General features: G+C 63.3%; 403 protein-coding genes, 3 tRNA genes and 3 pseudogenes (2 of these 409 only partly in view). 233 read left to right on the forward strand and 176 right to left on the reverse strand.

The annotated features are described in order from the left end of the window. The 11 genes from PE058_RS05905 to secA form a co-directional block, all read right to left on the reverse strand. On the reverse strand, positions 1 to 786 hold the 5' portion of the coding sequence (locus tag PE058_RS05905; protein ID WP_020084446.1) for a type II secretion system F family protein. 192 nt of this gene lie to the left of the window's left edge; the window shows 786 of its 978 coding nt (coding positions 1-786); the start codon lies at positions 784 to 786; its stop codon lies beyond the left edge, outside the window. An 18-nt stretch (positions 787 to 804) separates the two neighbouring features. Then, on the reverse strand, positions 805 to 1,815 hold the full coding sequence (locus PE058_RS05910; RefSeq protein WP_020084447.1) for a type II secretion system F family protein: 1,011 nt from the start codon (positions 1,813 to 1,815) through the stop codon (positions 805 to 807). After that, on the reverse strand, positions 1,808 to 3,277 hold the full coding sequence (locus tag PE058_RS05915) for a CpaF family protein (protein WP_020084448.1): 1,470 nt from the start codon (positions 3,275 to 3,277) through the stop codon (positions 1,808 to 1,810). The genes PE058_RS05910 and PE058_RS05915 overlap by 8 nt, the downstream gene beginning before the upstream one ends. 10 nt (positions 3,278 to 3,287) lie before the next feature. Further along, a complete protein-coding gene (locus PE058_RS05920; protein WP_020084449.1) occupies positions 3,288 to 4,595 on the reverse strand; it encodes an AAA family ATPase in 1,308 nt (435 codons plus the stop codon). 14 nt (positions 4,596 to 4,609) lie between these two features. Continuing rightward, the gene (locus PE058_RS05925; RefSeq protein ID WP_271030115.1) at positions 4,610 to 5,353 is read right to left on the reverse strand and encodes a CpaD family pilus assembly protein; all 744 of its coding nucleotides are present in this window, start codon (positions 5,351 to 5,353) and stop codon (positions 4,610 to 4,612) included. Positions 5,354 to 5,376: 23 nt separating this feature from the next. Next, positions 5,377 to 6,963, reverse strand: a complete 1,587-nt coding sequence (locus tag PE058_RS05930) for a type II and III secretion system protein family protein (protein ID WP_020084451.1) — start codon at positions 6,961 to 6,963, stop codon at positions 5,377 to 5,379. A 37-nt stretch (positions 6,964 to 7,000) separates the two neighbouring features. Next, positions 7,001 to 7,804, reverse strand: a complete 804-nt coding sequence (cpaB, locus tag PE058_RS05935) for a Flp pilus assembly protein CpaB (RefSeq protein ID WP_020084452.1) — start codon at positions 7,802 to 7,804, stop codon at positions 7,001 to 7,003. A gap of 109 nt (positions 7,805 to 7,913) precedes the next feature. Further along, a complete protein-coding gene (locus PE058_RS05940; RefSeq protein WP_271030116.1) occupies positions 7,914 to 8,414 on the reverse strand; it encodes an A24 family peptidase in 501 nt (166 codons plus the stop codon). 33 nt (positions 8,415 to 8,447) lie between these two features. After that, the gene (locus PE058_RS05945; protein ID WP_271030117.1) at positions 8,448 to 8,657 is read right to left on the reverse strand and encodes a Flp family type IVb pilin; all 210 of its coding nucleotides are present in this window, start codon (positions 8,655 to 8,657) and stop codon (positions 8,448 to 8,450) included. Positions 8,658 to 8,816: 159 nt separating this feature from the next. Then, positions 8,817 to 8,987 (reverse strand): Flp family type IVb pilin, encoded by a 171-nt coding sequence (locus PE058_RS05950; RefSeq protein ID WP_020084455.1) that lies wholly within the window; start codon positions 8,985 to 8,987, stop codon positions 8,817 to 8,819. A gap of 525 nt (positions 8,988 to 9,512) precedes the next feature. Continuing rightward, on the reverse strand, positions 9,513 to 12,467 hold the full coding sequence (secA, locus tag PE058_RS05955) for a preprotein translocase subunit SecA (protein WP_020084456.1): 2,955 nt from the start codon (positions 12,465 to 12,467) through the stop codon (positions 9,513 to 9,515). 407 nt (positions 12,468 to 12,874) lie between these two features. On the opposite strand from secA, the gene PE058_RS05960 reads away from it, so the two are divergent. The 4 genes from PE058_RS05960 to PE058_RS05975 all read left to right on the forward strand — a co-directional run bounded on the left by PE058_RS05960 (position 12,875) and on the right by PE058_RS05975 (position 16,368). Continuing rightward, positions 12,875 to 13,846, forward strand: coding sequence for a peptidylprolyl isomerase (locus PE058_RS05960; protein ID WP_271030118.1), 972 nt, complete (start codon positions 12,875 to 12,877; stop codon positions 13,844 to 13,846). A 75-nt stretch (positions 13,847 to 13,921) separates the two neighbouring features. Further along, a complete protein-coding gene (locus PE058_RS05965) occupies positions 13,922 to 14,254 on the forward strand; it encodes a DMT family transporter (RefSeq protein ID WP_020084458.1) in 333 nt (110 codons plus the stop codon). A 149-nt stretch (positions 14,255 to 14,403) separates the two neighbouring features. Then, a complete protein-coding gene (gene argJ / locus PE058_RS05970) occupies positions 14,404 to 15,651 on the forward strand; it encodes a bifunctional glutamate N-acetyltransferase/amino-acid acetyltransferase ArgJ (RefSeq protein ID WP_020084459.1) in 1,248 nt (415 codons plus the stop codon). A 51-nt stretch (positions 15,652 to 15,702) separates the two neighbouring features. Continuing rightward, entirely contained in the window at positions 15,703 to 16,368 is a 666-nt protein-coding gene (locus PE058_RS05975; RefSeq protein WP_020084460.1) for a thiopurine S-methyltransferase, read from the forward strand. A 9-nt stretch (positions 16,369 to 16,377) separates the two neighbouring features. Here the strand turns inward: PE058_RS05975 and PE058_RS05980 are convergent, their stop codons facing one another. The 4 genes from PE058_RS05980 to bioB all read right to left on the reverse strand — a co-directional run bounded on the left by PE058_RS05980 (position 16,378) and on the right by bioB (position 20,714). Next, positions 16,378 to 17,646, reverse strand: a complete 1,269-nt coding sequence (locus PE058_RS05980; protein WP_271030119.1) for an adenosylmethionine--8-amino-7-oxononanoate transaminase — start codon at positions 17,644 to 17,646, stop codon at positions 16,378 to 16,380. After that, complete coding sequence (gene bioD / locus PE058_RS05985) at positions 17,646 to 18,272, reverse strand: dethiobiotin synthase (RefSeq protein ID WP_271030120.1); 627 nt, start codon at positions 18,270 to 18,272, stop codon at positions 17,646 to 17,648. Before bioD ends, PE058_RS05980 begins: the two co-directional genes overlap by 1 nt. 238 nt (positions 18,273 to 18,510) lie before the next feature. Beyond that, on the reverse strand, positions 18,511 to 19,644 hold the full coding sequence (locus PE058_RS05990; RefSeq protein ID WP_271030121.1) for an 8-amino-7-oxononanoate synthase: 1,134 nt from the start codon (positions 19,642 to 19,644) through the stop codon (positions 18,511 to 18,513). Then, positions 19,617 to 20,714 carry a biotin synthase BioB gene (gene bioB / locus PE058_RS05995; RefSeq protein ID WP_271030122.1) on the reverse strand — a complete coding sequence of 366 codons (1,098 nt, stop codon included), beginning with the start codon at positions 20,712 to 20,714 and terminating at the stop codon, positions 19,617 to 19,619. The genes PE058_RS05990 and bioB overlap by 28 nt, the downstream gene beginning before the upstream one ends. A gap of 469 nt (positions 20,715 to 21,183) precedes the next feature. On the opposite strand from bioB, the gene PE058_RS06000 reads away from it, so the two are divergent. Then, positions 21,184 to 21,474 carry a hypothetical protein gene (locus PE058_RS06000; protein ID WP_020084465.1) on the forward strand — a complete coding sequence of 97 codons (291 nt, stop codon included), beginning with the start codon at positions 21,184 to 21,186 and terminating at the stop codon, positions 21,472 to 21,474. Positions 21,475 to 21,580: 106 nt separating this feature from the next. Here the strand turns inward: PE058_RS06000 and PE058_RS06005 are convergent, their stop codons facing one another. Continuing rightward, positions 21,581 to 23,581 (reverse strand): PhoX family protein, encoded by a 2,001-nt coding sequence (locus PE058_RS06005; RefSeq protein WP_271030123.1) that lies wholly within the window; start codon positions 23,579 to 23,581, stop codon positions 21,581 to 21,583. Between the two features lie 280 nt (positions 23,582 to 23,861). Here PE058_RS06005 and PE058_RS06010 point away from each other — a divergent pair, with 280 nt between their 5' ends. Beyond that, a complete protein-coding gene (locus PE058_RS06010) occupies positions 23,862 to 24,368 on the forward strand; it encodes a phasin family protein (RefSeq protein WP_271030124.1) in 507 nt (168 codons plus the stop codon). A 97-nt stretch (positions 24,369 to 24,465) separates the two neighbouring features. Here PE058_RS06010 and PE058_RS06015 read toward each other — a convergent pair whose 3' ends face one another. After that, complete coding sequence (locus tag PE058_RS06015) at positions 24,466 to 25,089, reverse strand: invasion associated locus B family protein (protein WP_271030125.1); 624 nt, start codon at positions 25,087 to 25,089, stop codon at positions 24,466 to 24,468. A 474-nt stretch (positions 25,090 to 25,563) separates the two neighbouring features. On the opposite strand from PE058_RS06015, the gene coxB reads away from it, so the two are divergent. From coxB to PE058_RS06075, 12 genes are all read left to right on the forward strand, one after another. After that, positions 25,564 to 26,478: a cytochrome c oxidase subunit II gene (gene coxB, locus PE058_RS06020; protein WP_020084469.1), complete on the forward strand. Its 915-nt coding sequence runs from the start codon at positions 25,564 to 25,566 to the stop codon at positions 26,476 to 26,478. A gap of 85 nt (positions 26,479 to 26,563) precedes the next feature. Beyond that, entirely contained in the window at positions 26,564 to 28,183 is a 1,620-nt protein-coding gene (gene ctaD, locus PE058_RS06025) for a cytochrome c oxidase subunit I (protein WP_020084470.1), read from the forward strand. A gap of 156 nt (positions 28,184 to 28,339) precedes the next feature. Continuing rightward, positions 28,340 to 29,272, forward strand: coding sequence for a heme o synthase (gene cyoE / locus PE058_RS06030; protein WP_020084471.1), 933 nt, complete (start codon positions 28,340 to 28,342; stop codon positions 29,270 to 29,272). Positions 29,273 to 29,277: 5 nt separating this feature from the next. Further along, positions 29,278 to 29,445 carry a hypothetical protein gene (locus tag PE058_RS06035; RefSeq protein ID WP_020084472.1) on the forward strand — a complete coding sequence of 56 codons (168 nt, stop codon included), beginning with the start codon at positions 29,278 to 29,280 and terminating at the stop codon, positions 29,443 to 29,445. A 36-nt stretch (positions 29,446 to 29,481) separates the two neighbouring features. Further along, entirely contained in the window at positions 29,482 to 30,120 is a 639-nt protein-coding gene (locus PE058_RS06040; RefSeq protein WP_020084473.1) for a cytochrome c oxidase assembly protein, read from the forward strand. 258 nt (positions 30,121 to 30,378) lie between these two features. Continuing rightward, positions 30,379 to 31,338, forward strand: a complete 960-nt coding sequence (locus tag PE058_RS06045) for a cytochrome c oxidase subunit 3 (RefSeq protein WP_020084474.1) — start codon at positions 30,379 to 30,381, stop codon at positions 31,336 to 31,338. Positions 31,339 to 31,500: 162 nt separating this feature from the next. Continuing rightward, positions 31,501 to 31,893: a DUF983 domain-containing protein gene (locus tag PE058_RS06050; RefSeq protein WP_020084475.1), complete on the forward strand. Its 393-nt coding sequence runs from the start codon at positions 31,501 to 31,503 to the stop codon at positions 31,891 to 31,893. A 1-nt stretch (position 31,894) separates the two neighbouring features. Continuing rightward, a complete protein-coding gene (locus PE058_RS06055; protein WP_271030126.1) occupies positions 31,895 to 32,650 on the forward strand; it encodes an SURF1 family protein in 756 nt (251 codons plus the stop codon). A gap of 164 nt (positions 32,651 to 32,814) precedes the next feature. Continuing rightward, a complete protein-coding gene (thrC, locus tag PE058_RS06060) occupies positions 32,815 to 34,224 on the forward strand; it encodes a threonine synthase (RefSeq protein WP_040497885.1) in 1,410 nt (469 codons plus the stop codon). After that, complete coding sequence (locus PE058_RS06065) at positions 34,221 to 35,516, forward strand: M16 family metallopeptidase (protein ID WP_271030127.1); 1,296 nt, start codon at positions 34,221 to 34,223, stop codon at positions 35,514 to 35,516. The genes thrC and PE058_RS06065 overlap by 4 nt, the downstream gene beginning before the upstream one ends. Beyond that, on the forward strand, positions 35,516 to 36,115 hold the full coding sequence (locus tag PE058_RS06070; RefSeq protein ID WP_020084479.1) for a GNAT family N-acetyltransferase: 600 nt from the start codon (positions 35,516 to 35,518) through the stop codon (positions 36,113 to 36,115). The genes PE058_RS06065 and PE058_RS06070 overlap by 1 nt, the downstream gene beginning before the upstream one ends. After that, on the forward strand, positions 36,112 to 39,984 hold the full coding sequence (locus PE058_RS06075; protein ID WP_271030128.1) for an EAL domain-containing protein: 3,873 nt from the start codon (positions 36,112 to 36,114) through the stop codon (positions 39,982 to 39,984). Before PE058_RS06070 ends, PE058_RS06075 begins: the two co-directional genes overlap by 4 nt. 82 nt (positions 39,985 to 40,066) lie before the next feature. Here the strand turns inward: PE058_RS06075 and PE058_RS06080 are convergent, their stop codons facing one another. Continuing rightward, positions 40,067 to 40,681, reverse strand: coding sequence for a YqgE/AlgH family protein (locus tag PE058_RS06080; protein ID WP_020084481.1), 615 nt, complete (start codon positions 40,679 to 40,681; stop codon positions 40,067 to 40,069). A gap of 303 nt (positions 40,682 to 40,984) precedes the next feature. Between PE058_RS06080 and PE058_RS06085 the strand changes: the two genes are divergently transcribed. The 3 genes from PE058_RS06085 to PE058_RS06095 all read left to right on the forward strand — a co-directional run bounded on the left by PE058_RS06085 (position 40,985) and on the right by PE058_RS06095 (position 42,960). After that, positions 40,985 to 41,713 carry a protein-disulfide reductase DsbD domain-containing protein gene (locus PE058_RS06085; protein WP_020084482.1) on the forward strand — a complete coding sequence of 243 codons (729 nt, stop codon included), beginning with the start codon at positions 40,985 to 40,987 and terminating at the stop codon, positions 41,711 to 41,713. A 67-nt stretch (positions 41,714 to 41,780) separates the two neighbouring features. Next, positions 41,781 to 42,269, forward strand: a complete 489-nt coding sequence (locus tag PE058_RS06090; RefSeq protein WP_020084483.1) for a peroxiredoxin — start codon at positions 41,781 to 41,783, stop codon at positions 42,267 to 42,269. A 163-nt stretch (positions 42,270 to 42,432) separates the two neighbouring features. Beyond that, positions 42,433 to 42,960 carry a hypothetical protein gene (locus PE058_RS06095; protein ID WP_245257612.1) on the forward strand — a complete coding sequence of 176 codons (528 nt, stop codon included), beginning with the start codon at positions 42,433 to 42,435 and terminating at the stop codon, positions 42,958 to 42,960. A gap of 102 nt (positions 42,961 to 43,062) precedes the next feature. On the opposite strand, the gene PE058_RS06100 is transcribed toward PE058_RS06095, so the two are convergent. The 4 genes from PE058_RS06100 to ispH all read right to left on the reverse strand — a co-directional run bounded on the left by PE058_RS06100 (position 43,063) and on the right by ispH (position 47,955). Continuing rightward, on the reverse strand, positions 43,063 to 45,207 hold the full coding sequence (locus tag PE058_RS06100; protein ID WP_271030129.1) for a methyl-accepting chemotaxis protein: 2,145 nt from the start codon (positions 45,205 to 45,207) through the stop codon (positions 43,063 to 43,065). A gap of 278 nt (positions 45,208 to 45,485) precedes the next feature. Beyond that, positions 45,486 to 45,938, reverse strand: coding sequence for a ribonuclease HI (gene rnhA / locus PE058_RS06105; protein ID WP_020084486.1), 453 nt, complete (start codon positions 45,936 to 45,938; stop codon positions 45,486 to 45,488). After that, positions 45,935 to 46,906 (reverse strand): homoserine kinase, encoded by a 972-nt coding sequence (locus PE058_RS06110; RefSeq protein ID WP_271030130.1) that lies wholly within the window; start codon positions 46,904 to 46,906, stop codon positions 45,935 to 45,937. Before PE058_RS06110 ends, rnhA begins: the two co-directional genes overlap by 4 nt. A 59-nt stretch (positions 46,907 to 46,965) precedes the next feature. Next, the gene (ispH, locus tag PE058_RS06115; RefSeq protein WP_271030131.1) at positions 46,966 to 47,955 is read right to left on the reverse strand and encodes a 4-hydroxy-3-methylbut-2-enyl diphosphate reductase; all 990 of its coding nucleotides are present in this window, start codon (positions 47,953 to 47,955) and stop codon (positions 46,966 to 46,968) included. 185 nt (positions 47,956 to 48,140) lie between these two features. Here ispH and PE058_RS06120 point away from each other — a divergent pair, with 185 nt between their 5' ends. Next, positions 48,141 to 48,782 (forward strand): hypothetical protein, encoded by a 642-nt coding sequence (locus PE058_RS06120; RefSeq protein WP_271030132.1) that lies wholly within the window; start codon positions 48,141 to 48,143, stop codon positions 48,780 to 48,782. A gap of 25 nt (positions 48,783 to 48,807) precedes the next feature. On the opposite strand, the gene PE058_RS06125 is transcribed toward PE058_RS06120, so the two are convergent. Next, positions 48,808 to 49,935 carry a type I restriction endonuclease gene (locus PE058_RS06125; RefSeq protein ID WP_271030133.1) on the reverse strand — a complete coding sequence of 376 codons (1,128 nt, stop codon included), beginning with the start codon at positions 49,933 to 49,935 and terminating at the stop codon, positions 48,808 to 48,810. Between the two features lie 138 nt (positions 49,936 to 50,073). Continuing rightward, positions 50,074 to 50,466: a hypothetical protein gene (locus PE058_RS06130; RefSeq protein WP_271030134.1), complete on the reverse strand. Its 393-nt coding sequence runs from the start codon at positions 50,464 to 50,466 to the stop codon at positions 50,074 to 50,076. A 34-nt stretch (positions 50,467 to 50,500) separates the two neighbouring features. Here PE058_RS06130 and PE058_RS06135 point away from each other — a divergent pair, with 34 nt between their 5' ends. Continuing rightward, complete coding sequence (locus tag PE058_RS06135) at positions 50,501 to 51,073, forward strand: LysE family translocator (protein ID WP_271030135.1); 573 nt, start codon at positions 50,501 to 50,503, stop codon at positions 51,071 to 51,073. An 81-nt stretch (positions 51,074 to 51,154) separates the two neighbouring features. Continuing rightward, complete coding sequence (locus tag PE058_RS06140) at positions 51,155 to 51,400, forward strand: hypothetical protein (RefSeq protein ID WP_271030136.1); 246 nt, start codon at positions 51,155 to 51,157, stop codon at positions 51,398 to 51,400. A gap of 107 nt (positions 51,401 to 51,507) precedes the next feature. Here the strand turns inward: PE058_RS06140 and atpF are convergent, their stop codons facing one another. From atpF to PE058_RS06185, 9 genes are all read right to left on the reverse strand, one after another. Then, entirely contained in the window at positions 51,508 to 51,999 is a 492-nt protein-coding gene (gene atpF, locus PE058_RS06145; protein ID WP_020084493.1) for a F0F1 ATP synthase subunit B, read from the reverse strand. Positions 52,000 to 52,006: 7 nt separating this feature from the next. Then, positions 52,007 to 52,579, reverse strand: a complete 573-nt coding sequence (locus tag PE058_RS06150; RefSeq protein ID WP_271030137.1) for a F0F1 ATP synthase subunit B family protein — start codon at positions 52,577 to 52,579, stop codon at positions 52,007 to 52,009. Positions 52,580 to 52,663: 84 nt separating this feature from the next. Continuing rightward, entirely contained in the window at positions 52,664 to 52,888 is a 225-nt protein-coding gene (locus tag PE058_RS06155) for a F0F1 ATP synthase subunit C (protein WP_026867805.1), read from the reverse strand. A 98-nt stretch (positions 52,889 to 52,986) separates the two neighbouring features. After that, a complete protein-coding gene (locus tag PE058_RS06160) occupies positions 52,987 to 53,703 on the reverse strand; it encodes a F0F1 ATP synthase subunit A (RefSeq protein ID WP_020084496.1) in 717 nt (238 codons plus the stop codon). Positions 53,704 to 53,765: 62 nt separating this feature from the next. Continuing rightward, positions 53,766 to 54,185 (reverse strand): AtpZ/AtpI family protein, encoded by a 420-nt coding sequence (locus tag PE058_RS06165; protein WP_020084497.1) that lies wholly within the window; start codon positions 54,183 to 54,185, stop codon positions 53,766 to 53,768. A 229-nt stretch (positions 54,186 to 54,414) separates the two neighbouring features. After that, positions 54,415 to 57,873, reverse strand: a complete 3,459-nt coding sequence (gene smc / locus PE058_RS06170) for a chromosome segregation protein SMC (protein ID WP_271030138.1) — start codon at positions 57,871 to 57,873, stop codon at positions 54,415 to 54,417. 73 nt (positions 57,874 to 57,946) lie between these two features. After that, positions 57,947 to 58,801: a DsbA family protein gene (locus PE058_RS06175; protein ID WP_271030139.1), complete on the reverse strand. Its 855-nt coding sequence runs from the start codon at positions 58,799 to 58,801 to the stop codon at positions 57,947 to 57,949. Between the two features lie 56 nt (positions 58,802 to 58,857). After that, complete coding sequence (locus PE058_RS06180) at positions 58,858 to 59,535, reverse strand: DsbA family protein (RefSeq protein WP_020084500.1); 678 nt, start codon at positions 59,533 to 59,535, stop codon at positions 58,858 to 58,860. Between the two features lie 178 nt (positions 59,536 to 59,713). After that, on the reverse strand, positions 59,714 to 60,211 hold the full coding sequence (locus tag PE058_RS06185; protein ID WP_271030140.1) for a DUF721 domain-containing protein: 498 nt from the start codon (positions 60,209 to 60,211) through the stop codon (positions 59,714 to 59,716). Between the two features lie 218 nt (positions 60,212 to 60,429). On the opposite strand from PE058_RS06185, the gene mutY reads away from it, so the two are divergent. Beyond that, positions 60,430 to 61,536 (forward strand): A/G-specific adenine glycosylase, encoded by a 1,107-nt coding sequence (gene mutY / locus PE058_RS06190; RefSeq protein WP_245257613.1) that lies wholly within the window; start codon positions 60,430 to 60,432, stop codon positions 61,534 to 61,536. A gap of 214 nt (positions 61,537 to 61,750) precedes the next feature. Here the strand turns inward: mutY and PE058_RS06195 are convergent, their stop codons facing one another. The 5 genes from PE058_RS06195 to PE058_RS06215 all read right to left on the reverse strand — a co-directional run bounded on the left by PE058_RS06195 (position 61,751) and on the right by PE058_RS06215 (position 69,075). Next, positions 61,751 to 62,965, reverse strand: coding sequence for a site-specific DNA-methyltransferase (locus PE058_RS06195; RefSeq protein WP_420537092.1), 1,215 nt, complete (start codon positions 62,963 to 62,965; stop codon positions 61,751 to 61,753). Positions 62,966 to 63,212: 247 nt separating this feature from the next. After that, positions 63,213 to 64,895 (reverse strand): methyl-accepting chemotaxis protein, encoded by a 1,683-nt coding sequence (locus PE058_RS06200; RefSeq protein ID WP_271030142.1) that lies wholly within the window; start codon positions 64,893 to 64,895, stop codon positions 63,213 to 63,215. A 227-nt stretch (positions 64,896 to 65,122) separates the two neighbouring features. Next, positions 65,123 to 66,865, reverse strand: coding sequence for a YbaL family putative K(+) efflux transporter (gene ybaL / locus PE058_RS06205; protein ID WP_020084506.1), 1,743 nt, complete (start codon positions 66,863 to 66,865; stop codon positions 65,123 to 65,125). A 321-nt stretch (positions 66,866 to 67,186) separates the two neighbouring features. Next, on the reverse strand, positions 67,187 to 67,855 hold the full coding sequence (locus tag PE058_RS06210; RefSeq protein ID WP_271030143.1) for a ribonuclease HII: 669 nt from the start codon (positions 67,853 to 67,855) through the stop codon (positions 67,187 to 67,189). A 110-nt stretch (positions 67,856 to 67,965) separates the two neighbouring features. Continuing rightward, complete coding sequence (locus PE058_RS06215) at positions 67,966 to 69,075, reverse strand: PA0069 family radical SAM protein (RefSeq protein ID WP_271030144.1); 1,110 nt, start codon at positions 69,073 to 69,075, stop codon at positions 67,966 to 67,968. Between the two features lie 183 nt (positions 69,076 to 69,258). Between PE058_RS06215 and PE058_RS06220 the strand changes: the two genes are divergently transcribed. Continuing rightward, entirely contained in the window at positions 69,259 to 69,990 is a 732-nt protein-coding gene (locus PE058_RS06220) for a TIGR04283 family arsenosugar biosynthesis glycosyltransferase (RefSeq protein WP_020084509.1), read from the forward strand. A 13-nt stretch (positions 69,991 to 70,003) separates the two neighbouring features. Here PE058_RS06220 and moaB read toward each other — a convergent pair whose 3' ends face one another. Beyond that, positions 70,004 to 70,549 (reverse strand): molybdenum cofactor biosynthesis protein B, encoded by a 546-nt coding sequence (gene moaB / locus PE058_RS06225; protein WP_420537090.1) that lies wholly within the window; start codon positions 70,547 to 70,549, stop codon positions 70,004 to 70,006. 10 nt (positions 70,550 to 70,559) lie between these two features. Continuing rightward, a complete protein-coding gene (locus tag PE058_RS06230) occupies positions 70,560 to 71,519 on the reverse strand; it encodes a uracil-DNA glycosylase (protein ID WP_271030146.1) in 960 nt (319 codons plus the stop codon). Between the two features lie 134 nt (positions 71,520 to 71,653). On the opposite strand from PE058_RS06230, the gene PE058_RS06235 reads away from it, so the two are divergent. From PE058_RS06235 to PE058_RS06245, 3 genes are all read left to right on the forward strand, one after another. Further along, positions 71,654 to 73,333 carry an electron transfer flavoprotein-ubiquinone oxidoreductase gene (locus PE058_RS06235; RefSeq protein WP_271030147.1) on the forward strand — a complete coding sequence of 560 codons (1,680 nt, stop codon included), beginning with the start codon at positions 71,654 to 71,656 and terminating at the stop codon, positions 73,331 to 73,333. Positions 73,334 to 73,469: 136 nt separating this feature from the next. Beyond that, positions 73,470 to 75,605 (forward strand): tetratricopeptide repeat protein, encoded by a 2,136-nt coding sequence (locus tag PE058_RS06240; RefSeq protein WP_271030148.1) that lies wholly within the window; start codon positions 73,470 to 73,472, stop codon positions 75,603 to 75,605. Between the two features lie 63 nt (positions 75,606 to 75,668). After that, entirely contained in the window at positions 75,669 to 76,541 is an 873-nt protein-coding gene (locus tag PE058_RS06245; protein ID WP_271030149.1) for a 4-(cytidine 5'-diphospho)-2-C-methyl-D-erythritol kinase, read from the forward strand. A gap of 12 nt (positions 76,542 to 76,553) precedes the next feature. On the opposite strand, the gene PE058_RS06250 is transcribed toward PE058_RS06245, so the two are convergent. Beyond that, positions 76,554 to 77,570 (reverse strand): polyprenyl synthetase family protein, encoded by a 1,017-nt coding sequence (locus tag PE058_RS06250; protein ID WP_420537091.1) that lies wholly within the window; start codon positions 77,568 to 77,570, stop codon positions 76,554 to 76,556. A gap of 195 nt (positions 77,571 to 77,765) precedes the next feature. Between PE058_RS06250 and PE058_RS06255 the strand changes: the two genes are divergently transcribed. From PE058_RS06255 to PE058_RS06285, 7 genes are all read left to right on the forward strand, one after another. Continuing rightward, a complete protein-coding gene (locus PE058_RS06255; RefSeq protein ID WP_020084516.1) occupies positions 77,766 to 78,560 on the forward strand; it encodes a tRNA1(Val) (adenine(37)-N6)-methyltransferase in 795 nt (264 codons plus the stop codon). Between the two features lie 48 nt (positions 78,561 to 78,608). Then, complete coding sequence (locus tag PE058_RS06260) at positions 78,609 to 79,451, forward strand: S49 family peptidase (protein ID WP_020084517.1); 843 nt, start codon at positions 78,609 to 78,611, stop codon at positions 79,449 to 79,451. 49 nt (positions 79,452 to 79,500) lie between these two features. Further along, on the forward strand, positions 79,501 to 79,722 hold the full coding sequence (locus tag PE058_RS06265; protein WP_020084518.1) for a hypothetical protein: 222 nt from the start codon (positions 79,501 to 79,503) through the stop codon (positions 79,720 to 79,722). 214 nt (positions 79,723 to 79,936) lie between these two features. Then, positions 79,937 to 80,890: a glycine--tRNA ligase subunit alpha gene (locus PE058_RS06270; RefSeq protein ID WP_271030150.1), complete on the forward strand. Its 954-nt coding sequence runs from the start codon at positions 79,937 to 79,939 to the stop codon at positions 80,888 to 80,890. After that, positions 80,887 to 81,354: a hypothetical protein gene (locus PE058_RS06275; RefSeq protein WP_271030151.1), complete on the forward strand. Its 468-nt coding sequence runs from the start codon at positions 80,887 to 80,889 to the stop codon at positions 81,352 to 81,354. The genes PE058_RS06270 and PE058_RS06275 overlap by 4 nt, the downstream gene beginning before the upstream one ends. A gap of 185 nt (positions 81,355 to 81,539) precedes the next feature. Continuing rightward, positions 81,540 to 83,648: a glycine--tRNA ligase subunit beta gene (gene glyS / locus PE058_RS06280; RefSeq protein WP_271030152.1), complete on the forward strand. Its 2,109-nt coding sequence runs from the start codon at positions 81,540 to 81,542 to the stop codon at positions 83,646 to 83,648. Between the two features lie 113 nt (positions 83,649 to 83,761). Beyond that, on the forward strand, positions 83,762 to 83,959 hold the full coding sequence (locus tag PE058_RS06285) for a hypothetical protein (protein ID WP_026867811.1): 198 nt from the start codon (positions 83,762 to 83,764) through the stop codon (positions 83,957 to 83,959). Between the two features lie 113 nt (positions 83,960 to 84,072). Here the strand turns inward: PE058_RS06285 and PE058_RS06290 are convergent, their stop codons facing one another. The 4 genes from PE058_RS06290 to PE058_RS06305 all read right to left on the reverse strand — a co-directional run bounded on the left by PE058_RS06290 (position 84,073) and on the right by PE058_RS06305 (position 88,451). Then, a complete protein-coding gene (locus PE058_RS06290) occupies positions 84,073 to 84,459 on the reverse strand; it encodes a DUF7282 domain-containing protein (RefSeq protein WP_271030153.1) in 387 nt (128 codons plus the stop codon). Positions 84,460 to 84,578: 119 nt separating this feature from the next. After that, on the reverse strand, positions 84,579 to 86,483 hold the full coding sequence (locus PE058_RS06295; RefSeq protein ID WP_020084523.1) for an ABC-F family ATP-binding cassette domain-containing protein: 1,905 nt from the start codon (positions 86,481 to 86,483) through the stop codon (positions 84,579 to 84,581). A 98-nt stretch (positions 86,484 to 86,581) separates the two neighbouring features. Next, positions 86,582 to 86,932 (reverse strand): DUF3147 family protein, encoded by a 351-nt coding sequence (locus PE058_RS06300; RefSeq protein WP_020084524.1) that lies wholly within the window; start codon positions 86,930 to 86,932, stop codon positions 86,582 to 86,584. A 10-nt stretch (positions 86,933 to 86,942) separates the two neighbouring features. Then, complete coding sequence (locus PE058_RS06305; protein ID WP_271030154.1) at positions 86,943 to 88,451, reverse strand: DUF4339 domain-containing protein; 1,509 nt, start codon at positions 88,449 to 88,451, stop codon at positions 86,943 to 86,945. 384 nt (positions 88,452 to 88,835) lie between these two features. Here PE058_RS06305 and ndk point away from each other — a divergent pair, with 384 nt between their 5' ends. Then, entirely contained in the window at positions 88,836 to 89,258 is a 423-nt protein-coding gene (gene ndk, locus PE058_RS06310; RefSeq protein WP_020084526.1) for a nucleoside-diphosphate kinase, read from the forward strand. A gap of 207 nt (positions 89,259 to 89,465) precedes the next feature. Here ndk and PE058_RS06315 read toward each other — a convergent pair whose 3' ends face one another. From PE058_RS06315 to purM, 3 genes are all read right to left on the reverse strand, one after another. Further along, positions 89,466 to 90,830, reverse strand: a complete 1,365-nt coding sequence (locus tag PE058_RS06315) for a cytochrome P450 (protein ID WP_020084527.1) — start codon at positions 90,828 to 90,830, stop codon at positions 89,466 to 89,468. A gap of 358 nt (positions 90,831 to 91,188) precedes the next feature. After that, the gene (gene purN, locus PE058_RS06320; protein ID WP_020084528.1) at positions 91,189 to 91,854 is read right to left on the reverse strand and encodes a phosphoribosylglycinamide formyltransferase; all 666 of its coding nucleotides are present in this window, start codon (positions 91,852 to 91,854) and stop codon (positions 91,189 to 91,191) included. Positions 91,855 to 91,858: 4 nt separating this feature from the next. After that, positions 91,859 to 92,989 (reverse strand): phosphoribosylformylglycinamidine cyclo-ligase, encoded by a 1,131-nt coding sequence (gene purM / locus PE058_RS06325; RefSeq protein WP_271030155.1) that lies wholly within the window; start codon positions 92,987 to 92,989, stop codon positions 91,859 to 91,861. A 342-nt stretch (positions 92,990 to 93,331) separates the two neighbouring features. Here purM and PE058_RS06330 point away from each other — a divergent pair, with 342 nt between their 5' ends. The 7 genes from PE058_RS06330 to PE058_RS06360 all read left to right on the forward strand — a co-directional run bounded on the left by PE058_RS06330 (position 93,332) and on the right by PE058_RS06360 (position 102,284). Further along, entirely contained in the window at positions 93,332 to 94,447 is a 1,116-nt protein-coding gene (locus tag PE058_RS06330; RefSeq protein ID WP_156827196.1) for a DUF2066 domain-containing protein, read from the forward strand. Between the two features lie 290 nt (positions 94,448 to 94,737). After that, positions 94,738 to 95,268 (forward strand): CDP-alcohol phosphatidyltransferase family protein, encoded by a 531-nt coding sequence (locus PE058_RS06335; RefSeq protein WP_020084531.1) that lies wholly within the window; start codon positions 94,738 to 94,740, stop codon positions 95,266 to 95,268. 53 nt (positions 95,269 to 95,321) lie between these two features. Continuing rightward, positions 95,322 to 96,407: an AI-2E family transporter gene (locus tag PE058_RS06340; RefSeq protein WP_020084532.1), complete on the forward strand. Its 1,086-nt coding sequence runs from the start codon at positions 95,322 to 95,324 to the stop codon at positions 96,405 to 96,407. Next, complete coding sequence (locus PE058_RS06345) at positions 96,404 to 97,126, forward strand: DnaA ATPase domain-containing protein (protein ID WP_020084533.1); 723 nt, start codon at positions 96,404 to 96,406, stop codon at positions 97,124 to 97,126. Before PE058_RS06340 ends, PE058_RS06345 begins: the two co-directional genes overlap by 4 nt. Positions 97,127 to 97,331: 205 nt before the next feature. After that, on the forward strand, positions 97,332 to 99,521 hold the full coding sequence (locus PE058_RS06350) for an RNA degradosome polyphosphate kinase (RefSeq protein WP_020084534.1): 2,190 nt from the start codon (positions 97,332 to 97,334) through the stop codon (positions 99,519 to 99,521). 124 nt (positions 99,522 to 99,645) lie between these two features. Next, positions 99,646 to 101,181, forward strand: coding sequence for a Ppx/GppA phosphatase family protein (locus PE058_RS06355; RefSeq protein ID WP_245257614.1), 1,536 nt, complete (start codon positions 99,646 to 99,648; stop codon positions 101,179 to 101,181). Between the two features lie 212 nt (positions 101,182 to 101,393). After that, positions 101,394 to 102,284, forward strand: coding sequence for a DnaJ C-terminal domain-containing protein (locus tag PE058_RS06360; RefSeq protein ID WP_020084536.1), 891 nt, complete (start codon positions 101,394 to 101,396; stop codon positions 102,282 to 102,284). Positions 102,285 to 102,317: 33 nt separating this feature from the next. On the opposite strand, the gene rnd is transcribed toward PE058_RS06360, so the two are convergent. Continuing rightward, positions 102,318 to 103,478 carry a ribonuclease D gene (gene rnd, locus PE058_RS06365; RefSeq protein WP_020084537.1) on the reverse strand — a complete coding sequence of 387 codons (1,161 nt, stop codon included), beginning with the start codon at positions 103,476 to 103,478 and terminating at the stop codon, positions 102,318 to 102,320. Positions 103,479 to 103,966: 488 nt separating this feature from the next. Here rnd and PE058_RS06370 point away from each other — a divergent pair, with 488 nt between their 5' ends. Both PE058_RS06370 and aspS read left to right on the forward strand, forming a co-directional pair. After that, complete coding sequence (locus PE058_RS06370; RefSeq protein WP_271030156.1) at positions 103,967 to 104,500, forward strand: hypothetical protein; 534 nt, start codon at positions 103,967 to 103,969, stop codon at positions 104,498 to 104,500. A gap of 378 nt (positions 104,501 to 104,878) precedes the next feature. Further along, positions 104,879 to 106,675 carry an aspartate--tRNA ligase gene (aspS, locus tag PE058_RS06375; RefSeq protein WP_026867812.1) on the forward strand — a complete coding sequence of 599 codons (1,797 nt, stop codon included), beginning with the start codon at positions 104,879 to 104,881 and terminating at the stop codon, positions 106,673 to 106,675. A gap of 236 nt (positions 106,676 to 106,911) precedes the next feature. Here the strand turns inward: aspS and PE058_RS06380 are convergent, their stop codons facing one another. Beyond that, positions 106,912 to 107,553: a TetR/AcrR family transcriptional regulator gene (locus tag PE058_RS06380; RefSeq protein ID WP_020084540.1), complete on the reverse strand. Its 642-nt coding sequence runs from the start codon at positions 107,551 to 107,553 to the stop codon at positions 106,912 to 106,914. 126 nt (positions 107,554 to 107,679) lie between these two features. Between PE058_RS06380 and PE058_RS06385 the strand changes: the two genes are divergently transcribed. After that, positions 107,680 to 108,132, forward strand: coding sequence for a YaiI/YqxD family protein (locus tag PE058_RS06385; RefSeq protein WP_271030157.1), 453 nt, complete (start codon positions 107,680 to 107,682; stop codon positions 108,130 to 108,132). Positions 108,133 to 108,230: 98 nt separating this feature from the next. Here the strand turns inward: PE058_RS06385 and PE058_RS06390 are convergent, their stop codons facing one another. Continuing rightward, positions 108,231 to 110,015: a hypothetical protein gene (locus PE058_RS06390; protein ID WP_271030158.1), complete on the reverse strand. Its 1,785-nt coding sequence runs from the start codon at positions 110,013 to 110,015 to the stop codon at positions 108,231 to 108,233. A gap of 294 nt (positions 110,016 to 110,309) precedes the next feature. Here PE058_RS06390 and PE058_RS06395 point away from each other — a divergent pair, with 294 nt between their 5' ends. Then, a complete protein-coding gene (locus PE058_RS06395) occupies positions 110,310 to 110,738 on the forward strand; it encodes a TIGR02301 family protein (protein ID WP_245257615.1) in 429 nt (142 codons plus the stop codon). 205 nt (positions 110,739 to 110,943) lie between these two features. Beyond that, a complete protein-coding gene (locus PE058_RS06400; RefSeq protein WP_020084544.1) occupies positions 110,944 to 111,192 on the forward strand; it encodes a hypothetical protein in 249 nt (82 codons plus the stop codon). Between the two features lie 82 nt (positions 111,193 to 111,274). Here the strand turns inward: PE058_RS06400 and PE058_RS06405 are convergent, their stop codons facing one another. After that, positions 111,275 to 111,934 (reverse strand): LysE family translocator, encoded by a 660-nt coding sequence (locus tag PE058_RS06405; protein WP_020084545.1) that lies wholly within the window; start codon positions 111,932 to 111,934, stop codon positions 111,275 to 111,277. Positions 111,935 to 112,031: 97 nt separating this feature from the next. Here PE058_RS06405 and PE058_RS06410 point away from each other — a divergent pair, with 97 nt between their 5' ends. The 11 genes from PE058_RS06410 (at position 112,032) to PE058_RS06460 (ending at position 123,403) form a co-directional block, all read left to right on the forward strand. After that, positions 112,032 to 112,754 (forward strand): hypothetical protein, encoded by a 723-nt coding sequence (locus PE058_RS06410; protein WP_271030159.1) that lies wholly within the window; start codon positions 112,032 to 112,034, stop codon positions 112,752 to 112,754. Positions 112,755 to 112,970: 216 nt separating this feature from the next. Further along, the gene (locus PE058_RS06415) at positions 112,971 to 113,798 is read left to right on the forward strand and encodes a L,D-transpeptidase (RefSeq protein ID WP_020084547.1); all 828 of its coding nucleotides are present in this window, start codon (positions 112,971 to 112,973) and stop codon (positions 113,796 to 113,798) included. Positions 113,799 to 114,061: 263 nt separating this feature from the next. Next, positions 114,062 to 115,603, forward strand: a complete 1,542-nt coding sequence (locus PE058_RS06420; RefSeq protein ID WP_271030160.1) for an amidohydrolase family protein — start codon at positions 114,062 to 114,064, stop codon at positions 115,601 to 115,603. A gap of 33 nt (positions 115,604 to 115,636) precedes the next feature. Further along, on the forward strand, positions 115,637 to 116,536 hold the full coding sequence (gene ygfZ, locus PE058_RS06425) for a CAF17-like 4Fe-4S cluster assembly/insertion protein YgfZ (protein ID WP_271030161.1): 900 nt from the start codon (positions 115,637 to 115,639) through the stop codon (positions 116,534 to 116,536). Beyond that, on the forward strand, positions 116,523 to 117,140 hold the full coding sequence (locus tag PE058_RS06430) for a DNA-3-methyladenine glycosylase I (protein ID WP_271030162.1): 618 nt from the start codon (positions 116,523 to 116,525) through the stop codon (positions 117,138 to 117,140). Before ygfZ ends, PE058_RS06430 begins: the two co-directional genes overlap by 14 nt. 6 nt (positions 117,141 to 117,146) lie before the next feature. Then, complete coding sequence (locus PE058_RS06435) at positions 117,147 to 117,776, forward strand: HD domain-containing protein (RefSeq protein WP_020084551.1); 630 nt, start codon at positions 117,147 to 117,149, stop codon at positions 117,774 to 117,776. A gap of 124 nt (positions 117,777 to 117,900) precedes the next feature. Continuing rightward, on the forward strand, positions 117,901 to 118,962 hold the full coding sequence (locus PE058_RS06440; RefSeq protein ID WP_020084552.1) for an NUDIX hydrolase: 1,062 nt from the start codon (positions 117,901 to 117,903) through the stop codon (positions 118,960 to 118,962). A gap of 267 nt (positions 118,963 to 119,229) precedes the next feature. Then, positions 119,230 to 120,321: a quinolinate synthase NadA gene (nadA, locus tag PE058_RS06445; RefSeq protein WP_020084553.1), complete on the forward strand. Its 1,092-nt coding sequence runs from the start codon at positions 119,230 to 119,232 to the stop codon at positions 120,319 to 120,321. 149 nt (positions 120,322 to 120,470) lie between these two features. Beyond that, entirely contained in the window at positions 120,471 to 122,144 is a 1,674-nt protein-coding gene (locus PE058_RS06450; protein ID WP_271030163.1) for an L-aspartate oxidase, read from the forward strand. Then, positions 122,141 to 123,010: a carboxylating nicotinate-nucleotide diphosphorylase gene (nadC, locus tag PE058_RS06455; protein ID WP_245257616.1), complete on the forward strand. Its 870-nt coding sequence runs from the start codon at positions 122,141 to 122,143 to the stop codon at positions 123,008 to 123,010. Before PE058_RS06450 ends, nadC begins: the two co-directional genes overlap by 4 nt. Before the next feature lie 162 nt (positions 123,011 to 123,172). Beyond that, positions 123,173 to 123,403: a hypothetical protein gene (locus tag PE058_RS06460; RefSeq protein ID WP_020084556.1), complete on the forward strand. Its 231-nt coding sequence runs from the start codon at positions 123,173 to 123,175 to the stop codon at positions 123,401 to 123,403. 39 nt (positions 123,404 to 123,442) lie between these two features. Here PE058_RS06460 and PE058_RS06465 read toward each other — a convergent pair whose 3' ends face one another. Both PE058_RS06465 and ppdK read right to left on the reverse strand, forming a co-directional pair. After that, the gene (locus PE058_RS06465) at positions 123,443 to 123,841 is read right to left on the reverse strand and encodes a VOC family protein (protein ID WP_020084557.1); all 399 of its coding nucleotides are present in this window, start codon (positions 123,839 to 123,841) and stop codon (positions 123,443 to 123,445) included. Positions 123,842 to 123,906: 65 nt separating this feature from the next. Then, positions 123,907 to 126,564, reverse strand: a complete 2,658-nt coding sequence (gene ppdK, locus PE058_RS06470) for a pyruvate, phosphate dikinase (protein WP_271030598.1) — start codon at positions 126,562 to 126,564, stop codon at positions 123,907 to 123,909. A 376-nt stretch (positions 126,565 to 126,940) separates the two neighbouring features. Between ppdK and PE058_RS06475 the strand changes: the two genes are divergently transcribed. The 5 genes from PE058_RS06475 (at position 126,941) to PE058_RS06495 (ending at position 131,316) form a co-directional block, all read left to right on the forward strand. Then, positions 126,941 to 128,344: a dipeptidase gene (locus tag PE058_RS06475; RefSeq protein WP_271030164.1), complete on the forward strand. Its 1,404-nt coding sequence runs from the start codon at positions 126,941 to 126,943 to the stop codon at positions 128,342 to 128,344. A gap of 54 nt (positions 128,345 to 128,398) precedes the next feature. Next, positions 128,399 to 129,163, forward strand: a complete 765-nt coding sequence (locus tag PE058_RS06480; protein WP_271030165.1) for a ribonuclease T2 family protein — start codon at positions 128,399 to 128,401, stop codon at positions 129,161 to 129,163. Between the two features lie 279 nt (positions 129,164 to 129,442). Then, positions 129,443 to 129,991 (forward strand): hypothetical protein, encoded by a 549-nt coding sequence (locus PE058_RS06485; RefSeq protein ID WP_271030166.1) that lies wholly within the window; start codon positions 129,443 to 129,445, stop codon positions 129,989 to 129,991. Positions 129,992 to 130,270: 279 nt separating this feature from the next. Then, positions 130,271 to 130,657, forward strand: coding sequence for a hypothetical protein (locus PE058_RS06490; RefSeq protein WP_020084562.1), 387 nt, complete (start codon positions 130,271 to 130,273; stop codon positions 130,655 to 130,657). 164 nt (positions 130,658 to 130,821) lie between these two features. After that, positions 130,822 to 131,316 (forward strand): hypothetical protein, encoded by a 495-nt coding sequence (locus PE058_RS06495; protein WP_271030167.1) that lies wholly within the window; start codon positions 130,822 to 130,824, stop codon positions 131,314 to 131,316. Positions 131,317 to 131,343: 27 nt separating this feature from the next. Here the strand turns inward: PE058_RS06495 and PE058_RS06500 are convergent, their stop codons facing one another. From PE058_RS06500 to PE058_RS06515, 4 genes are all read right to left on the reverse strand, one after another. After that, positions 131,344 to 132,102 (reverse strand): hypothetical protein, encoded by a 759-nt coding sequence (locus PE058_RS06500; RefSeq protein WP_020084564.1) that lies wholly within the window; start codon positions 132,100 to 132,102, stop codon positions 131,344 to 131,346. Between the two features lie 547 nt (positions 132,103 to 132,649). Beyond that, positions 132,650 to 133,471, reverse strand: coding sequence for a TorF family putative porin (locus PE058_RS06505; protein WP_271030168.1), 822 nt, complete (start codon positions 133,469 to 133,471; stop codon positions 132,650 to 132,652). 240 nt (positions 133,472 to 133,711) lie between these two features. After that, positions 133,712 to 134,509: a TorF family putative porin gene (locus tag PE058_RS06510; protein ID WP_271030169.1), complete on the reverse strand. Its 798-nt coding sequence runs from the start codon at positions 134,507 to 134,509 to the stop codon at positions 133,712 to 133,714. Between the two features lie 487 nt (positions 134,510 to 134,996). Continuing rightward, positions 134,997 to 135,755, reverse strand: coding sequence for a TorF family putative porin (locus PE058_RS06515; RefSeq protein WP_271030170.1), 759 nt, complete (start codon positions 135,753 to 135,755; stop codon positions 134,997 to 134,999). 415 nt (positions 135,756 to 136,170) lie between these two features. Here PE058_RS06515 and PE058_RS06520 point away from each other — a divergent pair, with 415 nt between their 5' ends. The 3 genes from PE058_RS06520 (at position 136,171) to PE058_RS06530 (ending at position 140,227) form a co-directional block, all read left to right on the forward strand. Next, positions 136,171 to 136,926 carry an SDR family oxidoreductase gene (locus tag PE058_RS06520; protein WP_026867817.1) on the forward strand — a complete coding sequence of 252 codons (756 nt, stop codon included), beginning with the start codon at positions 136,171 to 136,173 and terminating at the stop codon, positions 136,924 to 136,926. Between the two features lie 218 nt (positions 136,927 to 137,144). Continuing rightward, positions 137,145 to 138,509: a glucosaminidase domain-containing protein gene (locus PE058_RS06525; RefSeq protein WP_026867818.1), complete on the forward strand. Its 1,365-nt coding sequence runs from the start codon at positions 137,145 to 137,147 to the stop codon at positions 138,507 to 138,509. 77 nt (positions 138,510 to 138,586) lie between these two features. Further along, entirely contained in the window at positions 138,587 to 140,227 is a 1,641-nt protein-coding gene (locus tag PE058_RS06530) for a glucosaminidase domain-containing protein (RefSeq protein WP_271030171.1), read from the forward strand. Positions 140,228 to 140,269: 42 nt separating this feature from the next. Here PE058_RS06530 and PE058_RS06535 read toward each other — a convergent pair whose 3' ends face one another. Further along, positions 140,270 to 141,232 carry a hypothetical protein gene (locus tag PE058_RS06535; protein ID WP_020084571.1) on the reverse strand — a complete coding sequence of 321 codons (963 nt, stop codon included), beginning with the start codon at positions 141,230 to 141,232 and terminating at the stop codon, positions 140,270 to 140,272. A 183-nt stretch (positions 141,233 to 141,415) separates the two neighbouring features. Here PE058_RS06535 and uvrC point away from each other — a divergent pair, with 183 nt between their 5' ends. From uvrC to PE058_RS06565, 6 genes are all read left to right on the forward strand, one after another. After that, a complete protein-coding gene (uvrC, locus tag PE058_RS06540) occupies positions 141,416 to 143,437 on the forward strand; it encodes an excinuclease ABC subunit UvrC (protein ID WP_020084572.1) in 2,022 nt (673 codons plus the stop codon). A 343-nt stretch (positions 143,438 to 143,780) separates the two neighbouring features. After that, positions 143,781 to 144,779 carry an NAD(P)-dependent methylenetetrahydromethanopterin dehydrogenase gene (locus tag PE058_RS06545; RefSeq protein ID WP_271030599.1) on the forward strand — a complete coding sequence of 333 codons (999 nt, stop codon included), beginning with the start codon at positions 143,781 to 143,783 and terminating at the stop codon, positions 144,777 to 144,779. 327 nt (positions 144,780 to 145,106) lie between these two features. Continuing rightward, complete coding sequence (gene pgsA, locus PE058_RS06550; protein WP_020084574.1) at positions 145,107 to 145,697, forward strand: CDP-diacylglycerol--glycerol-3-phosphate 3-phosphatidyltransferase; 591 nt, start codon at positions 145,107 to 145,109, stop codon at positions 145,695 to 145,697. A gap of 4 nt (positions 145,698 to 145,701) precedes the next feature. Next, the gene (gene moaD, locus PE058_RS06555) at positions 145,702 to 146,007 is read left to right on the forward strand and encodes a molybdopterin converting factor subunit 1 (protein ID WP_020084575.1); all 306 of its coding nucleotides are present in this window, start codon (positions 145,702 to 145,704) and stop codon (positions 146,005 to 146,007) included. Between the two features lie 12 nt (positions 146,008 to 146,019). Continuing rightward, on the forward strand, positions 146,020 to 146,493 hold the full coding sequence (locus PE058_RS06560; RefSeq protein WP_020084576.1) for a molybdenum cofactor biosynthesis protein MoaE: 474 nt from the start codon (positions 146,020 to 146,022) through the stop codon (positions 146,491 to 146,493). Between the two features lie 214 nt (positions 146,494 to 146,707). After that, the gene (locus PE058_RS06565) at positions 146,708 to 148,081 is read left to right on the forward strand and encodes an N-acetylmuramoyl-L-alanine amidase (protein ID WP_020084577.1); all 1,374 of its coding nucleotides are present in this window, start codon (positions 146,708 to 146,710) and stop codon (positions 148,079 to 148,081) included. A gap of 694 nt (positions 148,082 to 148,775) precedes the next feature. On the opposite strand, the gene PE058_RS06570 is transcribed toward PE058_RS06565, so the two are convergent. Further along, positions 148,776 to 149,423, reverse strand: a complete 648-nt coding sequence (locus tag PE058_RS06570; protein ID WP_026867820.1) for a hypothetical protein — start codon at positions 149,421 to 149,423, stop codon at positions 148,776 to 148,778. A gap of 194 nt (positions 149,424 to 149,617) precedes the next feature. Between PE058_RS06570 and PE058_RS06575 the strand changes: the two genes are divergently transcribed. Beyond that, positions 149,618 to 149,710: transfer RNA gene (locus tag PE058_RS06575), tRNA-Ser, on the forward strand. A gap of 1,083 nt (positions 149,711 to 150,793) precedes the next feature. Here the strand turns inward: PE058_RS06575 and PE058_RS06580 are convergent. Then, on the reverse strand, positions 150,794 to 151,393 hold the full coding sequence (locus PE058_RS06580; RefSeq protein WP_271030172.1) for a HupE/UreJ family protein: 600 nt from the start codon (positions 151,391 to 151,393) through the stop codon (positions 150,794 to 150,796). An 8-nt stretch (positions 151,394 to 151,401) separates the two neighbouring features. Beyond that, entirely contained in the window at positions 151,402 to 152,529 is a 1,128-nt protein-coding gene (locus PE058_RS06585; RefSeq protein ID WP_020087588.1) for an agmatinase family protein, read from the reverse strand. 301 nt (positions 152,530 to 152,830) lie between these two features. Between PE058_RS06585 and PE058_RS06590 the strand changes: the two genes are divergently transcribed. From PE058_RS06590 to PE058_RS22070, 5 genes and pseudogenes are all read left to right on the forward strand, one after another. Next, positions 152,831 to 153,946: a LysR family transcriptional regulator gene (locus PE058_RS06590; RefSeq protein WP_271030173.1), complete on the forward strand. Its 1,116-nt coding sequence runs from the start codon at positions 152,831 to 152,833 to the stop codon at positions 153,944 to 153,946. Positions 153,947 to 154,067: 121 nt separating this feature from the next. Next, positions 154,068 to 155,690 (forward strand): APC family permease, encoded by a 1,623-nt coding sequence (locus PE058_RS06595; RefSeq protein ID WP_020087590.1) that lies wholly within the window; start codon positions 154,068 to 154,070, stop codon positions 155,688 to 155,690. Between the two features lie 157 nt (positions 155,691 to 155,847). Then, positions 155,848 to 155,988, forward strand: coding sequence for a hypothetical protein (locus PE058_RS06600; RefSeq protein ID WP_271030174.1), 141 nt, complete (start codon positions 155,848 to 155,850; stop codon positions 155,986 to 155,988). Positions 155,989 to 156,409: 421 nt separating this feature from the next. Continuing rightward, positions 156,410 to 157,471: pseudogene (locus PE058_RS22065) on the forward strand (hypothetical protein); the annotation flags it as partial. 288 nt (positions 157,472 to 157,759) lie between these two features. Then, positions 157,760 to 159,304, forward strand: a pseudogene (locus PE058_RS22070) (autotransporter family protein); the annotation flags it as partial. Between the two features lie 81 nt (positions 159,305 to 159,385). Here PE058_RS22070 and PE058_RS06610 read toward each other — a convergent pair. Next, a complete protein-coding gene (locus PE058_RS06610) occupies positions 159,386 to 160,075 on the reverse strand; it encodes a response regulator transcription factor (RefSeq protein ID WP_271030176.1) in 690 nt (229 codons plus the stop codon). Further along, on the reverse strand, positions 160,065 to 161,378 hold the full coding sequence (locus tag PE058_RS06615; protein ID WP_020087594.1) for a sensor histidine kinase: 1,314 nt from the start codon (positions 161,376 to 161,378) through the stop codon (positions 160,065 to 160,067). The genes PE058_RS06610 and PE058_RS06615 overlap by 11 nt, the downstream gene beginning before the upstream one ends. Positions 161,379 to 161,575: 197 nt before the next feature. Between PE058_RS06615 and PE058_RS06620 the strand changes: the two genes are divergently transcribed. Then, a complete protein-coding gene (locus tag PE058_RS06620; RefSeq protein ID WP_020087595.1) occupies positions 161,576 to 162,688 on the forward strand; it encodes a GGDEF domain-containing protein in 1,113 nt (370 codons plus the stop codon). Between the two features lie 35 nt (positions 162,689 to 162,723). Here the strand turns inward: PE058_RS06620 and PE058_RS06625 are convergent, their stop codons facing one another. Further along, the gene (locus PE058_RS06625; RefSeq protein ID WP_156827551.1) at positions 162,724 to 163,755 is read right to left on the reverse strand and encodes a flagellar motor switch protein FliG; all 1,032 of its coding nucleotides are present in this window, start codon (positions 163,753 to 163,755) and stop codon (positions 162,724 to 162,726) included. 354 nt (positions 163,756 to 164,109) lie between these two features. Here PE058_RS06625 and PE058_RS06630 point away from each other — a divergent pair, with 354 nt between their 5' ends. Next, positions 164,110 to 164,451, forward strand: a complete 342-nt coding sequence (locus tag PE058_RS06630; protein ID WP_020087597.1) for a carboxymuconolactone decarboxylase family protein — start codon at positions 164,110 to 164,112, stop codon at positions 164,449 to 164,451. Between the two features lie 318 nt (positions 164,452 to 164,769). Further along, entirely contained in the window at positions 164,770 to 165,225 is a 456-nt protein-coding gene (locus PE058_RS06635) for an SRPBCC family protein (protein WP_271030177.1), read from the forward strand. 61 nt (positions 165,226 to 165,286) lie between these two features. Here the strand turns inward: PE058_RS06635 and PE058_RS06640 are convergent, their stop codons facing one another. Both PE058_RS06640 and PE058_RS06645 read right to left on the reverse strand, forming a co-directional pair. Beyond that, positions 165,287 to 166,207, reverse strand: a complete 921-nt coding sequence (locus PE058_RS06640; RefSeq protein ID WP_271030178.1) for a ketopantoate reductase family protein — start codon at positions 166,205 to 166,207, stop codon at positions 165,287 to 165,289. Between the two features lie 70 nt (positions 166,208 to 166,277). Then, positions 166,278 to 166,733 carry a MarR family winged helix-turn-helix transcriptional regulator gene (locus tag PE058_RS06645; protein WP_020087600.1) on the reverse strand — a complete coding sequence of 152 codons (456 nt, stop codon included), beginning with the start codon at positions 166,731 to 166,733 and terminating at the stop codon, positions 166,278 to 166,280. A gap of 114 nt (positions 166,734 to 166,847) precedes the next feature. Here PE058_RS06645 and metB point away from each other — a divergent pair, with 114 nt between their 5' ends. The 6 genes from metB to PE058_RS06675 all read left to right on the forward strand — a co-directional run bounded on the left by metB (position 166,848) and on the right by PE058_RS06675 (position 172,833). Next, positions 166,848 to 168,035 (forward strand): cystathionine gamma-synthase, encoded by a 1,188-nt coding sequence (gene metB, locus PE058_RS06650; RefSeq protein ID WP_271030179.1) that lies wholly within the window; start codon positions 166,848 to 166,850, stop codon positions 168,033 to 168,035. Between the two features lie 48 nt (positions 168,036 to 168,083). Next, on the forward strand, positions 168,084 to 168,212 hold the full coding sequence (locus PE058_RS06655; RefSeq protein WP_020087602.1) for a hypothetical protein: 129 nt from the start codon (positions 168,084 to 168,086) through the stop codon (positions 168,210 to 168,212). Positions 168,213 to 168,708: 496 nt separating this feature from the next. Continuing rightward, positions 168,709 to 169,128, forward strand: coding sequence for a nucleoside diphosphate kinase regulator (gene rnk / locus PE058_RS06660; RefSeq protein ID WP_020087603.1), 420 nt, complete (start codon positions 168,709 to 168,711; stop codon positions 169,126 to 169,128). A 25-nt stretch (positions 169,129 to 169,153) separates the two neighbouring features. Further along, positions 169,154 to 170,110: a glutaminase gene (locus tag PE058_RS06665; protein ID WP_020087604.1), complete on the forward strand. Its 957-nt coding sequence runs from the start codon at positions 169,154 to 169,156 to the stop codon at positions 170,108 to 170,110. Between the two features lie 219 nt (positions 170,111 to 170,329). Continuing rightward, the gene (locus PE058_RS06670; RefSeq protein ID WP_245257714.1) at positions 170,330 to 171,454 is read left to right on the forward strand and encodes an FIST N-terminal domain-containing protein; all 1,125 of its coding nucleotides are present in this window, start codon (positions 170,330 to 170,332) and stop codon (positions 171,452 to 171,454) included. Continuing rightward, positions 171,451 to 172,833 (forward strand): ATP-binding protein, encoded by a 1,383-nt coding sequence (locus PE058_RS06675; RefSeq protein WP_020087606.1) that lies wholly within the window; start codon positions 171,451 to 171,453, stop codon positions 172,831 to 172,833. Before PE058_RS06670 ends, PE058_RS06675 begins: the two co-directional genes overlap by 4 nt. Positions 172,834 to 172,869: 36 nt before the next feature. Here PE058_RS06675 and PE058_RS06680 read toward each other — a convergent pair whose 3' ends face one another. After that, on the reverse strand, positions 172,870 to 173,565 hold the full coding sequence (locus PE058_RS06680) for a response regulator (RefSeq protein ID WP_271030180.1): 696 nt from the start codon (positions 173,563 to 173,565) through the stop codon (positions 172,870 to 172,872). Between the two features lie 406 nt (positions 173,566 to 173,971). On the opposite strand from PE058_RS06680, the gene PE058_RS06685 reads away from it, so the two are divergent. The 3 genes from PE058_RS06685 to PE058_RS06695 all read left to right on the forward strand — a co-directional run bounded on the left by PE058_RS06685 (position 173,972) and on the right by PE058_RS06695 (position 177,272). Further along, positions 173,972 to 175,435, forward strand: coding sequence for an OmpA family protein (locus PE058_RS06685; RefSeq protein WP_271030181.1), 1,464 nt, complete (start codon positions 173,972 to 173,974; stop codon positions 175,433 to 175,435). Between the two features lie 4 nt (positions 175,436 to 175,439). Continuing rightward, positions 175,440 to 175,565 (forward strand): hypothetical protein, encoded by a 126-nt coding sequence (locus PE058_RS06690; RefSeq protein ID WP_271030182.1) that lies wholly within the window; start codon positions 175,440 to 175,442, stop codon positions 175,563 to 175,565. 84 nt (positions 175,566 to 175,649) lie between these two features. After that, entirely contained in the window at positions 175,650 to 177,272 is a 1,623-nt protein-coding gene (locus PE058_RS06695; protein ID WP_271030183.1) for a hypothetical protein, read from the forward strand. 85 nt (positions 177,273 to 177,357) lie between these two features. Here the strand turns inward: PE058_RS06695 and ubiE are convergent, their stop codons facing one another. From ubiE to ggt, 3 genes are all read right to left on the reverse strand, one after another. Beyond that, complete coding sequence (ubiE, locus tag PE058_RS06700) at positions 177,358 to 178,140, reverse strand: bifunctional demethylmenaquinone methyltransferase/2-methoxy-6-polyprenyl-1,4-benzoquinol methylase UbiE (protein WP_020087611.1); 783 nt, start codon at positions 178,138 to 178,140, stop codon at positions 177,358 to 177,360. A 79-nt stretch (positions 178,141 to 178,219) separates the two neighbouring features. Next, positions 178,220 to 179,242 (reverse strand): FAD-dependent oxidoreductase, encoded by a 1,023-nt coding sequence (locus PE058_RS06705; RefSeq protein ID WP_333780415.1) that lies wholly within the window; start codon positions 179,240 to 179,242, stop codon positions 178,220 to 178,222. After that, a complete protein-coding gene (gene ggt, locus PE058_RS06710) occupies positions 179,232 to 181,106 on the reverse strand; it encodes a gamma-glutamyltransferase (RefSeq protein ID WP_271030185.1) in 1,875 nt (624 codons plus the stop codon). The genes PE058_RS06705 and ggt overlap by 11 nt, the downstream gene beginning before the upstream one ends. A gap of 104 nt (positions 181,107 to 181,210) precedes the next feature. On the opposite strand from ggt, the gene PE058_RS06715 reads away from it, so the two are divergent. Together PE058_RS06715 and PE058_RS06720 are read left to right on the forward strand one after the other, a co-directional pair. Further along, entirely contained in the window at positions 181,211 to 181,663 is a 453-nt protein-coding gene (locus PE058_RS06715; RefSeq protein WP_271030186.1) for a cupin domain-containing protein, read from the forward strand. Between the two features lie 659 nt (positions 181,664 to 182,322). Beyond that, entirely contained in the window at positions 182,323 to 183,129 is an 807-nt protein-coding gene (locus PE058_RS06720) for a L,D-transpeptidase (RefSeq protein WP_020087615.1), read from the forward strand. Positions 183,130 to 183,251: 122 nt separating this feature from the next. On the opposite strand, the gene znuA is transcribed toward PE058_RS06720, so the two are convergent. Continuing rightward, the gene (gene znuA / locus PE058_RS06725; protein WP_271030187.1) at positions 183,252 to 184,304 is read right to left on the reverse strand and encodes a zinc ABC transporter substrate-binding protein ZnuA; all 1,053 of its coding nucleotides are present in this window, start codon (positions 184,302 to 184,304) and stop codon (positions 183,252 to 183,254) included. 268 nt (positions 184,305 to 184,572) lie between these two features. Here znuA and PE058_RS06730 point away from each other — a divergent pair, with 268 nt between their 5' ends. From PE058_RS06730 to PE058_RS06865, 28 genes are all read left to right on the forward strand, one after another. Continuing rightward, on the forward strand, positions 184,573 to 185,235 hold the full coding sequence (locus tag PE058_RS06730; RefSeq protein WP_051113882.1) for a DUF1007 family protein: 663 nt from the start codon (positions 184,573 to 184,575) through the stop codon (positions 185,233 to 185,235). Then, complete coding sequence (locus tag PE058_RS06735) at positions 185,232 to 186,410, forward strand: nickel/cobalt transporter (RefSeq protein WP_271030188.1); 1,179 nt, start codon at positions 185,232 to 185,234, stop codon at positions 186,408 to 186,410. The genes PE058_RS06730 and PE058_RS06735 overlap by 4 nt, the downstream gene beginning before the upstream one ends. Positions 186,411 to 186,567: 157 nt before the next feature. Then, positions 186,568 to 188,145, forward strand: a complete 1,578-nt coding sequence (murJ, locus tag PE058_RS06740; protein WP_271030189.1) for a murein biosynthesis integral membrane protein MurJ — start codon at positions 186,568 to 186,570, stop codon at positions 188,143 to 188,145. 92 nt (positions 188,146 to 188,237) lie between these two features. Then, the gene (gene trpS, locus PE058_RS06745) at positions 188,238 to 189,296 is read left to right on the forward strand and encodes a tryptophan--tRNA ligase (protein WP_020087620.1); all 1,059 of its coding nucleotides are present in this window, start codon (positions 188,238 to 188,240) and stop codon (positions 189,294 to 189,296) included. 230 nt (positions 189,297 to 189,526) lie between these two features. Then, entirely contained in the window at positions 189,527 to 190,039 is a 513-nt protein-coding gene (locus PE058_RS06750; RefSeq protein ID WP_020087621.1) for a universal stress protein, read from the forward strand. A 176-nt stretch (positions 190,040 to 190,215) separates the two neighbouring features. Continuing rightward, positions 190,216 to 190,770 (forward strand): NifU family protein, encoded by a 555-nt coding sequence (locus PE058_RS06755; protein ID WP_020087622.1) that lies wholly within the window; start codon positions 190,216 to 190,218, stop codon positions 190,768 to 190,770. Between the two features lie 99 nt (positions 190,771 to 190,869). After that, positions 190,870 to 191,460, forward strand: a complete 591-nt coding sequence (locus tag PE058_RS06760) for a malonic semialdehyde reductase (protein ID WP_020087623.1) — start codon at positions 190,870 to 190,872, stop codon at positions 191,458 to 191,460. A 103-nt stretch (positions 191,461 to 191,563) separates the two neighbouring features. Continuing rightward, positions 191,564 to 192,286 (forward strand): tRNA (adenosine(37)-N6)-threonylcarbamoyltransferase complex dimerization subunit type 1 TsaB, encoded by a 723-nt coding sequence (gene tsaB / locus PE058_RS06765; protein WP_271030190.1) that lies wholly within the window; start codon positions 191,564 to 191,566, stop codon positions 192,284 to 192,286. After that, positions 192,283 to 192,768: a ribosomal protein S18-alanine N-acetyltransferase gene (gene rimI, locus PE058_RS06770; RefSeq protein WP_020087625.1), complete on the forward strand. Its 486-nt coding sequence runs from the start codon at positions 192,283 to 192,285 to the stop codon at positions 192,766 to 192,768. Before tsaB ends, rimI begins: the two co-directional genes overlap by 4 nt. 118 nt (positions 192,769 to 192,886) lie before the next feature. After that, positions 192,887 to 193,339: a Fur family transcriptional regulator gene (locus PE058_RS06775; protein WP_271030191.1), complete on the forward strand. Its 453-nt coding sequence runs from the start codon at positions 192,887 to 192,889 to the stop codon at positions 193,337 to 193,339. Positions 193,340 to 193,388: 49 nt separating this feature from the next. After that, positions 193,389 to 194,276 carry a lysophospholipid acyltransferase family protein gene (locus tag PE058_RS06780; RefSeq protein WP_020087627.1) on the forward strand — a complete coding sequence of 296 codons (888 nt, stop codon included), beginning with the start codon at positions 193,389 to 193,391 and terminating at the stop codon, positions 194,274 to 194,276. A gap of 250 nt (positions 194,277 to 194,526) precedes the next feature. Beyond that, positions 194,527 to 195,942: a tRNA (N6-isopentenyl adenosine(37)-C2)-methylthiotransferase MiaB gene (gene miaB / locus PE058_RS06785; protein ID WP_442908677.1), complete on the forward strand. Its 1,416-nt coding sequence runs from the start codon at positions 194,527 to 194,529 to the stop codon at positions 195,940 to 195,942. A gap of 344 nt (positions 195,943 to 196,286) precedes the next feature. Then, positions 196,287 to 197,261 carry a PhoH family protein gene (locus PE058_RS06790; protein ID WP_245257717.1) on the forward strand — a complete coding sequence of 325 codons (975 nt, stop codon included), beginning with the start codon at positions 196,287 to 196,289 and terminating at the stop codon, positions 197,259 to 197,261. Between the two features lie 2 nt (positions 197,262 to 197,263). Further along, on the forward strand, positions 197,264 to 197,821 hold the full coding sequence (ybeY, locus tag PE058_RS06795; protein WP_271030192.1) for an rRNA maturation RNase YbeY: 558 nt from the start codon (positions 197,264 to 197,266) through the stop codon (positions 197,819 to 197,821). After that, positions 197,811 to 198,860: a CBS domain-containing protein gene (locus PE058_RS06800; RefSeq protein WP_156827555.1), complete on the forward strand. Its 1,050-nt coding sequence runs from the start codon at positions 197,811 to 197,813 to the stop codon at positions 198,858 to 198,860. Before ybeY ends, PE058_RS06800 begins: the two co-directional genes overlap by 11 nt. A gap of 5 nt (positions 198,861 to 198,865) precedes the next feature. After that, positions 198,866 to 200,521 (forward strand): apolipoprotein N-acyltransferase, encoded by a 1,656-nt coding sequence (gene lnt / locus PE058_RS06805; protein WP_271030193.1) that lies wholly within the window; start codon positions 198,866 to 198,868, stop codon positions 200,519 to 200,521. A 202-nt stretch (positions 200,522 to 200,723) separates the two neighbouring features. Continuing rightward, a complete protein-coding gene (locus tag PE058_RS06810; protein WP_020087633.1) occupies positions 200,724 to 201,185 on the forward strand; it encodes a helix-turn-helix domain-containing protein in 462 nt (153 codons plus the stop codon). 266 nt (positions 201,186 to 201,451) lie between these two features. Further along, complete coding sequence (metK, locus tag PE058_RS06815; RefSeq protein WP_020087634.1) at positions 201,452 to 202,654, forward strand: methionine adenosyltransferase; 1,203 nt, start codon at positions 201,452 to 201,454, stop codon at positions 202,652 to 202,654. A gap of 66 nt (positions 202,655 to 202,720) precedes the next feature. Next, positions 202,721 to 203,434, forward strand: a complete 714-nt coding sequence (trmB, locus tag PE058_RS06820; protein WP_271030194.1) for a tRNA (guanine(46)-N(7))-methyltransferase TrmB — start codon at positions 202,721 to 202,723, stop codon at positions 203,432 to 203,434. 198 nt (positions 203,435 to 203,632) lie between these two features. Further along, positions 203,633 to 204,259 carry a ribosome maturation factor RimP gene (gene rimP, locus PE058_RS06825; RefSeq protein ID WP_020087636.1) on the forward strand — a complete coding sequence of 209 codons (627 nt, stop codon included), beginning with the start codon at positions 203,633 to 203,635 and terminating at the stop codon, positions 204,257 to 204,259. Between the two features lie 2 nt (positions 204,260 to 204,261). Further along, on the forward strand, positions 204,262 to 205,893 hold the full coding sequence (gene nusA / locus PE058_RS06830; protein ID WP_020087637.1) for a transcription termination factor NusA: 1,632 nt from the start codon (positions 204,262 to 204,264) through the stop codon (positions 205,891 to 205,893). Between the two features lie 42 nt (positions 205,894 to 205,935). Continuing rightward, entirely contained in the window at positions 205,936 to 206,619 is a 684-nt protein-coding gene (locus PE058_RS06835) for an RNA-binding protein (RefSeq protein WP_271030195.1), read from the forward strand. Positions 206,620 to 206,630: 11 nt separating this feature from the next. Next, positions 206,631 to 209,408, forward strand: a complete 2,778-nt coding sequence (gene infB, locus PE058_RS06840; protein ID WP_271030196.1) for a translation initiation factor IF-2 — start codon at positions 206,631 to 206,633, stop codon at positions 209,406 to 209,408. Positions 209,409 to 209,578: 170 nt separating this feature from the next. Then, positions 209,579 to 209,977 (forward strand): 30S ribosome-binding factor RbfA, encoded by a 399-nt coding sequence (rbfA, locus tag PE058_RS06845; protein ID WP_020087640.1) that lies wholly within the window; start codon positions 209,579 to 209,581, stop codon positions 209,975 to 209,977. Positions 209,978 to 210,098: 121 nt separating this feature from the next. Beyond that, positions 210,099 to 211,016, forward strand: coding sequence for a tRNA pseudouridine(55) synthase TruB (gene truB, locus PE058_RS06850; protein ID WP_271030197.1), 918 nt, complete (start codon positions 210,099 to 210,101; stop codon positions 211,014 to 211,016). Between the two features lie 286 nt (positions 211,017 to 211,302). Then, positions 211,303 to 211,572 (forward strand): 30S ribosomal protein S15, encoded by a 270-nt coding sequence (rpsO, locus tag PE058_RS06855; protein WP_020087642.1) that lies wholly within the window; start codon positions 211,303 to 211,305, stop codon positions 211,570 to 211,572. Between the two features lie 227 nt (positions 211,573 to 211,799). Beyond that, complete coding sequence (gene pnp / locus PE058_RS06860) at positions 211,800 to 213,995, forward strand: polyribonucleotide nucleotidyltransferase (RefSeq protein ID WP_020087644.1); 2,196 nt, start codon at positions 211,800 to 211,802, stop codon at positions 213,993 to 213,995. 107 nt (positions 213,996 to 214,102) lie between these two features. Then, positions 214,103 to 214,660, forward strand: a complete 558-nt coding sequence (locus PE058_RS06865; protein ID WP_271030198.1) for a hypothetical protein — start codon at positions 214,103 to 214,105, stop codon at positions 214,658 to 214,660. On the opposite strand, the gene PE058_RS06870 is transcribed toward PE058_RS06865, so the two are convergent. The 3 genes from PE058_RS06870 to PE058_RS06880 are packed head-to-tail and all read right to left on the reverse strand — an operon-like array spanning position 214,657 to position 216,355. Beyond that, positions 214,657 to 215,394 (reverse strand): sirohydrochlorin chelatase, encoded by a 738-nt coding sequence (locus tag PE058_RS06870; protein WP_020087646.1) that lies wholly within the window; start codon positions 215,392 to 215,394, stop codon positions 214,657 to 214,659. The genes PE058_RS06865 and PE058_RS06870 overlap by 4 nt on opposite strands. Beyond that, positions 215,391 to 215,984, reverse strand: a complete 594-nt coding sequence (locus PE058_RS06875) for a DUF4202 domain-containing protein (protein WP_020087647.1) — start codon at positions 215,982 to 215,984, stop codon at positions 215,391 to 215,393. Before PE058_RS06875 ends, PE058_RS06870 begins: the two co-directional genes overlap by 4 nt. Before the next feature lie 11 nt (positions 215,985 to 215,995). Further along, positions 215,996 to 216,355, reverse strand: a complete 360-nt coding sequence (locus PE058_RS06880) for a DMT family protein (protein WP_020087648.1) — start codon at positions 216,353 to 216,355, stop codon at positions 215,996 to 215,998. A 168-nt stretch (positions 216,356 to 216,523) separates the two neighbouring features. On the opposite strand from PE058_RS06880, the gene PE058_RS06885 reads away from it, so the two are divergent. The 6 genes from PE058_RS06885 to PE058_RS06910 all read left to right on the forward strand — a co-directional run bounded on the left by PE058_RS06885 (position 216,524) and on the right by PE058_RS06910 (position 220,467). Then, on the forward strand, positions 216,524 to 217,072 hold the full coding sequence (locus PE058_RS06885) for a sigma-70 family RNA polymerase sigma factor (RefSeq protein WP_271030199.1): 549 nt from the start codon (positions 216,524 to 216,526) through the stop codon (positions 217,070 to 217,072). Then, positions 217,069 to 217,785: an anti-sigma factor gene (locus PE058_RS06890; RefSeq protein ID WP_020087650.1), complete on the forward strand. Its 717-nt coding sequence runs from the start codon at positions 217,069 to 217,071 to the stop codon at positions 217,783 to 217,785. The genes PE058_RS06885 and PE058_RS06890 overlap by 4 nt, the downstream gene beginning before the upstream one ends. Before the next feature lie 207 nt (positions 217,786 to 217,992). Next, positions 217,993 to 218,259 carry a BufA2 family periplasmic bufferin-type metallophore gene (gene bufA2, locus PE058_RS06895; RefSeq protein WP_026868281.1) on the forward strand — a complete coding sequence of 89 codons (267 nt, stop codon included), beginning with the start codon at positions 217,993 to 217,995 and terminating at the stop codon, positions 218,257 to 218,259. A gap of 82 nt (positions 218,260 to 218,341) precedes the next feature. Beyond that, complete coding sequence (bufB, locus tag PE058_RS06900) at positions 218,342 to 219,226, forward strand: MNIO family bufferin maturase (RefSeq protein ID WP_271030200.1); 885 nt, start codon at positions 218,342 to 218,344, stop codon at positions 219,224 to 219,226. Positions 219,227 to 219,236: 10 nt separating this feature from the next. Beyond that, positions 219,237 to 220,022: an HvfC/BufC N-terminal domain-containing protein gene (locus tag PE058_RS06905; protein ID WP_271030201.1), complete on the forward strand. Its 786-nt coding sequence runs from the start codon at positions 219,237 to 219,239 to the stop codon at positions 220,020 to 220,022. A gap of 61 nt (positions 220,023 to 220,083) precedes the next feature. Next, positions 220,084 to 220,467, forward strand: a complete 384-nt coding sequence (locus tag PE058_RS06910) for a DoxX family protein (RefSeq protein ID WP_020087654.1) — start codon at positions 220,084 to 220,086, stop codon at positions 220,465 to 220,467. Positions 220,468 to 220,521: 54 nt separating this feature from the next. Here PE058_RS06910 and PE058_RS06915 read toward each other — a convergent pair whose 3' ends face one another. Continuing rightward, positions 220,522 to 221,259, reverse strand: coding sequence for a superoxide dismutase (locus tag PE058_RS06915; RefSeq protein WP_020087655.1), 738 nt, complete (start codon positions 221,257 to 221,259; stop codon positions 220,522 to 220,524). A gap of 117 nt (positions 221,260 to 221,376) precedes the next feature. On the opposite strand from PE058_RS06915, the gene PE058_RS06920 reads away from it, so the two are divergent. Both PE058_RS06920 and PE058_RS06925 read left to right on the forward strand, forming a co-directional pair. After that, complete coding sequence (locus tag PE058_RS06920) at positions 221,377 to 222,111, forward strand: TlyA family RNA methyltransferase (RefSeq protein WP_020087656.1); 735 nt, start codon at positions 221,377 to 221,379, stop codon at positions 222,109 to 222,111. Next, complete coding sequence (locus PE058_RS06925; RefSeq protein ID WP_271030202.1) at positions 222,104 to 223,342, forward strand: class I SAM-dependent RNA methyltransferase; 1,239 nt, start codon at positions 222,104 to 222,106, stop codon at positions 223,340 to 223,342. Before PE058_RS06920 ends, PE058_RS06925 begins: the two co-directional genes overlap by 8 nt. A 71-nt stretch (positions 223,343 to 223,413) precedes the next feature. Here the strand turns inward: PE058_RS06925 and PE058_RS06930 are convergent, their stop codons facing one another. Further along, on the reverse strand, positions 223,414 to 223,581 hold the full coding sequence (locus PE058_RS06930; protein WP_020087658.1) for a hypothetical protein: 168 nt from the start codon (positions 223,579 to 223,581) through the stop codon (positions 223,414 to 223,416). A 223-nt stretch (positions 223,582 to 223,804) separates the two neighbouring features. On the opposite strand from PE058_RS06930, the gene PE058_RS06935 reads away from it, so the two are divergent. After that, positions 223,805 to 225,070: a DUF3419 family protein gene (locus PE058_RS06935; protein WP_051113883.1), complete on the forward strand. Its 1,266-nt coding sequence runs from the start codon at positions 223,805 to 223,807 to the stop codon at positions 225,068 to 225,070. Between the two features lie 3 nt (positions 225,071 to 225,073). After that, entirely contained in the window at positions 225,074 to 225,724 is a 651-nt protein-coding gene (locus PE058_RS06940) for a class I SAM-dependent methyltransferase (protein ID WP_271030203.1), read from the forward strand. 8 nt (positions 225,725 to 225,732) lie between these two features. On the opposite strand, the gene PE058_RS06945 is transcribed toward PE058_RS06940, so the two are convergent. Both PE058_RS06945 and PE058_RS06950 read right to left on the reverse strand, forming a co-directional pair. Beyond that, positions 225,733 to 226,758, reverse strand: a complete 1,026-nt coding sequence (locus PE058_RS06945; RefSeq protein WP_020087661.1) for a DedA family protein — start codon at positions 226,756 to 226,758, stop codon at positions 225,733 to 225,735. Positions 226,759 to 226,859: 101 nt separating this feature from the next. Next, positions 226,860 to 227,312 carry a hypothetical protein gene (locus PE058_RS06950; protein WP_156827556.1) on the reverse strand — a complete coding sequence of 151 codons (453 nt, stop codon included), beginning with the start codon at positions 227,310 to 227,312 and terminating at the stop codon, positions 226,860 to 226,862. Positions 227,313 to 227,457: 145 nt separating this feature from the next. Between PE058_RS06950 and PE058_RS06955 the strand changes: the two genes are divergently transcribed. The 3 genes from PE058_RS06955 (at position 227,458) to PE058_RS06965 (ending at position 229,617) form a co-directional block, all read left to right on the forward strand. Further along, positions 227,458 to 228,426 carry a quinone oxidoreductase family protein gene (locus PE058_RS06955; protein WP_271030204.1) on the forward strand — a complete coding sequence of 323 codons (969 nt, stop codon included), beginning with the start codon at positions 227,458 to 227,460 and terminating at the stop codon, positions 228,424 to 228,426. Positions 228,427 to 228,452: 26 nt separating this feature from the next. Beyond that, positions 228,453 to 229,085 carry a glutathione S-transferase N-terminal domain-containing protein gene (locus PE058_RS06960; RefSeq protein WP_271030205.1) on the forward strand — a complete coding sequence of 211 codons (633 nt, stop codon included), beginning with the start codon at positions 228,453 to 228,455 and terminating at the stop codon, positions 229,083 to 229,085. Positions 229,086 to 229,347: 262 nt separating this feature from the next. After that, a complete protein-coding gene (locus PE058_RS06965; RefSeq protein ID WP_020087665.1) occupies positions 229,348 to 229,617 on the forward strand; it encodes an SEL1-like repeat protein in 270 nt (89 codons plus the stop codon). 60 nt (positions 229,618 to 229,677) lie between these two features. Here the strand turns inward: PE058_RS06965 and rpoH are convergent, their stop codons facing one another. Together rpoH and PE058_RS06975 are read right to left on the reverse strand one after the other, a co-directional pair. Further along, positions 229,678 to 230,565, reverse strand: coding sequence for an RNA polymerase sigma factor RpoH (gene rpoH / locus PE058_RS06970; RefSeq protein WP_020087666.1), 888 nt, complete (start codon positions 230,563 to 230,565; stop codon positions 229,678 to 229,680). A gap of 248 nt (positions 230,566 to 230,813) precedes the next feature. Further along, positions 230,814 to 231,938, reverse strand: coding sequence for an RluA family pseudouridine synthase (locus PE058_RS06975; protein ID WP_271030206.1), 1,125 nt, complete (start codon positions 231,936 to 231,938; stop codon positions 230,814 to 230,816). A gap of 138 nt (positions 231,939 to 232,076) precedes the next feature. Here PE058_RS06975 and PE058_RS06980 point away from each other — a divergent pair, with 138 nt between their 5' ends. The 5 genes from PE058_RS06980 to PE058_RS07000 all read left to right on the forward strand — a co-directional run bounded on the left by PE058_RS06980 (position 232,077) and on the right by PE058_RS07000 (position 237,259). Continuing rightward, positions 232,077 to 232,478 carry a DUF6476 family protein gene (locus tag PE058_RS06980; protein ID WP_271030207.1) on the forward strand — a complete coding sequence of 134 codons (402 nt, stop codon included), beginning with the start codon at positions 232,077 to 232,079 and terminating at the stop codon, positions 232,476 to 232,478. Between the two features lie 114 nt (positions 232,479 to 232,592). Continuing rightward, a tRNA-Glu gene (locus tag PE058_RS06985) sits at positions 232,593 to 232,668 on the forward strand. A gap of 142 nt (positions 232,669 to 232,810) precedes the next feature. After that, positions 232,811 to 233,059, forward strand: coding sequence for a hypothetical protein (locus tag PE058_RS06990; protein ID WP_271030208.1), 249 nt, complete (start codon positions 232,811 to 232,813; stop codon positions 233,057 to 233,059). Between the two features lie 153 nt (positions 233,060 to 233,212). Further along, the gene (locus PE058_RS06995) at positions 233,213 to 234,115 is read left to right on the forward strand and encodes a hypothetical protein (RefSeq protein ID WP_271030209.1); all 903 of its coding nucleotides are present in this window, start codon (positions 233,213 to 233,215) and stop codon (positions 234,113 to 234,115) included. A gap of 9 nt (positions 234,116 to 234,124) precedes the next feature. Then, the gene (locus PE058_RS07000) at positions 234,125 to 237,259 is read left to right on the forward strand and encodes an efflux RND transporter permease subunit (RefSeq protein ID WP_271030210.1); all 3,135 of its coding nucleotides are present in this window, start codon (positions 234,125 to 234,127) and stop codon (positions 237,257 to 237,259) included. 78 nt (positions 237,260 to 237,337) lie between these two features. On the opposite strand, the gene PE058_RS07005 is transcribed toward PE058_RS07000, so the two are convergent. Together PE058_RS07005 and PE058_RS07010 are read right to left on the reverse strand one after the other, a co-directional pair. Beyond that, positions 237,338 to 237,682, reverse strand: a complete 345-nt coding sequence (locus tag PE058_RS07005; protein ID WP_271030211.1) for a hypothetical protein — start codon at positions 237,680 to 237,682, stop codon at positions 237,338 to 237,340. A 558-nt stretch (positions 237,683 to 238,240) separates the two neighbouring features. After that, a complete protein-coding gene (locus PE058_RS07010) occupies positions 238,241 to 238,900 on the reverse strand; it encodes a TetR/AcrR family transcriptional regulator (RefSeq protein ID WP_083929329.1) in 660 nt (219 codons plus the stop codon). Between the two features lie 195 nt (positions 238,901 to 239,095). Between PE058_RS07010 and PE058_RS07015 the strand changes: the two genes are divergently transcribed. Next, positions 239,096 to 240,220, forward strand: a complete 1,125-nt coding sequence (locus PE058_RS07015; protein WP_271030212.1) for an efflux RND transporter periplasmic adaptor subunit — start codon at positions 239,096 to 239,098, stop codon at positions 240,218 to 240,220. Beyond that, positions 240,217 to 243,378, forward strand: a complete 3,162-nt coding sequence (locus PE058_RS07020) for an efflux RND transporter permease subunit (RefSeq protein WP_271030213.1) — start codon at positions 240,217 to 240,219, stop codon at positions 243,376 to 243,378. The genes PE058_RS07015 and PE058_RS07020 overlap by 4 nt, the downstream gene beginning before the upstream one ends. A gap of 221 nt (positions 243,379 to 243,599) precedes the next feature. Here the strand turns inward: PE058_RS07020 and PE058_RS07025 are convergent, their stop codons facing one another. Beyond that, entirely contained in the window at positions 243,600 to 245,432 is a 1,833-nt protein-coding gene (locus tag PE058_RS07025) for a tetratricopeptide repeat protein (protein ID WP_271030214.1), read from the reverse strand. Positions 245,433 to 245,598: 166 nt separating this feature from the next. Here PE058_RS07025 and PE058_RS07030 point away from each other — a divergent pair, with 166 nt between their 5' ends. Then, on the forward strand, positions 245,599 to 246,078 hold the full coding sequence (locus tag PE058_RS07030; RefSeq protein ID WP_271030215.1) for a hypothetical protein: 480 nt from the start codon (positions 245,599 to 245,601) through the stop codon (positions 246,076 to 246,078). 536 nt (positions 246,079 to 246,614) lie between these two features. Here PE058_RS07030 and PE058_RS07035 read toward each other — a convergent pair. Beyond that, entirely contained in the window at positions 246,615 to 247,484 is an 870-nt protein-coding gene (locus PE058_RS07035; protein ID WP_271030216.1) for a hypothetical protein, read from the reverse strand. A gap of 289 nt (positions 247,485 to 247,773) precedes the next feature. Here PE058_RS07035 and PE058_RS07040 point away from each other — a divergent pair, with 289 nt between their 5' ends. Then, positions 247,774 to 249,993: a heavy metal translocating P-type ATPase gene (locus PE058_RS07040; protein ID WP_271030217.1), complete on the forward strand. Its 2,220-nt coding sequence runs from the start codon at positions 247,774 to 247,776 to the stop codon at positions 249,991 to 249,993. Positions 249,994 to 251,058: 1,065 nt separating this feature from the next. On the opposite strand, the gene PE058_RS07045 is transcribed toward PE058_RS07040, so the two are convergent. The 7 genes from PE058_RS07045 to PE058_RS07075 all read right to left on the reverse strand — a co-directional run bounded on the left by PE058_RS07045 (position 251,059) and on the right by PE058_RS07075 (position 260,417). Beyond that, positions 251,059 to 251,682: a cation transporter gene (locus tag PE058_RS07045; RefSeq protein WP_198011258.1), complete on the reverse strand. Its 624-nt coding sequence runs from the start codon at positions 251,680 to 251,682 to the stop codon at positions 251,059 to 251,061. 444 nt (positions 251,683 to 252,126) lie between these two features. Continuing rightward, the gene (locus PE058_RS07050) at positions 252,127 to 253,251 is read right to left on the reverse strand and encodes a tetratricopeptide repeat protein (protein ID WP_271030218.1); all 1,125 of its coding nucleotides are present in this window, start codon (positions 253,249 to 253,251) and stop codon (positions 252,127 to 252,129) included. Positions 253,252 to 253,312: 61 nt separating this feature from the next. Then, positions 253,313 to 253,852, reverse strand: coding sequence for a hypothetical protein (locus PE058_RS07055; protein ID WP_020088084.1), 540 nt, complete (start codon positions 253,850 to 253,852; stop codon positions 253,313 to 253,315). Next, on the reverse strand, positions 253,852 to 257,100 hold the full coding sequence (locus tag PE058_RS07060) for an efflux RND transporter permease subunit (protein ID WP_271030219.1): 3,249 nt from the start codon (positions 257,098 to 257,100) through the stop codon (positions 253,852 to 253,854). The genes PE058_RS07055 and PE058_RS07060 overlap by 1 nt, the downstream gene beginning before the upstream one ends. Before the next feature lie 10 nt (positions 257,101 to 257,110). Further along, a complete protein-coding gene (locus tag PE058_RS07065) occupies positions 257,111 to 258,511 on the reverse strand; it encodes an efflux RND transporter periplasmic adaptor subunit (RefSeq protein WP_156827605.1) in 1,401 nt (466 codons plus the stop codon). A 14-nt stretch (positions 258,512 to 258,525) separates the two neighbouring features. Beyond that, on the reverse strand, positions 258,526 to 259,908 hold the full coding sequence (locus tag PE058_RS07070; RefSeq protein WP_271030220.1) for a TolC family protein: 1,383 nt from the start codon (positions 259,906 to 259,908) through the stop codon (positions 258,526 to 258,528). A 77-nt stretch (positions 259,909 to 259,985) separates the two neighbouring features. Next, on the reverse strand, positions 259,986 to 260,417 hold the full coding sequence (locus PE058_RS07075) for a hypothetical protein (RefSeq protein ID WP_271030221.1): 432 nt from the start codon (positions 260,415 to 260,417) through the stop codon (positions 259,986 to 259,988). A gap of 137 nt (positions 260,418 to 260,554) precedes the next feature. Between PE058_RS07075 and PE058_RS07080 the strand changes: the two genes are divergently transcribed. The 4 genes from PE058_RS07080 to PE058_RS07095 all read left to right on the forward strand — a co-directional run bounded on the left by PE058_RS07080 (position 260,555) and on the right by PE058_RS07095 (position 263,167). Continuing rightward, a complete protein-coding gene (locus PE058_RS07080) occupies positions 260,555 to 260,821 on the forward strand; it encodes a metal-sensing transcriptional repressor (protein ID WP_271030222.1) in 267 nt (88 codons plus the stop codon). A gap of 9 nt (positions 260,822 to 260,830) precedes the next feature. Continuing rightward, entirely contained in the window at positions 260,831 to 261,730 is a 900-nt protein-coding gene (locus PE058_RS07085; protein ID WP_020088077.1) for a cation diffusion facilitator family transporter, read from the forward strand. A 68-nt stretch (positions 261,731 to 261,798) separates the two neighbouring features. Continuing rightward, on the forward strand, positions 261,799 to 262,437 hold the full coding sequence (locus PE058_RS07090) for a methyltransferase family protein (protein ID WP_020088076.1): 639 nt from the start codon (positions 261,799 to 261,801) through the stop codon (positions 262,435 to 262,437). 490 nt (positions 262,438 to 262,927) lie between these two features. Next, positions 262,928 to 263,167, forward strand: a complete 240-nt coding sequence (locus tag PE058_RS07095; RefSeq protein ID WP_271030223.1) for a hypothetical protein — start codon at positions 262,928 to 262,930, stop codon at positions 263,165 to 263,167. 86 nt (positions 263,168 to 263,253) lie between these two features. Here PE058_RS07095 and PE058_RS07100 read toward each other — a convergent pair whose 3' ends face one another. The 5 genes from PE058_RS07100 to egtB all read right to left on the reverse strand — a co-directional run bounded on the left by PE058_RS07100 (position 263,254) and on the right by egtB (position 273,435). Then, a complete protein-coding gene (locus PE058_RS07100) occupies positions 263,254 to 263,514 on the reverse strand; it encodes a hypothetical protein (protein ID WP_156827603.1) in 261 nt (86 codons plus the stop codon). Between the two features lie 554 nt (positions 263,515 to 264,068). Beyond that, positions 264,069 to 264,515: a hypothetical protein gene (locus PE058_RS07105; RefSeq protein ID WP_156827602.1), complete on the reverse strand. Its 447-nt coding sequence runs from the start codon at positions 264,513 to 264,515 to the stop codon at positions 264,069 to 264,071. Between the two features lie 744 nt (positions 264,516 to 265,259). Beyond that, positions 265,260 to 270,449 (reverse strand): DUF4011 domain-containing protein, encoded by a 5,190-nt coding sequence (locus PE058_RS07110; RefSeq protein WP_271030224.1) that lies wholly within the window; start codon positions 270,447 to 270,449, stop codon positions 265,260 to 265,262. Between the two features lie 710 nt (positions 270,450 to 271,159). Next, a complete protein-coding gene (gene egtD / locus PE058_RS07115) occupies positions 271,160 to 272,131 on the reverse strand; it encodes an L-histidine N(alpha)-methyltransferase (RefSeq protein ID WP_271030225.1) in 972 nt (323 codons plus the stop codon). Then, the gene (egtB, locus tag PE058_RS07120) at positions 272,131 to 273,435 is read right to left on the reverse strand and encodes an ergothioneine biosynthesis protein EgtB (RefSeq protein ID WP_271030226.1); all 1,305 of its coding nucleotides are present in this window, start codon (positions 273,433 to 273,435) and stop codon (positions 272,131 to 272,133) included. Before egtB ends, egtD begins: the two co-directional genes overlap by 1 nt. 928 nt (positions 273,436 to 274,363) lie before the next feature. Between egtB and PE058_RS07125 the strand changes: the two genes are divergently transcribed. The 3 genes from PE058_RS07125 to PE058_RS07135 all read left to right on the forward strand — a co-directional run bounded on the left by PE058_RS07125 (position 274,364) and on the right by PE058_RS07135 (position 278,385). Continuing rightward, positions 274,364 to 274,816, forward strand: coding sequence for a hypothetical protein (locus tag PE058_RS07125; RefSeq protein WP_156827601.1), 453 nt, complete (start codon positions 274,364 to 274,366; stop codon positions 274,814 to 274,816). Between the two features lie 292 nt (positions 274,817 to 275,108). Further along, a complete protein-coding gene (gene fdhF / locus PE058_RS07130; protein WP_271030227.1) occupies positions 275,109 to 278,006 on the forward strand; it encodes a formate dehydrogenase subunit alpha in 2,898 nt (965 codons plus the stop codon). A gap of 73 nt (positions 278,007 to 278,079) precedes the next feature. Next, complete coding sequence (locus tag PE058_RS07135) at positions 278,080 to 278,385, forward strand: formate dehydrogenase subunit delta (protein WP_040499011.1); 306 nt, start codon at positions 278,080 to 278,082, stop codon at positions 278,383 to 278,385. A 182-nt stretch (positions 278,386 to 278,567) separates the two neighbouring features. Here PE058_RS07135 and PE058_RS07140 read toward each other — a convergent pair whose 3' ends face one another. Next, the gene (locus tag PE058_RS07140) at positions 278,568 to 279,329 is read right to left on the reverse strand and encodes a Crp/Fnr family transcriptional regulator (RefSeq protein WP_020088061.1); all 762 of its coding nucleotides are present in this window, start codon (positions 279,327 to 279,329) and stop codon (positions 278,568 to 278,570) included. Positions 279,330 to 279,963: 634 nt separating this feature from the next. Next, on the reverse strand, positions 279,964 to 280,506 hold the full coding sequence (locus PE058_RS07145) for a GNAT family N-acetyltransferase (RefSeq protein ID WP_271030228.1): 543 nt from the start codon (positions 280,504 to 280,506) through the stop codon (positions 279,964 to 279,966). Between the two features lie 378 nt (positions 280,507 to 280,884). Between PE058_RS07145 and ppk2 the strand changes: the two genes are divergently transcribed. Then, positions 280,885 to 281,718 (forward strand): polyphosphate kinase 2, encoded by an 834-nt coding sequence (gene ppk2, locus PE058_RS07150; RefSeq protein WP_271030229.1) that lies wholly within the window; start codon positions 280,885 to 280,887, stop codon positions 281,716 to 281,718. Positions 281,719 to 281,769: 51 nt separating this feature from the next. Here ppk2 and fabI read toward each other — a convergent pair whose 3' ends face one another. From fabI to PE058_RS07180, 6 genes are all read right to left on the reverse strand, one after another. After that, entirely contained in the window at positions 281,770 to 282,552 is a 783-nt protein-coding gene (gene fabI, locus PE058_RS07155; protein WP_271030230.1) for an enoyl-ACP reductase FabI, read from the reverse strand. Then, the gene (locus PE058_RS07160) at positions 282,549 to 283,766 is read right to left on the reverse strand and encodes an acetate/propionate family kinase (RefSeq protein WP_271030231.1); all 1,218 of its coding nucleotides are present in this window, start codon (positions 283,764 to 283,766) and stop codon (positions 282,549 to 282,551) included. Before PE058_RS07160 ends, fabI begins: the two co-directional genes overlap by 4 nt. Positions 283,767 to 283,769: 3 nt before the next feature. Then, positions 283,770 to 284,732 (reverse strand): phosphate acetyltransferase, encoded by a 963-nt coding sequence (locus PE058_RS07165; RefSeq protein ID WP_271030232.1) that lies wholly within the window; start codon positions 284,730 to 284,732, stop codon positions 283,770 to 283,772. Between the two features lie 45 nt (positions 284,733 to 284,777). Beyond that, entirely contained in the window at positions 284,778 to 285,206 is a 429-nt protein-coding gene (locus tag PE058_RS07170; RefSeq protein ID WP_020088054.1) for a hypothetical protein, read from the reverse strand. A gap of 24 nt (positions 285,207 to 285,230) precedes the next feature. Then, a complete protein-coding gene (locus PE058_RS07175) occupies positions 285,231 to 287,447 on the reverse strand; it encodes a DUF3141 domain-containing protein (protein ID WP_271030601.1) in 2,217 nt (738 codons plus the stop codon). A gap of 516 nt (positions 287,448 to 287,963) precedes the next feature. Beyond that, positions 287,964 to 288,692, reverse strand: coding sequence for a DUF2092 domain-containing protein (locus tag PE058_RS07180; protein ID WP_271030233.1), 729 nt, complete (start codon positions 288,690 to 288,692; stop codon positions 287,964 to 287,966). Positions 288,693 to 288,939: 247 nt separating this feature from the next. Here PE058_RS07180 and PE058_RS07185 point away from each other — a divergent pair, with 247 nt between their 5' ends. The 3 genes from PE058_RS07185 to PE058_RS07195 all read left to right on the forward strand — a co-directional run bounded on the left by PE058_RS07185 (position 288,940) and on the right by PE058_RS07195 (position 292,430). Further along, on the forward strand, positions 288,940 to 289,461 hold the full coding sequence (locus PE058_RS07185; protein ID WP_333780416.1) for a hypothetical protein: 522 nt from the start codon (positions 288,940 to 288,942) through the stop codon (positions 289,459 to 289,461). 15 nt (positions 289,462 to 289,476) lie between these two features. Next, positions 289,477 to 290,709 (forward strand): HlyD family secretion protein, encoded by a 1,233-nt coding sequence (locus tag PE058_RS07190; RefSeq protein WP_020088050.1) that lies wholly within the window; start codon positions 289,477 to 289,479, stop codon positions 290,707 to 290,709. Between the two features lie 98 nt (positions 290,710 to 290,807). After that, on the forward strand, positions 290,808 to 292,430 hold the full coding sequence (locus PE058_RS07195; protein WP_271030602.1) for a SulP family inorganic anion transporter: 1,623 nt from the start codon (positions 290,808 to 290,810) through the stop codon (positions 292,428 to 292,430). A gap of 47 nt (positions 292,431 to 292,477) precedes the next feature. Here PE058_RS07195 and PE058_RS07200 read toward each other — a convergent pair whose 3' ends face one another. Then, a complete protein-coding gene (locus tag PE058_RS07200) occupies positions 292,478 to 293,269 on the reverse strand; it encodes a hypothetical protein (protein ID WP_020088048.1) in 792 nt (263 codons plus the stop codon). 312 nt (positions 293,270 to 293,581) lie between these two features. On the opposite strand from PE058_RS07200, the gene PE058_RS07205 reads away from it, so the two are divergent. From PE058_RS07205 to PE058_RS07220, 4 genes are all read left to right on the forward strand, one after another. Next, positions 293,582 to 295,207 carry a L,D-transpeptidase family protein gene (locus PE058_RS07205; protein WP_271030234.1) on the forward strand — a complete coding sequence of 542 codons (1,626 nt, stop codon included), beginning with the start codon at positions 293,582 to 293,584 and terminating at the stop codon, positions 295,205 to 295,207. A gap of 21 nt (positions 295,208 to 295,228) precedes the next feature. Next, positions 295,229 to 296,257, forward strand: coding sequence for a L,D-transpeptidase family protein (locus PE058_RS07210; RefSeq protein ID WP_271030235.1), 1,029 nt, complete (start codon positions 295,229 to 295,231; stop codon positions 296,255 to 296,257). Positions 296,258 to 296,639: 382 nt separating this feature from the next. Further along, entirely contained in the window at positions 296,640 to 298,640 is a 2,001-nt protein-coding gene (locus PE058_RS07215; RefSeq protein ID WP_271030236.1) for a methyl-accepting chemotaxis protein, read from the forward strand. Between the two features lie 120 nt (positions 298,641 to 298,760). Further along, positions 298,761 to 299,837 carry an AraC family transcriptional regulator gene (locus PE058_RS07220; protein WP_271030237.1) on the forward strand — a complete coding sequence of 359 codons (1,077 nt, stop codon included), beginning with the start codon at positions 298,761 to 298,763 and terminating at the stop codon, positions 299,835 to 299,837. A gap of 48 nt (positions 299,838 to 299,885) precedes the next feature. Here PE058_RS07220 and PE058_RS07225 read toward each other — a convergent pair whose 3' ends face one another. From PE058_RS07225 to PE058_RS07255, 7 genes are read right to left on the reverse strand one after another with little or no spacing between them, the layout of a single operon-like run. After that, a complete protein-coding gene (locus tag PE058_RS07225; protein ID WP_271030238.1) occupies positions 299,886 to 300,179 on the reverse strand; it encodes a hypothetical protein in 294 nt (97 codons plus the stop codon). A 9-nt stretch (positions 300,180 to 300,188) separates the two neighbouring features. Next, a complete protein-coding gene (locus PE058_RS07230) occupies positions 300,189 to 301,022 on the reverse strand; it encodes a peptidylprolyl isomerase (protein WP_020088041.1) in 834 nt (277 codons plus the stop codon). A gap of 4 nt (positions 301,023 to 301,026) precedes the next feature. Further along, positions 301,027 to 301,767 (reverse strand): respiratory nitrate reductase subunit gamma, encoded by a 741-nt coding sequence (gene narI, locus PE058_RS07235; RefSeq protein WP_020088040.1) that lies wholly within the window; start codon positions 301,765 to 301,767, stop codon positions 301,027 to 301,029. A gap of 10 nt (positions 301,768 to 301,777) precedes the next feature. Next, positions 301,778 to 302,524 carry a nitrate reductase molybdenum cofactor assembly chaperone gene (narJ, locus tag PE058_RS07240; RefSeq protein ID WP_271030239.1) on the reverse strand — a complete coding sequence of 249 codons (747 nt, stop codon included), beginning with the start codon at positions 302,522 to 302,524 and terminating at the stop codon, positions 301,778 to 301,780. After that, complete coding sequence (gene narH / locus PE058_RS07245) at positions 302,524 to 304,044, reverse strand: nitrate reductase subunit beta (RefSeq protein WP_271030240.1); 1,521 nt, start codon at positions 304,042 to 304,044, stop codon at positions 302,524 to 302,526. The genes narJ and narH overlap by 1 nt, the downstream gene beginning before the upstream one ends. Further along, complete coding sequence (locus tag PE058_RS07250) at positions 304,041 to 307,808, reverse strand: nitrate reductase subunit alpha (protein WP_020088037.1); 3,768 nt, start codon at positions 307,806 to 307,808, stop codon at positions 304,041 to 304,043. The genes narH and PE058_RS07250 overlap by 4 nt, the downstream gene beginning before the upstream one ends. Positions 307,809 to 307,825: 17 nt before the next feature. Next, positions 307,826 to 310,564, reverse strand: coding sequence for a nitrate/nitrite transporter (locus PE058_RS07255; protein WP_271030241.1), 2,739 nt, complete (start codon positions 310,562 to 310,564; stop codon positions 307,826 to 307,828). A 602-nt stretch (positions 310,565 to 311,166) separates the two neighbouring features. Here PE058_RS07255 and PE058_RS07260 point away from each other — a divergent pair. The 3 genes from PE058_RS07260 to PE058_RS07270 all read left to right on the forward strand — a co-directional run bounded on the left by PE058_RS07260 (position 311,167) and on the right by PE058_RS07270 (position 313,619). Beyond that, on the forward strand, positions 311,167 to 311,688 hold the full coding sequence (locus PE058_RS07260) for a PAS domain-containing protein (protein ID WP_020088035.1): 522 nt from the start codon (positions 311,167 to 311,169) through the stop codon (positions 311,686 to 311,688). Next, positions 311,663 to 313,045 carry a methyl-accepting chemotaxis protein gene (locus PE058_RS07265; protein ID WP_271030242.1) on the forward strand — a complete coding sequence of 461 codons (1,383 nt, stop codon included), beginning with the start codon at positions 311,663 to 311,665 and terminating at the stop codon, positions 313,043 to 313,045. The genes PE058_RS07260 and PE058_RS07265 overlap by 26 nt, the downstream gene beginning before the upstream one ends. Before the next feature lie 73 nt (positions 313,046 to 313,118). Next, positions 313,119 to 313,619: a cupin domain-containing protein gene (locus PE058_RS07270; protein ID WP_020088033.1), complete on the forward strand. Its 501-nt coding sequence runs from the start codon at positions 313,119 to 313,121 to the stop codon at positions 313,617 to 313,619. Positions 313,620 to 313,682: 63 nt separating this feature from the next. Here PE058_RS07270 and PE058_RS07275 read toward each other — a convergent pair whose 3' ends face one another. Next, positions 313,683 to 314,771, reverse strand: a complete 1,089-nt coding sequence (locus tag PE058_RS07275; protein WP_271030243.1) for a GGDEF domain-containing protein — start codon at positions 314,769 to 314,771, stop codon at positions 313,683 to 313,685. A 518-nt stretch (positions 314,772 to 315,289) separates the two neighbouring features. Between PE058_RS07275 and PE058_RS07280 the strand changes: the two genes are divergently transcribed. From PE058_RS07280 to PE058_RS07290, 3 genes are all read left to right on the forward strand, one after another. Then, positions 315,290 to 315,835 carry an iron transporter gene (locus tag PE058_RS07280; RefSeq protein WP_020087096.1) on the forward strand — a complete coding sequence of 182 codons (546 nt, stop codon included), beginning with the start codon at positions 315,290 to 315,292 and terminating at the stop codon, positions 315,833 to 315,835. 10 nt (positions 315,836 to 315,845) lie between these two features. Next, positions 315,846 to 317,264 carry a 4Fe-4S binding protein gene (locus PE058_RS07285; protein WP_020087095.1) on the forward strand — a complete coding sequence of 473 codons (1,419 nt, stop codon included), beginning with the start codon at positions 315,846 to 315,848 and terminating at the stop codon, positions 317,262 to 317,264. A 76-nt stretch (positions 317,265 to 317,340) separates the two neighbouring features. Then, positions 317,341 to 317,871 carry an HD domain-containing protein gene (locus tag PE058_RS07290; RefSeq protein ID WP_020087094.1) on the forward strand — a complete coding sequence of 177 codons (531 nt, stop codon included), beginning with the start codon at positions 317,341 to 317,343 and terminating at the stop codon, positions 317,869 to 317,871. A gap of 6 nt (positions 317,872 to 317,877) precedes the next feature. Here PE058_RS07290 and PE058_RS07295 read toward each other — a convergent pair whose 3' ends face one another. From PE058_RS07295 to PE058_RS07315, 5 genes are all read right to left on the reverse strand, one after another. Continuing rightward, positions 317,878 to 319,500 carry an ABC-F family ATP-binding cassette domain-containing protein gene (locus PE058_RS07295; RefSeq protein WP_020087093.1) on the reverse strand — a complete coding sequence of 541 codons (1,623 nt, stop codon included), beginning with the start codon at positions 319,498 to 319,500 and terminating at the stop codon, positions 317,878 to 317,880. Positions 319,501 to 319,623: 123 nt separating this feature from the next. Continuing rightward, positions 319,624 to 320,343: a L,D-transpeptidase gene (locus PE058_RS07300; protein ID WP_040498537.1), complete on the reverse strand. Its 720-nt coding sequence runs from the start codon at positions 320,341 to 320,343 to the stop codon at positions 319,624 to 319,626. A 187-nt stretch (positions 320,344 to 320,530) separates the two neighbouring features. Next, positions 320,531 to 321,643 carry an ABC transporter permease gene (locus PE058_RS07305; protein ID WP_271030244.1) on the reverse strand — a complete coding sequence of 371 codons (1,113 nt, stop codon included), beginning with the start codon at positions 321,641 to 321,643 and terminating at the stop codon, positions 320,531 to 320,533. Positions 321,644 to 321,645: 2 nt separating this feature from the next. Then, a complete protein-coding gene (gene rbbA / locus PE058_RS07310) occupies positions 321,646 to 324,435 on the reverse strand; it encodes a ribosome-associated ATPase/putative transporter RbbA (protein WP_020087090.1) in 2,790 nt (929 codons plus the stop codon). Then, positions 324,432 to 325,592, reverse strand: a complete 1,161-nt coding sequence (locus PE058_RS07315; protein ID WP_083929221.1) for an HlyD family secretion protein — start codon at positions 325,590 to 325,592, stop codon at positions 324,432 to 324,434. The genes rbbA and PE058_RS07315 overlap by 4 nt, the downstream gene beginning before the upstream one ends. Positions 325,593 to 325,810: 218 nt before the next feature. Between PE058_RS07315 and PE058_RS07320 the strand changes: the two genes are divergently transcribed. From PE058_RS07320 to PE058_RS07330, 3 genes and pseudogenes are all read left to right on the forward strand, one after another. Next, positions 325,811 to 326,398, forward strand: coding sequence for a TetR/AcrR family transcriptional regulator (locus PE058_RS07320; RefSeq protein WP_271030245.1), 588 nt, complete (start codon positions 325,811 to 325,813; stop codon positions 326,396 to 326,398). Between the two features lie 24 nt (positions 326,399 to 326,422). Beyond that, a pseudogene (locus PE058_RS07325) lies at positions 326,423 to 327,427 on the forward strand (bifunctional enoyl-CoA hydratase/phosphate acetyltransferase); the annotation flags it as partial. Next, the gene (locus PE058_RS07330; RefSeq protein WP_271030246.1) at positions 327,424 to 328,608 is read left to right on the forward strand and encodes an acetate/propionate family kinase; all 1,185 of its coding nucleotides are present in this window, start codon (positions 327,424 to 327,426) and stop codon (positions 328,606 to 328,608) included. The pseudogene PE058_RS07325 and the gene PE058_RS07330, both read left to right, overlap by 4 nt. Before the next feature lie 12 nt (positions 328,609 to 328,620). On the opposite strand, the gene PE058_RS07335 is transcribed toward PE058_RS07330, so the two are convergent. After that, entirely contained in the window at positions 328,621 to 329,763 is a 1,143-nt protein-coding gene (locus tag PE058_RS07335) for an alpha/beta fold hydrolase (protein ID WP_271030247.1), read from the reverse strand. A gap of 277 nt (positions 329,764 to 330,040) precedes the next feature. Between PE058_RS07335 and PE058_RS07340 the strand changes: the two genes are divergently transcribed. Both PE058_RS07340 and zigA read left to right on the forward strand, forming a co-directional pair. Beyond that, entirely contained in the window at positions 330,041 to 332,302 is a 2,262-nt protein-coding gene (locus tag PE058_RS07340) for a TonB-dependent receptor (protein WP_020087084.1), read from the forward strand. Positions 332,303 to 332,403: 101 nt separating this feature from the next. After that, positions 332,404 to 333,666 (forward strand): zinc metallochaperone GTPase ZigA, encoded by a 1,263-nt coding sequence (gene zigA, locus PE058_RS07345; protein WP_271030248.1) that lies wholly within the window; start codon positions 332,404 to 332,406, stop codon positions 333,664 to 333,666. 18 nt (positions 333,667 to 333,684) lie between these two features. Here the strand turns inward: zigA and PE058_RS07350 are convergent, their stop codons facing one another. From PE058_RS07350 to PE058_RS07360, 3 genes are all read right to left on the reverse strand, one after another. After that, positions 333,685 to 334,818 carry a glycosyltransferase gene (locus tag PE058_RS07350; RefSeq protein ID WP_271030249.1) on the reverse strand — a complete coding sequence of 378 codons (1,134 nt, stop codon included), beginning with the start codon at positions 334,816 to 334,818 and terminating at the stop codon, positions 333,685 to 333,687. Beyond that, a complete protein-coding gene (locus tag PE058_RS07355) occupies positions 334,808 to 336,457 on the reverse strand; it encodes a hypothetical protein (protein ID WP_271030250.1) in 1,650 nt (549 codons plus the stop codon). The genes PE058_RS07350 and PE058_RS07355 overlap by 11 nt, the downstream gene beginning before the upstream one ends. 347 nt (positions 336,458 to 336,804) lie before the next feature. Then, positions 336,805 to 337,083: a hypothetical protein gene (locus PE058_RS07360; RefSeq protein ID WP_020087081.1), complete on the reverse strand. Its 279-nt coding sequence runs from the start codon at positions 337,081 to 337,083 to the stop codon at positions 336,805 to 336,807. Between the two features lie 330 nt (positions 337,084 to 337,413). On the opposite strand from PE058_RS07360, the gene PE058_RS07365 reads away from it, so the two are divergent. After that, positions 337,414 to 338,754, forward strand: coding sequence for an amino acid ABC transporter substrate-binding protein (locus PE058_RS07365; RefSeq protein ID WP_271030251.1), 1,341 nt, complete (start codon positions 337,414 to 337,416; stop codon positions 338,752 to 338,754). After that, positions 338,754 to 340,046: a L,D-transpeptidase family protein gene (locus tag PE058_RS07370; RefSeq protein ID WP_271030252.1), complete on the forward strand. Its 1,293-nt coding sequence runs from the start codon at positions 338,754 to 338,756 to the stop codon at positions 340,044 to 340,046. The genes PE058_RS07365 and PE058_RS07370 overlap by 1 nt, the downstream gene beginning before the upstream one ends. Before the next feature lie 12 nt (positions 340,047 to 340,058). Here PE058_RS07370 and PE058_RS07375 read toward each other — a convergent pair whose 3' ends face one another. After that, on the reverse strand, positions 340,059 to 341,324 hold the full coding sequence (locus PE058_RS07375; RefSeq protein WP_271030253.1) for an NnrS family protein: 1,266 nt from the start codon (positions 341,322 to 341,324) through the stop codon (positions 340,059 to 340,061). 128 nt (positions 341,325 to 341,452) lie between these two features. Next, on the reverse strand, positions 341,453 to 342,151 hold the full coding sequence (locus PE058_RS07380) for a Crp/Fnr family transcriptional regulator (RefSeq protein ID WP_020087077.1): 699 nt from the start codon (positions 342,149 to 342,151) through the stop codon (positions 341,453 to 341,455). A 244-nt stretch (positions 342,152 to 342,395) separates the two neighbouring features. Here PE058_RS07380 and PE058_RS07385 point away from each other — a divergent pair, with 244 nt between their 5' ends. Genes PE058_RS07385 through PE058_RS07415 form a run of 7 tightly spaced genes read left to right on the forward strand, consistent with a single transcriptional unit; the run spans position 342,396 to position 351,204 of the window. After that, complete coding sequence (locus tag PE058_RS07385) at positions 342,396 to 344,672, forward strand: NosR/NirI family protein (protein WP_271030254.1); 2,277 nt, start codon at positions 342,396 to 342,398, stop codon at positions 344,670 to 344,672. Beyond that, the gene (gene nosZ / locus PE058_RS07390; protein WP_020087075.1) at positions 344,665 to 346,602 is read left to right on the forward strand and encodes a TAT-dependent nitrous-oxide reductase; all 1,938 of its coding nucleotides are present in this window, start codon (positions 344,665 to 344,667) and stop codon (positions 346,600 to 346,602) included. The genes PE058_RS07385 and nosZ overlap by 8 nt, the downstream gene beginning before the upstream one ends. Before the next feature lie 5 nt (positions 346,603 to 346,607). Beyond that, a complete protein-coding gene (locus PE058_RS07395) occupies positions 346,608 to 347,942 on the forward strand; it encodes a nitrous oxide reductase family maturation protein NosD (RefSeq protein ID WP_156827466.1) in 1,335 nt (444 codons plus the stop codon). A 7-nt stretch (positions 347,943 to 347,949) separates the two neighbouring features. Then, positions 347,950 to 348,876, forward strand: a complete 927-nt coding sequence (locus PE058_RS07400) for an ABC transporter ATP-binding protein (protein ID WP_020087073.1) — start codon at positions 347,950 to 347,952, stop codon at positions 348,874 to 348,876. Continuing rightward, a complete protein-coding gene (locus PE058_RS07405; protein ID WP_271030255.1) occupies positions 348,873 to 349,697 on the forward strand; it encodes an ABC transporter permease in 825 nt (274 codons plus the stop codon). Before PE058_RS07400 ends, PE058_RS07405 begins: the two co-directional genes overlap by 4 nt. Further along, complete coding sequence (locus PE058_RS07410; RefSeq protein ID WP_020087071.1) at positions 349,694 to 350,209, forward strand: nitrous oxide reductase accessory protein NosL; 516 nt, start codon at positions 349,694 to 349,696, stop codon at positions 350,207 to 350,209. Before PE058_RS07405 ends, PE058_RS07410 begins: the two co-directional genes overlap by 4 nt. After that, positions 350,209 to 351,204 carry an FAD:protein FMN transferase gene (locus PE058_RS07415; protein WP_271030256.1) on the forward strand — a complete coding sequence of 332 codons (996 nt, stop codon included), beginning with the start codon at positions 350,209 to 350,211 and terminating at the stop codon, positions 351,202 to 351,204. Before PE058_RS07410 ends, PE058_RS07415 begins: the two co-directional genes overlap by 1 nt. Positions 351,205 to 351,306: 102 nt before the next feature. Here the strand turns inward: PE058_RS07415 and PE058_RS07420 are convergent, their stop codons facing one another. From PE058_RS07420 to PE058_RS07455, 8 genes are all read right to left on the reverse strand, one after another. Beyond that, positions 351,307 to 352,596 (reverse strand): porin, encoded by a 1,290-nt coding sequence (locus PE058_RS07420; protein ID WP_271030257.1) that lies wholly within the window; start codon positions 352,594 to 352,596, stop codon positions 351,307 to 351,309. Between the two features lie 187 nt (positions 352,597 to 352,783). Then, entirely contained in the window at positions 352,784 to 354,058 is a 1,275-nt protein-coding gene (locus PE058_RS07425) for a beta-ketoacyl-ACP synthase (protein WP_271030258.1), read from the reverse strand. Between the two features lie 7 nt (positions 354,059 to 354,065). Then, positions 354,066 to 355,286, reverse strand: a complete 1,221-nt coding sequence (locus tag PE058_RS07430) for a beta-ketoacyl-ACP synthase (protein ID WP_333780417.1) — start codon at positions 355,284 to 355,286, stop codon at positions 354,066 to 354,068. Positions 355,287 to 355,301: 15 nt separating this feature from the next. Then, positions 355,302 to 356,327, reverse strand: a complete 1,026-nt coding sequence (locus tag PE058_RS07435; protein ID WP_026868201.1) for a zinc-binding dehydrogenase — start codon at positions 356,325 to 356,327, stop codon at positions 355,302 to 355,304. Positions 356,328 to 356,415: 88 nt separating this feature from the next. After that, the gene (locus PE058_RS07440; protein ID WP_271030260.1) at positions 356,416 to 357,696 is read right to left on the reverse strand and encodes a beta-ketoacyl-ACP synthase; all 1,281 of its coding nucleotides are present in this window, start codon (positions 357,694 to 357,696) and stop codon (positions 356,416 to 356,418) included. A gap of 27 nt (positions 357,697 to 357,723) precedes the next feature. Beyond that, on the reverse strand, positions 357,724 to 358,938 hold the full coding sequence (locus tag PE058_RS07445; RefSeq protein ID WP_271030261.1) for a beta-ketoacyl-ACP synthase: 1,215 nt from the start codon (positions 358,936 to 358,938) through the stop codon (positions 357,724 to 357,726). Further along, positions 358,938 to 359,408 carry a 3-hydroxyacyl-ACP dehydratase FabZ family protein gene (locus PE058_RS07450; RefSeq protein ID WP_026868200.1) on the reverse strand — a complete coding sequence of 157 codons (471 nt, stop codon included), beginning with the start codon at positions 359,406 to 359,408 and terminating at the stop codon, positions 358,938 to 358,940. Before PE058_RS07450 ends, PE058_RS07445 begins: the two co-directional genes overlap by 1 nt. A 12-nt stretch (positions 359,409 to 359,420) precedes the next feature. Beyond that, on the reverse strand, positions 359,421 to 359,702 hold the full coding sequence (locus tag PE058_RS07455) for an acyl carrier protein (RefSeq protein WP_020087061.1): 282 nt from the start codon (positions 359,700 to 359,702) through the stop codon (positions 359,421 to 359,423). A gap of 203 nt (positions 359,703 to 359,905) precedes the next feature. Between PE058_RS07455 and PE058_RS07460 the strand changes: the two genes are divergently transcribed. The 10 genes from PE058_RS07460 to PE058_RS07505 all read left to right on the forward strand — a co-directional run bounded on the left by PE058_RS07460 (position 359,906) and on the right by PE058_RS07505 (position 368,686). After that, a complete protein-coding gene (locus PE058_RS07460; protein ID WP_020087060.1) occupies positions 359,906 to 361,120 on the forward strand; it encodes an SDR family oxidoreductase in 1,215 nt (404 codons plus the stop codon). A gap of 12 nt (positions 361,121 to 361,132) precedes the next feature. Then, positions 361,133 to 363,373, forward strand: coding sequence for an HAD-IIIC family phosphatase (locus tag PE058_RS07465; protein WP_271030262.1), 2,241 nt, complete (start codon positions 361,133 to 361,135; stop codon positions 363,371 to 363,373). Continuing rightward, on the forward strand, positions 363,374 to 363,628 hold the full coding sequence (locus PE058_RS07470; RefSeq protein ID WP_020087058.1) for an acyl carrier protein: 255 nt from the start codon (positions 363,374 to 363,376) through the stop codon (positions 363,626 to 363,628). Positions 363,629 to 363,826: 198 nt separating this feature from the next. Further along, a complete protein-coding gene (locus tag PE058_RS07475) occupies positions 363,827 to 364,519 on the forward strand; it encodes a Crp/Fnr family transcriptional regulator (protein WP_020087057.1) in 693 nt (230 codons plus the stop codon). A gap of 174 nt (positions 364,520 to 364,693) precedes the next feature. Next, the gene (gene pqqA, locus PE058_RS07480) at positions 364,694 to 364,810 is read left to right on the forward strand and encodes a pyrroloquinoline quinone precursor peptide PqqA (protein WP_020087056.1); all 117 of its coding nucleotides are present in this window, start codon (positions 364,694 to 364,696) and stop codon (positions 364,808 to 364,810) included. Between the two features lie 47 nt (positions 364,811 to 364,857). Further along, on the forward strand, positions 364,858 to 365,145 hold the full coding sequence (pqqD, locus tag PE058_RS07485) for a pyrroloquinoline quinone biosynthesis peptide chaperone PqqD (protein WP_020087055.1): 288 nt from the start codon (positions 364,858 to 364,860) through the stop codon (positions 365,143 to 365,145). Beyond that, complete coding sequence (pqqE, locus tag PE058_RS07490) at positions 365,114 to 366,262, forward strand: pyrroloquinoline quinone biosynthesis protein PqqE (RefSeq protein ID WP_026868197.1); 1,149 nt, start codon at positions 365,114 to 365,116, stop codon at positions 366,260 to 366,262. The genes pqqD and pqqE overlap by 32 nt, the downstream gene beginning before the upstream one ends. A gap of 46 nt (positions 366,263 to 366,308) precedes the next feature. Beyond that, the gene (locus PE058_RS07495; RefSeq protein ID WP_271030263.1) at positions 366,309 to 366,815 is read left to right on the forward strand and encodes a hypothetical protein; all 507 of its coding nucleotides are present in this window, start codon (positions 366,309 to 366,311) and stop codon (positions 366,813 to 366,815) included. 12 nt (positions 366,816 to 366,827) lie between these two features. Continuing rightward, positions 366,828 to 367,895, forward strand: a complete 1,068-nt coding sequence (gene serC, locus PE058_RS07500; RefSeq protein ID WP_271030264.1) for a 3-phosphoserine/phosphohydroxythreonine transaminase — start codon at positions 366,828 to 366,830, stop codon at positions 367,893 to 367,895. After that, on the forward strand, positions 367,895 to 368,686 hold the full coding sequence (locus PE058_RS07505) for a hypothetical protein (protein WP_020087051.1): 792 nt from the start codon (positions 367,895 to 367,897) through the stop codon (positions 368,684 to 368,686). Before serC ends, PE058_RS07505 begins: the two co-directional genes overlap by 1 nt. Before the next feature lie 29 nt (positions 368,687 to 368,715). Here the strand turns inward: PE058_RS07505 and PE058_RS07510 are convergent, their stop codons facing one another. The 4 genes from PE058_RS07510 to ubiT are packed head-to-tail and all read right to left on the reverse strand — an operon-like array spanning position 368,716 to position 372,202. Next, a complete protein-coding gene (locus PE058_RS07510) occupies positions 368,716 to 369,708 on the reverse strand; it encodes an FAD-dependent oxidoreductase (protein WP_020087050.1) in 993 nt (330 codons plus the stop codon). A gap of 14 nt (positions 369,709 to 369,722) precedes the next feature. Continuing rightward, positions 369,723 to 370,622, reverse strand: coding sequence for a ubiquinone anaerobic biosynthesis protein UbiV (gene ubiV / locus PE058_RS07515; protein ID WP_020087049.1), 900 nt, complete (start codon positions 370,620 to 370,622; stop codon positions 369,723 to 369,725). 21 nt (positions 370,623 to 370,643) lie between these two features. After that, the gene (gene ubiU / locus PE058_RS07520; RefSeq protein WP_271030603.1) at positions 370,644 to 371,621 is read right to left on the reverse strand and encodes a ubiquinone anaerobic biosynthesis protein UbiU; all 978 of its coding nucleotides are present in this window, start codon (positions 371,619 to 371,621) and stop codon (positions 370,644 to 370,646) included. A gap of 20 nt (positions 371,622 to 371,641) precedes the next feature. Further along, entirely contained in the window at positions 371,642 to 372,202 is a 561-nt protein-coding gene (gene ubiT / locus PE058_RS07525) for a ubiquinone anaerobic biosynthesis accessory factor UbiT (protein ID WP_026868195.1), read from the reverse strand. A 116-nt stretch (positions 372,203 to 372,318) separates the two neighbouring features. Here ubiT and PE058_RS07530 point away from each other — a divergent pair, with 116 nt between their 5' ends. Both PE058_RS07530 and PE058_RS07535 read left to right on the forward strand, forming a co-directional pair. Beyond that, positions 372,319 to 373,854 carry a UbiD family decarboxylase gene (locus PE058_RS07530; protein WP_271030604.1) on the forward strand — a complete coding sequence of 512 codons (1,536 nt, stop codon included), beginning with the start codon at positions 372,319 to 372,321 and terminating at the stop codon, positions 373,852 to 373,854. Further along, entirely contained in the window at positions 373,851 to 374,447 is a 597-nt protein-coding gene (locus PE058_RS07535; protein WP_271030265.1) for a UbiX family flavin prenyltransferase, read from the forward strand. Before PE058_RS07530 ends, PE058_RS07535 begins: the two co-directional genes overlap by 4 nt. Before the next feature lie 11 nt (positions 374,448 to 374,458). Here PE058_RS07535 and mog read toward each other — a convergent pair whose 3' ends face one another. Continuing rightward, positions 374,459 to 374,986, reverse strand: a complete 528-nt coding sequence (mog, locus tag PE058_RS07540) for a molybdopterin adenylyltransferase (protein ID WP_020087044.1) — start codon at positions 374,984 to 374,986, stop codon at positions 374,459 to 374,461. A gap of 378 nt (positions 374,987 to 375,364) precedes the next feature. On the opposite strand from mog, the gene PE058_RS07545 reads away from it, so the two are divergent. After that, complete coding sequence (locus PE058_RS07545) at positions 375,365 to 376,528, forward strand: SH3 domain-containing protein (RefSeq protein WP_271030266.1); 1,164 nt, start codon at positions 375,365 to 375,367, stop codon at positions 376,526 to 376,528. A gap of 15 nt (positions 376,529 to 376,543) precedes the next feature. Here PE058_RS07545 and PE058_RS07550 read toward each other — a convergent pair whose 3' ends face one another. Beyond that, positions 376,544 to 378,067 (reverse strand): hypothetical protein, encoded by a 1,524-nt coding sequence (locus PE058_RS07550; RefSeq protein WP_271030267.1) that lies wholly within the window; start codon positions 378,065 to 378,067, stop codon positions 376,544 to 376,546. A 114-nt stretch (positions 378,068 to 378,181) separates the two neighbouring features. Here PE058_RS07550 and PE058_RS07555 point away from each other — a divergent pair, with 114 nt between their 5' ends. Together PE058_RS07555 and PE058_RS07560 are read left to right on the forward strand one after the other, a co-directional pair. Continuing rightward, positions 378,182 to 378,388 carry a hypothetical protein gene (locus tag PE058_RS07555; protein ID WP_271030268.1) on the forward strand — a complete coding sequence of 69 codons (207 nt, stop codon included), beginning with the start codon at positions 378,182 to 378,184 and terminating at the stop codon, positions 378,386 to 378,388. 128 nt (positions 378,389 to 378,516) lie between these two features. Beyond that, positions 378,517 to 378,906 carry a DUF930 domain-containing protein gene (locus PE058_RS07560; protein ID WP_271030269.1) on the forward strand — a complete coding sequence of 130 codons (390 nt, stop codon included), beginning with the start codon at positions 378,517 to 378,519 and terminating at the stop codon, positions 378,904 to 378,906. Positions 378,907 to 378,924: 18 nt separating this feature from the next. Here the strand turns inward: PE058_RS07560 and PE058_RS07565 are convergent, their stop codons facing one another. After that, positions 378,925 to 379,470 (reverse strand): TetR/AcrR family transcriptional regulator, encoded by a 546-nt coding sequence (locus PE058_RS07565; RefSeq protein ID WP_020087039.1) that lies wholly within the window; start codon positions 379,468 to 379,470, stop codon positions 378,925 to 378,927. 293 nt (positions 379,471 to 379,763) lie between these two features. Here PE058_RS07565 and PE058_RS07570 point away from each other — a divergent pair, with 293 nt between their 5' ends. The 4 genes from PE058_RS07570 to PE058_RS07585 all read left to right on the forward strand — a co-directional run bounded on the left by PE058_RS07570 (position 379,764) and on the right by PE058_RS07585 (position 387,531). Then, positions 379,764 to 380,957, forward strand: a complete 1,194-nt coding sequence (locus PE058_RS07570; protein WP_020087038.1) for an efflux RND transporter periplasmic adaptor subunit — start codon at positions 379,764 to 379,766, stop codon at positions 380,955 to 380,957. Between the two features lie 120 nt (positions 380,958 to 381,077). Further along, a complete protein-coding gene (locus PE058_RS07575; RefSeq protein WP_271030270.1) occupies positions 381,078 to 384,254 on the forward strand; it encodes an efflux RND transporter permease subunit in 3,177 nt (1,058 codons plus the stop codon). A 118-nt stretch (positions 384,255 to 384,372) separates the two neighbouring features. Next, positions 384,373 to 385,716: an oxygen-independent coproporphyrinogen III oxidase gene (gene hemN / locus PE058_RS07580; RefSeq protein WP_020087036.1), complete on the forward strand. Its 1,344-nt coding sequence runs from the start codon at positions 384,373 to 384,375 to the stop codon at positions 385,714 to 385,716. Between the two features lie 459 nt (positions 385,717 to 386,175). Continuing rightward, the gene (locus tag PE058_RS07585) at positions 386,176 to 387,531 is read left to right on the forward strand and encodes a globin-coupled sensor protein (RefSeq protein WP_020087035.1); all 1,356 of its coding nucleotides are present in this window, start codon (positions 386,176 to 386,178) and stop codon (positions 387,529 to 387,531) included. 91 nt (positions 387,532 to 387,622) lie between these two features. Here PE058_RS07585 and PE058_RS07590 read toward each other — a convergent pair whose 3' ends face one another. Continuing rightward, positions 387,623 to 387,886, reverse strand: a complete 264-nt coding sequence (locus tag PE058_RS07590; protein WP_020087034.1) for a hypothetical protein — start codon at positions 387,884 to 387,886, stop codon at positions 387,623 to 387,625. A 71-nt stretch (positions 387,887 to 387,957) separates the two neighbouring features. After that, positions 387,958 to 389,538: a bifunctional aminoglycoside phosphotransferase/ATP-binding protein gene (locus PE058_RS07595; protein WP_271030271.1), complete on the reverse strand. Its 1,581-nt coding sequence runs from the start codon at positions 389,536 to 389,538 to the stop codon at positions 387,958 to 387,960. Positions 389,539 to 389,662: 124 nt separating this feature from the next. Here PE058_RS07595 and PE058_RS07600 point away from each other — a divergent pair, with 124 nt between their 5' ends. Further along, positions 389,663 to 390,235 carry an NAD(P)H-dependent oxidoreductase gene (locus PE058_RS07600; protein WP_271030272.1) on the forward strand — a complete coding sequence of 191 codons (573 nt, stop codon included), beginning with the start codon at positions 389,663 to 389,665 and terminating at the stop codon, positions 390,233 to 390,235. Positions 390,236 to 390,244: 9 nt separating this feature from the next. Here the strand turns inward: PE058_RS07600 and PE058_RS07605 are convergent, their stop codons facing one another. The 4 genes from PE058_RS07605 to PE058_RS07620 are packed head-to-tail and all read right to left on the reverse strand — an operon-like array spanning position 390,245 to position 392,277. After that, positions 390,245 to 390,583 carry a c-type cytochrome gene (locus PE058_RS07605; protein WP_020087031.1) on the reverse strand — a complete coding sequence of 113 codons (339 nt, stop codon included), beginning with the start codon at positions 390,581 to 390,583 and terminating at the stop codon, positions 390,245 to 390,247. 54 nt (positions 390,584 to 390,637) lie between these two features. Beyond that, positions 390,638 to 390,970 (reverse strand): cytochrome c, encoded by a 333-nt coding sequence (locus tag PE058_RS07610; RefSeq protein ID WP_245257693.1) that lies wholly within the window; start codon positions 390,968 to 390,970, stop codon positions 390,638 to 390,640. A 30-nt stretch (positions 390,971 to 391,000) separates the two neighbouring features. Continuing rightward, a complete protein-coding gene (locus PE058_RS07615) occupies positions 391,001 to 391,738 on the reverse strand; it encodes a sulfite exporter TauE/SafE family protein (protein WP_020087029.1) in 738 nt (245 codons plus the stop codon). A 44-nt stretch (positions 391,739 to 391,782) separates the two neighbouring features. Then, a complete protein-coding gene (locus tag PE058_RS07620; protein ID WP_020087028.1) occupies positions 391,783 to 392,277 on the reverse strand; it encodes a DUF805 domain-containing protein in 495 nt (164 codons plus the stop codon). A gap of 174 nt (positions 392,278 to 392,451) precedes the next feature. On the opposite strand from PE058_RS07620, the gene PE058_RS07625 reads away from it, so the two are divergent. Next, on the forward strand, positions 392,452 to 392,766 hold the full coding sequence (locus tag PE058_RS07625; RefSeq protein ID WP_020087027.1) for a hypothetical protein: 315 nt from the start codon (positions 392,452 to 392,454) through the stop codon (positions 392,764 to 392,766). 21 nt (positions 392,767 to 392,787) lie between these two features. Then, positions 392,788 to 393,606 (forward strand): universal stress protein, encoded by an 819-nt coding sequence (locus PE058_RS07630; protein ID WP_271030273.1) that lies wholly within the window; start codon positions 392,788 to 392,790, stop codon positions 393,604 to 393,606. A gap of 36 nt (positions 393,607 to 393,642) precedes the next feature. Here the strand turns inward: PE058_RS07630 and PE058_RS07635 are convergent, their stop codons facing one another. Further along, the gene (locus PE058_RS07635) at positions 393,643 to 394,236 is read right to left on the reverse strand and encodes a hypothetical protein (protein WP_020087025.1); all 594 of its coding nucleotides are present in this window, start codon (positions 394,234 to 394,236) and stop codon (positions 393,643 to 393,645) included. Between the two features lie 220 nt (positions 394,237 to 394,456). Between PE058_RS07635 and PE058_RS07640 the strand changes: the two genes are divergently transcribed. The 9 genes from PE058_RS07640 (at position 394,457) to ccoS (ending at position 403,324) form a co-directional block, all read left to right on the forward strand. After that, positions 394,457 to 395,155, forward strand: a complete 699-nt coding sequence (locus tag PE058_RS07640; RefSeq protein ID WP_020087024.1) for a Crp/Fnr family transcriptional regulator — start codon at positions 394,457 to 394,459, stop codon at positions 395,153 to 395,155. Between the two features lie 337 nt (positions 395,156 to 395,492). After that, positions 395,493 to 397,106: a cytochrome-c oxidase, cbb3-type subunit I gene (ccoN, locus tag PE058_RS07645; protein WP_020087022.1), complete on the forward strand. Its 1,614-nt coding sequence runs from the start codon at positions 395,493 to 395,495 to the stop codon at positions 397,104 to 397,106. A gap of 15 nt (positions 397,107 to 397,121) precedes the next feature. Continuing rightward, positions 397,122 to 397,850 (forward strand): cytochrome-c oxidase, cbb3-type subunit II, encoded by a 729-nt coding sequence (gene ccoO / locus PE058_RS07650; RefSeq protein WP_020087021.1) that lies wholly within the window; start codon positions 397,122 to 397,124, stop codon positions 397,848 to 397,850. Between the two features lie 10 nt (positions 397,851 to 397,860). Beyond that, on the forward strand, positions 397,861 to 398,043 hold the full coding sequence (locus tag PE058_RS07655; RefSeq protein ID WP_020087020.1) for a cbb3-type cytochrome c oxidase subunit 3: 183 nt from the start codon (positions 397,861 to 397,863) through the stop codon (positions 398,041 to 398,043). Continuing rightward, positions 398,030 to 398,902 (forward strand): cytochrome-c oxidase, cbb3-type subunit III, encoded by an 873-nt coding sequence (gene ccoP / locus PE058_RS07660; protein WP_020087019.1) that lies wholly within the window; start codon positions 398,030 to 398,032, stop codon positions 398,900 to 398,902. Before PE058_RS07655 ends, ccoP begins: the two co-directional genes overlap by 14 nt. 27 nt (positions 398,903 to 398,929) lie before the next feature. Then, positions 398,930 to 400,429 (forward strand): cytochrome c oxidase accessory protein CcoG, encoded by a 1,500-nt coding sequence (ccoG, locus tag PE058_RS07665; RefSeq protein WP_020087018.1) that lies wholly within the window; start codon positions 398,930 to 398,932, stop codon positions 400,427 to 400,429. Continuing rightward, positions 400,426 to 400,938: a FixH family protein gene (locus PE058_RS07670; protein WP_026868192.1), complete on the forward strand. Its 513-nt coding sequence runs from the start codon at positions 400,426 to 400,428 to the stop codon at positions 400,936 to 400,938. The genes ccoG and PE058_RS07670 overlap by 4 nt, the downstream gene beginning before the upstream one ends. Then, on the forward strand, positions 400,923 to 403,148 hold the full coding sequence (locus PE058_RS07675; RefSeq protein ID WP_271030274.1) for a heavy metal translocating P-type ATPase: 2,226 nt from the start codon (positions 400,923 to 400,925) through the stop codon (positions 403,146 to 403,148). Before PE058_RS07670 ends, PE058_RS07675 begins: the two co-directional genes overlap by 16 nt. Continuing rightward, a complete protein-coding gene (ccoS, locus tag PE058_RS07680) occupies positions 403,145 to 403,324 on the forward strand; it encodes a cbb3-type cytochrome oxidase assembly protein CcoS (RefSeq protein WP_020087015.1) in 180 nt (59 codons plus the stop codon). Before PE058_RS07675 ends, ccoS begins: the two co-directional genes overlap by 4 nt. Before the next feature lie 18 nt (positions 403,325 to 403,342). Here ccoS and PE058_RS07685 read toward each other — a convergent pair whose 3' ends face one another. From PE058_RS07685 to PE058_RS07695, 3 genes are all read right to left on the reverse strand, one after another. Further along, positions 403,343 to 406,054, reverse strand: a complete 2,712-nt coding sequence (locus PE058_RS07685) for a bifunctional acetate--CoA ligase family protein/GNAT family N-acetyltransferase (protein ID WP_020087014.1) — start codon at positions 406,052 to 406,054, stop codon at positions 403,343 to 403,345. A gap of 211 nt (positions 406,055 to 406,265) precedes the next feature. Next, complete coding sequence (locus PE058_RS07690; protein WP_020665385.1) at positions 406,266 to 406,568, reverse strand: hypothetical protein; 303 nt, start codon at positions 406,566 to 406,568, stop codon at positions 406,266 to 406,268. Positions 406,569 to 406,614: 46 nt separating this feature from the next. Next, positions 406,615 to 407,154 carry a hypothetical protein gene (locus PE058_RS07695; RefSeq protein ID WP_156827461.1) on the reverse strand — a complete coding sequence of 180 codons (540 nt, stop codon included), beginning with the start codon at positions 407,152 to 407,154 and terminating at the stop codon, positions 406,615 to 406,617. Positions 407,155 to 407,377: 223 nt separating this feature from the next. Between PE058_RS07695 and PE058_RS07700 the strand changes: the two genes are divergently transcribed. After that, a complete protein-coding gene (locus tag PE058_RS07700) occupies positions 407,378 to 408,115 on the forward strand; it encodes a response regulator (protein ID WP_020087011.1) in 738 nt (245 codons plus the stop codon). Positions 408,116 to 408,143: 28 nt separating this feature from the next. Here PE058_RS07700 and PE058_RS07705 read toward each other — a convergent pair whose 3' ends face one another. Continuing rightward, on the reverse strand, positions 408,144 to 409,814 hold the full coding sequence (locus tag PE058_RS07705; protein ID WP_020087010.1) for a hybrid sensor histidine kinase/response regulator: 1,671 nt from the start codon (positions 409,812 to 409,814) through the stop codon (positions 408,144 to 408,146). 289 nt (positions 409,815 to 410,103) lie between these two features. Between PE058_RS07705 and PE058_RS07710 the strand changes: the two genes are divergently transcribed. Next, entirely contained in the window at positions 410,104 to 410,475 is a 372-nt protein-coding gene (locus PE058_RS07710; RefSeq protein ID WP_020087009.1) for a hypothetical protein, read from the forward strand. Positions 410,476 to 410,487: 12 nt separating this feature from the next. On the opposite strand, the gene PE058_RS07715 is transcribed toward PE058_RS07710, so the two are convergent. Next, positions 410,488 to 411,960: an aldehyde dehydrogenase family protein gene (locus PE058_RS07715; RefSeq protein ID WP_271030275.1), complete on the reverse strand. Its 1,473-nt coding sequence runs from the start codon at positions 411,958 to 411,960 to the stop codon at positions 410,488 to 410,490. Positions 411,961 to 411,991: 31 nt separating this feature from the next. Further along, entirely contained in the window at positions 411,992 to 412,987 is a 996-nt protein-coding gene (locus PE058_RS07720) for a phosphotransferase enzyme family protein (protein ID WP_271030276.1), read from the reverse strand. Positions 412,988 to 413,210: 223 nt separating this feature from the next. Here PE058_RS07720 and PE058_RS07725 point away from each other — a divergent pair, with 223 nt between their 5' ends. Beyond that, the gene (locus PE058_RS07725) at positions 413,211 to 413,621 is read left to right on the forward strand and encodes a winged helix-turn-helix domain-containing protein (RefSeq protein ID WP_020087006.1); all 411 of its coding nucleotides are present in this window, start codon (positions 413,211 to 413,213) and stop codon (positions 413,619 to 413,621) included. Between the two features lie 54 nt (positions 413,622 to 413,675). Here the strand turns inward: PE058_RS07725 and modA are convergent, their stop codons facing one another. From modA to PE058_RS07740, 3 genes are all read right to left on the reverse strand, one after another. Then, positions 413,676 to 414,476 (reverse strand): molybdate ABC transporter substrate-binding protein, encoded by an 801-nt coding sequence (modA, locus tag PE058_RS07730; protein ID WP_271030277.1) that lies wholly within the window; start codon positions 414,474 to 414,476, stop codon positions 413,676 to 413,678. A gap of 253 nt (positions 414,477 to 414,729) precedes the next feature. Next, positions 414,730 to 416,223 carry an ethanolamine permease gene (gene eat, locus PE058_RS07735; protein ID WP_020087004.1) on the reverse strand — a complete coding sequence of 498 codons (1,494 nt, stop codon included), beginning with the start codon at positions 416,221 to 416,223 and terminating at the stop codon, positions 414,730 to 414,732. Positions 416,224 to 416,354: 131 nt separating this feature from the next. Next, on the reverse strand, positions 416,355 to 417,248 hold the full coding sequence (locus tag PE058_RS07740; RefSeq protein ID WP_020087003.1) for a GGDEF domain-containing response regulator: 894 nt from the start codon (positions 417,246 to 417,248) through the stop codon (positions 416,355 to 416,357). Between the two features lie 692 nt (positions 417,249 to 417,940). Here PE058_RS07740 and PE058_RS07745 point away from each other — a divergent pair. The 5 genes from PE058_RS07745 (at position 417,941) to PE058_RS07765 (ending at position 421,590) form a co-directional block, all read left to right on the forward strand. Continuing rightward, positions 417,941 to 418,159, forward strand: a complete 219-nt coding sequence (locus PE058_RS07745) for a NepR family anti-sigma factor (RefSeq protein ID WP_020087002.1) — start codon at positions 417,941 to 417,943, stop codon at positions 418,157 to 418,159. Between the two features lie 8 nt (positions 418,160 to 418,167). After that, on the forward strand, positions 418,168 to 418,725 hold the full coding sequence (locus PE058_RS07750; RefSeq protein WP_020087001.1) for a sigma-70 family RNA polymerase sigma factor: 558 nt from the start codon (positions 418,168 to 418,170) through the stop codon (positions 418,723 to 418,725). A 134-nt stretch (positions 418,726 to 418,859) separates the two neighbouring features. Then, entirely contained in the window at positions 418,860 to 419,723 is an 864-nt protein-coding gene (locus PE058_RS07755; protein WP_020087000.1) for a response regulator, read from the forward strand. A 303-nt stretch (positions 419,724 to 420,026) separates the two neighbouring features. Next, complete coding sequence (locus PE058_RS07760; protein WP_020086999.1) at positions 420,027 to 420,386, forward strand: response regulator; 360 nt, start codon at positions 420,027 to 420,029, stop codon at positions 420,384 to 420,386. Between the two features lie 130 nt (positions 420,387 to 420,516). Next, positions 420,517 to 421,590, forward strand: coding sequence for a sensor histidine kinase (locus tag PE058_RS07765; RefSeq protein ID WP_271030278.1), 1,074 nt, complete (start codon positions 420,517 to 420,519; stop codon positions 421,588 to 421,590). A 9-nt stretch (positions 421,591 to 421,599) separates the two neighbouring features. On the opposite strand, the gene PE058_RS07770 is transcribed toward PE058_RS07765, so the two are convergent. The 6 genes from PE058_RS07770 to PE058_RS07795 form a co-directional block, all read right to left on the reverse strand. Next, positions 421,600 to 422,121, reverse strand: a complete 522-nt coding sequence (locus PE058_RS07770; protein ID WP_271030279.1) for a SixA phosphatase family protein — start codon at positions 422,119 to 422,121, stop codon at positions 421,600 to 421,602. A gap of 261 nt (positions 422,122 to 422,382) precedes the next feature. Beyond that, positions 422,383 to 423,507, reverse strand: coding sequence for an aminomethyltransferase family protein (locus PE058_RS07775; RefSeq protein WP_271030280.1), 1,125 nt, complete (start codon positions 423,505 to 423,507; stop codon positions 422,383 to 422,385). Positions 423,508 to 423,718: 211 nt separating this feature from the next. Further along, a complete protein-coding gene (locus PE058_RS07780) occupies positions 423,719 to 424,759 on the reverse strand; it encodes a heme-dependent oxidative N-demethylase family protein (protein WP_020086995.1) in 1,041 nt (346 codons plus the stop codon). 36 nt (positions 424,760 to 424,795) lie between these two features. Then, on the reverse strand, positions 424,796 to 425,755 hold the full coding sequence (locus PE058_RS07785) for a PDR/VanB family oxidoreductase (RefSeq protein ID WP_020086994.1): 960 nt from the start codon (positions 425,753 to 425,755) through the stop codon (positions 424,796 to 424,798). Then, positions 425,752 to 426,357 carry a dimethylamine monooxygenase subunit DmmA family protein gene (locus PE058_RS07790; protein ID WP_020086993.1) on the reverse strand — a complete coding sequence of 202 codons (606 nt, stop codon included), beginning with the start codon at positions 426,355 to 426,357 and terminating at the stop codon, positions 425,752 to 425,754. The genes PE058_RS07785 and PE058_RS07790 overlap by 4 nt, the downstream gene beginning before the upstream one ends. A gap of 174 nt (positions 426,358 to 426,531) precedes the next feature. Continuing rightward, positions 426,532 to 428,307, reverse strand: coding sequence for an APC family permease (locus PE058_RS07795; protein WP_026868190.1), 1,776 nt, complete (start codon positions 428,305 to 428,307; stop codon positions 426,532 to 426,534). Between the two features lie 370 nt (positions 428,308 to 428,677). Between PE058_RS07795 and PE058_RS07800 the strand changes: the two genes are divergently transcribed. The 6 genes from PE058_RS07800 (at position 428,678) to PE058_RS07825 (ending at position 434,562) form a co-directional block, all read left to right on the forward strand. Then, on the forward strand, positions 428,678 to 429,343 hold the full coding sequence (locus PE058_RS07800; RefSeq protein ID WP_020086991.1) for a helix-turn-helix domain-containing protein: 666 nt from the start codon (positions 428,678 to 428,680) through the stop codon (positions 429,341 to 429,343). 289 nt (positions 429,344 to 429,632) lie between these two features. Further along, positions 429,633 to 430,529: a class II glutamine amidotransferase gene (locus PE058_RS07805; RefSeq protein ID WP_271030281.1), complete on the forward strand. Its 897-nt coding sequence runs from the start codon at positions 429,633 to 429,635 to the stop codon at positions 430,527 to 430,529. A gap of 24 nt (positions 430,530 to 430,553) precedes the next feature. Beyond that, a complete protein-coding gene (locus PE058_RS07810) occupies positions 430,554 to 431,240 on the forward strand; it encodes a GXGXG domain-containing protein (RefSeq protein WP_026868188.1) in 687 nt (228 codons plus the stop codon). Then, the gene (locus PE058_RS07815) at positions 431,240 to 432,574 is read left to right on the forward strand and encodes an FMN-binding glutamate synthase family protein (protein ID WP_020086988.1); all 1,335 of its coding nucleotides are present in this window, start codon (positions 431,240 to 431,242) and stop codon (positions 432,572 to 432,574) included. Before PE058_RS07810 ends, PE058_RS07815 begins: the two co-directional genes overlap by 1 nt. A 55-nt stretch (positions 432,575 to 432,629) precedes the next feature. Beyond that, positions 432,630 to 433,937, forward strand: a complete 1,308-nt coding sequence (gene glnT, locus PE058_RS07820; RefSeq protein WP_020086987.1) for a type III glutamate--ammonia ligase — start codon at positions 432,630 to 432,632, stop codon at positions 433,935 to 433,937. A 139-nt stretch (positions 433,938 to 434,076) separates the two neighbouring features. After that, the gene (locus PE058_RS07825) at positions 434,077 to 434,562 is read left to right on the forward strand and encodes a group II truncated hemoglobin (protein ID WP_020086986.1); all 486 of its coding nucleotides are present in this window, start codon (positions 434,077 to 434,079) and stop codon (positions 434,560 to 434,562) included. A 124-nt stretch (positions 434,563 to 434,686) separates the two neighbouring features. Here PE058_RS07825 and fae read toward each other — a convergent pair whose 3' ends face one another. The 5 genes from fae to PE058_RS07850 all read right to left on the reverse strand — a co-directional run bounded on the left by fae (position 434,687) and on the right by PE058_RS07850 (position 440,476). Beyond that, positions 434,687 to 435,235, reverse strand: coding sequence for a formaldehyde-activating enzyme (gene fae, locus PE058_RS07830; protein ID WP_020086985.1), 549 nt, complete (start codon positions 435,233 to 435,235; stop codon positions 434,687 to 434,689). A gap of 68 nt (positions 435,236 to 435,303) precedes the next feature. Further along, positions 435,304 to 435,891, reverse strand: a complete 588-nt coding sequence (locus tag PE058_RS07835) for a sarcosine oxidase subunit gamma (RefSeq protein ID WP_020086984.1) — start codon at positions 435,889 to 435,891, stop codon at positions 435,304 to 435,306. Further along, the gene (locus tag PE058_RS07840; protein WP_271030282.1) at positions 435,884 to 438,892 is read right to left on the reverse strand and encodes a sarcosine oxidase subunit alpha family protein; all 3,009 of its coding nucleotides are present in this window, start codon (positions 438,890 to 438,892) and stop codon (positions 435,884 to 435,886) included. Before PE058_RS07840 ends, PE058_RS07835 begins: the two co-directional genes overlap by 8 nt. Continuing rightward, positions 438,892 to 439,188, reverse strand: coding sequence for a sarcosine oxidase subunit delta (locus tag PE058_RS07845; RefSeq protein WP_020086982.1), 297 nt, complete (start codon positions 439,186 to 439,188; stop codon positions 438,892 to 438,894). The genes PE058_RS07840 and PE058_RS07845 overlap by 1 nt, the downstream gene beginning before the upstream one ends. A 28-nt stretch (positions 439,189 to 439,216) precedes the next feature. Then, positions 439,217 to 440,476: a sarcosine oxidase subunit beta family protein gene (locus PE058_RS07850; protein ID WP_020086981.1), complete on the reverse strand. Its 1,260-nt coding sequence runs from the start codon at positions 440,474 to 440,476 to the stop codon at positions 439,217 to 439,219. Between the two features lie 86 nt (positions 440,477 to 440,562). Between PE058_RS07850 and PE058_RS07855 the strand changes: the two genes are divergently transcribed. Both PE058_RS07855 and PE058_RS07860 read left to right on the forward strand, forming a co-directional pair. Beyond that, complete coding sequence (locus tag PE058_RS07855; protein ID WP_040498533.1) at positions 440,563 to 441,489, forward strand: LysR family transcriptional regulator; 927 nt, start codon at positions 440,563 to 440,565, stop codon at positions 441,487 to 441,489. A 110-nt stretch (positions 441,490 to 441,599) separates the two neighbouring features. After that, positions 441,600 to 441,675: transfer RNA gene (locus PE058_RS07860), tRNA-Arg, on the forward strand. Between the two features lie 100 nt (positions 441,676 to 441,775). Here PE058_RS07860 and PE058_RS07865 read toward each other — a convergent pair. Then, the gene (locus PE058_RS07865; protein ID WP_020086979.1) at positions 441,776 to 442,594 is read right to left on the reverse strand and encodes an LssY C-terminal domain-containing protein; all 819 of its coding nucleotides are present in this window, start codon (positions 442,592 to 442,594) and stop codon (positions 441,776 to 441,778) included. Between the two features lie 262 nt (positions 442,595 to 442,856). Between PE058_RS07865 and PE058_RS07870 the strand changes: the two genes are divergently transcribed. Then, positions 442,857 to 443,825 (forward strand): LysR family transcriptional regulator, encoded by a 969-nt coding sequence (locus tag PE058_RS07870; protein ID WP_020086978.1) that lies wholly within the window; start codon positions 442,857 to 442,859, stop codon positions 443,823 to 443,825. A gap of 82 nt (positions 443,826 to 443,907) precedes the next feature. Here PE058_RS07870 and PE058_RS07875 read toward each other — a convergent pair whose 3' ends face one another. The 7 genes from PE058_RS07875 to PE058_RS07905 all read right to left on the reverse strand — a co-directional run bounded on the left by PE058_RS07875 (position 443,908) and on the right by PE058_RS07905 (position 451,262). Then, complete coding sequence (locus tag PE058_RS07875; protein ID WP_020086977.1) at positions 443,908 to 444,864, reverse strand: LysR family transcriptional regulator; 957 nt, start codon at positions 444,862 to 444,864, stop codon at positions 443,908 to 443,910. Between the two features lie 443 nt (positions 444,865 to 445,307). After that, complete coding sequence (locus PE058_RS07880; RefSeq protein ID WP_020086976.1) at positions 445,308 to 445,931, reverse strand: response regulator transcription factor; 624 nt, start codon at positions 445,929 to 445,931, stop codon at positions 445,308 to 445,310. A gap of 1 nt (position 445,932) precedes the next feature. Beyond that, positions 445,933 to 448,395: a PAS domain S-box protein gene (locus PE058_RS07885; protein ID WP_020086975.1), complete on the reverse strand. Its 2,463-nt coding sequence runs from the start codon at positions 448,393 to 448,395 to the stop codon at positions 445,933 to 445,935. 81 nt (positions 448,396 to 448,476) lie between these two features. After that, positions 448,477 to 449,643, reverse strand: coding sequence for an acyl-CoA dehydrogenase family protein (locus PE058_RS07890; protein ID WP_020086974.1), 1,167 nt, complete (start codon positions 449,641 to 449,643; stop codon positions 448,477 to 448,479). 80 nt (positions 449,644 to 449,723) lie between these two features. After that, positions 449,724 to 450,026, reverse strand: a complete 303-nt coding sequence (locus PE058_RS07895; RefSeq protein ID WP_020086973.1) for a hypothetical protein — start codon at positions 450,024 to 450,026, stop codon at positions 449,724 to 449,726. A gap of 30 nt (positions 450,027 to 450,056) precedes the next feature. Continuing rightward, entirely contained in the window at positions 450,057 to 450,335 is a 279-nt protein-coding gene (locus tag PE058_RS07900) for a Nif11-like leader peptide family natural product precursor (protein ID WP_271030283.1), read from the reverse strand. A gap of 306 nt (positions 450,336 to 450,641) precedes the next feature. Beyond that, on the reverse strand, positions 450,642 to 451,262 hold the full coding sequence (locus PE058_RS07905) for an FMN-dependent NADH-azoreductase (protein ID WP_026868187.1): 621 nt from the start codon (positions 451,260 to 451,262) through the stop codon (positions 450,642 to 450,644). 302 nt (positions 451,263 to 451,564) lie between these two features. On the opposite strand from PE058_RS07905, the gene PE058_RS07910 reads away from it, so the two are divergent. The 5 genes from PE058_RS07910 (at position 451,565) to irrA (ending at position 455,929) form a co-directional block, all read left to right on the forward strand. Beyond that, entirely contained in the window at positions 451,565 to 452,194 is a 630-nt protein-coding gene (locus PE058_RS07910; protein WP_020086970.1) for a peroxiredoxin, read from the forward strand. A 300-nt stretch (positions 452,195 to 452,494) separates the two neighbouring features. Beyond that, positions 452,495 to 453,772 (forward strand): fatty acid desaturase, encoded by a 1,278-nt coding sequence (locus PE058_RS07915; RefSeq protein ID WP_198011213.1) that lies wholly within the window; start codon positions 452,495 to 452,497, stop codon positions 453,770 to 453,772. Between the two features lie 76 nt (positions 453,773 to 453,848). Further along, a complete protein-coding gene (locus tag PE058_RS07920; protein ID WP_271030284.1) occupies positions 453,849 to 454,256 on the forward strand; it encodes a group I truncated hemoglobin in 408 nt (135 codons plus the stop codon). A 48-nt stretch (positions 454,257 to 454,304) separates the two neighbouring features. Further along, positions 454,305 to 455,381 carry an NADH:ubiquinone reductase (Na(+)-transporting) subunit F gene (locus PE058_RS07925; RefSeq protein ID WP_020086966.1) on the forward strand — a complete coding sequence of 359 codons (1,077 nt, stop codon included), beginning with the start codon at positions 454,305 to 454,307 and terminating at the stop codon, positions 455,379 to 455,381. A gap of 44 nt (positions 455,382 to 455,425) precedes the next feature. Further along, entirely contained in the window at positions 455,426 to 455,929 is a 504-nt protein-coding gene (irrA, locus tag PE058_RS07930) for an iron response transcriptional regulator IrrA (RefSeq protein ID WP_020086965.1), read from the forward strand. 181 nt (positions 455,930 to 456,110) lie between these two features. Here the strand turns inward: irrA and PE058_RS07935 are convergent, their stop codons facing one another. Then, the gene (locus PE058_RS07935; RefSeq protein ID WP_271030285.1) at positions 456,111 to 456,374 is read right to left on the reverse strand and encodes a DUF1488 family protein; all 264 of its coding nucleotides are present in this window, start codon (positions 456,372 to 456,374) and stop codon (positions 456,111 to 456,113) included. Between the two features lie 336 nt (positions 456,375 to 456,710). On the opposite strand from PE058_RS07935, the gene PE058_RS07940 reads away from it, so the two are divergent. Then, positions 456,711 to 456,863, forward strand: the 5' end (the start) of a protein-coding gene (locus PE058_RS07940; RefSeq protein ID WP_020086963.1) for a cupin domain-containing protein. Its footprint extends 366 nt past the window's final position; 153 of the gene's 519 nt are visible here — the first part of the coding sequence; the start codon lies at positions 456,711 to 456,713; its stop codon lies off the right edge, out of view.

Below are 456,863 nucleotides of genomic sequence, written 5' to 3' on the forward strand. Positions count from 1 at the left end.
GCGCTCTGCCTGCACGAGCGCGGTGGTGACCGCCTTGACGCTCGGAAGGTTCGTTCGCTTGGCGAGGTTCTCGAAGGCCTGACGCCGATCCGGCAGATAGGAGAGCTCGGCTGTCGTCAGAGACAGCTCCTCGCCCAGCTCGACGCATTGGTTCGAGATTTCCTTTGCCACCTTCCCGAAAGACGCTTCCACCGACATGCCGGACTGGACGCAGATCAGCAGCATGTCGAGGGCTTCAGGGAACGCTATTTTGATGGCTTGCTGGCGCTTCTGCGTGAGGTTTTCGATGAACACGTTGGGCAGGTAATAGCCGGCGCCGGCGGCAAGGACTGAATAGAGCAGCTTCATATTCGACGACGCCTCGATTTCGGCGACGAAGAACAGGTAGAGCAGCGTGACGATGAAGGCCAGCGGCGGGGCTGCCACGCGGAAGAACATGTAGGCCACGAGCGGCGCCTGGCCTCTGAGACCTGCCATCTTGAGTTTGTTGCGCAGCTCCTCGCTGTCGAACTGGGCTCGCAGATTGAGCTTGTCGACGATCTGCTGCATGAAGCCTTTCGGCGCCTGCCGCAGCCTGCCTTGGCCCGCACGCTCCTTGTTCAGCTCTGCCAGACGCTTGGACCTCAACGCGTCGCGCTCGAGCGCCATGACGCGCATGCGCTGGTTCATCTGGTCGCGCGCAAGGATCGGCATCACGACCGCCAGTATGGTGGCGAAGACCGAAACCGCAGCCAGCATCGTCGCAAGAAACTGCGGAGATATAAGTGTATCTATGAGGTCTTGCATGGCAGCGCTCTTTCGAGACTAGAACTTGAAGTTGATCATCTTGCGCATGAGCAGCACGCCGATCAGCATCCAGGTTAGGCCGACGAGGATGAAAAGGTTTCCCGTTCGCGTCGTGAACAGCGGGCTGATGTAATCTGGCGACGACGAGTACACCATGAACATGACGCCCGGTGGCAGGGCGGCGAGGATCATGGCGGACGCCTTCGCTTCGGCCGAAAGAGCCTTGACCTTCATGGCCATCTTGAAGCGATCGCGCAGAACGCCGGAAAGGTTGGCGAGCGCTTCGGCAAGGTTGCCGCCGGATTGCTGCTGGATCGCGATCACGATGGCGAGGAACTTGACCTCTGGAAGGGGCATACGCAGCGTGAGACGATCGAGAGCTTCCGAGAGCGACACGCCGATGCGCTGCTGCTCGATCGTCTCGCGGAACTCGCTGGCGACAGGCTCGGGGGCCTCGCGGGCGATCACGCCGAAGCATTCGTTCAACGGCAGGCCGGATTTGATGCCGCGCACGATGACGTCGATCGAGTTCGCAAGCTCCGCCAAAAACTTTTTCTGACGGCGCGCGATCATCTTGGAGAGGACGAAGCGGGGAATGCCGAGGCCGCCGACGATCAGGGTGGCGATCATGATCATCGGCCGGAACGACGATGTGGAGGCCGGCAGGAAGCTCACGACAAGGATGGTGACGAGGACGGCCGAGACAGCGCTCGCGATCCAGAACATCTTCGGCTCGACGTCGAGGCCCGCGCGTTCGAGGCGCAGGCGCAAGGAAACCTTCTCGCGCGCCTTCTGCCTGTTCTCGATATCCTTGAGGCTTTCGGCAACCTGCTTCTTGCGGTTTGCCGCCACTTCGGCGGCCGAGCGCGTCGACATCTTCTTGGCGCGCGATTCCGTCACGTTCGCGACGCGCTTGTCCTTTGCGCGATCGCTCGAAATATAGGGATACATGACGGCATAGGCCGTCGCCGCGATGGCGACCGCCGCGACAAGAGCCGTCAGCAGTGGCATCGCGCCGGCATCAATCACGGCCTTCTCCCATGGGATTGCCGTTGGTATCCAGCACCTCGGCCGCAGCCAAGGCCGCGGCCAGCCGGTTTTCTTCCTTGTAGTACTGAGCGCGGTCCCAGAATGCCGGCCGTGCGATGCCCGTCGACCGGTGGCGTCCGGTCAGCTTGCCGTTGGCATCCTCTCCTGTGATCTCGTAGACGATGAGGTTCTGGAGGGTGATGATGTCCTCTTCCATGCCGGTGACCTCAGTGATGTGGGTCACCTTGCGCGAGCCGTCGCGCAGACGCGCGGCCTGGATGATGACGTCGATGGAGCCGACGATCATCTCGCGGATGGTTTTGATGGGGAGTGTGAAGCCGCCCATCATGATCATGGATTCCAGACGGCTCAGTGCTTCGCGCGGGCTGTTCGAGTGAAGCGTGCCCATGGAGCCGTCATGGCCGGTGTTCATGGCCTGCAGAAGGTCGAAAGCTTCGGGGCCGCGGACCTCGCCGACGATGATCCGCTCCGGGCGCATACGCAGGCAGTTCTTGACGAGATCGCGCATGGTGATCTCGCCTTCACCTTCGAGGTTCGGCGGGCGCGTTTCGAGGCGCACGACGTGGGGTTGCTGGAGCTGAAGCTCGGCCGAGTCCTCACAGGTGATGATGCGCTCGTCGTGGTCGATGGTGCCGGTGAGGCAGTTCAGAAGCGTGGTCTTGCCTGAACCCGTGCCGCCTGAGATCAGAACGTTGCAGCGAACACGTCCGATGATCTCGAGAATGGTCTTTGCCTGTGGCGTGATAGCGCCGAACTTCTGGAGCTGCTCGAGCGTCAGGCGATCCTTCTTGAACTTGCGGATCGTGAGCGCAGGGCCGTCGATGGCGAGCGGGGGCGCAATGACGTTGACGCGCGAGCCGTCCGGAAGACGCGCGTCGCATATGGGGCTGCTTTCGTCAACGCGGCGGCCGACCTGGCTCACTATGCGCTGGCAGATGTTCATGAGCTGCTGGTTGTCGGCAAAGCGCACGCCGGTCTTCTGCGTTTTGCCGTTGACCTCGATGAAGGTGGTCGTGGCGCCGTTGACCATAATGTCGGCGATGTCGTCGCGTGCGAGCAGGGGCTCGAGGGGGCCATAGCCCAGCACGTCGTTGCAGATGTCCTCGAGCAGCTCTTCCTGCTCCGCGATCGACATCACGACGTTCTTGACCTGGATGATCTCGCTTACGATGTCGCGGATCTCCTCGCGCGCGGCCGCGGAGTCGAGCTTCGCGAGCTGCGTGAGGTCGATGGTGTCGATGAGTGCGTTAAAGACGGTCGTCTTTACGTCGTAGTATTCTTCCGAATGGTGGCGCTGCTGCTCAACGGGCTCCGCGCGCGAGGGCACGGCCGCGGACGGAGGCGGGGGCGCGGACGCGGGCGCAGGCCCAGGGGCCGGCGCCGCGGAGGGTGCGGGCAGCTTACGTTGGGCGCCGGGTTCATTCGTGCGTCTGCCGAACATGAGGTCTCCGTCAACGCATGAGTTTGAGCTTTTCAAGGAGTGGGGCGAGCGGCGACTTCTTCTCGACCTTCACTTCCTTGCGGTGCGCAAGCGCCATGGCGATGTCGCGGAAGGCCTGGGGTGCCTTCGCCTTGCTGTTGTATTCCTCGACCATCTGACCGTTGTTGGCGGCCTGGCCGAAGTTCTCGCAGTCGAAATCGATCACGGCGAGGGTTTTGAGATCGAGCGCGTTCTCGAACTCCTTCGGCGTGATCTCGGGGCGCTTCTGCATGTTGGCCATGTTGAGCACCAGGTGGGGCGCGGCGTCGTTCTTGCGCGCGGTCTTCACGAGATCGATGATGTTCTTCGCGTTGCGAAGGTTGGCGAGATCGGGGATGGCCGTGATGACGATCTCGTCAGCCTGGAGCAGGAGGCGCTTGGTCCACGGCGCCCAGGTGTGCGGCAGGTCGACGGCGACGAACGGCACGTTCTGGCGCACGACGTCGATCACCGTCTCGCATCCTTCGGGCGACATTTCGTAGTCGCGATCAAGCACGACAGGCGCGGCGAAGATCGAGAGATGCTTCGAGCAGGTGGTCAGCAAACGGTCGAGCAGAACCTCGTCGAGACGGTCGGGGTTCTGGAGCGCATCGGCGATGCCCTGGACGGGATCCTGGTTGAAGTCGAGCCCAGTCGTGCCGAATGCGAGATCCATATCGGCGATGACGATGTTGGTCGCGAGGGCTTCGGAGAGTGTCCACGCCACGTTGTGGCAGATGGTGGACGAACCTACGCCACCCTTGGCTCCGATGAAGGCGAAGACTTGGCCGACCGGATCGGAATCCGGGTTGTTATAGAGCCCTGACAAGCACTCCATCAGCTCGAACGACGAAATGGGCGCCACGAGGTATTCGGAGATGCCGCGCTTCATGAGATCGCGGTAGAGGACCACGTCGTTGGTGGAGCCGATGATCACGACCTTCGTGCCCGGATCGCAGCTCTGAGCCAGCTCTTCGAGCGTGGCCACGAGCTCGCCGTGGGGAAGGTGCGATTCCAGAATGATGAGGTTCGGCGTGGGGCTTTCCTGATAGTGGGCGACAGCGGCGGGAGCGCCGCCCATCTGGATGGTGACGTGGGCTTTGCTCAGGCGCCGATCCTCGGAGGCGGCCTGCAGTGCCTCCGCCGTTTGGGGCGTCTCGCAGAAGGCCTGGATCGAAATGCGGGGCAGGGGGCGTGCACGATCGCTCAGCGCCGGCGTCTCCGCGCCTTCTGCCTCAAGGGCAAAGGGCGAGAGCGCGTCGTACGCTTCCGTTGCCGAACCTTTCAAAGACTTGGACATGGCTGCGCCTACCGTCACTTTGCAATCTTTACTTTCTCGTCGTCGGTCTTCTTCGAAGCGGTCGATTCACCCCTCACGTACTTGTCCCACGCTGTGTCCCTGCGCTCGCCTGGGCGATCGCTTTCGGTGCGCGGGCCGAGGAGATCGCCCGGGTTCGCGACCATGACGGCGAGGTTGTGCTGATTGGCGCAGCCGAAATTCGGATAGTTTCCGTTGTTGGGCTCGCGCGCCAGATTGGTCGGCCAATAACCACACGTCGGCGCTTCGGCGACATAGCGCAGATACGAGATGCGCACCGGAGCGTCGGCGGTTTCTGCGGCATGGTAGGCCTCGATGGCGATCGAGGATTCCGCAAATCCGTTGTCGCTCAGGATCTGGCGGATCTCGCCGACCGCGTGCATGGCGGCGATCTCGTTGGAGCCGCCGCCGGGAGCCTGGATGATCACGCGGCTGTTGCCGGCGTCGCTTGCGCGGGCGCGGTCGGCGAACTCCAGCACCTCGGCGCGCTGGCGGGGCGCCAGTCCACGGGACGAGGCTCCGACGCGGAGCTGCATCGTCTGGGGCTGTTGGGAGACGATGATCGGGTGACGCTGGGTCGCGTCCACCATCGACCAGCCCGCGACCTGGGGCGCGCCAATGTCGTAGTCGTGGCGACATCCTGCGAGAGCGGTCGCCAGGAAGGCGATCAGCGCGTAAGAGACCGGGCGAAAGCGCGCGGGGGCGCGTTTCTCTAGCGGCGAAGCAAGTGCGTAATCCATGATTGCGTCTCCAGGCTCGCCCACTATTCCACGATAAATCCGTAGTCGCCCTTGAGGTCGCCCGCGGGGGCCACACTCTCGGTGCCGTAGATGCGATTCAAGTGACCCATGAAGTTGGCCCGCAGATCGCTGGACTCGGCGAGACCGTCCAGCGGCTTCGCAAGATCCTTGGGGGCAACGGGCTTGACCAGGTACGGCGTAACGATGACCACGAGCTCCGTCTCGCGCTTGATGAAGTCGCGGCTGCGGAACAGCGTGCCGAGCACGGGTACGTCCTTGAGGCCCGGGAAGCCGTCGATGTTCTGGCGCACGTCGTCGGAGATGAGGCCCGCGAGCGCGATGGAGCCGCCCGAGGGAAGCTCGACGGTGGAGTTCGCCTGGCGCTTCTTCAGGGCCGGGATCGAGGTGGAATCGAGCACGATCGCGCCTGCGTTCGAAAGCTCGCTCACCTCGCTTTCGATCTTGAGGCTGATGCGGCCCTCGGAGAGGACCGTCGGCGTGAAGGCGACGCCAACACCGAACTCCTTGAAAGTGACAGTGGTCTGGCCGTTCGAGTCCTTCACCGGGATCGGATACTCGCCACCTGCGAGGAACTTGGCGGGCTCGCCGGAAATCGCGGTCAGATTGGGTTCGGCCAGCGTGCGAACGAGGCCATCGCGCTCAAGTGCGCGCATGGCCTTGCCGAGCTTGACGTCGCTCGAACTCCAGTTCGAGACCGTTCCCGAGTTTCCGAAACTGTTTGCGGCAGGTCCCTGATTATAGACGCAGCCTTGTCCCGCGCCGCAGGCTACAGCGGGGTCGTTCGGATCGCCGGCAGTCGAGACGCCGAATATGGGGAGGGCGCCGAGACCGGCTGCGGTCGTCAGCGGGAGCGCGTTGGCCGTCAACAGGCTCCAGGTGAAGTTGCCGGCGTTGATGTCAGCTGCGAGGTTGATGCCGAACTGCTTCAGCAGCTCGCGCTGAACCTCGGCGACGACGACCTTGAGCATGACCTGCTCCTCGCCTTCGACGCCGAGCAGGTTCACAACCTTGTTCTTGTCGCGCTTGTCGGATTCGGGCGTCGCCACGATGAAGCGGGAGGCGATGTCGCTCGCGCGGTTCGAGTCGACCGGCGTGCGGACGGTGCCGGTGAGGATGACCGTATCGTTCAGGATCTCAGATTTGATGTTGGCACCGGGCAGCAGCCGCTGAAGCAGCGCGTCGAGCACGGCCGTGTCCTGCTCCACGCTGATTTCAAGCGTGAGCACTTGCTCGCCGTTGGCATCGAAGAAGAACGCGTTGGATTGTCCGATTTTCTTGGCGATCAGATGTACGCGGCTCGACGACTGGACCACGGCGTCGACGATGTCGGGCGAGGACACCATCACGTCGCGGAGATCGACGGGCAATTCCACCAAAAGCGATTTGTTGCGGCCGATGCGCACGGCGCGCGATTGGGGCAAGGCCTCTCCACCGCTGATGCGCAGGACTGAGCTTTGAGAGCCCGGCGGAGGCACGAAATCGCCCCCAGCCTGCGCGCGCGGGCTGTGGAATGCGAGGACCAGACCTAAGACGAGCGCGGCAGACCATGCCAAGGCATAGCGAGCCGACGGTTCGACGTGAATGCGCATGTTATCGCCTTTTGACGGACTAAAACTCGAGAAGTGCTCAGTTTACGCCGTACGAACGCGATGCAGTTCCATAACGCAGGACGCGAATTGCAGTGCTCTCTTTGACCGATGGGTCGATGCCCGCAGTCGGGCCTTGGTTGACATCGAGATCGGCAATCGAACGCAGCGAGAGACTGATGTCGCCCATGGAGTTTCCGAGGGCGAGAAGCTCGGCCTGGCGGGCCGTCAGCTCGAGAGTTGCCGTCGTGGCAGCTCCGTCGGCTGTCTTCTTGCCTTCCTTGGTCTCGATCTGCTGGCCGATGGCGAGTACGCGGACGTTGCCGAACAGGAGGTCGCTCACATACTCCTCTTGGCCAGATCTGCCCCTCAAGCGGCGAATCAGGATGACGTCCACGCGATCATTGGGGAGGATGAGATTGCCGACGGCCGTCTCCTCCTTGATGCGCGTCGAGATCGCGCGCATGCCCGCGGGCAGGATGGCGGCGAGAACGCCGCCCTGGCCGGCCTTGACGAGCTTCTGCTGCGTGATGGGCTCGCCGGCCATGATGGGCGCGCGGGCAATCGAGCCTGCAAGCTGCGTCATGGCATCCGGCTGCGCGGTGCGGGTGATGAAGCCCGCCGTTACGGTCTCCTCGGGCCAGGATTGCCAGCGGAACAGGCTGTCGTTGGTGATCTGGCCGAGACCGATGTCGGTGCGCGCGACGAGGACGTCGCTCGACTTCACCTTGACCTCAACGGTCTTCTGGACGGGCGGCTTGCTCACGAGGCCGCGCACCATCATGAATGCCATGAGGCCAGCAGTCGCCGCGATGGCAAGTCCAATGAGCTGGGGCCGTTTCATTGCGCGCGTTGTCCCATACGGCCTTATGGCCGAACCTTGTGCCTAGAAGCCAAAGTTTGAAGGACAAACGTCAACGCGGCGTTAATGTCTGTTCCGTTTTGGACGATGATCAGACGGCTGATGCTATAAAAAGGGCCGTCTTCGGGCAGACCAGAAGTGCCGAGCTGGCAATGGCAATTCCGTAAGGGATGCCGCCGCCTTGCTTGTGGAGCTTGATGGCCCATTCCGGCGCATAGACCCCGAGGAGCGGGAGACGCCGATAGAACAGGATGGCGAAGGCGAGAAGGCCACCGAAGAAGGTGACGTAGACCAAGAACGGCAGGAGCTGCTCGAAGCCGATCCACAGTGCCGCCGCGGCCAGGAGCTTGGCGTCGCCGCCGCCGAAGCCGCCGATGGCGAACAGGGCGATACCGGCTGCGAGAACGAGCAGACCGGCCGCGAAGTGAGAGAGAATCTGCTCGATAGAGAGACCCGCGATCATCGCTACAACCAGGAACAAGCCGACGAGCGCCATCGAGACGCGATTGGGGATCGTCATCGTCAAAAGATCGTAGGCGCCGCCGAACGCGAGAAGCGCCGGAAATACCATGAGCAACGCGTACTCGAACACGGGCGTTTCCTCTATCCGAAAAGCGATTTGACGCTATTGGCCCTGATCGAATGCGTCGCTAATATTCTCGTACTGGGCATTTATCAAGGGAGCCATCTCGTGGAGGCTGGCGACGATGCCGACCGACACTACACCTGCAATCAGCGCGTACTCGATCGCGGTAGCGCCCCGGTCGTCCGTCCAGAATTTCTTGAGAAGAATTTTCATGCCTGCTTCCGACACAACGAGTGCCTCTCGGCTCACTCTTCAATCCTATCTCACGAAGATTAATGGCGTGTGCAGGCGACGCATTTCTCGGGCCTCACGGAGATGCAAAGCTGCGGAAAAGCGAAGGACCATCCGAGGGTTTCCTCAGATGGTCCTTGTGGGATTGAGTGTCTTGAAGCCAATCCCGTTCGCGGCTTAGTTGGAGGGGAGGTCATCCGTGATCTTGCCGAACACGCCGTTGAGTGCGTCGGCAAGCGGGCCAAGGGTCGAGATAATGCCGACGCTGATGATGCCAGCGATCAGGCCGTACTCGATCGCGGTGGCGCCAGACTCATCCTTCAGGAAACGCGAGAAAATGTTGGTCATGACTCAAAACTCCCAATGTCGACTTCAATTCTTATAGTTCGTTGCGCGGTGCTGCCCGGCGCGTCTGAACTAGGGACAAGGTACGCTTGGGTCGTTAAAGCGATGTAAAAGCGATAGATGTCTAGATAAACAAATCCTACTAACTTGCTAATCTAAAGACTAAAACTTGCAATTTTCCAAGTTATGTGAAGTATATCCCTATGTAATTCCTGGTTTACTATTTGTTACCTCGTGATAATTCGCCGAAAACCATGCTTCGATTATAATTAATAATTCGTTTTTCCGCATTTTTGCTTGCGCGACATACCGGGAGTATCCGCCGGTAGCGAACGGATTGTTTTTCGGACCGTCTCCGCTCGAAAATTGGAGCAGGCGCAGTCTTCGGGACGGGCAAGTAAAGCCGAGGCGGCCGCCTTCGCCGCTCGGGGCGCGAAGGGTTTTACGCATCCCCAAAGGACGAGGCCCGCCCTGACGCGTGTCAGGACGGGCCTCGTGTCTTCCCGGAAAGCTCGTGTGGGCCGGCGGCTATTCGTATTTGCCGTGGCAGTGCTTGTACTTCTTGCCGGAGCCGCACGGGCAGGGCGCATTGCGCGAGATCTTGCCCCAGGTTGCGGGCTCGGAGGGATCCACGGCGCCTGCGGCCTTGCGGGTTTGCAGGGGGGCCCGCTTCTCGGGCGTGCGGCTGCCCCGTCCCCGCGCTGCGATGGCTGCGTCGACCATCGCCAACTCTTCGGACATCTCGTCGACGCCAGTGGTGGGGTCGAGGTGGTGTGCGTGCATCTCGGGAAGCTCACGCTCCTCGAGCTCGGGGTTGGCTTCGCCCGGAGGGGCGAGCTCCACGTGCATCAACTGGCCGGTCGTTGCTTCGCGCAGGCGTGCCAGCATGCTCTCGAACAGCACGAAGGCCTCGCTCTTGTACTCGTTCAGCGGATCGCGCTGGCCGTAGGCGCGGAAGCCGATGACCTGACGCAGGTGCTCGAGCGTCACGAGATGCTCGCGCCAGAGGTGATCGAGGGTCTGCAGGAGAACCATCTTCTCGATCTGCCGGTAAGTGGGCGGGCCAATGTCGGCGGCCTTCTTCGCGGCCTTCTCGTCCACGGCCGCGATCAGACGCTCCAGGATCTCCTGGTCGGCGATGCCTTCCTCCGCGCCCCACTCCTGGAGCGGCAGATCGAGACCGAAGATGGCCAGCATGGCCTCCTTCAGCTCCGTCATGTTCCACTGCTCGGCGTAGGCGCGCTCGGGGATGAAGCGGCTGACGAGATCGTTCACCACCTGATGGCGCAGATCCTTCACCGTCTCGGACACGTCGTCCTCGGCCATGATGTCCTTGCGCTGGTCGAAAATGACCTTGCGCTGGTCGTTCATCACGTCGTCGTACTTCAGGATCTGCTTGCGGATGTCGAAGTTGCGGGCCTCGACCTTCTTCTGCGCCATCTCGAGGCTCTTGTTCATCCACGGATGGGTGATCGCCTCACCCTCCTGGAGACCGAGCGTCTTCAGCACGCTGTCCATGCGGTCGGAGCCGAAGATGCGCATCAGGTCGTCGTCGAGCGCGAGATAGAATTTCGAGCGGCCCGGGTCGCCCTGACGGCCAGAGCGGCCGCGAAGCTGGTTGTCGATGCGGCGGCTTTCGTGGCGCTCGGTGCCGATCACGTAGAGGCCGCCGGCTTCGAGGGCCGTCTTCTTGCGCCCCTCGATTGCGGCCAAGATCTCGGCCCGCTTCTTCGCGATCTCGTCCTCGGAGGGCGTGCGTCCCGCAGCCGTTTCCTCGGCGACCCAGTCGCGTACCTGATACTCCGCATTGCCGCCGAGCTGGATGTCCGTGCCGCGGCCGGCCATGTTGGTTGCGATCGTCACGGCGCCCGGGACGCCCGCCTGGGCGATGATGCCGGCTTCCTGCTCGTGGTAGCGAGCGTTCAGAACCTGATGCGCGATGGCGTCGCCCTTGGTCTTCGCCGAGCCAATCTCGATCAGATAGGCGCCGATGTCGTTGAAATACGCCTTGAGATCCGATTCCGCGCTCGATTTGCCGTCCTTCGCCTCCTTGAGCTTCTCGGCCTGCGAGAGCAGCGAGCGGCCCAGGTTCATGATGTAGGTCTTGTCCTTGAGCAGCTCGGACAACTGCTCCGACTTCTCGATCGAGGTGGTGCCGACGAGGATCGGCTGGCCGCGGCGCGCGCAGTCCGCGATGGTCGTGACGATGGCGGCGAGCTTTTCCTTCTGCGTGCGGTAGATCTCGTCGTCCTCGTCGATACGCGAGATCTTGAGGTTGGTCGGAATCTCGACAACCTCCAGCCCGTAGATGTCCATGAACTCGGACGCTTCCGTCAGCGCGGTGCCGGTCATGCCGGCGAGCTTCTTGTAGAGGCGGAAGTAGTTCTGGAAGGTGATCGAGGCCAGCGTCTGGTTCTCGGGCTGGATCTCGACGTTCTCCTTGGCTTCGAGCGCCTGGTGGAGGCCTTCCGAATAGCGGCGGCCGGGCATCATGCGGCCCGTGAACTCGTCGATGATGACCACTTCGCCCGCCTTGACGATGTAGTCCTTGTCGCGCTGGAACAGCTTGTGCGCCTTGAGCGCCTGGTTGACGTGATGGACGAGCGAGACGTTCTCGATGTCGTAGAGCGAGCCCTTGAGCATACCGGCCTCGGCGAGGAATTGCTCCATACGCTCGTTGCCGAGCTCGTTGAGCGAAACCTGGCGCTGCTTCTCGTCGAGCTCGTAGTCCTCGGCGGTGAGCTTGGGGATGAGCTTATCGACGGCCACGTAAAGGTCGGCGCGGTCCTCCAGGGGACCCGAAATGATGAGCGGCGTCCGCGCCTCGTCGATGAGAATGCTGTCCACCTCGTCGACGATGGCGAAGGCATGGCCGCGCTGGGCCATGTCGTCCTTGCGCAACTTCATGTTGTCGCGGAGGTAGTCGAAGCCCAGCTCGTTGTTGGTCGCGTAGGTGACGTCGGCGGCGTAGGCGGCCTTGCGCTGCTCGTCGTCGAGGCCGTGGACGATGGTGTCCACGGTGAGGCCGAGGAAGCGGTAGACTTGGCCCATCCACTCGGCGTCGCGCTTGGCGAGGTAGTCGTTGACGGTGACGACGTGGACGCCTTCGCCGGCAAGTGCGTTGAGATACACAGCGAGGGTGGCGACGAGCGTCTTACCTTCGCCCGTCTTCATCTCGGCGATATTGCCTTCGTGGAGCACCATGCCGCCGATGAGCTGAACGTCGAAGTGGCGCTGGCCGAGGGTGCGCTTCGCTGCCTCGCGCACGGTGGCGAACGCCGGGACCAGAAGATCGTCCAGGGAGGTGCCGCTGCGGTACTGCTCACGGAAAGTTTCGGTGCGGGCGCGCAGCTCGCTGTCCGTCAGTTTGGACACTTCGGGCTCGAGGGCGTTGATGGCCTCCACCCGCGAGCGGAAGGTCTTGATTCTCCGCTCGTTGGATGAGCCGAAGATCTTCGAGGCGATCGTGCCGAGAGAGAGCATCAAGATAATTCCTCAAAATCATGGACTTGGCGGGAACGCACGGCGCGTCCGGATGGTCGAGCGTCACGCTCGCCCGGGTACGTCAGGCGGTCCATAACCAAGAACTGGAGAACCGCGGGAGCGCCAGTCCGGCCAATCGGCCACACGGGGGCAGACATAAGGATTGCCGACCGGAAATGTCAACGCGTGGCAGGTTATTCTCTTAGAAGCGTCGTTCGGGTGTCCCTAAGCCGGATTCTGGGAAAAATGCGGGCAAATATCTGCAATTGTTAACTTGGCATCTCGCCGAGCCCTGGTCTATGGATGCGCCCAATTTGCGATCTCGCATCCCTCCGCCTCGGCTGGAGCGCCGCGCCCATTGTCCCGGCGCGCTTCCCGAGGCCATGAACCTGGCAGGAGCCATTCCCGTGAAACAGCCCCGCGTTGTCCGTCTTGCCGCGCTTGCACTCGCCGGCGCGGCGTTGTTGTCCGGACCGGCTCTTCTGGCGCCGACGGCGGCTCTGGCCGATGACGCCGTCGTCGCGAAGCTCAATGGCAAGGAGATCCGTGAATCGGATCTCGCGCTGGCGGAAGCCGAGGTGGGCCCGGAGGTTGCCAATCTTCCGGCTGCAAACCGCCGCCGCCTGCTGCTCGAATTCCTGATTGAGATGCAACTTTTCGCCGACGCGGCCGAGGGCGAGAAGTTGACGAGCGGGGCGGACTACGAGAAGCGCCTTGCCTATTGGAATACGCGTGCGAAGCGCGACGCCTTCTACGAGAAGTCCATCAAGGGCGCGATCAGCGACGGTCTGGTCAAGGGCATCTACGACGACAAGGTCAAGATGATCCCCGCGGAAGACGAGGTGGAAGCCCGCCACATCCTGGTCGATAGCGAGGACAAGGCCAAGGAAGTGCTCGAGAAGATCGGCAAGGGCGAGGATTTCGCCAAGCTGGCTGAAGAATACTCGAACGATCCCGGCTCCAAGGCCGACGGCGGAAAGCTCGGCTACTTCTCGAAGGGGCAGATGGTGAAGGAGTTCGAGGATGCCGCGTTCGCGCTCCGCAAGGGTGAGGTGTCGAAGCCGGTGCAGACCAAGTTCGGCTGGCACATCATCAAGATCGAGGACCGCCGCACGAAGCCCCTTCCCACGTTCGAGGAAGTGAAGGGCCAGATCGTCAACAGCATGGTGCAGCAGAAGGGCCAGCAGGTGGCCCAGGATCTGCGCGGCAAGGCGAGCATCGAGTACGTGGACAGCGAGATCAAGCTGCAGGTCGAGCAGGAGGCCGCGCTGGCCGCCGCCAAGAAGAAGATGTTCGAGCAGCAGATGGATCAGCAGATCCAGAAGATGGAAGACCAGAAGAAGCCGGACGAAAACAAGACCGAAGACAAGAAGAACTAAGCTGGCTCAGGCCGGGGCCTCAGGGCGCCCCGGCCATCGCCTTTTCGGGGTCTTGCTCGCGCTTGGAAGGCTAGAATGTCGAGCCACGTCGCCTTGGCCCTTGCCATCGTCCTGGAGGTGATCGCGACCTCCGCGCTCAAGGCTTCCGAGGGGTTCAGCAAACCTCTTCCCACACTCGTCGTGGCCATCGGCTATGGGGCGGCGTTCTATTTCCTCTCGCTCGCGCTCCGGACGATCCCTGTGGGAGTTGCCTACGCGGTCTGGTCCGGAATCGGCATCGTGCTGATCTCCGCCATCGGATGGGTCGCGTTCGGACAGAAGCTGGACCTCGCCGCCCTGATCGGCCTTTCCCTCATCATCGCCGGGGTTATCGTCGTTAACGTCTTCTCGGCTTCGAGCGGACACTGATACCTGTCATCTCAAGCGAAAAATTCCGCTTTAGGGTCCTCAGTCTCTATTTTGGACTGCGGATATCCGGCGCGCGTTGATCTATAAGAGCGGCGAACAGGGGGCGGCGCTCCCGCTCCTGCCGCAGATTTCGTTTGGGGTTTCCTTCCATGGCCAAGACTATGCCTCCCTCGCCCTTCGCGCCTGCCACACTGCCCCGGCTCGATCCGATCGCCGGCGTGCACTTCTCCACGGCGGAAGCTGGCATCCGCTATCAGGGCCGCACCGATCTCATGGTCGCCGTCCTGGCGGAGGACACGGCCGTCGCGGGCGTTTTCACCCAATCCAAGACGGCCTCGGCGCCTGTCCTCACCTGCCGCAAGCATCTCAAGAAGGGTGAGGCGCGCGTGCTGGTGGTCAACTCCGGCAACGCGAACGCTTTCACCGGCAAGAAGGGCAAGGAAGCGGTCGAGATCACGGTGGACGCGGCTGCGAAGGCGGGCGACTGCGCGCGCCACGAGGTGTTCGTGGCATCGACAGGCGTGATCGGCGAGCCGCTCGAGGCGGAGAAGTTCGCGCATCTGCTCGAGGGGCTCGTCAAGGACGCGGCTCCCGATGCCTTCGAGGCGGCCGCGCGCGCGATCATGACGACGGACACCTATCCGAAAATGGCGACGCGCAAGGCGTTGATCGGGGATGTCGAGGTGACCCTCAACGGCTTCTGCAAGGGTGCCGGAATGATCGCACCCGACATGGCGACGATGCTGTGCTTCATCTTCACGGACGCCCATATCGCCGCAAAGCCGCTGCAGGCGCTGCTCTCGGAGCATGTCGAGACGACCTTCAACGCGATGACGGTGGACGGCGACACCTCCACCAGCGACACGTGCCTGATCTTCGCAACGGGAGACGCGAGTGCGCGCGGGCAGGAGCCGATCACGAAGGCGGGCTCGAAGAAGCTCAAGGAATTTTCGGCCGCGCTCCACGATCTGATGCAGGATCTCGCGATCCAGGTGGCGAAGGACGGCGAGGGGCTCTCCAAGTTCGTCACCTTCATCGTGGAGGGGGCGGAGAGCGAGAAGGCCGCGCGGAAAATCGCGCTGTCGTGTGCCAACTCCCCGATCCTCAAGACGGCGATCGCGGGCGAAGATCCGAACTGGGGCCGGGTGGTGATGGCGGTCGGCAAGTCCGGTGAGGCGGCCGACCGCGACAAGCTTTCCATCTGGTTCGGCGACCACTGCGTGGCGCGCGACGGGGAGCGGTCGGCGGAGTATGACGAAGCGACTGCGGCGTCCTATATGAAGGGGCGCGAGATCGTCATTCGCATCGATGTGGGCGTGGGCAAGGCTACGTCTCACGTGTGGACGTGCGATCTCACGCACGACTACGTATCGATCAATGCAGATTATCGCAGCTGATCCCCGGTACGAGTTTCCTCGAAGGTGACACTGACAAAAGGAGGAGGGACGGTGCCTCTGACACCCGACTTCTGGCTCGAACGTTGGCAAAAAGGCGATATCGGCTTCCATCAGGCCGAGGGCAACGATCTGTTGCCGCGGAACTGGCCGTCGCTCAACCTCGCACCTGGATCGGCCGTTTTCGTGCCGTTGTGCGGGAAGAGCCAAGACATGGTTTGGCTTGCGGGCAACGGTCACCGCGTGATCGGCGCGGAGCTTTCGCCGCTGGCGGTGGATGACTTCTTCCGCGAGCAGGGGCTCGAAGCGGATACGCGTTCGACGGGGCCGTTCGTTGTGCGCACGGCGGGTCCGTTCACGATCTGGTGCGGGGACGTGTTCGAGATGCCGGCCGATGCGCTCTCCGACGTGGCGGCGGTCTATGACCGTGCCGCGCTGGTGGCCCTGCCGCCGAGCTTGCAGCAGCGCTACGCCAAGAAACTTGCGGAGGCGGTGCCCGCTTCGGCGTCCATTCTTCTCGTGTCGCTCGCCTATCCGGACGGCCAGATCTCGGGCCCGCCGTTCTCGACGCCGTCTGAGCAGGTCTCGGCGCTGTTCGGCGCGACGCACGAGATCCGCGTCACGGACAGCCGGGATCGCCTCGAGCAGAGCCAGAACCTCAAGGACCGCGGCGTGACCTCCCTTGAGGAGACCGCCTACGTGCTGAAGCGGAAGGCTTGATTAGCGGGGTTAAGGTCCTCGGGACAGCGCCTTAGGGGCGTCGCGGATCGCGTCGTAGGTGAGGGCGAGGTCGGCTTCGGTCGTGCAGTACGGCGGCATCACGTAGATGGTGTTGCCGAGCGGGCGGAGCAGGATGCCACGCGCGAGGAAATGCGCGCGGAGCGCTGGGCCGACCGACGCCAGATAGCCGCTGTCATCGACCTCCAGGTCTACCGCCGTGATGGTGCCGAGGCGGCGCGGGTTCTTGAAGCCCGCGCTCTTGGCCTTGAGCGCGCCGAGCGCGCGCTCCTGCAACGCACCGAGTGCTGCGACGCGTTCGAGGACGGGCTCGGTTTCCCAAATGCGTAGATTTGCGAGCGCTGCCGCGCAGCAGACCGGATTGGCGGTGAAGCTCGACGAGTGGAACAGCGTGCGCGAGCGGTCCTCGGAATAGTGGGCATCGAAAATGCGGGCCGAGGCGAGGGTGGCGGCGAGCGGCAAGCTGCCGCCGGTGAGACCTTTGGCGACGCACATGATGTCCGGTGCGATCGCGGCCTGATCGCAGGCGAACAGCGTGCCGGTGCGGCCCCATCCGGTCATCACCTCGTCGGCGATGAAGAGCGCGTCGTGGCGCTCGCAGATGCGCTTCATCTCGTGGAGAGTCGTCGCGCCGTACATCATCATGCCGCCTGCGCCCAGGATCAGGGGCTCGACGATGAGGGCTGCGAGCGGGGCTTCGCGGCAGGCGGCGTCGAGAGCGTCCAGCGTCTCCTGCTCGCGTCCCGGATAGGGAAAAGGAATACGCACGACATCGAACAACAGCGGCTCGTAGGCGGCATTGAAGACGCCGCGCGCGCCGGCCGACATGGTGCCGATGGTGTCGCCGTGGTAGCCGTGCTCCAGGGCCGCGATGCGCGTGCGCGTCTGTCCGATGTTGCGCCAGTAGCCGAGCGCCATCTTGAGCGCGACTTCGATGGAAGTTGAACCGCTGTCGGAGAAGAAGACGTGGTCGAGACCAGCGGGGGCCAGTCCCACCACCTTTTTTGCAAGCTCCTCGGCAGGGGCGTGGGTGAAGCCCGCGAAGATCACCTGATCGAGCTTGTCGATCTGCTCGTGGATGGCGGCGACGATGGCCGGGTGGCGATGGCCGTGGGTGACGACCCACCACGACGAGATGCCATCGAGGATGCGCCGGCCATCCTCTGTTTCGAGCCAGGCGCCCTCTCCGCGCGCGATCATCGTCGCGTTGGGCTCGGCGCCATGCTGCGTGAACGGATGCCAGACGGTGGAGCGCGCCATCAGCGGAAATCCTCGACGCGGAAGTGGCTCGCGAATGCGTCGCTCAAAGTCGCACGGGTCAGGGTATCGAGGTGAGGCAGGCGCCCGAGGCGGCGCACGTTGCCCATCTCGGCGATCGTCTGCTCGGTGTCGGGCATCTCGTCGCCGACGAAGGCTACGCCCAGGATCGGGATGTTGCGGCCGTTCAACGCCTCGATCGAGAGGAGCGTGTGATTGATGGTGCCGAGGGCGGTGCGCGCCACGAGCACCACGGGCAGGCGCCAGGACGCGAAGACGTCGATCAGCAGCGTCTGGCGGTTGACGGGCACCATGAGGCCGCCCGCGCCTTCGACGACGAGGGGGCCGGGAGCCTCGGGGAGCTTCAGCTTCGCGATACTGATCTCCAGGCCTTCCGCCTCGGCCGCGCGATGGGGGGAGGCGGCCATTTCCAGGCGGTAGATCTCGGGCAGCACGTGATCAGGCGCGAGGCCGGAGAGCGCGCGGATGCGGCTGGTGTCTCCGCCTTCCGCGAGGCCGCACTGAATGGGCTTCCAATAGTATGCGCCGAGCGCGCCCGAGAGGGCGGCTGCGAACACAGTCTTGCCGACGTCGGTGTCGGTTCCGGTGACGATGAGGCCTTGTGTCATGTCAAAGCGCTTTCCGCGCTGCATCTGAGCGACCGTACGCGACGCTTCGAAACGTGCCTGGACCCCGACCTCCGTCGGGGTGACGTTCCGGGGAGGCACTCGGCACGATCACCTTCTTCCGTCATCCCGGCGAAGGCCGGGATCCAGATGCGTGTGTCGGAAGTATCGAACCTTCGAGCTGTTTCGCGCTCTACGGAGACGGAGCGCGAAAGCATCGGCTTCCTAATCTGAGGGTTGGTCATGCGGGCACCCGCTGAAGGATGGCGGCGAGCGTATCGATGAGGCGCGTGGTGGCGTCCTCGCCGGCGTTGAGGGTGAGGGAGACGCGAAGGCGCGCGGTGCCTTCGGGAACGGTCGGCGGGCGGACGGCGCGGACGTCGAAGCCTTCCGCGACGAGCGCGCGGGCAATCGAGACGGCCCGCTCGTCGGCGCCGAGGATAACGGGCTGGATGTGCGATCCGGAGGGCGCGATGCCACAGCGCTCGTTCAATGCCCGGCCTGCGAAATCGACGAGCTTGGCGAGGCGTTCCCGCCGCTCCGGCGCATCGCGAACCAGGCGAAGAGAGGCGCGCACGGCGGCCGCCATCAGCGGAGAGGGAGCGGTCGCATAGATGAAGGGGCGGGCGCGGTTGACGAGAAAATCACGCAGGCCGCGCGAGGTGAGCAGCAATGCGCCGCTGACGCCGAGAGCCTTTCCGCAGGTATGCAGAGAGACGACATCGGGTGCGCCTTCGAGCGCGTGGGCAAGGCCGCGTCCATCGGGGCCGAGCACGCCCGTGGCGTGGGCCTCGTCGACGACGAGCATGCCGTCGTGACGGCGTGCGACCTCTATGAGCGCGCCGAGGGGAGCGCGGTCGCCGTCCATCGAGTAGAGGCTTTCGACCGCGAGCCAGGGCTGGCCGGTGCCGCCCGCTGCGCGCCAGGCCGCGATGGCGTCCTCGAAACTCTGCGCATCGTTGTGGCGCGCCGAGGCAATCGCCGCTTTGCTCGCGCGCATCCCGTCGATGACGCTGGCATGGATGAGCTCGTCGTGGACAACGAGATCGCCGCGCTGGGGAAGCGTCGAGAAGAGCGCGTAGTTGGCGACGAAGCCGCCGCCGAAGTAGAGGCAGCTTTCCGCGCCGAAGAAATCCTGCGCGTCGGCCTCCAGCTCCTCATGCTCGGGATCGTTGCCGCGCAGGAGGCGCGAGCCGCCCGCACCGATGGCAACACCGCGCGCGAGCGCGTGCGCGACGGCCTCGGTCAGCTCCGGCGACGTGGCAAGGCCGAGATAATCGTTGGACGAGAAGTCGATGCCGCTGCGGGGGCTGAGCTCGCGCAGGCGGCCGCGACGTTCCAGCGCCTTTAGCGCGCGCTCGTGGCTGTCTGACATGAGGAGGTTCCAGAGCAGCCGCAGCCGGCGTGCTCCGAGGGCGCCGTCTCGATGCTCGCATCGGCGGCCGCGTCGGTGTCGAGCGCCATCGGCTCGATGCCGAGCTTGTTGAACAGCGCCTGATCCTTGTCCTCGCCGGGGTTGTCGGCGGTGAGCAGCGTCTCGCCGCAGAAGATCGAGTTGGCGCCAGCAAAGAAGCAAAGCGCCTGCGTCTCCTCGCTCATCTCGGTGCGGCCGGCGGAAAGGCGCACGAATGAGGTCGGCATCATGATGCGGGCGAGCGCGATGATGCGCACGAAAGCAATGGGGTCGACCTTCTTGCGGTTCTCGAGCGGCGTGCCCGGAATGGGGATCAGCATGTTGATCGGCACGCTCTCGGGGTGCTGCTCGAGGTTGGCGAGCGTCACCAGCATGTCGATGCGATCCTCAATGGTCTCGCCGAGGCCGACGATGCCGCCGGAGCAGACCTTGATACCCGCTTCGCGTACGCGCGACAGCGTGTCGAGGCGGTCTGCGAAAGTGCGCGTCTTGATGATCTCGGAATAGTAGCGCTCGGACGTATCGATGTTGTGATTGTAGTAGTCGAGGCCGGCGTCCTTGAGTTTCACGACGTCGTCGTCGGAGAGCATGCCGAGCGTCATGCAGGTTTCCATGCCGAGCGCCTTGACGCCTTCCACCATGGCGACGACCGAGTCCATGTCGCGGCTCTTCGGCGAGCGCCAGGCTGCGCCCATGCAGTAGCGCGTGGCGCCCTGGGCCTTGGCCTTCCTCGCCTCATTGAGGACGCGCTCGACCTCCATCAGCTTCGAAGCCTTCAGGCCGGTGCCGGAGGCGTGATGGGCGGACTGGCTGCAATAGCCGCAGTCCTCGGCGCAGCCGCCGGTCTTGATGGAGAGCAGGCGGGCGAGCTGGACCTTGTTGGGATTGAAGTGAAGGCGCTGGACGGTGGCGGCGCGGAACAGGAGGTCGTTGAACGGGAGGTCGTGGATGGTCTGCGCCTCGGCTCTCGTCCAGTCGTGGCGAACGGCGTCGATCGGCGCTGCGGTCATCGGAAGGACGTGCACGTTCATCGAGGGGACTCTCCTCATTCCGGTTCGGCGGGCACCCGGGCGTCCGATGCGATCGATCGGAGCCGAAAGGTCCTTTGGTGTCGCATTTTCTACGACGGGCAGGAGCCCATGAGATCGGAAAATGCTTTGGAGGATGTTTGCACCGCGAAGGGACGGGACTGCAAGGCTCAATTTGCTCCCCGGCTGCTGCTTCGCCGATGACGGCGCGGGGGTGATGCTCATCGCCCGTCCATCGCTGTCCAGGCTATTGATCAGTCAAAGGTATTGCGCCTGCTTCGCGTCTGCGAGATGCGATCCTGGTCTCGCGCCAGTAACGATAGAGCCGGATGCCGCCAATAGGGGCTGGATTGTCAACCATATCAGATCAAAGGCGGCTTGCGTTTGAATGAAACATAGTGAAGGCTGACAATTGCTGTGTCGATCTAGGTTTCAAACAAGTGCCAGATCGATTTTTATTGGGGAGATTTCGATGGATCTTACATCATTACTCATCCAAGCCGTCAGTGGCGCAATCGGCGGCAACGCCGCGGCCGCTGCAACCAAGAACGACGCCCTTGGCACACTCGGCAACACGATCGCCGGCGCCCTGGGCGGAGGACTTGGCGGGCAGTTGCTCGGTCCGCTTCTCGGTCTCGGCGGGGCGGCCGCAGCCTCGGGCCTCGACATCAATGCGATCGTGACCGGATTTGCCACCGGCGGCGTGAGCGGAGCGCTGACCGCGCTCGTGCTCGGTTTCATCAAGGCGAAGCTGGCAGGCTAATTTAGTTCATTGTGTCCGGCGGGCCGGTATTGGGGCGGCCTGCTGTCAAAATTTTTCAGGAGGCGCCCGGTCTTTCACGACCGGGTGCCTTTTTTCATGCGTCCGTTCATCCCGCGATTTTCCCGCCGCCCTTGCGGGTGATGGCGACGACGGAGGGGCGCGGCGGGATGCCGTCCTTGAAGTCGGGCCAGCGCGTTGAAGGCGTGTCGAAGGTCGAGGGCGGCGCGTCGTCCTCGGTCTCGCCGGGATGCTGAACGGCGACGAAGAACGTCTCGAGGTCCGGGGTGAAGCACGGGCCGCACATCTCCGCGCCCGTCGGTACCTGGAAGAAGCAGCGGGAGGTGGCGCGACGCTCGCCGTCGGTCTCGATCGCCCAAATGCCGTCGGCGCGGCCGGTGCGCTTGGTGCTGTTGCCGTCGGTGGCGACCCAGAGACGCCCTTCCGAATCGATCGCGCAGTTGTCCGGCATGCCAAACCAGCCGTTCTCCGTGGTGGCGGGATTGAAGGTGGCGCCGACCTCAGCGACGGCCGGCGAGCCGCACTTGAGCAGGATCTCCCACGTGAAAGCCGGGGCCGCATGGTCGCCGTTCGCGGGCGTGATCTCGATGATATGGCCGAACAAGTTCTCCGCACGCGGGTTGGCTGCGTCCGTCTGGTCCGCCTTCCGCTTCGCGTTGTTGGTCAGCATCAGGTAGATCTTGCCGGTCTTGGGATCGACCTCGATGTCCTCGGGGCGATCCATGCGGGTGGCGCCCAGCATGTCGGCTGCGAGGCGGGTGTGGATCAGAACGTCGCCCTGATCCTCGAAGCCGTTTTGCGCGCTTAGCCAGACTTGACCGTCCTTGTTGGGTGCGCCGTGGATCAAGGGAAGCCATTCGCCGGTGCCGTCTGCCTTGAAGCGGGCGACCGAGAGCACGCCCTTGTCGAGCAGATCCTTGTTGGCCGCGCGGTTTGCGAGGTCCACCTTGCCGTCCGTCACGAAGCGATAGACGTAGTCGAAGCGCTCGTCGTCGCCCTGATAGACGACGAAGCGGCCGTCGCCGTTGACGATGTTGCCCGCGCCCTCGTGTTTGAAGCGGCCGAGCGCCGTGCGCTTCACCGGCACAGACGTGGGATCGAGCGGATCGATCTCGACCACCCATCCGAAGCGGTTCGCCTCGTTGGGCTCTTTCAGCGTGTCGAAGCGGTCGTGATAGCGGCCCCAGGGGTACCACTCGCCGGGTGCGCCGTAGCGGCGGAGAGCACGGGCCTCCTTCGTCACGGGCTCGGCGGCGGCTTTGCCCCAGAAGTAGCCGTTGAAGTTCTCCTCGCAGGTGAGCCACGTGCCCCAGGGCGTCACGCCGCCGGCACAGTTGTTCAACATGCCCTTGATGCGGGTGCCGGTGGGATCTGCCGTTGTTTTCATGCGCGCGTGCCCCGCCGCGGGGCCGGAGACCGCCATCTCGGTTTCGGCGGTGATGCGGCGGGCATAACGGGAGCCGGGCACGACCGACCACTTGCCGCCTTCGCGGCGGATCTCGATCACCGAGCCGCCGTGCGCCATCATCTCGGTATCCACGATCTCGCGCGTGACGCCGCTGAACTGCGAGTCCTTGTCGCTGCGGGGGGCGAGGCCGGGCACCATCAGCTCGCCGTTCGTGTACTCGTGATTGACGACGAGCAGCCCGTGGTCCGAGCGGCCCTCCAGCGGAATGAAGCCCAGGAAGTCGTTGTTGTAGCCGAACTGCTTCTCCTGGGCGGCTGCGTCGGGCTTGCCGGGTGCGAACTCCGGGGCGTCCGGGAGAACGGCGTCACCCCAGCGGATCAGGATGTCGGCGTCGTAGCCCTCGGCGACGTGATGGGTCTTGGAACCGGGGGCGATGGGCAGCTCGACGAAATCGAAACGGGAGGCTGTGCCTTTTTCCTCACCGGAGGCGGGGGCCGCGGCAAGAGCTTTCGGCCAGAGAGCTTCGGCGGCGACGGAAACCGCAGCCAGTCCCTTTACGAGATCACGGCGAGAGAGGCGTGTTGCGATGAGGTCGCCGATGGTCGGGCCGTGGCTGGGGTTCGACCCCTCGTTCTCGGCTGCTTCGAAGGCGACAGACGGCGGGAGCGCGGTGCGCGTCATCAATGGAACCCCCTTGTTCGTGACCGGGTGTCCCATAGCGGGCCGAGGTCACGGACTCATGACGGCTCGTTCGGTAGCAAAACGGAAAATAACATCGGGATCAATGCTGTCGGATCGCGAGTTGAAACGATGCGAATCTTATCAACATTTCGTTATTGTCTTGTCCATGCCCATTTGATCTTGATCATTTGCATTCGAGAACAGTCCTGCCTAGTTTTAAAAACGTGTGATCAAGAGGTTTCGGCCATGTAGCCGGACCCATGTTTAGGGAGTTGAGGCGATGGGTACGCAAGCGGGCTTTGATCCGAACGCCTTCGGTCCGTTCGGTGCAATTTTTCAATCCTATTTTTCCGCAATCGATAGCTTCAGCCCGCGCGCACCGTCGACGGATGGCGTCGCCTCGGGCTTCGATGCTCAGGCGCTGACGGCGCAAGCCACGGCACCGCTCAAGGCTGCCGCGTGCTGCCAGCTCGAGGTGATGGGACTGCTCAATCGGCGGACCCAGGCCTACATGCAAGTTCCAACGCGTTTGGCCCACTGCCGCACGCCGCAGGACGTTATCAACGAGCAACTGGCCTTCTGGCGCACGGCTGCCGAGCAGTATACCGAGAGCTCAAGGAAGATCGGCGAAACGTGGTCGCACGCCTTCCCCTGGGCGAAGGCCTATGCCGTTCGCCCGGCCGTGCGCGCCGAGCGCGATTACATCAGCTTCAACGGCACGGGCAAGGACAACAGCATCACCGTTTCCAAGCCGGATTCGGCGGGCAAGCAGCGCCGCGTGGCTTAGGGCCGGAACCGGGTTTCCCGAGCGGTTTCACAGAACAAAGGCCCCTGCATCACCGCCCTGAACGGGCGAGAGATGCGGGGGCCTTTTCGTTGCGCGTTCAGTTCAGCGCCGAGAGGCCATCTGCGAATCCCGCAAGCGAGATCGGGATGCCGATGCCCGCCTCTTCCGTCTGGAAGATGATAAAAATTGCGGTTTTGCCCGTAGAGAGCTGCTGGATGAGCTTGTCCTCGACGGTGACCTGCGCGTAGCAGGCGAAGGTGTGACAGCGCAGGAAGGGGGCGTGGCCGATGTCCACGCCGTCCACCTTCAACCCCACGCCGGGCGGAAGAAGGATGCCGACAGGCGCGAACACGCGCAGCACCTTCGTGCCGTTCGAGAACTTCTGGAAGTAGATGGTGAGGCCGACATTCTTGCGGTCCTCGGCGGTGACGCTCTGAACCAGTGCGCACACCTCGTTCTTGGCGCCGGGTGGCGGCGGCTTGCAGACGTACTGCCAATCGCCGTACTGGCCCTTCACCGTTCCATCGGCGAACTGCGGGGAGAGTGCCGCCGCCTTAGGTTGCTCACCCGCGCTACCTCCGGCAAGTGCCGGACGGACGAGGTTAAATCCCGTGTCCGCCAGTCCCGTTAAGAGTGCGAATAGCGCAGCGCACAACACCATGTTTCTGTGCGCGTGAGAGGGGGGTGCGAGGCTGTTCGACCGGCTGGTGCAGGTTGCCATAGAAACGGATATCCCTCGATGAGCCTACGGATCAACGGCGCCCTAGTGCCCGTAAATGGCGCTTGTGCGCCTCTACCGTACTCCGCTCGTCTCGGCGAGGAAAAAGGCCAAAGTGGGACCCGCCTGCGCACGGCCGTCGTCATGGTGCGGTCGCAAAGCGGCACGCTTTCGCTGCGGCGGCCGCATGTCATGCTGCGACGCAATATGACCCAGATCAGCTTCGCCATTTTTTCAACGCGTAGTTATGACGCAGAAAACTTGACTTGAGCCGAGTTTGACGTTTGTGCTGTGTGTGGTCGGGGGACTCTGCCACAGCCGCGTGCACTACTGGCGGTGCAGCATACAAGGTCGGACAGGGCGCACCCCCCAGGGCGCGGCGAGCGACGCCGGGCAGGAACGATCGGAAAGATCGAAACGGCCGACATCAGGGAGATTCCGGCACAGGTGCCGGAGCACGAACCGGGGAGCGGATTAATGCTGAAATGGATTCTCAAGTGTGTGCCTCAGGTGGCACTGGCTGGGCTCATCGCCCTGCTCGTGACGCCAGGCGCTGCGTTGGCCAACAATGGCCTTGGTCAGCCTTATCCCAAACAGATGGGGCTCCAGGAGGCCGCGACGCCGATCGCACGCGAGCTGCACAGCTTCTACGACCTCACGAACACGATCATCATCGCGATCGCGATTTTCGTTCTCATCCTGCTGATCTACGTGATGTTCCGCTTTAGCGAGCGGCGCAACCCGACGCCCAGCCAGACCACGCACCACACGCTGCTCGAAGTGGCCTGGACTGTGATCCCCATCCTCATCCTGGTGGTGATCGCCATTCCTTCGTTCAAGCTGCTGATGAACCAGTACAGCTATCCGAAGCCCGATCTCACGATCAAGGCGGTGGGCAACTCCTGGTTCTGGGAGCATGAGTACCCGGATCACGGCAACTTCACGATTACGTCTAACATGCTGACGGACGACGAGGTCGCGGCTCGCGAGCAGAAGGGCATCCCGACGCCGCGCCTGCTTTCGGTCGACAACGAGATCGTGGTGCCGGTCAACAAGGTCGTCCACGTCCTCGTGACCAGCAACGACGTGATCCACAACTGGACCGTGCAGTCGTTCGGCTCGAAGATCGACGCGGTTCCGGGCCGCCTCACCTCCACCTGGTTCCAGGCTGAGAAGGAAGGCATGTTCTACGGGCAGTGCTCGGAGCTCTGCGGTCTGAACCATGCGTTCATGCCGATCGCTGTGCGCGTCGTGTCCGAAGGTGTTTTCACCGAGTGGGCTGCCGCAATGCAGGCCAAGGACAAGAAGAAGGCACGCGAGATCCTCGATAAGGTCGCTCTCGAGCAGGCCGGCATCAAGGCCGTTGCCGAGAACACCGCCTCGCAGCGCTAAGCGAACAAGGCAACGGCTTTTTGGACAGCCGTTTCCTCTTGCCTGCACAGGATTGGAAACACCCAGGTTAACAAGGGCTTGAACAATGGGTAGCACCACCGCACACGCCGGCCACGATCACGACCACACCCCTACCGGGTGGCGTCGCTGGCTGTTCTCGACGAACCATAAAGACATCGGCACGATGTACCTGATCTTCGGCATGATCTCCGGTATCATCGGTGGCGCGCTGTCGATCGCCATGCGTCTCGAGCTCGCCGAGCCGGGCATGCAGTACTTCTCCAACCCGCACATGTTCAACGTGTTCGTGACCGGCCATGGTCTCATCATGGTGTTCTTCATGGTCATGCCGTCCACCATGGGCGGGTTCGGCAACTGGTTCGTTCCGCTGCAGATCGGCGCGCCGGACATGGCGTTCCCGCGCATGAACAACATCTCGTTCTGGCTTCTGCCGGTGGCGCTCACGCTGCTCCTGATCTCGATGTTCGTCGAAGGTCCGTCGGGCATGCACGGCGTCGGCAGCGGCTGGACGCTCTATGCGCCGCTGTCGGTTTCCGGCCATCCGGGTCCGGCCGTCGACTTCGCGATCCTCGCGCTTCACGTCGCGGGTGCTTCGTCGATCCTCGGCGCCATCAACTTCATCACCACCATCTTCAACATGCGCGCTCCTGGCATGACCATGCACAAGATGCCGCTGTTCGTCTGGTCGGTGCTGATCACGGCGTTCCTGCTGCTCCTCTCGCTCCCGGTTCTCGCCGGCGCGATCACGATGCTGCTCACCGACCGCAACTTCGGCACCACCTTCTTCGCTCCGGCGGGCGGCGGTGACCCGATCCTCTATCAGCATCTGTTCTGGTTCTTCGGTCACCCCGAAGTGTACATTCTGATCCTGCCCGGCTTCGGCATGATCAGCCACATCGTGGCAACCTTCTCGCGCAAGCCGGTGTTCGGCTACCTCGGCATGGCGTACGCCATGCTCGCCATCGGCCTCGTCGGCTTCATCGTGTGGGCGCACCACATGTATGCCGCCGGCATCACGGTCAACACGCAGGCCTACTTCGTGTTCGCAACGATGGTGATCGCGGTTCCCACGGGCGTGAAGATCTTCTCCTGGATTGCAACCATGTGGGGCGGCTCCATCCAGTTCCGCCTGCCGATGATCTGGGCGCTGGGCTTCATCTTCCTGTTCACCGTGGGCGGCGTCACGGGCGTCATGCTGGCGAACGCCGGCGTCGACCGCGCGCTGCACGACACCTATTACGTCGTCGCGCACTTCCACTACGTGCTGTCGCTCGGCGCCGTGTTCTCGATCTTCGCGGGCTGGTACTACTGGTTCCCGAAGATGAGCGGCTACATGTACTCCGAGTTCTGGGGCAAGATGCACTTCTGGATCACCTTCGTCGGTGCCAACGTGCTGTTCTTCCCGCAGCACTTCCTCGGCCTCGCCGGCATGCCCCGCCGCTATGTCGACTATCCGGATGCCTACGCCTTCTGGAACCACGTGTCCTCGATCGGCTCGTACATGACGGCCGTCGGTACGCTGTGCTTCTTCATCGGCGTGTTCGTTGCCCTGGCCCGTAAGGTTCCTGCCGGCAACAATCCGTGGGGCGTCGGTGCGACCACGCTGGAATGGACGCTGTCTTCGCCGCCTCCGTTCCACTGCTTCGAGACGCTGCCGCGTATCTCGGGCAGCTCGCATCACTAAGCGCTCTTCGGGAAAGGTGAGGTCGGGAGCCTTCCCTTTCCCAGCGTTCCGAACGTGCGGTGGGCGTCAGTACGCCCACCGTATCACCTCGAAGCCGCAACAGAGAATTGCGAGCGTTATCGGCGGGGGCAACCCGCGGCGGGAGGATGCAAGACGATGTCAGGATTGACTGCCGAGGGCACGCTCAACGTCTCGGCCACAAGCTCGGAACCCTCAGTCGGGGATTTCCTCGAGCTCATGAAGCCGCGGGTGATGTCGCTCGTGGTGTTCACCTCTCTCGCAGGCCTGGTCGCTGCGCCGGGTAACCTGCACCCTGTTCTGGCGATCATCGCCATTATCTGCATCGCTGTCGGCGCAGGCGCGTCGGGCGCGCTCAACATGTGGTACGACGCCGACATCGACGCGCACATGGCGCGCACGGCTGCGCGCCCCATTCCGCGCGGGCGCGTGACGGCCGACGAGGCGCTCGCGTTCGGCTCCGTGCTCTCCGTCATGTCGGTGGTGACGCTCGGCGTGCTCGTGAACTGGGTGGCGGGCGCGCTGCTGGCGCTCACGATCGCCTACTATGTCTTCTTCTACACGATGTGGCTCAAGCGCCGGACGCCGCAGAACATCGTCATCGGCGGTGCCGCCGGCTCGTTCCCGCCGATGATCGGCTGGGCTGCCGTCACCGGCACGGTGACCATCGAGAGCGTGCTGCTGTTCCTCATCATCTTCATGTGGACGCCTCCGCACTTCTGGGCGCTCGCGCTTTACCGCTGCCGCGACTACGAGCGCGTCGGCGTGCCGATGCTGCCGGTGGTGGCCGGTGCGGACGAGACGCGCCGCCAGATCCTGCTCTACTCGCTCGTGCTCACCCCGCTTGCCGTGATGCCCTATGTGATCGGACTCGGCGGTATCGTCTATGCGGTGGTTTCGGTGGTGCTGGGCCTCATCTTCCTGCACCTGGCGTTCAAGGTCTGGCAGATCCGTGAGGGACGCGAGGCGGATCACGCCGCCAAGCGGCTGTTCACGTTCTCGATCTTTTATCTCTTCATTCTGTTCGCGGTCATCCTCGGCGAGAATCTCGCCCTCAAGCTTTGGGTATAGGATAGATGGGACAGATCGAACTCAACGCGCGCGAGGCCATGGTGAGCGACGGAGCAGACGAAGAGCAGAAGCGCTTGAAGCGCCAGCGCCTGCGTTCCGTGGCGATTGCCTTGGGGCTCGGATTTCTGGTGCTGTTGTTCTATGCCGCCACCATCGTGAGGATGGGAAACTAAGCGCTTAAGCGAAGCGGTCGTTGATCTGGAGCTGATGTGACGACAAACGACGAGAACAGTGCCCCCGCTGCCGGTGCAGCGGAGCCGAAACGGGATCCGGTCCGCCGCGGAAGCAACCGCGGCGTGGTGGTGACGTGCCTCGGCGCGCTCCTGTTCATGGGCGCGGCCACGTATGCCGCCGTCCCGCTCTATCGCATGTTCTGCCAGGTGACCGGTTTCGGCGGCACGCCGATGCGCGCGGAAAAGGCGCCCGAAACCGTTCTCGAGCGCACCATCACTGTGCGGTTCGATGCGAACGTGACGCCGGGCATGCACTGGGAGTTCCAGCCGGCGCAGCGGACGATCACGGTCAAGCTCGGCGAGAATGCGCTTGCCTTCTACAAGGCGCACAATTCCTCCAGCGGCACCGTGAAGGGCACGGCGAGCTTCAACGTCTCGCCCGACATCGCGGGCGCCTACTTCAGCAAGATCGAGTGCTTCTGCTTCACGGAGCAGACGCTGGCGGCCGGCGAGAGCGTCGACATGCCGGTGTCGTTTTTCGTCGATCCTTCGATCCTCGCGGACCGGGACGCGGCGAACATCAAGGAGATCACGCTTTCCTATACGTTCTATCCGGTGGACGGCAGCGGCCCCAAGGCCGAGGTCAAATCCGGGGAGGCACGGCAGGGAGGCTGAGGCATTTTCGGACGGATTGGACACCGGGTCTCGTAGCGATCATCCGGTCCGTCGCGGAAAATGCCGCAAAGGAAGACCTGGGCGTCCGGTTCGCGAAGCGAAGCGTGCCCTGGATCGAGTAAGGAAGACCCCGGAGCCGAAGTTGCTGCGGGTAAATCGATGGGCCGAGACGAGAGATTGGCCGACAACCTCGATGGTGTCGGGCGAGCTTTCGGCAAGGCCGGGGGATACAAACGAACGGGGACTGTGGAGACGAATATGGCCCAAGCGCACGGCAAGCAACACGACTACCACCTGCTCGATCCGAGCCCATGGCCGCTGACGGCATCCCTGTCGGCGTTCGTGACGGCCGTCGGCGCCATCATCTGGATGCGCTCGACGGGTGAAGGCGCAACGGGCCTGTTCGGCATGCACGGTCCCTGGGTGTTCGCGGCTGGTTTCGCGGGCCTCGCCGCCACCGCCTACATGTGGTGGCGTGACGTGATCATCGAAGCGCACCGCGGCGATCACACGCCGGTCGTGCAGCTTCACCTCCGCTACGGCATCATTCTCTTCATCGCTTCGGAAGTGATGTTCTTCGTCGCCTGGTTCTGGGCCTATTTCGATTTCGCCCTGTTCCCGGCTGACATCTACAAGCCGGAGAACGTCTCCGAAGCGCTCGGCATGGTGCAGCGGAACGCGCTGTTCGGCGGGCAGTGGCCGCCGGTGCCTGTCGAGTCGACGGATGCCGTGGTCCCCACGACGGGTGCGCCGGTCAACGGCTACTTCAAGGGCACCTTCGATCCGTGGGGCCTCCCGCTCGTCAACACGCTGATCCTGCTGTCGTCGGGCTGCACGGTCACGTGGGCACACCACGCGTTGCTCAAGAACGACCGCCGCGGTCTGGTTCTCGGCCTGCTCGCCACCGTCGTGCTCGGCGTGCTCTTCACCATCACGCAGGCTTACGAGTACATGCACGCCGCCTTCACCTTCGGCGGCCACGCTTACGGCTCGGCCTTCTTCATGGCCACGGGCTTCCACGGCGCGCACGTGATCATCGGCACCATCTTCCTGCTGGTGTGCCTGCTTCGCGCGATCAAGGGCCATTTCACGCCTCAGCAGCACTTCGGCTTCGAGGCCGCTGCCTGGTACTGGCACTTCGTCGACGTGGTTTGGCTGTTCCTGTTCGCCGCAATCTATGTGTGGGGCGCGGGCGCTCATCCGGGCGCCGGTCACTGACACTCGTCAGGGACAACGCGACGCAAATGGGGAAGGGGTCGGGTTTTTTGCCCGGCCCCTTGCCCTTTCCGGGGTAGGCACGGGACAGACGAGCCCTCGGACCTTCGCGATCCGGAGCGCACACCGGGGCCACCTAGAGTTACGCAAGCGAGGAGACGGTCGATGAGCGGAAGCGAGAATGCGCACGAGCGGGGCCAGAGCGTGTCGCCAATCGTGGCGGGTCTGCTCGCGCGTTGCCCCCGGTGCGGCCAGGGCTCCCTGTTTCACAACGGCCTGATGCTGAAGCCTGCCTGCAGCAAGTGCGGTCTCGACTACAAGTTCATCGACACCGGAGACGGCCCCGCCGTTTTCGCCATCCTGATCCTCGGCTTCGTGGTGCTGGGGCTCGCGCTCATCGTCGAATTCCGCTTCGGGCCGCCGCTTTGGGTCCATGTGGCACTGTGGGGCGTTGTCACGCCGCTCTTGGCGTTCATTCTGCTGCGGTTCCTCAAGGCGATCCTGATCGCGCTGCAGTGGGTCAACAAAGCGGAAGAGGGCCGGTTGGCCAAGGACTGACATGACATCCGGCGATCTCAATGGCGGCGCGCCGCGCGGCCGTAGCCTCATGGTGCCGGCGCTGATGACGCTCGTGGCGCTGCCAATTCTGCTCGCACTCGGCTTTTGGCAGCTCGAGCGGCTGGCCTGGAAAGAGACGCTGATCGCCTCGATCAACGAGAGCCTCGGCAAGGAGCCCGTGCCGCTGGAGCAGCCGGCGGAGGCTTGGAAGCAGCTCGGCCACGAGGAGTACCGGCCGGTTTCTGTGAGCGGGCATTTCCGCCATGGGGACGAGCGACGCCTGTTCGCCGTCGACGCGGAGGGGCCGGGCTGGCACATCTACACGCCGTTCGAGACGGACGGCGGCAAGATCCTGTTCGTCAATCGCGGCTTCGTGCCGGAGGAGTTCAAGGAGCCCGCGGCGCGGGCCGCCGGGCAGATCGAGGGCCGCGTGACCGTCCGCGGGCTCGTGCGCAAGGCCGGCGTCAAAGGGTGGTTCGAGCCGGATGCCGACCGGACGCGAAACGTCTGGTATTGGCGGGATCTCGACGGCATGGCGGCCTCGCTGGGCTCGGACGAGGACCGGGCGCGGGTGCTGCCGTTCTTCGTCGACGCGACAGCTGAGCCTGCCAATCCGGGCGGCTGGCCCAAGGGGGGCGTGACCCGGCTCGACATTCCGAACCGCCATCTCGAATATGCGCTGACCTGGTTCGGTCTCGCTGCCACCTTGCTCGCAGTGTTCGCGGCGTTTGCCTGGACGCGGCGACGGAACGCATAGGGGCGGGAGCCCGCCGTCCGGCCTTGGCTTGATCGCAGGCGGGCCGCCCGGTACAGCGTTAGAGACAAGATCGGATCCCGGCTCGGAAGCCGGTTTCCGCGCGTTTCCGGCCAACACTCGATCGCTTGCGGCCGGCAGCCCGTACAACCCAGGATGCCAAGCTCGTGACCTATATTTCCACCCGGGGCGAAGTGCTTTCCCTCACCTTCGAGGATGTGCTGCTGCAGGGGCTCGCCCGCGACGGAGGGCTCTATGTGCCCGAGACGTGGCCTGCGCTCTCGCGCGAGACCATCGCCTCGTTTGCCGGCCGGCCGTTCGCGGAGGTGGCCGTCGAGGTGATGGCGCCCTTCGTCGGCGGGTCGATCGACAAGTCGACGCTGCTCGGCATGGCGCGTGATGCCTACGGCCAGTTCGGCCATCCGGCGGTGACGCCGCTCGTGCAGATCGACCGCAACCGGTGGGTGCTGGAGCTGTTCCACGGGCCGACGCTCGCGTTCAAGGACGTGGCGATGCAGCTTCTCGCGCGGCTCATGGATCATGCGCTCGCGAAGCGCGGCCAACGCGCGACCATCGTGGGCGCGACGTCCGGCGATACGGGGGGGGCCGCAATCGAGGCGTTCCGCTCTTCGAAGCGCGTCGATGTCGTGATCCTCTTTCCAGATGGGCGCGTTTCGGATGTCCAGCGGCGGATGATGACCACGCCGAAGGAAGCGAACGTACATGCGGTTGCGATCAAGGGCACGTTCGACGACTGCCAGGCGCTGGTCAAAGCGATGTTCAACGACCATGCGTTCCGCGACCGGCTCTCGCTCTCGGGCGTGAACTCCATCAACTGGGCGCGCATCGTGGCGCAGGTCACGTACTATTTCGTCGCTGGCGCGGCGCTCGGCGCGCCGCATCGGCCGATCACCGTCTCCGTGCCGACCGGCAATTTCGGCGATATTCTCGCGGGGTGGGTGGCCAAGCGCATGGGCTTGCCGATCGAGCGGCTCGTCATCGCCTCCAACGAGAACGACATCCTTCCGCGCGCCCACGCGACCGGCGTCTACGAGATGCGGGGCGTGGTGGAGACGACGTCGCCTTCGATGGACATCCAGATCTCCTCGAATTTCGAGCGCTACCTGTTCGAGGCATCTGGGCGCGACGCCGGGTTCATCCGCGGCGCGATGGGCTCGCTCTCGCAGGGCGGGCGTTTCGATCTCGCGGGAACGGCCGCGCAGTTCAAGAGCGATTTCGCGGCTTCGTCGGCCTCTGAAGCAGAGGTGGCGGATGCCATCCGGCGCACGCGCGTGGCGAGCGGCTATCTTCTGGATCCGCATACGGCCTGCGGTCTCGTTGCGCTCGAAAAGACGGTTCCGCAGTCGGCGGTGCCCGGCATCGTGCTCTCGACCGCGCATCCCGCGAAGTTTCCCGACGCGATGGAGCGGATCACGGGCGAGCGGCCCGGCCTGCCGCCGCGTCTCTCGAACCTGCTCACGGACGCCGAGCGCTATCCTGTTCTCGAAAACGACGTCGAGGCCGTCAAACGCTTTGTCGAGGGGACGGTGCAGCCGGCTTCCGCGGGGGCGTCATGACGGAAGAGATCTCGCGGCTCTCCAACGGTCTCACGGTCATCACCCACACGATGCCGCATCTCGAGACCACGTCGCTCGGGATCTGGGTCGGGGTGGGGTCCCGCAGCGAGACGCTGGCCGAGAACGGCATCTCGCATTTTCTCGAACATATGTCGTTCAAGGGAACGGCGAGCCGCTCGGCGCAGGCTATCGCCGAGGAGATCGAAGCGGTTGGGGGAGAGCTGAACGCTGCGACGGGGCTCGAGACCACCGCCTATTTCGCCCGGGTTCTTAAGGGCGACGAAGGGGTTGCGCTGGAGATCCTGGCCGACATTCTGCTCAACTCGAGGTTTTCATCCGACGAACTCGAACGCGAGCGCGAGGTGATCCTGCAGGAGATCGCGGCCACGCGAGACGTGCCTGACGACATCGCCTTCGAGCTGATGAACGAGGCGGCCTACCCCGGCCAGGCGCTCGGGCGAACCATCCTGGGGCCGGCCGCCAACGTGAAGCGATTTTCGCCGGCTGATCTGCAGCAATTCCTGAAAACCCACTACCGGCCCGGCAGCATGGTGCTCGCGGCGGCCGGCGCCGTCCACCACGAGCCTCTGGTCCGCCACGCTGAGGCCCTATTCGGGGGGCTCACTTCCCATGGAATCGAGGGTGAGGAGCAGGCGCGCTACCACGGTGGCATCCGTTGGGATCACAAACGTTTCGAGCAGAGCCATCTCGTGCTTGCGTTCGAAGGTCCTTCCTATCGCGCTCAGGAGTATTTCACGGCCCAGGTTTTCTCGGGTCTCTTTGGCGGAGGGATGTCGTCCCGCCTGTTCCAGGAGGCTCGTGAGAAGCGGGGGCTTTGCTATTCGATCTATTCGTCCGCGTGGGGTCTCTCCGATACGGGGCTTCTCGCGGTGCACGCGGCGACGGGAACGGAAACGATGGCGAGCCTCATCGACGTGACGGGCACCGAGCTCGAGGATGTGGCGCGGCGCGGACCCTCCGAAGCGGAACTGAACCGGGCGAAAGCTCAGCTCAAGGCCGGGCTGCTAATGAGCTTGGAATCATCGTCTGCCCGTGCCGAGCAGATGGCACGGCAAATGTTGGCTCACGGACGGATTGTTGGCAGCGACGAGCTGATCCGAAACGTGGACGCGGTCAGCGTCGAGGATATCGGACGCTTCGCGCAGCAACTCATCGCGCGGAGCCCATCGGTCGCCGTGGTGGGAGCCGGAAAGGTTTCCGAACGGCTCGCGTCGGAAGCCGCGCAACGCATTGGGCGCGGGGCGGCAAGCTCGGAGGCAAGGACAGCCTGATGGCGTTCCTGAGGGCCGGAAACTCGTCGGAGTGGGCGGTCATCCAAGGCCGCGGGGTGTGGCTGCGTCCGCCGCTGATGAGCGACTACGCTCCTTGGGCGGAGCTCAGGACTTTAAGCCGCGCGCATCTCACGCCGTGGGAGCCGGCCTGGCCGCGGGACGACCTCACCAAGAGCGCTTACCGGCGCCGCGTGAAGCACTATCAGCGCGAGGCGCGCGACGACCTCGGCTATGCGTTTCTCATCTTCGAAGCAGAGACAGACCGCCTGATGGGCGGCGTCACGCTGTCCAACGTCCGGCGCGGCGTTACGCAGTCGGCCATGCTCGGCTACTGGCTGGGGCTTCCCTTCGTAGGGCGCGGGCACATGACGGCGGCAGTGAAAGCCGTGCTGCCGCACGCCTTCGAGCAGCTTCGCCTGCATCGCATCGAGGCCGCAGTTCAGCCGACCAACGGGCGCTCCATCGAGGTGCTGACGCGCACGGGCTTTCTCAAGGAAGGGCTCGCCCGGCGCTATCTCAAGATCAACGGCGCCTGGCAGGATCATGTCGTGTTCGCGATCCTCGCCGAGGACTGGATGGCCGGGGAGGTGCAACCGTGAGGGGCTTCGCGCGGCCGATCCTCCGTTGCGTCGCGCCTGGGGGTGTCGCGGGGCGGCTTGCCGCGCTGCTGCTCGCTGTCCTTTGCGGTGTCGTGCTCGCGGCTCGTCCCGCGCTCGCCCTCAAGGCGATCGAGATCAGCCCCGACCAGGGCCGGATCGAGATCACGACGCTCGGCGATCTCTACGAAGCGCGCGGCGACAGCCTTCAGGTGGAAACAGCGGCCGGCGCGGATGGTCTTGCGAGCCGCATGTCGGTTTCCGCAACCACGTCGGGCACGAACCCCAACTGGATCGTGTTCGCGCTCACCAATCCCACGGACCGGCCGGTGGAGCGCTGGCTGTCGGCGGATCGTTACAGCGTGATCGGCTCCGGCGTTGTGTGGCCGGATCTCGACGCGCGCCGCATCGAGGCGGTGACACCGTCGATCGGTTTCGTTCCCGAGCGCATCAAGAGCGACCGGGCGGATCTCTTCCGCATCACGCTCGAGCCCGGGCAGACCATTACCTACGTCGCCGAGATGAGCTCAGAGCGTTTCGTGCGCCTCTATCTCTGGAAGCCGCTCGACTACGAAATCAAGATCTCGGACCGCCAGCTCTTCAATGGCGTGTTGCTCGGCCTCACGGGTCTGATGGCGATCTTCCTGACCGCCATCTTCGCCGCCAACCACAAGCTGATCTTCCCGGCATCGGCGCTCGTCGCTTGGTGCACGCTCGCCTATCTCTGCGTCGACTTCGGCTTCTTTCATAAGCTGTTCCAGATGAAGCCCGAAGCCAACGCGGTCTACCGTGCGGCGGCGGAATCGGCGCTGGCGGCGAGCCTCGTTCTCTTCCTCCACGTGTTCCTGCGGCTTGCCTTGTGGCACGGCCTCATCCGGATGCTGATCAGCGTGTGGCTGCTGGCGCAGTTCTCGCTCATTGCCGTGGCGATCATAGACCCGAGGCTTGCGGCGACATTCGCGCGGCTCTCGTTCGTATTCATCGGGTTCACGGGGACGGGGCTCATTCTGTTCCTCGCGCTGCGCGGCCAGGATCGCGCGCTCTCGCTCATTCCCACTTGGATCCTGTTCCTGGTGTGGATCTTCGGCGCGGGCGTGGCTCTCACGGGCCAGCTCTCCGGCGAGGTTGTCGTGTTCGGGCTCGTGTCCGGCCTCGTGCTCATCCTGCTGTCGATCGGTTTCACCGTGACGCAGTACGCGTTCCGCTCAGGGGAGCCCGTCTATGGCGCCGCGCCTTCCGAGCTCCAGGCCCGCTCCATTGCGGTGGACGCATCGGGCGCGGCCGTGTGGGAGTGGAATGCACGGCGTGACGAGGTGAAAGTCAGCCCCAGCGTCGATGCGCTGCTCGGGCTTTCTCCGGGCGACCTTTCCTCGCGCACCGACGAGTTCATGCGCCATCTGCATCCCTCCGACCGCGAGCGGTTCAGGCTTGCGCTGTTCACGGTCCAGGAGCGGCGCGACGGCAAGATCTGTTGCGATTTCCGTCTCCGCCAAGCGGACAACAACTATCGCTGGTTCGAGATCGAGGCGGCGGGCGTGCCGGGCACGGATCCGCGCTCGTTCAAATGCGTCGGCCTCATTCGCGACGTGACGGATGCCAAGCGCGCGCACGAGCGGCTTCTGCACGATGCCGTTCACGACAGCCTGACCGGACTTCCGAACCGCGAGCTTCTGCTCGACCGGCTTCAGGTCGCCATGCGGCGTGCGACGGCGGAGCCGCAGGTGCGGCCCACCATGCTCATCATCGACATCGACAAGTTCACGAGCGTCAACTCGTCTCTCGGCCTCGTGCTGGGCGATAGTTTGCTTCTCACGATCGCCCGGCGTCTGCAGCGTCACCTCGGCCCTAACGACACGCTCGCGCGCGTCAGCGGCGATCGGTTTGCGCTGCTGGTGCTTGCCGACCAGTCCGTGGGCGAGCTCGCCCAGCACGCGGAGCGCATTCGCCGCTCGCTCCGGTCGCCGATCAAGATCGCAGGGCAGGAGATCGTGCTCACCGGCTCGATCGGTATCGCGATGTTCGAGAACGAGGAGAAGAGCCACGATCTTCTCAAGAAGGCCGAGATTGCCATGTTCCGCGCCAAGCGCGCGGGCGCGGACCGCATCGAGGTCTTCACGCCCGAGATGCGCGGCGAGCAGGACGACCGCGCCGCGCTCGAAGCCGAGCTGCGCCGGGCGATGGAGAAGAACCAGGTTCGCATCGCCTACCTGCCCATCATCTATCTTCCGACCGAGGAGCTGGCGGGCTTCGAGGCCGTTGCGCGGTGGGATCATCCGCAGCTCGGCACCATAGATCCGTCGGTGTTCGTTCCGTTTGCCGATGAGACGGATCTCGTGGCCAAGCTCGGAGCCTATCTCCTGCAGCGGGCCTCGCGCGATGTCATCGCGTGGCAAAAGGAATTTCCGCGCAGCGAGGCGCCGCTGTTCGTCAGCGTCAATATCTCGTGCCGGCATCTCTTCCGGCAGGACGTCATTCAGGAGATCCGCCACATTCTCGGGCGCACCGTGGTGCCGAAAGGCTCGCTGCGCCTTGAGGTGACGGAGCAGATCGCGCTCGAAAATCCGGAGCAGTCGACGGAAGTGCTCGAGTGGCTGCGCGGGGCGGGCGCGGAGATCGTGCTCGACGAGTTCGGTACCGGCTATTCGTCGCTCGCCTATCTCGACCGTTTGCCGTTCGACACGGTGAAGATCGATCAGTCCCTCATGCAGGGTGGAAACGCGAAGAGCGGCAACGAAGGCCAGCTCGTCCGCTCGATGGTGGCGCTTGCCCACGAGCTCAGCAAGAAGGTCGTGGCCAAGGGCGTCGAGACCGAGAGCGAGGTCGGGTTCCTGCGTTCGATCGGGTGCGAGTATGCGCAGGGCGCTTACTGCGGCGATGCCATCGCCGAGGCCGAGGTGCTGCAGGTGCTCGCGACGGTGCGGACCACCGAGAACAAGCACAAGCCGGTCGGCGTGTTCCGTCCGAAAACGAAGAAGCGGCGTGGCGGCAAACCGCAGGGCGCTCCCTCGCATAAGCCGGATGAGGCCGTGGTGGCTGCCGCCGGTGCCGCCCAGGCCGCCAATGCGCCGCCGCCGATGGGCGCGAATGGCGCCGCGCGGCCGCCTTCTGCTCCGCCGCCGCGAGCATCGCACGCTCCGCAGGCCGAGCAGCGTCCGCGTGAGGACAGCGCGCAACTGGCCGCACGGCGCGGGCGTCTGCGTCCGGAGCGTGTAAACGGTACATCGCCGGAGCCTCATGCGAACGGCAAGCCCGCCGCCATGCCGCCGCCGGGCGTTCCACCCCAACCGACGGTGCCGCTTGGGGCCGCGCCTCCGGCAGCAGCGTTTGCTCCGCCACCGCCTGCCGCGGGACCAGTGCCGTCTGCCCCACAGCTCATGACGCGCCTTGCCGATGTGTTGCCGGATGTGGTGCCGATGGCTTCGGCTCCGCCTGCCGGGATCGCAAAGCCGCGTGCGCCCGCACCCGGGCCGGATATGCCGCCGCCGCTTCGTGGCGCCGATCTGCCACCTCCGCCGATGCCGCCGCCCTCACCGCCGCCGCTGCCGGGACCAGCTCTCTCAGCGCTCACGCCGCCTGCGCCGCCGCCACACGTCGTGCCCGAGGCCCCGCGGCCTATCCTGGTGCAGCCTGCTCCTCCGCCTGTTCCTGGCGCGGGTCTGCCTGCCGGTCTGCCGCCGAACATCGGGGTTCAGCCGTCACCGTCCGGCCCGCCACAGGTTCAGCCGAGGGTTCAGGCCGCAAAGCCCGCACCAGCCGCCGCCAGCCGCCCTGCTCCCGGGCCCGCGCGGCCCGATCCGGATTTCTCGAACCTGCCGCCCGCGATCGCCGAGAGCCTCGCACGCCTGGCCGGTGTTGCGCGTAAACAGAATTGAGGATGGCAGCGGGCAGCAGGCAACACGTAGCCGAGGGATACATCCGGCTGCGAACTCGCTCGCTGGTTGGATTTAGCCGAGCCTAAGCGTGGCCAGCGTCGCTCACGAGATGGGACGGGTCGACGCCGATCTTGGCGAGGGCGCGTGCATACTTGTCCTCGATGTCGGGATCGAACAGCAGGTCGAGATCCGGCGGGCAGTGCAGCCAGCCGTTGGCCTGGATCTCGCTTTCCAATTGTCCCGCTGACCATCCGGCATAGCCGAGCGCCAGCATGGCGTGCAGCGGGCCTTCTCCGCAGGCGATCGCTTTCAGAATCTCGATCGAAGCCGTGAGACTGACCTCGTGGTCGATTGGCAGCGTGGATTCCGTCGAATAGTAGTCGGACGAGTGAAGCACGAAGCCGCGGCCCGTCTCGACAGGACCGCCGACGTGAACCTGCCGTTCGAGGATGTCGTTCGAAATTCCTTCGTCGGAGCCGCTCGGAATGATGCCGAGGCGCTCAAGCAGATCCGGAAAGCTGATGTGATCGGCGCGGTGATTGATGATGAGACCCATTGCACCATCATCGGAATGGGCACACATGTAGATGACCGAGCGGGCAAATCGCCGGTCCGTCATCAATGGCATAGCGACGAGAAGCTGTCCCTTGAGGAAGGTGTCGCTCCGTCTCTTGCGCTTCGATCTCGGCGTGGTCATGGATCGAGACTAGCCCCCACTGAGGCCGCATGTGAAGCCGTGTTTTGTGCCGCGCAAAATCGCTTTACGCCGTATAGATACGGTCGCGAGGCTGTGCGGAGGAGCCCCGCCGCTGTGCCAAATCCTTGGGCTTTTGTCTGTGCGAAAGAGAGCCGAAACTTCATGCTGCGCCCGAATTCACCTGCTTACGGCTGTATCATCAAAGTAATATTTGCTCTTGTTGTGGCGTCTTCAAGCGGCACCGCGCCTGCTTTCGCGGCGGAGTCGCCCTGGGTTTCGGGACACAAAACGAAGGCGCGGCTGGTGTCCGGAAAGGCGTCTCAAGAGGGCGAAAAGCACCTCGCCTTCGTCGAGATCGTGCTCGAGCCGGGATGGAAAACATACTGGCGCGCGCCTGGAGACGCGGGTGGCTTGCCGCCGTCTTTCGATTGGTCGAAATCCACCAACCTCGCGAGCGCGGATGTGATGTTTCCGGCGCCGCAGCGCTTCATCGACAAGTCGGGCAACACGATCGGCTATCACGACGGACTGATCCTGCCCGTGGCGATCGCGCCCACGAACGACGGTGAGCCGGTCGCGCTCGCGGTCGATCTTCAGTACGGCATCTGCAAGGACGTGTGTGTGCCGATCGACGTGTCGTTGTCGCTCACGATTGCGCCGGATGAAGCCGATCCGCTGACGCCTGAAGCGGCGCAGGCGCTCGACAGCGTTCCCCGCGCGCAGGACAAGCTCCGCGACGGCGATCCAGCTCTGATCAAGGCCGAGGCCGACCTCGGCGGCGCCCAGCCGAAGATCTCCATCGCGGCGCGTTTCCCCCAGGGTGTCACAGGGGCGGAAGCCTTCCTAGAGGCTCCAAATGGCCTATTTCTGCCGATTCCCGAGCTTGTGGGCCGGCCGTCAGCCGATGGAGTCCTGACGTTCGAAGCCGCACTCGGCAGCGACGTGGACCTCTCGGCGCTCAAGGGAAAGCCGGTGACGGTCACGCTCGTCGGTGAAGCGGGATCCTCGTTTGCGACGTTTGTCGCCAAGTGACGGTCCGCGTCCCAATCGACTACGTAGTTTTACTAAGCCTCAACCCTAAGACTGCAGGAGACCCGAGATGAGCATCAAGGTTGGCGACACACTCCCCGAGGCGAAGTTCACGATCATGGGCGAGGGCGGTCCGAAGCCGGTGTCGTCGAGCGAGGTGTTCAAGGGCAAGACGGTGGTGCTGTTCGCCGTGCCGGGTGCCTTCACGCCGACCTGCAGCGAGCAGCACCTGCCGGGCTTCGTCGGGCGAGCGGACGATCTCAAGGCGAAAGGTGTGGATACAGTTGCGTGTACGGCCGTGAATGATGTGTTCGTACTCACTGCATGGGCCAAGGCGCGGGATGCACAGGACGATGTGGAGATGCTCGCCGACGGGAACGCAGATTTCGCGAAGGCGATCGGTCTCGATATCGATCTTTCGGGCTTTGGATTGGGGACTCGCTCGAAGCGCTACGCGATGATCGTCGAGGACGGCGTTGTAAAATATCTCGGCATCGAAGACAGTCCTCCCGAGCATAACAAGGCGACTGCCGAAAAAGTTCTGGCGGCTCTCAAGTAAAACAACAGAAATAAATACTTCGTTTTACTTAGCACATGTCAAGCCAGTCTGGGGTTTCTCAGGGTGGACATATTGACGCGCTTGCGTTCCGTTTCCTTGTTTCTGCCCGGTGCTCGTGCGACTGGCGCCTTGTTCAGTACGCAATAGTATGGGGACCTTTGAGATGAGAAAGAACGTCTTCGCCGTCGCGGCGACTCTGTTGGTACTCGCTGGCGCGACGTCTGCGGACGCGCGTCCGTCTCGCGAAACCGCCCGCGATAGCTGGAATCCTTTCGTCCAGCATTCTGCTTCCGTCGCCGATCAGCGGGTGAGCACGCCGCGCGCCAAGCGTCAGCGCGTCGCCTCGCGCGGCCGCGCCCAGCGGGTGCGCTACGCAACTCAGAGCTACGAGTCACGCTCGTCCTACAGCAGCGGCAGCCATTCCGCCGGTCCGCGTCCGCGCGCCTGGTGCGGCTGGTGGATGCGCACGCAGCGCGGCGGTGGCGCGCATCTCAACGTCGCCTGGAACTGGAGCAAGTGGGGCAGCCCGAGCGGCCCGCAGGTCGGCGCCGTTGTCGTTTGGCGTCACCACGTCGGCGAGATCGTCGGCCGCGCGCCCAATGGGCAGTGGCTGGTTCGCTCCGGCAACGACGGGGGCGCCGTTCGCACGCGCGCCCGCTCCGTGGCCGGTGCCGTCTTCCGCGTGGGCTGATGCAACCTTGGGCTCGCCTGGCGTTGTCCGGCGAGCCGGTCCACGCATTCCGCGTGACGCTGGCCTGCGCCCCTCGTGCGCTGGCCAGCCGTCAGGCGGGGCTTATGCCGCGAGCAGCCGCTCGATGAACTGACGCAGGCTGTGGTCGAGGTCCGATGCCTCCTTGCCGAGGCTACGGGCCCGCTCGACGACGTCATTTGCCGCCCGGTCGGTGGTGGTGATCGCCTGCGAGACCTCTTCGATGTTCGTCGAGACGGAGGCCGTTTCGCCGGCGGCGCTCTGCGCGGACTTGGCGATCTCGCCTGTGGCCGCAGTCTGCTCCTCGATGGCCGAGGAGATGGCGACGACGGCGTGGCTGATGTCGGTCACCACGGTGCGGATGCTCGATACCGCGTCGACGGCGTTCTTGACCTCGCTGCCGACCGCGTCGATCTGGGCTGCGATCTCTCCGGTGGCTTTGGTGGTCTGGCTGGCCAAGGCCTTCACCTCGCTCGCCACGACCGAGAAGCCCTTTCCGGCTTCGCCCGCCCGCGCGGCTTCGATGGTGGCGTTGAGAGCCAGCAGGTTGGTCTGTTCGGCGATCGCCTTGATCATGTCGATGACGTTCTGAATGGTCGCCGCTTTCGACGAGAGCGACGCGACGATCTCGTGTGTCTGCTGGGCATGCCTGTCCGCTTCGGAGGCGATGGAGCCCGAGCGTGAGGTCAGCGATGCGACCTCGCGAATGGAAGCCGAAAGCTGCTCGGAGGCGGCGGCGACGGACTGAACCTCGTGGTTGGCGGAGTCGGTCGCGGTTGCGACCCTGACGGAGCTGGCCTTGGTCTGGTCGGCGATGGCGGCCATCTCGAGCGCCGATTTCTCCAAGTCGCCAGCCGCATGGGCGACCGATCTCACGACCGTGCCGACGCGCTCCTCGAAATCGCGGGCCAGGCTTTCGGTGAGCTGGCGGCGCTGGGCTTCGCGCTCGCGGCGCTCCTCCTCGGCGGCCGCCGCACGGCGCTCGGTCTCGGCAGCGGTGAAGGTACGGATGTCTTCGACGGCGCGGGCGATCTCGCCGATTTCGTCTCGGCGCTCCCTGCCCGCGATCTGGGAGGTGAGCTTGCCGCCGGCAAGGGCCTTGAGGGCTGCCGTCAGTGCGCCGATGGGGCGCACGATGCCGCGAGCGACCAGCCAGCCAACGAGAATCTGGGCACCGACGATCAGAAGTGCTGCCAATCCCATGGTGCGCGAAATGCCGGCTGCGGCGGCGAGGGCCTCGTCGTCCGCCTGCTCGGCGTAAACGTTCCACGCCGCGCCGAGGAACTCGACCTTGTTTCCAGCGGTGAGATAGGCGTTGCCGTTGCGATGGAAGCGGGAAAGCTCGCTCGAAGACTTGCCATCGAAGCCCATCATCGTGGCGGGTTTGCCAGCGGTCGGGGTTGTGGCGAGGGGTGCGTTGGTGCGGATCAGTCCGTCGGTGCCGACGGCGTAGGTCTCGCCGGTTTTGCCGAGGCCGTGGCGATCGCTCAAGACCTGGTCGAGAAGGGCGGGTGCCACGCGGATGACGGCATAGCCGACGCGAATATCCTGCTGGGCACTGTCCATGGCGACGTTCGACTTCTTGAGGATCGGCGTGCCGATGAATGCGAGGGGGCCCGAGGCGGACAGTGTGGACTCGCGGAAATCCTGGAAGGTCACGTCCTTGTCGCCAGCCTTCTGCATCGCATCGAGCAGGGTCTCGAGGCCGGAGCCTTCCGTCGCGGGCGTGCCGATCTTCTGGCCGAACTCCGCGCCTTTTTTTGCCGTGTAAACGATGGTGCCGGTCTCATCGAGCAGCAGGATGTCGTCGTACTTCGCCTGCGTGAGCGCCGTCATCGCGATCGGATGCACCTTGGAATGGCGCAGGCCGTACATGGTGCCCGACATGCTGCCGTCATTCTCGGCGCGCTGCTCGGGCGGGAGGCCAGCGAAGAATTCCAGCGCCTGCGTGCGGGCCTCGGGGGACTTGCTCAGCGTCTCGGTCAGGTCGCCGATGTTGTCGAGCACCAGCTTGTGGCCGGCGATGTTCCTGGTGTCGACGCGCAGGCGGTCTGCGACGAGCTCGAGGCTGGTGCGGCGGGATTCGGCTGCGAGGTTAAGCCGGTCGAAGGCGGATGCCTCCAAGGCGCTTCTTGCGCCGGACCATCCGATCCAGCCCATGATCGTTGAGCTCACCAATCCGAGACCGACGATGGCGATCGGAAGACGAAGACGCAGCGTAGACAACATCTATTTATTTCCGCCAGTTAACTTATTTCCTTCACCTATATTCCTAGCAATGGATGTGTAAAATCTTACGAAATCCGGGAATGAATCCCTAAGATTGGTGCGCTTTGACGCACGTCACGCGCAGGCGCGGGGCCGATTGCCTCTTGATTGTGCACCAATGGTTTTAGGGGGAGGCGGCGTCGGCGGGCGGATCGCCGGTTCGCCGGATACGGATTACGCACCATGCCGCTCGGAAAGAACTTCCGTCGCGGTGGGGCCGGCTGGATTGGAAACAATAGCTACCGGCGTTTGAACTCGGCCATGCCTTCGCGCGCAAGCTCGTCTGCGCGCTCATTCTCGGGATGTCCGGCGTGGCCCTTCACCCAGTGCCAGGTCACCTTGTGGCGGGAGAGCGCCTGCTCGAGGCGCTGCCACAGCTCCACGTTCTTGACCGGCTTCTTGTCGGCGGTGCGCCAGCCGTTGCGCTTCCAGCCGTGGATCCAGCTCGAGATGCCGTTCCGCACGTAGGCGCTGTCCGTGTAGAGATCCGCCTCGACGCCTGTCTTCAGCGCTTCGAGTGCGGAGATCGCCGCCATCAGCTCCATGCGGTTGTTCGTGGTCTCGGCCTCGCCGCCTTTGATCTCCTTGCGGTGATCGCCCCAGATGAGGATCGCGCCCCAGCCGCCCGGGCCCGGATTTCCGGAGCAGGCGCCGTCGGTGTAGATCTCGATCGATTTCTTCGTCCCGCTCATCGCACCCTCTCCAATCCGTATTCGCCCGGCGAGTTCACCTCCTGATGGAACCTCAGGCGGCGAACGTAAGCGTTCGGATCGTGGGGCTTCACGAGGGCGTTAGGGTCCGTGTGCAGCCAATCGTGGGAGCGGGTGAGCAGGAAGCGAAGCGCCGCGCCACGTGCGAGCGTAGGAAACGCCTCGTACTCGGCCTCGGTGAGGGGGCGCGCGCTCTGATAGGCGGAGAGGAGCGCGCGGGCCTTGGTGGCGTTGAAGGCGAAATCAGCTTCGAAGCACCATGCGTTGAGGCAGATTGCGAGATCGTAGGCCCAGGCGTCGTTGCAGGCGAAGTAGAAGTCGATGAGGCCGGACAGCTTGTCGCCGATGAAGAACACGTTGTCCGGAAAAAGGTCGGCGTGAATGACGCCGGAGGGAAGGTCTTTTGGCCAGGCGCGATCCAGATAGGCCAGCTCGTAGGCGATGAGATTGCCGAGGCCGCGCGCGACCTCGTCGGCGCGGGGGGCGAAGCGGTCGAACAGCGCGTGCCAGCCTTCGAGGCCCAACGCGTTGCGGCGCGTCAGAGCGAAATCCTTGCCCGCGAGGTGAAGGCCCGCGAGTGCGCGTCCAACTTCCGCGCAGTGCTCGACGCGCGGGCGGCGTGGCCAGACCCCTTCGAGAAAGGTGACGATGGCGGCGGTGCGGCCCGAGATTTCCGTCAGCACCTCGCCGTTACGGTTGCGGACCGGCAACGGGCACGAGATGCCTCTCCGGTTCAGATGCTCCAGGAGGCCGAGGAAGAACGGTAGGTCCGCGGTGTCGACGCGGCGCTCGTAGAGCGTGAGGATGAAGGTGCCTTCGCTCGTATGCACCATATAGTTGGTGTTCTCGACGCCTTCGGCGATGCCCTTGTAGGAGAGCAGCGCGCCGAGATCGTAGCCCGCGATCAGCCGCGCGAGCTCGTCGTCCGTCACTTCCGTATAAACGGCCATAGGTTTTGCTTTTTCGGTGACTGGATGAGGGGCCGAGGTGCGAAGGGTTTCCCCGTGTATCAGGCGTCGGCAGGCTCGCGCAACTCGCGGGGGACGTTGAAGGCGATGCGCTCGTTAGCCGTTCTCACCTGCTCGACGGAGATGGCGAAGCGGGCGTTCAGCGCGTCCAGCACCTCGTCGACAAGGGTCTCCGGGGCGGAGGCGCCGGCCGTAATGCCGACGGTCTCGACGCCGTCGAACAGAGGCCAGGGTATATCGGAAGCGCGCTGGATGAGAATGGCTTTCGGGCAGCCCGACCGTTCGGCGACCTCGACGAGACGCAGCGAGTTCGACGAGTTCGGCGCGCCGACGACGATGGTGAGGCCGACCTTGCCGGCAATGGCCTTCACGGCTGCCTGGCGGTTGGTCGTGGCGTAGCAGATGTCCTCCTTGTGGGGGCCGACGATGGCCGGGAAGCGGCGCTTCAGGATCGCCACGATGTCTGCTGTGTCGTCCACGGAGAGGGTCGTCTGCGTCACGTAGGCGAGGCGGGAGGCGTCCTCAGGCTCGAAGGTCTCTGCGTCGGCGGCCGTCTCGATCAAGGTTACCGAGCCCGGCGGGAGCTGGCCTGTGGTGCCCTCCACCTCCGGGTGGCCCGCATGGCCGATCAGAACGATCTTGCGGCCTTCCGCGTGATGGCGGCTCGCCTCGGTATGCACTTTGAAAACCAGCGGGCAGGTGGCGTCGATCGAGAAAAGATTGCGGGATTTTGCGGCCAGGGGCACGGACTTGGGCACCCCGTGTGCCGAAAAGATCACAGGCTGGTCGGTGTCGGGGATCTCGTCCAGTTCCTCCACAAAAACGGCACCTTTAGCCTTCAGGGATTCCACGACATATCGGTTATGGACAATCTCGTGGCGTACGTAGACCGGCGCGCCGAACTTGGCCAATGCCAGCTCGACGATCTGGATCGCACGGTCGACGCCCGCACAGAAGCCGCGGGGGGCGGCCAGGAGAACGTTCAGGGCCGGACGCTTTGCTTGGTCGTGCTCGGCGCTGGAAGAGGCCATTTGGACTTGTCCTCGGGTCGTGTGGGCCAAAAAGGGAGCGGCCGCTTTATGGTTCAAGATAGGGATGATAGAGCTTGAGTCGTTCGTCCTGGACTAGAAACGATGCGACGAGCTTGGGTCGTTCTCGCGACGCGCGGACGGTTCTGGGGGATTATGCGGATCGGAGCGGGATGGCGCAATCCGTCATGACAAAGGTCAAAGGCGCGGTTTCGACCGCGGCCGCCCTTGCTGCCGCGCTCGCGCTCGGGGGATGCGGCATGTCGTCCGTCACCTCCGGCCTCGGAACCAGCATTTTCGGCGGCGGATCCTCCGGGGCCGAGCCCACGGGCGTCAGCGAGCAGGATCTGATCGCGGCCGCGAAGGCGGGCGGCGACAGTGCGCCTCAGTTCTCGGGCGGCGACGCGCAACCGGGCTGCCCGCGCTTCCTGACCTGGCCGCGTGACAGCCACCTCACGATCTACGAGACGGGCCGGGTGGGCGACGGTCTTGCCATCATGCATCGCGGCGAGATCACCAAGACCGCGCGCGAATGCTCGATAAACGGCACGCAGGTGACGGTGAAGTACGGCTTCTCGGGCCGCATCCTGCTGGGGCCTCGCGGTCAGTCGGGGCCGATCTCCATGCCGATCAATGTGTTCGTCACCGACGCGAAGCGCGAGCGGCTCACGACGGACAAGCTGCGCGTGGATGCGACGGTCGCGGTCGAGAATCCGATCGGCTATTTCTCGGCCGTTCGCACGGTGACCTTCGATGTGCCCGAAGGCGCGCGCCCCGGCGAGTTCGAAGTCTACGTCGGCTTCGACCGCAACACGCCAAACGCGGGATAGCCGCAGGCAGCCGCGTTCTGTTGCGTTATGCGGTTTGTAGCTGTTTAGCTTCAGACGCCTTTGCGGATGCCAGCTCGCGAATGCGTTGCGTGAAGGTGGTCTTTAGCGCTTGGTCGATGTCGCTCATCGAGTTTGTAATGATTTCGCCGAATGGTTCGGGGAAGATAAATTTGTCATACCCGTTGCTGCCTTCGATGAAGTCGAACAAGCGACCTTTGCGCTCCCTTTCATAGTAGACGACAAATTTTCCGACATAGTCTTTGTGCTGCACTCGTTCCACGGCGGCGAATTGATATTCGTCCGCTGCTAGATATGCGAGGCGGCGGCAAACGTAACGGTACACAGCAAGTTCGCGATCTGTGGTGACTATCCGCTGGGCCGTTTCAACTTCTTGTGCGATTTCAGGTGTTTTGCGCGCCTGCAAGCTACGGAGCTTGTCGAGAACGGGCAAAACAAGAGCATCTTCGAATGCGGATCGTATCAGGCTGCTATATCGCGTCTGAATCGAGGTGCGACGCACGTTCCTCATGCCGACACGCTGGAGAACAAGACGGCACAGCTCATCGGATGGCTCGCGAACCTCTTGCATCAAGACAGCGCGAAGACGTTTGGCGACCAGTCGCTCCTCGGCGGCTTCTGCGATTACATCGGGATGAAAATTGGATCGCGATATGAGTGAGAGAGCCTCGATCACATCGGCTGGTATCGGCGATCGAGTGGCCGCTTCCATGTCAAGTGTAAGAAACGGTTCCTGATCCATTACGTTGGGGTTTTCGCAGTCAACGAAGAATTCGAAACGAATGCCGTCTGTCATAATCCCTAGATGGACGGTCTGTAGGGCAGAAAAATAGGTTCGAAGTTGTCCGCGGTTGGCTGAAAGGTCAGTGCCGACCTTCTTGCACTCAATTGCTATTACAGGATTGCCGTCAGCCATCACTACATAGTCAACCCGCTCAGGCATCTCATTGCGGAAATCTGCCGCGTATTCAGGTTGAACCACGAAGGGGTCCGTATAGTCGTATCCGAGAGCGCCGATGACCGGGAGCACAAGATAGAGCTTTGTGCTTTCCTCGTTGGAGCATGCCGATTTTATTGCTGCCGAGCGTTGAGCGATAGCAGTCAAATTCTCTTGGAACCCGCTGAGCGTTTCCATTTCTGTCCTCGATGGCGAACGCAGTGCACGACTCACCTGTGATTGCATCACTCGCGTTGCCTCTTCGGCAAGGATCAGATTGACAGGCCGCAGATCTGTGTACGCAATCCACAGCTTTAGGAACGGATTGGATGGTGTTCACCGCAAACGAGACAGTTCCGCGTGCAGGGGGCGCATGCGGGCGCGGGCCCAGCCTTGCAGCGAGTCGAAGATGGCGGTCGCTGGCCAGCGCGGGTCCGGCTCGGCGCTCTGGCGCCACGTCATATGCACCTCGGCTACGCGTCCGCCTGTGAGGGCGAAGAGGGCGTCATCCGTATCTTCGCGGCGGGCCAGGAGGCGAACGCTCTCGCCTGCCAGCACGTGCCTCTCCGACATCTCGACGCGAAGCTGCCGCTCGAGCCCGGCGTGGACGCCGGGATCCTCGATTGCGTACCACGGCGCCAGCCATTCGATCTCGTGCGGCATCGGATTTTCGTCCAGAAGATAGGTGTGACCTGGCGAGTGCACGCTGTGCGGTCTGATCCAGATCAAGACTCGGCTCGGATGCTGCCATCAGGGTGGCAACATGCATGATCCTATCGCCTTTTCTCTCGCCGTTCTCGCGATCCTCGGCACGCCAGGACCGACGAATACGCTCCTGGCGGCCTCCGGCGCGCTCGTGGGCTGGCGCCGGTCGCTTCCGCTGATCGGCGCCGAGGTGGCGGGGTATCTGATCGCGATCGGATGCCTGCACGCCCTGCTGGGACCGGTGCTCGCGGCTTCTCCGGCGATCACCACGCTGCTGCGCGTTGCGATCGGTGCCTATCTGCTCTATGCGGCGTTCGAGCTGTGGACCCGGCGCGAGGGGCTCCGGGGAGCGCCGGCGGGTGTGCCAGCCGGACGGGTTTTCATCACCACGCTGCTCAATCCGAAAGCCATTGTTTTTGCGTTCGGCGTCATTCCGTTCTCGTCCGCGAATGTGGTGCCTTACCTCCTCGCCTTTGCGGCGTTCGTCGCGGTGGCGGGGTTATCCTGGATCGCGGTTGGCCGCGTGGCCGCGCGGGCGATGGCTTCCGGACAGGCCTCCCGCGCCATCCCGCGTGTGTCGGCGCTGGTGCTGACCTGCTTCGCGGGGCTGATCGTGGCGAGCGGGGGATAGATCGAATCTAGCGGCAGATCTGGATCAGACGTTCGGAACGACCCTCATCTTCAAGCGTTCGAATGGCAAAGGAGATTTGTCATGAGAACGCGTACCGCTATCGCAGCGCTTGTGTTCCTGCCCGTCAACGCGGTCCTGTTCGGTGTGGGCGCGGTGGCTGTGCTCTCGATCCCGGCTCTCCAGGTGAACGCCGCCGTCTTGCTGCCCGCCGTGATCGTCGCGAGCTTCGTGATCTCGCCGTTTGTGAGCTGGTACATTGCACCGCGCTTGCGTTCGCGCTGGCAGCGGGAGCATGCTTCCGCGGAGGGGCACAGTCTCGGCACTTAGTGCGACCCTCATTGCGCTGCTCTGAGGCCAAACAAAAAAGCCGGGCGATGAAGCCCGGCTTTCATGTGTCTTAGAGCGACATATTTCTTAGAGCGACACAGCGGAACTCAGTTCAGCTTGCCCTTGAGGTCGCGGATTGCGGCGTCGGTCAGCGAGTTCGAGGTGTCTCCGGCGATCTTGGTCTTCAAGATGCTTTCCGACGCCTTGACCGCGAGATCGACGGCAGCGGCGCGCACGTCGCTGACGGCCTGAGCTTCGGCGCGGGCGATCTTCTCCTCGGCAGCCTTGGTGCGGCGCTCGACCTGCTCGGCGAGAGCTTTGCGGGTCTCGGCTGCAAGACGCTCTGCCTCACGCTTGGCGGTCTCGACGATCGACTTGGCCTCGTCCTCGGCCTCGCGGCTCTTGCGCTGATAGTCAGCCAGGAGCTGCTGAGCCTCCTCACGCAGGCGGCGTGCCTCATCCAGCTCGGTGCGGATGGCGACCGCACGCTGATCGAGAGCCTTTCCGATCAGGCCGGGCACGCCCTTCCAGACGAGAACGGCGACGAACAGCGTGAACGAGATCAGGACCCAGAATTCGGGATAAGCGGGATTGAACATGGCGTCCTCACTTCTCCGATGCGGCCAGGGCGCTGTTCACCTCATCCTTGGAAACGGAGAGGTTGGTCAGCGCGCCCACGATCGACACAACCGTGTCGCCCGCGATGTCCTTGACGCTCGCCAGCGCCTTGTCCTTGGTGGCGGTGATGCTCGCCTCCGCGTCGCTCAGCTTCTTGGCGAGCTGATCCTCGATCGCCTTACGCTCCTTGTCGACTTCGGCGTTCAGCGAGTCACGCGTCTGCCGGGCGATGGAGGTTGCGTTCGAACGAGCGTCAGCCAGGGCCTTCTCGTAAGCCTGAAGCGCCTTCTCGGTTTCACCCTTGAGACGCTCGGCTGCCGCGAGATCGCGCTGGATACGATCCTTCCGCTCCTCGATCACTTCGCCGATGCGCGGGAGCGCAACGCGCTTCATGATCACGTACAGAAGCACGAAGGTGAGGGCGAGCCAGAAGAGCTGCGGCGCGAAATCCGGCTGATTGAGCTGCGGCAGGCCGCCGGACTTGTGCTCGTCGAGTGCCTCGGCCACGTCAGTGGCAATTCCGGGCAACTCCGCGGCGAGCACGGTCATCGCTGCGATCATTGGTCTTCTCCAGGTGGAGTAGTCGACAGCGGGCCTCAGATCACAGGTCTACCCCGGATCTCAGGCCTGCCGCCGAAGATAGGATCAACCGAAGAGGATGATCAGAGCGATCAGAAGGCCGAAGAGGCCCGTCGCTTCAGCAAGAGCGAAGCCGATCAGCAGGTTCGTGAACTGGCCCGGAGCAGCCGACGGATTGCGGAGCGCGCCCGACAGGTAGTTGCCGAAGATGTTGCCGATGCCGATGCCAGCGCCGATGAGGGCGAAGCAGGCGAGGCCGGCGCCGATGAACTTTGCTGCCTGGGGATCCATGGTCGTCTCCATTTAGAGTTTTGAGTGGGTTTCGAACTGTGAACGGCACGCTTTGCTCCAGGCCCGGCAGAAGTGCCAAACCCGGCCTACGGCGCTAATCAGTGGTGCATGTTGACCGCATCGTTGAGGTAGATGCAGGTCAGCACGGTGAAGATGAAGGCTTGAAGGAAGGCCACGAGGAACTCGAGGCCGGTGAATGCCGCGGTGAACAGAACCGGAAACGCCTTGGCGACGAACGGCAGGCTCACGGCGAAGCTCGCGAACACCTTCAGCATGGTGTGGCCGGCCATCATGTTCGCGAACAGACGGACGGACAAGCTGATGGGACGGATCAGGTAGGACACGATCTCGATCGGCACGATCAGCGGCATCAGCCAGATCGGAACGCCGTGCGGGACGAACAGCTTGAGATAGCCGAGGCCGTGGCGAGCGAAGCCGATGCCCGTCGCCACGATCCAGACCATGGCGGCGAGCGCGAAGGTCACGATGATGTGGCTCGTCACGGTGAAGGAGCCCGGGATCATGCCGAGCATGTTCAGCGTGAGAATGAAGATGAAGATCGAGAACACCCAGGGGAAGTAGCGCATGCCTTCCTCGCCCAGGTTCTCGCGGACGATGCCTGCGACGAACTCATAGACGCTTTCGGCGATGGACTGGATGCGGCTCGGGACCAGCGAACGGCCGGTCATCGCGAAGATGAGGAAGCCGGAAATCAGAACGAGCGCCAGCACCATGAACAGCGAGGCGTTCGTAAACGAGATGTCGTAGCCAAAAAGCTCAAGCGGCACGAGGCGCTTGATTTCGAACTGCGCCATGGGCCCATGGTGCTCGGCCGCATGACCCGCCACTTCTGCCGCTTCAGCCAATGTTCCGTCCCCTACTTCCGGTCGTCTTCTTCGTCGTCATCGGGAACCGCCTTCGCGTTGCGCTGAAGCGGTTCTGCCTCGGCCTGCAGGCGCCGGGCGGTACGCACAATGTTCAAGAGGCCGGCAGCAAAACCGAGCATCAGGAACAAAATCAATAACCAAGGTGCCGAGCCGAACTGGTCGTCCAGCACCTTGCCGATGAACCCGCCGACTGCGATGCCGACAACGAGCTCGATGGCGATTTTCATCGCCTGGCCCATGGCCGCGCCTCGCGCCCGGTCACCAGGCTCAGGACCGCGCTTTGCACGGGCCTCCGCCTTGACCTGCTCAAGTCGAGCACCAAGATCGGAAGCGCGCTTCTTGAACGCCTCCCGCTCTTCGGGGGAGATCTCGCCGCGAGCCGGTTTTTCGTCATCACTCGGCGTCGACATAGCTTCCCCTGTCCGTGCCAGACTGTGGGCTGAAACGGCCGGATTACCAACGGCGCGCACCATAGCCGGAGCTTAAGCGGTGTCAAGCAAAGGCCACATTTTTGCAGAGCTAGGCGGGGTATGGCTAAACGGCGCAGGCTGGGACGCTGCTACTTAGGGGGCATGGTCGTGGTCCTCACGAGGCCGGCTTTTGGCCAAACCGCGCAAAAGACCAGAGAAACTCAGGGAATCAGCCCGCCTCGCGGAAGGATTTGGCAGTCTCGAGGTCTACCGAGACGAGCTGGGACACGCCCTTTTCAGCCATGGTCACCCCGAACAGGCGGTTCATGCGCATCATGGTCATGGGATGGTGGGTGATGACGAGGAAGCGGGTGGCCGTTTCCTCCGACATTTTCTCCATCAGCGTGCAGAAGCGGTCCACGTTCGCGTCATCGAGAGGCGCGTCCACCTCGTCCAGCACGCAGATAGGCGAGGGGTTGGTGAGGAACACCGCGAAAATAAGCGAGAGGGCGGTGAGGGTCTGCTCGCCGCCGGAGAGTAGAGACAACGTTGCGGGCTTCTTGCCCGGCGGCTTGGCGATGATTTCGAGGCCGCTCTCCAGCGGGTCCTCGCCCTCGATCATCTCGAGCCGGGCCTCGCCGCCGCCGAAGAGGGTGGTGAACAGGCGCTGGAAGTGGCCGTTGACGGTCTCGAAGGCCTCGTCGAGGCGCTTCTTGCCTTCGCGGTTCAATTGGCCAATGGCTCCGCGGAGCTTGGCAATGGCCTGCTCCACGTCGTTGCGCTCGGTCTCCATCGTGCTCATCTGCTCGAGGAACGCGTTGAGTTCGTCGTCCGCCTGCAGATTGACGCCGCCCAGGCGCTCGCGATCGGCCTTGAGGCGCTGAAGGCTGCGGTCGGCCTCGGCGAGGGCCGGGAGCGCGGTATCGGGGGCGAGCCCGGCAAGGCCGAGGCATTCGTCCGGATTGACGTTCAGAGCCTCGCGGATGCGGCGGGCTTCCTCCTGGCGGCGCGTGCGGGCGCCTTCGAGACGAGTCTCGATACGGGCACGTCCTTCGCGCGCGGAGGCGACGGCGGCCTGCAGCTCGCGCAGGTTCTGGCTTGCGGCGCGCAGCGCGTTGTCGGCGCGGGCGAGGTCGTCGGCCGCGGCGTTGCGGGCTTCTTCCGCATCAGCGAGTGCGCCGAGCAGGCTCTGGCGGCGATCGTCGAGCGCGGGAATCACTTCCTCCAGCGCAGCGATGTCGCCCTTCGTCTTGGCGAGCCGCTCCTCGAGCGCTGCGATGTGCTCCATGGCGCTCTGGCTGCGGGTGGCCCAGCGGGTCCGCTCGGCGACGATGGTTTCAGCGCGGCGCTTGCGCGTCTCCCGCTCGCGCGCATGAGTGGCGACGCGCGACTGCGCGACGGAGAGGGCCGTGCGGCGATCCTGAGTGGCCTTCTGGACTTCCGGGAGGCGCGCGGCCGGATCGTCCTCGGCGTCGAGCCTTGCGAATTCGTCCTCGATATGATCGAGCGCGGCCTGGGCTTCCCTGCGGTCCGCTTCCGCGCGCTCGCGCGCTTCGGCAACTGCGTGCAGCTTGGCTTCCGTTTCGCGCGCCTGGCGCTCGATGGCGCTCAGGGCCTCGCGCGTGGTGACGAGATTGGTCTGGGTTTCGCGCCAGAGCGCGCGGAGCCGCTTCTCCTCGTTGGCCGCTGCCGCGCGAGCGGCGGCCGCCTCCTGGTCGAGGGCGGTGAGGCGCTGGACGTCGGCGCGGGCGACCTTCTCGCGCTCGAACATCTCGGCGAGGCGGTTGCGCTCGGCGAGACGCTGAGCGGCCGGCGTCATGCCGCCAGCTACTGCGATGAACCCGTCCCACCGCCAGAGATCGCCTTCGCGGCTGACAAGGCGCTGGCCTTGTTTCAGGTGCGGCTGAAGACGCGCGCCGAGCTCGCGGGAGACGACGCCGATCTGGCGGAGGCGGCGTGTCAGCTCGGGCGGCGCGCCGACGTGAAGGCTCAGCGGTTCCGCATCGGCGGGCAGCGCCTCGTCGTCGGGTTTCACCTCGATCAGGCGCCAGCGCACGGGCGCGTCCTCATGCACGGGAGCGTCCAGGTCGTCACCCAAGGCGGCAACGAGAGCGGCCTCGTATCCCGGCGCGACCGTGAGGTGCTCGACCACGGGCGGCATGCCTTCCTCGTAGGCCGGCATCACGAGCTTGTGGAGCGTCTCGCGCTCGGTGACGAGGGTCGACAGCGCCATGCGGGCGTGCTGCAGCTCATTGCTGCGCACGCGCGCGGTTTCGGCAAGATCTCCGAGCTTCTCCTCGGCTTCGAGGGTGGTTGTTTCGATGACCGCGATCTCGCGGGCGAGGCGCTGGCCCTGCTCGGTGATCGCGGCGAGTTTCAGGGAATCGGGTGCTCCCGCCGCGGCGGCTTCCGTATCGCGCTGAAGCGCGGTGAGCTTCGCGTCGAGCTTGGCGATGGTGGCGCGGCGCTCGGCCTCCTGGCCTTCGAGCGACTTGCGGCGCGCCCGGCTTTCGGCCGCGCGCTCGGTGACGACGGCCAGCTCCTTTTCGGCGGCGGCGAGGGCGGCGGCCGCCTCTTCCTCGGCGGCCAGGATGTGATCCTCCGCGGCCTCGGCCTCGATGTCGGCCGCTTCGAGGGCGGAGGTTTCCACGTCGAAGCCAGCAAGGATCTCCTTCGCTTCAGAGATCAGAACGGCCTCGCGTGCGAGATCCTTCTCCAGCTCGCCCGCGAGCTTGCTCAGCTCCTGGCGCCGCTCGTTGCAGCGCTGGGCCTCCTTCGCGAGGCCCTCGGTCTCGATCTTGATGCGGCTCAGGGCGGCGCCGCGCTCGGCTTCCTTGTCGCGCAGGGGCGGGATGGATTCGGCGAGCTCGGCTTCGAGGCGCAGGGCCTTAGCCTCATCCTCGGTGACGCGGCCGAGCAAGGCCAGTCCTTCCGCGAAGTTGTGCTCCTCGGTTTGGACGAGCGTCTGGGCCTCGATCCACGACAGGTGGGCGAGGAGGGCCTCCGCGCGGCGGATCTCCTCGGAAAGGTCCTTGTAGCGGCGCGCCTGGCGCGCCTGGCGTTTCAGGCTTTCGATCTGCGAGCCGAGCTGGCCCATGATGTCGGCGAGGCGGGCGAGGTTGCTTTCGGCGCCCTTGAGGCGCAGCTCCGCCTCGTGGCGGCGGCTGTGGAGACCCGCGATGCCGGCGGCATCCTCCAGCACGCGGCGGCGCTGCTCGGGCTTGGCGTTGACGATCTCGGAGATCTGCCCCTGGCGGACGAGGGCGGGCGACCGCGCGCCGGTAGCGGCGTCCTCGAACAGGATCTTGACGTCGCGGGCGCGTGCTTCCCGCCCGTTGATGCGGTAGGCGGAGCCGGCCTCGCGCTCGATGCGGCGCGTGATCTCGATGAGGTCGCTGTCGTTGAACTCGGCGGGCGCCTTGCGCTCATGGTTGTCGAGGAAGAGCGTCACCTCGGCCACGTTGCGCGCGGGCCGCGATGTGGTGCCGGAGAAGATCACGTCGTCCATCGCGGCGGCGCGCATGGACTTGTGCGAGGTCTCGCCCATGACCCAGCGAAGCGCTTCGAGCAGATTGGATTTGCCGCAGCCGTTCGGCCCCACGACGCCGGTGAGGCCGGACTCGATGATAAGCTCCGTCGGCTCGACGAAGGACTTGAACCCGAGAAGCCTGAGGCGGCTGATCTTCATATCGTGCGTCTAATCCCACTCATCCCGTGCACACCTCCCGTATGTGGCGGGCCGTATGCGGCGGGTGGAACGATCAGGGCGTGCGCACCGCGCCCGCGGCGGACGCCTGCGGCGCGGCCAGCAGCGGCTCGACCAGCTCGCGGATCTCGCTCATGGTGAGCGTCTTCTTCACGAGCTTGCCTTGCACGAAGAACATCGGCGTTCCGATGATGCCGAGTGTCCGCCCGCGCTCCTTGACCCACTTCAATCCATCGATCATGGCCTGATTCTTCAGGCACGCATCGAACTGGCTTTGCGTCATCCCCACCTGCTTGGCGACGGCGAAGATGGGTTCCAGGCGAACTTCCTGGGACACCCAGGCGTTCTGCTGGTCCATGAATTTCCCGTAGAGCTCGAAGTACTTATCGGGCGGGGCGCAGCGCAACGCGATGGTGGCGTTGCCGGACTGCTTGCCGATGGGAAACTCGCGCAGGATGAAGCGCACCTTGCCGGTCTTGATATAGGTGCGTTGCAGCTCCGGGAATGTGGTCTGATGGAAGCTGCGGCAATGTGGACAGGTCAGCGACGCGTACTGGACGATGGTGACCGGCGCGTCCTGCCGGCCGATGGCCATTTCCGGCAAGGGACCGGTGGCCATGATCTCCGCGATGGTCGGGTTCTGAATGACCTGGCGGCCGCCCTGGGATGGATCGGGGATATGCCCGAACGGACTGATGGGCGCGTCCCCGACCGGCTTGGCGCCAGCGGCCGCATCGGGGTATGGGCTCCCCGACGCGGATGTTTCGGCGGATGTGGACGAGGCCCCGTCCGTTGCCGAAAGGCCGGGAAAGCCAGGGCCGTTTCCGGAGCAGGCCGCCAGGATCAGGCTCGCCGCAAGGGCGAGAGCAACTGTTTTCGCTCTCGCCATCTTTGCCGGGGCCTGACCCATCGCGTGTGCGCTCCCGTTTCCCTTCGACCGGCCCCATCAACCGGCCTGCCGCGTCATCAGCCCGCGAGCAGCGGCTCGAGCACCTTGTCGAACTCCTCGATCGACGGCGCAGCCTGGAGGCGCTTGCCGTTGATAAAGAACGAAGGCGTCGCGTTCACGCCGAACACGGTGTTGGCGCGCGTGTGGATGGCGGTGAGCTGATCCAAGAGCTTCTGGTCGGTCAGGCACTTGTCGAAGCTTTCCTGTGTGAAGCCCGCCTGCTTGGCGATCTCGAACAGCTTCGGCGTGGGGTTCTCCTTCACGAAGGCCCAGGTCTCCTGCGTTTCGAACAGCGCGCTGACGAGAGCCAGCGACTTCTCGGTGGAGCCGGCGCAGCGGGCGAGCATGGAGGCTGCGAATGCGCGCGCATCGAGCGGGAACTCGCGGAAAATGAAGCGGATCTTGCCGGTGTCGATGTACTTCTTCTTCAGCTCCGGAAAGACCTTGGTGTGGAAGTGCATGCAGTGGCCGCAGGTCATCGAGGCGTATTCGACGATGGTGACCTTGGCATCCTCGGGTCCGATGGCGAGATCCGGCAGATCACCGGCTTTCATCAGCTCGGCAACGGGCACCTCGGCGGGGCCCTGCGCGCGCTGGGCAAGGGCCGGAAACGCGGTGGTCAAAAAGGCCAGCCCGGCTATGGCGGTTCCGGCTTTCAGGGCCTGGCGGCGATCGAGCCGGCTCATCACGTCCATCGTTCACTCCTCATGGCGTTCGCGTCTGACCAGGCTCGCCTTTGCTGTCGCGGCCGGTCCGGGCGCCTCTTGTTCAGGGTCTGGCTGATAACATGGGCCCGGCCCCCGATTAAGGCAAAACCAGGCTGAATGCTATTTGAATGCGCAGGGATGCCGCGCCTAAACGGGGTGTGCGCCCTTACTTGCGCCGGGTGGCCTGGTCTCTCAGGACGCCCTTTTCCAGCCGTGCCAGGGCAGCGCTCAGCGGGTCGCCGGAAACCTCTGTCACCGACGCGGACCGGGGCTGCGCTTTCGCGGACGGCGGGGCCGCCTTGCGCACGCTGGTCTCGACGGGGGCCTGGATCAGGCGGATCGTCTCCACGGCGCGATAGCCGAAATAGGCGTTGATGCGATCCATGATCTGGCGTGCGCGGTATTCCACGTCGAGTGCGCGGGCCGGATCGACGCGCAGGATCAGGGTCGCGGCGCGGCGCTCGCCTTGGTCGTCGTCAAGACCGTTCTCGGCGCCCGCCACGCCTCGCGGCCACTTCAGCCGGTCGGGCACCGTGTATTCGGCAAGCTCGGCGCCGGCGATGCGGGGCCAGTCCGTGATCAGGGTGGCTGTCGAAAAGCCAAATTTCTCAAACGCTTTGCGGGTCAGTGACGGCACGAAGCTGCCCACCGCCTTGGCCGGCACGAAGCGGGCTGCCTGCGGAACGGCGAAGCGCGTGTCCGACGGGGCAAGGGAAAGAGACCGGCGCGCAGGATGCGGGAGCGATCTCTTTCGTGGCTTTTCTGTGAGCTTTGCGTTCACGCGACGTCGCCATCATATGCAGAGCTGTTGCAGATCCCTAGCATCATAGAGATCGATTCGCGGCGTCTTCAGCCGGAGACGCGCTCTCAAGGGGGCACTGGGTGAAAGCTGTTGCGCGCAGGCAACTGCCACTTCGACCGGCCGGACCGGATACGGTTGCGGCGTTGCTCGACTGGTATGACCGCGAGCGGCGCGATCTTCCTTGGCGTAGCAAGCGGGGAAAGCGGTCCGATCCCTACCGCGTCTGGCTCAGCGAGATCATGCTGCAGCAAACTACTGTCAAGGCGGTTATCCCCTATTACGAGCGCTTCCTTTCGCGCTGGCCTTCGGTGGATAAACTCGCCGCCGCCGATCTCGACGACGTTCTCGCCGCATGGGCGGGCCTCGGCTACTACTCGCGGGCGCGCAATCTCTACAAGTGCGCGCAGGCCGTCGTCGCGGAGCACGGCGGGCAGTTTCCGCGCACGGAAGAGACGCTGCGTGAGTTGCCCGGGATCGGGCCTTACACGGCAGCCGCAATCGCTGCGATCGCGTTCGGCGAGGCGGCGACTCCGGTGGACGGCAACATCGAGCGCGTCGTCTCGCGTCTGTTCGCCTTCAAGCGTCCGCTGCCTTCCGCCAAGCGTGAGTTGAAACGGCTCGCGGAAAGCCTCACGCCACAGCGGCGCGCCGGCGATTTCGCGCAGGCGATGATGGATCTCGGCGCGACGGTCTGCTCGCCGAAGCGGCCCTCGTGCCTCATGTGCCCGCTGCAGCAGGATTGCCACGCGCACGCGCTCGGTATCGAGCAGCAGCTTCCCGTCAAGCTCGTGAAGCCGGATCGTCCGGTGCGCTATGGCATCGCATTTCTGGCGCTTCGTGAGGATGGGCATGTGCTGCTGCGCAAGAGGCCCGAGGCGGGTCTGCTCGGCGGCATGCTCGAAGTCCCCTCCACCGATTGGGGGGACGACTGGCTGCCGGTCGATCTCGCGCTCGCGGCTCAGCCGATGAAGGCGGACTGGTGGGAGGTGCCGGGCGTCGTCAGCCACACCTTCACGCACTTCAGGCTGGAGCTGATGATCCTGCGCGCCATCGTGCCCGCGGAATCCAGCCTGACGTTCTGGGCCGACCCCGAGCGTTGCCGGTGGGTTGCGCGCCGCGATCTCGGAAGTGCCGCTTTGCCCTCGGTGATGCGCAAAGTGATTGCGCACGCGCTCAAGGAGCATTGAGGGAGAGGCAGCCGGCGACAGGCAGCCTTTGGGGGTAATTAGGCCGGGACCCGAAGCAAAAACCCGACCGCTGCAGATTTTGCTCCGGGTCCCGTTTGCCGCGCCAAGTGCGCTTGACCATCGCCGCTTTGGATCCCATCGAAGGGCGTGGTCTTTTCGAGATGCGACGTGCGATCAAATTCTATGGCGAACGATCGCACGCTCTCGTTGCGTTCTACTCGGCAGCGATGATGTGAGGCACCTCCGGTTTCGCCTCGGAGAGTCCAAGCTCCACCTTGGCGCGCTCGCGCAGGGTGTCGATGGGGTGCAGAACGCCTTCGCGCTCGTAGTGCCAGAACGTCCAGCCGTTGCACGCGGTCTTGCCCTGCACGACGGCACCGAGACGATGGATCGAGCCGCGGCTGCCGGGCACGGCGAGCGTGCCGTCCGCCTTCACCTCGGCGCGCACGCTGCGGCGCTCGTCGTAGAGCTTCGAGCCCGCGCGCAGAATGCCGAGCTCGACGATGGTGCCGAAGGGCACGCGCGGCTCGCTGCGTTTCGAGGGCTGCGTTTCAAGCGCCGAGGGTGACAGCGGCACGACCTTCGCGATGCGCTCCTCGGCGGCCTTGGCATAGTCCGGATCGCGTTCGATGCCGACCCAGTTGCGGCCGAGGCGCTGGGCCACCGCGCCAGTGGTCCCTGTGCCGAAAAACGGATCGAGCACGGTGTCGCCGGGATTGGTGGTCGCGAGAAGCACGCGATGGAGGAGGGCTTCCGGCTTCTGCGTCGGATGAGCCTTGCGGCCGCCTTCGTCCTTCAGCCGCTCAGGGCCCGAGCAGATCGGGAACAGCCAGTCGGAGCGCATCTGAAGATCGTCGTTCGACGTCTTCAGGCTCTCGTAGTTGAAGGTGTAGCGCGACTTCTGATCGCGAGCCGCCCAGATCAGCGTCTCATGCGCGTTGGTGAATCTCCGGCCGCGGAAGTTCGGCATCGGGTTCACTTTGCGCCAGACGACGTCGTTCAGGATCCAGAAGCCCATGTCCTGGAGCGCGGCGCCCAAACGGAAGACGTTGTGATAGGAGCCGATGACCCAGAGTGCGCCATCGGGCTTCAGCACGCGGCGGCATTGCGAGAGCCACGCGCGGGTGAAGATGTCGTACTCCTCGAACGAGCCGAACTTGTCCCAGGCATCGTCGACGCCGTCGACGCGCGTGTTGTTCGGGCGAAGAAGCTCGGTCGAGAGCTGGAGATTGTAAGGGGGGTCGGCGAAGACGAGATCTACGCTTCCATCCGGTAGTCTACGAAGCTGGTCGAGGCAATCTCCCACCAGGATTCGATTTCGGGCCAAAGACCGATCTCTGGCCATGCCGCCGCGACCCGCTGCAGCCGCACTTGAACGACGACGCACACCCATTCGACGCAACTCACTAAGAAGAACCACAAATGCCAGGGATCCATGAAGCGAACCCAACGCGACCAGAAAGCAGTCCCACGGTTAATGGAATGTAAATGGCGGGAGTTAATTTTCGGTTAATGCGTAAGGATGTTTTCACGTTTCGGCAGGGCCAGGACTCGCATCGGTTTGCGGCGAACGGAAGGCGAACAAAGCAATCGCGCCGGTCGTGGGACCGGCGCGATTGGGATCTGGATCCAAGATCAGCGGCTTAGGGCGCGCGCGTTATTTTTTTGTCCGGGGCTCACGCCGCGCGGACGGTCGAGAGGAAGCGCTCCACCTCGACTTTCAGTGTACGGCTATCGCCCGACAGAGACTTGGCGGAGGCGAGAACCTGGCTCGACGCCGAGCCCGTCTCGGATGCGCCCTGGCTCACGGCCGTGATGTTGGATGCGACCTCGCTGGTGCCCTTGGCGGCTTCCATCACGTTGCGGCTGATCTCCTGCGTGGTGGCGCCCTGCTGCTCGACGGCGGCTGCGATGTTGCTGCTGACGGCCGAGATGCGGTTGATGGTGGAGGCGATCTCATTGATCGCGTCGACCGCCTCACGCGTGGACGCCTGCATGCTCTGGATCTGGCTTCCGATCTCGCTGGTGGCCTTTGCGGTCTGCGCGGCGAGTGCCTTCACTTCCTGCGCCACGACCGCGAAGCCCTTTCCGGCATCGCCGGCGCGTGCGGCCTCGATGGTGGCGTTCAAGGCCAGAAGGTTGGTCTGTCCCGCGATCTGATTGATCAGCTCGACAACAGCGCCGATGCGCTCGGCCGACTGCGAAAGCTCGATCACGTTCTCATTGGTCTTGGCGGCCTGGCGCACGGCGTCGTTGGCGATCGACGAGCTTTCGTGCACCTGGCGGCTGATTTCCTGGACCGTGGAAGAGAGTTGCTCCGATGCGGCGGCGACGCCCTGCACGTTGACCGACGTCTGCTCGGAGGCGCTGGCTACCGTGCCGGAAAGCTCCTGGGTGGAAGCGGCGTTCATGGTGAGCTGACCCGCTGCCGCTTCAAGCTGGGACGAGGCGGCAGAGACCGTATCGACCACGCGTCCGACGCTCTCCTGGAACCGATTGGCGAGGTCCATCATGTCGGCGCGACGCTGGGCTGCGATGCGCTTCTCGCTCTCGGCCTGCTCGGCGCGAAGGCGCTCCGCCTCGATGATGTTCTGCTTGAAGATGAGCACGGCGCCCGCGATCTCGCCGATCTCGTCCTTGCGATCGGTGCCGTAGATCTCGCGATCGGTATGGCCCGCGGCGAGGTCGAGGATCGAGAGCTTCATGCCTTCGATCGGGCGCGTGAGGTGCTGGATCACGAGCCAGATGCCCGCGAGCAGGGTGAGAATGGAGATGGCGCTGGTCCATGCCAGTGTGCGCAACGTGGCCTGGCGTGCGGCGTCGGAGGCGACGCTCGTCGTCTCGACGTAGGTCTCGTAGTGCGCGGAGAGGCCGCGCAGCTTGTCGTTCAGGGATTTGCGATTTGCGCGGTTGGCGTCGTTGTCGCCGAATGCCCGCGCTGCGGAAAGCGTCTCCTCGCGGGCGAGGCGAACGAGCTCAGTGCGGAATTTGATGAACTCGGCGATGGTGGCTTTCGTATCGGCGAGGCCTTCGCGGTTTTCGCCCACGACCGTCTCATCCCACAACTGAGTCGTCTTCTCCAGCTCTGCGGTGCCTTTGAGCAGGCCGTTGCCGTAGCTCTCGGCCGAGGCCCAGTCGCTCGACATATAGATACCGCGCGAGTCCATGACGATCGCGTAGACGAGACCGTTGATCCGTTCGAGGTACATCTGTCCGGTCTTGGCGCGCATGGCGAGATCCTGCGCCTCGCTCTGGGCGGAGAGGCTGCGATAGGAGAGCGCGGCACCGGCGACGGGCAGAAGGGCAAGGAAGGCGATAAGCGCGACGACCTTGTGTTTCAGTTTCAAGTTGCGAAGCATTGCTTATCCAAATGAACAGGGGAACCCACGCGGGAAATCATCTGATTGTTCCTGCGAAATTACGTAAAACTTTATCCGTCCACTGTTACTAATTGAATAACAACAATAAATATTCGTCGTTTATTGGGATGCCGCAGCGCTGCGGGGCAAGCCATCGCGCGGCGCGCGCCAACGCTCTTGCCCGGCGCTGCAGCCGGAACGATGCGGCGAGAGGACCGTTCGTCCGCTCAGGTTTTTGGTTCGGGGGGCGGCTCAGGGCTTGCGGGTGGCGGTGGCTGCTCGCTCGCGGTCGCGCGGTATGTCGCGAGGAGCGCATCGGCCAGCGTGTCGGCGCCGATGATGACGTGGGTCGCACCGTAGCTGCGCAGATAATCCGCCTCCGCTTCGGTCTGCGCGCGGCCGATGATCGGCATCGCGGCATTGGCGGCGCGGCCCTGCTCGATGGCCTGTCCCGCTTCGAAGTTGCTCGGGATGGCGACGATCATGGCCGATGCCTTCGCGGGGTTGGCTGCGTGCAGCAACGTCGTCGCGCTGCCGGCGATGCCTTCGATGCTGCGGGCGTGGAGGCGTTTGATCTCCTCCTCGTTCTCGTCGATCACGTAGAGGGGCTTCGCGCTGGGCGCGAGATTATCGATGATCCGCTTGCCGATGCGGCCGATGCCCACAACGATCACGTGGCCTTCGAGATCGGTAACGGAAACCGGCTCTTCCTCTTCCTCGGGCTCGGCATTGTTCGCGGGATGCGTCTCGTCCTTCTTCTCGAGCCAGGGCTTCAGGTGATCGAGGCCGACGAAGAAGAGAGGGTTCAGGACGATCGAGAGCAGTGCGCCTGCGAGGATGAGGTCGCGTCCGGCGGCGGGCAGCAGATCGAGGCTCATGCCGAGGGCTGCGAGGATGAAGGAGAACTCGCCGATCTGCGCGAGGCTTGCCGAAATGGTGAAGGCGGTGCCGAGCGGATGGCCGAAGGCGCGGACGATGGCGAGCGCCGCCAGAGATTTGCCGATGACGATGATCAGAAGCGTCGCGGCGACGGCAAGCGGCTGCTCGATGACGATCTTCGGATCGAACAGCATGCCGACCGAGACGAAGAAGAGAACGGCGAACGCGTCACGCAACGGAAGGCTTTCGTTGGCCGCCTGCTGGGAAAGCTGGGACTCGCTCAGGATGAGACCTGCGAAGAAGGCGCCGAGTGCGAAAGAGACGCCGAACAGGTTGGCGGCGATGAAGGCGACGCCGAGGGCGATCGAAAGCACGGCGAGGCGGAACAGCTCGCGCGAGCCGGTGTGGGCCGTGTAGTGGAGGATCCACGGAATGACGCGCCTGCCGACCAGCATCATGATGGCGACGAAAGCGGAGACCTTTCCAATGGTCAGCGCCACCGTTTTCATGAGCTGGCTCACGTCGACGGAGGATGACCCGGCCGATTGTCCGTCCGGATGACCGCCGAGAAGGGGTGCTATGGCGGGCAGGAGAACGAGGGTGAGGACCATCACGAGATCCTCGACGATCAGCCAGCCGACCGCGATCTGGCCGCGCTCGGTCGTGATCAGGCGGCGCTCCTGAAGCGCGCGCAGGAGGACGACGGTGCTGGCGCACGAGAGTGCCAATCCGAAGACGAGGCCCGCGCCCGGCGACCATCCGATGGTGTGCGCGAGGGCCGCGCCGAGGAGTGTCGCAACCGCGATCTGCACCACGGCGCCCGGTACGGCGATGTTCCGTACCGCCCATAATTCCTTCATGGAGAAATGGAGGCCGACGCCGAACATCAGGAGGATCACGCCGATTTCGGCAAGCTCGTTCGCGAGGCCCTGATCCGCAATGAAGCCAGGTGTGTAGGGGCCGATCGCGATGCCGGCAACCAGATATCCGACGAGGGGCGAGATGCGCAGGCGATGGGCCAATGCGCCGAAGACAAAGGCAAGAGCCAGACCGGTGACAATCGTCGCTATGAGCGGCGTGTGATGCGGCATCGGGCGGGTCGTTTCCCCATTTGCTGGAGGTTGAACAAGAGCGTGACCGAACGATCTCAGGCGAGGCGCAAAAACGCAAGGTATGATGCGCGCCGTGTTGTTGCCTTTTGAGGCACAACTGCCTGTAGGTTCGCTGCATGTGCACGTTTGTTTCCGTGCAAACGCTGCGTGTCAGGCACTTATGTTTCCAATCGGGAAACGATTTGGTTCCGCCGCGCCGGAGGGCGTGGCCCGACCGGATGCGTCGCCGGGGTGTTTGGCGTCACTCAACCGGGAAAGATGCTCAGGGAGCGGAGCTGTTCGCCGTGCCAGCTCGATGGCTCAGACGACTTCCTCCGCCTCGCCCTCCTCCGCTCCGACAAGTCCGAGGGCGAGTTGAACGGGTCTGAACGAGCGGCGGTGATGGGGCGTGATGCCGAGGCGGACCAGGGCGGCGCGATGCTCGGGGGTTCCGTAGCCCTTGTGGCGCTCGAAGCCGTACCCTGGGATCTCCCGGGCGAGTGCTATCATCATCCGGTCGCGCGTCACCTTGGCGACGATGGAGGCCGCGGCAATCGAGAGGCACTTGGCGTCGCCCTTGACGATGGTGCGGGTCTGACAGGAGAGGCGCGGCGCGCGATTGCCGTCGATGATGGCGAGGCGCGGGCGGCAGGAGAGCCGTTTCACCGCGTCCGTCATCGCCCACATGGTGGCGGCCAGGATGTTGTCGCGATCAATGCGCTCCACGTCGCCAATACCGACGCCGATGGCGAGGGCGGTTGCGCTGATGCGCTCGAACAGACGCTCGCGGTCCTCCGCCTCCAGAGCCTTGGAGTCGTCGATACCTTGGGGAATGCGATCGGGGTCGAGAACGACGGCGGCGGCCACGACCGGGCCGGCCCAGGGGCCCCTGCCCGCTTCATCGATGCCCACGATCGGACCGCCGGCCAAGGACAGCTCGGCCGCTTCCAGCTCGAAGGTCGGTACAATTCTCGAATCATCCACCCGCATGCCCTTAGGGTTGCGGGGAATTAATGGCGTGTCAAAGGCGGGTGTGGATAGAGGTGGGCAGTGGGTGGAAGTTCCCCGACTGCCTTACTGCCTGCTCCCCGCTGCCTGATTTATAACAGCCGCATCTGCTGGCCTTTTGGTACGGGCGGCTGAAAGAGGTCGAGACGCAGGGCGTGGTGGCGCTGATTGAGCCCCATCCGCTTCAGCGCCAACCTGAAGCGCAGCGCGATCTGGTCGGCATAAGGGCCGCGGCCTTTCTGGCGGACCTTGAACTCCGCCACATAGTCCTCTCCGCCGTGCATGGAGCGCAGAAGGTTGATCACCCGGTCTGCGCGATCCGGGAACTCGCTCGCCAGCCATTCGCGGAACACGTCCTTGAGTTCCAGCGGCAGGCGCAGGAGCACGTAGCCCGCCTCTCGAGCGCCTGCGTCGCGGGCGGCTTCGAGAATGCGCTCGATCTCGCTGTCGGTCAGGCCTGGGATGATCGGGGCCACCATGACGGACACCGGGACGCCCGCTTCGGAGAGGCCCCGGACCGCCTCCAAGCGCTTCGCAGGGGTGACCGCGCGAGGCTCCATGGCGCGTGCGATGGTTCTGTCCAGCGTGGTGACGGAGAGCGCGACCTTGGCGAGGCCGCGCGCCGCCATCCGCGAAAGGATATCGACATCGCGGAGCACGAGCGCGGACTTGGTGACGATGCCAACGGGATGGCCGGTGCGCTCCAGCACCTCGAGGATCCGCCGCGTGATGCGCTGCTCGCGCTCGATGGGCTGATAGGGATCGGTATTGGTGCCGAGCGCGATGACCTTCGGCTTGTAGGCCTTGCTCGCCAGCTCCTTCTCCAGAAGCTCGGCGGCGTTGGTCTTCGCATAAAGCTTGGTCTCGAAATCGAGCCCCGCGGAGTGGCCGAGATAGCAATGCGTCGGGCGGGCGTAGCAGTAAATGCAGCCGTGCTCACAACCGCGATAGGGATTGATCGACTGGTCGAAGGAGATGTCAGGGCTCTGGTTGCGGGTGATGATGGAGCGAGCAGGTTCCTGGTAGACTTCCGTGCGGAGCGCTTCCAGCTCCCCCATGCTTTCCCAGCCGTCGTCGAAGACGGTACGCCGCTCGCTCTCGAAGCGGCCGGAATGGTTGGAGCGTGCACCACGCCCGCGCCTGCGCTCTGCCTCCACGAGGCTTTCCGGCGCTGTCTCGGAGCGGGGGATGGGTTTGCTCATAGGGTGGCGCGGCCGGATTTCATGATCGAAGACAGTATCCGCAGATCAGGAACAAATAAAGAACAAAATTTCCAGACTGCCCGTAACGCCCATTAATTTGAACGTGGGCGGATGGTCCCGCACCCCGGGCTGTGGCGCCGCTGGCGCTTGTTGAGCTGCAAGACTTGGTGCAAGACAGGGCCCATGATTTCGGTCGTCATCCCTACCCTCAACGATCAGGCTCATTTGGCCGAGACGATGTCCTCGCTCGTGCCGGCGGCGGTCGACGGGCTGGTGCGCGAGGTGATCGTGGCCGATGGCGGCTCGACGGACCGTACCCTCGAAATTGCCGACAGCGCGGGAGCCGAGATCCTCAAGGCGCCGTCCGGACGCGGCGCGCAGCTCAAGGCAGGTGCCGAGCGGGCGCGGTTTCCGTGGCTTCTGTTTCTCAACCCGGACTCGTTTCTCGATCCAGGGTGGGAGCGCGAGGCAGGGCTTCACATCGAGCGTGTCGAAAAAGGGCGCCGGCGGCCATCGGCGGCTGCGTTTCGTTTCGCGCTCGACGACGAAGGGATGATGCCGCGCCTGTTCGAGCAGTTGTCGTCTTGGCGCGGCAGCCTGCTCAAGCTTCCTTACGGCGATCAGGGACTGCTGGTTTCTCGCGCGCTCTACGAGGAGGCGGGCGGGTTTGCGACCTTGCCGCTGATGGAGGACGTCGATCTCGTGCGGCGCATCGGCCGCGGACGGGTCACGCTGCTCAACGCGCGGATCGTCACGAGCGCGGCGCGCTATCGCCGGGACGGGTATGGTTCGAGGCTCGTGCGCAGCCAGGCCCGGCTCGGGCTCTACCTGCTCGGTATGCCGGTCAGCAGGATCGCCAATCTGTTCGGGCCGGACGCCGGGCCCGTGGGCGAGCCGCTCGCAGAACGCAGATAAGGCGGCTCCGCGCTCACGCCTTGGGGCGATGCTCCTCGAAGCGCGGCATGATCTCTACGAAATTGCAGGGACGATGGCGGTTGTCGAGCTGGAGCTTGAGGATGCCGTTCCAGGCGTCCTTGCAGGCTCCCGTCGATCCCGGCAGGCAGAAGATCAGCGTTCCATGCGCGATGCCGCCGCAGGCGCGCGACTGGATGGTCGAGGTGCCGACGGACTGAAAAGATAGCTGATGGAAGAGGATCGCGAAGCCTTCGATCTCCTTCTCGAACAGCGGCTTCACGGCTTCGGGCGTCACATCGCGGCCGGTGAAGCCGGTGCCGCCCGTGGTGAGGATCACGTCGATCCCGGGGGCCGCGATCCAGGCCGAGACCTGCGCGCGAATGGCTTCCGCGTCGTCCCGCACGAGCGCGCGGGCGACCACCGTATGACCTGATGCGGTGGCCAGCTCGGCGAGCGTGTTGCCGGACCTGTCCTCGGCGGCGGAGCGCGTGTCGGACATGGTGAGGATGGCGATGCGCACAGGAATGAATGGGCGCGTTTCGTCGATGCGGCTCGTCAAGGGACTGTCCTCAGGCGTTGGATTGGGGGCGTCTCGCCGTGCCCGTCTCTCCATCGAGAGCGGCTCTCACCGCGAGCAGATCGCGCCAGGCGTGGCGCTTGGCTGCTGGCGTGCGCAGGAGGTAGGCGGGGTGCAGCGTCGCCATGGTCTTGATGGCGCGCGGGCCGCTTTGGATCTCACGCCATTTGCCGCGAATGCGCATGATGCCTTCTGCCACGTCGAGCACCTGTTTGGCCGCGGCACCGCCGAGCAGCAGCACGATGTCCGGTTCCACCAGCTCCATCTGCCTTTCGAGGAACGGACGGCACACCTGGCTCTCCTGCGGTGTCGGCGTGCGGTTGCCGGGCGGGCGCCAGTAGACGACGTTGGTGATGTGGACGTCCTCCTCCCTGAGGGATATGGCCGCCAGCATCTTGTCGAGGAGCTGACCGGCGCGTCCTACGAAGGGCTTTCCTTCCAGATCCTCCTCGCGGCCGGGCGCCTCGCCCACGATCATGAGGCGCGCGCGGGGCGCGCCCCTGTAGAAACACAGGTTCTTGGCGGTGGCCTTGAGGCCGCAGCCGTCGAAGGCGCGCAGCGCGCTTTCCAGCTCATCGAGCGTTGCCGCCTTGCGCGCGGCCGCGCGGGCGGCGGTCTCGGCGGCGTCGGGCGGGGTTGCGGAGAAGCCGGGTCTCGGCTCGAAGCCCGGCGCGGGAGCCCGCGAGGCCGGTGGCGGGGTTTGCGGAGCCGGACGTAGCTGCGGACGCGCCATGCCGTCTTCGCGGGCGCGGGGGGGCGCATTGGCGGCCGGGGGTGCAGCCCTGCCGGTTTCTCCCCGTGTGATTTCCGGCCACTGGAAGGTGTGGCCTGGTGCCGCGTCTCCACGCGACAGCCAGTCGACGGGTTCGTCCGCCACGGAGGCGTCCGCTCCCATCTCCCGGTACCAATCGAGAAGCGCCACGAGCGCGCGGGTGTCGGTTTCGGTTTGCATTGAAGCGCACTTTACCGGCGCGGCGATCCAAATGCACGCTCCGGGCGTTGTGTCGGGACTGTTTACAATGCTTGACGCATTCTTCAATTGGGACCAAATCGACACGACAGCAGCGGTGATGGGATAAGAAAACGATGGCGCGCGATGGTGCTGACCTCCCTGAGCGGGAGGCCATGGAGTTCGATGTTGTGATTGTCGGAGCGGGGCCGTCCGGTCTTGCAGCCGCGATCCGCATCAAGCAACTCGCGAGCGAGCGGGGAGAGGATATCTCCGTCGTCGTCATCGAGAAGGGCAGCGAGGTCGGCGCGCACATCCTGTCGGGCGCGGTGATCGATCCCATCGGCCTCAACCGTCTGATCCCGGATTGGCGCGAGCGTGGCGCGCCGCTTTCCACGCAAGTGGAGGAGGATCATTTTCTGGTGCTCGGACCGGCGGGTGATATCCGTCTGCCGAACATCCTGATGCCGCCGCTCATGAGCAACCATGGCAACTACATCGGCAGCCTCGGCCTGCTGGTGCGGTGGCTTGGCGAGCAGGCTGCGGAGCTGGGTGTCGAAATCTATCCGGGCTTCGCTGCGGCCGAGGTGCTCTACGACGAGAACGGTGTGGTGCAGGGTGTGGCGACAGGCGACATGGGCGTCGGCCGCGATGGGGAGCCCAAGGACAGCTTCACGCGCGGCATGGAGCTTCGCGGCAAGTATACGCTCTTCGCCGAGGGTGCACGCGGGTCGCTCACCAAGACGCTGATCAAGAAGTTCGATCTCGCGCGCGACAGCCAGCCGCAAAAGTACGGTATCGGACTCAAGGAGCTGTGGGAGGTCGCGCCGGAGAAGCATCGCCCCGGTCTCGTTCAGCACAGCTTCGGCTGGCCGCTCGACCGCAAGACGGGCGGCGGATCGTTCCTCTATCACTACGGCAAGAACCTCGTGTCCGTGGGCTTCGTCGTCCACCTCAACTACGAGAACCCCTATCTTTCGCCCTACGACGAGTTCCAGCGCTTCAAGACGCACCCCAAGATCCGCTCGGTGTTCGAGGGCGGGCGGCGCATCGCCTACGGGGCGCGCGCGTTGACCGAGGGCGGCTGGCAATCGATCCCGAAGCTCGTGTTCCCGGGTGGCATGCTGATCGGTTGCGCGGCCGGTTTCATGAACGTGCCGCGCATAAAGGGCAGCCACAACGCGATCCTCTCCGGCATCCACGCGGCGGAAGCCACGGTGGCGGCGCTCGCTGAGGGCCGCACGCACGATACGATCGTGGGTTACGAGGAAGCGGTGCGCAGCGGCGACATCGCGCGCGATCTCAAGCGCGTGCGCAACGTCAAGCCGTTCTGGTCTCGGCTGGGCTTCGCCGGCATCGCGTTCGGCGGGCTCGACATGTGGCTCAGGACGCTGCTCGGCGGCTGGTCGCCCTTCGGCACGCTGAGGCACGGGAAGGCCGATTATGCGACACTCGTTCGTGCCAAGAGGGCCGAGCCGATCGTCTATCCGAAGCCGGATGGCGTGCTGACCTTCGACAAGCTGACCAACGTGTCCTTCTCGGCCACGAATCACGAGGAGGATCAGCCGGTCCACCTCAAGCTCACCGACCCCTCCATTCCGATCGAGGTCAACCTTCCGGACTACGCGGAGCCCGCCCAGCGGTATTGCCCGGCGGGGGTCTACGAGGTGGTGCGGAGCGACGTGGGCGAGCCGATCTTCCAGATCAACGCACAAAACTGCGTTCACTGCAAAACGTGCGACATCAAGGATCCCAGCCAAAATATTACCTGGGTTTGCCCCGAAGGTGGCGGCGGACCGAATTACGCCGAGATGTAGGGCTCTTCTCGGTCCCGCACGGGTGGATTCCGGTTAATTACCGTTTGGATCACCGTTTAAGCAGAGTCGCCAACCGCCCGTAAGGTTTGCTACTCTCTTCCGAAATCGTGCTGGGTTTCCCAGAGAGGATCACAGAATGAGCGCTCGCCGTGGCCGGTTAACCGTCCTCGTTCCTCTTTTGGCCTTGGGTCTCGCCGGAGCTCCCGGGCTCTCGCGAGGCGAGACGGTCGAGGCGACCGAGACGTTCGAGGGCACGCACTCGCTGGTGGGCAGCTATCTGGCCGGGCGCATCGCCAAGTCGCAGAACGACGCGGCGGAAGCGGCGGAGTTCTACCGGAACGCTCTCATCCACGACCCCGAGAACGAGCTTCTGCTTGAGCAGGCGTTCCAGATCGAAGCTACCCGTGGAGACTGGCCGCGCGCCTTCAAGCTGGCCGAGGATCTGGTCGGCGTGCAGAAGCAGCATCGCATGGCGCAACTCGCGCTCGCGCTGCGGGACTTCAAGGCGGGCGCCTGGCGGAAGTCGGAAGAGCATTTCAAGTCCGCTGGCTCGGGCCCCATCGGCGAGCTGACGAGCGCGATGGCCGTCGCCTGGGTCGAGCTTGCACAGAACGACATATCGGGCGCGCTGGCGCGTCTCGACCTGCCCAAGCAGGCGGAGTGGGCGCAGTTCTTCCTTCGCTATCATCGTGCGCTGATCGCGGACATTGCGGGGCGGCGCGCCGAGGCGCGGGCTTCTTACGAGAAGGTCTACGGGCAGGATGCGCGCACGCTGCGCATAGCGCTGGCCTTTGCACGCCATGAGGCCTACACGGGCGATCGCAAGCGTGCGCTCTCCATCATCAACGAACACATCGAGAAGTCTCAGGGTGACGGCCATCCGTTGCTGCGGAGTCTGCGCGCCGCCGTGCAGTCGGGCAAGAAGATCGATCCCATCGTCACGACGCCGTCGGACGGCATGGCGGAGGTGTTCTACGGTCTCGGCGAAGCCTTGATCGGTGAGGGCGCCGTGGGTGTCGGCGTGCTCTACATGCAGATGGCTCTGTTCGTGGAGCCCGACCATCAGTTCGCGCTGGCCGCGCTCGCGAGTGCCTATGAAGGCAACAAGCAATACGCGGACGCCATCAACACCTACAACCGCATTCCGAAGACCAGCCCGCTGGCGACGGCGGTTGAGATCCGCAAGGCGTTCAACCTCAACTCGCTCGACCGGGTGGACGAGGCGCGTGCCACGCTTTCGGCGCTGCTCGACGAGACGTCGAAGACGCAGGCGACTGAGACCAAGACCGAAGCTGCTGCGCCGGCCGAGCCTGCGAAGCCGGAGCTTGCCTCTCTTGCCGACGACGAAGTGCTCCGCCGTGGCGAGCGCGGAGACAGCGTGCAGAAGCTTCAAGAGGCGCTGCAGGCACTCGGCTACGACATCGGCACGGCGGACGGCAAGTTCGGCGACGGGACGCGCCGGGCCGTGATGGCCTTCCAGAAGAAGAACGATCTCAAGGCGGACGGCGTGGTGGGACCCGAGACGTTCCGCGCGATCCTCAGCGGTGGCGCGGCTGCCTCCGGTACCAAGACGGCGAAGGCTGATCCCGCGCTGGACGAGCCGCTGCCGCTCACCGTCTCTGACAGGCTCGAGATCCTGGATGCGCTCGGCAACATCCTGCGTGCGCGCAAGATGTATGCGGAGGCCATTCCCTACTACGATCAGGCGCTGGCGCTGGTGCCGAAGCCAGAGCGGCGCCATTGGGTCTATTTCTATGCGCGCGGCACGAGCTACGAGCGCCTCAAGAACTGGTCTGCTGCCGAAGCAGATCTCGAGAAGGCGCTGTCGCTCTATCCGGACCAGCCGCTGATCCTCAACTATCTCGGCTATTCGTGGATCGACCAGGGGCGTAAGCTCAAGGAAGGCATGGCGCACATCGAGAAGGCCGTCGCACTGAAGCCGGATGACGGCTACATCGTCGACAGCCTCGGCTGGGCGCACTACATGCAGGGCAATTTCGCCGATGCCGTGCGTTACCTAGAGCGGGCTGTGGAGCTGAAGCCGGACGATCCGGTGCTCAACGACCATCTCGGCGATGCGCTGTGGCGCGTGGGCCGCGAGCGCGAGGCGCGCTACCAGTGGGATCAGGCGCTTTCGCTCAAGCCCGAGCCCGAGGACGAGGCGAAGATCAAGAAGAAGCTGGAAAGCGGGCTGACGGGTGTCGATGCGCCCGCAGCGATCAGCGCCTCCGGCAAGCAGGCTGCGAAATCGGGTGAGAACGAGCAGAAGTAACGCTCGTTACTCTGCCGGTCTTTCCTCCTGCTCTCATGCCGGCGCGGCGCGGATGCTTGCTCGATGACGTCTTTCCGCGAATTCGCGCCGGCAAAAATCAATCTGACGCTCGAAGTGGCGGGCCGTCGCGATGACGGCTTCCACGAGATCCGGAGCCTGGTCGCGTTCGCGCGCGCGGGCGACGTGGTTACGCTCGAACCGGGCGCGGCGCGAGCGCTCACGGTGAGCGGTCCTTTCGCGGACAAGCTTTCAGGTCCGAACATACTTTCGCGTGCGCTGGAGTTGCTCGCCTCGACGGAGGCCGGACTCCCGACCGGCTCTGTCCATCTCGAGAAAAATCTGCCGGTGGCGGCGGGCATCGGCGGCGGTTCGGCCGATGCGGGAGCGCTGCTGAGGGTGCTACGGCGCGCGAGCGGTGAGGCCGGGAATGCTGTCGACTGGCATCGTTTCGCGCTCACACTCGGAGCCGACGTTCCGGTATGCCTCGAAAGCCGGGCGCTGTGGATGACGGGCGTCGGCGAGCACCTGGCGGACATTCCGGACGGTCTTCCGGTTCTTCACGCCGTGCTGGTCAATCCGCTGGCCGATGTGCCGGCTGACAAGACGGCGCGTGTGTTTCGCGCTCTCGCCGCTCCGCGTCTCGCGGCTCACTATGGCGCGCCGCCTGCGCCGCGTTTTGCGGATCGCGACGGGTTGCTCGCGTTCATGCGGGTGTGCGGAAACGATCTCGCGCCAGCCGCGGAAGCCGTGGTGCCGGAGATCGGAGCCGTGCTCGCCGCACTCACGTCGTTGCCGCAGATCGAGTATGCGGCCCTCTCGGGGGCTGGCCCGACTTGCTTCGGCGTGTTTCCGAGCGCCGAAGCCGCGGCCGCCGCAGAAGCCGCGCTCGCAGCGGCTTGGCCCACGTGGTGGGTTGCGGCCTCGGACATCGGCTGAAGCTTTTTCCGGTCAGTGCGCGCGGGCGATGCAGAAGTCGATGACGTCCTGCATGGCGCTCTTCTCGGTGCTGTCCGGGAAGATGGCGAGCGCGTCGCGGGCGATGCTACCGTAGGAACGCGCGCGATCCAGCGTGGCGTCGATGGCGTTGTGCTTTTTCATGAGCTGGATGGCGTGCTCGAGATCGCCGTTCTGAATGTCACCCGAGACGATGGTGCGATTCCAGAACTCGCGATCCTTGTCGTTACCGCGCCGGAAGGAGAGGATCACAGGCAGCGTGATCTTGCCTTCGCGGAAATCGTCGCCCACGGATTTGCCGAGGCGCGCGCTGTCGCCCGAGTAGTCGAGTGCGTCGTCCACGAGCTGGAACGCGAGGCCCAGGTTGCGGCCGTAGGAGCGGAGCGCGGCCTGCTCGTCCGCCGGGCGGTTGGTGATGGCGCCGCCGACCTCGGCAGCCGCAGCAAAGAGGGCCGCAGTCTTGGCGTCGATAATCGAGAGGTAGGCGTCCTCGGTGGTCGCGGTGTTCTTGGCGGCGGCGAGCTGCATCACCTCGCCTTCCGCGATGGTGGCGGCAGCGTTGGAGAGAATGCGCAGGACCGGCAGCGAGCCTACGTCCACGAGCATGCGGAACGCCTGTCCGAGCAGGAAGTCGCCGACGAGCACGGTGGCCTGGTTGCCCCAGATGAGGCGGGCCGTCTTGCGGCCGCGGCGGGTGTCGCTCTCGTCCACCACGTCGTCGTGCAGAAGCGTCGCGGTGTGCATGAACTCGATGGCGGCTGCGGTGCGCACATGCCCGTCTCCGCGATAGGCGCAGAGCTTGGAGGCGGCGATGGCGAGCATCGGGCGGAGGCGCTTGCCGCCGGAATTCACCAGATGGTGTGTCAGCTTCGGAATGAGCTCGACGTGGGAGACGGCTTTGTCGAGGATGATCCGATTGATCGCGTTCATGTCCTCGTTGACGAGCTCGAGCAACGGCGCGAGGCTTTGCGACGGTTCACGGGCTTCATTGAGGGGGACGACAACTCCCACGGGCGAATTCCTTAGTTTGTTGCGAACGTTTCTTGCAGTCTGGATCAGAAGCTCAGGTCGAACGGCTGAACAAGGCGCGCGGCAGACCGGTGGAATCTCCCCGCGCCGGCCCTTATACCCCACACATCGTCCGGGCACCTTAGCCAGAGTCAGGCGGGGACGCACCGGAAAAACGAGGTGCAGCGAGGCTCGTGCATGTCCGTCAGCGATGACGCATTCCTGGGGGGACGGCTCAATATTCTCCAGCCGTTGAAAGGCTATAGGGCCGGTCTCGATGCGGTGATGCTGGCCGCTGCCGTGCGGGGGCGGGGCGGGGCGCCGTTCCGGGTTCTCGACGTGGGGGCCGGGGTCGGAACCGCCGGACTTTCGGTCGCATGGCGGTGTCCGGAGGCGACCGTCGTTCTGCTCGAGCGGGAGCCCGATCTGGTGGCGCTCGCCCGGGAGAATATCGCGAGGAACGGCCTCGGAGAGCGGGTCTCCGTGGTAGAAGCGGACATTCGGCGCGTGGCGAGTGCAGATCTCGCGGCACTCGGGGCTGACGAAGGTCAGTTTGATCAGGTCATCGCCAATCCGCCCTACCACACCGAAGGAGCGGGCACCTCTGCGCGCAACGCGCTCAAGGCGGCGGCGCACGCCATGCCGGAAGCTGGTCTCGAGGACTGGTGCCGGTTTCTCGCCCGCATGGCGCGTCCGGGGGGAGATGCTCTCATCGTCCACAAGACGGAGGCGCTGCCGGATCTGCTAGAGGCACTGAAGGGGCGGTTCGGGGCGCTTTCGGCGCTGCCGCTCCATTCCCACGAGGGGGAGGCGGCCAGCCGCATCCTGCTCAGGGGATGCAAGGGATCGAAGGCGCCGTTCCGGCTCGAGCCGGGGCTTGTGCTCCACGAGGCCAACGAGCGTTTCACCCGGGGCGCGGAAGGCGTGCTCCGGCTTGGCCAGGCGCTTTCGGTAGCCTATGGGAAAGACTGGGAGGCGGCGGAGAACCGGTGATGGCCGCCGCTTCATCAACAACGAAGCTCAGCGAAAGGACGTGATCGAATGGGGCTGTTCAACCGCGGCGTCGTGGTTCCTGTCCTGAGGTTTTCCGGGGCTATCGGCATGGCCGCGCCGCTACGGCCGGGGCTCAGCCTCGCCGCGCTCGCCGGGCCGATCGAGAAGGCGTTCTCGATGTCGCGTGCCAAATCGGTGGCGGTGATCATCAACTCGCCCGGCGGCAGCCCGGTGCAGTCGAGCCTGTTGTTCCGGCGCCTGCGTCAGCTCGCGGACGAGAAAGGCAAGAAGATCTATGTCTTCTGTGAGGATGTGGCGGCGTCGGGCGGCTACTATCTGGCGGTGGCGGGCGATGAGATCTATGCGGACGCCTCGTCGATCGTCGGTTCCATCGGCGTGATCTCGGCGAGCTTCGGCCTCGACCGCGCGATCGAGAAGCTCGGCATCTCGCGGCGAGTCTACACCGCGGGCACGAGCAAGGGCGCGCTCGATCCGTTCCAGCCCGAGAAGGAGGACGACATCGAGCGGCTCAAGGCCATCCAGCGCACCGTGCACGACGTGTTCATCGGCGTCGTCAAGGACCGGCGCGTGGGGCGGCTCAAGGGTCCGGATTCGGAGCTGTTCTCGGGTGCGTTCTGGTCGGCGCCGGAAGCGCTGGAGCTGGGTCTCATCGACGGCATCTCGGACGTGCGCACGAAGATGCGTGAGGTGCACGGCGAGAACGTGCGGCTGCGCGTGGTGCCCGTGGAGCGGGGATGGCTGTCGTCGCGCCTGCGTAAACTGCCGTCGGTGCTGGGAGGCGGGTCGGATCTTCCTCAAGGTCTTGCTTTCGCTGACGATCTGGTGTCCGCTGTGGAACTGAGAGCCCTGTGGTCGCGCTTCGGTCTTTGAGCCGCGCGGAGGGCCTTTTACGAACCTCCCGCGTGGAGAAGGTGGTGTCATGCCCCAAGTGTTCGCTCTGATGCTCGCCGGAGCTGGCCTCTATGCCGGCTACAAATGGGTGTCGCGCCTGCTGGCGGAGGCCGAGGAGGGTGCGCGCAAGCGAGAGGCCGATCTGCGGGAGGCCGTTGCCCGGCGCGGCCGCGACGCTCCGAAGGATCTCGGCACGCTGGAGCGTGATCCGCAGACGGGCGTTTACCGGCCGCGCACCAAATCGTCCTGAACTTCCACCGTCACCCGAAGCGCGCCAGCTCCTCGGCAAGGTTCTCGAACAGCTCCCGGGTGCCGCCTCGCGCTATGGCAGGTTGTCAGCGCCGTCCGGCGGAACGGTTGTCCGCTCCGGGGGACTTATCCGCGCGGCGTGACATGGGGGCGCGAATGCGTATAGTGCGCCCCTCGCATCCCCCCCTTCAGAACCACTCGGGCGAACGCGCGTCATGTCGAAATCGTCAACACGGGCCGCCGAAGCCAAGAGCGCCGCTGCGCCGGCTCTCCGGCCCAAGGAAAGCTTCCAGGATCTGATCCTCACGCTCCAGCAGTTCTGGGGCGCCCAGGGTTGCGTGGTGCTTCAGCCCTACGACATGGAGGTGGGCGCGGGCACGTTCCACCCGGCCACCACGCTGCGCTCGCTCGGCCCGCGTCCGTGGAGCGCCTGCTACGTGCAGCCCTCGCGCCGCCCGAAGGATGGGCGCTACGGCGAGAACCCGAACCGGCTGCAGCACTACTATCAGTTCCAGGTGATCATGAAGCCGTCGCCTGAGAACATACTCGACCTCTACCTTGCCAGCCTCGATGCCATCGGCATCGATACGCGCGTCAACGACATCCGCTTCGTCGAGGACGACTGGGAGAGCCCGACGCTGGGCGCCTGGGGGCTCGGCTGGGAGGTGTGGTGCAACGGCATGGAGGTGACGCAGTTCACCTACTTCCAGCAGGTGGGCGGCTTCGACTGCAATCCCGTCGCGGGCGAGATTACCTACGGTCTCGAACGTCTGGCGATGTACGTCCAGGGTGTGGACCGGGTGTTCGATCTCAATTTCAACGGGCGCACCGACGAGCGGAAGCTCACCTACGGCGACGTTTTTCTGCAGGCGGAGCAAGAGTATTCGCGCTTCAACTTCGAGCACGCGGATACGGCGCTGCTGCTCCAGCATTTCCGCGATGCCGAAAAGGAATGCAAGGCGCTGCTCGATAAGGGCGCAAACGAGGAAAAGCACCTGATGGCCTTGCCGGCCTATGACCAGTGCATAAAAGCCTCACACGTCTTCAATCTTCTCGATGCACGGGGCGTCATATCGGTTACGGAGCGCCAGGGGTATATCCTGCGCGTCCGCGAGCTCGCCAAGGCGTGCTGCGCTGCGTGGCTCGAGACTGAAGGAGGCCGTTCGTGACCGAGACTCATATTGGTTTGCTTGTTATCGCCATCCCCGCGCTTCTGATCGGCGGCATCCTGCTCGGCCGGTATCGCCCGGTGCTCTGGATGTACATCGCGGCGCTGATCGTCGGGCTCGGCTATCTCACCACGACCGGCACGGTGGAAGACGTCGGCAAGCAGGCGATCCAGTACATTCCGCGCTCGCAGCCGACACCGGCAGCGACGCCGACGCCTGCGGCTGCTCCTGAGCCTGCTGCGGCACCCGCCGCCGCGCCGGAGCCTGCTCCTGCACCGGCTCCCGAGCCTGCGCCGGCGCCGGCCCCCGAGGCGGCTCCTGCTCCGGAAGCAGCTCCTGCGGCACCGGAGGCTCAACCTTCGGCCGCTCCCGAGGCTCAGCCCGAGGCTGCACCGGAAGCAACGCCTGAAGCCGCTCCCGCGCCTGAGGCTGCTCCGGCTCCCGAGTCCGCTCCGGCGCCGTAAGGCCGCCCGGATCGACCGACTGTCGCGATTTCTGACCGAGGGCATGCCTGCCGCGTGCCCTCGGTTCTCTCTGTTTGGCGGGTGGCTTTTCCTTTCGAGTTGCCCGCTCCCGAGCGTCCCCGTATGTCTGTGACGACGACGCGCGGGCGTCCCGCATTCGAATATCTTCCACGAGGCACTTGCCGATGGCCGAACTGTTGCTCGAGCTTTTTTCCGAGGAGATCCCTTCGCGCATGCAGGCGCGGGCGGCGGACGATCTCAAGCGGCTGGTGACGGACGGCTTGCGCGCGGCGGGCCTTGCGGTCGGTGACGCGCACAGCTTCGCGACGCCGCGCCGTCTCGCGCTCGCCATCGAGGACGTGCCCGCGCATTCGCCTGCCATCTCGGAGGAGAAGAAGGGGCCGCGCGTGGGCGCGCCGGAGCAGGCGGTGCAGGGCTTCCTGAAGTCGGCGGGGCTCGCCTCGCTGGGCGATGCGGAGATCGTGAAGGACGAGAAGAAGGGCGACTACTACGTCGCGCGGATCGAGAAGCCGGGCCGTCCGGCGGCGGCGATCACGGCGGAGGTCGTGTCGTCGGTGCTCGCGAAGTTTCCGTGGCCGAAGTCCATGCGCTGGGGCTCCGGCACGTTCCAGTGGATCCGGCCGCTCAAGTCGATCATCTGCATGATCGACGGAACCATCGTGCCGCTCGAGATCGCGGGGCTCACGGCGTCGAATGCGACGCGCGGCCATCGCTTCCACGGCAACGAGCTGTTCGAGGTTACGGGCTTCGAGGACTATGCGGAGAAGCTCGCGGGCCATGCGGTGATGCTGAACGCTGCCGAGCGCGGGGAGGAGATCCGCGAGCAGGCGGAAGGGCTCGCGGCGAAAGCGAAGCTCGAGCTGATCGCGGACGAGGCGCTGCTGGCCGAGAACGCGGGTCTCACCGAATGGCCCGTCGTGCTGATGGGCGAGTTCGAGAAGAGCTTTCTCGAGGTGCCGGCCGAGTGTCTGATAACCTCAATGAAGACGCATCAGAAGTGTTTCTCGGTGCGCGATCCCAAGACGGGCAAGCTCGCGAACCGGTTCATTCTCGTCTCGAACCTCACCGCAACGGATGGCGGCACGCAGATCGTCTCGGGCAACGAGAAGGTGATCCGCGCGCGCCTTTCGGACGCGAAGTTCTTCTGGGAGCAGGATCTCAAGCGTCCGCTCGACGAGATGGCGATCTCGCTCGAAGGCATCACGTTCCATGAGAAGCTCGGCACGCAGAAGGAGCGCGTGGAGCGCATCAAGGAGCTGGCGTTCCAGATCGCGGGCGCGGTGGATGCCGATCCGCAGGATGCGCGGCGGGCAGCCGAGCTGTGCAAGGCGGATCTTGTCTCCGGCATGGTGGGCGAGTTCCCGGAGCTGCAGGGCCTGATGGGGCGCTACTATGCGGAGCACGCGGGCGCGAAACCTGAGATCGCGCGCGCCATCGAGCTGCACTACAAGCCCAAGGGTCCGACGGATGTCGTGCCGAAGGAGGAGGAGGGCGACGCGGTTGCGATCGCCGTCGCGCTCGCCGACAAGCTCGACACGCTGGTCGGCTTCTGGGCCATCGACGAGAAGCCGACGGGTTCGGGTGATCCCTATCAGCTTCGCCGCGCGGCGCTCGGCGTGATCCGCATCGTGATCGAGAACGATCTACGGGTGCCGCTGATCCACGCTTTCGAGCAGGCCATTGGCCACTACAAGCTCGGGGCAGCCGGCAACGTTACGTGGGCGGGGCAGTCCGTTCGCTCGACCTCTGTCGATCTCCTGTCCTTCTTTGCCGACCGGCTCAAGGTCTATCTCAAGGACAAGGGTGCGCGGCACGATCTCATCGACGCGGTGTTCTCGCTCGGAGGGCAGGATGATCTCGCGCTGATCGTGCGCCGCGTGGAAGCGCTCGGCGAGTTCCTGAAGACCGATGACGGCGCGAACCTGCTGGCGGGCGTGAAGCGTGCGTCCAACATCCTCTCCATCGAGGAGAAGAAGGACAAGGCGAGCTATACGGGCGGCTACGATCTCAAGCTGCTCAAGGAGAAGGAAGAACTCGCTCTGGCCGCGGCGATCGAGAGCGTGAAGCAGGATACGGTGGCGGCGATCAACGTCGAGAACTTCAAGGGCGCGATGAATGCGCTCGCGGAGTTGCGCGCGCCCGTGGACCACTTCTTCGACAAGGTTACGGTTAACGACGCCGACCCCACGCTGCGCGCCAACCGCCTCAAGCTGCTCTCCGAGATCCGCGCTGCAACTCTGACGGTTGCGGACTTCTCGAAGATCGCGGGTTAACTGCGCGAGCCAGTGCGGCGAGGCATCTAGGTAATCGCACGTACGTGCCAAATGGCCGATTCACGGTATCTTTCCGCGCATCGTCGAAGGTGCTTTTGCAGGAGGGGCCGAAGATGGAGACGAGCTATCCGCCCACTGCGTTCAGTATCGCGAAGGACGGAAAACATCACGATGCGACCTTCGTCGTGGAAGACGACGTGGTGACTGTTTTCTATTGGGCGACCGAGGGCGTTACGCGGCGCACCGCGCGCGCCGAAAGCTCGGCGGAGCCCGAGGCGATTGCGCGCATGCTGCTCGATCAGATGATCTGACCGGCGCGGTCTTTTTTCTAAGCTTCCATACGACAAGTTGCCGGCGGCCTTGAGGGGACCGCCGGCTGCTCATGATCCGTGTCGGGTCTCGAGCCGCCTTGGGGTTGGCCCGCTTACTCCACGGTCACGATCTGCTGAACCGGCCCGCGGCCACTTGTGGCGGGCTTGTCGGCCGAATCGAAGGTTGTGTCGTTGTTGCCTTCCTCGTGCAGCATCACGATGAGCTTGCTGCCGGCCTTCGCCTTGCGTTCGAGCGTGATCGCAACGCCAGTGTTCTCACCCGCCTTCACGGGAGCGTGGCCGATGACTGTGCCGGGGATCGTGCCCGTGAAGTCCGTGGCGTGCACGACGAGGTAGCCATCCTTTTCCGCCGTGACCGCGCCAACCGTCACAGCGCTTTCCGATGCCTTGAGGCCGTCGGGTGAAATCATGCTCGCAGCGTGCGCGGTGAGTGCGCCAAGCGTCAGCGCCGCCGCAAGTGCCGCTCCATGCCTGATCATGATTGTCTCCTCCATGTTTGTTGCGGAGACGGCGCCACGCGCTCGCGGCGCCTCGATGTGCGCCGCACGCCTCCTGTGCTGGAAAAACGCGGAGGATGGAAATGGGTTCCCTGCGGGCCTCAGGCGCTCGCAGACTGTTCAGCGTCCTCATAGGCGCTGGTTGCCATCAGCCAGGCTTCCTCTGCCTCCGCGAGACGCTTCGCCGTCTGGCCACGCTCGAGCGAGATGCGGCTCGCCTTGGCGGCATCGGCGTAAAGATCGGGAGAGGCGAGCGCCTCGTCGAGCTTCGCCAGCTCCGCCGTCAAACGCTCGACGGATTTCTCCGCGGCCTGCATGGCTTTCTTGAGCGGCGCCAGCTCGGCCCGCCGGTCGGCAGCAGCTTTGCGTTGATCGGCGCGGCTGGCGCGGGTGTCGAGCGAGGCCGTATCGGCCGCTCCCTTCCGGTCGCCACGGGGCGCGCGGGCTTGCAGCAACTCGGCACGGTACGAGTCCATGTCGCCGTCGTAGGATTTCACCGTGCCGTTCGCGACCAGCCAGAGGCGATCGGCGGTGGCTTCCACCAGATGGCGATCGTGGCTGATGAGGATGACGGCGCCTTCGAACTCGGAGATGGCGTGGATCAGCGCCTCGCGGCTGTCGACGTCGAGGTGGTTGGTCGGCTCGTCCAGGATGAGCAGGTGCGGAGCGTGAAAAGCGGTGAGCGCGAGCAGCAGGCGCGCCTTCTCGCCGCCCGAGAGGTTGCCGCATTTCGTATCGGCCTTGTCGGCGCCGAAGCCCCAGGTGCCGAGGCGCGTTCGCCGCTGGGCCTCCGTCGCCTCCGGCATCAGCTTCACGACGTAGTCGAAGGGCGTCGAGAGCGGGTTCAATTCGTCGAGCTGGTGCTGGGCGAAGTAGCCGACCGAAACGCGGTTCGTGCCGAACACGTTGCCCGAGAGTGGGGCCAGCTTGCCCGCCACGAGCTTGGCGAAGGTGGATTTGCCGTTGCCGTTGGCACCGAGCAACGCGATGCGATCGTCCTGGTCGATGCGCAGGTCGAGCCCGGCCAGAATGGGATGAGCCGGATCATAGCCGGCGGTCGCCTTCTCGATGCGAATGAGCGGGCTCGCGAGCGGCTTCTCGGGGCTCGGCAGCGCGAACGGCGCCACGCGGTCCTCCACCTGTGATGCGATGGGCTGCATCTTGGCGAGGGCCTTCACGCGGCTCTGGGCCTGCTTGGCCTTGGTGGCCTTGGCCTTGAAGCGGTCGATGAACGCCTGGATGCGGCGGCGCTCGTCGTCCTGCTTCTTCTTGAGCTTCAGCACGAGGCTCTGCTTGGCGCGGCGCGTCTCCTCGAAATCATCGTAGCCGCCGGTGTAGAGCGTAAGCTTGCCGCGATCGAGATGAAGGATGGCGCCTGCCGCGCGATTGAGAAGATCGCGGTCGTGGCTCACGATCAGAACGGTGTGCGGATAGCTCTTGAGATAGCTTTCGAGCCAGAGCGTGCCTTCGAGATCGAGGTAGTTGGTCGGCTCGTCGAGCAGCAGGATGTCGGGCTCGAGGAACAGCACGGAGCCGAGCGCGACGCGCATGCGCCATCCGCCCGAGAAGGCGCGGCAGGGGCGCCGCTGGGCTTCCTCGTCGAAGCCGAGGCCCGCGAGGATGCTCGCGGCGCGGGCCGGGGCGGCATGGGCGCGCATGTCGGCGAGGCGGATCTGGATCTCGGCGATGCGGTGCGGGTCGGTCGCCGTTTCGGCTTCGGCAAGCAGGCTCGCGCGCTCGATGTCGGTCGAGAGCACCCAATCGACGAGGCTTTCATCACCGCCGGGCGCCTCCTGCGCGATGCGGCCGATGCGGGCGCCGCGCGGAATGGTGACGGTGCCCTGATCGGCGTGGAGATCGCCTGCGATCAGCTTCAGAAGCGTGGATTTGCCCGCGCCGTTGCGTCCGACGAGGCCGACCTTGTGGCCCTCGGGAATGGCGGCGGTCGCCTCCTCCAGGATCGGCTTGCCTTCGATGCGATAGGTGAGATCGTTGATGTGCAGCATGGTGTGCGAGCGAATAGCCGCTCGCGGCGGAATTGTCACGGGTTGCTGCGGACGTGGTGTCGCGAGTGGCGCGCTCCCCGTGTGTCACCCTGGCTGGCTCATATCGCGATGCCGAACCATTTCAGGAGCCGGAGCATGACCAGATAGCTGGCCGTGGTCGCCGCCACCGAGACGGCAAGGCTCGGCGCGAACGCGAAGCCTTTGCGCAGCAGCAGGGGGAGGACGATGAGCATGACGAGGGACGGTAAGACGAGCCAGAAGATGCCGGTCGCAAAGGCCGCCAGCCGTTGCGGGTCGCGAGTGTCGGCATAGAGCCAGATCATCGCCAGGATCGACGTCAGGGGCAGCGAGGCGATCAGCGCCCCAAGCACGACACTGCGCTTGGCGGCTTCCGAAGCCGTGACCACCAGCACGCTCGTCAGCAGAACCTTGATGAGTTGGTCGAGCATCGGGAGTGCCTTAGCCCGAGACCACCGGTTTCAGCGTCTCGAAAAGCAGGCGCTCCTGGGTGCTGGGGTCCTGGATGGAGAGATGCGCGGTGAACCAGTCCTTCAGCATGTTGCAGACGCGCTCGCGGGGCGCTTTCGCAAGCTCGCGCGGGTTGGCGAAGAGCTGCATGTCGGCCTGGGTCCAGCCGAGGCGGCCGAGCTCTCCGGCGAGCACGTCATAATCAGTCTTCACAGGCGCAGCGTGGTCGCTCGGCTGCTTACGGCCCTCGGCGATGGCGGCGACGACCGCAACCATCTGCGCCTCGATCTCGGAGTTCTTGGCCGGGTCGTCGATGCGCTCGACGATTGCCGTGCTCGTTTCGCCCTTCGAGATGAAGTCGTAGCAGCCGTCTCCGCTCTCGGCCGAAAGCTGCTTCAGGTTGGCGAGAAACGCGGACGCCACCTCCTTGTGGCGCGTGGTACTGGCGGCGAGCGCGAATTTCGCGTTCTCACGCCGGAGCTGGACGAACTCCGTGACCAGATAGCGCGTGATCTCGGCCTGGTCCTTGTGCTCGGAGGAGAGGCGCGCGACCTCGGCGACGCGGGTCTGATACCAGTCCGGGAACTCCTGCTTGATGGAGACCCACGTGGTGCGGCCCTGCAGCTTACGGTCCACGTCGTCGGGCGAGAGCATCGCAGGTGTTACGGGGGCCGCCTCGGCAGCGCCCGACGCGGTTGGGGCCGCCGCGGGCTCAGCCACAGCGGTTGGCGGCGGCGAGGGCGGAATGGCGTTCGCGGTCTTCACCTCGCCGGTGGCGCTGCCGCCGCTCTGGCTTTGGATGAAGGCGAGGATCTGGTCCTTGTACTGGCTGCTGAGCCAAGCCCCGGCTCCGGTCATGGCAAGCAGGCCGGTTGCCACCAGAGCGAGCCTGCGCCCGCGTCCGCGAGCCGGCTGCTTGGGCATCTCGGACGGCTTGCGGCTGTCGGTGGTGGTGCGTGGCATAACCGCGGGCGACGGGTACGCGCCATCGGGGCGCGGGCCGGTGCCGGCGGCGGGGCGGCCGGTGACGGGGTTGCCGACTGTCGCTCCCGGAGCAGCGCCTGTCGTCAGGGGGTTGGCGCGCGCGGGCTCGCCGGGGGTTCGCCAGCTCTCTGCCCCTGCGGCGGGCTGCGAGGAGGACGGTGTCGTTGCAGAGAGGGGCGCGCGCTGCTGAGCGGTGCCGGCGGCTTGCGGCGTGGATGCGGCCTGCGGCTGAGACGGGGCCGTAGAAGCGCTGGCAGCGGGTGCAGCGGACGGCGAAACGGCGGCCGGGGCGGCGGGTGACGCGGGGGCTGCCTGGGTTGCGGGAGCCGGATCTGCAATGGACGGGAACACGGAGACGGCAGTTCGCCAGTCGGTGAAACCCTGGCGCCAGACGAGGTCGTTCGCCTTCAAATGAGCGAGCTCGACGAGCTTCTTAAGCTCGACGTCCGATACCGGCCCGTGCTGCTTGCCGTCCCGGGCAATAAACCACTGAATGTCCGTCTCTGATCCGCTCATGCCTGCTCATACCATGAAGAGGGAAAACTGGTCCAAGCCCCCCGTCCCTCACTTTAGAACCGCCTGACGCCGGCAAGCTCCGCCCCGAAAGTCACCCCGCCCGTGAGCATCCGTTGGTGTCCGCTACACTCCACAAGATGCCGCTGCATCTCATGTTGTTTCAAACGTTCGTCATGGACACCAGGGATAGTCTATGCAATCTCCGCACATCAACGTCTGATCAGACATTGAATCCGGGCTTTTACAGGGCACTTTTGCCCGGCTGGCACCCGAGACTTGCTGCCTGCGTTAAGGCGCCGCCTTTCTTGGGGGAAGACGCCGGTCCTATAAGCCGCCCCAATGTCATAAAATTCAAGATGCAACACAGAACTCGAGAGATTTACGATGGCCATTGAGCGCACCTTCTCCATCATCAAGCCCGACGCGACGAAGCGTAATCTGACCGGCGCCGTGAACGCCGTGATCGAAAAGTCGGGGCTGCGCATCGTCGCTCAGAAGCGCGTGAAGCTCAGCACTGCCCAGGCGCAGGAATTCTATGCCGAGCACAAGGAGCGTCCCTTCTTCGGCGAGCTCGTCACGTTCATGACCTCGGAGCCGATCGTGCTTCAGGTGCTCGAAGGCGAGAACGCCATCGCCAAGTATCGCGAAGTTATGGGCGCGACCGATCCGGCGCAGGCTGCAGAGGGCACCATCCGCAAGCTGTTCGCGCTCTCGAAGGGCGAGAACTCGGTGCATGGCTCGGACAGCGCGGCATCGGCTCAGCGCGAGATCGGCCTCTTCTTCAAGGCTGACGAGATCGTCGGCTAAAACGGCCGGACCGATCTGAAACGAAAACGGGCCTCGTTCGAGGCCCGTTTTTTATTGCGTGGTCCAAACAGCGGCCGTGTTTTTCGGAGACGTGTCTGGATCCCGGCTTGTGGCCGCGGTTGTGGGACGCGTCGCCTTACGTTCCGTCACCCCGACGAAGGCGGGGAGATACGCCTGCAAGAGATGAGCTGGCTGTTATTCGCTTTCTCAGCTCAGCTCGCGAACGCGGAACAGCAATCCGCCGCGCGGCGTGAGCGTCACCGTCGCGTTGATGCCCGGCGGCTCGAGGCCGACATACTCGGGACGGAAGCGGCGCAGCAGGATCGAAAGCGCCAGCGTGTTCTCGACCTGGCTCATGGCGCCGCCGATGCACGAGCGCTTGCCCGCGCCGAACGGAATGTAGCTGTACTTCACCTGCTTCTGGGTCTTGTCCATCCAGCGCTCGGGGATGAACGCCTCGGGGTCCTTCCAGAACTTCGGATTGTGGTGCGCGCCGTAGCCGAACAGCACGATGCGGTCGCCGGGCTTGATCTCCTTGCCTGCGATCACGTCCGGCTGGGTGGCGACGCGGATGAGGCTCCAAACCGGCGGATAGATGCGCATGGTCTCCTGGATGACCGAGCGCGTGTACTGGAGCGCGGAGTAGTCGGCGGCCGTGGGCTCGCGATCGCCGCAGACGGCCTCGCCCTCGCGGCGGATGCGCTCGGCGGCCTCGGGATGCTTCGAGGTGAGGTACATCGCCCAGGCGAGCGTCAGCGCGGTCGTCTCCGTGCCGGCCCACAGATACTGCTTGATCTCGTCGATAGCCTGCTGCCTGTCGAACTCGGGAATGCTCGGGTCGGCAACGGCCGCCTCGATCATCTTGAGCAGGGTCTTCTCGCGCTCCTCGCGCGGGTCGGCCGCGAAGACGGCAGGCGGAACGCTCCACCACGCCTCGACGGCCTTCGCCGTATCCTCCTCGCCGACCTCGAACAGGGCGTCGGACTGACGCTTCAGGCGGATGTCCTTGTGGTTGGACACGTCGGTGTAGGTCTTCACGCACTTGAAGACGAAGTGCGGATTGAAGGGCATGTCGCGGTCGAACAGCGCCTTGCAGATCATGTCGGCGGCCAGCGTCCACGTCTGCTCGACCATCTCGAAGGTCTCGCCGGTCTTGGCGAGGCGGCCCCACTGGGCCATCTTCGATTTGATGGCATCGATGAAGTAGGGGATGTAGTCGGCGAACGCGTCGGGGTGGAATGCGGGCTGCTGGGGCATACGGATCTTCTGCCAGAGCGCGCCGTCGTGGGTGATCATCGACTTGCCGAAGATCGGCTTCAGACCGTCGAAATACTTGATGTAGTTGTCGACCTTGGTCACCAGCACGTGCTTGAAGTACTCGGGCTCGGTGACGAGCACGACGCGCTGGTTGGCCATGTTCACGGGAATGACGGGACCATAGCGCTCAGCCATCTGCATCAGGAGGCGCATCGGATTCTCCGGGTCCTTGAGGAGCGGAGAAAGATTGAACCAGATGCTGCTCTCGTCGCCGAGGCCGAAGCCCGACTGCTGCTCAGTGCTTTGTGCGGTCATGCGAAGTTGTCTCCGGGTGATCCGGTGGGGCCTTGCCGGTCCCGATCAGTTACATGTGCTTTTCACGCGAATGCACCGACGGACCATATCATCCGGTTCGAGGTTGCCTTCGCTCGTCTTCGGGTCTTCTTAACGCCTAACCCATTGATCGATGTGCCGGTCTGGGAATGCGGACCCTTGCTTTCCCAATTACTCTAGCACACGAAACCCAACTGCTTGGTGTTCCGGGGGTTACTGTTGAAGAGGTTCGAGTTTGGGAGTCTAGTGCCCCGGATTTCGACCTGTCCATGCGGCAGCGTTGCTCGGCGACGATTGTGGCGAAACGATTGACGCAGGGCAGGGTTTCAGTATCTGCCGTTCAGAGAGATGGCGAGCCCAGGACCAGCTCTTGGTTAATCCCAGTGTTAACAACATCTTGCCAGTATACCCGCTCATCTTTGAGTTGGGTTTGACCGCGCGCAACAAGCTCAAGGGCGCGGGGGTAGAGCCGGTGCTCCGCCGCGAGAACGCGGGCCGCCAGCGAATCGGGCGTATCCGAGGAAAGAACCGGAACGGCGGCCTGGCCGATGATGGGACCGTCGTCCATCTCCGCGCGTACAAAATGCACGGTGCAACCGGATATCTTGACGCCGGCTGCCAGTGCCTGCTCGTGCGTTTGCAGCCCCTTGAAGGACGGCAACAGCGAGGGATGGATGTTGATCATGCGGTCGCGCCAGCGCTCGACGAACGGCGCTGTCATGAGGCGCATGAAGCCCGCGAGCGCGACGATCTCGATGTGCGACATCTCGAGGACGCTCTGGAGCTGCCCTTCGAAATGCTCTCGGCTTTCGTAGCGCTTGTGGTCGAGGCCGAGTGTGGGGATGCCTTGCGCCTTTGCCCAGGCGAGACCCGCGGCGTCGGGGCGGTTCGAGATGACGAGCGAGATCTCGGCCGGATAGTCGGCGGCACGCGCGGCTTCGACCAGCGCCTGCATGTTGGAGCCCCGGCCGGAAATCAGCACTGCAACGCGCTTTTTGGCTGTCATGCGATCATCCGAACTTGAGCGTGCCTTCATAGGTGACGGCCCAGGCGTCGCCCTTGCCCTTGGCCGAGCTCTTCTCGCCGCGGGGCGGCGTGATCTCGCCGATCACGACCGGGCGCTCGCCGGCCGCCGCGAGGCTTGCCAGCACGGCGTCCGCTCCGCTCTTGGCGACCACGGCGATCATGCCGATGCCGCAGTTGAAGGTGCGCAGCATCTCGTCGTCGGGAAGGCGGCCGGCGCGGGCGAGCCACTGGAAGACGGCAGGCGTCTGCCAGCTCGTGAGGTCCACGGTCGCGGCCACTGTCGGCGGCAGCACGCGCGGCAGGTTTTCGGACAAGCCGCCGCCGGTGATGTGAGCGAGCGCCTTGATGGGGCCGTCGAGCGCGCCGCCGCTCGCCTCGATCGCGGCGAGCACGGGCTTGACGTAAATGCGCGTGGGCTCAAGCAGGGCATCGGCGAGCGATTTCTCGCGCGCGAAGGGGGCCGGATCGTCCCAGCCGAGCTTCTCCTCGGCGGCAAGGCGGCGGACGAGTGAATAGCCGTTGGAGTGGACGCCGGACGAGGGCAGGCCGATGACGATGTCGCCCACGGCCACGTCGGGACGCGGCAGGATCTCGCCGCGCTCCACGGCTCCAACGGCAAAGCCTGCGAGATCGTAGTCGGCGCCCTTGTAGTGGCCCGGCATTTCCGCGGTCTCGCCGCCGATCAGGGCGCATCCCGCCTGGCGGCAGCCCTCTCCGATGCCGGACACCACGGCGGTGGCGGTCGCCACATCAAGTTTTCCGACGGCGAAATAATCCAAGAAGAACAGGGGCTCGGCACCTTGCACGACGAGGTCGTTCACGCACATGGCGACGAGGTCGATGCCGATGGTTGCGTGACGGCCGGTGTCGATGGCGATGCGCAGCTTGGTGCCGACGCCATCGTTCGCGGCGACGAGCACGGGATCGCGGAAGCCCGCGCCCTTGAGGTCGAACAGGCCGCCGAAACCGCCGAGATCCGCATCCGCCCCGGTGCGGCGGGTCGATTTCGCAATGCCTTTGATCGCCTCGACGAGCGCGTTTCCGGCGTCTATGTCTACCCCGGACTCACGGTAGGTGATGCTCTTGCCTGGCGAACCGTCCGCTGGTTGGCTCATGAGTCCTCGGAGCTCGCTCGGGTCGGGGTCGGTGTTGCCGAAAAGCCGGTTTCCGTTTCGGATCAAGCCCGGGACCGGTTATCCGCCAGCACTCTAAACCCTACTTTCGCCCGAATGTGAAAGGGAGATGGGGCCTCCTACCAGCTCAGGGGCATAACGGCAACGGACAACGGGCGCGCCATGTCCTAAGAGTCGTTCGGATTTCGTGCTTCCTGTTCGGAAATCCGGCTCCAGCCTTCGGGAAGCACTCTATGCCGCAGGCTGGCCACGGTTCGCGGCAGTCTTAAGATCCATGGAAGCCCGCCCGGGACAAGACCGGTTTGACTACGCTGGAGGGATGATTTGACGACTCGACCCAAGACTTCCCGGCTCATGCTCGGCTTTGGGCTCGCGATGGTCGTGGGGGCGCTGCCCGCCTGGGCGGCACCGGCGGACAAGGTTTTTACGATCGCAAACTATCCGGTGGATGCGACGGCCAAGGACGCGGTTGCGGCCAAGGAGAAGGCGCACGCCGAGGGCCAGCAGGCTGCGCTGGGCGCGCTGCTGAAGCGGCTCGTTCCCGTCACTGCCTACAACCGCATAGACCGGCTTAAGGGCGTGCGGGCAGCGAACTATATCGACGGCGTTGCCGTGCGCTCGGAAAGCAATTCGAATACGCGCTACATCGCGAGCCTCGACTTCTCGTTCCAGGCCGACAGCGTGCGCGAGCTCCTGCGGCGCGAGGGCGTGCCGTTCGTGGAGGAGCAGGCTCCGCGCATGGTGCTCGTGCCGGTGACGGCAGAGCCCGGCGAGAAAGGGGCCATGCGCTATCGTCCGGCGGGCGGAACGTGGAGCCAGGTGTGGAAGGGGCTCGATCTCGACAACACGCTGACGCCGCTCAAGATCGAAACGCTTCTGCCGGTGGTTCATGACGACACGATCGCGGCAGCCATCAACGGCGACGACAGCGTCGAGCGCATCCTGACGAACGAGTACAAAGCGGATTACGTGCTGTTCGCGGTTGCCGAGGTGGACACCGCCGGCAAGCAGCTCAACGTGACGCTGGCCGGCATCGATCCGGCCGGACTGCTCTCCTGGCGGCGGAGCTATCGGCTCACGGACGGTGATGTCGCCTACGCCATGGAGTTCGCGTCCGTGGTGACGCAAGGCGTGCTCGAAGGGCGCTGGAAAGTCGCCAAGACCGAGGAGGGCGGCCAGGGCGGCGGTTTCTCCGGTGGCGGTGGCGAGGTTCACATGGCGGTCGAGTTCACGAGCCTCGGGGAGTGGAACGATCTCAGGGGGCGTCTTCTGGATCTCCCGGGCGTGGACGACGTGCGCATCGGGGCTGTCTCGGCGCGCAGCGCGGAAGTTTCTCTCCGCTATCCTGGGGGAGGCGCGGGCCTCGCACCCGTATTGGCCCGACAGGGCCTGACATTGACCGCCGGCGGAGGATTGTGGACGCTCCGGTCCGGCTATTAGGCAAAATTACGGATTTTGCTCGCGATCAACATCTCTTATCGTGCTCGAATTCAAATTCTTAAGTGACCGGTTGCGCGCCAGATTGACGAGATCGGGTGCAAAATTTGGCCGGTTGGCGTAAGACGCCCGAAAGGTGCGTCTTGCGCCTTTTTGGGATCGACTGGTTTTCAGGTCTTGTGCATCGCTCGGGCCATCGAGCCGGTCGGATCCAGCCGTACAGAGGGGCCGGTTGGATTTGATGTCGGATAACGTGACGTATGGTCGTATTTCGAGAGACAGGTACCAGCCAGTTGAACATTCCGAACCTGATCACGTTAGGGCGTGTGATCCTGGTGCCCGTGGTGTTCTGGCTTCTGGTGTCGGGACAGACGCAGCTCGCGTTCTTCGCGTTCGTGCTCGCGGGTGTCTCTGACGCGGTCGACGGTTTCATCGCCAAGCGCTTCGGCCTTTCGACAGAGCTCGGCGCCTATCTCGATCCGTTGGCCGACAAGCTGCTGATCGTTTCCATCTTCGTAGCCCTCGGCGTGCGCGGCGCGTTGCCGTCGTGGCTCGTGATCGCGGTGGTCTCGCGCGATATTCTCATCGTCGTCGGCGTCATGCTCTCCTGGCTGCTCGATCATCCGGTGCGCATAAGCCCCCTCATCGTCAGCAAGGCCAATACCGCGGCGCAGATCGTGCTGGCGGCCACCGTGCTCGCCGACGACGGCTTCGGCCTCGGGCTCGAAACATTGCGGGTCGGGCTGGTGTGGATTGCGGGGGCGCTTACGATCGCGTCGCTCTGGGCGTATCTGCGGGCTTGGCTTCGACACATGTCTGGGTAAAAGTCCCCGCAGTGGAGCGGCGCGCGGCGTGCGCGCCCGGCACGGGGGAAGGCATGCGCGCGGAGCGGCAGGTTCTGTTTTGGGTCACGGCGGCGGGATTGCTCATCCTCACGATCGCGGTCCTGAAGGACATCCTGCTGCCGTTCATCGCCGGTATCGCGATCGCCTATTTCCTGAGCCCGCTCGCGGATCGTCTGGTTTCGCTCGGATTGAACAGGGTCGTCGCCTCTCTCCTGATCGTCGCGACGCTCGCCGTCGTGATGATCGCGGCGCTGGTGCTGATCGTGCCCATCATCCTCACGCAGGCGCAGGAGCTGGCGGCGGCGCTTCCGGGTGAGATCACGCGGCTGAGGGGCGCGTTGGAAACATGGGCCCGGGAGCGGCTCGGCCCTGGTTTCGCCGGTTTGGATGCGCAGATCGGACGCGCGTCGGACCAGTTGGCGGAGAACTGGGCGAGCCTCGCGGGCTGGGCGGCGACTTCGATCTGGAGCGGCAGCTTAACGATCGTGAACTTCCTGGCCTTGATGCTCGTGACGCCGCTCGTCGTTTTCTATCTGCTCGTGGACTGGCACCCGATGCTCGAAAAGATCGATGGCTGGCTGCCGCGAAATCACGCGGCCTCGCTCAGGGGCCTCGCCTCCGACATGAACGACGCGGTGGCGGCGTTCGTGCGCGGGCAGGGAACGGTGTGCATCATTCTCGGCATCATCTACGCGGTCGCTCTCTCGGCGATCGGGCTCAACTACGGACTTCTGATCGGTCTCATGACAGGGTTGCTTGCTTTCATTCCGTTCGTCGGCTGGGCTTTGGGCTTCATGACGGCGACGACCGTCGCCATCGTTCAGTTCTGGCCGGAGATGCTGCCGATCCTGGTCGTGGTGGGGGTGTTCCTGGCCGCGCAGGGGCTCGACGCAGGCTTCCTGAGCCCCACCATCGTCGGTTCCAAGATCGGTCTGCATCCGGTGTGGCTGATCTTCGCGCTGTTCGTGTTCAGCTATCTGTTCGGCATCGTCGGCACGCTGGTCGCGGTTCCGCTGGCTGCGGCGCTGGGCGTGCTGATCCGCTTTGCGCTCGATGTCTATCTGAAGAGCCCCGTCTACCGGGGCACGGCTCCCGCTACGATCGAGACGCTGCCATGACCGCACGCGCCACCAAAGCAGCGGAGCCCCAGCAGCTCGTGCTCGCGCTTCCTCATCGCCAAGCGCAGGAGGCCGAGGATTTTCTCGTCAGCCGGTCGAATACGACGGCTGTCGATCTCGTGGATAGCTGGCCGGGCTGGCCGCTTCATGCGGCGACTGTCGTCGGACCGGCAGGCGCCGGCAAAAGCCACCTCGCCAACGTGTGGCGCGCGCGCTCGCATGCCTCGGTGGTGGCAGCGCGTACGCTCGACGAGACGGCCGTTGCCGCTTTCGAGCAGCAGCGCACGCTCGTGGTGGAGGACATCGATCGCGGTATCGGGAGCGAGCAGGTTCTCTTCCATCTGCTCAATCTCGCGCGCGAGAAGTCCGGCTCGCTGCTGATGACCTCCCGCATCGCGCCGGGAGAGATGACGATCGCTCTGCCGGATCTCAGGTCGCGGCTGCGGGCCATCCCGCCGGTGCTGATCGAGCCGCCTGACGAAGCGCTTATCCGCTCCGTTCTGGTGAAGCTCTTTTCCGACCGGCAACTCGCCGTCGAGCCGCATGTCGTGAGCTATCTTGCGCTGCACATGGATCGCTCGATGGATGCGGCCACGCGGGTGGTCGCGGTGTGCGACAGGCTTTCGCTCGCCATGCAACGGAAGGTGACGCGAGCCGTTGCCGCGGCTGCCCTTGCGGCGGAGCGCGAAGATGCGGAAGATGGCGGCGGCGAAGGCTAGGATCTTTTCGTCACGATGGCGTTGCGCCTCATCGGGTGCGAAAGTGATTCGATCTCCCGTTCTGGCGCGCCATTTCCACCAGGGGGCCAGCCACCGCGGCTTTTTTGCGTGATGAAACAGGCGCTAAGGCCGTCATCATACTGTTGCACGTTGTACGCCTCATTCGGGCCTACCGATTGGCCGGAATGATTGCAGGAAAGACGACATGGCTTCAGCAAAAGGTAAGCAGAAAGTGGAAGCACGCGCGCCGGTTCCCGCAACTCCCGTGCCCGAAGGTCCTGCCCGGTTCTACAATCGCGAGCTTTCGTGGCTGCAGTTCAACAGGCGCGTGCTCGAAGAGGCCCAGAACAAGCAGCATCCGGTGCTGGAGCGGCTGCGCTTCCTATCGATCTCCGCCTCCAACCTCGACGAATTCTACATGGTGCGCGCGGCGGGCATCTACGGCCAGATCGCGGCCGGGGTCGCGACGCTGACCCAGGACGGCCTGACGCCGAAGCAGCAGCTCATGGAGATCAATCGCTTCGCCGCTAAGCTCGTCGCGGACAAACAGGCGTGCTGGAACGAGATCAAGAAGGACATGGCCACGGCGGGTATCGAGATCGTCGAGCCCGCCGGTCTCTCGCCTGCCGAGAAGACGTGGCTGCAGCGCCTGTTCCTCTCGCACATCTTTCCGATCCTCACGCCGATCGCCGTCGATCCCGCCCATCCGTTCCCGTTCATTCCGAACCTCGGGCTCACGATGGTCGTCTGGATGCAGCGCAAAAGCGATGCGAAGGCCATGAGCGGGCTCATCCCGATCCCGAGCCAGCTCGAGCGCTTCATCCGGCTGCGCGTGGAGGAGACGGCGAAGTCGACGCAGCTTCGCTTCATTCAGCTCGAGGAGCTGATCGGCATGTTCATCTCGGAGCTGTTCCCCGGCTTCGACGTGAAGAGCCAGGGCGCGTTTCGCGTGCTGCGCGACAGCGACGTGGAGCTGCAGGAGGAAGCGGAAGACCTGGTGCGCTCGTTCGAGACGCTCCTGAAGCGGCGGCGCCGTGGCCATGTGATCCGGCTGGAGCTCGATGCGCGCATGCCGGACAGGCTCAAGAAGTTCGTGATCGACGAGCTGGAGGTGGGGGAGGAATCCGTGTTCCTCAAGGAAGGGCTGCTCGGGCTTTCCGATACGTCGCAGCTCATCGTGCCGGACCGGCCCGACCTCGTGTTCAGCGTGTTCAATCCGCGCTTCCCCGAGCGCATTCGCGAGTTCAACGGCGATTGCTTTGCTGCCATCAGCAAGAAGGATCTCGTCGTCCACCATCCTTACGAGAGTTTCGATGTGGTGGTGCAGTTCCTGCGGCAAGCGGTGGCCGATCCCAACGTCATGGCGATCAAGTGGACGCTCTACCGGACGTCGCGCGACAGTCCGATCGTGCAGGCGCTGAAAGAGGCCGTCGAGGCGGGCAAGTCCGTCACGGCGGTGGTGGAGCTCAAGGCGCGCTTCGACGAGGCCGCCAATATCCGCTGGGCACGCGATCTCGAAAAGGCGGGCGTGCACGTGGTGTACGGCTTCATCGAGCTCAAGACGCACGCCAAGCTCGGACAGATCGTGCGCCGGGAAAACTCGGAGCTGGTCACCTACTGCCACATCGGCACCGGCAACTATCATGTGCAGACGGCCCGTATTTATACGGATCTTTCGCTCTTCACGACGGACGCGGGTATCGCGCGCGACGTCACCCGCATCTTGAACTTCGTCACCGGTTACGGTGAGCCTGCGGAGCTCGAGTACGTGGCAGCGAGCCCGCGCGGCATCCGCAACCGCATTCTCGATCACATCGAGCGCGAGATCGCGCATGTGAAGGCGGGGCGTCCCGGCGCGATCTGGATGAAGATGAACTCGCTCGTCGATGCGCAGATCATCGATGCGCTCTACGAGGCGAGCCAGGCGGGCGTCGAAATCGATCTCGTGGTGCGCGGCGTGTGCTGCCTGAGGCCGGGCATTCCGGGGCTCTCGGAGAACATTCGCGTCAAGAGCATTATCGGGCGTTTCCTCGAGCACGCGCGCATCTACTGCTTCGGAGAGGGCGAAGGGCTGCCGTCGCCTGCCGCTGCGGTCTACATCAGCTCGGCGGACATGATGCCGCGGAACCTCGACCGGCGCGTCGAGGCCATGGTGCCGATCAAGAACGCCACCGTGCACGAGCAGATTCTCGACCAGATCATGGTTGCCAATCTCAAGGACAACCAGCAGAGCTGGGAAATCAAGGCAGACGGGTCGTCCTCCCGCATCGAGCCTGCCCCGGGCGAAATGCCCTTCAACGCGCACAAGTACTTCATGACAAATCCTTCGCTCTCGGGGCGCGGACAGGCGCTCAAGAAGCATTTTCCCCCGCGCTTCGATTTGCAAAAAGACTAGACCGGCGCCGCTTGAGCCCCTATCAAGCAGACGCGTATTTCACGGCCTAAACTCATGATGTAGAGCGGGTTTCGCGTTTTTGGCGTGGTTTGGCAAAAACAGTCGCTCCGGGCAGGACTCATCGGTGAGCTTGACGCAGGTGTTCGGCGGGCGCGGAAAAGCAACGGAGCTCGAGCCTCTCGGCGTGATCGACATCGGGTCGAACTCGGTGCGTCTCGTGGTGTACGAGGGCGCCGTGCGGGCGGCCATGCCGATCTTCAACGAGAAGGTCCTGTGCGGGCTCGGCAAGTCGATCGCCTCCACCGGGCATCTCGGCGCTGAGAGCGTGGAGCGGGCGCTCGAGGCGCTGCGGCGGTTCCGCGCAATCGCGCATATCCTCAAGGTAAAGAACCTCCGTGTGCTGGCCACCGCGGCAGTGCGCGAAGCCGAGGACGGGCACGACTTCATCGTGCGCGCGGAGAAGGCGGCCGGCACGCGTATCGAAGTTCTTTCCGGCGAGATGGAAGCGCAATTCGCCGCCTACGGTATCCGCATGGGCTTCATGAATGCGGACGGACTCGCGGCCGACCTCGGTGGCGGCAGCCTCGAAGTGATCGACATCTACAAGGACCGCCTCAACGACGCGGCGACCCTGCCGCTCGGCGGCCTGCGTCTCATCGACCAGACGGCGAACCGCATCGAGCGCGCGCTGCCGGTGGTGGATGAATCGGTTGCGCGCATCAACTGGCTGGTCAACGGGCGAGGGCGTCCGTTCTACGCGGTCGGCGGCACGTGGCGCGCGCTTGCCAAGCTGCACATGGAGCACACGAACTACCCCCTGCGCGTGATGCACGGCTATTCCATTCCGACGCGCGAGGCGATCGAGTTCTGCCAGTTTGTGCGCCGGACGAAGAAGGTTTCGACTCTCAGGGGTATGGAAGAGGTGGCGCGCGCGCGGCGCGACGTGGTGCCCTACGGCGCGCTGGTGCTCGAACGTCTGCTCGAGGCGCTGGCGCCCTCGGAGGTGATCTTCTCCGTCTTCGGCATCCGCGAAGGGCTGCTGTTCAGCCTCATGACGCCGCACGAGCAGGCCAAGGATCCGTTGCTCTGCTTCTGCGAGGACTATGCGCGCCTCAGGTCCCGTTCGGTCGCACATGCGCACGAGCTCTGCTCATGGACAGACGCGCTGTTCGAGGGGGATGGCCTCAAGGAAACGGAGGAGGACCGGCGGCTGAGACATGCCGCGTGCCTTCTCTCCGACATCGGCTGGCGGGCGCATCCCGACTACCGGGGTGAGCAAAGCCTCAACGTGGTGGCTCACTCGGGGATGTCGGGTATCGATCATCCCGGCCGCATCTTCCTCGCGCTCGCCGTCTACTACCGGCACGTGGGATCGGACGAGGCGAAGGGGGACGATCTTTCGGCCCGGCTCCGGCTCGCGGTCAGCAAGCGGGCGCAGAAACGCGCTCGCATCATCGGCGCGGCCATTCGCGCGGCCCATATGCTCTCGATCGGCATGCCGGGCGTCATCGACGAGACCAAGCTCTCCTACGAGGGACCGAAGCTCGTTCTCACCATTCCCAGGACTTACGAGGCGCTCGACGGCGAACGGCTGAGGCGGCGCTTCGGAATGCTCGCAGAGCTTGTGCAACGGGAGCCGGAGATCCGCATTCTGGGCTGAGCACAGACGCAAATTTGCGCTGGTCTCGGGCGCTTCTGATCCCGTATCTATCGTAGCCAGTGGCCGACCGGCCTTCATATCCTCGCGCTGAGTGTTTTCTTTGCACTTGACCCGCCCCTGTCCAGGATCTTGCTTCTTGCCGGAAAGCCGGATCGCGCGGTGGGGCTCGAAGCGATTGTGGGATGAAAGCACACTAAGGATGCACGCCGCTCATGGCCGATGATCCCTACGAAATTCTGGGCGTGCCCCGTGGCGCGACCGACGATCAGATTCGGCGCGCCTACCTCAAGCTCGTCAAAGAGCTGCATCCCGACGTCAATCCATCGAAGACGGCCGAGGAGCGTTTCAAGAAGGTGACGGCGGCGCATGACATCGTCGGCGACCCCGATCGGCGCCGGCAGTTCGATGCTGGCGAGATCGATGCCTCGGGCGAGCCGCGCAGGCCTGCCTATCGGCCGCAGGGCGCGGGGGCGCGGTCGCGTGGGGGCGGGCCGATCTTCGAGGATTTCGGCGACGTCTTCTCCGACCTGTTCTCCGGCATGGGACGCGGCGGTGGAGGCCGCGCCGGGTTCTCCACGAAGGGGCGGGATGTCCGCTACACGCTGGACGTGGATTTTCTGGAGGCCGTGCAGGGCGCGAAGAAGCGGGTGACGCTGCCGGACAACGGTGTGCTCGATCTCGCCGTGCCGGAAGGTGTGTCGGACGGGCAGATCCTCCGTCTTCGCGGGCGCGGAGAGCCTGGCGTGGCGGGCGGTGAATCCGGGGACGCGCTGGTCGAGATCCGGGTGCGTCCGCATCGCGATTTCCGGCGCGAGGGCGACGACATCCTGATCGAAGTGCCGATCACCATCGACGAGGCGGTTCTTGGCGGCAAGGTGGAGGTTCCGACCGCGTCGGGCCGGGTGCAGCTCACCATCCCCAAGGGCACCAGCTCCGGGCAGGTGCTGCGGCTCAAGGGCAAGGGCATCCGCAATGCGGCGACGGGAGCGACCGGCGATGAGCTGGTCACGGTGCGCATCGTGCTACCGGATACCATCGACGACAGCCTCTCGTACTTCCTGACGGAATGGCGCCAGAAGCATAAGTACGATCCGAGGAAGTAGGGCAACAGGCAGCGGAGTGTCGTGCCGCCGCGCTCAGCTCTCCTCGGGAAGGCCGATGGCGAGCACCTCGCCTTTGGCGAGCGTCAGAGCCAACTCGCCACGCTTCAGCTTGAGCGCATCCTCGCCGAAGAGCTGCCGGCGCCAGCCCTTGAGGGCGGGGACATCGGGATCCTTTTCGCTCGCGATGCGCTCCAGATCGTCGGCGTCTGCGATGAGGCGTGGGGCCACGCGGTGACGTGCGGCGGAGGCCTTGAGCAGCACCTTCAGCAACTCGATGGTGGCGGTGGCTTCCGCGGACATGGGCTGGCTGTGCGGAAGCGCTGGCACAGTCTTCGGATCGCGCTCGAGGCCGCGCTTCACCGCGTCCACGATCTCCTTGGCGCGCTGTGAGCGCGAGAAGCCGTCGCTCAGCGTGCGAAGCTCGGAGAGTTTCTCCGGGCTCGTGGGCTGCTGGTTGGCGATGTCGTAGAGAGCTTCGTCGCGCAGGATGCGTCCGCGCGGCACGTCCTGCGCCTGCGCAAGGCGCTCGCGCCAGGCCGCCAGCTCGATCAGAACGGCGAGGGCTTTGCGGTTCTTGACGCGCATCTTGAGGCGCTGCCAAGCGTTCTCCGGGTGGCTCTCGTAGGTCGAGGGCGCGGTCAGTTCCGCCATCTCCTCGTCCAGCCACGATTCCCGGTTGGTCACCTCGAGCTCGGTCTTGAGGTGGGTATAGATGTCCCGCAGGTGAGTGACGTCGCCAATGGCGTAGACGAGCTGTTTTTCCGTCAACGGACGACGGCTCCAGTCGGTAAAGCGCGAGCTTTTGTCGAGGTCGCGGCCGGTGATCTTCTTCACCAGATTGACGTAGCTCACGCTTTCGCCGAAGCCGCAAACCATGGCGGCGATCTGCGTGTCGAAGACCGGCGCCGGGATGAGGCCTGCCTCGGAGAAGACGATCTCGATGTCCTGGCGCGCGGCGTGGAAGACCTTCACGACCTTCTCGTCCGCCATGAGGTCGTAGAAGGGCTTTAGATCGAGGCCCTCCGCCAGCGGGTCCACGATCACCTCGTCGCCGGGGCCGGCGAGCTGGATCAGGCAGAGGTCAGGCCAGAACGTCTGCTCACGCATGAACTCGGTGTCGACGGCGACGAAGTCGCCGGCGGCGAGCCTGGAGCAGGTTTCGGAAAGGGCAGAAGTCGAGGTAATGACGCGCATTGCGCGACGGTTATAGACACGGGAAGCGCGGATGTCGCTAGTTCCGTGCGCGCCGGGCGCATTTTCTCCCCGATGAGCGTCGGGGAGACACGACGCTGCGGCGCGGCCGTCCGGGTCCATTCGGCCGGTCCGGCGTGCTCGCTTGCGGTTCTCGCCGCTTGAAGGCGTGCCCTTTCGCGCGCGCCAAGTCCGGCCAAAATAAAATCCGGCGGAAAAGTAAAATGGCAGGGTGCGACATCTAGTCAAGTAAACGCCTGTGATGTATAAAATTCCGCAGGCGCGGGTCACGAGCAGTCACGGATTTCTAGAGGGCGAAGGTTTCGGATTAGGCCAATCTATTGTTGGCCGGTTTCCGATTTTTCTCGCCTTGTTCAAATCCTGAAAACGAAACTCCAAAATATTGATTTGCGCTGCCATTCCGCGTGCGGTTGCCCCGCATGACGTGTCGCGGGCGTTGCGGCCGCTAAGGTGTCGCGTAGGAGTGTGGCGTGCAAGAGCTTGGCAGGAAGAGCCCGATCGGTGTCCGAAGCTCCGCGCTTCAGCCTTATATGATCGCAGAAAATCCATTCAAGCGTGTGGCGACCGGACCCGCAGTGCAGCTTATCGCGCGGGATGCGTTCGTCTCCGATACGGCCATCAAGCTCGATCAGGTTATTCTGGAGATCCGCTCGCTCGGCCGGGAAATCCAGATTTTGAAAGGCGACATTGCAGAGGTGCGCGAGGACGCATCGCGGAGCTACCGGTTTTCCGAATTTCAGGAACGGGAGTATAAGGCTCGCGCTGCAAAGATCGACGATCTCTCGCGCCGATTTGATTTCTTGAAAACGCGGCTCGATGCGGTCGATGGAAATTCGAAAGGGGATTATCAAGCTTTTCGGACTTTCGAGGCCGTTAGCCGCCGTTTGACGGAATTGGGGACGCTTGAGCGTGAATTCCGGGAGGTTTCCGGAAAGTTGAAGCTCAGCGCGGGGCTGTTTTCGGCGTCTGTGGCGATGTGGCTGGTGGTGCTGGTCCTGGTCTGAACCCGCCGATCGACCGAAGCCAGACAACTTGGACAAGGCGGCTTTGGGCAGCTTCCCCAGGCTCGTCCTGACTGCCTCGCTGCGGGGGGTGATGCCGACGGGCTCTTTTCACCTAAGAGACTGATTCAAAATCGGCTTTCTCGAACTTGCAAGCGCGGCTCCCGGGTTGCCCGCTCCGGTCTGCCGGAACGGTCCCCAAAGCCTTGACTTTGCGGGGGCATCATGCGCTTTTCCGCCAACTTCAATCAGGGGTATAGCCACGGGCACGCCGGATCTGTTCGATCCGGCGTTTGGATCGGGGCCTCAAGGTATTGGCAGATGGCAGACGGGAAGAAGGCGGAAGCGGGCGTGGGCAAGGCAGGGGCGGCTCAGGGGACGCTGCATCGATACCGGTCTCATACGTGCGGGGCGCTGAGGTCTGGCGACATCGGGACCACGGCGCGTCTTTCCGGCTGGGTCCATCGCGTGCGCGACCATGGCGGCGTTCTGTTCATCGATCTGCGCGACCACTATGGCGTGACGCAGGTGGTTGCCGACCCGGACAGCCCGGCCTTCAAGATGGCCGAGACCGTGCGTTCGGAGTGGGTGATCCGCGTTGATGGCAGCGTGCGCAAGCGCCCCGACGGCACGACGAATGCGGAATTGCCCACTGGCGAGATCGAGGTTTACGCGACCGAGATCGAGGTGCTGTCCGAAGCCAAGGAATTGCCGGTCCCCGTGTTCGGAGAGCCGGACTATCCGGAAGACCTGCGCCTCACCTACCGCTTCCTCGATCTGCGCCGCGAGACGCTGCACGGCATCATCATGAAGCGGCTTCAGATCACGAAGTCGCTGCGCGCGCGGATGCATGACGCTGGCTTCAACGAATTTCCGACGCCGATCCTGACTGCGTCCTCGCCCGAGGGCGCGCGCGACTTCCTCGTGCCGTCGCGCATTCACGCGGGCAAGTTCTACGCGCTGCCGCAGGCTCCGCAGCAGTACAAGCAGCTGCTCATGGTCTCGGGCTTCGACCGCTACTTCCAGATCGCGCCGTGCTTCCGCGACGAGGACCCGCGCGCCGATCGTCTGCCGGGCGAATTCTATCAGCTCGACCTCGAGATGAGCTTCGTCGAGCAGGAGGACATTTTCCAGACGATGGAGCCGATCCTGACCTCCGTGTTCGAGGAGTTCGCGGACGGCAAGCGCGTGGATCGCGGCTGGCAGCGCATTCCCTATGACACGGCCATCGCAAAGTATGGCTCCGACAAGCCGGACCTGCGCAACCCGATCGAGATGCAGGATGTGACCGAGCATTTCCGCGGCTCGGGCTTCAAGGTGTTCGCGCAGATGATTGAGCGCGATCCCAAGGTGCGCGTGTGGGCTATCCCGGCTCCGGGCGGCGGTTCGCGCGCGTTCTGCGATCGCATGAACGCGTGGGCACAGAAGGAAGGCCAGCCGGGTCTCGGCTACATCTTCTGGCGCGAGGAGGAAGGCGCTGCCGGTGCCGGCCCGATCGCGAAGAACGTGGGCGCAGAGCGGGCTTCCGCCATTCAGGCGCAGATGGGCCTCAAGACGGGCGATGCCTGCTTCTTCACGGCTGGCGATCCAGCCAAGTTCTACAAGTTCGCGGGGCTGGCGCGTGATGAGGTGGGCCGCGAGCTCAAGCTCGTCGACGAAGGGCGCTTCGCGTTCGCGTGGATCGTCGACTTCCCGTTCTACGAGTGGAACGAGGACGAGAAGAAGATCGACTTCTCGCACAACCCGTTCTCGATGCCCCAGGGCGGTCTCGAAACGCTCCAGGCGGCGACGAGCCCGGAGGACTATCTTAAGATTAAGGCCTACCAGTACGACATCGTCTGCAACGGCTATGAGATCGCATCGGGCGGCGTGCGCAACCATCGCCCCGATGCGATGATCGCCGCGTTCGGCGTCGCAGGGCTCGGGCCTGAGGTCGTCGAGGAGCGCTTCGGCGGCATGCTGCGCGCGTTCCAGTACGGCGCACCTCCGCACGGCGGCATGGCAGCCGGCATCGAGCGCATGGTGATGCTGCTCACGGGCACCAAGACGGTGCGCGACGTGGCGCTGTTCCCGATGAACCAGCAGGCTAACGATCTCTTGATGGGTGCGCCGAGTGAGGTCTCGCCGAAGCAGCTTCGCGAGCTTTCGATCCGCGTGGTGACACCCGAGAAGAAGTAGGCCTTCGTTTCAGCGTGTCTGGACCCCGACCTACGTCGGGGTGACGCCATTTGCGCGGGTAGCGGCTCTCCTCCCAGGGCCGTCATCCCGGCGCCATGCTTGGCACGAGCGGCCGGGATCAAGGCTCTGTGAGCAAGAACGCGGATGCGCGCCGATCATCGATATGCATCGCAATTGCGCTCATGCCCGGCAAGTGCTGGGCGAGGAGCGGGTGTTGTCGTTCGTGCGGTCTGGTTTCAGCGCCCGCCGATGCCGAGGCCGTCGAGGTAGATCAGCACGGCGGCTTCGAGCAGCTCCTCGGGGCGCATGGGGATCGGGCGGCGGGCCTGATCACCGCGAGCGAACAGCGCGGCGATGCCGTGCGACAGCGACCAGATGTGAAGTGCCATCATCAATGGCGGCGGGCGGCGCTCCTTCGGCAGCGTGGCAATCAGCGCCTCGCAGGCTTCGCGCAGCACGGCGAAGGCGCGGTCTCCCTCCGCGCGGACTTCCGGATATTCCGAAAGCGAAAGGCCGGATTCGAACATGGCCGAGAAGTAGGCGGGCTCGCTGCTGGCGAAGGCCAGATAGGCCGCGCCGAGGCGGTTGAAAGCGTCCCGTGCGTTGGGGCGCCCTTCGTTCCAGGCGACGGTCAGCGCGCGGGTGAAGGCCTCGAAGCCGCGCTTGGCTATGTCAGCGATGAGGGCGTCCCGGTCGCGGAAATGGCGATAAGGTGCGGCGGGAGAGACGCCGGCCGCCCGCGCGGCTTCGGCAAAGGTGAAGCCTGCCGGACCCTTCTCGCGGATCAGGTTCAGCGCGGCCTCGATCAGTGCCTCGCGCAAGTTTCCATGGTGATAGCCGCGGCGCTCGCCGGGCCCGCGGTCTTTGTGCCAGCTCATGAAAATGAGTGTAGCTTATTTGGCGGCAGCGGGCAGCAGGTAACGGGCAGTAGGCAGTAGGCAGTAGGCAGTAGGCAGTAGGCAGTAGGCAGTGGGGCGACGGCGAGTGAGGGTTGGGGAAGACGGGTGACAATCATTTACGTTGATGCGGATGCCTGCCCGGTGAAAGAGGAGGCCCTGCGGGTTGCGGACCGGCACGATCTTGCGATCGTCTATGTGTCCAACACCTGGATGCGGCTGCCGGAAGGCAGCAGAGTCGAGCGTGTGGTGGTGCAGGAGGGGCCGGATGCGGCCGACGACTGGATCGCGAGCCGTATCGTGGCAGGCGATATCGCGGTGACGGCCGATATTCCTCTGGCCTCGCGTTGCCTCAAGACTGGCGCTCAGGCCCTCGGCCCCACGGGTAAGCCGTTCACCGACGCGAGTATCGGCATGGCGCTCGCGATGCGCGATCTCTCGCGGCATCTGCGTGAGACCGGTGAAGGCGGCAGCTTCAATGCGTCGTTCACGCGGCAGGACAGATCGCGCTTCCTCGAAGCGCTCGAGCTCGCCGTGCAGCGGGCGAAGCGGGGCAAATGAAGTCGGGGCAGCAGGCAGCGGGCAACAGGTAGCCCGTGGGTAGTAGGCAGTAGAGTTCCACGGCGGGTGAGAACGAGGGAGAATCTCGTCTCCTCGCGCTAGTTCTTGATCGAGCGCAGCTCCTCGGCGATGCGCGCGGACTGGGACGGCCAGCTCGCGGCAAGCCAATCGTCGGTGCCGAACAGCCAGTACCAGAAGCGGTTCCGGCGGAAGTACCGCTCGACCGTGACCTTGTGCATCTTCTCGACGGTGGTGGAGAGGGAGTGCAGCATTTCCACAGGCTTCGCCGCGGCCTGCTCCAGGCTTTGGATGCGGGCGACGAGGGTGGCGACGGCGACCGCCGCGTCCTGCCCCTGGCTGTCGAGCGTGGTCGCCAGCGTGTGCTGGTTGGTGTTGATCTTGGCCAGGCTGTCGTGCAGCTCGGAGAGATCCTGCGTGAAGCCTTCGGAGAGACGCGTGAAGGCCGCGTGTCCGTTCGTCACTTCCTGGGCGATGGTCTCGCTCAGGCGGGCGAGCGCGTCGCGCAGGCTGGCGCGATCCTGCGCGGCGAGGCTTTCGGCGTTCTCGGCCCGCGCGGCGTGCGCGTTGAGCGCCTCCTCCAAGAGGCCGAGACGGCGATGGGCTTCCGCCAGGCTGTCGGTTGCGGCCGTGTGCTGGGCGTCGCGCGCCGCGGCGGCGGCGTTCAATTGCTCGACGATGGGGGGCGAGACGAGGTTTGCGATCTCTCCCGGCTGACGCTCGAGCCCGGCGGTGAGGGCCTGGATGCTGGCGTTCAAGGCCTGCTCGTTCGTGCGCGCGTGCTCGCGTTCCTCAAGGGCGGCTTCCTCGATGGCTTCGAGGCGATCGAGAAGCGGTGCCAGATCCACGGTCTGCTTCGCGGCGAGGGATTCGACCGCGGCGCGTGTCACCGAGATCTCGGCCTGCAGTGCGCGCTCCAGCAACCCCAGGCGGTCCTGAAGCGGTCCGAAGTCCGCCGACACCGGGTTGCGTGCCGATAGAAATGCCTGCTCGAGGCTCTGCAAGCGGTCTCCGAAGACGGTCTGGATCTTCTCGTGCGTGAGGCCGCCGAGGCGGGTCGCTTCTTCGCGTTGAGCCATGAGTTCCCGCTGCAGATCTTGCAGCACTCCCGATAAGATTTTTCTCTCGTTTGCCAAGTCGCTGGTGAGGGCACGCACCGATTGCTCGAGGGTGTCGATGCGCGATTGCTGGGTCTGCGCCTGAGCGGCCGCGAGGCTCGCCAAGTCAGAGGAAATGGTGCGAGAGGGCTGAGGCGGCACGGCGGCGGCGCTGCGAACGCGCTCGCGCACGGCTTCGACGTCGAGCGTAGCCTCCGGCATGGGGGCGGCCAGAGTGCGCGGGAAGACGCCAGGCAAGAGCCGCCCCAGGCTCGCGAACTCGACGCCGCTGTCGAACAGCGCGTAGACAACGTCGGCGACGCTGACGGGGGATTGCTTGCGGTAGGCGTGAGCGGCGGCGAGCCTCAGCACCTCCTCGAGCGCTTCGGCGCGCCTCGGCACGGTCTTGCCGTTGCCGGGTGCGGCCGGGATCTCGGTTGCGATGACGGTCGCGGCCTCGCGGCGCAAGGCAGCGACGCGCACGCCGCGGATTTCGAACGGCTCGGCGGCGTCCTCGGTGCGGGTGAGGGCGTAGATGAGATGCTCGATGCGCACCTCGTTGGCGCGGTGGGCGGCCGCCACGTCGAAGGCGTGGTTGCAGCAGTCGAGTACGGTTTCGTCGACCCAGATCGGGGCGCCGCGCGGTGCGCCGGCGGAGGGACGCGTTCTTTGGCTTACGAAAAACGGGTCGGCCTGTTGCGGCTGGGCATGGTCTCCTGGCGCGGCCTGGGGCGTCCTCAGATCCAGATCTTCGCCTCGGTAACCCATACTCTACTCCCGTCACGCAACGCGAAACGCGGAGTACACAATCTCCGGATTTCGCCCCCACACAAATGCGCGCGATCCGATCGAACGTTCTGTCGTTCGACCCCACCCGTGCGGTTCGCCGCAATCGCGCGCCGGCAGACAATATCCTCTAATTCCGCACGGGGCGAGAGGTGTGGCGGACATGGTAAATCGCGCCAGCACAAGGGTTAGTGCCGCCCGCGCTTTCCCAGATTCCCGCCATGCTGGGGTCAGAATCGGTGATAAACTCCCTTGCACAACCGAGAGAGCCGATACGTGACTGGGTTCGAACCGCAATTTCCGCGCCTGAGGCGGCCCTCCATCAAAGGGATGCTGCTGGCGCTCGGCGCTGCTCTCTCGCTCGTGGGCGGCGGAGCGAGCGGCGCAGTCGCGGCGCCGGGGGATACCAAGCCCTACGACGACAAGCTGATGCGGCTCGCCGAAATTCTGGGTGCTGTCCATTACTTGCGCGAACTTTGCAGTGCGAACGATGGGCAGGTATGGCGTGACCGGATGAAAGAGCTGCTCGACACGGAAGGGGGCACTGCGTTGCGGCGGGCGCGCCTCACACGCAGCTTCAATCAAGGCTATCGCAGCTATCGGCGCACCTATGTGACGTGCACGCCGACGGCGCAGTCGTCCATCGAGCGTTTCCTCGCCGAGGGCATTCAAATTGGCGACGGACTGGTGAAGAATACGCCTTAACTTCAGTGCACTCGGTAGGACGAGCGCCATGCGGCGGCGGCGTTCTCACGAAACAGAGGGTAGCGGGTAGTTTACTGTGAATTACCGCGGGGTCTGGTCGCCAAGGTTCACCGTGTTAGGTGTACGAATTGCAAGGGTCGAGAGTCGTGAGGCGAGGGGTGGCTTGGCTTGGCTCTCGAATTAGCTTCCTGGGGGAAGGACTGTGATGGCTACTCATATCGAACTCAATTCGTCCGAAGACCTGAGCTTCCGCGCGCTTAGCCTTATTCTCGCGGCTTGGGACGAAGGGACGGAAAGTGGGGTCGCACCGGAGCAGATGGCCTATGCCGCTCTGTTCACGGCGCTGACCGATCTTGTCTCTCTCTATGGAGAGGATGCCGTCAAGAAGCTCGCAGTCGGGCTCGAGCGGCGGATCGAAATGGGCGAATTCACGCTCGATCGCAACGTGCAGTAAGCTCGTTTTCTTTGCTTTCCGTCGTCTAGGATCTTGAAACTCGGCCGCCATGCGGCCGGGTTTTTCCGTTTGTGACCCTGTCTCAGGTCAACATCTTCAGCACCATCTCGCCTATCAGCAGGGCGCCGAAGCCGATCAGCAGCACGCCCGAAATGCGGTTCGTGTAAGCCAAATGCGCCGGGCTGAAGCGGTGGCGCAGGCGGCCGATCAGGCGCGAGAGGCCGAGCCACCACATGAAACTTCCGCCCATGATGGACGCGACCATGGTCAGGGCGTCCACGTAGCTGTGGACCTCCACGAAGGTGCTGATGCCGCCGAAGATGGCGAACAAGCCGAGCACGGCGCCGGGATTGGTGATGGTGAGGAAGAACGTTTTCGGGATGTCCCAGGCATAGTCGCGCAGGGACGCTGCTCCTTCGCCCTCGGCCTGAACGCTCATCAAGCGCGGCGGCGCGACGTAGAGCTTGAGGCCGAACAGGATCAGCGCGAGGCCGCCTACGATCTGGATTGTCTGGCGGTGATATTCGATGGCGCCCGAGATGGCGCCGACGCCGAGGCTGGCGAAGAGAGCGATGAGGCCGTCGCCCAGCATGGCGCCGATGCCGGCGGCGAGGCCGCCCCAAAAGCCGCGTTCGATGGCGCGCTGTATGCAGAGTACGTTGACGGGACCGACTGGAGCCGCGACAAGCACACCGATCACTATTCCAACGGGGATGATCAGCAGGTTGGGGACTAGCTGCATGCGCGCCACCTTGGCGACAGCGCTATATCGACTTCCGGCATTGCACCTCGAATGGGACCTGGCTGACCCAGGTCGATGGAAGGGAAATCAGAGCCTCATGGGTTACGAACCGAAGGTGCTCGCATTCGCTGTGGATGGGATCGCACGCGCTCCCGACGCGCAAAGGGCGGTCTCGAAGCAAAACACCACGATGCACACCCAGCGGCGAGCCGCAAACGGCAGTCTTGGCGCGCTTTCATTGGTAGCGGCGGCGCTGTGCCTTGTCCATGCCAATACCTCAAGTTTTCAGGCGCTTGCGGGGGAAAAAGCGGCGGTCGCGGAAAAAAGCGGCGCTGCCGAAAAGGTGGTGCCCGAGGAGCGGGCGTTCCATGGCGCGCTGCCTCCGAACGTGGCGGATATGCGCGAGCAGATCCTTGCAGCCGTGCACGCCGGAGATGTGGCGGAGCTGAAGGGCGCCATCGAGTGGAACGAGATCAAGCCGGATTTCGGCGAGGACGCGAACAAGGATCCGATCGCGTATTGGAAGAAGATCTCGGCCGACGGAGAGGGGCGGGAGGTGCTCGCGGCCATCGCGAACCTGCTGGCGCTGCCTCCAGCGCGTCTCGCCATCGGGAAAGACCCCGAAAACACGATGGTCTACGTTTGGCCGTACCTGGCCGAGCTTCCGCTCGACAGCCTGAAGCCTCAGGAGGAGGTGGATCTCTATCGCCTCGTGCCCCCCGCGGCTGCCAAGTCCATGCGGGATGCGAAAAAATGGGCGTGGTGGCGTATTGCTATCGGAGCGGATGGAACCTGGCACACGTTCCGGAAGTACCAGTAGAGGTATTTCGCGGCACACGGGGCAAGGGGCGGACATTCTTCCCGTGAGGCGAGCTGCGGCATGACGCGCCTTGCGTTGCAGTCCTCTATTCTTAAACGGTATCAACCAATTCCGCTGTGGGGATGCAGGTATCTGGAAGGTTCGATATAGTGCCCCCATGTAAGTGACCGTGCCCTTATTGGTCGGTGCGGTCGGGTCAGCGTACTTCGAGGTTGAATGATGTTTGGGTTCAGGATTTCCGCGCTCGTTCTCGGCGCCGGGCTTGTTGCTTTCGGAGCCGCTGCTCCGGCAGCCGCGCAGGGCCTCAGCCAGTATGGAATGTGGGGTGGCCCGCCCGCCAGCTCCAAGCCGTCCTATCTCGGTGCGGGGCCGGCTATGATGAAGCCGGTCGATCTGATGCAGGGCGGCGGGCGGCCGTCCATCTCGGCGAAGGCACCTCAAACGGCGAGCTTCTCGAACGGGTTCGCACCGGGCTCCATCGTCATCGATACCGCAGGACGCAAGCTCTACTACACGCTCTCGCAGAGCGCGGCCTATGTGTATCCCATCGCCGTCGGCAAGCAGGGCTTCGCCTGGACCGGCGTCGAGCGGGTGTCGCGCATCGAGGACTGGCCGGATTGGATCCCGCCCGCGGAGATGCGCCAACGCAAGCCCGGCCTGCCGGTCCGCATGACGGGCGGCCTCAACAACCCGCTGGGCGCCAAGGCGATCTATCTCGGCAATACGCTCTACCGCATTCACGGTACCAACGATTCCAAGTCGATCGGGTCGGCTTCCTCGTCGGGCTGCTTCCGGATGCACAACGAGCACGTCGTGCATCTCGCGCAGCACGTCAACGCCTCGACGGTCGTATACGTGATGAAGCGCCTGCCGAAGTCGGGTACCGTGATGCCGCCGGGCTATACGCCTGCCGCAAAGGCTCAGCCGCAGCAGGCTAGCGAGCCTGCGCCGGAGGCGCCGCCTGCCGCCGCTCAGCCGGATGCGGCTGCTCCGCCGGCCAACGGAGCCGCGCCCGAGGCGAAGCCTGCCGATCAAGGCATCTGAATTCCAGCGTTCCGTGGGGGTGCGACGACTTAAACCTCCGCGGACGTTGTAGGCCCGCGCCGCTTCGCGTACAGGACGCGGGCGGATGTCCGATGGCGACGTCGGCGAGCTTCTGTCTGCCGGGCGACCGTGGATGGCCCACGCAATCCGGTGGTGCTGGCGCGGCAACTACAATAAGGTGCGATTCTGACCACCACGCGGCGACGTTCCGCGGGGTTAAGACGCGCGAGCCAGCGCTTATCGCAACAAACGAGGTCAGGAAAATGAGCAACGCAATCTCACTCGAGCTTCTGGCCTTCAACCTGAAGCTCCTCGGACGCCAGCGCCGCAAAAGCCTTCTGATCAGCGCCGGACGCCCCGAGGACAAGAAGCGCATGCTTCCCGCCATCCGGCGCATTCTCACACTCGATGTCGAGCTTTACGCGACCCCCGGCACGCACCGCTTCTTCGTTGCCAACGGCATCAAGAGCACCGAGATCCACAAGATCACCGACGGGCGCTCGCCGAACATTCTCTCGTTCCTCAAGGCCAACCGGTTCGATCTCGTCATCAACGTGCTCACGGGCGACGAGGACTACGACGAGAGCTCGGATGCGAAGCTCATCCGCAAGCTCTCCATCGAGAACGGAATTCCGCTCATCACGGATGCCGACGTGGGCATCGCGACGCTCGAGCAGATCATCATCGATGCCGAGCGCGGCACCTATCGCTACCGCCTCGCCGACGACAGCGAACCCTGGAACCTTAGGCTCCGGTTCCTTCAGGCGGCAGAGCGTCTCGGCGGTCTCGCCAATCATCACGCGCATTTCGACAAGGCGTATCTGATCACGCACGAGAACCTGCGGCTCAGCCAGGTCGACATGCAGAAGAAGTGGGAGCTCTACCGCTACCTCAAGGAGAACTACACGCACGACGATCTCGTGGAGCGCATCAGCCGCGGCGTCGAGACCATGATCCATCAGGGCGCAACCTACTGCCGAACGATGGTGGACGCGGACAGCACCGTCGGCCTTCTTCCGATCAAGGCGGCGCTCGAGGTCAAGCAGCGGTATGCGGGGCGCATCCAGTTCGAGGTGGGCGTGCAGCCGCTGCAGGGCGTGCTCGATCCGGCCTCGTTCGAGCAGTATGCGGAAGCCTGCGAGCTCGCGGATTATTGCGGCGGCTTGCCCTCGCGTGACCGGCCCAAGCCCGAGAAGCATCTCGACGTGGTGCTGTCGCTCGCCAAAAAGCTCGGCAAGCCGGTGGACGTGCACATCGACCAGGAGAACAATCCGCTCGAGAACGAGACCGAGCTTCTCGCGGAGAAGACCATTGAGCACGGCATGCAGGGCCGCGTGTTCGGCGTGCACGCGATCTCGCTCTCGGCCAAGGAAGATCGCGAGCAGGACCGCATCATCGAGAAGGTGAAGGAAGCGGATATGGGCATCATCATCTGCCCGTCTGCGGCCCTCAGCATGAAGCAGCTGCCGATGACGGCGCCGCTGCACAACTCGATCGCGCCGTTCGTGAAGCTCAGGGAAGCGGGTGTGCGCTGCTATCTCGGCGTGGACAATGTCCACGATCTCTTCATGCCGATGGTGGACGGCGACATGTGGACGGAAGCCCGCATGCTGATGGAAGCCTGCCGCTTCTACGACATCGACGAAGTGGCGGCGTGGGCCTGCCAGAAGCCGATCACGGCGAAGGCCCAGGGTGGCGCTTCGGCTGCGAAGCCCGTTGCCAAACCGGCGCCGGTGTCGCAGGAGGCTGGGGCCGAGAAGGAGCTTCTCAAGAAGCGCGTGGCCAGCGGCCGCCGCGACCGCTGAGCCGAGCTATCGTCGCGTATTCGAGAGACGCCCATGACGACCGCAACAACGAGGTCCCATGTGACGGTGTTGGCGGATCGCGGTGTCGTTTCCGTCACGGGAGCCGATGCGGAAAAGCTGCTCGGCGGACTGATCACAAACGACATCGCGCTGATCGCTGAAGCGCACGCGCTTTATGCGGCGCTGCTCGCACCGCAAGGCAAGATGCTGTTCGACTTCCTGGTGGTGAAGAGAGGGGACGGCTTTCTCCTCGATACGCTGCGGGAGAAGACGGGAGATCTCGTCAAGCGGCTCTCGATGTACAAGCTCAGGGCGCAGGCAGAGATCCGCGACGTGTCGGCTGACTTCGCCGTCGGCGCTGCTTGGGGCGGGGAGACCGTGCCGTCCGACGTTCCGGCTGGTGCGCTGGTCTATGCGGATCCGCGTCTTCCGGCGCTCGGGAGCCGTTTCATCGCGGATGTGACCGCGGTGCGTGATGCCGGGGATGCAGTGAACGCGTCACCGGAGGCTTATGACGCTTATCGCATCGCGCTCGGCGTTCCCGAAGGCGGGCGGGATTTCGTGTTCGGCGATACGTTTCCGCACGAGGCGCTGCTGGACCAGTTGAACGGCGTGTCGTTCGACAAGGGCTGTTACGTGGGCCAGGAGGTGGTGTCGCGCATGCAGCATCGCACCACGGTTCGCAAGCGGGTGGTGCCTGTGGAGGCCGACCAGGAGCTGCCACAGGGGCCGCTCCCTGTTCTGGTTGGGGAGGCTGAAATCGGCCGTCTCGGATCTGTTGCGGGCCAGCGCGGGCTTGCTCTCCTGAGGCTCGACCGCGTGGCAGAAGCGCAGCGCGGCGGCACGCTGGTGACCGTGAACGGTCTTCCGCTTCGCGTCGTGCTTCCGTCGTTCGCCACCTTTCAGCTCGGGGCTCCGCATGAAATCGCCTGACGCCGACGTGCTGGCGCGTTGCCCCTGGGCCGGCATCGACGATCCGCTCTACGCGCGTTATCACGATGAGGAATGGGGCGTGCCCCATGCGGACGATCAGCGCCTGTTCGAAAAGCTGCTGCTCGAAGGTTTTCAGGCTGGGCTCTCGTGGATCACGATCCTGCGAAAGCGCGAGTCATTCCGGCGCGCGTTTCATGATTTCGATCCGGCTCGCATCGCGCGCTACACCGAGAGGGACATCGCGCGGTTGATGGCGGACGAGGGAATCGTGCGCAACCGCCTCAAGGTGCTGGCTGCGATCGACAACGCGAAAGCCTATCTCGTGCTCAGAAAGCGGCAGTCGCTCGCGTCGTTCCTGTGGCATCACGCGGGCGGGAAGCCCGCCATCAACGCCTATGCCAAGGTGGGCGAGGTTCCGGCTTCGACGGATGTGTCCGTGCGGCTTTCCAAGGCGCTCAAGAAGGAGGGGTTCCGGTTCGTAGGTCCCACCACGCTCTACGCATTCATGCAGTCGACGGGCATGGTGAACGATCATCTAACCGGATGCCCGCGCCACAAAGCGTGCGCCAAGCTGCAGCGCGCTTTCGTTCCACCAACGGCTTGAATTGCGATGAGCGAGCCTGGATCCGAGCCCGAGACCCGCGTTCCGCGCGCCTGGCAGAGAATGCTCTCCGGGCGGCGGCTGGACCTGCTTAATCCCTCGCCCGCCGATATCGAGATCGAGGATATCGCGCATGGCCTCGCGCGCGTTGCCCGGTGGAACGGGCAGACGCAGGGGGCGCATGCGTTCTCAGTCGCGCAGCATGTGCTGCTGGTGGAGGAGATCGCGGAGGATCTCAATCCGGATTGGCCGCAGGCGTGGCGGCTCGCGGCTCTGCTTCACGATTCCGCGGAGTACGTGATCGGTGATTTGATTAGCCCGTTCAAAACGGCAATCGGTCTCGACTACAAATCGTTCGAATTGAAGCTGCTCGAGGCCATTCACCGGCGTTTTTCACTGCCGCCGCGGCTTCCGGAGGCCATCACGGCGAAGATCAAGCGTGCCGACAGCATCGCCGCATTTTACGAAGCGACAGGGCTCGCCGGTTTCGCACGCGATGAAGCGCTGCTCTACTTTGGTGAGCCTACCAGGTTGGGAGAGTCGATTCAGCGGAAGCTGATCGCTCTCGAACCGCTGCCTGCGGCAGATGCGCAGCATCTTTTTCTTCGGAGATTTTCCGACCTCAGCCAAGCGCAATAACGCGTGTTTTGGGGCTTTGCGGAAGCTTTCGATTTTATTCCCTGTTTCGCAAAGAAAATCCCGCTTCCGTTGGTTCCGAAAATCGCCACGATCGGCGTTTAGCGGGCAATCAGGAGCGGATGCCATGGTCACAGATGCAAACATCAAGCGGCGGTTTCACGATGGAGAAACCGGCGCAGAAAAAGCACTCCACGCCGCGGTGCGCCCTGAGGCCGCGAACGTGGAAATCGGGCTCAATGCCGCGATCGTTGCTGTGATCGACGACGAGCCCGTCGTGCTCGTGATCCGCAACGAGACGGATAGCGCGAGCGCGACGGACGGGCTTCCGTTCGGTCCCTTCTCGCCCGTGGCACATCGCACGCTGGAAAGCGGCTTGCGTGCCTGGGTGGAGGAGCAGACGGGCCTCGGTCTCGGCTATGTCGAACAGCTCTACACGTTCGGCGATCGCGGGCGGCACGCAGAGCCCGCCGATCATTCTCCGCACGTGGTTTCCATCGGCTATCTCGCGCTGACCGAAACGGGACATGCGCGCGATCTGCAGCATGGCTCCTGGCGCAGCTGGTATCAGTTCTTCCCGTGGGAAGACTGGCGCAAAGGCAAACCCGAAATTCTCTCCGCCGAGATCGAGCCCAGGCTCAAGGAGTGGGCGCAGCGGCCTGTTCTGCGCTCGGCACCTGCGCGGCCCGTGCAGCGCGAGGATCGCGTGCGGATCTGCTTCGGCCTCGATGGCGGAGCGTGGGACGAGGAGAAGGTGCTCGATCGTTTCGAGCTGCTTTACGAAGCGGGGCTCGTCGAGGAGGCCCGGCGCGATGGGCGCGAATCTGCGTCCTCCTGGGGCGTCACCGCGCCCCGGCTTGGCGCTGCCATGCGCTTCGATCATCGGCGCATCCTCGCGACGGCGATCGGCCGCGTGCGCGCGAAAATCAAATACCGCCCCGTCATCTTCGAGCTGATGCCGGACGATTTCACCCTGTTCGAGCTGCAGAAGACGGTGGAGGCCATCCTCGGCCCGCATCTGCACAAACAGAACTTCCGCCGGCTCGTCGAGAGCGCCGGTCTCGTGGAGCCGACGGGCGAGGTCAAGACGCAAACCGGCGGGCGTCCGGCCAAGCTGTTCCGCTTCCGGCGCGAGGTGCTGCTGGAGCGGCCTGCTCCGGGCGTGCGTGTGAAACCCGTGCGTAGCTAGACTCGCCGCGCTGCGCATTGCTGCGGCGGGTCTGCAAATATTTTCAGCAACGGCCTGGAAAATCGCCGGCGTCTCAACTAGATTCTTTTTGTACGCTCAATGCTCTGATCGAGCATAACCGATGGAACCTTTCGACGGGGCGGGCGTAGGTTACACATGGCGCGTTGATCGACGTGACGTGGTGTGGAGGTGGCTGGCCTGAGATGGCCGGTGTTTTTCAGGTCCTTCATATACTCAAGTAGAGTATATGATAGAACGGAGGTCAAAATGGCGCTTGGCTCGGCCCATTCGGCTTTGGAGCTTCCCCGGACGGAGGACGCAGCGAGCTGCGCACCGCGCTCGCGGGCAAAGGAGACGGTCGTTCCGCCGTTTGCGTTCACGCCGGCTCTCAAGCGTGAGCTCGAGCCTCTCTACGAGCGGGTGAAGCACGTCGTCACGCCGATGGAGTGGGTGCACTACGCGCCGATCGTGAAGGCGATCAACGAGCTCAAGGCGAAGCGCAATGCCGTTATCCTGGCGCACAACTACATGACGCCGGAGATCTTCCACTGCGTAGGCGATTTCCGTGGGGACAGCTTGCAGCTCGCGAAGGAAGCCGCGCGCGCGGAAGCAGACGTGATCGTGCAGGCCGGCGTGCACTTCATGGCCGAGACGTCTAAGCTGCTCAGCCCGGACAAGACTGTGCTTATTCCCGATCCGCTGGCGGGCTGCTCGCTCGCGGCTTCGATCACGCCTGAGGACGTCCGTGCGTTGCGGGCAGCCTATCCCGGCGTGCCGATCGTCACCTACGTCAACACGAGCGCCGCCGTTAAGGCCGAGTGCGATATCACCTGCACGTCGTCGAATGCGGTCAAGATCGTCGAGAGCCTTGGCGCGCCGCGCGTGCTGCTGATCCCCGACGAGTATCTCGCGAAGTACGTGCAGACCAAGACCAAGGTCGAGATCATCGCCTGGAAGGGCCACTGCGAGGTGCACGAGCGCTTCACCGGCGAAGAGATGAACGCCATGCGCGAAGCGGAGCCGGGCCTGCGCATCATCGCGCATCCCGAGTGCCCGCCGGACGTCATCAACGCGGCGGACTTCACGGGCTCGACGGCGGCCATGATCGACTGGGTGAAGACCAAGCGCCCGGCGAAGGTGGTGCTCGTCACCGAGTGCTCGATGGCGTCCAACGTGGCGGCGGAAGCTCCGGATGTCGAGTTCGTGCGTCCGTGCAACCTGTGCCCGCACATGAAGCGCATCAGCCTCGAGAACATCTACGAGGCGCTGCTCTACAACCGTTACGAAGTGACGGTCGATCCCGCTGTCGCCGAGAAGGCGCGCCGCGCGGTCGAGCGCATGGTGGAGGCTTCGGCCTAAGCTTTTCCGGCGCGGGCCCTCGTGGCCCGCGTCCTCTCCCTGCGGCGTGTGCTTGCTGCGGGCCTACTCCAGCAGTCCGCGATTGATCGTGCTTCTTGCCGGGAAATCGGGTTCCGCTTTCGTCCGGACGCACTTCAGGAGGTCCGCCCATGGACTCCGATCGCAGCCTTCCTCCAAGCCATGGCTTCGCCGATCCTTCCGGCGCGCTTGGGGCGGGCGATATCGTCATCATCGGTGCTGGATTGGCGGGGCTCTTCACGGCGCTTCGCCTCGCGCCTCTGCCGGTTACCGTCGTCGCGGCTGCCCCACTCGGCCAGGGCGCGTCGAGCGTGTGGGCGCAGGGCGGGATCGCGGCGGCTGTGGGTGAGGGCGATACGCCGGCCCAGCATGCGGCCGATACGATCGCGGCAGGTGGCGGTATCGTCGATACGCATGTGGCGGACGTGATCGCCGCGGAGGCGCCAGCCCGCATCGCCGATCTGCTGCGCTATGGCGTTCCCTTCGATCGCGATCTCGCGGGGCACTACGTGCTCTCGCGGGAGGCTGCGCACTCGCAGAAGCGCGTGGTGCGCGTCTCGGGTGATCGGGCAGGCGCGGCCATCATGCAGGCGTTGATCGCGGCGGTGCAAGCCACGCCTTCGATCCGCGTTCTCGAAAACTACGAGGCGCAGGATCTCATCCTCGAAGGCGGCTCGGGAAGCGCTGGGCGCGTGGCCGGTGTGCGGCTCGTGCGGACGGAGGCGAAAGGCACGGGCACTTTCGATTTCATGCCGGCGAGTGCCGTCGTGCTCGCAACGGGCGGGGCGGGTGCGCTCTATTCCGTTACTACCAATCCGATCTATGCGCGCGGCGAGGCCGTGGCCTTTGCGGCGCGGGCGGGCGCGGTGATCGCGGATGCGGAGTTCGTGCAATTCCATCCGACCGCCATCGACGCGCACATGGATCCAGCGCCGCTTGCGTCCGAAGCGTTGCGGGGCGAAGGCGCGACGCTCATCAACGGCAAGGGCGAGCGGTTCATGCTCAGCCTCAATCCGGCAGGCGAGCTTGCGCCGCGCGATATCGTGGCACGCGGCGTATTTTCGGAGATCGTGGCGGCTCGTGGCGCGTTCCTCGATTGCCGCGAGGCGATCGGAGCTGCATTTCCAACAGCGTTTCCGACCGTTTACAGCCATTGCATCGCGGCGGGCATCGATCCCGTCACGCAGCCCATTCCGGTGGCGCCGGCAGCGCACTATCACATGGGCGGCGTCGCGACGGACCTGTCGGGCCGCACGTCGCTCGAAGGTCTCTGGGCTGTCGGCGAAGTGGCATCCACGGGGCTGCACGGCGCCAACCGGCTCGCGTCGAACTCGCTCCTCGAAGCGGTGGTGCTGGGCGCGCGCGTGGCCGACGATATCGGAAGCCTCGTCACGCCGTCCATGGCCTATCCGATCGCGCGGACCTACCGCACCTCGGCGGAGCGTCCGTTCGACGCGGCGCACCGGGCTCACCTCGTCGCTCTTCTGCGCCGGACCATGAGCGAGCAAGTGGGTGTCGTTCGCACCGGGCGCGGTCTCGAGCAGGCGCTCGCGATTCTGCGCGGGATCGGGGAAGAAGCGGGAGAGGACGGTCTCGTCGCCAACATGGCGCTCGCAGCGGAGATCATCGCTGCTTCCGCGCTGTTGCGCACGGAGAGCCGCGGGGCGCATTTCCGTTCGGACTTTCCGGAGCCTTCGGCGGAGTTTCAGCATCGCAGCGCCGTTACGCTTTCCCAGATCAGAGCGATCGGCGCGCGTCCGCGCCGCGCGGCGAGCTTGCAGCTCGCGGAGGAGATGCCGCTGTGAGCCTACGCCCTGTGGATGGCACCCTGTCGCGCCTCATCATCGAGCGCGCCGTCGAGCAGGCCTTGCTCGAGGATCTCGGCACGCGCGGCGACCTGACGACGGATTCCACCGTCTCCGCGACGACGCAGGCGCGGGCGACTTTCGGCGCGCGCCGTCAGGGCGTGATCTCCGGGCTCGATGTCGCGAAGGCGGCCTTTCATGCGCTCGATTTGCAGGTGGTGTTTGAGCCACTCGCGGCGGACGGTGATCGCGTTGCAGACGGCGCGGTGGTGGCGCGCGTTTCGGGCTCGGCGCGTTCGCTGCTCACGGCGGAGCGCGTGGCGCTGAACTTCCTCTGTCACATGAGCGGCATCGCCACGCTCACGCGCCGGTTTGCGGACGCGGTGTCGGGCACGCATGCGCGCATCGTGGACACGCGCAAGACCACGCCTGGGCTGCGGGCCTTCGAGAAATACGCGGTGCGCTGCGGCGGCGGGCACAATCACCGCTCCGGCCTCTACGACGCGATCCTCATCAAGGATAATCACATCGTTGCGGCGGGCAGCGTGGAGCGTGCGATCATCTCCGCGCGGATGCATGCCGGGCACATGGTCAAGATCGAGGTGGAGGTCGGGACGCTCGACGAGCTCGCTGCGGCGTTGAAACATCCGATCGACGCGGTGCTGCTCGACAACATGAGCACGGAGACGTTGCGCGCCGCCGTCGAGATGGTGGATGGGCGCGTTCTGACGGAAGCGTCGGGCGGCGTCACGCTCGATACGGTGCGGGCCATCGCGGAGACAGGCGTGGATTTGATTTCCGTAGGCGGGCTCACGCATTCGGCGCCGATTCTCGACCTCGGGCTCGACTTCGCGCCTGCCGCGTGAAGCGTGGAACGCATTCGGCTGCATTGGCTTTTCGGCGATTAACCTCAATCGCGAGAGGCGGCGGGTGAAGCTGCGCCTCCAGCACTGGGAGCTTGATTTCGCCTCAGTTCTTTCTCATGTGTCTCCTGGCTCTCACGCACGCACTATGAAGGGAACGCCGCCATGATGGCTGGTATCGTAATCTGGGGCTTGTCGGCGATCACGGCCGCCGCGCTGGCCGGATTCATCGCCGGCTGGAAGAACCGGGACTACTCGTTCTGGATGGCGTGGTGCTTCATCGTTCCGCCGCTGGTGCTGTGGCTCCTGCTCATGCCGCGCCGGCAGGGCCCGCGACCGCGCCGCCCGAGCCTCGACGAGATCGATCGCATCGAGAACCGCGATCTGCTCCATTAGCGTGAACGTCGGGAGGCTCGCTGCTTCCGGCGCGCGTCGTCATCGCTCACCATTGAAAACCGCTTCGAGTTTGTGTCCGTCGGGGTCCACGACGAACGCCGCGAAATAGCGGGGGCCGTAGTGCGCACGGAGACCGGGGGCGCCGTTGTCCTTCGCTCCATGCCGGAGGGCTGCACGATAGAACTCCTCGACAGCGTGCGGATCGGGAGCGGCAAACGCGAGGTGGAAGCCAGGGCCTGGCGGCTGATGTCGTTCGGGACGATGCTTGAGAGCCAGCGTGTCGCCACCGCCAGGAACGCCGTATCCGGCTGCCTGATTGGGCTCTCCAGGGCGAAGGTCCGACCACACGCGGACATATCCCAGCGGCGCAAGGGCCGCATCGTAGAATGCGGCTGCGCGTTCGATGTCGGTCACTCCGAGAGACAGGTGATGGATCATGCGTAATCTGCTCTCATGGGTGTGACGACCTGCTGGCCGGTAGCCTTCGAGGCTCAGAACGCGTCTCAGAACGCCGGGCGGGTCTCGGATTTTTCCGGGGTCTCGAGCTTGGCGCGGATGGCTGCTTGGGCGGCGGCGAGGCGGGCGATGGGCACGCGGAACGGGGAGCACGAGACGTAGTCGAACCCGAGCTTATGGAAGAACGCCACGGAGTCCGGGTCTCCGCCGTGCTCGCCGCAGATGCCCATCTTGAGGCCCGGCTTTTCCGCCCGCCCGCGTTCGACGCCAATCTTCACCAGCTCGCCGACGCCCTGCTGGTCGATTGAGACGAAGGGATCGGTCTCGTAAACACCCTGCGTCGCGTAGGTCGATAGAATGGGGGAGGCGTCGTCGCGGCTCAGGCCAAGGATGGTCTGCGTGAGGTCGTTGGTGCCGAACGAGAAGAACTCGGCGCCGTCCTCTCCCTCGGCCAGCTTGTCTGCTTTGATACAGGCGCGCGGCAGCTCGATCATGGTGCCGAGCTTGTAGTCGAGACGCGCGCCCGCTTCCTTCTCCACGGTTTCGGCTGTGGCACGGATGACGCCCGCCAGGATGTCGAACTCGCGCCGGTAGGCGACGAGCGGGATCATGATCTCCGGAACGATGGCGGCGCCGAGACGCTTCTCCGCTTCGATGGCGGCCTCGAAGATGGCGCGCGCCTGCATCTCGGTGATTTCGGGATAGCGGATGGCAAGGCGTGAGCCGCGCAGGCCTAGCATGGGATTAAATTCGGAGAGCTCCGCCACGCGGGCCTTGAGTTTCTCCACCGGCATCTTGAGCTCAGCCGCGACGGCTTCGAGCTCGCGCTCGTGGCGCGGCAGAAACTCGTGCAGAGGCGGGTCGAGCAGGCGGATGGTGACCGGAAGCTCGCCCATGATCTCGAACAGCTCGATGAAATCGCTTCGCTGGAAGGGCAGGATCTTCGCCAGCGCGGCGCGGCGCCCGGCCTCGTTCGTGGCGCAGATCATCTCGCGCATGGCCAGAATACGGGCTGCATCGAAGAACATGTGCTCCGTGCGGCAGAGGCCGATGCCCTGCGCGCCGAAGGACCGGGCCTGGCGGGCATCCTTCGGCGTATCGGCGTTGGCGCGCACGGCGAGGCCGCGTGCGTCGTCGGCCCATCCGATGAGGCGGGCGAAGTCGCCGGAGAGCTGCGGCTGGCGCATGGGGACGGAACCCGCGTAGACGCGCCCCGTCGCGCCGTCGATGGTGATGACGTCTCCGGCCTTCAACGCGCGCGGGCCGATGCTCAGCGTTTCCGCCTTCTCGTTAATGCGAAGCGCGCCGGCGCCGGAGACGCAGGGCACGCCCATGCCGCGGGCTACCACGGCGGCGTGGCTCGTCATTCCGCCGCGCGCGGTGAGGATGCCGGCCGAGGCGTGCATGCCGTGGATGTCCTCCGGGCTCGTCTCCGTGCGCACCAGGATCACGTCGCGGCCTTGCTGCTTCTGGCGTTCGGCCTCGTCGGAGTTGAAGACGATGGCGCCCGCCGCGGCGCCGGGTGAGGCGGGAAGCCCCGTCGTCAGCAGCTCCTTCTCACCGGCGGGATCGATGGTCGGGTGAAGAAGCTGGGTGAAGCCCGAAGGGTCCACGCGCAGAACGGCTTCCGCACGCGTAATGATGCCCTCGTCCGCCATGTCGACGGCGATCTTCACAGCGGCTTCCGCCGTGCGCTTGCCGGAGCGTGTCTGCAGCATCCAGACTTTGCCGTTCTGGATGGTGAACTCGATGTCCTGCATGTCGCGGTAGCGGCTTTCGAGGGCCGAGAAGATGAGCTTCAGCTCGCTGAAGGCCTGAGGCATCTCCTCCTCGAGCGAGAGGTTTGGGTCCTCCGCCTCGAGGCGGGCCTTGAGGGTGAGCGGCTGCGGGGTGCGTATGCCCGCCACGACGTCCTCGCCCTGGGCGTTGACCAGGTATTCGCCGTAGATCTCGTTGGCGCCGGTGGAGGGATTGCGGGTGAAGGCGACGCCGGTTGCCGATGTGTCGCCCATGTTGCCGAACACCATGGCCTGTACGTTGACGGCCGTGCCCCATTCGTCCGGGATCGCGTGGAGGCGGCGATAGGTGACGGCGCGGGCGTTGAGCCAGGAGCCGAATACGGCGCCGATGGCACCCCAGAGCTGCTCGTTCGTATCCTGTGGGAAGGGTGCGCCGAGTGCGTCCTCGATGGCAGTCTTGTAGAGCGCGATGACGGCGCGCCATTCGTCGGCGCCGAGCTCGGTGTCGAAGGAGTAGCCGTTGAGGTTCTTGAAGTTGTCGAGAATGTCCTCGAACACCCCGTGATCGACGCCGAGAACCACGTCGCCGTACATCTGGATGAAGCGGCGATAACTGTCGTAGGCGAAGCGCTCATCGCCCGAGCGGCGTGCGAGGCCCAGAACGGTGCGATCGTTGAGGCCGAGGTTCAGAATGGTGTCCATCATGCCCGGCATGGAGGCACGCGAGCCGGATCTCACCGCGACGAGCAGCGGGTTCTCCTCGTCGCCGAAGCGCGCGCCGGTTTCCTGGCCGACCTTGACGAGGGCGCGCTCGACCTGCGGGGCAAGTCCTTCCGGCAGGGCGCGGCCGTTCCTGTAGTAAAGGCCGCAGACTTCGGTGGTGATGGTGAAGCCGGGCGGGACGGGCAGGCCGAGGCTCGCCATCTCGGCCAGGTTCGCGCCCTTGCCGCCGAGCAGGTTCTTCATCGCGGCGCCGCCTTCCGCTTCTCCGGCGGCGAAGTAGTAGACCCATTTCGGAGCCGCGTCGGAAGATGGCCGGGCAACTGACACGTGTGCCTCTCTTTGAAACGATCGCCTGTTCTAGGCTGCGTTTGGTTTCTATCCCGCTTCCTCAGCGTACGAAGATCTTGAGGTGGGAAGGTGCTCCAATATTTTGATTAAGAGACTGTTTCACAACCTCGCCACCCATTGGGGCCACACTCGGCGGACCGGGCCTCCAGAGTGCCGGATTGATGCCCGGTGCGGGACTGTGGCATAGCCGCCGGGATGCGCCAACACTCCCTTTGACTGCACCGGACCGATCGCGCACTCTCGCGAACGTCTTGCTCAAGATAGGACTCCCATGACGGATCACGTTGCCAAGGTTCTCGAGCGGCTCGACCGCAATTTCGACGCCGGCCTCGAGCGGCTGTTCGAGCTGCTCCGGATAGAGAGCATCTCGGCGGACCCGGCCTACAAGGACTCCTGCCGCAAGGCAGCCGATTGGTGCGCGGCGCAATTGACGGAGGCCGGCATCCCGGCCAGCGTGCGCCAGACGACGGGGCATCCGATCGTGGTGGGGCACGATCGCGCAAAGGTCGCGAAGGGCACGCCGCACGTTCTCTTCTACGGCCACTATGACGTGCAGCCGCCGGACCCGCTCGAGCTGTGGACCAAGCCGCCATTCGAGCCGCGCATCGCGAGCGACAAGGCCAACGGCAAGGTCATCGTTGCGCGCGGCGCCGAGGACAACAAGGGCCAGCTCATGACCTTCCTGGAGGCGGCGCGCGCCTGGAAAGAGGTCGTGGGCGAGCTGCCGCTCGCCGTTTCGGCGATGATCGAAGGCGAGGAAGAGTGCGGGTCCCCGTCGCTTCCCGGCTTTCTCAAGAAAAGCGGCAAGGAGATCAAGGCGGATCTCGTGCTGGTGTGCGACACGGGGCAGTGGGACAAGGACACGCCCGCCATCACCACCATGCTGCGCGGGCTCGCGGGTATCGAGGTGATCGTCAAGGGACCGTCGCGCGATCTGCATTCGGGCATGTACGGCGGGCCGGCGATGAACCCGATCCGCGCGCTCGTCGGCCTGCTCGGCAAGATCCACGACGACAAGGGCCGCATCAAGATTCCGGGCTTCTATGACGGGATCGTCGCGCCCACCAAGGCGCAGCTCAAGCAATGGCAGGCGCTCGGTCTCGACGCGAAGCAATTGCTGGGGCCGATCGGGCTGTCGACGCCCGCCGGCGAGAGGTCCGCTTCGCTCATCGAGCAGCTCTGGTCGCGCCCGACGCTCGAGTTCAACGGCATCACGGGCGGTTATCAGGGAGTAGGCTCGAAGACAGTCATTCCGGCGCAGGCCTCGGTCAAGATCACGTGCCGCCTGGTGCCGGGGCAAGATCCCGAGCACGTGCTGGCCGCCGTGCGCAAGTTCGTGACCGACAATCTGCCAGACGACTGCGAGGCCGAGTTCCTCGGCGGGCATGGCAGCGCGGCGATCGGGTTCGACACGTCCGCGCCCGCGATGCAGGCCGCTGCCGCTGCGCTCGAGGAGGAGTGGGGCACCAAGACCGTGCTGATGGGGTGCGGCGCCTCGATCCCGATCGTGACCTCGTTCAAGGCCGCGCTCGGGATGGATAGCCTGCTCGTCGGCTTCGGCGTGGAGGACGACCGTATCCACTCGCCCAATGAGAAATACAACTTGAAGAGCTTCAAGAAGGGCGCGCGGAGCTGGGTCAGAATACTCGATGCGCTTTCGCGCCGCGTGGCGTGATACAGGGCATCTCTCCTTCCCTCTCCGCAGCAGAACCGGACCCGATCGATCTTCATGGCCTCCCGTCCTCAGCTCACTCTCCCTGGCCTTCTGGCGCTGATCGCAATTGCCCTGGTGCTCGCCTATTTCGAGCGCAAGGGCGACGAGGGCGGAAACCGGTCCGGGGAGGCACCGCCCGCGACGGCGGCTCGCAACACCAGTGGCGGCGCCCGGAATGAGGCGAATGCGGCGGGCGCGTTCGACTATTACTCGCTGGTGCTCTCCTGGAGCCCGACGCACTGCGACAGCCCCGAGGGGCAGGATGACGATACGCAATGCGCGCGCCGGGACGGGCGGCGCTATGCGTTCATCCTGCATGGGCTCTGGCCGCAGTACGAGCGCGGGTATCCCGAGGACTGCCCCACACGGGTGAAGCCTTACGTGCCGCAATCCATCATCGACGACATGATGGACATCATGCCGAGCAAGCGGCTGATCATTCATGAGTACCGCAAGCACGGGACCTGCTCGGGCCTCACGCCAGAGGGGTACTTCCAAACCGCGCGGCGGCTGTTCGCGAGCCTCAAGGTGCCGGAGCGTTTCCGCAAACCCACGCAAGCGCAGTTTCTCGATCCGCGCGACGTCATTCGGGAGTTCGCGGCGGTGAACCCGCAGCTCAAGCCCGACATGATGGCGGTGGCCTGCCGCGGCCCGGGAAGCCGTTTCCGCGAGATCCGCATCTGCTTCTCGAAGACCGGCGAGCCGCGTTCCTGCGGCGACAACGAGGATCAGGGCGCGCTTTGCCGGAGCTCCCGGATGCACGTGCCGCCGGTTCGCTGAGCGGCGCGGCTTTCAGCGCGCGTGCTCAGGCAGCTCGACGCTTCTTCGCTTGTGGATAAGTCTGCGGCTGCTGTGCAGTCTCCGCTAGTCTCCTGTCTTCATGGGATGCGGGAAAGCCGCGTTGGATCATGCGCTTGATTGGTCATGTCTCTGTGAGACTCATGCGGGCCTGTGGGATCGCGGTCTTTTGATTGCCGCATTTCGGCTTGCCGCCACCGCCGCCTCGTCTCAAGCTTCGAGTCGTTCTGCGTTTGGTTTTCGCTATTGCAGGCTCGAGGCATGCAGGGAATTGCGAACGAACGCAGTCTGGCTTCCGCGTTGGGCGGAGAGTTCCGCGCGGAGGGGCATGATGGCGCTGCGGCCATTGAGGCCGGTGCTCCGCCGGTTGTCACGGCTCGCGAGCGGCTCGATGCCGCCAAGCGGCTGCTCGATGGTTTGAGCGGTCTCGGCTGGAGCATCATCGGATTTCTGGGAGGCGCGGTGTTCTGGCACTTCGTCGGGTTCTGGAGCTTCGTTTCCAACGTGGTGCTGGCAGGCGGCCCCGCGGTCGAGGCTGTGCCGAGCGCGTCACGTCACGCGCTCAGGGCGGAGCAGCCCTCCGGCTGGATCCGAATGGCGGAAGCGTCTGTGGCGCCCGCGTCGTGCACGTCGCTTTTTCTGGACCGGCGCACGGGGGTGACCTCTGCGCGCGCCTGCGAGGCGGATCACGCGCCGCTGCCGGCGGATACCTTCCAGGGGCGGGAAGATCGCATTATCGCATCGGACGCAGTTGACGACGGCGCGGCTGGGCAGGGCGCTGCGGGCGGCCTCGGCGCCCGGGATCCGTAGCGGCGTGCCCGGCGAGATCGGCTCGCCTAGAGCCGGCCGGTAGTCTAAGCTCCGGGCACGAGCCCGGCCGTTTCGCCATATTTTGCGAGACTGCAAATTTTTGAGCCGGGTGTGGCAAGGCCTTCAACGCCGTTTGTTTACAAGGTCATCCGGCGGGTGGCGCATAGTTCCTTTTAAGTTTCGGCGGGGTGGCGCCTGAAAGCTGCCCCGATGCACGGCTACCAGCCCTGTTGTTGCTCAAAGCGTTGAGCCGTCAGTAGTTTTTGTGGAGTCGTAGATATGGATCTCGCCGCCGGACAAAGCTGGACCTATCGAGCGCCCGCCGGGTTCGAAACGTCCCGGCTGCTGATCGGCGCGATTGCATCTTTCGACGGTCAGAGGACTATCGTGCTGGCGGCAGCCGTGCATGCTCCCCGCCGCCATGCCGACGGCCACTTGGACATGGTGACCATTCCTTTTCTGCCGATGACCGAAGCGGCGTTCCGGGCAAGCGTCGTGGATCTCGACGAGACGGCGGCGGAATTGCCGGAGCAGTTCGCAGAAAAGCTTCAGGAATGGAGCAACGACCCAAGGGGGCTCTCCACGTTCACCGTGCGCTTCGAGGGATTCCTGGATCAGATGATTGCCCATCAGATGGCGGAGATCGCCGGGCTATCCGCAGCTTAGGTCCGTGGGCGCGCAGGACGGGCGGAATCTTCATTGCTGTCATTTTGTGTAAGCATTTTTCTCCAACATATTATTTTGGAACGATAAATTATATTTGCTTTAACCAAACGATGTAATCTTCCTCTTTAGAACAAGTCCGTCCGCGGACTTCTGGGAGGTGGGTTATGCCGGCCGCGGCTGCAGGAAACGGGATTGTCGGAAGGTTTTTCGGCTGGATTCTCCGGGCGCTCGCCGGGTCCAAGGCGGGGCGTGGTGCCGCTCCCGATTTTTCGCATTTCCTGCCTGCCCTGTTCCTGGTGCGCCAGGCTCCCAAGGTGGAGCGGGTTTTCGGCTTCTTCGCTTCCGATTTCTCCATTTCGAGCGCGCGGCGCTGGGCGCTTGCCGCGCGTCTGAGGTCCATCGCCCGCCTGAATGTCCCCAAGGGGCTCAAGGGCGCTCGGCGGCGGACGACGCCGCCCGCGGGGAAACCCATTCCGAAAAAGGCGCCGCGCCTGCTCAAGCGTTACAAGCAGACGACAGGCACTCTCGTGCTCGGGCGCCAAAAGAGCATCGTTGCCGAGAGCCCGGTGCGCCGGTCCGCGACGATCTTCACGCTCCCGGACATGCCGCAGCGTGCCCTGCGTTCGGCCGTCATGTCCGAGAAGCGCCAAGCTGCTTGAACGGGCTTTGAGGCCCTGAGCTTTGGGTTAGCCTGCCTTGCGCAGACGCTCGGGGCGCCAGGAGGCGGGGGCGAGCGCGATGTAGCCGAGGCCGGGCGTGGGCGTGTCCATATTGTCCAGCTCGGTCGGGTCGATGCTCCAACGCTGGGCGAGCCGCAGCACGTGCTCTTCGGTGGGATAGAGAATGATCTCTCCGCCGGCATCCCCCTTACGGCCGCGCACGCCGCGGAAATCGAACAGCTTGAGGCCGAGCGCGCGCTCCTCCTTGGTGGCGCGACCCCGGTTCCAGACGACGCCGGAATCCGTGATGGCGAAGGCACGGATGATGCGGCCTTCCAGGAGGCGTGCCCAGGCGAAGCAATCGATGGCCGGGTAGGCGAAGAAGAACTGCACCTCGACGAAGCGCCGGCCGAGCTGCTCGAGAAGCGGGGAGCATTTGTTGGTGAAGTTGCGGCCGACGGGATGGGGTAGAGCCAGGCCGACGACGAACGTCCAGCCGTTCACCGGCGGGGATACGAAGACGTGGTCGTTGCCGAGGTGGTCGTCGTAGACGGTGCCGATCCCGGATTTCCAGTTGCAAGGCTCGGCCGCGAGCAAGCCCAGCTCCTCCACTACGGCGCGGGTATCGCGGCTTCGCACGGCGAGCCAGGCCATCCTGTAACCGAAGCCAGCCGGCCGGTCCGGGCTTTGCTCGAAGATCACGCGTCCGTCGGCCATGCGCGGCGCAAGCGTGTGCGCCGCGACCGCGATCGTGAGAGCGACCATGATGGCAATCGTCAGAATCACGGCATCTGCTCAATTTTCCGCCTCTCAATCTCATAGATTGCGCGCAGCCGGATGATCAAGCTCCAGGCGGCGAGAGCTGGGGAAAATCGGGGATTGCGGGTCCGCTCAAGCAAACGAGGCCAGCCTGCTTTCCTTCGCCGGCCGCGGGGACGCCGGGGAGTTCTGCCAGGCTGGCCTCTTTCTCCGCCGCGTACCCGCAGGCGGGGCGTGGCGGTCGTAGACGGACGCGCGATGACGAGGGCGATGCGCGCGTCCCCCTCCTGTTCCTCTCAAGCGAACGCCGAGGCCGGCGGCTCGCGCCCCACTGCGGAATTCGGGGCGAGAGGATCAGTCTCAAGAGGCGACTTGCGGCAGACGCTAGCGGGAGCGGGTGACAGCACGATGAAGGGCTTGCAACGGCCGTATGGCAGCATGTCAGTGGTCTGGGCATATCTCCGCGCCGGGCGCGCAGACAGGCGAGCGCGCAAAGAAAAACCGAGGCCGGTAGGCCTCGGTTTTCAGCATCGCCCATGCAGGAGGTCGGGCTTCAAAGAAAGAGTTCAGGACATCAAGGCAACGTGACCTTGGCGGTGAACACGAAACGCTCGTCGCAGAGGCCTTCGCTGACGCAAACGGCCGGACCGACGACATTGCCAATGTCCGTATCCCAATAGCGGAAGTCGAACGTGAACTTCTCGACCGCGAGGGCGAGGCCGACGTTCCAGTAGGTGTATTCGTCCTCTCGCGTGCCATCCACGCTGAAGCCTTCCTTCCAGTCGCCGTAGACGGTGCCATAGGCGCCAGTGATGGAGGGGCTGAAGATGCCGAACTGCGGCAGCTCATAGGCGGCTGCGCTTTCCAGCGTGAAGACCTCGCCGACGTCGCCGCCGTATTCAGAGGACCAGTAGAGCGTGGTGCCGCTGGTGAGGCCCTTGATCCACGGCGAGGCCATGCTGTAGCCGGCCTTCAGTTCCACATAATCGAGCTCTGCGGCGGAATCCTTCGCGCTGGGGTAGGCGTAGTAGAGCACGCCGAGGTCGAAGGTGACCGGACCCCAGGTGGGCTTGAGGCCCGCGTACAGGTCGATTTCCGCGTTGGCCTTCGGATTGTCGTCGAAGTCGACGTTGGAGGCCCAGATACCGGCATAGAAGATGCCGTAGGTGAGGTCGACGGATCCTTGGGCGGCCGGGTTCTCGAAGGTCTGCGAGATGCCGCGGAAGACGTAGTCGCTGGTGCCGCCAAGCGTGACCGAGAGATCGAGCTTGCGACCCTCGGCGATGGGGGCGTCCTTGACGCTACCGCCGTAGCCGTCTGCCAGGGCAGCGCCCGACAGGCTCACGAGCGAAACGCCCGCGAGAAGTGTCAGCGCCGAATTTCTGAAACCCCACATGAATACCGTCCCTCAACGCAGAATCGTTGTCTCGCGCTTTGTGCCACGCGCGATACGCGTACCCCTTGTGCCGGACAGGAAAGCGCAGAGGTCGTTAGCAAACAAGAACAAAGGGCGAGACGACGATTCGTCTCCCCAGGTTTGTGTCTTGCGCGCAACGCTTTAGCCACTGGGCCCTTCCACAAACGAAAACGGGACCCGCGAGGGTCCCGTTCCGTTGTGAATTCTGGCGCGTGCCGACTAGGGCAGCGTGACCTTTGCCGAGAACACGAAGCGGTCGTCGGAGAGGCCGTAGGTGCCGGGAAGAGCGTCAGCCTTGCTGATGTCCGTATCCCAGTAGCGGAAGTCGAAGGTGAACTTCTCGACGGCGAGCGCAAGACCAACGTTCCAGTAGGTGTAGTCGTCGCCATTGACGAGAACACCAACTTCCTCGGTGCCTTGCCAGCCATACGTGCCGCCAATCGTCGGCGTGAAGATGCCGACTGCAGGAAGCGCGTAAGCTGCGGTGCCTTCGACCGCGTAGGTCTCGCCCCAGCCCTGCTGCTCCGGCGAGTAGAAGCCCATTACGCCGATGGTCAGGTTCTTGGCGATCTCGCCGCTGGCACCAGCCTTGAGCTCGACATAGTCAAGCTCGTGGTTGGCGCGCGGACCCGAGATGTCGTCGCCGCTCGGATAGGTGTAGTAGAGAACGCCTAAGTCGAACGTGACCGGGCCGAGAACCGGCTTGATGCCGGCGTACCAGTCGATTTCAGCAGGCGCTCCGAGGCCGCCAACGTTGGACGCCCATGCGCCAGCGTACAGAATTCCGTACGAGAAATCGATCGAGCCCTGAGCTGCCGGATCTTCGTTGCGCAGCGAGAGGCCACGGAAGATATAGTCGGACGTGCCGCCGAGAGTGACCGACCAGCTGAACTCGCGACCAGCCGGAGCCGGCGCGTCCTTCACGCTTTCACCGTAGCCGTCTGCAAGAGCGGCGCCCGAAAGGGTCAAAAGCGCGATGCTCGCGGCTCCGACCGACTTGGCGAATGATGCTTTCATAGTACCTGTAACCCCCAAAGTCCCACACCTGAGTTCGTGTGCCCCCTACCGAACAGGTCTCCTGATCATGCGTCAGAAACAGAATGATCGGGCGACCCGCTTCCACTCGGCGAGTGCGTCTTGCCCATCAGAAGACCGAAACTCCCCACCAAGCACAAGCTTTAAGACACACGGGTCCACCGCTGCCGTTACAGGTGTCTCATCAATGCCACTCTGGCCGGAAACTGGCCACTTCTTGCCTTCAAAAAGCGCAAACTGGAGGCATCTGTTGACGGATTGTGAACGGGATTTGGGAGGCTGCTGCCTATTTTTTAGGCATGTCGCAATGCGCAATGGGGAAAAGAAAGTAATCTCACGTCGGATGTTCAGGTGAATCAGAATCAAAAACGGTGCTGTCGAAAGCCGGAACAGTGTTTTGATTCCCCGTTTGGCAAAAAAAACGGGGCCAGAAACGGCCCCGTTCAGGTGCAGATGGGAAAGGAGAGACCTACGGGAAGGCAACCTTCGCGGTGAAGACGAAGCGCTCGTCCGAGAGGTTGGTCAGGCTGACGGCGTTGAAGGTGTCGAAGTCGCTGTCCCAGTAGCGGAAATCGAAGGAGAACTTGTCGTAGCCAAGCGTCAGGCCGACGTTCCACCACGCGGTTTCCACGTCCGTGTCCACGTTCTCGGAGTAGCCGTAGGTGCCGCTGATGGTGGGATCGAAGACGAAGACCTTCGGAAGGGCGTAGGCAAGGCTGGTTTCCGAGACCCAATATTCGCCATTGTCACCCGCGGCTTCCGGGCTCCAGTAAAAGTAGGTCGATCCGGTCAGCTTGGGGAGAATTTCGCCGCTCACGCCGATCTTGAGCTCGACCACCTCCGCGTCGCCCTTGGCGGGCTCGGTGACACCGGGATAGGTGTAGTAGATGATCCCGAGGTCGAAGGTCGCGGGGCCGAGCACCGGCTTGATGCCCGCGTAGTAATCGATCTCTAGGTTGCCGCCGAGGAAGGTCTCGTCGATGGAGGAGCCCCAGGCGCCCGCGTAGAGAATGCCGTATGCGAAGTCGATGCCGGCCTGCAGGGCCGGGTCGTTGTCGGACTGAGACACGCCGCGGAAGACGTAGTCGCTCGTGATCGCCGCGTTGACGGACCAGGAGAACTCGCGTCCGGCCGGGGGCGGGGTCATGTCGCTGGCGAGAGCCGGTGCCGCGCACGTAAGAAGCGCGATGCCGGCCGCGCCAACCGATTTCGTGAATGACATTGTCATCGTACCTAAACCCCCAAAAGATAGTTCCCACACTCGATGCGCCCTACGCCGGATGCGTGCTCCCCGGTCCTCTCGGCGTGCCGCAAGACTAGGAGAGAGCGCCGCTTTATTGGCGTAACGTGGGTGTCATAAAGGGCGGAAACCTCTGATGGAGCCAAGCCTTAAACGCGGCGGGTGAGGGGCTCGCTCAAACGGTGTCGCGCAGCAGCAACTCGGGCTCGAAATTGGCTGCTCATTGCGCAACTGGCGCTCGCTAAAGAGGCACAAAACCAAGGAATTTCGGACGATTTGACGCGCTTGTGCACCACGCGCGAGCAATGCCCAAGTGATGCGCACGTTGGCGTGATGCGATTGGACGGCTATCTCTCGTCGGTCAGCGCGCCGAAGTGCAGTCGTCAGCAGGACCCTTACGAAGATGTCTCATCCAAACGAGCTTGCGCCTACTGTGCTCATCACCGGGAGCGCCCGGCGTATCGGACGCGCGATCGCGCTCGATCTGGCGCGCAATGGCTGGCAGGTGTGCGTGCATTATCGCCGCTCGTCGCGGGAGGCGGAGGCCTTGGTCACCGAGATCCGCAATGCGGGGGGAACCGGGGCCGCGATCGCGGGGGATCTCGCGTCAGAAGCCGACATCGAAGGGCTCATTCCGAAGTGCCGGGAGCTGTTCGGCCCGCCGGTCTGCCTGATCAACAATGCGTCGGAATTCCTCGTCGACACGGTTGCGACGGTGACGCCCGGCACCTGGGACACGCACCTCGACATCAACCTCAAGGCACCTGTGTTCCTCGCCAAGGCGCTGTTCCTCAATCTGCCGGAGGGTGTGGCGGGCAACGTGATCAACATCATCGACCAGCGGGTGTGGAAGCTCACGCCCGACTTCTTCTCCTACACCATCTCCAAGGCGGGGCTGTGGACGGCGACGCGGACGCTGGCGCAGGCGCTCGCGCCCAGGGTCCGCGTCAACGCGATCGGGCCGGGGCCGGTGCTCAAGAGCGTCCATCAGACGGATGCCGATTTCGCGCGGGAGGCCCAGTCGACCCTGCTCAAGCGTGGGCCGACCCCGGAAGAGATCGCGGCCGCCGTCCGCTTCATCCTGGCCTCCCCGTCATTGACCGGGCAGATGATTGCGCTCGACGGCGGGCAGCATCTGACCTGGGCGGAGGGGCAGTAGGCAGTTGGGTTAAGCGCGGGTGGCTGCGCGCTTGTGCCCGTCCACGCCACAATTCCTCCCTCTCATCCCCCCACTCGCGCCCCAAACATGGGTCACGGGTAAGCCTCATCTGTCGTCCGTCGATTCGCGCGTAAACCGGCTCTTAAGCTTAAGGGCTTACGAACCATTGTTCGGATTGTTGGGCGCGCTCTGCGCCGCGTAGAAAATTGGGGTGTCCCATGACCTGCCGATCTAGGTCTTCACGTTCCGGCGTGGCGCTGCTTCTGGCGTCCGTAACAGCTCTTCCCGCCGCTGCCAGCGCGGCCGATCTGCCCCCGATTAAAGTCAGCGAAACCAATCAAGTCGCCGAATGCGCGACGCCGGGCCGCTTGATGAGCTACGTCAGGCAGCGCAACCCCAAGCTCGAACCCAAATTCGACGTGGTCGCCAGCGAATACATGCGCCACGGCGAGGCGCTGCACGTGCGCTGGGACTATGCGTTTTTCCAGATGCTGCTCGAGACGGGCTATCTCGCTTATGGCGGCGACGTGAAGCCGGACCAGAATAATTTTGCGGGCCTGGGCGCGACCGGAAAGGGCGCGCGGGGCGAGCGCTTCAAGGACGTTTCGACCGGCGCACGGGCGCACATCGAGCATCTTCTGATGTACTCGGGTGAGCACGTGGAAAACCCGGTCGCCGAGCGCACGCGCAATATTCAGGAGTGGAACGTTCTCACGTCCTGGCAAAAGAGCATCGACGGGCCGATCACGTTCACCCAGCTCGCCAAGAAGTGGGCCCCGACCAGCCGTCGGTATGCCGTCGACATCGAGACCATCGCCACGCGCTTTTTCGACGGCGTCTGCAAGGAGGCCGATCCGCAGCCGGAGCTGGTCGCGGAGATCCGCGGAACGCCCGTGAAAACGGCGTCGGCAGAGGCCCCGGCGAAGACGCGTGGCCTCGACGCGCAGAAGCGCGCCATTGAGGCGGCCAAGGCCGAGGGCACGACGGGCCGCTCGTCACTCGGCGCTCCGCCTGCCGCAGAGGATCAGGGTGCCGCGAAGCTTCCGGTGAAGGCCGCTTCCGCGGAGGCGGCCGCCGTCGCACCGGATGCGAAGGCGAAGACGCAGACCGCGTCGATGAGCCCGCCGCTCACGCTTCTCAACGCCGAACCCACGCCTCCTGCCGAGACGCAGGTTTCCATGGAGGCCGAGCAGGCCGCCGTGGCGGCTCCGGCAGCCGGCAAATCCAAGGGTGCAAAGGCCATCGAGGTGGCCGCGCTGCCCGGTGCGATCAAGGATGCCGGCAAGGTGGAGAAAAAGACCGAGAAAGCCGACAAGCCGGACAAGAAGGCGGCTCCGAGCGCGGCAGCCTCCGGCAAGTGCCGTGTGTGGACCGCGAGCTACGGCGGATCCAAGGCCATCATCATCAAGGCCACGCAGGACAAGACGACCAACTACACGGTGCTCGACGTCAACGACGGGTCCGAAAAGCGCGAGGCCGACGCCTACATCAACGCCTATGCGAAGGGCGGGCAGTCGGTCGGCGAGTTCCAGAGTCAGTCTCAGGCCCTGGAAAAAGCCTTCGAGCTCTGCCCCGAGGGCTGAGGGAAGCTCGGATCGTTGCGTTCGTTGGTGTTGTCCGTGAGCGTTTCATGACCGCAAGTTTTTCGAGTCTTTCCTTTGTGAGCCGATCGGCGTGCGTGGTGCTGGCCGCGGGGCTCGCAGCGCTTGCTGCCCCGCTCGCGGCCGTGGCCGCCCCCAAGCTGCCCGAGATCCGCACCTCGCGGCAGAACATGGTTCCGGCCTGCGTGACGCCCGAGCGGCTGATGGCGTTTCTCACGCGGCGCAACGGCAATCTCTCGCCGCGCTTTCGCGACATCGCCTCTTTCTATCGCCACCACGGCGAGACCTGGCACGTGCGCTGGGACTACGCGTTCTTCCAGATGGCGATCGAGACCAACTTTCTCACCTATCGCGCGCCGAACGGGCGCATGGGGGACGTCGATCCCAAGCAGAACAATTTTGCAGGCATCGGTACGACCGGCGGCGGCGTTCCCGGTGACAGCTTTCCGGATGTGAACACGGGCGTGCTGGCGCAGATCCAGCACCTCGTCGTGTACTCCGGTGAAATGATCAACAATCCCGTCGCGCCGCGCACGCAGCTCAAGCAGGAGCACATTCTCGCCAAGTCGCGGGAGCTGAACCGTCCGGTGCGCTTCTCGGATCTCGCACGGCGCTGGGCGGCCGATCCCAAGTATGCCGGCTCCATCGAGTGGGTGGCGGGGCAGTTCCGCTCCGAATACTGCGCGGGCGGACAGCGCGCCGCGCCTCAGGACATCGAAGTGCTGCCCTGGCAGCAAGCTCCGGCTCAGCCGCGGGCTACCGGCGGAGGACGTGCGGCGGCGCCCCCTTCCCAGCCGCCGGAGCGTCGTGGAGGAATGACAACGGGGGCGACGTCGTCGGCTTCGTCCGCGGTTCGCACGGTCTGGTCGCGCGGGGACGCGACAGCGCCCGCCGCGGCTCCGATGCGTGAACGCGCGCCTGCCTCTTCGACGGCCTCGGCGGCAACGGCGCCCTCGGCGAAGGCGGCTGTGAAGGCTGCGGCTTCGCCTTCCAAAGCTCCGGCTGCGCGCACTGCCGCCGACGCGGTCGCGGAATTGCTTGCCGAGCCCGATGGGTTCACCACGCCGGCTGCACCTGCTTCTCCGGCATCACCGGCCGATACCGCCGAGAGCGGCGAGCCCGTGCCTGGATTCGCGCTGTTCACACCGCCGTCCGCGCTTGCAGACGTGAAAGTACCAGCCCTAAAGCCTGCATCTCATGTGGCTCAAGCTGGCAATGGGGCTCCTGCATCTGATGTGAAACAGGCCGCTGCACCTGCGGACGCTCTCGCGGGACCGCCGCCTCCACCACCTGCGACCGCTGTCGTTCCGCCGATCGCGGAGAGCGTTCCGCCGCCGCCGAGCACGCCTTACGTCGCCGCAGCCGGACCCGAAGCGGGTGGGCTGGCTGCGCTCGTGACGGGTCTTGGAGGCGGAGGAGATGCGACTGCCAAGCCCCAATTCGATCCTCCTTCAGGCCTCGGCGTAAAGCCGGGGCGTTGTCTTGTCGAAACCGCGCGGTATGGCGGCGAGACGACTGTGCTGGTGAAATCTCCGGTGGGCGCGGATGTGCACTACATTGCGCTTTCGGTGATCGACGGCTTCGAGGACAGCATGACGAAGAGCTTTCTCTCGTCGCGTCCGGCGGGCGGTGAAGCGATCGGCACGTTCCCGTCGCGAAACGAGGCGCTCGCCAAAGCTCATTCGCTCTGCGCGAGCTGAGCCCGGCCGCGTTTCTATCTCAGATCTCCGTCTTTCTTGCTGCTATTGCGCGGGCGCGAAGTATTTGAGCGCGGCCGTGGAGACGGCCCCGCCAACCACGCACGGAATGCCGAGCGCGACCTGGCCCATCGCGCCGGCGGCCACGCAGCCGAGGGCGAGCGCCGTTTGACCCGCCTGTCCCCACCAGGCGAAGTCACGCGCCTTCTGTGGGCCTTTGAGCTTCAACTCGTCGATGGCGGCGAGGGCGTCCTTCCGGATCTTGCCGATCTCGAAGGTCTCGGCGGCCTCGATCACCTCGCGGAGCGGCTTTCTCACCTCGGGCGGCTGACGGTTCATCTCCTCGGCGAGGATGTCGAGAAGATCGCGCTCGCGCGAGGCGTTGCTGGCGAGCGTCCATTTTGCCATGGAGCCGATGGTCAGCTTTTCCAGGTCGTCCTTGTTGGTGGAGAGTTTGAGCGCGCTCACGATGCGCTCGATAGGTTCGCGATAGCCGGTTGCGAAGTAATAGCCCCAGAGCGCGTCGAGAACGTAAGAGCCTTCGTCGATGGGCAGCTCCTGGAGCGTCTTGCCGTCGCCGTAGAGATATTTGCGGATGAGCACCATGCGGGCGGGCATGCGCTCGATGAACTTCTGCAGCAGCTGCTTCCAGTCCGGAAGGCCCGAGTAGGCGATGGCTCGGATCAGCACCACCTGATCCTCGGGCGGCATCGGGAACATGCGGGAGACCAGCCGTTCCGCGCCTTCCGGATTGGCGCCGATGACGCCGCCGATGAAGCCGACATAGACGCCGGCCGAATCCAGATCGCGGAACAGGCCGAGGTCGCCCATCGCGTGCACGACTTCCGGCAGGCGGTCCGGCTCCGGCGCCCGGCGATAGTCGTTGATCCATTTCAGGACCTGCTCCGACTTCTTGAACTCGAGCGGCGGCGGCTTCGGCTTGTCCTTCGCCAGCGCGGGGGACAAGGCCACCACGAGCGCGACAGCAAGGGTTGTGAAAACTCGCATGGGCCGTCACCTCCGGACGCGCCGGGCTCAGCGGGATCAATTGCGCGTAGATTGCCTTTCGGTCCGCCCAAGGACTGCGACCTCCGAGGCGAATTTGTGGCATTTCGGCCCGGTGCGGCGGTGTTGCCGCCGATTTCATGCTGCCTGCTTGACGGGCGGGGCCATCCCGCCAATGTTCCGGACATGCCCAACACCGAAGACAAGACCGGCGCGCCCCCCGCCAATATCGGGCCGGAAGAACGCCGCGAGAGCGCGGGCGCGCCGGTGCCCACGGGGGCGGACGTGATCGCGTCCTATCTCAAGACCCTGACCACGGGGCCTGGCGTCTACCGCATGCTCGATGCGGGCGGCGAGGTGGTCTACGTGGGCAAGGCGCGCAATCTCAAAGCGCGCGTTCAGAATTATACGCGGCTCGCCGGGCTCCCGAACCGCACGCTGCGGATGATCCAGGCTACGGCCTCCATGGAGTTCGTGACGGTCAGGACCGAGGCCGAGGCGCTGCTGCTCGAGGCGAACCTGATCAAGCGGTTTCGTCCGCGCTTCAACGTCACGCTGCGGGACGACAAGTCGTTTCCGTACATTCTGATCCGCCGCGATCAAGGCGCGCCCCAGATCCTGAAACATCGCGGCGCGCGCACCATCAAGGGCGAATACTTCGGGCCGTTCGCGTCGGCGGGGGCGGTGAACCGCACCATCAACATGCTGGAGCGCGCGTTCCTTCTGCGCTCCTGCTCCGACAGCGTCTACGAGAGCCGCACGCGGCCATGCCTGCTCTATCAGATCAAGCGTTGCTCGGCGCCGTGCACGGGCGAGATCAGCCTTGAAGACTATGGGGCGCTTGTGGACGAGGCGCTGCGGTTTCTCAAGGGCGAGAGCCAGTCGGTGCGCGAAATGTACCAGCGGCTGATGGAGGAGGCGGCGGAGAAGCTCGAGTTCGAGCGGGCGGCGAAGCTGCGCAACCGCCTTTGGGCGCTGGCGCACGTGACGGCCGAGCAGGCGATCAACCCCGACGGCGTCGAGGAAGCGGACGTGTTCGCGGCGTTCCAGGAGGGCGGGCAGACCTGCATCCAGGTGTTCTTCTTCCGCGTCGGCCAGAACTGGGGCAACCGCGCCTACTATCCGAAGGCCGATCGGTCTCTTCCGGTGGAAGAGGTGCTCGATAGCTTCGTTGCGCAGTTCTATGACGACAAGCCCGTGCCGCGGCTGATCCTTCTCTCGCACGAGATCGCCAACCATGCGCTTCTCGCGGAAGCGCTCTCGATAAAGGCCGACCGGCGTGTGGAGATCCGCGTTCCGCAGCGGGGCGTGAAGTCGGGGCTGGTCGAGCACGCACTCTCCAATGCCCGCGAAGCGCTCGGCCGCAAGCTCGCCGAGGGCTCGTCGCAGCGTACGCTGCTCGCGGCGCTGGGCGAGCGGTTCGGGCTTCCGCGGCCGCCGCGCCGCGTGGAGGTGTTCGACAACAGCCACATCATGGGCACCAATGCCGTGGGCGGCATGATCGTTGCCGGGCCGGAGGGGTTCGCGAAGGGGGCCTATCGCAAGTTCAACATCCGATCGGATGCGCTCGTGCCGGGTGACGACTACGGCATGATGCGGGAGGTGCTGGAGCGCCGTTTCCGCCGGCTTGCCGAGAACGAGGCCGAAGCTCCGGCCGAGACGCCCGCGGAAGCGCTGTGGGAGCATGTGCCGGGGCAGGGCGAGGCGGCCGAGGAGGAAGCGGAAGCCGCTTCTTTTCCGGATACGCTGCCGGACCGGCCGGACCTGGTTCTGGTGGATGGCGGCCTGGGGCAGCTCACGGTCGCGCTTGAGGTGCTGGCGGAGCTCGGGATCAGCGACATCAAGGTGGTCGGTGTCGCCAAGGGGCCGGACCGGGATGCGGGTCGCGAACATTTTCATATGCCGGGCCGGGCGCCCTTCATGCTGGAGCCGCGCGATCCCGTGCTCTACTTCGTGCAGCGGCTGCGCGATGAGGCTCATCGCTTCGCCATCGGCACGCACCGGGCCAAACGGGCGAAGTCGCTCGGGGCCAACCCGCTCGATGAGATCGCGGGGATCGGCCCGACGCGCAAGCGCGCGCTGCTGAAGCACTTCGGCTCTGCCAAGGCCGTGTCGCGCGCCGGCGTGGACGATCTGCAGGCCGTCGACGGGATTTCAGCGGAAATGGCGAAGAAGATTTACGATTTCTTTCACGAGCGCAGGGTTTGAGACGTTGGCCTTTGGCCCGTTAATGTTTTGTCGAGCGAATACCGTTTCCTTGCGATACCTTTTTGAGTTTTTGCCGCAGGCTGATTGACCAACGCCTGCCATTCCCAGCTATTTTTAAAATCCTTTCTCAACCATCGGCTGTCATAGTCACCGTTCAAGGGTGTGGCAGACCGGCGTCGCGTGAGGCCGTGCCGGCGCCCGCAGAGTGTCGTGCGTGTGCCCGTCGAGGGCGTGGGGGAAGTTCGTCATGCGTGTGAGTGAGGATGTGCTGGGCCGTCGCCCTTCGAGCGACGCTCGTTCGAAGCGTGCGCGCTCGTCCGAAAAGCGGACGCCCCAGTCGGCTTTGAAATCCAGCCCCGCGAAGGCCTCGCAAGCCGCGAAAACGCCCAAGCGCGCGAAAGCGAAAGCGAAGGATGCGGCGCCGGGATCGCTGCCGATCCTCTACATGCTTTCTCCGCAGAAATTCATGAGCCCGTTCGACTGCAACATGGCGGTCGATTCCGGATACAAAGTCGTCCTGCCCTACGACAACGTGGGCCTCGGCGACGTGGGTGCCCTGGTGCAGGACGCGATCTTCTCGCGGCCGCCGAAAGCCATGACGGGCCTGTTCATCGGCGGCAAGGACATCACGCTCGCGCTCGACATGATGAAGGCGGCGCGCCGCGCGATGGTGCCGCCGTTCGAGGTTTCCGTTTTCGCCGATCCGGGCGGGTCATTCACGACCGCGGCGGCGATGGTGGCGTGCGTCGAGCGCGTGCTGCGGCGCAGCTACGGACGTGGCTGGCAGGGCCTTCGGGTTTCCGTGTTCGGCGCGATGGGCGTCGTCGGATTTTCGTCCGCCGTCATCGCCGCGAACGAGGGTGCGGAGGTGCGCATCGTGGCGCACGATGCAATAGAGCCGCTGGAGGCTTCCGCCGGGTTTGCGGCCGAGCGTTTCAACGTTGCGCTCCATCCCGTCGCCGGGCAGACGGATGCGCTCAAGAGCAAGCTTCTCAAGACTTCCGACGTGATCTTCACGGCGGGTCCGGCTGGGGTGAACATCATCTCGCGGATGCAACTCGCAAAGGCGCCGGGGCTTCTCGTCGCTGCGGACGTCAATGCGGTGAAGCCCTACGGTATCGAGGGTCTGGATCTCTTCATGGATGGCGTTCCGCTTCCGGGATGCAGCACGCTCGGCGTCGGCGCGCTCGCCATCGGCGATATCAAGTACAAGACGCAGGCGGGGCTGTTCCGCCGTATGCTGACGGCTTCGCAGCCGCTCGACCTCGATTTCCGCGATGCGTTCGAGCTCGCGCGCCAGATCGTGTCGGACGCCGGGCGGGACACCAAGGCCAAGATTTAACCAAGCCTCTCCGCCATAAAAAATGAGCAGAGCAGGAGCTTTTACTCCTGCTCTGCCCACAATGGCGCCTGATTCCAAATACGCGGCTACACTCTAGGCGCTGACGACCAGCGGTCGACGACGAGATACTTACGTCGGCAGCTTGACGTTTCTGTTACGAGAACGAGTGGTCGGGCGGTTTGTTCCTGGGTTCCGGGATTTGCCTGTGGATAAGGCCTATTGCGGCGCCCCGGCTGGGGACTTCGCTGTTTCTCCTTCAAGCCGTGTTGAGCCGCCGGTCGGTACCCCATTGACTGGCGTGCGCCCGGATGGTGTTAGCTAGGCGCCATGGACCCGCCCATCTCAACCCGGCCTCATGCGACCAGCCTGCCGAACGTGCTCACCTACGCACGGATCGCGGCTGTTCCTGCGCTCGTGGCCTGCCTGATGTTCGTCGAAGGGGAAGCCGGGCGGTGGGCCGCGTTCTGGCTGTTCGTCGCCGCGGCCATCACCGACTGGCTCGATGGGTACCTCGCGCGCCGGCTCGAGCAGCAGTCGACGCTGGGACGCATGCTGGACCCGATCGCGGACAAGCTGATCGTGGGGGCGGCGCTGATCATGCTGGTGCATGACCGGACCATCGACGGGCTGTCGATCTGGGCCGCCATCGTGATCATGTGCCGTGAAATCCTCGTTTCCGGGCTGCGCGAGTTCCTGGCGGAGCTGAACGTCAAGGTGCACGTGACGGCCCTCGCCAAATGGAAGACGGCCGTGCAGATGGTCGCGCTGGCATTTCTGATCGCGGGACCGGCCGGAGACCGGATCGTTCCGGGCACTTCGGTTGCGGGAATTGTGCTTCTCTGGGTCGCGGCAGTGCTTACGCTCTGGACCGGCTATGACTATCTCAAGGCTGGTGTCCGCCACGCGATGGAAGGGTAGTTCGGTGTCGATCGGAACGATAAGCGAGGCTCGGGCCTCTGCCGCGGCGGGGCAGCGCCTCACCGTGCGCTATTTCGCCTGGGTGCGCGAGAAAGTGGGACGCGCGGAGGAGGTCGTCGACGTGCCTCAGGGCGTCGCGACCGTCGGCGATCTCGTGGCTTGGCTCAGCACGCGCGGCCCCGAGTACGAGAACGCGTTCGCGCGGGCAGGCGTGGTGCGCGCTGCGCTGGATCAGGTTCATGTGAAGCCGGCGCATGCGCTTGCGGGTGCGCGGGAGATCGCCTTCTTTCCGCCGGTGACTGGCGGCTGAGGAGAAACGGCCGTGGCGGTGCGTGTTCAGCGCGAGGCGTTCGATGTGGCGGAGGAAATCCGCCTCTTGACCGATAGGCGTACCGACGTCGGCGGTATCGTGACCTTCACGGGGCTCGTGCGCGGCGAAGCCGGCGGGCGGGCGCTCCAGACGCTCACCCTCGAGCACTATCCTGGCATGACCGAACTCGAGCTCGGCCGTATCGACGATGAGGCCCGCGAGCGGTTCGGCCTCACCGGATCTCTCGTCGTTCACCGGTTCGGCGAGTTGAAGCCCGGCGACCCGATCGTTCTGGTCATCACGCTCTCGGCCCACCGCAGGGCGGCCTTCGAGGCGGCGGAGTTCCTGATGGACTATCTCAAGTCCCGGGCGCCGTTCTGGAAAAAGGAGTCCTTCGCCGACGGGACTGAGACGTGGGTCGACGAGCGGGCCAGCGATGGGGCCGCCCTCGCGCGCTGGACGGGCGCATCGTTAACCGAAAAGTAACCAAATACGTTTTCCTAAATAAAATCTTCACAACATTGATTTTGCTTGGTTATTCCCGTGCGCCCGCGCTCGGCATGGTGGACGATTAGTAAATCGTTAACCTTTATCGTTCCATAACAATGCCTGATGGCGTCCCGCAAAACGCCATTATCTACGGTTACTTAATGACTGTCCCGCCAATGGACCGTGTTGCGTAGACGGGGGTCACACAACGATGATGAATGAATACCGGCAGCGCTTTGCGCTGCAGAGCTTCTGCGCGCTTTTTGCGCTTGCGTTTCCGCTCGCGGCGATCGCGGCGGACCAGCGCGCCGTGTCAGACAAGATCCCTGCCGCTTCCCCGCAAAAATCCAAGAAATCCGTCGAGACCGGCTCTCTCGGTGCCGCTGCCAAAGCCAAGGTGCAGGCCGCTGCCGCGCCGGAAGCGACGCTCGGCGGCGACGCCAGCCATACGCGCTTTCTGATTGGCCTCCCCAAGGAGGTCGAGTTCCAGGTTTTCTCGCTTTCGAACCCCAATCGCGTGATCGTGGACATCGCGGAGACCGCGCTGCGTCTTCCTGCGCAGCCCGAGGAGAACATCGCGGTCGGTCTCGTGAAGTCGTTCCAGGCCGGCCGATCGGCGCCCGGCAAGTCCCGCGTGGTGATCGAGGTCACGCGCCCGGTCGTCGTTGAGAGCGCCAGCATCGAAGGTGCGAAGGACGGCAAGGGCCATCGCCTGGCGCTCGACATCGTGCCGGTCAACTCGGCCACCAAGGCGGCGAAGAAGCCGCTCAAGGTCGCGCCGTTCGCGCTCGGTGCCGTCGACGTGCAACCCCCGCTGCCGATGCCCGCCCAGCGTCCGGACGAGATCGCCGCGCGCTCGTTCAAGCCGATCATCGTGATTGATCCTGGCCACGGCGGACACGACTCGGGTGCCATGAAAAACGGCACCGTCGAGAAGGATGTCGTCCTCGCCTTCAGCCTCATGCTCAAGGACAAGCTCGAGAAGACCGGCCGTTACAAAGTGCTGATGACGCGCGATACCGACGTGTTCGTCGAGCTCGGCAAGCGCGTCGATTTCGCCGAGGAGCACAAGGCGAACCTGTTCATCGCCGTGCACGCCGACTATGCGGGCGGCAACTCCAAGGCGCGCGGTGCCACCATCTATTCGCTGCGCGAGAACGTTGCCAACGCACTTCAGCGCTCCGCCAAGGGCGAGGTGTCGAGCGCCGTCCTGACGAAGGATGAAGTCGACACGATGAAGAAGGCGAGCATCGACAACGATCTCTCGGCGGTTAAGAGCATTCTCGCCGATCTCGCGGGGCGCGAGGTCGACGCCACGCAGGAGCGCACCAGCGTCTTCACCCGCTCGGTGATCGAATACATGGGCGCAAGCACTGAGCTTCGTGCCAAGCCGGACCAGCAGGCCGCGTTCCGGGTGCTGAAGACGGCGCAGTTCCCCTCGGTGTTGATCGAGCTCGCCTACGTCACCAACAAGCAGGACGCGGAGCTGCTCAGATCCGACACGTGGCGCGATAAGGTTTCGGATTCCATTATGACCGCGGTCGAGAACTACTTCGGAAATCAGATCGCGCGCCTGCCGATGTAGCGGCCGTCTCGCGCAAGCTTCAAAAACTAGAAGGCCGGCCCTGGGGGGACCGGCCTTTAGTTTTTCTAGCCGGCGCCGGGTCGCACGCCCTGCCGGCAAAGCTCATTCAAGTTCTACTTGGAGGATGCGGAGGTTTAAGTCGCCACAGGAGTACAAAGTCCCAGTCGGTATCGTGCCGAAGCTCATGGGTATGAGCGGCGCTCCTTGGTCGGGACGCGTCGGTGGACCACTGACGAAGGTGCTTCAGCATAGTGCACTCCATCTTCTAGCTGGTGCCGTGACCGAGCTCCGATCGAATAAGCCTGCGACAGCCGCGACACACCTCTCCCTCTGCCAGGGCTGGCGGAGCGAGACGACGACGATGCTGACGGGGCCGGAGCGGACACGGCGGTCCTGGACGGACTTATGGGATGGTGCGATGCGCGCCTTTGGAACGCTCCCTCTGGCAGCGCCGTCCTGGGCTGCCACACGTTCCACTGGGCTCTTTGACCAGCTGATCGGTCGTTTCGGTTCAGAGATCTCAAGGACACCTGTCCAAAAAGGCTCTGACGCATGCACCGGTAGCAGACGCAAGGCGGCCGAGACCGCAGTCGCGTCAGGCGAGGTAATTCTCCCCCACGGCTTAGAACGTATGTGATTCGAATGAAGCCAAGCTAACGGTTCGCAATATTATTTGCGGCGTGGCTGGCTTGACTCACTGATGAGGCGGCTCGTCCGGCGGGGCGGGTTTTTCGGCCGGTTCGGCTTGCTGGCCGCAGTCGCTGAAGAGCGACGTCAGGCAGTTCCACGTCTTGGTTGCGGCATTGCCAATGGCGCTTCCGGCGTTGCCGATCTGCTCGCCCGCTTTTTTCGCAGTTCCGCCGATGGCTTCGCCGGCCTGCTCCAGGCCCTTCTTGGAGGATCTCACCGTTTCGCCGGCCAGCTCCTCGACCGTGCGCGGCACCTTTGCCGGCTTTTCGGCTTCCGGCGGCGGCGCGGTCTCGGGTGCGGGAGGCTCACTTGCGAGCGGGGTGCGGTTGTCAGGTGCCGGCGCCCCGATCTGAGGTGCCGCCATGCCCGGGAGCTTCGGTGGCGGCTTCACCATGGTGGTGAGGCCGGGACAGGGGAAGGGCGCGCCGCGGGAGACCGCGCAGGCCTCGTGGCGGCCCTTCGAGGCCATTTCCGAGATGCAGTAGAGGGAGGCGCTGGGGTCCTTGCCGGGGCCGTCCGGCGTTCCGTCGACGACGCACCGGTACATGGCGGGCGGGCCTTCGCACGTCACGCAGTATTCGAGCGCCCACGCACTTCCTGACGCGGCCAGGACAAGTGCGGCGCCCGCGCCTGCGTATGCGATACGAACCATCCCCTTACTCCACTGGCCGGCACTGTTTTTTGCTTCGGCGACGAGTTTGTGCGGCTCACGCCCCTTATCATATGACTTGGGACAAACCAATGAAGGGGCCGTGCCCGCCTGGGTGTGAAAACGTCGGTCAGAAAGGGTGGCGGCGCGCTTGCAAAGCGGCGACCCCACATCTATACGGGTGCTTCGCGCGATCCGGAGACGTGGCCGAGAGGCTGAAGGCGGCGGTTTGCTAAATCGTTATACCCTCTAAAGGGGTATCAGGGGTTCGAATCCCCTCGTCTCCGCCATTTTTTCGCTCACGCGCCTGTAGGCGCTCCGCGAGGGCGGGCCACTTGGCCCGGGTCGCCTTGCTCCCGCGCCCTTCGGGCTGAAGTTCGAATTTTGCCCCTCGTCTCCGCCATTTTTTCGCTCACGCGCCTGTAGGCGTTCCGCGAGGGCAGGCCACTTGGCCCGGGTCGCCTTGCTCCCGCGCCCTTCGGGCTGAAGTTCGAATTTTGCCCCTCGTCTCCGCCATTTTTTCGCTCACGCGCCTGTAGGCGTTCCGCGAGGGCAGGCCACTTGGCCCGGGTCGCCTTGCTCCCGCGCCCTTCGGGCTGAAGTTCGAATTTTGCCCCTCGTCTCCGCCATTTTTTCGCTCACGCGCCTGTAGGCGTTCCGCGAGGGCAGGCCACTTGGCCCGGGTCGCCTTGCTCCCGCGCCCTTCGGGCTGAAGTTCGAATTTTGCCCCTCGTCTCCGCCATTTTTCCGCTCACGCGCCTGTAGGCGCTCCGCGAGGGCGGGCCACTTGGCCCGGGTCGCCTTGCTCCCGCGCCCTTCGGGCTGAAGTTCGAATTTTGCCCCTCGTCTCCGCCATTTTTCTGCTCACGCGCCTGTAGGCGCTCCGCGAGGGCGGGCCACTTGGCCCGGGTCGCCTTGCTCCCGCGACCTTCGGGCTGAAGTTCGAATTTTGCCCCTCGTCTCCGCCATTTTTCTGCTCACGCGCCTGTAGGCGCTCCGCGAGGGCGGGCCACTTGGCCCGGGTCGCCTTGCTCCCGCGCCCTTCGGGCTGAAGTTCGAATTTTGCCCATCGTCTCCGCCATTTTTCCGCTCACGCGCCTGTAGGCGCTCCGCGAGGGCGGGCCACTTGGCCCGGGTCGCCTTGCTCCCGCGCCCTTCGGGCTGAAGTTCGAACGTGGCCCCGGGGCGCCACAATGCGCTATTTCACAAAATAATTCTGGTTTCGAGCTGCCGCGCAGCAACCATGCGTAGCGCCGAGCTCTGCGTGTTTTCGCAACATCAGAGGCGTCACACACCCGAGGAGCCCAAGATCGCAAAAAAAAGCCCACGGCATCCCTGCCGTGGGCTTTCGCAGTGTGCGCCGACCGCGGGCCTCAGATTCCCGCTACGAGAAAAACACCGGCAACCGCAATTGCACAGCCCGCGATGCGAGGGATCACGTCCCGCATGTCCTGCGTGCGCTTGAAAGCAAAGCCGATGGCGATGCCAGCGAGGTGAAGCAAGGCCGTAGCAGCCAGGAAGCCTGCCGCATAGCTGGCCCCGGACACATTCATCGGCATCTCGGCTCCGTGGGCATAGCCGTGGAACAGAGCGAAGAAGCCAACGAGCCCCACGGCCGCAATCGTCGGAAGCGGAACCTGCAGCGCAACCGCCAGTCCGAGGACGACGACGGACATGGCGATCGCCAGTTCCACAAAGGGCAGCTCGACCTGTCCGATCGCGAGCGCCGCGCCCACCACCATCGTGAGCATGAAAGACAGTGGAACGATCCAGATCGCCCTGCGGCCGAGGAGCGCCGCCAACATGCCGACCGCCGTCATGGCCAGAAAGTGGTCGAGCCCCCCGATGGGGTGCATTAGGCCGTGCGTAAAGCCGTCGACATCTCCGTGTCCCACATGCGCCGAAGCCGGCAGGGCGGACGAGAGTGCGCAGATCGAGGCAGCCACTGACCAAAAGAGTCTACGATGCAGCATTGTCTTTCTCACTTCATGACCTTGTTGCGATGACCGAGATGTCCCTCCGAAACGAGGGTGCCAAGCACGTCGAGGATCACGCGGCACGCGAGCTGTGCCGTGTTGTCGTTGACGTCGTAGGGCGGAGATACCTCCACGACCTCCATTCCGCACAATCCCTCCTTGGCGATCGTGTGAATCATCTCGAAGGCTTCTCGCGGCAGCAGGCCGCCCGGTTCGGGTGAGCCGGTTCCGGGTGCGAAGCCCGGGTCGATCGAGTCGATATCGAAAGAAAGGTAGACGGCCTTGCAGCCTTCCCAGGCCATTTCCAAGGCGATCTCCGCCGCTTTTTTCGGGCCGTGGTGCTGCACGTCGTGCATCGTGAGAACGCTGGTGCCTCTCCGTTTGGCGACGGCCGTTCCCGGGCGGTTGCCGTACCAGCCTCCGATGCCGATCTGGACGAGATTGCGGGGATGGCAGTTTGGCAACCCGACGTCGTGCATGTGGCTGTGGTCGCGGTGAGAATGGGTCCCGCCTTCGTGCGTCGTCCAGAACCAAGGCGTCGTATGCATACGCTCATCCATATCCTTTTCCTGGATATCGATGTGGCGATCGATGTGAATGATGCCGACGTTGCCGTCGATGTGTGGGGCGATCCCGCGAACGTTCGGAAAGCCGAGGGAGTGATCACCACCACAAATGATGGGGAACACGCCAGACGTGTAGATATGGGAGACGGCCTTTGTTACCTGATCGAAGGTCTTCTCGATGTTTCCGGGGATGACAAAAATGTCTCCCGCGTCGCACAAATCCAGCTCTTCGTAGATGTCTACGCCACCGTCGAACCAGTAGCCGTCATAGAGTGCCGAGATGCGGCGCACCGCCTGAGGCCCAAAGCGCGTGCCCGGCCGGTAGGTCGTCGCGGAATCGAAGGGCGCGCCGACGAACGCCGCTTCGAAATTGCCGATTTTGCGCACATCCTCGCAGTAAGGCGCCTTCATGAAGGTATTGATGCCTGCGAAGGCCGGCTGGTGGCCACGGCTGAAGAGCGAGATGTTCCGGTCGATGACCGAGCTCGCCGCCTCCAGTCCGTACTCCAGGCTCTGCCTGACCTCCTCGTCCTGCTTGTTCTGGGAGAGACGGGACAAGGTCTGCATGGTCCGAGCGCCGTGGGTATCCTCCCGCCTCACCCCATGTGGCTGGTGTGAATGCACATGACCCCTGCGTTCGCGGCCATGGTTATCGTTGTTGTTCGCCATCGAGATCCGCCTTGTTACTGGTGAATGACGAGCAACATGATAGTCAGCGCAAATGCGCAAAAAACTCCCGAAAGATTCATGCTCATCATGAGCGCCGTCGATGATCCGCACCCGTGGCTTCCTGCGACGCATATAGATTGTTGCGTCGCCGTTGCTGCGCTCCTGCCTTGCTAGCGCGAAGCGGATATGCAGAAATTGAATGAGCGACACAGCCGCGCAGCGCGCATACCCCGGGGGGTCTATGAGGACAGGCCAGAAATTCTGCCTCGACTTGGACTGGAACCTTCTCAAAGTGTTTCACAGCATCGTCGAGGCGAAGGGCGTCACGTCTGCTGCGAACGTGCTCTGGCGAAAGCAATCCACCGTCAGTCTTGCGCTGCAGCGGCTTGAAAAGAGTCTCGGCAAGAAGCTGTGCCGCCGCGGTCCGGCCGGCTTCGAGCTTACTGACGAGGGGAGAATTCTCCACGAGCAGGTGAGCGAGATTTTCGCAAAGTTCAGCCAGATCCCCGAGAGCATACAGAACGCGTCGCACGAGCTGCGGGGAAGGCTCCGCCTCCGCACCATCAGCAATTTTGTGAGCGCCAAGTTCGACAGGCTGCTCGTTTCCTACAGCACACGGTGTCCGCTCGTGGAGCTGCAGATCGAGGTGGCGCCGTGGGAAACGATCTCACTCGCCGTGTTGCGAAACGAGGTGGATGTGGGGATTGCTCCCATCCAGATGAAATATCCGGAGCTTCAATACGAGTTCCTCACGCGTGAGGTTCATCTCGTTTACTGCGGAAAGCGTCATCCCCGCTTCGGCACCTTCGTCGATAGCGCGGACGAGCTTTGCGAGGAGCCGCTCATCCTGACCGGCGCGGACGAGCCTGAGAGCCTCACCTACTATCGTTTGCGCCATGGCCTCGGAAAGAGAGTGGCTGCCACCACCCCGAATTTAGAAGAAGCAAAGCGTCTCGCTATACTCGGTGTCGGCATTTGTCTTCTGCCTGCCCGTATGGCGGTCGGAGACGTGAAGAGCGGCGCGCTTTGGCCGCTCACCTCGAAAACGCGCGAGCGCGTCGGTTGCGACGTCTATGCAATAACGAACAGCCACGCACCGAAAAGACTGGTCACAGACCTTTTCATGGAGGAGCTTGTGAGGAAGCCAGTTCGCAACCGCTCGGCGAGCCCCGGACTCGCAGAGCCGGCGGTTGCGGACGACGATCGCGATTGCAGCGCAAAAGAACCCGCTGCAAAGACTGCATCCCCCTCTCTCTCGCCAATGCCCGCGAGCGACGAGCGACATCTGCATCAAATCGTTCAATGCAATAAATAGCTCGCCGGGTAGTTTTCTATCTCCGCTCTTGTGTTCTCCTTCACCCTGAGGTGCCGTCTCGTATTTCGAGGCGTCAAACCGAGTGGGGCTCAAGCAAGAGAAAATAGGGAGGAGCGGAGAGATGGCTGAAGCATCCATTGCATCAGCGGGTGACATACCTGTGCAATCGCACAAGATGCACCGCACACTAAATTGGACGCACGCGTTCTGGATTGCCTCTGGCACGCCCGTTCTGGTTCTTTTTTCGATTGGTGCGGTCGCCTCGGCTGCGGGCAACATCTCGGCGGGAGTATGGATCATCTCCATGCTCATCGGCTTCGTTCAGTGCTTTACCTACGCGGAGATATCCGGTCTTTTTCCGAGAAAGTCGGGTGGAGCGTCCGTCTATGGTGCGATCGCCTGGGTGCCCTATGGAAAGATGCTGGGGCCGATTTCGGTGTGGGCGAATTGGTTTTCTTGGTCGCCCGTCCTCGCCATCGGGTCCGGACTGGCCGCAGGATACGTCCTCAACCTGCTCTTTCCTCCTGATGCTCTCATCCGCACCTGGCAGATCACCCTCTTTGATTTGAGCTTCATAAAAGAAGGCGTCGTCGTTCGGCTCAACGCGACCTTCTTCCTTGGCCTGGCGCTGATGCTCGCGGTGTTTGCGATTCAGCATCGCGGCATCCTTAAAGCGGCCCGCGTTCAGATGATCATCGCGATTGCGGTGCTTTTGCCGCTGCTTCTCATCGGAATCGTGCCGTTGTTTACGGGCGATCTCCACTCGGAGAACTTCACCCCGTTCGTTCCCCTCATTCGCGACGCGGCCGGCAACCCTGCGAACGGCGCCTGGGACATGGTGGGAATGACAACCTTCATGGCGTGCCTCCTGCTGGCTGCCTGGTCCACCTATCCGTTCGAAACCGCCGTCTGCTACGTCAGCGAGTTCAAGAACCCCGGCTACGATACGGTACGTGCGTTGGTCTATTCGGGTCTTCTTTGCATCGCGTTCTACACGCTCGTCCCCGTGGCCTTTCAGGGCTATCTCGGACTGAACGGCCTGCTCGAGCCCGGAATCTACGACGGCACGGGCGTTGGCCAGGTCATGACGCAAATGGTGGGCGCGGGGCCGGTCCTTGGAAACATCATCATTGCGACGCTCACACTCTCCATCTGTCTCGTGGTGATGACGGCGATGGCCGGCTCCTCACGCACGCTGTTCCAAGGCTCCCATGACGGATGGCTCCCGAAGTATCTCTCGCGGGTGAACAGCCACGGTGCTCCGGTGGCGGCAATGTGGACCGATCTTGCGGTCAACGCCGTGCTGCTGTCGATCTCGGACTATGTGTTCCTGATCGTCCTTGCGAACACCACCTACATGATCTTCGTCTTCCTCAATCTGCAGGCCGGGTGGCTTCACCGGATCGACAGGCCCGATGCCGAACGGCCCTACCGGGCGTCGACGTGGCTGATTGCCGTGGGTGCTATCTGCGGCTTCCTGAACCTGCTGATCATGGGATGGGGTGCGGACTTCTGGGGACAGCGCGTTCTCCTCACCAGCCTTCTCATCGTAGCCGGCATCATCCCCATCTTCGCCTACCGCCACTACGTCACGGACCGCGGTAGCTTCCCTCCGTGGATGCAAGCGGACTTGGAGGAGAATGGAATGCCCATCCGGCGTCGCGCAGGTATCCTGCCCTACGTAACGCTCATCGCAGGCGCGCTGACGATCTACGTCGGCCACCTCTTGGCGACCTACCAGTAACAAACCGGCATTGAAGGCGGTCACACGCCTCACTCACTCCCCGTCCGTAGCAATGTGCACTGCGGATTTAACTGAACACTTCGACCTTCGGGTCGAAGTGTTCCCTTTCCCGCCGGATCGGCACGGCGCGTCAAAGGCAGAAGAGAGGAGATCTGCAATGCCCTCCCTCAAGCAAATCGTGGAGCGCATCCCTGAAGTCCTTCTGCGCGGGATGCTGGTCCGCGCTTGTGCGGTGGGGCCATTGTCGAAAGCGCAGCAGTCCAAATTGAAGGCACGCCTCGAGGCCAGCATCTTCTAGATCACGCGGCGCGATTTCCGCGAACCCAAGTCGCCTGTAGCCGACCTGCGTGTCCAGATCGCAACCCGGCCGCGACTACACCCGATTTTACTCAGTGATCGCACCTTCCGGATCCTGGACATCACCGTTGGCCTGGAGACGTCCTTTCCGCGAGCATCACCCCAGAAATGGGGACGTTGCTCAACTGGAAAGGAGGCTCGAGACGCCTCCAGCCTAGCCGTGCTGAAGGGCTCGGTGGGAGAATGTTGAGACGTTTACAAACCGAAATTTAATCATGATCCGCAAGGGTTGCCCTGACAGGGAAGGTTCGAGTCGGGGGGGCTCAGACTTTGTCGGACGCGCATCGGACCCGTGTAGTGGAGCCAGTTGGACGAGCGCTCTTTCCCGACAGACGTGAGCTTGCTGAGGGGAACGCCAGTTTATGAAACTTGGGGCAGAGGGCTGTACTAACCTCGTCAGCTACCGACGATCCTTGAAACTGACGGCGGCGGTTGTCGCTTTCGCTTTTACGGCTGCCGACACGCGGCCGGCGCGCGCGCAGTCCGTCACCGGCGCCGGCGTAACCCCCGGCGGCGTCGTGTCGTTACCGCATTGGGTGGTTGGCAGCGACCTTGAAGTCGGCAATTCGAATCCTGGTGGTGGCGTTCTCGACATCCAGGATGGCGGCACCGTCAGCAACGACACGGGGTTCATCGGCGTCGGCGCCTTGGATGAGGGGACTGTCACTGTTTCCGGCCAGGACGGCAGCGGCAATGCATCTACGTGGACCAACACTGGTGACCTCGTAGCCGGCCAGGATGGCATAGGCGTGCTCCGTATCGAAGACGGGGGCCATGTCAACAACAACGACGGCTATATCGGAGGTGGGGCTGGCAGCCACGGTTACGTCTACGTGGCAGGTCCCAACTCGATCTGGAACAACGCTGGCCAACTTCTGGTGGGAGATGGGGGCTCTGCATCGCTGACTATCGAGAACGGTGGTTTGGTGAACAGTGCATTGGCTTCGATTGGCAATGGCATTTCCGGTTCGGGCGCTGTTGTCGTCATGGGCCACGACGCCGCCGGCACTGCTTCGACCTGGAACGTTACCAACCAACTAATTATCGCCTACGATGGCACAAACAACACGCTCTCCATTCAGAACGGCGGGTTGGTGAGCAGTGGGCAAGGCCTCATCGGCTTCAGCGGCGGTAGCGAGGGCGCAGTCACCGTCACGGGACGCGACGTCAACGGCGCTGCCTCGACCTGGAATGCTCTCAACAACATCTATGTGGGGTTCTCGGGCGACGGCACGCTCAACGTCGAGGACGGCGCCTCGGTGAGCACGAGTGGTGCGGGCGGTGGCGCTGCATCCGTCTATATCGGCTTCGCCGCTGGCGGTACGGGCGCGATCACTCTTTCGAGCAGCAATGGGGATGTCTCGAGCTTGACGGCGACAGACCGCATCGAAGTCGGCCGCGGCGGCACGGGCACGATGACCATCGAGAAAGGCGGCTTCGCGAGGGCTGATTCCAATGTTCATATCGCTATTGATGCCACGGGCAACGGCACGCTCCATCTCAATGGCGACGCAACCGGACGCGGCGTGCTGGAGGCCGGCTCGGTGATACGGGGCCTCGGGGCCACTGCTGATCTCGACTTCAACGGCGGCATCCTGCGCGCAAATCGAAACGAAGCAAATTTCCTAGATGGCTTTGCAGCGCTAACAGTGGGCGCCGAAGGCGCATGGATTGATAGCAACACTTACGACATCGAAATCGGCACCGATTTTTCGGGTAGCTCGAGCTTCAACAAGCTGGGCCTCGGGCACCTGACCCTGAGCGGCGATAGCTCCGGTTTTGTCGGAGCAGCGACGGTGTCGGCAGGGACGTTGGCCGTGAACGGCGTGCTTGGCGGCACGATGGACGTGGAACCAGCCGGACGGCTCGTGGGGACGGGCCAGGTCGGCACCACGACCAATCGCGGAATCGTTGCGCCCGGCTACGGAAACGCCATGGGTACGCTCACCGTCCAGGGCAACTATTCCGCCACCGGAGGTCGCCTCGAAATCGAGACGGTTCTCGGGGACGACAGCTCGCAAACCAGCCGCCTCCTGGTCAACGGTGCAACCTCGGGCACGACCCAGGTCGATGTCATAAACCGAGGTGGCCTCGGTGGACAGACAGTGGAAGGGATCAGGATCGTCGAAGTGACCGGCGCGTCCAACGGTAGCTTCGTACTGGATGGCGATTACATCTTTCATGGCGAGCAGGCCGTTGTTGCCGGCGCATACGCCTATCGGCTCTATCAGGGAAGTGTCTCGGATCCCGCGGACGGAGACTGGTACCTGCGATCCGCATTGTTCGAGACGGATGATCCTGCTCCGCCGCCGCTCTATCAGTCCGGTGTGCCGATCTACGAATCCTACGCTGCCAATCTGCAGTCGCTCAACGCGTTGCCGACGCTGCAACAGCGTGTCGGCAACCAAAGCTGGGCGGACCGTGCCAATCCAGGAGCGAGGGGAATGTGGGGACGGACGGAGGGCATACGCACGCGCGCCAGCGCCGATGTTTCGACGACTGGCTCCGATCAGCACACCGACAGCTGGAAGACACAGCTGGGCGCGGATTGGGTGATGGCAGACACCGCCAAGGGCGAGCGGCTGGTCGCGGGCGTCACCGTCCACTACGGCGAGGCGAACAGCGGGGTTCGCTCGATTTTCGGTGACGGCGCGCTAAAGACAGAGGGCTACGGCGTCGGGGCAACGCTGACCTGGTACGGCGTCGAGGGCTTCTATGTCGATGGTCAGGCGCAGATCAGCTATTTCAACAGCGACGTCGCGTCCAACATCATCGGCATGCTCGCGGAGGACAATGACGGCGACGGCGAGGCTTTCAGCATCGAGGCCGGCAAGCGGATGCACATCGGGGGGAAGGTCAGCATCACCCCGCAGGTTCAAACCGCCTATTCCAATGTCCACTTTGATCGTTTCGTCGATCCATCCGGCGCCCGCGTGTCAACGGGCCGGGGCGACAGCCTGAAGACCCGATGGGGTGTCTCGCTCGATCATCAGAGCGTATGGGAGAACGGCCGCAGCCACATCTACGGGCTCGTCAATCTCAACTATGAATGGCTCGACGGCACGCGGGCCGTCGTCTCGGGAACGCCAATCGACCGGGCCGACGAGCGGCTCTGGGGTGAGGTCGGTCTGGGCGCGAGCGTAAACTGGGCCTCCGACCTCACTCTCTACAGTGAGGTTTCCGCCAATAGCCCCTTCAGTGATTTGGGCAACAGCTACGACCTCAAGGGCAGTGTCGGTCTCAACCTGCAATTCTGATCGCGGTTGGCGCAGATAAGCGCGGTGTCTATTGGTCAGCGGCTGCCTTCGGCAGATTTCCTCGAGCAGGGCGCGCTCACCTCAAGACTGAGGCGGGGCTCCGGTGAAAACGTATCCGGAGCCATACACGGCCTTGAAAGGCGGCGGATGACTGCTCACCGCCTCGATCTTGCGTCTCAAGCGCAGCACGACGGCGTCGAGGTTTCTGGGCTCGCCGCCCGGGCTCAGATCCGCGCGCTTCTGAGCGATGTGGGGGGCCGCCATGAGCAGCTTGAGGAAGGCCACTTCCGTAGCCGTCAGCGGCACGACGCTGCCGTCGGGCGTCAGGAGCTGCCAGAGCATGTCATCCAGATGCCAGGCCGTGGGCGGGGATGTAGCATTCGCCGACGGAGACGGCTGGAGCCTGCGCAACAAATTGCGGCAGCACGCTTCGATCTCGCGGAGCGACGTATCCTTGACGAGATAGATGTCCGCTCCGACGCCTCGCCCCGCCAGACGGTGAGCTTCGTCGCCGAAGGCCGTGAGCATGATGATGCCGACTGCCAGGTCGTAGCGCTGGCGCGCCGCGGCTGCTACGGCGAGGCCACTGCCGTCCGGCAATGCGAGATCGAGCAGAATGAGGTCCGGCTTCGAGCGCTCAAGCAGGGCAAGGCTGTCGCGGCAGGTGGCAGCCTGATCCACCCGGAAGCCCCGCGCGAGAAGATAGTCGACGAGATCGATCCGGAGGGCCGGTTCATCCTCGACCACCAGGACATGGCCGTCATGCTGCATGGGGTGTTCCAAGAACTGTGACCGTGACAATCGTTCCACCGCCTTCGCGCGGCACCAGCGCGACGTTTCCGCCATGGCGCGCGGCGAGCTTGCGGACGGTGTAGAGCCCGAGACCCATGCCCGCCGTTCCGTGTGTGTTGGAGGCGCGGAAGAACTTCTCGCCAAGCCGCACGCGTTCCTCCTCGGAGCCGAGGCCGACTCCGCGGTCCTTTACGATCATGTGGACTTGTCCTTCGTGGTCTCGCAGCGAAACGTCGACCAGGCTGTGAGGGGGGGAATACTTCAGTGCGTTGTCGGTGATGTTGGAGAAGATGACGCCCATCATCTTCCGGTCTCCGGTCATAGGGAGGTGCTTGGGAAGGTCAAGCACGAGGCGAGGTGAGTTCGCAAGCGATCTGATCTCTTGAGCGAGGTCGAAGCGCTCTATCCGCTCTTCCATCGCGTCCTGCCGGGCGTGGGCGAGAAACTCTCCGACGAGCACGCTCATTCGCGCTGCCGCAGAGCGGATCTGCGTCACGCGCCGTGCATCGGCCGGGCTCGCGGTCGCCTTTCCTTCTTCGAGGAGCTCGCTCGAGCGCGAGACAATCGCAAGCGGCGTGCGCAGCTCATGGCTCAGCATCAGAAGCTGGGCGCGCTCGTCCTCGATGCGTGCCAGCAGCTCCGTGCGCAGACGCACGCCCACCAGAATGGCGGTCAGCACCCCTTTGACGAGGAACGACAGGAGGTGGAGAAGCAAATAGACGCCCACGAACGGGTTGGGATCGAAAAGGCCTTTGGGAGAGACGAGCCAGACCACGCCCGAGCAGATCGCGCAGGTGCCCGCAAGGATAAACCACCACGCGACGACCACGCGACGCAAGGAGGGTGGCAGGCCGCGATCGTGCAGGAACATTAGCGCGCAGCGGGCGTAGCATATGGCTCCCATAACGGCCAAAACCGACATGCGCAGCGTGACATCCTCCGGCCGCAGCCAGAGCATGATGGGCCAGCCGATGCCGACAACGGCTAACGCGAACGCTTGAATGCGGCGCGGCGCAGGCTGGCTGAGGAAGCGCGCAAACCCCTCGAGAATGAGGACGACGCTGAGCGCGGCGAACAAATTTCCGAACCAGATGCCAATGAATGGAGTGAGCGCCGGTGTAGCAACCAACAGGAGCAGGCCGCTCCCTCTCGCTGCGAAGGCCATCGCCAGTGGAAACATGCCCGGCACCTGCCGCTGCGTGCGCCAAAGCAGCAGGCCGCACAGACAGAACAGGGCGTCCGAAAGGACCGAGACCAGGAAGATGGTTTTGGCATCAAGCATGCGCGTGGATGCTTAAGCGCTTCGTCCGTGGTGACAAGATGCTTTGGCGTCAGTTTTAGTCAGAATCCATCAGACAAAGTATAAATTGGCGGCATGTTTCCGGTTATACTTCGATAAGTTTTGCCTCCTATTGTATTTATTCGACTATTCTCGTGAGGCCAGAGCCGGAATCAGGTAGGGGCGGACGATATTCGTACATGCGCCTTGCCTTTTATGCTCCCATGATTTCGTTCCTTCATTCGTTGCCGGCCCGACATGGGATCGCGCTCGCTGCCGCCTTGATCGGCGGCGTCTCTCTGGCGGCACTCTCTGTGTTCTGGAGTTCCGATCTTGCGCACGTGTTTACTCTGCGCACGGTGTTGGAGCGCGGCGGCGCCGTGACCGAGACGCGCTACAATCCGATCGGAATTCTCGCCCTCTCCATGCTCGCCGTCGCCGGAGGCAGTGGCGTGGTGATGCTCGGCCGGCTCGTCATGCCGCTCGTTTCGCGGAAGCCGCGGATCGATGCCGATCGGGTTGCGTCCGTCAGCAAGACGCTGGGGCGCGAGCTTTCCAATGCGCTCGCCGTCATGCGCGGAGACATCGCAAGCCGGGAGGCTTACGCGCGGGCTCTCGCCGATGCGCAGGTGCGCCTGGGGCGGCTACCCGAGGCTGAGCAGGTTCGCGTCATCGTCAGCCTTCTCGTTGCAGAAAACCAGCGCATGCGGCGTGCCAGCTCGGACGACAAGAACAAGCTCGATGCCTGCGCGCGTGAAATCTCGTCTCTCGAAGCAAACCTTCGCGCGGCCGAGGAGGCGACGCTCAAGGATCCGCTGACAGGCATGGGCAACCGCCGGCTTTTCGACGAAGAGATAGAGAGGGCGGTTGGCGAGAGCAATGCGCGCAGGACGCCGCTGTCGTTGATCATGTGCGACATCGACCACTTCAAGCGCGTCAACGACACGTTCGGCCATTCCGTCGGCGACGAGATCATCAAGGCGCTTACACGCATCATCGCATCGAGCGTGCAGGAGACGGACAGTGTCGCGCGGTACGGCGGCGAGGAGTTCGTCATCATCCTCCCCGGTACGGACCAGCGGGCGGCGACCGCGATTGCTGAACGTATTCGACGCCAGTTCGGCGCCAAGCAGTTCTCGATCCGTAAAACCCACGAGAAGGTTGGTCGGGTCACCGCGTCATTCGGAGTGGTGGAGCACCGTCCGGGAGACGACGTGGAGATGTTTGTCCAAAGGGCCGACGCGAAGCTCTACGAAGCCAAGGCGCGCGGACGGGACCGCGTTGCCGATTATTCCGATCACAGCACGGCTTGACCTCAGCCCGCCGCGCCGAGACGACGGCGTCGCCGCTAGATGAGCTCTTCCTGTTGCTGCTCGCCGTCGTCGCTCTGCATTTCGATCGCGCCTCTCTCCAGCAACTGGAGAGCGACATCCGCAATGGCGCGCTGTGCCTTGTGAACTTCTTTCGGTTTCGGGGTCGCGCCGCCTTCCAGCTCGGCTTCGATGGCGCGTCTCGCGCGGCCGGGAATGGCTTCGAGGATCTTCGACAGCAACGGCTTGGGAATGCCGAACAGAGCCTTGATGATGACATCCGGCTGAATTGAATCGAAGACGGTCACCAGCGACAGCTCGGTGAGCCTGTCGAGATCATCGAAGGTGAAGAGCTGCTGCCTGATCAGATCCGCGTCCTTTTCGTTGTAAGCGCCGATGGCGGCCAGGCAATCGTCCATCAGCTTTCGGTCCATCTTGTTGATGACCTCGGCGAGACGCGTGTGCGGCGACAGATCGGAATCGCGGCGCCGGTTCAGAAGCACATCCTGCACAAACGAGATTTCGAGCAGAACCATCGGCCGCTCCAGCACGGGCCTCAAGCTCAACATGCGCCCGACGACGTCGTTCGCGAGCGGCTTGGGAAGGAGCGTGAGCAGGTTCGCTGAGGTCTGCGGCTCGGCCCGCGACAGAACGAGGGCGATGATCTGCGGATGCTCCTTCATCAGATACTGCCCGACCGCCGCATCGGGCATTTTGGCGAGTTGCTGCCAGACGGCGTTGGTGGACCTTGTTCCGGTCTGTGCCAAAAGAGCCTCGATCTGCTCTGGGCTCAGCACGCCTTCCAAAAGGGCCTGGATCTTTCTCGTGTTGGAGCCGAAGTCGACGCCGCTTTTGATGTCGCTGGCGAAGTCTTCGATCAGCTTGTCGAGCGTCTGGCGTGACACAGATCCCAGATCGTTCACGGCCTGCGCGACGATCTTCACTTCTTCTTCGTCAAAAAACTTGAGAACGCGTCCCGCCAGCTCCTTGTTGAGCGCAAGCAGAATTGCTGCCGCCTTGGAGGTTCCCGGCATCTGCTGGAGAGATTGGTCCTCGTCTGGTTGACGCAAGAGTCCGCTCCTGAATTGCGCAGATTATCTCGTCAGACCACGAATCGACGTCGCGTTGAATATTAGCGGCGCACTACCAAGTTGACCTATCCCTATTTGCAGGTCGGCCTCATCAACCTACCGGCCTAGACTTATTGCCCCCGGCGGCTGCACTTGTTTCGGTTTTTCGCGTGTGGAGCCCGATGGGTGAACGCTCAGCTGCCGAAATCTTTCAGCGCCGAAGGTACTTACCTGTTCAAGCCAGTCGTGGCGTCGCGTGCGGGAGGCGCGCGACGACAGCCAGCACGTGTACTTGACATGCCTACCATGTAGTAGGTAGACACCGGCCGGTAGCTCGGCAAAAAAGGAGTGCTCATGTCGCTGATGGATTGGAAAGGGTTCCGCCAAACCCTGTTGGGACGTATCGGAGAGCTCGGGAAGTTGTCGCCGGATTCGGTGGGCGGCTATCTCATGGCAAGCGGCGCTGGTGCGAAAACCGGTCATCTCGATGAAAAAACACGGCAGCTGATTTCTCTTGCCGTCGCGGTCACCACACGATGCGATGGATGCATCTCGGTGCATTCGCAGAAGGCCGTCGAAAGCGGCGCGACGAAAGAGGAGATCGCCGAGGCGCTCGGCGTCGCTATCGCGATGAACGCAGGTGCCGCGCTCGTCTATTCCGCCCGTGCCCTCGACGCTGTCGATTCCGTAGCCTAAAGGCGCGGACGGAAAGCGAAGGTCTCGACTTCAATTTTTTGGCTTTTCGCTCATTGCAGGAGATGGCTGAGCGGCACTGTATGCCGCTCAGCCGAAAGTTGCTCCCGTCCGGGGGGCATAATTTATTGATATTTATTGCAGTTGCTCTCTTCTGCCCGTTGGTTGCCGGGCTGGATGCGCGGTTTCGCATTGCCGCCGAAGATGAGAGATAGGCATCTCGATCGCGTGTCGGGTACCGGGTGTGTCGAACGTCTTGATCACAGGGAGCCGACTTCATGCCGGGCTGCCCGCTCGTCGACAAGATCCAGGGAGACACTCATGTCCAGCAAGCCGGAGACTACCGTTCGCCTGCACCGCGTTCTGGCGGCCAAGCCCGAAAAGGTCTACCGGGCTTTCCTCGATGCCGACGCGATGGCCAAGTGGCTGCCTCCCTACGGCTTCACCTGCAACGTGCATCATATGGATGCGAAGGTGGGCGGCACGTTCCAGATGTCTTTCAAAAACTTCACGACGGACAAGAGCCATTCGTTCGGCGGGGAGTATCTCGAACTCGTGCCCCGTGAGCTCATCCGATACACCGACCGCTTCGACGATCCGAACCTCCCTGGCCTCATGTCTGTGACCGTGAGGCTGAAAGCCGTTTCGGTCGGGACCGACATCAACATCGAGCAGTCGGGCATTCCCAGCGTCATTCCGCCGGAAGCCTGCTATCTCGGCTGGCAGCAATCGCTCATGCAGCTTGCGAAGCTCGTCGAGCCGGATATCCCGGAATAGGGCTCGTTCGCGATTGGGGCTTTCGTCTCGTGGGAGGCCATTGTAGCTCGGCTGTCGAGCGCTAGCGCGCTATGGTTGCCTCGTGGCATTGGAGATGCGCGTAGGCGGTTTTCAGTACCGGCGTTTCCAAGCCGTACCGTCGTGCGCGGCGCAGCATGTCTCCGAGTATGTGATCCGCCTCCGTGCGGCGTCCGCTCAGCACGTCGCGCAGCATCGAGGAGGTGAAGGTCGATCCGGGCTCCGTCAGAGACTGCCTGTAAGAAGCCATCGCGGTCTCGTCAGGAGCATAGCGCTCTGCGCGGGCGACCGAGAGGTTCTCCGTCAGGAGCTGCAAGATCAGATCCCGCCCGTCGTTGGTCGATACGATCGTGCCGATACTCGCGCGCATCAGACACGTCATTCCGGCGAGCGTGGCGAGGAACACGAATTTGTTCCACATCTCCTGGTGGATGTCGGGGCTCAGGCGCGCGTCTGTGCCGCCTGCGCTCAGCAGCGCGACGATCTCCCCGGCGACGGGATCGGGCGCTTTCGAGGTGGGCCCGACGATCGCCGAGAAGAAGGGCGTCAGGTGCTCGATGACGCCATCGGATCGCAACGTGAGCGCGCCGTGGGCGATGCCTCCAAGCATGGGGGTCTGAGGGAAGCTGCGGTGCAGGGTCTCGAGATGCGCGACGCCGTTGAAAAACGGTAGAACGCGCGTGTCCGGTCCGATGCCGGGTCCGATGGTCTCGATGGCGCCCGCGAGTGCCGGGGCTTTGCAGGCGATGATCGCCACGTTCGCGGCGAAGCCGGTCGGCGGACCGGCTGCGGCACTCACCGGAGCTGCGAAGTCGCCAAGCGGGCTCTTGATGACCAGTCCGCTCGCGGTGAGGCTCGCGAGCCGCTCGGGGCGCGCGATAAAGGCGACGTCGGCTCCCGCCGTTTTCAGTCTCGCCCCGATGTAGCCGCCCACTGCGCCGGCGCCGAGGATCAGGACACGCATAACTCTATCCTTGTTTCAGGGGCCTTATCGCGGAGAAGCGCTGCCGCGCGACGCCTTTTGCGCCTCCCAGTCATAAGCGGCCTTTTTTCGAATCCGGCTTCGGAGGATCGAACTGGTCGAGAAGCTGCTCCAGAACAGGCCGTATCCCTTTCAACTCCTGGAGATGCGCCGCCGCAAGGCCATCCATGGTGTGCTCGGCCTTTAGGGACAGCGCGACGGTGACGCGCCGGGCATCCTCCTTGTCCTTGGTCCTGGTCACAAAGCCGTTTTTCTCGAGCCGGTTCACCAGCTCGACGGCGGTGTGATGGCGGATCAGGAGCCGCTCGGCGATGTCGCCGATGCCGAGAGCCTTGCGGTCGCCCGCGCCTTTGATGGCCAGCAGCGCCTGATACTGCTGGGGTGTCAAGCCGGCTTCGCCCGCCGCTTGCTCGCTGAAGGCCAGGAAGCATCTCAGCGCGTACCGGAAGTCGGCGAGGGCCTCGTAACTCTTCTTGGGAAACTTGCGAGGAGGAGTGGCTTTCGTCATGGGTCTCTCTTGATTATATCGTAACACGATATAAAATCGGCGTCACGTGCAACGTCCGGTGCGGGACGGTATGGCGGTTTCCTCTTGCGGTGTCACGCTCCGGGGCGGGCTGGTATGACCAAACGAAACGATCCAAGAACAGTGGCCGCGAGGAAGGGCATCGCGGTGGATACCGCGTTTGGCGCGGTAACGCCGCCCATTCACCTCTCCACCACCTACAGTTTTGCGGGCTTCGAGCGGGCCCGCGCGCACGATTATTCGCGAACCTCCAATCCGACGCGATCCCTGCTTGCCGAAACCCTGGCGGAGCTGGAGGGCGGGCAAGGGGCCGTGGTGGTGTCTTCGGGCATGGCGGCGGTCGATCTCACATTCAGCCAGCTCAAGTCGTACGACCTGCTGATCGCACCGCACGATTGCTATGGGGGCACGCACCGGCTCCTTTCGGCGCGGCGCGACCTCAAGCATTTCGATGTGATGTTCGTGGATCAGGGCGATGCCAAGCAGCTCGATGAGGCGTTTTCCGCTTCTCCTACGATGGTGCTGATCGAGACGCCCAGCAATCCCCTGATGCGTGTGGTGGACATTCGAGCCATCACACGACGCGCCCGAGAAGTTGGGGCGAAGGTGGCCGTGGACAACACCTTCCTGTCTCCTGCCCTGCAGAGGCCCCTTCTTCTCGGCGCGCACTACGTCATTCATTCGACAACCAAGTATCTCAACGGCCATTCGGACGTGGTGGGCGGCGCCGTCGTTTGTGCGGACAAGACGGACGCCGAGACACTGGCCGCGTGGGCCAATGTCGTCGGTGTCACGGGCTCGGCATTCGATTCCTACCTGACGCTTCGTGGCGTGCGGACGCTGTTCCCGCGCGTCAAGGAGCAGCAGGCGACGGCGCTCGAGATTGCCAAGTACCTGGAGAGCTGCCCGACGGTTGCGCGCGTGCATTATCCGGGGTTGCCCTCACATGAGGGACATGCGCTCGCGAAGCAGCAGCAGTCCGGGTTCGGCGCGATGCTGAGCTTCGAGCTGTCGGGCGGGGTGGAAGCCGTCCGCCGTTTCGTGGAGTCGGTGCGGGTGTTCACGCTGGCAGAGTCGCTCGGCGGCGTGGAGAGCCTGGTCGCGCATCCCGCGACGATGACCCATGCGGGCATGGATGCCAACGCGCGCCGTGCGGCCGGAATTACAGACGGCCTTTTGCGTCTGTCGGTCGGGCTCGAGGCGCCGCGCGATCTGATCGAGGATCTGGAGTTTGCCCTTACGGCGGCCCGCCCCGCGCCTTTGTCGCGACGCGCTGTGCGCTAAGGCACGGCCGGTGTCCTTCGTGGCAGTAAAACGAAACTGGAGCAGGATATGTTGAAAACGAACACCGATCGCAAACCCGACGCTCCTCGGATTGATCCGATTCATGCGGCCATCGTCCACGTGATCCTGGTGGCAGGCTTCCTTGCGGTCCACTTCGGGGTCGCCCGTCTGTGGTGAGCTGTCATACGATATACGAGGCCGCTGATTAGAGTGCCTTCGGTTGGGGGCGGGCACACGTGTCTCTTTGGACTGGCAGTTCTTTTGAACATTGTTCGCGTTTGGGGCGGGCGTCGTGCCTCGTTGGCGCTCGTCCGTTCGTTCCGCCCATTGACAGAACGAGCGGCTCTGCCCATTCTTTAGGCATGATTACACCGGCCGCCTTTCACCTGAAGCTCCCCCGTGAGGGAACCGAAGTCGCGGGCTTCTAGCCCCGGCTTGGCGTGCCTTGTTGAGTCCCCGAGCCGGGGGCGTACAGACCCTTAAAACTTCCTGCACCTTAACGGCCGCGTCCTTGCCGGGCGCAGGTCTCATCAGAAACTCGGAGCGCTGTCCGCGCGTTCGCGCATGAGAGTTTGCGCGTCAGGTGGATTCTGCTCCAGCCCATTGATCCGCTCCTGAACCCGCTTCCAGGCCGAAGCGACCGGGGCGAGACGCAGATACCAGAGGTTTTCACATGGTCTATCATCCGCCTACTGATGCGCTGCCCAGGATCGTCGTCGGCGAACGTGAGGAGCACCGGCTGACCACGCTCGCGACGTCTGCCATGCTGACCGGCCGCTCGCAATATGTCGCGCGCGTGCTTCTCGCCGAGATGGAACGGGCCGAGGTTGTGCCGGATGCGGCCGTGCCCGACACGGTGGTGCGCATGAACGCGCGCGTGGCGTTCGAGATCGACGGGGGCGAGCGGCGCGAGGGCGAGCTCGTGTTCCCCGGAGAGGCCAACATCGACGAGGGCAAGATTTCCGTGCTGACGCCCATCGGCACGGCGCTCATCGGACTGTCTCCCGGCCAGGCCATCATGTTGCGGGGCGTGGATGGACGGCCCCACAAGCTGCGGGTGATTGCCGTCACGGCGCCGCTGCCTGCGGGTTGACCGGCGGTCGAGACAGATAAGCTCAATGTGCGCGTCGGCAGCCAGCTCAGAAAGCGATGCGATTCTTCAATGCATCCAGGCTGTGCGTGCCGACCTCGCGCCGCTGGTCGGGCAGGGGAGCCTTGCCGACTACATTCCGGAGCTTGCCAAAGTCGATCCTTCGAAGTTCGGCATCGCGGTGGCGACGGTGGACGGGCGGGTTCTCAGCGCGGGAGATGCGGACGAGCCGTTCTCGGTTCAGAGCATTTCGAAGGTCTTCGCGCTGACGCTCGCCCTCGGCAAGGTGGGCGATGCGCTTTGGAAGCGCGTCGGCCGCGAGCCCTCCGGCACCGCGTTCAACTCGATTGTGCAACTCGAGCATGAGCGCGGGCTTCCCCGAAATCCGTTCATCAACGCGGGCGCCATTGTCGTAACCGATGTGCTTCTCGCCGGACATCAGCCGAAGGAGGCGATCGGCGAGATGGTGCGTTTCGTGCGCTCGCTGGCCGACGACGAGACGATCGCCATCGATCCGAGCGTGGCGGAGTCCGAGAAGGCGCACGGCTTTCGCAATGCGGCGCTGGCGAGCTTCATGAAGAGCTGGGGCAACCTCGTGCATCCGGTGGAGCTGACGCTCGGCGTCTACTTCCACTCCTGCGCACTCGCCATGAGTTGCGCGCAACTCGCGCGGGCCGGCCTGTTCCTCGCTAACGGAGGTCGCAGCCCGCTGACGGGGCTGAACGTGGTCTCGCGGGCGCGGGCCCGGCGCATCAACGCGCTTATGCTGACGTGCGGCCACTACGACGGGTCGGGGGATTTCGCTTTCCGCGTGGGGCTTCCCGGAAAGAGCGGCGTCGGCGGGGGCATCCTGGCCATCGTGCCCGGCGTGGCCGCCATCGCCGTATGGTCGCCAGGGCTCGACGTGCACGGAAACTCGCTGGTGGGCACGCGGGCGCTGGAACTCATCACCCAGCGTATGGGCTGGTCGATCTTCGGGCCTTAACCAACCTGTAAAATCACGGGAAACAATCCGACCCGAGATCTCGATCAGCCGTTAGGCCAATCAGCAAGTTCATTTGCTGCTTTGCAATAGGTGTGGCAGCCTATCCTTGTATCGGTTCGAAAAAATCCGCTTCCGGGTGCTCTGCACCTCAAGGACAGCGTCAAGGGAGGACTGGGCGTGGGGCGAATTACGGCCTCCGCGGGATCGTGTGGAATTGGCGTGGCGAGCACCAGGGCTCCGGCGGTTCATGACGCCGTGTGCGATCTGCGGGCAGCGCTCGACGGTGATTTCCAACACATCATCGCGCTCTTTTCCGTGGATTACGACGCGGCTGAGCTTCATGCCGGTCTCTCGGAAGCGTTTCCCAACGTCGACATCAGCGGATGCTCGACGTCGGGCGGGATCGGCCCGGATGGGCTCATGGAAAGCGGCATCCTGCTGATCGCCTTTCCGCGGCAGGGTTTCCGCATCCACACCGGCATCATCGAGGATATCGGCGCGATCGGTGTGGAACGGGCCAGCGAGATCGTACGCGGGCTCAAAGCGAAGATCGGCGTGCAGGGTGACGAGAAGCTGGCGGACCGCGTATTCGGCGTGATGCTGGTCGACGGCCTTTCGAACGCCGAGGAGACGCTGGTCGCGGCGGTGCACTGGGCGTTCGGCGATATCCAGCTCGTCGGCGGATCGGCCGGCGACAGCCTCACATTCAAGAATACCGCGCTCATTCATGACGGTCGCGTGATGAAGCGCTCGGCCATCCTGATGATGGTGGAGAGCGAGTATCCGTTCCGCATCTTCAAGACCTCGAATTTCGAGCCGACGCAGATCAAGCTCGTGGTCACCGCGGCCGATACGGAAGCGCGCACGGTCTATGAGCTCAACGCGGAACCGGCGGCGCGCGAATATGCCTCAGCCATCGGCCTCATGCCCGACGAACTCGGGCCGTTCAGCTTTGCGTCCTATCCGCTCGTGGTGAAGGTGGGCGGCGACTATTACTGCCGTTCGATCCGCAACATGAATCCTGACGGCAGCCTGTCGTTCTTCTGCGCCATAGACGAAGGTCTGGTTTTCACGGTGGCCCGCCCAAAGGATATGCTGAGCTCCACGGCGCGGACACTGAAGGATCTCGACGAGGCTCTCGGCGGCATCGAGCTGGTGCTCGGTTTCGATTGCGTGCTGAGGCGGCTCGACGCCGAGAACCGGCAGATTCATCGGCAAATGGAAGATCTCTACAGAACATACGGTGTCGTGGGTTTTCACACCTACGGTGAGCAGCACAACTCCATGCACCTCAATCAGACCCTGACCGGGGTTGCATTCGGATCGCGGCGAGGCGCGAGGTGACGATCGAGAACCGTTCTGAGTATGGGTCTCACGACAACGCGCTCGAAGAGCTCGAGCGGCGCAATCAGAAGCTTGCCAAGATCAACGCAGCCCTGATGCAGCGCGTCGAGCGCTCCATGGACTACCAGGCGAACGCCTACTCCATGTTTCAGACCGCGATTGGTCTCGAAACGCAGGTTCGGGCGCGCACCGAAGAGCTGAAGGCGGCGCTCAACCGGCTCGAGCGCGCCAACAGCCAGTTGACGCTCGCACGCGACGGCGCGGAGCGGGCGAACCGTTTCAAGACGCGTTTCTTCACGGCCGTGGGGCACGACCTGCTGCAGCCGCTGCACGCGGCGCGGCTTTCGCTTTCGGCGCTGGGCGAAATTCACGGCGAGCAGCAGCACAAACGGCTCATCGGACAGGTCGACCATGCTCTCTCGACCATCGAGGAGCTGCTGCGGACCATTCTCGATCTTTCGAAGCTCGACTCCGGGGCCATCAAGCCGTCGTTCCAGCCGGTCGGGGTGCCGGACCTGTTCCGCTCCGTGCTGGTGGACATCGAGCCGATCGCTCGGGACAAGGGGCTGCTGCTCACGATGCGGGCGCGCGAGATGGCGGTGACGTCCGATCCGCTGATGTTGCGCCGGATCCTGCAAAACCTGCTCGCAAATGCCGTGCAATACACGGAGCGCGGTCGCGTGCTCCTCGCTTGCCGGAAGCGGGGCGCGCATCTCCGGATCGACGTCTGGGATACGGGGCCGGGCATCGCGCCTTCGGAGCAGACCAAGATCTTCGAGGAGTTCCACCGGGGCGCGGCCGGTCAGCGCTCGCATGCGGGCGGGTTCGGCATCGGGCTCGCGATCATCTCGCGTATGGCGGAGACGCTGGGGCATCGGATCGAGCTGTGCTCGGAGCCGGGCCGGGGAACGCGCTTCTCGGTCTATGTGCCCATTTCCGAGGAGCTGCCTGCCAACCGCAGCGTGTCACGCGACCGTCAGTCAGCGGCTACGCGGGCCTACGGCCTCACCTCACTCAAGGTGGTGGTGGTGGACAACGATGCGGGCGTGCGCGAAGCGATGCGGGCGCTGCTCGATCGCTGGGGATGCGACGCCCGCCTGTTCCAAGGGCTCGAAGGTGTGAACGGCATGCTCGCCTCGGATCCGGCCTTCCGTCCCGACATCATTCTCGCCGACTTCCATCTCGACAACGGCGAGCAGGGGCTCGATGCGGTGGCGCGGGTGCGGGAAGCCTTTGGCACGCCGATCCAGGCGGTGGTGATCACGGCCGATCATTCGGTCGAAGTGGCGGAAGCGGTTGCTGCTACGGGCAGCGAGATCCTGCGCAAGCCGGTGAAGCCTGCCGAGCTGCGCGCGCTCATCACTCATCTCGTGGGGTGAGGCGGCGCCTCGTTCTGCTCGCGCCTCAAGTCCCGCTCAGGAGCCCGTCGCGGTCTTGTCGTTCTCCTTGGCAGCCGCGCCTCCGAGAATGGCGTCGTAGTCGAGGCGGGCAACCTCGATGACGGCCTGCGTGCGCGAGACCACGTTGAGCTTGCGCATGATCTCCGACACGTGGGCCTTGATCGTGGTCTCGCCGACGCCGAGCTCGTGGGCGATCTGCTTGTTGAGCATTCCCTGGCGGACCATCTGCAACACGCGAAGCTGCTGGCGGGTGAGGGAGGCAACACGAGCGGCAAGATCGGATTCGCGTGAGGCGCTGCCCTCCTGGTGGGGCGGTGCGTAGCCCTTGGGCAGAACCACGAGGCCGGCCATCACGTCCTGGATCGCCTCGGCCAGATCCCGCTTCTTGACGGACTTCGAAATGTAGCCTGCCGCCCCGCACGTCATCGCCTCATGCACGATGCGTGCGTCCTCGTGGGCGGAGACAACGAGAATGGGTTGTTTCGGGCGGGCCGCGCGCAGCTCGATCAGACCGTCGAATCCGCGCGTTCCAGGCATCGTGAGGTCGAGAAGGAGCAGATCGAACGGCTGTTCGCTGCCGAGCGCCTCGAGGGCCGCGGGAATAGACGAGGCTTCGACGATCTCAGCTTCCGGGTAGGCGGACTCGATCGCGAGCTGAAGAGCCTCGCGAAAGAGGGGATGATCGTCGACGATCAAGAATCTGACCGTCATCGCAGGAATCCTTCGCAGTGCCGTGCGACGTCTCGGGCCGCACTGTGCGCTCTCGATTCAGTCAACGCGGGCAATCCCATCTGGCTGCCAGTTTCGTGACACTTGAGGCTGGGTGTAGCGCGTTTGCAAGAGGAAAAGGCCAACAAAGGTCAAATGCTGTGCACGTAGGCACCCAAGATGCCGTCATCGTGCCCTCAACTCAATGGATTATGCTTAAGATCGCGCCTTTAGTCGAAGCCGGAGCCGGCTGAAATTTGAGCAGGTTAGTCTTGCCCGCTCGGGTTTCTGTGCAACTTGGAAACGCCGGAAGGCTTGTCTATAGTGCAGCGCGACGAGGTTGGCCGGGGGGCCGAGCCGGGAGATGGCGTATCCGTCTCTGCCGGTCAAAGGGGAGCTTTGGGCGGGAATGAGGTGTAATCCTTCGCGTTGGCTTTGGGGTCTCATTCCGATCGCTATGCTGAGCTGGGGGACCTACTACCGCGAGCGCCCTCACGTGGAAGCGGAGCTTTCGGAGCGCGCGATCGAGGCGTTGCGGGCTGCGGGTCAGCCCTGGGCGAAAGTCTCCATGAATGGCCGCGACGCCACCATCACGGGGCGGGCGAAGAAGGACGGCGAGCCGAAGGCCGCGCTCGACGCCGTGCGCTCCGTTTGGGGCATCCGAACCGTTCAGTTGAAAACAGATCTCGCGGGAACGCCGTTGCCGCCGCCTGTAGCCATCGGCCCGCAAGCTGCGTCGCCGGATGCGGCGGAAGCTGCTGCGCGAAAGGCAAAGCTCGAGGCTGAAGCCGCTGCCGCCGCGCAGAAGGCGAAGGACGAGGCCGAAGCGGCTGCCGCTTTGAAGGCGCAGCAGGAAGCGGAAGCTGAGGCCGCTGCGCAGAAGGCGAAGGAAGAAGCCGAGGCGGCTGCGGCGTTGAAGGTACAGCAGGAAGCGGAGGCTGCGGCTGCTGCGCAGAAGGCCAAGGAAGAAGCCGAGGCTGCCGCGGCGCTGAAGGCGAAACAGGACGCGGACGCCGCCGCTGCTGCGCAGACCGCCAAGGAGGCCGAGGCTGAGGCTGCCGCCGCTTTGAAGGCGCAGCAGGAAACCGATGACGCCGCTGCCGCGCAAAAGGCGCAGGAAGAGGCCGAAGCCGCTGCGGCATTGAAGGCCCAGCAGGAAGCCGAAGCTGCCGCCGCTCGGAATGCCAAGGAGGCGGAGGCGGCTGCGGCGCTGAAGGCACAGCAGGATGCAGAAGCTGCGGCGGCTGCACAGAAGGCGAAGGAAGAGGCCGAGGCGGCTGCCGCACTGAAGGCGCAGCAGGAAGCGGAGGCCGCGGCCGCCGCACGGAAGGCCAAGGAAGAAGCCGAAGCTGCCGCGGCCCTCGCGGCGAAGCGGGACGCTGAGGCCGCCGCCGCGCAAAAAGCCAAGCAAGAGGCCGATATGGAGGCCGAGGCGAAAGCCGATGCCGAACGGCAGAAGGCGGAGCGGGAGGCCAAGGCGAAACAGCGCAAGACGACCGCGGAGACGCAGGCTTGCGAAAAGCGCCTGGCGACGGCCGCTGCCGAAGGCGTGATCCTGTTCGAGCGTGCGAAGGCCGATATCGATCCGAAGAGCTCTCTCACCATCGCGCGCCTTGCGGAGATCGTGAAGGCGTGCCCGGGGGCGCGCATCGAGGTGGAGGGGCATACGGATTCCGAGGGTGAGCCTGACCGGAACCAGAGGCTTTCGGAGCGGCGCGCGCGCGCGGTGATGAAGAGCCTCATTCATGCGGGCGTGTCTGAGGACAGGCTTTCGGCCGTCGGCTACGGTGCCGAGCGGCCGGTGGCTTCCAACGACACGCCCGAAGGCATGGCACGCAACAGGCGTATTGAATTCCGGGCTTTTACGAATTGAGCCCGTGGGGACGAAGCTGGGGGACGGCGAGATGGAATACCTGGTGATCAAACTGTTTTGGTATCTGGTCGCGGCATTCGCCATCGGTCTCGTCGTGGGGTGGATCAGCTGTGGACGCGTCGAAGACTGAACCTAGAAGCGCGCAGGCGGGCCCCGTGGGAACGCGGGCTCGGGATCGCGCTGAGGTGCTGTCTTTGAAAAGGAGTTGGTGCGAATGACGATTTTGCTCGTGCAGACATTCCTGCTGTTGCTGGGAGCCTTCCTGCTCGGCGCCTCGCTCGCTTGCCTTATCCGGCGCGCTTTCTCCGGCAGGCGCGATGAGGATGTGGCGGAGGAGGTTGCGACCGCCTCCAGCCTCACCAGCGTTTCCCAGCCGAGCGCTCCAGTTGTGCCGCCGGCCAAGCCGATGGAAATGGACCGGTTCGGACGTGCGCTGGCCGGAGGACATGCTCCTTCGGTTCCGCCCGTGTTCCAGACCGCCGGGCAGCCGGTCGTCGAGGTTCAGCCGCAGCCCGCTCCGCCGCCGCCCGCCGTCCAGCCGGTTCCGGCCGTCGCGGAGCCTGTGCCCCCACCCCCCGCGCCTGTCGCGGCTACTCCGCCGGCGCCTGTTGTCGAGCCTGTCGCGCCGCCGCCGGCGCCTGTCGCCGCCGCTCCTCCCGCGCCGGAGCCGCTCCCCGAGCCTCCCGCACCGCCGCCCTCTTTGCCGACGCCGCCTTCGGGTCCGACCTACACGGAGATTGCGGTTGCGGCCGCGGCTGCTGCGGCCGCCGCCGCCGCTGCCAGGGCCGAGGAAGAAGCCGCCGCCGCAAAGGCCGCCGAGGAAGAGGCCAAAGCCGCCGAAGAAGCCGAAGCAGCAGCGCTGGCCGAAGCCTCCGCGCGTGAGCCTGAGCCGTTCGTTGCAAGCGAGCCGGTCGACGACTTCACGCGTATTCGCGCGATCGATACCGACCTCAAGGAGCGCCTGGCCCGGCTTGGCGTCCTGAGCTTCGCGGATATCGCGGCGTGGACGCCGTCGGACGTCAATCGCATCAGCCAGAGCCTTGGTATCCAGGGCCGTATCGAGGAAGAGAACTGGGTCGAGCAGGCGCGGATTCTGGCTGGAGGCGATGAGGCGGATTATTCGCGCGGCCACGCGGAAGGCGAGCCGGTCGATGTCGCCGCGCCCGTAGACGGCGAACGGCTGCATCGCATCATCGGCATCGATCCCGATTCCGAAGCGCTGCTGCGTGCCAACGGTGTCGCCACGCTTGCGGCGATCGCTGCCTGGACGAGCGCGGACGTCGCGCATTTCGAGACGTTGCTCGGAACTCCGGGCCGTATCGGCCGCGAAGGCTGGGTTGAGCAGGCCCGTTTCCTGACAGGGCACAGCGCTGCCGAGCACGCGCCGATCGCGGAGCCGGTCGAGCCTCTGGTAGAGCCCGAGCCCGAGCCGCTTCCCGAGACGGTCGCGTTCGTGGAGGAGGAACCGGCTGCTGCCGCCGAGCCCGATGACACTGTGCCGGATGCTCCGCGCGGGGAAGGCTATTCCGCGTTGCGGTCCGTGCGTTCGGAAGCGTTGCGCGGCGACGGCGGGAGCTCGCTTGGCGTTTCCTCAGGCGAGGTGGACGATCTCAAGCGTATCCGTGGCATCGGCGTGCTGATCGAGAAGAAGCTCAACTCGCTCGGGATCAGCACCTACGAGCAGGTCGCCAACTGGACCGGAGCGGACATCGATCGCATCAGCCAATTGCTCGACTTCAAAGGGCGCATCGAGCGCGAGGGCTGGATCGAGCAGGCGCGCATTCTGTCTTCCGGAGGGCAGACGGAGTTCTCGCGCCGGGTGGATCGCGGCGAGTAAAACGCTCGTTCTTCGGAGAGATAAAAAATGCTTCGGGCACCTCGTCCGAAGCGTTTTTTGTTTCGAATAGCGTGAGGCGCGGGCCTCAGATCTTCCAGCCGGAATGGATGGCTGCGATGCCGCCCGTCAGGTTGCGGACGGAGACGCGCTCGAAGCCAGCCTCACGGATCATGCCCGCGAACTTCTCCTGGTTGGGGAAGCGGCGGATGCTTTCCACGAGATAGCGATAGGGCTCGGCCGAGCCGGCTGCGATCTGTCCGAGGCGCGGGATCACCTCGAAGGAGTGGAAGTCGTAGAGGCGGTCCAGGATCGGCACCTGGCACTCCGAGAATTCGAGGCACAGAAACCGTCCGCCGATCTTGAGGACGCGATAGGCTTCCTTCAGCGCCACGTCGATGTGGGTGACGTTCCGGATGCCGAAGGCGATGGTGTAGGCGTCGAACGTGCCATCGGGGAAGGGAAGCGCCTCGGCGTTCCCCTGCGTGAGGCGAATGCGCTCGCCGAGCCCTTTGGCGGCGACCTTGGTGCGGCCCTCCTCCAGCATCTGCGGGCTGATATCCGACAGCACCGCAGTGGCGTTCGGGCCCGAGCTTTCGGCATAGCGGATGGCGATGTCGCCGGTGCCGCCCGCAACATCCAGGAGCCGGAAGGGACGATCACCGCGCGGGGCGCCGATCATGGAGACGAACTCCGTCTTCCAGAGCCGGTGCAGGCCGCCCGACATGAGGTCGTTCATCAGGTCGTAGCGCGAGGCCACGGACGAGAATACGGCGTTGACGAGGCCCTGCCGCTCGCTTTCGCGAACCGCTCGGAAGCCGAAGCTCGTGGTGTTATCCGAGCCCGGCGGGGTGTTGGTATCGTTCGACATGGCGCGACCATAGACATATTGCGGCTTCGGCGCCAAGGCTGCGGTTAAGCGGAATGGTTTATGCGGCCACGATGACGCGTCAGGTGCGCAGCAGCGGATGAGGCGATCCCTGGGCGAGATGGCGGGCCACGGCCTCCGCCAGCACAGGCGCCAGAAGGAAGCCATGGCGGAAGGCCCCGTTGACCAAAATCCGCTGTCCGCCGTCGCGGATTTCCGCGTGAGGCATGTTGTCGGGGAAGGCGGGGCGGATGCCGGCACCCGTATCCACGATCTCGGCCTCGCCGAAGGCCGGGTGAAGTGTGTAAGCGGCGCCCAGCAGTTCGAGCGCCGAGCGGACCGTGATCGGTCCCATGTCCTGGCTTTCGATGACGGTGGCGCCGACCAGGAAATGGCCGCCGCTCCAGGGAACCACGTAGAGCGGATGGCGGGGATGCAGAAGGCGCACTGGGCGCGACAGGCGGATCTCGTCCGACTTGATCAGAAGGCGCTCGCCGCGCACGCCGCGTAGTGTCGGCAGGTCGGGTGCAGCATCCATGCCGCGGCAATCGATCAGAACGTCCACGTTGTCGGAGGGCATCCGCCAGACTCCGAACTCGATGGCAACCCCCGCCGCACGGATGGCGTCCAGCAGAAAGGCCAGCGCACGCGGCGTCTCCATGTGCGCTTCGTCGGGAAAGTAGAAGCCCTTCGCGAAGCGGCCAGCCAGGTCCGGCTCAAGCGCGGCGATGCCGGTTGCGTCGAGTGTCCGGGGCGGCTCCGTCGCCTTCTCGAAGCGGGCAAGCTCCGTGTGATCGCGGGCCGCGGCGACGACCAGGCTGCCGGCGTTGACGAGGTCCGGATAGATCTCGCGCCAGAGCGCGAGACCGCGCGGGCCGAGTGTCCGCAGCTCGGGCGCGGTTTCGCTTTCGCATCCGGGCGCGAGCATGGCGCCTGCGTAGCGGCTCGCACTTTCGGTGAACGGCGTGGGGCTTCTCTCGAGGAGGCGCACGCGATGGCCGCGCCGGGCAAGCGTGAGGGCTTGCCACAGGCCCATGATGCCGGCTCCGACTACCGAGATGGCGAGCGGCGTGTTCGCATGGGGCGAGGGGGTGTCAATCTCCAAGGGCAATTCCTTCGCGGCGCGGATCGGCTCCGCCTTCGAGCACGCCATTGCGTCTCACGATCGCATGCAGCCCCGAGTTCATCAGGTCCGGCGCAATCGCATGACCGTAGCTCTTGAGCACGAGGGCACGCCAGATCGTCGACCAGCCGTATTCCAGCTCCACGGTGTCGCCGGTGCTGCCGAAGTTCGGCAGGTCGAGGGCGGCCTGGGCGTCGAGCTGCCAGTCGAGCAGGCCGACGAGCGCTTTCATCACATATAGAATGATGCGGCTGCCGCCGGGCGATCCGAGCGTGGCGAACACGTCACCCTTTTCGTCGAAGACGATGGTGGGGGCCATGGTGCTGCGCGGGCGCTTGCCGCCTTCCACCCGGTTTGCGACCGGGCGGCCGGTCTCGTCCACGGGGCGGAAGGAGAAATCCGTCAACTGGTTGTTGAGCAGGAAGCCGCCGGCGAACACGCCGGATCCGAAGGCGCCTTCGATGGTCGTCGTAAGCGAAACGGTGTTGCCGTCCGCGTCGATGACGGAGAGGTGGCTCGTGCCGTTGCTTTCGTTTGTGGCGTCGGTGCCGAATGCGCGCTTGTCGGCGTCCGGCGGGAGGCCGGGCTCCACCAGCGTCATGGCTTGCGCCGGATCTATCAGTGCGCTTCGGGCGGCGAGATAGGCCGGATCGAGCAGCCCTTTCGGGACCGGCGCGAAGGCCGGATCGGCGAGGTAGCGGTCGCGATCGGCATAGGCGAGGCGCTCGGCCTCGACGATGAGATGCAGCACGTCCGTGCGTAGGGCGTCTTTGGGCGTGCTCCCCACATCGAAGCGCTCGATCAGCTTCAGAGACTGGGCGACGGCCACGGTGCCGGACGATGGGGGCGCCATGCCGCAGACGCGGTGGCTCCGGTAATCCACGCAGAGCGGGGGCCGTTCGACGATTTTGTAGCCTGCGAGATCATCGAGGGTCAGATCGCCTGCGGCAGTGTGGGCGTTCTTTACGGCTGCGACGATCTCCTCGGCGACCGGCCCCGTGTAGAAGGCGTCGGCGCCTCCTTTGGCGATTGCTTCGAGCGTGGCGGCATAGGCGGGATTGGTGAGGCGATGTCCGATGGGGCGCGCGCTTCCGGTCTCGTCGAAGAAGTAGCGCCGCGCGGCGGGAGAGAGCCCGGAGGGGCCGAACCAGCGCAGCATGAAGTAGAGCCGGCTCGAAACCTCGAAGCCTTCGCGCGCGAGCTTCATGGCAGGCTCGAACAGCACCGGCCACGGCAACCTTCCGTGGCGTTTGTGGGCGTGCTCCAGCAGGCGGACGAGCCCCGGCGTGCCTACGCTGAGGCCCGAGTGTACGGCGCGGTCATATTCCATCGGCTTGCCAGCCACCATGAAGCGGTCTGGCTTGGCGGCAGCGGGTGCGGTCTCGCGGCCGTCATAGGTGGCGAGCTTCTTTTCGGCTTGGTCCCAATGAAGCAGGAAAGCGCCGCCGCCGAGACCCGATGACTGAGGCTCGACAAGGCCGAGGACCAACTGGGCCGCGATCGCGGCGTCAGTGGCGGAGCCGCCTTTGCGCAGCATCTCGCGGCCCGCCTCCGAGGCGTGGGCGTTGGCGGTCGTGATCAGATACTTCTTCGCTACGGCGAGGCGTTTTTCCTCGCGGCCCGTGTCGGCTTCCGGCTCGAGCTGCGGGCGAGGGATTGCGACCGGCTCTGCGCGCAGGACGTCATGCGGGGACAAGCAGGCGAGCAGCAGCAGGGCGTAAACGGCGAGCCGGAAAGCATCGAGCGATCTGGAGCTGGTAGAAGAGATTCGCCGGAGCGGCGTGCGGGCAATGCCGGTCATGATCGTCCCTTGCGGCGTCGGCAGAGCATCGGGAAACTCCGGCATGGTGTCTTGTGCTTGCTCGCCGGGCCCGCGCGAGAGACGCGTGCGCGTCTTCTGTCATCGGTTCCAGCGGCAGGATCTCGATACCGTTCTATAGGGGTGAAGACATGCTTGGAAACCTTCGTATTCGCGAGAGGGCGGCAATCAGCCTCTTCTGCACTGTGGCCGTTGCGCTGGTGTGGGTGGATGCGTTGCGTGCACGCGATGTGCCGCCTCCTGCCGTGCCACTTCTTTCCTCCGGCGAGACCGTAGTGGGGGAACGGATCGCTTATCCAGCGGGCGCGCCGGCCAAAGTGACGGCGGCGGTGGTGACACTCGCGCCCGGACAGGAGACCGGCTGGCATACACACGGAATGCCGGTGCTTGGCTATGTGCTCGAAGGCGAGCTCGAGGTCGACTACGGGGAGAAGGGCGTTCGGGTGTACCGCGCGGGTGAGGCGGTTCTGGAGGCGATCGGCGTTGCGCACAACGGCCGCAATACCGGGGTTGCTCCCATGCGCGTTCTCGTAGTTTTCATGGGGGCGGACGGGCTCAAGCCGACGGAGCCGGCGTCACGCTGACGGAGCGAGACTGCGAAAAAAATGACGGCCGGAATGGCGGGGGCTCCATTCCGGCCGCTGGGCCAGGCCAGGAAACGAGACGCACACTGAACGCGGGCTGGCGCCACAAGATCGCAGGCACGGGGAAAACTGCTTCGCTTCAGCCGCCGGGTGAGGGCACGGCGACGGGCGAAGAACACAACGCAACACCACACAACTAACGCAACTTAAAATTGTTAATACGCGTAAATATGCGCCACATGATTGAACTTACGCCGACCCGGCAGGCCCGGTACGCCAGCCTACCCGGCCGTTACGCCACTTCACTGCACGAGCACCCGAGGGGATCGGTACGCGCTCATGAGGAGAGTTATGCGGGTCGATTTTGTTCTTTTTTTGTTCTCATCAAAATGCGGCAGGTTGTCAAGCTGTAGAGGCACTCAACCTGCCGATTTGCCTTGCAAATCGGCATGCGTTGCACTCGGGCACCGGTCGAGCGGCAAGTGTGCCGGAATTGACGGAAGATGACCGTGGTGTGACTGTGGTGCTCTGCCACCAATTTTAGGACTGGTTTATACGGGGCCTTCATCAAACTGGCGCAACATGCCGGCGATGGGGCGGGACCTTTTCGAGGGAACCGGTTTCGACCCTTGCAGCTTATGACAGCGGGAGTTTTGTAAATGTCGGTGTTGAAGGCAAAGGTCGGTGGAATTCTGGCAGCAGTGGCCGCGGCGGCCGTGCTGGCGGGAGCGCCGGGTGCCGCCAACGCGCAGGGCCTGATCGAGTTCCTGTGGGGTGGCGAGCCCGAGTACGGTGGCGGCAAGCGCCAGGTCGTCAAGTTCGACCCGCAGTATAAGGCCGGCCAGATCATCGTCAGCTTCGGCGATCGCCGTCTCTACCACATCACCAAGGAAGGCCAGGCGACGAGCTATCCGATCGCCGTTCCGCGCGAGCAGAGCCGTTGGCAGGGCACCACCGTGGTGTCGATGAAGCGTGAGAATCCCGATTGGCGTCCGACGCCCGAGATGCTGCGCGAGAATCCCCGGCTTCCGAGCTGGGTGCCCGGCGGCCATCCGATGAACCCGCTCGGCGTGCGCGCTCTCTATCTGGGCTCCAGCACCTATCGTATTCACGGCACGGACGCGCCCTGGACCATCGGTCAGAACGTGTCGAAGGGCTGCATCCGCATGTTCAACGAGGACGTGCTCGACCTCTACCCGAAGATTCCGACCGGCACGAAGGTGGTGGTGACGTGGAATCGCTTCCAGACGGGTGCGGGCGTGGCGTCGGCCGACGTCGAGCAGGCTCCGGCCGTGGCTGAACCGGTGAAGGTGACGAAGAAGACGCGCTCGGTTGCGAGCGCTCCGAAGACCGGCTTCTTCATCTATCCTGACGACGAAGCAAACCCGGTGCGTCCGGAAGAGGGCATGGAGACCCGCCAGGTTGGCGGCGCCGTCTCGCGGACCTCGCATACGAAGGTGGAGTAATCCCGGCATCCACCGCTTTAGCGCGGGCGGATACGCCGATCAGACTCGAAAGGGCGGCTCACATCTGTGGCCGCCCTTTTCATTTGTCGGCTGTCTTGTCCAACCACGTGGCTGCGATGCCGTCATCTTCCCTGTGAGAGGCAGGATTTGAGGCCCGATGCCAGGTTCTTGAGCAGCGTGGCGTAGGCGCCGGGGCCCGGCTCGACGAGCGCGCCTTCGGGATCGAGCGTGCCGGTGTGGGCCTTGGTGTTCTCCGTGACGGCCGCCACCAGCTTCGGCTGGAACTGGGGCTCGGCGAACACGCAGCTTGCCGAAAGGTCCGTCAGTTTCTTGCGAATTTCCGTCAAGCGCTTGGCGGAGGGCTGGGCTTCGGGGTTCACGGTGATCGAGCCTACTGCGGTGAGCCCGAAGCGGCGCTCGAAATACTGATAGGCGTCGTGGAAGACGACGTAGGGCTTGCCTTTGATGGGCTCCAGCTCGCTGGCGATCTCGGCTTGCAGCGTGTCGAGGGCTTCGCTCGCGCGCTCGGCGTTCGCTTTGAACTTGTCCGCGTCGGCGGGGGAGGCTTCGGAAAGTACACGCGCGATCTCGGTGATCATCTTGCGGGCATTCTGAGGATCGAGCCAGACGTGGCCGTCGCGGGTTTCGTGCTCGTGATCATCGTGATCGTCATGAGCCTCGCCAGCCTTTTCGTGGTGGTCGTGACCGGCCTTGGCGTGCTTGTCGTGATCGTCGTCGTGGTCTTCGTGGCCGTGCTCATGGGCGTGATCGTGCTTTTCGAAGGTGTCGCCCGTGCGAACGTCGAGAAGCTCGATGCCTGGGGCATCGGCGAGCGTGACCGTGTGCACCGACTTCGGCAGAGCGGCCACGATCTTGCGCGTGAAGGGCTCGACGCTTTCCGAGACACGGAAGAAGACGTCGGCCTTGTTCAGCGCCTTGGCGTCCGACGGCTTCAAGGCGTAGGTGTGCGGAGACGCGGCGCCTTGGACGAGCAGGGACGGGGTTCCGACGCCTTCCATGACCTGGGCCACCAACGCGTGGACCGGCTTGATGGTGACGGTCACCTTGAGCTCAGCCCATGCCGGGCTCGCAGTGGCCGCGATTGCGGTGGCCGCGGCAGCGATGACAGCGCGATTGCGGACATACATGCATGAGGCGGGCCGTGTGCGGGGCATGGGTGATCTCCGATCTTTATTTACGGATACTATAACATCCATTCGGGCGCAACAAAGGCCGCCGTGCCTTCGTTCTGCTCCAATTTGAGGTTGGTCTCGCGAGCCGCAGAAATGCCCGTCACGGGACGCAAATCCCGGTGATTCGGGGCGGTGTGGCCGGATGTCCCCCGGCAAATCGGGATGCCCTGCGACGTGTGCTAGACTGGGGGCGAACTCGGGCATCGGTGCCGGGACTGGGCGAAGCGAGGAGGGAAGCGTGCGAGCAAGGATGTCGGCGATAGGGAGCCTAACCCTGGCGCTGGGGCTGGCTTTCGTCATGGCGGCAAGGCCAGCGGCGGCGCATCCACATGTTTGGGTCACGGTCGAGACGACCGTCATCTACGAGGGCGGGTCGATCACCGGCCTTCAGCACAAGTGGACCTTCGACGACATGTATACGGCCATGGCGATCCAGGGCCTCGATGCGAACGGCGACGGGCAGTACTCTCGCGAGGAGCTGGCGGAGCTCGCCAAGGTGAACATCGATGGGTTGAAGGAATTCAATTACTTCACGGTGGCAAAGCTCGGCGCGGCGCCGGTCAAGGCGAAGGATCCCACCGACTATCATCTCGAATACAAGGACGGGCTTCTCTCGCTGCATTTCATATTGCCGTTCGAGCAGCCGGTGCTCGCGGACGCCAAGGATTTCAATTTCTCCGTCTTCGATGAATCGTTCTTCATCGCATTCGATTTCGGCAAAGATGATCCGGTGAAGCTAAGCGCAGGCGCGCCTGCGGGCTGCTCGGCCAATGTCGGCATTCCGCAGAACGAGCTGGAGCAGCTTCAGTCGTTGAACGAGTCGTTCGGCGGTCAGCTTACGGCAGGCGATGCCAACGCCGGCATGGGAATGGGTTACGCGAAAACCGTGACGCTGGGCTGCAAGAAATCATGACACGTCTTTTCTCCGCGCTCGGCGCGCTGCTGCTTTGCCTCGTCGTCGCCGTTTCGGCGCACGCCCAGGAAGGCGAGACGAAGAAGTCGCCGTTCGGCGTTCCGCTCGCGCTTGGCCAATCCACGAGCGTTCCGGCGCAGAAGGTGGAGCGCAGCTTTCTCGGCGACGTGTGGTCTTACGTGCTTACGCAGCAACAGAGGCTCAACCGCGAGCTCGCGGGGGCCGTGCGCCAGATGAAGACGGGCAATGCACTGCATGCCACGCTTCTGCTGGCATTCCTGAGTTTCGCCTACGGTGTGCTACATGCGGCGGGGCCGGGTCACGGCAAGGCGGTGATCTCGTCCTACGTGCTCGCCAACGAGAAGACGGTGCGGCGCGGCATCATGCTCTCGTTCCTGTCGGCGTTCATTCAGGCGTTGTCGGCCATCGCCATCGTGGGCGTGCTGGCTATCGCCTTGCGTGCGACGAGCCTCGAGATCAATGCAGCCGAGAAGTGGATCGAGACCGTGAGCTGGGGATTTGTCGCGCTGATCGGCGCGTGGCTGCTCTGGGGGCAGCTCGGCGCGTTGCTCAAGCGCCGGAGCGCCGCTGCCGTTGCGACCGCTTCTCATCATCACGATCACGCGCAGCCTCATGCTCATGCGCACGAACATGCCCATGGAAGCTGTGGGTGCGGGCACGACCATGACCACAACCACGGCGCAAGCCATGCTCACAGCCATGGCCACGCGCACGAGCACGACCACCATGCGCACGAGGGGCACAGCCACGCGGCGGACGGCTCGTGCTGCGATCATGCGCACATTCCCGATCCGTCCCAGCTTCAGGGTTCGCTTCCGTGGACCAAGGCGCTCGCCATCGCGTTCTCAGTCGGCATCAGGCCGTGCACGGGCGCTATCCTGGTGATGATCTTCGCGCTCAGCCAGGGGCTTTTGATCGCGGGCATTTTCTCCGCGTTCGCCATGGCCTTCGGAACGGCGATCACGGTGTCGGTTCTGGCGTCGCTTGCGGTCGGCTCGCGGGAACTCGCGAAGCGGATGGCAGGCGGCGGGGAAAGCCGGCTCGCCGGCGCGGTTGCAACGGGGGCCGGGCTCATCGGATCGGCGCTCGTCTTTCTGATGGGGGCGAGCTTCTTCGTGTCGTCCCTCGGAGGCGGGGCTGCCCCGCCCCTGTAGAATCGCCAGCAAGGCTTTGGCATAAAATCGTAATTCATATTCTGCGCACGGCCGCGAGTAGCAATCAGGTGCGCCGGCTGGGCCGTCCCCGGCCGGAAAACCGGTTTCCACTTTTCCGCAAGCGCATTATGGGTGGGCGCGTTCCCCGGGGGAAGTCATGAAGCTCTATCGCGCCTTTGCCACCGTCGGCGGCCTGACGCTCGTCAGCCGCGTGCTGGGGTTCGTGCGCGACATTCTCTTTGCTTGGGCGTTCGGTGCAGGTTGGGTCGCGGACGCGTTCAACGTGGCGTTCCGCTTTCCGAATCTCTTTCGGCGCCTGTTCGGCGAGGGTGCTTTCAACTCGGCGTTCATTCCCCTGTTCGCGAAAGAGCTGGAGCTGAACGGCAAGGAGGCCGCGCGCTCGTTTGCCGAGGAGGCGATGAGCGGACTGTTCGCGGTGCTGGTCGCGCTCTCGGTGGTCGCGATCCTCACCATGCCTTGGCTCATGTATCTGCTCGCGCCGGGGTTCAGCGAGACGCCGGAGAAGTTCGATCTCGCGGTGCTGCTTACGCAGATCACGTTTCCCTATCTCCTCTGCATGTCGCTCGTCGCGCTGTTCTCAGGCGTGCTCAACACGTTCGGAAAGTTCGTGGAGAGCTCGTCGGTTTCGATCGTTCTCAACGTCACGCTGGCCGCCGCCATCTTCATCGGTTTCGCGATGGGCTATCACAACGAGCCAGGCGGTGGCGTGGTGCAGGCGGTCGGTGTGTTTGTCGCGGGTGTGCTGCAACTCTGGCTGCTGATCAGCGGGCTCAGGCGCAACAATTTCACGCTCAAGCTGCGCCGTCCGCGCATGACGGATCGCATGAGGCGGCTCATCACGCTTGGCATCCCGGGCGTGATCGCGGGGGGCGTGACGCAGCTCAACATCATGATCGGCACGGTGATCGCCTCGCAGCAACCGGGCGCCGTCTCGCAGCTCTATTATGCGGACCGGCTCTATGAGCTGCCGCTCGCGATCGTCGGCATTGCGATCGGCGTGGTGCTGCTTCCGGATGTGTCGCGGCAACTCAGGGCGGGCAACCACGAAGCCGTGCTCGACAGCCAGAACCGCTCGCTCGAATTCGCGATGCTGCTGACGGTGCCTGCCGCGCTCGCGCTCGCGCTCGTTCCGGTGCCCATCATCAAGGTGCTGTTCGAACGCGGCGCGTTCACGGCAACGGACACGGCGCAGACTTCCGCTGTGCTCTCGGTGTTCGCGCTGGGCTTGCCGGCGTTCGTGATGATCAAGGTGTTCTCGCCCGCTTATTTCGCCCGCGAGGATACCAGGACGCCGATGCGCTACGCAGCCATCAGCCTGATCGCCAACACGGTGGGTTCGATTGCGCTGTTCTTCCTGTTCCGGCGCCTCGGCTACCTCCCGCACCTCGGCATCGCGGTAGCGACGACACTGGGCGGATGGCTCAACGCGGGGCTGTTGTGGACCACGCTCGTCAAGCGAGGGCATTTCACACTCGACCGGCGCATGGCGCGGGCGTTCGCGATGATCGTGCTGTCAAGTGTGGTGATGGGGGCGGCGCTGATCGGTGCGGCGCACTATCTCGGCGCCTACTTCGCGCCGGATCGCGGATTCGTGGTGCACGTGATGGCGCTCACGGCGCTGATCGGCATCGGGCTCGTGGTTTATGCTGCCGTCATTCTGGTGACGGGGACCCTCAATCTCCGGCAATTGCGGAAGATCTCCCGGCGGGGCTGAGCCGGGCGGCCGCGAGGCTTGCGCATCCCATTCCGGCGCGTCATAACCCCGGCCGGGCCGACGCGAGGTCTTGGCCGGACGGACGAGGGATTATGGAACTCAAAGAGCGCGTTTTCTCGGGCATGCAGCCCACGGGCAGCCTGCATCTAGGCAACTATCTGGGCGCCATGGTGCAGTGGATCGAGATGCAGAAGACGCACGAGTGCATCTACTGCGTGGTGGATCTGCACGCCATCACCGTCTGGCAGGACCCGGCCGAGCTCACGCGCGCGATCCGGCAGGTGACCGCCGCCTATATCGCCTCGGGCCTCGATCCCAAGAAGAGCATCCTGTTCAACCAGAGCCAGGTGCCGGAGCACGCGGAGCTGGCCTGGATCTTCAATTGCGTGGCGCGGCTCGGCTGGCTCAACCGCATGACGCAGTTCAAGGAGAAGGCGGGCAAGGATCGCGAGAACGCGTCCGTCGGCCTCTATGCCTATCCGAACCTCATGGCGGCCGACATTCTCGCCTATCGCGCGACGCACGTGCCCGTGGGTGAGGACCAGAAGCAGCATCTCGAGCTCGCCCGCGACATCGCGCAGAAGTTCAACAGCGATTTCCGTCCCTCGATCGAGGCCAAGGGCTACGCGGATGGCGTGTTCTTCCCGCAGCCGGAGCCTGTGATCATGGGACCGGCGACGCGCGTGATGAGCCTGCGCGACGGCACGAAGAAGATGTCGAAGTCGGATCCTTCCGATCTTTCGCGCATCAACCTCATGGACGAGGTGGACGCGATTGCCGACAAGATCAAGCGGGCGAAGACGGACATGGTTCCGACGCCTCCCGCCAATCTCGAAGAACTCGGTGCGCGTCCGGAGATCGACAATCTGGTCGGCATCTACGCCGCGCTGGCGGGCGTGACCAAGGAGGCGGGGCTCGAGCTTCTGCAGAAGACCTCGGGCGAGGGGCCGAGCATCTTTACCGGCTTCAAACGGGCCTTGACCGAGATCGCGACGGAAAAACTCGGCCCGATCCGCGCAGAGATCGTGCGGCTCATGAACGATCCGGCGGAGATCGACCGCGTGCTGGCGGACGGCTCGCAGCGGGCGCGCGCGATCGCGACGCCGGTCATGAACGAGGTGAAGGACATCGTCGGCTTCATCCGGTCGTAGGCGGCGGCGGGCAGGGGGCGCCATTGGCCCCTCATGCGATGTGTGGCTCCGACGTATCCGGACCCCGGCCTCCGCTGGGTGACGGCATGTTTGTTATCCGCCTGCCTCAGACTCGACGTCCCCACACGCAGGTCGGGGTCCAGACATCTGCATCAGGACTGCTTGTGCTCCAAGGTGTCCGGCCCACGCGCCTGTTGTGAAGTCCGGAATCGCATGGCAGCATCGCGTCCATGACGCCCGCATATCGCAAACGCCGCTCCTTCGAGGCTGGCCACACCCGGAAGTTCCTGCTCGTCGTTGACGACAGCCCGGAGGTGGAGCGCGCACTCTATTATGCGGCGGCGCGCGTCGTGCGATCATCCGGGCAGATCCTCATGCTGTACGTGATCGAGCCGCAGGACTTCCAGCATTGGGCGGGCGTGCGGCAGGTGCAGATCGAGGAGGAGACAGTGAAAGCGCGGGCGCTGTTCCGCCTGTTTCGCCGGAAGCTGCACCAGGTGGGGTTCGAGAACATCGTCTGCGAGGAGCTGGTGCGCGAAGGCCTCAAGGGCGAGGAGATCATGAAGACCATCGCCGAAGACGAGGATGTTTCCATCCTCGTGCTGGGGGCCTCGACAGACCCCAAGGGGCCAGGGCCGCTAGTGTCGACGCTGGCAGCAGGCACGGCGGCCGGATCGTTTCCGATCCCCATCACCGTGGTTCCCGGCAACCTCGATTTCGAGGATATCGTGGCCCTGGCTTGAAGCAGCGGCCCGCGCCGATAGATCGCGCCCTGATTTGATCAGGTTCCTTGTGAAATCTCCGATGCCAGGGCTAGACAATTAGGGACGCCTGGCTTATTTGCTAGAATAATTCTAAAGATGGGGCGTGTGAGGGCGGCGCTATGGAGCTGCCTGCACGGTTTGCGAGGAGACACGACATGTTCATTCAGACCGAGGCAACGCCGAACCCCCAGACGTTGAAGTTCATCCCCGGCAAGCCCGTGCTGGAGGACGGCACCGCCGATTTCCGGGCCAAGCGCGACGCCGGCTCCTCGCCGCTCGCCAAGCGCCTGTTCGACATCGAGGGCGTGTCGGGTGTGTTTCTCGGCTCGGATTTCATCTCGGTGACGAAGAATGATGCCGAGTGGCAGCATTTGAAGCCCATGATCCTCGGCGCGATCATGGAGCACTACATGTCGGGCGCAAACATCGTCGACGGCGATGGCGCGAACGACACGGCGGATGGCGCTTATGACGCCAAGGACGCCGATGTGGTGGCGACCATCAAGGAGCTGCTCGAGACGCGGGTGCGTCCGGCCGTGGCGCAAGATGGCGGCGATATCACCTTCGCCGGTTTCCGCGATGGCATCGTCTATCTGCATATGCGTGGCGCCTGCTCGGGCTGTCCCAGCTCCACGGCCACGTTGCGGCACGGCATCGAGAACCTGTTGCGGCATTTCTGCCCTGAGGTGGAAGAAGTCCAGGCCGTGTGATCCCGGTTTTCTCGGAACCCCGCCTTCCCGGCGGGGTTCTTTCTTTTTGCGCCTACTCCGCGTTCCCGCCAGCTTTTCCAGCCTTCAGGATTTCCCGCTATGGCGTTCTCCCTCGACGAAGCCTCTCTTTCACAGCTCTTTCTTGCCGCGCGGACCCACAGCGTGTGGCAGGACAAACCGGTTCCGGACGAGCTGCTCGTCGAAATCATTGATCTCATGAAGCTCGGCCCGACGAGCGCCAACTGCTCGCCGGCGCGGATCGTGTTCGTGAAGTCGCAGGAGGCCAAGGCGCGGCTCAAGCCGCTTCTTTCGGAAGGCAACCGCGACAAGACGATGAAGGCGCCCGTGACGGCAATCATCGGCTACGATCTCAAGTTCTATGACGAGCTGCCGCGTCTCTTTCCGCATACGGACGCGCGCTCCTGGTTCACGGGAAAGCCGGAGCACATCCGCGAAACCGCTTTCCGCAACGGGTCGCTGCAGGGTGCGTATCTGATCATGGCCGCGCGCGCCGTGGGGCTCGATTGCGGTCCGATGTCGGGCTTCGATCAGGCGGGTGTGACGCGCGAGTTCTTCGCGGGGACGGAGGTGGTCGCGAATTTCCTCTGCAATCTCGGCTACGGCGACGCCTCGGCTCTGCGTCCGCGTTCGCCACGTCTTGCGTTCGAGGAGCTCGCGAAAATCATCTAAGGCATTTCGGGCTGCGATTGCCGAGTGATCCTGCTTTCGATGCAAGCCGGATAGATTAAAAAACTTTCGTTGCGCGAGCCGCTTCAGGGTATAGGCTCGAAGCATGAACATGCTCGCTTTCGATACCTGTTTCGGCGCCTGCTCGGTGGCGGCCACGTGGAGCGTGCCGCATAGCGGCGCGGGCTCGTCGCGTCGCTGTGCCTTCCGGTTCGAACGTCTCGAGCGCGGGCACGCCGAGCGGCTGATGCCGATGATCTCCGAAGTGATGGCGGAGGCCCCGTTCGGGTTCGACGCGCTCGACCGAATCGTAGTGACGGTCGGGCCGGGTACGTTCACCGGCCAGCGCGTCGGTATCGGCACGGCGCGTGCGCTGGCGCTTGCAAGCGGTGCTCAGGTGGTGTCGCTTTCGAGCCTTGCCGTGCTGGCCTATACTGCTGCGGCCAAGCTTGGCGCGATGGAGGCGTCCGGCAAAGTGCTGGCGGCCGCCGTGGATGCGCGGCGCGGGGAAATCTATTTCCAGGCGTTCGCCGCGGGTACTCTGGCGCCGATCGGCGAGCCGTCTCTCGTCACGCCGGAGACTGCGGTTTCGCTCCTCGGCACGATGGATACGATCGCAGCCGGATCGGGTGCAGAGGCGGTGGCCGCCGCTGCGCGTGCCTGCGAGGGAGCGCGTGTCGCGGCATATCCCGGCGCGCTCGAACCCGATGTGCAGTTCATTCCCGAAGCTGCCGTTCTCGGCGCACCAACCGGCTTGCCACGCCCCCTTTATCTGAGGCCGCCGGATGCGAAGCCGCAGGACGGGTTTTCGCTCAAGAGAGTATCATGACCAACGGAGCGCCGCTCGATCCGAAGTACGTCTCGCTGCTGTGGGCTGGGCCCGAACAAGCCGCCGAGATAGCGCGGCTTCACGCGGAGCTGTTCTCGCCCCCGTGGTCGGAGGACAGCGTGCGTTCACTGCTCGATCATCCCGCGTCGACGGCGTTCATGGCTATGGTGGGCGGAGCGCCCAAAGTGTGCGTGGGGTTCGTAATGGCCCAGCTCGCCGCGGATGAAGCGGAAATTCTCAGCATCGGCGTGTCGCCTGCCTGGCAGCGGAAGGGATTGGGGCGCCGGCTGCTCGATGGCGTGGCGCGGGCCGCGCAGCGGGCCGAGGCCAAGAAGCTCTTTCTCGAGGTGGCGGCCGACAACGACGCCGCGCTGGAGCTTTACCGGAGGGCGGGGTTCCTCGGAACGGGGTTGAGGCGGGGCTACTACGAGCGTCCCGGCGCGCAAGCAGTGGATGCGGTGACGTTAGCACTAAGGCTTTAGACGGCCTTGTGGAATCCCCTATTATAATCCAGTAGACCAAAGAGATTCGCGCTGCTCTCGCGTAGGTTCCGGTCGGACTTCGGAGGAGCGCATCCGATCATTGCTCGGGATATGCGCCATGCCGGTCTCGAAAAACGATAGCCTCTCGCGGCTAGAGGTGTTGTGCGCGGAGCATGGACTTCGCATGACGGGCCAGCGCCGGGTCATTGCCCGCGTGCTCTCCGAGGCGCGTGATCACCCTGACGTCGAGGAACTGCACCGGCGCGCTCATCTGGTCGATTCTCACATCTCGCTTTCGACCGTCTACCGGACGGTCAATCTTCTCGAGAAGAAGGGTATTCTCGAACGGCATGCGTTCGGGCGCGGACGCGGGCGCTACGAGGAGGCGTCGCCAGACCATCACGACCATCTGATAGACATTGCGACCGGCCGCGTAATCGAGTTCCACAGCGAGGAAATCGAGAAGCTGCAGGAAAAGATCGCGCGGGAGCTCGGCTACGTGCTGGTCGGGCATCGGCTGGAGCTCTACGGCGAGCCGATTGACAAGAAGAAGTCGCCGCGCAAGGGCTAACGCGGGCTCGGCTGGGGATCGCCGCATCGCGCCGACCAAGGTTTCGAGTATGGGAACGTTCAGAGCCACATCCATTCTTGCGGGATTTTTCGCGCTCACCGTGCCGTTGATGCCGATCCAGGCGGCGCTTCTCCGCGTGTCTCCGGCGCGCGCCCGCAGGTTTCCACACTGGTATCACCGGCAGGTGTGCCGGCTGATGGGTGTGCGCCTTTCCATCGAAGGCGAGGTGGCCAAAGACAAGCCGGTGCTGCTCATCTCCAACCACACTTCGTGGCTCGACATCTCGGTGCTCTCGGCCGTCGCGCCGGTCTCGTTCGTGGCGAAGAAAGACGTCTCGCGGTGGCCGTTCGTCTCCACGCTCGCGCGGCTGCAGCGATCGGTGTTCGTCGATCGCGAGCGTCGCACAGCGGTGGGCGAGACGACGAACGAGATCATGGGCCGCCTCGCCATGGGTGATACGGTGGTGCTGTTCGCGGAGGGCACGTCGAGCGACGGAAACCGGGTGTTGCCCTTCAAGACCTCGCTGTTCGCCGCCGCGAAACCTCCCGCGAAGGCAGGCGCGGCCTCTGCGGCGACGCCGGACGTGGTGGTGCAGACCCTGTCGCTCGTCTACACGCGGCTGCATGGCGTGCCGATGAACCGTGCCGCACGCCCGATCGTCGGCTGGTACGGCGACATGGAGATGCAGAGCCACGCGTGGGAGCTGCTCAAGGCGGGGCCGCTGGATGTGCGCATTCGCATCGGCAAGCCGATCCCGCTCGAAAGCTTCGCCGACCGGAAAGATCTCGCGCGGCGGAGCGAGGACGAGATCCGCCAGAACGTCGTAGGTCTGTTGCGCAACTATCCGGCGGATGCGCCGATCGCCGTCACGACCCCCGTGGCGGAGGCGCGCACCGCGAGCCGTCCCGCCAAGAGCGGTGACACGCTGTTTCGTTGAGGGATGCGGCAGAGACCGGGCGTTTTGCAGTTAGGTTTAACGGGCCGCGAGTTTGGGTCAGGTCTTTGATGCAACGTAATATTTCCGTGCCTGTTCGTGCAAAATCCGGTGACTATGTTTGTGCGCCGCACTGGACAAGACACCCCCGCAATGCTGCAATGCGGTGACGTGGGGATGTGGCCCAGATGAATTTGTGATACCCGCTGTGCACGCGTTCAATTCGAGCCGCGCCTGCTATCCGGAAAGCCCCGTGGACGATTTCGAAACATCGCTTCTCGACGAGACGCCGCTCCAGTCGCGGCACAGCGAGCCGGATGCTACGCTTGCGGCGAAGCGTGTCTTCATCAAGACATTCGGTTGTCAGATGAACGTCTACGACTCCGAGCGCATGAGCGAGGCGCTTCAGGCCGAGGGTTATGTCGAGACCAGCGACGCGTCGGAAGCCGATCTCGCCATTCTCAACACCTGTCACATCCGTGAGAAGGCGGCAGAGAAGGTTTATTCGGATCTGGGGCGCCTGCGCGACATCAAGCGTGATCGCGCGAAGGGCGGCAAGGACACGCTGATCACGGTGGCGGGCTGCGTCGCCCAGGCGGAGGGCGAGGAGATCGTGCGCCGCGCCCCGGCCGTGGATCTCGTGCTCGGCTCTCAGAGCTATCACCGTTTGCCGGAGCTTCTCGCGCGTCTCAGGAACGGCGAGAGCGCGCTGGTCGAGACGGCGTTTCCGGACGAGGATAAATTCCAGGCGCTGCCTGATCGTAAGCCCGCGAAAGCGGCGTCCGCTTTTCTCACCGTGCAGGAAGGCTGCGACAAGTTCTGCACGTTCTGCGTGGTGCCTTATACCCGCGGCATGGAATTCTCGCGGCCGGTGTCCTCTCTCGTAGAGGAGGCACGCCGCCTCGTCGCGCGCGGCGTGCGCGAGGTTACGCTGCTCGGGCAGAACGTGAACGGCTATCATGGCGATGGACCGGACGGGCGGGCGACGACGCTTGCGGGCCTCGTTCGTCATCTGGCCGCGATCGACGGCTTGGATCGCATCCGCTATATGACCAGCCATCCGCGCGACATGAGCGATGATCTGATCGCCGCCCATCGCGACGAGGAAAAGCTGATGCCCTATCTGCATCTGCCTTTCCAGGCCGGATCGGACCGCGTGCTGGCCGCGATGAACAGGAAGCACACGGGCGCCGATTACATGCGGCTGATCGAGCGCATCCGCGAGGCGCGCCCCGATATCGCGCTCTCGACCGACATCATCGTCGGGTTTCCGGGTGAGACGGACGAGGATTTCGAGGCGACGCTGACGTTGGTCAAGGAAGTCGGGTTCGCGCACGCGTACTCTTTCAAGTACAGCCCGCGCCCCGGAACGCCGGCCTCGAAGATGGAAGGGCAGGTGGCCGAGGGCGTGAAGCGCGAGCGGCTCGAACGCCTGCAGGCGGCGATCGACGAGGGCCACAGCCGCTTCAACCGCGCGACAGTCGGCAGGACGCTGCCGGTTCTGTTCGAGAAGACCGGGCGGCGCGACGGCCAGCTCGTGGGGCGTTCCCCTTATCTCCAGCTGGTGCACGCTGATGCGCAGCCGGATCTGATCGGCCGGATTATCGACGTGGAGATCCAGGCTGCCGGGGCGAACAGCCTTTCCGGTGTCATACGCGGATCCAAATAGGCCTGTTAACCGTTCCGCGGTTGGCAGGGGCGTTGATTCGACGCCCGTCTTGCCTATTCTAGAGCACGTTCTCCTCTGGCCGGGTTCTCACCACCGCATGCGAGCGCACAAAAGGTTCCTGTTCGAAAGTCCGATCAGCGCAGCTCATCGGATCGAGGCCGCTCGCCTCGGCGGCGTTCCGGCTCTAGGCTCAAGGGAAGGAGTCGCGATTCGGCTCCGGTCAGGGCTTTGATTGATCGTGCTGCGCAACGGACAACAGGCTTCCCGTCACTGGGAAGCGCTTCTCTTAGGAGACGAGGCGATTGACAGCAGTTCGCGGCCAGACGGCCATAGGTCGACGGCGAGTGGCTAAATCCCCAATTCCCAACAAGAGAGTGGTCGTCCCGTTCGAGGATAACCGACATCTCACCCGCCTCCTTGGCGAGTTCGACGCCAATCTGGCTCTCGTGGAGGACCGTCTCGGCATCGAGGCGCACGCCCACGGAAATGTCGTCATTCTGAACGGTTCAGAGGCGGCGTGCGAAATTGCGCGCGGCGTGCTGGAACAGCTTTACGAGCGCGTGACGAAGGGAGAGCATGTGGGACCGGGCGATTTCGACGGGCTGATCCGACACTCCCGCCAGCAGGATGCTCCCTCCGACGGGCAGGGGCAGATCGCGACGCGGCGGCGTGTCGTGAAGGCGCGCACGCCGGCGCAGAGCACCTACATTCGTGCGCTCGAGAAAACCGATCTCGTGTTCGGCATCGGCCCGGCGGGCACCGGCAAGACCTATCTTGCGGTCGCGTTCGCTGCGCAGTGCCTCGAGCGCGGGCTCGTGGAGCGCATCATTCTCTCGCGTCCGGCGGTGGAAGCCGGCGAGCGTCTGGGCTTTCTGCCAGGCGACATGCGCGAGAAGGTTGATCCCTACTTGCGTCCGCTCTATGACGCGCTTTACGACGTGCTGCCACCCGAAAAGGTCGAGCGGGACCTCGAGCAGGGCGTGATCGAGATTGCGCCGCTCGCGTTCATGCGCGGGCGCACGCTCGCCAATGCGTTCGTCATTCTGGACGAAGCGCAGAATACGACGAGCATGCAGATGAAGATGTTTTTGACCCGCCTCGGCGAAGGCTCGAAGATGGTCATCACCGGCGATCCTTCGCAGATCGATTTGCCTCCGGGTATGACCTCGGGGCTCGAGGAGGCGGTGCGCCTGCTCACGGATGTTTCCGGCATTACGGCCGTGCGTTTCTCCAGCGTCGATGTGGTGCGTCGCGACCTCGTGGCGAAGATCGTCGAGGCTTATGATCGTGCCGGTCCTGCCGGGACGAGGAAGCCTTAGACATGCCCGACGATCCGGACAGTCGAAGTCTGAGCGAGGGGAGCCCTGCGGCGCCCCTCTGGCTCAGCCTCGACATCCTCCACGAAGCAGGCGACTGGTCGCGGATCGGCGACCGGGATCGCCTGATCGCTGCCGCGGGCCGCGCGCTCGCCTCCTATCCTCTCTTCGCGGACGAGCCCAAAGCCGAAGCGTGCGTCGCGCTCAGTGACGACGGGACGGTGCGCGATCTCAACGCGCGTTTCCGCGGCAAGGACAAGCCCACGAACGTGCTGTCGTTCCCGGCTCTCAAGGGGCCTCAAGAGGAAAGCGCGCCTCAACTGGGTGACATCATCCTGGCGCAGGAAACGATCGAGCGGGAGGCGGCCGAGCAAGGCGTGACGCCCGCGCATCATCTTCAACACCTCGTCGTGCACGGCCTGCTTCACCTTCTCGGATTTGATCACGAGACGGAGGAGGAGGCTCAGGAAATGGAGGGCATCGAAATCGAGGTTCTCGCGGGACTCGGCATTGCCAATCCCTATGCAGGCGACGAGGTAACTCCAGCAACCCATGACCAGTGACGACGACCAGATGGACGATGTGAGTCTCGACCGAGAGCGGCCTACCATGCGCGAGAGCGCGAGCGGATGGCTTCATCATCTCTGGACCCGGCTAGGGCTTTCAGAGCAGCCGACGCTGCGCGACAAGCTCGAGGTTCTGCTCAAGGAAGAAGCCAAGGTCACCGGCGGCTTCTCGCCGGAAGAGCGCATGATGCTGTCGGGCCTTCTGCGGTTCGGCGCGTCGCGCGTCGACGAGATCATGGTGCCGCGGGCGGACATCATCGCCATCGAGGAGATGGAGCCGCTTGGCGAGCTCGTGCGCCTGTTCGAGGAGGCGGGCGTTTCGCGCATTCCGATCTTCCACGAGACGCTCGACGATCCGCGCGGGATGATCCACATCAAGGATCTGTTCCGGTGGATCTCGGCGGAGGTGGCGGGGCGTGCGCTGAGGGAGCCGAGCAAGCAGCGTCCCGGCCAGGCTGACACCGTCAAAGCGGACGGAGAGAGCCGGCTCGCCGGCGGCAAGCCCGATCTCAGCCGCATCGATCTCACGCGGCCTATTGCCGTTCTGAAATTGAGGAAGCCGGTCCTCTACGTTCCCCCGTCCATGCCCGCGATGAACCTGCTCGTGCGCATGCAGGCGACGCGCATTCACATGGCTCTCATCGTCGACGAGTACGGCGGCACAGATGGTCTCGTGACGATCGAGGATCTGGTCGAGCAGATCGTGGGCGATATCGAGGACGAGCACGACGAGGAGGAGGCCGATCTGATCGCTGTCGATCCCAAGCTTGGGCTCGTCGCGTCGGGACGCGCGCCGGTGAAGGAGCTCGAAACCCGGCTCGGGATCAAGCTGCTCAAGGCCGAAGAGGAGGCCGACATCGATACGCTGGGCGGGCTCGTGTTCGCGATCGTGGGCCGCGTGCCTGCGCGCGGCGAGCTGATCCGCCATGCCTCGGGTGTGGAGTTCGAGGTGCTCGACGCCGATCCGCGCCGGGTCAAGCGGCTCAAGATCCACGTGCCGCACGCGGATGCGGCGGACAGCGGCGTGTCCGGCTGACCTCGATGAGGGACGTGCGAGACCGCCTCGGCGAGTGGCAGCACGCGGTGAGGACGGCGCGGGGCTGGCGCCGCCATGCGATCGCCTTTGCGGCGGGTGCGCTTGCAAACCTGGCGATGGCGCCGTTTCTTTTCGCGCCCATCCTGTTTCTCTCACTTCCCGTTCTCGTCTGGCTGATCGACGACGCGGCGGCGCGGCCGGGCGTGCGTGAGGAGGGGATGAGATCCGCTGCCATCTCGGGATGGTGGTTCGGATTCGGCTATTTTCTTTTCGGCCTATTCTGGATCGGGGAAGCATTTCTGGTGGAGGCCGACAAGTTCGGCTGGTTGCTGCCGTTCGCGGTGACGCTGATGCCCGCGGGCCTTGCGTTGTTCTGGGCGGCGGCGGCGGCACTCTCCGTTCTGCCGTGGCGCCCGGGATTTCAGCGGCTGCTCGTACTCGCCCTCATGCTCGCCGGTTTCGAATGGCTTCGCGGGCATGTGCTCACGGGATTTCCGTGGAACGTGCTGGGCTATGCGCTCACGGGGCCGTCGGTGTTCCTGCAGAGCGCGGGGCTTCTCGGCATCTACGGGCTGACCTTGATTGCGGTGCCGATCTTCGGCGCGCCGCTCGTGATGATGGGCGATGTTTCGGCTGGGGCTGCGCGGCGGCGCGCCGGGCTCCGCGCGGCGCTCGTTGTCGCTGCTCCGCTGCTTCTGCTGGCGGGCTATGGCATCGCTCGGATCGAGACCGCTCCAACGGGACACGTGGACGGCGTCAAGATCCGCATCGTGCAGCCGAGTATTCCGCAACGCGAGAAGTGGCTGCCCGAGAAGCAGGGCGCTATCTTTCAGGAGCATCTCGATCTCTCCGTCAGAACCGCGGCGGGAGAGCGGGACGATCTTGCCGGCATCACGCATGTGGTGTGGCCCGAGGCGGCGATGCCATTTCTGCCGCTGGAGCATCCCGAAGCGCTGGAGGCGATCGGTGCGACGTTGCCGGAAGGCGTCATGCTGCTGACGGGCGCGTTGCGGCGTGAGCCCGCTGCTGCTCCGGATGGCATGGCCGCTCCGCAGGCTTATCGCGCATTCAATAGCCTGATGGTGTTCGACAGCGGCGGCGCGTTGCACAGCGTCTACGACAAGACCCATCTTGTTCCGTTCGGAGAGTATCTGCCATGGCAAGCCGCGCTCGAGGCGGTCGGGCTCGAGCAACTTACGCGGATGCGGGGTGGGTTTACCGAGGGTGTTATCCCGAGACCGACGCTTGCCGTGCCGAGGCTTCCGCCGGTGGGTAGTCTTATCTGCTACGAGGCGATTTTTCCGGGTGTCGGTGCGGCGAGTCGGGCGCGTCCGGGTTTGCTTCTGAACGTCACGAACGATGGGTGGTTCGGCAACACCACGGGGCCGCGGCAGCATTTTCATCAAGCACGGGTCCGGGCGGTAGAAGAGGGCCTGACGCTGGTCAGGGTGGCGAACAACGGCATTTCAGCGGTCGTCGGACCAACCGGAAAGATTGTAGTCATGCTCGGTATAAACGTGAAAGGAAGTGCAAGTTCATTACTTCCAATATCTCATAGCCCGCCCGCGTATGCAGTGTGGGGAGATGGCGTTTTTCTGCTCGCTGGCGTGTTGTTCGCTGCTACACTTTTTATTTTGAGGATAAGAAATCATTCCACGTAATGCTTGATGGTCAGTAGGCGAATCCTTAAAGCTGCTATCTGAAGTGCACAAATCTCGCCCATCAATTGTTTTTTTGTATCCGTCTCAATCAAAAGTACTTGATGCAAAGTTCTTTCATGACCGTCAAGATTGACCCGGCTGCGCGAGTTCCATAGGCAAGAGGCGAGCCGAAACGGTCGAGTTGGGTACGGAGCAAAAAAGAATGTCCAAAGACGAAGCAATCGACGAAGAGGTCGATACCGAGCGTGGCTCGCGCAAGCCAAACCCGATCGATGCGCATGTTGGAACTCGTGTCCGACTTCGCAGAATGTTGCTTGGAATGAGCCAGGAGAAGCTCGGCGAGCACCTTGGACTTACCTTCCAGCAAGTTCAGAAGTACGAGAAGGGTGTCAATCGCATCGGCGCGAGCCGGCTGTTCGATTTGGCGCGCGTGCTCGGCGTGCCAGTGCAATTCTTTTATGACGAGGCGCCGGCGGAGCTGGTGGAAACCTCGCTCGCTCCGGGGTTCGCTGAACGGCCGACAGAAAGCTATGTCGTCGAATTTCTTTCGACCCGCGAGGGTCTTGAGCTGAACAAGGCTTTCGTGAAGATCACCGATCCGCGCGTTCGCCGCTCAGTGGTGGAGCTAGTTCGCTCGCTCGGTGGCGAGGAAAACGTCGACTAATTGTAGTCATCCCGTCATGGGGACGTGCGAGCCAATGCGCGGCGCCTGCGGGCCGTCCGCTCGGGGTGCGGCGAAGCGCCGTCGCTCTTGACCGGACTCGGTAAAAGCTGCAAGACACGGCCCGAATTCTCTGAAGTGCTTTGACTTGTCCTGCCCCGCTTAGGATCAAGCACTTTAGGTTCTTTGTTTGTCACATTTTCTACGATGCAACGCTGATCACTTCGTCGGAAAATGTTCCAGCTTTAGCGCGAGATCGAGGGGATCCAGTGGCACGCCAGTCATTCCTGTTCACGAGCGAATCCGTTTCCGAGGGGCATCCGGACAAGGTCTGCGACCGGATCTCGGATGAGATCGTCGACCTCTTCTATCGTGAAGGTGCGAGCGCGGGCGTTGATCCCTGGATCATCCGCGCGGCCTGCGAGACGCTTGCCACCACCAACCAGGTGGTCATCGCCGGCGAGACGCGCGGCCCCGAGACGGTGACGAAGGATTGGATTGCGCATACGGCGCGGATGGCGATCCGCGACATCGGCTACGAGCAGGACGGCTTCCACTGGGACAAGGCCGACATCAAGGTTCTGCTCCATCCGCAGTCTGCCGACATCGCGCAGGGTGTCGATGCGCAGCAGCCGACCAACCAGGAAGAAGGCGCGGGCGACCAGGGCATCATGTTCGGCTACGCCTGCCGCGAGACGCCTGAGCTGATGCCGGCGCCGATCTACTACAGCCACAAGATTCTCGAGGACCTGGCCAAGGCCCGCAAGGCGAAGAGCGGGGATGCGGCGAAGCTCGGCCCCGACTCCAAGAGCCAGGTGACCGTGCGCTACGAGAACGGCAAGCCTGTCGGCGTGACGCAGATCGTGGTGTCTCATCAGCATATCGTCGAGGATCTTTCCTCGCGCCAGGTGCGCGATATCGTCGAGCCGTTCGTGCGCGCGGCGCTGCCGGAGGGCTGGATCGGCAAGGATACGGTCTGGCACATCAATCCCACCGGCAAGTTCTTCATCGGCGGTCCCGATGGCGACACCGGCCTAACCGGCCGAAAGATCATCGTGGACACCTACGGCGGCGCGGCGCCCCACGGCGGCGGCGCGTTCTCGGGCAAGGATTCGACCAAGGTTGATCGCTCGGCGGCTTATGCTGCGCGTTATCTCGCGAAGAACGTCGTTGCGGCCGGTCTTGCGGACCGCTGCACCATCCAGCTTTCCTACGCCATCGGCGTGGCGCGTCCGCTCTCGATCTACGTGGACACGCACGGCACGGGCAAGGTGGAAGAGGCGGCCATCGAGGCTGCGCTCGCCAAGTCGATGGATCTCACGCCGCGCGGCATTCGCCAGCATCTCGATCTCAACAAGCCGATCTTCGCACGCACGTCGGCCTATGGTCATTTTGGCCGCAAGCCGGACAACGACGGCGGCTTCTCCTGGGAGAAGGACGATCTGGTCGAGACCATCAAGAAGGCCGTTTGAGATCTGGAACCGAGTTGTTGCGAACGGCCGCAGGTGTGCGGCCGTTTGTTTTTTGAGGACGGGCACGTGAATCCGGCTGACGGTAAGCAGGGCGGGGCGCATTCGACGGAGTTGAGGTCGTTCGGGCGGCGGCGGGGGCGCAAGCTCAGCCCGCGTCAGGGGCAGCTCATGAGCGATCTGCTGCCGCGCGTGGGCGTGGATCTCACGCAGGGGGCGCCCGCGGACGCTCGTCAGCTCTTCGGGCCGGCCGCGTCGGCCGTGTGGCTCGAGATCGGATTCGGCGGGTCGGAGCATCTCATCTGGCAGGCCCGCCATCATCCGGATGTCGGTCTCATCGGGTGCGAGCCGTTCGAGGAAGGCATGGTCAAGGCTTTGACGGCCATCGACGAGGGGCACCTCGGAAATGTGCGCCTTTGGGGCGACGACGTGCGGCCGCTGCTGCGCTGGTTGCCGGAAGCCTCGATCTCGCGCGTGTTCATGCTGTTTCCCGATCCGTGGCCGAAGAAGCGGCATCACAAGCGCCGTCTGTTCTCCGTCGAGCTGTTGCGCCAACTCGCGCGCGTGATGAAGCCCGGGGCCGAGCTGAGGCTTGGAACGGACATAGGAGATTATGCGCGCACTGCGCTGCTGGCGGTGGCTCAGACCCCCGAATTTCGCTGGACTGCGGACTGCGCGGAGGATTGGCGGGTGCGTCTCGACGACTGGCCCGCCACGCGATACGAGGCCAAAGCAGGCCGAGAAGGTCGGCGCTGCTATTTCTTCCGCTTTTCCCGAGTTTGACTCGAAACTGTTAGCCAAACTCCCGGTTGGCTTTTGTTCCGGGCCTGAAAACCCCAGGAAACACGCTTGCAAGGGGTGTCATAGTCACGTATTATTCGCTTGCTCATGATCATCTCAACTTTGAGAGTGGGCCCCTCAAGGGTCCGCTCTTTTTGTTTTGGCAGCGCCCGTTGCCGCGGCGGCCGGAATTCACTAGGTATGCAAAGTTCGAACGAGGTCGCGTCTCGCGATCGCTTTATTCTGGAAACCGGTCTCGCATCGGATGTTGCGGTGCTTGTCGAGCCCGTGCTCGAGAGCCTCGGTTTTCGCCTTGTTCGCATCGAGATTTCCGGGCGCGACGGCAAGACCCTGCAGATCATGGCAGAGCGCCCCGACGGATCGATCACGATCGAAGACTGCGAGGCGATCTCGCGGGCCGTTTCGCCGCTGCTCGACGTGCAGGATATCGTCAGCGACAGCTACCGGCTCGAGATCTCGTCGCCGGGCATCGACCGGCCGCTGGTGAGACCGTCCGATTTCGTGGACTGGGCTGGCTCGGAGGCCAAGATCGAGCTCAAGGCGCCGATCGACGGACGCAAGCGCTTTCGCGGCATCCTCGAAGGGTTCGAGGACGGCGAGGTGCTGATAGAGGCCGACCTCGGCGAGGACGGCCACAAGGTTATCGGACTTGCAGTCGGGCTTATCGCCAGTGCCCGGCTGGTGCTGACGGACGAGCTCATTCGGGAAGCCCTGAGCCGGGCCAAGGCCAAAGGTAAAGGACAGCTCGGAGACGGCGTCGAAGCCGATCCGGACGATTTGAAGACCGACGACGTGGAGGGTCTCTGAAGATGGCAGGCGTTGCAGGCATTAGCGCCAACAGGCTCGAGCTTCTGCAAATTGCGGACGCTGTCGCGCGGGAAAAGACGATCGACCGCAAGATCGTGATCCAGGCCATGGAAGACGCGATCCAGAAGGCCGCGAAATCGCGCTATGGCGCGGAGAACGACATTCGCTGCGAGATCGACCCAAAGACGGGCGAGACGCGGCTTTCGCGCGTGCTGGCCGTCGTCGATGCGGTCGAGAACGAGGCGACGCAGATCACGCTGGACGACGCCAAGCGCCGCAACCCGGAAGCCAAGCTCGGCGACCTCATCGCAGAGAGCCTGCCGCCGCTCGATTTCGGCCGCGTGGCCGCGCAGAACGCCAAGCAGGTCATCGTGCAGAAGGTGCGCGAAGCGGAGCGCGACCGGCAGTTCGGCGAATACAAGGATCGCATCGGCGAGATCGTGAACGGCACCGTGAAGCGCGCCGAATACGGCAACGTCATCGTGGATCTCGGACGCGCGGAAGGCATCATCCGCCGCGATGAGATGATCCCGCGCGAGAACGTGCGCTACGGCGATCGCATCCGCGCCTACATCTACGACGTGCGCCGCGAGCAGCGCGGTCCGCAGATCTTCCTGTCGCGCGCGCGGCCCGAGTTCATGAGCAAGCTCTTCGCGCAGGAAGTGCCGGAAATCTACGACGGCGTGGTGGAGATCAAGTCGGTCGCCCGCGATCCCGGCTCGCGCGCCAAGATCGCCGTCATCAGCCGCGACAGCTCGATCGATCCGGTCGGTGCGTGCGTCGGTATGCGCGGCGCCCGCGTGCAGGCGGTCGTCAATGAGCTGCAGGGCGAGAAGGTCGACATCATCCAGTGGAACCCGGATGCGGCGAGCTTCATCGTCAATGCGCTTGCGCCGGCGGAAGTCTCGAAGGTGGTGCTGGACGAAGATTCCAACCGCATCGAGGTGGTGGTGCCGGAGAGCCAGCTTTCGCTGGCCATCGGACGGCGCGGCCAGAACGTGCGGCTTGCTTCGCAGCTCACGGGCTGGGACATCGACATTCTGACCGAGCAGGAAGAGAGCGAGCGGCGCCAGAAGGAATTCGCAGAGCGCTCGCAGGCGTTCATGGATGCGCTCGACGTGGACGAGGTCATCGCCCAGCTTCTCGTGACCGAAGGCTTCGCCTCGGTGGAGGAAGTCGCCTACGTGGATCTGTCGGAGATCGCTCACATCGAGGGCTTCGACGAGAACACGGCTGGCGAGATCCAGACGCGTGCGCGTGAGTATCTCGAAAAGCAGGAAGCCGAGCGTGATGCCCGCCGCCGGGAACTCGGCGTTTCCGACGACCTTTCGAAGGTCGAGGGCGTGACGACGGCGATGCTCGTCGCTTTCGGCGAGAACGGCATCAAGACGCTCGAGGATCTCGCGGACTGCGCGACGGACGACCTCGTCGGCTGGACCGAGCGCTCGAAGGACAAGGACGTGGAGCCGGTGCGGCACAAGGGCGTGCTCGACGGCTTCGAGGTGGGCCGCAAGGAGGCCGAGGATCTGATCCTTGGCGCGCGCGTGCTCGCTGGCTGGATCACGCCTGAGGAAGCGACGGCTCCGGAAGACGAGGCAGGTTCGGACGAGTCCGAAGCTGCTTCGGAAGCTTAAGGCCGTGACACGCCGCAGACCAGTTTTGGAGGACTTGGGGCATTGGCAGACCGCCGCCGCCAGCACGACGATGCCGAGCCTGCCGTGGATGGACACGGCGGGGAGCGTCTGTGCGCGGCCACGCGGGAGGCGCTGAGCCCCGACCACCTGATCCGTTTCGTCGCAGATCCCTCAGGGGACATCGTTCCGGATCTCGCGCGGCGTCTGCCCGGCCGCGGGGTTTGGGTCAAGGCGGACAAGGCGGTGCTCGAGCGCGCCGTCAAAGCCAACGTGTTTGCCAAGAGCCTCAAGCGTCATGTCAAGGCCGATCCGGCCTTGCCGGAGCGCGTAGAGCACCTGCTGGAAAAGCGGGTGCTGGAGGCGCTGGCGCTCGCCAACAAGGCAGGGCTGGTTACGGCCGGTTTTCAGCAGGTTGACGAGCTTTTGGAAGGTGGGACGACGGCCGTCCTGGTGCAGGCTTCGGATGCCGCCGACGGCGGGAGGGAGCGGTTGCAGCGCAAATATGCTGCAGTTGCGCGCGCCCGTGGCAAGGAAGCCTCTTTGGTAACCAGTCTATCGACAGAACAATTGAGCTTGGCCATGGGGCGGTCAAATGTGGTACATGCTGCCCTCATACAAGGCGGAGCCGCTGAGCGGTTTTATGACGAGGCCGAGCGGCTTAGGCGCTACCGGTCCGGCATCGGTGCATCCGATCGGCCGGAAAGTGCTCGTGAATTAAAGGTTTGAACGGATATCGAATGAGCGAAACCAAGGACACTGCCGATAAGACGCTGGCTGGGGGCGGACGCAAACCGCTATCGCTTCAGCGCACCGTTGAATCGGGCCACGTCCGGCAGAGCTTCAGTCATGGACGCTCCAAGTCCGTGGTTGTGGAAAAGCGCAAGACCCGCAAGCTGGCCGCGCCGGGCGCGCAGCCCGAGGCCGCGCCGGCTGCCCCGCAGGCGGCGCCTCCCAAGGTCGAAGCGAAGGCTCCGCCAAAGGCTCCGGTCCGCGCCGAGTCGCGGGCTGATGCCGGTAAGGGTGATCTTCTGAGGCCGGAAGAGCGCGACGCCCGTGCGCGCGCTCTCGCGGAGGCCCGCAAGCAGGCTGTCGAGGATGCGCAGCGCGCCGAAGAGCAGCGCGCGGCCGAGGCCAAGCGCGCCGCCGAAGCGGCTGCTGCCGCTCCGCCGCCTCCTGCTGCCGCTCCGCCCGCTGCCGAGGTTGCTCCTCCTGCAGCCGAGCCCCAGCGTCCTCAGCCGGTTGCTCAGCAGGCGAGCCCTGCTGCACGCGCCGAGCCGCCGGCACGCCCGGCAGCACCGGCTTCCGAGCGCTCCGCTTCGCGCCCGCACGGCGCGGAAGGCGGGCGTCCGGCTTCGTCGCGTCCGCGTCCGACGAGCTACGACACGCGTTTTGCTCCCCGTGAGGGCGGCCGTCCGAAGCAGATCGAGCTGCCCCGCCCCGCGAGTGCGGCACCGCCCGCCGATCGTGGCGGCGGCGCAGAGCCCACCAAGCTCGTGAGGAAAGACGACGCGCGTCCGCGTCCCGTCGCCGTCGAGACGGCGGACGACGAGGAGAGCCGCGCCATCAAGCGCGGCGGCAAGGTCGTCCGCGTGCCGGTCAAGGCTCCGTCTGTCGACGAGAAGCGCGAGCGCGGCAAGCTCACCATCAACAATGCGCTCGACGAGCAGCAGCGGGAGCGTTCACTGGCGTCGCTCAAGCGCAAGCGCGAGCGCGAGAAGCTGAAAGCCATGGGCATTCAGCAGCCCAGGGACAAGATCGTGCGCGAAGTCGTCATTCCTGAAGCCATCACCATCCAGGAACTCTCCAACCGCATGACGGAGCGCGCCGTCGACCTCATCAAGTTCCTGATGAAGCAAGGCGCGATGCACAAGATCACCGACGTGATCGATGCGGATACGGCAGAGCTCATCGTCTCGGAATTCGGGCACACGGCAAAGCGTGTTTCGGAAGCCGACGTTGAATCGGGCTTCATCGGCGAGAAGGATGCCGAGGAGGCGCAGCAGCCGCGCGCGCCCGTGGTCACCATCATGGGCCACGTCGACCACGGCAAGACGTCGCTTCTCGACGCTATCCGCCAGACCAACGTGGTCGCGGGCGAGGCCGGCGGCATCACGCAGCATATCGGCGCCTATCAGGTGACGACGCCCTCGGGCGCGAAGGTGACCTTCATCGATACGCCGGGCCACGCCGCCTTTACGGCCATGCGTGCCCGCGGCGCCAAGGTGACCGATATCGTGGTGCTGGTGGTTGCAGCCGACGACGGCGTGATGCCTCAGACGGTGGAAGCCATCAATCACGCCAAGGCCGCGAACGTGCCGATCATCGTGGCGATCAACAAGATCGACAAGCCGGCAGCCGAGCCCAAGCGCGTGCAGACCGATCTCCTCTCGCATGAGATCGTGGTCGAGAGCATGGGCGGCGAGACGCTGGAGGTGCCGGTCTCGGCGCTGAAGCGGACCAACCTCGACAAGCTGCTCGAGACGATCCACCTGCAGGCGGAAGTTCTCGACCTCAAGGCGAACCCCGACCGCTCGGCGGAAGGCGTCGTGATCGAGGCGAAGCTCGAGCGCGGACGCGGCCCGGTGGGCACGGTTCTCGTTCAGCGCGGCACGCTCAATGTCGGCGACATCGTCGTGGCCGGCATGGCGTGGGGACGCGTGCGCGCCCTCATCGACGACCAGGGCAAGAACGTCAACAGCGCCGGACCTTCGGTTCCGGTCGAGATCCTGGGCTTCAACTCGGCTCCCGAGGCGGGCGATCAGATCGCCGTGGTGGAGAACGAGGCGCGTGCCCGCGAGATCACCGACTACCGTATCCGCAAGCGCCGCGAGACGCTTGGCTCGGCCGGTACGCCGCGCACGCTCGAGCAGATGATGCAGACGCTGAAGGACTCGGCGGGCAAGAAGGACTTCACGCTCGTCATCAAGGGCGACGTGCAGGGCTCGGTGGAAGCCATCGCCGGCGCGCTGAAGAAGCTCGGCACCGACGAGGTCGAGGCGCGCGTCGTGCATTCGGGTGTCGGCGGCATCACGGAGTCGGACATCGCGCTCGCGGCGGCTTCGAAGGCCGTCGTCGTCGGCTTCAACGTGCGTGCCAACACGCAGGCGAAGCAGACAGCCGACTCGCAGGGCATCGAGATCCGCTACTACAGCATCATCTACGATCTCGTGGATGACGTTAAGGCGGCCATGTCCGGCCTGCTGGCGCCGACGCTGCGCGAGAACTTCCTCGGCTACGCCTCGATCAAGCAGGTGTTCAACATCTCGAAGGTCGGCAAGGTTGCCGGCTGCCTCGTGACGGAAGGCAAGGTGGAGCGCGGCGCGAAGGTGCGTCTGCTCCGCGACAAGGTCGTCATTCACGAGGGCACGCTCTCGATGCTCAAGCGCTTCAAGGACGATGTCCGCGAGGTGCCCGCTGGCCAGGAGTGCGGCATGGCGTTCGCGAATTACCAGGATATCCGCGAGGGCGACGAGATCGAGTGCTTCCAGGTGGAGACGATCAAGAGAAGTCTCTAGGCCGCTCATGCGCGCTGTTCCGATCGCTCGAAAAGAGCGATCGGAAGCGCTCCGCGAGGCGCGACATTCGTCGCGAGTCGCCTTGCTCCCGGGCTGTTTCGCAGCCGAAGTTGCGTCGCTATAGAGGCCATTAGCCTCGTGCCGGTTCGATCCCGGTGGATTGAGAAGATATGTCCAGACGAAAATCCCATAGTGCGAAGGGACCTTCGCAGCGCCAGCTTCGCGTTGGCGAACTGATCCGTCACAAGCTGGCCGAGATGCTGGCCCGCGGCGAGATCTATGACGACGTGCTCGCTTCCCACGTGACGACCATCACCGAGGTCCGCATGTCGCCCGACCTGCGGCTGGCAACGGCCTACGTGATGCCGCTCGGCGGCAAGGACACCCAGACCGTGATCGATGCGCTCGGGCGCAACGCGAAGTTCATTCGCGGCGAGATCGCGCATGCGGTGGATCTGAGGGTGGCGCCCGAGGTTCGTTTTCGCGAGGACGAGACCTTCGACGAGGTCACGCGCATCGATCAGCTCCTGCACAGCGAGAAGGTGCGGCGAGACGTGGAGAAGGACTAGCCCCGCCTCTCGACACGCGACTGGCGCGTGAGGCGGCACGACCGCCGGGATGACGCGGGCGGAGAGATACCGATTGCTTCGCTGATCCGGGCGAGCGGTGCGGGACGCAGGTAAGCACACAATGGCACGACGTAAAAAAGGCAACGCCGTTCACGGTTGGCTGGTGCTCGACAAGCCGTTCGAGATGACCTCCACGCGCGCAGTCGGCATTCTCAAGCGTTTGTTCAACGCGCAGAAGGTCGGGCACGCGGGCACGCTCGATCCGCTGGCGACGGGTATCCTGCCGATTGCGTTCGGAGAGGCGACGAAGACGGTGTCGTTCGCTGTCGACGGCGAGAAGGTCTATCGCTTCGCCGTGCGCTGGGGTGCGGAGACGGCGACCGACGACGCTGAGGGCGAGGTGGTGGCGACGGGCGAGGGGCGTCCGACGCCAGCCCAGATCGAAGCGTTGCTGCCGAGCTTCACGGGCGAGATCATGCAGGTTCCTCCTCAGTTCTCGGCCATCAAGGTCGACGGCGAGCGTGCGTATGCCTTGGCGCGCGACGGCGAGGAGGTGACGCTCGAAGCGCGCCCTGTGGTCATCGACGAGCTTCGTCTGCTCGAGACCCCGAACGAGGACGTCGCGATCTTCGAAGCACGCTGCGGCAAGGGCACCTACGTGCGTGCGATTGCGCGCGACATGGGGCGGGCGCTCGGCTGCCGGGGGCACGTGATCGAGCTTCGCCGGATGCGCGTGGGGCCGTTCGCGGAGGAGGAGTCATTCTCGCTCGAGGAGATCGAGGAGGCGGCGGAGGCGGGCGAGGATCTCTCGTCGTTCCTGCGCCCCGTCGAGATGGCGCTGGGCGAGATCCTGGAGATCAACGTCAGCCCGTCGGATGCTGCCGATCTGGCGCAGGGGCGCAGCATTCTGATCCGCGGGCGCGATGCGCCGGTGCTGGGCGGTGTGGCGTATGCGATCTCCAAGGGCCAGATCGTGGCGCTGGGCGAGATCGAGAAGGGGGCCTTGCATCCCACCCGGGTGTTCAATTTCGGCGGCTGACGGGATTTGAAGCTTGCGCCTATGCAACTTCGGTTTTTAGTCCTGCAACCTCTTGACCTTGTTTGTGAAACTTTTCACTCGCGCTGTTCGGACGAATGTGTATAACGGCGCATCCCGTTCGCGCCTCAGGCGTGAGCGGCGTTTTGCTTTGGACCGATGACCGCACGTCAGGCGATGGAGCCTGATCCGATCATGGTCCTTGTTTGCGACCTGGCTGGACGACATCCCGGCCATGGCCGTTCATCGCCGCCCGAAGGGGCGGCCTCCCACCTGAAAGGAGACCCCGATGTCGCTGACGACCGAAGCTAAGTCCAAGCTCATCAAGGCCAATGCCACCAAGGCGAACGACACCGGCTCGCCCGAGGTTCAGGTTGCGATCCTGACCGAGCGCATCAACGGCCTCACCGAGCACTTCAAGGCGCACAAGAAGGACAACCACTCGCGCCGCGGTCTGCTCAAGATGGTGAGCCAGCGCCGCCAGCTTCTGGACTATGTGAAGCGCAAGGATGAGGCGCGCTACCAGAAGATCATCGAGAAGCTCGGTATCCGTCGCTAATAGCGGCGGAAATCGGGTTGGTGATGGCCGAGGTGCTGCTCCGCTCGGGTCCCATGGGGGACGCGAAGGGCAAGCTCGGCCTCCGCCATCGCTGGCAAATCGGCCTCCACTTTTTCGAAAGCACTTTTGGCGCCGCCGACCTTTTCGGTTCGCGGCGCTGCTTGCATTCGTGCTATGGAAGCCGCGCATCAAAAGACATGAAACAGAGATAGAACGAAAGAACGCACATGTTCGATATTCATCGCGTGGAAATTGAATGGGGCGGCCGCACGCTCAAACTGGAGACCGGGCATATGGCCCGCCAGGCCGATGCCGCCGTCTATGCGCAGTACGGAGAGACCAGCGTTCTGGCCACCGTCGTCGGCGCAAAGAGCCCGAAGCCCGGCATCGATTTCTTTCCGCTGACCGTGAACTACCAGGAACGTACGTATGCCGCGGGCAAGATCCCGGGCGGCTATTTCAAGCGCGAGGGACGTCCGACCGAGAAGGAGACGCTGACGTCGCGCCTCATCGACCGCCCCATCCGTCCGCTGTTCGTGGACGGCTTCAAGAACGAGGTGCAGGTCGTCGTCACCGTTCTTTCGCACGACCTCGAGAATGATCCGGACGTCGTTGGCATGGTTGCGGCTTCCGCGGCGCTCACGCTCTCGGGTCTGCCGTTCCTCGGACCGATCGGCGCCGCCCGCGTCGGCGTCATCGGCGGCGAATTCGTGCTCAACCCGATGATCGACGAGATGGCGGAAAGCACGCTCGACCTCGTCGTCGCAGGCACGCAGGATGCCGTGATGATGGTCGAGAGCGAGGCTCAGGAGCTTCCCGAAAGCCAGATGATCGGCGCCGTCGTGTTCGGCCACAAGCACATGCAGCCGGTGATCGACGCTATCATCAAGCTTGCCGAGAAGGCCGCCAAGGAGCCCTGGGACATCAAGCTTCCCGACGCGGAGAAGTACAAGGCGAAGGTCAAGGAGCTCGCGGGCGATCTTCTCAAGACCGCGTTCTCGACCAAGGAGAAAGGCAAGCGCCAGGATCTCGTGGCCGAGGCCAAGAAGAAGGTGCTCGAAGGCATTCAGCTGCCGGACGATCCGAACGAGAAGGTGCTGCTCGGCGACACCTTCAAGGCGCTCGAAATGGAGATCATGCGCGGCGACGTGCTGAAGACGAAGCGTCGCATCGACGGACGCGATCTCGAGACCGTGCGTCCCATCCTTTCCGAGGTTCACGTGCTGCCCCGCACGCACGGCTCGGCGCTGTTCACGCGCGGCGAGACGCAGGCGCTCGTGGTGGCGACGCTCGGCACCGGCGAGGACGAGCAGTACATCGACAGCCTGGAAGGCACCAAGAAAGAGCGCTTCCTGCTGCACTACAACTTCCCGCCCTACTCGGTGGGCGAGACGGGCCGCATGGGCTCTCCGGGACGCCGCGAGATCGGCCATGGCAAGCTCGCCTGGCGCGCCATCCATCCGCTGCTGCCGAAGCAGGACGAGTTCCCGTACACGCTGCGCGTCGTTTCGGAGATCACCGAGAGCAACGGCTCCTCCTCGATGGCGACGGTGTGCGGCACCTCGCTCGCGCTGATGGATGCGGGTGTTCCGCTGCGTTCGCCGGTTGCCGGCATCGCGATGGGCCTCATCAAGGAAGGCGATGATTTTGCCGTGCTTTCGGATATTCTCGGCGACGAGGATCATCTCGGCGACATGGACTTCAAGGTGGCCGGCACTGCAAACGGTGTCACGGCGCTGCAGATGGACATCAAGATCACCGGCATCACCGAGGAGATCATGAAGGTTGCCGTGGAGCAGGCCCATCGTGGCCGTCTGCACATCCTCGGCGAGATGTCCAAGGCGCTGACGGGGGCCCGCGAGGAGCTCGGCGAGTACGCGCCGCGCATCGAGACGATCAAGATTCCGACCGATAAGATCCGCGAAGTGATCGGCTCGGGCGGCTCGGTGATCCGCGAGATCGTTGCGGAGTCGGGTGCCAAGATCGACATCGAGGACGACGGCACGGTGAAGATCGCGTCGGCGAGCCGCGAGAGCATCGAGAAGGCGCTCGCCCGCATCCGCGGCATCACGTCGGAGCCCGAGGTCGGCCAGATCTACAAGGGCAAGGTCGTGAAGATCATGGAGTTCGGCGCGTTCGTGAATTTCTTTGGCGCGAAGGACGGCCTGGTGCACATCTCGCAGCTCACGCAGGGCCGCCCGCAGACCGTGGGTGAGGTCGTGAAGGAGGGCCAGGAAGTCTATGTGAAGCTCCTGGGCTTCGACGACCGCGGCAAGGTGCGCCTCTCGATGAAGATCGTCGACCAGGCCACCGGTCAGGAGATTCCGCGTGCCGAGGGCGAGCCCGAGGAGACGTTCTCGGCCGAGCGTCCGCCCCGCCGCGACCGCGAGGGCGGCCGTGGCGAGCGCCGCCGCCGGGAGTAGCCGTTACAAGGCGCTAACGGATTAACGACAAGAGGCCGCTGAGCATCAACGCAGCGGCCTTTTTCGTTAGATTGCGGACAGGTTCGCTTTTCCGGAGGTCTTCTGCTTTGCACCTCACCATCCTCTCCCCTCTCGCCGCGTTGCTGACCGTCTTCGTCCTCATGGCGTCTGCGCGCGCCGACGATGCGACGGAGCTGGTTTTTCATAGCCGGCATGTCCAGAGCGCCTTGAACGCGGATTTTCGGATTGCGCTCGGAGACCGCTATTCGCCGTCGTTCATCAAGGGGCGGTTCCAGCCCTATACGGTCACGTTTTCGGACGAGTGCGAGATGGAATGCTACGTCATCAGCCGCAAAGGTGTGTCGTTCAACATCTACGGCAGCGAGGAGAGCGGCAAGATCACGGCGCTTTCGTCGTGGAGTGAGCGCGCGGCCGACAGTCTCGGCATTCGTGTCGGTACACCGCTGCGGGACGCGCTCAAGACGGATCGGGCGCGGTGCGAATATGCGGAGAGCCTGATGTGCCGGTCGGCCGTTCCAGGGCTCAGTTATTTTGTGGACAGCGAGGAGACCTGCGAGTGGGGCGTCCGCTGGGACAGCGGGGAGATCTCGGTGCGAGTGCCGGCTTGCGCCCGTGTCGGCGGGTTTCACATCTCGGCGTATTAGGCTGCCGGTCCGTTCGCCGACAATGCCGCGGCGATGAGGGGGGCGATGGCCGGCGAATTGCCGATGGGGCCGGTGTAGATCGCGTTGGCGCCGGTTTCCTCGATGGCTTCGGGAACGTCGTCTCCGGCGTGCATGCCATCGCCGAAGAAGAATCCCGCGACGATGGTCGGTGCAGGACTTGCTCGCAGCGCATCCTCCAGAAAGGGCTCTTCCTCGAGAAACGCCGTCGTCACAGTGGCGAAGCGCCGTGAGAGCGCGGCGCGGGCGGCGGCCTTGCGGGTTGCGCTCGCGGAGGCGGGGCCGAGCTTCGAGCCGTGACCGGCGATCAGGAGACGGGAATTGAGGGGTTCGAATCCCCTACGGTGCGCGATGGCGACGGCCTCCTGCACCAGGATGTCGGGTAGGACCGGGTCGAGGCCGAGGGGGGGGAGTATTCTCGGCTCTGTCGCAAGGCCAGCGGCGAGAACGCGTTCGCGAACTTTATGCACGAAGTAGCCGTCCGCCATGAAGAGCGGATAGACGGCGATGGTTTCAGCTCCCGATGCGGCTGCCTCCGCGAGCGCCTGCTCCAGCGTGGGTTCGCCTTTCAGCACGCCCGCGAAGAGAGGTGTGCCCGGCATGAGGGCGCGCACGGCGTTGGCCTGGGCGTTCAACGCAGCGTTGGGAGAGGCGCCGCCCCGGTCCCCGTGGCTTGCGAAAACGACCGCGAGCGCGTGAGCCGGCGAGGAGGTCATGATGCGGCGGCCTCGGCGATCGCCGTTTCGAGAGCGGCGCGAACCGCAGGGGGAAGATCGAGCCCGGCTGCGGCCGCTTTGCCGTGCTCCGACATCTTGCCGAGCGTCTTCACCAGGATGCCGATGACTTTCCCGGGCTCATGCTTCGCCGCGAAGTCCTCGGCATAGTGGGCGAGAAACACCAGCGAGGCGACGTCCTCGACAGCCTGGGCCTCGGGGTCGCGACGGAAGTTGTCCTTGCGGATGAGAGCGCCGACGCGTGCAATCTCGTCGTCGCTGTAGCCGAGGTCTGCCAGGATGGCACCCGCCCATTCGGCATGCTTGCGGCCGAGGTCCTTGCGCCAGCGGAGGTAGCCGGGCCGGTCCATGGGATAAGTGTTGCGGGGTACTTCCCACCGGCGGATGTGCTGAGCGCGAGCGGCGAGACGAAGCGCCTCCGAGGCATCGGGATAGACACGCGCGAGCATGGCCGACATGCGCTGCCCGTAGATCAGCTCGGCGGGATAGTCCGCACCGTCCACTGTAATGCGGTTCGGATCCTGGCTGTTGGCGGCGTCGATTTCGGCGGCCGCGGCGTTCATGCGTTCCATGGGTGTCAGCCTCATAGCGGCCCCCGGAAAATGAAATAGGCTCCCGCCACGATGAGTGCAAAGCCCACCAGGTGATTGAGCGTCAGCGGCTCGTGCAGATAGAGCACCGAGAAGCCCGCGAAGACCGTGAGCGTGATCACCTCCTGGATCGTCTTCAGCTCGGCGGCCGTATAGGTGCCGTGGCCGATGCGATTGGCAGGGACGGCGAGGCAGTATTCGAAAAAGGCGATGCCCCAGCTCACCACGATTGCGATCCAGATGGGCGCGCTCTTGAACTTGAGGTGACCGTACCAGGCGAACGTCATGAAGATGTTCGAGGCAAGGAGCAGAAGAATGGGAGCGAGATTGGTCGGCAGTCCGAAACTCGGCAAGGGGATCTCCGTGGCTATCCAGATGCAAAGGGTTCTGTTCAGCCTTTGATTAAGCCAAGCCGCAGCTCGTGTCTCGACATGAGGCCGCAATCCGTTATTACTGTCGCAGTTTTTCGCGCCTGCGCCCATCGTGCGACATGGGCGAACTCCGTAACCGGAACGGCTGGAATGAAGTCCACGTGCCGACAGCTCGACGAGCTTCTTGCCGGAGTGGCGCGCGGCGATGAAGCCGCGTTCGCGGAGCTTTACCAAGCCACCTCCGCGAAACTCTTCTCCGTTGCCCTGCGTATCCTGAGAAGCAAGGAGGCGGCGGAGGACGTGGTCCAGGATAGCTATTTCAGGATTTGGGAGCGCGCTCAGGACTTTAAGTCCGAGATTGCGGCGCCGATTACCTGGATGGCCGCGATCGTGCGTAACCGGGCTCTGGACGAGGTGCGGCGGCGCGGCGTGCGACCGGCGGCCGACGTGTCGGAGCTGGACGATCTTCCGAGCGACGACGAGCATCCCGTCGAGGTTCTCGGGCGGCGGGAGGATGTGGACCGGCTGCTGAAATGCCTCGAAGGGCTCGAGCCCGACAAGCGGCAGATGGTCCGGCTCGCCTATCTGGATGGCTTGAGCCGTGACGCGCTCGCCAAGCGGTTCGATCGTCCCGAGGGCACGATCAAGACCTGGCTGCATCGCAGTCTGGCTCAGTTGAAGGGGTGCCTCGAGCGATGAACGAGCTCGACGACATCGATGCCCTGGCTGCCGAGTTCGTGCTCGGAACGCTGTCGCGCGCGGAACGCGCCGAGGCGGAGGCCAAGCTCGAAAGCGACCCGGCGTTCGCCAAGGCGGTCGCCGTATGGGAGCGCCGTCTCGGGCCGTTGGCCGAGGTCGTGGCGCCGGTGCAGCCGCCGCCTGGGCTTTACAGCAAGATCCGCGCGCAAATCGGGCTTTCGCAGCATGTCGTGTCGCTCAAGGCGCGCGAGCAGGCGCTGGTGCGCCGGGCAAGCCGCTGGCGCACCGCGGCCGGTGCGATGACGGCGCTGGCGGCTTCGCTCGCGGGCGTGGTCGGCTGGCAGGAGTACGAACGGCGCCAGATGCCGACGCAGTATGTGGCGGTTCTGCAGGCAACTGATGCGCTGCCGGCGTTCCTGCTGACTGTCGATACCAAGACGAACATGTTCGTCATTTCCGCGATGCAGAAGCCGGCGGAAGCGGAGAAGTCCTACCAGCTTTGGCTCGTGCACGACGACATGCCGCAACCGAAGTCGCTCGGCGTGTTCGACGACAGCGAGATGGACGTGCGGCCCATGGCGGGCGGCAAGATGCACGACATGATGATGGACGGCACCTATGCGGTGAGCGTGGAGCCCAAGGGTGGCTCGCCCACGGGCAAGCCGACGGGACCCGTGGTGTTCAGCGGCAAGCTGGTCAAGGCGACGCCGTGATCGGAGCCTCGGCTCATTCCACGCGCTGGGGCCAAGTCATACGGCCGCTTTTCGTCATCGGATCAACGTTTTTATTTTGCGGATTTTTTGAAACTTCCTTTCGCGGCACGGCGTAGCTCCCAGCATGCTTCCTCGGTCGGCACCCGGGACGGGAAGCCCTTCGATGATCACTCCGGGATGGCGTTCATCATAAGAAAGGATACGCTCATGAAACTCACGGTGACCTCTGGCTCCGCTCTCGCTGCCGCCGCTGCAACGCTTCTGCTGGCCGGTGCCGTCTCGGCGCCGACTTATGCTGCCGACGAAGCCAAGGGACATTGCATGGGCGCAAATGCCTGTAAGGGCACAGGCGCGTGCAAGACCGCGACCAACGCCTGCAAGGGGCAGAATGCCTGCAAGGGCCAGGGCTTCACGGAGAGCACGAAGGCCGATTGCGAGAAGGTCGAAGGCGCGAAATTCGAGCCGGCGAAGTAAGCCGCTCCCGAGCGTCATGATGTCCGGCGGCAGGAAGACTACCGCCGGACATTGCGAAATTTGAACTCCGGAGGCGCGCGTCATGACGGCAGAGAAATGCCCGCCGGCCAATGCCGAGGGCTCCTCACAGAAGCCGCCCTACCTCGGTTTCGGCCTTGGTCTCCGGCCTCAGCACTACCAGGACATTCTGGAGGGAAATCCGAATGTCGACTGGTTCGAGGTCATTTCCGAGAACTACATGGTGCCGGGCGGGCAGCCGCTCAAAATGCTGGATCGCATCCGCGCGCGCTATCCGATCGTCATGCATGGTGTGTCTCTCTCGATCGCGTCGACGGCGCCTTTGAACGAGGGCTATCTGCGGGATCTGAAAGCGCTTGCGAAGCGGAGCGAGCCCGTCTTCATTTCGGATCATCTGTGCTGGACGGGCGTGCATGGCGTGAACCTGCACGATTTGCTTCCCGTTCCCTATACCCGCGAGGCGCTCGACCACGTGGCGGCGCGCGTGCATCACGTGCAGGAATATCTGGGTCAGGCGATCGCGCTCGAGAACGTATCGAGCTACGTGCAGTTCTCGCATTCGGAAATGAGCGAGTGGGAGTTTATCGCGGAGCTGACGCGGCGCACCGGATGCTGGCTGGTGTTCGACGTCAACAATGTGTTCGTCTCCGCGTTCAATCACGACTTCGATGCGCATTCTTTCATCGCGGGCGTGCCGAAGGAGCGCATCGTGCAGTTCCATCTCGCGGGGCACGAGCACAACATGAGCCACATCATCGATACGCACGACGCCATCGTGTGCGACGAGGTGTGGGACCTCTATCGTACGGCGCTGCGCCATTTCGGTCCGGTGTCCGCGATCATCGAGCGGGACGATCACATCCCGCCGCTGGACGAGCTGGTGGCGGAGCTCGATGTGGCGCGGTCGGTCGCGGCCGAGATGCTGAAACCGGCCGCGGCTGACGCATAAGGGCGTTCTCATGACCGCGAAGCCGCCGTCTCTTGCGGAGCTGCAGGCCCGTTTTCAGGCGGCGATCGTCGATGGCTCGGATGACGTACTCGCGCTCATCCCCGCCAACTCGCGCACGAGCAACGCGGTGCTGCTCGGCGTCTACCGGAACGCTTACGTGGGGCGTCTCGTGGAGGTGGTGCGGAACGCCTATCCCATGCTCGCACGCCACATGGGAGACGAGGCGTTCACCCTCATGGCGCAGCGCTATGTGGCGCTCTACCCGTCTCGGCATGCGAATGCGCGCTGGTATGCGAGCGAGGTGCCAGAGCTGTTGTCGCGCGATCCGTTTGTGGCAGAGCCCGAGCTTCGCGAGATCGCGCTGCTCGAACGGCAGCTCGACCTCGCGTTCGATGCGCCGGATGCGCCGGTGCTCGATCTTGCGGGGCTTGCGCAGCATCCGCCGGAGACGTGGGGCGGGCTCGCCTTCGTTCCGCATCCGTCGGCTGCCGTGCTGGACTTCGAGACCAACGCCTTCGAGATCTGGCGCGCTCTCAAGGATGAGGAGGCTGCCCCCGCGGCCGTCCTAGAGGGGCCTCATGCTTTTCTCGTCTGGCGCCGGAACACTGTTCCCTCGGTGCGGAGGCTGGGGGCAGAAGAGCATATGCTGTGGAGCGAGGCCGCGCGCGGCAAGGCGTTCGCGGGACTCGCGGAAATGGCAGCCGTCTATGACGATCCGGACACGGCGGCGCTGCGGGTCGCCCAATATCTCAACGGATGGCTTTCGGCCGGGCTCATCAGCGAGGCCGTGACCTGATCTGGCGAAGCAGCTAGGTTCAGCGTGCAGTCGGGCCCACCCTTACAACATAGGTTGAACCATGACATCCACGCACGACCTCGCCAGTCTCGCCGCGCGCCTTCTCATCGCGCCCGTGTTCATCTGGGCAGGCATTGGAAAGATCACCGACTATGCCGGCTCGGCCGGATACATGGAAGCCTACGGGCTTCCCGGCATTCTGCTGCCTCTTGCCATCGCCGCGGAGCTCGGTGGCGGGCTTGCCATCCTGTTCGGAGTTTTGTCGCGCTGGGCCGGTCTCATCCTCGCCGTCTTCTGCATCGTCACTGCGCTGGTGTTTCACTCCGCCTGGTCGGGAGATGGCGGCAGCATGCAGATGATCAGCTTCTTCAAGAATCTCGGCCTTGCGGGCGGCTTGTTGCTGTTGTTCGCCAACGGCCCGGGGCGGTATGCCTTGCGCGATTGACGTAAGAAAGCCGATAGCGATGGGGAACATCGCTATCGGCTCTATGCGTCGAGATCAGATCGCGAGCTTGCCGGCCTGTGCGGCGGCGTAGCGGTCGGCGACGGCCTTCCAGTTCACGACGTTCCACCAGGCCTTGAGGTAGTCTGCGCGCTTGTTCTGGTATTTCAGATAGTAGGCGTGCTCCCAGACGTCGTTGCCGATGAGGACGCGGCCGCCGTCCATGAGCGGCGTGTCCTGGTTCGGCTTCGAGACGAGGGCGAGCTTGCCGGTCTTGTCGACGGTGACGAACACCCAGCCCGAGCCGAACACCTTGGTACCCGCGGTGTTGAAGTCGGCCTGGAGCTTTTCGAGGCCGCCGAGGTCGCGGTCGATGGCCTCCTTCAGAGCGCCGTCCGGGCCGGGGCCGCCGGGTGCGCCCATAATCTGCCAGAACATGGAATGGTTCGCGTGGCCGCCGCCGTTGTTGCGGATCGCGGTGCGGACTGCATCCGGGACCTCCGGGAGCTTGGCGAGCAGCTCCTCCAGCGGAAGCTTGGCCAGCTCGCCGTGATCCTTGAGCGCGTTGTTGAGGTTGTTGACGTAGGCGGCATGATGCTTGCCGTGGTGGATGCCCATGGTGGTGGCGTCGATATGGGGCTCCAGTGCGGCCGGATCATAGGGCAGCGCCGGCAAGGTAAACGGGCCCGACGGCGTCTCCGCGAAGGCGCGGCGGATTCCGCCAACGGATACAGCGGAGAGGAGGCCCGCGGCACCTGCTGCGACAAGGAAGTTCCGACGATTGGGTTTCATCATCAATAGTCTCCGTCTACTTCTGGCTGCCTCGTGAGAAAAGTTCATTACGCTATATAGCCTCCCTCTGTGGCAGAACCAGCGGGCAGGACAGAAAGTTCAGGACGGAATCGGCAATTCATGGGGCTGAGGCTCGACAAGGTGCTTCTTGCGCGGGGACTAGTTCCCACCCGGTCGCGCGCACGTGATCTGATCGTTCGCGGAGCGGTCAGCGTAGGCGGGGCCGTGCAGACCAAGCCTGGTGCGCTGGTGCCGGAGGATGTGCCGATCCAGCTTCTGGAGGCGGCCGACTATGTCTCGCGCGGCAGCCTCAAGCTCGAAGCCGCGCTCGATGCCTTCGGGTTCGATCCGGCGGGCCGGGCCGCACTCGACATCGGGGCCTCGACCGGCGGCTTTACGGAGGTGCTGCTGCGGCGCGGGGCAGCGCATGTGTTCGCGGTCGACGTGGGGCATGGGCAACTCCATCCCCGCCTCGCCGAGGATGTGCGGGTGACGTCGCTCGAGGGGATGGATGCACGTGCGCTCTCCTCGCGGGAGATCACGCGAAAGGTGGGGGCCATCGTCGCGGACGTGAGCTTCATCTCGCTCGAGAAGGCATTGCCGGCCGGTCTTGCCTTTGCCGATGCGGGGGCCTGGCTCGTTGCTCTGGTGAAGCCGCAATTCGAGGCCGGGCCGCAGGCGATCGGGAAAGGCGGCATCGTGCGGGATGCCGAGGTGAGAGACGCGCAGGCGGAGAAGATCGCGGCGTGGGTCGGCTCTCTTGCAGGATGGCGCGTGGACGGCGTGATCGTGTCGCCCATCGAAGGCGGCTCGGGAAATCAGGAGTTTCTTTTGGGAGCGCATCTCGATGGGTGAGGGCTCGGTTCGGGAAAGCGGCGCGTTCGTCATCGAGCGGCTCGGCGCCAAAGGCGACGGCGTCGCCACGCTCGATGGCGAGACGGTGTACGTGCCGTTCGCGCTTGCGGGCGAGCAGTGGCGCGGGAGCGATGACGGCTACCGTCGCATAACGGACAGCGCAGAGCGGGCCGAGCCTGTTTGCCGCCATTTCATGCAATGCGGCGGGTGCCTTGCACAGCATATGTCTCCCGGTCTTTACCGGGATTGGAAGCGCGGTCTCGTTGTGGAGGCGTTCCGCCATCGCGGCATAGACGCCGACGTGAAAGAGACGGTGGTGGTGGACGCGCGCTCCCGGCGGCGCGCGTTTCTGGGTGTCGAGCGGCGCGGCGCGGATGTCATCCTCGGCTTTCGTGAGGAGGGGCAGCATACCCTCGTCGATCTCGTGGAATGTCCGGTGCTCGATCCCTTGATCGTCTCGGCCGTTCCCGGCCTGCGCGTCATCGCGCAGCGGGTGATGCCGGATCGCGCGGGCGGGCGGCTGGTGGTGACGCGCCTCGACCGTGGGCTCGACGTTTCGTTCGACAACGGCCGCAAGGATCTCTCGCCTCACGAGCGGGCGGAGCTCGGCGCGCTTGCGCAGAAGATGGGGCTCGCGCGGCTGATGGTCGGAGGCGAACTGATCGTGGCGGGGGGACGTCCGGTCGTCACCATTGCCGGCGTGGAGGTGGAGATTGCGCCGGGGCTCTTCCTGCAGGCCGTGCCGCAGGCGGAGCGGCTCATGGCCGAGCTGTGCGTTGCGGCGCTGCCGAAGTCTGCGAAGACCGTCGCGGATCTGTTCTGCGGGGTGGGGACGCTCACGCTTCCGCTGGCGCGGCGCGCGTCGATCACGGCTTACGACAGCGACCGGCGGGCGATCACCGCGCTCACGGGCGCGGTTCGTCATACGCAGGGGCTGAAGCCCGTCACGGCGCAGGTACGGGATCTCTATCGCGATCCGTTGTCGGCGCGGGAGCTCGCGGGTTTCGACGCGGTGGTGCTCGATCCGCCGCGGGCGGGTGCGGCCGAGCAGGCGGAGCGGCTCGCCAAGTCGAAGGTGCCGACCGTGATCGCCGTCTCCTGCAACCCGGCGACCCTGGCCCGTGATGCGCGAACCCTGCTGGACGGGGGCTATCGCATGGGGCCCGTGACGCCGATCGACCAGTTCCTCTACTCGGCGCACGTGGAGGCTATCACCGTATTCCGGCGTTGAGCCTCACTAACAGCAAAAGCCCCGGACGCGGGCCGCGTCCGAGGCGCTGACTGCTCATGCACGCAGGATGATTAGGCGGAAGCCTTGGCCTTGGCGGCGCGGGTCTTGCCCGAGAGCTTCTTCAGGCGCTTGCGGGCGGCTGCGGTGTTGCCCTGGATGCGCGTCACCTTGGAGCGGGGAATGGCGCGGCGGGCCTTCTTCTTCTGAATCTCGACCTTGCGGTGATGACGGGCGGTCATGGGCGAAAAATCCTGTGAATGCCGGGCGCTTCGCCCGAATGTCCGATCTATGACGCCTCGTCTAAGGGATCTTGCGGCCAGAGGCAAGCCGAACGGCGCCGGGGCCTGGGGCGGGATGCCACGTGTCGCACGGGGTCCACAGACCTGCCGCCCTCCTGTCACAGGGCTGCAACATGAAGTCGTTAGTCGGGCCCAATGAATAAGCATATTCGGGGGATTTTCCATGAGCGGAGTGGCTGAGGCGCACGTACAAGGTGAAGACGCCCTGCGCGGCAGCCGGAAGAACCATCGGCTGGCGGAGGCGGTGCACCGGTATGGCGTGGCAAGCCGGAAGGGCCTCGAGGAGCGCTTCTTCACCTGGGCGTTCTCCGGCCTGGTCTATCCGCAGATCTGGGAAGATCCCGTCGTCGACCTCAAGGCCATGGCGCTGAAGCCCGGCGAGAACGTGGCCGCCATCGCCTCGGGCGGCTGCAACGTGCTCTCCTACGTGACGGCGGCGGATGTGCGGGTGACGGCGCTCGATCTCAACCCGGCGCATGTGGCGCTGAACAAGCTCAAGACGGCTGCCGTCGCGCGTGCGCCGGACTACGAGACCTTCGCACGCTTTTTCGTGTCGGCGGCAGATGCGAAGACGGCTGAGATCTACGACAGCCTGCTCGCCCCTCATCTCGACGCGGCCACGCGTGCCTACTGGGAAGGGCGGGATGCCCTCGGCCGCCGCCGCATCAGCTATTTCGGCCGCAGGTTCTACCGCCAAGGGCTGCTCGGCAGCTTCATCACGGCGGGGCATCTCATGGCACGCATCCATGGCCGCAACCCGGCCAGGATGCTGGAGGCGAAGGACCGGGCGGATCAGGAGCGGATTTTCCAGGAGGAGCTGGCGCCGTTGTTCGAGATGCGCCACATGCGCTGGCTCATGGACAAGCCCGCCTCCCTGTTCGGGCTCGGCATTCCGCCCTCGCAGTTCGATGCGCTCAAGGGTGATGCGCCGCAGATGGCGGACGTGCTCAAGGAGCGCTTGGCGCGCCTCGCCTACGGGTTCGATCTCAAGGATAACTATTTCGCCTGGCAGGCGTTCGGCCGCGGATACGCTGCGGGTGGCGCGGGGCCGCTTCCACCCTATCTCGAGCGCGCGAACTGGGAGACGTTGAAGTCCCGCGTCGGCAACGTCACCGTGGTTCATGCGTCGTTTGCCGAGCATCTGCGCAGCTTCTCCGCGCCCACCTACGACGCCTACGTGCTGCTCGACGCTCAGGACTGGATGACGGACGAGCAGCTCACGGCGCTGTGGAGCGAGATCGTGCGGACGGGCAAGCCGGGATGCCGCGTGATCTTCCGGACGGCGGGCGAGGAAACGATCCTACCCGGACGCGTTCCGAATGCGATCCTCGGGCGCTTCCGCTACGATGCCGCCCAATCCCGAGCACTGGGCGTCTTCGATCGCTCGTCGATCTACGGCGGATTCCACCTCTACACGTTCGAGGGCTAGCCCATGGCGGATGCCGCCGCCGAAATGGACGCGATCTATCGCCTGCAGCGGCACATCTACGACGCGTCCCGTAAGTACTATCTCCTCGGCCGAGACGGACTGCTGGATACGCTCGACGTTCCCTTGGGCGGAAGCGTTCTGGAAGTGGGCTGCGGCACGGGGCGCAACCTCATTCTGGCGGCCAGGCGCTATCCTTCCGCGCGCTTCTTCGGCTTCGACGTATCGGGTGCCATGCTGGAGACGGCGGCGGCCTCTGTTGCCAAAGCGGGTCTCAGCCGGCGCATCACGCTCGGGCAGGCGGATGCCTCGCGTTTCGAGCCCAGGGACCTGTTCGGCGTGGATGGCTTCGACCGGGTGTTCATCTCGTATGCGCTGTCGATGATCCCGCCGTGGCGAGAGACGATCGACCGCGCGCTCCATGCCGTCGCTCCCGGGGGATCGCTGCATATCGTCGATTTCGGCGAGCAAGGGCGGCTGCCAGGTGCTTTTCGCACTGGGCTCAGAGCGTGGCTCCGGAAGTTTTCGGTGGAGCCCAGGGCGGAGCTCGAGGCGGAGCTTCGGCGGGTTGCTTCGGAGACAGGCGCGTCCCTGTCGTTCGAGCGGCCGTTCCGCGACTATGCGTGCTCCGCCATTCTGCGGAAACCCTCGGCCTAGAACCCGTCTCAGGCGCGTGCGGTGAAGTATCCGATGACGAGGGCGGGCGCGAGAAGGGCTGCCGACCACGCGAGGGCGGAGACGGCGCTCACGGCGACGAACGGCAGCACCGGACGCTCCAGCGCGCCGATCTCGAGGGGCACGAGGCCGCGGTTGAAGCCCTGGAACTTGCTGAGGATCAGGCTCAGGTAGCCGTGTCTTTCGGCGAAGGCGCGCGCTTCGACGTGCTGCTTCTGGGTTGCGGAGAACGGCCACGTGGCGATGCGGTCCTCCTTGTGGAGGATGCCTTTGTAATAGGCGTAGAAGTCTCCGACGAAGGCGCCCGCTGCCGCCGAGAGGCACATCAGCGGGAAGTTGCCGTTTCCGATCACCATGAGCGTGCCGAGGCCGAACACGAGGATCAGCGTGGGTACGAACAGGATGGGGCGGGGGATACTGTGGGCCACCGCCAGCAGGAACAGCGCGGTTGCGACCGCATACTCGTGAGCGGCGAGGAAGCCCAGCACCTCGGTCTTGAAGGTGACGAGAAAGAAGGCGGGGGCGATCACGCCGGCCGCCCAGATGAACGCGCTCAGAATGTTGGCGATCTGGAACGGCAGCTCGCGCATCCGGAACATGCCGGCGACGACCGGCAGCACGGCGCGCACGGGGCCGAAGAAGTGGCCGAGGAACACGCCGAAAGCGCCGTATTTGTCGAAGAACTCCTCGGCCTGCGTTATGAGGTGGGGCCGGGTGCTGAACGGCCAGATCTTGTGCACGCTATCTTTGAAGTAGCGGCCGATCCAGAAGGAGACGGCGTAGCCGAGCGTGCCGCCTAGACCTGCCGCGATGATGGCGGGGGTGAGCACCGAGACCTCTATGCCGCTGGCAGCGAGCAGGGCCGCGATGCCTGCGAGAATGGCCGTGCCGGGTATCAGAAGGGAGAGGAAACAGAAGCTTTCGCCGAATGCGACGAGGAACGCGATCGGTGCCGCCCAGTTCTCGTGCTCTCTGACGAAAGTCACGATCGTGTCGACAACTGCCTCAAGTGCCATTGGCAAACGTCTTTCATGTCATGAGGGCCGGGCGAGGGGCTCGCGGCATGGAGGGCGGTTCGTGGCTCCCTATGTGGGGAGGAAATCCAGTTTGGCCAGGGTCAGGCCTTCTTGCAACGCCGATTGAGCTCGGCCTGCAGCTCGCGGCCCACCTCGCCTGCCAGCATGGCGCTGCGGGAAACCTGGGCGGGTGTCAGGCGCGTGCCCATGCTCGCCAGGCTTGTGCGCGCGGTGTCGGCCTCCAGCTTCCCGCGCTTCAGCTCGTCGCAGGAAAGCTCCTTCTTCTTGGTCTTGTAGGCGAACAGGCGCACGCCGGACGCGTAGGCCTCGGGCGTGGGGCTCTCGTGGACCCAGCTCCGGGACTTGTCGTCGACCATATGGCGCAGGGTGGCTTGCCGGCGGCTGATGCATTCGGGTGAGTCGTCCACGCAGCCGAGGCCCGCACGTGTCTCGATCTCCGGTCCCGCGCCGATTGCGCAGGCTCCCAGGGCCAATGCTCCCGCGACCACAGCCAAGTGCGCCGCAATTCGTGTGGCGGCGTGGCACATGCTCATTTCCGGCCTCTTGTGATCACTTGAGGGAGCCAATAGAAGGCAGCCGTGGCAGGGTCAAGGCAGTCTCCTGGCGCCCGAAGGGCCATATCCGGCGAGGCGAACCCGAGCGACATCAATTCTCAATCCGTTTCATGGAGTTGCTCAAATGGTGCATGGGGTGCGCGTGCATGCCGTCGGCGGTGCGGATCGTCTGACTTGGGAGCAAATCGAGGTTGGCGTGCCCGGCCCGGGACAGGTGCGAATCAAACAGCGCGCCGCCGGATTGAACTATATTGACGTATATCATCGCTCCGGTCTCTACCCGCTCGCCACTCTACCGGCCGTGATCGGCATGGAGGGGGCGGGCGATGTGGTGGCGCTGGGGCCCGGCGTGACGTCGCTTTCGGTTGGGGATCGCGTTGCCTACGCGGGCGTGCTCGGGGGCTATGCCGAAGAGCGCCTGATCGACGCCGACCGGCTTGTGAAGCTCCCCGACGGGATCGCTTACCAGACGGCTGCGGCCATGATGCTGCAGGGCATGACGGTGCGCTATCTACTTAGGGAGACTTACAACGTCGGCCCCGGAACGGTGCTGCTGTTTCATGCTGCGGCGGGCGGCGTTGGGCTGATCGCCTGCCAATGGGCCCGTGCACTCGGCGCGACGCTGATCGGGACCGTCAGCACCGACGAGAAGGCGGAGCTGGCGCGTGCGCACGGCGCTGCCCATGTCATCAACACGTCGCGCGAGGATTTCGTGGCGCGCGTGCGCGAGATCACCGGCGGCGAAGGCTGCCACGTCGTTTACGACGGCATCGGCAAGGATACGTATCCGCGTTCGCTCGATTGTCTGCGCAGGAAAGGGCTTTGGGTAAGCTTCGGCAATGCCTCAGGCCCGGTGCCGCCGTTCGAGCTCACGGCGCTCAAGGGTTCGCTGTTCGCGACCCGGCCTTCGCTCATGGCCTATACGGCGACGCACGCGGAACTCGACGCAAACGCACAGGATCTGTTCCGGATGGTGCTGTCGGGCGCGATCAAGATCCAGGTCAACCAGACGTTCGCACTTAGGGATGCCGCCGACGCTCATCGCACGCTCGAAGCGCGCAACACGACAGGCTCCACTGTGCTCACAATCTAGCTACGGCTCTATCTGGGGGGATTCCAATGGCGCAAAAGCCGATCGACTTCTATTTCTGGCCCACACCGAACGGGCACAAGATCCGCATCATGCTGGAAGAGTGCGGGCTGCCCTATCGCATCAAGCCGGTGGACATCAACAAGGGCGATCAGTTCAAGCCCCGCTTCCTCGCGATCTCTCCCAACAACAAGATGCCGGCCATCGTCGATCCGGACGGCCCGGGCAAAGAGCCGATTTCGATCTTCGAGAGCGGGGCCATTCTCCAGTATCTCGGACGCAAGACCGGGAAGCTCTATCCGAAGGACGAGCGTGGCCGTGTGCTGGTGGACCAATGGCTGTTCTGGCAGGTGGGCGGTCTTGGTCCGATGGCGGGGCAGGCGCACCACTTCCGCCATTACGCGCCGAAGAAGGTCGCCTACGGCATCGAGCGCTACACCAAGGAAGTGACGCGGCTCTACGGCGTGCTCGACAAGAGGCTCAAGGGCCGCAGCTACATTGCCGACGACTATTCGATCGCCGACATCGCGTCCTATCCCTGGATGGTTCACTGGCAGCGGCAGGGCCAGAACATCGACGATTTTCCGCGCGTAAAGGCTTGGCTTGCGCGGCTTGCCGAGCGCGAGGCCGTGCAGCGCGGGCTTTCGAGCGCTCTTGCGTGACGTCTCCGTCAATCTTCCGGCATGGTTAGCCGGAGGTTACGGAATTCGTTAAACTTGAATTTCCCGGTGACCGGAAGTCACCCGATTGGCTCGAAACGAGTCGCCGGGAAAGGCGTTCTTTTCGAAACGCCTGTTCCCTCGTTTACCGCTTTTCATCGCAGTCGGACCTATCGTTATCGTCAAGAGGCCCACGTTCGCGGCTTTTGCGGCGGATCGGCAGGGGCTCGGAGTTCGACCGATAAGTGCTCAGAGGTAAACAGGAATGGCACGTTTTGATTTTTCGGCCGAGGACGTCGTAGACGGCTCGGCGCAGGTGGACGGGGCGGATGCCCTTTTCCAGCTGGGGCTTATGTATTGCGCGGGACGGGACGTGGAAATCGATCTGATCCAGGCGCACAAGTGGTTCAACATCGCGGCGCTACGCGGCAACCAGGCCGCCAAGAGCTATCGCCAGGAAATCTCGCGCGAGATGACCAAAAAGCAAATCGCGGCCGCCCAGAAGAGCGCCCGCGAGTGGCTTCAGCTTCACTAAGGTCGCTCCGCTTTCAGGCGGAACGACCTTTGCTGCTCATTTGATTCTTGCCGACGTGCTTCAGCTCACGTCGCCGGTTTCGAGACGCGATGCGTTCTGCACCGCCTTCTGCACCTTCTCGAAGGCGCGCACCTCGATCTGGCGAATACGCTCGCGCGAGACGCCGAACTCGCTGGAAAGCTCCTCGAGCGTGACCGGATCTTCCGCAAGGCGACGTGCTTCGAAGATGCGCCGCTCGCGGTCGTTCAGCGTCGAGAGGGCATCGCTGAGATAGGACTTGCGCCGTCCCATCTCCTCCGTTTCGACGAGCTGCTCCTCCTGGTCAGGGGTGTCGTCCACCAGCCAGTCCTGCCACTCGCCGGATTCGGAATCCGCGCGCACCGGAGCGTTCAGCGACGCATCGCCGCCGAGGCGCCGGTTCATCGAGACGACGTCTTCTTCCGACACGCCGAATTTCTTCGCGATCGACTTCACGTGCTCGGGCTTGAGATCGCCTTCCTCGAGCGCCTGGAGCTGGCTCTTGGCGCGGCGCAGATTGAAGAACAGCTTCTTCTGGGCCGCGGTGGTGCCCATCTTCACGAGGCTCCACGAGCGCAGGATGTACTCCTGGATCGAGGCGCGGATCCACCACATGGCATAGGTCGCCAAGCGGAAGCCGCGATCCGGCTCGAAGCGTTTGACCGCTTGCATCAGGCCGACGTTGCCCTCGGAGATGACCTCGCCGATCGGCAGGCCATAGCCGCGGTAGCCCATCGCGATGCGGGCGACGAGGCGAAGATGCGAAGTGATCAACTCCTGCGCCGCATCCGGATCACCGTGCTCGCGCCAACGCTTGGCCAGCATGTATTCCTGATCGGGCTCGAGCATCGGAAAACGGCGGATCTCCTCGAGATACCGAGAGAGGCCACCGGAGCCGCCAGCAATCGTCGGAAGAGTTTTTGTTGCCATTTGTCTCAAACGCTCTGGCCGGGTTGACCAGCCAGTTTACGCTCCCCATCTCAGGAACTGGAGACGCTGCCGTCTCCAGATCCGCTTTCCCTTCCGTTGGCGGAAGGGAGTTGTCTCGCGTTCTGCCGGGCGATCGACCGGCTTGTCCGCTTTGTCTTCTACGTCGTGTCTCAACGTTTAGATCGCTTAGGAGTTCGACACTCCGAACCTTAACGCAACCTTATCCCCGAATCCGTCTGCCGGGCTAATTACCGATTGGAAACGTTGCGCTTCGCCTTGCGTTTCGGCGCTTTTGGCGGTTCGGACAGTGTTGGTTTCAGGGCCGCATAAAGGGCTTCCATGTCGCTTGGTCGCGAACTTGTGAAGTGAAGCGGGCGGTGCGTGACCGGATGTTCGAAGCCCAGCTCCTCGGCGTGAAGCGCTTGGCGGCCTAGGTTTTCCAGTGCTTCTCCGGCCTTTTCCGGCAAGCGCCGCGTGCTCGATTTGAAGCCCGCGCCATAGACTGCATCGCCCATTACGGGATGGCCGATATGGGCGAGATGCACGCGGATTTGGTGAGTACGCCCGGTTTCGAGTGCGACCTTGAGCCGAGACGCCAAGGGCTTGCCGTCAGGTCCTGTAAAGGACTCCACCACCTCGTAATGCGTGACGGCGTGTCGGCCATGCTCTCCACGCAGAACGGCCATGCGTGTGCGGTTTGTCTGGCTGCGGCCGAGATTGGCATCGATGGTTCCGCTTTGGCGGAGGGGAGCGCCCCACACGAACGCTTCGTATGTGCGCACGAGCCGTCCATCGGCTCCGTGAGAGGCGAATTGCTCGGCGAGACCTTGATGCGCGACGTCGCTTTTGGCGACGACCAGGAGGCCGGATGTGTCCTTGTCGAGACGGTGGACGATGCCGGGCCGCCTTACGCCTCCGATCCCGGAGAGTTCGTCTCCGCAGTGGGCGATGAGGGCGTTGACGAGCGTGCCGCTCGCATGACCGGCAGCCGGGTGGACGACGAGGCCTGCGGGCTTGTCGATGACGAGCAGGTGCTTGTCCTCGTAGACCACGGCGAGCGGGAGCGCTTCGGGCGCCGGGCCTGCCGGTTCCGGTGGCGGGATCGTGATCTCGTAGCTCTGGCCGGGCCTCACTTTGGCGCCTGGATCTGTGGCGGTTCCTTGCGGACCTTGGACCTGCCCCTTGCGGATGAGAGCCTGTATGCGGGCGCGGCTCAGCCCTGCCAGCCTGTCAGCGAGAAAGCGGTCCAGCCGTGCGCCAGCAACGTCCTCGGAAACGGTGAGCGTGTGGGAGCCGCTGGGCGGGGCTACCGCCGCGCCTTCGGCTTCGTCGATCTCGCCTTCGTCGTCCAACTCGTCGTCTTGGTCGATCATCGGCTGAGGTCCTTGCGCTTTCGCGGCGTGCTTTTCTGTCGCCTTGGGACAGGGGAAGCTGTTAGACGTTCCGCTTGAATCCAGACGATGGGGGAGGCTCTGCGGGATGGCAGCGCGATACGGAAGGACATCGGCGGCATGACCCAGCCTGCGAGCGATCCGGCCGCCGGTGAGGCCGACGAAACGGCCGTGCGCAAGCGTACCGAGCGCCTCCTGGTTTTCATCGTGTCGTTTCTCGGCCTGCTCATCATTGCCGGACTTACGGCCGTCGTCCTTCGGATCATCTATCTCTCCTCGACGCCCTCGGCACCACGGGAGGCTCAGGAAGCCACTCAGGAGACTCCTGCGGCAGCGGCGCTCCCGTCACAGGACCGGCTCGATCTGCCGGCGGGCGCGGTCGTCAAGTCCGTCTCGTTAAGCGGGGATCGCCTTGCCGTCCACTACGAGGCGCCCTCTGGGGCCGGAATCGCGATTTTCGACCTTGCCAGCGGGGCCGTGGTGCGCCGCGTTGAGGTCTCCCCCGGGGCGGGCGGGCGCTAGGGCCGGTGCCGGCGCCCGCGCGGCCGTTTGGCTCATGGGGAATGTGCATTTGGGCGAAGTTCGTCCTTGATCGGCGGCCCGGCCTCTCCTATAGGTGGCGTCCTTCGGAGAGCAGCCCCGTTCGTCTAGTGGCCTAGGACACCAGCCTCTCACGTTGGTAACAGGGGTTCGAGTCCCCTACGGGGCGCCAAGTCGATCGACGCTAACTTCCTGAAATATCGCACAAAATTGTGGGTCGGGAGGGGTATGGCGTAGCCGCGAGGGCTTGATACGTCGACATATGAGTCGACAATTCATCCGTCCATCTTGCCGCAAGGAGCGGAAGGACGGACATGGCGAACAAGCCCAAAGAAGCTCAACCCATCAATCGTAACGGCTACTGGTACTTGGTGCGCCGCGTGCCCGAGGCCCTCGTTCCGCTCGATGGGCGAAGAACGGTGATCTGGAGTACCGGCGTCGCTGTTCATCAGGACCCGAGGGCCGTGTGGGCACGGGTGCTCGTGCGGCAGCCCCTGCAAGCTACTGGGGGACTGGTCAATGGCACGTCGATCGGGCATTCTTCCCTAAAATTATGGGAATAAATCCCGATGGAAGCGCTTAGGTCTGGTTTTCGTGCGGTTGTGTGCATCGCGACGCTTGCCATTGCCGCGTGTGATCAGCCGCGATCTGAGGCCTACAGCCCCGAAGCCGAGATCAAATTCAGACCGGTAACGGCAGTCGTCACGCCCGCGGAGATGGCTACCAAAATCTCCGGCATCGCGACGCTCCTTAGTCCTGACCCTCTCACTCAGCTCAACGCCGAGATCTGCGCGGCAGAGATTGCTCTTGGGTTCAGCAAACGGACTGTGGACCGTTTCAAGGGAACGACCTCCCTCGGCGAGCATCGTCTAGACAATGCCGAGCGGCAGGCCGCAACAGACGCGACGCAGGTCGCGTTGCTCGAACTCAAATTGCGCAACTCTTGGGGCGAGTCAGCGCCATTCCTAGCGGCCGGGAAGCGCCAAAACCTTGTCGATGAGCTTTCTTCCGGCAAGACGACGCTGGTGCGGCTCGATTTCCCGCGCTCCGACGAGCGTGGGCCAAAAAACGTGCGGATTGTTGCCCTCGGTGGGGGCGAGGAGACACCCGTGACAACGGTGTGGCCGGCGCCTTCGGGCAGTCTTGCCATGCCCGGCACCTCGTTCTTCGGCATCATGGCGACCGGCCCCGGCTTAAGACCCGGCGATCGGGCCAAGGTCAATGCCGAGCGAAGTGCAACGACGGCCGGCGTGATCGTGCCGGCCTCGGCCGTGGTGGTTTTTGCTGGCGATTCCTGGTGCTACATCGAGGGCAAGCCGGGCGAGTTCGAGCGCCGCCGTATTACGCTTACGACGCCGGTCGCCGACGGTTACATCACCAACGAGTTTGCTCCAGGAACGAAGGTCGTCGTGGAGGGTGCGTCCGCCCTCCTATCGCGTGAAGCCGACCCCGCTTCGTTCGACGATGATGACGACGACGACCGCGGGGATGATGCCGGGTCGCGCGCCAAGCCTGCGGCTCGCGACAAGATGCCTGCTCAGGAGCAGGACGGGACCAAGGACGACCACGGCTCGCCGCTCGCGAGCTCGGATGCCAATTCCAACTCAGATCCCGACTAGAGCGCGCCAATGGATGCTATCATCCGATGGTCTGTCCGCTACCGAGTGGCCGTGGCAGCCCTTTCCGTCGTGTGGCTGGTCGCCGGAGTGCTCTTTACGCTCAACGCGCCCCTGGACGTCTTTCCTGAGTTCGTGCCGCCTCAGGTGACCATCCAAACGGAAGCGCCGGGTTTTGCACCGGAACACGTCGAGCAAATCATCACGCGGCCCATTGAAGCAGCCGTAAACGGTGCGCCTGGCATTGAGTCAATGCGTTCGGAGTCCGTTTATGGGCTGTCGGTTGTGTTGATCACCTTCACCGAGGACGCCGATCCGCTCACGCTCCGGCAGGGCATATCGGAGCGGCTGGCCACGCTGACTGGAGAGCTCCCAGAGGGGGTGCAGCAGCCGAGGCTCACGCCGCTCACCTCGAGCACGATGGATGTCCTCAAGTTCGGCTTAATCTCGAATGTGGTCGATGCCTACACGCTGCGCGACATCGCGGACTGGACCATCAATCCGCATCTTCTGTCTCTGTCGGGTATTGCGCGCGTGACGGTCTATGGCGGCGCAGTGCGGCAAGTGCAGATCCAGCCCGATCTCGACCGACTGGCGGGTCTCGGCATTTCGCTCTCCGAACTCATGGAAGCCGGCAGGGCCGCAGTGGCCTTGCGCGGCGGCGGCACCATCGACACCCGCTCGCAGCGCATAACGCTCGATGCCACGCCGCCGACTCCGGATCCCGAAAAAATAGCTCAGGCCCTGGTCGTGATGCAGGACAACGTACCTGTCACGATTGGGCAGGTGGCAAACGTGACCATCGGACCGATGGTGCCGATCGGCGACGCCACCATCATGGGCAAGCCCGGCGTCCTTGTAACGGTCTCAAGCCAGTTTGGGGCTAACACCTTGAAGGCAACGGAGGCTGTGGAGGCCGCGCTCTTGGACCTCAAGCCGGCGCTCGAGAAGCGCGGCATAGACGTCATCCTGCTCCACCGGCCTGCGTCATTCATCGAACGGGCGCTGGGGAACCTCGAACACGCGCTTGCGCTTGGTTCTGCACTCATCCTGTTCGTGCTTTATGCCTTCCTACGGAGTTGGAAGGCGGCACTGATTTCGTTTCTCGCCATTCCTCTATCGCTGCTGGCTGCCATCGTGGTGCTGGCCGAGTTCGGGCAGACGCTCAATACGATGACGCTCGGCGGCTTCGCCCTTGCCCTCGGCGTTCTCGTCGACGACGCCATCATCGACATTGAAAATATCATGCGCCGGCTTCGCCTCGCCAAGGCGGAAGGTCGCACGGACGATCTCGCCACTATCGAGGAGGCCTCGATCGAGATTCGAGGTTCGATGTTTTACGGCACACTGGCCGTCATTTTCGTGTTCCTGCCCATCCTCTTCACTGGTGGCGTCCAGGGACGCTTTATCGGACCGATGGCGCTCACCTTCATCATTGCTGTCATTGCGTCCATGGTTGTGGCCCTCACCGTCACGCCGGCGTTGTGCGCCTTGATGCTCACCGGCGAGGAGACGAAGGAGACCCCGCGCCTGCTAGAACGCATGAAGGACGTGCAGGCTCGTTGCATGAGGGCAGTGCGGAGGCACTGGGGGCTTACCGTGGCCGCACTGATCGCTGCATCCGCTGCTGCGGTCTCTGTAGCCCCCTTTCTGCGCAGCGAGCTCATCCCACAGTTTCGTGAGGGGCACTTCGTCATTCAAATGACAGCGGCGGCGCAGGGGACGTCTGTCGCTGACGTGGCTGCGACAGGGATCCGCATCTCAAACGAACTTCTCAAACTGCCGTTCATTCTTGCTGTCGGACATCAGATCGGGCGAGCCGAGGTGGGCGAGGATACCTGGAGCCCAGACAAGAGCGAGTTCCATGTCGAGTTGACCGCCGAGCACGAGGAGACGGAAACCGAAGCGCAAGACATGATCCGGAAGGTTCTCGAAAGATTCCCCGAGGTGCGCACCGAGGCAATGACCTTCCTTGGCGACCGTATCAGTGAGACCCTGAGCGGCGAGACAGCGCAGATGGTCGTCAATCTCAGCGGCCCGCAACTCGAAGCTCTTGAATCGGCGGCTGATCAGATTCAACAGGCCATCGCGTCGATCGAGGGCGTGGAAGACCTGCGCATTCCTCGCAAGGCAAAAGTGCCGACGGTTTCCCTCTCGCTCGACAATGCGGCGCTGGCTCGCTATGGCCTCACGGCACAGGACGCGCTCGATGCCGTGCAGACGGCTTTTGCCGGCACGACGATCGGGCAGACCTACGTTGGCGCCCAGACGGTGGACGTTGTCGTAATCCTGGCGCCAGCCGAGAGGGATCGCGTAGAGCAGCTCGCGAACTTGCTCATTGGCAACTCCAAGGCTCGTGTGCTTCTCGGCAACGTCGCCTCCATAAAGATCGCTGAAGGACGCTCCAACATTCAGCATGAAAGCGCTCAGCGCCGGGTCACCGTGAATTTCAACGGCTCGGAGGAGCGCTCGCTTCGCGATATCGTCGCCGATGTGAAAGCTCGGATTTCCGAGCTCAAGCTGCCGCCCGCCGTCTATGTTTCATATGCGGGGCGCGCCGAGGAAGAACGCGCCGGACAGATCCGCCTGGCGTTCTTGACCGCCATCGCGATCGGGCTCGTAGTCATCGTGCTGGCGCTAGCGTTCCGGAGGCGCGCGCTCGCCGCGGTGCTATTGGTCAACGTGCCGTTCTGTTTGATCGGAGGAATGGCTGCCATCGTCGCGAGTGGGATAGGGCTCACGCTGGGCAGCCTCGTTGGACTGGTCACCGTGTTTGGGATCGGGGCGAGAAACTCGGTGATGATGCTGGCTCATGTCGAGCATCTCGTCGACAACGAGGGCCGTCCTTGGTCGGCAAGCACCATTCATCTCGCGGCGGCGGAGCGATTTGCACCTGTGTTCATGACGGCGCTGATGGCGGCGCTCGGCTTGGTGCCTCTCGCCTTGGGCCTCGGCCGGCCTGGTCATGAAATCGAAGCGCCGATGGCTATCACCATCCTTGGCGGCCTCGCCTCGGCAACCTTCCTCAACCTCGTGCTGCTGCCGGAAACGGTTATCAGGCTGCAATCCTGGCTTGGTCTTGGCAGCGACGCGACAATAGCGGCCGAGACGCGTGAGCTGACCTCAGCAGGGGCGGAAAAGAGATAGCACGTTACTCGTCTTACGAACCGGTTGCGCGGCTAGCCAGCTAGCTCTGACCCTCACCGTAGACCGTGCAAAGGTACCCTATGATTGGCGATTTATCGGATCGGGCCGCGCCGGCAAAAGCGTCTTGAAACTAAGCGCCTTGGTCTCGATCGCTGTCCAAGACGCAAATCCAGCTAGTGGTGCCAGAACCAAGGCCGCGAACATGTTCGCAGTGATGCTGATGCTTGGAAAAGCAACCATCAGCGACTGTTGGATCGGCCAGCCGTAGAGGTAGGTGCCGTAAGAAATATCGTTGTGCTGTGTCCACCTGCCGAGTGCGCCCCAAGGCAGCCGTTCAATCTCGGTCAGCACGCGGTCAACGGTAGCAGCACGGAACAGTACGCGGGGATCAACCTGCGCTTCGATTGCAAAAACGAAACGCACTTCGGCGTCGGCGGCGCCTTTGGTCTGACCGATGACAGCGAGGATGCAATTTTGCGGTTAACCGCCGGCTATGAATTCGAGTGATTAGTAGGGCGCTGTAACTTGTTTGGCACGCGAGCGATTGGCCGTGCGCCTTGTCCCTAATTCGCATGACGCAGCGGATTTCTCCTTCGGAAGGGCGCCTCACCGCATTATCTGTGCGAACGTCGCTAAGAGTCACGGTTTGACAGTCACTGTTTCGATCATCGCCGCACCCGAAGGGCGAAGGAGTACTTCGTCACAATCGACGGAGTGATGGCAAGGCAGGTCACTACAATTTTTGTGGCAACGTCCGCTTTCTCGGCACGACGGTCATTGATGGCAGCGCAATGCAGCATTAGCTCAGTACTGCTAAGGGTCGTAAGCGCCTGAGCTCCGGTGGAGCGGTATGTCTGCTCACCGTTCAATGGCGGCCTATGCTGAGAGGCGAGGTTCACGTCGGGCAATCGCCATCTCAAACGGCAGCTATTGGGACATCTCATCCGCGAAGTTGGAACGAGAGTGAAAAAAGGAAAATGACTAGCCCTTTTTGCGTGTCGCCCGGACGCTCGACGGTGCGCCGAGCAGCCTTGGCGTGACATCCGCAATCAGATCGTCGACGTCGAGGCCGGGAACAACTCGCTCGTAGTCGCCGTCGAGCTCGAGCGACGAGGCGCCGTGGACGAATGTCCAGAGCCGCACCGCAATCTGCTGCGCGTCCGTCGTGTGGCCGTTCTTGCGGCAATAGTGGGCGACTTCTTCGACGACATTCTTCAGGCAGTCCTCGCCCTTGCCATCCGCCTTGCTGCTCTTTTTCAGCTCGCCGAACATGAGCCTGAAAATGGCGGGCTGGGCGACGGCGAACCTCAAGTATGAGATGCCCATCGCGGTGATGCCGTCGATGGTGCCGCTGCCCTTCTCGGCCACCGCGCGTGCGTTCTGCTCACGTAACTGATCGAAGCCGCTTGCGACGATCTCTTCAAGGATCTCCCGCTTGTCGCGGAAATGCTTGTAGGGAGCGGCCGTGGTCACGCCGGCGCGCCGGCAGGCGTCCGCCAGCGTGAAGCCGTCGGGGCCGTGCTCGATCAGTAGCTCGCGGGTTGCGGCAATAAGCGCCTCGCGCAGGTCGCCGTGGTGGAAGCTCTTCTTCGAGCGCACCGCCGTCCGCTTTTTTTCTCTCAGTTTTTCTGCTTGGGCCATAACGGGTTATTCCAATTCTACCGGCCGACGACTCCATAAGCTAGCACACTCACCCTAAGTTAGTAGGATTAACTTTTTTGCCTTCGCGCGTCGATTCTGCCTTGCCAAGTTAGCGGCACTTACTTATAAGTTAGCTTCACTAACTTAGTGCATCAGCCATGCCGGCACAAGGCCGCAACCGCGATGAGGCTCAACATGAGTGCTCCCTCTTCCTCCAAATCTGCACCAACACAGACGCTCGCGCGCCCCATTCTGATCGCGGGTGCACTCGTTTCAGTCGCAGTTAGTCTTGCCGGTTGCAAAAGTGAAGGTGCCGAGTACGTCGCTCTGCCGCAGCCCGTGCGCGCCGCAGAGGTGACGCTCACGGGGGCGGCAGAGACGCGGTCCTATACCGGCACGATCAAGCCGCGCTACCAAAGCGATCTCGGCTTTAGGGTCTCCGGCAAGATCGTCGAACGCTTCATCAATGTCGGCGACAGGGTGACACCCGGCATGACGCTGGCGAAGCTCGATGCCACCGACTACCGCTTGGCCCTCGAATCCGCCGACGCCGAGCTCAAGGCTGCGGAAAGCAGCCTCGCGCAGACGGACGCCGACGAAAAACGTTATGCGCGCCTGACGAAGGACGGATGGGTCAGCGCCGCAGGCTATGATCAAAAGAAGGCGGCGGCAGACGAAGCGCGTGGACGCGTGGAGAGGGCTCGCCGCTCACTCGCTCTCGCCAAGAACCAACTTGACTACACTAACCTTCGGGCAACCGAATCCGGCGTTGTCACGGCGCTCCCGGTCGAAGTGGGGCAGGTCATCAGCGCCGGACAGCTCATTGCGCGCGTTGCACGCCTCGACGAGCTCGAAGCCGTCGTGTCGATCCCGGAGAGCCGCATCGACAGCGACCGCAACGCGATTTCCTCGGTGACGCTGTGGGCGGCGCCCGATCATGTGTACGCGTCCAAGCTACGCGAAGTCTCTCCACAGGCGGATCCCGCCACGCGTACCTACCAGGCACGCTATTCGATCCTTAAGTCCGACGACGGCATAGCGCTCGGCAAGACGGCGACGGTGCATCTTGCGCGAGTGGGCAATGGATCTCAGGCAAAGGTGCCGCTCGCTGCCGTGTTCAAGGATGAGGGGCAGCCCTCCGTGTGGCTGATCGATGAGGCTCACGGGCATCTGACTAAGAAGAGCGTCGATGTCGGCTCATGGACCGAAACCTCGGCCATCGTCACGGGCGGACTCGAGTCCGGCCAGAAGATCGTCGCGGCCGGCGTGCACAAGCTCGACGCCGGTATCCCCGTTCGTATCGTCGAGATCGTGCGATGAACGCTCCCTTAGAGCAAGATCATACCCCGTCACGGGGTAACCTGTCCGCCTGGGCGGTGGCGCATCCGTCGCTAGTCCTGTTCCTCATCATCGTGCTCTCAGGGGCTGGCCTGTTCAGCTACCTGAAGCTCGGCCGCGCCGAGGATCCCTCGTTCGCCATCAAGACCATGGTGGTCAGCGCCGCCTGGCCCGGCGCAACGGCCGAGGAAATGCAGGATCAGGTAGCGGACAAGCTGGAGAAGCGCCTGCAGGAACTGGAGCTGTTCGACTACGTCAAGACCTATACGCGTCCCGGCGTCACCGTCATCCAGATGCAGCTTCGGGACCAAGCGCGCGGCAAGGACGTAGATGATGCCTGGTATCAAGTTCGCAAGAAGCTGAATGACACCAAGCCGGTGCTGCCACAGGGCGTGCAGGGCCCGTTCTTCAATGACGAATACGGCGATGTGTATTCCGCCATCTACATGCTCTCGGGTGGCGACGTTTCGCTCGCCAAGCTCAAGGACTATGCCGAGACAGTGCGTCAGCGGCTATTGCGGACGCCTGGCGTCTCCAAGGTCGACATCGTCGGCATTCGTGAGCAGCGCATCTTCATAGAGTTCAGCCATCGCAAGCTTGCGACGCTCGGCATCACGCCGCAGGCCATCTTCGACAGCGTGGCGCGCCAGAATGCAGTGACGCCTGCCGGCACCGTCGAGACCAGCGCCGACCGCATCGACGTGCGCGTCACCGGGGCGTTCAAAGGCGAAGCGGCTATTGCCGAAGTGCCGATCGAAGCAGGCGGGGCCACGTTCCGGCTCGGCGACATCGCCACGATCAAACGCGGCTACGAAGATCCGCCTAGCAGCATCGTTCGCCACAACGGCACCGAGTCCGTGGGCATCGTCGTTGCCATGACCAACGGCGCGAACGTGCTCGAACTCGGCGAGCGGCTGAAGTTGGCCATTGCCGAGGCAAGAGCGCAAGTTCCGACCGGCGTCGAGATCGACCAGATCACGGACCAGCCTAGCGTTGTCGAAGAGTCCGTAAGCGAGTTCCTGCGCTCCTTCGTTGAGGCGCTCGGCATCGTGCTGGTCGTGAGCTTCATCTCGCTCGGATGGCGCTCGGGCCTCGTGGTCGCGACATCCGTGCCGTTGGTGCTCGCTGTGGTACTTCTCGTCATGTACGTCGCGGAGCTGAACCTCGACCGCATCACGCTTGGCTCGCTCATCATCGCGCTCGGTCTGCTCGTCGACGACGCCATCATCGCTATTGAGATGATGGTGGTTAAGATGGAGCAGGGCTGGAGCCGCATGCAGGCCGCCGCGGCCGCCTGGGATTCGACCGCCTTCCCGATGTTGACCGGCACGCTAGTGACGGCGGCGGGCTTCCTGCCCGTCGGCCTCGCGAAATCGACCGCGGGCGAATATGCTGGCAACATCTTCTGGATCGTGGGTTTGGCGCTCGTGGTGTCGTGGATCGTGGCGGTGTTCTTCACGCCCTACATCGGTGTCAAGCTGCTACCGAACTTCGCCAAGCAAGGCGCGGGCCACGGCGGGCATGATCTCTACAATACCCGAATTTACCGTGCGTTGCGCGGCGCCGTGGGCTGGAGCGTTCGCTTCCGCTGGATCGTGATCGCGCTCACGCTTGCCGCCTTCGTTTCGGCGATCGCCGCCTTCACGCAGGTGCAGCAGCAGTTCTTCCCCACCTCGTCTCGGCCGGAGCTTTTCATCGAGATCCGCCTGCCGGAAGGCACGTCCATCAACGTCACCGAGGCCGCGGCGAAAAAGGCCGAGGCGCTCATCAAAGGCGATCCGGACCTCGACTACTATACGACCTATGTCGGCGAGGGCTCGCCGCGCTTCTTCCTGGCTCTCAACCCCGTGCTGCCTAACGAGAACTTTGCACTCATCGTCATGATGACCAAAGGTGCGGAGGCGCGCGAGAGACTCAAGGACCGGCTCGACAAGCTCGTCGCGGAAAACGTCATTCCCGAGGCGCGCCTGCGCATCGACCGGCTGAACTTCGGGCCTCCGGTCGGCTTCCCAGTGCAGTTCCGCGTTCTCGGGCCGGATAGCACAAGCGTGCGCGAGGTTGCGAACAAGGTGCGCGATGCCATGCGTGCCAACCCGAACACGCGCGACGTGCAGTTCGACTGGAACGAGCAGAAGAAGTCGATCCGGCTCGAAGTCGACCAGGATCGCGCTCGCTCGCTCGGGCTCACGCCGCAGGACATCTCCCAAACGCTGCAGACGCTGCTGTCCGGCTACACGGTCACCGAGTACAAGGAAGGCATCGAGCTGGTGCCCGTCGTGGCGCGCGCCGTGCCCGAGGAGCGTCTGGGGCTCGGCTCGTTCGAGGATCTCACCATACCGACGCGCTCAGGCGCGGCGGTTCCCATCTCGCAGGTGGCGCGCGTCCACTACGAGTTCGAGGAGCCGATCCTGTGGCGTCGCAACCGGGATGTGGTGTTGACGGTGCGCTCGGACATCGCTCCCGGGCTGCAGGCGCCGGACGTTACGGCGCAGATCCAGCCGGCGATCGACACGATCTCCGCCGATTTGCCGCCCAGCATGCGCATCGAGGCGGGTGGAGCGGTGGAGGAGAGTGCCAAGGCGAACGTGGCGCTGTTCCAGATCTTCCCGCTCATGTTTCTGGTCATGCTGACGCTGCTCATGCTGCAGCTGCAGAGTTTCTCGACCTTGTTCCTGGTGTTTTCCACAGCGCCGCTCGGCATCATCGGGGCAAGCTTCTCATTGCTCGCGTTCAATGCGCCGTTTGGCTTCGTGGCACTGCTCGGCCTCATCGCGCTGGCCGGCATGATCATGCGCAACACGGTCATCCTGGTGGATCAGATCGATGCGGATGTGGCCGCGGGCCTGTCGCGGTGGGAGGCGATCGTCGAGTCGACGGTGAGGCGCTCGCGGCCGCTGGTGCTGACGGCGCTCGCTGCCATCCTGGCCATGATCCCGCTGACACGCTCGGTGTTCTGGGGGCCAATGGCCATCACCATGATGGGCGGGCTCCTTGTGGCAACGGTCCTGACGCTGCTGTTCGTGCCAGCGCTCTACGCGGCCTGGTTCCGCGTGCGCCGGCCCGCGCCGGAGGCAATCATCTTGGTTCCTCACTCTCCTGAATCGTCGAGTGACCGTCACGCGCTCGCAAGTTTGGCGTAACTGCTTCTGGAGGTGGATAAACGGGAAGGGATGACTGTTCTGCATCCCGAAGCTGACATCTCGACGCGTACATTGGAGTAACGGAAGGCTGATCACGCCATGACCGCTTCTGGGACGGACCAGCAATCAGGCCCGACGCAGGCTAAGGTCCGAAAGCAGTCTTCAAGCCGGTGGCGTTCTGGGTCAGAAGTAGCTCATCGAGGACGTGATCGCGGGGCGGATCAGCCGGACGTGCTGGCGCGCTGCCGGTCGCAGGACTTGACGCGAATGAAGTGGGGCACGTCCTTGAGCAGAGCGGAGGGCATGCAGCTCGGCAGTCCCGCTTTGCGGGCGCCATCGACGAACAGCTCGGCTTCCCTGTCCGCGAATCCGCCGCCTTCGCTGAGGTAGCGCTCAGCGTTCCACACCGGGTCGAGCTTCAAGACCGAGGCGGCGGCCGCTTCGGCATCTCTCGGGCGGTCGAGATAGGCATAGGTTACCGCCGCAAAGGCGTGGTCGAGGGCAAGGGGCCTCTTCACGAGCAGTCTGTATTCAGCGGCTTTGTCGTACTGCCCGCCAAAGAAGTACACGTAGCTGAGGCCTTGATTATACCAGTCGGGATAGTGCGGGTTGAGCTGTAGTGACCGCTCCGCCAATGCTACGGCTCGTTTCGACTGACCGAGCGGCGGGAGCGACCACGCGACGCAAATCAGCACGTCCGCATCGGAGGACGCGAGAGCTTCAGCACGGGAAAGCTCGGTGGCGGCCTGCTCCTGCTTGCCGCCACACATGTAGGCCATGCCGAGGGCGAGGTGGGTCTTTCCGTCGTCGGGGTCGAGCGTCACGGCCTTTTCCGCGGCATCCATCATTTCCTCGACGGCTCCCTCGAAGGAAGGCGCCAACCCCAGATCGATGAGATAGAATTGGACCTCAGCCAACGCGACGTAGGCGCGGGCAAGCTGAGGATCGAGTTCGATGGCCTTGTTGAGCAGGCTTTCCGCCTCGGCTAGGCTTTCCTTCGTCACCCTGTGCTTCGCCTCGATGCCGAGCAGGTAGGTGTCGTAGGCCGTGAGGCTCGCTGGCGGCTTGCGTCTGACGAGGCGGCGCTCCGCCTCGGCGACGGCTCCCTGGTAGCCCATGAGCGTTGCGGCAATCCGTTGCGTAACCTCGCTCTGCAGCGCGAACAGATCGTCGGCGGGCCTATCGTAGCGCTCGGACCAGACGTGGCTGCCGGAGGCGCTGTCGATGAGCTGCGCGGTGACGCGAATGCGCTCGCCGATGGGCTGGATGCTGCCTTCGAGCACGTACTTCACATTGAGGTCGCGGCCAATCTTTCGAACGTCGATGGGCTTATCCCTGTAGACCTCGGTGGAATTGCGGGCGATCACGATGAGGTCCTTGGCGCGCGTGAGGTCGGTGATGGTGTCCTCGGTGATCCCATCGGCGAACCGTTGCCATCTGGCGTTGTGCCCGATGTTGTTGAACGGCAGAACGGCAATAGATGGATTGTCGGGCACCGGCGGCCTTCGGCTTCCCCAGAAGCTCGCCACGGCGATCAGCAGCGCGGCGCCGGCCAGCAGCCCGGCGAGCGACCATCCGGTGGTCGTGAAGGGAGCGAAGCGCCGCGGTGTCGGCTCGCGCGCGACGGCGTCGCCCAGCAACTGCTCGGGCGGCGGCGCTTTGATCGGATCCGGACCGTGCGCCGAGACTGCGTCCCGTTGGTTCTCGATGTGTGGCGCATAGCTCCCCTTGGGCAGCTCGATGCGAATGGGATCGGTCTGTCCGAGGGTGTCGTAATACTCGCGGAGCTTGTCTCTGAGCCGCCCCGCCTCGATGCGTACGACGGGATCGACGACGGGATCAAACGTGGAAGGGCGGTCGAACACAGCGACGGCGATCGTATAGGCTTTGAGCCTATCGCCACGGCCGGCCAGAGTCTCGTCGACGAGGTAGCGCAGGAACCGCTGCCGGCGCTGCGACTGCTGAAACGGCCCGCTTCTCAGGATGCGGGCCAGCTGCTCACGCACGGCATCTGGATCGGATGGGCTGCAGCCACCGGGCAATGCTGCCGTCACGGTCAAACTCCAATCAGGTGCTGAAACAGAGAATTGCGTCCCGACCTAATGACGTTTGCTACGGTTACATACTAGGACCGGCACACCGGTCCTGTCACGATCCCGCTGCGGGGACGGCGGCCTTGGCCGCCAATGCGTATGACCCATCCAATTGCGAGGAAGTGATATGACCAACAATTTCAAGCGACTGCTCGTCGCCTTTCCCGCGACGCTCATTGTGCTCGGCTGCGGCGCGGCCCAAGCCGGCAAGACCGTCGAAGAAGCCGGCGTGCTCGTCTGCGTGAGCGACAAATGGGATGAGAAGGAGCCCGAGAAGGGGCACAAGCTGGTTGATTACTCCGGCCGCTGCGTCAAGGTTCCGGACGATCCGGCCGCGTTGAAAGCGACGGAGGCGTGTGAGGGAAAGTACGAGTACATGCCCGACGGCAGCTGGAAGGGCAGTGGAACCTGCACAGCCACGAACACGGGTGGCGACACCATTTCCGTAACGTGGGAAGAAGGTTCTCACCTCAAGACTAACCCCTACAAGGCGACCGGCGGCACGGGCAAGTTCAAGGATGTCGACGGTGGCGGCACGTACCAGTACGACCAGTTGACGGAGACGTTGTTCGGCGGTCGCTACAGTAGCAAGTGGGAGCTGCCGTGAGCGCGCTGGCACGGGCTGGCACAGGCGACGCCACGCGGACTGACATGACCCTTACAGCGCGCGGGTTGGCCACGCTCCCGCGCGTATCGAAGGCACTAGTAGCTTCGCAAACTCTTCAGGTCCGCTACAGGGTCATTTGCTCCCAACGGCCGTCGTTTTCGGACGTCCGCTCAGGATCGACCAGCGGGCTTTTCGAGGGAAGAACCATCGGCGCCGCTCGTCGCTTCACCAATGTCAGCTGCTGGGACGAACCTGCCATAACGCTTTGACCGTCGTGCCGAGAAAGTGGACGTTGCCACAAAAATAGTAGTGACCTGCCTTGCCATCACTCCGTCGATCGTGACGAAGTACTCCTTCGCCCTTCGGGTGCGGCGATGATCGAAACAGTGACTGTCAAACCGTGAATCTTAGCCACGTTCGCACAGATAATGCGGTGAGGCGCCCTTCCGAAGGAGAAATCCGCTGCGTCATGCGAATTAGGGACAAGGCGCACGGCCAATCGCTCGCGTGCCAAACAAGTTACAGCGCCCCACTAATCACTCGAATTCATAGCCGGCGGTTAACCGCAAAATTGCATCCTCGCTGTCATCGGTCAGACCAAAGGCGCCGCCGACGCCGAAGTGCGTTTCGTTTTTGCAATCGAAGCGCAGGTTGATCCCCGCGTACTGTTCCGTGCTGCTACCGTCGAGGGTAAGACCTTTGTGCGAGTCGCCGAGGCCGCCGTACAGCTCAACGCCGAGCGTCATCTTCTCTAGGCCGGTTTCACTCGAGGTGCTGGACACTTCGGACCCCTCATAGGCGCGGAAGAACACGTAGTTGAGCCCAGCCGCATACCCGAACGACCACAAACCATCTCCGAAGTTGACTTCTTGGATAGTATTGAACGCGACGTTCAGATTGCTCGTTAAGTCCCGTCCGAGGATGAGCTTGCTTTCTAGCTCGTGCTCGCTTTCTTCCTCGCCAGCCTCCGCTTCCTCCTCCTCGCCATCTGTCCGACCGACCACGGAGCGGATGAAGCGGCTGTTCGGCTTCTTGTATTCATACTCCGCGTAGAGAACTGGATTTAACAGTGTCTCGCCTCGAAAGAGCCGAAATCGGTTTTCGAAACGGAAGCTCCCGAAATCGTAATTCTCGCCCGCGTCGTAATTTTTCACGCCCTCAAGATAAATTGCAGTCGTGAAAAGGTCGGTGACGCCGTACTCAATCTCGAAAAGCTGTGCTGTGTAGTTTGCCTCACCGTCGCCTACATGGCTGAAATCGGAATAAACCTCGACATCGAGAGCGCCTTTCTCCTCCATATGTTGGTTATAGAGAATGAAATTAGCGTCTTGCCCGGCCTGAACACCTGACACCCCCAAAAGTGCCGCAGCAGTTTGTGATAGCCAAAGCTTGGAAGCGTGCCTCATGAATTCCCTCACAATTGAGATGCAAGGAACTGATCACACGACCTATAGGACCACCATTCTGCACAACCTCCGTGCACGAATTCAATCGCAATAGCGTAGGTATTTAATGCGTCAGCACACTCATGTTGCGCACAGGGCACAGCACAAGCACAGGGCAGTGGTGGGGCTTCCCCGGCCAGCGCGGTCTCGCCGACAAGCAGGCATTCCTCAGTAACTATTCTCTTGCTTTTCTGGTGGCTAGAGGTTGTAGGGCTCTGGCCAAGTCAATGACCCCGCCTCGGAGGCTGCCATGGTTGACATAATTGAAACTCGGTATCGCATCGGCGGCATGGATTGCGCGGGTTGCGCCGCGAAAATCGACCGCGCCGTGCGTAGATTGCCCGAAGTGTCGGATGTCAATGTGTCTGTTGCCTCAGGCACCATGAGGGTGAAGCACCGCGATAAGCCGGGACTCGACGATGCGCTGGCTACGGCGGTCACGCCTCTCGGCTATACGATTCAGCCTCTGAACACCGTCGCGAAGCGTGAGCGAGACAGCGAGGACGTGCCTGCGCCGGAACCGGCGGGCATTGGCGAAAAAAGCGATCGGACGGGGCCGCTTCACGGCGATGCTTATCAACCGACCAATAAGCAGTGGTACGGAACACCAAAGGGCCGTCTCACGATCGCTTGCGGCATCGCGGTTGCCCTGGCGTGGGCCGCCGGCAGGCTTGTCCCGGCGACCGCACCATGGGGCTTCATCCTCGCCATGGCAGTCGGCCTCATTCCCATCGCCCGGCGCGCCATTTCGGCTGCCCGCATCGGCATGCCGTTCACCATCGAAACTCTGATGACGATTGCCGCCGTCGGCGCGATTGCGATTAATGCCGCCGAGGAAGCCGCTGCCGTCGTGTTCCTCTTTCTCGTGGGTGAGCTGCTGGAAGGCGTGGCCGCAGGACGCGCACGTGCAAGCATCTCGGACCTGACCAAGCTGGTGCCCAAAACCGCGCTTGTCGAACGCAACGGCAGGACTGCCGAAGTGCAAGCTGACACCCTCGCGGTCGGAGACATCATTCTCGTGCGCCCTGGCGATCGTATCCCGGCCGACGGCGACATCGTCGAGGGCGATAGCGCGATTGACGAGGCGCCGGTCACGGGTGAATCGACACCGAAACGCAAGCGCGTCGGAGATCGCGCGTTCGCCGGGACCATCAACCAGAACAATTCACTGAGACTGCGCGTCACGGCGGCGGCGGCCGACAACACCATTGCGCGCATCGTCAAGCTGGTCGAGGAAGCGCACGAAGCGAAGGCGCCGACACAACGCTTCATCGACCAGTTCTCCAAGTACTACACGCCAGCGGTGCTGGCGCTCGGTGCCCTGGTCGCGATTGCTCCACCTCTGCTGACTGGGGCACCCTGGAGCCCATGGATTTACAAAGGCCTTGCGATCCTGTTGATCGGATGCCCGTGTGCCCTCGTTATTTCGACGCCCGCCGCAATCGCGGCAGGCCTCTCGAACGGCGCACGGCGTGGGCTGCTAATGAAGGGCGGCGCGGTGCTGGAAAATCTGCGCAACGTCACGACGGTTGCTTTCGACAAGACAGGTACCTTGACCGAAGGCAAGCCGCAGGTCACGGATGTCATTTCGGTTGACCGCAGCGAAGGCGAACTCCTTGCACTTGCTGCCTCACTCGAAGCCGGTTCCAGCCATCCGCTCGCGAAGGCGATATTGGCACGTGCCTCACACGACGGAATTGCGCCCAATGCCGCCAGCAACACCGGCGCGATCGGTGGCGAGGGCGTGGTTGGCACAATCGACGGCCGCGAGGTCTTTCTCGGCTCGCCCGGCGCTGCGCGCAAGCGGGCTATGCTGCCGGATGATCTGTCGGCGAGGATCGGTCGCCTCAACGACGAGGGAAAAACCGTATCTGTCCTCGTCGTCGACAAGGATGTGGCGGGCGTCATCGCCATGCGCGACGAGCCACGTGCCGATGCCGTCGCAGGGATCGCCGCCCTGAATCAGATGGGCATCCCAGCCGTGATGCTCACCGGCGACAATACACGCACCGCAACCGCTATCGCTAAGTCGCTTGCTATGGAGGCGCGCGCCGAGCTCCTGCCGGAGGATAAGCTGCGCATAGTTTCCGAACTTCAGTCGGAAGGCCGCACCGTGGCCAAAGTTGGGGACGGCATCAACGATGCCCCGGCCCTCGCGGCAGCAGACGTCGGTATTGCGATGGGCGGAGGCAGCGATGTAGCGCTCGAGACGGCCGATGCCGCAGTGCTGCACGGCCGCGTGCGAGACGTTGCCGCTATGATCGAGCTCTCCAAGCGGACAATGGGCAACATCTGGCAGAATATCACCATCGCCCTCGGACTTAAGGCGGTGTTCCTCGTCACCACATTACTCGGCATCACAGGGCTCTGGCCTGCTATCATGGCCGACACCGGCGCTACGGTGCTTGTTACGTTAAATGCGCTGCGGCTGCTCAATCCAGGTCGGGGCGAGAAAGAGATTTCGTCGTAGGCGACATTGTCGCAGTTTGGCAGGCCGTTTGTTCGTTAGTAGGAGGAAGGCGACGCTGCCGCCGAGATTGTAGGCGCTCGGCTGTTCTCCGTAGACGTCGAAATATGTGGTGAAGCCTGCATTTCCATTCAGCGTCACCCGATCCGAGACGATCTTGATAGGAAGATTAAACTGAAAGCCTGTCGATCCCTCTCCGAGCCCTTTGCCTTCATCTCCGGTCGGCAAAATCAGTGTGGGCCGAGGGGCAACTGCTGGCCTTTGCGCAGTCTCAGCTGACAGCAGTAGTTGAGCTGCAGATCGCCGAAGCCGCTGGCGTCATCGCCCTGATCTCATAGCCAAGAGTATGGGACCGAGATCGAGACTTGATGCAGTTGAGTTACGAGAGGCCACTCGTCGGTGAAGCTGCAAAACCAATTGCTATCCAGGCGGCGAAAAGTGTTGATGTGCCGTACGACACTTGGCTCCTGATTACAGGCTTCCTCCATCAGGAATGAGTTGTCTTGGATACCGGCGGCGGGCCGATTGTCCTCTGCCGCCACGATAGGCGACATCAGAATGAGTGCCAAAAAAGTACCGGTAGCGACGCGTACGCTTGGAGACCAAGTCATCGATTGTGCCGCTTTCTGAGTTGCCGTACGCGTCAGAACTCCGAGCACGGAAACAGCAGACTATATCCGAACGGTGAATTGCACTTCGCCCATGATCGTGAATCGCACATGCGGTCAAGCCGCGACCTGCGGAACGGTTGCACTAAATCATGAAGTTCTTTCCGACGAGGTCAGCGGAGCGGTGCTCATGGGCTACTGCAGCACATCCAGCTCCGCGCCGCCTCTTCAGGTCCTCCCGCGCGCTGGAGTGAAACCCATGCAGTGCAGTCGAATGCATTGGCAAATTCAAAGACTATCGGGCCGACTTACGTTGGCTGTTGTCGATTTGGTTAGATGTGGGTCGGACGCAGCCCCGCGTAAGCAGCGAGCCCATCCTGAAACCCCGGTTGGAATTGCCGGTCAACAACAGACCGGAACACCCTACCCTATGGTTCACTTAACACTCGGCTGGATATTGTCACCTCCGGCTGCTGCAATACGTTTGAACGGTCCTTCGCATTACCGGCGCGTTCGATTTGAGCATTTGCAAGCAAGCGGCGATCGCAACAAAAAGGTCAGGCCAGGCAGAATCGAACAACCAAACTGCGCCAGCAGTCACGATAACAGTAATATTTCCCGCGATATCGGGGCGGGGAGCGGTTCCGTCTGCACGTAGATTCTGTTGACCTGTCCTATGAACTGACAAGAGAACGAGGCACGTCAAATTTGACGCTAGGCCAAGAACACCGACCGCACCTATGACATCCGCGCGAGGAAGCTCAGGCGTGAATATGTGAAATAGAGCCGAGCCTAACACTAACAGACTCATCGCACACATAATCCCGGCCTTGCACAGCGCAACGGCCAGGCGAGTGCGGGTATCGACGCCAATGACCGCGAGACTTAGGGCATAGATCAACGCGTCGTCCAAAAAGTCCAGCGCGTCCGCCCGCAGCGTATGCGAGTCCCACAGATAGCCGGCTATGGTTTCGAGCGCGAACATGGCCCCCGAGATGGCGATGACAATCCTCAAGGTTTGCCGATAGCCGCGTGCTGCGCCATCGAGTTCAAGCATGCCTGTTGGATCTTCACGCTCCTGCATGTCATCCAGAGCAGCAGATAGGCCCTTCCGTCGTTCCTTCATTGCAATTTAGAGGTGGCAATGCCTCGAGCTAGCGTTCGTCGCGTTTCGCATCGACGCTGCGCAACGCGTGTGTCGTCGCAAATCCCGGTCACTACCCTGCGCTCCTACAAACCGGGTAAATTGCGCGCACGATTCGCGCAGCTTTCGAGCGGGGAATGAACAGCAGACCCTATCACCACACAGAGACCATGATGATGATGCGGCATGCTGTCGGCAAAGTTGTAACGCTTCTGGCATGGGCCTTTTGCGCAGCGCCCAAAACCCTTCATGCGACTGTCTCCTGACGCCCATGGCATCTCATGAGCGGCAGCTAGCTGCGTGCCCACCAGGAATTGCATCCACACGAAACAACCAATGAAGAACATTCGGACTGTCATCAGATCCTCTCTCTCAACTTAACAACTACTTGGCTGCATCACGCGTGAATTCCCGACTGTGCCTCGTGCCGATCGTGACTAGGTTCCCCGCAGTCGGTTGCTGCAGGATTACCTCCACCCGAGCTTGATCCTCTCTAACCACAACCTGCTGGCTCACTCTCTTGTCATCGAACTCTCGAATAACCAGACTGGGCGCTCCAAATTTGCTGCTGAATAGCGTCGCCAAGTCCTCAAACCAATGTTGGTCGCCAAGCTTGGCCGTGATGGAGCAAGAGACCAAGTGAGGTTCAGGAACGGATTGGGATTGCACGATAGCGATGCTTCCGAGATTGTTCGTCGCCATCCAACCAGCAGTCAGCTTATGGTTTGCTGTGCTTCCCCGAGCCAGCTGCGCTGCGGTCGCGCTGGTCCAGCCATCCAGTTGGGCAACGTTGACTAGTGCCTGATGGTCATCGCCAAGCCGGATGCAGGTCCGCTCCGCAAATGCCAGCACAGCCTCCACGGACCTTGCATGATCGATTTCCGCGACGATGCGGCGTGTACGTTCCCTTCCGACAACAGCCAGCTCGTCAACCTGGGTTAGAAGCGCGCTCAATCTAAGCCGGGCTTGAGCCACTCCTGCGACGGACCCATCAAGCTGAACTATTTTCTCGTAGTCGGATAGCGCGCTCTCCATCGCATCGCGTTTCACCTGAACGATAGCGCGATTGAAGAACACGTCTGGATTAGAGGGATCAAACTCGGCCGCTTTGTCGAGATCGGAAAGTGCGTCATCGAGGCGACTAAGGTTTGAGTTGACCACGCCTCGGTTCATAAACGCTGCGGCGAACCCGGGGCGGTACTTAATGGCCGACGTGAAATCTTCCAGGGCGAGCTCGAACTCCCGGCGCAGGTGCCGCACGTTGCCACGGTTATAGTATGCTGACGCGTTGAAGGGTTCCCGCTCCAGGACTTCATTGAAACCCTGAAGCGCCTCCAACAGCCTTCCCTGCACAAGGGCTTGTGCTGCACGATCGTGGATCTGCTCCGTCGAACCATCAATAGGTTGGCCACGAGCCAGGCTCGGCGTAACAGCTATTAAAGCCGACGAGCTGACGGCAGCCCATGCCGCGCCGGTGACAGCAATCCAAATCTTAGATTTCTTTGTCAAAGCCCATCCTCCAAAGAAGGAGGATGCCGCCCGGGGGTAGGAGGGCGACATCCTCGGAGGCCTAGAGAGCTCCAGCCGGATAGAGACCTTGCACGAGCGGGAGCAAACCCTTGACCCTTTTCAGGTTCAAAGCGGTGGCATCAGAGTCGTTCTTCTCGGCTGAGTGATGCAGATCGTCGGCTGCCTTATCGAGTTGTTTGAGCGCCGACGTGAGCTTTGTCTTCGCATCGCCGGTTACCATGTCGGACTTGTCTTCGAGCGCGTGCACTGCACTGGCGATGTGCTCGGCCAGTTCGTGAATTGGTTCGATTTTCTTTTCTGCCACCAGCTTTTCGACGTCAGCTGTCGTTGAGGCGATGAACGCCCAAGCCTCTTTCGCCGTAGCAAACGTCTTTGCTTCAAAGTGACCTTTGTCTTCGTGACCATGATCTTTGGCATGGTCATGCGCATCATTGCCGTGATCGTGCCCGTCATTGGCCGCGACCTGAACGTCGTGGTCCTTGTCTTTTTGAGCCCGGCCGTTGTCTTCGGCATATCCGGGGGACAGCGCTGCGCAGCCGAAGATGGCGGCAAAGGCGACTGCTCTGCTGGTGGTCGACATTAGGCGAACTCCTTCTTGGCTGGTGCGTCTCCAATCATTTCCGGCTCATCCCCTTTAAGGATGAAGCGCTTATAGAGTGCTGGAAGAACGACGAGGGTTAGCGCGGTGGCGCTGATCAAGCCTCCGATGACAACGGTGGCGAGAGGCTTTTGCACTTCAGCGCCAGTACCGGTCGCAATTGCCATGGGGACAAAACCGAGCGACGCCACGAGAGCCGTCATGAGAACCGGCCTGAGGCGTGTCATCGCGCCGTCAAAGATAGCTTGGTCACCGGGTAGGCCCTGCTTGCGCAGCTGGTTGATGTAAGTGACCATGACGAGGCCGTTGAGCACAGCTACACCGGAGAGAGCGATGAAGCCAACCGCAGCCGAAATCGAAAACGGCATGTCCCTCAAATAAAGGCTCAATATGCCTCCGCTGATCGCGAGAGGAACGCCTGAGAACACAAGCAGCGCCTCGCGGACGTTTCCGAGCGCCGTGAAAAGCATGAGGAAGATGACGAAGAAGCATGCCGGCACGACAATCATCAGACGCGCCCGCGCGGCCTGCAGGTTCTCAAACTGCCCGCCCCAGGTCAGCCATTCACCAGGTGGCACCTTGACCTGGGCATCGATCTTTTCCTGGGCTTCAAGAACGAAGGAGCCAATATCTCGTCCGCGCACGTTAGCCTGAACGACGATGCGTCGCTTTCCGTTCTCGCGACTGATCTGGTTGGGGCCTTCCTCGACGACAAAGCTGGCGAGTGTTTTCAGCGGAATAAAATTCGCCCTCCTTCCGCTTTCCCCGTCGGTGTCGGGGATTGGCACCGGAAGGTTTTCGAGCTCGGCCATGTCGTCGCGCAGCTGGTCGGGAAGGCGGACGACGATATCGAACCGTCGATCGCCCTGAAAAACAAGACCGCTTTCCCGGCCGCCGACCGCGATCGAAATCACGTCCAACACATCGCTGACGTTGAGACCGTAGCGTGACACAGCCTCCTTGTTCAGCTTGACGTTGAGCATCGGCAGGCCTGTGGTTTGCTCGACCTTGACATCCGCGGCGCCCTGAACCGACCGCAGCACGCCGGCAATTTTGTTCGCCGTGTTCCCGAGCCGATCGAAATCGTCACCAAACACCTTGACCGCGACGTCGCTTCGCACGCCCGATATGAGTTCGTTGAAGCGCATTTGGATAGGTTGGGTGAATTCGTAGTTATTGCCCGGCAAGAGCCCCACCGCTTCGGCGATCCTGTTCAGGAGGGAGGATTTCGACTCTGACGGATCAGGCCACTCGTACTGAGGCTTGAGAATGATGAAGGTGTCCGACACATGCGGAGGCATGGGATCAGCCGCCATCTCGGCGGTACCTGTCTTCGAAAAAACGAAGGCGACCTCAGGGAAGCTACGCACCACCCCTTCGACTTTCAGCTGCATTTCCGTCGACTGTGTCAGCGAGGTCGAGGGAATGCGCATGGCGTGCATGGCGAGATTCTTCTCATCCAACTGCGGGATGAATTCCTGTCCCAGCCGCGTAAACAGCAGAACGCTGAAGACGAACAGCGCCACCGCGAGCCGTATTACGAAGCGTGGCTCGCTGAGAGCCGCCTTCAGGATGGGTGCATACCGCGCCTTCGACGTCCGGATGATCCAGTTCTCTTTCTCCTCGACACGACCCGTGACGAAGATTGCGAGCATGGCCGGCACAAACGTGAGCGAAAGAACGAAAGCGCATACCAGAGCGATGATGACCGTCAGGCCCATCGGCTCGAACATCTTTCCCTCGACGCCGGTGAAGGTAAGAAGGGGGAAGTAGACGGTGATGATGATGATCTGGCCGAAGACCGTGGGCTGGATCATCTCCTTACTCGCAACCATCACCTCGTGAAGCCGCTCCTCAAGCGTTAGCAAGCGTCCTTCATGATGTTGCCGTTCTGCGAGCCGCCTGAGCGCGTTCTCGGTGATGATGACGGCGCCATCGACGATAAGACCAAAATCAAGCGCACCCAGACTCATAAGGTTGGCGGAGATTCCCGTTTCCAACATGCCGGTGATCGTCATCAGCATGGTCACTGGAATAACAAGCGCAGTGATTAGCGCTGCGCGAAGATTTCCCAGCATCAGAAAAAGTATGACGATGACGAGGAGCGCGCCTTCAGCCAGGTTCTTTGCCACGGTCCTAACGGTCGCATCAACGAGTTGCGTCCGATTGAGAACGGTCTTGACCGTGATGTCAGGAGGCAGCGCCTTGCTGATCGCTTGCATCTTCTCATCGACGAGATTTGAGACGATGCGGCTGTTACCGCCCTTGAGCATCATGGTCGTGCCAACGACGACTTCATTCCCGTCTTCGCTGCCCGATCCGGTGCGCAGTTCGCGACCGATACCGACTTCCGCAACGTCCTTTAGGAAGACGGGAACGCCATTTTTATTGGTAATGATGACGTTGCCGATGTCGCTGGCCGTCTCCAAGCGCCCGTCGGCGCGAACGGTGTATGACTCTCCTTTTTGCTCAATATAACCCGCACCCACGCCGCTATTGTTCTTTTCCAGAGCGGTAATCACGTCGGAGAAAGAGAGGCCAAGCGAGAGCAGCTTCTGTGGATCTGGCTGCACATGGTATTGCTGCTCGTAACCGCCGATGGAGTCGACCTCCGCAACGCCCTCGACACCCTTGAGCTGCGGCCGGATGATCCAGTCCTGCACCGTGCGCAGGTACATTGCGAACTCAAAATCTTTGGTGAGTTTCAGCCCCTCAGGCGTGAGGTAACTGCCATCGCTCTGCCATCCGGGCTGCCCGTCTTTGACCTCGGCGCCTTTGCCGCGCGGGTGCTCAAAGTGGACTGTCCACATGTACACTTCGCCAAGACCGGTCGATACGGCGCCCATGCGCGGTTCGGCGCCTGCTGGAAGATCGCCCTTGGCCTGAGCGATGCGTTCGGCGACCTGTGTGCGGGCAAAGTAGATATCGACGTCCTCATTGAAGACTGCCGTCACCTGAGAGAAGCCATTACGAGACAGCGAGCGCGTGTAGGAAAGGCCAGGAATACCGGCAAGCGCCGTTTCAATGGGAAAGGTAACGCTCTTTTCGATCTCGAAAGGCGAAAGCGAACTCGCCTCGGTGTTGATCTGCACCTGATTATTGGTGATGTCAGGCACCGCATCGATAGGCAGTCGTTGCAACGAGCGGATGCCAAATGCGGCCACAGCTGCCACAAGCAGGACAACTAGGAAGCGATTGGCCAAGGAAAAACTGAGGATACGTTCAATCATGACAACGCCCCTAGTGCTCGTGCTCAGCTTCGGATTTTCCGAGCTCGGCCTTGAGCGTGAAGGTGTTTGATGTTGCAACCGTCTCGCCAAATTCGAGGCCCGAGAGGATCTCGACATTCACAGAATCCTCACGGCCGGTCGTGACAGGACGAGCGCGAAAGCCGCCGCCTTCGTTGACGAAGACTACCGATTTGCCGCCCACCGTCTGTATCGCGGCGAGCGGAACGATGAGGTTTGCCTCTTGCTCACCCGACAGCAATCGAGCATTGACGTAATCGCCGAGGCGCCAGACCAAACCTGCATTGTCCAGCTCGGCAATAGCCTTTGCGGACCGGGTCTCCGGATCGATCAACGGACTGAGGGCAATGATCTTCGCTGTGGCCTTTTGCTGCCCGGCCTCGACACGCACATCCTGACCTTGCTTCGCGAAACTTAAATCTCCCGGAGGGATCGCCATTTCGATCCAGACTTTCGAGACGTCCGCGATGGTGAAGATCTCACGGTCAGTGCCGACCGTCTGGCCCAACACGATATCGCGCGCGGTCACACTGCCGTCGATTGGCGTTCGGATCTCATAGAAGCGGAATTGACCTTCGTCGGAGAGCTTTGGAAGCGCCTTTATCTCATCATGCGTCAGGCCGATGGTGTGAAGCTTCTGGTGGGCGAGATCGAGCTTGATCTTTGCAGCCTGATGCCCGTTCTTTGCAGTGAGGTAATCCTGTTCGGCAGTCACCTTCTGCGTCCATAACCGCTCTTCGCGCTCATATATCGAGCGAGCCAGTTCCTCAGCACGCCACGACGCAAGGTAGTCCGCTTTGGCATCCGCCATTTCGCGGCTCTCGAGAACAGCCAACAAATCGCCAACTTTTACTTTGTCGCCGAGTTGCTTCTCGACGCGGGCAACAGTGCCAGAGAGTTTGGGGACGATTTTTGCCTGGCCATCAGCGTTGATGGCGATACGACCAGGAACGGAAACCTCCTTGACCAGCTTGCCCGACGTCACCGGCGACATGTCGATGCTAGCGGCTTCGATTTGCGCGGCGCTGAGCTTGATCAGCCCTTCACCGCTCTCTTCACCTTCTCCATGCGCGTGACCGTGCTCGTCTTTTCCACCTGCCGCTTTCTCGCCATCGGAATGCTGGTGACCGTCGCCCTCGTTGGGAGCGGCGGTCGGCATAGCAGCGGGCTTATCGCCAAAACCCAGCGTATCCTGAATGGCTCCGATAACTCCATCTTCACAGACTTTAGTGCCGAAGCCTTCTTCCGCGTGCTGTTCGGATTCTCCATGAGCGTGTTCATGTGCGTCAGCTTTCGGCGTCGGCGCGCAGGAGCTTTTTAGCTCGCGCACACCAATGAAACCGGCGACAGCGACAAAGATCGCAGCGACAATAATTTTCGTCTTCCAGTTCATCACAATCCTCAAGCTCACAATCCGTTCAGGTCGCGCCCGACAAGGGCTTCAACCCTGACCCGCGCCTTTTCGTAGTTAGCGCGCGCCGTGAGTACTTCGAGGCGGGACTCGAACACGGTGCGTTGAACATCGAGGACGCTCAGGATGTCGAATTTTCCTTCGTCAAAGCCGATCTTCGTCTTGTCGTAGGCTCGCTGCGCTCCAGGCAGCACGTCCTTCTCGAGTGCCTTCAATTCCGTCGCAGCCACATTGAGTTCGCCGAGTGCTTCGACGAGCGTTGCGTAAAGTTCATTACGCGTCGCCAACTGCTCGTTTTCCGCCTTGGCGATTCGGCGCTCCGCTGCGGCGATGTTGCCCTGATTGCGATCGAACAGGGGGATAGGCATCGAGACGGACGCCACCATCGCTGCGGCGTCGTTCTCCTGGAAAGTTCTGACGCCCGCGCTAACTGTGATATCGGGGATGGCTTTCGCATGCTCCAAGTCGAGCTGTGCGACGCGACGGTTGATCTCGTCTCCCCACCGCGCGAGGGTGGGATTGTTTTCTAGAAGGGTGATGAGCGCTTCCGGCGCTGGTGCCGTATATCCATTTCCGAGCCGCCCTATAACACTGCCGAATGCAATATCCGCTGAACCCCAGAGTGCGGAAAGCTTGCGCTTTGCTGCGTCCAGCCTCGCCCGTTCCCCCTTTTGAAGCGCCTCGGCGCGAGCTAGAGCAACTGCTGCGCGATCCAGCTCGATCGGGCTTGCCTTGCCGCCCCTCACGCGAGCGTCGACGCTCGTGCGTGTCTGTTTCGCAAGAGAAACAAACTCACCCAGGACCTTGATACGCTCCTGCGCAATCAGCACGTCGACGAAAGCCTGCGCAGCATCAGTTGCGACCTTCACGCGCAAGGTTTCGTGATCCCAGCCGGCAAGGGATGTATCCAGATGTGCGGCCTGAAGACGTTTCAACCGCTTGTCGCCAAGCTCGACCGTCTGGGCCAAGCTGACGGTTTCCTCGGCGGTTTCGAAACCACTCTTGTCCTTGCTGCCTCCGAAATTCTCGGCTTCCACAAGCAGCGAGGGATTAGGCCTGACCGCAGACTGCACCTCCTCGCCCCGACGTGCATCGATCTCGATAAAAGCCGCCCTTACCGAGGGGCTGAATAGAATGGCCCGCGTTACGGCATCGCGAAGTGTGATGGTGTCAGCATAGGCCGGTGCACCAGCCCCTCCGGGCACCGGCTGCTCGGGCGGAACAGCCGGGCGCAGCGGCAGGTCGCGATCCGATGCATAGGCTTCCGGCGCAGGTAGGCTGCCCATTTCAGGGTTCTGCGCAAGAGAGCTGCATCCAGCCAGCAACGAAGCCGTCAACGCCACGAGTAATCCAGATCTAAAGCCAGTATGGTCTGGCATGCATTCCCCCGAAAATAAGAGCTACGAGCGCAGCCGACCCCCGTCGACGCGCCTACAAGATTCTGGGGAAGGGAAACCTAGATAAGGAGGATGATGGTCCTCAGCGCATCGAGCTGCGCGTTGCGGCGCGCGCCAGCAATGCCCTGCGCCAAACGCGCAGATCCAGCATAAACTGCCGGCAAGGTGGGTACCCGCGGTAAGATCGCAGTGACGGGAAGATCGTCGTAGGAGAACCCGGCCTTGAACTGAGAAGATGGGCTTGGCTTCTGAGCCGCTGTCAAAAGCTGGCTATCGGTGCACTGCGAAGCAGACGCGACCACAGGGTGCCCGGGACTGGCGCAGTCATCATTCAGTTCGGCAGCGGCGTGGTGATCGCCACTGAGCACGAACTCGATAGCACGGTGACCGTCGGCACCAACACAAACGCGCAACGGCGTCCCGGCCAGCACGGATGCCGGCAGAAAAACCATCAGAGTAAAGATGGCTACAGCGCGTTGCCAAATGGTCATTTTCGAACGAATTACCCAGAGTTAGAGATGCAATCGTAAACGAGTCGTTGACCACCGACAATTGCAACGATGGCACAGCCAGGATATCAAAATTCGACACACTTGCCACAACCTATCCCCCAGGATAGGATTTGGACATGAGCGACACAACTTATATTTCAGTCGTCAAACGCCTGAAGCGCGCGGAAGGGCATCTGCGCTCCCTCATCAGCATGATCGAAGCTGGCAGCGAGTGCGTCGATGTCGCGCAGCAACTGCATGCCGTCGAGAACGCACTCGCAAATGCAAAGCGAGAGATGATCCACGACCACTTGAACCACTGCCTCGAGGAGGCACTTGCGAACGGCGCAATGTCTGCCGGCGAAGCGCTTCAGCAGGCGAGGTCTCTCACAAAGTATCTCTGAAAGGCGATCATGGGCGCGGGCCACGATCATCATACCGGCGACATGAATGCCACAGCGATCACAAAGGCGTTGGCTTTGACCGCGACCTTTATGGTCGCCGAAGTCGTGGGCGGGCTGCTCACCGGAAGCCTAGCGCTACTGTCCGATGCGGCACACATGATGACCGACACCGCCGGGCTTGCCATCGCCCTAGCAGCCATTCGAATAGGAGCTCGCCCGGCCGACAACCGGAGAACATTCGGCTACAAGAGATTCGAAATCCTGGCGGCGGCCTTTAACGCTTTGCTGCTGTTCGGAGTTGCGGCCTACATCCTTTACGAGGGCGTGCAGAGGTTCATCGAACCACCCGAGGTTCAGTCGCTACCAATGATGGCAATCGCGACGGGCGGTTTAGTCGTCAATCTTGTCGCCATGCGAATCCTCAATGCCGGACAGTCCGTTAGCCTGAACGTCAAGGGCGCGTATCTCGAGGTATGGAGCGACATGCTCGGCTCCATTGGCGTCATCGCGGCAGCGATCACCATTTGGCTGACGGGTTGGACCTGGGTTGATCCGATCGTGGCGATCGCCATCGGCCTTTGGGTACTCCCTCGAACGTGGGTACTGCTCAAGGAAACAACGAACATTCTGCTCGAAGGCGTACCGGAAGGTATCGATCTCGATAAGGTTGCCTTGGAACTGACGTCAGTCGCCGGGGTGAGAAATGTCCACGACCTGCATGTTTGGGCGCTGACGAACGGCATGCCGTCTCTAGCGGCCCATCTCGTACTTACTGATGGCGTGGATGCTGACGTGGTCCGCGGTGCTGCAGCAAACGTCCTGCACGACAGGTTCGAGATCCGTCATGTGACGCTGCAGACCGAGAGTAGCGACTGCCGGAACAGCCGGGATGACCACGGCCTGCATTGAACCTGCACACATTGCCGCCGCATTTTGAAGCGAGCAACCGATGGACCATTCATTCCGGGGGCGCTTGCATGTCACTCACCTTTTCTCAGACAGAACTCGATCTGAGCGCGGTCCAATGGCGGCGCAGGGTTGTGCTGGCCTTCTCCATCCTGATCGTGACCGTGCTCTTGCCCTTCGTCTGCGCGGTTTGGCTGCATACCAATCCATTGCTTTACGCACAGATCGAGCACGCAGGGATCTTCTTGATCTTCGTCGCGATCGCAGGCCGCACATGGAGCGCCCTGCACATTGGCGGCAACAAGAAGATCGTACTCGTCGAGACCGGCCCTTATTCGGTCGTGCGTAATCCCCTATACCTGTTCACCCTGATTGGTGCCGCAGGCATCGGAGCGCAGACAAGCTCGCTGGTGATGATGCTCCTCTGTGCGCTAACTGCCAGCGCTGTTCTTGCGGCGGTGGTTTTCAAAGAGGAGACGTTTCTGCGTGCGCGGTTCGGAGCAAAATATGACGCATACGCCCGCCGCGTTCCGAGATTCTTTCCGCGTTTCAGCGCCTATCAGGATGTTGAACACCTCACGATCCGGCCGAAAGTGGTGTATCGAACCTTCTTAGAGTCGAGCTATTTTCTCATTGCCATCCCGGCCGTCGATGCAATCGAGCTGGCTCGGGTTTATGGTTGGCTGCCGGAGTTTATTCATCTCCCTTAAGGGCTGCGCTGACGACTGAGCGGTGCCCTCATGAGGAGGAAAAACTGGAAGAGCCCACGCCCTTCCAGTTTTTTGCGTGCTGCAAGGCTGCTTAATGATGGCCATGGTGGTGATGGTGACGTCCGAACCCATGGTGATGATGATGTCCAAAACCGTAGAAACGAGGATAGTAGCCGTAGTCGGCGTAGGGATCGTAGTAGTAGCGCCGATAGTGTCTGTGCCGGACCTTGCGACAGCTAAGATGTCCATGCCTGTCATATCTACAACGCCGCGCCACTTGCTCGACATCGCTGACGGTCTGTCCGGATATGGCCGTTCCCAGTCCCGACATGCTTGCGGCATTAGCCGGGCCTTCGGCCATCACGCATGCGCCCGCTAGGGCTATTACAATCAAACTGCGATTTCCCAGCATGGTCATTCTCCTTGACGGTGAACCGACGTGTGTGTCGTCGGGCGGTATCCTGGCTAGCGATTTGAGCCAGCTTCAGTGATGATGATGACGGTGGTGATGGCGTATTCTGAAACCATACCAGTGGCGTCGATGGTGGCGGTGGCGCCAATGTCTGTGGTGATGATGTCGCCTCAAGTGTCGATGCCGAATTTGTATGACCTGCGCTTCGCCGGACTGGGCGCCTTGCCCCAGTGTTTTCCCGACTGCGCCAGTGGCAACGTTGGCCGAAGCCGGACTGAGGAGAGCAAGAAGTCCTGCACACAGGAGGCCGGCGATTGAGAATTTGCGCATTGTGACTGCTCCTTTCTTTCGCCCGTGGGCGAGAAGAGCCGCGCGACTTTTTCAACCGCGCGGCTCCGTCCTAACTACTTCTTGTCGTGACCGTGTTTGTCGTGATCACCGTCCTTATGGTCTTCGCCCCCGTGTGAGGACGCTTCGAACTTCGCGCCGTCAATTTTGGCGCATTCGTCCTTCGTGAGCTCCTTGTACCCCTGCTTCTCGCAAGCGGCGTCGCCGGCACAGACGTTGGCGCCAGAACAGTGGCCGTGATCATCACCGGCCAACGCCGGCAAGGACAGTGCGGCGAGACCGAGGGCTGCGACAGTGATGCGGATAGTCGATTTCATTTTCGTCTCCATGTGTACGTTGCTGTATCGGATGGCTTGATCAGTGACGCTTTCCACCATGACCATTGCCGTTCCCGTGTCCGTTACTGTTTCCGTGTCCCTTCTCGTGTTGCTTGTTGTGTCCTCCTCCGTGATTGCCTCCTCCGCACACCAGGCCGTCGTGGGTAAGGCGACAGCCTCCGCGCTTTGAATGTTTGCCGTGATGCTTTTTGGCGATCTCGTGCACGTCCCCGTAGCCACCGGCTAATGGAACGCGCGACGGTGCGCCCAAAGTCAGCGCTGAGGCCGTGGACGCTGCCAGCAGCAAGCTCGTTGCAATAAGTGAAGCGTGCAAAGCGATATGCATAAGTGGTCTCCATCGGTGAGCTTGCGCTCACCAGAGTGATTTCATGACAGGCCAACCTGTTCGAGAATTCGGTGACACACCCAGCCATGCCGCCCACTAGAAGGGGCAGCGATGAAGAGCACATCGTTCCAGATGTCTGACCAATCAGGCTTATTGGGACAGCAATCGGCTTCTCTCGATGAGAAGCAGCCCTAAAGGCACGAGGGCTCTAAATAAGAAGCACCACTGTGCGGCGCACTTCGATGCGAGGATCAACCTGCGTCTGATGACGGTTGAAAACGGCGAGACCATCTCCCGCAGATAATCCCGATCGCGAGAGAAACTGAACGCGAACTGGGATTGCCACCGCAAATGCCGGCAGCAACTTGAGGTCCGGCGCTGTCGGCGGCGCAGAAACCGTATCCATCAACGCTTTGTCAGTGCATTTTTCGCCGTCGGCAAAGGCGTCGACTTCCCCGGCGCAGCCAACAGGATCGTGAGCAGCCTGCTCGTGACTTTCGTGATTGCCGCTGTGCAATACGCCATCGATAACGAATTCAATCGCCTGATGGCCGGATGGCCCAATGCAATTGCGCAACGGCATCGCCGCCAGCGCCAACGACGGCACCATCACCAAAAGCAGGACAGAAGCTGCTAGTCTGCGAGCGCGGTTCATGTGAGTCGGATTGAAAGATTCCAGGTGCAATAGGCGGCCATGGCATCATGTCGTTTATTGGGCGTCGTGTCGATCTCGGAACTGAGGCATGGGCTCGATTGCTGTACCTCCGCGCGTAGGAAACCGTCAAACGCGCGTTTCGCTGCTTCGCGATCCAAGCCGACGAGAGAACGAACGAACAAACCGAGTCCTCCATTCTGTCGGGCTTGGTCCAGATCTCCTGGTTGAGCCCCGGCGGCCAGGCTAGCGACCAATGCAGTGCCACCAGTCGTCATGTTCCACGCTGCGAAATTTGCGCGGAAGTGAACCGCTCTGGATTGACGAGACCAAGAGCATGCGGCGAGTGAAGTCGGCCCGTGCATGCCAAAGACGCAACAGACCCATTCGGATGCGGCGATGGGGCCGGCGGGGTTCGATGTCGTTGCAGGCTCGCGCTTCTTGCCCTCAATCTGCAACTTGGTCCTGATTGACCAGACGTGGCTCGGTCGCAGTGGCGGCTTGGCGCCGACGAGTTTCCCTTGTTCCAGGGCACACAGGTGGACTTGAGCGGGGCTTCGGAAGTGCGAGTGTCTTCGTGTTCCATAATCTGTCTCCTTGTTTGAGAGACAGACCAGCATGCACCTAGGTCAGCCCAGCCTGCTGACTTCACGACTGGTTTCGGTCAACTTCTTCTATCCCATGGTTACCGCTCGTCGATTCTGATCCGACGCAGCCTTGGCCCAAGAGCTTTGGTCGGTTGGTTCACTAGTCCGTAGCGCGAACCGCCTCCAACCAAGCCAGCATTTTGCGCATTTCGCGGTCTTGGTTGGTAAACCAATCGGTGGACCAGACGCGGTAGAGCCGCCAGCCCAGATCTTCCAGAATCTCCTGCCGCAAACGATCGCGGTCTCGAACTGTTACACCAGAGTGATATGTGGCGCCGTCGCACTCGATTCCAGCAAGGAAGCCGTTCGGCCAACCTGGATGTCGGACGCCGATATCGATGCGAAAGCCATCGACCCCAACCTGTGGCACGGCTTCGTAGCCTGCTTGCCGAAGCTTGCCAGCCACGTGCACTTCGAAGTCGCTGTCCGGAGGTCGCCCTGTCTCGATGCCCGGTTCAATCCGGCCAACGGCCGCATATTCAAGGAAGCTCTTGAGAACGTGCACGCCGCGGTTGGCGCTCGGCGCCGCGACGATGTCTCCGGACCTCAACGAGGTCACAAGCACAATCTTCCGCTTGGCGCGTGTGAAAAGCACATTGAGGCGCCGATGCCCTGCCTCGCTGTTGATGGGGCCGAAGCGTTGGGCGACCTGTCCAGTCTCGCCTGGACCGAACACGGTCGAGATAAGGATGACGTCACGCTCATCGCCCTGCACGTTCTCCAGGTTTTTGACGAAAAGTGGCTCTAGTGTCTCCTGCCACCGTGCCCGGTAGTCGGCAACGCTCTTGTTCTCGTGAGCAAGCTTCTCGAGAACTTCTAGGACAAGCTCTCTCTGCTGGGTATTCGTAGTAACGAGACCGATGCTGAGCTCAGGGCTGCGCTCGATGAGTTCGCGCGCTCGATCGACCATAACGCGCGCTTCTTCGGAGTTTGTGCCCCCACCGAGATACTGGCCGCCAACATAAACGTGCTCAATGCCAAGACCGTCGGAGGAGTCGGTGGCGGACGGAAAGACGACTAAACGGTCATCGTAAAAGTGCCTGTTCGAAAACGCGATAAGGCTTTCGTGTCGCGATCTGTAGTGCCAGCGCAGCATTCGGGTTCGCCTTAACCGGGCTTCAGCGAGATCCAAGATCGAACTCTGTCCTGCGGCAGCCCCATCCTGGCCATCGGCTCCATCGGCGCTTGTTCCAAAAAAGTCGGTCGGCGGCAACTGCATCGGGTCACCGACGATGATCGTTTGATTGGCGCGTGCGAGTCCACCGACAGCATCAGCGGGCTTCATTTGCGAAGCTTCGTCGATGATGACGACGTCAAAGAAGCCATCTTGCCGTGGCAGATACTGGGCCGCCGTGAGCGGAGACATCATCCAGACGGGTTTAAGCGCGCGCAGTGCGTTTGGCGCCCGACGGATCACATCACGAAGTGGAATATGTCGCCTTCGCTTATTTGCCTCGTTTTCCAATAATGCGCGCTCTGACCACGTCGAGCGCGGGCCTTGATCGTTTCCGTACGGCGCTGTTTGCAGTGTCGCTTTTGCGACGATACGCTTGGCCTCGAGATTGAGGAGTTCCTTGTCCAGCGCTGCAAAACGCGCCCGTGCGTCGTCAAGAGTAGTTCCCGTCAAATCGGCAAGCTCACGCCCCTCAGTATCGAGTTGATGTCGGATGAGAGTTCGCACGAGGCAGAGTTCAAAAACATCTGCAAGGCGCTCTTCGGTCGCTTCAAGTGCATCGAACGCCTTGGCAATCGGCGCGATCGGGGTCGAGAGCGCTTCGTCGAAGGCATTTTTGTAGCGCATCCAATCGAGCAAGCTTTCCGTGCTCTGCACCGCACGTTGCAGTCGAGAGTGAACCTCTCCGAGCGAAACGGAATGGCTTTCGCCGGCGTTGCCCAAGAAGTCGACTTCGGACAATTGCGCCGTGGCGGCGAAGTGGTCCCACTTTTCCTGGAAGTCCGCCAAGATTGCAGCGAGCTGAGGGGCCGCATGTCTCGCAATCTCGCGATACCGATGAGGATTTGCACTCGCCTTTATCTCTCTCTCCACGGCATCCGGGAGACCTGCACTCTCAATTCCCTGTGCGCACGCCAGGGCTGCTCGCAGCACAGCCGGATCGTCAAGAATAGCGTCGTAGGTGGAGCCAAGAGCTTTCCGAAGATCTGCGCGGTCCCTGAGCTCCCTTTCGCGTCGCTTCCACTCCACGAGATCCTTGGCTTGTTTCCATTCGCCATCCGGCGACTTGTCCATCGAGAGGCTGGCTTCTTTGGTCAAAATGCATCGGCCGTTCTCGAGCGCGGACGCAATCGCTGCATGGCGCTGCCTAGCCCGATCCACCATATTGCCGAGCTCTTCTTCCGCAGGCTCGCATGCTGATAGCCGGCGCTCCAAGTCGGTAAGGTCATCGAAAGAAAAGCGAGCGCGCAGAAGGCGCAGGTTATTGGTGCTTTCCCCTAGGAGCTTCTGATAGGCAATTGATCGAAAAGGTGCGCTCGATCGCGCCATGGTCAAGGCGGCTGACCGGAGAAGATCTGCAGCTGCCCTATAGAGGTCGAAGTCGGAATGGTGGCCTTGAAAGTCTGGGCCAAGGACCTCTCTATTCTTCGGATCCTCGGCAAAGTCATTTGCCTCGGCAAGCAGACACGCAATCTCTCTTAGGTGCCCGGAGCGCGTGTGCGCGTTGGCTTTCGTCGGATTTCGGACCAGGCCACGCCACATAGTGTTCGCTTGCCGCGCTTCTGATGAGAACGCCGTTAAGACATTTGACGCGGCCAGGGTATCAGCGGCCTTATAGAGGGCCTCACTTGAGAATTCTCGCCGCGCTCGCGGGACATCGAACTGCTCATTGAGCGAAGTCTCGCGACTGGCGAGCATTATAGCCTTCCGGCCCGCCACCGCGATGAGTCGCTCGCTGCCATCGGCAAGCATGCCGACCGTTCGCGCATCGAGGACCTCATCGCGTTCCTCGACAAACAACTTGGCTGCCTTGACAAAAGAAAGTGCGTCGTTTGTGGACGCGGGCCAAGGTGTGCCAAGGAAGTCAACGAACCGTTTCAGGTCGTTTGCGGTGTGCTCGAGTGTTTGCAGTTCTTCTAGTGCATATATGGAAGCGGCTGTTAAGGCCGCTACACTCGCTTCTATACCGAGCCTTTGGCAGGAGCCAAGAAGCTCGTTAAGTGTCTTTGGCTCTAGGCTTGTGGGATCGACGAAAAGATCGCCAAGAACACCGGAGAGCTTGACGTGACGCTCGACGTAATCAGCAAGCGTGGTCAGGTAGTCTCCTGCCTGTAGGCAGAGCGACAAAAGTTGCGGATCTGCCGCGAGATCAGGAATCCGCGAAACTGCGTCGACCCAATCTCGCAAGCCCCTAACGTTGTCAGGAACATTAAAGCCCGCCCCTCTAAGTGTCGCGACGGCGTGGATGAGGCGCTGAATCTCATGGTCGGCAGCGCTTGCCGCATCCACGACGTGATTGGCGAGGAACCGGTTCGTCTCGCCAACGCCACGCCAGGGATGGCCGACAAGCTGCTGAGCGCCTGACAGGATAGCATTTCGTGCATTTGCAAGACTGTCGAGGGACGCGCGATGCCGATCGAGAGTGTGCGAATCTATGGCAAGCGCATGTGCGATCCCGACTTTCTCCAGGCCGGCTGGTAGCTGAGGATCAAGGTCGGGGGAATAGCGGTTTGAGAACCACATAAGCTGATGTAATGGTCGCGCAAGCTTACCAATCGGCTTACCCATCAGCGCGACATAACGCGCGAGCTTATCACGCAACGATCTGCGCTGCTCGAGTTTGCGCTCGACAGCTTCGGGCGCATACAGTGTCTGGAGGTTCAATCGCTCAGAGATTGAAGCCAAAATCTCAGATTTGCGGGTCCTGTCCGAGTGGACCTCAAAGAGGAACGGACCGAAGCCCCGATCCTTCAGTCTGCTCGATACGACATTGAGAGCGGCGCTCTTCTCGGCCAAAAATAAGATGCGCTTGTTAGCATCCAGGGCAGCCGCGATGATGTTGGCAATTGTCTGCGATTTACCGGTTCCGGGTGGGCCCTGAATGACGAAAGACTTCCCGGCTATCGCATCGATCACAGCTGAGTGCTGTGAGGAATCGGCTTCGAGCACAAGGCTCGGTACGGATAGTGGGAAACTAGGGTCATCGATTGGATAGTCGGCTCCAGTGGCGGATTCGAAGGTGTCAGTGAGGCCGCGCCCGCCGAGAAGCCGGCCTACCAGCTCATGTTTAGATAACACATCGCCTGCCCAGTCCTCTGTCGCGAGATCTTTATAGAGTGCGAGGCGTGAGAATGGGAACGTACCAATCGTTACGAATCGGCGGACGCGCCAGCGGCGCTTTGATGCGATCACCTCGGCCACTTGGGCGAGCCAGGGTTCGAGCAGCGCCGCTTCGTCCTGCGCTCCATCGCCAGGCTGATCTTGCTCGGTGGCCAGCAAGAAGGGTGGAAGCGTGAGCTGGTGCTTCTGCTTTAGAAATTCCTGAAGCGTGACGTTCAGCTGTGCTTCGTCGGGCTCAGCCGACATCGTATAGCCGATCTGGCCTCGGTCAGTACTACGGGTGAGCGTGAGCGGCGCGAGAATTAGCGGAGCGTAATGGGCTGTACTCGAGCTGTCGTCTTCATACCACTCGAGGAAGCCCAACGCAGCATTGAGGACGTTGATCCCCTTCTCCTGAATGTGATCTTGGTACGATTCATAAATCTTACGTACGCGCCGATCCAGATCGTCTGGAAGGAAGAGTGTTTGAATGAATTTGTCATGATGATCGTTGCGCGCAGCGCCGTCAGGATGGGGGAGCTCATAGTTGGGATCAATGCCATTGGCTGCGGCAAACACTGCAAGGTTGACCCGGTTAGTGCGTACGGAGATAGGCTCCTTGCCGAGGGAAACTCGAACAGTGTCCCTGAGTTTGCGTTCGAGCCAGAAATCTTGCTCTGGCTGAAGCCCGTCTTCTGTTAGCCTCTTGACCGCTTCGAGATAGGGTTCATCAGATTGGCGTGTTTCGTTTAAAGCAGACTTGAACTCCTCAGTCATTTCGTCTGGAGGAACATGAGTGATATGCGGTAGTGGCTTGAAACGCATGCCGCCGCTACTCAAGTGACGGAACATTTCCGCTGGCAGCTCGTCGACAGCGCGGATGTAGTCGCTTCCCCGATCAGAGTGCTTAAAGCTCAGGAGCTTGTTGCGCGTGGAAAAATCCAACAGCTCAGTTCTGAGCTTGGCAAGCTCTGCTCGAACAAACTCGACCGGATCGAAATCCTGCAATGTGGGCATGGCGCAATAGTCCCGCATGTGTTCGCACACCGATATGCGTACGACGGAGCTTTTTCTTGCATGAGTCGCTGGGGACTACGCGAATCTTGCCGTCAGCACGCCTCATGGTTGTGGAAAAATGGGCACCTTTTCCAGCCAAGCCGCCCAGAGCTTGGCGGTGTGCGGTTTAAGGCAATGAGGTCAATCGCTGTGGATGCGACGCTTGCTCCAATGTGTCCGCTTATTGAGGTGCTGTGCATTGCATTCAAGTGCCCATCTGTCGGGCGGCTGACGTCCGCAATCTCGGCGCCGCAACGGTAGCAGCGTCCCAATAGCAGAAGTCGGCGACCACGGTCGTAGTGTGCTGAGCGTCGAAGCGAGCCGGTCTGCATCGAGGCGAAAAGCGGACGCCGAGCCGGCTAGCGCGAGGGCCGACGCGAGCGCGCCCGCGAGGGTGGCAGCCGAGGCGATCTTGAGTGGTTTGGTCATGCAAGTCTCCTGATGGACAGGGTAAACCCGTGGCGCCGGGAGGCGCGTCGTTTCTCTGGAAGAGGGAGGTTTAGATACCCGCTTCGTCACGCATGGTGAGGGCGGCGGGTAGCGGATGGAAATACCTGGACGGTCTCGAATTCATAGCGCTTGGCTATGAGGACCATGCAATGCCCCTGGCCGAAGGTCGCACAGCAAATGCCGCTTGCTACGATCGGCGGCGAGCAGCGAGGCCATTCAGCTCAGCCCGAGATGAGCTCGTGCACGCTGAATTGCCCCTCGTCATCGATCCAGACATGAGCCGGCGTCCAGTTCGCGGAGAGAGCCAGCTCCTGGAACTGCGCGATCGAGTATTTGTAGGAGTTCTCCGTGTGGATGCGCTCGTTGGCTTCGAAATGGATTCGATGCCCGGCGATCGAGATCTCCTGCTCAATGGTGCTCACCAGATGCATCTCAATGCGCCCCTCACGCGGCTCATAGATCGCTTCGTGGCGGAAGGATGCGACATCAATCGCGCTCCCGAGCTCCCGGTTGATGCGCACAAGAAGGTTGAGGTTGAAAGCGGCCGTGACGCCCGCGGCATCGTCGTAGGCAAGCACGAGCTTCCTCGCGTCCTTCTTCAAGTCGATGCCGATGATGAGCCTGCTTCCCCGAGGTAGCGTCGACTTGAACGTACGCAGGAGCTCCACCGCATCCGGGGGCGTGAGATTTCCGATCGTCGAGCCGGGGAAAAACCCCGTCCTGGACCGTCCGCTGAGATCGGGCGGAACCTCGATGGGAAGGGAGAAGTCCCCGACGAGCGGTCGCACTGCGATGTGGGGAAAGCGCGCATCGAGGCGCCTTTGCGCGGAGGCGAGGGCACTCTCCGAGACATCGATGGGCACATAGGCGATGCCGTCCGGCGCACGGGCAAGCAGGGTCTCAGTCTTCAAGCTCGAGCCCGAGCCGAACTCGACGAGCACGCTGTCTCGGGCTATTTCAGCCATCATCTTGTCAGCGTAGGCCGACAGGATTTGTGCCTCGGCTCGCGTCGGATAGTACTCGGGGAGCCTGGTGATCTGCTCGAAGAGATCGCTCCCCCGAGCATCATAGAAGAAGCGGCAGGGGAGCGCCTTGCGCGGCCGCGAGAGGCCCTCGACAACAGAGAGAGCAAACTCGTCCGCGACCTCCGGCTGCGGTTCCAAAAGGCGGGCATTGGAGCCGGCGTGGCGCATCAGACGGCCTCCGAGGCTAGGCGCAGGCCCACGAACTGCCAGCGCTGGTGGGGGTAGAAGAAGTTGCGGTAGGTCGCGCGTGAGTGACCGTCCGGTGTTGCGCAGGAAGCGCCGCGCAACACGTGCTGGCTAACCATGAACTTTCCGTTGTACTCGCCGACTGCTCCTGGCGGAGGGCGATAGCCGGGGTAAGGGAGGTAGGAGCTCGCAGTCCACTCCCAGACGTCGCCGAACATCTGACGCGGCCGACGGATGCCGGTGGGCTCGGCGGGGAGCGGCCGAAGCGCGCGAGAGCCGAGCGTATTGCCCGTGATAGGCAGGCCTGCGGCCGCGATCTCCCATTCGAACTCGGTCGGAAGGCGCTTTCCCGCCCAGCGTGCGAAGGCATCAGCCTCGTAGTAGGAGACATTGCAGACGGGAGCAGCAGGCTCGACCGGCTGCAGGCCGTGAAGCGTCATTTGCATGAGGCCGTCGTCGCGCTCCTCCCAATAGAGGGGACCTTGCCACTGCTCGCGGTTGACGAGCGCCCAGCCGTCGGCGAGCCACAGGGATGGCGTCCGGTATCCGCCATCGCGCATGAACTCTTGCCATTCCGCATTTGTCACGAGCCGGTCGGCGAGACCGAATGGGTGGATGAGAACGCTGTGGCGCGGGCTTTCGTTATCCCACGAGAACCCGTCGCCCTCGTGGCCCACAGCGCGAATGCCGCCCTCGTATGCGATCCAGCTGACCGGGTCGGCCGCGATCCCCGCGTCTGCGGGCGCGGGGCGCGCATAAGACGGTCGAAGCGGGTTTGAAGCAAAGAGCGAGAGGATGTCGGTCAGCAGCAGCTCCTGATGCTGCTGTTCGTGATTGATTCCGATCTCGATCAGCCGCCAGACGTCGCTTTCCGGGTCGAATCCGCTTGCAAGAAGCTTCCTCAAGCCTTCGTCAACGTGGGTGCGATAGGCAACGAGTCGTTCTGCCGAGGGGCGGGTCAGCACACCGCGCCGTGGGCGCGGCTGGCGCGGCCCCAACGCCTCGTAATACGAATTAAAGCAGTAGTTGAAAGTTTCGTCGAAGACCCGATAGCCCATGAGGTGCTTCGAGAGAACGAACGTCTCGAAGAACCACGTCACGTGCGCGAGGTGCCACTTCGTCGGGCTCGCGTCTTCCATCGGCTGGACCGTCATGTCCTCGGGGGTGAGCGGAACCGCCAACTCCAGCGAAAGATTGCGACATTCGAAGAGGCGGTGGGAAAGGGAGGTCTTGGCAACCGCCGACGGGAGAGTCGTCATGGTCTCAGCACTTGCATCTTGAGCCATGGGCATCCTCTTGCGGCGGACCTCTCGGGCGAGCCCCAGAGGCTCGATCACATAAAGTGTTGAAAGCCCTGATCAGTTCCGTCAGGGAGCATAGACAATTGCCCAAAGTGTCCAATCCATTGAGCGGCTCTCGAATTGATACCTCAAAGCTATGGAGCCCTCTGGCAAAGTAGAGGGCGATGGGTGCCGCTCCGCGCCCATCTGCAATGCGGTCCACGGGAGTTCACCAGTGACCCAGCACTATGACGCGGCCATCATCGGAACGGGTCAGGCCGGCCCACCACTCGCCAATCACCTACAAGCGAGTCGCTCGCAAAGTCCTTCAGCAGTGGCGGTCCTGGTCCAAAGCCCGCGAGCGCTTTTCCGCCGTCAAAGCCCCAGTGACGCTGATCTACGGCGACAAAGACTGGTCGCGCTTCCCGAGCGGGAGCGCACCAAGGCCGCGCTGCCAGGCGCTCGCTTGGTCACACTCCCGAACACGGGTCATTTCTCGGCCGTCGAGAAACCGCGCGGCGGATGGCCTGTTCCGCTGGAACGCTTGAGTGCGCTGCGCTCACCGATATTGAACTCGCGGAACGCCGCCGTTAAACTTGGAAGCGGAAGGACGACCTTCCCTTAGAAAAGAATGTCCGGGACGGCCCGGCCCCCAGATGAGAGGGCTGAGCATGTTCTTTATTTCTTTTTTTGCAGCGAGGCGATCCGAGGACGCCGGAACCTCGCTGAAGGCAGCGGCGGATTGGGGTTTCCTCCCTGTCACAGGCCCCAGCCTCCAGATCCTCTCCATTTGTCCCCTTGTCCCTGTCGATCACGAATTCGCCGGTGAATATGGCGGGCGCACGCGTTGGATTGGCCGCTGCGTCGCCAACTCTCGTCCTCGTGGACTTCGAGGAAGCCGATGCCCTTGGGCAGATCTCTCGTGAGGTCCGTGATGTCCGACACCTTCCAGGATAAATCGCGCATTGGAACCTCCAGCTCATTCGAGGTGTTCTTCTCTCTGCGCGGATCACTATCTAGAGACGCGTGGCGCTGGGCTATGATCGCGTCGGCGTCCATCTTCCTGCTCGGCGTATCGCTCCTCTGCGGAAGCGAGGAAGCCTCTTTGGCGCCGCCAACCACCAAGGCGGGCCGGCTGTTGCTCGTGGCTTGGTATTTCGGTCAGGTGACCGTGGTCGCACTCCTTTGCGCCAAGCGGCTTCTCGATATTCCAAGGCCGCTTTGGCTGGCATTGCCAATTCCCATGGCCGGTCTGCTCGGCGGCATAGCCGCAGTTATGCACTGGCATCCTTTTGGGGTGCCGATGGCGTTGTTTGCGGTGTTGGCCTCGACCGCAGCCCTGCCTGCGTTACTCGCCTGCGCCCTCTATGAGCCTGACGATGTTTGAGCCCGCATATGCCTTCCACTTATGGATTTCTCGTTCGGTATCCACGATCGGCAGCGGCCATGCCGCATTTGCGAAGTAATCAGTTTCGCGCGATCTCGTAAGCCCGCGTGGACTGTCCACCGAGTGGAAACGAACGTGTCGGCGCGGGATTTGACCGTTGCGTGCGAGAGGGCAGTCTACGCGCGGCTGTCATGGGGGCGACGATACGTGACGACAAGATTTCAAATCGCGGCATCGGCGTGCTAGTCTTTCTCCACCGAGACGTCTCTCCCTCATATGCGGAGGAGTTAGCATGCCGGAACCAGCAACTCTCATAAAAGAGACGGACTACGGAACGCCGCGCGCGAAGTCGGCGAAGTCCGTGACGCTGACAATCGATGGCCAGCAGGTGACGGTGCCTGAAGGCACATCAATCATGCGCGCCGCAGCCGAGCTTGGCACCATGGTGCCGAAGCTCTGCGCTACCGACAGCATAGAGGCCTTCGGCTCGTGCCGGCTCTGTGTCATCGAAATCGAGGGGCGCGGCGGAACTCCGGCAGCCTGCACCACTCCGGTTGCTCCAGGTATCGTCGTCAAGACGCAGACACCGCGTCTCATGCAAATTCGCCGCGGCGTCATGGAGCTCTACATCTCCGATCATCCGCTGGATTGCCTTACCTGCGCCGCCAACGGCGATTGCGAGCTGCAGGACATGGCCGGCGCGGTCGGTCTGCGCGAGGTGCGCTATGGCTACGACGGAGCCAACCACGTTTTCGCCAAGAGGGGTGGCGAGGTCAACGCCGAGTGGCGGCCGAAAGACGAGTCGAACCCCTACTTCACGTTCGAGCCATCCAAGTGCATCGTCTGCAGCCGCTGCGTGCGGGCGTGCGAGGAAGTGCAGGGCACATTTGCGCTGACGATTTCCGGCCGCGGCTTCGATAGCCGCGTTTCGCCCGGCATGGACGAGGCGTTTCTCTCTTCCGAATGCGTGTCCTGCGGGGCCTGCGTGCAGGCGTGCCCCACGGCCACGCTGATCGAGTCCTCGATCGTCGACATCGGCCAGCCGGAGCACAGCCTGGTGACGACTTGCGCCTATTGTGGCGTGGGCTGCAGCTTCAAGGCCGAGATGCGCGGCGATGAGGTCGTGCGCATGGTGCCGTACAAGGATGGCGGCGCCAACGAAGGTCATTCCTGCGTCAAGGGCCGGTTTGCGTTCGGCTATGCGACACACAAGGATCGCGTGCTGACGCCCATGATCCGCGAGAAGATCAGCGATCCGTGGCAGGTCGTCTCCTGGGACGAGGCGATCAACTATGCGGCGAAGCGACTGAAAGACACGCAGCGGAAGTATGGCAAGGATTCCATCGGCGGGATCACGTCGTCGCGGACTACGAACGAGGAAGTCTATGCGGTGCAGCGGATGGTGCGCGCGGCTTTCAACACCAACAACATCGACACGTGCGCCCGCGTCTGCCACTCGCCGACCGGCTACGGGTTGAAGCAGACCTTCGGAGAGTCGGCGGGAACGCAGGACTTCAGAAGCATCGACGTTTGCGACGTGATCATGGTCATCGGAGCCAATCCGACCGACGGCCATCCCGTATTCGGGTCACGCATGAAGAAGCGCATCCGCGCGGGCGCGAAGCTGATCGTGATCGATCCGCGGCGAACGGACATCGTGCGCTCGCCGCACGTCCAGGCCGCTTATCATCTGCAGCTTCAGCCATCGACGAACGTCGCGATCATCAACGCGATCGGTCACGTCATCGCGACCGAGAACCTGATCGATCGCAAGTTCGTGGAGCGGCGCTGCGAGCTGTCCGACTTCGCCCGCTGGGAGGAGTTCATTAAGCGCCCGGAAAATTCACCCGAAGCACTGGAGCCAATCACCGGGGTTCCGGCCGAAATGGTGCGCGGAGCCGCCCGTCTGTACGCGACTGGCGGCAATGCGGCGATCTACTACGGCCTCGGTGTCACCGAGCACAGCCAGGGCTCGACCATGGTGATGGCGATGGCCAACATCGCCATGGCGACGGGAAACATCGGGCGCGAAGGCGTGGGCGTCAATCCATTGCGCGGGCAGAACAACGTGCAAGGCTCCTGCGACATGGGCTCTTTCCCGCACGAGTTTCCGGGGTATCGCCACGTCGCCAACGTCGAGGCGCGCACGCAATTCGAAAGGGAGTGGAAGGTCGAGCTGTCCGGTGAGCCGGGGCTCAGGATCCCGAACATGTTCGATGCCGCGTCTGATGGCGTGTTCAAGGGGCTGTTCATCCAGGGCGAGGATATCGCCCAGTCCGATCCGAATACGCACCACGTGGAGCATGCGCTGTCGGCGATGGACATCGTCATTGTGCAGGATCTGTTCCTCAACGAGACGGCGGCGTTCGCGCACGTCTTCCTGCCCGGCACGTCGTTCCTGGAGAAGGACGGCACGTTCACCAATGCCGAGCGGCGGATCAACCGGGTGCGAAAGGTCATGCGCGAGAAACAGGGCATGGCCGAGTGGGAAGTCGTTTGCCGCCTCGCCACCGCGATGGGCTATCCGATGAATTACAATTCGGCGTCCGAGATCATGGACGAGATCGCACGACTGACGCCGACGTTCCAGGGCGTCTCGTATGAGCGTCTCGACGAACTCGGATCAATACAGTGGCCGTGCAACGACGAGCATCCCGAAGGCACGCCGGTGATGCACGTCGACGAATTCACGCGTGGCAAGGGGCGCTTCATGCTCACGGCCTTTGTGCCGACAGCCGAGCGTACCAACCGCAGTTTCCCGCTGATTTTGACGACCGGGCGCATCCTCGCGCACTACAATGTCGGCGCGCAGACGCGGCGTACCGACAATGTCGTGTGGCATCCCGAGGACATACTGGAGATTCATCCGCACGACGCAGAGGTGCGTGGCATCGGGACCGGCATGAAGGTGTCGCTCGCGAGCCGGGTGGGCGCGACGACGCTTACGGCCGTGGTCTCCGATCGCATGCCGCAGGGTGTCGTCTATACGACGTTCCATCATCCAGTGACGGGCGCCAACGTGATCACGACGGACAACTCGGACTGGGCCACAAATTGTCCCGAGTACAAGGTCACGGCAGTCCAGGTGACGATCTCGAATGCACCTTCGGAGTGGCAGGAGGAACAGCGGGTGAGGACGATGGCCAACAAGCGTATCGTCAAGGACGTGACGCTCGAGGCAGCGAAGTGATCCGTGATCGCTTTTTAGGTTTCAGGTCGGGCTAAATCACAATTGCCCATCCGCATCACAACGGAATTGGATCATGCAAGTCAGCAACCTTGTCCGTATGGCAAACCAGATAACCGACTTCTTCGCTGTCTATCCCAAGGAGGAGGCGCTCGACGGCATCGCAAAGCACATCCATGCCTCGTGGGAGCCGCGCATGCGCAACGCGTTGAAGGCGCACATCGACAGCGGCGGCGCCGGGCTGCAGCCGCTTTGCATCGAGGCAATGACCCAATACTACAGAGGCCCGAAGATTCCGAACGCCCGCCGTGTTCACCCGACCCGGTCGGCCGCGCCAAAGGGCGGGGAGCCCAGTTTTGCGGACGGGGGCGGAGACGGCTGAAGGATTGGGCGCCCACCGGAAGCGTCGAGGGTTGTTCTCTCCGCAGCGGCGCTAGTCAGATCTTCTGACAACTACGCGTGACTGGCATCCGCTTAACTCCAGCGCGTCCCGGCGCCGATTGATGACCCGCGCATCCCGGCCGTGGGGCCGGGAGACGGCTTTCGCCTGCTACGCGCGCCGCGCTATTCCTCATAGAAGCTCTCAGGGTGTGCCCGATATTTCTCGCCGGAGGCGATCAACTCGAGGGCCGGAAGATCGCGAATGACGAGAAGGCGAGGGCTTGCCAGGCGAATGAGCCCGTCCGCCTTAAGGTTCGCCAGGACCCGTCCCACGGTCTGTCGCGTCAAGCCGAGATAGCTCGAGAGCTCGGGCTCCGTCATCATGACGCGCGTGTGCAAGACGCGTCGCGAGTCCTCTGTGCTTCGAATAGTGGCGCATGCCGGCAGCGACAACAACGCGGATGCGACCAGGCGAGGGGCCGCCTTCCGGCCGCGGAACGCAACCTGATCGCGGATACGCGCCAAACTGGTGGCGAGCTGTGCGGAGATCAGCTGTTGGGCCTCGATCGACTCCTGGATCGCCGAAATCGGAATGCGCCGCACGATTGCGCGCGTCATCGCCATCGCCCCGAACTCATAAGCCGCCAATGTCGTCACACCGACGATTGCCCGTTCTCCGAGCGCCTCTAGGACTTGTTCATTTCCCTCATCGGTGGGGCGGGTCAGCAGGACAGCGCCCGAAAGCACCTGATAGACGGCATTGGCCTTTTGCCCGCTTTTGAACACCCATGCTCCTTCCCGGAAACAAGCGGTGTCGGCCTCTTGCGCCGGCTTCGATGGCGAGCGGCCGGGAGCAAGCTCCTGCTTTGGGGTCACGAGGTCTTGATTGATATTGTGAGTATTTTCGCCGCGCCGCATTGCGGTGGACGTTTGTTCGGTCTGCATTTTGCTGGCTCTCGCTCAACACACCGCCTCTGCCAAGCGGGGCAGAGACCGGTTGCCAAAGATCCGTTGTGGCTCGTGTGATCAGGCGAGAATCTGGGGAGGGGCGCGAGGGCGCGCATCGGCAGTAATGAAAAGGCGCTCTCCCGAACGTATTGCAGCGCGAGCGCCGAGATCTTCCGAGAGAAGCAGCAGGGGCGCGCCGAGCGACCCGTCGGGGTTGATGAGCCCAGGAGCGCCTGTCAAAAGGCAGGCGTCGCAGACCTTTCCAAAATGGGGTGCGCGTGGAAGGCCGGACTCGCCGCTGCTGGTCAAGCAGAGTTCGGGAATTGTGCCGTCCGGCAGAGCATATGCCGAGAGATCCTGCGCGGCGCTTGCCGGCCGATGGGCAAACGGCAACATGAGCATCGCCATCCCATAAAGGATGGTGACGACGGCCCTGATGGCCTGGTGCCTGTTCAAACCGCGCATAGTCAGGATAGCTTTGTCAAAATGGCAGACGGGACTTTATACCATATTCGCCGTGCTTGATAGATGAACACTATCCCTTCTCCGACGGGGCAGGTCCCCATTGGTTTTGGTTGACTTGGCACCTGCCGGGGGCTTGCCCGCCGAAGCTCGTGCCTGCGGTGGACGGTCAGGCCAGAGGTGCCAGCGCGAGTGAGACGTGGATCGTGTCGCCGTCGACCGTCGTCGTCATGGGCAGACCGCTGCGGCGGAAAACGCCCAGCATGGCTCCGTTTTGCGCCAGGACCTCAGCTTCAAAGCGCGTCAGCCCTCGCTCGCGGGCAATCCGGACGAGATGCCTCAGGAGAAGAGAGGCTACGCCACGGCCGCGCCATTCCCCGGCTGAGACGAAGGCAAGCTCCGCAACGGTAGCTGCGTCCCGGCCCGGTGCGGCGGCGTAACGGCCGCCGCCTATCAGCGGCGCGCCTTTCTCGGGCGGGCCAATTGCAACGAGGGCGACGACGTGGTCGAAATCGACATCCGTGATCGCATGCAGCTCTTGGCCGGTCAGGGCCTTCTTGTACGTGAAGAACCTCGTGTAGACGGACTCGCGGTCGAGTCCCCTGAAAGCAGCGAGGATGGCGGACCGATCGTCCATGCGGATCGCACGGACGACCACGGGCGTGCCGTCCGAAAGCGTGTCGTCTGCGAAATAGTGCTTCGCGTCAATCATGACACCGGTCCATGAGCGTGCGCCGCAAAGAGAGATTGCCGTAATTTACTATATCATCCGATGGCGTACTTGTTGGTTCGTTTGGTATAGTGACGATTAGCGGTCGCCGAGGCTTGAACCGTTTCACGGAGGCGCGCTGGATGCCTCTCACAGAGATCGATACCGAACTGGACTATGGGACCGGAGCCGCCGGCGTCCGGAGGCCTGCGGTTCTGCGAGGGCTTGATGTCTGCGCGGCGGCGCAATCCGGATCGTCCACAGCGGTGAAGGCAATGCCTGCCGGCTGCAATCGGTCAATGCGCAAGAACCAAATACCAGTGAGCAGCTGACGCGGGCGTGAGCCCGCCGGGTAGGGAGGTTTGCATGGCGGAGCGGCGGATGGCTCGAAAGGGCGTGAACGAAGCCGGCAAGCACAAATCCGACGACGACGATTTGAACAGTGACGGCAAGCTCAAGCGGAAAGCTTTCGAGAAGGAGCTCAAACGCCTGCATGGCGAGCTCGTCAAGCTTCAGGAGTGGGTTCGGCACGAGGGGCGCAAGATCTGCATCGTGTTCGAAGGCCGCGACGGCGCAGGGAAGGGTGGCACGATAAAAGCCATCACGGCCCGCGTCAGTCCGCGAATTTTCCGCGTCATCGCGCTTCCCGCGCCGACGGAGCGCGAAAAATCGCAAATGTACATTCAGCGCTACATTCCCCATCTTCCGGCTTCCGGCGAGATCGTGATTTTTGACCGCAGCTGGTACAATCGCGCAGGCGTGGAGCGCGTGATGGGGTTCTGCTCCGCCGAGCAGACGAAGCGTTTCCTGGATGTGGTTCCCGACGTGGAGAAGGCTATCACGGAGTCGGGGGTCATTCTGCTGAAGTACTGGCTGGAGGTCAGTCCGGACGAGCAGACGCGCAGACTGGAAGCCCGCATCGACGATCCGCGCAAGATCTGGAAGCTTTCTCCGATGGATTTGAAGTCCTATACGCGATGGGACGATTATTCCGAGGCGCGCGACGACATGTTCCGAGCGACGGATACTGCGTGGGCTCCCTGGTATGTTGCAAAGTCGGACGACAAGCGAAAAGCGCGGCTCAACATCATCGAGCACATACTGAGCAAGATCCCTTACAAGAGCGTTCCGCGAGAGAGGGTCAAGCTGCCGAAGCGGAAGGCGTCGGGGAAGGCTTCCGAGCACACCGTCAAAGAGATTCCGGCACGCTACTAAGCCGGGCTGGAAAGGGGCTCTTGCCCTTCGGATGAGCTGGGCGGTCTGCGCCTAATCGATGATGTGATAGCCGCCGTCTATGTAGAGCGTTTCTCCGGTGATCAGCTTGGCGCCGTTCATCGCGAGCACGGCGACGGCCACGCCGACATCGTCGATCGATACGAGGCTGCGGCTTGGCGCTTTCGATTGCGCTTTCTGCAGGAGCTTGTCGAACTCGCTGATGCCGGAGGCGGCGCGTGTTTTCAAGGGACCGGGCGAAATCGCGTGGACACGGATGCCTTGCGGGCCCAGCTCGGCCGCGAGGTAGCGCGTGGCGGATTCGAGCGCTGCTTTCACGGGGCCCATGATGTTGTAGTTTTCGACGACCATTTGCGAGCCGTAGTAAGTCATGGTGAAGAGCGTGCCGCCGTTCTTCATCAGCGGCTCGGCAAGTTTGGCCATGCGAATGAATGACCAGCAGGACAGCGACATCGCGAGCAGGAAGCCGTCGCGAGAGCAGTCCACCACCCGGCCGTGAAGATCGTCCTTGGGAGCGAAGGCGATGGAATGCAGCAGGATATCGAGGGTGCCCCACTTCTTCTCCACGGCATCGAACACGGCTTCCAGCTCGCCTGGCTTCTGCAAGTCCAGCGGCATCAGAATGGGGGCTTTCAACTCGTGCGCCAGCGGCTCCACAAAGCGCTTCGATTTTTCATTGAGGTATGTCACTGCCACCTCGGCGCCGAACGCATGAAACGCTTTCGCGCAGCCCCACGCGATCGACTGGTCGTTGGCGATGCCCGTGACCAGCGCCTTCTTGCCCTTGAGAAGGGCCAGGGTCGAAAGATCGATCATGCGCTTTTTTCCTGAAAGCCTGCATACTCGCGCTTGCGCATCACCTGGAGGGTGTGCGTCGCGATCATTAGCTCTTCATCCGTGGGGATGACGAAGCATGGAATTTTTGTACCTTTGCGGGAGATGCAAAGAGCGTTCTTCTTGTTGGCCTGCGAGGAAAGACGCAGGCCGAGCCATTCGAGCCGCCGGATGACGGCTTCGCGAATGGCAGGCGCGTTCTCTCCGATGCCTGCGGTGAACACGAAGGCATCGATGCCGCCCATCGCGGCCGCGAGCATCCCGGTGAACAGGGCAATGCGATACGTGAAATAGTTCAACGCGAGGGCTGCCCGCGGGTCGGTGCTGGCGAGAAGATTACGGACGTCGTTGCTGATGCCGGAAAGGCCTTTGAGGCCGCAGTCCTTGTAGAGGAAGTCCTGGACCGCATCCGCGGTCATGTTCTTTTCCGTCAGGAGATAGAGCACGACGCCCGGATCCAATTGCCCTGGACGGGTGCCCATAGGCAACCCGTCCATGGCGGTGAAGCCCATGGTGCTATCCATGCTCTTCCCGCCGGCAATCGCGCACATGGAGGCCCCGCTGCCGAGATGTGCTACTACAATCCGACCGTTCGAAATCTGAGGCGCGGCCTGAGGCAGGCGCTGCGCGATGTATTCGTAAGACAACCCATGGAAGCCGTAGCGGCGCACGCCTTCCGCGTAGAGGCTCTGCGGGATGGCGTATCTGTCCGCAAGCTCCGGATGACCGCGATGGAATGCCGTATCGAAGCAGGCCACTTGCAGCAGATGCGGACGGCGCTCCAAAACGGCGCGGATAGGGGCGAGGTTGTTCGGTTGATGGAGTGGAGCGAGCGGCGTCAGCTTCTCCAGCTCGGACAGGATTGCCGAGGTCATCACCACGGGACTGGCATAGTGTGGACCGCCATGGACGACGCGATGGCCGAGAGCGTTGGGCAGGTTGCCGCCGATCTGGGGGCGTAGAAACGCAATGACCTTGTCGAGCGCGGCCGGAATGGTGGCGACCTCGGAAGGCGGCCACGTCTCATCGGCGAGGATCGCGCGCTGGGACGTGACCGCGACCAAGCGCGGCCGGGTTCCGATGCCGTCGACCTGCCCTTTGATCATCCGTTCGAGCCGATCGCCCGCTCCAACCGCGAACAGCTGGAATTTGATGCTCGAGCTTCCTGCGTTGACCACCAGAATTGTTTCGGTCATGGCTCACGCCCTTATCGGTTCCTTGTTCCTGCGGCTGTAAGCGAGAAGCGATGCGACCGCGCACGACGCCAGCCGAGTTCTCACGTTGTCGGCGCGCGATGTGAGGATCACGGGCACGCGGGCGCCGAGCACGATGCCGGCTGCGTCCGCTCCCGACAGGAAGGTCAGGTTCTTGGCCAGCATATTTCCTGCTTCGAGGTCCGGGACGACGAGGATCTGTGCCTGGCCAGCGACCGGCGACTTGATGCCCTTGATGCGCGCGGCCTCGAGGCTGATCGCGTTGTCGAAGGCGAGCGGGCCGTCCAGAATGCCGCCTGTGATCTGTCCGCGGTCCGCCATCTTGCACAAAGCCGCCGCTTCGATCGTGGAGGGGATGCTGGGGTTCACCGTCTCGACAGCCGACAGGATCGCGACCTTTGGTACGCCGAGGCCAAGCGCGGCGAAGAGGTCGATGGCGTTCTGAATGATGTCGCGCTTTGCCATAAGATCGGGAGTGATGTTCACGGCAGCGTCCGTGATGAACAGGGTCTGAGCGTGGGTGGGGACGTCCATGATGAAGACGTGACTGATGCGCCGCCCCGTGCGCAGTCCGCCCTCCCGTCGCGTTACCGCGCCGAGAAGCTCGTCGGAGTGAAGGCTGCCCTTCATCAGCAGCTCCGCCTTGCCCTCGCGGACCAGCTCCACGGCCTTCTCGGCGGCCGCGATGCTGTGCGGGACATCGATTATCTCGTAGTTGCCGAGGGCGAGGCCGCACGCTTCGGCCAGCTCGGCGATACGACGCTCGGGACCAACGAGGATCGGAGCGAGCAGCCTGTGCTCGGCCGCCTCTATGGCGCCGCGGAGGGAGGTTTCGTCACACGGGTGCGCCACGGCGACGGGAAGGGGAGGCAATTCCGCGGCTGCCGCAATCAGCCGCTCGTATTTCTCGTGCCGGTGAATATGAGAGACAGTGGCCTTCTTGGTCATGAGAATGGCCCTCCCGACGTCACAACACACTACGCAGCCTGCTGGCTACCACTTGAGGTAAAGCGCTGCGTCTCCTGGCATGCCGCCCGGAAAACTGATGATTTCGGCATGAAGCTTGTAGCCGAGAGGGCGGAGCTCGGCGTCGAAGAAATCGTAGGCCTTCTTCGCGAAGCCTTGCAGCGTGCTCGGCCATTCCGGGTCTGCGATGTTGATCCTGCGTCCGCCGTCGCTGCAGTAGCTGCTCGGGAACGTGATCACCTGGATCTGATGCAGTCCGCGCTGGGCGGCAACGCTGACCGCCTGGTTCAAGCGGTCGAATACCTCGGGATGGATCTCGCGCCCCATGAAGGCATCGCGTAGCTCGAGCTGCTTCTGATCTTTCTTTTGTTTGAGCTTTCGCTCCTCGTCCATTTTCGCCGCTTCGGCGTCGGAGGCCATCAGATTGAGATCCGTAGGGCGTAGTAGCGTCGCCATGGTCGCTCTCCCATTCGCTATCAATCACTGCGGGTGTTTGCCGCCCCTCACCGTTTGCACGCGTGCGGGTCTTATGCGGGCCGCGTGCAGACGTGCCTGGGTTTCGTGCTCAGCGGGGAGGCTGGCCTTCTCTGTGGCTGCCTCGTCGATGAGATGCTCGATGTGGGTCAGCCGCGCTTTGGCTTCATCACTGCGCAGGCCAACGGCATCCACCATGCGATGAAGCGCGTCCGCCATGCGTTGCGTGAGCGCAGGCTCTTTGGCGAACATGCCGGGGAGTGCCGCCACGGCTTTACGCTCGTCCAGCAACAAGAGCAGGAACTGCTCGCGCAGGACGCGCTTGAACTCATCGAGGCTGTATCCTTTGCCGGCCTCCTTGCGTATGGCGCGCAGCAGATTGAAGCCGCGCTCGTCGATCACGCCGTCGGGCATGCGGATGTAAATCAGCGCGCGCAGCGCCGCTTCGCGCGGCCCACCCTGGGAGGCACGCTCCTTGATCTCGGCGATATGCCGGCGCACGAGGGCGGCGTGGGAGGCTGTCATTGGCTGGGGCCGATAGGCTTGATCGTCGCTCGTCCTCAAACCGGCGAGAGCCTGCAGGAGCGGCGACCCGTAGATGGCGTGAAATGCGCTCTCGAGCGCCTTGTCTCGCGTCTCACGGTAAGCATCGAGCGACGTCTCGATGAAATCCGAAACGTGGTTTTGCGCCTGCCAAAGGCTATTGCTTTCCGGAACGGGCTGGCGTGTCTCCCGGACGTTCTTCACCATCCATTCCAGCATTTTAACGTAGGGATTGTCCTTCGACAGCATCTCGTACTGGAGGCGGAGCGGATGGAGATTGCGGATGGCATCTGCCATCCACTCGGTGGTGTAGGCCTTGAGCCAAGGCTGAACGAAGGTCCGATACAGGCCGAGGTTGATCTCCGAGATCCGCGCGACGGCCGCGAACTCGCGCTCGTCTGCAGCATCGTTGCCGCCGAATGCGCGAATGTCGTCCAGGGTGCGAGATTCGAAGCGGACCAGATGCTCGCCTTCGACGAGTTCGTCTTTTGCGTCCGTCTCCTTTTTTGGCGTGATGACGGCTTCATACAGCCCCGGTGGCAGAACATCGATGAGGTCGATGTTGCTCGCAAACTCGTCGTGCTCCTTGCGGGCGACGGAACCCGAAACGAAAATCCCGAGATGCCCGATGGTCTCGTGAACCGCGTAAACGATCGTCTGGCCGTGGGCTCGAATGTCATCCACCGAGGTATAAAGGTCGAGGATCCAGCCGAGTGCCTGCTGGGGTGGCGTGATGTTGTCGGCCTTCGAGCAGAAGACGAGTATGGGCGATCTGATGTTCCGGAGATCGACTTGCGCGCCGTCGCTCATCGTCAGCGCTCCGCGCGCAAGCTTGTTGCCGATGAACAGCTCGTCGGCGATGAACTGCATCTCCGCCGCGTTGAGTAGAACATGCCCGCCCCACCACTGCTCGAACTCGAGGAAGCGAGGCGCCTCTTTGTCGACGTTGGCGTAAAGGTTATAGTGCTTGGACCACAGCGTGTTGGCCGGGTTCAGGTTTTCGAAGTTGGAGACCAGCCACGCACCATCGAACTTGCCTGCGCCTAGATCTCCGGTGAGGGCCGTCAGCCAGCTTCCGCCGAGCAGGCCGCCCGTGAAGCGCATCGGGTTCTCGCCGCGAACGCCTGCCCAGTAGGAAAGCGGCGAGCCTGCGATGATGATTGGGCCGAACAGATCGGGTTTCAGCGCGGCGAGCATCATGACCGCCCAGCCGGCCTGGCAGTTTCCGATGACGGCGGGCTTTCCGTCGGCCTTGGGATGATCGGCAATGACGCGTTCGAGAAAGGCTGCCTCCGCGAGCGCAACATCCTCGATCGTTTGGCCGGATACGGGGGAAGGCAGGAAGCCGACGAAGTAACAGGGGTGCCCCGCTTTGAAGGCGACCCCTATCTCGCTATCCGGCTTGAAACCTCCGATGCCGGGGCCGTGGCCCGCGCGAGGATCCACGATGACGAAGGGACGTTTGCTGTCGTCGATGGTTGCGCCGCGGGGCGGCTTTATGCGAGCGAGGACGTAGTTGACCGGCCGGGGCAGGGCGCGGCCGTCCATCACAAGCTCACAATCGAATTTCAGGACGTGGGGCGCCTGCTTTGCGGCGTGCGCGTCGTAGCGGGCGCTGCGTTCGCGCAAGACGTCGAGCGTGAGGATGCTGCGTTGCCAGGCGTCGATCCAATACGCCATGGCATCTTGCGTAAGACTGAACGCCCATGGGGCCTGGAAGGATTGCAGCGAACGTGTAGCGGCCTGCGTACTCATGAGCAGCCTCTCGATCTACGTTGTCGCGCGGCGGGTGAGGCGTGAATGCCTACTTCGTGAGGCTGAGCTTGAGCTCAGGTCTTGCCCCGTCGGTCGATCCGGCCGGGCCGGCACTTTTTCGCGTAGTTACTGATCGTATTGAGTGTGACGTGCAGGATGATCCTGACGTCGTAGACAGCGCCGCCGCACGGAGCGCAAAGCCCGGTTCTCACGCTGCCGCGAAATCGAATGCCTCGGGTCTCCATAGCAAACTCACTATTGCTAGCCCGTCAGTGCGTATTTGATTCAGAACAATCGTATCATTTCGGAATTATAAATTTTACTATTGATGGGCGGCTTTAACAATGAAGCATTTTAGCGTCGCGAGCTTTGCATCAAAGCGCGCTGAGGTTCAAGCAGGAATCTGATTTCCCTTTTTTCAGAACGGCTTTTATACGGCCGTCACTCGATCTCCGATGGTCCGACTTCAACGGCGTCGGCCGGTGGGGTGAACAAAAACAGGTCCTGACTGAACGCCGGCGTGTCGACCCACGCGAATTCGTTCGTTTGCACTGTGCGATCGTTGGCATCCAGTTTTCGGCTTACGATTCTGCACGGAACGGGAGCGCCGTCCTTCCTGAGCCAGACGTCCCATTGCTGCTCAAAGCGCTGAACGCTGAAGCGATCGCACGTTTCTTCGCCAATGTTCTGGGAGCCGATCGCCTTCGAGGAGACCTGTTCCCCGTAGTCGATGGTCCAGATGAAGTCGATCAGCTTTTCCTGAGTGCCGAGCAGACCGATGGCGGTGTACATCGTGCCGATCATGGAATCCTTGCTCGGTATTCTCGCGTATTTTCGGGCGTTGGGGCGGTAGATCGTGAGCGTCGTGCCATCCGAGATGAAGAGATAGTCCTCCTTCCCCGACGACAGCTCGATGCGGAAGCTTTCGGGCCTTTTGATAAAGAAGTGCGCCGTGCCGCTCCGCCCCATTCCGGGCAAGTCGCTGGTTTCGCGGAACGATGTCTTGAACTCGACGGCGGGGCGCTGCTGGAGGTAATCGTGCATGCGCGTCAAGGCGCCGAGGTCGCCGCGGCCTTGGTCGACCGGCACAATGCCACCGTCCGTCTGGGCAGCGCCGCCTCTGATCCACATCAGAGAAAGCGTGAGGCAGATAAATAGCATTCTGCGCATGCGTGCCTCCGCGACAGGTGATTCAGGGGAAAACCACGGCACGACGAAGATACGCCGCGGGTGACGTCTGCCAACTCGGGGAGCGCGTTAACTTTAAACGATTTCAAGCGCAGATCCGTAAATGAGAAAACGGAAAGCGCAGCGTACGAAAAATTATAGTCGGGAAAGGTCTCCGGTCGTGCTACAAATTTGTAAATCCCTGCGCCTCTCCAATGAAAAAATCGAGTGATGTGCGGGGCTTGTGGTTTTGGCGCTATCTCTGGGCGGCGTTCATTCCCATCTATCGCCTTTTGAAGATCGACAAAGTCAACGATCAGCGTTCAGGAGGAGGGAAGCAATGGCGGACCTGCATCCGGCGGCTACCCCGCATCTCCCAATTTTTGTTACCGCGCCCGATCAAACCGACGTGCTCATGGTGGTCATGGCGATCATTCTGATCGGCTCAATATTGGCCGCGGGCGTTTTCTTTTTCTGGCTGCACTCGCTTCCGGAGCGGATGGTTCACAACAAGGCCCAGTTTGATGTCGTCGCCGTGCTGGCTCTGCTTTCGTTGTTCACTCACATCCACGCGTTTTGGGTCGCGGCCTTGCTGCTGGCGCTCGTCAAGATCCCGGACCTTTCCTTTCCGAGCTTTTCCAAGCCGCTGGACAGCATCGCGGGTTCGCTCGAGACGATGGCCGCAGGCCAGGCGCCGCCCGGGGACCGAAGACCGGCGCAGGTTCCGAACTCAAAGAAAGTTGGCCGTAACGACACTCCCAAGCGCGCCTGACGCGCGGAGGCCGCCATGCTCGAGCTGCTCCTCTGCTCATTTTTCACGATCCTGCCGGACTACCTCTATCGCCGTTACGGGGAGGGCAAGCGGCTTGGCGTCGAGATCGGATTCTATTCCGTTTGGTACGAGCTGAGGTACGGCATCACGGCGTGCCTGATGCTGACGATAGCGCTGATCACCACGATCTTCTATTTCCATCCCTCGACCACAAATGTGACCAGCTACTTCCGGACGGTTCCCATCCTGCCTGAAACGAACGGGCGTGTTGCCGAGGTTTTCGTCGGCTTCTCGGGGCAGGTTAAGAAGGGTGATCCGCTTTTCAGGCTGGACAGCCGCAAGGCGGAGGCGCAGCTCGAGGTCGCCACGCGGCAGATCGCCGAAGTGGAGGCGGCCATGACTGTGGCGAAGGCGGATATCGCCGCTGCGGAAGGCCAGATTCAGCAGGCCAAGGGGGCCTATCAGCAAGCGCTCGATGAGCTTGCGATGAAGGAGACGCTGCAAGCGCGCAACGCGGATGTCGTCGCGCAGCGTGAGATCGAACGGCTCCGCAATGTCGCGGACGGGCGCAAGGGTGCTTTGTCGGCCGCGGAAGCCGCGAAGCAGGCCGCCGAAACCAAGCTTTCGACGTTGTTGCCCGCCGAGAAGGCGAGCGCGGAGGCGGCGAGAGATCAAGCCGAGGTCGAGCTGTCCAAGATGCTCGTCACGGCGGGTGTCGACGGGCATGTGGAGCAGTTCACCTTGAGAGTGGGGGATGTCGTCAATCCGTTGATGCGCCCGGCCGGCGTCCTGATACCGGCTGGGGCAGGCCGGCAATATCTCATGGCCGGCTTCAATCAGATCGAAGCGCAGGTGATGAAGACGGGGATGATCGCGGAGGTGACCTGCGCTTCGAAGCCGTTGAAGATCATTCCGATGGTGGTCACTTCCGTGCAGGACTTCATAGCCGCGGGGCAGGTTCGCACGTCGGAGCAACTGATCGATGCGCTCCAGACGGCGCGCCCCGGTACCCTCACGGTTTTCATGCAGCCGCTCTATGAAGGTGGGCTCGATGGGATCGTTCCGGGCAGCAGCTGTGTGGCGAATGCCTACACCAGCAATCACGATAAGCTCGCGAGCGGAGAGCTGGGCATCGGAAGCTGGCTTTTCCTGCATGCGGTTGACGCGGTCGCGCTCGTTCATGCGATGATCCTGCGTCTGCAGGCGCTCGTTCTGCCCGTCAAGGTTCTGGTCTTCTCGGGACACTGACGTCGAATACTGGGTCTCGGTAGATGCCATTGCTCGCGAGAGTAGCGCCCGGCCTCGTGGAGTTGCGCCATTACAGGCGAAGCGATGCGCCGGCCGACATGAGAGCGGGTCTGTCGGTTGCGGCGGTCGCTATCCCGGTTGCCATTGCCTATGCGGAGCTTGCTGGTTTTCCTCCGCAGGTGGGGCTTTATTCCAGCGTTCTTCCGCTCGTCGCCTACGCGGTTCTAGGCTCGTCACGCCAGCTCATCGTCGGGCCCGATGCGGCGACGTGCGCGGTGGTCGCCGCCGCCGTTGCGCCTCTCGCCGCAGGAGACGCGACGGCCTATGCGTCGCTCTCCGTCATGCTGGCGGCGTTGACCGGGCTCATCAGCATCACGGCGAGTTTTTTGCGGCTCGGAGCGCTCGCCGACTTTCTGTCTAGGCCCATTCTCGTCGGCTTTCTCAACGGCGTCGCGCTCTCTATCGTGCTTGGACAGGCCGGCAAGATTTTGGGCTTTGATGTTCACAATGCGGGCATCCTCCCGCGGCTGGTGGAGATCATCGGCAGCCTCAGTCAGGTCCATCTCCCGACACTTGCGCTCGCGGCTGCAACCTTCGCTGTCATTATCATCGCGCCACGCCTTTGGACGTGGCTGCCGGGTGCGCTCGTGGGGCTCGTTTTCGCCGGGGTGATCGTGCAGGCATTCGGCCTCTCATCGGCGGGCATCAAGACGCTGGGGCTCGTCCCTGCGGGGTTGCCCGCTCTTGCGATGCCCCGCGTTGATCCCGCGCTGCTGCCTGCGCTTCTGGCCGATGCCGCAGGTCTGGCTTTGATCAGCTTTTCGAGCCTCATGCTCACGTCACGCAGCTTTGCCTTGAAAAATGGCTACGACGTCGATCCCGATCGGGACTTCGCGGCACTTGGGGCGGCCAATATCGCGTCGGCGCTTTCGCAGGGCTTTGCCATCAGCGGAGCAGATTCGCGGACGGCGGTCAGCGATGCGTCGGGCGGGCGGACCCGCGCCGTGGGCCTGATTGCGGCCGTTGTGATCGTTTTCGTTTTGCTCTTCGTGACGGAGCCGCTGCGATATATCCCCACGGCGGCGCTCGGCGCCGTGCTCGTCATGGCGGGTCTGTCGCTCGTGGATATCGGTACGGTTCGCCTCATCTATAGGATCGACAAAACGGAGGCGCTCCTTTCTGTTGTTGCCACGCTCGGTGTCGTGGCTGTCGGCTCCGTCAATGCCATTCTGCTGGCTGTGATCCTTGCGCTCGTGCGTTTCATCAGGGTGCTTTCTCGTCCGAGCATTGAAACGCTGGGGAAGGTCGGCGGTATTCCGGGGCTGCATTCGCTCGAGCGGCATGATTCAGGGGAAGCCATCCCGGGGCTGCTTCTGGTTCGCTTCAATGCCCCGATCGCGTTTTTCAACGCCCCCTATTTCAAGCGGGAGGTGATGAAGGCGGTGGAGCAGGCCGGGCCCGATCTGCGGCATGTCGTGCTTGATCTGCTTCCCATCCCGAACATCGATGCGACCGGGATCCTGACGGTACGCGAGGTGGTCGAGGCGCTGGGCCAGCGGGGGATTACCTTCAACGCGGCAGGTCGGGCCACCGAGTGGCGTCGCTGGATGCTGGCCCGCGGGTTCCACGACGAGCGCATCCGTCTGTTCCCCACCTTGCGCCAGGCGATCCGCGAATTGGGGGATGAGGGTGGCCCGGCGTTGAAGAAGGGAGAGCAATAAGTGCGGCGGCGCGCATAAGCCAAGCGGGTTTCGTTTCCGATATGCGGCTAGGCCGCGGCGTTTGCCGATTGGCCGGGGGCGCGTGGCAGCGGAAATCCGATGGATGGCTCCCCCACGAACGCGTGCGATCCCACGTGTGTCAGCTTGCCTTGCGTATCCAGCCAGATCTTGCCGCCAATGGATCGGAAGCGGCGGCAGAACGCGAAATCCTCGCTGAGATAAAGACCGTCTTGATGGTCTATCTCCGTCTCGAACAGGGCATACCCAGAGCGAGGCTTGGCGTTGCTGTAGGAGTGAATGGCGCGGTAAGCCGTTTCCGGAAACGCCGTGATCATGCGCTCGATGGCTCCGCGCTTGATCAGCATGAAGCCGCAACCGGCGTATTGCCCGGTGACGAAGTCGCCGCGCTGTTCGAATTCGTTCGCATCGCAGGCGAGACCGACGTAGCGCAAGGAGGCAGTTTCGGCGGCTACGCCAAGCTTCATCTGATCGAGGGACATCGGGCCCCAGTCGCGCACCTTCAAGGGGTAGATCCCGCAAACGACATCCTCGTCGAATGCGACCATGCGTTCGACCTGGCTCGGTTCGAAGCCAATGTCTGCGTCGATGAACAGAAGGTGTGTCGCGTTGCTGTCGAGGAAGTGTCCGACGAGCGTATTGCGGGAGCGCGTGACCAGGGAGTCGTGCCCTTGAAGGGCGACGACGATCTCGAGTCCCATGCGTGTATTGTAGGTCGAGAGCGCAAGCAGAGATAACGTGTATTCCTGCGAGACGAGCCCTCCGTAACAGGGCGTGGCTATGAATACGGTTGGTCGCGCAGGGGGCGGCATCTCGGCCATGGATTGTTCCTGGAAAGAGAAATTTCCCCGAACGCTAGGTTGATTCGCATCGTTTGAATGTTTCGAAGCATCTCAAATTGTTTCGCATGACGACAGGCGAGCCGTCCCGAAGTCCCGGGGGCGGCGCGGTCGAGCAGCCGCCTTCACCGAGGCCTTTGGCGGGCTCCAGGCTGCCATCAATTCCGCTGTTTTAAGAATCATAACCACGCTGTGACACACTTCCCGGCTCAATTGGCAGGGAACGTCTCCACGGCGGTCGGCATTTACACAGAGCCGCCTCTGGAGGGGACTTATAGCTCAACGGGTTAGCACATGTTTCGCGGGACGTTCGTTACCATCGTTCAGGCGTTCTTGCTGGTCGCTGCGCTCGCCACGGCTGGGACCTCCGCGGTTGCGGAGCCGCGCAACAAGACAGCGCGTAAAGCGCCAGAGCCGGAAGTTACGCTCACGGGGCCCGCCGTTCTGGCGGTGGTGTCGCTTCGCGATCAGCGTATTTCGGTTTATGACGCCGCCGGAAATGCGGTGAGGGCGCGTGTTTCGAGCGGGCAAACGGACTACGAGACTCCTGTCGGTATCTACAGCATTCTCCAGAAGAACAAAGACCACTATTCGAACCTCTACGACGACGCGCAGATGCCCTTCATGCAGCGTCTGACGTGGTCGGGTATCGCGCTTCACGCGGGGGCCCTTCCGGGTTACCCCGCTTCGCACGGCTGCGTTCGTCTTCCCTACAACTATGCCGAGAAGATTTTCGGGTTGGCGAAGATCGGCACCCGCATCATCGTCGCCCGGGAGAATATCGCGCCGTCCGAGATCTCGCATCCTCTGTTGTTCAAGCCCACCGCCAGCGGTGCGCAGGCCTCGGCGACGCCGATCGGCTATGAGCCGGATAGCGAGGCCGGGCCGGCGCCCTTCATGCCGGATCTGCGCAACTGGCCCGAACGCCAAGCTCTTCTCGAGCAATTGAGGGCTGTGGCCTCGACGAAGGCAGCCGAAGCGGACGCGGCGGCTCCCGAATTGGATGAGCTCAAAAAGGCGCTCAAAGAGCGCGAGGCTGCTCGAGCCAAGACCGCAAAGGCGCTGAAGCGCGCCGAGAAGGCGAAGAGCAAGGCGGACGGCTGGGTGGCCAGCGTGGCCAAGCGCGCGGCTGCGGCCAAGACGGACCGCGCCCGCAAATCCGCAGAAGCCGAAGCCGCAAAGGCAGCCGCTGCCGCCGAAAAGGCCGCTCTTGCCTTCAACGACGCGAAAACCAAGGACGATGCAGCGGGAGCGGAGCTGGCCCAGGCGACGGATGCGTTCAAGGTGTCCGATGCCGTAAAGAGGAAGGCGACCGAGGCTGCGAAGGAAGCCCGGCGCAAGACGCTGCCGGTTTCCGTCTTCGTGAGCCTCAAGACCCAGAGGGTCTATGTGCGACAGGGGCATGAGGCGGTGCTCGACAGCCCCGTGAGTATCGCCAATGCCGATATTCCGATCGGAACCCACACGTTCACGGCAGTCGACTACAAAGGGAATGGCGATGATGTCCGCTGGAACGTCGTGACCCTTCTTCCCCGTCAGGCTGACGACTTCGATGACGATGGCTACAGCAGGAGCCGCCGCACGACATCTGGCGCCGATGTTCCCCCGCAGACGGATGTCGTGGCCGCGAAGGCCGCGCTCGACCGCATCACGTTGCCGCCGGAGATCGTCTCGAAGGTGTCGCAGTATGTGTGGCCGGGATCTTCGATCATCGTCTCCGACGAGGAGATGAGCAAGGAGACAGGCGAGGCGACGGATTTCGTCGTGCTGATCAGCGGCGAGCCGCAGGGCGGCATCAAGAAGCGTCCGCGTCAGCAGCCCAACTATTACCAATACGACCCGTACTACGACGACTATTACTACTACGGCGACCGGCGCCGCAGACCGCAGCGCTACACGCCGTTCTTCAGCTTCTGGTAGCTGCTTGAAGAGGGATGGTCATTGGCGGGCGGAAGGGCCAGCAGGCTTGCCGTTGTCGCTTGGGCGATTGCAGCGTGGGTGTGCGCGACCGGCCTCGCGACGGCGGAACCGGTAAATCCGGAGCGTTCCCAGGCCGAGAAGCTGGAGCGCTGGCAAGCTGCGCGCAGCGGCCGCCTTCAGCTTCCGTTGCCAGGGACGCCCGATACGGAAAAGCTGATCACGCGTCTTGCCAATGCCGGCATGCAGCTCGGCGCGCCCGTGCTGATCCGCATCTTCAAGGCGGAATCCGAGCTCGAAGTGTGGATCAAGAAGGGCCGCGCCTTCGAGCTCTTCGCGACCTACCCGGTCTGCTACTGGTCCGGCGCCCTCGGTCCCAAGCGCCATGAAGGAGACCGGCAGACACCGGAAGGGTTCTACACAGTCACGGAGGATCTGCTGCATCACGGCCAACGCTGGCGGCGCTCTCTCAACGTCGGCTATCCGAACATTTTCGATCGCGTCAACGGGCGTAGCGGATCGGTCATCCTCGTTCACGGGGGCTGCGATTCATCGGGGTGCTTCGCGATGACGAACGCCGTGAATGCCGAGCTTTACGATTTGGTGTCCGCCGCGCTCCGCATCACACCGCATGTTCCCATGCAGATATTTCCGTTTCGCATGACCGATGCCAACGTCGCGGCCAATGCCGCCTCGCCTTGGGCCCAATTCTGGCGGGACCTCAAGGACGGGTACGACTCCTTCGAGCGTACGCGCCTGCCGCCGAAAGTCTCCGTATGCCAGAGACGCTACCAGGTTCGCGATGCGTCTCCGTTCGAGCGTGAGCCTGAGGGCGTCGAGCTTTGCGACCAGGATCGCGACAGTCTCCCGCCTCATCTCGATCAGGCGGGGCGGGTGCCTGGCAAGCAGGCTCAAGCAGCGGAACGGCCGGCGCCTGCGTGCGATCTCGCGCGCCCGAGCTGCCGCAAGTGGGTATCGCTGCGCGACCGCAAAGGTGCGAACCGGGCCGTCGCAGGCCGTGGCGCGGGAAGCAAGCCATCGACGATCCGCTAGCTTGTGAGCGACGCCGAAAGACGTCAGCGAAGGCGCACGCCGTTTCGTTGGTCAATCGCGCTCTCTGATCTCCAGCAGACGCTTCAGCGGAATTCCGTATCACATGCAAATTCATATTTGCGGACACGAGACGGCACGCCGGCCGTTGGCCGTAACCGTTCGTTTCCGGGTTTCTCGCGATCAATGGGGCGAGGACAGCATGGGAACGCCGGGCAGAGCCATGAGCGGTATCCCGATGTTGTGGGAGTGGGTCGAAAGGGATCGTGAACAGGGTGACAAGCGATAGCGGGGGCGCCATCGGGATCGATGGCGCGCGCCGGTTCGTCGCGTGGCGCGCACCTGTTTGCGGACCAGGCCAAGCTCCGAACTTTTGGAGGATGCAGTGTTTTCCCGGATTCCTATCGCGCCGCGCCTGGGTATTGCGATTGCCGTGCCGCTGGTGATGCTTGGCTTGCTCGCTGGCAACGATGTCTATCTGAGGTGGGAGACGAGGGCCGAGATGATGCGGCTGGTCGACCTCGCCAAAGGGGTAAGAGCCGTCAGCGACCTCGTTCATGAGCTTCAGCGCGAGCGCGGACTATCGGCAGCCTTTCTGGCCAGCAAAGGCGCGCAGATGAGCGCGGATCTCTCCTCGCAGCGCGGGCGAACGGACGAACGGCGTGCCGACGTCGCTGCCGCAGCGGGTGGTCTTTCGGCGCTTGATGAAATCGATGCGAAACGCCGCGAGGTCAGCGCACTGTCGCTCTCCGGTTCCGAGGCCTTCGCCTACTACACGGGAGCCATAGGCCACCTTCTCGATGCCGCGAGCGAGATGACCAAGAAAAGCGCGCACGGGGATGTCACCCGAACGATGACGGCTTATGTGACGCTCATGCAAGGCAAGGAGCGTGCGGGCCAGGAACGCGCGACCGGATCGGCCGCGATCTCTGCCGGCCGCTTCGAATTTGCGTCCTACACGCGGATGCTCTCGCTTGCGGCGGCGCAGACTGCCGATTTTGACCGGTTCAGGGCGATGGCAAGTCCCGCGCTCCGCAGTCTCTTCGAGCAGGCCATCGCCGGTCCGGTCGTGGATACAGTCGCGAGGATGCGCGAGATTATTGCCGCCGGGGGCCTTACCGGGGATTTGGCGGGGCTCGACGCGCGCGCGTGGTTCGAGGCGGCGGCGGCGCGGATCGATCTTCTCAAGAGCGTGGAGGACCGCGTTGGTGATGAGCTCGTCACGGAGACCGCCGCGATCTCCGGAGAAGCGCTGAAGGAGCTTGTCGCGCTTGCAAGCACGGTGGGTGCCGCAATCGCGGCAAGCCTCGTGCTCGTGCTCATGATCGCGTGGAGCATCACGCGCCCGCTCGATGCGCTCGGGAGTGCGATGAAGACCCTCGCCAAGGGAGATCTCGATACGGAGGTGCCGGGCGCCGACCGTAGGGACGAGATCGGCCTGATGGCGAAGGCGGTGGAGGTTTTCAAGTCGAACGCCATCGAGCGGCGGCGGCTCGAAGCGGAGCAACGAGAAACGGAGCGCCGGACCGCCGAAGCTCGCCGGAATGAAATGTTGACGCTCGCCAACGAGTTCGAAACGGCAGTAGGGCAAATCGTGGAGAACGTTTCCTCGGCTGCGAGCGAGCTCGAGACCGCGGCCGGAAGCCTCACCAAGACAGCGGAGACGACGCGGCATCTTTCGACGACCGTGGCCGCGGCTTCGGAGCAGGCGTCGGTCAACGTGCAGTCCGTCGCTTCGGCGACAAACGAAATGTCGTCGTCCGTCAACGAGATCAGCCGGCAGGTCGTGGAATCGAGCCGGATTGCGGACGAGGCGGTGCAGCAGGCGCAGAAGACGGACATGAGCATCACCGCGCTGTCGCACGCGGCGCAGCGGATCGGAGACGTTGTCGAGCTGATTTCCGCGATCGCCGGGCAGACGAACCTGCTGGCGCTCAACGCCACGATCGAGGCGGCGCGGGCAGGGGAGGCTGGCAAGGGCTTTGCGGTGGTGGCCGAGGAGGTGAAGGCGCTTGCCGCGCAGACCACCAGGGCGACCGAGGAGATCGGATCGCAGATCTCCGGCATGCAGGGCGCGACGGAGGAGTCGGTGACGGCGATCAAGGAGATCAGCGGGACGATCGGACGGATCGCGAAGATCTCCTCGACCATCGCCGCGGCCGTCGAAGAGCAGGGCGCTGCCACGCATATGATTGCGCGCAACATAGAAGAGGCGGCAAAGGGCACGACGGACGTCGCAAGCAACATCACGGAAGTGGATCGCGGCGCGGCTGAGACGGGATCGGCTTCGTCTCAGGTGTTGTCCTCGGCGCAGTCTCTCTCGCAGCAGAGCGGCCAGCTCAAGCTTCAGGTCGGGAGTTTCCTGACGACGATCCGCGCGGCATGACGGCGTTCCTGCGGCGGATTTCATTTCGAATTGCTGCCGGCCGCCTTCCCAGAAATCAAGGCGACGGCATTTCTGCTCGCTATCCTGATTCGGAAGAATGGATTGGGCGAGATGCACGAGATGGGCCGTTGGCAGAAAGACTCCGCGGAGGATCCGAGGTATTACATCCGTGGATCTGCGCTCGCAGGCTTCGCCGAGTTGGTCACGGCGGCGGGGGGTGACCCGGCCGCGTTGCTCGAGAAGGCAGGCTTCTCGCCCGAGGTGCCCGCTCTGCAGGACGAGCTCGTGTCCTGGCCCCGGCTCTGCCTGTTGTTGGAGCGTGCCGCGGAGACGCTGGATAGGCCCTCGCTCGGTATCGAGTGGGCCTTGAGCGTTCCCGATCATTTCCCCAATGTGGGACCGACGCTGCTGCTGGCGAATTTTGCGGGCACATTCCAGGAGTGGATCGAGGCCAGCATCACCTACTGGCGCCACCATACCAACGCCTTCGCGCTTCAACTCGTGGATGACGGGCCTGGGCACGACGCCGTGTTTCGCCACGTTCTGCTCTCACCCGCGCTTCCCATGCGGCAGCACGCGGAATACATGCTGGGGAACGCTTGCCGCATGGCGCGCGCGATGGGCGGGTTGATACATCGGAATCCGTCCCAAGTTCGGTTTCGGCATCAGAAGCCTGCCGATACCTCGTTGCACGAGGCGATCTTCGGCTGTCCCGTAACGTTTGGGGCTTCTCACGACGACATCGTGTTCGACCGGCGGCTGCTCTCCCTTCCACTGCGTGGAACGCCGGGGCGGCTCAGGAAGGTAATGGATCTCCACATCCGCCATCGCTGGCGCCAGATGCCGCTTCGCGACGATACGATGGCAACGACGGTAGGGCTTGCTATTCGCAGCGTCATGGGGACGAAGCTTTGCTCGTGCGGGCTTGTCGCCGGCTCGTTGGGCCTCAGCGCGAAAAAGCTTCAAAGACTACTCTCGCACGAGGGGACGTCGTTCTCGGCGATCCTGGATGATGTGCGGCGGGCCATGGCCGTCCGTCTTCTTTCGGACACGGAGGCGCCGATCTCGCGCATCGCGGGCCTCCTCGCGTATTCGACGCCCGGTCCGTTTACTCTCGCCTTCAAGCGCTGGACGGGCGTGTCGCCGCGCGTCTTTCGCAAGAGGCTACCGGCGTCGTCGCCGTGCGAAGGGACCTGAGAGTGAGCGTTGCCGGGGCGTGGCTCTCCCCGCATTGCAGTGAAACTCTCAACCGTGCGGCCGGGCTTCGGCGGAAAGAGCGGCTGCCAGCATGCGCCGAAGAGCGGTCAAGCCCGGGTCTTTAGCCGTGCTGCACGCGGCGATGAGGCCGAGCCATCGTTCATCGTCGGCAGTGCGGATGAAGCTGCCAACAGCTTCGTGCGCCCAGGCGCCGATGTCCGTGCTCGCACGCTTGGCCGCATCCTGAACGCGTGACAGAAATGGCAAGTCGTTCATCGCGAGCAGGGTTTCGAGTACGACGGCTTCGTCGTCGAACCGGGACAGGAGGGTGCCGAGCTGCATATGTGCCCCCTATGCTACGCGCAGGTCGGCCGGGCTGGGCAGTGCCACGCCTTCGATGTTTGCCCGGGCCGCAAGACGAGCGATGTACTGGGCGACGGCGGTGCGGTGCGCTCGCTCGCCCAGATAGCCGGCAATCTTTTCGCGCACGATCTCGAATGGCAGCTCCTCTCCGGCGATTTTCCGTTCCAGGCGGATGATGTGGAAGCCGTATCGTGTCTCGACCGGGAGTGTGGTCATCTCGCCAGGGTTGAGCGCCATGACTGCGGCCTCGAACTCGGGCGTCGTCTCCCCTGCCGAAATCTGGCCGAGGTTGCCGCCCAGTTCGCGCGACGGGCATGCCGAGTGCGCCCGGGCCAGCGAGTTGAAGCGGTTCGGGTCCTGTTTGAGGATCACCAAGGCTGCTGTTGCGCCCGCTCGCGCTTTTTCGAACGCCGAAGCATCGTCCTTGCGTGCCGCGAACAGAATGTGCGCGACCTCGAAGATGTCCGGCGAACGGAAGCGCTTACGGTTGCGCTCGTAGTAGCGCCTGCATGCTTCGCCGTCGGCGGAGGGAGTTACGACCTCGTTCGCGACGAGGGCGCGGATCGAAGCCTCCTCGTCCGTTTCGCATCGGCCGCTGTCATCGCTGAGAGGCTCGACCGCGAGATCGAGCCGCTTTGCTTCCTCCATCAGAAGGGTGCGCACGACGAGAGCCTGGGCTGCCGCGGTCCACGCTCCGAGCGGCGTCGAGGCCCTGTGGTGCTGGGCTTCGCGGGAGATCGCGTCGTGGGGTATGGCGATGCCGTTGACAGCCACGCGCTTGCGAGGTGCTGCGGCGAGATCAGCGTGTACCGAGCAGCCCATCGTCTCACTCCGCCGGAAGAGTTCTAGCTTTGGCCGATACCGCCTGCGGGGCGTTCTTTCCAGACCGCGACCGGACGACCTGATAGCCCCGCCGTCCCAGGTACCAGACTGGGGCGCTCCACACGTGGACAAGCCGCGTGAAGGGGAAGACGAGGAAGATGGTCATGCCGAGGAAGAGGTGCGCGCGGAAGATAGGATGCGCATCGGCAATGAGGCTGGATACGCCGGGTTGCAGCGTGAGAATTCCCTGCGCCCAGGTCATGAACCGCACCATTTCGTGTCCGTCGAGGTGGTCGAGCGAGACGATGATCGTCGCGAGGCCGAGCAGGAGCTGGACATAGAGAATGAGCAGGACGGCGATGTCGCCGAACGACGATGTCTTGCGGATGCGGGAATCGAACAGGCGCCGGTGAATGAGCAGCGTCATGCCCACGAAGCAGGCGACGCCCGCGATGCCGCCCACGACGATGGCCAGCATCTGCTTGAAACCGTGGGAAATCCCGAGTGCGTCGAACACCCAGATAGGTGTCAGGAGGCCGGCGAAGTGACCCATGAATATGACGAGGATGCCGACGTGGAAGAGGTTTGAGCCCATGGTGAGCTGACGTTTGCGCAGCATCTGGCTCGATCCCGAGCGCCATGTGTACTGCTCGCGATCGAAACGGGCGAGCGAGCCGAGCAGGAAGACGGTCAGGCAGAGGTAGGGATACCAGCCGAACACGATGTGATTGATGAGATCGCGCATGGTTGCCTCCTCAGGCGCGGTTCGAAGGTGAGTGGGCTACGACGGGGCGACGCTGGGGCGGTGACTCCATTCCCGGCGCCGGACGACGGCCTGCCCGGATCTTGGCGGCCAGTCCTTCTGTGTCGCAGGTGGTGTCTGCTCCGGGTCCGAATTTGACTTCCTCGTCGATCCAGGCTGCGTCGAGCGCGGCGAGATCGTTGGGGTCGTCGTCCGGGACGGAGAGGATGGCGTTCAGCACATCTTTGTCGGGCTGTTCGCGGCTCAAGGCCTGAAGCGCCGAGAAGGCGGACGCGTAAGCCGACTGGCGCTTTTCGAGGCGCTGGCGGATTGCTTCCAGGATATGGACCGTCTCACTCAGGTGCTGGCGCGCTTCCGCAGACGGGATAGCAGACAGGAACTCGAGGAAAAGCGGCATGAAGTCCGGCAGCTCGTTTGCCGAGACGGCGAGGCCATGCTTTTCGTAGAGCTGGGCCAGATCCACCATCGCCTGACCGCGGTCCCGGCTTTCGCCGTGGACGTGCTCGAAGAGATGCAGAGAGAGCGAGCGCGTGCGGTCGAACAGAAGCACATAGCGTTCCTGGAGATCGTAGATGTCCCCTGTGGCGTACTCTTTCAGCAGACCAGACAGCGCTTCCTCGGCCTCTTTCGGCAGCGCTTTCTCGGATGCGACTGCGGCCTGCAATTCCGGGATCGCAGCCTGAACATCCTCGCTCGGGTAGCACAGCAAGGCCGAGATGGTTTTGAGCGTCATCTTCATTACGCGATCTCCATCGGGTTCTTGGCGCGCTTGGGAACACCGAACAGGCTCTGGTCGGTTCGCCCGTCGGAGCAGCCGTTGCCGAACGAGAAGCCGCACGATCCCTTGAGATCGTAGGCGTCCTCGCCAAGCTCGCGATGCGCGGTGGGAATGACGAAGCGATCCTCGTAGTTCGCGATCGCCATCACGCGGTACATCTCGTCGATCTGGGCTGCGGTGAGGCCGACTTTCTTGGCGATGCTCTGGTCGATCACGCCGTCTACAGTCTTGGCGCGCATATAGGCGCGCATGGCGAGCATGCGCTCAAGGCCGAGCGCCACGGGCTCCTCCTTGCCGGCTGTCAGCATGTTGGCGAGGTACTTCAGCGGAATGCGCAGGCTGCGCACGTCGGGCATCTCGCCGTCGTGACCGATCTTTCCGGCTTCGGCAGCCGATTGAATGGGCGAGAGCGGCGGCACATACCAGACCATGGGAAGTGTGCGGTATTCGGGGTGGAGCGGGAAGGCGACCTTCCATTCCATCGCCATCTTCCAGATCGGCGAGCGCTTGGCGCCCTCGAGCCAGCTATCAGGCACGCCATCGGCTCTTGCTTGGCGGATCACCTCAGGATCGTTGGGATCGAGGAAGATCTTGAGCTGGGCTTCGTAGAGATCCTCCTCGTTGGCCGCGCTTGCCGCCGCTTCGATGCGGTCCGCATCGTAGAGGACGACACCGAGATAGCGGATGCGCCCGACGCAGGTCTCGGAGCACACCGTCGGCTGGCCCGCTTCGATGCGCGGATAGCAGAGGATGCACTTCTCCGACTTTCCGCTCGACCAATTGTAGTAGATCTTTTTGTACGGGCATCCCGAGACGCACATGCGCCAGCCGCGGCACTTGTCCTGATCGATGAGGACGATGCCGTCCTCCTCGCGCTTGTAGATTGCGCCCGAAGGGCAGGACGCGACGCAAGCCGGATTGAGGCAGTGCTCGCACAGGCGCGGCAGATACATCATGAAGGTGTTTTCGAACTGGCCGTAGATGTCTTTCTGGACGCCTTCGAAGTTGTAATCCTCCGATCTCTTGGCAAATTCGCCGCCGAGGATCTCCTCCCAGTTCGGCCCCCAGTGGATCTTCTCCATGCGCTCGCCGGTGACGAGCGAACGCGGCCGGGCGGTCGGGAAAGCGGGCAGCTCGGGCGCCTTCTGCAGATGCTCGTAGTCGAAGGTGAAGGGCTCGTAGTAGTCATCGATCTCCGGCAGGTCGGGGTTGGCGAAGATGTTGGCGAGGACGCGCCATTTCGCGCCGATCCTCGGCTCGATCTTGCCGCTCTTCTTGCGGACCCATCCGCCCTTCCAGCGATCCTGGTTCTCCCAATCCTTCGGATAGCCGATGCCGGGCTTCGTCTCGACGTTGTTGAACCAGGCGTATTCAATGCCTTCGCGGCTGGTCCATACGTTCTTGCAGGTGACGGAGCACGTGTGGCAGCCGATGCACTTGTCGAGGTTCAGCACCATCGCGATTTGAGCGCGTACTTTCATTCTGCTGCCTCCGTCTTGGGGGTTCGCGATAGGGGTTGAGGCTGGTCGGCGGTGGGCGTGTCGAGCCAGTCGACCTCGGCCATCTTGCGGACGATGACGAACTCGTCCCGGTTCGATCCGACCGTTCCGTAGTAGTTGAAGCCGTAGGATTGCTGGACGTAGCCGCCGATCATGTGGGTTGGCTTCAGAACGGCGCGGGTGACGGAGTTGTGAATGCCGCCACGCTGGCCCGTCTGCTCCGAGCCCGGCACGTTCACGATCTTCTCCTGCGCATGGTACATCATGCACATGCCTTCCTTGACGCGCTGGGAGACGACCGCGCGCGCCGCCAAGGCGCCGTTGCTGTTGTAGGCCTCGATCCAATCGTTATCGACGATGCCGGCCTTGATGGCGTCGGCTTCGCTGATCCAGACGATGGGCCCCCCGCGAGACAGCGTGAGCATCAGGAGATTGTCGGTGTAGGTGGAGTGGATGCCCCATTTCTGGTGCGGCGTGATGAAGTTGAGCACCACAGATTTGTTGCCGTTTGGCTTGCGCGAGATGACCGGTTTGACGGTCTTTGTGTCTATGGGCGGTCGATAGACACAGAAGCCCTCGCCGAAGGCGCGCATCCAGAGATGATCCTGATAAAGCTGCTGGCGGCCGGTGAGCGTTCGCCAGGGGATCAGCTCGTGAACGTTGGTGTAGCCGGCGTTATAACAAACCTTCTCGGACTCGAGTCCGGACCAGATCGGAGACGAGATGATCTTGCGCGGCTGAGCCACCACGTCACGGAAGCGGATCTTCTCGTCCTCTTTCGGGATCGCGAGGTGCGTGTGGTCGCGTCCCGTGAAGCCGCTTAAGGACTCCCAGGCTTTGACAGCCACCTCGCCGTTGGTTTCCGGCGCAAGCGTGAGGAGGACTTCCGCGGCATCGATGTCGGTTTCGATCCGCGCCAATCCCTTCGTCGGGCCGGGCTCCGTCACGACACCGTTGAGGTGGCGCAGGAACTCGACCTCGTGCTGGGTGTCCCACGCCATGCCCTTGCCGCCGTTGCCGAGCTTGTCCATGAGCGGCCCGAGCGAGGTGAAGCGCTTGTAGATATTCGGGTAGTCTCGTTCGATCACGGTGATCTGCGGCATGGTCTTGCCGGGGATCGGCGCCACCTCGCCGCGCTTCCAATCCTTGACGTCGAGGGCCTGGGCGATCTCGCCTGCGGTGTCGTGCATGATGGGTGTGAGCACGACGTCCTTCTCGACGCCCAGCACCTCCGGCGCGACGCGCGAGAACGCCTTCGCGATGCCCTTGTAGATCTCCCAATCGCTCCTGGCTTCCCAGACGGGGTCCACTGCCGCGGTCAGCGGATGGATGAAGGGGTGCATGTCAGAGGTGTTGAGATCGTTCTTCTCGTACCAGGTCGCAGTCGGCAGAACGATGTCGGAGTAGACGCACGTCGTCGACATGCGGAAATCGAGGGTGACGAGCAGATCGAGCTTTCCTTCCGGCGCCGCGTCACGCCAGACCACATCCTGGGGCTTCTGGCGTCCGTCCTCGCCGAGGTCCTTGCCCATCACGCCATGCGACGTGCCGAGGAGATGCTTCAGGAAATACTCGTGACCCTTGCCGGACGAGCCGAGCAGATTGGAGCGCCAGACGAACATATTGCGCGGCCAGTTCGCCGGACTATCGGGGTCCTCACACGAGAGCTTGAGCTCGCCGGACTTGAGGGCCTGGGGCACGTAGTCCTTGACGTCTTGCCCCTTGGCTGCCGCCGCGGCCGCGATGGAAAGCGGGTTTTGCTCCAGCTGAGGGGCGGAGGGAAGCCAGCCCATGCGCTCCGCGCGCACGTTGTAGTCGATGATGGCGCCGTCCCACGGTCCCGGAGGTGCCGTGGGAGACAGGATCTCCTTCACGTCGAGCGTCTCGTAGCGCCACTGGTCGGTGTGGGCGTAGAAGAACGAGGTCGCGTTCTGCTGGCGCGGCGGGCGGCTCCAATCGAGCCCGAATGCGAGCGGCAGCCATCCCGACTGCGGGCGCAGCTTCTCCTGGCCCACGTAGTGGGACCAGCCGCCGCCCGATTGACCGATGCATCCGCACATCACCAGCATGTTGATGACGCCGCGGTAGTTCATATCCATGTGGTACCAGTGGTTCATCGCGGCGCCGATGATCACCATGGAGCGGCCATGGGTCTTCTCGGCGTTACGAGCGAACTCGCGTGCCACGGTGATGATCTGGTCGCGCGGCACGCCGGTGATGGTTTCCGCCCAGGCCGGCGTGTAGGGCACGTTCTCGTCGTAGCTCTTCGCGACGTGGGCGCCGCCGAAGCCCCGGTCGAGACCGTAGTTGGCGACAAAGAGGTCGTAGACGGTTGCGACCAGCGTCTCGCCTTCGGCAAGCTGCAGTTTCTTTACCGGGACGCGGCGCTCGAGAACGCTCGGGTGGTCCGTTCCCGTGAAGTGATCGTGCTCGATGTTGCCGAAGTAGGGGAAGGCCACGTCAGCCAGATCGTCCTTGGTCTCGGCGAGCGTCAGGCGGAGCTTGGTATCCTGGCCCTTTGCATCCTTCTCCTCGAGGTTCCACTTGCCCTTCTCGCCCCAGCGGAAGCCGACGGAGCCCGAGGGGACGACGATCTCGCCCGATGTCTCGTCGTAGGCGACCGTCTTCCAGTCCGGATTATTGGCCTCTCCGAGCGTTCCGGTGAAGTCGGAGGCTCTGAGAAGACGCTCCGGAATGAGCTTGCCGTTCTTGTCTCTGACGAGCCGAACCAGCATCGGCATGTCGGTATATTGGCGCACGTAGTCGCGGAAATAGGTGGCCTGCCGGTCGATATGGAACTCGCGGAGAATGACGTGGCCCATGGCCATGGCGAGCGCGGCATCGGTTCCCTGCTTCACCGAGATCCACATGTCGCCGAACTTGGAGGCTTCCGAATAGTCGGGGCAAATGACGACGCTCTTGGCGCCGCGATAGCGGGCTTCGGTGTAGAAATGCGCGTCCGGCGTGCGCGTCTGCGGCACGTTGGAGCCCCAGAGGATGAGGAAGCCGGAATTGTACCAGTCCGCCGACTCCGGAACATCGGTCTGCTCGCCCCAGGTCTGCGGCGAAGCCGGAGGCAGATCGCAGTACCAATCGTAGAACGAGAGGCAAACTCCGCCCACCAGAGAGAGATAGCGGGCGCCTGCCGCATAGGAAACCATCGACATGGCCGGGATCGGCGAAAAGCCCGCGATGCGGTCAGGCCCGTGGGCCTTGACGGTGTAGGCGTTGGCCGCGCCGATGATCTCGTTGACCTCGTCCCACGTGGCGCGTACGAAGCCGCCGCTGCCGCGCTTTCTAGTGTAGGCCGAGCGCTTCTTGGGATCGGTGACAATAGAAGCCCAGGCTTTTACGGGCGTCTGGGATGCGCGCGCCTCGCGCCACAGCTTGAGAAGGCGGGCGCGAACGAGCGGGTATTTCACGCGATTGCCGGAATACATGTACCAGGAATAGCTGGCTCCGCGCGCGCACCCGCGGGGCTCATGGTTGGGAAGATCCGGGCGCGTGCGCGGGTAGTCGGTCTGCTGCGTCTCCCACGTGACGATGCCGCCTTTGACGTAGATCTTCCAGGAGCACGAGCCGGTGCAGTTCGCGCCGTGGGTCGACCTCACGATCTTGTCGTGCTGCCAGCGCTTGCGATAACCATCCTCCCAGCGGCGATCCTCACGGGTGACCACGCCGTGGCCTTGTGAGAAGTCGTCGACGACGCGATTGAAGAACGTCAGGCGATCGAGGAAGTGACTCATTTCTTATCTCCCGCTTATCAGGCCGGTTGGGCGGTGGCTTTGATGGATGCGCTCGTAGCGCGCTCGATGTCGTAGAGAAGGCCGCCGCGCCGCGCGTAGACCCACCACGTGATGGCAATGCACGTGACATAGAAGATCAGGAAACCCCACAAGGCCGCTTCTGGGCCGCCGGTCAGTGCGATCGACGTGCCGTAGCCTTTGGGAATGAAGAATGCGCCGTAGGCTGCGACCGCCGAGCTGAAGCCGATGATCGCGGCACTCTCCTTTTCCGCATTGCGCCTGCGTGCCGCGTCGTCGGCGTCCGGCATCAAGCGGTCCATTTCCTTGCGCATGATGGCCGGGATCATCTGGAACGTTGAGGCGTTGCCGATGCCGCTCACCAAGAAGAGGAAGATGAACATCGCGAAGAAGCCGGCGAAGTTTCCGAGGCTCAGGAAGTAGAGAACGCCCGCGACGCCGCCTGTCATGCCGATGAACACCCAGAACGTCACCCGGGCGCCGCCCCACTTGTCGGCGATCCATCCTGTCGCGGATCGCGATATGGCGCCGACGAGAGGGCCGAGGAACGCGTAAGCGAGGGCGTTCACCTCGGGGAACTGGATCTTGGCCAGCAGGGGGAAGCCTGCGGAATAGCCGATGAACGAGCCGAATGTGCCGGTGTAGAGCCAGCACATGATCCAGTTGTGCTTGCGCTGGAAGATGACCGACTGCTCGCTGAAGGAGGCTCGCGCGGAGGCGATGTCGTTCATGCCGATCCACGAGGCGAACGCGGATGCCACGATGAAGGGAACCCAGATGTAGCCTGCGTTCTGCAGCCACATCGGGAAAGTCTTGTCGCCTTCGGTGACCATGACGGGGGCTCCGCCGAGCCATCCGAAGACACCGGCTGTGATGACGAGTGGCACCAGGAACTGCGCGACGCTGACGCCCAGATTGCCGAGCCCGGCATTGAGCGCCAACGCGTTGCCCTTCTCGCGCTTCGGGAAGAAGAAGGAGATGTTCGACATGGAGGATGCGAAATTGCCGCCGCCAAAGCCGCACAGAAGCGCCAGGACGAGGAAGATCCAGTATGGCGTATTCGGGTTCTGCACCGCCATTCCGATGCCGAGGGCCGGGAATATCAGCGACCATGTGGCGAGGGTGGTCCAGAGCCGCCCGCCAAAGATCGGGACCATGAAGGAGTAGAAGATACGTAGCGTGGCGCCAGAAAGGCCGGGAACGGCTGCGAGCCAGAACAACTGGTCGGTGGTGTACTGGAAACCGACGGACGGCAGCTTCGCGACGACCACGGACCACACCATCCAGATTGCGAAGGAGAGCAGCAGCGAAGGAATTGAGAGCCAGAGATTACGCCGCGCGATGGCGCGCCCCTTCTCCTCCCAGAACACGGGCTCCTCCGGCCGCCAATCCTCGATGAGGGCGGGACCCATCGCGCCGACGTGGTGCGGCTTGTGGATGGGCAGCATTTCCGGAAGCTGCGGGAGTTCGGACAGCTTGGTATCGCCCGCCTCCTGCTCCATGTGCCGGATGGCGAGGTGCATCCAGACGAGGGAGGCGGTGACGATCAGGAAGAGCAAGGCGAAGCAGCTCGTCCAGAGTCCCGTCAGGTCGTTCAGGATGCCGAAGACGATCGGCAGGATGAATCCGCCGAGGCCACCAATCATGCCGACGAGGCCGCCGACGGCACCCACGTTATTCGGGTAGTAGACCGGGACGTGCCTGTAGACGGCCGCCTTGCCCAGGCTCATGAAGAAGCCGAGCACGAACACAATCACGGTGAAGGTGATGAGGCCGATCTCGAACTGGAAGGTGATCGGGCCGTTGATGCCGCGCACCACGTATTCCGTCGGGGGATAGGAGAGCACGAACGTGCAGGCGATGGAGACGAGGAAGGTCCAGTAAAGGACGCGGCGCGCGCCATACCGGTCGGACAACACACCGCCGTAGGCTCTGAAAATGCTGGCGGGAATGGAGTAGGCGGCGGCGATCATGCCGGCGGACGTGATGCTCACGCCGTAGACGCCGATGAGATAGCGCGGCAGCCATAACGCGAGGGCAACGAAGGCGCCGAAAACGAAGAAGTAGTAGAGGCCGAACCGCCAGACCTGAATATTCTTCAGAGGCGCAAGCTCGAGCCATGCACTCTGTGGCTTCTCGCCCTTGAGCTTCCGTTCGCGGATGACGGGGTCATCCTCGGTGGTGAACCAGAAAATGATCGCCATCACGGCGATCGCTGCTGCCCAGACCTGGGCAACGGTGTGCCACCCGTAGGCGACGAGCACGAACGGGGCCACGAACTTTGTGACGGCCGCGCCGACGTTGCCGGCGCCGAAAATACCGAGTGCGGTTCCTTGCTTGCCCGCCGGATACCACCGCGACACATAGGCGACGCCTACCGAAAACGCGCCGCCAGCGACGCCGACCGCGAGGGCGGCCAGGAGGAATTGCGGGTAGGTCTGCGCGTAGGTCAGCAACCAGGTTGCGACGGCCGCTGCAAGCATGACGACCGTGAATATGCGCCGGCCGCCGTATTGATCTGTCCAAATGCCAAGAGCGATGCGAAGCAGCGAGCCCGTGAGAACGGGCGTGCCAACGAGAAGGCCGAATTGCGTCTCGTTGAGGTTTAGCTCCTGTCTAATCTCGATCCCGATGATCGAGAATATTGTCCAGACCGCGAAACACACGGTGAAAGCGATCGTCGAGATCCCGAGCGCGCGGTTTTGCTCTTGCTTGCTAATGTTTATTTCGGCCGTCATAATACTAGCTCTCCGCTCAGCATTCGGCAGATGAGCTATATCGATCGCATGATCGATATGATCTATTATTGACCGCAGTTAATCGGAGAAAGTTGCGCAATTCGCCTATCTGAAAAGTCGGATATTTAATGCGCCATCGCGCGCCAGATTATAAGTATTTGATATTCATGGATATCGGCTGGCGATTTTTTTGTCGTTTGGATGCGCTTAGGATGGGTTGCAAGCTTTTATTGTGCCATCCAGAGGGTGGCATTTTGGCGCAACCAGCTGCGTCATTTGTGGTAATTTTAAATCGAAAACGATGAGCGTTTGGCATCCCGCTCGCGCGCTCCGATTTGTGCTTGTGCCTCAGAACCATGGCGGCGCGCTGTAATAATAGTTCTCCGTTTATTTGTTTGTCGCGCAGCAAATAAGGTTTTGCCTGTTTTTGATTTGAGCTTGGTATGGCGAAGCAAGATGTCGCGCTTTGTAATTTGTGCGCCGCACTTGACTTTTGTTAAGTGCTGATTGTTGTCAGAAAATATGTCGATCGGGAAATTTGGAATTTAAGACGATGTTCAAACGGCTCGCTCAGTGTTCCGCTTATCGGGGAGGAGGCGAGTATGGCCCGTTCAATTGTTCCGACTGGTAGAGAGATTTTTTTTGAGCCCGGCGAAATCATCGTGTCGAAGACGGATCTCAAAGGGCGTCTGACATACGTCAATGACGTCTTCATGCGCATCGCGGGCTACAGCGAACGGGAGTTGCTGGGAGAGCAGCACAGTATCATCCGCCATCCCGACATGCCGCGCACGGTGTTCAAGGTGCTGTGGGAGACGCTGCACGGGGGGCAGGAGATTTTTGCGTACGTGAAGAACATGGCGAAGAGCGGCGATCACTATTGGGTGCTGGCTCATGTGACGCCGTCGCTGGATGCCTCAGGCAACGTCATCGCTTTTCATTCCAATCGCCGCGTGCCGAGCCGCAAGGCCGTGGACGCGATTGCGCCCGTCTACGATGAGGTTCTTAGGGTCGAGGATGGGCATCGAAACGCGAAGGAAGGATTGGCGGCCGGGGCGCGCTATCTGGGTAACTTCATAAAAGCAAAGAAGACGAGCTATGACGAACTTGTGCTCTCTCTCTAAGGGGCTTGGGGCGAGCGCGGTGTGCGCCGGATCGCTGGTGCTCTCCATTGCCGGGCAAGTGCTGGGATGGACGCTTTTATCAAATGCCTCTGCTGGCATTGCGCTCGTGGCTTCGGTTGTCGCTGGCGTCTTCATATGGAGAACGTACGGGGTCGTTCGTCAGGCTGGCCGGGTGTGCCGTGCCGTTGCGGACGGCGATTTCGAGGTCCGTATGGTGCACGTTCGCGAGCGCGGCGCGCTGGGGGCATTGCAATGGTCCATCAATGGCATGATCGATCGTTGCGATGCCTACGTCCGCGAGTCGGCGGCTGCGATGGAAGCGGTGCGGGCAAACAAGTACTATCGCCGTATCCGCGAGGAGGGGCTTCACGGTGCGCTCCTCGTTTCCGCCCGGACGATCAACGACGCCATGGGATCAATCGAGAGCCGGATCCGATCGTTCGAACGGGCGACCGAGGGCTTCGAGCAATCCGTCGGCGACATTGTCGAGCGCGTGTCGACGGCTTCAGGTCATATGGGCGAGGTCGCAACACGGCTCGACCGTGGTGCGGGCGAGACGTCCGAGAATGCCTCGGGCGTGGCGGCGGCTGCGGAGCAGGCGACGGCCAACATTCAGTCCATTGCCGCTGCGTGTGGCGAGCTTCGCGGCTCCGCTCAAGAGATCGGCGTTCAGGTGGTTCGTTCGGCCGAGTTCGTAAAAAGGGCGGTCTCGCGCTCTGCCGAGGCGGAGGCGACCATCGGCGAGATGGCGACGGCGGGGCAGAATATCGCGGAGGTTGCCGGCTTGATCCGGGCCATTGCGGCGCAGACCAACCTTCTCGCGCTCAACGCCACCATAGAGGCAGCGCGGGCCGGTGAGGCCGGGAAGGGATTTGCGGTCGTAGCGGCGGAGGTGAAGTCTCTTGCTTTGCAGACGGCGCGCGCGACAGGCCAGATCGATGTGCACATCGCCGAGGTGAAGGGTGCAACGCGTGGCGCAGTAGAGGCCGTTGCCGAGATCAACGGGCTTGTTTCGGAGGTCAATCAGGTCACGTCCGCCGTCGTCGATACGGTTCACGCTCAAACGCGTGCCACGCAGGAGATCGGCGACAACATCGAGCAGGCATTGGCAGGGTTCCGCGACATATCGGCTAACATCTTCAGGGTGACCGAGAATGCCGGCCAGACGGAGCGTCTGGCCAAGGGAACGAAAGAGGCCTCGGTTGGATTGGCGGCGGAAGCGGATCGTCTTGCGGGGCAGGTGCGCGAGTTTCTGCGGGCGCTCTGGGATGGGCCGCTCCAGGGGCATCGCGAGGAAGACAGGGCCAACGATCGGCCTCCGGCCAAGTCCGCACCGAAACTGAGGCTGGTCGCGTGAGGTAGCGGCGAGCAGCTATGGCGGGCGGGAGGGAGGCTCGATAGTGTGCCTCCGCGATCCCCGACTCGTCAGGATGAAAACGGCCGTGTCTCAACATATCGAAGAAGCCGCCCCGCTCGCTATCGTTGCGGAGGAAGCGCCTTTGCGCTCCAAGCCTTCGAACTATCCCGAGCCGTACTTCAGCCGTATGGCGAAGCGGGAGAAACGACCGCTCGGAGATATGTTCGGGCTCCGCAATTTCGGGGTCAACCTCACGACGCTTCTGCCGGGCGGGGAGTCGGCTCTTTTACATCGGCACAGCAAGCAAGACGAGTTCATCTACGTTCTCCAGGGCGCTCCAACGCTGGTCACGGATCAGGGGGACGTGGATTTGATGCCCGGGATGTGCGCTGGGTTTCCGGCCGGAGGTGTGGCTCATCATCTCGTGAACCGCAGCGCGGAACCTGTGGTCTATCTCGAAATCGGTGATCGCACGCCGGGCGACGAGGGAACGTATCCCGCCGACGACCTCAAGGCCGTTCTGGACGCTGACGGACGGTGGATCTTTACGCGCAAGGACGGCGTGCCCTACTGAAGGCAGCACATCGGATTTCGCGAGAATAGCGCCGCGCGGGTTGAAAGGTTCGCTGGAGAGACGCTATCCGGATACGCGATTGCGTCCTGCCGACTTTGCGGCGTAGAGCTTCCGGTCTGCGCGCTGGAAGAGGATGGTCGCGTTGTCTCCGAAGCGGAGTTCCGCCACACCGAACGAGGCGGTCACTTTTCCGATGCTCTGGCCGGAATGTCTCAGTGTCAATTTCCGTGACTCGAACTTCTTGCGGATGCGCTCGGCGACCGATTTCGCCGCTTCAAGACCGGTCCCAGGCAGGATCAACGCGAATTCCTCGCCGCCATAGCGTGTCGCGACGTCGGTATCTCGCACCGTAGACTGGATGATCCTCGCCAGCATTTTTATGACTTCATCGCCGACCTGATGGCCGTGCTCGTCATTGATCCGCTTGAAGTGATCGATATCGGCGAGGACCAAGGCGAGGGGGCGCGCGCCCTCCTGGCAACTGGTTATGGCAGCCGTGAGCTCCTGATCGAACGTGCGCCTGTTGCCAATGTTGGTGAGGGCGTCCGTGCTCAGCTCCTTTTTTGCCTGGGAAAGCTGCTGCTCCACGGCCTGCTTCTCGGCGGTCTTGTTTTCAAGCTCCGCCAAAAGCTGCGTAGTTTCCTCGCGCGATCGCTGATGCTCAGCCAACAGCTCGTTCAAGATGGAGCTCACCACTTGCGCGTCCATCTGTCCGCGGATCTTGTCGCTGAATTTTCCGAGCTGGCCAGCGTAGCTGCCGTTCGTGTCGATGAGCTTGCGCAGGATCTCCGCGACGCGCATCATCTCGCCCTCTACACGCTTGCGTTCGCCTTGGCCGAGGAGGCCGGCGACAAACGTGCGAAGCGACTGCCAGGATAGCACTTTTCCAGAGAGCCGGCCGCTTCTGGCGAGCAGATGCATGGCGCCAGAAAGAGCGCCGAGCGCGGCGATGATGACAATCGTAATTCCGAGAAATGCCAGCGGGTTGTAGTTCGTGGAGTGAGCGGCACCATCGGTTCCGACAGGCACCGTATAGAGGGTTCGGAATACGGAAATGTCGACGCCAGATTTATTCAGCAGAACAATGAAACCCGCAGCGCAAAGGAATGTGGCTGCGAGGATCGTGGCGGGAGTGAGCCTGAGCAGGTTCATGAGGGATATGATCTAAGGCATGCCGCAAGGATTTGCAGCTTTGGGCTGATGGATGCCCCGTTAGCGTCTATGAAAATATATACGTAATGCCGTGTCTTAAAACGTGGGTCACGAAGCAGCGCCCTGCACTTTGTTTAGGTCCGGTCGCGCCCGTGTCAAGTGTCTCAACGGCCTAGTTCCTTTCTGGTCATGGCTAAGTTAGGGGGCAGAACGCCGTGTGCGATTGCGCCTTTCGGCTGCATGATTTCGCGGGGTTCTTGCCCCATCCCCGAAGGGCAAGTGCCGAGAATGTTTCAGAGACTCTGTCCGGCGCGGGCGGTGATGCCGCGCGGGAAAAGACGCCTCCTCTCTCTCTCTCTCCGAGCCGGCGGTCCGCAAGCTCCGACCGGCACTTGAGGGATGTCAAGCGGGAGCGCACGGACGTAACTATACTTCTTTCATCAAGTTTGCGCGAGCCCACGTTTCTTGTGGGGCCCGTCTCGTTGCCGCCGGTTGCACCAGAAAGAAGAGAGACCATCATGACGTCCTTTGCCCAGAAAGTTGCGGTGGTTTTTGTTGTGACGGCGGGGTTGAGCCCCCTCGCGGCGGCGGCCGAATACGAGATCGGCGCAGCGCAGGTCATCCACGGCATGGAGGTCGCCGCAGTCTATCTCCAGCCTGTGGAGATGGAGCCGGAAGGCATGATGCTGGCGGCTGCCAAATCTGACATTCACCTCGAGGCCGATATCCACGCGGCCGCCGACAACAAGAACGGCTTCGAGGATGGCACATGGATCCCTTATCTTTCTGTTCGATACGAGTTGAGCAAAGCCGGCGGTGAGACGGTTTCCGGAGATCTCATGCCGATGGTAGCGAGCGACGGGCCGCACTACGGAGACAACGTGAAGCTCTCCGGACCAGGCTCGTACAAATTGCGTTTCACTGTGAGCCCGCCAGGCGGCACAGCCCATGCGCATTTCGGCCGTCACATCGATCGCGAAACGGGCGTCGGCGAATGGTTCAAGCCGTTCTCGGTCGACTATGAGTTCGTGTTCGCCGGCACAGGTAAGAAAGGTGCTTATTGATCGCCAGGCGATGACGCGCGCAGGGGGCGCGATCCCGGTGGCGGCGTGCACGCCGCCCCGGGATCTGTGGCGTGGGATCGGCGCTTGGCTGCTGGCCAATCAGCATGTGATCCGAAGAGTTCAATGGGGTGTGATCGCGGCTTACCTCGTGCTGCTGATCGTTCCCGCAGCGCTTCCGCTTCCGGATCGTTTCTCCCATATCTCGAACAATTTCACGCTGTTTGCCCAGTTCGTATTCTGGGGACTTTGGTGGCCGTTTGTGCTGCTCAGCGTGGTTCTGGCAGGGCGCGCCTGGTGCGGTCTCTTCTGTCCCGAAGGCGCCTTGAGCGAATGGGCAAGCCGGCATGGCCAGGGCCGTGCCATTGCCTCTTGGGTGACATGGCGAGGATGGCCGCTCGCGGCCTTCGTTTGTACGACGGTCTACGGGCAGATGGTCAGCGTCTATCAGTATCCTTCGGCGGCGCTGGTCGTTCTCGGCGGCTCGACGGTTGCGGCGGTTCTCGTCGGAGCGACGTTCGGGCGGGCCAAGAGGGTGTGGTGCCGCTTCCTCTGTCCGGTGAGCGGCGTGTTCGGCGTGCTCGCGAAGCTATCGCCTTTCCACTTTGCCGTGGATGCCGAGGCTTGGCAGGCGTCACACAACGTGCCGAAGAGCCAGCTCCCGCGTGTCAATTGCGCGCCGCTCGTTCCGATCCGCACCATGCGCGGTGCGAGCCAATGCCACATGTGCGGACGCTGCAGCGGGTTTCGCGGCGCCGTCGGGCTGGTTCGCCGTTCGCCCAATCATGAAATCGTCGAGGTGGCTGGCGACACGGCGGATGCGTGGGAGACCGCGCTCATCGTCGTCGGCATGATCGGCATCGCGGGGGGCGCCTTCCAGTGGTCGGTCAGTCCGTGGTTCGTCGCCTTGAAGCAGAGCCTCGCCGCCTGGCTGGTCGGCCATGGTACGCTGTGGCCACTGGAGGCAACGGCGCCGTGGTGGATCCTTACGAACTATCCCGCAAATAACGACGTTCTAACGCTGCTCGATGGTGCTCTGCTCGTTGTCTACGTCGCGACGGCCGCGGCTTTCTTAAGCCTCTTCATCTCGCTCGCCCTTGCCGGTGCCACGCGAGTGCTCGGTCACTGGTCCTGGCAGCGCTTTCATCATCTGGCGCAGGGGCTTATTCCGATCGCGGGCTGCGGGATCTTCCTTGGATTGTCGAGTTTATCGGTCACTCTTCTACGCGCGGAAGGCGTGCAGCTCGCTTGGGTCGGGTCGGTCCGCATGGCTCTGCTCGCGGGAGCCTTCCTCTGGTCGCTGGCGTTGGCCGCCGCGATTTGCCGCCGCTATGCGCATTCGAAGGTGCGTTACGCGACGGCGCTTCTGGCCTTTACGCTGGGGGCCGCCGTCGCGAATGCGAGCCCCGTCCTGCTGTTCTGGGTGTGGTGAAAACTCTCCGAACACCACAGAGATAGAGAGCACCGCCGCTGGAACCAATCGTGCCGGCTCGGGCGTTCTCATTGGCATGGACGAGATCGTGGAACAGGCTCGAAAATTTGCGTACCAGCGTCATGGCTTCGGGCGCCGCAAGCACGAGGATGGGCTTCACACCGAGCATCTCGAGCGGGTCGTGGCGCTGTTGAGGGATTACGGCTACGATGCGCCTGCAATCCTTGCTGCGGCCTATCTGCACGATGCGGTCGAGAAGGCTTCGGTGAGCCTCGCGGAGATCGCAGAGTCCTTTGGTCCCGACATAGGCGAGATCGTATTCTGGCTGACGGACGCGCCGGGCGAAGCGGACCCTTTTCAAAAGGTGGTGTCGGCGTGGCGTCTCTCCAGGGCGCCCCTGGCCGCGAAAGTGATCAAGCTTGCTGATCTCATCGACAACACGCGGACCATCCTAGCCCATGATCCCGCATATGCGGAGACCTACCTGGCGAAGAAGGCTCTGATCCTGTCACACATGGCGCGCGTGGAGGGTGATGCGCTCACGAGGCTGCCGCTCTATGCGGAAGCGAGGGCGGGGCTCGGTGCGGAGGCGCCTTCGCGCGCGTGATGCGGCTCAGCGGTGCAGGCCGGGGGCTTCGTATCCCGTGCGCTCCACGTACTCGGTGTAGCCGCCCCCGTATTTGTGAATGCCGTCCGGCGTCAGCTCAAGCACCCGATTGGAGAGGGCCGCGAGGAAGCGCCGGTCGTGGGAGACGAACAGCATCGCGCCTTCGTATTGGGAAAGGGCAACGATCAGCATTTCCTTCGTCGCCATGTCGAGATGGTTGGTCGGCTCGTCGAGGACCAAGAAATTTGGTGGATCGTAGAGCATCTTGGCCATGACGAGGCGGGCCTTCTCGCCGCCGGACAGCACGCGGCACCTTTTCTCCACGTCATCACCGGAGAAGCCGAAGCAGCCCGCGAGCGAGCGCAACGATCCCTGTCCGGCTTGCGGGAAGGAGTCTTCGAGCGACTGGAACACCGTGCGTTCCCCGTCGAGGATGTCCATGGCGTGCTGGGCGAAATAGCCCATCTTCACGCTGCCGCCGATGGTCACGGTTCCTGTGTCCGGTTGCGTCGTGCCGGCCACTAGCTTCAACAAGGTGGATTTTCCGGCGCCGTTGATGCCCATCACGCACCAGCGCTCCTTGCGGCGCACCTGGAAATCCAGTCCCTCGTAGATGCTGCGGCTGCCGTAGCCCTTGTGTACGTCCTTGAGGGTAACGACGTCCTCGCCGGAGCGTGGGGCTGGCGCAAATTCGAAGAGCACGGTCTGGCGGCGTTTCGGAGGCTCCACGCGGTCGATCTTGGCGAGCTGCTTCACGCGGCTTTGCACCTGTGCCGCATGGGAGGCGCGGGCCTTGAAGCGCTCGATGAACTTGATCTCCTTGGCCAGCATGGCCTGCTGGCGATCGAACTGCGCCTGCTGCTGCTTTTCGTTCAGGGCGCGCTGCTGCTCGTAGAATTCGTGATTGCCCGAATAGGTGGTGAGGGTTCCGCCGTCGATCTCGACGATCTTCGTCACGATGCGGTTCATGAACTCGCGGTCGTGCGAGGTCATCAGCAGCACGCCGTCGTAACCCTTGAGGAAATCCTCGAGCCAGATGAGGCTTTCGAGATCGAGATGGTTGCTCGGCTCGTCGAGCAGCATGGCGTCCGGCCGCATGAGCAGCACACGAGCGAGCGCGACGCGCATCTTCCAGCCGCCGGACAACGCGCCCACGTCGCCGTCCATCATCTCCTGGCTGAACGAGAGGCCCGCCAGCACTTCGCGCGCCTTTCCTTCGAGTGCGTAGCCGCCAAGCTCCTCGAAGCGGCCTTGCACCTCGCCATAGCGCTCGATGATGCTTTCCATCTCGTCCGCGCGGTCCGGATCGGCCATCGCGGCTTCCAGCTCCTTGAGCTCGGCGGCTACCTCGCTCACGGGACCGGCGCCGTCCATCACCTCCGACACGGCGCTGCGGCCAGCCATTTCGCCGACATCCTGGCTGAAGTAGCCGATCGTCACGCCGCGATCGACGGCCACCTGGCCTTCATCCGGCTGCTCCTCGCCGATGATCATCCGGAAGAGGGTGGTCTTGCCTGCTCCGTTGGGGCCGACGAGGCCAACCTTCTCGCCTCTGTTGAGAGCGGCGGACGCCTCGACGAAGAGGATCTGGTGGCCGTTCTGCTTGCCGATATTGTCGAGGCGAATCATATGCGGAGGGGTCCCTGGAGCAAATCCAGCGCACCCTTAGGCCATGCAGCGGGCGCAGGGAAGGGGCCTGTCCGCTCCCGGATATGGAGCCGCAGCGAAGAGCCGCAGGAAGGCGGCTTCGCGCTAGCCCGATGCGTCCTCGCCTTGCGCGTCACGTGCTGCCTGGGCGGGCGCGGCTTTCCGGCTGAGCAGCGGGTCCTGCAACACGACCGTGCGCGTTCCCGTGGGCGTGCGGTTGAAGAGGTCGATCGCGTCATGGTCGAGCAGGCGGATGCAGCCGCTGGATGTCGCCTTGCCGAGCGTCGAGGGGCGCCCGCCGCCGTGAATGCGATAGAGCGTGTCGCGGCCGTCCTGGTAGAGATAGAGAGCGCGTGCGCCGAGAGGATTTTCGGGGCCGCCGGGCATGCCGCGCGCATAGGGTGCGGTGCGCGGATCGCGCGCGACCATTTCGGCGGGGGGCGTCCATGTGGGCCATTCTGCCTTGCGCGCGATGGTGGCGGTGCCGTTCCAGCCGAAGCCTTCTCGTCCTACCTCTATTCCGTAGCGCATCGCCCGGCCGTTACCGCTGACGAGATAGAGATAACGCCGGGGCGTATCGACAACGATTGTGCCCGCGGGCTCCGCGGTTTCGTAGCGCACCAGCTGGCGGCGGAACTTGGGATCGAGCTTTTCGAGATCGGCCGCGGGGATGGGGAAGCGCTCGCGAGGCAGGGCCGCATAGTTCCTGCGGTCGGCCTCGCTCACATCGTAGGCGACGCCGAGCCAATCCAAATCCATGTTGCCGGAGGCACAGCCCGACAAAGACGCGGCCAGGCCGACGAGAAACAACCTTCGGTGCAACATGTCATGATCCCCCAACTGGCATACGTGACCCCAACGACGCGTGAGGCCACGTGCCGCCGCATGTGCGTGCAGACGCATCTCGCGTTCCGTGCGGCGTATGCCTAACGGTCCAGATTAAGGGAAACTTAAGGGCCACCGAGACCGGGAACGGCGGCGTTTTTATTCGCCGAGCGTGGTGCTTCGGCCGCTATCGCAGGAATTTCCGGAAGCGGCGGAGCGAGAACGCGAACAGGATGCTGCCGATCGTGAGGAGCGCGACGAACTGCGGCCAGACCACATCCAGCCCGGCGCCTCGGAACAGAATAGTTTGTGCCAGGATGACGAAATGCGTGTTCGGCGCGGCCAGCATGATGAACTGAATGATCTCAGGCATGCTTTCGCGCGGGGTGACGCCGCCCGACAGGAGCTGCAGCGGCAGGAGGACGAGCATGAGCAGCAAGCCGAACTGCGGCATGGTTCCGGCGACAGTGGCCAGGAAGATGCCCATGCTCGTGGTGGCGAAGAGATGGAGCGCGGCGCCAACGAGGAACAGCGCGATCGATCCTTCGACGGGAACGGAGAGCAAGCCCTCTACGATGACAAAGAGGGAGAACGCCGACGCCAGCAGCACGACGATGCCCATGGACCAGATCTTGCTGATCATGATTTCGGTAGGCGTAACCGGCATGACGAGAAGGTGCTCGATGGTGCCGTGCTCGCGCTCGCGGATGAGGGCTGCACCCGTGAGCACGATCGACAGCATGGTGATGGCCATGATGACGTTCGTGACGGAGCCGAACCACCCTTTGTTCATTTCCTGATTGAAGCGGGAGCGCAGCGTCAGCTCGACAGGCAGAACGGTGTTGGTCCGGTGACCGCTCAGAAACTCGCTCACCTCACTCGAAACGATGGACTGCACATAGCCGCCGCCGCTGAACGCCTGCGTCATACGGGTGGCGTCGATGTTGAGCTGAATGGTCGGCGATCTTCCGGCGAGGAGATCGCGCTGGAAATTCGGTGGAATGTCGAGTGCGAATGTGTCGACCCCGGAATCCATCCGCACGTCCATCTCGTGCTGCGAGATCAGCGCAGGCGCCAGGAAGTATGGAGGATAGAAGGCCGAAACGATGCGGGTGGATACGGGGGACCGGTCCTCGTCCACGATTGCGATCGGCGCCTGATTGAGCGTTTCCGGCATCGCGCGGGAGGCTGTGTAGATCGAGATCGTGAAGGCGTAGACGATCAAAACCAGAAGCATGGGATCGCGGAGAAGACCGCGAAGCTCCTTGATGCCAAGCTGGAAGATATTACTCCGGTGCATGATCATGTCGCCTGCTTCTTGAGGAGGCTCGCGCCGAGGCCGATCAGGATCGGGCCCGAGATCAGGAGCGGAACGAAGCTTCCCGCCAGGTCTCGGAATTCCAGCGCCTTCGAGAATGTCCCGCGGGCGATGGTGACGAAATAGGTGGTCGGGTAGATCTGTCCGATCAGTGCACCGGCGCCTTGCAGCGAGGAGACGGGGTCGATGATGCCGCAGTACTGCACGGCGGGAATGAGCGTGAGCAGGGCAGTGCCGAAGATGGCGGCGATCTGGCTCTTCATGAAGGTGGAGAGCAGAAGCCCGAACGCGGTGGTCACCGCCACATAGATGAGTGCGGCTGACGCCAGGGTGAGGAAGCTTCCGGTGAAGGGCACGCGGAACGCGAACACCGCGAAGCCGGCCAGCAGGAAGAAATTGAACATGCCGAGGGCGATGTAGGGGATCTGCTTGCCGATGAGGAATTCAAGCCGTGTGACCGGCGTCACGTAGAAATTGATGATCGAGCCCAGCTCCTTCTCGCGCACGACGCTGAGGACCGAGAGCATCGCCGGGATCATGAGAAGCAGAAGCGGGATCACCGCCGGGACCATGGCCACGAGGCTCTGGATGTCGGGATTGTAGCGGTAGCGGAGAGCGAGCTGGAAATCGCCAATGGTGGCGGCGTCGCCGTAGATCTCGCGTGATTTCTGCGCGAGCCAGGTTGCGTGCATGCCTTGCACGTAGCCGCGGACGTTCTCGGCGCGCGTCGGCATGGCCCCGTCGATCCACGCGCCGATCTCGACAGGGTCGCCACGCGCCGTATCGCGGCCGAAGCCGGGCGGGATCTCGATGGCGAGGCTGATCTCGCCGTTCCGCATGCGGCGATCGAGGTCGGCGTAGTCGGTGATCGGAGCCTTCTCGGTGAAGTAGCGGGATCCGGCGATCTGGAGGGTGTAGTCGCGGCTCACCGTGGTGTCGTCGCGGTCCAGAACCGCGAAAGTCAGGTTCTCGACGTCCATGTTGATGCCGTAGCCGATCACGAACATCAGGATGACGCTGCCGATGGTGGCGAGCGCGCCGCGAATGGGATCGCGCTGCAGCTCGAGCGATTCGCGTTTCGTGTAGGCGAACATGCGCCGGAAATCGAAGAGGTGGCGGAGGCCGCGCGAAGCCGACGTCTTGCGGGGTATTGGTTTGGGCTCGGACGCAGAGAGGGTCTCTGGCGGCGCCTTCTCTTTCTCTTTCGCTTCGCCGATGGCGTCCTCGAGATAGGCGACGAAGGCTTGCTCGAGCGTGTGGGCGGAGCGTTTTGCGACGATGGCGGCAGGGGTGTCGCTGATCAGTACCTTGCCCGCATGCATGAGCGAGATGCGATCGCAAAGCTCCGCCTCGTTCATAAAATGCGTCGAGACGAAGATGGTGACTTTATCTTTGCGGGAAAGGTCGGACAGGATTTGCCAGAAGGCATCTCGCGCAACGGGGTCCACGCCGGAGGTCGGCTCGTCGAGGATGAGGATGTCGGGCGAGTGGATCATTGCGACGGCGAGTGAGAGGCGCTGGCGGATGCCCAGCGGCAGGGAATCCGGCAGGGCGTCCATCACCTCCGTGAGATCGAAGCGCTTCGCCATCTCCTCAATGCGGGCGGGGATCGCCTCCGGCTTCATCGCGAACAGGCGCGCGTGGAGGTCCAGGTTCTGCGCGACCGTCAGCTCCGTGTAGAGCGAGAAGGCCTGGGACATGTAGCCGACGCGGCGGCGCACCTCGATGTCCTTTGGGTCGACCTCCCGCCCGAACAGGCGGGCGATGCCGCTGGTAGCCGGTAGAAGACCGGTCAGCATCTTCATGGTCGTGGTCTTGCCGCATCCGTTGGATCCCAGAAATCCGAAGATCTCGCCTCTCTCTATGCGGAAGCTCACGTCGTCCACGGCCGTGAAGGTTCCGAAGCGCATGGTGAGGTGCTCGGCTTCGATGGCGATCTCGCCGTCGTCGGCCGGATCGCGCGGCGGAATGATCACCTCGCGGTGGCCTTGGCGCATTTCCTCGGGAAGCAGCGCGATGAAGGCCGCGTCGAGATTGGGGGCGCCGGTTTTGGCAAGAAGATCCTGCGGCGTGCCGGTCGCCAGCACGCGCCCCGCATCCATGGCGACCAGCCAATCGAAGCGCGCTGCCTCCTCCATGTACGCGGTGGCGACAACGACGCTCATTCCCTCGCGGCTCGCGCGGATGGAGTCGATCAGCTCCCAGAACTGACGGCGGGACAGAGGATCAACGCCGGTCGTCGGCTCGTCGAGAATGAGGAGATCGGGGTCGTGAATGAGAGCGCAGCACAGGCCGAGCTTCTGCTTCATGCCGCCGGAGAGTTTCGCGGCAGGCCGGTCGGCAAAGGGACTGAGGCCGGTCCGCGCGAGCAATTCGGCGATGCGCCGCTCGCGCTCGTGGCGGGCGTGCCCGAAGAGACGCCCGAAGAAATCGACGTTCTCGAAGACGGAGAGTGTCGGATACAGGTTCTTGCCGAGGCCCTGCGGCATGTAGGCGATGCGTGGACACGCCGCTTGCCGATGGCGGACCTCGGCCATGTCGCCGTCCAGCACCTCGATGTGGCCGCTCTGAATGGCGCGCGCCCCCGCGACGAGAGCGAGCAGGCTGGATTTGCCAACGCCGTCGGGGCCGATAAGGCCCACCATGCATCCGGACGGGAGGTCGAGGGTGATGCCGTCGAGCGCGCGGATCTTGCCGTATGTGAGCGCGACGCCTTCGAGGCGCGCGACCGGGGGACGGACGTCGGGCGTGCTGTCTCGGGGGGCTACGTTCATTTGACAAGATTTTCCGAAAGCCGCTTCGGCCATTCCGCTTCCGGATCGAGCTTGACGTAGGCCATGCCGGGAAGGCCGGTCTTCACCTGTTGGATGTGCTTACGGAGCAATTCGGGAGGGATCTGAGCCTTGATGCGGAACATCAGCTTCTGGCGCTCCTCCTCCGTCTCCACCGTCTTGGGCGTGAACTGGGCGACGTCGGCTACGAACGACGCGTTGGCGGGGATGACATATTGAGGTGCGGCGTCCAAGACGAGGCGGATCTCGGTGCCAAGCGCGACGCGGCCTGCCTGGCTGGTGGGCAGGAAGAACGTCATGTAGACGTCGCCGAGATCGACCATATTGAGGACACGTCCGCCGGCAGAGAGCACTTCTCCGGGCTGGGCGACGCGATACTGTACGCGGCCGTCGCGCGGGGCCTTCAGCGTGCTGTCGTTGATCTCGACGGTCAGGCTCTCGATGGCTGCGCGGGCCGCTTCGACCGAGGCCTCGGCGTCGACCACGAGGGCCTTGGCCGCGCTGATGGCGGCTTCGGTCGCGGCCTGCTGTGCCTTGGCTGCTCCGACGGCGGCCTTCGCGCCCTGCTCCGTCGCGCGATCGTTGTCGAGAACCTGCTGGGAGACATTGTCCTGTTTGGCCAGAACCTCGGATCTTGCGAGCTTGCGTTCGGCCGCGTCGAGCTGGGCTTCCTGTTGCGCGACGACGGCTATGGCCGCCGTCCGCTCGGCTTCACGCTGCACGACGACGCTCTTTGCGGTCTCGACGCCGATCATGGCGCGGCGAAGCTGGGCTTCCGCTTGGCGGCGCTGCGCTTCGAGCTGATCGGTATCCATGCGGGCGAGCACCTGGCCGATGGTGACGAAGTCTCCTTCGTCGGCCAGGATTTCCTTGATGCGGCCCGCGGTCTTCGTGGAGATGTCGATCTCGACCGCCTCGATGCGGCCGTTGCCTTTGGCGATCCCATCCGGAAGATCACCTGCGGTGAGCTTGTGCCAAGAGAAGTATCCGACGGCGATAGCGGCCAAGGCCGCGACGGCGAGCGTGCGGTTGCTCCAACCGAAGCGGCTGGGGCGGTCGGCGACGTGCGCGATCCTCTGGTAAGCGGAGCGGAGAGCGTCGGCCGCGCTGGCCAAGGCGCTGGGTCGTTGATCAGCCATCAGTGTTTCTCCGGGTCTCTAGGCCCCGCGCGGCGGGGGGACTTCGTCCGGGCGCTCGCAGGTTTGGGTCGTAGCGTATGTCGGCGACGGTATCGCATCTTGTTGCGACAGTCCTATTTGCACACCGCATACCTGCATTGATGGAGATCAACAGCCGTTGACCGGAGCGGATGGTAAGGATGCGGTGAGTGATTGGCTGTCACGGGTTCGAGGACCGGATGAGGAAGAAGCCAGCAGCACAGCCGGCGAGAGACACGCGGGAGCGAATTCTTGAGGCCGCCATCCGGCAGTTCTCGCGGCGTTCCTACGAGCAGACCGGCCTGCGCGACATCGCGACCGATGTTGGTGTGGATGTGGCTTATGTTCATCGCTGCTTCGGCTCGAAGGAGAATTTGTTTGCCGAAGCCCTGCGTGCGGCGATCGGGGCAGACCATATTTTTTCCTCTTCCGGCGGAGAGCTGCCTGCTGCGCTCGCCAGGCAGGCGTTCGCGCGGGAGGACCGGCGCTCGCGCGAAAGAGCGGGGCCGCTCGACATCGTGGTTCGGTCCTTGACGAGCCCGAAAGCGGCGTCGATCCTGCGGGACTACATCGTGAACGATTTCGTGGAGCCGCTCAGCGCGAAGCTGCGCAAGCCTGCGCAGCAAAGGGCGGCCCTGATCGCCGCGTTTCTGGCGGGTGTCGGCATTCTCCGCAACGTGCTCGAGATCGCGCCGCTTCGCGAGAGCGGAGGCGGGGAACTTGAGGACCTGGTTGCGAGCATCATTGCGACCATCGGGACAGTGGCGCCCGCGCCCCGGCGAACCTGAGGGGCTTGTGACTTTGGTTTTGTTCCGCCTCGTATCGAGGAGTGGCATTTTTTCATCAACGATGAGGTCTCGATGCTTCCTCAAGCTCCTCCCACCGCGCATGGCACCCGCTACGAAGCCTTCATCCAGAAAGCGCGTGATCTTCCGCCGATTCAGGCGGCCATCGTCCATCCCTGCTCGCCGGAGGCCGTGCGCGCGGCTGTGGAGGTGCGGGACGAGCGGCTTCTCGTTCCGCTTCTCGTCGGTCCGGAAGCCAAGATCCGGGCGGCGGCGGATGTGGCGGGCGTTTCGCTCGATGGGATCAGTATCGAATCCGTCCCGCACAGTCACGCCGCTGCGGCGCGCGCGGTGGAGATCGCCGTCGCTGGAGACGTCGAGGTGTTGGTGAAGGGCAGTCTCCATACCGATGAATTGCTGGGTGCCGTCGTGGCGCCGACGTCCGGCTTGCGCACCGAGCGGCGTATCAGTCACGTCTATGCGATGGATGTGCCTGCCTATCCCAAGCCTATTCTGATCACGGATGCGGCCATCAACATCCAGCCCACGCTCGAGCAGAAGCGGGACATTTGTCAGAACGCCATCGATCTCTTGCATACGCTCGGACTGAAAGAGCCGCTCGTTGCGGTCCTTGCGGCGGTGGAGACGGTGAACTCGAAGATGCCGGCGACGCTCGATGCGGCCGCGCTGACGGTGATGGCCTCTCGCGGCCAGATCACGGGCGCGAAAGTGGACGGTCCGCTCGCCTTCGACAACGCGATCAGCCTCGAGGCGGCCCGCACCAAAGGGATCGTGTCACCTGTTGCGGGACAGGCCGACGTTCTCGTGGTGCCCGATCTCGAAGCGGGGAACATGCTGGCCAAGCAGCTCATCTATTTCGCGGGAGCGACCGCCGCCGGTCTCGTGCTCGGCGCACGCGTTCCCATCGTGCTGACGAGCCGGGCCGATCCCATGAGCGCGCGCATTGCATCGGCCGCGCTCGCGAAACTCGTTGCCGCGCTGCGGCCCATGGAAAGGCTTCCTGCCGAATGAGCGACCAACTTCTGATCACTTTCAATGCTGGCTCGTCCACCGTGAAGATCGGGGTGTTCGAGCGAGGCGGATCTGCGCCGCGGAGGCTCGCTAAGGGCGTCATCGATTTCCGGAAGGCGCCTCTCACCTTTCACCTTGTCGAAGGTCCTGAGGTGTTCGATGTGGAACTCAGTGCGCGAGCGTCCGACGACCTGAGCGAGGTTCTGGCCGAGACGTTCGGGTTTGTCGGCAAGCACTTCGATCTCAGCAAAGTATCGGCCGCGGGGCATCGCGTCGTTCACGGCGGAGATGCGTTCTCGGGACCCGTGGTGATTGACGACGCTGCGCTCAGCGCCATGGACGCGCTCACGAAGCTCGCGCCGCTGCACCAGCCGCAGAGCCTGCGCGTTATCCGGGCCATCCGGCAGCTCCGCCCCGAGCTTCCGCAGTCGGCGTCGTTCGATACGGCCTTCCATCGCAGCAACGATCCGATCGTGCAGCGCTTCGCCATTCCCCGCGCGATGCATGACGAAGGCATCAAGCGCTACGGGTTTCACGGGCTCTCTTATGCGTCCATATCCGGGTCGCTCTCGCGGAGGTTCCCGACTGTGGCGCACGGCAAGGTGATTGCGGCGCATCTCGGCAGCGGGGCGAGCCTCTGCGCGCTCGATGGCGGGGCAAGCCGTGATACCAGCATGGGGTTCTCGACGCTCGATGGAATTCCGATGGCGACGCGGTGCGGCGCGCTCGATCCGGGCGTCTTGCTGCATCTCCTGGGCGACAAGAAGCTTCCTTTGAACGAGGTCGAGGCTATTCTCTATCATCGGTCCGGACTGCTCGGCGTTTCGGGGATCAGCGCGGACAGCCGCGAACTTCTGGAGAGCGCCGCGCCGGAAGCACGGGAGGCGATAGAACTTTTCACGCTCAGGATCGCCGGGGAGATCGGCCGTCTCGCCATGAGCGCGGGGGGGCTCGATGCCATCGTGTTCACGGCCGGAATAGGTGAGAATCAGCCGCGCGTGCGCGCTGAAGTGTGCGCGCGGCTGGCATGGCTCGGCCTCGTGCTCGATCCCGAACGCAATGCGCAGAATGCCGAGGTCATCAGTGCGGCGGGGAGCCGGATCACCGTGCTCGTCATTCCCACGGACGAGGAGCACGTGATTGCGGCAGAGGCGTGCGCGGTTCTCGGCCGTGCGGCGTGACGGGGGAGACTGTCAGCAATCACTCGGCGGTGTGGCGCCTTTGAACAGCAAGCTCATCCATTGCGATGCTGCGTAAGCTGCGTTCATGCCTGCCGTCAAATGTGGTGTGCCGCTCATCATGTGCAACTTGACCTTAGCTCCGCCGCCGCAAAGTTCTTTCGCGTAGGCTCGCGTGATTTTTGGCCTCACGAGCTCGTCGGAGGTGCCTTGCGCGATGAACACGGGCATTCCGTGAGGCAGCATCCCCGTCGAGTTCTTCTGCATGATGTCGCGGATGCGGGCGTCTTTCGTCGGGTCGGAAGATAGGAAGTTGCGGGCAAGTGCGTGCTCGTCGCTGTCCTCCTTCATGAAGTCGGCAAGGTCGAGGATGCAATCGCTGGCCAGGCGGCCGAAGCTTCGTTCCGCATGGGGCACGACGAAGTTGGAGAGTGGGAAGCCGAAGACACGCGACCAGGAATAGAGTGCCATCGCCGTGAGGCTACGGCCGCTGCTCGTCTCGCGATCGGCGTCGAAGAGCTCGATAAGGTTGGTCGCGGGAGCTGCAGCGGCTACGCCGAGAAGCTCGATGTCGGGGGCGTAGGATCTTGCTTCGGCGCCCGTGAACAAGGCTGCGTGTCCGCCCTGTGAGTGTCCCCACACGACGAAGCGCTTGCCAGCGTGCACGTCCTTCAGGGTGCGTGCCGCCCGCACAGAGTCCAGCACGGCATGGGCCGCGCTTTTTCCGATAAGGTAGGGATGGGCGCCTGGGGCGCCGAGGCCCGGATAGTCCGTTGCGACGATGACGTAGCCTGCGTCGGTGAACTGGTCGATTCCCGGGATGGTGCCTGCGAGATCCGGCATCAGCGTCGGCGCGCAGCGCGTCACGACTCCGCTGGTGGGATGCGCCCATGCGATCACGGGGCGGGGCGAGGTGGCGCCGGCTGCGGGGAAGATGATCGCGGCGCTCACCGCGATCGGCTCGTCCTGAAATCCCGTCGAGCGATAGAGGACGCGGTAGCCTTTGTATCCGGCCTTTACGCCTCCTTCGAGTGGCCAGATGCGGAACACTGTGCCGGGCCTGGCGGCGGCCAGCTCGCCTGTGCCGACCTCGTCACGCGCGGCCGCGGGCGCTGGCGTCATGGCGATGGGGGCGAGGAGAAGTAGGATGATCGCCAAGAAGGCGTCTCTTCGGCTGCCGCGCCGTTTCCGTGCCCGCATTGTCAACAGCTCTCCCCGCTCGATGCGCACCATGTCATCGCCGCTTTATAAGACATGAATTTCGGCATTGCCGCGTCCGCGCGTTTCTTCTTCGTGCACGGCAGGAGCAATCGGGAGCTGCGGCGTCCTTCGGCGCTGGGGCGACGGCGTGCGAACCACCCAGACAACCCACTTGCCAGAGGGGAGCGCGGCGGCTATTAAGCGGATATTATAACATCCGTAAGTCGAGGTTCTCATGCCCCCGTACAACCGTGAACGCCTTCGGGCGGCCGTTCTGGCGTTTCCCGCCGCTGCTACCGTGATGGCCGTTTCTTCGGCCTCGGCGCAGAGCGTTACGGAGCTTCCTGCTATCGATGTGACGACGGCGAGCCCGATCGTGAAACCGAAGCGGTCCAAGCAGACGCTTCCGGAGGGGGATACCGCGCCTGCGGAAAGTGCGTCGCTTCCCGGCACAGCGCTCGATTTTGCGGATCATTCGTTCGTGGCGGTCACGACGATGAGCGAGAGCGAGATTGCGCCGATCAACGGGGCGACCATCACGGACGCGCTGGAGACGAAGCCCGGAATTTCGGGAACGTCCTTTGCGCCTGGTGCGAACAGGCCGATCATTCGCGGCCTTGACAGCTATCGCGTCCGCACGCAGGAGAACGGCATCGGCACGCATGATGTGGCTGCCATTTCCGAGGATCATGCAATCCCGATCAGCCCGGATTCTGCCGACCGCATCGAGGTCGTGCGTGGTCCCGCAACGCTGCGCTACGGTTCGCAGGCCATCGGCGGTGTCGTCTCGGTCGAGAACCAGCGTATTCCAACCTACATGCCGAAGGGCGGCTTCAGTGGCGCGCTCAAAGGCGGTGGCACGTCGGTGGACGACAGCAAGGACGGTGCATTCCGGGCCACTGCTGGCTCCCAAGGCATCGTGGTCCACGCAGACGGCTTCTGGCGCAAGGCGGACGACTACGAGTCTCCCAAGGGCACTGTCGAGAACAGCTTTGCCGACAGCAAGGGCGGTGCGCTGGGCGGCTCCATCGTGGGACCGGACGGATTTGTCGGCGTTTCGTTTTCCCGAATCGAAAGCCTTTACGGCATTCCCGGCGAGGAAGCGGAGGAGGGCGTCAACCCGCGTATCGACATGGTGCAGGACAAGGTGCTCGCGAAAGGCGAGTGGCGGGTCCGCGGCTCGGCCGTCGATGCGGTTCGCTTCTGGTTCGGAGCATCGGACTATGCGCACGACGAGCTTGCGATCCATGACCCGGGCGTCGAAGACGAGTTCGAGGTTGGCTCACGCTTCACCAACAAGGAGCAAGAGGCGCGCGTGGAGGTGCAACACGTTCCCGTGGGCACCGTGCTCGGCGAGCTGACCGGCGTGATCGGCGCTCACTGGAACAACCGCAAGACGCGCGGGCAAAGCTTCGAGGGTGAATCTCTGCTCGAGCCGGCCCACACGCAAAGCATCGCGGCGTTCTGGTTCGAGGAGCTTGCATTGACGCGGAAGCTCAGCGTCCAGGCTGCGGCTCGGATCGAGCATGCGACGATCGATGGTTCGGGGTGGGAGGAGTTCCACGGACATCGCGAGGCGCCGCCGGACGATCACGAATGGCATTTCCATTCGCATCGCTTCTCCGGAGAGCGTGACTTCACGCCGACGAGTGCGAGCCTTGGGCTTCTCTATCAGTTGCCACTTCAGACGGTGGCCCGTCTCACGGGGCAGTACGTCGAGCGTGCGCCCGATGCTGCGGAACTTTTCTCGAAGGGCATGCACGAGGCGACGGGGACGTTCGAGGTGGGCAATCCCGGACTCGATGTGGAGAAGGCGACAACGATCGAGGCGGGCCTCAAGAAGTCAGTGGGTGCTCTGCGTTTCGATGCGTCGGCCTACTACACCCGCTACAACGGCTTCATCTATCGCCAGCTCTCCGGACTCGAATGCGATGCGGAGGCGCATGGCGATCATTTCCATTGCTTTGACGAGGGCCACGCGGGTGGCGGCGGGCATGGCCATGGGCACGAGGCGTTCGATCTCGTCTTCTTTCAGCAGCGCGACGCGACGTTCTACGGCGCCGAGCTCGCGTTCCAATATGATGTGGCTCGCGTCTGGAAGGGCGTTTGGGGTGTCGACGGGCAGTACGACTTCGTGCGTGCCGAGTTCGACAACGGCGAGAACGTTCCCCGCATTCCTCCGCATCGTCTGGGTGGCGGCCTGTTTTATCGGGACGCCAACTGGTTTGCGCGGGCTGGTGTCCTGCACGCCTTCGATCAGAACGACTTCGGGGTGAACGAGATCGCGACGCCGGGCTACACGCTGGTTTCGGCGGAGATCAGCTACAGCGTTGCGGGGGAAGCCGTCGATGGCATCGTGCCGGTGGCCACCATCGGTCTCAAGGGTGAAAACTTGGCCGACGACGAAGTGCTCAATCACGCCTCGTTCAAACGCAGCGAGGATGTGCTGCTGCCCGGCGCCAGTGTGCGGGTGTTCGGATCGATCACGCTCAACTGACGGCAGACATAGCAAAACGGCTTCTGCGCAGATGGGATAAGCCGGGCCAGTAGTCTTGTATGGATGTTATAACTTCCGTTGCAGAATTTGCGAGGTGGAGAATGGATGAGAAACTTGCGGCGCATCTCGAAGGAGTGGCGACAACACGCATCGACAGGCGTCTCCCCGTGACCGTGCTCTCCGGTTTTCTCGGGGCGGGCAAGACGACGCTCCTCAATCATGTGCTGAATAACCGTGACGGGCTCAAGGTCGCGGTGATCGTCAACGATATGAGCGAGGTGAACATCGACGCCGATCTGGTGGAGAAAGGCGGTGCCAATCTTTCGCGCACGGATGAGACGCTTGTCGAAATGTCGAACGGCTGCATTTGCTGCACGTTGCGCGACGATCTTCTGAAGGAGGTGCGCCGGCTCGCCGCGGAGCGCCGGTTCGATTATCTCCTGATCGAGTCGACCGGTATTGCCGAGCCTCTGCCTGTTGCCACGACCTTCGAGTTTCGCGACGAGGACGGCAGGAGCCTTTCGGATGTCGCGCGGCTCGATACCATGGTGACGGTGGTCGATGCAGCGCACCTGCTCAAGGATTATTCGTCGAGTGACTTTCTCAAGGATCGCGGAGAGGTGGCGGGCGAGGGAGACGAGCGCCCGCTGGTTCAACTGCTCGTGGATCAGATCGAGTTCGCCGACGTCATCGTTCTGAACAAGATCGATGTCGCGAGCCCGGATGCCATCGAGGCGGCGCGGTCCATCATCCGCTCGCTCAACTCGGATGCGCGGATCATCGAGACGAGTCATGCGCGCGTTTCATCGCGTGATATTCTCGATACGGGGCTCTTCAGCTTCGAGACGGCGCATCGTCATCCGACCTGGTTCAAGGAGCTGAACGGCTTCAAGGACCACAAGCCCGAAACGGAGGAGTATGGGATCTCCAGTTTCGTCTACCGCGCGCGAGGGCCGTTCGAGCCCGCGAACCTTCATGCCTTCTTCAGCAAGTCGTGGCCCGGCGTCATTCGCGCGAAGGGATTTTTCTGGCTTGCAACGCGGCCACAGTGGGTTGGCGAGCTCGCGCAGGCGGGTGCGCTCGTCCAGCACGAGGCGATCGGCTACTGGTGGGCGGCGGTACCCAGAAAGAACTGGCCGAAGGACGACGACCTTGTCGGCCGCATCAACAAGACCTGGCACAAGCTGTGGGGCGACCGGCGCCAGGAGATCGTGTTCATCGGCACGCCTGAGATGGACAAGGTGGCCATGATGGCGGCGCTCGACGCCTGCCTTCTGCCGATTCCGGCGGAGGGCACTCTCGATACGAGCCAGTGGGCGGATCTGCCGGATCCGTTCCCGGAGTGGGCGCGGGAAGCCGCGTAAGCGCGGCGCTAAAAGCGATCAGGCGATGAGCGGGCGCATCTGGGTAACGAAGCGCTCGCTCGTCACGTAGTCGTGGAGCGCGGTGAAGGCGTTGTTGGCGATCTCTTCGCGCAGGCTCGGCATGCCGACCAGCTCGCGGACCTTCTCCTCGAAATCGGCAAGGTCCCATCTCAGCGGTACGTAGGTCTTGCCAGGGACGAAGATGTCCGGGTCGGTCTCTATGTGCGACATGTCGGGTTTCAGCAACACCGAGCCGCTCATGATGGCCTCATAGTCACGCCAGCAAACTTCGCCATAGCCGAAGGGACTGAAGCAGACCTTCGACGCCTGCAGCTCCTGCAGGTAGGCGACATGGCCGAGATTGCCGCCGGTCGCGACGTTCAGGTCTGCAATGGTTCCGAGCGCGTCGACGCATTCGGTTCGCATGGCCTGATACCAGGGCGTACCCTTGACGCCGAGGCGGGCGTGCACGTCAATCGGCTTCTCGCCCACGACCGGAGACGCGCCCAAAAAGCGATGCAGCATGAAGTCGGCTGTCACGAAAGATGGGCCGATGTGAAGTTTGTCGAGGAAGCCCGGGGGGATCGGGAATAGCCGCGTCTCCTCGGCAATTCCGAATTTCTTGCTGAAATGATCGACAAGGTTCGTGTCGCCGAGGGTCGGCTGGCCGTAGAGGGAGCGATCCCGCAGAACGTGCTTTTTTACATAGATCGCGATGTGCGGATCGAGGGCGTCCGCGAGCCTCAGGTCTGTCGGCGCGAACCAGTCCAGATAGACGATGCGGGCTTCAGGGTTCTGCTGTTTGAGGCGCTCCACGATGGCGATGAGCTCGTCACGGGGCGTGTGGAATTGCGTCTGGAAACAGACGGTGGTGGCGTCCCGGGGTGCGGGACTGTTGCCCCGCTCGTATTCCTCGATTGAGACCTCGCGGATCTCGGTGCCGTACTGGCGGCGGAGCGCGTCGGCATAGAAATGGAAAGGGTAGATCTGGCTTTGGGGAATGCGCTCGTCGATGGTGACGAGGAGAAGCCGCGATGTGGCCGTTTTCGAGAACGGGCGATTGAGGAGCCATTTGCGCGCGGCGAAGCGGCCGGTGCGCTGGATGGCGCGGCGCATCTTTTCCAGGATCAGGCCGTGGCGATCAGATGCCATTGGTCGTCTCAGCGAGTTTGCGCGGCAGGTAGGTGTCGGTGACGAGGTCTCTCGATCGCGAGGCGTGGAGCCTGGCGTTGAGGGCCAGGAGGCGCTTGGCCTTCTCGGCATCGAGGCTTTCGAGGCAAAGCGCGTACATACGGTAGATGTTGGCCGAGCTGCGGTGCAATTCCTTCGAACCCCTCAGGAAGTCCGCGGCCTCCTTGAAGGGCTTCTCCGGCTCGATGGCGAGGAGCATCGAGATGCCGTCCAAGGCGCTCGTGATCTTGTGGAACGGGTTCGGGCGCGTGTGCGGCAGGTTGCGGAAGCCTTCCTGGAAGGGCACATGGCGATGTGCGGGATAGGCTTTAGCGATGGCGTCGTTGTGCAGTTGCTGATCGCGCGTGACGCGATAGGGGAGGGAAAGGCCGAACTCGACGAACTCGGGGTCGAGGTAGGGACAGTAGATGGCCGCGGCGCTGCCGAACATGGAGGTGGGCACGAGGCCGATCTCACGACGGGTGCGGCTCCAGAACCAGAACGCCTGGTAGGGGTCGGGTGCTGAGGCATACTCCTGGATCGCCGTGCCGATGTAGTCGATCGCCTCGTCATCGCGTCCCGGCGCGTAAAGAGGGCCGGCGCCCCGGCCCCAGCTCGCTTGCGAGATCACCCTGCCGTGTCCGGCGATCATCCGCTGGGCGATGCCGGCGTAGTCTCCGCGTGAGGCAAGCTGGAAGTACTCCTCGGCGGAGTCGTCCGGGTTCGTCAGGATGTCGCCCGCGATGCCGTCGAGCGCGGCGCAGGGTTGGTCTGCAAGGTAGTCGTGCAGCGGCATCATCTGCGCGTGTTCGTCCGAGCATAGGCTTGTCAGGATCAACGTGCGCAGGATATCGCGCGAGCGCGATCTCGGGTGGCCGAGAATGGTGTGAGAGACGCCGACGCTCTCGCAGACCGCGCGCGCAGCGCGGGCTTCAGAGTTCAGCTCGCGGCCGCCATGGTGGAACGTCACGCAGGTCTTCGGCAGGCGGCCGAGGTGCTGCATTTCGAGCAGAATGTGGCGCGAGTCGCGCCCGCCGCTCAGCGGCAGCACGATGTCGTCGGTCCAAGCATCCAGGATGCGCGTCATGCTCTGGCGCGCAAGGTCGATGAAGCCGTCAACCGCGCCTTGCCGCGAGATCTCCCGGACCTGGGGAACCGTGGGGCCGCCTGTGACCGTGAACTCGCCGTTGCGCCATGTAAGACGCCCGCCCGGGGGAAGCACGCGAATGTTCTTGAACGGGGTGTCGTCGTTGATGAAGAGGCCGAGGCGGTAAAAGACCGCGAGGGCGCGATGGTCGAGCGTGGTGTCGGCGCCATCTGCGATCAATTGCAGGAGCGAGGGCGATACGCCGACGGTCTTGCCGTTCGCAAAGAAGAAGAGATTGAAGTAGCCAAACGGATCCACCTCGGCGACGAGGGTTTCGCCATCCCAGGACCAGGAGGCGAAGACCCCCGCGGGCCGGCCGCTCGTTGTTTCGTATTCGTTTCCGAGGCTGCAGGTGGTGTCTCCCGTCACCGAGACCTGGCCGTTCCGGCACTGAGCGGCGAAATGCGGCGGGATGGTTTCGAAGACGGGCCAGCGGCGCGTGCGTTTTTGGTTTTGTTGAGCCGCGGCGGTCATAGACGTTTCCCCGAGCGCCCTCGGATCGTTGCCGACCGGCTTCCCGGCCTGTCCTGGGCTCTTTGTGCTTCCGAAAAGTGGCTTGGTTAAAACGGCGTCGATGAGCATGGGCTCGGCAACATGATGTGTCGGCAATTGGTTAGCCAAGCTATTGGCAAGAAACCGTAATCTCGTGCTCCGTTGTTCGAGCTCGTTCGATAAAACGGGTACGGGCCTGGTCGTTGCGATGTTTCGGTGTGTTACAGGCTAGCGCTAAAATATTCTGTAAAAGGCCGTGGGCAAATGACTTCGAACATCTTGGTTTCGAAGGTGGAGGCGGCCCGGTGCCCGGTCGCCGATTTACCGGCCTAGGGCGTAGAGCCGATGGCGTTGAGGGACGCCTGGTGCAGCCCATACCTTTCCAGCGCATCACGATTGCGCTGGCCCGCCGCCGCGAGGCTCGTAATGGCCTCGCACAGAGCGTTCAGAACGCCGTCCCGGTTCGACATATGCGGAAACTGGACATCGAGCTGCTTCACGACGCTTTCGTGAACATCGCGAAGGAGGTCCTTGGTGGCGGAATCGAACCTATCGGAGGATAGAAACTGCATCGCCCACTCCAGCCGCTCGAAAGAGGGGAGGCGCATATCGCGGATGCACTCTCGTCAGGCGGCTCCCAATCTCGCGACCGCCAATATATGCAACTTATCAGGAATACCGGTGTGTGTCCCCCCTCTCATTGTCGATCGCTTCTCTGCCTCCAGCGAGGCCCGTCTTATCGGGCTTTTGCGTGGCCGCAGGCTGTGCCTTACTTCCGGAAGTCCACTAGCGCGTCGTCGCTCATCCGTTCTAAGGTTGCCCCGCGAGCTGGCGTTCACGCCGAACTGCCTGACATATCTATCGAAGTTGTGGCACGGGCGATCCTCCATACGGTCGGGGGATACCGCAGGTGCCGCGCCAGACGGGGCTTGAGACCTATGCTTAGACGACGTGCAACCGTAGCCGCTGCACAGGCGGCGATGGTCTTGGCTTTTCTTTCCGGAATTGCCGGGCCCGCCAGCGCAGGATACAGGCTGTGCGCGCTTCGCGACGGGCCACAGGGACCGTGCACGTGCAAGTCCGATGGCGACGGCGCAGGCAACTTCACTGTGGTGCCGAAGAGCCGCTGCCGCGCCGCGGACGCTGCCCAGAAAAAAGACGCGGCGGCGGCCCCCGCGGAAGGGACACAGCCTCAGGCGGCATCCTCCACTGCGCAGGCTCCGGCTGTTCCCGCTCCGGCGGCCGACCCGCCGCCTACCCAGGTCACGGAGCCTGCTCCTGCGTCCGCTGCCGAAGGAGCTTCTATCGTCACTGCCGCGTTACCGTCCGCTGCGTCGAAACTCGACGAGGTTCGCTCGCGCGGCAAGGTTCTGTGCGGAGTGAACACCGGGCTTTTGGGTTTCGCAGCGCAGACCGGCGCTGGTAGCTGGGCGGGGCTCGATGTCGAGTTCTGCCATGCGCTCGCGGCGGCGGTATTCGGCGATGCGAGCAAGGTGGATTTCGTGCCGCTCGAGACCAACGAGCGCTTCGACGCGCTGAAGAGCCAGAAGGTCGACATTCTCTCGCGCAACACCACCTGGACCATGTCGCGCGAGGTGGAGATGGGCCTGAGGTTTGCCGGCATTCTCTATTTCGATGGCCAGGGGTTCATGACGGGCAGCGAGCGCGGGCTCGTGTCCGCGCACCAGCTTTCGGGACTGAAGGTTTGCGTGGAATCCGGCACGACCACCGAGAAAAACATGGCCTACTATTTCAAGGCGCAGGGCATCGACGCGCAGGTTCAGGCCTTCCCGACGCGCGACGACATGCTGAAAGCCTATGGCAGCGGCGCATGCGATGCCTATTCGGGCGATCGCTCGGCACTGTTCTCGGATCGCGCTTCGTTCTCCGAGCCGGAAAAGCATGACATCCTGCCCGAGGTGATCTCCAAGGAGCCGCTCGGCCCGGCCGTGCTCAAGAGTGACGAGGAGTGGACGGAGATCGTGCGCTGGACGCTTGCCGGTCTCGTGAACGCGGAGGAGGTGGGGCTGGACAAGGCGGCGGCTTCCGGCGGGGGCTCTCTGAGCGACGATGCGCAGCGGCTCGTCGATGGCGCGGGTGCCAGCGGCGAGAAGCTGCGCCTCAAACGAACCTGGCTGCGCGATGTCGTGGCAGGAGTCGGGAACTACGGAGAGATGTTCGAGGCCAATGTCGGCAAGGGAAGCTCCCTCGGCATGGATCGCGGGCTCAACGCGCTGTGGAAGCGCGGCGGCATCCTGTCCGCTCCGCCCATGTGGTGATGCGTTTCACCTCCCCACAGGTCTCGAAGTCAGGCTTTGCCATGCGTCTCATCCCGGTCTCCAGGTTTCGTGCTTCCGCTCTCCGCGTCGTTTGGGCGTTGGCTGCGGTGTCGTGCGTCTCGATGCTCGCTGCCCATCCGGCCGCCGCGCAGCGGCAGCGGACGTTGCCGCCGGAGCCCAGCACCGTTCCCTGGGTGAGCCCGCCCGGCATCCAGGAGCTTCAGGGCGCGATTGCGAAGTATCAGGCGATCGTTTCCGCTGGCGGATGGCCAATGCTGCCCGCCCGTATTACGTTGCGGCCCGGGGATAGCGACGCGAACGTCGCCATCGTTCGCCGCCATCTCGAGATGACCGGGGACATGCGCCGCGGCGGCGATGCGTATCTGTTCGACGCGGCGTTGGAGGCGGGCGTCAAACGGTATCAGCTTCGCAACGGGCTCGAGCCTACGGGGATCGTGTACGGCATCACGCAGCGCTCGCTCAACGTGCCGGCCCAGACGCGGTTGCGCCAGCTTCAGCTCAATCTTGCGCGTATGCAGGAGCTGCTGCCGAAACTTTCGGCTCCGCGGCAGGTTCTCATGAACTCGGCGAGCTTCGAACTGCAGGCGCTCAACGGCGGGCAAGTGGAGCTGACGAGCAGAACGATCGCAGGGAAACGCGCGACGCCGACGCCCACCATCAGCGCGACGCTGCAAGCCCTCAACATCTATCCTTTCTGGCATGTGCCCGGGTCGATCGCGAAAGCCGCGCTCATTCCTGCGGTCCGAAAGGACCCCTCCTATCTCTACAAGGAGCGCATCCGCGTGTTCTCGACGTTCGGCGGCGAGGAGATCGATCCCTCGATGGTCAACTGGTGGGGGCCCGAAGCCGAGCGCTACGTGTTCCGGCAGGACCCGGGACCGCAGAATGCGCTGGGTCTCATCCGCTTCGACATGCCCAACAAGCAGATCGTGTACATGCACGATACGCCGATGAAGAACCTCTTCGATTATTACGAGCGGGCGAACAGCGCGGGCTGCGTGCGCGTGCAACGCTACGTGGATCTGGCCGATTGGCTTCTCGCGGGGCAGGACGGATGGAGCCGCGCGGGGATCGAGGCGGCGCTCGCCGAAGGTCGTGCCAAGACGATCAAGCTTGCGCGGCCCGTGCCTGTGCACTTCATCTATCTCACCGCGTGGGCCGAGAACGGCAACGTTCAGTTCCGCAACGATCTCTATAACCGCGACGACTCGGCGTTCGATCCCGGCGAGGATATCGCGTCGCGCACGTTCAACATGCCGGTGGCGCCCTAGAAGCCGTTCGCACTACGGTCTCGTGCGCATCACCTTGGTGTGGACGCGCGGCGTCGTCAGGATCGGCGCGTAGACGAACGTGAAGAGGGCGAACGCCGCGATCCAGGCCATGGCTGCCGCGCCGAGGAAGACGTTGGTAAGCTCGGGGGGCACCATCGGCGCCATAACGCGCAGCAGCGCGGCCAGAGTGACCAAGCCATAGGACCACACCACAAGGGGCGGCGCGATGAGGCGGCGCCCTGTGTGGCCGAGCGAGGCGCGGCTCATCACGGCAAGGATCATCGTACCGATGGCGCCGGTGCCGAACGCATGGCTCGCCATGGCGCTCGTCACCAGACCGGTCCAATTTGCCATCGCGCTCAGAACGAGCCCGATCACGATCCAGGCGTAACCCAGATGCAGGATCCAGACGATGGGCTCCTTGCGGGCTTCGACACCCCGCCACAGCGCGAGGCGCGCGCCGTTGAGTCCGGCAGCGATCAAGGCTGCGAGGCCAGCCAGTATGGTTGAAATGCCGGATGCGTCGATCAGTAGGAAGGCTACGATCGAGAGGATCGAGGTGGCGTCGAGCCAGACGATGCGGCTCGGCAGCCTGCTCGCCGGGCTGTGAATGTGCACCCAGTTGTGGGTGAAGGCGGGCACGATGCGGCCGGCGATGATGGCCGTCATCGTAATGACCAGCAGCATCGAGAAGCGGACCGCGGACAACGGAGAGGCATCTATATATCCGGCGTTGGCGAGATGGAATGACACGTTTCCGAGCGTCAGCGCCGCAATGATGGCCAGGAAGACGAGATTGCGCGGCATCGGCTTCACGAGAAGCTGGCGCGCGGCGAAGGCTCCGATCAGGGGTAGGAACAGAACGTCGATGGTGGCCGCGAGGGCATAGGGAATGGTGCCGGACAGTCCCATGGCGAGGCGCCCGGCCAGCCAGGCCGCGAATGACACGACAAGTGGAAGGCCGGAGAGGGGTAGCCCGCCTGTCCAGTTGGGCACGGCCGTGAGCAAGAAGCCGGCAAGCGCGGCGCCCGCAAAGCCGAACACCATTTCGTGCGCGTGCCAGGCGAACGGCGATCCCGCAACCGGCAGCCAGTCCTGCGCGCCGCCTCCGGCCGCAAGCGCGATCCAGATCGTCCAGATGCCCATTGCCAGTGCGGAGAAGATGCCCGCGCCGAGAAAGAACGGCCGGAATCCGTATGAGAAGAAAGCATCGAAGCTGGGACGCGCGCCGCTCGGCGCGAGCCGTTGCGAGGGATGGGGAACGGGTGAGAACGTCATCTGTGGCATGCGCCGGAAACAAACCGAATGGCTTCTCCGGTCTCCCTGCTTCATGACTGGTGCGCTCACGCTAGCGCTTTGTCGCAGGGGGCTGCTTAACCGGGGTCAACCGGGGCGCGTGTGCCAGCTCAGAAGCCTTCGTCTCCGCGTTCGGTCGACTCGATGAACTGCTTGAGCAGGGCGATATCGACGATCGTCACGTTTTCGCGGTCCACGCTGACGCCGAGCGGGCGGAGTTTTCCCAAGGCGCGCGAGAGGCTTTCGGGCTTCATGCCGAGGCGGTTGGCGATCAGCGCCTTCTCGTAGGGAAGCTCGATGGTGCAGCCGCCTTCGCGCACCGGACAGAGGCGCAATAGAAAATCTGCGATGCGCTGGGGTGCGGAGAGAAGCTTGATATGCTCGATCTGCTCGACGAGCGCTTTCAGGTGATAGGACGAGGAAGCCAGCATGGAGAGGGCAAGATCCGGCTGCTCACGGATGCGGCGTCGCAAGGTTTGTCCGTCGATCCGCAGAAGCCGCGAGCTGGTCACGACCTCGGCGCTGACGGGATAGCGCCCGCCGATGAACATGGCGCCTTCCGCGAAGGTCTCGCCGCGCCGGAATACGCCGACGACCGCTTCGGCGCCGTCGGGCGTGACGCGATAGAGCTTCACCCACCCATCAAGGACCACGAAGAACGAGTTCGCGCTCTCTCCCTGCTGGAAGAGCATTTCTCCCTTTCGGTGGACTGTCACGGTTTGGTTGCCGATGACGGAAACTGCAACCTCTTGCGGCATGGTGCCAAAGAGCGGGGTCGAGCGGACGATTTGCCAGTCTGTCGGATCCATTTTCCTCGCTCTTCCGGAGATGCCCCTCGGGGATCGGGGCCTTGCTGCTCCGTGCCTCGCGCCGCAGCTCAATAGCCTCGCACACTAGCACTTTTTGTTCTCTCCCTGCTTTGTGCCAGCGTCTCGCAGCTCAATCAACCGCTAGCCCCCTTGACCCCGGTTAAGGATCTCAGGGGATGCCATCGATACCTATGGGGCTCATCACGCGCAGCCGCCCTTGCGGCGTGGAAGTTGGGAGCCGGCGGTGCCGTTACGGATCTTGCGAGGATACCAATCTGCCGGGCTGCCGGGCTTCGCACTCCTTCTTTGTGCCTCCCTTCTGCTCACCTCGCTCGGTTACGCGCCGGCTGCCTATTCCGCGGGTTTTGGCGCGTATACGGCTGACGTAAAGCCCGCTGACGTCTTCCCCGGCGCTGAGACATTCGGGCCCGCGGAGGGCAAGCCAAAAGCCATCCCCGCGCTCAAGGGCGGTAAGATCGCCGGCTACGTCTTTGAGACGTCCGACATCGGCTACTCAGGCAAGCCGATCCGCATTCTCGCGGGTATCGATGTGGCGGGCGTGTTCACCGGTGCGAAAGTCATCGAGCATCATGAGCCGATCCTCTTGGTCGGGATTGCGCCGGAAGAGCTGTTCGGCTTCGTCGGCCGTTTTGCCGGGCGCAACATCGTCGAGATGTCCAAGGAGAGCGCCTCGAAATCGGTCGATGTGATTTCCGGGGCGACCGTGACTGCGGTCGTGATTACCGACGGTGTCATGCGTGGGGCGCTGGCCGTCGCGAAATCGCGGGGGATTGCAGGGTTTCCACCACCGGCGGCCGGGGCGTCTGCCGGGCAATCCCCTGCTGCCCGGAGCGTGCTCGCGGAAATACCCTATACTCCCGCCGACTGGGCCCAATTGATCGGGGATGGCTCCGTCCGGCGCCTGCATCTCCTCAACAAGGACGTGGATGCGGAGTTTCTGAAGATCGGCGTGGGGAGCCCCGAGCCTTACGCGCGTGCCGGTGTGCCGGACGCCGACTTCATCGATCTGCATCTCGGGCTTTTCAATATCGAGACGATCGGGCGCTCACTGGTGCCGGAGGTGGACTACAAGCGGCTCGCATCGTGGCTCGAGCCTGGACAGTCCGCTCTGATCATCGCGGCGAGCGGCGATTACAGCTTCCGGGGCTCGGGCTTCGTTCGCGGCGGTATTTTCGATCGCATCCAGCTCGTGCAGGATGACCAGACGATCCTGTTCAAAGACAAGGACTATCGCCGGGTCGACAGCCTTAAGCTACCCAATCCCGAATTCAGCGAGGTTGGGTTGTTCCGGGTGCCTGCCTCGGCCAAGTTCGACCCCACGAAGCCGTTCCGGCTCGAGCTTCTGGTGCAGCGGCCGACAGGCGCCACCAGCAAGGCGTTCACCAGCTTCTCGCTCTCCTATCAGACACCGCAGCGGTTCCTCGCGACCGCCGCGGCTCCAGCGCCGCAACCGGAGCCTGTCGCGTCTGCGCCCGATCCGGGTGCTCACGAAAGCGCGGCGCAGGCCGATGCTCTGTGGCCGAAGATCTGGCGCGCACGTGTGCTGGACGTCGTCATTCTCGCGATCTCACTCGCCATCCTGACAGGCATCTTCTTCTTCCAGGATTGGCTGGTGAAGAAGCCCGTCATGTTCGCGCGCCTGCGGACAGCCTTTCTGCTGTTCAGTGTGCTTTGGATCGGGCTCTACGCAAAGGCGCAGCTTTCCGTCGTCAATGTTCTCACTTTCGCAAATGCGATCGTTACCGAGTTCCGCTGGGACTATTTCCTGCTCGAGCCGTTGATCTTCATCTTGTGGTGCGCGACAGCCGTCTCGCTGATCTTCTGGGGCCGTGGGGCGTACTGCGGATGGCTGTGCCCGTTTGGATCGTTGCAGGAGCTTCTCAATCACGGGGCGCGGCGCCTCGGCATCCGGCAGATCACCGTGCCGTTCTACGTGCACGAGCGTCTGTGGGCGCTGAAGTACATCCTGTTCCTCGGTCTTTTCGGCGTCTCGCTCGGGAACATGGCTTTCGCCGAACAGCTTGCGGAAATCGAGCCGTTCAAGACGGTGGTTCTGCTGCGCTTCATGCGCGAGTGGTGGTTTGTGCTGTTCGCGCTTTCGCTGCTCACGGCGGGCCTCTTCATCGAGCGCTTCTATTGCCGCTATCTCTGCGTTCTCGGCGCGGCGCTCGCCATGCCTGGGCGCGGGCGCATGTTCAACTGGCTGAAGCGGCGCAAGCAGTGCGGCTATGAATGCCAGCTCTGCGCCAAGAACTGCATGGTGCAAGCCATCCATCCGCTGGGCGAGATCAATCCCAACGAGTGCCTCTACTGCATGCACTGCCAGGTCATCTACTCGGATGATCACGCCTGCCCGCCGCTCGTCATGAAGCGCGAAGGCAGAGGCAAGAAAGCGGCGGCCAAGCGCGATGCTGTTCAGGCTGCGCCGGCACAAGTGCCCGCCAAGCCGCCGGCGCCGATCGAGATCACGTACAGCACCAAGGAGAAGAGTCATGTCTAAGTCAGATCAAGAAGGCCTGAGCAGGCGTGACCTGCTGGGTTCCGGAATAACGGCGGCGACGGCCGCGGGCGTTGCCGGTCTCGCAACGGGAGGAACGGCGGTTCTTATCGCGCGGCCTGAAACAGCCCGCGCCGACAACGATAGCGATGCGCATGCAAAGGTCGCCATCGCGCCCGGAAAGCTCGACGAGTATTACGGGTTCTGGTCGGGCGGCCATTCCGGAGAGGTGCGCGTTCTCGGTCTTCCGTCGATGCGCGAGCTGATGCGCATACCGGTGTTCAATCATTGCAGCGCCACTGGCTGGGGCATCACCAACGAAAGCCTCCAGGTTCTCACGGAAGGCTTGACGCCGGAGAGTCGCGAGTATCTCGCTTCGATCGGGCTGAAGACGTACATCAACGGAGATACGCACCATCCGCGTCCCTCCTATACGGACGGCGCCTACGACGGGCGCTACCTCTTCATCAACGACAAGGCCAACTCGCGTGTCGCGCGCATTCGCCTCGACGTGATGAAGTGCGACAAGATCATCCAGGTTCCGAACGCGCATTCGGTCCACGGTCTGCGCCTGCAACGCTACCCGAGGACCGGCTACGTGTTCTGTAACGGCGAGAACCGCGCGCCGATCCCGAATGTTGGAAAGCTTCTCGACGAGCCGAAGAAGTGGAGCTCGGTGTTCTCGGCCATCGACGGCGATACCATGCAGGTTGCCTGGCAGGTGATCGTGTCCGGCAACCTGGACAACAATGACGCGGACTACAAGGGCCGCTACATCGCGTCCACGAGCTACAACGCGGAGGAAGGCACCACGGTCGCCGAGATGACGGCGAGCGACAAGGATCACATCGTGGTGTTCAACATCCCCGCGATCGAGAAAGCGATCAAGGACGGCAAGTACACCGAGATCAATGGCGTGAAGGTGGTCGATGGACGCAAGACGTCGACACTCGGCGTCACCGTCTATGTGCCCGTGGCCAACAGCCCCCACGGCTGCAACGCCGCGCCGGACGGAAAGCATCTCGTCATCAACGGCAAGCTCTCGCCCACGGTGACGATCTTCGACTGGGACAAGTTCGACGACGTGTTCGCCGGCAAGATCAAGGGCGAGGAAGCCATCGTCGGCAATCTCGAGGTCGGCCTTGGACCGCTCCACACGACTTTCGACGGAAAGGGCAACGCCTACACCTCCCTCTTCCTCGACAGTCAGGTCGTGAAGTGGAATATCGGCGAAGCTATCCGTGCCTACAACGGCGAGAAGGTCAACCCGATCAAGCAGAAGATCGACGTGCACTACCAGGTTGGCCACATCAACGCCACCCACGGCGAGACCAAGGAGGCCGACGGCAAGTGGGCAATCGCGCTCTGCAAGTTCTCGAAGGACCGCTTCCTCAACGTCGGTCCGCTGAAGCCCGAGAACGATCAGCTCATCGACATCTCGGGCGACAAGATGGTGCTGGTGCATGACGGCCCGACCTTCGCCGAGCCGCATGACGCGACCATCGTGCACGCGTCCAAGCTCAATCCGGTCGAGGTGTGGAAGAAGGACGACCCGTTCTTCAAGTTCGCGATGGACTGGGCCAAGAAGGACGGCATCAAGCTCGGTGACGACAACAAGGTGATCCGCGACGGCGACAAGGTGCGCGTCTACATGACGTCTGCGGCGCCTGCGTTCGGCCTCGAGAACTTCCGCGTGAAGAAGGGCGATGAGGTGACGGTGTTCGTCACCAACATCGACGACGTGGTCGATCTCACGCACGGCTTCACCATCGTCGACTACGGCGTCGCCATGGAGATCGGTCCGCAGGCCACGTCCTCGGTCACTTTCAAGGCCAACAAGCCGGGCGTTCATTACTACTACTGCCAGTGGTTCTGCCACGCGCTCCACATGGAGATGTCGGGACAGATGCTGGTCGAGGACACGGGAGTCTAACGCTCGTGCGTCATGAGCTGCGAGCTTTGGCGGGTGTCGTCGCGGGTCTGATGTTCGCGGTGTCTCCCCCTGTGCTCGCGGCAGATATTGCGGTGAAGGCCGACGCAGCGGCCTTCACCCAGGCACTCGAGCAGGCGCAGGACGGAGACCGCCTCCTGCTTCAAGCCGGCGTCTATGCGGGCTCCTTCGTCATCGACAAGAAGCTTGCCGTCGAAGGGGTACCGGGAGCCATCGTCGACGCCGGGGGCAAAGGCACGGCGATCAAGGTCGTCTCTTCGGGCGCGACCGTGCGCGGCCTAACCGTTCGCGGATCCGGAAAGAAGGGTGAGGATTTCGACAGCGGGATCTTCATCAAGAAGGGGGCTGACGACGTCGTCATCGAGAACAACGATGTGGAAGGCAATCTTTTCGGCATCGTTCTTCATGGCTGCAAGGGTGCGCGCGTCCTCAACAACCGCATCGCCAATCGCAGTGATCTCTGGCTCAACGATCGCGGCAACGGCATCCACATTTGGAACACCAGCGGCTCGCTCGTCGCGGACAATCATGTGACGTCCGGGCGCGACGGCATCTACATCGAGATCAGCCACGACAACGTCATTCGCGGCAACCGGTTCGAGGGCCTGCGGTTCGCGGTTCACTACATGTACGCTAACCGCAACGAGGTGAGCGACAATATTTCGATCCGCAACCGGGTCGGCTTCGCGCTGATGTACTCGAACGGCCTCAAGGCACTGCGCAACGTGTCGGTTTCGGATCTGCAACATGGGCTCATGCTGCATACGGTCCACAAGTCCGAGGCGGCGGGGAACCGCATCTTCGGCACCGGCGAGAAGTGCCTGTTCATCTACACCTCCGCGGGCAACGACATTCACGACAATCGCTTCGAGCAATGCGGGGTGGGGGTTCACTTCACCGGCGGCTCCGAGAGTAATGCCTTCTACGGCAACACGTTCCTCCTGAACGAGATGCAGGTGAAGTACACTGGCCTCAAGGTCTACGAATGGTCGAAGAACGGCCGGGGGAACTACTGGAGCGACAATCCGGCCTTCGATCTCGATGGCGACGGGATCGCTGATGCCGCCTATCGGCCCAACACACTCGTCGATTGGGTTCTGTGGAAATATCCGCTCGCCAAGCTTTTGGTTTCGAGCCCCGCGCTCGAGATGCTGCGTTTCGTTCAGGCACAGCTCCCGACGCTCTATCCAGGCGGTGCGATCGACAGCTATCCGCTCATGACGCCGGGTGCCGGGGTGGCCGCCCTGCCGGCGGACGTCGATCTGTCGCCAGCGCCCCGTGATCCCGCCCAGGCGGGCGCGGATTCGCGGCCCATCATGTGAGGTTCCCATGGCTGTCATCGCGATCGACAATGTGGGCAAGACGTACGGCACACATGCCGTTCTGGACGGTGTGAGCTTCTCCGTTCCGGAAGGGCGGTGTCTTGCTCTCATCGGACATAACGGGGCGGGGAAGACGACGCTGATGAAGCTCATCCTGGGGCTCATCACGCCGACATGCGGGAAGATCACCGTGCTCGGCTGCGATCCGGCGCGCGCGGGCAAGGAATTCCGGCACGCGCTCGGGTTTCTGCCGGAGAACGTCGCCTTCCACGACGAGCTGACGGGAACGGACACGCTGACCTTCTATGCGCGGCTCAAGGGGCTCGGATGGCCGGAGGTCAGACCGCTTCTCGATCGCGTCGGATTGCTTCACGCCGCGGAGCGACGAGTGAAAACGTACTCCAAGGGGATGCGTCAGCGGCTCGGGCTGGCGCAAGCGCTGCTCGGGCAGCCCAAGCTCCTTTTGCTCGACGAGCCGACGACCGGCCTCGATCCGGTCTCGCGGCAGGAATTCTTCGGGATCATTCGCGATCTGACGGCCGGGGGAACCTCGGTCATCCTGTCGTCGCACATTCTGACGGAGCTAGAAGCGCAGACGAATTTCGTCGCCATTCTGCGCGAGGGGCAGCTCGCAGCTTTCGGTGATCTCGACGTGCTGCGGGCGGAGGCGAACCTTCCGGTAAGCGTGCGGATCAAAGGGAATGCGCCCGCGATCGCGCAGGGCTTGAACGGGTCCTATCACAAGGTGCTGGGACCTGATCGGGGAAGCATCGAGGTTGATTGTCCGGCGGTGCAAAAAATGGCGCTGTTGCGCACGCTCGCAGAGTTTGGGGACCTTTGCTCGGACATTGAGGTGCGGGTTCCGAGCCTGGACGATCTCTATCTGCACTACAGCGGCCGGCCGTCGGTGACAATCGAGGAGACGGGATCATGACCAGCATCCTCATTCTGGCGTCGAAAGAGTTCCGGGACGGCTTGCGCAACCGCTGGGTCGCGGCTGCTACACTGCTGCTCGCGGCATTGGCGTTCGCACTGACGTTGCTCGGCTCATCGCCGACGGGTCTCCTCGATGTCAAGCCGCTCGCGACGACGGTGGTCAGCATCTCGAGCCTTACGATTTTTCTGGTTCCTCTGATCGCGCTGATGCTCGGTTATGACGCCATCGTGGGCGAATCTGAGCGGGGGTGCCTGCTCCTCATGCTCACCTATCCGGTGTCGCGGACCGAGATCATCGTTGGAAAATTCCTAGGGCATGGCGCCATTCTCGCGGTGGCTACGGTGGTGGGCTATGGCGCGGCAGGCGCGGCGGCGGCCTGGACCGGCAGCGCGGATGCCGAAAGCTGGCGAGCGTTCGGTGCGCTGCTCGTGAGTTCGGTTCTGCTCGGGCTTTCGTTCCTGGCTCTCGCCTATCTCATCAGCGTCCTGGTGACGGAGCGGAGCACGGCGGCGGGGCTGGCAGTCGGTCTCTGGCTTCTCTTCATCATCGTGTTCGATCTCGCGCTTATGGGTTTCCTGGTTGCGAGCAAAGGCGCGATGGGGCGTGAGGTGTTTCCGAGCCTTCTGCTGCTCAATCCGGCGGATGCCTATCGTCTCTTCAACCTCAGCGCGTTCGAAAATGTTCGCAAGATCTCGGGCATGGCGGGACTGTCGGCCACGGCGCACTTCGCGCCGGCGGTGCTGCTGCTTTCTCTCGTGGCCTGGATCGCGGCGCCGCTGGCGGCGGCCATCGCCATCTTCAGCAGGAGGGAAGCATGAGGCGGGGGCTTACACTCGTTCTCGGACTCGCGCTTTCGCTTGCGGCTTGCGGCGAGGAAAGCGCGAAGATGGCGGCGGTTCCGCGCGAGCCGGGGCCGGATGCGACCGGCTTCTATTGCAGCATGACGCTCAAGGAGCACCAAGGCCCGAAAGGGCAGATCCTTCTCAAGGGCGTCGGTGATCCGTTCTGGTTCTCGTCCGTGCGCGACGCGCTCACCTATGTGAACCACGATCTCGTGAGCGATGCGGACGTGGCCGGGTTTTGGGTGAATGACATGACGGAAGGAAGCTGGGAGACGCCTGCGCCCAAGTCCTGGATCGATGCACGCTCTGCTTGGTTCGTGGTGGGGAGCGGCAAGGAGACGGCCATGGGAGGGCTCGAAGCGGTTCCGTTCAAGGGGCGCGTCGCGGCGGAGAAGTTCGCCAGCGCCGAAGGCGGGCGAGTGGCCGACTACGAGAGCGTTCTCCGCGCGCTGGCGGATGAAGAAATCGAGAAAGGTGGAGGGACCTGATGACATCTACGGGTGGCTCGGCGCGCCTCGATCGCCGGCGCTTCATCGCGATTGCCGCGGCGGCTGGCGGCTCGTTGCTGCTTCCGGGCCTCAGCCGTGCAGGGGGGCTCGAAACGATCACGTGGCGCGGTGTGGTTCTCGGTGCGGAAGCCTCGCTCACGCTGCAGCATTCGGATGCCGCGGAGGCCCATGGGGCAATCGAGGCATGCTTGGTGGAAGCGGCGCGGCTGGAGCGCATTTTCAGTCTCTTCGATCCCGAGAGCTCCATCGCGCGGCTGAACGCGACCGGGGTGCTCGAGGACGCGCCGGCCGATTTTCGTGTGCTGTTGAGCGATGCACTCGATTTGGCCCAACGTTCCGATGGGGCATTCGATCCGACCATCCAGCCGCTTTGGGCGCTCTATGCGCGCCATTTCAACCAGCAAGGGGCGGCGCGGTCCGGCCCTGCGAGGGCGGATATCGAGGCCGCATTGTCGCTCGTGGGCTGGCGGAAAGTTTTCATGGAAGGCGGGCGCGTTCGCTTGCTCAAGTCCGGCATGGCCGTGACGCTCAATGGTATCGCGCAGGGTTACATCACGGACAAGGTGGGCGATCTGCTGAGGGCTCGCGGTTTCTCTCATGTGCTCGTAAACATGGGCGAGCAGCTGGCGTTGGGGCCTAAGGGAGGCGGGGAGGCCTGGACGATCGGGATCTCGGATCCGCGCAGTCCCGATCGCGTCATTGAGAAACTGCCTGTGATGGGCGGCGCGGTGGCGACGTCCGGCGGCTACGGTTGCCGGTTCGATCCAGACGGGCGGTTCACGCACATGCTCGATCCGGCGACCGGCGCTCCGGCGCGCGAATGGGCGAGCATGACTGTCGTCGCGGAGCGGGCGGCCATTGCGGATGGCTTGTCGACTGCGCTTTCCATCGTTCCGGACCCCGCCCGCCTGCTGCGTGATGGAGTCCGTGCCTATGGCGTGCCGAAGGGAGAGAGCGTGGGCTTCTGGCTCTGATCCTTTTCCGCGGACGGTTCAAAATAAAAGACCCCGTGAGACTACGCTCTCTCACGGGGTCTTTTAATTGCTTTCGCGCAGCGCGCCGGCGGCCGGGCGGTCTCAGAAGTTGATGAGAGCGCCGAGGCTGATGAGATCCGCGTCGTCGAGATTGGTCGCGGCGGGCGAGAGAGCAGCTCCGCTCATATCCGCCTCATAGTGCTGGTACTTGAGGTAGACGGTCATCGCGGCCGCGTCGATCTCCTGAGCGATGCCACCGCCGAAACGGTCCATCGTGCTGGAGGTTGCGCCAAGAGCGAGGGCGGCGGGGCCGAGCTGGTCGATGTACTGGGCGTAGTCGCCGTAGATGACGGTTGCGCCGAGCGGGAGCCAGGCTTTGCGGATTCCGCTCTTTACGTACCAGTGCTCGCCATTCTTGGCGCGCCGGCCGTTCAGCAGCAGCGTGTCGTTGTTGTCCTCATATCCGTAGGCGGCATGCACGAACAAACCGGTTGCGAGGTGCTGGGCGTAGCCGCCGACCTGGAAGAACTGCGAATCCTTGTCCCGTGCGACGGCCGCGCCCGTGGTGGTCTCGTCGTGCATTTCTGAGTAGCCGACGCCGAAGGCGAGCTTGAAGCCAGAGACCTCTCCCGCGTAGCGGCCCGCGATCTCCCAGAAGTCGTCCTCGCCCCACGATGCGGAGAAGGAGAAACCGCCGATCGTCGGCGTGTCGTAGCGCACGCCGTTCATCACGATGCCGTTGCAGTCGCCGCCCAAGGGAAGCGCTTGCGAATAGCAGAAGGCAAGCTGGCCCCACGTCAAAGACGTAGGGTTGAGATCGCCGCCTGAGCGGATGATGAGCTGCGGAAAGCCGGCGAGGAACGTGTAGTTGTCGATGATCTGTGTTCCGGATGCGTCTGTGAACATGGCCGCGCTCTTGGCGGCGTGGGCCATGCGTCCGATGCTGACCTTTCCGAGATCCTTGTTCTGCAGATACCAGAATGCCATCTGCGCGTTTGGCGGATCGTTCTTGGTGGCGTTGAACTGATTGATGGCGTTGGCGCCGCCGGAGAACGCGTTTCCGGTGAGGTCCTGGATCCGTAACAGGTAGCCAGCCGTCCAGCCCGGGACGATGGTCGCCTGGCCGTTGAACTTGACGTGCGAGGTCTGCGTGGGGCCGAGGCCGTGAATGTAGGTGTTGGATTCGCCGCCATCGTCCCAATGAGTAATTTCCTGGGCGATATAGCCGGAGATCGTGAGCGAGACCTTGCGCGTTCCCTTTCGCGCGGTGGTGGCCTCTAGCTCGGCGATACGCTCCTCCAGATCGGCGCAACACGAGCCGCCCAGATCGGCGGCAACGGCCTGCGAGCCGAAGGCTGCCGACAGCCCGATTGCTGCGGCAACTGCTTTCATTTGCCAAGACATTCCCATCCCCCCAGATGGAATGCGCCCGGCGCTGCCGAACGCATTTCGAATCATATCCCTAAATATCTACCAGATCGGCGCTGTACTGACGTATCGGAGATCAAGAAAAGGCATATGCATATCGAAAAACAACAGGCGTTTTCTGATTTGGCTCAGAATGTTCAAGGCCTGCGCATCATGCTGCCGCGATGAGCAGCGAGACGTTCTGCCCTCCGAATCCGAACGAGTTGGACAGGACGGTACGGACGTTCGCCGCGCGCCCCTGGTTTCCGACGGCATCGACCGGGATTTCCGGATCGGGCGGCGCGTAGTTGATGGTGGGCGGCAAAAAGCCGTTCTGGATGGTGAGTAGCGAGACGACGGCCTCGATGGCGCCCGATGCGGAGAGCGTGTGGCCGATCATGGACTTGTTCGAGCTGACCGGCGTTGAAGCAAGGTGGTCTCCGAGCACGGCTTTGAGCGACAGATATTCCATCTTGTCGTTCTCAGGCGTGCTGGTGCCGTGGGCGTTGACGTAGTCGATTTCCTCCGGTGCCGCGCCCGCGTCCAGAAGGGCGTTGCGGATCGCGCCGATGATGGCCGTGCCGTCCGGCTTGGAGCGGGTGCGGTGGTAGTCGTCGGCTTTTTCGCCGCATCCGCGCACGACGCCCAGGATCTCCGCGCCGCGGGCAACAGCGGATTGATAGGATTCGAGTACAAGGGCGCCCGCGCCCTCGGCCATCACGAAGCCGTCGCGCTCTTTCGAGAAGGGGCGTGAGGCGGCCTCGGGCGCATCGTTGCGGGTCGATAGCGCGGACAGCAGAGAGAACCGGATCAACGCCTCGATCTGAACCGAGCTGTCGGTTCCGATGCACAAAGCCGCGTCCGTATCGCCTCGCCGGATAGCTTCCACGCCGAGCTGGATGGCCGTCGCTCCGGATGCGCAAGCGGTCGATATCGAGACAGGGAGTCCCTGCGTGCCGAGCTCGCCCGAAACACGTTCGGCGACGCTTGCGAACTGACACAGCGACTGCAATTCGCTCCAGTTCCCTGCGCGTGCGGCGGCGAGCAGGCGCTTGTAGCCCCTTTCCGAGCCGGCGGCCTGATCATAGAGCGCGCGGCGTTGCGGCCATTCGATCTCAGCCGGCGGTGTCGCCAGATAGAGCGGTCCTGGAAAGGCCGCTTTCGATCCGATGCGGGCCTGCTCGATCGCCTCGCTGCCTGCGGCGAGTGCCATGGCCGCCGACAAGGCCGCCGCCGAGTAGGGTGCGACTTCCATGAAGTCGACGGTTCCGGCGATGGTGGTCCGCAGTCCTTCTGTGGGAAAGCGGCTGATGGTCCGAATGCCTGATTTCCCCTGCGAGAGAGCCGCCCAGTTGTCGGCTTTCCCCCTGCCGAGCGAGGTGACAAGGCCCATGCCAGTGACCGCGACGAGGGGGCGGCCTTTGCTGTCCTGGTATACGCTGCTCATGGCAACCTCACGCTACGGCTTCGACAAGGGCCAAGCCCTCGCCGCGCCAGTGTCCGACACCTGTTACGAGCACGCGCTGCGGAGGCGCGGAGAGAGGCTGCTCGATGCTCTCCGGTCCGCCCGGAGGCGGGAGCCGTCCGCTCTTCAATGCGAGGGCGGCGAGTGCGATGCCGGCCGGGAACTGCGCCTCGACACCGTGCCCCAGCAAGCTGCCGTAGGCCCGCACGATTGGGTTCAGGTTCTGGGAGGCGAGCTGGGTGAGGAAGACGCGCTCCTCGCACGTCGCGGGGCGCTTGCCGCTCGCACCGCTGAGGGTTGGCAATTCGCCATCCGGCAGGAGGCCGCGCATGCGCCCGAGAAGGTCTGCGAGCGTTCGCACGATCGCGCCTCTTTCGCGCTGAGTGTGTCCGGTTTCGACCGCAACAAGGCGCCCGTAAGGCTTTGCCTTGCGCGCGTCTGCGTGCGCTTTCGATTCAAGCACTACGAATGCGCCGATGCTGCCGGGAACGAATCCGCCGCCGTCCTCACGGTCCCAAACAGGGCAATGGCTGCCGCGCCACAGGTTATGGCCGATCTCATATCCGAGAAGGAGATCCTCGCGCTCGGCGTTCAGCGCGCCGCCGACGAGAATGAGGTCGGCCTGGCCGGCGGCAATCCGGCGATGGGCGTTTTCCAGCGCCGCGAGCCCCGCCATCTCTTCACCCATGAACGTTCGCGACGAGCCGGTGACGTTGTGGACGATCGAAATGTTTCCCGCGAGCATGTTCGAGAGCTGGGCGAGAAACAGCGTCGGTCTCAACGCGCTCGGAAGGACCTCCTTGGCCAGCAGGGCCGCGTCGTCTCGCGGACCGAGCTTTTCCAGCACCTCGCAATCCACTTTCGTGTCGCGCTCGCCGCTTCCGGCGGCGACCACGAGGTCGGTCCGGTCGAGCAGCTCCGGATTACGCGCAATGCCGGCATCGGAGAGCGCGAGGCCGGCTGCGTAGACACCGATCCTCTGCCACAGCTCCATCTGGCGCTGATCGCTCTTCTTGGGGATCTCGCGCGAGAAGTCGACCTCGGCAAAGGGGTGCACCGGGTAGGGCGCGTAGCGCGCCTCGTCCACAGCCGGGGTCACGGGCGCGCCGGAGAAGAGCCGGGCGAGATGCGCTTCCGCATCCGCGCCGAGGGAGCTCGCAAGGCCAACGCCGGTGATCAGGACCTCGTTGCTGCTCGTCTTTAGGGTCACGTGCAACTCCGCTCGCTACAAGGTGACGAGGATTTTTCCGAATACGTTGCGCTCTTCGAGGCGCGCCAAGCCTTTTTCCAGCTCGTCCAGTCCGATGACGGTATCGATCGTGGGTGTGACGAGGCCTTTGGCCATCTTCTCCATCACGCTCTGCATGTTGCTCATGCGGCATCCGAAGCTGCCGATCAGGCGAAGCTGCTGCTGGAACAGAAGATAAAGGTTGGTGCTGGCGGCGACGCCGGTGGTGGATCCGCACGTGACGAGGCGTCCGCCACGCTTGAGCGACATGATGCTGCCTTCCCAGGTGGCCGGGCCTACGTGCTCGAACACGACGTCCACGCCGCGGCGTCCCGTGATCTTGCGCACGCGCCCTTCGAAGCGCTCCTCGCGGTAGTTGATGACATGGTCGGCCCCGAGCGCGCGTGCCCTCTTGGCTTTCTCCTCGCTTCCAACGGTGGTGATCACTGTGGCGCCGGCGGCCTTTGCAAGCTGGATCGCCGCAGTTCCGATGCCGCTTCCGCCAGCCTGGATGAGAATGGTTTCTCCAGCCTTCAGTTGCGCATTGTCGAACAGCATGTGCTCGACGGTGCCGAAGGTAATGGGCGCACAGGCGGCGGACGTCGCGTCGAGACCACGCGGCGCCTTGACGGCGATGCGGGCCGGAACGTTGACCCGCTCCTGCAGGAATCCGTCGCGGTGGAAGCCATACATGTTGGCCTGGGCTTCGCAGAAGTTGTCGCGCCCCTCGAGGCAGGCCGCGCAGTGTCCGCAGGTCTCGGCGCCATAGAGTGCGACCACGTCGCCGCGGAACAGGGTCTCGACGGCATCGCCGACGGCGATCACCTCGCCCGCCGCTTCGGCTCCGAGAACGATCGGCAACTCACGCTTGGCGAAGGCCATGCCCCGCCAGCTCCACACGTCGATGTGATTGAGCGCCACGGCGCGAATGCGCACCGTCACCTCGTCCGGGGCCGGTGGTGGCGGCACGTCGTGGGTGCTGAGCACCACATGCCGCTGCCCCCTAAGCTCTGCTGCCCGTATTGTCGTGCTGCGCATCCGCACACCTTCGCTGCCGTACATGATGGTCATCGTCTTTCGTGAGATGGTTGGGGGTTGCCCTTGCGTTCCGTCATGCCGGCTCTCCGGAGAACACGACGCACACGTTCTGTCCGCCGAAGCCGAACGAGTTCGACAGAACCGTTCTGACGCGGGCTCGTCGGCTTTGCTCCGGAACCACATCGAGCGGCAGATCGGGATCGGGGTCGTAGTTGAGCGTGGGAGGTAGAACGCCTCTCTCGAGCGTGAGGATGGAGAACACCGCTTCCACCGAGCCCGCCGCGATCAGCGTGTGCCCGACCATGGATTTGTTGGAGCTGATCGGCGTGCGCAGAAGATGATCTCCCAGCACCGCCCTCAGCGAGAGGGTTTCCATCTTGTCGTTCTCGGGTGTGCTGGTGCCGTGAGCGTTGATGTAGTCGATCTCGTGGGGCTCCACGCCGGCGTCGGCGAGCGTTTTGCGAATAGCGCCGATCATGGCGGCGCCGTCCGGCTTCGAGCGGGTGCGATGAAATTCATCCGCTTTCTCGCCGCAGCCGCGCACGACGCCGAGGATTTTCGCGCCTCTTGCCTTTGCCGCGTCATAGGATTCGAGGACGAGCGCGCCTGCGCCTTCCGCCATGACGAAGCCGTCGCGTGTTCTCGAAAACGGTTTTGAAGCCTTCGTAGGCTCCGAGTTGGCGGTGGAGAGCGCTGAGAGAAGCGAGAAGCGGATCAATCCTTCAGGATGAACGGTCGCGTCCGTGCCGATGCAGAGGGCTGCGTCCGTCGCGCCGCGCCGGATGGCTTCGAGACCGAGCTGGATGGTGGTGGCGCCGGATGCGCAGGCGGTGCAGACGGAGAGGGGGGCGCCTTCCGTGCCGAAGCGCTGCTTCAAATGATCCGCGATGGCTGAAAAGCGGACGTGGCGTGCGAGGCCCCCGAATCTCTCACGGCGCGCGTTGGCGAGCAGACGTTTGTAGCCGGTGAGCGCGTTGTTGGGATGAGCGTCGTAGATCTCGCGCAGGTGCGGCCATTCGAACTCGGACGGCGGCGTGGCCACGATCAGAGGTCCGGGGAAAGAGGCGGTGCGGCCGATCTTCGCCTGCGAGATCGCCTCTTCGGCTGCGGACTCGGCCATTGCGGTTGAGAGGTCGAATGCCGAGTAGGGGGCGACATCGAGATCGTCGACAGTGCCCGCGATGGTGGTCTTGAGGCCTTGCGTAGAGAACCGCCTGATCGGCTTGATACCGGAATGGCCTGCAACGAGCCTGCTCCAGCATGTCTCGGCGCCAACGCCGAGCGATGTCACGAGGCCGAGCCCCGTAACAACCACTACGGGCCGGCCCTTGTGATCGAGAGTTCTGCTGGCCATTCCGTCAGATCCTCACTCCGTCAGGTCTCACCAGGCCGATTGGACCAGTGCCAGGCCTTCGCCGCGCCAATGACCGAAGGCCGTCACCAGGATCCGATCCGGGCGCATGTCTGAGGCGTGCTCGACCTCCGATGTCTCGAACGGCGGATAGAAGGTGTCGTGGGAGACCGCCATGGCTGCGAGCGCCAAGCCGACGACGAAATGGGCTTCAAGCGTATGGCCGAGCACGCTACCCCACGCGCGGATCAGTGGCGTGAAGCCGCGCCGCTCGAGTCCTGCGAGAAAGAGCAGCTCTTCCGATGTCGGGAGCTCCACGCCGCTCGCGCCGGAGAGGACGCCGAGGACGCCCGTTTCGGGTGTGATGCCGAGGCGGCCGAAGAGGCGGGCGCCGGCCGCTGCGGCATCGCCCGCCCGCCGCCGCGAGCTGTCGGATACGACGTTTGCGATACGAGCGTAGGGAAGCGCGCCGCGGCGGTGCGCATGGTTGCTTGCTTCGAGAACCAGAAATGCGCCCACGCTTCCGGGCACCAATCCGCCGCCTTGCTCGCGGCGCTGCCAGACAGAGCGATACGGCCCCTGGTAGAGCGAGCCTGCAACCTCGCAGCCGAGGAGCGCGTCGTCCCGTTCCGCATTGAGCGCGCCGCCGACGAGGAACAGCTCGCCCTGGCCGGATTGAATGCGGCTGACCGCGTCCTCCACGGCCGAGACACCCGCCATCTCCTCACCCTTGAAGGTGCGGGACGAGCCGGTGGCCTTGTGGATGATGGAAATGTTTCCGGCGAGGAGATTGGAGAGCTGGCCCAGGTAAAGCGTCGGCCGAAGCCCGGTGGCAAGCTCCTGGTTGAGGTAGGCGCCGCTCTCTCCCGTGCTGCCGATGGCGGCCAGAATGCGGCTGTCGAGGGCGAGATCCCGCTCTCCGTTTCCAGCCGCGATACAGAGGTCCGTTCGGTCGAGCAGGGCTGGATCTTTGCTGAGGTTGGCGTCTGCCAGCGCGAGACCGGCCGCATAGACGCCAATTCTCTGCCAGCGCTCCATCTGCTTCTGGTCGCTGGTCTTTGGAATCTGTTTGGAGAAGTCGATGTCGACGAGCGGATGCACGGTGTAGGGGGCGAAGCGCTGAGGATCGATCACCGGGCGTTGCGGCCCGTTGCTGAGACGATTCCAATGCGCCGCCGCGCCTTCGGCCAGAGAGCTGACGAGGCCAATGCCCGTGATCCAGACGTCGTCTTGCACGTTGGGCATCAGCCGGCTTCCGCGTTTTTCAGGAATCCCAGCCGCTGGCCCTCACGGCGGACGTGCTGCTCCAGGGCCGGCGTGGGGAATGCAATCGTGCGCATGGTGAGCTGGGCGTCGCTCACGCGCGTGCCTTCGCATTCGAGGCTCGTCGTCATGACTGCGTATCCGGACCCGGCGTGAAGGCAGTCCGCCTTCACCTTGAGCACCGATCCCGGCAGCACGAATGATCTGAAGTTCGCGGTCTTTGCGCTTGCGAAGAACGGCATGCGTGCGAAGCCGTTCTGGGCCATCAGCAGATAGCCCGCGGCTTGCGCCATGGTCTCGAGAAGCAGAACTCCCGGCATGATGCGATAGCCCGGGAAATGTCCGTCGAAGACGGGGCTTTCGTAGGGAACGCGGGCGATGGCCACGATGGACAAGCGCTCGACGTCGATCGTCTCGACCTCGTCGAGCATCTGGAAATTCTCAAGACGCATTTTGCTGCCGCCTTACTCGGCGAGCGCGGCGCGCAGGGAATCTATTTGCGAGCAGAGATTGCCGACGATGAAGTACTCGTCCCCCTTGTCCTTGCCCTCGTTGACCCGACCCATCCAGTCCTCGACGGGAAGCTTGATCCCGAACGCCTGATCGATTTCGAAGGTGATATCGAGGAAGGCGAGGCTGTCGACCTCAAGGTCTTTCATGACATGACTCTGCGGCGTGATCCGCTCCAGAGGTATGTCGCTGGTCGAGGAGATAATGCCGGCAACGGTTTCATAAGTTGAGGCCATCTGCATGCTCCCAGTCCAGATATGCGCGCGAGTTTACGTATCAATCGCGTGGCGCTGAGAGATCCGTGATGTGAATCTGGCCAGCACGATTTCGTGGCTAGTAGCAGCGGCGTCCGGAAGGCCGCTTAACACAAGTCAAACGTGCAGACGATCGCGTTGGCTATCGCTTCCTGAGACAGAAGAACCGGGGCGAAACCTTAACGATGACGAGTGGATCGGATCGCCTTCTCGAGCTCAGGACCGGACAGACGGAACGCCTTGTCCGCACCATTACTGCTGAGGATGTGGCCGCATTCGCGCGCCTTTCCGGGGATACAAATGCACTGCACCTCGACGACGAGTTCGCGGCAAGGACGGAGTTCGGACAGCGTGTCGTCCATGGCTTTCTGAACGCAAGCCTGCTTTCCACGCTCGTCGGCACGAAGCTTCCGGGGCGTGGGGCGCTCTATGTGTCGCAGAGCATCGAGTTCACGCGGCCGGTGTTCATCGGAGATACGGTCGAGGCGCGCGCGACGGTCGAGAAGATCGATACGGAAACGCGTCTCGTCACACTCGCGACGGCGATTTCGCGGGCCGACAACGATTGTGTGATGCGCGGAACGGCAACGGTGAAGGTGCTTCGCCTCGCGGAGCAGGAGAAGCGGGCCGTAGAGCCGGTTCAAGACGGGGCGCGTCTTCTCGATGGGCGTGTCGCTCTCGTGACGGGAGCGTCGCGCGGAATCGGGCGCGCGGTGGCGCGGCTGCTTGCGCAACATGGCGCGCGTGTGTGGATCAACTATCACAAGAGCCAGACGGCTGCCGAAGGGCTCGCGCGGGAGATCTCTGAAGCAGGTGGATGGTGCCGTCCGGTTCAAGCTGACGTGAGCCGAGGCGACGACGTGACGCGGATGCTGGACGCAATCCGCGCCGAGGGTGCGCTCGATATTCTGGTCAACAACGCGGGTCCGAAAATTCAGTCAGCGCCGTTCTCGCGCCTCGAATGGGCGGCGGTGGCGAAGACCCACGACGATATCGTGGGCAGCACCTTCCGCGTCACTCAGGCCGCGTTGCCGGCGTTGAAGGCGCGCCGCGGGGTCGTCATCAACATTCTGTCCTCGGCGGCGCTCGGGCGTACCGCGCACAACTGGATGCCCTACGTGGGTGCCAAGGCGGCCTTGCACGCGATGAGCAAGAACCTGGCGCAGGAGCTGGGGCCGGATGGCGTGAGGGTCAATCTCGTCTCGCCGTCGATGGTGGATACCGATCTCGTGGCGAACGTTCCGGAGCGGATGCGGGAGATGACCATCTCGCGGACGCCGCTGCGCCGGCTTGCGACGCCGGAGGATGTTGCCGGCGCCGTTCTGATGCTCGCTTCACCCTATGCTGCTTTCATCACCGGAGAGAACCTGCTCGTGACGGGCGGGGAGCACATGCTCTGAGGAGAGAAGGGAATGTCATCGGTGTCTCTGGAGCGCGGAAATCCCCGTAAGAATCCACCGGTCAAAAGCCCGGGCGTGCGGCTTGCGCCGGACAAGAAGATCGATGAGATCATCGAGGCGGCTATCGACGCCGCGCCGGAATGCGTGCGCCAGCGCGTCATTCTGCCGTCCATCGATTGGTCGCTCGTCAGCCCGCACAATGTCGGCCTGCTTCTCGGATCTCTGGCGCAGGCCCGCATGGCAGTTCCTGGCTGGCTGGCCAAGAGCCTGCTGGTCGCCGGGCACACTATCAGCGAAGATCTCGCGCGGTCGCTTCGCGGCGCACACGCGGTGCTCAATCGGCTAAACTGCGCGAGCGGCGAGCTTCATGAGCGGGATGCGATTTCTGCGGCGCTCGGCACGCTCGCGCTCGATGCCGACCTAGATCCCGAGCTTGTCGTCGCGATCATCCGGAGGCTCGTTGCGCTGAGCTGGGACAGCGAAGCGCTTCACCTCGCGCTTTCACAACTTCATCGCGTGCCCAACGCGCTGAAACCCGCGGCAGAGCTGTTCGGCAAGCATGTTGCTGGTCTGCCTGCCGCGCGAATGCGCGTGTCTGGCTTTTCGACCATTCATTCATTCGCTGAGATGCTGACGCCCGCTTTTGCCGCGCAAGGATGGCGTGCGGACGTCAGAGAGGGTGATTTTGGAAGTGCATTGACCGATCTTATCGCGCCGCCGGAAGGTGTCGACGCACTCGTTCTTCTTCTCGATCTCGACGGCATCCTTCAGCGCAACTGGCGGCAGCCGGCAGGTGAGCTTCTGGCGGTGCTCACCGAGCGTGCGGATATGCTTGGCAGCGCGCTCGACGTGTTCTCGTCACGCGCGGGCGTTCCGCTGCTGATCAGTACAATTCCCGTGCCGGCAGCACCGGGGATCGGTTTTCTCGACCGTCATCATGCGGCCGGTGTGCGGAACGCAGTCGATACCATCAACAGGCGGATACTCGACGCGGCTGCGGCATCGAGCCGGATCGTTGTGATCGACGCAGACCACGCTCTCTCGACGCTTCCCGCACGCGATCAGGTCGATCCGAAGCTCTGGTATTACGGCCGCCTTCCCTATTCGTCGGAGGCGACGCGGCTTCTGGCCTTTGCGTTCGCGGATGCCTGGAAGCTTCTCAAGCGCGGCCCCGCGAAGGTGGTGGCTGTCGATTTCGACAACACGCTGTGGGGCGGTGTCTACGGAGACGACGGTCTCGAGCGGCTTGCCTGTGGAGACGATTTTCCGGGCAATGCCTTCCTCGGCCTTCAGCAGGAGTGTCTGAGGCTCAAGGGGCAGGGGCTCCTGCTCGTCGGCCTCAGCAAGAACAATCCTGATGCGATGTCCGTGTTCGGGCGGCATCTCGGCATGGCGCTCAAGGCGGAAGATTTCGCCTCCGTGGCCGTCAACTGGGAGCCGAAGCCGGACAACATCCGCAAAATTGCGCGCGAGCTCAATCTCGGGCTCGACAGTTTCCTTTTTCTCGACGACAGCCCGCACGAGCGCGAGGCCATGCGGCGGCTCTGTCCGGAGGTTCTCGTTCCGGAAATGCCGCTGGATCCGGCTGAGCGGCCGCTGTGGCTGCGCCGGCTCGTGGCCACCTGGCCGGTGCGCCTCACCGCGGAAGATGAGGCGCGAGCGGATCTCTACGAGGTGGGGCGCAAAGCCGAAGCGGCAAAGGCCGAGGCGTCTAGCCTCGAGGATTATCTCAGAGGATTGGAGCAACGGCTCGTTCTGAGTTTCGTCGGGCGGGACACCTTGGTGCGGGTCGCTCAGATGCACCAGAGAACCAATCAGTTCAATCTCACGACGAGACGCCTCACGGAATCGGAGATCGCCGGGATTGCAGGAGACGAGGGCCGCGGGATCGTGGTGCTCGGAAAGGTCTCCGACAGGTTCGGAGACCACGGCATCGTCATCGTCGCGACCGTCGTCATTCACGAACGCGAAGCCGTCATTCACACGCTGTTGATGAGCTGCCGCGTGATCGGCCGTGAGGTCGAGCGCGCCTTTCTCGGGGAGTTGCTGCGGGAGTTGCGCCAGCGTGGCGTGACCCAGGTGCGCGGCGACTACATCCCGACCGCCAAGAACGCAATGGTGCGGGATTTTTACGAGAATGCCGGCTTCACGGCGTCGCGCTCCGACGACGAGGGCGCTACCGCTTGGAGCCTTACGATCGGCAAGAAGAAATTGCCGGCATCGAAATTCGTGACCGTGAGCTGGGAGACCTGAATGGATACGTGCCCGATCAGAGAAGAGCTGTCGTATCCGGAGATCGCATCGATCTTTTCGGACGTTTTTCAGTATGCGGGGCCGGTGGCGCGAGAGACCTCGCCGGACGATGTGGAGCGTTGGGATTCGCTGCAGCACATCGCGCTGATCCGCGCGCTCGAAACCACGTTCTCAATTCGTCTTTCCATGGATGAGATGATGGAGATCCGCAGTGCGGGCGACATCGAGAATATTCTTCAGCGGCATGGCGTGTGAGCGCGCGCCGGCTGCTTTCTAGCATCCGCTTTCACGGATTTTTGATGCAAAGGCGGCGCTGTAAATTGCTGCGTTTTCCGCTGACCCACGTCGCTGTGGCAATAAGACCTGACTGTATTTGTCCTGAATCAACTGCGAATCCCCTGTGATCGCGCATGAGGGAGTATCAGGACAATCAGAAGGCCGGGCTCGCCGAATATGGACGCAGCCGATTGGGACATCATCAAGTCCACCCCGCTTTTCGGTGCGATGGCATCGCAGACGGCGCAGGCGCTTGTGGGAAATACCACTCCCCGCTGCCACGAGAAGGGGATCACGCTTTTCCTTCAGGGTGAGCCGGCGTCCGCCTTTTTCATCGTGCTCGACGGCTGGGTTAAGATCTATCGGACGACGCCCGATGGGCTCGAGGTGGTTCTTCACGTCTTCAAGCGCGGTGAGACGCTCGCCGAGGCTGCGATCTTTCTCGGCGGACGCTATCCGGCGAGTGCTGAGACGGTTTCCGCCGCGCGTATCCTGAGGGTCGACGGAGCCGCTTTCCGCTCGCGCATCGAGGAGCGTCCGGCGCTGGCAATGGCGATGCTCGCGTCTGCTTCCTATCAGCTCAAATCCCTGGTCGAGCAGATCGAGCAGATCAAGGTCAGATCTGCGCCGCAGCGGATCGCGGACTTTCTGGTGCGGATGACGCAGGTTCGCAAGGGTCCCGCCGTGATCGAGCTTCCGTTCGAGAAGGGTCTGCTTGCGAACCGCCTCGGCATGAAGCCCGAGAGCTTCTCGCGTGCGCTCGCGCAGTTGCGCTCATATGGCGTCACCGTCGAGCGCGGTACGGTGTGCATCGCCGACGTCGCGGGCCTTCTCGGATTCGTCGAGTACGCGGACGAAGACGACGCCTAGGATTTCCATCCTTCCTTAACTGTCGCCACCATCACAAGCGCGTGAGTCTCCGCGTTCGCGGGGCTTCGGCCTGTTCGGGTTTAACGAAAGTCAAAATATCGCAGGCGCCTCGCGCGGATAGTGCGCGCGGGGCTGAAACGGCCCCTCTCGTTACGATAACAAGGAGGAAAGCCGATGAAGTATATCGATCCCGCCGTGTTCGGTGGAAACGTCACCACGACGTGGGTTGCGCCTGCTTACTGCGACGTGCGCCTCGGCTTCGAGGTCACCGCCTACGTCTACGTTCGCTGACGGGGAGCAGGGACTGGCGTGGTCCCTGTGAAGGTGGAGAGGAGCACATGGACGTCGAAAGGCGGCTCAGACCCGAGGACGTGGTCGAGCTAAATCCCAACTATCACTTCCGATGGGAAGAGCCGCAGCAAGCGCATGTGCTCCTCTACCCCGAGGGCATCGTGAAGCTCAACACAACGGCGGCTGCGATCCTCGAGGCCTGTACCGGAGCCCCGTCCATCGCGGCGGGAACGGCGGAGCTCGCTCGCCGCTATCAGAAGCGCAATCTCAGCGCAGAAGTCTTGAAGTTCTTGGAGGTGGCTCATGCCAAAGGCTGGATCCGGCTTAAGTCTTGACGGCCTCGGCATGCCCCTTTGGCTCGTCCTCGAGCTTACGTACAAATGTCCGCTCAAATGTCCGTGGTGCAGCAATCCGGTCGATTTCGACCAGTACCGCAAGGAGCTGACCACTGAGGAGTGGAAGGACGTTCTGCGTGAGGGGCGGAAGATGGGCGCCTTGCAGCTCGGGTTCACCGGCGGCGAGCCCATGCTGCGGCGTGATCTCGAGGAGCTGGTCGAGGAGGCGGACCGGCTCGGCTATTACACCAACCTGATCACCTCGGGCGTGGGGCTTTCCATCGAACGGCTAAAGGCTCTCAAGAAGGCCGGCCTCAAGCAGATCCAGCTCAGCATCCAGGCGACCGACCGGGAGCTCAGCGAGAAGCTCGTCGGGCTCGACGTGTTCGAGCACAAGATCGAGATCGCCCGCACGATCAAAGCCGAGGGGTTCCCCATGGTGATGAACGTGCCGGTGAGCCGCTACAACATCGAGCAGACGGAAGCATTCATCGAGCTCGCGGCCGATCTCGGTGTGGAGTATCTCGAGTTTGCGAACCTGCAATACTACAATTGGGCGCTGCTCAACCGTGCGGAGCTGCTGCCCACGCGCGAGCAGCTTGCCCGCTCCGAAGCTCAGGTGAATGCGGCGCGAGAGCGTCTCGGCAAGAAGCTCACGATCTATTTCGTGGTGCCGGACTATCATGACAAGCGCCCCAAAGCGTGCATGAACGGCTGGGGCTCCATCCATCTCACGATCGCGCCGGATGGCACGGCGCTGCCCTGCCAGGAAGCCCGCCTCATCAAGGGCATCAAGTTCCCGAACGTGCGCGAGCACGGGCTGGATTGGATCTGGCGGGATTCGCCGGGCTTCAACCAGTTTCGCGGTGACGGGTGGATGAAGGAGCCGTGCCGGAGCTGCAGCGAGCGCGAGAAGGATTTCGGCGGCTGCCGGTGCCAGGCATTCCTGCTTACGGGAGATGCATCCAATACGGATCCCGTCTGCGCGAAGTCGCCGGACCGTCACATCATCGACGCTTTGCTCAGCACGGCCGAGGAGCGCGGCCCGGCCAGCAAGAAGCCTCTGATCATGCGGGCCAGGGGGCTTCTGAAGCGCAAGGTGTTCGCGGACCGTTGAGGCGGAGACGCGCGCCCTCGGGGCGGGTGGTCAATCGGAAAAAAGAATGGAACTTGGGTCGATCGATCTCGCAGCCCGCTTGCTGCATGTGGCGGGCGTCATCATCTGGATTGGGCACAACTGGGTGAACGTGGTGAACAACCCGGCGTTCCGGCGCGTGCTTCCGGCAGATCCGCCGGAGGCGGTGCGCGCGGTATTCATCGGTGCTTCGAAGCGCGAGCACGGCATCTTCCGCCATGCCTCCCTCGTGGTTCTGGCGACTGGTCTTTACATGCTGTGGCGGCGCGGCGATCTCGTGGACGCGCTGACGCTCTCCGGGCCTTCGGCGGTGATCGGCCTCGGGGCCTGGATCGGGTTCGCCATGGTCTTGAACCTCTGGTTCGTTCTCTGGCCGCACCAGAAGAAGGTTCTGGGCTTCATTCCGGCACCGACCGAGGAGCGCCTTCGGTGCGCGCGCATCACGTTCCTGTCGTCGCGCACCAACACGGTGCTGTCGTCGGTCACGCTGCTTCTGATGCTCGCCGGGGCGCATGGCGGGCTATCCTTCGGTTGAGGGGGAAGGGGCGTGACGGTCTACAGCTTCGCCTCCAGTCACGCTCCGTTGCCTCAAGACGTTCTGGCGGCGCTCAGTGATGACGTTGCCGAGTGGAAGCACAGCGGCTTCTCCGCGCTCGAGCTGCCGTTCACGGGCAAGGACTTCGCCGACATCCTGGCGCTCACCGAGCACGAATTGAGGGCTCTTCTCGATCTTCCGGAGGCGTACAGGGTTCTGTTTCTGCAAGGGGGGGCTTCGGCACAGTTCGCGCTTCTGCCGATGAACCTGCTCGGGAGCGCGTCTCACTGCGATTACGTGCAGACGGGGCACTGGTCGAAGCGTGCCATCAAGGAAGCAGCGGCCTGGTGCGATGTGCGCGTGGCGGCGGTCGGAAGCGTGGGAGAGCTGCCGGTGCCCTGCTCCTGGGATACCTCTCCGGATGCTGCCTATTGCCACTACACCAGCAACGAGACCGCCGAAGGGCTCCAGTTCCAGTGCTATCCCGAGATCTCGGATGTGCCGCTGGTCGCGGACATGACGGCGGACTTTCTGACCCGGCCGATCCCCGTCGAGCGGTTCGGTCTCATCTATGCGAGCGCGCAGAAGAACCTCGGCGCGGCCGGCCTCACGATCGTGATCGTGAGGGAGGATCTGCTGGGACGTGGCCGCTCCGGCATTCCCGCGCCTTTCAGCTACGCGCGGCAGGCGGAAGCCAAATCCAAGGTCAACACGCCGCCGACGTTCTCCGTGCTGGTGGCTTGCCGGATGCTTGGGTGGCTGCGCGGGTGCGGCGGGCTAGATGCCATGGCGGAGCGGAACGGACAGAAGAGCGCCAAGCTCTACGCCGCGCTCGATGGAGACTTCTACCGGTGCGTGGCGTCGCCGGGTTCCCGGTCGCCGATCAGCGTGTGTTTTCGCCTGCCTGATTCCGCGCTCGACGTGCTGTTCGTCGAGGAGGCGCGTGCGCGCGGGCTTTTTCATCTTCAGGGGCATCCGCAAGTCGGGGGGATTCGGGCCTCCCTCTACAACGCCGTGCCGGAGTGCGCGGTGGATGCGCTGGTGAGCTTCATGTCCGATTTCAAACGCCGGAGAGGGTGATGACGCAAGGTGTGCGGGAGAGAAGTCCGTTTCGCTACGGGGAGCGGACTGCGGGAACAAGCCCCATTCGGCCGCTCGGGCAACGAGGCGTCACCGCGCTGGGGCTCGCTTTCCCCAATCCGCTCGGCCTGGCTGCGGGCTTCGATCGCACAGGCGAGCTGATCTCCTCCTTGCGACCGCATGGGTTCGGGCATGTGGAGATCGGGACGATCACGCCTGCGACAGGATTTTCGGGTGCTTTGAAGCGCACGTCCTCGTTGATGCGCGTCGGTGTCAACATCGGCAGCGCGCGCCCTGGATTGGACGATCGGGTCATCGAAGATTACGTGGCGATGCTGAAGCAGGTTTCACGGTTCAGCGACTACGTCGTCGCGAACCTGACCGCGCCGACGCTGCGCCGGGATGGCAACACCGCGGGCGTCGACAAGCTGGTGAAGCGCTTGAGCATCGCGCGCGACGTGCTCTCCGCAGTGGAGGGGCATCGCGTTCCGCTGCTTCTCAAGATTGAGGCTGGGGTCCGTGACACGCGTTTTCCGGCCGCGGTGATGGCGGCGCGTGTGGGTGGCATCGATGGCGTGGTGCTGGTGTCGGATTGCGTCGAGCGGATTGGTGCGATCTCGTCTTATCTCGATGGGATTTCGGTCATATCAGTGGGCGGTGTCCGGACGACGGAGGACGTGGTGGCGCGGCTTGCGGCAGGCGCGTCGCTCGTTCAGGTTCATGGCGCGTTCGCGAACAGCGGCGCGGCGCGCGTCCGGCGCATTTTGAAGGAGCTCAGGGCCCACGGATGAGGCAAGGGGGGCGGCGCGGCGTCTTGCCCTTACTCCTCTACGAAGAGCGGGCTGACCGCCGATCCTCCGGCCAGGTAGTCGGCGACGAGCTCCGCAAGGGCGGGCGCAAGAAGAAAGCCGTGCCGGTAGAGGCCGTTCACCAGAACGTGCCGGCCGCGCAGGACGATCCTCGGCACGTTGTCGGGGAAGGCCGGCCTGACGCCCGCATTGATGGCGAGAATGCGCGAGCCTCCGAACGCCGGGTGAAGCGCATAGGCAGCTGCCAGAAGATCGACGGCGGAATGGAGCGTGACGGGGCCGTCGTCCTCGCTTTCGATCACGGTCGCGCCGATCATGTAGGTGCCTCTGTCCCACGGCACGACGTAGAGGGGAAAGCGCGGATGCAAGAGCCGCACCGGCCGCTTCAGCGCGATATCCTGCGTCTGGACGACGATCCGTTCGCCTTTCACGCCCCGCAGGGACGTGACGTCATCCCTCGCACTCATGCCCCTGCAGTCGATCACGTAGTCGGCTTCTCCAAGGGACCACGTGTGATCGAAGGTGATCTTGCCGCCGAGGCGGCGTATTGCATTCAGCAGAAAGGCGGCGGCGGACGCGGGCTCGACGTGCGCTTCCTCGGCGTAGAACAGTCCTTCGCGGAACCGGCCTTGCAGATCGGGCTCGAGCTTGGCGAGGTCGCTCGAGTTGACGGCCCGGTAGCCCTCGGTGAGGCGGGAGAACCTGATCAGCTCGTTTCGATCCTCGGGATGGGCGACGACGAGCGTGCCGTTGCTGACGATCCCGGAAAACGTCGAGCGCCAGATGTCGAGGGAACGCAGCCCCAGATCCTGGACGATGGGAGGAGCGGCTTCCCGCTCGCAAAAGGGGGCGAGCATGGCTCCCGCAAAGGAGCTGGCGGCATCGATCAGCGGGTTCTTGGCCTTGTCGACGAGATGAACGGCATATCCGCGGTAAGCGAGCGTGTAGGCCTGCCACAGCCCCGTGATTCCCGCGCCGACGATGGTGATGACGGAGGGCTTCATGTCAGATCCCAGGTTCACTCGAGAACATAGAGCGCGCCGTTTGTTCCGTGCACGAAGCCGTTGGAGAAGGCGGCGTCGGAGCAGATGGTGCGCATCGCCCGCATGGCGTGCGAAGGTTCGCGAATGCCGTCGAGCACGTCGCGGAAAATCTGCGAGACGGCGACCATATCGCAGGTATGGGGGGAGAGACGCAGGGCTGAGACGCCGAGGCTCTCGAGCTGGCGCGCCTCGAAGATCAGATTGCAGTAGGAGTAGGACAGCGTCTGCACGCCGTTGACGGCAAGGAATCTCTCTCCGTCGAGCGTTTCGACATCGAGGCCGTCCAGGTCCTGCTCGCAGACGAACTGGCAGGAGTCTTTGGTTCTTCCGTGCAGGCGGGCATGATAGCAGCGCGCGGAGATTGCGAGGGGAATGCGCCCGAACGCCCAGACTTCAATGACCGCGTTCCGGGCGGCCGCGACGATGGCGGAGATGGATTTGAGCGGCAACTCCGGCGGCAGAGCGATGCGCGCCGCTCCGCCTGCGATGAGAAAGGCGGCGGCTGCCTCGTTGTAGACGTTGATCAACGGCCCGATCGCGTGTGGCCGTTTCGCGAGTGCGGGGATCGTCGAGATATCGTTGACCTCGATCATCTGCGAGGCTTCGCGCGCCAGCGAGCCGCAATATTTAAGCTCGCGGTCAAGCGTCGGAAGCGCCAGGGTGCTCAGGATCACCGTCTTTCCGGCGCGCTCCAGCCGCTCGATGGTTTCGGGGATCACGTCGGCGTAGAAGGGCTGGCGCTTGGAGCAGACGACCTCGCCGATGCAGACGGTGTCGACAGGTGCCTCGTCGGCGATGCGCGCGTAGAAATCCCGCCAGTCTGCGGCCGGCCAATTGTAGAGAAGGGGGCCTAGCGTGAGTGTCGTGCGAGACATGCGCGAGCGTCCTCTTTCTGGTTATCGCCAGGTCTTCACGTAGGCGCCACCGGTCACGCTTTGTCCTTCCGTGATCGGGGCGAGCGAGCTGATCGGTACGCTTCTCTTGTCTGCCAGGGCATCGAGCGCTTCGCGGAAAGCGTGGACGACGGCCTTGATGTAGGCGCGGCTGCGTTGGCGCCCTTCGATCTTGATGGCGGTTACGCCCGCATTCTGAAGCGCAGGCAAAAGCTGCCGCACATCGAGGCTCACCGGCTCCTCGAAGATGTGTCCTTCGCCGACGCCGGTCTTGAAGCGGCCTTTGCAGAGCGTGGGGTAGCCTACGGGCTGGTCCGCAGACGAGCGGTTGATAGTGAAGTCTCCCAGGCGTGCGACCATGACGCCGTCTTCCTGACGATAGCTCACGTGGCTCGCGGGGGAGCATACCCCGTTCATGTTCGGGGATTGCCCGGTGGCATACGAGGAGAGCGAGCAGCGTCCTTCGGTCATGACGCAGAGCCCGCCGAACGCGAACGTCTCCGTCTCGCAGGACGCGTTGCGCGTCACCGCCGCGATTTCGGGAACGCTGAGAACGCGCGGCAGAACCACGCGTTTCACGCCGAAGGCTTCGACGTAGAAGTTGATGGAATCCGAGCTCGCGGCTGCGGCCTGCACGGAGAGGTGCAGGCGGAGGCCAGGGTGGTTCTTCGCGGCGTAGCTCATGAGGCCTATGTCCGCGAGAATGACCGCGTCGGCGCCGAGGGTTGCCGCATCGTCGATGGCGCTAAGCCAAGGCGTGAGGTCGCCCGCTCGCGCGAAGGTGTTCACGGCGATCAGCACCTTGGCGCCGTGGCTGTGAGCGTATCCGATGGAGGATTTCATTTCCTCGCGGCTGAAGTTCAGGCCCGGAAAGTTGCGCGCGTTGGTTTCATCGCGGAACCCGCAATAGACCGCATCGGCACCGGCTTCGATGGCAGCTCTCAACGCGGATGGCGTGCCTGCCGGGCATACCAGCTCCAGCGGGCGTCGGGTTTCTGTCTTCACGATGCGTTTCCTCGATGCTCCGCGCCGCCAAGGCCGAGAGTGCGACGGACGACGGCGATGGCACTTCGCCCCACGCGATCGAAGGGCGCGGCATAGGGTTCAAGGAGGGCTGCAGTCTCGCGCAGGAGGCCGATGTCCGCATCGTCGATTGCGTTGCGCAGGGCCAGAACTGTTTCGATGTCGCCTTCGATGACGAGATCGCGCGAGAAGAACAGAGCATCACCGTCGTAGACGCCGTCGACGAGGCCGACCAGTGCGATCAGGGGACCGGAGATGCGCGCGTGGGCCGTCTCGCTGTCGAGCGTGCGGGCCAGCCTCAAGGTCAGACTTCCCTCGCGCATATCGAGCAGGATGACGAACGGCAGGTCGTTCGGATCGACAGCTACACAACGCCACTCGCTTCCGTTCAACCTGCCGACCAGCTCGGGGTGACGCGCGACTATTCCTTTGACGAGACGGCCGAGGGCTATCTCCAGGGGCAACAGAGGCAAGGGGCGCATCGCCCATGCAACGAAACCCGGTAAGCGTAAAACCTGCTGCGGTGCCTGCTCCTGCATGTCGCCTCCCGTGGAGCCTTTTAGAGGAGGCGAGGAGTCGTGACTTAACTCAGATCAAACTTGACGGTGGGAGGCAGTGTTTAGTGCGTGCGACGGAGCCTGGAGTGCCCATTTCTATGCGCGATCTCGCCTGTTTCCGCACTCTGCGCGACTTTCTCGGCTATCTCGACGGAAAGGGCGCGTTGAAGCGCGTCACCGAGCCGGTCTCGCTGGTGCACGACATGACGGAGATACACCGTCGCGTCTTGCAGCAGGGTGGGCCGGCGCTGTTGTTCGAGCGCCCTCTCCTTGCGGATGGCTCTGCTTCGGATGTGCCTGTGCTCGCCAATCTCTTCGGGACGGGCGAGCGTGTGGCCTGGGGGCTCGGCATCGAGCCGTCGCGTGTTCGGGCTTTCGGCAGCTTGTTGAGCGCGTTGCGTGAGCCCGAGCCGGTCGATGGCTATCGCGATGCGCTGGATCGCCTGCCAATGCTCAAGGCAGCCATGAGCATGATGCCCTCCTTCGTGCGACGCGCGCCCGTGCAATCCCGTGTGCAGAAGGGGCAGGATATCGCGCTCGACAGATTTCCGGTGCAGACGTGCTGGCCGGGGGAGCCGGCTCCGCTCATCACCTGGCCTCTCGTGATCACGCGCCCTCCGGGCGATGACTCGCTTTCGCGCTATAACATGGGCGTCTACCGCATGCAGGTACTCGGGCCCGACAGAGCCATCGTGCGATGGCTCGCGCATCGGGGCGGGGCCGCGCATCATCGTTTGTGGAGCGACGAGGGGCGTGAGATGCCGATCGCGGTCGTCGTCGGTGCCGATCCGGCCACCATTCTCTCGGCGGTGCTGCCCTTGCCGGAGACGATGTCCGAGTTGCGCTTCTCCGGCCTTCTGCGCGGGGAGAGGCCGCGGCTCGCGCGGTGCGTGAGCGTTCCTCTCGCGGTGCCTGCGGATGCGGAGATCGTGATCGAGGGCTTTGTCTCCGCGCACGAGACTGCGCCCGAAGGGCCGTTCGGCGATCATACGGGGTATTACAACGCGATCGAGGAGTTTCCCGTTCTCCGCGTCACGGCCATCACGACGCGGGCCGATCCGATCTACCTTTCCACGTTCACCGGGCGGCCGCCGGACGAGCCGTCCGTCATCGGCGAGGTGCTGAACGAGCTCTTCATTCCCATCCTTCGCCGGCAGGTGCCCGAGGTGGTGGATTGCTGGCTGCCGCCCGATGCCTGCTCCTACCGCATGGCGATCGTTTCGATCCGTAAGCGCTACGCCGGGCAGGCCCGCCGGGTGATGATGGCGCTGTGGAGCCTGTTGCCGCAGTTCTCCTACACCAAGGTGATCGTCGTGGTGGACGAGGATATCGACGTGCGCAATTGGCGCGACATTTCCTGGGCAATCTCGACGCGCATGGATGCGTCGCGGGATCTCATGATCACGGAGCGGACGCCGATCGACTATCTGGATTTCGCATCGCCCGTCTCGGGGCTCGGGGGCAAGCTCGGCATCGACGCGACGACCAAGATCGGAGCCGAGACGGATCGGGAGTGGGGGCGCGTGCTCGCCATGGATTCCGCCGTTGCCGCGCGCGTAGACGCCATGTGGAAGCGGTTGGGGCTCGATGTAACCGGCGAGGGAGCCCGCTCATCTATCGGAGGACACTCATGAAGCTTGCACGCGTGGTGCTCGGGGTCAGTGGCGCATCGGGGGCTAAGATCGCAATCCGCATCGGGGAGCTTCTGTCCGCGGTTCCGGATGTCGAGCTGCATCTCGTCGTGTCGGATGCGGCGAAGCGGACGCTTTTGCAGGAAGCGGGGCGCGATGCGCTGGGGCGGCTCGAGCGGATGGCGACGTTGCGCCACAATATTCGGGACATCGGCGCCTCCATTGCCAGCGGCTCCTTCAGCAGCGCGGGCATGGTGGTTGCGCCGTGCTCGATGCGGACGCTGTCCGCGATCGCATCGGGAATTTCCGACAATCTGCTGACGCGTGCGGCGGACGTTCATTTGAAGGAGCGGCGCCGTCTGGTGCTTATTGCGCGGGAGAGCCCCCTGCATCTCGGCCACCTTCGCGCGATGGCTTCCGTTACGGAGTATGGGGGGATCATCCTGCCGCCGGTGCCGGCCTTCTATCACGGCCCGACGACGATAGAGGAGATCATCGACCATATCGCCCGTCGCGCCATCGATCTGCTGGGGCTCGACATGGCGCCTTTGGCCATGCCGTGGACGGGGGGCGAGCAGTCGGCCTATCCGGGCTGACGCCGCTCGCTTCAGGACGGCGGCCTGAAGGCCCGGCATTTCTCGGGGTCAGTCTCCAGGCGCGGCCCGCCGATCAGATCGATGCAATAGGGGATGGCGGGGAACACGGCCATCATGCAGAGCCGGATTGAAGCGGGGCGGCCAGGCAGGTTCACGATCAGCGTCCTGCCGCGGATGCCGGCTGTCTGGCGCGAGAGGATCGCGGTTGGCACCTGCGCCAGGCTCCGCTCGCGCATCAGCTCTCCAAAACCGGGCAATATTTTTTCGCAGACGGTCTCGGTCGCCTCGGGCGTGATGTCACGGGCGGAAGGTCCCGTGCCGCCGGTGGTGAAGATGGCGCCACACTGCTCCCGGTCCGCCAGCTCGATAAGGGCGCTTTCGACGCGTGTGCGCTCGTCCGGAACCAGCCGCATGACGGGTTGCCAAGGCGAGAGGAGGATCTCACGCAGCACCTCGACGATGGCAGGGCCGCCCTTGTCCTCGTAGGTGCCCGCGCTGGCGCGGTCCGACACCGTCACCACTCCTATCTTGGCCGTCATGTGCTCACTCCGCCTTCTCGAAGACCGCCTTCGGAGGCGACTATCATGCAGGAAAGCCGGGCCACTAGACCGGGGTCAATCGTATCTCGTCGTTGGCGTTTCCGGGCGTGCAGCCAGACCTTTATGTGCTCAGAAACAGTATTTCGGAGGGGAGCGGCTGGGTGGCCTGTGGAGGGGGTTCTTTACCTCACGGTAACACTCGCCCCCCTAATGATTAGGGTGGTCTGCCGAGGAGCGCTCAGCGAGCTTTACGTCGCACAGCTTTGGCACGCTTTGTTTTTCGGAGGCCGTAAGACTGGGAGACAACCCTGTTCCTGCCACACTCGTGTAGGAGGAAGAGGGCTCATCCGTCGGGTACTGTAGCGTTAGGGTCGTTTCTTGCTCAGGCCGTTCATCGTCATAAGTGTTTTGTCGGCGGCGACGGGCGCACTCGCGGAGCCCGTGCCTCTTGCAAACGACGCGCTGAAAGAGGCCGTGTCCGGCTCTCTGGTCGAGATCGATACCCCGCTCGGCACGACACTTCCAATCCGTTTCGGAAGCGACGGTCTTGTCGCTGCGGAAGCAGGCGCGCTCGCGCCCATTCTCGGCTCGCGCAAGGATCGCGGTCGCTGGTGGGTGGACGCGGACAAGCTCTGCACCAAATGGTTCCGCTGGTTCGATGCGCAGGTGCGCTGCCTCACGATCACGCAGGAAGGCTCGCGCATCTATTGGCGCAAGATCGATGACGGCGAGACAGGGACGGCAACGCTCGTCGAGCGGGGAACGCCGGAGAAGCCCGTCTCGGCCCCGGCCGTAGTCGCGAATGCAGACCCGGCGCCTGTTGCTACTCCGCCTGTCAAGAAAGTTGAGCAAGCGCGCGAGACCGTTCCCTCGCAGGCGCCTGCCGAGGTGAAACCGGCCGTGGTCGCAAGCGTGACTGCAGCGCCGCCGGAGCGCCGCGTCGAAGCTCCCGCGATGCGAATTGGTGGAGCGGGCTTCCTCGATGCGGACCGTGGTCACGGAGCGACGTCGCCGGCGCCTGTCGCCTCCGGACCGCCTGATGCCTCGGCACCGGCTGTTACCGTCAAAGAGGACTACAAGAGCGCGAGCGCCCCTCCGGCCAAGAAGGCCGCGACGCCGCACGCCAAGCCCGTGAAGAAGCCTGTCGTCGTCGCTCATCTTCCGCCGGCCGGTGATGCTGGCGCCTCCTCCGACCGAGCGGCTCAGACGCGTGCGGCTCCTGACAAGGAGAAAGCCCAGGGGCGCGCAGGCAAGAGCCAGCAAGTGGCGATGACGTCAGTGATCACGCCGTCCCTCTACAAGGTGCGGGGTGTCAGCCGGGGCGACGTTCTCAACGTGCGGCGCGGACCCTCGGAAACCCATGCTTCGATCGCGGGCATTCCCGCCACGGGGCGGCGCGTCGAGATCACCGGGCAGTGCCAGGCAGACTGGTGTCCGATCCGCTACGGCGAGATCAAGGGCTGGGTGAACAGCTTCTATCTCGCCGAGGACGGGACGCGTGTCGGATCGTCCAGTCCCCTCTACGGCTCGAACCAGCGCTGACGCCCGCGCCTGCGGTCAGTCCTGCCGCACAGGAGGTCGCCCGTTCCCTCCGTTCAAGTGATATCCGAACAGCAGGATCGCCGTCAGCGGCGCGATCAGGCCGATCGCCATCACCGTGCCGAGGATCAAGGGAAGGTTTTCGTAGGAGCCGCGATCGACGACAAAGATCGTGTTGAGGTACTTCGTCTGCAGGGCGCCGGCGACTAGGGCGAGGTTCATGAGAGAGCCCATCAGAGCGAACCACGTGGCGCGGCGCTTTTCCGGCGCGTAGATGGCGCAGAGCGTGAGCAATGGGATCATGCTCAATTGCAGGAACGGCGATGATGCGGCGGTGTCGATGATGGCGATGGCGCGCGCGCCGAAACCGAACGTCGCTTCCGTCCATTGGCTGATGCCGAGCGTCAGCGCGAGGCTCGGCAGCGTCAGCACCGTCGCGGCGATGGTAAGCCAGAAGAGCACGACGGGAATGGGCCGGCCGGTGATGGCGTCCGAGAACACCCAGGTGCCGAGAAGAGCCAGCAGCGCGCCGATCTGGTTCAGCGTTCCCTGAAATGCCTCGTCGAAGCCGAGCACGTCGATGGTGAACCAGGTGTAGCCCTGTCCGACGAGCGGCGTCGCGCGGAACACGAAGATGATGAGGGCGGCGTAGAAGATCTTCTCCTTGGTTTCGGGATCGAGATCGCTGACGACGCGCCAGAGCATGGCGGACACCACGGCCATCGACACGAGGAACACCACCTCCTGGCTGTAGGGAACGCCGGTGATGGCGAGCACGAAGACGGCGCTACCGAAGGCGATGCCGCCGCCCAGGATGCGCCAGTCTACAGGCCGGGTCTCGGCGGTGTTGATGTCGATCAGGAGCGCGCCCGATATGGAGATCAGCGGAATGACGAGGCCACAGAGGAAGACGGTCTCATAGGAAAAGACGCTCGCCAGGAAGCCCGCGAGACCTGCCACCGCCACCATGCCGAGCGAGAGCGAAAGACGCCCCAGCACCTGCACCATGCCGAGATCGCGGTTGATGTCTTTCGGGGCGCGCGGTGTTCCGTCCGGGTTCTCGCGATCTACGACTTCGGTGCTCATGGCGTCGGCAGTCACGTCCTGCAACACCACGCCGACCACGCTCAGGAACGATCCGATGCGGTAGAGATCAGGCGGCGTGGCGAAGGTCAGCCAGCCGCCCGCGGCCCCTGCAAGCGTGAGAAGGCCGAGAGCCACGAGGGCGCCGCCGATCAGCACGTAGGCGCGGCGCTGGGAGCCGAACACGGGCACTGCGTCGACGAGCTCTCCGAACACCATCTTGATGGTCCAAGGCAGCGTGAGCCACACGCTGAGTGCCGCCAGCTCAGACGCGGAAAGTGTCAGTGCAGACTTGATCCAGAAGCTTTCGGCGATGGTGACGATGCCGAGGGCGCCGTAAGCGAAGTAAACCATCAGCAGCGGCAGGTAGCGCGGACGGAACGCACGAATGGGATTTAGGAGCGCCGTTTCCAGCTTTTGGCCGAGCCGCTGCCAGCTCGATCCTGTCGCGTCCGTCATGTGTGAGTCCTTCCCCGTCTACTCTAGAGATATAGACAGGGGACCCACGGTGCGAGCAGGGAAAAGTGTACCCTGACGCATGGAACCTCCTCCTCTCCCACAAGTTCTAGGCCCATGACGGAGATGCTCAAACATTTGGGCGGGGAGCTGCGCCGCTATTACGATGCCATCGTGCAGCGTCCTATGCCCTGGCGGATGATCGATAAGCTCGCCACTCTCGAGGAGGCAGACGAGCGCCGGGGGGACAGAGGCTCCTTCGAACATCAAGCAGAAGACGGCGGATTCAGGGAAAGCTTGGAAGATCGGATCCGACGTCGGTGACACTTGGCGTTGTGCTCCACCCTCCGTGCTCGAACCAGATGTTGGCGTCGTAACAAACTGTTACGCAATGATGACACATTTGCTTGCTCCTTGGGCTCTGGCTTCGCGTTGGGGTGAGGGGGAGTATTTTGCGGCAGTTCGTGGTCATTCTTTCGGTCGTCGCGGCGTTTGGCACATGCGAGGCAGCTCGCGCAGGGTCGCTCGAGAAATCGCTGATGAAGCTCGATCCGGAAGAGCGTGCTCACCAGGTTTGTGTTGTGAAGGGACTCGATACGGTGCGTCGCGACAAGCGTCTGTCGCAGGCCGACCGGTTGATGCCGGACACCTTCAAGCGCGCTGCGTTCGATGGAAACGTGGTCTCCGCGAAGGGAGCTGCCGTCCGCTCCAACAAGCATTGGTATCAGTTGAAATTCGACTGCACGGTTTCGAGCGATCAGCTCAAGGCCATCGCGTTCACCTACGAGCTCGGCAAGGAGATTCCGCCGGACACTTGGGAAGAGGTGGGATTGTGGAAGTGATCCGTTGCCGGGAGGCCGTCACGGCCCTTCGCTGACACGCGGAGCCGTTGCGAGGAGATCGCGCAGCATTTTTACGACGCGAGAGGCGGGGCCTCGGCCTCCGCACTGAATGCTGATGCGGGCGCCTTCGAATAGAAGAAAAACTTCGTCCGCAAGCTCCTCGGGATCGCGGTAGTTGGCATCCTGGAAGAGCCTTACGAGATGATCGCGCTTGCGCTGCTTGTAGTCTTCGATCACCGCCCGTGCGGGATGGGCGGCCTGTAGCTCGACGGCCGCATTTGCCAGGGCGCAGCCGCGCTCGAACCGGTTGGTCAGGATCTCCTCGACGTGGTCGACCCAGGCGCAGAGGCGTTTTTCGGGGTTGTCGGGAAACGCCTCGGCGAGCTTCGTCCAGACCGCATCGCCTTCGGCGGCAAGCTGGCGGGCATACTCGACGACAAGATCGTCCTTCGACTTGAAGTGACGATAGAGCGTCATCTTATTAGTCTGAGCAGCTTCGGCGATGAGCTCCACACCGACAGTATGAACACCGTGCCGATAGAAGAGATCACGTGCAACCGCCATAATCCGCTCTCGCGGAGGTAGCGAAGGCGGAGTTGCACCCGCGTCATTTTGTCGGGTCTGGACCAACGTTCTGCTCATTGCCCCTTGACTGTCATGTTACCGATCGGTAGCTAGCAGGGTGTTACCGGTCAGTAACGCCTATCATACTTAGATCAGCTTTGCCAACGGATCAATCCCGCACCGCAAAGCACGTAGTCTGATTCTAGGAATTTCGGCTCATGGTGCAATTTGTTTTGCCCACGGTCGCTGATCTGAAACAAGATCGAAACGCTCGTTTGAGCGCTGGAGGGCATATGTTGCCTCGTCGTTTTCGCCCCGCCGCCGCGGCCACCGTTCTGTTTTCTCTTCTCCTCGCCGGGTGCGGCGAGTCGCAGCCCAACGCCCAGGCGGTAGCGCCTCCCGCTCCCAAGGTAACGGTTGCCAAGCCAGTCAAGAAGCTCGTGTCCGATTTCGACGAGTACGTGGGCCGGTTCGTGGCTTACGACTTCGTGGAGGTCCGCTCGCGGGTCTCGGGCTATCTCGACAAGATCCATTTCACCGACGGTCAGATGATCAAGGAAGGCGACGATCTGTTCACGATCGACCGTCGCCCGTTCGAGGCCGCGCTGGCGCAGGCCAAGGCCGCGCGCGAGCAGGCCGAGGCCAACCTCGCGTTCGCCGAAAGCGATTTGAAGCGCGGCGAAAGCCTGATCCGCGGAACGACCATCACGCAGCAGACGCTCGACCAGCGTACCCAAGCCAAGCGCGTGGCGGAGGCCTCGGTCACAGCGCAGGAGGCCGCCCAGAGGCAGGCCGAACTCGATCTGCAGTTCACCGAGCTCAAGGCCCCCATTTCCGGGCGTATCGGCGATCGGCGCGTGTCGGTTGGAAACCTCGTGACCGGCGGGACCGCGGGCAACACGACGCTGCTGGCCACCGTGGTGTCCGTCGACCCGATCCGGTTCGAGTTCACGATGGATGAGGCGTCCTACCTTCGCTACCTGCGCGCTGCGACCGAAGCGGCCGCGACGTCGAGCAACAGGGGCATGTCACTCCCCGTGAAGCTCAAACTGATCGACGAGCGTGACTTCGTCCACGAAGGGAAGATCGACTTCGTCGACAATGCGATCGACCGGTCCTCGGGTACGATCCGCGGGCGCGCCGAATTCAGGAATCCCGACGGCAAGCTCACACCCGGCATGTTCGGCCGCATCCAGATCGCGGTTTCGAAGCCCGCGGTGGCGTTGCTCGTTCCCGACAGCGCGATCGGCACGGAGCAGGTGCGCAAGTTCGTCTATGCGGTTTCGCCGGATGATGTCGCCAACCCGAAATACGTGACGCTGGGATCCGTGGTCGACGGCATGCGGGTTATCACGGATGGCCTCGATTCCGACGACACGGTCGTGGTCAACGGGCTGATGCGCGTGCGGCCGGGCACCAAGGTTTCGCCCCAGCAGGCCACGGCTTCCAACGGCGATGGCAAAGGCACGGTTGTCGGCACCAACTGATCCTTCCGTCCCGCGATCTCGCCGGTTGCGGAACGGGGCGTTGGCTTTGCATCGCACCTAATTCACTCCGGCGGGCGCGTTCCGCCCTGCCGCCTCCAGTCCGAGCAGCGGGAACCTCCCATGCGCATTTCGCACTTTTTCATCGACCGGCCGATTTTTGCGGGCGTGATCTCGATCGTGTTCGTGATTATCGGTGCGGTCGCGCTGGGGCGGCTCCCGATCGCGCAGTATCCGGACATCGCGCCGCCGGTCGTGAACGTGACCGGGCAGTATCCGGGCGCGAGCGCGGAGGTGGTGGCCTCTACCGTGGTGGCGCCGCTCGAGCAGCAGATCAACGGTGTGGAGCACATGCTCTATATCTCGTCCAACTCCACGGTGGATGGGCGCTTCTCGATTTCGGTCACGTTCGATCTCGGCACCAACCTCGATACCGCGCAGGTGCAGGTGCAGAACCGTGTGGCGATCGCGCAGCCGCGCTTGCCGGCCGATGTGCGCAACATCGGCGTCACCGTCGCGAAGGCTTCGCCCGACCTGATGATGGTCGTGCATCTGCTTTCGCCGGATCAATCGCGCGACACGCTCTTCATTTCCAACTATGCGAGCGTCAACGTCGTGGATGTGCTGAGCCGCATCGAGGGCGTCGGCTCGATCACGGTGTTCGGCAGCCGCGACTACTCCATGCGCGTCTGGCTCGATCCAGATCGTCTGCAATCTCTCGCCCTGACCGCCAACGACGTGGTTCAGGCGCTGCAACGGCAGAACGTGCAGGTCGCAGCGGGCATTCTCAACCAGCCGCCGTTGGCGCAGCCAGGGGCTTTCCAGGTCTCGGTTCAAACGCAGGGGCGCTTAGCCGACCCCGATCAGTTCTCCCAGATTGTCGTGAAGCAGTCGGGCTCGGCCGTGGTGCGCCTGAAGGACGTGGCGCGGGTAGAGCTGGCGGCCCTCGACTACGGGCTCAACTCCTATCTCGACAAAGTGCCCGCCACGGGTCTCGGCGTGTTCCAGCTTCCGGGATCGAATGCGATCGCGACGGCGGAGAAGATCAAGCAGACGATGGCGGAGCTGTCGAAGAGCTTCCCCGCCGGGCTCGAGTACGCGATCATCTACAATCCGACCGAGTTCATCCAGCAGTCGGTCGATGCGGTCGTGCACACCATCCTCGAGGCGGTGGTGCTCGTGGTGCTCGTCGTGATCCTGTTCCTGCAGACGTGGCGTGCGGCGATCATCCCGATCGTGGCGATCCCGGTGTCGCTGATCGGCACGTTCTTCCTGCTCGCGGCGTTCGGCTTCTCGCTCAACAACCTGTCGCTGTTCGGCCTTGTGCTCGCGATCGGCATCGTGGTCGACGACGCCATCGTCGTGGTGGAGAACGTCGAGCGCAACATGGCGAACGGGATGAGCCCGCGCGAGGCCGCCTATCGCACGATGGAGGAAGTGGGCGCTGCGCTGATCGCCATCGCGCTGGTGTTGTCGGCGGTGTTCGTGCCGTCGGCCTTCATCACGGGCATCTCGGGCCAGTTCTATCGCCAGTTCGCTCTCACCATTGCGGGCGCAACGGTAATCTCGCTGATCGTCTCGCTCACGCTTTCGCCGGCGCTCTGCGCGCTGTTGCTCAAGCCGCACGCGCATGGCCATCAGAAGCAGAGCCTGCTGATGCGCCCCATCAATGCGTTCTTCCGTGCGTTCAACTGGAGCTTCGACAAGCTGTCGAGCGGCTATTCGTGGGTCGTCGCAAGGCTGGTGCGGCTCGCCGTCGTCATGCTGGTGGTCTACGCGGGCATCATTGCGTTCGGCATGAACGAGTTCCGCAAGACGCCCGTGGGCTTCATTCCAGCGCTCGACGGCGGCTACCTGATCACCGTGACGCAGCTTCCCCCCGCCGCGTCGCTGGCGCGTACCGACGAGGTGAACCGGCGCGCGGTTGAACTCGCGCTCGAGGTTCCGGGCGTTGCGCATGCGGTCAACATCGTTGGCTTCTCGGGTGCGACGCGCACCAACGCGCCAAACGCGGGCGCGGTGTTCGTGGTACTCAAGCCGTTCGACGAGCGCGCGCGTGATCCCAACCAGTCGGCGCAGGCGATCCAGAAGGCCTTGCTCGCGAAGTTCTCGACCATCCAGGACGCGATGGTGCTCGTCGTCGCGCCGCCGCCCGTGCGCGGTATCGGCAGCGCGGGCGGTTTCCGCATGATGATCCAGGATCGCAACGGGGCAGGTCCCGCCGCGCTCCAGCAGGCCGTCGGCGCCATGATGCAGAAGGCGAACCAGACGCCGGGGCTGCAGCAGGTGTTCTCGATGTTCGAGAATTCTACGCCGCAGCTCTACCTCGACATCGACCGCGACAAGGCGCAGATGCTCGGCGTCAACGTCACGGACGTGTTCACGGCGCTCCAGACCTATCTTGGCTCCGCCTACGTCAACGACTTCAACCTGCTGGGGCGCACCTTCCGTGTCACCGCGCAGGCGGACAGCGATTTTCGGACGAACGCCAAGGACATCCTGAATATCCGTGTGAGGAACTCGGCGGGCGATGCTGTGCCCCTCGGCACCTTCACGACGGTTCAGGACATTTCCGGCCCGTCTCGCGTTCCTCGCTACAACCTTTATCCGGCGGCCGAGCTCGACGGCTCGGCGGCTCCCGGCTATTCGCAAGGCCAGGCCATCGATCTCATGGAGAAGATCGCGGCGGAGACGCTACCCCAAGGCTTCAGCTACGAGTGGACGGAGCTCGCGTTCCAGCAGATCCGGGCCGGAAACACCGCGGCCTTCGCGTTCGCGCTCGGCGTCGTGTTCGTGTTCCTGGTGCTGGCGGCGCAGTTCGAGAGCCTGATGCTGCCGCTGGCCGTCATCCTGATCGTGCCCATGAGCCTCATCGCGTCAATTACGGGCGTTATCCTCAGGGGCCAGGACAACAACATTCTCACGCAGGTCGGTTTCATTGTTCTGATCGGCCTTGCCGCGAAGAACGCTATCCTGATCGTGGAGTTCGCGCACCAGCTCGAAGGCCAGGGGAAGAACCGGTTCGCTGCCGCAACGGAAGCCTCACGGCTCAGAATGCGGCCCATTCTGATGACGTCGCTCGCCTTCATTCTCGGCGTCGTGCCGCTGGTGTGGGCGGTGGGCGCGGGTGCTGAGCTGCGTCAGGCGCTTGGAACGGCCGTGTTTGCTGGCATGATCGGCGTCACGGTGTTCGGCTTGGTGTTCACGCCCGTGTTCTACGTGGTCTGCCGCTGGCTGGCCGGGCTCGGTTTGCGGCGGCGGCGTGCGGCCGCAGAGGATGCGCCGTCGCCTGCCGAGTGAGGCGGGCCCGGCGTGCCGCTTGGCAGATTTGATCTAAAGCAAGGACGGGGGCGCATCAGGCGCTAGGTTCGAGAACGGCTGGAGCTTGCTTCGGCGGGGAGTCTCGACGAGGCCGCTTATGACGCCTGATCTCATCAAACGCTACGCTGCCCCGGTGCCGCGCTACACGAGCTATCCCACCGCCAATCACTTCTCGGCGGCGGTGACGGCGGAGGACTACCGCCGGTGGCTCGGGGAGCTGCCGCAGGATGCCGCGCTCTCGCTCTATGTGCACATTCCCTATTGCCGCGAGCTTTGCTGGTATTGCGGGTGCAGCACCAAGGCGACGCAGCGCTACGCGCCGGTCGGCGACTATCTCGCCCCCCTTTTCGCGGAGATCGAGGCGGCGGCCGCGCTCGTGCCACCCGGGCATCGCGTCACCCATATCCATTGGGGAGGCGGCTCGCCGGATATTCTGAAACCGGCCGACATCCGCCGCCTCGGAACCTTGATGCGCGGCCAGTTCTCGTTTGCGCCGACGGCCGAGTTCGCGGTGGAGATCGATCCGCGCCTGCTCAGCGAGGAGCAGGCGGACGCGTTCGCGGAGATCGGCGTCAACCGTGTCTCGATCGGTGTTCAGGACTTCGATATGGCGGTTCAGCGTTCCATCGGGCGGATGCAGAGCTTCGAGACCACGAGCAAGGCCGTTGGGCTGTTCCGGGAGCGCGGCATTCGTTCCATCAACGTCGATCTCGTCTACGGCTTGCCGCGCCAGACCGAAGAGAGCGCTTCGCGGACGCTGGTGCAGGTTCTGGAGCTTGCCCCCGACCGCGTCGCCGTGTTCGGGTATGCGCATCTCCCCGATCGGCTGAAGCATCAGCGGCTGATTGACGAGAGCACTCTGCCGGGGCCGGTCGAGCGCTTCGCGCAAGCGCAGCTCATCGCCCGCCACTTGACCGATGCAGGCTATGCGCAACTCGGCATCGATCACTTCGCCCGGCCCAGCGATCATCTCGCGACCGGCCGTCTCGCGCGGAACTTTCAGGGCTACACGACCGACCAGGCGGATGCCCTGCTCGGGTTTGGCGCCTCGGCCATCTCGCGCTTGCCGCAGGGCTTCGCGCAGAACGCGGTCGCGGTGGATGACTACGGGCGCCGCGTGGGTACGGACGGGCTCGCAACGGCACGCGGACATGCGATGCATGGGGACGATGAGATGCGCGCGTCGCTCATCGAGCAGCTCATGTGTGAGTTTTCCGTTTCCTGGCCGGATCTCGCACGCCGCTTTGGAGCGGGTGTCGAGCAGCTTCGCCGTGAGGCCGAGGATTTGGCGCGGAATGATGCTGACGCCTTTGTGGATCTTCACGAAGATGGGCTGCGGGTCACCGAGAAAGGACGGCCTTTCGTCCGCATGGTTTGCGCCCGTTTCGATCCCTACCTTTCAGCGGAGGTAAAGCAGCGCCGCCATGCCCTCGCTGTCTAATTGAAAGGCGTCGCGCGTATTTCTACCTGTTGCGTTTGTTATTTTTGTACGGCTTAGCTTTGTAAGCTTGTTGAAAGCTATGGAGCGTATTTCTTGAAACAATGGCCGGCGTGCGCTTTGTCATGCGGCATTGCTGCGTCGAAGCGCAACGCATCCGCTGCGGTTGTTCTGTTCTTTCCCCGTTGAAATTCCGAGTTCTCAAGTGATGAAATGAGCGTCGTGCGGAGAAGGCGCCGTTGCATCGTGGCCTCTTGTGCGCGAGTCCGACTCAGTCGAATTTGTACGGAAATGGGGATGTAAATGACCTGTGTTTGTTATTTTATATAGGATCCGCGTTTTTCATTAAATTATGTACGTTGTGTTTTTAACTGCGCTGTTTGTGTGCGCAGGGGGATGGGGACCCCGACATCTCCGGACGTAAGCATGCCGCTCCAGCTCTCGAGGAAAAAGAGACAGATCATGACCGCCGACGCTTCGATGACAGCGCGACTCTCGTTCAATCAGATAGACGAGGAGGCGCGGCGCCTGCTCCGGGAGAACAAAGAATTTCTATCGCGGGAGCTGCCCGGCGTGCTGGACGTCTTCTACACGCATCTTGCGAAGTTTCCCGAGACCGCGGCCTTCTTCAAGACGCGGGACCTCATGACGGGCGCGAAGAACGCGCAGTTGAGGCACTGGCAGACGATCCTCGATGGAAACTTCGACGGCGTTTATGAGGCGTCCATCAAGCGTATCGGCGAAACGCACCATCGTATCGGTCTTGATCCGCGGTGGTACATCGGCGGCTACAACGCGCTGGTAAATGGGTTGTTGGAAGCGATCATGCTTCGCATGCCGCAGGCGCGGGCGAGCCAGGGAGCGCTGGACTGGAAGGCCAAGGCGGCGCCTGTGCAGGACAAGCGCTTCGCTCTCCAAAGTGCGGTCATCAAAGCCGCGATGCTCGACATGGATCTCGCGATCGCGGTCTACCTCGAAGCGGGGCGGCGCGAGCTGAGCACGCTCGCCGGCGCCGTGGTTTCCATGGCGACCTCGGTGGCGCATACGGCGAACGAGCTCGAAGGGGCGGCCGAGTCCGTCGCGTCATCGGCGCGCTCGGCCACGGATCAGACGTCGGCCGTCGCGACGGCCGCAGAGCAGGCTTCGGCCAACGTGCGCACGGTGGCAGCCGCGGCCGACCAGTTGTCCGCTTCCGTCAAGGAAATCTCGCGGCAGGTGGCGGGCTCGACGGAAATCGCGGGACGTGCGGTGATGACGGCCGACGAGACCTCGGAAAAGGTGCGCGCTCTATCCCAGGCGTCTCAGAAAATTGGCGATGTCGTCGAGCTGATCAGCAACATCGCGCGGCAGACTAACCTTCTCGCGCTCAATGCCACCATCGAGGCCGCGCGGGCTGGCGAGGCCGGCAAGGGGTTCGCAGTCGTCGCGCAGGAAGTGAAGTCTCTGGCTAATCAGACGGCTAAGGCAACCGCAGAGATTGGAGCGCAGATCAACGCGATCCAGGGGTCGACGGCGGATGCCGTGGGATCCATCGGAAATATCGGCAGCATCATCAAATCGATGGATCAGATCGCGACGACGATCGCGTCCGCCGTGGAAGAGCAGGGCGCTGCAACCACAGAGATCGCTCGCAACGTTCAGGAAGCGGCGCAAGGGACGTCGGACGTCGCTTCGAATGCAATAGGGCTCTCCACGTCCGCGGCTTCGACCGGGTCGGCGGCCTCCCAGATGCTGGCGGCGGCAAAGCGGCTTGGCTCACAAGCGGCCGAGCTTCGCAAGACGGCCGAGAGTGTGATGGGAAGCAGCCGCGCCGCCTAAGGCGGGCCCGGTGCAGTCAAGAAAAAGAAGAAGCCGCGCTGAGGTATGTGACCTCGGCGCGGCTTTCTTGCTTTTATACTCTTGGCGGATGTCAGACCGGATAGTCGGCGGCGGCGACGCCGCACGTCTCGAGGAACTTCCGGATCTGAATGACCTCTTCCTTGGGAACGCTGTGGTTGACATGCTGAACGGCGATCTTGTGGCCGTTCAGCGAGATGCCGAGGCGGCTGCCCGACTTCGTCTCCAGCTCGGCTCCGAGCGCCTCGAGGGTGTGCTCGATCTCCTTCATGTCGATGTTGGCGTTGACGGGATGGCTGAAAATGGCGTGAAGCACTTTGCGATGGTGATGGTTCATCGGGTCCCCGATTGTGCGGATTACATGATCCGCAAGTTAGGAGCCGGAGAATTTGGACGCTTTGCGTGCGATCAAGGCTGAGGCAAGCCCAGCAAAGCGAGGGCTTGTTGAAAGGTGTGCTCCGGTGACTGGCCAGCATCAATGCGCGTCCAAGTGATGGGGCCGAGATCGCGCTCCGCCTGGGCGCGTACGACGGCTTCATTGGAATCAGAAGCGTCGCCCTTGCGGGCTTCGACGCGGGTAATCTGAATTTCGAGAGGCGCGTCGAGCCATAGCCCGGTGAAGGGGACGCCGAGCTTGGCGGCGATGGCGGATATTTTCTCGCGCTCGGCCGGTTTGGCCGACACGCCGTCGAAAATCACGGCGTGGCCCGCCGCGAGTGCCCGCTCTGTCTTGGCGTAGAGCACGGCGTAGACGTCGTCTGAGGCCTGCTCTCCATAGTGCTCGACGGCGAGCCGTTCGGTTTCCGGCACCTCGAACATGCGCTTGCGCTCGACGTCGGTGCGCAACACGAGCGCGCCTGGCGCGGGGCCGATGCGCGGCGCGAGAGCTGCGGCGAGGGTTGATTTTCCGGTTCCCGAGAGGCCGCCCACGGCGAGCAGCATGGGCTGCCCGGGCGCGAGGTAAGCGTTGGCGGCCGTCACGTAACGGGCGGCGCGGGCTGTGTCCGCCTCGTCCTCGCCTTCGGGTTTCTGAAGTGCGCTTTCTAGAGAGACGAGGGCGCGCACGGCGGCGCGGGTGGCGAGGAACAGCGGGAGCGTTGCGAGCCCTTCGATCTCGCTGCCGGTGGGTTCGGCCGACACATAGGCGTTGAGCACGGTGTTGGCGGCGCGCCGGTCTCCTCGGACATCGAGGTCCATCAGCAGGAAGGCGAGATCGTAGAGCACATCGATGGAGGCGAGGCGCTCGTCGAACTCCAGCGCGTCGAAGGGCACCACGCGTCCTTCGAGCAGAACGATGTTACCGAGGTGAAGATCGCCATGGCAGCGGCGAACGTGCCCGGCTTCTCCGCGCGCTTCGAGCAGGGGCGCGATGCGCGCCAGCTCGGTCAGGCTCCGCTCGGCGAAAGTGGTCATGAGAGCGGACAAGGAGGGCGGCGCCGCGTCTGTCAGCGAAGCGGCGAGCTGACCGACGGTGTCGAGCATCACGGCCCCGCCGGACGTCCCGCCGGCCAGAGGAACCGTCCGGTGATAGCGGGCTACCATGTCCGCCAGCTCGCGCGCAATCTTGGGCTGCAGGGGACCTTCGGCTGCGATGCGGGCGAGAAGGTTCTCCTGCTCGAACCGGTTCATCACCAGCGCATAGTCCACCACGGTGCCCTCGCCAAAGGTCAGGCGGCCGTCCGGTCCGCGGCTGATGGCGGACACGCCGCCGTAGATCTCGGGTGCATGATCGCGATTGAGCTCCAGCTCCCGTTCGAGAGCGGCGCGGCGCTTGGGCAAGGTGGAGAAATCGAGGAACGGAAGGGTGACGCGTTTTTTGATCTTGAGAGCTTGGCGGCCGGCGAGAAAAATACGTGCGGCGTGCGTTTCAACGATGTCCACCTGCCCGGGGCGGCCGGGATAAGAGGCAGGATCGGAGAGGAACGCGATCACCTCTGCCTCTTCGCGGTCCGATCCCGCGAGATCTTGAGGTCGGCGCTGTCTCGGCATCACAGGGCTCCGGATTTTCGTGCACTATCCTGGCAGCGTCATTGGCGCGCGATTTGAGGCTGGTCAACCCTTCTCGGCGGAGGCCGCCCTAGCTTCTGCTGGCACTTTTGGCTCGGAGCTTGTGATGAAGCGTGCCGTCATCATTGTCGGTCATTCGCGTGCAGGCACGTTCTGCGAGGCGATCGGGGAGGCCTATCGGACCGGAGCCGAGGCGGCCGGACACCACGCGCAGATTTTCGTGACGTCCAAGCTTGCATTCGATCCCATTCTGCGCGGCGCGTATGTCGAGGTGCAGCCGCGCGAGCCCGATCTCGAAGCCGCCTATTCCGCCTTGCGCGCGGCCGATCACATCGTGCTCGTGTTTCCGCTGTGGCTGGGGACGCTTCCCGCGATCCTCAAGGGATTTCTCGAACGGATTCTTCAGCCCGAGATCATCGAGCCGGCGCAGACGGGCCAGTTCGTCAAGGTGCTCGCAGGAAAGTCCGCGCGCGTGATCGTGACGATGGGCATGCCAGGATGGATCTATCGATGGTGGTTCGGCGCCCACGCTCTCAAGATGCTCCGGCGAAATATTCTGGAGTTCATGGGCGTGTCTCCGGTCCGCTCGACGGTGATCGGAAGCGTCGAGCAGATCGGTCCGGCCGGGCGCGCCGGATGGCTTGCCGAGATGCGGCGCTTGGGCGAGCGGCTCTCTTAGTGCTGCCGGCTATTTGCTCGTCTTCGCAAGGAGGTTGGAAAGATAGTCGATGACCGCGCCGATCTCGTCAGGGTCCATGACGAATTGCGGCATGTCCGGATGACCGGAGACGATGCCTTCCGCGAGGGATTCGGCGAGGTTCTCGGGCGGATAACGGTGCACGATCTCGCGGAACGGCGGCGCCTGGGCGTGGGGGCTCTTATCGTCGACGCCGATGGCATGGCAGCGGGCGCAGCGCGATTCGAGCGCGGCGCGGCCTTTGTCGTGGATCGAGGCGTCGGAGCAGGCGGCGATCGGCAGGGCCGCGGCAAGGCATGCGCCGAGTAGCGCGGCCGGGTTTCTCACCATTCGTTCCTCCAACCTTCGCATGGGTGGTGTGCAGGCCGACGCGCCGGACGTGGCCTAATGGCTGGCCGGCTCTTTCAGCGTCATAATATAGGCAATGAGGTTGTCGCGGACATTTTCCGGAATGATGAGATCCGGCATGGTGGGGTGGGAGGTCTGAAGCCAAACCGCGATCGCCCGCTCCGTCATGCCAGGCGTGTTCGCCACACTGACAAAGGAAGGAGCGGCGAAGTCGGGCGAGACGTCTCCCGATTTGTCCACGGTATGACACTCGGCGCAGTGTGCCTTGGCATATGCCTGCCCCTCGCTTGCGCTTCCGAGGGTGTCGGCGTGGGCTGCAGCGGGGATGAGAAGCGCGGCTGCTGCCAGGCTCCGAAGTGATGCGTGCACGGTAACCTCCATGCTCAAGACGGGAGAAAACTAAAGCGCCGGCGAAAGCGCACCGTTGATCCAACTCAAGACTGCGCTGTCGCCCGGTGCGCAGATGACGCCATTTGCCGGGTGGGGAAGCCACACTGTCAAAAAGCCGAGTGCGCCGATGGCAAGGCCGGCTGCCATGCGCAAGTGCTGGCGCTGTCCTGCGGCGGCGAGCGCGCGAACGCCGAAAGTTGCTGCAAAGAGGCCGGGCAAGGTGCCGACGCCGAACGCCAGCATGGCGAGGGCGCCGAGGGATGCCGATCCCGTGAGCATGGCCATGAAGAGCGCGCCGTAGACCATCGCGCAGGGCATGAGCCCCCACGCGAGCCCTGCGGCGAAGGGAGCCCAGGCGCGTCCCCGTGCGGGCCGGGTGAGGCGTGCGAGGAAATTCGCGACCGGGCTTAAGAGGCGGTCGATGCCGTTCAATGCCGGAAGCAGGCCCGCGGTGGAAAGTCCGATCCACATGAGCGCCACGGCGCCAGCCCATTGCGCCAGCCGGAAGGCAAGCTCCCGGTCGAGCCATCCGACGACCGGAGTGCCGAGAGCGCCGATCAAGGCACCTGCGAGGGCGTAGGCCGTGATGCGACCGCTGTGGGTCAGCGCGAGTGCGTTGCCTTGGCTGCGGAGGTCTCCGGGGCCTGCCGCGAGAAGCAGGCTCGACGAGATGCCGCCGCACATGCCGGCGCAATGCAGCGTGCTCGCAAAGCCGAGGCTCAATCCGGTGACGATGCTGAGGATCACAGGGTCCAAGGAAGGGTGTCCGGTGTTCAACTGACGTAGATCATTCAGCTTCGTATGTCCGGGCCGGGCGCTCCTTGCGCGCGATCAAGCTGATCGGTTTGCCGGTTCGGGTCGTCAGGCGCGCTGGGACGGGCAGCGGATTCGATGAGGGCAGGAACGGCCGACAGGGCGAGCACCCAGAAGACCGCAGATTCGCCATTCAACACAAAGGGATGAAGGAAAAATCCGAGTCCCCACCCGATGACGATGGTGGCTCCTGCCAGTGCGAACAACTGCCCCAGCCATCGCGGGCAGGCCGCATCGTTGAGACGCTTTACAGTGAGCGACGTTGCCGCATAGCCGCATAGGGCCGCCCAGATGAAGGCAGCCATGGTGGGGGCACCGGACACGGCGTTGGCGCTTTCGTCGAACGAGTCGCGATTGAACAGGCCGATGCCGACCATCGTCGCGACAAAGGCCGCGAGCATGCCGATCCACCAGACCTGCCGGTCGATGCGGCCTTTCAGGGATAGGAACAGGTCGATTACGTTCGTCGTCATCTCGCGCGCTCATCCGTGGCTCTGGAAGGGCCGCGTCCCGGTTTGGACTCTTATGACGCGTTGACGAAAGTAAGATGTGTTCTCCGACAGTCTCGTACCTTGACGCGCGTCAAAGTTTCGAACCTCATTTTCCTATCATTAAGAGGAGCGATCGAAAAGCGGAGGGAAGCTGACATGTCGACGAAGGGCCGTTGGTGGATGATGGCGAGTGCGCTGGCTGTTGGTGCGAGCGTGGTGCTGCCGGTGCACGCGCAGGATCAGCCGGAGCCGGTGCAGGAAGGGCCGTGGCGCATCATTCTCAAGGATCAGCTCAAGCATGAAAAGGGCTGTGATCTTAACGAGGTTCTGACCTTCGAAGAGATCCCGCTCGGCGACGACGTCGGCGTTCAAGGCCGCGTCTCTTGCCTCGACAATAGGCAGTTCGACTTCAGCCGCACCCGCAAGCACCAGAAATTCCGCATAGAATTGTGCGAGCCGAGCGTGTGCTGACGGCAGGAGGCGAAGGGGATCATGACCTACAAAACCATTCTCGTTCACGTCACCGGTGAGCCCGAGTTCCAGACGGTCATGGCGCCTGCCTTCGATCTCGCGCGGCGGTGCGGCGCGCATCTCATCGGCCTGGCCGTGGTCCCTCCCTACATACTTCAGCCGTCCTTCGTGCCCGGTGCGACGTCGTCCGTCGTGGAGGAGCACCGCAAGGTGTTTATTGCGGTGGCGCAGCGCCTGAAGGCGGCGTTCGAGACGTCGGCGCGGGAGGCCGGCATCAGCGCCGAGTGGGTGGACGACGATGCGGGCCTTCTGCCCGTCTGGCGGAGCGCGGTGAACTACGGACGCGCGGCCGACCTGATCATTTCCGGCATATCCGACGACGAGGGGACGGAGCAACTCGTGCTCCAGTCGGGGCGCCCGGTGCTCTTCGTTCCCGCCGGTTGCGATGCGGGTGGTGTGGGGAAGCGGATTACCGTTGCGTGGAACGGACGGCGCGAGGGTACGCGCGCCGTTTTCGATGCATTGCCTTTGCTGAAGCAAGCGGATGCGGTGAATGTCGTTTGGGTCAATCCCAAGGACGACAGTGCAACCGTGGACGATGTTCCGACGGGCGATCTCTGCACGGCGCTCGCCCGTCACGGGATCAAATGCGAGGCGGTGGAGCTGTCCGCTCCCGATGCCGTTGTCGGCGATGCGCTCGCGGACTACATGCAGGCGTGGGGCAGCGACCTTCTCGTGATGGGCTGCTACGGCCACTCGCGGTTTCGCGAGTTCGTTCTCGGTGGCGCGACGCGCAAGGTGCTGAGGACAACGGTCCTGCCGGTGCTCATGTCGCACTAGCGAGCGCCTGGGCCTAAGCCCTCTGCGTGCGGTGTCTCAGTGCCGCCGATCAAGAATGAGATTGATGGGGAATGGCGGCGTCGACCGCTCCTTTCTCCATTCCGTCAGCATCGTTCGGTCTGCCGGTGTCAGCAGGCGGGGCAGCATATCCTCGATGCAGCTCTCCGCCACGGCGTGGTGGCGGCGCGCCTCGAACGCGCTGCGCAGGAGATAGCCGAATGTGTCGTAGTTCGTCAGTTCGCCTGCGACCAGCATCTCGATGTACTCACTCACCTCAGTGTGGCGGTCGGCCAGCTCGGTATGCTCGGTGCTGAGGCGGCCGAGCAGGCTCACCGCTTCCTCCAGGCCGCCTTTGTGGCGAATGATGATGGGGAAGAGGGCGGCTTCCTGGAAATCGACGTGCTCCGACCAACTCGGCTCCAGAATTGCACTCAGGCTGCGCGCGAGCCTGAGATCGGCGAGCTCGGGCAAGCTGTCGGCCAATTCTTCGAGCGCGTTGGAGATCTCCTCCTGCAGATGGCGGTCGGCAAAGGTCACATTGCGGGGATCGATGGCGGCGGACGACCTGGCCTCTGCCGAAGCCGGCACGTCTGTGGGCGGAACGGTCGGGCCAGACGCTCGCTTCGGCATGGGGGCTCCTCGCAGGAATGCCGCCAAAGCTAGCGTCAGTATGCCGGATGCGGATTGATTAAAATCATATGCCGAGTGCTGTTGTCGGCTTTGTTCGCGAGTCTGCCCTCATCTCTCGCGCTTGTTACATTCTCTCACAATTCATCACGAACGGCGCATATCGGCGGTTCCAAGACCCTTTTTAATCCTCTCCAGCGCAAATCACGGCGAGGAGAGATCGATGCTCGGAATTCAGACCGTAGAACCCCGCTCTTTCCGCCCCCAGGCCCCCAGAATTTCCACTTCGCCGGCCGCATCCAACAGCCTCGACGAGCGTTTGTCGCACGCAACCGTGCGCAAGCTCGAGAGCAAGGAGCATGTCTTCTGCGAGGGTGATCCGCGGCTCCACGTGTTCCGGGTCGAGGAAGGCGTGATCGCCATCTACAAGACGCTTTGTGACGGCCGCCGCCGGATCATCGATTTCGCTTATCCGGGCGACCTCATCGGTCTCGGCGCGCTCGACGAGCACATTCTGAGTGCTCAGGCGACCTGCACGTCGAAAGTCCGTTGCCTCTCGGCCGCAACGCTCGAAAGCCTCGCGGAGAGCGACGCCAATCTCGCGCTCAAGCTTTACAAGTCGGTTTGCCAGGAGCTTGCCGCGACGCGGAGCCTGCTCGTCACGGTGGGGCAGCGTAGCGCGGTCGAGCGCGTGGCCTCGTTCCTGCTCGCGCTCCATCGCCGCTCAGGTGAAGCCGACGATCATACGGTCACGCTCGCGATGCGCAGAAGCGATATCGCGGATCTCCTCGGGTTGACCATCGAGACTGTGAGCCGCACCCTCACCAAGCTTCGCACGATGGGCGTGATCGGCGTCGAGCAGGGTGGCACGACCGTCACGCTTTGCGACGTCGTCCGCCTTACGGATCTCGCCAACGAATAAGCCCGTAAGCGCCCCGCGTTCGCGGGCTTTGCTGATTTCCGTCATTTTGTTGCGCTGACGCCTTTCCGTATCGGGATGGGGTGTCAGCGCGCGTCTTCTTTTTCGAGCTCAGGCATCCGAATTTTGAGGCCATGCTCGTCGTCGAGTGAGCCGATGCATACCCTGCGTCCGATTGTTTCGATCTCAGCCCGTGTTGATCGCAGTCAAAGCAGTGCAGGGGTCACATCATCATCAATCTCAGAATGGTTCAAATTGAACGCACGTAGGGACGGGCAAGGGGCAGCCAATGAAATCAACCAGTGAAGAGGTTATTGCAGTCTCCGGCGCGTTAGGGGTCATGTCCGCAGCCCTTTTCGCGATCCTGGGCGGAGTGCTGGCTTTCGCCGGCCTCGACGAAGTCATCCGGATCCACGGTCTCCTGATCGCAGTCGCCGCTATCGGCGCCGGACTTTACATCATGGCCAATCCGCGCAAGGGCGGGCTTGAGGAACAGCAGTCCTACATGGACGGGCCCATCAAGTTCGCCACGCTCGCCGCGGTGTTCTGGGGCGTGGTCGGGTTTCTGGTGGGCGATGTCATCGCCTGGCAGCTCGCGTTCCCGGTGCTGAACTTCGATCTCCCTTGGACGAACTTCGGGCGACTGAGGCCGCTGCATACATCGGCGGTGATTTTCGCCTTCGGCGGAAACGTTCTGATCGCGACCTCGCTCTACGTGGTGCAGCGCACGTCACGCGCGCGCCTCGCGGGCTACTGGACGCCGTGGTTCGTGGTGTTCGGCTATCAGCTTTTCATCGTGCTCGCCGCGACCGGCTACATTCTCGGCGCGACGCAGAGCAAGGAGTACGCCGAGCCCGAATGGTACGTGGACCTTTGGCTGACGATCGTGTGGGTTGCCTATCTCCTGGTGTTCCTCGGAACGCTCTGGAAGCGCAAGGAGCCGCACATCTACGTGGCGAACTGGTTCTATCTTGCCTTCATCGTCACCATTGCGATGCTGCACATCGTCAATAATCTGGCGATTCCGATCTCGCTGCTCAGCTCCAAGAGCTATTCGCTGTTCGCAGGCGTTCAGGATGCGATGACGCAGTGGTGGTACGGCCATAACGCGGTCGGCTTCTTCCTCACTGCCGGCTTCCTCGGCATCATGTACTACTTCATCCCGAAGCGGGTGGAGCGGCCCGTGTACTCGTACCGTCTCTCCATCATCCACTTCTGGAGCTTGATCTTCCTCTACATCTGGGCTGGGCCGCATCACCTTCACTACACGGCGCTGCCGGACTGGGCGCAGACGCTCGGCATGACCTTCTCGATCATGCTGTGGATGCCCTCGTGGGGCGGCATGATCAACGGCCTGATGACGCTTTCGGGCGCCTGGGACCGTCTCAGAACGGACCCGGTGGTGCGCTTGCTCGTCGTGTCGGTGGCCTTCTACGGCATGTCGACCTTCGAAGGTCCGCTCATGTCCATCAAGGCGGTGAACTCGCTCAGCCACTACACGGACTGGACCATCGGCCACGTGCACTCGGGTGCGCTGGGCTGGGTCGGCATGGTGTCTTTCGGCGCCATCTACTGCCTCGTGCCGTGGCTCTGGAAGCGTGAAGGCCTCTACTCGCTCCGCCTCGTGGAGTGGCACTTCTGGATCGCGACCATCGGCATCGTTCTCTACATCTCGTCGATGTGGGTGTCGGGCGTGATGCAGGGCCTCATGTGGCGCGCCTATGACCACCTGGGCTTCCTCACCTACTCCTTCGTCGAAACGGTCGAGGCCATGTACTGGCCGTACATCATCCGTGCGACGGGCGGTCTCCTGTTCGTCATCGGCTCGCTGATGATGGCCTGGAACGTCTGGAAGACGGTGCAGGGCGCCAAGCCGGTCGACATCAAGCAACAGCCTCGTGTCGCCGCCGCTCCGGAGCTGCGCACCGGTCTCTTGGCCCATCCGGCTGAGTAAGGGGGACAATCAGTCATGAAGCATGATTTCTTCGAAAAGAACTCCATGGTGCTTCTGGTGGGCATCCTGATCGTGGTGTCGATCGGTGGCCTGATCGAGATCGCACCCCTGTTCTTCCTCGGATCGACCATCGAGAAGGTGCAGGGGATGCGTCCCTACTCGCCGCTCGAGCTCGCGGGACGGGACATCTATATCCGCGAGGGCTGCTACAATTGCCACAGCCAGATGATCCGCGCGCTGCGAGATGAAGTGGAGCGTTACGGCCACTACAGCCTCGCCGCGGAGAGCATGTACGACCATCCGTTCCAGTGGGGCTCAAAGCGCACCGGTCCGGATCTTGCGCGCGTCGGCGGCAAGTACTCGGACGCCTGGCACGTGGATCATCTCAAGGCACCGCGCGAGGTGGTCCCTGCTTCCGTGATGCCTGGCTATCCGTTCCTTGCCGCGCGTAAGCTCAACGGGGAGGACATCGAGCAGAGAATGAAGGCGCTCAGGCTCGCCGGCGTGCCTTACACCGATGAGATGCTGGAGAAGGCCAAGACCGATCTCATTGCCCAGACCCAGCCGGATTCGAAGGAGGCGAAGGGCGTGCTCGAGCGCTATCCCAAGGCTCAGGTACGCAAGTTCGACGGCAATCCCGAAGGTCCAGCGACGGAGCTCGATGCGATGATCGCCTATCTGCAGATGCTCGGAACGCTCGTCGACTTCACGAAGTTCGATGCGGCCGGACCCAACTTGCGGTGAGGAGGAGCCTATGAGCTACGAAAATCTTTCCGCGGCTTCTCAGCTAATTGCGATGGGCATATTCGGCGCGGTCTTGCTCGGCGTCGTCATCCACGCACTGCGTCCTTCCAACAAGGCGCGGTTCGATGCTGCGGCACGTCTTCCGCTCGAGCATGACGATGTCACTGGGGAGCAGTCACATGGCCGGAAATAAGGAAATCGATGCCGTCACCGGCGTCGAAACGACGGGACACGTCTGGGACGGAGATCTCAAGGAGCTCAACAAGCCGCTGCCGAAGTGGTGGCTCTACGTTCTCTATGCGTCGATCGTCTGGTCCATCGGTTACTGGGTGCTCTATCCCACGTGGCCAGGAATTGATGGCTACACGCGTGGTATCCTCGGCTATAGCCAGCGCGCGGAGGTGATGAAGGATGTCGCGCTCGCCAAGCAGAGCCAGGCCTCGTTCCTGGAGGCGATCGCTTCCAAGCCTATCGAGGAGATCGAAAAGAACCCGGATCTCATGGAGTTCGTTCTGCGGGGCGGTGCCACGCAGTTCGGAAACAACTGTGCGCCGTGCCATGGCAAAGGCGCGCAGGGCTTCAAGGGCTATCCTAACCTGAACGATGACGATTGGCTCTGGGGCGGCTCCAACGAGGCCATCCAGAACACGATCAGCTACGGCATTCGCTCGGGCCACGAGAAGGCTCATGAAGGTGCGATGCCGCGCTTCGGGCTCGATCAGCTTCTGACCAATGCGCAGATCTCGGACACGGCTGACTACGTTCTCTCCCTTTCGGGCGCTGCGGGTGATGCCGCGGCGATCGAGCGCGGCAAGGCCGTGTTCGCGGAACAATGTGCGGCATGTCACGGCGCGGATGCAAAGGGTAACCTGGAACTCGGCGCACCGAATCTCACCGATGCCATCTGGCTCTACGGAGGACGGAAGGCGGATGTCGAGGAGACGGTTCGCAATGGCCGGGGTGGCGTGATGCCCGCGTGGGAAGGCAAGCTCGATCCCGTCACCATCAAGATGCTTGCGATCTATGTCCACTCTTTGGGTGGCGGTAAGTAACAGGAGGCGGAGACCGCTGTGACGAACATGGAGCCGGTATCGGTCAGCAAGAACGGCACACCTGCCGAGGCTGCGCCTGGAATCGCTCGTATCGATGTCGCGGCGGTCTCGTCCAAAGCACTCCGCTCGCTCTACGGAACGCGGCAGAAAATCTATCCCAAGCGTGCGAAAGGCACTTTCCGGTCCATCAAGTGGCTGGTGATGGCCGTCACGCTCGGGATCTACTACCTCCTGCCCTGGTTCCGCTGGGATCGCGGCCCGACCCTTCCCAACCAGGCGTTCCTGCTCGATTTCGCCAATCAGCGTCTCTTTTTCGGTCCGATCGAGATCTGGGCGCAGGAGCTTTATTTCATCACGGGCATCCTCGTGATCTCGGCGCTGGGCCTGTTCCTGGTCACCGCCATCGCCGGACGCATGTGGTGCGGGTACGCCTGTCCTCAGACGGTGTGGACCGACCTCATGATCGCGGTCGAACGCTTCTGGCAGGGCGATCGCAATGCGCGTATGCGGCTCGACAGCGCGGGATGGACGTTCGAGAAGATCTGGAAGAAGACAGCGACCCACGTCACGTGGCTTTTGATCTCCCTCGCGACCGGCGGCGTGCTGGTGTTCTATTTCCGCGATGCGCCGACGCTTGCGGGCGAGCTTATTCGCGGCGACGCACCGATTGTCGCCTATGTCTTCCTGGGGGTCTTTACCGCGACCACGTATCTTCTCGGCGGGATCGCGCGCGAGCAAGTCTGCATCTACATGTGCCCGTGGCCGCGTATTCAGGCGGCGATGTTCGATGCGGAATCGCTGCTCGTCTCCTATCACGACCACCGGGGTGAGCCTCGCGGTCCCCATAAGAAGGGGCAGTCTTGGCTCGACCGTGGCGATTGCATCGACTGCAAGGCGTGCGTGGCGGTCTGCCCGATGGGTATCGACATTCGCGACGGCGCTCAGCTCGAGTGCATCCAGTGCGCGCTCTGCATCGATGCGTGCGACGATATCATGGGCAAGGTGGGACGGCCGAAGGGCCTGATCTCGTACGATACTTTCCTCAACGTCGAAGCGCCGGCAGGCGCCGAGCGTTCTCCCGTTCGCTTCGTGCGCCCTCGCACTGTGCTCTATTCGGTGCTGATCGCTCTAGTGATCGGTCTGATGGGCTGGGCCTGGATGGCGCGTTCGACGCTACAGGTGAGCGTGATCGCCGATCGTAACCCCATTTTCGTAACGTTGTCTGATGGTGGAGTTCGCAACGGCTACACGGTCAAGATCCTCAACAAGACACATGCGCATCAGCAGTTCCGCGTGGGGGTCGATGGCCTTGCTGGCGCGCACGTCTCGATCGTCGGCTTCGATGGAAGCGACACGCCTTTGACGGTGGAGGCAGACAGCGTTCGGGCTTATAAAGTTTACGTTTCGGTTCCGCCGGCCTTGCGCCAGCAGCTCAGCAGTTCCACGAACCTCAAAGTGAGCGTGACGAACGTCGAGAGCGGCGATACCGTGATAACCGACACGACATTCAGGAGCTCTGGACAATGATGTTCTCCTCCCAACCTTCGGGGCCAAGGCGCGGGCTCACCGGAACGCATGTGCTGATGTCGCTCGTCGGCTTTTTCGCCGTCATCGTGGTGGCGGACGCGACGCTCATCTACAAGGCGCTCACGACGTTCGGCGGCGTCGACAACGTGAACGCATACCGGGATGGGCTCGCCTACAACCAGCGCATCGAATCCGATACCCGCCAGTCGGCACTCGGCTGGGAAGAGGGCGTCGAGCTCGGCGGCGATCCCCTTCGGCTGCGCGTGTCTCTCAAGGATCGGGAGGGGGCGCCCGTCGCCGGCAAGAAGCTCGTCGCCGAAGTGGGACGCCCGGCGACGAACCGGTTCGACAGCAAGCTCAACCTCGTCGAGGTTAATCCCGGCATATACGAAGCCATGCTCGAAACCGCAGGGCAGGGTACCTGGATCGCCGACGTGCAGGCCTTTTCCAGCCATGACGCCGCGAAGCCGGACTTTCAGGTTCGGAGGCGGCTGTGGGTCGCGCCTTAGATATTCCCCTTCAAGAGCTGAGCGGGCGTGACGCCGGACGCGGTGAGCCGCCCAAGACCGAGACCGCCTCACTGGTCGTCGAGAACATGCATTGCGGCGCGTGCATGTCCTCCATCGAGCGCGCGTTGCGCAAGGTGCCGGGTGTCGTCGACGCGCGTGTGAATCTTTCGGCCAAGCGCGCGTCCGTCACTTTCCATCCGGATGAAGCGCAGCCTCAGGTTCTGATCGACGCGCTGGAGCGGGCCGGATTCAATGCCGCCGAGGCGCCGGAAACGGCCGTCAACCTCGCCGAAGCGCGCGCGAACGACCTGTTGCGCCGTCTCGGCGTGGCGGGTTTTGCGGCGGCCAACGTCATGCTGCTCTCTGTGTCGGTGTGGGCCGGAGAAGTCAGCGATATGGACCGGGCGGCCGCCTCTCTCTTCCACTGGCTGTCGGCGCTGATCGCGATGCCGTCGATCGCTTATTCGGCGCAGCCCTTCTTCCGCTCGGCGGGGGGAGCGTTGCGGGCGGGCCGGCTCAACATGGATGTGCCGATCTCTCTCGGCATCCTGCTGGCCACGGGCATGAGCCTGTTCCAGACCATTCGGGGCACGTCGCACGTCTATTTCGACGCCGCCATCATGCTCACGTTCTTCCTGCTCATCGGACGCTATCTCGACGAGCAGGTGAGATTGCGCGCGCGGAGCGCGGCCGAGAACCTCATCGGTCTCAAGGCGCTCACGGCGCTCGTCATCGGTGCGGACGGCACGGCTCAGCGCGTGCCCGCCCGCGCGCTCAAGCCGGGCATGCGGATCCAGGTCGCGGTCGGAGAGCGTGTTCCTGTCGACGGGCGCGTCATCGACGGCACGACGGATATCGACGCGAGCCTCATTACGGGCGAGACGCTGCCCGCTACCGTTGCGCGGGGCGGCACCGTTCACGCCGGAACCGTCAATCTTACGCGGGCGATCACAGTCGAAGCGACGGCCACCGACGAGAGCACGTTGCTCGCGGAAATCGCGCGTCTCATGCTCTCGGCCGAGCAGGGGCGTGGGCAATACGTGCGTCTCGCTGATCGCGCCTCTCGTCTCTATGCGCCGGCCGTGCATGTGCTGGGGGCTGCGACTTTCATCGGCTGGATGCTGTTGGGAGCTGGCTGGGAACCTGCGCTCACCAACGCCGTTGCCGTGCTCATCATCACCTGCCCCTGCGCGCTCGCGCTGGCGGTTCCTGCCGTTCAAGTGGCAGCGACGAGCCGGTTGTTCGGGAAGGGCGTCATCGTGAAGGCCGCCGATGGGCTCGAGCGCCTGTCGGAGGTCGACACCGTCGTTTTTGACAAGACCGGAACGCTCACGCGCGGCGAGCCCGCGCTTCGCAACGCAGCCGAGATCGGCGACGAGACATTGCGTTCGGCCGCGGCGCTCGCGATCTCGAGCCGGCATCCCTATTCGAAGGCGGTCGTGCGCGCGGCGCGTGACCGGGGGCTCGAGATCGTTCCCGCAGCAGGCGTGTCTGAGGTTCCAGGATCTGGACTGTCGGTGAGCGGAGGCGATGGCGAACGTAGGCTCGGATCTGCGGAATGGGTCAAGGGCAGCACGCCTTCTGATACGAAACGCAGCTCGCTCTGGTACGCTGTTGGCGGCGGCCGCCCCGTCGCGTTCCATTTCGAGGATGCCGTGCGCCCGGATGCTCACGAGGTCGTCGCGCGGTTGCGCAAGGCGGGTTACAGCGTGTGCCTGCTCTCGGGCGACCGGCGCGAGGCCGTCGAGGCCGCTACGCGCGAGGTCGGTATCACCGACTGGTGGGGGGAGGTTCGCCCGGACGGCAAGATCGCAATGCTGGAGCATCTCAAGGCCACGGGCCGGCGCGTGCTGATGGTCGGTGACGGGCTCAACGACGCTCCGGCGCTGGCGGCTGCGCATGCTTCGCTGTCCCCGTCTTCGGCTGCGGATATCAGCCAGACCGCGGCGGACGCGGTGTTCCAGGGTCAGCAGCTCACGCCCATTCTCGATACGCTCGAAGTCGCGCAGGCGTCGCAGCGCATGGCTGTTCAGAATTTTGCCATCGCACTCGCCTACAACGTAGTGTCGGTGCCTTTGGCGATGACGGGCCATGTCACGCCGCTGATTGCCGCGCTCGCGATGTCGCTCTCGTCGATCGCGGTGACCGGAAACGCTTTGCGGTTGAGACGCCGGAGGCTCGTGCTGGAACGCGTGGGAGGCAAGACATGACTGCGTTGGCTTGGCTCATTCCGTGCGCACTCGTGCTGGGGCTTCTCGGGTTGCTCGCTTTTCTTTGGGCGCTCAACTCCGGTCAATTTCAGGATCTCGAAGGCGCTGGCTGGCGGGCCATTCAGGACGATGACGCGCCCACGCCGCCCGACGATCCCTCTCAGCGCCGCGGCTGATCGCGGGGCCGGCGCAATCTACACGTTCGTTTTCATGCGTGCGCCGGGCGGGCCGCCGAGGTCCAACGTCACGTGGCGGAGCGTGATGTCGTCGGGCACCGTTTCGATGCGGAACCCGAGGTCGCGGCACATGTTCAGCATGGTCATGTTGGTCGCGAGGATCTCCCCGAAGATCTGCTGCAGGCCTTCCTCGCGGGCGTAAGCGACGAGGTGCTGCATCAGCAGCCAGCCAAGACCTTTTCCCTTCAGATCCGACCGGACAAGCACCGCATACTCGGCCCGCAGGTAGTCGGGATCTGCGGCGAGGCGGCCCACGCCTAGCAACTCGCCGTCCGGCTGGGAGAGGGCCACGAACGCCATTTCGCGCGCATAGTCGATCTGGGTGAGGCGGGCGATGAAGCGGTGTGAGCGATCCGGCTTCATGGTGAAAAAGCGCATGTGCGCATCCTCGGGCGTGACGCGCTCGAAGAAGCGATCGTAGAGCGCTTCGTCTTCGGGGCGCACGGGGCGCAAATGGATCTTGCCGATGCGGGGCAGTTCCAGGTCCTTTTCCCATTCGGCGGGATAAGGCCGGATCGAAAGCGGCAGGCGCGGCTGCGTCAGCGCATCCGCCACGCGCATGCGGGCATCGAGCGCGATGCACCCTTTTTCGTCCGCCAGAAGGGGATTGATGTCGAGCTCGCGGATCTCGGGATGATTGGCGATCATGTAGCTCACGCGGACCAGCACCTCGGCGATGGCGTCGAGATCGGCGCGCGGTCGGTCGCGGTAGCCTTGCAGGAGACGGCTGATACGTGTCTGGCGGATGGCGTCATGGGCCAGCATCAGATCGAGCGGCGGCAGCGCGCGGGCCGTGTCCTTGATGACCTCGACGGCTGTCCCGCCCGCGCCGAACAGCAGGGTGGGGCCGAACGTGCGGTCCACGCTCATGCCAACGATCAGCTCGTGTGCGCCGGGCCGCTCGATCATCGGCTCGACGGTGAAGCCCTCGAGGCGGGCATCAGGGCGGATGCGCGCGACGTCGGCCAGCATGGCACGGGCCGCCTCGCGGGCCTCCTCCGGGCTTCTGAGGCCGAGACGCACGCCGCCGACGTCGGATTTGTGGGAGATGTCGTCCGATAGAATCTTGATCACGCAGGCGCGCGTGGTCTGCAATATCCTCTCTGCGGCTGCGGCGACGGCTTCCGGGTCTTTGGCGATGATCGTGTCAGCAACGGGAATGCCGTAGGCGGAGAGCACGGCCTTCGATTCCTTTTCCGTCAGCATGAACCGGCTGCGGGAGAGGGCGTTCGCGATCACGGCGCCCGCGCGCTCGCTGTCGAAATGGAGGTTGCCAGGCGACGTGGGCGGCGTGCGCATCAGCTCGTTCTGAGAGCGCTTGTAGGCAACTAGCTGCATGAAGCCTTCGATGGCTTCGGCGGGGGTATCGAACGTAGGAATTCCGGCCTTGGCGAAGCGGCGGCGTGCCTCGGTAGCGGCGCTGTCTCCGAGCCAGTTGGTGAGCACGGGCTTTCTCTGCCCGAGCATCCGCGTGTCGGCGGCATGCGTGCGGATGATGGCGTTGGCGTTGTCCTCGCTGGAGGCGAGCGCGGTGGGGCAATTTATGACGAGAACGGCATCCAGCGCCTTGTCCTGAAGGAGGATGTCGAGTGCGGCCGCGTAGCGCTCGGGGCCGGCGTCTCCGATGATGTCGATGGGGTTGCCTCTGGACCAGGTGGGCGGCAGCACCTTGTGGAGCGCCGCAAAGGTCTCCGGGGTCAGATTGGGCGGCTCGACGTTGAAGTCGGCGAGGCGGTCTGCAGCCAGCACGCCTGCGCCTCCGCCGTTAGTGAGAATCGCCAGCCGCTCGCCTTCGAGCTTCGGTGTGAAGGAGAGCATCTCGGCCGCGCTGAACAGCGAATCGAGATCGCCGACGCGAACGAGCCCCGCGCGCCGGAAGGCGGCATCGTAGACAGCGTCCGAGCCGGAGAGGGCGCCGGTATGGGAGTGGGCGGCCCTGGCGCCGGAGGCATGGCGGCCGGATTTGAGCACGATGACGGGCTTGGCGCGGGCGGCCCGGCGGGCGGCGGTGAGGAATTTGGGAGCCTGGGTGATCTGCTCGACGTAAAGCATGATCGCCTTGCTTTCCGGATCGCCGGCGAGGAAATCCAGGAGATCTCCAAAATCGACATCCGCCATGTCGCCCATCGAGACGACCTTGGAGAAGCCGATGCCGCGGGCGTGGGCCCAGTCGATGACCGCCGTTACGAGGGCGCCCGATTGCGACATGAACGCGAGATCGCCCTTGAGCGGCATGCGATGGGAGAAGCTGGCGTTGAGCCCGAGGCGCGGCATGAGAACGCCGATACAATTCGGACCGACGATGCGCATGCAGGCCGGACGCGCGGCCTCGAAGGTCTTGAGGCGAAGCTCGCCCTCTATTCCGGCTGTTATGATGACGGTGGCGCGTGTTCCCTTGGCGGCAAGCTCGGCCACGATCGAGGGGACTGTCTTGGGGGGCGTTGCGACGATCGCGAGATCGGGCGTGCGCGGCAGCGCGGAGACGGAGGGGTAGCAGACCGTTCCGTCGATCTCCGTATGGTGTGGATTGACGAGAAAGACTTCACCCGCAAAGGTGCTGCTATCAAGGTTTCTGGCAATGATGCGCCCGATGCTGCCCGGCTGAGGGCTTGCGCCTATGAGCGCGACGGTTCTCGGCGAAAACAGGAACTCGAGGTTGCGAACCGTCATGCAAAAGCCTCTTCGATCCGGTCACGCGACGTGGCGGATGCGCTGCGAGTAAACGCGCGCAGTTTGCACAGTCAAGCCACTGCATTGAATGCGGCTTTCGTCTCGTATCGGAAGGAGATGGCTTGAATACGGAGGGATTCGCGGCCGCGCGTCATCAGGCGACTCGACGCGCTCGAGCAGCTATCCTCAGCACTCTTGCCTTTAGCACGGCTCAGTGACGGATTTCCTGCATCATGCGCGCGAGTGCGGCGCGGTTGCAGGTCTCCGACGTGCATTCCGCCCCGCAGCACTCTGTATCGGCTTCCTGGTCCGGTTCTTCCGCGGGCCGCAGCGGCGCCGTGAAGCCCTCGGCCATCGCGCGTGCGAATACGGCGGGCTGGCTGGCCAAGGCCATGCTCGTCTGGGAGGCGGCTTCGAACACTGCTCCGTTGAAGGTGATCCATGCATCGAAAACCCTCATGAACGGCGTTTGCCATGCGTCGGCTTCGAGCATTTCGTCCAAAGTCTGTGTCATCGGGAACCTCGTGTGGATGTGAAAGCAAGGAGCTCGATGGGGAGGATCAGTTGGGGGGGGCCGTTATTTCGTGGGTCAGCAGCACCTCACAGCCCGCCTCCAGCAACGTCCGGGACGTCGCGAGGCGTTGCTCCGGGGTCACCGTACGTACAATGACGACAGCCGCTCCGCTGGAGACGCGCTGCACCAGATGCTGGAAAAGCCTCTGGGTTCCGAGCGTGCCGGATTTCAGCCCCTCGGGCGTCCGGATGCTCTCCCACAGAGCCTTGAACGGGGGTGTCGCGTCCACTAGCCGTCGCGACGTGAGGCCAAAGCCGGTGAGATCGCTCGCCGTGCAGCGGAGCGCGCGGGCATGCGGCCGAATGCCGTCCACCAAATGGGGGATGCCGTCCGAAACGAGGAGCGCGTCGCAATCCCGCGCGGACGTGTCCGCGAGGTGCTCGATGGCTTCGCTTGCAGCCGGAACGAGCGGGAATATTCCAAGCACGAAGGTTTGCCGGGTATTCGCAGCGCTTACGTCGAGCGTCTCAGGCGGCGTACCGGCACTCTCAGCACCCTTAACGGGGATCTTAGCGGCCTTCGTCACCAAACGCTCTCCGGTCTCGGATTCTCGAATTTGGCGATGCAAATACATTCTTTACGAACCATGACATTTGGCGCGCTGGCCAATGTGGATTAGGGACATAAGATGGGATCAGCGTCCCAGGCGTATGGTCCGATTGTGAGATTGTGTATCACGATGTGTCAGTCGCCTTTTTTGGGCGCCTGTCTCCAGCGTTCTCGAGGGTTTCGGTTCGGGTGAGCGACGGATGTCTCAACAGCCTCAGCAAGAGCAAGTTCTGATCGTGGACGACGAGCCGGATATTCGGGCCTTGCTGCGCGCGGGGCTCGAAGCGGAAGGTTTCGGCGTTCTGGAAGCAGGAAACGGGGCCGAGGCGCAGGCGCATCTTGACCAACAGCCCGTTGCGCTCATGACGCTCGATCTCAAGCTCGGCGGCGAGGATGGCCTCAAGCTCGCCCGCGACTTCCGGGCGAAGCGCAATACGCCCATCATCATGATCACCGGAAAGGGCGATCCCATCGACCGCGTCGTCGGCCTCGAGCTGGGCGCGGACGACTACATTTCGAAGCCGTTCCTCATGCGCGAGGTGATCGCGCGCATCCGTGCCGTGCTGAGGCGCTATGTGGCCGCCGAGGAGGCGGAGCCCGTGGTGGAGAAGCCGGACGGGAGCCGTTTCACGTTCGACGGGTGGACCATCGACATGAAGCGGCGCGAGGTGCGCGATCCCAAGAGCCGGATTTCCGAGCTCACGACCGCCGAGTTCAATCTGCTGGCGATCTTCGTCAAGCGTCCGGGGCGGGTGTTGTCACGGGACGAGCTTATGGATCTGCTCAAGGGCCACGACTGGACGCCGATGGATCGCTCGATCGACGGTCTGGTTGCCCGCCTGCGCAAGAAAATCGAGCCGGAAAGCGAGCGGCCTCAGCTCGTCAAGACTGTTCGCGGCGTGGGTTACGCCTTTGCCGGTGCGGTGAAGCGGGTGTAGCCGCTTCCAGGTGCGAGAAGACGAGCGCCTAGCCGCTCGGCGCGCGGAGCGCGTTGCGGAGTGCCTTGGCGAGATCCGCCCTCGGATACGGCTTGCGCAGGATCGGTGCATCAATCAGCTCGGCGGGATCGTTGCTCGCCTCCTCGGCGGCATAGCCGGTGGTGAGGATGACCTTGATGTGCGGGGCATTGTCCTTCGCCCAGCGGGCCAGATCGTAGCCGGACATGCCGCCCGCCATCACGATGTCGCTCAGGATCACGTCCACAGGCTCGCCGCTGTCGATCAGGCGGACCGCGTCCGGCCCGTTCTCGGCTTCGTGTACGACGTATCCAAGACCTTCGACCCGCTGCAGTGTCAGCTCGCGAACCTCGGGATTGTCCTCGACGACGAGCACGACCTCGCAATTCTCGGAAAGCGGGATCGGCTCGGCCGCGTCGGGCCGCACCGTATCCGCGTCGGCCGCTGCGCGCGGCAGGTAGAGGCTGACCGAGGTGCCCTTGCCGAGGGTGCTGCTAATTGTGCAGTAGCCGCCGGATTGCTCTGCGAAACCGTAGATGGTGCTGAGGCCGAGGCCCGTGCCTCGCCCCGGCTCCTTGGTGGTGAAGAAGGGCTCGAAGGCTCGCTCCATCACCTCTGGCGGCATGCCCTGTCCCGTGTCGCTGACGGTGATCAGCACGTACTCGCCGGGCCCTATGTTCGCCGGGATGTCGGCGGCCGGAGCGTTCTTCGTCTCGATGATGAGATCGCCGCCTGCCGGCATGGCGTCGCGCGCGTTGATGGCGAGGTTCAGGATGGCATTCTCGAGCTCGCTCGGGTCGGTGCGGGTGTGCCAGAGCTTGCCGGCAAGGACGGTGGTGAGCGTGATCGGCTCGCCGAGGGAGCGTTTCAGGATCTCCGTCAGGCCCAGTACCAGATCGTTGACGTCGATCACCTGTGTCGTCAGGCGGCGGCGGCGGGCGAAGGTCAGCAGGCGCTTGGTCAGGGCGGCGCCCATGTCGGCCGCATCGCTGGCGCGCTTCAGGTAGGCACGGGAGGTCTCGTTCTCGAGATCGTATCCGAGAAGCTCCAGGTTCCCGGTGACGATGGTGAGAAGATTGTTGAAGTCGTGGGCGATGCCGCCGGTGAGCTGGCCGAACGCTTCCATGCGCTGGGCTTGGATGAGGGCTGCCTGGGTTTCCTCGCGGCGGTGTATCTCGGCCTCGAGATCCCGGGTCCGGTCGGCGATGCGCTGCTCCAGCTCCGTGTTGGCGAGCGCGAGGGCGGCTTCGGTGCGCTTACGCTCCGTCACATCCCGCAGCACGACCATGTAAACTTTTTTGCCGCCGACCTGCTGCTTGGCGATGGAGGCTTCGGCCGGAAACTCCGTACCGTCCTTGCGCAACGCAAAGATCTCGCGCCTGTCGCCCATCTTGCGTGCCGCGATGGGGGAGGCGGAGAAATCCGCGACGTGGTGATGGTGAACGTCGTGAAACCGCTCGGGAATGAGCTTTTCGAGGGAGTGGCCGATGATCTCTTCGGGCACGTAGCCGAAGATCGCCGTCGCGCCGTCGTTGAAAAGCGTGATGCGGAACTGGTCGTCGAGGGAGATGATCGCGTCCGCCGCGATGGTCAGAATGGCCGAGATCTGCGTTTCCGCGATCCGCAGCGTCTCGGTCGGGTCGCGTCTCGACGTCGGTGGCGGATGGGGCGTGTCGGCCATGGCCTCTCTCGAAGCTGGGGTAGGACGCGTTGCGGTCTTCGGCGAGACCGTTAACTCTCTCTCCTCCGGACCTCGGGGTCCAAAGCTTTTCTGATCTAGCACCGGCGCCCGGGTCCGCCAACATACATGGTTCCGGAGGTGGTCTGGCGAACGGACGCAGGCCGGCGGAGGGCGCGTGTCCGGGAGACCGTTGTTGCCGTGGGATGAACCGGCATTTTGACGCGGATCAATCCTGAGTTTCCGGTCCGAGCCCAATATTCTTCCACGAGCCCATCAAGGAGGACTTTGCGTGACGCTCAAGCATATCAGACTGGAACTCGCGCGCGATCCGGAGTTTCCGAACGGCAGCCATGACCGGGGGTATGAGTTCATCGCTCCTTTGGGGGACGATGGCCATCTCGACGCCGAGGAATGGCAAGGCGCGCGCGAGCGCTGCCGCGTGAAGCGGTTCTGGCCGCATGAGAAGGATGCCATCGGCCATCTGATCCGGCGGCGTGGCGGGAGCTGGGCGTTCGATTACGATCCGACGCAGAGCGGGGACGACGAGCCGGGCTACAAGCTCGACAAGCATCGCATCGTTCCCGGCGAGTACGTTTCTTTCCGGGAGCACGACGGTGTGCTTCGCACCTTTTTCGTGAAGTCGGTGGTCGATCTCGATTGAGGAGAGCCGCAGCTATCCCTTGAGGTACCAGCCCCAGGGGGCGGGGCTCAGGTAGTTCGTGATCTGCTTGGGTTCCAGGAAGTTCATCAGTCCCCAGGTGCCGAGTTCTCGGCCGACGCCGCTCTTCTTCATGCCGCCCCACGGAGGCTCGAGGAAGTTCGGCTGCGAGCAATTGATCCAGACGACACCTGCCTCGAACCGGTCGGCGACGCGCGCGGCGCGTTCGAGATCGCGGGTCATGACGGCGGCGGCGAGACCGAACTCGCTGCCGTTGGCAAGTGTGAGCGCTTCCTCTTCGGTGCCGAACTCGGCGACGCACAGCACCGGCCCGAAGATTTCCTCGCGCCAGATGCGTGCATCGGGCGGTACGCCGGTGAAGATGGTGGGTTCCAGGAAATAGCCTGCGTCGAATCCGGGCGGGCGCCTCCCCCCGGACGCGAGGCGGGCTTCCTGCTTTCCGATCTCGATATAGCCAAGGACCTTGTCGTACTGGCTGCGGCTCACGAGAGGGCCCAGCAGCACGCCCTCGTCCATGCCGTTGCCGATTGTGATCTTGCGGGCCTCCTCTACGAGGCGCTCGATCAGGCGCCCGGCAATCCCTCGCTCGACGATCAAGCGGGAGGTGGCGCTGCAGACCTGCCCCTGGTTCCAGAAGATTCCGAACATCACCCATTCGACGACCTGCTCCAGATCGGCATCGTCGAAGACGACGATGGGTGATTTTCCGCCGAGTTCGAGACTGACGCTCTTGATGTCCCGGGCGGCAGCGGTGGCGACGGCTATGCCGGTCGGCACGGAGCCGGTGAAGGCGAGCTTTCTTACGTCGGGATGCGCGGCGAGGCGCGCTCCCGCGTCGTTGCCGTAGCCCGTCACGACGTTGACGACACCTGGAGGGACCGCAGCTTCCTCGCAAATGCGCGCAAGCTCGAGCGCTGTGAGCGGGGTGAACTCAGACGGCTTCAGCACCAGGGTGCATCCGGCGGCGAGCGCTGGGGCTACCTTCCATGCCGCCATCAGAAGCGGATAGTTCCACGGCACGATAAGGCCGGCTACTCCGGCGGGAACATATTTCACGGTGGTCTTGAAACGGTCGTCCGGAACGGCGATCGCTTCGCCCTGGCGTGCATCCAGCTCTTCGGCGTAGGCGGCGTAGAGGTTGAAACAATAGGCGGCGTCCGAGATGTCGCCCAGGGCTTCCGCGAGTGGTTTGCCGTTGTCGCGAACCTCGAGCTCGGCAAGCGCCTGCTTCTCGCGCTCGATAGCGTCCGCGATTGCGCACAGAACGACGGCGCGCTCACGGCCGGTGGTGCGTCCCCAGGGACCTTGTCCCGCGCGCTTTGCCGCTGTGACGGCGCGGTCCACGTCGTCAGCCGTGCCCGCAGAGCAGGTTCTGAAGACCCGCTCGGTCGCGGGATCGACGACGTCGATGGTGCCGCCCCGGGCTGCGGCCTGCCATGTTCCATCGATGAAGAGTTTCGGCGTCATGAGATCCTGTCGGGGTTTCGAGCGGAAGGGGTCACGCAAAGCGGGAGAGGTAGCGTTCGCAGAGCGGCCCTGTTCCTTGCGTGTAGGCGACGCCCATCTCTTGCGCGAGGTTGGTTTCCGAATGGGAGCCGATCCAGGCGACGAGCAGGATGCGTCTCAGCATCACGAAGGTCTCGATCTCCGTCTCCTCCTCCGGGCTCAGCGCGCCGAAGCGGCGGTATCCGCGCGTCCAAGCCTTGATCAGCTCCGGTACCTCCGGCGCATCCTCGAAAAACGAGACTGTCGTCGCGCAGTCGTAGAGGAACCAGGAGAAGCCGCAGTCGTCGAAATCGATAACCTTCACGGTGTCGCCATCGACCAGGAGATTGGCGAGGCGCATGTCGCCATGAACGAGATTGAAGACGGACGGCGACGTTCCGATACGTGCGAGGCGACGTTCGATCACGGCCACGGCTTCGGAAATAACGGCTGCGATCTCCGGGGTGAGCCCCATGCCATCCCGCCATCGCCCCCAGTGCGGCGTTGCGCCCAGGCTCGTCTCGAACGTCCAGCTATGGCGCTCGAACCAAGGTGGCCGGTTCCACGTCTTCACGTGGCCATGCATGTGGGCGGCCGTCTCGCCCAGGCGCTCGAAGCCCGCTATGTCGTTGGGCGCAGGCTCCTGGCCGGCCTCCCACGCGAAAAGCACGACATTGCGCGGGCTGGGTAATCCGTCGATGGCGACGGACTGGATCAGCTCGCCGTCGCGGCCGGCGATGGGCGCTGGCACGGCTGCGGCGCTCGCCTCCTTGAGCGCGGAGAGCCACGCCAGCTCGGATGCAATGGCCGTCGGCGAGTGGTAGCCTTCGCGATGGATCCGCAATGCCCACCGGTTGCCCGTCGCAGGATCGTCCAGGCGATAGGTGGCGTTCTCCGAAATGTTGACGAGGGTCGGCGTGGTATCGGGCGGAAGCGCGAAGCGGCGAAGCGATTGCGCGGCGAGCTTGTCGAGCAACTCGACGGCCGGGGCTGCTTCCGTTTCGCTCACGCTTCGATCTTCCTCTGCTGCGTGGCCGCACTTTTCCGGCGGCCCCACCCCGTGACACACGCGTCCGCGACGTATGCGGACGTGTTGACAGCAAAAGTATATCGCAGGAAGCACAAGGGGATGCACGCGCTCAATGCTCTCCCGCTTGGGCCCCGCCTGCGGTATAGATTTGCGGGTGTGGACGGCGTTGGATGCAATCAGACGTGATGAAGCAGGTCGATTGATGGTGAAACGGAAGGCAGCCGCCCCGGCAACTCGGCGCAAGGCGATCGCGGAAAAGGGGCCTCTGTCGCGGGCGATGTTGCGGCTGCGCATCGTGTTTCCCGATGAGCGGCAGCTCGGGCCGGGAAAAGTGGATCTGCTGGAGGCGATCGGGCGGACGGGCTCGATCTCGTCGGCGGCGCGGGATCTCGGGATGTCCTACCGGCGCGCGTGGCTTCTGGCGGACGAGCTTGCCAAGCTGTTCAAGCGGCCTATCCTCACCACCGCGGCAGGCGGGGCGCATGGAGGCGGCGCGGAGCTGACGGACTTCGGCCGCGCGCTGATCGCGGCCTATCGGCGGATCGAGGACCGCGCAGCGGAAGCCGCGCGCGCCGAGCTTGTGGCTTTCGAGTCCGATCTCGAAAACGTGTGAACGTTGGAAGCAAGCCGGGGTTGCTCTCGCCGACCGCCGGCCTGCCGTTTCCGCTCATTTCAGAACGGTGAAGCCTTGGCCTTCGAACACCTTCGCGGCGTCCGGGCTCGAGAGGAATTCGAGGAATTTTCTGGCTTCCGCGCTGGTCGACGACGCGGCGATGGCCACCGGATAGACGATCGGCGGATGGCTGTCTGCCGGGAAGGTATCGATCACCTTCACCTGCGGGTCGCTCTTGGCGTCCGTGCCGTAGACGATGCCGAGGGGCGCCTCGCCACGTGCCACGTAAGCCAGGGCGACGCGGACGTTCTCTGCGCCCGCGACCTTCGCGGACACTGCCTCCCACACGCCCAGTGAGGTGAGGGCTGCCTGACCGTAGATGCCAGCGGGAACGGATTTGGGCTCGCCCATGGCAAGGCGTCCGTCGCCGAGGGCTTCCGCCAGCTTGAAGCCCTTCTCGATCTTGAGGGAGAAGGTGCTCTCCTTGGGTGCGATCAGCACCAGGGTGTTTCCGAGCAGGGTCTTGCGGGAGGCGGGATCGATCAGCTTGCGCTCGGCGACCCAATCCATCCACTTGAGGTCGGCGGAGACGAAGAGATCGGCGGGCGCGCCGGATTCGAGCTGCTTGGCGAGTGCTGACGACGCAGCAAACGACAACGCCACTTTGTTCCCTGTCTTGCTCTCCCAATCCTTGCCGATCGTGTCGAGCGCGTTCTTGAGGCTCGCTGCCGCAAAGACGACGACGGGCTTCGTGCCGGTGGCGGAGCTTTCGGAGGGGCGGGCCTCCTGCGCGTGCGCGAGCCCCGCAAAGGCGAGCGTGAGGGTGCACATCAACAATCGTGCGAATTTTGCCATGAGTGGATCCTGATTGGTGGCTGTATTTTATCGGATACAGCGATCCACTCCGGCGGCGTCTCTGTCAAGCATCGCGAAACACCGCGGGTTCGCGTCATGGCGTTGTAGAAGTGTCATGGCCGGGTTTTGCCGGCGATATTGGCGTGTCCGTCGTTATTTTGCCCGCGGGCGAACCGAGACGGAGCCGCGCGATCAAGCAAAAGGGCCAGGCATCGCAGCCCGGCCCTCCGCTCTCGATGGATTGCCGCCGAGCTTAGTGCGTCTCGTACGCCTTCTCGCCCTTGGTGAGGGCGAACTCTTCTTCGGGCGAGAGGATCAGCTTGTGACGGCCGATCAGCGCGAAGTAGAGGATGCCGATGGCGAACCAAGCAGCCACCCAGTAAACGCCGACCCGATAGACCGGGTCTTGGAGCTGCATGTAGATGGTGACGAGCGCGATGATCACGGTGAGCGCCGCGCCGACGGTGCCGAGCGGGCTCTTGTAGGGCCGTTCGAGCGTCGGGAAATCGCGCTTCAGCTTGATGTAGGTGAGGCCCTGCATCACGTAGGAGAACATGGCGCCGAACACGGCCATGTTCAGGAGCGTACCGCCGATGAGCTGTGCGCCTTTGTCGGCCCCTTCGGCAAACCACACGATCATCATCACGGAGAGACCGACGATGGCACCCACGAAGAGTGCCACATGCGGGGTCTTACGCGTGCCGTGGGTCAGGGAGAAGGCGCGCGGGAAATAGCCGGCGCGCGACAGCGAGTAGATCTGGCGACCATAGGCGTAGATGATCGTATGGAAGCTCGCGATCAGGCCGGTAAGGGCGACGATGGCGAGCAGCGTTGCGATCTCGGTGCCGTAGATCGCGCGGAAGCCGTCGAGCAAAGGCTCGCCGGAGGCACCGAGCTTGTGCGATCCCACTCCTGTCACAGACGGATTGAGCGTCAGGATGAGGAAGGCGGAGACCAGAAGCGTGAACATGCCCGCGAGAATTCCCTTCGGCATGTCGCGCTTGGGATCGACCGACTCCTCGGCTGCGAGCGGAAGCTGCTCGATGGCCAGGAACAGCCACACGGCGAACGGCAGGCCCGCGAGAATGCCGTAGGCACCGAACGGCAGGAACGGCCCGTTGCCCTCCGGCAGCTCGGCGCCATCGGGGCCGATGTTGAGGGCCCAGCGGCTGAAATCGATATGCCCGATCGCGCTCAGATTGAACACGATGAGGCACAGCAGCGCCAGGATGGTGATGATCAGCGAGAAGCGGAACGACAGCTCCACGCCGACGTAATTCAGTGTGACGAAGATGATGTAGAAGGCGATCCAGAAGAGCGGCTGTGCTTCCGCAGGCGCGCCGAGGATCGCGGCTGCATAGCTGCCGATGAAGAAGACGATGACCGAAGGCGTGATCACGTATTCGACGTTTTCGGCAAGGCCAGTGAGGAAGCCGCCCCACGGACCGAACGCGGTGCGCGCAAACGAGTAAGCGCCGCCGGTGTGCGGCATCGCCGGGCTCATTTCCGCGAGGCTGTAGGTGAGGCCCAGGTACATGGTGGCGATGATGATGGTGGCGAAGAACATGCCACCCCAGCCGCCCTGGGCCAGGCCGAGATTCCAGCCAGAGAAGTGGCCGGAGATCACCGCGCCCACGCCGAGGGCCCATAATGACCAAACGCCGGCGTGTCGCTTTAGACCGCGTGCTTTGAAATAGGCGTCATCGACCTTTTCATAGGTCACGCCTTGCGTGGAGTGTTGTTGCATTGTTTAGCTCCCCTGAGTGCGCCATTTTGGCGCATTCAGGATAAGCTAAGACCGGTCTCTCGGGAGGGGGGTGGTTGTAGCAAAACGGAAAAAAACCCCCGTATTTCTTCAACCTATTGATTTTGCTTGTATTAAGCCGCGACGAGTTCTGGTTTTCCAGCAATCTGCACGCGGTTGCGGCCGTCCTGCTTGGCGCTCATCAGGGCCTTGTCGGCCCGTTGCAGGGCGAGACTCAGGGGCTCGTTTGCGGTCCAGGCCGAGACGCCGAAACTGCAACTCGCGTGGAACGGAGCACTGCCGCCGTCGAACTCGTGGGCGGCGATGTTCTGGCGGATGACGTCGCACCAATGGGCGGCCTGGTCTGCATCCAGAATGGGAAACGCGAGGGCGAATTCCTCTCCGCCGAGGCGGGCAACGACGGGAGCTTCCTCGCCTGCGATGCGCGCGACGGTCTTGATGACGAGATCTCCGACATCATGGCCATAGGTGTCGTTGATACTTTTGAAGCGGTCGATATCGAGAAGGCACAGCGCAAGGTTGTCCGAGGCATCGAGCTCGCGGCGCTTCTCTTCCATGGTCGCCAGAAATGCGCGGCGGTTGAGTACGCCCGTCAAGTAGTCGGTCTGCGCCTGCTCGACGAGCTGGCGCTGCATGGTGATGATGCGGTTGGCCGCGCGCAGGCGCGCCATGAGCTCCTCGCGGCGCACCGGCTTCACGGTGAAGTCGTCGGCGCCGCAGTCGAGCGCTTCCGCGAGCGCACGCTCGCTGGTGTTCGACGACATGACGATGATGTGGAGCGGGCGCTTGTCGCCGACGAATGTGCGAAGGTTCCAGCACAGCTCCAGGCCGGGTATAGGCTCGAGTTCGAGGCTGGTCAGCACCACGTCCACGGAGCGCGTGGATTCGATGTATTGCAGCGCGAGATCCGATGCCGAAAAGCAATCGACATAGCATCCCGTAGCTTCAAGCTCGATTGCGAGCTTCTGTTGAACGACCCGGCTCGGGTCGATGATGACGACATGCATTCGTTGTTCTTTTTGAAATCGACCACCGACCCACGCACCCTAACCGGATAGGGTGAACAGGTGATTACCGTGAACGGAGCGAAGGTGTTCGCCCTTCGGAGGGTCGGGGAAGTGTGTGGTGCCGACAGCAGTATTGGGAGGGAAGCTGCCTGCCGGCACCACGAGCATGACGCCACCCGTGCTCTAGGGTCGGGGAGGGGGTGCGGGCGGCGTCTGCTGTGCAAGCCCGAAGCGTCGTCATTGATCGCGCGATCTCGATCAGAGCTGGCCATATCTGCGGGATAACGCGGGAACCGCGGGCCGGTTCCCGGGATTGCAACGTGCAGCGTGGGGTGCGGGTCTTCGGAATTTTAATCGCACCTTCGATGGAACCGGCTGGGCCTTCGTGCGTTCCGCGGGATGGTTCGCAGAATGTCTTGGTCGGGCTTCAAGGCTCTCGATCTGGCTTAATGTATTGAGAACGCTGGGCTTAATGGCAATGGGATCGCCAGCTTGCAGTTGCGGGAAACATTGAGACACGGCGGGACAGGGGAAATAAACGCAGTAAAAATGAACGCTGCCCTCAAGGGAGCGGCCGCGCATGGGTGTGGAGACGACCGAGGCGGTCCTGCGCGTGCGGTCATGGTCCTGAGTTCTGCGACGGGGCAACTTGGGTTGGAGAAAGTGAAAAGGTTCCGAGGGATCTCATCAAGATGACGACACCTAAATCCGTTCAACCGGCTCAGAGCGTGACAGCGGAGAGCGCCGTCGATACGGAGCCGCCGGCGAGCGTCGACGCGGCTATCCAGGGAGCGCTCGGGCGGAGGTTGCGCGAGAGCTACGAGGAGGTTGTGCGCGAGAAGGTGCCTGACAAGTTCCTGCACCTGCTCGATCAACTCAAGAAGTCCGAGACCAGCGGCAAAGGCGGGTGAAAGTCCCAATGGCAGCACCTGATTTCGAAGAAGCCCTGGTCGGCGCGATTTCACATCTTCGCGCCTTCGCCCGCTCGTTCGCGAACGATCCCGCGCGCGCGGACGATTTGGTGCAGGAAACGCTCGTCAAGGCCTGGAACAGCCGGGACTCCTTTACGCCTGGCACCAACTTCCGGGCGTGGCTGTTCACCATTCTCAGAAACGTCTATTTTTCGCAGCATCGGAAGTTACGCCGCGAGGTGGACGACCCAGAAGATCATTACCAGAACTCGCTCGCCGTTCAGCCCGAGCAGTATGGCCATCTCGATCTCGCGGATTTCCGGTCGGCGCTTTCGACGCTTCCGTCGGATCAACGCGAGGCGCTGGTGCTGGTCGGCGCGGAAGGCTTTTCCTACGAGGAGGCCGCGGAAATCTGCGGCTGCGCCGTGGGCACCATCAAGAGCCGCGTAAACCGCGCGCGCAACAGACTGGTGGAGCTGCTTGGCGACGAGGATCTCAAATCCGGCACGCACTCGACCGTTCCGTCCCAGATCGCGGGGCTGGTCAAGGACAGTGCGAGGGGTTGAGGCCCGACACCTAGTTGTTTGATATGGAACATTTAAATTTGGTTTCGGAACTTTTGCCCCCGGCCCGGCGTTAATGACGAGGGTCGCGGCCGTCCGCATGCCAGTGATGGTCTGCTTTGTAGGGAGAAAACACCATGTCGCTTGCTGAAACGATTGCGCCTCAGCTGCCTTATCTCAGGCGTTTTGCGCGCGCGTTGACCGGCAGCCAGGAGAGCGGGGATGCCTATGTGGTGGCCGTGCTCGAAACGCTTGTGGCTGATCCAGACAGCTTTCCGCAGGGCAGCCTGAAACGCGTCGGCCTCTACAAGTGCTTCCTCAAGGTTTGGAACTCGATCAGCGTCAACCACGAGCCGGCGGTGCCGAAAACCCAGGCCGATCGCAGCCTGGAAGCTATCACGCCGCTGCCGCGCCAGGCTTTTCTTCTCGCTTCCGTGGAGGGGTTCACGACGCAGCAGATCGCCGAAATTCTTGAGTGTTCGAACGATGCCGTTACGCGTCTGATCGAGGAGGCGGGTGAGCAGATCGCGGAGCAGACCGCAACGGACGTTCTCATCATCGAGGACGAGCCGCTGATCTCCATGGATCTCGAAGCCCTCGTCAAAGGTCTCGGCCACAGGGTGTCGGGCATTGCCCGCACGCACCGCGAGGCGCTGGCGGAGGTCCGGAAGAAAAAGCCAGGTCTCGTGCTCGCCGATATTCATCTGGCCGATGGCAGCTCGGGTCTCGATGCGGTTAACGAGATCCTGCTCGGGTTCAATGTGCCCGTGATCTTCATTACGGCTTTCCCGGAGCGCCTTTTGACGGGCGAGCGCCCGGAGCCGACCTTTCTCATCACCAAGCCTTTCGAGCCCAATACCGTTCGGGCGCTGGTCAGCCAAGCGCTGTTCTTCGGCACGAATGCACACGTTCCCGAGACTCCGGCGGGCATTGGCAGCCAGAGAGGGCCGCGTCTCGGCGCTGGCGCGTCTTCGGCTGGCGGCCGGTCCGCAAGGCCTTAAGCATAACGGCGTCTCTTCCGGCGCTCCGGCGCCGGGAGTATCGTGCCGTCTTCTGGTCGCCTGGAGTGTTCCAGGCGCATTCTCCCGGATGCGCGAAGCGAGAGGCCTCCCCGGCCCCTCCTTCCGATCACATAAACGCGAAAAGGATGATCGCCTTTTTCATTGAATTGAAAGCAGACGTGATTCACGCTCGCGCTTGCCGATCCGGGCCGAGGTTCGCGTTCTATATTTCGCGAGTCACCGGATGCCTGCCGGCTTGCTTTCTATGTCATTGCTCGTCGAGCCGTAATTGGTGGACCTAGAATGGCGCGTGTTCTGGTTGTCGATGACGAAGCCCTCATTGCCATGATGCTCTGCGACCTGCTCACGGAGTACGGGCATGAAACCGTTGGGCCGGCGCACTCGGAAAGTCAGGCGCTGGAGCTCGTGGCTTCCACGCCGATCGATGCGGCGATCCTCGATGTGACGCTTGGCGATCACGATTGCTTCGCGGTGGCCGAGGCGCTGGGCGAGCGCGGCATTCCGTTCGCGTTCGCCACGGGCCATGGCGCCCATGCCATGCCGGATGCATTTCGAGAGCGCATGACGGTCTCCAAACCGTTCGACTTCGACGTGGTGCGCAAGCTCGTCAACGAGCTCGTGACGTCTCAAAATCAGGCCTGATCATCGAGCGTCGTGAGCCTCTCCACGGGATCCGCGTTCCGGGCCCCAAATCCTTGGGAACTTTGGTTGCCGCGGTGCGCTATCGATTGACCAGAGCTCGCCGTGCGAACCACCAATATCGGGTCTTGGGATGACACGTCCTTCGGCCATTGCTGGCCTTCTCGTCCTCGATCCTGCGGTTGCGCGGCATGCCTTCTACCGGGAGGCTCTGGCGGGGCTCGCCGATCGCATCGAATTCCTGACACCGTCGGACGACATCGCCACAGCTCTCGGCGATAGCCAGCAGTTCGCGGCTGTGCTGATCCAACTCGACGGGATAGACGGTTCGAGGCTGCGGCAGATGGGCGACATGCTCGGTGCCTTGGCTGGCACCCCCGTGGTGTTCTTTTCCGCTGATGCGGAGCGTGTAGAGGCGATCACGGACGCTCTTGCTGCACCTTTCGACTATCTTCCCTGGCCTGTTCCGCCACGGCTTCTGCGCGCAAAGGCAAGCCTCTTGCTCGAACGGGCGCGGCTGCACGGCGAGTTGGCGCGCTTGTCCGGATCCGTTGCCGCGCTCGGCTCAGACCTGGATCGGCTTCAGGCAACGGCTGCGGAGGAAGTCCGGCGTGCGGACAGATTAGGCTCGCTTGCGAGCGAGCACGTCCACCGCGGCAAGAATCTTCTCGCGATCATGCAGTCCATCTCGCTCAGGACCTTGAGCGAGGGCCGTCCGATGGACGAAGCGCGTGGTGCCTTGATCGGGCGGCTGCGGGCGCTTTCGCGCGCCTATCAAATGCTGACGGCGGGGGATGGAAGCGGGGCCGGTATCGGCGAGATCATGGACGGGGAGCTGCACGAGGTCATCCATCGCGTAACCACATCCGGGCCGCCGGTGCGGCTACGCGGCTCGGTGGTGCAAACCTTCACACTTGCCGTGCACGAGCTGGCTACGAATGCGATGCAGCACGGCGCGCTCTCCGGTCAGTCCGGCACCGTGAACGTGGGCTGGACCCTGTTCGAGACGGGAGCCGAGCGGTATCTCGAATTCGAATGGTCCGAGCAGGGCGGGACAGTTCCGGCCGTGACGCCACGCCGTGGTTTCGGTCTCAGTCTGATCTCGTCGCTGGCGGGACCCGGTGCGGCGAGCCCCAATATCAGCTTCGATGGGGAGGGTTTCTCCTGCCGTCTCAGGTTTCCGCAAGAAATGATCGTCTCCGAGTAACGTAACCGCTCAGGATTCGAGGCGACGCGGGGTCGTGAAATGCTCCAGGTGCCCGCTGGCCGACGTGATGTCCTTCCAGCTCGAAGCCTTGAAGGTGAGCACGGCCAGCGCTCCCGTGGGGAACTCTTGCGCGAGGGCGGCGAGCGTCTTGCGGTCTCCATCGCCTGCAAGCTCGAGCGCGAGCGCGTGAAGGCCGGGGTTGTGGCCCACCAGCAGCACGTGCGGCTCGTCCTCGGCGTACTGGCCGAGCACGGTGCGCATGACCTCGGGCGAGGCAAGGTACAGCGCTTCGTCGTAAACCACGCGCGGCGCGGGCGGGCCTAGCTCGGCGAGCAGCAGCGTCAAGGTCGCGCGCGTGCGCATGGCATCCGAGCACAAGGCCAGCGTCGGTCTCAGCTTTTCATGGCGGATGAACTTGGCGAGCGCGGGAATTGCTTTCGCGCCGCGCTTGGCGAGCGGACGGTCGTGATCGTCAAGCTCGGGATCGGACCAGCTCGACTTTGCGTGGCGGAGGATGGAAAGAGTCAGCATGCCGCGAGCATGGCGGATTGCAGCGCGGCGTCAAGGGCCCTGACGGCCAATGTGAGCACCCCCATCCGAGCGGCTCAAAAAGCGTGAGCGGCCGAGGATAAAAAAAGGAGCCCAAGTTTGGCTTGGGCTCCAGTTTAGCTGTTTGGATGGACATTGCCGTCTAAAGAAACCAGGGGAACCTCGATGGTCAAAAGATCGGCACCAAACAGCATCGTACTTGGGAGGAAGACGTAGTGAAGTAGTGTTGGAGGCGTGAGGTAATCAGCGCTCCGAGGCCGGATGGGTCCGGAAACGCAGCGGGTCGTAGAACGGCATCCGCACGACGTGAGCGTTGAGCACCTTGCCGCCGTCGTTGATCTCGACGGCCGTGCCGAGTGCCGTGTGCGACGGCGCGATCTGGGCCATGGCCAGCGACTTGCCGAGATGCTGGCTGAAGGTGGTGCTGGTCACGATGCCGACTTCCTTGCCGCCTGCGAAAACCTTCGCGCCGGGGGTGACGGCTTCGTGGGAATCCACTTCCAGGCCGGTGATGAACGAGCGCTCCTTGCCCTTGCTCGCGGCTACGGCCGCCTTGCCGCGGAAGTCAGGCTTGCTGAGATCGATGGTCCAGTCGGCGCGCACTTCCCAAGGCGTGGTGTCGCCATGGGGCATATCGAACGGGAAGAACAGCAGGCCGGATTCGACGCGGACGATGTCGAGGCAGGTCCAGGAGACCGGCATGACGCCCTTTGCCTTTCCGGCTTCGAGGATCGAATCCCAGATGAAGCCCGCGTCTTCGCGGCTGGTGAAGACTTCGTAGCCGCGCTCGCCGGAGTAGCCGCCGCGTGCGATCGAAACCGGGCGGCCGAAAAGCGTTGTCTTCAGATGCTTGAAGTAGCCGAGCTTCGACAGATCGGCCGGCGTATGGGGAGCCAACACCTCGAGCGCGACGGGGCCCTGCAGCGAGAGAATGTGCACATCGTCATCGGGCTCGATCTTGACGTCGTACTTCGACGCGTACTCCTTCAGCGCTTCGCCGAAGGCGCCGCCGCCATGGGAGATGCGGAACGTGTTCTGGCCGTCGACGTACACGAGAACGTCGTCGATGAGTGCGCCAGCATCGTTGACGGTGTTCGAGATATGCGAGTCGCCGACAGCGGCCTTCGAAACGTCGGTGGTGAGAAGATAGTTCAGGAACTTCGTGGCGTCCGGACCGGAGACGTTGACGATGTTGAGGCCGGTGACCTCGATGAGGCCTGCGCGATAGCGCGTTGCTGCAACCTCGTCATAGGGATCGGTGGCGTAGTTCTGAGGAATCGGCATGCCGTTCCAGGACTGGGTCAGGTCCGACCCGAGCGCGCGGTGGCGGCTTTCGAGCGCAGTTTTGCGGGTGATATTCGACATCATTTCCTCCGAGTACTTTTTGGGCTGCTGCGCATACGCATGCCGAGCTTTTTCAAATTTCTCGCACGTCGTTTCTTTTGAGTCAACTTTTTTTCTTAGTGAGAAATTCAAAATTCGGGAAAATCGAATGCGGGACGCATAGCGGAAACGTCCGGAATGAGCGCAGCGGACGATTGTGCGTGGAAGCTCAATCGTCCGCTGCAAGTTTCAGATCTCAATCAGGACCGCCGCCCTGAGAGGTCGGTGCGCCGTCGTCATACTGAGACAGCCATTCGAGGGTGGTGTCGCGGTAGCGTGTGATGCCCTTGTAGTCGATGAGCTCCTGCGGGAGCGACTTCAGAACGCGATGCATGCGGCGGCCCCACTTCGGCACCGTGACCAGCTCGCGCATCTTGATCAGATAGCCGCGGATGGAGAAGAGGATGGCGTTCGAGCGCGGGAGGCGCCACAGCGCCTGCAGCTCGACGCGCAGGTGCACCTTGTCGCCGACATTCTCCGGCGTGACCGTGGTGCGGTCCTTGCCCCACTTGTTGTAGTTCTCCGGGCTGGTATCGAGACGCGGGTTGATGGTCATCGTCCAGTTGAGGCGGCGCACAGGCTGGCCGAGCTGGAGGTTCAAGAGGAACTTCAGCGCGCGATCGAACACCTTCATGTCATGGGCGAGCGGCACCGGGCCGTGCCATTCCATGAAGTTCATGCCGACGTCGAAATCGAGCGACCAATCGGCCTGGGTGGTGATGATTCCGGCATCCATCCAGAGCTGTCCGTCGCGCTGGTCCTGGATCGAGAAGTCACCCTGGCACTGGCGGCCGATGTACTCCATCGGCTCGTAGGGCAGCGTCGAGGGATCGCCGAAGACGAACTTCTGGTCGATGTTGAGCGGGCGGTTGATCCAGTGCCAGTTGTCGCCCTCGGTCTTGAGCGAGAACCACTGCGGGTAATCCCGCGCCATGGAGGTCATCAGCAGCTCGAGAAAGTCCCACTGCGCCAGCATCATGTGAGGAAGGGCCTGGCAGCGGAGCGGGTCCTCCTTGAGGACGATGGCGCGATCCGCCATCTCGGAGACGTAGTGCTCGTTGATGTCGATGGGGAACTCGAACACCGAGCCCGCGGGGCCCTTGGTGTGCGGCTCGATGTTCACCGAGTACATGTACTTGTCTTCCCAGAACGGGAAGGGGAAGCGCCTGATCGACTCCGGGCTGTTCGAGAACGTGTAATCGTCCCGGAAGGTCTCTTTCTTGAATTCCTGATTCATTAGCTTGCTCCTAAGACCGCATTTCGGGAGGTGACATCAGAGATCGAGAGTGATCCGCGATCCTTTGAGGCGAGAAACGCAGATCATGATTTTGTTTCCAGCCTGCTTTTCCTCGTCGGTCAGATAGTGGTCGTAGTGGAGAATGCTGCCGTCGCAGCTCACCACGGCCGTCTCGCACTGTCCGCATGCCCCGCCGCGGCAGAGATACGGAGGCTCGAGGCCAGCGGATTCGAGTGCCTGGAGGATGCTTTCGTCCTCCTTCACGCGGATGGTTCGGCCCGATTTCGTGAGCTCCACATCGAACGGCAGGCCGCCGCGCGGGGCGGTGAAGTGCTCGGCGTGGACGTGCTGGCTTGGCCAGCCGGCTTCCTTGGCGAGCCGCAGCACATCCTCGATCATCGCGTCGGGACCGCAGACATAGAGATGCGTTCCGAGGGGCTGCTGACCGAGGAGATTGGTGAGATCGATCCGCTGGGCGGAGACGGTCTGATAGTGGTGAAGCTTGCGGCCGTATTTCCGCTTCAACTCATCCACGTATGCGCCCGAGCTCGGCGTGCGGGTGGAGTAGTGCAGCTCGAAGGGCGCGCCGATCTGCTGAAGCTGCTCGGCCATCGCCATGATCGGCGTGATGCCGATGCCGCCCGCGATGAGGAGATGCTTGCGCGCGCGAAGGTCGAGCGCGAACAGATTCGAGGGGTGGCTGATGGTGACGAAAGCGCCTTCGTATAGCTTCTCGTGCACGTACAGCGATCCGCCGTGCGAATTATTGGTCTTGAGGACGCTGATCTCGTAGCCGGTGGTGTCGCTCAGCGAGCCCATGAGCGAGTAGGGGTTCTTGATGGTCTTGGCGCCGTCGCGCATCGTGACCACGGTGTGGGCGCCGGCCGAGAAGGTGGGCAGCGGGCGTCCGTCGATGGGGACGAAGCGGATGCGCTTGATGCGCTCTGCGACGGTTTCGACGCGGGCGACGCGGACGGGAATTTCAGCGCCACTCATTTGAACACCTCGACGATCTCGGGGAGCTCGCCGGGAACCTCGGCGTCGACGCACACGCCCTGGAAGGCTGCGAGGCGCTTCGAGTAGTGATCGCGGACGAGAAGATTTGCGCCGCAGTGCGCGCACTTGACGATGTTCGTCTTCACGTTCTCGGTAAATCCCTTGCAATGAACGCACTGTACGCGGCGGGCCATAGTGCCGCGATGCTCGGTCAGGACCGCTTGCGGGTCCATGCCAAGCTCCTGCGCGAGTTGGACGGTGAGGCCGATCATGGTTTCGGTTCCCGCGGCGTAGATGCGGGTTCCCATGCGCGCCACGTGGAGCACGCCGGTCAGACGCCGGATCGCCGTGACGACAGTCGGCAGCGCATGAACGATCTCGACGGGCAGTTGCTTCAGGCGTGTCGTGTAGTCGGCGCTGTTGGGCAGGGTCTCGGCGTAGACGATGGTGACGCGGCCTTTGATCTGCGGACCGTGTTGATTGAAGAGATCGATGATGGCTTGTGCTCCATCGCCATCTGCAGCGATGACGTGATGGTTCGCGTAGCAGTCGGCGATCAAGCCAGGATACTGTGGCCTGCTTTTGATGCCCTCGACAAGCATGCGCAGTTCTCCGCTAGGATTATTGGTTTCTTACGGCGCTTCGGGCGATTTCCTCGCTGTGCTCGGAGATCGCCCTAGCGCTGTGTCTTTTTTTATTGGTGCAGTTTCTTATCAGTTTCTTGTTCGGTCAGTGTCGTGTGACGGCGGGCCTGGCGGCCCACCGTCCTTTCGTCATCACGCCGGAAGCTGGAAGAACCAGTTGGCGAGAAGAACAACAGTGACGCCTGCGATGAGCGTCAGATAGGGCAGGATGCCGGCCTTGCGCACCTTGAGGTCGGCCTCGGTGAGGTTGAGGTCGTCCAGCATGTGAGCGGGGAAGCGGCCCTTGTCCTGCACATAGTGGCGGAACATGAACACCGGAATGATGAGGCCGGCCGCGATGGTGGCTGCCCAGAGTGCAACCGGGTTCCAGACCTTGGCGCCTGCGCCGAGGAACACGGCGTTGACGAAGGAGAACAGTACGCCGATCGCGAGCAGGATCGTGGGAGCTTTCCACGGCCGCTCGATGTGGCCGTTGTCGATCCGGTGGATCCAGCCCGAGTTCAGGTTCAGGAAGTTGAAGATGATGTAGCAGCAGTTCGATACGGCGAGGATGAAGAAGTAGCTCGTCGCATCGGCCGCGGCGATGGCAAGAAGGCCGAGGTTGAAGATGAGGTCGGACCACATCGCCGCGGTGGGAGCGCCGTGCGTGTTCACGCGAGACAGGTAGCGCGGAAGCCAGCCGTCGACGGAGCCCTGGTACAGCGTGCGCGAGGAGCCGCCCATCGCCGTCATGATCGCGAGGATGAGCGCGAAGATCATCAACATGACCATGATTGACGTGACGAAGCCGCCTCCGCCCACCATGTTGCCCATAGCGGCCGCAACGCCCGAGCCGTCGACAATCGAGGCGTCGAGCATTCCGTTGAGGCCCAGCACGCCCTGGAAGGTGAAGGGGACGAGCGTGTAGAGCACGAGGCAAAGCAGGCCCGAGTAGAAGATCGCGCGGAAGGTATCGGTCTTCGGATTCTTGAACTCGCTCGTGTAGCAGATCGCGGTCTCAAACGCGTAGGTCGACCAGGCCGCGATGAACATGCCGCCGAGCACCAGCGTCCAGCCACCGATGTTCCACTCGCCATGTTCAGGCACGTAGGCCTGCTTCAAGGGTGCGAGAGGCGTGTAGTTGTCCCAGTTGATCTGGCCGGTCACGATGGGCGCGATGCCGACGATGAGCATCGGGACGATCACGAGCAGACCGATGTACTTCTGTACGTTGGCGGTGCCCAGAATGCCGCGATGCTGGATCGCGAACGTCATCAGCATCAGCGCGACGCCGATGAAGAACGTCCAGTTGAGGGAGAAGGAGACCGGACCGAGCGAGCCGCTGACAAGAGTCCAGTTGCGGAACGCGGGTGTGAGTGCCGAGACGCCGTCGGCCGCGAGCAGTGCCGCGCGTGCATCCTCGGCCGTCTTGCCGGCGTTGGCTGCCAGCCATTCTGCGATGCGCGGGCTATCGGCGGCGAGAGAGCTGGCGTTCGCCTTTACCCAGGCGAGGACTTCCGGCGACTCCGCGCCTGGGATCGGACCAAGTGCGTTCAGGATGTAGGCGGCTGCGATGGAGCAACCGAGCGAGAGCACCGGCGTCCAGGCCAGCCAGTTGCACCAGACGGAAAGCGGAGCAATCAGCTTCGAGTAACGAACCCAGGCAGAGGCGCCGTAAACGGATGCGCCGCCCGACTTGTTCGGGAAGAGGCCAGCGATCTCGGCGTAGGTAAACGACTGGATGAAGCCCATGCACATGCTGGCCATCCAGACAAGAAAGGCGACATTGCCGGTGGTTCCAGCGATGCCGCCAATGGAAAAGAGAACGAGAGCAGGAACGCCACTGGCGACCCAGAACGCGCCTCTCCAGTCAATTGATCGATGTAATGTTGGCGAGTCAGCCGCCAACGCGCCCGTTACGACATTCATTTTTTACTCCCCAGAGCTTTTTTTGTTTCCCTCTGCGAGAGCGCCATCGGACATGCGTTGAGCGCTTCGGTGTCGCAGACGGGCAATGGCGGGCGCATCGCTTTTTGGGGTGCCGTCTGTTACCGGACCCCTGATGCAACCCCCTGGGCGATAATGACGCAGCGGTTGTTTCTGTGTCAACAAATATTCGCGAGAGGAAACATCTTTCTCCGCGTCTTCCCCGTTTGTCACCTCGCGAATAATGATGCATCTTCGGAGCGGGGATGTTTGGAGAAGTCGGTGTTTGCGCTGGAATACCGAGCTTTTCAGGTCAGCGCAGAGCACAGAGGCGGGTCTCGCCGTCTCTCAATGTGAAACAAAAACGATAGCGATGATGGCCAAGCGTAAAGTGACGAAGAAGCCGGGCACGAAAGCCAAGGCTGCGCATCTGACGACGGGATCCGGCGCGCCGGACATCGTCATTCGTACCCTCGAAAACGCGATCGGCGCGCAGGTGCGCGACTATCGCAAGCACGCGGGGCTCACAGTTTCGGAGCTCGCATCCGTTGCGGATATTTCGTCCGGCATGCTTTCTAAAATCGAGAACGGCCAGATTTCGCCTTCTCTTTCCACGCTGCAGCTCTTGGCGTCGGCGCTCAATCTGCCGCTTACGATGCTGCTTGCGACTTACGACAGCGGGCGGGGCTGCTCGTATGTGAAGAAGGGTGAAGGCGTCGCCATTCGCCGCCGCGGCACGAAGGTCGGCCACAACTATCAGCTTCTCGGTCAATCGCTGGGAGGCGACATCGCCGTCGAGCCGTACATCATCACGCTCAACAAGGACGCGGACACCTACACGGAATTCCGCCACGAGGGCATCGAGTTCCTCTACATGCTGAGCGGTAAGGTGTCGTACGCGCACGGCGACCGCTCGTATGTTCTCGAGCCTGGCGACTCGATCATGTTCGATTCCGCCGAGCTGCACGGCCCCGACAAGCTGATCGAGCTGCCGGCGATCTATCTTTCGATCATCATTTACGAGCGCCGGAAGGCGTAACGGAGCGCTCTCCGCTTCCCTTCAGCCGTGTATTGCACCGCACAGCGGACGTGTGCACAGGCGCGTTCGGTTATGCAGCGAGGGCGGAGCCGCGCTTCCCCGGCATCGCTCAAGTTGCGGGCCGATGCGGAGAATCCGGCTGCTGCGCGAGGCGTGTTGCGCGGCCGGATGCTCGAGTTGGACGAGGCGGGGAGTTTCTTTAGAAGAAAATTTGTTTCTCGAACATTGACGCGGCCATTTGTCTCTTGTAGTGTTTCCTCATAATCAACAACCCGAGGGCACGCGTCAGATGTGTGGAATTGTCGGATTATTTCTTAAGGACAAGGCGCTCGAGCCGCAGCTCGGCGCGCTTACGGCCGAGATGCTCGCCACCATGTGCGACCGCGGCCCGGACTCAGCAGGTTTTGCGATCTACGGCACCCCGGAGAAGGGGAAGGTCAAGATCACGATTTCGTCTCCCAATCCGGACGCCGACTTCAAGGGCCTCGATGCCGCCGTCAGCAAGGCAATCGGCAGCAAGGTCGATTTCTCGCTCAAGTCCACCCATGCGGTGTTGACTGTTCCCGAGGACAAGGCTGACGCAGCGAAGGCTGCGATCCGCGCGGAGTTCCCCTCGGTTCGCATCATGGCGACTGGCGCCTCTATCGAGATCTACAAGGAGGTCGGCTATCCGACCGAAGTCGCCAAGCGCTTCGATCTCGCGAAGATGACCGGCACGCACGCCATCGGTCATACGCGCATGGCCACCGAGAGCGCCGTCACCACGATGGGCTCGCATCCGTTCTCGACGGGCGCTGATCAGTGCCTCGTTCACAACGGCTCGCTGTCGAACCACAACAACCTGCGGCGCGATCTCAAGCACGACGGCATGACTTTCGAGACGCAGAACGACAGCGAAGTCGCTGCCGCTTATCTCACGTGGCGCATGAACCAGGGCAAGAACCTTGGCGAAGCGCTGACCAACAGCCTCGATGACCTCGACGGCTTCTTCACCTTCGTCGTCGGTACCAAGGACGGCTTCGGTGTCATCCGCGATCCGATCGCATGCAAGCCTGCAGTCATGGCTGAGACTGATCAGTATGTTGCGTTCGGCTCCGAATATCGCGCGCTTGCCAACCTGCCCGGCATCGAAAAGGCCCGGGTCTGGGAGCCTGAGCCTGCGACCGTGTACTTCTGGGAAAGATAAGAAAAGACGGGAGCATTCATCATCATGCAAACAGTAGATTTGGCGAAGACCCCACTTCGCGACCTCAACCAGGATCTTCATCGGCAGTCGGAAGGCTCGAACGAGAAGGCGTGGGAAGTTCTCAACCCGATGGGCTTTCATGCCGTCGCCGTCGGCATTGATGCACCCATCGATGTCAACATCCGCGGCAACGTCGGCTATTACTGCGCCGGCATGAACAAGCAGGCGACCGTTACGGTGCACGGCTCGGCCGGGCCCGGCGTTGCCGAGAACATGATGTCGGGCAAGGTGCGCATCACAGGCGATGCGAGCCAGTATGCAGGCGCTACGGGCCGCGGCGGCCTGCTCGTGATCGAGGGTAATGCCTCGTCGCGTTGCGGCGTCTCGATGAAGGGCATCGATATCGTCGTCAAGGGCAACATCGGCCACATGTCGGCGTTCATGGCGCAGAGCGGCCACCTCGTCGTTCTGGGCGATGCGGGCGACGCGCTCGGAGATTCCATCTACGAGGCGAAGCTGTTCGTGCGCGGCAAGGTGAAGAGCCTGGGTGCCGACTGCATCGAGAAGGAGATGCGTCCGGAGCATCACGAGGCGCTCGCGAAGCTTCTGGAAAACGCCGGGGTCAAGGGTGTGAAGACGAGCGAGTTCAAGCGCTACGGCTCAGCCCGCAAGCTCTACAACTTCAACATCGATAACGCGGACGCATACTGATGTCATACCATAACCCTCCGACAACGCCGCGCAAATCCTCGACCTTCGACGATTACACGCTGTCAGAAATCCGTCGTGCCGCGCAAACCGGCATCTACGACATTCGTGGCGGCGGCGCGAAGCGCAAGGTCCCGCATTTCGACGACCTGCTGTTCCTTGGTGCCTCGATCTCGCGCTATCCGCTCGAAGGTTATCGCGAGCGCTGCTCGACGGGCGTGACGCTCGGAACGCGTTTTGCCAAGAAGCCGATCGAGCTCAAGATTCCGATCACCATCGCAGGCATGAGCTTCGGCGCGCTTTCGGCGCACGCAAAGGAAGCGCTCGGCCGTGGCGCCTCGATCGCCGGTACGTCGACGACGACCGGTGACGGCGGCATGACGCCCGAGGAGCGTGGTCAGTCGAAGACGCTCATCTATCAGTACCTGCCGTCGCGTTACGGCATGAACCCGGACGATCTTCGCCGCGCTGACGCGATCGAGGTCGTGGTCGGTCAGGGCGCCAAGCCCGGCGGCGGCGGCATGCTGCTGGGTCAGAAGATCTCCGACCGCGTCGCCGAGATGCGCAACCTGCCGAAGGGCATCGACCAGCGCTCGGCCTGCCGTCACCCCGACTGGACCGGTCCGGACGATCTCGAGATCAAGATCCAGGAGATCCGCGAGATCACCGACTGGCAGAAGCCTATCTACGTGAAGATCGGCGGCACCCGTCCTTACTACGACGTTGCTCTGGCAGTTAAGGCCGGCGCCGACGTGGTCGTTCTCGACGGCATGCAGGGCGGCACGGCTGCCACGCAGGAAGTGTTCATCGAACACGTCGGTCTGCCCACGATGGCTTGCATCCGTCCTGCGGTTCAGGCGCTGCAGGATCTCGGTATGCACCGCAAGGTGCAGCTCATCGTGTCGGGCGGCATTCGCAACGGCGCGGATGTGGCGAAGGCACTCGCGCTCGGCGCGGACGCCGTGGCCATCGGTATCGCAGCTCTGGTCGCGCTCGGCGACAACGATCCGTCGCACGAGAAGGAATACCGGCAGCTCGGCACCACGGCCGGCTCCTACGACGACTGGCACGAGGGCAAGGATCCTGCCGGCATCACGACGCAGGACCCCGAGCTCATGTCGCGGTTCGATCCGGTGAAGGGTGGCCGCCGCCTGGCGAACTACCTCAAGGTGATGACGCTCGAGGTGCAGACGATCGCACGTGCTTGCGGCCATAATCACATTCACAACCTCGAGCCGGAGGATCTTTGCGCGCTGACTGTCGAGGCCGCGGCGATGGCCCGCGTTCCGTTGGCAGGCACAACCTGGATTCCGGGTGTTGGAGGGGGCGGGCTTTAGCCGCCCCTTTTCCTTTCTGACGCAAACGAAGAAGCAAGATTAATAGGAAACGTTCATGGTTCAGGATCTCGCGGCGCTCGCGAAAGAACGCGGCGTCAAGTACTTCCTCATCTCTTTTACCGATCTGTTCGGCAGCCAGCGCGCAAAGCTGGTGCCGGCTGTCGCCATCGCGGACATGCAGAAGGACGGCGCTGGTTTTGCCGGCTTCGCAACCTGGTTCGATATGACGCCGGCGCACCCGGACATGTTCGGCCTGCCGGATCCGTCTTCTTTCATCCAGCTTCCCTGGCGCAAGGACGTTGCCTGGGTTGCGGCCGACTGCATGATGGAGGACCGGCCCGTCTCGCAGGCTCCGCGCGTCGTTCTCAAGAACGTGATGGCGGAAGCTGCGAAAGAGGGTCTCTACGTCAAGACCGGCGTCGAGTGCGAGTTCTTCCTGACCAAGCCGTGCGGGACGCAGATCTCCGATGACGCCGACCGCGCAACGAAGTCCTGCTACGACCAGCAGGCGCTGATGCGCCGTTACGACGTGATCTCCGAGATCTGCGACTACATGCTGGAGCTCGGCTGGGGTCCGTACCAGAACGACCACGAGGACGCCAACGGCCAGTGGGAGATGAACTGGAACTTCGACGACAGCCTGCTCACGGCGGATCGTCATGCGTTCTTCAAGTTCATGACCAAGGCCATTGCCGAGAAGCACGGCCTGCGCGCGACGTTCATGCCGAAGCCCTTCATGGGCCTTACGGGCTCGGGCTGCCACGCGCACATCTCGGTCTGGGACAAGGCCGGCAAGACCAACATGTTCTACGACAATACGGACGAGATGGGCCTGTCCCAGCAGGGCTATCACTTCCTCGGCGGCATCATGCGCCACGCGGAGTCGCTGTCGGCGATCACCAATCCGACGGTGAACTCCTACAAGCGCATCAACGCGCCGCGTACGGTGTCGGGTGCGACCTGGGCGCCGAACACGGTTACCTGGACTGGCAACAACCGCACGCACATGGTTCGCGTTCCGGGCAAGGGCCGCTTCGAGCTGCGTCTGCCGGACGGTGCGGCGAACCCGTATCTCCTGCAGGCCGTCATCATCGCGGCCGGTCTCTCGGGCATCCACCGCAAGGCTCACCCGGGCAAGCGCTACGACATCGACATGTACCAGCTTGGCCATACCGTGACGGATGCGCCGAAGCTGCCGCTCAACCTGCTCGATGCGCTGCGCAACTTCGACAAGGACACCGAGCTGAAGCAGATGCTCGGCGAGGATTTCGCAAACTCGTACATCAAGCTCAAGATGACCGAGTGGAACTCCTACACGTCGCATCTCACCGAGTGGGAACGCGCGAACACGCTCGACGTCTAATCGCGAGGGCGAAGGGCTCGCGTGGCGCAGCGGGGTGCCATGCGAGCCCAAACTTTGTGAATTCACTTGATGGTGCGCAAGTCGCGACTGACGAACAGCAGTATAATTCAAGAAAAATGGAGATTATGGAGGAAAACTAATGGGTAGCGCTGCCTCTAGCGACTCATCTTTCGCGGTTCAATCCGAACACGCGGACTCCTCCTCCGGCACTCGCTTTCATGCTCGCCGCTCCGCTTCCGCAGAGCCCGTTCTCTACGACCTCGTTGGTGGCGAGGAGGGGCTGCGCAATCTCATCGAGACCTTCTACGACATCATCGAATTCGAGCCGGAAGGGCGCGTGCTCCTCGTGCTGCATCTGCGCGGGCATGGCGTAGCGCACTCCCGCATCGAGCAGTTCAACTTTCTTTCGGGCTTCTTCGGCGGTCCCAGCCTTTACGTCCAGAAGTACGGACATTCGGACGTGCGCCAGATGCACGAGCATGTCGAGATCAACGCCGAGGCTAAGGATGCCTGGCTCAACTGCATGTCGATCGCCATCGATCGCGTCGGCCTTTCCGCCGATGTGAAGGCGCGCCTGATGGCGCCGTTCACGCGCGTCGCAACGATGCTGGTCAATCGGGACTAGTGTCTTTCGAGAGGGCGAGGGCTCTGCTCTTTCTCGCCCTTGCTTTCCGCAAAACTCAGGCAAGAAAAAGCCGCCGAACCCAAGGGCCGGCGGCGAATTAGTTACTGGGCTTGGGAACGCAATCTCAGATCTCGCCTTTGAGACCCTTCTCGAAGTACTTGTGAATGATCTTGTCCTGGTTCTCGAGGAGCCAGTCGATGGACGGCTCGTTCGACATGGCCTTCTGAATGGCGCGGGCGGTCGCCTCGCGATGGATGTTGAACAGGATCTTGTGATCCAGATTGTCGATTGTGGCGACGGAGGGGTTCAGCCACACCGAGATGATGATGCCGATGTCGTTGACGATGGCCTTCGGAAGGTCGCCGCTGCGCACCGCGTCGAGCACGCCCATGGCGGTCGCGTACTGCACCGTACCCATCAGGATATTGGTGTAGCGCTCGTTGGTGACGGTGACCTTGCTTACGCAGAGCGTGGCAGGGCGCACCATCACGTCGGTGTTGAGGAGGGCGAGCACACGGCTGTGGCCCACCACCTGGTTGCCGAGCAGGTTCGCGAAGGCCGTCCCGAACGGGCCGTCGAGATCGCCGATGGCCACCTCGGGCTCGGCCGCGGTGCCCGGAGGGCCGCCGGCTACGAGCGCTTCTCCAACGCGGATTCCAATTCGTCCACTCATCGAGATCTCCCGTGATGCGCGCCGGTGCGGGTGCGCCGGGCGTCCTTCGTTGCTTATGCGGGGCGCGCCTAGGCGTGCGCCACACCGTATTCGGCGGCCGAGTCGAGCAGCCAGTGGGCGAAGCTGTCGACGTAGCTCCGGAACAGCGCCACCTCGTAGGTGGGCTTGTCATCGATCTGCCAGAGGATCACGCCGATGTGGCTCGCGTGCGTGATGGCCGCGCTGCCGGGCCGGAATGCGGTTTCGTGGAGATCGAGCGGGATGCCCTTGGCGAGCACCTCACGGGCGCGGGGTCCGGAGATGCGCACCACGACGCGGCCATCGGACTGGTCCACGACGGAGGCGAGCGGGCCAAAGGTCTTCTTGAACTCGGTCTCGAGATCGCGACCGTCCTTTCGCTCCGCTACGGCGAGCCACTGCTCCGGGCCGGCCCACACGAAGGCGACGCCCTGCTGGCCTTCGACACGCGACGGCGTCTTGGGCAGATCCACGCCGTAGGCGGCGCGAACTGCGGCGTTGAGCTCGTCCTTCTTGCCCTTGGCGGCCGCGAAGCTCGCCATGGTCAGGGTCTCGCGCGCATCGACGGTGAGGTTCGAATTTGCGACGGGCTTCCAGTGGAGGAAGGCCGAGGTTGCTGTCAGTCCCTGCTTAGCCACGGACTCTCACTCCTTCTGGATCGACGAATACGGGGGATACGACTTCGACCAACGTGTCGCCGCCGCGGACCGGATCGTAGGCACGCACGATCTCACCGATGCGGTCTGGGCCGCGCTTCAGGAAGCCGAGGCCGACCCAGTGGCCGTTCGAGGGCGAGAAGGCGACGGAGGTCATGTAACCTTCGTCGGTGCTGGCGCTCGGGACGGCGTCGCGGGCGATGAAGTGCGCGCCAGAGCGAAGCCGTGCCTGCCGGTCCACCGGACGGAAGCCGACAAGCGTCGGCCGGTCGGGATCGGTGAGACCCGGACGCTTGCCGAGCACGTGGCCGATGAAGTCCTTCTTGGACGACACCATCCCGCCGAGGCCCACGTCGCGCGGCGTCGTCGTACCGTTGAGCTCGGGGCCGCTGATGTGGCCCTTCTCAATACGCATGACGCCGAGGGCTTCCGTGCCGTAAGCGCAGGCGCCGAACTCCTGCCCCGCCTCCATGAGGCGGCGGATCAGGGCATCGCCGTAGCGGGCCGGAACGCCGATCTCGTAGGCGCGCTCACCGGAGAACGACAGGCGGTAGAGACGCGCCTTGATGCCACCGCAGACGGTGATCTCGCCCACCTGCAGGTAGTTGAAGCCCGCGTCCGTGATGTCGAACTCGGGGTCGACGACCTTCTGCAGCAGCTCGCGCGATTTGGGGCCAGCGACGGCATACTGCGCCCATTGCTCCGTGGCCGAGACGATCTGCACGTCCATCTCGGGGAAGAGCCACTGGTGGCAATACTCCATGTGCTGCACAGCCTTCACGGCGTTGGCCGTGGTCGTGGTGATGAAGTAGTGGTTCTCACCGAAGCGCGCGACGGTGCCGTCGTCCAGGAAGATGCCGTCCTCGCGCAACATGCCGCCGTAGCGAGCCTTGCCGATGCCGAGCGTCTTGAGGCCGTTCATGTAGATCTTGTCGAGGAATGCGGCTGCGTCCGCGCCCTGGAGATCGACCTTGCCGAGGGTGGACACGTCGCAGATGCCTACGGCGCTGCGGACGGTGGTCACCTCGCGCTTGACGGTCTCGAGCCAGTCCTTCTCGCCGGGACGCGGGAAGTAGGCCGGGCGCAGCCACAGGCCGGTTTCCACGAACACGGCGCCCTGCTCCTTCGCCCAGCGATAGGAGGGCGGAAGGCGCGTGGGCTTGAAGTTCTTCTCGCGGTGATGGCCAGCGAGGGCTCCGAGCGCGACAGGCGTGTAGGGCGGACGTGCCACGGTGATACCGGTCTCCGGGATCGACCTGCCCGTGATCTCGGCCATGATGGCGAGCGCGTTGACGTTGGCGGTGCGGCCCTGGTCGGTCGCCATGCCGAGCGTGGTGTAGCGCTTCAGATGCTCGACCGCGCGGAAGCCTTCGCGCTCGGCAAGCTCGACGTCGGAAGCGGTGACGTCGTTCTGCTGATCGACGAACGCCTTGCCGTTCGGGTTCTTGACGCGCCAGAGCGGGGTTATGGCCTCGCTCTCCTCGGCGGCCTTCGGCACGGCCGTGGGCGTGGCCTGGCGTCCGGTGGAGGTGGCTGCGCTGGCGCCCGCGGTTGCGCCGCCGGCGAGTGCTTTGTGTAAAGCGAGGTCGCCCGCCACGGCGCCGGCCAGCGACATGCCGTGGGGCAGGACGCCCGGCAGGAAGCAATGGAGCGTATCGTTCCAGACCGGCCTGCTGCCCTGATGCGTTGTGAGCTGGATGTTGGGATTCCAGCCGCCCGAGACGGCTACCAGATCGCACTCGAGCTTGATCTCGTCGTCGGTGCGCGTCTGGATGGTCACGCCGGTCACGCGCTTCTTGCCGAGGGCGCCGGTCACGACGCCCCCCGAGATCAGCTTAGTCCCGGCTTCTCCCGCGATGCGCTTCACCTGTTCGGAGAGTTCGGGGCGGCTGTCGACGAGGGCTACGACATCCACGCCTGCCCGTTTGAGGGCGGTTACCGTGGTTGCGCCGTAGTCGTTGTTCGTGAACACCACGGCGCGCTGGCCGGGGGCGACGCCGAAGCGGTTGAGATACGTGCGGACGGCACCTGCCAGCATGACGCCGGGGCGATCGTTGCCGCCGAACACGATCGGCCGCTCGGTTGCGCCGGAGGCGAGTACGGTCTGCTTGGCGACGAGGCGCCACAAGCGCTGGCGGGGCGCGCCTTCGGCCGCTTTGGGAAGGTGATCGCTGACGCGCTCGACGGCACCGTATGTGCCGCCGTCATAGGCGCCGAATGCCGTCGTGCGGCGCAGGATGCGCACGTTCTTGGCCTGCGAAAGCTCGGTCTCTACCGATCGGACCCAGTCGGCGGCGGGCTTGCCGTCGATCTCTGCCGCGTCGTCAATGGCGCGTCCGCCGAGCGCGGCGTTCTCATCCACCAGGATGACGCGGGCGCCGGTGCGCGCGGCCGAGAGGGCGGCCATCAGGCCAGCCGATCCCGCACCTATGACGAGCACGTCTGCGAAAGCGGTCGCTTTGTCGTATGTGTCGGGGTCGGCATCGTCGCTCGCCCGGCCGAGACCGGCGGCGCGGCGGATCATGGGTTCGTACAACTTCTCCCAGAGCGCCGAGGGCCACATGAACGTCTTGTAGTAGAAGCCTGCGACGAAGACCGGAGACAGCAGCGAGTTGATCGACATGACGTCGAACTCGAGCGAAGGCCAGCGGTTCTGGCTGGTCGCGCTCAGCCCGTCGAACAGCTCGGCCATGGTGGCCTTGGTGTTGGGCTCACGGCGCGCGCCGTCACGCAGCTCGACGAGGGCGTTCGGTTCCTCGGAGCCTGCGCTCAGGATGCCGCGCGGACGGTGATACTTGAACGAGCGGCCGGTCAGAACCACGCCATTGGCGAGAAGCGCGGAGGCAAGCGTGTCTCCGGGGTGGCCGGTGTAGGTCTTGCCGTCGAAGGTGAAGCGAATGGTGCGGCTACGGTCGATCAGGCCGCCTCTGTCGAGGCGGTTCGGCTGCGAACCCGTGCCCGAGCGGTGTCCAGGCGTGGCCATTACTTAGTGTCCTTCGTTGCAGACTTTTCCTTGAGGGCGACTTCACGCGCGGCCTCGACCGACGTGATCTGGTGGGTGGCCACGCCGCGCGTGACGACCAGCCAGGCGTGGCAGCCCGCCGCGTGGTACCAGAGCTCGCGGTGCATGCCCGGCGGGTTGGTGCGCTCATACACGTAGCTGACAAATTCTTCGGTCGCGGTGGGGCTCGCGAAGTCGGGCCGTTTCACCGTGGCGTCTCCCGAGTACAGGAACTCGTCGAGACTCCGTTCGCCGCAGTAGGGACATGCGATTCGCATCGCCGGGACTTTCCTATCAGGGTTGATGTCAGTGCAGGTTCGGGTGCGGGCCCATGCCCTTTTCGTCGATCGCGTGGCCCGTGGCGAAGCGATCCAGACGGTAGGCCTTGGCGACCGGATGAGGCGCGTCGCGGGCGATCAGGTGGGCGAAGCAGAGGCCCGAAGCCGGGGTCGCCTTGAAGCCGCCGTAGCACCAGCCGGCGTTGATGTAGAGGCCCTGGACCGGCGTGTGGTCGATGATCGGGCTGCCGTCCATCGACATGTCCATGATGCCGCCCCAGTGGCGCAGCAAACGCACGCGGCCGATGCGCGGCATCAGCGCCATACCGCCTTCGCAGACATCCTCCACGACGGGAAGGTTGCCGCGCTGGGCGTAGCTGTTATAGCCGTCGAGATCGCCGCCGAACACGAGGCCGCCCTTGTCGGACTGGCTGATGTAGAAGTGGCCGGCGCCGAAGGTCACGACGCCGTCGATGAACGGCTTGATGGCTTCGGAGACGAAGGCTTGCAGCACGTGGCTCTCGATGGGAAGGCGCAGGCCCGCCATGGCGGCAACGCGCGAGGAGCTGCCGGCGACGGCCATGCCGATCTTGCGCGCGCCGATATAGCCGCGCGTGGTCTCAACGCCGACGATGCGATCGCCTTCGCGCTTGAAGCCTTTGACCTCGCAGTTCTGGATGATGTCGACGCCGAGCTTGTCGGCGGCGCGGGCGTAGCCCCAGGCGACGGCGTCATGGCGTACGGTGCCGCCGCGGCGCTGGAGGAGACCGCCGTGAATGGGGAAGCGGCCGTTCTCGAAGTTGAGGAACGGAACCATCTTACGGACCGCGTCCTGGTCGAGCAGCTCGGCGTCCACGCCGTGGAGGCGCATGGCGTTGCCGCGGCGGGCGAAGGCGTCGCGCTGGGCGTCCGAATGGTAAAGGTTCAGCACGCCGCGCTGGCTCACCATCGCGTTATAGTTGAGCTCGTGCTCGAGCTGCTCCCAGAGCTGCATAGAGAGCTCGTAGAAGGGGATGTTGCCGGGCAGCAGGTAGTTCGAGCGGACGATGGTGGTGTTACGGCCGACGTTACCGCCGCCGATCCAGCCCTTCTCGACGACTGCGATGCGCAGCGGGCCGTAGTGCTTGGCGAGGTAGAAGGCGGTCGCGAGGCCATGGCCGCCGCCGCCCACGATCACCACGTCGTAATCGGATTTCGGGGCCGCATCGCGCCAGGCCGGGCCCCAGCCCGTATGCCCGCGGAGGGATTCGCGTAGGACGGAAAAGATGGAGTAGTGGGACCAAGACATCGTCTGCTCGCTCCTCGAGACTGAGGCTTCTACCCTTAACGGCGAATGCGGTTGTGGGGGATATAAGTGTTATTTATACTGTCGTCATGAGAGACGCTTCTGCCTCACTTCCTTTCGACCTCAGGTCGCTCGAAATTTTCCTGTCCGTCTGCGAGACGGGGGCCATGTCTTCGGCCGCGCGGGCGCTTGGATTGACCCAGCCGGCTGTGTCTCTTGCCATCTCCGATCTCGAGCGGAAGCTCGGGCACGAGCTGTTCGATCGCACCGTGCGGCCGCTGGCCGTTACGCTCGCGGGTGGGCTCTTGCGGCAGCGTGCGAGCGCCCTTCTGGCGGAAGCGCGTCAGATCGGTCCGCTGCTGCGCGAAACGGAGCACGGCAAGCTGCCTCTCATTCGCGTCGGGCTCGTCGATTCGCTCGCGCGCGCACTCACGGCGCCGCTCGCCTCCTATCTCGCATCGAAGGCAGACGAAGTGTGGATCCTCTCGGGGCTCACAGCGTCGCACGCGAGCGATCTGCTGACGCGGCGGCTCGACCTGTTCCTCGGTGTGGACGACCTTGAGGACTGGGCGGGGCTCGAGCGCTGGCAGCTCGCCAAGGAGCCTTATGTTCTGCTTCTTCCGGCGGGCACGGAAGCGCCTCGCACGGTCGGGGCGCTCAGGAAGCTCGCGCAATCCCAGCCGCTGATCCGTTTCAGCAGCCGTTCCCAGACCGGGCTCGATATCGAGTCGCATATTCGCAGGCTCGGCCTCGATGTGCCGCGGTCCTTCGAGTTCGACACGCCCTACGGTGTGGCCTCGATGGTGGCGAACGGATTGGGGTTTGCGATCACCACGCCGCTCTGCATCCGGGAGGCGGCGTTGCCCGAGGCAGGCCTCATTACGGCGCAGCTTCCCGGGCCACAGATCACCCGCAAACTGACTTTGGTCGCGCGTCATCGTGAGCTGGGGCGTATTCCCCGTGACCTCGGCGAGATGGCGCGGCGGGTGCTTCTCGATGCCGGGGCGCTGCAGTAGCAACCTGGGTGCGTCCAGAGGCTCCGCGCAGCTCGCATTTGCCCCCGCCGTTGCGCGCTTTTTTCACTGTGAAATTGCCACGCGGCTCATGTATTCATAGGTGCCAGGCGGGCCCCGTAGCTCAGTGGATAGAGCATCAGATTCCTAATCTGAGGGTCGCAGGTTCAAATCCTGCCGGGGTCGCCATTTTTCTGAATTTTCATTGAAAACGCTTGGATTTTCGTTGCGGCTTTCCACGTGGAGGGCGCGCGCATCACGCTGCGATCCACCCGCGTGAATTTTGCTCTCAGGATTTCACGATCTCCGCGACAGCGATCTCGCCGTCGCAGATGTAGTGACTGGCGGCGCGTTCCAGGCGGTCTCCGGGCTTCACCAGCATCGCATGCCGGATTGTGCCCGATCGCGTGAGCTCGCCGATGATGAAATCGCGCTCGGCATTGGTGTCGGCATCCGTTGCATGCGTAATCTGGAATGTGAGGCGCGTCAGCGAGAAGCCCGTATCCCGCGTGCCGGCGCCCACCCAAAGCGCCAGCTCCGAATCTTCTGGCCGGTCGGTGTTGAGCCAGAAGTCGAGTGTGTTTGCGTTGGCCTCGGCATTGGTGACGTCCTGCGCCCAGAAGCGGACATGGTGGCGCTTGCGCGGGCTATCGCCGATGGCCTTCTGAAAGCCGATGTCCTGTCCGCGTCCAAACAGGTAGAGCGTGCTGAACGGCGCCGTCGGGTAGGGTCTGTTCAGGACAAAGGCCTGAGCCATACGCCACGAGGTGTTGATATTGAGCGGATCCGCTTCGACCCAGCCGGTCGCGGAGAAGGCGGCGCGGAGCTGGTCTAACGTGCCCACGAGGGCGAGATTGACGGGATCGCCGAGAAGCCCGTCGCCCGTGACCGTGAAGTGCGGCACATGCTTGCGCTGGAGAATCTTGAGCCCCATTCGAACCACGCGGGGCAGGATGACGTAGGCTGCGATGCCATAGGTGATGCCGAGTGCCAGAAGAGTGGGCACCCTCTTGTCCGTGAGCTCGAAGACATAGACGATCAGCCAGATGCCGAGTACGCCGACGCCTAGCACGGCCAGTCGCTGAAGAAGCCTTGCGACGGCTTTCATGGGGTGCTCTCAAGCATTCGGCCGGGTGTTCTTGCTGGCGGCATGACCATAAAGGGCTCTGTGATAGCTGACGGCAAATGCGTCACCCTGCCAAGTTGATTGCGTGGGGGCCCCGAGCCTAAGTCTTGGCCAGCAAGCCGCTTTTCAGCACAGTTTCCGGCTCTTTCGAGCCATGTACCCCTATGATCACAGGTGTTTTTACGGGGTTGCTTCACGAGAACAATTTATCGCATGGCATAGGTAGCCCACGTGGGATGTTGCCATGAACTTCCAACAACTCAAGTACGTCAAGGCCCTCGTCGACGAGGGAAGCTTTGGAGGGGCAGCGGCGCGCTGCAACGTCACCCAACCCACATTGTCGAATGGAATCGCCCAACTCGAGGCCGAGTTCGGACAGCGCCTTTTTCAGCGGACGACGAGAAGCGTTCGCCTGACTGCCTACGGTGAGCACCTGCTGCCGTTCGTTGTCGAGGTGCTGCAGTCGATCGAAGCCTTGAAGGCGCGATCCAAAGCTGCCGTCGAAAAGAGCGTCGTCAACAGCATCCAGGTCGGACTGTCGCCGCTCGTCGGCATCCGGCGTGCCGAAGCCATGCTGGCGGGCTTCAGGTCGAAGCATCCAGATATCCACATCGCCTACAGGGAGTACAATTTCCGCGAGCTCTATGAGCTTCTGCGGGGCGGCCAGGTCGATATCATCATATCGCCCTACGACAAAGGATTGCGGCTCGACACCGAGCACATGGAAATCCTGATGGAGCGTGATCCGTTGGTGTTCGTTCCGAAGTCGTCGGACCGTCAACGGTGGCTCGATGCCGGCAGCGTGACGCTCCACGACATTGTGAACGAGACCTTCGTGCTGGTTCCCGACACGTGTGGGCTTACCAGCTTCACGAAGGCCATCTTCGAATCGAACGATATGATGCTGCGCCGGCACATCGGAGATGTCGGCAGCTATGAATCTATCATCGAATGGGCCGAGACGGGGATCGGCTCCGGCATTCTTCCCAAGTCCCGTATGCCGGAAAAAGCTCCGCTGGCACTTCCCATCGTGCACGATGGATGCGAGGTCTCGATCGACTATTTCACGATGGGCAAACCGTCCACAATTACGCGCGCGCCCTTCTCCGAATTGTGGGAGGCCCTGCGGGAAGCCCGAACAGTTTCCACACGCCAGGCCCCTGGCCCTCTTGCTCGCAAGCGGGAGCTCCGATTGATCAAGACGGCGCCTTAGATCGTCTCCAAATCGAATGAGTGAACGGCGCTGGTGCGTCCAGCGCGGCGGTGGGCCGGCGTGCGCCGCGGATCTTGCGGACTTATAGCGTCGTCTTCAGCAGGCGCAGCAGCCGCGGTAATGACCCCGTAAGCTGAGGAAGCACGATCTTCGTCTCGAGCAGAGAATCCCAAAGCTGGGAAAAAAGACGCGGCGAGATTGTCGATGGCCTTCCGAGCGCGAAATATTCGATCGTGACGGGATGTCCGTTCTGAACGATTGGTATTCCGGGGAACTCCTTATCGGCGATGCAGGACCGGGGAAGAATGCCTGAGCCAATGCCGGCTTGTGTCCACTCGTATAGTGCGCCATAGCCGCTCGCCTCGCCTGAGTGTTGACGCAGCACGATGTTGTGGGACTTGAAGATCTGTTTTGTGAAGCTCGCGAGCCCGCAACCGTCGGAGAGCATTACGAACGTTTCGTTGGCGATATCGGCCAGTGTTACGCTGTCGAACAGCTCCCACTTAGGTTTGCTCGACGGCGTCGGCAGAAAGATCAGAGGATCGCATTCCAAAGAGACGCAGAAGAGCTCCAAGTTGAGCGACGTGTCCAGATCGTAGGGCGCTAGAATAATATCAAGCTGACGCTGTTGGAGCAGAAGGCACAGCTCGTTGAAGTTCCGCTCGTGATAGATGACGTCCGTTTCGGGGTGTTTGGCGCGAAACCTCGAGAGGATCGCCTCGGCGCGGCGGATGCCAATGATCGGTGACAACCCGACATGCACGCTGGTGTGGGATTTGGTGGGTGGCGTTTGGGAGTGGTGAGTGAGAGAATCCAGGACCTGGATCGCAACCAGTATGTGCGGGAGCAGGTGTTCGCCGTACGGGGTCAATCGGACGCTTGTCGCCGTGCGCCGGAAAAGACGTTTTCCAAACTCGGCCTCGAGTTGAGTGATAGCGGTCAAAATGGCTGGGAGAGCGACTGCGCACCGGGCCGCAGCCGCTTCAAAGCTGCCCTCGTCTGCGAGCGCCTTTACGAATTTTAGCTGTTCTAGGTCCATGGCGCCCTCCCTGCCGGGCTTCCAATGCCATGAGCTATGCGCTGCTTTCGTGCAACCCCGTGAAAACACGTTCCGCAACGCGTATTGGATGCGCAAATGCAAGTGTTTTGGGCATCTTGGTGTTGCGATGAAAACAGTCGATAAACTGTCTGAGGCCGGTGGCGAAGATGAAACTAGCCGACACGGCCGACTGTCTCTTTTGCGAGTTCCGATATTTCGCTTCGTTCGATTATTGAGGTTGCCAACGCGACGCTCCCCGTCGCCAGCTGGTCGGCTACGTTCTGTCGTTGCTGTATTCGAAACGGTCTCCCCGGGTAGGACAGTAGGCTGGACGTAGCCACCAGCGCCCCTAATCTTGAAGCGGTAAGCTGAAATGGCTCGTTCGTTCTGAGCCCGCATGACGCGGGTTGCTGTCCGCACGCCTTGAGACTGTCTGCATCGGGCTAGCTTTGCGCGTGCAGCATTTCGATCAGCGCTCCCAGCGATTTTGCGCCGGTCTTGGCCATTATGGTGGCGCGATGGCCTTCCACCGTTCGCACGGAGATGTTGAGGGCGGTCGCGATAAGCTTGTTGGGCTTGCCCGTCCTCAACAGGTTCAACACCTCCATCTCGCGCTTGGTGAGGGAGGAAAGGTTCTTGTTGCACTCCTGCCGGCGTGCCTCCTGATCCCAGATTTCCGCGTAGGTGGACAAGGCCGATTGCACGGTGTCGAGAAGGAGCTGATCGTTGAACGGCTTCTGCAGAAATTCGATCGCGCCGCCTTTCATGGCGCGAACAGCGATCGGCACATCGCCATGGCCGGTTATGATGATGATGGGGATGAGCGCCTTTGAGGCCTTCAGGCGCTCCTGCAGCTCGAGCCCGCTCATTCCAGGCATCCGGATATCGAGAATGATGCATCCCCGCGTGCCTGGAACATAGTTGGCGAGGAACTCGTCGGCAGATGCGAAGACCTGAACCTTGAGTTTGACCTGCTCCATCAACCAGCGGATTGCATCCCGCACGGCCAGATCGTCGTCGACGATGAAGACGGTAGGTGTTGCTTTCTTGCTAGCTGCTGAGGACATATCAGGCTCGTTTCCAATTGGGTACGGTCACGCAGAACGTCGATCCCTTTGGCGAGGTCTGGTGAAGCCATAGCTTCCCGCCGTGGGCCTCGACGATTCCCTGGCTTATGCTGAGACCGACACCGAGGCCGGCTTCCTTTGTCGTAAAAAACGGCTCGAAGAGACGGTCCATGTGTGCCTCCTGACATCCGCACCCATTGTCGGACACGGAAATCTTGGTCAGGCTGTCGCCGTCGGCCGTCACGTTTATTTTTAAAGTGCGCTTTGCCTCGTCGACACCGCTCAGCGCGTCGATGCTGTTGCGGATGAGGTTGATCAGCACCTGTTGAATCTGAACCGCGTCTACGAAGACCAATCGTGCTTTCTTGGGCGCGCGGATCTGAAGCTTGATGTTGTTGTGGTGGATTTCCGTCTCCACGAAGGCGAGCGAGTTGTTGAGTATTTCCCGCACGTCGGTTCGTTGCCGCTTGATTTCCCGCTTGCGCGAGAAATTCCTGATGCGGACGAATATCTCGTCTGCCCTCTCGGCTTGCCGGACGATCTGGTTCAGTCCGTGTTTTAGATCGTCGAGATCCGGATTCTCTCCGCCAATCTTGCGAAGGCAGGTTTGCGCGTAGGTCATGATCGCGCAAAGCGGCTGGTTCAACTCGTGCGCAAGGCCGGAGACCATGCCGCCGAGGGTGCTGAGACGCGCCACGTGCGTGAGCTCGGCCTGGCGCTTGCGATCGGTCGCTTTCGCCTCGATGAGGCCTGTCACATCCCGGCCCGTCGCGATGAAGTGCGTGATGTGGCCGTCCGTGTCCCGAAGCGGGCTGATCGTCATTTGTTCATGAAACGTCGTGCCGGACTTCGTCCGGTCCGTTCGGAGGAACTGGAAGTTTCTGCGTTTGCCGATAGCCTCCCAAAGATCGGTGCGCAGCTTGCCATTGGTGCTGAGGAAGTTTGCGGCCTGTCCAACGATTTCTGCGCGCTCATAGCCGGTGAGGAACTCGAAGGATGAATTCACGTACTCCACGCAGCCCAGAAAATCCGTGATGACGACGCTGTCGGCGGTCTGCTCGATGGCGCTCGACAGCTTTCTCATGTGGGCTTCGGCAAGCTCACGCTGAAGCTCGTTCGCAATCCACTGCGACATGAGTTTGAGCGTTTCGCGCTCGGCGGATGTGAACGGGCGCTTTCGTCTTGTCCGGCCGATAAAGCAGAGCGTTCCGAAGGGCTTGCCGTCGATGACGATGCGGGCACCGAAGTATGCTTCAAAGCCGGTTTCGCGATAAGTCGAATGGGTGCACCATTCCGAGTTTCCGGCATCTTCGAGTGCGATCGGCTCGACGGAGTCGATCGTCGTGGAACAGTAAGTCCGGTCGAGGCCGAGCCTCCGCCCTACCGAGAACCGGGGAAGATCGGATATGGATTCGAGAATGGTGAGGGTATTTCCCTCCACCCGGGAGATGATGCCGATCGGCAAGCCGAACTGCTCGCAGCCGAGGTGGAGCACCTGGCGTATCTTCCGCGGAAAGGTGAGCGTGGTGTCGGTGTTGATGGCGTGGAAGGCCCGCAGCGTGTTCGCTATCAGGCGAAGCTCGACGACGGCCTCCGTGCGCTTCTGCTCCGCTTGCACGCGGAGCGTCACCTCCTGGATGACGACCATCGCTCCGCCGCGCTTGCCATTCCTCGCGGAAAATGCGGCGAACGTCACTTCGATGTAGACGCTCTTGCCGCCGTCCATCGGAAGCTCGAAAATTTCGGGGGGAAGCGGATCTTCCGATCCCAGGGCGAGCTTGAGGAGTGCGGACAGCCGCCGATGCTCTTTGCGGGGAAATAGCTCTCGCAGCGGCCGCCCGAGGCCGTGCTGTTCCTTGATTCCCAGAATCTGCATGGATTGGCGATTGAGCCGCCGGACAATCCCATGTTGATCCGTGACGAGAACGGCTATCGGCTCGTTGTCGAAGAGCCCCTCGATGAACTCCGCGTTGGCCGACTGGAGAAGGGGTAGCACCTCGAGCTGGACATGCGCATTCGCGAGCGTCGCCTTCTGGTAGCGCAGGCGCTGCTGGCGTCGTTCGGCTGCGTCTGCGAGCACGGCGGCGAGACCATCGATGTCGCTGGTTGGCCAGACGAGAACCTCATGGCCCAGAAAAGGGCTGAACATCAGGTTCTGCCGCAGCCTGGCGCAGTTCACATCGGTGCTGAGGATGACGATGGGGATCCGCTTGTCGAGCATATTGATGCTCTGGGCGGTGCCGACCTTGTCCTCGATGTCCGGGCCGAGCAAAACGGCATCTACGAACTCGACGCCTGCCTTCAGCTCGCTCAGGCATTGTTCGCTGCCCGGGATGAACTCGATGTGGTGGAGGCGGGTGAGATTGTTCGCGAGATGGAAGCCGAGCTGCTGGTCGACGTCGACAAAAAGGAGCCGACACGAGTCGCTTCCAGTCGAGGCCAGGCGGGTCGCTCTGGCCTGCATTTGGATGGCTTTCGTCGTGTGTGGCATCGCGTTTTGCACTCTCCGCCGCTGAAGACAGGACTATCGCGTCCGTTGAGGCAATCAGTCGGCGAGAAACGGTACGCCGAGAACCCATCTGCCGATCCAGGTTCTCAATAGATCCGTCGATGGAGACATGAGATGGACCGCGCGCACATCTCTCAAATGGCGTGACAGCCTGGAGCCCTCGGCATAGCCGCGTCCGCCTGTCAACGTCATGGCTTCGTTCACGATCGTGACGACTGCGTCTGCAAGCTCGGCTTTGCTGGCCATGACCGGAATCAGCGCGTCGGGCTCGCCCGCGTCGAAACTTGCGGCCGCGCTGTAGATGAGGCGCCGCGTCCGCTCCAGCATCCCCCACAGCACGCCAATGCGATGTTGCACGATGGGTGCTTGCGACAGAGATCCGGTGTGCACGTGGCGGCGCTGTGTGATGTGGGTGCGGGCCTCCTCGAGGGCGCTCGCGGCAATACCCAGGTAAGTCGCGGAAATGGCGATCAGGAAGAAGGGTGTGATGACGTTGAAAATGTACCAGATCTGGTCGCCCTCGCGCCCGAGCAGGCAGTAGCGGGGTACTTTCACGCTACGCAGCGTCATGGAGCGCGAAGAATTTCCCCGCATGCCGACGCCGTTCCAGGGCTGGCCCCAGCTCAGTCCCATCGTGCTGCCCGGCACTACGACGCATGAAAACCGTCCTGCCGGCGCCTCTGGCGAGCCGGCCACGGCCGACACGACATAGGAATCAGCGTGCCCTCCATTCGTGACGAAGACCTTTTCGCCGTTGAGCAGGTAGTGCTCCGGGGGAACCGAGTCCAGTCGCGTCTGCGGCAGGTAGAAGTGTACGCCGGTTCCCGTTTCGCTCAGTGAGAGCGTGGTGATGTGCTTGCCCTGGCAAATCGGGGTGAGGAAGTTCTCCTGTTGCGCATCCGTCGCGTTCACCGAGATCACGGACGTTCCGACGCAGTGCATGCCGTAGCAAATTCCAGTGGATGCACATCCCCTGCTCAGCGCCTCGCAAACGCGCGCCAGCGTTTGCATACCCTGGCCCTTGCCGCCGTACTGGCGCGGGACGAGCAGCCCCCCGAAGCCTTCCGCGAGCAACGTCCGGAGGCTCTTCTCCGGCCATACTGCGTCTGTATCGATACGCTCCGCCTGTGGTGCGAGAACGTCTCGCGCGATCTCCTCGGTCTTTCGCAGAATGGCAGCGCTGCCGGCCTCCCAAAACGACATTCTCGGTTCTCTCTATCAAATAGGGGAGGGCCTAGGCCCTCCCCGGTTCATTCGTGGGCAGCTCCAGTCTAGGGCCTTGGCTAGTGGTGCTCAACGAGGGAAAACGACAAGACCTTCTCCACGGGCTCGATGCGGTTCGCGCCCGCGCCCACAACACACTGACCGTTCTTGTCGCATCCCCACAGGGGATAGGCGTTGAAGCTCTTCAGATCAGCCGGAAGCTGGTCCCTGTGAGGCATGTCCCTGGGCTGTAATTTCTCGCCGTTGCCCGCAGCGGCGAGCGCTTTTCGCACGCGCCCGATTTCCGCCATGAATTCCTTGGCGCACACGCCGTCCCAGCTGCCGACCACGCGCCCTTCAGTGGTTTTGATGTCGTTGCTCATCTTTGCGTTTCCTTCAGTTCCTATGGCGTCTCAGAACCGGTCCGCAATCATGCGGATGACCTTTTTCGGAAGGATCCAGTCCTGGCCTTGCTTCTGCTCCTGCACCGCGATCAACAGGTCGTCGCGTGTGAATTTGAGGCCGCGTTCCTTGGCCATTGCCATGTACATATCGATGAACGCGGATTTGTCGGGTGTGGTATCGAGCTTTCCCAGAAGTGCTGGATCTGCCATCAGAATTTCGCCGAGTTTCTTTATTTCCTTCTCGAAGATGCGCGATTCCGCGTCGCGCTGCATTGCTTTCTCAAGCATGTTTTCTCCCGTCTTGTCGGATTATATGTATTCCACCCAATATGAGCGGTCGGTCTATAATCAACGGCAAGTCCCCTTTGTAAAGCGCACGGGAAACGTATGCTCGGACGCAATGTTGCGGGTTGCTTGAGAATAATCGCGTGAAAATTGACTTGGAACACGTAGTACTACGTGGTTTGCCGCTCCATTTTCGCAGGTTCCCGCGGCGGGATGGGCGGTGTGGAGCCCGCACTGTCCAGGATAAAAAGGCCACCCGTGCTGCATGAGCACGAGTGGCGCTTGCGTGGCCAGAGCTATCGGGCTGAGCTATGCGGCGAGGGCTGCCGCTTCCGCCGTGCCCTTGGCGAGAGAGGCCTCACGCTCGGCGTCGCCGAGCAGCGTCTTCTCGACCTTGATGGTGTGGATGTCGGTGATGCCGAGGAAGGTGAGCCAAGACTTCAAGTAGGCATTCTGATAGTCGAACTGCGCTTCAGGGAGCCCGCCTTCGCCGTAGCCGAGGCCGCGCGCGCAAACCAGAACGGCCTTTTGAGTTTTCAGCATTCCGTCGAAGCCGTTCGCGCCGAACAGGAACGTCACGTCCTTCTGCGTGACGAGGTCGATCAGCTGCTTGAGCTTGTAGGGAACTCCGAAGTTCCACATGGGAACGGCAACGACGATCTGATTGGCCTTCCTGAACCGCTCGCCGAGGCTGTGGATTGCTGCCCAAGCCGCGGTCTGCTCGTCGGTGAGAGGCGTTCCGGCGAGGCCGGCATACTTGCCGTCCAATGCGGGGCCGTTGAACGGAGGCAGCTCGTCATTCCAGACGTCGATCGTATCGACCTCAACACTGCCTTTCTTTTTTACGGCTTCGATATAGGCCTGCGCGACGTGAGCCGAGGCAGAGCGCTCTCCTCTTGGTGACGCCTGGATGTAAAGCAATCGAGTCATTTCCGTCCCTTGGATGAGTTGTTAGCGCGCTTTGCGCGACGTGAGTCCGAAAGCCGGCGTCTGCTCGAGATGTGCAGGAGGTGTGACGCGGCGTGCGCATAACACCATAGGCGGCCGGTATCCGGCAGGACGGGTAACTACGTGCACGCCCGTAATCTAACGGGTAGCCCGCCAAATATCTCAAATGTATCGATCGCAGCACCCTGTAATGACGGCTGAGGCAATCGCACGCGTGCGCGCTCACGGGTGAACGGTCTCGCTGTCGGGGTGTCAGGAAACTTGAATCCAAGGAGTTACAGACAGTGATATCGCTCGGTCAGATCGCGCCGGACTTCAAGCAAGAGAGCAGTCGCGGCGTTATCGAGTTCCATAAATGGCTGGGAGACTCGTGGGGTATCCTTTTCAGCCATCCCAAGGATTACACCCCGGTGTGCACGACAGAGCTGGCCGCGGCCGCTCGCCTGATGCCGGAATGGGAAAAGCGCAACGTCAAGGTCATCGGTCTCTCGGTCGATACCGGCGAAAACCATATCGGTTGGGAAAAGGACATCGAGGAAACGCAGGGGCAGTGCCTGAATTTCCCTGTGCTTGCCGATGCGGACCGCGCGGTCAGCAAGCTCTACGGCATGATCCATCCTGATTGCGATCCGACGATCACCGTGCGTTCGGTGTTTATCATAGATCCGTCCAAGCGGGTGCGTCTCACGATGACCTATCCGCCGAGCGCAGGACGCAACTTCGACGAGATCCTTCGCGTCGTCGACAGCCTGCAGACTTCGGATCGCCACAAAGTGGCAACGCCCGTCAACTGGAAGCCGGGTGAGGCGGCAATCATCCCGCCAAGCATCTCTAACGAGCAGGCGAAGGACCTGTTCCCGCAGGGCTGGAAGGAGCTCAAGCCCTATCTGCGGATTGTCGAGCTGGCGGAGTAATCGCTTGCTCACAACAGCAATGGCAATTGCCGTCCTGTTTGTCATGCTCGCTCTGTTTCAGCGTGCAGTCGAAATGCGCCGTCGCAGCGCCATTCCGGTTAGACGCCGCATCGGACGTGAGACTACGCGAGAGGGCGTAATCTCACGCATGGAAAACGAGCGTAGCCAAAATGTATAGGTGGAATTGCAGTGGCTGATCAGCGAGAGCGAAAAAGTTTATTCGCCCGCTGATGGCAAAAAAAAGGTCAGCGCGAACTTGCTGCAGATGTGGCGGAATTCGGCAAGAAGGGAAAGAATGAAATGAAGAAATTGATACTTGGTCACCTGGTGTACTTGTACACCCCGCTCGGGGTGCTCGCATGCACCCTTGGCATTCTCAAGGGCGGCGAATGGGCCTGGCTCGGCATTGGCATCTTTGCCGTCAACATCATCGTCGACACTCTTTCGTCTCCGTTCCATCTTCGTGGCGCTGCATCCGACAAGGATGGATCGGCATCGGGCATTCCCGCCATTCTGAACTCGATGATGTACGTTCAGCTGATCACCTTCATCGGACTTCAGCTTGCGCTCGCCTGGCGCGTCTATCAGTACGTCGCTGGCGTTCCGATCGAGACGATGACGTGGAACGGCTTCGAGTACATGAACGGCATCGATACGGTGACGCTGATCGCAGCGACCATCGGCGCGGGCATGCATCAGGGCCTCGGCATCATCTTCGGCCATGAGCTTTCTCATACGAAGGGCTTCGGCTTCCTGGTTTCGCGTTGGATGATGGCACTCTCCGGCACTGCGCATTTCTGCTTTGCGCATGTCTACAACCATCACCTGGAACTCGGCCGCGCCTGGCTCGGACCGGAAGGCAACAAGATGGGTGACGACACGGATCCGGCGACGGCTCCGCGTGGCCGCTCGATCTACACGCACTTCATCGTCTCGCATATCGGCCAGTCGTATTTCGGCATCCTTACCGAGAGCAAGCGCCTGAAGCGTATGGGCAAGTCGTTCTTCTCGCTCTCGAACCGCTGGATCCGCGGCTACCTCATGAGCATTCCGACGGTGGCTCTGTTCGCCGGCGCCGGCTACCTCGGCAGCGGCGATGCAACCGGCGTCCTCATTGGTCTCGCCGCGATGCTGGTCGTCTGGATCATCTCGAACTTCGAGCTCGAAGCGCTCAACTACATGGAGCACTACGGTCTCATCCGCGTGAAGGGCGAGCCCATCGAGTATCGTCACTCTTGGGACAACGACACGATCTTCACCGGCTGGGCCTTCATCGAGATTGGCCGTCAGGCTGATCACCACGATCGCGGCGAGACCCACTTTTGGGAGCTCACCGGCGTGGGTGGTCCTCCCACGGGCGCGCCGAACGCACGCATCGGCTACTACACCGAGTTCGTGATCGCTCTGTTCCCGCCGCTCTGGCACTACATCATGCGCCGCAAGCTTGCCATCTGGGACCGCGACTTCGCGACCCCCGAGGAGCGCAAGATCGCAGCCAAGATCAACAAGGCCGTCGGCTACGACATCGACCCGCGCAAGGTCGAAGGCAAGCGCCTCGAAGTCAGCTACGTGAGCTGACCTCCTATCCAGACTACGACAACAACAAAACGCGATCCGCCAAAATGGCGGATCGCATTCAGGGAGAATATTGCAAATGTCGGAAGCATCTGCGGCGGAAGTGCCAGTTCTCAACTCTGACCAGCAGGCCGGTACGCTCTACGAGCGGCTTGGAGGCCGTCCTCGCATCGAGGAGATCGTGGAGATCATTTGGCAGAACCACACGTCAAATCCCCTCGTCAAACAGCGTTACGTCCGGAGCAACCCGACTGAGGTGAAGCGACTCGTGACGGAGATGTGCTGCGCCGGGTTTGGCGGGCCCGAGACGTACACCGGCAAGGACATGATCACCACTCATACGGGCATGAACATCAACGAAGCGGAGTTCGTTGCGGTTTGTGACGACGTGCTCGACGCGCTTGACCGTTGCAAGGTCGGTAAGCGCGAGAGGGATGAGATCCTCTGCATTCTGTATTCGATGAAGCCGGAGGTCGTTCATCTCTAGAGCACGCCCGACCGCAACGCCCTCTCATCGGAGCACTGGAACGCCGCAATGTTTGGTTTCTTCAAAAAGAACAAAGGTCCTTTCAACGCCACGATCTCGCCCCTGGGGAAGACGATTTCCGTCAAGGGCGGGTCGTCGGAGAACCTTCTCAAGGTCGCGTTGGAGAATGGGATAAACTGGCCCTACAATTGTCGCGTTGGAAGTTGTGGTTCGTGCAAGTGCAAGCTCGTGAGCGGTCAAATCAAGCCGCTAAACGATTTCAGCTACGTGCTGACAGGCGAGGAGCTGGACCAAGGCTACATCCTTGCCTGTCAGACGATGCTTCGCAGCGATATCGAGGTTGAGGTTCCGCTCGAGGCAAACGGGGTGGAGCTCGCGAAGTCGCGGCGCATCGAAGGGCGGATTTCGAGGGTCGAAAAGCTGACGCACGACATCCTCGACGTGGGGATCGAGCTCGAGGCGGCTCTCACCGATTACCTCCCCGGACAATATGCCGACGTGACCATTCCCGGCGTCATCGACAAGGCGCGATCCTACTCGTTCTCGCGTTCGCCCTCGCATGAGAAGCCCAACAACGTCAGCTTCTTCATTCGCCGCGTGCCTAACGGATCCCTTACCGAATGGCTGCATACCGGTGACCGGAGAGGCGATCGCGTGCTCCTCGAGGGGCCGCATGGATCCTTCTATTTGCGGGAGCCTTCGGGATCGATCCTGCTCGTCGCGGGAGGCAGCGGCTTGGCGCCGATCCGCGCTCTCATGCAACAGTTCATCGATGAAGGTCGTAAGGGGAAGGTAACCCTGATCTTCGGAGCGCGCACGCGGAATGATCTCTATTGCCTCGACGAGATCGAAGAGTATTCGAAGCAGCTCAATGGTCAGTTTTCCTTCCTTCCGGTGCTTTCTCAGGAGACGGCCGCCGATGGATGGGATGGCGCGACCGGGCACTGTCCCAACGCCATAGCCGAAGGGATGCTGGAGGCGTCCGATGGGCAGGCTTATCTCTGCGGCCCGCCGGTCATGGTGGATGCAGCGGTCAGCCGCCTCAAGGCGCTCGGCATCGGCGAGCAGCGAATCTTCTTCGACAAATTCCTTGATGCATCTTCGATGCCCGGCGGACGGGCCTAAGTCGCCCAGACCATGAAAGGCAACAAGAAAAGGGGGAACTCAGGATGGACAATCTGACCAACATGCCTGACTGCAACAGTGGAGCTGACAGCTTCGAGGCTGGCCTCAAATTGAAGTGCGCCTTTTGCACGTCGCCCTGCGTGTCTCGGGATCTCGGAACGAAGCTGCGTGATGCCGGTCTCAGGCCGACGCGTCAGCGGATGGAACTCGCGAAGCTTCTTTTCGGAAAAGGCGACCGCCATACGACGGCTGACATGCTGTACGAAGAAGCCATGCGCGTGGAGATCCCTGTCTCGCTCGCGACTGTGTACAACACGCTTCAGCAGTTCACGAACGCCGGACTTCTTCGGAGGCTGGCAACCGACACGGCGAAAGCCTGGTTTGATACCAACGTGTCCGAGCACCATCACCTTCTGATGGAAGAGGACGACTGCATCGTCGATGTTCCGTCAGGCTATCTTTCCATCGATCATCTCCCGCCGCTGCCTGCAGGCATGGAGATCGCCAGAATTGAGGTCGTGCTGCGCCTGAGGAGGCGCGAAGACTAGAGACGGCCAGCGTAAAGCTGGCAAGGTGCTTCCCCTCTCATCGTGTCCTTCCTGCCGAGTGCCCGCAATGAGCGAGCTCTCGGCCTTTTTTTTGCGCGAATGAGCATCGACGGTGTCTGCGTCTAGTGCCCCGTCGGCGGCCGTCCTAACGAGGGGGGCGATGGAAGCCAACTCGGGCAGTCTAGATGTTCTCCTTGCGAACGATCACGTTCGGCCCGTCAAGTTTGCCCTTGTCGAAGATGTCGCTCGCGGTTGCCTCCAGCAGCGCGCGATGCCTGTTGAAGGCATCGAGAAATGCGCTCCTTTCTAGATCGGGATTACCTTCGAGCTTTTCGAGCGCGGCAGAACGGACCCAGCAAACCTGGCGCTTTGCTCCGTTAGACATGGTCCAGCGGACCGCGAGGCCCTCGACGACGGGTGCTTCTTCGTTAGGCGTGAGTGGCATGGGATGGATGGGTTCCTTCGTTCATGAGTGATGCGGGTTCGCAGGCGGGTGATCCTGCTTGCCGCGCGGGAGTTTTTTTTTAGATGGGCCTCGAACGTTTCGTCGCCGGGATTTGCCGTAACAGACGAGACTGAAAAAGCGCGTTCGACGGGCCGCGATCAATCGAATTTTCTTCCTGCCGCTGCAAGTAGAACTACGCGACCCGCCGCGCAGACAAGCGTATTTCGCGGCCGCTTAATCGGCCCGATATTTCGGCTGTCGCGTGAGCGCGATCTGCCCATCTCGAGCGAAACGGATGATGGGTGGAGACAGAAATATTGAGGAGAGGAACTCACAATGGTTCGACAGGGGATCCGCGCCCGCACCGGCGTATCTCGTTTGGCTCTGGGTGTGCTCGCTGGGTTGGCCGGCGCCTGCGTCGGTCTGCAGTCGGCGAGCGCTGACAATCACGGGGCGCCGCCGCAGGTCGTAGGCGAATTGATCACCACC

It is taken from the genome of Hyphomicrobium sp. DMF-1 (genome assembly GCF_027886585.1).
Taxonomy (GTDB): Bacteria; Pseudomonadota; Alphaproteobacteria; order Rhizobiales; family Hyphomicrobiaceae; genus Hyphomicrobium_C; species Hyphomicrobium_C zavarzinii.

Bases quoted from the DNA above. Each gene is read 5' to 3' on its own strand.
- PE058_RS06720 (WP_020087615.1), top strand. From the start codon at position 182,323: ATGTCGGTGTTGAAGGCAAAGGTCGGTGGAATTCTGGCAGCAGTGGCC.
- PE058_RS06990 (WP_271030208.1), top strand. From the start codon at position 232,811: ATGGCGAACAAGCCCAAAGAAGCTCAACCCATCAATCGTAACGGCTAC.
- PE058_RS07195 (WP_271030602.1), top strand. From the start codon at position 290,808: ATGAGAGCGGGTCTGTCGGTTGCGGCGGTCGCTATCCCGGTTGCCATT.
- PE058_RS06755 (WP_020087622.1), top strand. From the start codon at position 190,216: ATGTTCATTCAGACCGAGGCAACGCCGAACCCCCAGACGTTGAAGTTC.
- PE058_RS07715 (WP_271030275.1), bottom strand. From the start codon at position 411,960: ATGACGCCGAAACTCTTCATCGATGGAACATGGCAGGCCGCAGCCCGG.
- egtD (WP_271030225.1), bottom strand. From the start codon at position 272,131: ATGCGCCACGCCGGCTCCAATGCCCGCCTTTTGGAACCGCAGCCGGAG.
- PE058_RS06340 (WP_020084532.1), top strand. From the start codon at position 95,322: ATGCGCGCGGAGCGGCAGGTTCTGTTTTGGGTCACGGCGGCGGGATTG.
- PE058_RS06005 (WP_271030123.1), bottom strand. From the start codon at position 23,581: ATGACGCGCACCGCGCTCCCGCCGTCTGTCGCCTTCGAAGCAGCCGAG.
- PE058_RS07600 (WP_271030272.1), top strand. From the start codon at position 389,663: ATGAAGCGTGCCGTCATCATTGTCGGTCATTCGCGTGCAGGCACGTTC.
- PE058_RS07810 (WP_026868188.1), top strand. From the start codon at position 430,554: ATGCAAACAGTAGATTTGGCGAAGACCCCACTTCGCGACCTCAACCAG.
- PE058_RS06585 (WP_020087588.1), bottom strand. From the start codon at position 152,529: ATGCAGACCTTGTCCCGTCTCTCCCAGAACAAGCAGGACGAGGAGGTC.
- PE058_RS06135 (WP_271030135.1), top strand. From the start codon at position 50,501: ATGCATGATCCTATCGCCTTTTCTCTCGCCGTTCTCGCGATCCTCGGC.
- PE058_RS06010 (WP_271030124.1), top strand. From the start codon at position 23,862: ATGGGTACGCAAGCGGGCTTTGATCCGAACGCCTTCGGTCCGTTCGGT.
- PE058_RS06110 (WP_271030130.1), bottom strand. From the start codon at position 46,906: ATGGCCGTTTATACGGAAGTGACGGACGACGAGCTCGCGCGGCTGATC.
- PE058_RS07620 (WP_020087028.1), bottom strand. From the start codon at position 392,277: ATGACGACGAACGTAATCGACCTGTTCCTATCCCTGAAAGGCCGCATC.
- ppk2 (WP_271030229.1), top strand. From the start codon at position 280,885: ATGGCTCGAAAGGGCGTGAACGAAGCCGGCAAGCACAAATCCGACGAC.
- PE058_RS06245 (WP_271030149.1), top strand. From the start codon at position 75,669: ATGACGTCTTTCCGCGAATTCGCGCCGGCAAAAATCAATCTGACGCTC.
- PE058_RS07455 (WP_020087061.1), bottom strand. From the start codon at position 359,702: ATGGCCTCAACTTATGAAACCGTTGCCGGCATTATCTCCTCGACCAGC.
- purM (WP_271030155.1), bottom strand. From the start codon at position 92,989: ATGAGCCAACCAGCGGACGGTTCGCCAGGCAAGAGCATCACCTACCGT.
- irrA (WP_020086965.1), top strand. From the start codon at position 455,426: ATGGACAATCTGACCAACATGCCTGACTGCAACAGTGGAGCTGACAGC.
- PE058_RS07180 (WP_271030233.1), bottom strand. From the start codon at position 288,692: ATGCGCAGAATGCTATTTATCTGCCTCACGCTTTCTCTGATGTGGATC.
- PE058_RS05915 (WP_020084448.1), bottom strand. From the start codon at position 3,277: ATGTTCGGCAGACGCACGAATGAACCCGGCGCCCAACGTAAGCTGCCC.
- PE058_RS07750 (WP_020087001.1), top strand. From the start codon at position 418,168: ATGGCAGCACCTGATTTCGAAGAAGCCCTGGTCGGCGCGATTTCACAT.
- PE058_RS06520 (WP_026867817.1), top strand. From the start codon at position 136,171: ATGTCTCATCCAAACGAGCTTGCGCCTACTGTGCTCATCACCGGGAGC.
- fabI (WP_271030230.1), bottom strand. From the start codon at position 282,552: ATGATCGATCTTTCGACCCTGGCCCTTCTCAAGGGCAAGAAGGCGCTG.
- PE058_RS07140 (WP_020088061.1), bottom strand. From the start codon at position 279,329: ATGCAGACCGAACAAACGTCCACCGCAATGCGGCGCGGCGAAAATACT.
- PE058_RS07040 (WP_271030217.1), top strand. From the start codon at position 247,774: ATGGTTGACATAATTGAAACTCGGTATCGCATCGGCGGCATGGATTGC.
- PE058_RS06175 (WP_271030139.1), bottom strand. From the start codon at position 58,801: ATGGGTCAGGCCCCGGCAAAGATGGCGAGAGCGAAAACAGTTGCTCTC.
- PE058_RS06995 (WP_271030209.1), top strand. From the start codon at position 233,213: ATGGCTACCAAAATCTCCGGCATCGCGACGCTCCTTAGTCCTGACCCT.
- PE058_RS07135 (WP_040499011.1), top strand. From the start codon at position 278,080: ATGCAAGTCAGCAACCTTGTCCGTATGGCAAACCAGATAACCGACTTC.
- cyoE (WP_020084471.1), top strand. From the start codon at position 28,340: ATGTCAGGATTGACTGCCGAGGGCACGCTCAACGTCTCGGCCACAAGC.
- PE058_RS07570 (WP_020087038.1), top strand. From the start codon at position 379,764: ATGTTGCCTCGTCGTTTTCGCCCCGCCGCCGCGGCCACCGTTCTGTTT.
- PE058_RS07935 (WP_271030285.1), bottom strand. From the start codon at position 456,374: ATGCCACTCACGCCTAACGAAGAAGCACCCGTCGTCGAGGGCCTCGCG.
- PE058_RS07060 (WP_271030219.1), bottom strand. From the start codon at position 257,100: ATGATTGAACGTATCCTCAGTTTTTCCTTGGCCAATCGCTTCCTAGTT.
- PE058_RS07010 (WP_083929329.1), bottom strand. From the start codon at position 238,900: ATGGCCCAAGCAGAAAAACTGAGAGAAAAAAAGCGGACGGCGGTGCGC.
- znuA (WP_271030187.1), bottom strand. From the start codon at position 184,304: ATGCCCCGCACACGGCCCGCCTCATGCATGTATGTCCGCAATCGCGCT.
- PE058_RS06420 (WP_271030160.1), top strand. From the start codon at position 114,062: ATGAGCAACGCAATCTCACTCGAGCTTCTGGCCTTCAACCTGAAGCTC.
- PE058_RS06380 (WP_020084540.1), bottom strand. From the start codon at position 107,553: ATGAGCTGGCACAAAGACCGCGGGCCCGGCGAGCGCCGCGGCTATCAC.
- ispH (WP_271030131.1), bottom strand. From the start codon at position 47,955: ATGGCCTCTTCCAGCGCCGAGCACGACCAAGCAAAGCGTCCGGCCCTG.
- PE058_RS06875 (WP_020087647.1), bottom strand. From the start codon at position 215,984: ATGGAACGCATGAACGCCGCGGCCGCCGAAATCGACGCCGCCAACAGC.
- PE058_RS07595 (WP_271030271.1), bottom strand. From the start codon at position 389,538: ATGCCGAGACAGCGCCGACCTCAAGATCTCGCGGGATCGGACCGCGAA.
- PE058_RS06615 (WP_020087594.1), bottom strand. From the start codon at position 161,378: ATGCTTGATGCCAAAACCATCTTCCTGGTCTCGGTCCTTTCGGACGCC.
- PE058_RS06480 (WP_271030165.1), top strand. From the start codon at position 128,399: ATGGCCTCCCGTCCTCAGCTCACTCTCCCTGGCCTTCTGGCGCTGATC.
- PE058_RS06595 (WP_020087590.1), top strand. From the start codon at position 154,068: ATGGCTGAAGCATCCATTGCATCAGCGGGTGACATACCTGTGCAATCG.
- PE058_RS07020 (WP_271030213.1), top strand. From the start codon at position 240,217: ATGAACGCTCCCTTAGAGCAAGATCATACCCCGTCACGGGGTAACCTG.
- PE058_RS07445 (WP_271030261.1), bottom strand. From the start codon at position 358,938: ATGCCCAACGTGCAAGACGACGTCTGGATCACGGGCATTGGCCTCGTC.
- PE058_RS06015 (WP_271030125.1), bottom strand. From the start codon at position 25,089: ATGGCAACCTGCACCAGCCGGTCGAACAGCCTCGCACCCCCCTCTCAC.
- PE058_RS06980 (WP_271030207.1), top strand. From the start codon at position 232,077: ATGACCCAGCCTGCGAGCGATCCGGCCGCCGGTGAGGCCGACGAAACG.
- PE058_RS06630 (WP_020087597.1), top strand. From the start codon at position 164,110: ATGTCGCTGATGGATTGGAAAGGGTTCCGCCAAACCCTGTTGGGACGT.
- PE058_RS07685 (WP_020087014.1), bottom strand. From the start codon at position 406,054: ATGACGGTTCGCAACCTCGAGTTCCTGTTTTCGCCGAGAACCGTCGCG.
- PE058_RS07465 (WP_271030262.1), top strand. From the start codon at position 361,133: ATGTCATCGGTGTCTCTGGAGCGCGGAAATCCCCGTAAGAATCCACCG.
- PE058_RS07890 (WP_020086974.1), bottom strand. From the start codon at position 449,643: ATGTCGTTTTGGGAGGCCGGCAGCGCTGCCATTCTGCGAAAGACCGAG.
- egtB (WP_271030226.1), bottom strand. From the start codon at position 273,435: ATGGCTCAAGATGCAAGTGCTGAGACCATGACGACTCTCCCGTCGGCG.
- PE058_RS07360 (WP_020087081.1), bottom strand. From the start codon at position 337,083: ATGCGCCTCCCCTCTTTCGAGCGGCTGGAGTGGGCGATGCAGTTTCTA.
- PE058_RS07605 (WP_020087031.1), bottom strand. From the start codon at position 390,583: ATGGTGAGAAACCCGGCCGCGCTACTCGGCGCATGCCTTGCCGCGGCC.
- PE058_RS07095 (WP_271030223.1), top strand. From the start codon at position 262,928: ATGATGATGACGGTGGTGATGGCGTATTCTGAAACCATACCAGTGGCG.
- PE058_RS06945 (WP_020087661.1), bottom strand. From the start codon at position 226,758: ATGGCACTTGAGGCAGTTGTCGACACGATCGTGACTTTCGTCAGAGAG.
- PE058_RS07690 (WP_020665385.1), bottom strand. From the start codon at position 406,568: ATGACACAGACTTTGGACGAAATGCTCGAAGCCGACGCATGGCAAACG.
- PE058_RS06240 (WP_271030148.1), top strand. From the start codon at position 73,470: ATGAGCGCTCGCCGTGGCCGGTTAACCGTCCTCGTTCCTCTTTTGGCC.
- PE058_RS07165 (WP_271030232.1), bottom strand. From the start codon at position 284,732: ATGACCAAGAAGGCCACTGTCTCTCATATTCACCGGCACGAGAAATAC.
- PE058_RS07900 (WP_271030283.1), bottom strand. From the start codon at position 450,335: ATGCTTGAGAAAGCAATGCAGCGCGACGCGGAATCGCGCATCTTCGAG.
- PE058_RS06000 (WP_020084465.1), top strand. From the start codon at position 21,184: ATGGATCTTACATCATTACTCATCCAAGCCGTCAGTGGCGCAATCGGC.
- PE058_RS07340 (WP_020087084.1), top strand. From the start codon at position 330,041: ATGCCCCCGTACAACCGTGAACGCCTTCGGGCGGCCGTTCTGGCGTTT.
- PE058_RS07855 (WP_040498533.1), top strand. From the start codon at position 440,563: ATGAGAGACGCTTCTGCCTCACTTCCTTTCGACCTCAGGTCGCTCGAA.
- PE058_RS07370 (WP_271030252.1), top strand. From the start codon at position 338,754: ATGCGTTTCACCTCCCCACAGGTCTCGAAGTCAGGCTTTGCCATGCGT.
- PE058_RS06400 (WP_020084544.1), top strand. From the start codon at position 110,944: ATGGCTACTCATATCGAACTCAATTCGTCCGAAGACCTGAGCTTCCGC.
- PE058_RS07285 (WP_020087095.1), top strand. From the start codon at position 315,846: ATGACGCGCGCAGGGGGCGCGATCCCGGTGGCGGCGTGCACGCCGCCC.
- PE058_RS07300 (WP_040498537.1), bottom strand. From the start codon at position 320,343: ATGTTGCACCGAAGGTTGTTTCTCGTCGGCCTGGCCGCGTCTTTGTCG.
- PE058_RS06645 (WP_020087600.1), bottom strand. From the start codon at position 166,733: ATGACGAAAGCCACTCCTCCTCGCAAGTTTCCCAAGAAGAGTTACGAG.
- PE058_RS07375 (WP_271030253.1), bottom strand. From the start codon at position 341,324: ATGACGTTCTCACCCGTTCCCCATCCCTCGCAACGGCTCGCGCCGAGC.
- PE058_RS07815 (WP_020086988.1), top strand. From the start codon at position 431,240: ATGTCATACCATAACCCTCCGACAACGCCGCGCAAATCCTCGACCTTC.
- PE058_RS07875 (WP_020086977.1), bottom strand. From the start codon at position 444,864: ATGGACCTAGAACAGCTAAAATTCGTAAAGGCGCTCGCAGACGAGGGC.
- eat (WP_020087004.1), bottom strand. From the start codon at position 416,223: ATGCAACAACACTCCACGCAAGGCGTGACCTATGAAAAGGTCGATGAC.
- PE058_RS06345 (WP_020084533.1), top strand. From the start codon at position 96,404: ATGACCGCACGCGCCACCAAAGCAGCGGAGCCCCAGCAGCTCGTGCTC.
- mog (WP_020087044.1), bottom strand. From the start codon at position 374,986: ATGACGGCCAAGATAGGAGTGGTGACGGTGTCGGACCGCGCCAGCGCG.
- PE058_RS07100 (WP_156827603.1), bottom strand. From the start codon at position 263,514: ATGAAATCGACTATCCGCATCACTGTCGCAGCCCTCGGTCTCGCCGCA.
- PE058_RS07790 (WP_020086993.1), bottom strand. From the start codon at position 426,357: ATGCTTGTCGAGGGCATCAAAAGCAGGCCACAGTATCCTGGCTTGATC.
- PE058_RS06150 (WP_271030137.1), bottom strand. From the start codon at position 52,579: ATGATCGCAGCGATGACCGTGCTCGCCGCGGAGTTGCCCGGAATTGCC.
- metB (WP_271030179.1), top strand. From the start codon at position 166,848: ATGACCAAACGAAACGATCCAAGAACAGTGGCCGCGAGGAAGGGCATC.
- cpaB (WP_020084452.1), bottom strand. From the start codon at position 7,804: ATGAAACGGCCCCAGCTCATTGGACTTGCCATCGCGGCGACTGCTGGC.
- PE058_RS07825 (WP_020086986.1), top strand. From the start codon at position 434,077: ATGGGTAGCGCTGCCTCTAGCGACTCATCTTTCGCGGTTCAATCCGAA.
- PE058_RS06080 (WP_020084481.1), bottom strand. From the start codon at position 40,681: ATGACCACGCCGAGATCGAAGCGCAAGAGACGGAGCGACACCTTCCTC.
- PE058_RS07530 (WP_271030604.1), top strand. From the start codon at position 372,319: ATGCGCGATCTCGCCTGTTTCCGCACTCTGCGCGACTTTCTCGGCTAT.
- PE058_RS07315 (WP_083929221.1), bottom strand. From the start codon at position 325,592: ATGGCTGATCAACGACCCAGCGCCTTGGCCAGCGCGGCCGACGCTCTC.
- ndk (WP_020084526.1), top strand. From the start codon at position 88,836: ATGGCCATTGAGCGCACCTTCTCCATCATCAAGCCCGACGCGACGAAG.
- PE058_RS07535 (WP_271030265.1), top strand. From the start codon at position 373,851: ATGAAGCTTGCACGCGTGGTGCTCGGGGTCAGTGGCGCATCGGGGGCT.
- atpF (WP_020084493.1), bottom strand. From the start codon at position 51,999: ATGTTCAATCCCGCTTATCCCGAATTCTGGGTCCTGATCTCGTTCACG.
- PE058_RS07840 (WP_271030282.1), bottom strand. From the start codon at position 438,892: ATGGCCACGCCTGGACACCGCTCGGGCACGGGTTCGCAGCCGAACCGC.
- ybeY (WP_271030192.1), top strand. From the start codon at position 197,264: ATGCCCGACGATCCGGACAGTCGAAGTCTGAGCGAGGGGAGCCCTGCG.
- PE058_RS06300 (WP_020084524.1), bottom strand. From the start codon at position 86,932: ATGCTCGACCAACTCATCAAGGTTCTGCTGACGAGCGTGCTGGTGGTC.
- PE058_RS07055 (WP_020088084.1), bottom strand. From the start codon at position 253,852: ATGTCGACCACCAGCAGAGCAGTCGCCTTTGCCGCCATCTTCGGCTGC.
- PE058_RS05980 (WP_271030119.1), bottom strand. From the start codon at position 17,646: ATGGCGCGCTCCACCGTCTGGCATCCGTTCACGCAGCATGGCGCCGAG.
- PE058_RS07205 (WP_271030234.1), top strand. From the start codon at position 293,582: ATGTTTCGCGGGACGTTCGTTACCATCGTTCAGGCGTTCTTGCTGGTC.
- PE058_RS06230 (WP_271030146.1), bottom strand. From the start codon at position 71,519: ATGCAAACCGAAACCGACACCCGCGCGCTCGTGGCGCTTCTCGATTGG.
- PE058_RS06390 (WP_271030158.1), bottom strand. From the start codon at position 110,015: ATGGGTTACCGAGGCGAAGATCTGGATCTGAGGACGCCCCAGGCCGCG.
- PE058_RS07475 (WP_020087057.1), top strand. From the start codon at position 363,827: ATGGACGCAGCCGATTGGGACATCATCAAGTCCACCCCGCTTTTCGGT.
- PE058_RS06285 (WP_026867811.1), top strand. From the start codon at position 83,762: ATGGAGACGAGCTATCCGCCCACTGCGTTCAGTATCGCGAAGGACGGA.
- PE058_RS06620 (WP_020087595.1), top strand. From the start codon at position 161,576: ATGCGCCTTGCCTTTTATGCTCCCATGATTTCGTTCCTTCATTCGTTG.
- PE058_RS06485 (WP_271030166.1), top strand. From the start codon at position 129,443: ATGCAGGGAATTGCGAACGAACGCAGTCTGGCTTCCGCGTTGGGCGGA.
- PE058_RS06940 (WP_271030203.1), top strand. From the start codon at position 225,074: ATGGCGGATGCCGCCGCCGAAATGGACGCGATCTATCGCCTGCAGCGG.
- glnT (WP_020086987.1), top strand. From the start codon at position 432,630: ATGGTTCAGGATCTCGCGGCGCTCGCGAAAGAACGCGGCGTCAAGTAC.
- PE058_RS07190 (WP_020088050.1), top strand. From the start codon at position 289,477: ATGCTCGAGCTGCTCCTCTGCTCATTTTTCACGATCCTGCCGGACTAC.
- truB (WP_271030197.1), top strand. From the start codon at position 210,099: ATGGCACGACGTAAAAAAGGCAACGCCGTTCACGGTTGGCTGGTGCTC.
- narI (WP_020088040.1), bottom strand. From the start codon at position 301,767: ATGCGCGATCTCATCAATCACATCGTGTTCGGCTGGTATCCCTACCTC.
- ubiE (WP_020087611.1), bottom strand. From the start codon at position 178,140: ATGTCGAACGATACCAACACCCCGCCGGGCTCGGATAACACCACGAGC.
- PE058_RS06565 (WP_020084577.1), top strand. From the start codon at position 146,708: ATGATGAATGAATACCGGCAGCGCTTTGCGCTGCAGAGCTTCTGCGCG.
- PE058_RS06870 (WP_020087646.1), bottom strand. From the start codon at position 215,394: ATGACCTCCTCGCCGGCTCACGCGCTCGCGGTCGTTTTCGCAAGCCAC.
- PE058_RS07880 (WP_020086976.1), bottom strand. From the start codon at position 445,931: ATGTCCTCAGCAGCTAGCAAGAAAGCAACACCTACCGTCTTCATCGTC.
- PE058_RS05965 (WP_020084458.1), top strand. From the start codon at position 13,922: ATGTCGAGCCACGTCGCCTTGGCCCTTGCCATCGTCCTGGAGGTGATC.
- PE058_RS07365 (WP_271030251.1), top strand. From the start codon at position 337,414: ATGCTTAGACGACGTGCAACCGTAGCCGCTGCACAGGCGGCGATGGTC.
- PE058_RS06920 (WP_020087656.1), top strand. From the start codon at position 221,377: ATGGGGCTGAGGCTCGACAAGGTGCTTCTTGCGCGGGGACTAGTTCCC.
- PE058_RS07505 (WP_020087051.1), top strand. From the start codon at position 367,895: ATGACGCAAGGTGTGCGGGAGAGAAGTCCGTTTCGCTACGGGGAGCGG.
- PE058_RS06475 (WP_271030164.1), top strand. From the start codon at position 126,941: ATGACGGATCACGTTGCCAAGGTTCTCGAGCGGCTCGACCGCAATTTC.
- PE058_RS06235 (WP_271030147.1), top strand. From the start codon at position 71,654: ATGGCGCGCGATGGTGCTGACCTCCCTGAGCGGGAGGCCATGGAGTTC.
- PE058_RS06890 (WP_020087650.1), top strand. From the start codon at position 217,069: ATGAACGAGCTCGACGACATCGATGCCCTGGCTGCCGAGTTCGTGCTC.
- tsaB (WP_271030190.1), top strand. From the start codon at position 191,564: ATGAACATGCTCGCTTTCGATACCTGTTTCGGCGCCTGCTCGGTGGCG.
- modA (WP_271030277.1), bottom strand. From the start codon at position 414,476: ATGGCAAAATTCGCACGATTGTTGATGTGCACCCTCACGCTCGCCTTT.
- PE058_RS07450 (WP_026868200.1), bottom strand. From the start codon at position 359,408: ATGCGTCTTGAGAATTTCCAGATGCTCGACGAGGTCGAGACGATCGAC.
- PE058_RS07425 (WP_271030258.1), bottom strand. From the start codon at position 354,058: ATGAGCAGCGTATACCAGGACAGCAAAGGCCGCCCCCTCGTCGCGGTC.
- PE058_RS07280 (WP_020087096.1), top strand. From the start codon at position 315,290: ATGACGTCCTTTGCCCAGAAAGTTGCGGTGGTTTTTGTTGTGACGGCG.
- PE058_RS07585 (WP_020087035.1), top strand. From the start codon at position 386,176: ATGACCGCCGACGCTTCGATGACAGCGCGACTCTCGTTCAATCAGATA.
- rimP (WP_020087636.1), top strand. From the start codon at position 203,633: ATGCAAAGTTCGAACGAGGTCGCGTCTCGCGATCGCTTTATTCTGGAA.
- PE058_RS07915 (WP_198011213.1), top strand. From the start codon at position 452,495: ATGAAGAAATTGATACTTGGTCACCTGGTGTACTTGTACACCCCGCTC.
- PE058_RS07260 (WP_020088035.1), top strand. From the start codon at position 311,167: ATGGCCCGTTCAATTGTTCCGACTGGTAGAGAGATTTTTTTTGAGCCC.
- PE058_RS06165 (WP_020084497.1), bottom strand. From the start codon at position 54,185: ATGTCGACGCCGAGTGATGACGAAAAACCGGCTCGCGGCGAGATCTCC.
- PE058_RS06070 (WP_020084479.1), top strand. From the start codon at position 35,516: ATGGCGTTCCTGAGGGCCGGAAACTCGTCGGAGTGGGCGGTCATCCAA.
- rnk (WP_020087603.1), top strand. From the start codon at position 168,709: ATGGTCTATCATCCGCCTACTGATGCGCTGCCCAGGATCGTCGTCGGC.
- PE058_RS07865 (WP_020086979.1), bottom strand. From the start codon at position 442,594: ATGAAAGCCGTCGCAAGGCTTCTTCAGCGACTGGCCGTGCTAGGCGTC.
- PE058_RS07030 (WP_271030215.1), top strand. From the start codon at position 245,599: ATGACCAACAATTTCAAGCGACTGCTCGTCGCCTTTCCCGCGACGCTC.
- PE058_RS07740 (WP_020087003.1), bottom strand. From the start codon at position 417,248: ATGCATGTCGTCATCATCGACCCGAGCCGGGTCGTTCAACAGAAGCTC.
- PE058_RS06750 (WP_020087621.1), top strand. From the start codon at position 189,527: ATGACGCCCGCATATCGCAAACGCCGCTCCTTCGAGGCTGGCCACACC.
- rbbA (WP_020087090.1), bottom strand. From the start codon at position 324,435: ATGAACGTAGCCCCCCGAGACAGCACGCCCGACGTCCGTCCCCCGGTC.
- rnhA (WP_020084486.1), bottom strand. From the start codon at position 45,938: ATGAGCGGGACGAAGAAATCGATCGAGATCTACACCGACGGCGCCTGC.
- PE058_RS07065 (WP_156827605.1), bottom strand. From the start codon at position 258,511: ATGAACTGGAAGACGAAAATTATTGTCGCTGCGATCTTTGTCGCTGTC.
- PE058_RS07080 (WP_271030222.1), top strand. From the start codon at position 260,555: ATGAGCGACACAACTTATATTTCAGTCGTCAAACGCCTGAAGCGCGCG.
- PE058_RS07780 (WP_020086995.1), bottom strand. From the start codon at position 424,759: ATGAATCAGGAATTCAAGAAAGAGACCTTCCGGGACGATTACACGTTC.
- PE058_RS06905 (WP_271030201.1), top strand. From the start codon at position 219,237: ATGACCGCGAAGCCGCCGTCTCTTGCGGAGCTGCAGGCCCGTTTTCAG.
- PE058_RS06800 (WP_156827555.1), top strand. From the start codon at position 197,811: ATGACCAGTGACGACGACCAGATGGACGATGTGAGTCTCGACCGAGAG.
- nusA (WP_020087637.1), top strand. From the start codon at position 204,262: ATGGCAGGCGTTGCAGGCATTAGCGCCAACAGGCTCGAGCTTCTGCAA.
- PE058_RS06290 (WP_271030153.1), bottom strand. From the start codon at position 84,459: ATGATCAGGCATGGAGCGGCACTTGCGGCGGCGCTGACGCTTGGCGCA.
- PE058_RS06695 (WP_271030183.1), top strand. From the start codon at position 175,650: ATGACGATTTTGCTCGTGCAGACATTCCTGCTGTTGCTGGGAGCCTTC.
- secA (WP_020084456.1), bottom strand. From the start codon at position 12,467: ATGCTCTCTCTCGGCACGATCGCCTCGAAGATCTTCGGCTCATCCAAC.
- glyS (WP_271030152.1), top strand. From the start codon at position 81,540: ATGGCCGAACTGTTGCTCGAGCTTTTTTCCGAGGAGATCCCTTCGCGC.
- narH (WP_271030240.1), bottom strand. From the start codon at position 304,044: ATGAAAGTACGCGCTCAAATCGCGATGGTGCTGAACCTCGACAAGTGC.
- PE058_RS07630 (WP_271030273.1), top strand. From the start codon at position 392,788: ATGACCTACAAAACCATTCTCGTTCACGTCACCGGTGAGCCCGAGTTC.
- ccoO (WP_020087021.1), top strand. From the start codon at position 397,122: ATGAAGCATGATTTCTTCGAAAAGAACTCCATGGTGCTTCTGGTGGGC.
- PE058_RS06220 (WP_020084509.1), top strand. From the start codon at position 69,259: ATGATTTCGGTCGTCATCCCTACCCTCAACGATCAGGCTCATTTGGCC.
- PE058_RS06120 (WP_271030132.1), top strand. From the start codon at position 48,141: ATGACAAAGGTCAAAGGCGCGGTTTCGACCGCGGCCGCCCTTGCTGCC.
- PE058_RS07635 (WP_020087025.1), bottom strand. From the start codon at position 394,236: ATGCCGAAGCGAGCGTCTGGCCCGACCGTTCCGCCCACAGACGTGCCG.
- PE058_RS07590 (WP_020087034.1), bottom strand. From the start codon at position 387,886: ATGAACCATCACCATCGCAAAGTGCTTCACGCCATTTTCAGCCATCCC.
- PE058_RS06035 (WP_020084472.1), top strand. From the start codon at position 29,278: ATGGGACAGATCGAACTCAACGCGCGCGAGGCCATGGTGAGCGACGGA.
- PE058_RS07175 (WP_271030601.1), bottom strand. From the start codon at position 287,447: ATGGCGTATTGGATCGACGCCTGGCAACGCAGCATCCTCACGCTCGAC.
- PE058_RS06295 (WP_020084523.1), bottom strand. From the start codon at position 86,483: ATGCTGCACATCAACGATCTCACCTATCGCATCGAAGGCAAGCCGATC.
- ubiT (WP_026868195.1), bottom strand. From the start codon at position 372,202: ATGCAGGAGCAGGCACCGCAGCAGGTTTTACGCTTACCGGGTTTCGTT.
- rpoH (WP_020087666.1), bottom strand. From the start codon at position 230,565: ATGGCAACAAAAACTCTTCCGACGATTGCTGGCGGCTCCGGTGGCCTC.
- PE058_RS06270 (WP_271030150.1), top strand. From the start codon at position 79,937: ATGTCGAAATCGTCAACACGGGCCGCCGAAGCCAAGAGCGCCGCTGCG.
- hemN (WP_020087036.1), top strand. From the start codon at position 384,373: ATGACGCCTGATCTCATCAAACGCTACGCTGCCCCGGTGCCGCGCTAC.
- PE058_RS07330 (WP_271030246.1), top strand. From the start codon at position 327,424: ATGAGCGACCAACTTCTGATCACTTTCAATGCTGGCTCGTCCACCGTG.
- PE058_RS07290 (WP_020087094.1), top strand. From the start codon at position 317,341: ATGGACGAGATCGTGGAACAGGCTCGAAAATTTGCGTACCAGCGTCAT.
- PE058_RS06570 (WP_026867820.1), bottom strand. From the start codon at position 149,423: ATGGTTCGTATCGCATACGCAGGCGCGGGCGCCGCACTTGTCCTGGCC.
- nosZ (WP_020087075.1), top strand. From the start codon at position 344,665: ATGTCTAAGTCAGATCAAGAAGGCCTGAGCAGGCGTGACCTGCTGGGT.
- PE058_RS06730 (WP_051113882.1), top strand. From the start codon at position 184,573: ATGTCGGCGATAGGGAGCCTAACCCTGGCGCTGGGGCTGGCTTTCGTC.
- PE058_RS06655 (WP_020087602.1), top strand. From the start codon at position 168,084: ATGTTGAAAACGAACACCGATCGCAAACCCGACGCTCCTCGGATTGAT.
- PE058_RS07625 (WP_020087027.1), top strand. From the start codon at position 392,452: ATGTCGACGAAGGGCCGTTGGTGGATGATGGCGAGTGCGCTGGCTGTT.
- pqqE (WP_026868197.1), top strand. From the start codon at position 365,114: ATGCCAAAGGCTGGATCCGGCTTAAGTCTTGACGGCCTCGGCATGCCC.
- PE058_RS07770 (WP_271030279.1), bottom strand. From the start codon at position 422,121: ATGCTGACTCTTTCCATCCTCCGCCACGCAAAGTCGAGCTGGTCCGAT.
- PE058_RS07125 (WP_156827601.1), top strand. From the start codon at position 274,364: ATGTCCGACACCTTCCAGGATAAATCGCGCATTGGAACCTCCAGCTCA.
- PE058_RS07410 (WP_020087071.1), top strand. From the start codon at position 349,694: ATGAGGCGGGGGCTTACACTCGTTCTCGGACTCGCGCTTTCGCTTGCG.
- PE058_RS07035 (WP_271030216.1), bottom strand. From the start codon at position 247,484: ATGAGGCACGCTTCCAAGCTTTGGCTATCACAAACTGCTGCGGCACTT.
- PE058_RS07725 (WP_020087006.1), top strand. From the start codon at position 413,211: ATGGTGAAACGGAAGGCAGCCGCCCCGGCAACTCGGCGCAAGGCGATC.
- PE058_RS06410 (WP_271030159.1), top strand. From the start codon at position 112,032: ATGGGTTACGAACCGAAGGTGCTCGCATTCGCTGTGGATGGGATCGCA.
- fdhF (WP_271030227.1), top strand. From the start codon at position 275,109: ATGCCGGAACCAGCAACTCTCATAAAAGAGACGGACTACGGAACGCCG.
- ccoS (WP_020087015.1), top strand. From the start codon at position 403,145: ATGACTGCGTTGGCTTGGCTCATTCCGTGCGCACTCGTGCTGGGGCTT.
- PE058_RS06305 (WP_271030154.1), bottom strand. From the start codon at position 88,451: ATGAGCGGATCAGAGACGGACATTCAGTGGTTTATTGCCCGGGACGGC.
- PE058_RS07640 (WP_020087024.1), top strand. From the start codon at position 394,457: ATGCTCGGAATTCAGACCGTAGAACCCCGCTCTTTCCGCCCCCAGGCC.
- PE058_RS07795 (WP_026868190.1), bottom strand. From the start codon at position 428,307: ATGAATGTCGTAACGGGCGCGTTGGCGGCTGACTCGCCAACATTACAT.
- PE058_RS06885 (WP_271030199.1), top strand. From the start codon at position 216,524: ATGAAGTCCACGTGCCGACAGCTCGACGAGCTTCTTGCCGGAGTGGCG.
- PE058_RS07355 (WP_271030250.1), bottom strand. From the start codon at position 336,457: ATGACCGCCGCGGCTCAACAAAACCAAAAACGCACGCGCCGCTGGCCC.
- PE058_RS06580 (WP_271030172.1), bottom strand. From the start codon at position 151,393: ATGCTGCATCGTAGACTCTTTTGGTCAGTGGCTGCCTCGATCTGCGCA.
- PE058_RS07110 (WP_271030224.1), bottom strand. From the start codon at position 270,449: ATGCCCACATTGCAGGATTTCGATCCGGTCGAGTTTGTTCGAGCAGAG.
- PE058_RS06440 (WP_020084552.1), top strand. From the start codon at position 117,901: ATGGTCACAGATGCAAACATCAAGCGGCGGTTTCACGATGGAGAAACC.
- PE058_RS07785 (WP_020086994.1), bottom strand. From the start codon at position 425,755: ATGAGTGGCGCTGAAATTCCCGTCCGCGTCGCCCGCGTCGAAACCGTC.
- purN (WP_020084528.1), bottom strand. From the start codon at position 91,854: ATGACAGCCAAAAAGCGCGTTGCAGTGCTGATTTCCGGCCGGGGCTCC.
- infB (WP_271030196.1), top strand. From the start codon at position 206,631: ATGAGCGAAACCAAGGACACTGCCGATAAGACGCTGGCTGGGGGCGGA.
- PE058_RS06965 (WP_020087665.1), top strand. From the start codon at position 229,348: ATGGCACGTTTTGATTTTTCGGCCGAGGACGTCGTAGACGGCTCGGCG.
- PE058_RS06665 (WP_020087604.1), top strand. From the start codon at position 169,154: ATGTGCGCGTCGGCAGCCAGCTCAGAAAGCGATGCGATTCTTCAATGC.
- PE058_RS07700 (WP_020087011.1), top strand. From the start codon at position 407,378: ATGTCTCAACAGCCTCAGCAAGAGCAAGTTCTGATCGTGGACGACGAG.
- PE058_RS06050 (WP_020084475.1), top strand. From the start codon at position 31,501: ATGAGCGGAAGCGAGAATGCGCACGAGCGGGGCCAGAGCGTGTCGCCA.
- PE058_RS05930 (WP_020084451.1), bottom strand. From the start codon at position 6,963: ATGCGCATTCACGTCGAACCGTCGGCTCGCTATGCCTTGGCATGGTCT.
- PE058_RS06590 (WP_271030173.1), top strand. From the start codon at position 152,831: ATGAGCGACACAGCCGCGCAGCGCGCATACCCCGGGGGGTCTATGAGG.
- bioB (WP_271030122.1), bottom strand. From the start codon at position 20,714: ATGAACGTGCACGTCCTTCCGATGACCGCAGCGCCGATCGACGCCGTT.
- PE058_RS06680 (WP_271030180.1), bottom strand. From the start codon at position 173,565: ATGACGGTCAGATTCTTGATCGTCGACGATCATCCCCTCTTTCGCGAG.
- ygfZ (WP_271030161.1), top strand. From the start codon at position 115,637: ATGACGACCGCAACAACGAGGTCCCATGTGACGGTGTTGGCGGATCGC.
- PE058_RS07755 (WP_020087000.1), top strand. From the start codon at position 418,860: ATGTCGCTTGCTGAAACGATTGCGCCTCAGCTGCCTTATCTCAGGCGT.
- PE058_RS07550 (WP_271030267.1), bottom strand. From the start codon at position 378,067: ATGACGGACGCGACAGGATCGAGCTGGCAGCGGCTCGGCCAAAAGCTG.
- PE058_RS06450 (WP_271030163.1), top strand. From the start codon at position 120,471: ATGGACTCCGATCGCAGCCTTCCTCCAAGCCATGGCTTCGCCGATCCT.
- PE058_RS06460 (WP_020084556.1), top strand. From the start codon at position 123,173: ATGATGGCTGGTATCGTAATCTGGGGCTTGTCGGCGATCACGGCCGCC.
- narJ (WP_271030239.1), bottom strand. From the start codon at position 302,524: ATGAAGATGACGCTCAAAACCATCTCGGCCTTGCTGTGCTACCCGAGC.
- ccoN (WP_020087022.1), top strand. From the start codon at position 395,493: ATGTCCGCAGCCCTTTTCGCGATCCTGGGCGGAGTGCTGGCTTTCGCC.
- nadA (WP_020084553.1), top strand. From the start codon at position 119,230: ATGGCGCTTGGCTCGGCCCATTCGGCTTTGGAGCTTCCCCGGACGGAG.
- murJ (WP_271030189.1), top strand. From the start codon at position 186,568: ATGAAGCTCTATCGCGCCTTTGCCACCGTCGGCGGCCTGACGCTCGTC.
- PE058_RS06360 (WP_020084536.1), top strand. From the start codon at position 101,394: ATGGCCGATGATCCCTACGAAATTCTGGGCGTGCCCCGTGGCGCGACC.
- PE058_RS06160 (WP_020084496.1), bottom strand. From the start codon at position 53,703: ATGGCGCAGTTCGAAATCAAGCGCCTCGTGCCGCTTGAGCTTTTTGGC.
- PE058_RS07305 (WP_271030244.1), bottom strand. From the start codon at position 321,643: ATGCACCGGAGTAATATCTTCCAGCTTGGCATCAAGGAGCTTCGCGGT.
- PE058_RS06350 (WP_020084534.1), top strand. From the start codon at position 97,332: ATGGCTTCAGCAAAAGGTAAGCAGAAAGTGGAAGCACGCGCGCCGGTT.
- PE058_RS07230 (WP_020088041.1), bottom strand. From the start codon at position 301,022: ATGGGCTGCTCGGTACACGCTGATCTCGCCGCAGCACCTCGCAAGCGC.
- pnp (WP_020087644.1), top strand. From the start codon at position 211,800: ATGTTCGATATTCATCGCGTGGAAATTGAATGGGGCGGCCGCACGCTC.
- PE058_RS07320 (WP_271030245.1), top strand. From the start codon at position 325,811: ATGAGGAAGAAGCCAGCAGCACAGCCGGCGAGAGACACGCGGGAGCGA.
- PE058_RS07255 (WP_271030241.1), bottom strand. From the start codon at position 310,564: ATGACGGCCGAAATAAACATTAGCAAGCAAGAGCAAAACCGCGCGCTC.
- argJ (WP_020084459.1), top strand. From the start codon at position 14,404: ATGGCCAAGACTATGCCTCCCTCGCCCTTCGCGCCTGCCACACTGCCC.
- rnd (WP_020084537.1), bottom strand. From the start codon at position 103,478: ATGCGCGTCATTACCTCGACTTCTGCCCTTTCCGAAACCTGCTCCAGG.
- PE058_RS07420 (WP_271030257.1), bottom strand. From the start codon at position 352,596: ATGAAAGCAGTTGCCGCAGCAATCGGGCTGTCGGCAGCCTTCGGCTCG.
- PE058_RS06415 (WP_020084547.1), top strand. From the start codon at position 112,971: ATGATGTTTGGGTTCAGGATTTCCGCGCTCGTTCTCGGCGCCGGGCTT.
- PE058_RS06525 (WP_026867818.1), top strand. From the start codon at position 137,145: ATGACCTGCCGATCTAGGTCTTCACGTTCCGGCGTGGCGCTGCTTCTG.
- PE058_RS07440 (WP_271030260.1), bottom strand. From the start codon at position 357,696: ATGGCCAGCAGAACTCTCGATCACAAGGGCCGGCCCGTAGTGGTTGTT.
- PE058_RS06265 (WP_020084518.1), top strand. From the start codon at position 79,501: ATGCCCCAAGTGTTCGCTCTGATGCTCGCCGGAGCTGGCCTCTATGCC.
- PE058_RS06465 (WP_020084557.1), bottom strand. From the start codon at position 123,841: ATGATCCATCACCTGTCTCTCGGAGTGACCGACATCGAACGCGCAGCC.
- PE058_RS07250 (WP_020088037.1), bottom strand. From the start codon at position 307,808: ATGAGTCACTTCCTCGATCGCCTGACGTTCTTCAATCGCGTCGTCGAC.
- ubiV (WP_020087049.1), bottom strand. From the start codon at position 370,622: ATGTCTCGCACGACACTCACGCTAGGCCCCCTTCTCTACAATTGGCCG.
- PE058_RS07705 (WP_020087010.1), bottom strand. From the start codon at position 409,814: ATGGCCGACACGCCCCATCCGCCACCGACGTCGAGACGCGACCCGACC.
- PE058_RS07170 (WP_020088054.1), bottom strand. From the start codon at position 285,206: ATGGCGACGCTACTACGCCCTACGGATCTCAATCTGATGGCCTCCGAC.
- PE058_RS06215 (WP_271030144.1), bottom strand. From the start codon at position 69,075: ATGAGCAAACCCATCCCCCGCTCCGAGACAGCGCCGGAAAGCCTCGTG.
- ybaL (WP_020084506.1), bottom strand. From the start codon at position 66,865: ATGCCGCATCACACGCCGCTCATAGCGACGATTGTCACCGGTCTGGCT.
- PE058_RS07510 (WP_020087050.1), bottom strand. From the start codon at position 369,708: ATGAAGCCCTCCGTCATCACCATCGTCGGCGCGGGAATCACGGGGCTG.
- PE058_RS07870 (WP_020086978.1), top strand. From the start codon at position 442,857: ATGAACTTCCAACAACTCAAGTACGTCAAGGCCCTCGTCGACGAGGGA.
- PE058_RS06315 (WP_020084527.1), bottom strand. From the start codon at position 90,830: ATGACCGCACAAAGCACTGAGCAGCAGTCGGGCTTCGGCCTCGGCGAC.
- PE058_RS07845 (WP_020086982.1), bottom strand. From the start codon at position 439,188: ATGCGAATCGCATGTCCCTACTGCGGCGAACGGAGTCTCGACGAGTTC.
- PE058_RS07760 (WP_020086999.1), top strand. From the start codon at position 420,027: ATGGCGCGTGTTCTGGTTGTCGATGACGAAGCCCTCATTGCCATGATG.
- PE058_RS06715 (WP_271030186.1), top strand. From the start codon at position 181,211: ATGCTTGGAAACCTTCGTATTCGCGAGAGGGCGGCAATCAGCCTCTTC.
- PE058_RS06975 (WP_271030206.1), bottom strand. From the start codon at position 231,938: ATGATCGACCAAGACGACGAGTTGGACGACGAAGGCGAGATCGACGAA.
- PE058_RS07225 (WP_271030238.1), bottom strand. From the start codon at position 300,179: ATGCAGCTCGGCACCCTCCTGTCCCGGTTCGACGACGAAGCCGTCGTA.
- coxB (WP_020084469.1), top strand. From the start codon at position 25,564: ATGCTGAAATGGATTCTCAAGTGTGTGCCTCAGGTGGCACTGGCTGGG.
- PE058_RS06490 (WP_020084562.1), top strand. From the start codon at position 130,271: ATGGATCTCGCCGCCGGACAAAGCTGGACCTATCGAGCGCCCGCCGGG.
- bufA2 (WP_026868281.1), top strand. From the start codon at position 217,993: ATGAAACTCACGGTGACCTCTGGCTCCGCTCTCGCTGCCGCCGCTGCA.
- PE058_RS06505 (WP_271030168.1), bottom strand. From the start codon at position 133,471: ATGTGGGGTTTCAGAAATTCGGCGCTGACACTTCTCGCGGGCGTTTCG.
- PE058_RS07415 (WP_271030256.1), top strand. From the start codon at position 350,209: ATGACATCTACGGGTGGCTCGGCGCGCCTCGATCGCCGGCGCTTCATC.
- PE058_RS06935 (WP_051113883.1), top strand. From the start codon at position 223,805: ATGAGCGGAGTGGCTGAGGCGCACGTACAAGGTGAAGACGCCCTGCGC.
- PE058_RS07145 (WP_271030228.1), bottom strand. From the start codon at position 280,506: ATGATTGACGCGAAGCACTATTTCGCAGACGACACGCTTTCGGACGGC.
- PE058_RS07200 (WP_020088048.1), bottom strand. From the start codon at position 293,269: ATGGCCGAGATGCCGCCCCCTGCGCGACCAACCGTATTCATAGCCACG.
- PE058_RS07905 (WP_026868187.1), bottom strand. From the start codon at position 451,262: ATGACTCGATTGCTTTACATCCAGGCGTCACCAAGAGGAGAGCGCTCT.
- bioD (WP_271030120.1), bottom strand. From the start codon at position 18,272: ATGACACAAGGCCTCATCGTCACCGGAACCGACACCGACGTCGGCAAG.
- PE058_RS07045 (WP_198011258.1), bottom strand. From the start codon at position 251,682: ATGCAGGAGCGTGAAGATCCAACAGGCATGCTTGAACTCGATGGCGCA.
- PE058_RS07075 (WP_271030221.1), bottom strand. From the start codon at position 260,417: ATGACCATTTGGCAACGCGCTGTAGCCATCTTTACTCTGATGGTTTTT.
- PE058_RS06640 (WP_271030178.1), bottom strand. From the start codon at position 166,207: ATGCGTGTCCTGATCCTCGGCGCCGGCGCAGTGGGCGGCTACATCGGG.
- PE058_RS07925 (WP_020086966.1), top strand. From the start codon at position 454,305: ATGTTTGGTTTCTTCAAAAAGAACAAAGGTCCTTTCAACGCCACGATC.
- PE058_RS05920 (WP_020084449.1), bottom strand. From the start codon at position 4,595: ATGTCCAAGTCTTTGAAAGGTTCGGCAACGGAAGCGTACGACGCGCTC.
- PE058_RS06960 (WP_271030205.1), top strand. From the start codon at position 228,453: ATGGCGCAAAAGCCGATCGACTTCTATTTCTGGCCCACACCGAACGGG.
- PE058_RS07105 (WP_156827602.1), bottom strand. From the start codon at position 264,515: ATGAACCGCGCTCGCAGACTAGCAGCTTCTGTCCTGCTTTTGGTGATG.
- PE058_RS07460 (WP_020087060.1), top strand. From the start codon at position 359,906: ATGACGAGTGGATCGGATCGCCTTCTCGAGCTCAGGACCGGACAGACG.
- smc (WP_271030138.1), bottom strand. From the start codon at position 57,873: ATGAAGATCAGCCGCCTCAGGCTTCTCGGGTTCAAGTCCTTCGTCGAG.
- rbfA (WP_020087640.1), top strand. From the start codon at position 209,579: ATGTCCAGACGAAAATCCCATAGTGCGAAGGGACCTTCGCAGCGCCAG.
- PE058_RS06255 (WP_020084516.1), top strand. From the start codon at position 77,766: ATGTCCGTCAGCGATGACGCATTCCTGGGGGGACGGCTCAATATTCTC.
- PE058_RS07405 (WP_271030255.1), top strand. From the start codon at position 348,873: ATGACCAGCATCCTCATTCTGGCGTCGAAAGAGTTCCGGGACGGCTTG.
- PE058_RS07745 (WP_020087002.1), top strand. From the start codon at position 417,941: ATGACGACACCTAAATCCGTTCAACCGGCTCAGAGCGTGACAGCGGAG.
- PE058_RS07800 (WP_020086991.1), top strand. From the start codon at position 428,678: ATGATGGCCAAGCGTAAAGTGACGAAGAAGCCGGGCACGAAAGCCAAG.
- PE058_RS07895 (WP_020086973.1), bottom strand. From the start codon at position 450,026: ATGAGCAACGACATCAAAACCACTGAAGGGCGCGTGGTCGGCAGCTGG.
- PE058_RS06065 (WP_271030127.1), top strand. From the start codon at position 34,221: ATGACGGAAGAGATCTCGCGGCTCTCCAACGGTCTCACGGTCATCACC.
- PE058_RS07555 (WP_271030268.1), top strand. From the start codon at position 378,182: ATGACGGAGATGCTCAAACATTTGGGCGGGGAGCTGCGCCGCTATTAC.
- PE058_RS07575 (WP_271030270.1), top strand. From the start codon at position 381,078: ATGCGCATTTCGCACTTTTTCATCGACCGGCCGATTTTTGCGGGCGTG.
- PE058_RS06200 (WP_271030142.1), bottom strand. From the start codon at position 64,895: ATGCTTCGCAACTTGAAACTGAAACACAAGGTCGTCGCGCTTATCGCC.
- PE058_RS07380 (WP_020087077.1), bottom strand. From the start codon at position 342,151: ATGGATCCGACAGACTGGCAAATCGTCCGCTCGACCCCGCTCTTTGGC.
- PE058_RS06180 (WP_020084500.1), bottom strand. From the start codon at position 59,535: ATGGACGTGATGAGCCGGCTCGATCGCCGCCAGGCCCTGAAAGCCGGA.
- PE058_RS06775 (WP_271030191.1), top strand. From the start codon at position 192,887: ATGCCGGTCTCGAAAAACGATAGCCTCTCGCGGCTAGAGGTGTTGTGC.
- PE058_RS06055 (WP_271030126.1), top strand. From the start codon at position 31,895: ATGACATCCGGCGATCTCAATGGCGGCGCGCCGCGCGGCCGTAGCCTC.
- PE058_RS07920 (WP_271030284.1), top strand. From the start codon at position 453,849: ATGTCGGAAGCATCTGCGGCGGAAGTGCCAGTTCTCAACTCTGACCAG.
- ccoG (WP_020087018.1), top strand. From the start codon at position 398,930: ATGGAGCCGGTATCGGTCAGCAAGAACGGCACACCTGCCGAGGCTGCG.
- PE058_RS07470 (WP_020087058.1), top strand. From the start codon at position 363,374: ATGGATACGTGCCCGATCAGAGAAGAGCTGTCGTATCCGGAGATCGCA.
- PE058_RS07085 (WP_020088077.1), top strand. From the start codon at position 260,831: ATGGGCGCGGGCCACGATCATCATACCGGCGACATGAATGCCACAGCG.
- PE058_RS07000 (WP_271030210.1), top strand. From the start codon at position 234,125: ATGGATGCTATCATCCGATGGTCTGTCCGCTACCGAGTGGCCGTGGCA.
- PE058_RS07220 (WP_271030237.1), top strand. From the start codon at position 298,761: ATGGGCCGTTGGCAGAAAGACTCCGCGGAGGATCCGAGGTATTACATC.
- PE058_RS07295 (WP_020087093.1), bottom strand. From the start codon at position 319,500: ATGATTCGCCTCGACAATATCGGCAAGCAGAACGGCCACCAGATCCTC.
- PE058_RS06430 (WP_271030162.1), top strand. From the start codon at position 116,523: ATGAAATCGCCTGACGCCGACGTGCTGGCGCGTTGCCCCTGGGCCGGC.
- PE058_RS06950 (WP_156827556.1), bottom strand. From the start codon at position 227,312: ATGAGCATGTGCCACGCCGCCACACGAATTGCGGCGCACTTGGCTGTG.
- PE058_RS07670 (WP_026868192.1), top strand. From the start codon at position 400,426: ATGATGTTCTCCTCCCAACCTTCGGGGCCAAGGCGCGGGCTCACCGGA.
- pgsA (WP_020084574.1), top strand. From the start codon at position 145,107: ATGGACCCGCCCATCTCAACCCGGCCTCATGCGACCAGCCTGCCGAAC.
- PE058_RS06495 (WP_271030167.1), top strand. From the start codon at position 130,822: ATGCCGGCCGCGGCTGCAGGAAACGGGATTGTCGGAAGGTTTTTCGGC.
- PE058_RS06125 (WP_271030133.1), bottom strand. From the start codon at position 49,935: ATGGAAACGCTCAGCGGGTTCCAAGAGAATTTGACTGCTATCGCTCAA.
- PE058_RS06780 (WP_020087627.1), top strand. From the start codon at position 193,389: ATGGGAACGTTCAGAGCCACATCCATTCTTGCGGGATTTTTCGCGCTC.
- ccoP (WP_020087019.1), top strand. From the start codon at position 398,030: ATGGCCGGAAATAAGGAAATCGATGCCGTCACCGGCGTCGAAACGACG.
- PE058_RS07265 (WP_271030242.1), top strand. From the start codon at position 311,663: ATGACGAACTTGTGCTCTCTCTCTAAGGGGCTTGGGGCGAGCGCGGTG.
- PE058_RS06685 (WP_271030181.1), top strand. From the start codon at position 173,972: ATGAGGTGTAATCCTTCGCGTTGGCTTTGGGGTCTCATTCCGATCGCT.
- PE058_RS06810 (WP_020087633.1), top strand. From the start codon at position 200,724: ATGTCCAAAGACGAAGCAATCGACGAAGAGGTCGATACCGAGCGTGGC.
- PE058_RS06095 (WP_245257612.1), top strand. From the start codon at position 42,433: ATGAGAAAGAACGTCTTCGCCGTCGCGGCGACTCTGTTGGTACTCGCT.
- PE058_RS06155 (WP_026867805.1), bottom strand. From the start codon at position 52,888: ATGGATCCCCAGGCAGCAAAGTTCATCGGCGCCGGCCTCGCCTGCTTC.
- PE058_RS05950 (WP_020084455.1), bottom strand. From the start codon at position 8,987: ATGACCAACATTTTCTCGCGTTTCCTGAAGGATGAGTCTGGCGCCACC.
- PE058_RS06910 (WP_020087654.1), top strand. From the start codon at position 220,084: ATGACATCCACGCACGACCTCGCCAGTCTCGCCGCGCGCCTTCTCATC.
- ppdK (WP_271030598.1), bottom strand. From the start codon at position 126,564: ATGAAGAACCTGCTCGGCGGCAAGGGCGCGAACCTGGCCGAGATGGCG.
- PE058_RS06405 (WP_020084545.1), bottom strand. From the start codon at position 111,934: ATGCAGCTAGTCCCCAACCTGCTGATCATCCCCGTTGGAATAGTGATC.
- PE058_RS07655 (WP_020087020.1), top strand. From the start codon at position 397,861: ATGAGCTACGAAAATCTTTCCGCGGCTTCTCAGCTAATTGCGATGGGC.
- PE058_RS07160 (WP_271030231.1), bottom strand. From the start codon at position 283,766: ATGACCGAAACAATTCTGGTGGTCAACGCAGGAAGCTCGAGCATCAAA.
- PE058_RS07270 (WP_020088033.1), top strand. From the start codon at position 313,119: ATGAAAACGGCCGTGTCTCAACATATCGAAGAAGCCGCCCCGCTCGCT.
- PE058_RS05990 (WP_271030121.1), bottom strand. From the start codon at position 19,644: ATGTCAGACAGCCACGAGCGCGCGCTAAAGGCGCTGGAACGTCGCGGC.
- PE058_RS06435 (WP_020084551.1), top strand. From the start codon at position 117,147: ATGAGCGAGCCTGGATCCGAGCCCGAGACCCGCGTTCCGCGCGCCTGG.
- PE058_RS06515 (WP_271030170.1), bottom strand. From the start codon at position 135,755: ATGACAATGTCATTCACGAAATCGGTTGGCGCGGCCGGCATCGCGCTT.
- PE058_RS06100 (WP_271030129.1), bottom strand. From the start codon at position 45,207: ATGTTGTCTACGCTGCGTCTTCGTCTTCCGATCGCCATCGTCGGTCTC.
- PE058_RS06760 (WP_020087623.1), top strand. From the start codon at position 190,870: ATGGCGTTCTCCCTCGACGAAGCCTCTCTTTCACAGCTCTTTCTTGCC.
- PE058_RS06635 (WP_271030177.1), top strand. From the start codon at position 164,770: ATGTCCAGCAAGCCGGAGACTACCGTTCGCCTGCACCGCGTTCTGGCG.
- PE058_RS07565 (WP_020087039.1), bottom strand. From the start codon at position 379,470: ATGGCGGTTGCACGTGATCTCTTCTATCGGCACGGTGTTCATACTGTC.
- PE058_RS06045 (WP_020084474.1), top strand. From the start codon at position 30,379: ATGGCCCAAGCGCACGGCAAGCAACACGACTACCACCTGCTCGATCCG.
- PE058_RS06140 (WP_271030136.1), top strand. From the start codon at position 51,155: ATGAGAACGCGTACCGCTATCGCAGCGCTTGTGTTCCTGCCCGTCAAC.
- PE058_RS06915 (WP_020087655.1), bottom strand. From the start codon at position 221,259: ATGATGAAACCCAATCGTCGGAACTTCCTTGTCGCAGCAGGTGCCGCG.
- PE058_RS06210 (WP_271030143.1), bottom strand. From the start codon at position 67,855: ATGCGGGTGGATGATTCGAGAATTGTACCGACCTTCGAGCTGGAAGCG.
- PE058_RS06600 (WP_271030174.1), top strand. From the start codon at position 155,848: ATGCCCTCCCTCAAGCAAATCGTGGAGCGCATCCCTGAAGTCCTTCTG.
- PE058_RS07400 (WP_020087073.1), top strand. From the start codon at position 347,950: ATGGCTGTCATCGCGATCGACAATGTGGGCAAGACGTACGGCACACAT.
- PE058_RS07275 (WP_271030243.1), bottom strand. From the start codon at position 314,771: ATGAACCTGCTCAGGCTCACTCCCGCCACGATCCTCGCAGCCACATTC.
- PE058_RS06510 (WP_271030169.1), bottom strand. From the start codon at position 134,509: ATGAAAGCATCATTCGCCAAGTCGGTCGGAGCCGCGAGCATCGCGCTT.
- PE058_RS06955 (WP_271030204.1), top strand. From the start codon at position 227,458: ATGGTGCATGGGGTGCGCGTGCATGCCGTCGGCGGTGCGGATCGTCTG.
- PE058_RS07885 (WP_020086975.1), bottom strand. From the start codon at position 448,395: ATGCAGGCCAGAGCGACCCGCCTGGCCTCGACTGGAAGCGACTCGTGT.
- PE058_RS07090 (WP_020088076.1), top strand. From the start codon at position 261,799: ATGTCACTCACCTTTTCTCAGACAGAACTCGATCTGAGCGCGGTCCAA.
- PE058_RS06090 (WP_020084483.1), top strand. From the start codon at position 41,781: ATGAGCATCAAGGTTGGCGACACACTCCCCGAGGCGAAGTTCACGATC.
- PE058_RS07850 (WP_020086981.1), bottom strand. From the start codon at position 440,476: ATGTCTTGGTCCCACTACTCCATCTTTTCCGTCCTACGCGAATCCCTC.
- PE058_RS06925 (WP_271030202.1), top strand. From the start codon at position 222,104: ATGGGTGAGGGCTCGGTTCGGGAAAGCGGCGCGTTCGTCATCGAGCGG.
- PE058_RS06535 (WP_020084571.1), bottom strand. From the start codon at position 141,232: ATGCGAGTTTTCACAACCCTTGCTGTCGCGCTCGTGGTGGCCTTGTCC.
- PE058_RS07775 (WP_271030280.1), bottom strand. From the start codon at position 423,507: ATGATGTCGAATATCACCCGCAAAACTGCGCTCGAAAGCCGCCACCGC.
- PE058_RS07015 (WP_271030212.1), top strand. From the start codon at position 239,096: ATGAGTGCTCCCTCTTCCTCCAAATCTGCACCAACACAGACGCTCGCG.
- PE058_RS06930 (WP_020087658.1), bottom strand. From the start codon at position 223,581: ATGACCGCCCGTCATCACCGCAAGGTCGAGATTCAGAAGAAGAAGGCC.
- pqqA (WP_020087056.1), top strand. From the start codon at position 364,694: ATGAAGTATATCGATCCCGCCGTGTTCGGTGGAAACGTCACCACGACG.
- trpS (WP_020087620.1), top strand. From the start codon at position 188,238: ATGGAACTCAAAGAGCGCGTTTTCTCGGGCATGCAGCCCACGGGCAGC.
- PE058_RS07070 (WP_271030220.1), bottom strand. From the start codon at position 259,908: ATGCCAGACCATACTGGCTTTAGATCTGGATTACTCGTGGCGTTGACG.
- PE058_RS05925 (WP_271030115.1), bottom strand. From the start codon at position 5,353: ATGGATTACGCACTTGCTTCGCCGCTAGAGAAACGCGCCCCCGCGCGC.
- PE058_RS06610 (WP_271030176.1), bottom strand. From the start codon at position 160,075: ATGCAGCATGACGGCCATGTCCTGGTGGTCGAGGATGAACCGGCCCTC.
- PE058_RS06735 (WP_271030188.1), top strand. From the start codon at position 185,232: ATGACACGTCTTTTCTCCGCGCTCGGCGCGCTGCTGCTTTGCCTCGTC.
- ctaD (WP_020084470.1), top strand. From the start codon at position 26,564: ATGGGTAGCACCACCGCACACGCCGGCCACGATCACGACCACACCCCT.
- zigA (WP_271030248.1), top strand. From the start codon at position 332,404: ATGGATGAGAAACTTGCGGCGCATCTCGAAGGAGTGGCGACAACACGC.
- rimI (WP_020087625.1), top strand. From the start codon at position 192,283: ATGACCAACGGAGCGCCGCTCGATCCGAAGTACGTCTCGCTGCTGTGG.
- pqqD (WP_020087055.1), top strand. From the start codon at position 364,858: ATGGACGTCGAAAGGCGGCTCAGACCCGAGGACGTGGTCGAGCTAAAT.
- PE058_RS06260 (WP_020084517.1), top strand. From the start codon at position 78,609: ATGGGGCTGTTCAACCGCGGCGTCGTGGTTCCTGTCCTGAGGTTTTCC.
- uvrC (WP_020084572.1), top strand. From the start codon at position 141,416: ATGCCCAACACCGAAGACAAGACCGGCGCGCCCCCCGCCAATATCGGG.
- rpsO (WP_020087642.1), top strand. From the start codon at position 211,303: ATGTCGCTGACGACCGAAGCTAAGTCCAAGCTCATCAAGGCCAATGCC.
- fae (WP_020086985.1), bottom strand. From the start codon at position 435,235: ATGAGTGGACGAATTGGAATCCGCGTTGGAGAAGCGCTCGTAGCCGGC.
- PE058_RS07350 (WP_271030249.1), bottom strand. From the start codon at position 334,818: ATGGCATCTGATCGCCACGGCCTGATCCTGGAAAAGATGCGCCGCGCC.
- PE058_RS07805 (WP_271030281.1), top strand. From the start codon at position 429,633: ATGTGTGGAATTGTCGGATTATTTCTTAAGGACAAGGCGCTCGAGCCG.
- PE058_RS07495 (WP_271030263.1), top strand. From the start codon at position 366,309: ATGGAACTTGGGTCGATCGATCTCGCAGCCCGCTTGCTGCATGTGGCG.
- bufB (WP_271030200.1), top strand. From the start codon at position 218,342: ATGACGGCAGAGAAATGCCCGCCGGCCAATGCCGAGGGCTCCTCACAG.
- ggt (WP_271030185.1), bottom strand. From the start codon at position 181,106: ATGCCGGAGTTTCCCGATGCTCTGCCGACGCCGCAAGGGACGATCATG.
- lnt (WP_271030193.1), top strand. From the start codon at position 198,866: ATGAGGGACGTGCGAGACCGCCTCGGCGAGTGGCAGCACGCGGTGAGG.
- PE058_RS07765 (WP_271030278.1), top strand. From the start codon at position 420,517: ATGACACGTCCTTCGGCCATTGCTGGCCTTCTCGTCCTCGATCCTGCG.